The organism is Acinetobacter sp. ANC_7654 (assembly GCF_056779855.1).
Map to the genome: position 1 here is coordinate 1 of NZ_JBWYIR010000003.1, position 330,667 is coordinate 330,667.

General features: G+C 38.6%; 328 protein-coding genes, 1 other RNA gene, 2 pseudogenes and 2 riboswitches. Of the genes and pseudogenes, 129 read left to right on the forward strand and 202 right to left on the reverse strand.

The genetic code is table 11. The features are described 5' to 3' along the window. Positions 1-3,082, forward strand: a 3,082-nt coding sequence (locus AC1M86_RS04265) for a BapA/Bap/LapF family large adhesin (protein ID WP_481607320.1), incomplete at its 5' end; no start/stop codon positions are given. Positions 3,083-3,159: 77 nt separating this feature from the next. Here the strand turns inward: AC1M86_RS04265 and AC1M86_RS04270 are convergent. From AC1M86_RS04270 to AC1M86_RS04280, 3 genes are read right to left on the reverse strand one after another with little or no spacing between them, the layout of a single operon-like run. Continuing rightward, complete coding sequence (locus AC1M86_RS04270; RefSeq protein WP_035268662.1) at positions 3,160-3,357, reverse strand: heavy-metal-associated domain-containing protein; 198 nt, start codon at positions 3,355-3,357, stop codon at positions 3,160-3,162. Positions 3,358-3,391: 34 nt separating this feature from the next. Continuing rightward, positions 3,392-3,787, reverse strand: coding sequence for a Cu(I)-responsive transcriptional regulator (gene cueR, locus AC1M86_RS04275; RefSeq protein ID WP_035268660.1), 396 nt, complete (start codon positions 3,785-3,787; stop codon positions 3,392-3,394). A 22-nt stretch (positions 3,788-3,809) separates the two neighbouring features. Beyond that, positions 3,810-6,275 carry a heavy metal translocating P-type ATPase gene (locus AC1M86_RS04280; RefSeq protein WP_481607321.1) on the reverse strand — a complete coding sequence of 822 codons (2,466 nt, stop codon included), beginning with the start codon at positions 6,273-6,275 and terminating at the stop codon, positions 3,810-3,812. A 309-nt stretch (positions 6,276-6,584) separates the two neighbouring features. Here AC1M86_RS04280 and AC1M86_RS04285 point away from each other — a divergent pair, with 309 nt between their 5' ends. Beyond that, positions 6,585-7,199, forward strand: a complete 615-nt coding sequence (locus AC1M86_RS04285) for an OmpW/AlkL family protein (protein ID WP_481607322.1) — start codon at positions 6,585-6,587, stop codon at positions 7,197-7,199. 69 nt (positions 7,200-7,268) lie between these two features. Here the strand turns inward: AC1M86_RS04285 and AC1M86_RS04290 are convergent, their stop codons facing one another. Beyond that, positions 7,269-7,877 (reverse strand): MarC family protein, encoded by a 609-nt coding sequence (locus tag AC1M86_RS04290; RefSeq protein ID WP_035268656.1) that lies wholly within the window; start codon positions 7,875-7,877, stop codon positions 7,269-7,271. Positions 7,878-7,911: 34 nt separating this feature from the next. Beyond that, positions 7,912-9,948 carry a choline transporter gene (locus AC1M86_RS04295; protein ID WP_035268654.1) on the reverse strand — a complete coding sequence of 679 codons (2,037 nt, stop codon included), beginning with the start codon at positions 9,946-9,948 and terminating at the stop codon, positions 7,912-7,914. Positions 9,949-10,196: 248 nt separating this feature from the next. On the opposite strand from AC1M86_RS04295, the gene betI reads away from it, so the two are divergent. The 4 genes from betI to AC1M86_RS04315 are packed head-to-tail and all read left to right on the forward strand — an operon-like array spanning position 10,197 to position 14,759. Further along, positions 10,197-10,778, forward strand: coding sequence for a transcriptional regulator BetI (betI, locus tag AC1M86_RS04300; protein ID WP_481607323.1), 582 nt, complete (start codon positions 10,197-10,199; stop codon positions 10,776-10,778). Between the two features lie 33 nt (positions 10,779-10,811). Further along, positions 10,812-12,287 carry a betaine-aldehyde dehydrogenase gene (betB, locus tag AC1M86_RS04305; protein WP_481607324.1) on the forward strand — a complete coding sequence of 492 codons (1,476 nt, stop codon included), beginning with the start codon at positions 10,812-10,814 and terminating at the stop codon, positions 12,285-12,287. 10 nt (positions 12,288-12,297) lie between these two features. Beyond that, a complete protein-coding gene (gene betA / locus AC1M86_RS04310; RefSeq protein WP_481592578.1) occupies positions 12,298-13,965 on the forward strand; it encodes a choline dehydrogenase in 1,668 nt (555 codons plus the stop codon). A gap of 14 nt (positions 13,966-13,979) precedes the next feature. Next, positions 13,980-14,759: a TorF family putative porin gene (locus AC1M86_RS04315; protein ID WP_481607505.1), complete on the forward strand. Its 780-nt coding sequence runs from the start codon at positions 13,980-13,982 to the stop codon at positions 14,757-14,759. An 858-nt stretch (positions 14,760-15,617) separates the two neighbouring features. Here AC1M86_RS04315 and AC1M86_RS04320 read toward each other — a convergent pair. Then, positions 15,618-16,763, reverse strand: a complete 1,146-nt coding sequence (locus tag AC1M86_RS04320; RefSeq protein ID WP_481607325.1) for an RICIN domain-containing protein — start codon at positions 16,761-16,763, stop codon at positions 15,618-15,620. Between the two features lie 246 nt (positions 16,764-17,009). Here AC1M86_RS04320 and zigA point away from each other — a divergent pair, with 246 nt between their 5' ends. Beyond that, the gene (gene zigA, locus AC1M86_RS04325) at positions 17,010-18,230 is read left to right on the forward strand and encodes a zinc metallochaperone GTPase ZigA (RefSeq protein ID WP_481595259.1); all 1,221 of its coding nucleotides are present in this window, start codon (positions 17,010-17,012) and stop codon (positions 18,228-18,230) included. 17 nt (positions 18,231-18,247) lie between these two features. On the opposite strand, the gene AC1M86_RS04330 is transcribed toward zigA, so the two are convergent. Together AC1M86_RS04330 and AC1M86_RS04335 are read right to left on the reverse strand one after the other, a co-directional pair. Next, on the reverse strand, positions 18,248-18,946 hold the full coding sequence (locus AC1M86_RS04330) for a DUF1826 domain-containing protein (protein ID WP_481607326.1): 699 nt from the start codon (positions 18,944-18,946) through the stop codon (positions 18,248-18,250). A 207-nt stretch (positions 18,947-19,153) separates the two neighbouring features. After that, the gene (locus AC1M86_RS04335; RefSeq protein ID WP_481595261.1) at positions 19,154-19,390 is read right to left on the reverse strand and encodes a VF530 family protein; all 237 of its coding nucleotides are present in this window, start codon (positions 19,388-19,390) and stop codon (positions 19,154-19,156) included. A gap of 261 nt (positions 19,391-19,651) precedes the next feature. Here AC1M86_RS04335 and AC1M86_RS04340 point away from each other — a divergent pair, with 261 nt between their 5' ends. The 13 genes from AC1M86_RS04340 to AC1M86_RS04400 all read left to right on the forward strand — a co-directional run bounded on the left by AC1M86_RS04340 (position 19,652) and on the right by AC1M86_RS04400 (position 34,593). Then, positions 19,652-20,227, forward strand: coding sequence for a DUF6037 family protein (locus tag AC1M86_RS04340; RefSeq protein WP_481595262.1), 576 nt, complete (start codon positions 19,652-19,654; stop codon positions 20,225-20,227). A 610-nt stretch (positions 20,228-20,837) separates the two neighbouring features. Then, positions 20,838-21,179, forward strand: coding sequence for a helix-turn-helix domain-containing protein (locus tag AC1M86_RS04345; RefSeq protein WP_481595263.1), 342 nt, complete (start codon positions 20,838-20,840; stop codon positions 21,177-21,179). 432 nt (positions 21,180-21,611) lie between these two features. After that, positions 21,612-23,024 carry an amidase gene (locus tag AC1M86_RS04350; protein WP_481607327.1) on the forward strand — a complete coding sequence of 471 codons (1,413 nt, stop codon included), beginning with the start codon at positions 21,612-21,614 and terminating at the stop codon, positions 23,022-23,024. A 115-nt stretch (positions 23,025-23,139) separates the two neighbouring features. Further along, positions 23,140-24,885: a SulP family inorganic anion transporter gene (locus tag AC1M86_RS04355; RefSeq protein ID WP_481607328.1), complete on the forward strand. Its 1,746-nt coding sequence runs from the start codon at positions 23,140-23,142 to the stop codon at positions 24,883-24,885. A gap of 162 nt (positions 24,886-25,047) precedes the next feature. Beyond that, the gene (gene sstT / locus AC1M86_RS04360) at positions 25,048-26,250 is read left to right on the forward strand and encodes a serine/threonine transporter SstT (RefSeq protein WP_481590040.1); all 1,203 of its coding nucleotides are present in this window, start codon (positions 25,048-25,050) and stop codon (positions 26,248-26,250) included. Positions 26,251-26,284: 34 nt separating this feature from the next. Beyond that, positions 26,285-26,962: a YoaK family protein gene (locus AC1M86_RS04365; protein WP_481607329.1), complete on the forward strand. Its 678-nt coding sequence runs from the start codon at positions 26,285-26,287 to the stop codon at positions 26,960-26,962. Between the two features lie 12 nt (positions 26,963-26,974). Next, positions 26,975-27,511 carry a DUF2058 domain-containing protein gene (locus AC1M86_RS04370; protein ID WP_481607330.1) on the forward strand — a complete coding sequence of 179 codons (537 nt, stop codon included), beginning with the start codon at positions 26,975-26,977 and terminating at the stop codon, positions 27,509-27,511. A 560-nt stretch (positions 27,512-28,071) separates the two neighbouring features. Then, positions 28,072-29,313, forward strand: a complete 1,242-nt coding sequence (locus AC1M86_RS04375) for a mechanosensitive ion channel family protein (protein ID WP_481607331.1) — start codon at positions 28,072-28,074, stop codon at positions 29,311-29,313. Positions 29,314-29,343: 30 nt separating this feature from the next. After that, positions 29,344-31,209 carry an ABC transporter ATP-binding protein gene (locus AC1M86_RS04380; RefSeq protein WP_481607332.1) on the forward strand — a complete coding sequence of 622 codons (1,866 nt, stop codon included), beginning with the start codon at positions 29,344-29,346 and terminating at the stop codon, positions 31,207-31,209. Beyond that, positions 31,196-31,630, forward strand: coding sequence for a MaoC family dehydratase (locus tag AC1M86_RS04385; RefSeq protein ID WP_481607333.1), 435 nt, complete (start codon positions 31,196-31,198; stop codon positions 31,628-31,630). The genes AC1M86_RS04380 and AC1M86_RS04385 overlap by 14 nt, the downstream gene beginning before the upstream one ends. Before the next feature lie 116 nt (positions 31,631-31,746). Continuing rightward, entirely contained in the window at positions 31,747-32,778 is a 1,032-nt protein-coding gene (locus AC1M86_RS04390) for an AraC family transcriptional regulator (RefSeq protein ID WP_179997980.1), read from the forward strand. 68 nt (positions 32,779-32,846) lie between these two features. Beyond that, positions 32,847-33,221 (forward strand): glycine cleavage system protein GcvH, encoded by a 375-nt coding sequence (gene gcvH / locus AC1M86_RS04395; protein ID WP_035267502.1) that lies wholly within the window; start codon positions 32,847-32,849, stop codon positions 33,219-33,221. A 196-nt stretch (positions 33,222-33,417) separates the two neighbouring features. Beyond that, positions 33,418-34,593, forward strand: a complete 1,176-nt coding sequence (locus AC1M86_RS04400) for an MFS transporter (protein ID WP_481597092.1) — start codon at positions 33,418-33,420, stop codon at positions 34,591-34,593. A gap of 54 nt (positions 34,594-34,647) precedes the next feature. Here the strand turns inward: AC1M86_RS04400 and AC1M86_RS04405 are convergent, their stop codons facing one another. The 4 genes from AC1M86_RS04405 to AC1M86_RS04420 form a co-directional block, all read right to left on the reverse strand. Then, entirely contained in the window at positions 34,648-35,811 is a 1,164-nt protein-coding gene (locus AC1M86_RS04405; RefSeq protein WP_035267499.1) for a PilT/PilU family type 4a pilus ATPase, read from the reverse strand. Between the two features lie 160 nt (positions 35,812-35,971). Then, entirely contained in the window at positions 35,972-37,009 is a 1,038-nt protein-coding gene (locus AC1M86_RS04410; protein ID WP_481607334.1) for a 3-deoxy-7-phosphoheptulonate synthase, read from the reverse strand. 409 nt (positions 37,010-37,418) lie between these two features. Beyond that, positions 37,419-39,554 carry a sensor domain-containing protein gene (locus AC1M86_RS04415; protein WP_481607335.1) on the reverse strand — a complete coding sequence of 712 codons (2,136 nt, stop codon included), beginning with the start codon at positions 39,552-39,554 and terminating at the stop codon, positions 37,419-37,421. Positions 39,555-39,937: 383 nt separating this feature from the next. Then, on the reverse strand, positions 39,938-40,699 hold the full coding sequence (locus AC1M86_RS04420) for an alpha/beta fold hydrolase (RefSeq protein ID WP_481607336.1): 762 nt from the start codon (positions 40,697-40,699) through the stop codon (positions 39,938-39,940). Positions 40,700-40,943: 244 nt separating this feature from the next. Between AC1M86_RS04420 and AC1M86_RS04425 the strand changes: the two genes are divergently transcribed. Then, positions 40,944-42,149 carry an amino acid aminotransferase gene (locus tag AC1M86_RS04425; protein ID WP_481607337.1) on the forward strand — a complete coding sequence of 402 codons (1,206 nt, stop codon included), beginning with the start codon at positions 40,944-40,946 and terminating at the stop codon, positions 42,147-42,149. 40 nt (positions 42,150-42,189) lie between these two features. On the opposite strand, the gene AC1M86_RS04430 is transcribed toward AC1M86_RS04425, so the two are convergent. Continuing rightward, positions 42,190-43,299, reverse strand: a complete 1,110-nt coding sequence (locus AC1M86_RS04430) for an S-(hydroxymethyl)glutathione dehydrogenase/class III alcohol dehydrogenase (RefSeq protein ID WP_481607338.1) — start codon at positions 43,297-43,299, stop codon at positions 42,190-42,192. A gap of 201 nt (positions 43,300-43,500) precedes the next feature. On the opposite strand from AC1M86_RS04430, the gene AC1M86_RS04435 reads away from it, so the two are divergent. Then, on the forward strand, positions 43,501-44,979 hold the full coding sequence (locus tag AC1M86_RS04435) for a phospholipase D family protein (RefSeq protein ID WP_481607339.1): 1,479 nt from the start codon (positions 43,501-43,503) through the stop codon (positions 44,977-44,979). Between the two features lie 90 nt (positions 44,980-45,069). Next, positions 45,070-45,507, forward strand: coding sequence for a hypothetical protein (locus AC1M86_RS04440; RefSeq protein WP_481607340.1), 438 nt, complete (start codon positions 45,070-45,072; stop codon positions 45,505-45,507). A gap of 29 nt (positions 45,508-45,536) precedes the next feature. Here AC1M86_RS04440 and AC1M86_RS04445 read toward each other — a convergent pair whose 3' ends face one another. Both AC1M86_RS04445 and AC1M86_RS04450 read right to left on the reverse strand, forming a co-directional pair. Further along, positions 45,537-46,124: a uracil-DNA glycosylase family protein gene (locus tag AC1M86_RS04445; protein WP_481607341.1), complete on the reverse strand. Its 588-nt coding sequence runs from the start codon at positions 46,122-46,124 to the stop codon at positions 45,537-45,539. 13 nt (positions 46,125-46,137) lie between these two features. Beyond that, the gene (locus AC1M86_RS04450; RefSeq protein WP_481587907.1) at positions 46,138-46,860 is read right to left on the reverse strand and encodes an SGNH/GDSL hydrolase family protein; all 723 of its coding nucleotides are present in this window, start codon (positions 46,858-46,860) and stop codon (positions 46,138-46,140) included. 147 nt (positions 46,861-47,007) lie between these two features. Between AC1M86_RS04450 and AC1M86_RS04455 the strand changes: the two genes are divergently transcribed. Further along, positions 47,008-48,384 carry an alpha/beta hydrolase-fold protein gene (locus AC1M86_RS04455; protein WP_481607342.1) on the forward strand — a complete coding sequence of 459 codons (1,377 nt, stop codon included), beginning with the start codon at positions 47,008-47,010 and terminating at the stop codon, positions 48,382-48,384. A gap of 24 nt (positions 48,385-48,408) precedes the next feature. On the opposite strand, the gene AC1M86_RS04460 is transcribed toward AC1M86_RS04455, so the two are convergent. Genes AC1M86_RS04460 through AC1M86_RS04475 form a run of 4 tightly spaced genes read right to left on the reverse strand, consistent with a single transcriptional unit; the run spans position 48,409 to position 52,269 of the window. Continuing rightward, positions 48,409-49,152: an SDR family oxidoreductase gene (locus AC1M86_RS04460; protein ID WP_481607343.1), complete on the reverse strand. Its 744-nt coding sequence runs from the start codon at positions 49,150-49,152 to the stop codon at positions 48,409-48,411. Between the two features lie 31 nt (positions 49,153-49,183). Then, a complete protein-coding gene (locus tag AC1M86_RS04465) occupies positions 49,184-49,882 on the reverse strand; it encodes a histidine phosphatase family protein (protein ID WP_035267788.1) in 699 nt (232 codons plus the stop codon). Further along, a complete protein-coding gene (locus AC1M86_RS04470; protein WP_180027838.1) occupies positions 49,879-51,000 on the reverse strand; it encodes a phosphotransferase family protein in 1,122 nt (373 codons plus the stop codon). Before AC1M86_RS04470 ends, AC1M86_RS04465 begins: the two co-directional genes overlap by 4 nt. A 27-nt stretch (positions 51,001-51,027) precedes the next feature. Beyond that, positions 51,028-52,269, reverse strand: a complete 1,242-nt coding sequence (locus tag AC1M86_RS04475) for an acyl-CoA dehydrogenase family protein (protein ID WP_481607344.1) — start codon at positions 52,267-52,269, stop codon at positions 51,028-51,030. An 89-nt stretch (positions 52,270-52,358) separates the two neighbouring features. Here AC1M86_RS04475 and AC1M86_RS04480 point away from each other — a divergent pair, with 89 nt between their 5' ends. The 4 genes from AC1M86_RS04480 to AC1M86_RS04495 all read left to right on the forward strand — a co-directional run bounded on the left by AC1M86_RS04480 (position 52,359) and on the right by AC1M86_RS04495 (position 55,723). Then, complete coding sequence (locus tag AC1M86_RS04480) at positions 52,359-53,273, forward strand: LysR family transcriptional regulator (RefSeq protein ID WP_481607345.1); 915 nt, start codon at positions 52,359-52,361, stop codon at positions 53,271-53,273. Positions 53,274-53,413: 140 nt separating this feature from the next. Continuing rightward, the gene (locus AC1M86_RS04485) at positions 53,414-53,968 is read left to right on the forward strand and encodes a thermonuclease family protein (protein WP_481607346.1); all 555 of its coding nucleotides are present in this window, start codon (positions 53,414-53,416) and stop codon (positions 53,966-53,968) included. 100 nt (positions 53,969-54,068) lie between these two features. Next, complete coding sequence (locus AC1M86_RS04490; RefSeq protein ID WP_481590973.1) at positions 54,069-54,518, forward strand: MarR family winged helix-turn-helix transcriptional regulator; 450 nt, start codon at positions 54,069-54,071, stop codon at positions 54,516-54,518. Next, positions 54,515-55,723, forward strand: coding sequence for an MFS transporter (locus AC1M86_RS04495; protein WP_481607347.1), 1,209 nt, complete (start codon positions 54,515-54,517; stop codon positions 55,721-55,723). Before AC1M86_RS04490 ends, AC1M86_RS04495 begins: the two co-directional genes overlap by 4 nt. Positions 55,724-55,772: 49 nt before the next feature. On the opposite strand, the gene AC1M86_RS04500 is transcribed toward AC1M86_RS04495, so the two are convergent. From AC1M86_RS04500 to AC1M86_RS04520, 5 genes are all read right to left on the reverse strand, one after another. Beyond that, a complete protein-coding gene (locus AC1M86_RS04500; RefSeq protein ID WP_481597086.1) occupies positions 55,773-56,375 on the reverse strand; it encodes a nitroreductase family protein in 603 nt (200 codons plus the stop codon). A 245-nt stretch (positions 56,376-56,620) separates the two neighbouring features. Beyond that, a complete protein-coding gene (locus AC1M86_RS04505; protein WP_035267803.1) occupies positions 56,621-57,112 on the reverse strand; it encodes a hypothetical protein in 492 nt (163 codons plus the stop codon). 142 nt (positions 57,113-57,254) lie between these two features. Continuing rightward, positions 57,255-58,193: a DUF4760 domain-containing protein gene (locus tag AC1M86_RS04510; RefSeq protein ID WP_481607348.1), complete on the reverse strand. Its 939-nt coding sequence runs from the start codon at positions 58,191-58,193 to the stop codon at positions 57,255-57,257. Between the two features lie 252 nt (positions 58,194-58,445). After that, complete coding sequence (gene fumC, locus AC1M86_RS04515; protein ID WP_481597084.1) at positions 58,446-59,840, reverse strand: class II fumarate hydratase; 1,395 nt, start codon at positions 59,838-59,840, stop codon at positions 58,446-58,448. 110 nt (positions 59,841-59,950) lie between these two features. Further along, positions 59,951-60,952 (reverse strand): NAD-dependent epimerase/dehydratase family protein, encoded by a 1,002-nt coding sequence (locus AC1M86_RS04520; RefSeq protein ID WP_481607349.1) that lies wholly within the window; start codon positions 60,950-60,952, stop codon positions 59,951-59,953. A gap of 71 nt (positions 60,953-61,023) precedes the next feature. On the opposite strand from AC1M86_RS04520, the gene tusD reads away from it, so the two are divergent. From tusD to AC1M86_RS04540, 4 genes are read left to right on the forward strand one after another with little or no spacing between them, the layout of a single operon-like run. Beyond that, positions 61,024-61,392: a sulfurtransferase complex subunit TusD gene (gene tusD / locus AC1M86_RS04525; RefSeq protein ID WP_035267807.1), complete on the forward strand. Its 369-nt coding sequence runs from the start codon at positions 61,024-61,026 to the stop codon at positions 61,390-61,392. A gap of 44 nt (positions 61,393-61,436) precedes the next feature. Beyond that, the gene (locus tag AC1M86_RS04530) at positions 61,437-61,787 is read left to right on the forward strand and encodes a hypothetical protein (protein ID WP_481587415.1); all 351 of its coding nucleotides are present in this window, start codon (positions 61,437-61,439) and stop codon (positions 61,785-61,787) included. 5 nt (positions 61,788-61,792) lie between these two features. Next, positions 61,793-62,092, forward strand: a complete 300-nt coding sequence (locus AC1M86_RS04535) for a DsrH/TusB family sulfur metabolism protein (protein WP_481587416.1) — start codon at positions 61,793-61,795, stop codon at positions 62,090-62,092. A gap of 27 nt (positions 62,093-62,119) precedes the next feature. Further along, positions 62,120-62,443, forward strand: coding sequence for a TusE/DsrC/DsvC family sulfur relay protein (locus AC1M86_RS04540; protein ID WP_481587417.1), 324 nt, complete (start codon positions 62,120-62,122; stop codon positions 62,441-62,443). A gap of 252 nt (positions 62,444-62,695) precedes the next feature. Here the strand turns inward: AC1M86_RS04540 and AC1M86_RS04545 are convergent, their stop codons facing one another. Both AC1M86_RS04545 and AC1M86_RS04550 read right to left on the reverse strand, forming a co-directional pair. Next, positions 62,696-63,067: a hypothetical protein gene (locus tag AC1M86_RS04545; RefSeq protein WP_481587418.1), complete on the reverse strand. Its 372-nt coding sequence runs from the start codon at positions 63,065-63,067 to the stop codon at positions 62,696-62,698. Continuing rightward, positions 63,067-63,417, reverse strand: a complete 351-nt coding sequence (locus AC1M86_RS04550) for an immunity protein Imm33 domain-containing protein (RefSeq protein WP_035267817.1) — start codon at positions 63,415-63,417, stop codon at positions 63,067-63,069. The genes AC1M86_RS04545 and AC1M86_RS04550 overlap by 1 nt, the downstream gene beginning before the upstream one ends. A gap of 152 nt (positions 63,418-63,569) precedes the next feature. On the opposite strand from AC1M86_RS04550, the gene AC1M86_RS04555 reads away from it, so the two are divergent. The 5 genes and pseudogenes from AC1M86_RS04555 to accC all read left to right on the forward strand — a co-directional run bounded on the left by AC1M86_RS04555 (position 63,570) and on the right by accC (position 68,058). Further along, complete coding sequence (locus tag AC1M86_RS04555; protein WP_257219868.1) at positions 63,570-64,187, forward strand: LexA family protein; 618 nt, start codon at positions 63,570-63,572, stop codon at positions 64,185-64,187. 28 nt (positions 64,188-64,215) lie between these two features. Continuing rightward, a pseudogene (locus tag AC1M86_RS04560) lies at positions 64,216-65,548 on the forward strand (Y-family DNA polymerase). 236 nt (positions 65,549-65,784) lie between these two features. After that, the gene (gene aroQ, locus AC1M86_RS04565) at positions 65,785-66,240 is read left to right on the forward strand and encodes a type II 3-dehydroquinate dehydratase (protein WP_035267826.1); all 456 of its coding nucleotides are present in this window, start codon (positions 65,785-65,787) and stop codon (positions 66,238-66,240) included. 18 nt (positions 66,241-66,258) lie between these two features. Beyond that, positions 66,259-66,678, forward strand: a complete 420-nt coding sequence (gene accB / locus AC1M86_RS04570; protein WP_035267829.1) for an acetyl-CoA carboxylase biotin carboxyl carrier protein — start codon at positions 66,259-66,261, stop codon at positions 66,676-66,678. Positions 66,679-66,693: 15 nt separating this feature from the next. Next, entirely contained in the window at positions 66,694-68,058 is a 1,365-nt protein-coding gene (gene accC / locus AC1M86_RS04575) for an acetyl-CoA carboxylase biotin carboxylase subunit (RefSeq protein ID WP_035267832.1), read from the forward strand. Positions 68,059-68,141: 83 nt separating this feature from the next. On the opposite strand, the gene AC1M86_RS04580 is transcribed toward accC, so the two are convergent. Then, positions 68,142-68,624, reverse strand: a complete 483-nt coding sequence (locus AC1M86_RS04580) for a hypothetical protein (RefSeq protein ID WP_035270703.1) — start codon at positions 68,622-68,624, stop codon at positions 68,142-68,144. A 252-nt stretch (positions 68,625-68,876) separates the two neighbouring features. On the opposite strand from AC1M86_RS04580, the gene AC1M86_RS04585 reads away from it, so the two are divergent. Continuing rightward, the gene (locus AC1M86_RS04585) at positions 68,877-70,343 is read left to right on the forward strand and encodes a GGDEF domain-containing protein (protein ID WP_481607350.1); all 1,467 of its coding nucleotides are present in this window, start codon (positions 68,877-68,879) and stop codon (positions 70,341-70,343) included. Positions 70,344-70,347: 4 nt separating this feature from the next. Here the strand turns inward: AC1M86_RS04585 and AC1M86_RS04590 are convergent, their stop codons facing one another. Beyond that, on the reverse strand, positions 70,348-71,511 hold the full coding sequence (locus AC1M86_RS04590) for an MFS transporter (RefSeq protein ID WP_481607506.1): 1,164 nt from the start codon (positions 71,509-71,511) through the stop codon (positions 70,348-70,350). A 605-nt stretch (positions 71,512-72,116) separates the two neighbouring features. Between AC1M86_RS04590 and AC1M86_RS04595 the strand changes: the two genes are divergently transcribed. Both AC1M86_RS04595 and AC1M86_RS04600 read left to right on the forward strand, forming a co-directional pair. Then, a complete protein-coding gene (locus AC1M86_RS04595) occupies positions 72,117-72,302 on the forward strand; it encodes a hypothetical protein (protein WP_481607351.1) in 186 nt (61 codons plus the stop codon). Between the two features lie 65 nt (positions 72,303-72,367). Beyond that, positions 72,368-72,592, forward strand: coding sequence for a hypothetical protein (locus tag AC1M86_RS04600; RefSeq protein WP_481607352.1), 225 nt, complete (start codon positions 72,368-72,370; stop codon positions 72,590-72,592). Between the two features lie 451 nt (positions 72,593-73,043). On the opposite strand, the gene AC1M86_RS04605 is transcribed toward AC1M86_RS04600, so the two are convergent. The 11 genes from AC1M86_RS04605 to AC1M86_RS04655 form a co-directional block, all read right to left on the reverse strand. Then, complete coding sequence (locus AC1M86_RS04605; protein ID WP_481607353.1) at positions 73,044-73,808, reverse strand: N-acetylmuramoyl-L-alanine amidase; 765 nt, start codon at positions 73,806-73,808, stop codon at positions 73,044-73,046. Continuing rightward, positions 73,805-74,119 carry a hypothetical protein gene (locus tag AC1M86_RS04610; protein ID WP_481592616.1) on the reverse strand — a complete coding sequence of 105 codons (315 nt, stop codon included), beginning with the start codon at positions 74,117-74,119 and terminating at the stop codon, positions 73,805-73,807. The genes AC1M86_RS04605 and AC1M86_RS04610 overlap by 4 nt, the downstream gene beginning before the upstream one ends. A 52-nt stretch (positions 74,120-74,171) precedes the next feature. After that, the gene (locus tag AC1M86_RS04615; RefSeq protein ID WP_481607354.1) at positions 74,172-76,658 is read right to left on the reverse strand and encodes a phage tail protein; all 2,487 of its coding nucleotides are present in this window, start codon (positions 76,656-76,658) and stop codon (positions 74,172-74,174) included. Continuing rightward, positions 76,658-77,089: an NlpC/P60 family protein gene (locus AC1M86_RS04620; protein ID WP_481607355.1), complete on the reverse strand. Its 432-nt coding sequence runs from the start codon at positions 77,087-77,089 to the stop codon at positions 76,658-76,660. Before AC1M86_RS04620 ends, AC1M86_RS04615 begins: the two co-directional genes overlap by 1 nt. After that, positions 77,067-77,927 (reverse strand): hypothetical protein, encoded by an 861-nt coding sequence (locus AC1M86_RS04625; RefSeq protein ID WP_481607356.1) that lies wholly within the window; start codon positions 77,925-77,927, stop codon positions 77,067-77,069. The genes AC1M86_RS04620 and AC1M86_RS04625 overlap by 23 nt, the downstream gene beginning before the upstream one ends. Positions 77,928-77,936: 9 nt before the next feature. Beyond that, positions 77,937-79,865: a hypothetical protein gene (locus AC1M86_RS04630; RefSeq protein ID WP_481607357.1), complete on the reverse strand. Its 1,929-nt coding sequence runs from the start codon at positions 79,863-79,865 to the stop codon at positions 77,937-77,939. Positions 79,866-79,923: 58 nt separating this feature from the next. Continuing rightward, the gene (locus tag AC1M86_RS04635) at positions 79,924-80,781 is read right to left on the reverse strand and encodes a DUF2163 domain-containing protein (RefSeq protein WP_481607358.1); all 858 of its coding nucleotides are present in this window, start codon (positions 80,779-80,781) and stop codon (positions 79,924-79,926) included. Then, positions 80,778-81,419, reverse strand: coding sequence for a DUF2460 domain-containing protein (locus AC1M86_RS04640; protein ID WP_481607359.1), 642 nt, complete (start codon positions 81,417-81,419; stop codon positions 80,778-80,780). Before AC1M86_RS04640 ends, AC1M86_RS04635 begins: the two co-directional genes overlap by 4 nt. A 10-nt stretch (positions 81,420-81,429) precedes the next feature. Next, positions 81,430-85,125, reverse strand: a complete 3,696-nt coding sequence (locus AC1M86_RS04645; RefSeq protein ID WP_481607360.1) for a lytic transglycosylase domain-containing protein — start codon at positions 85,123-85,125, stop codon at positions 81,430-81,432. Positions 85,126-85,221: 96 nt separating this feature from the next. After that, complete coding sequence (locus AC1M86_RS04650; RefSeq protein WP_481607361.1) at positions 85,222-86,148, reverse strand: phage antirepressor N-terminal domain-containing protein; 927 nt, start codon at positions 86,146-86,148, stop codon at positions 85,222-85,224. A gap of 74 nt (positions 86,149-86,222) precedes the next feature. Beyond that, entirely contained in the window at positions 86,223-86,384 is a 162-nt protein-coding gene (locus AC1M86_RS04655) for an Arc family DNA-binding protein (protein ID WP_481607362.1), read from the reverse strand. A gap of 144 nt (positions 86,385-86,528) precedes the next feature. Here AC1M86_RS04655 and AC1M86_RS04660 point away from each other — a divergent pair, with 144 nt between their 5' ends. After that, positions 86,529-86,786, forward strand: coding sequence for an Arc family DNA-binding protein (locus tag AC1M86_RS04660; protein WP_481607363.1), 258 nt, complete (start codon positions 86,529-86,531; stop codon positions 86,784-86,786). 196 nt (positions 86,787-86,982) lie between these two features. Here AC1M86_RS04660 and AC1M86_RS04665 read toward each other — a convergent pair whose 3' ends face one another. From AC1M86_RS04665 to AC1M86_RS04780, 24 genes are all read right to left on the reverse strand, one after another. Beyond that, positions 86,983-87,750 (reverse strand): hypothetical protein, encoded by a 768-nt coding sequence (locus AC1M86_RS04665; RefSeq protein WP_481607364.1) that lies wholly within the window; start codon positions 87,748-87,750, stop codon positions 86,983-86,985. A gap of 96 nt (positions 87,751-87,846) precedes the next feature. Further along, positions 87,847-88,137: a hypothetical protein gene (locus AC1M86_RS04670; protein ID WP_179998024.1), complete on the reverse strand. Its 291-nt coding sequence runs from the start codon at positions 88,135-88,137 to the stop codon at positions 87,847-87,849. A 4-nt stretch (positions 88,138-88,141) separates the two neighbouring features. Continuing rightward, positions 88,142-88,375, reverse strand: coding sequence for a hypothetical protein (locus tag AC1M86_RS04675; RefSeq protein ID WP_481607507.1), 234 nt, complete (start codon positions 88,373-88,375; stop codon positions 88,142-88,144). 26 nt (positions 88,376-88,401) lie between these two features. Beyond that, on the reverse strand, positions 88,402-88,722 hold the full coding sequence (locus AC1M86_RS04680; RefSeq protein ID WP_481607365.1) for a hypothetical protein: 321 nt from the start codon (positions 88,720-88,722) through the stop codon (positions 88,402-88,404). A gap of 6 nt (positions 88,723-88,728) precedes the next feature. Continuing rightward, entirely contained in the window at positions 88,729-89,490 is a 762-nt protein-coding gene (locus tag AC1M86_RS04685; RefSeq protein ID WP_481607366.1) for a hypothetical protein, read from the reverse strand. Between the two features lie 59 nt (positions 89,491-89,549). Then, positions 89,550-89,990 carry a hypothetical protein gene (locus tag AC1M86_RS04690; RefSeq protein ID WP_481607367.1) on the reverse strand — a complete coding sequence of 147 codons (441 nt, stop codon included), beginning with the start codon at positions 89,988-89,990 and terminating at the stop codon, positions 89,550-89,552. After that, positions 89,983-90,465 carry a hypothetical protein gene (locus tag AC1M86_RS04695; RefSeq protein ID WP_163170142.1) on the reverse strand — a complete coding sequence of 161 codons (483 nt, stop codon included), beginning with the start codon at positions 90,463-90,465 and terminating at the stop codon, positions 89,983-89,985. The genes AC1M86_RS04690 and AC1M86_RS04695 overlap by 8 nt, the downstream gene beginning before the upstream one ends. A 7-nt stretch (positions 90,466-90,472) precedes the next feature. Then, entirely contained in the window at positions 90,473-90,661 is a 189-nt protein-coding gene (locus AC1M86_RS04700) for a hypothetical protein (RefSeq protein ID WP_481607368.1), read from the reverse strand. A gap of 9 nt (positions 90,662-90,670) precedes the next feature. Further along, positions 90,671-91,054, reverse strand: a complete 384-nt coding sequence (locus AC1M86_RS04705) for a DUF4054 domain-containing protein (protein WP_481607369.1) — start codon at positions 91,052-91,054, stop codon at positions 90,671-90,673. A gap of 8 nt (positions 91,055-91,062) precedes the next feature. After that, positions 91,063-91,446 (reverse strand): hypothetical protein, encoded by a 384-nt coding sequence (locus AC1M86_RS04710; protein WP_481607370.1) that lies wholly within the window; start codon positions 91,444-91,446, stop codon positions 91,063-91,065. 13 nt (positions 91,447-91,459) lie between these two features. Further along, the gene (locus AC1M86_RS04715) at positions 91,460-92,455 is read right to left on the reverse strand and encodes a DUF2184 domain-containing protein (RefSeq protein WP_481607371.1); all 996 of its coding nucleotides are present in this window, start codon (positions 92,453-92,455) and stop codon (positions 91,460-91,462) included. A gap of 6 nt (positions 92,456-92,461) precedes the next feature. Beyond that, positions 92,462-92,932 (reverse strand): structural cement protein Gp24, encoded by a 471-nt coding sequence (locus tag AC1M86_RS04720; protein WP_481607372.1) that lies wholly within the window; start codon positions 92,930-92,932, stop codon positions 92,462-92,464. A gap of 14 nt (positions 92,933-92,946) precedes the next feature. Next, positions 92,947-94,134 (reverse strand): DUF2213 domain-containing protein, encoded by a 1,188-nt coding sequence (locus tag AC1M86_RS04725; protein WP_481607373.1) that lies wholly within the window; start codon positions 94,132-94,134, stop codon positions 92,947-92,949. Positions 94,135-94,137: 3 nt separating this feature from the next. Next, positions 94,138-94,482: a hypothetical protein gene (locus AC1M86_RS04730; RefSeq protein ID WP_481607374.1), complete on the reverse strand. Its 345-nt coding sequence runs from the start codon at positions 94,480-94,482 to the stop codon at positions 94,138-94,140. 241 nt (positions 94,483-94,723) lie between these two features. Continuing rightward, positions 94,724-95,482: a phosphoribosyltransferase gene (locus AC1M86_RS04735; RefSeq protein ID WP_481607375.1), complete on the reverse strand. Its 759-nt coding sequence runs from the start codon at positions 95,480-95,482 to the stop codon at positions 94,724-94,726. A gap of 36 nt (positions 95,483-95,518) precedes the next feature. After that, complete coding sequence (locus tag AC1M86_RS04740; protein WP_481607376.1) at positions 95,519-96,328, reverse strand: phage head morphogenesis protein; 810 nt, start codon at positions 96,326-96,328, stop codon at positions 95,519-95,521. Beyond that, complete coding sequence (locus tag AC1M86_RS04745; protein WP_481607377.1) at positions 96,273-97,661, reverse strand: DUF1073 domain-containing protein; 1,389 nt, start codon at positions 97,659-97,661, stop codon at positions 96,273-96,275. The genes AC1M86_RS04740 and AC1M86_RS04745 overlap by 56 nt, the downstream gene beginning before the upstream one ends. Before the next feature lie 8 nt (positions 97,662-97,669). Next, complete coding sequence (gene terL, locus AC1M86_RS04750) at positions 97,670-99,196, reverse strand: phage terminase large subunit (RefSeq protein WP_481595312.1); 1,527 nt, start codon at positions 99,194-99,196, stop codon at positions 97,670-97,672. Next, positions 99,174-99,656: a DUF2280 domain-containing protein gene (locus AC1M86_RS04755; RefSeq protein ID WP_168396906.1), complete on the reverse strand. Its 483-nt coding sequence runs from the start codon at positions 99,654-99,656 to the stop codon at positions 99,174-99,176. The genes terL and AC1M86_RS04755 overlap by 23 nt, the downstream gene beginning before the upstream one ends. Before the next feature lie 46 nt (positions 99,657-99,702). Continuing rightward, positions 99,703-100,347: a putative metallopeptidase gene (locus tag AC1M86_RS04760; RefSeq protein ID WP_481595661.1), complete on the reverse strand. Its 645-nt coding sequence runs from the start codon at positions 100,345-100,347 to the stop codon at positions 99,703-99,705. A gap of 41 nt (positions 100,348-100,388) precedes the next feature. Then, a complete protein-coding gene (locus AC1M86_RS04765) occupies positions 100,389-100,628 on the reverse strand; it encodes a DUF6953 family protein (protein WP_481595313.1) in 240 nt (79 codons plus the stop codon). A gap of 13 nt (positions 100,629-100,641) precedes the next feature. Next, positions 100,642-100,842 (reverse strand): DUF2158 domain-containing protein, encoded by a 201-nt coding sequence (locus AC1M86_RS04770; RefSeq protein ID WP_481607378.1) that lies wholly within the window; start codon positions 100,840-100,842, stop codon positions 100,642-100,644. Between the two features lie 117 nt (positions 100,843-100,959). Further along, a complete protein-coding gene (locus tag AC1M86_RS04775) occupies positions 100,960-101,130 on the reverse strand; it encodes a hypothetical protein (protein WP_481591009.1) in 171 nt (56 codons plus the stop codon). 506 nt (positions 101,131-101,636) lie between these two features. Beyond that, entirely contained in the window at positions 101,637-101,867 is a 231-nt protein-coding gene (locus AC1M86_RS04780; protein WP_179998039.1) for a hypothetical protein, read from the reverse strand. Between the two features lie 325 nt (positions 101,868-102,192). On the opposite strand from AC1M86_RS04780, the gene xseA reads away from it, so the two are divergent. From xseA to AC1M86_RS04795, 3 genes are read left to right on the forward strand one after another with little or no spacing between them, the layout of a single operon-like run. Next, a complete protein-coding gene (gene xseA, locus AC1M86_RS04785) occupies positions 102,193-103,455 on the forward strand; it encodes an exodeoxyribonuclease VII large subunit (RefSeq protein WP_481607379.1) in 1,263 nt (420 codons plus the stop codon). Then, positions 103,448-103,642: an exodeoxyribonuclease VII small subunit gene (gene xseB / locus AC1M86_RS04790; protein WP_481607380.1), complete on the forward strand. Its 195-nt coding sequence runs from the start codon at positions 103,448-103,450 to the stop codon at positions 103,640-103,642. Before xseA ends, xseB begins: the two co-directional genes overlap by 8 nt. Position 103,643: 1 nt before the next feature. Beyond that, positions 103,644-104,327 carry a hypothetical protein gene (locus AC1M86_RS04795; protein WP_481597051.1) on the forward strand — a complete coding sequence of 228 codons (684 nt, stop codon included), beginning with the start codon at positions 103,644-103,646 and terminating at the stop codon, positions 104,325-104,327. Positions 104,328-104,359: 32 nt separating this feature from the next. Here the strand turns inward: AC1M86_RS04795 and AC1M86_RS04800 are convergent, their stop codons facing one another. From AC1M86_RS04800 to AC1M86_RS04825, 6 genes are all read right to left on the reverse strand, one after another. After that, positions 104,360-104,875, reverse strand: a complete 516-nt coding sequence (locus tag AC1M86_RS04800) for a hypothetical protein (protein ID WP_481607381.1) — start codon at positions 104,873-104,875, stop codon at positions 104,360-104,362. Positions 104,876-104,877: 2 nt separating this feature from the next. After that, complete coding sequence (locus tag AC1M86_RS04805) at positions 104,878-105,282, reverse strand: DUF559 domain-containing protein (protein WP_481607382.1); 405 nt, start codon at positions 105,280-105,282, stop codon at positions 104,878-104,880. Beyond that, a complete protein-coding gene (locus AC1M86_RS04810; RefSeq protein ID WP_179998045.1) occupies positions 105,279-105,539 on the reverse strand; it encodes a helix-turn-helix domain-containing protein in 261 nt (86 codons plus the stop codon). The genes AC1M86_RS04805 and AC1M86_RS04810 overlap by 4 nt, the downstream gene beginning before the upstream one ends. Beyond that, positions 105,536-106,483 (reverse strand): helix-turn-helix domain-containing protein, encoded by a 948-nt coding sequence (locus AC1M86_RS04815; RefSeq protein WP_481607383.1) that lies wholly within the window; start codon positions 106,481-106,483, stop codon positions 105,536-105,538. Before AC1M86_RS04815 ends, AC1M86_RS04810 begins: the two co-directional genes overlap by 4 nt. Positions 106,484-106,683: 200 nt before the next feature. Further along, positions 106,684-107,136 carry a phage regulatory CII family protein gene (locus AC1M86_RS04820; RefSeq protein WP_481587469.1) on the reverse strand — a complete coding sequence of 151 codons (453 nt, stop codon included), beginning with the start codon at positions 107,134-107,136 and terminating at the stop codon, positions 106,684-106,686. Between the two features lie 23 nt (positions 107,137-107,159). Continuing rightward, positions 107,160-107,411, reverse strand: a complete 252-nt coding sequence (locus tag AC1M86_RS04825; protein WP_481587470.1) for a hypothetical protein — start codon at positions 107,409-107,411, stop codon at positions 107,160-107,162. A 132-nt stretch (positions 107,412-107,543) separates the two neighbouring features. Here AC1M86_RS04825 and AC1M86_RS04830 point away from each other — a divergent pair, with 132 nt between their 5' ends. The 10 genes from AC1M86_RS04830 (at position 107,544) to AC1M86_RS04875 (ending at position 114,825) form a co-directional block, all read left to right on the forward strand. Continuing rightward, a complete protein-coding gene (locus tag AC1M86_RS04830; protein WP_481607384.1) occupies positions 107,544-108,209 on the forward strand; it encodes a LexA family protein in 666 nt (221 codons plus the stop codon). Positions 108,210-108,317: 108 nt separating this feature from the next. After that, positions 108,318-110,522 carry an ATP-binding protein gene (locus AC1M86_RS04835; protein WP_481607385.1) on the forward strand — a complete coding sequence of 735 codons (2,205 nt, stop codon included), beginning with the start codon at positions 108,318-108,320 and terminating at the stop codon, positions 110,520-110,522. Beyond that, entirely contained in the window at positions 110,519-111,718 is a 1,200-nt protein-coding gene (locus tag AC1M86_RS04840) for a TRM11 family methyltransferase (protein ID WP_481607386.1), read from the forward strand. Before AC1M86_RS04835 ends, AC1M86_RS04840 begins: the two co-directional genes overlap by 4 nt. Positions 111,719-111,901: 183 nt before the next feature. After that, positions 111,902-112,330, forward strand: a complete 429-nt coding sequence (locus AC1M86_RS04845) for a hypothetical protein (RefSeq protein ID WP_481607387.1) — start codon at positions 111,902-111,904, stop codon at positions 112,328-112,330. Further along, on the forward strand, positions 112,330-113,451 hold the full coding sequence (locus AC1M86_RS04850) for an ATP-binding protein (RefSeq protein WP_481607388.1): 1,122 nt from the start codon (positions 112,330-112,332) through the stop codon (positions 113,449-113,451). Before AC1M86_RS04845 ends, AC1M86_RS04850 begins: the two co-directional genes overlap by 1 nt. Next, the gene (locus AC1M86_RS04855; RefSeq protein ID WP_481607389.1) at positions 113,448-113,594 is read left to right on the forward strand and encodes a hypothetical protein; all 147 of its coding nucleotides are present in this window, start codon (positions 113,448-113,450) and stop codon (positions 113,592-113,594) included. The genes AC1M86_RS04850 and AC1M86_RS04855 overlap by 4 nt, the downstream gene beginning before the upstream one ends. Next, positions 113,591-113,923 (forward strand): hypothetical protein, encoded by a 333-nt coding sequence (locus AC1M86_RS04860; RefSeq protein ID WP_481607390.1) that lies wholly within the window; start codon positions 113,591-113,593, stop codon positions 113,921-113,923. The genes AC1M86_RS04855 and AC1M86_RS04860 overlap by 4 nt, the downstream gene beginning before the upstream one ends. Then, the gene (locus tag AC1M86_RS04865; protein ID WP_481607391.1) at positions 113,923-114,366 is read left to right on the forward strand and encodes a hypothetical protein; all 444 of its coding nucleotides are present in this window, start codon (positions 113,923-113,925) and stop codon (positions 114,364-114,366) included. The genes AC1M86_RS04860 and AC1M86_RS04865 overlap by 1 nt, the downstream gene beginning before the upstream one ends. After that, the gene (locus AC1M86_RS04870) at positions 114,359-114,559 is read left to right on the forward strand and encodes a hypothetical protein (protein WP_481607392.1); all 201 of its coding nucleotides are present in this window, start codon (positions 114,359-114,361) and stop codon (positions 114,557-114,559) included. Before AC1M86_RS04865 ends, AC1M86_RS04870 begins: the two co-directional genes overlap by 8 nt. Beyond that, positions 114,559-114,825, forward strand: coding sequence for a helix-turn-helix domain-containing protein (locus AC1M86_RS04875; RefSeq protein WP_481589973.1), 267 nt, complete (start codon positions 114,559-114,561; stop codon positions 114,823-114,825). Before AC1M86_RS04870 ends, AC1M86_RS04875 begins: the two co-directional genes overlap by 1 nt. A gap of 14 nt (positions 114,826-114,839) precedes the next feature. On the opposite strand, the gene AC1M86_RS04880 is transcribed toward AC1M86_RS04875, so the two are convergent. Beyond that, positions 114,840-116,102 (reverse strand): tyrosine-type recombinase/integrase, encoded by a 1,263-nt coding sequence (locus tag AC1M86_RS04880; RefSeq protein ID WP_481607393.1) that lies wholly within the window; start codon positions 116,100-116,102, stop codon positions 114,840-114,842. Positions 116,103-116,412: 310 nt separating this feature from the next. After that, the gene (locus AC1M86_RS04885; protein ID WP_035270711.1) at positions 116,413-116,646 is read right to left on the reverse strand and encodes a hypothetical protein; all 234 of its coding nucleotides are present in this window, start codon (positions 116,644-116,646) and stop codon (positions 116,413-116,415) included. A 272-nt stretch (positions 116,647-116,918) separates the two neighbouring features. Between AC1M86_RS04885 and AC1M86_RS04890 the strand changes: the two genes are divergently transcribed. Continuing rightward, a complete protein-coding gene (locus tag AC1M86_RS04890) occupies positions 116,919-117,467 on the forward strand; it encodes a hypothetical protein (RefSeq protein WP_092766323.1) in 549 nt (182 codons plus the stop codon). Between the two features lie 148 nt (positions 117,468-117,615). Further along, on the forward strand, positions 117,616-118,092 hold the full coding sequence (locus AC1M86_RS04895; protein WP_035263591.1) for a hypothetical protein: 477 nt from the start codon (positions 117,616-117,618) through the stop codon (positions 118,090-118,092). 43 nt (positions 118,093-118,135) lie between these two features. On the opposite strand, the gene AC1M86_RS04900 is transcribed toward AC1M86_RS04895, so the two are convergent. From AC1M86_RS04900 to prmB, 3 genes are all read right to left on the reverse strand, one after another. Beyond that, complete coding sequence (locus AC1M86_RS04900; protein WP_481607394.1) at positions 118,136-118,489, reverse strand: hypothetical protein; 354 nt, start codon at positions 118,487-118,489, stop codon at positions 118,136-118,138. A 97-nt stretch (positions 118,490-118,586) separates the two neighbouring features. Continuing rightward, positions 118,587-119,672 carry a chorismate synthase gene (aroC, locus tag AC1M86_RS04905; RefSeq protein WP_481607395.1) on the reverse strand — a complete coding sequence of 362 codons (1,086 nt, stop codon included), beginning with the start codon at positions 119,670-119,672 and terminating at the stop codon, positions 118,587-118,589. 14 nt (positions 119,673-119,686) lie between these two features. Further along, positions 119,687-120,697: a 50S ribosomal protein L3 N(5)-glutamine methyltransferase gene (gene prmB / locus AC1M86_RS04910; protein ID WP_092766327.1), complete on the reverse strand. Its 1,011-nt coding sequence runs from the start codon at positions 120,695-120,697 to the stop codon at positions 119,687-119,689. A gap of 371 nt (positions 120,698-121,068) precedes the next feature. Between prmB and AC1M86_RS04915 the strand changes: the two genes are divergently transcribed. The 6 genes from AC1M86_RS04915 (at position 121,069) to AC1M86_RS04940 (ending at position 126,536) form a co-directional block, all read left to right on the forward strand. Continuing rightward, entirely contained in the window at positions 121,069-121,278 is a 210-nt protein-coding gene (locus AC1M86_RS04915; RefSeq protein ID WP_035263597.1) for a cold-shock protein, read from the forward strand. A gap of 123 nt (positions 121,279-121,401) precedes the next feature. Further along, on the forward strand, positions 121,402-121,707 hold the full coding sequence (locus tag AC1M86_RS04920; RefSeq protein ID WP_481607396.1) for a hypothetical protein: 306 nt from the start codon (positions 121,402-121,404) through the stop codon (positions 121,705-121,707). Between the two features lie 143 nt (positions 121,708-121,850). Further along, positions 121,851-123,224, forward strand: coding sequence for an ABC1 kinase family protein (locus AC1M86_RS04925; RefSeq protein WP_481607397.1), 1,374 nt, complete (start codon positions 121,851-121,853; stop codon positions 123,222-123,224). 227 nt (positions 123,225-123,451) lie between these two features. Further along, complete coding sequence (locus AC1M86_RS04930; protein WP_092766330.1) at positions 123,452-124,747, forward strand: acyl-CoA dehydrogenase family protein; 1,296 nt, start codon at positions 123,452-123,454, stop codon at positions 124,745-124,747. A 30-nt stretch (positions 124,748-124,777) separates the two neighbouring features. Beyond that, positions 124,778-125,977, forward strand: a complete 1,200-nt coding sequence (locus AC1M86_RS04935) for an acyl-CoA dehydrogenase family protein (RefSeq protein ID WP_481607398.1) — start codon at positions 124,778-124,780, stop codon at positions 125,975-125,977. 73 nt (positions 125,978-126,050) lie between these two features. Beyond that, a complete protein-coding gene (locus AC1M86_RS04940) occupies positions 126,051-126,536 on the forward strand; it encodes a GNAT family N-acetyltransferase (protein ID WP_481607399.1) in 486 nt (161 codons plus the stop codon). A 38-nt stretch (positions 126,537-126,574) separates the two neighbouring features. Here AC1M86_RS04940 and AC1M86_RS04945 read toward each other — a convergent pair whose 3' ends face one another. Continuing rightward, positions 126,575-127,786: an alkane 1-monooxygenase gene (locus AC1M86_RS04945; protein ID WP_035263607.1), complete on the reverse strand. Its 1,212-nt coding sequence runs from the start codon at positions 127,784-127,786 to the stop codon at positions 126,575-126,577. 188 nt (positions 127,787-127,974) lie between these two features. Between AC1M86_RS04945 and AC1M86_RS04950 the strand changes: the two genes are divergently transcribed. Beyond that, positions 127,975-128,907, forward strand: a complete 933-nt coding sequence (locus AC1M86_RS04950) for an AraC family transcriptional regulator (RefSeq protein WP_481587489.1) — start codon at positions 127,975-127,977, stop codon at positions 128,905-128,907. 76 nt (positions 128,908-128,983) lie between these two features. Here AC1M86_RS04950 and AC1M86_RS04955 read toward each other — a convergent pair whose 3' ends face one another. The 3 genes from AC1M86_RS04955 to AC1M86_RS04965 all read right to left on the reverse strand — a co-directional run bounded on the left by AC1M86_RS04955 (position 128,984) and on the right by AC1M86_RS04965 (position 131,847). Then, positions 128,984-130,849, reverse strand: a complete 1,866-nt coding sequence (locus tag AC1M86_RS04955) for a SurA N-terminal domain-containing protein (protein WP_481589963.1) — start codon at positions 130,847-130,849, stop codon at positions 128,984-128,986. Positions 130,850-130,977: 128 nt separating this feature from the next. Beyond that, positions 130,978-131,250: an HU family DNA-binding protein gene (locus tag AC1M86_RS04960; protein WP_035263613.1), complete on the reverse strand. Its 273-nt coding sequence runs from the start codon at positions 131,248-131,250 to the stop codon at positions 130,978-130,980. A gap of 168 nt (positions 131,251-131,418) precedes the next feature. After that, positions 131,419-131,847, reverse strand: a complete 429-nt coding sequence (locus tag AC1M86_RS04965) for a phasin family protein (RefSeq protein ID WP_092766445.1) — start codon at positions 131,845-131,847, stop codon at positions 131,419-131,421. A gap of 233 nt (positions 131,848-132,080) precedes the next feature. On the opposite strand from AC1M86_RS04965, the gene AC1M86_RS04970 reads away from it, so the two are divergent. The 8 genes from AC1M86_RS04970 (at position 132,081) to fdx (ending at position 138,273) form a co-directional block, all read left to right on the forward strand. Beyond that, entirely contained in the window at positions 132,081-132,731 is a 651-nt protein-coding gene (locus AC1M86_RS04970; protein WP_481607400.1) for a hypothetical protein, read from the forward strand. A gap of 139 nt (positions 132,732-132,870) precedes the next feature. Next, complete coding sequence (locus AC1M86_RS04975; protein WP_035263618.1) at positions 132,871-133,344, forward strand: Rrf2 family transcriptional regulator; 474 nt, start codon at positions 132,871-132,873, stop codon at positions 133,342-133,344. 1 nt (position 133,345) lies between these two features. Further along, positions 133,346-134,563 carry an IscS subfamily cysteine desulfurase gene (locus tag AC1M86_RS04980; protein ID WP_481607401.1) on the forward strand — a complete coding sequence of 406 codons (1,218 nt, stop codon included), beginning with the start codon at positions 133,346-133,348 and terminating at the stop codon, positions 134,561-134,563. 103 nt (positions 134,564-134,666) lie between these two features. After that, positions 134,667-135,053: a Fe-S cluster assembly scaffold IscU gene (gene iscU / locus AC1M86_RS04985; RefSeq protein ID WP_035263622.1), complete on the forward strand. Its 387-nt coding sequence runs from the start codon at positions 134,667-134,669 to the stop codon at positions 135,051-135,053. A 30-nt stretch (positions 135,054-135,083) separates the two neighbouring features. Further along, complete coding sequence (gene iscA, locus AC1M86_RS04990) at positions 135,084-135,404, forward strand: iron-sulfur cluster assembly protein IscA (protein WP_035263624.1); 321 nt, start codon at positions 135,084-135,086, stop codon at positions 135,402-135,404. Between the two features lie 101 nt (positions 135,405-135,505). Continuing rightward, complete coding sequence (gene hscB, locus AC1M86_RS04995; RefSeq protein WP_481607402.1) at positions 135,506-136,021, forward strand: Fe-S protein assembly co-chaperone HscB; 516 nt, start codon at positions 135,506-135,508, stop codon at positions 136,019-136,021. A gap of 37 nt (positions 136,022-136,058) precedes the next feature. Then, positions 136,059-137,918: a Fe-S protein assembly chaperone HscA gene (gene hscA / locus AC1M86_RS05000; RefSeq protein WP_481587493.1), complete on the forward strand. Its 1,860-nt coding sequence runs from the start codon at positions 136,059-136,061 to the stop codon at positions 137,916-137,918. Positions 137,919-137,934: 16 nt separating this feature from the next. Further along, a complete protein-coding gene (fdx, locus tag AC1M86_RS05005) occupies positions 137,935-138,273 on the forward strand; it encodes an ISC system 2Fe-2S type ferredoxin (protein ID WP_481607403.1) in 339 nt (112 codons plus the stop codon). A 65-nt stretch (positions 138,274-138,338) separates the two neighbouring features. Here the strand turns inward: fdx and AC1M86_RS05010 are convergent, their stop codons facing one another. The 7 genes from AC1M86_RS05010 to AC1M86_RS05040 all read right to left on the reverse strand — a co-directional run bounded on the left by AC1M86_RS05010 (position 138,339) and on the right by AC1M86_RS05040 (position 146,508). Then, positions 138,339-139,781, reverse strand: a complete 1,443-nt coding sequence (locus AC1M86_RS05010) for an adenylate/guanylate cyclase domain-containing protein (RefSeq protein WP_035263632.1) — start codon at positions 139,779-139,781, stop codon at positions 138,339-138,341. A 52-nt stretch (positions 139,782-139,833) separates the two neighbouring features. Further along, the gene (locus AC1M86_RS05015; RefSeq protein WP_035263634.1) at positions 139,834-140,271 is read right to left on the reverse strand and encodes an HIT domain-containing protein; all 438 of its coding nucleotides are present in this window, start codon (positions 140,269-140,271) and stop codon (positions 139,834-139,836) included. Between the two features lie 224 nt (positions 140,272-140,495). Further along, complete coding sequence (mfd, locus tag AC1M86_RS05020; protein WP_481607508.1) at positions 140,496-143,954, reverse strand: transcription-repair coupling factor; 3,459 nt, start codon at positions 143,952-143,954, stop codon at positions 140,496-140,498. Positions 143,955-144,055: 101 nt separating this feature from the next. Further along, positions 144,056-144,406 (reverse strand): hypothetical protein, encoded by a 351-nt coding sequence (locus AC1M86_RS05025; protein ID WP_481607404.1) that lies wholly within the window; start codon positions 144,404-144,406, stop codon positions 144,056-144,058. 99 nt (positions 144,407-144,505) lie between these two features. Continuing rightward, positions 144,506-145,291, reverse strand: a complete 786-nt coding sequence (locus AC1M86_RS05030) for a glutathione S-transferase N-terminal domain-containing protein (RefSeq protein ID WP_092766338.1) — start codon at positions 145,289-145,291, stop codon at positions 144,506-144,508. Positions 145,292-145,321: 30 nt separating this feature from the next. Then, positions 145,322-145,831, reverse strand: coding sequence for a ribonuclease E activity regulator RraA (rraA, locus tag AC1M86_RS05035; protein WP_481607405.1), 510 nt, complete (start codon positions 145,829-145,831; stop codon positions 145,322-145,324). 11 nt (positions 145,832-145,842) lie between these two features. Then, positions 145,843-146,508 carry a Rossmann-fold NAD(P)-binding domain-containing protein gene (locus tag AC1M86_RS05040; protein WP_481607406.1) on the reverse strand — a complete coding sequence of 222 codons (666 nt, stop codon included), beginning with the start codon at positions 146,506-146,508 and terminating at the stop codon, positions 145,843-145,845. Positions 146,509-146,723: 215 nt separating this feature from the next. Here AC1M86_RS05040 and rpsT point away from each other — a divergent pair, with 215 nt between their 5' ends. Beyond that, on the forward strand, positions 146,724-146,993 hold the full coding sequence (gene rpsT, locus AC1M86_RS05045) for a 30S ribosomal protein S20 (RefSeq protein WP_035263646.1): 270 nt from the start codon (positions 146,724-146,726) through the stop codon (positions 146,991-146,993). A 78-nt stretch (positions 146,994-147,071) separates the two neighbouring features. Here the strand turns inward: rpsT and AC1M86_RS05050 are convergent, their stop codons facing one another. The 3 genes from AC1M86_RS05050 to AC1M86_RS05060 all read right to left on the reverse strand — a co-directional run bounded on the left by AC1M86_RS05050 (position 147,072) and on the right by AC1M86_RS05060 (position 149,179). Further along, a complete protein-coding gene (locus AC1M86_RS05050) occupies positions 147,072-147,809 on the reverse strand; it encodes a histidine phosphatase family protein (RefSeq protein ID WP_481607407.1) in 738 nt (245 codons plus the stop codon). Between the two features lie 61 nt (positions 147,810-147,870). Then, the gene (locus AC1M86_RS05055) at positions 147,871-148,719 is read right to left on the reverse strand and encodes a 3'(2'),5'-bisphosphate nucleotidase CysQ family protein (RefSeq protein WP_481607408.1); all 849 of its coding nucleotides are present in this window, start codon (positions 148,717-148,719) and stop codon (positions 147,871-147,873) included. A 322-nt stretch (positions 148,720-149,041) separates the two neighbouring features. Then, positions 149,042-149,179: a hypothetical protein gene (locus tag AC1M86_RS05060; RefSeq protein ID WP_171076720.1), complete on the reverse strand. Its 138-nt coding sequence runs from the start codon at positions 149,177-149,179 to the stop codon at positions 149,042-149,044. A 297-nt stretch (positions 149,180-149,476) separates the two neighbouring features. Here AC1M86_RS05060 and AC1M86_RS05065 point away from each other — a divergent pair, with 297 nt between their 5' ends. The 4 genes from AC1M86_RS05065 to AC1M86_RS05080 all read left to right on the forward strand — a co-directional run bounded on the left by AC1M86_RS05065 (position 149,477) and on the right by AC1M86_RS05080 (position 152,477). Next, positions 149,477-150,169, forward strand: coding sequence for an HAD-IA family hydrolase (locus tag AC1M86_RS05065; RefSeq protein ID WP_481591038.1), 693 nt, complete (start codon positions 149,477-149,479; stop codon positions 150,167-150,169). Beyond that, the gene (locus AC1M86_RS05070) at positions 150,153-150,593 is read left to right on the forward strand and encodes an RNA-binding S4 domain-containing protein (protein ID WP_035263651.1); all 441 of its coding nucleotides are present in this window, start codon (positions 150,153-150,155) and stop codon (positions 150,591-150,593) included. The genes AC1M86_RS05065 and AC1M86_RS05070 overlap by 17 nt, the downstream gene beginning before the upstream one ends. A gap of 146 nt (positions 150,594-150,739) precedes the next feature. Beyond that, the gene (recA, locus tag AC1M86_RS05075; RefSeq protein WP_035263652.1) at positions 150,740-151,783 is read left to right on the forward strand and encodes a recombinase RecA; all 1,044 of its coding nucleotides are present in this window, start codon (positions 150,740-150,742) and stop codon (positions 151,781-151,783) included. Positions 151,784-151,850: 67 nt separating this feature from the next. Beyond that, a complete protein-coding gene (locus AC1M86_RS05080; protein WP_035263653.1) occupies positions 151,851-152,477 on the forward strand; it encodes a regulatory protein RecX in 627 nt (208 codons plus the stop codon). A gap of 27 nt (positions 152,478-152,504) precedes the next feature. Here AC1M86_RS05080 and ffs read toward each other — a convergent pair. Next, positions 152,505-152,601: signal recognition particle sRNA small type (gene ffs / locus AC1M86_RS05085), an RNA gene on the reverse strand. 285 nt (positions 152,602-152,886) lie between these two features. On the opposite strand from ffs, the gene AC1M86_RS05090 reads away from it, so the two are divergent. Beyond that, on the forward strand, positions 152,887-153,714 hold the full coding sequence (locus AC1M86_RS05090) for a YbgF trimerization domain-containing protein (RefSeq protein ID WP_481607409.1): 828 nt from the start codon (positions 152,887-152,889) through the stop codon (positions 153,712-153,714). A 47-nt stretch (positions 153,715-153,761) separates the two neighbouring features. On the opposite strand, the gene lpxA is transcribed toward AC1M86_RS05090, so the two are convergent. The 12 genes from lpxA to rimO form a co-directional block, all read right to left on the reverse strand. Beyond that, positions 153,762-154,550: an acyl-ACP--UDP-N-acetylglucosamine O-acyltransferase gene (gene lpxA / locus AC1M86_RS05095; protein ID WP_035263657.1), complete on the reverse strand. Its 789-nt coding sequence runs from the start codon at positions 154,548-154,550 to the stop codon at positions 153,762-153,764. Further along, a complete protein-coding gene (gene fabZ / locus AC1M86_RS05100; protein ID WP_035263658.1) occupies positions 154,547-155,029 on the reverse strand; it encodes a 3-hydroxyacyl-ACP dehydratase FabZ in 483 nt (160 codons plus the stop codon). The genes lpxA and fabZ overlap by 4 nt, the downstream gene beginning before the upstream one ends. Before the next feature lies 1 nt (position 155,030). Continuing rightward, positions 155,031-156,101 carry a UDP-3-O-(3-hydroxymyristoyl)glucosamine N-acyltransferase gene (gene lpxD / locus AC1M86_RS05105; protein WP_481607410.1) on the reverse strand — a complete coding sequence of 357 codons (1,071 nt, stop codon included), beginning with the start codon at positions 156,099-156,101 and terminating at the stop codon, positions 155,031-155,033. 3 nt (positions 156,102-156,104) lie between these two features. After that, positions 156,105-156,593 carry an OmpH/Skp family outer membrane protein gene (locus AC1M86_RS05110; protein WP_373683274.1) on the reverse strand — a complete coding sequence of 163 codons (489 nt, stop codon included), beginning with the start codon at positions 156,591-156,593 and terminating at the stop codon, positions 156,105-156,107. 28 nt (positions 156,594-156,621) lie between these two features. Then, positions 156,622-159,144, reverse strand: coding sequence for an outer membrane protein assembly factor BamA (bamA, locus tag AC1M86_RS05115; RefSeq protein ID WP_481607411.1), 2,523 nt, complete (start codon positions 159,142-159,144; stop codon positions 156,622-156,624). 41 nt (positions 159,145-159,185) lie between these two features. Next, positions 159,186-160,541 carry an RIP metalloprotease RseP gene (gene rseP, locus AC1M86_RS05120; RefSeq protein ID WP_481589954.1) on the reverse strand — a complete coding sequence of 452 codons (1,356 nt, stop codon included), beginning with the start codon at positions 160,539-160,541 and terminating at the stop codon, positions 159,186-159,188. 1 nt (position 160,542) lies between these two features. Continuing rightward, a complete protein-coding gene (ispC, locus tag AC1M86_RS05125; protein ID WP_481607412.1) occupies positions 160,543-161,739 on the reverse strand; it encodes a 1-deoxy-D-xylulose-5-phosphate reductoisomerase in 1,197 nt (398 codons plus the stop codon). Continuing rightward, positions 161,740-162,564 (reverse strand): phosphatidate cytidylyltransferase, encoded by an 825-nt coding sequence (locus AC1M86_RS05130; RefSeq protein ID WP_035263666.1) that lies wholly within the window; start codon positions 162,562-162,564, stop codon positions 161,740-161,742. 2 nt (positions 162,565-162,566) lie between these two features. Next, positions 162,567-163,313 carry a polyprenyl diphosphate synthase gene (gene uppS, locus AC1M86_RS05135; protein WP_481587503.1) on the reverse strand — a complete coding sequence of 249 codons (747 nt, stop codon included), beginning with the start codon at positions 163,311-163,313 and terminating at the stop codon, positions 162,567-162,569. An 8-nt stretch (positions 163,314-163,321) separates the two neighbouring features. Continuing rightward, on the reverse strand, positions 163,322-163,876 hold the full coding sequence (frr, locus tag AC1M86_RS05140) for a ribosome recycling factor (protein WP_481588194.1): 555 nt from the start codon (positions 163,874-163,876) through the stop codon (positions 163,322-163,324). A 76-nt stretch (positions 163,877-163,952) separates the two neighbouring features. Continuing rightward, entirely contained in the window at positions 163,953-164,681 is a 729-nt protein-coding gene (gene pyrH, locus AC1M86_RS05145; RefSeq protein WP_035263670.1) for a UMP kinase, read from the reverse strand. A gap of 47 nt (positions 164,682-164,728) precedes the next feature. Then, entirely contained in the window at positions 164,729-166,072 is a 1,344-nt protein-coding gene (gene rimO / locus AC1M86_RS05150; protein WP_179998097.1) for a 30S ribosomal protein S12 methylthiotransferase RimO, read from the reverse strand. Positions 166,073-166,433: 361 nt separating this feature from the next. On the opposite strand from rimO, the gene glnL reads away from it, so the two are divergent. The 3 genes from glnL (at position 166,434) to AC1M86_RS05165 (ending at position 169,775) form a co-directional block, all read left to right on the forward strand. Next, positions 166,434-167,543 carry a nitrogen regulation protein NR(II) gene (gene glnL, locus AC1M86_RS05155; protein ID WP_180027802.1) on the forward strand — a complete coding sequence of 370 codons (1,110 nt, stop codon included), beginning with the start codon at positions 166,434-166,436 and terminating at the stop codon, positions 167,541-167,543. After that, on the forward strand, positions 167,530-169,020 hold the full coding sequence (gene glnG / locus AC1M86_RS05160; protein WP_481591044.1) for a nitrogen regulation protein NR(I): 1,491 nt from the start codon (positions 167,530-167,532) through the stop codon (positions 169,018-169,020). Before glnL ends, glnG begins: the two co-directional genes overlap by 14 nt. 104 nt (positions 169,021-169,124) lie before the next feature. After that, a complete protein-coding gene (locus AC1M86_RS05165) occupies positions 169,125-169,775 on the forward strand; it encodes an aminotransferase (RefSeq protein WP_481607413.1) in 651 nt (216 codons plus the stop codon). A 35-nt stretch (positions 169,776-169,810) separates the two neighbouring features. Here AC1M86_RS05165 and prpC read toward each other — a convergent pair whose 3' ends face one another. Continuing rightward, positions 169,811-170,941 (reverse strand): bifunctional 2-methylcitrate synthase/citrate synthase, encoded by a 1,131-nt coding sequence (gene prpC / locus AC1M86_RS05170; RefSeq protein ID WP_481591046.1) that lies wholly within the window; start codon positions 170,939-170,941, stop codon positions 169,811-169,813. A gap of 4 nt (positions 170,942-170,945) precedes the next feature. Continuing rightward, positions 170,946-171,830: a methylisocitrate lyase gene (prpB, locus tag AC1M86_RS05175; RefSeq protein WP_035263679.1), complete on the reverse strand. Its 885-nt coding sequence runs from the start codon at positions 171,828-171,830 to the stop codon at positions 170,946-170,948. A 219-nt stretch (positions 171,831-172,049) separates the two neighbouring features. Between prpB and AC1M86_RS05180 the strand changes: the two genes are divergently transcribed. Both AC1M86_RS05180 and argF read left to right on the forward strand, forming a co-directional pair. Beyond that, on the forward strand, positions 172,050-172,703 hold the full coding sequence (locus AC1M86_RS05180) for a TetR/AcrR family transcriptional regulator (protein WP_092766355.1): 654 nt from the start codon (positions 172,050-172,052) through the stop codon (positions 172,701-172,703). A 118-nt stretch (positions 172,704-172,821) separates the two neighbouring features. Continuing rightward, positions 172,822-173,742 (forward strand): ornithine carbamoyltransferase, encoded by a 921-nt coding sequence (gene argF, locus AC1M86_RS05185; protein WP_092766356.1) that lies wholly within the window; start codon positions 172,822-172,824, stop codon positions 173,740-173,742. A 49-nt stretch (positions 173,743-173,791) separates the two neighbouring features. Here the strand turns inward: argF and AC1M86_RS05190 are convergent. The 8 genes and pseudogenes from AC1M86_RS05190 to rpiA all read right to left on the reverse strand — a co-directional run bounded on the left by AC1M86_RS05190 (position 173,792) and on the right by rpiA (position 182,420). Beyond that, positions 173,792-175,084 (reverse strand): annotated as a pseudogene (locus tag AC1M86_RS05190) (MFS transporter). A 215-nt stretch (positions 175,085-175,299) separates the two neighbouring features. Beyond that, complete coding sequence (locus AC1M86_RS05195) at positions 175,300-175,653, reverse strand: YnfA family protein (RefSeq protein ID WP_092766358.1); 354 nt, start codon at positions 175,651-175,653, stop codon at positions 175,300-175,302. Positions 175,654-175,714: 61 nt separating this feature from the next. Then, positions 175,715-177,991 (reverse strand): ATP-dependent Clp protease ATP-binding subunit ClpA, encoded by a 2,277-nt coding sequence (gene clpA, locus AC1M86_RS05200; RefSeq protein WP_481588198.1) that lies wholly within the window; start codon positions 177,989-177,991, stop codon positions 175,715-175,717. Positions 177,992-178,000: 9 nt separating this feature from the next. Further along, positions 178,001-178,414 (reverse strand): ATP-dependent Clp protease adapter ClpS, encoded by a 414-nt coding sequence (gene clpS / locus AC1M86_RS05205; RefSeq protein WP_035263688.1) that lies wholly within the window; start codon positions 178,412-178,414, stop codon positions 178,001-178,003. A gap of 16 nt (positions 178,415-178,430) precedes the next feature. Further along, positions 178,431-179,180, reverse strand: a complete 750-nt coding sequence (locus AC1M86_RS05210) for a DUF6776 family protein (RefSeq protein ID WP_035263690.1) — start codon at positions 179,178-179,180, stop codon at positions 178,431-178,433. Positions 179,181-179,256: 76 nt separating this feature from the next. Further along, complete coding sequence (gene argC / locus AC1M86_RS05215; RefSeq protein WP_481607414.1) at positions 179,257-180,306, reverse strand: N-acetyl-gamma-glutamyl-phosphate reductase; 1,050 nt, start codon at positions 180,304-180,306, stop codon at positions 179,257-179,259. Positions 180,307-180,952: 646 nt separating this feature from the next. Continuing rightward, entirely contained in the window at positions 180,953-181,636 is a 684-nt protein-coding gene (locus tag AC1M86_RS05220) for a M48 family metallopeptidase (RefSeq protein ID WP_481607415.1), read from the reverse strand. 112 nt (positions 181,637-181,748) lie between these two features. Further along, positions 181,749-182,420: a ribose-5-phosphate isomerase RpiA gene (gene rpiA, locus AC1M86_RS05225; protein WP_481607416.1), complete on the reverse strand. Its 672-nt coding sequence runs from the start codon at positions 182,418-182,420 to the stop codon at positions 181,749-181,751. 104 nt (positions 182,421-182,524) lie between these two features. Between rpiA and ilvA the strand changes: the two genes are divergently transcribed. The 4 genes from ilvA to AC1M86_RS05245 all read left to right on the forward strand — a co-directional run bounded on the left by ilvA (position 182,525) and on the right by AC1M86_RS05245 (position 186,638). Next, the gene (ilvA, locus tag AC1M86_RS05230; protein ID WP_481592685.1) at positions 182,525-184,063 is read left to right on the forward strand and encodes a threonine ammonia-lyase, biosynthetic; all 1,539 of its coding nucleotides are present in this window, start codon (positions 182,525-182,527) and stop codon (positions 184,061-184,063) included. Between the two features lie 114 nt (positions 184,064-184,177). After that, positions 184,178-184,525, forward strand: coding sequence for a hypothetical protein (locus tag AC1M86_RS05235; RefSeq protein WP_481591053.1), 348 nt, complete (start codon positions 184,178-184,180; stop codon positions 184,523-184,525). Between the two features lie 107 nt (positions 184,526-184,632). Next, complete coding sequence (locus AC1M86_RS05240) at positions 184,633-185,289, forward strand: potassium channel family protein (protein WP_035263698.1); 657 nt, start codon at positions 184,633-184,635, stop codon at positions 185,287-185,289. Beyond that, positions 185,289-186,638, forward strand: a complete 1,350-nt coding sequence (locus AC1M86_RS05245) for a TrkH family potassium uptake protein (RefSeq protein ID WP_481588561.1) — start codon at positions 185,289-185,291, stop codon at positions 186,636-186,638. The genes AC1M86_RS05240 and AC1M86_RS05245 overlap by 1 nt, the downstream gene beginning before the upstream one ends. 245 nt (positions 186,639-186,883) lie before the next feature. Here the strand turns inward: AC1M86_RS05245 and AC1M86_RS05250 are convergent, their stop codons facing one another. Beyond that, complete coding sequence (locus AC1M86_RS05250; protein WP_481592687.1) at positions 186,884-187,207, reverse strand: hypothetical protein; 324 nt, start codon at positions 187,205-187,207, stop codon at positions 186,884-186,886. A 186-nt stretch (positions 187,208-187,393) separates the two neighbouring features. On the opposite strand from AC1M86_RS05250, the gene AC1M86_RS05255 reads away from it, so the two are divergent. The 5 genes from AC1M86_RS05255 to AC1M86_RS05275 all read left to right on the forward strand — a co-directional run bounded on the left by AC1M86_RS05255 (position 187,394) and on the right by AC1M86_RS05275 (position 191,026). Further along, positions 187,394-188,293, forward strand: a complete 900-nt coding sequence (locus AC1M86_RS05255) for a LysR substrate-binding domain-containing protein (protein WP_035263702.1) — start codon at positions 187,394-187,396, stop codon at positions 188,291-188,293. An 85-nt stretch (positions 188,294-188,378) separates the two neighbouring features. Continuing rightward, complete coding sequence (gene trmA, locus AC1M86_RS05260) at positions 188,379-189,464, forward strand: tRNA (uridine(54)-C5)-methyltransferase TrmA (protein WP_481607417.1); 1,086 nt, start codon at positions 188,379-188,381, stop codon at positions 189,462-189,464. Positions 189,465-189,706: 242 nt separating this feature from the next. Continuing rightward, entirely contained in the window at positions 189,707-189,940 is a 234-nt protein-coding gene (locus AC1M86_RS05265) for a hypothetical protein (RefSeq protein WP_035263705.1), read from the forward strand. Positions 189,941-190,054: 114 nt separating this feature from the next. After that, a complete protein-coding gene (locus AC1M86_RS05270) occupies positions 190,055-190,291 on the forward strand; it encodes a hypothetical protein (RefSeq protein WP_092766368.1) in 237 nt (78 codons plus the stop codon). 147 nt (positions 190,292-190,438) lie between these two features. Further along, entirely contained in the window at positions 190,439-191,026 is a 588-nt protein-coding gene (locus AC1M86_RS05275; protein WP_481591057.1) for a lecithin retinol acyltransferase family protein, read from the forward strand. Between the two features lie 218 nt (positions 191,027-191,244). Here the strand turns inward: AC1M86_RS05275 and AC1M86_RS05280 are convergent, their stop codons facing one another. Further along, positions 191,245-192,966, reverse strand: a complete 1,722-nt coding sequence (locus tag AC1M86_RS05280; RefSeq protein WP_481607418.1) for a glutamine--tRNA ligase/YqeY domain fusion protein — start codon at positions 192,964-192,966, stop codon at positions 191,245-191,247. A gap of 165 nt (positions 192,967-193,131) precedes the next feature. Between AC1M86_RS05280 and AC1M86_RS05285 the strand changes: the two genes are divergently transcribed. The 4 genes from AC1M86_RS05285 to nfsB all read left to right on the forward strand — a co-directional run bounded on the left by AC1M86_RS05285 (position 193,132) and on the right by nfsB (position 195,811). Then, positions 193,132-193,641 (forward strand): peptidylprolyl isomerase, encoded by a 510-nt coding sequence (locus AC1M86_RS05285; protein ID WP_035263711.1) that lies wholly within the window; start codon positions 193,132-193,134, stop codon positions 193,639-193,641. A gap of 116 nt (positions 193,642-193,757) precedes the next feature. Next, positions 193,758-194,489: a UDP-2,3-diacylglucosamine diphosphatase gene (locus AC1M86_RS05290; RefSeq protein WP_035263713.1), complete on the forward strand. Its 732-nt coding sequence runs from the start codon at positions 193,758-193,760 to the stop codon at positions 194,487-194,489. Between the two features lie 135 nt (positions 194,490-194,624). Beyond that, positions 194,625-195,044, forward strand: coding sequence for a hypothetical protein (locus AC1M86_RS05295; protein WP_035263715.1), 420 nt, complete (start codon positions 194,625-194,627; stop codon positions 195,042-195,044). Positions 195,045-195,157: 113 nt separating this feature from the next. After that, a complete protein-coding gene (gene nfsB, locus AC1M86_RS05300) occupies positions 195,158-195,811 on the forward strand; it encodes an oxygen-insensitive NAD(P)H nitroreductase (protein WP_035263717.1) in 654 nt (217 codons plus the stop codon). Between the two features lie 42 nt (positions 195,812-195,853). On the opposite strand, the gene AC1M86_RS05305 is transcribed toward nfsB, so the two are convergent. The 7 genes from AC1M86_RS05305 to AC1M86_RS05335 all read right to left on the reverse strand — a co-directional run bounded on the left by AC1M86_RS05305 (position 195,854) and on the right by AC1M86_RS05335 (position 204,156). After that, complete coding sequence (locus AC1M86_RS05305; RefSeq protein WP_481607419.1) at positions 195,854-197,098, reverse strand: D-amino acid dehydrogenase; 1,245 nt, start codon at positions 197,096-197,098, stop codon at positions 195,854-195,856. A gap of 139 nt (positions 197,099-197,237) precedes the next feature. Beyond that, positions 197,238-197,326, reverse strand: a riboswitch (glycine riboswitch). A gap of 396 nt (positions 197,327-197,722) precedes the next feature. Then, a complete protein-coding gene (rodA, locus tag AC1M86_RS05310; protein WP_481607420.1) occupies positions 197,723-198,859 on the reverse strand; it encodes a rod shape-determining protein RodA in 1,137 nt (378 codons plus the stop codon). 82 nt (positions 198,860-198,941) lie between these two features. Beyond that, positions 198,942-199,667 (reverse strand): 2-C-methyl-D-erythritol 4-phosphate cytidylyltransferase, encoded by a 726-nt coding sequence (gene ispD, locus AC1M86_RS05315; protein ID WP_481607421.1) that lies wholly within the window; start codon positions 199,665-199,667, stop codon positions 198,942-198,944. After that, on the reverse strand, positions 199,633-200,022 hold the full coding sequence (gene ftsB, locus AC1M86_RS05320) for a cell division protein FtsB (protein ID WP_035263725.1): 390 nt from the start codon (positions 200,020-200,022) through the stop codon (positions 199,633-199,635). Before ftsB ends, ispD begins: the two co-directional genes overlap by 35 nt. 267 nt (positions 200,023-200,289) lie before the next feature. After that, a complete protein-coding gene (gene eno, locus AC1M86_RS05325; protein ID WP_180027787.1) occupies positions 200,290-201,579 on the reverse strand; it encodes a phosphopyruvate hydratase in 1,290 nt (429 codons plus the stop codon). A 46-nt stretch (positions 201,580-201,625) separates the two neighbouring features. After that, positions 201,626-202,483: a 3-deoxy-8-phosphooctulonate synthase gene (kdsA, locus tag AC1M86_RS05330; RefSeq protein ID WP_035263729.1), complete on the reverse strand. Its 858-nt coding sequence runs from the start codon at positions 202,481-202,483 to the stop codon at positions 201,626-201,628. 32 nt (positions 202,484-202,515) lie between these two features. Then, positions 202,516-204,156, reverse strand: coding sequence for a CTP synthase (locus AC1M86_RS05335; protein WP_035263731.1), 1,641 nt, complete (start codon positions 204,154-204,156; stop codon positions 202,516-202,518). Positions 204,157-204,383: 227 nt separating this feature from the next. Between AC1M86_RS05335 and AC1M86_RS05340 the strand changes: the two genes are divergently transcribed. Then, positions 204,384-204,782 carry an internalin gene (locus tag AC1M86_RS05340; protein ID WP_481607422.1) on the forward strand — a complete coding sequence of 133 codons (399 nt, stop codon included), beginning with the start codon at positions 204,384-204,386 and terminating at the stop codon, positions 204,780-204,782. A gap of 94 nt (positions 204,783-204,876) precedes the next feature. On the opposite strand, the gene AC1M86_RS05345 is transcribed toward AC1M86_RS05340, so the two are convergent. From AC1M86_RS05345 to AC1M86_RS05355, 3 genes are all read right to left on the reverse strand, one after another. Next, the gene (locus AC1M86_RS05345; protein ID WP_481607423.1) at positions 204,877-205,977 is read right to left on the reverse strand and encodes a YheT family hydrolase; all 1,101 of its coding nucleotides are present in this window, start codon (positions 205,975-205,977) and stop codon (positions 204,877-204,879) included. Positions 205,978-206,028: 51 nt separating this feature from the next. After that, a complete protein-coding gene (locus AC1M86_RS05350; RefSeq protein WP_481607424.1) occupies positions 206,029-206,436 on the reverse strand; it encodes a nuclear transport factor 2 family protein in 408 nt (135 codons plus the stop codon). Positions 206,437-206,582: 146 nt separating this feature from the next. Further along, positions 206,583-208,607, reverse strand: coding sequence for a 2,4-dienoyl-CoA reductase FMN-binding domain-containing protein (locus tag AC1M86_RS05355; protein ID WP_481607425.1), 2,025 nt, complete (start codon positions 208,605-208,607; stop codon positions 206,583-206,585). Positions 208,608-208,745: 138 nt separating this feature from the next. Between AC1M86_RS05355 and AC1M86_RS05360 the strand changes: the two genes are divergently transcribed. The 3 genes from AC1M86_RS05360 to AC1M86_RS05370 all read left to right on the forward strand — a co-directional run bounded on the left by AC1M86_RS05360 (position 208,746) and on the right by AC1M86_RS05370 (position 211,006). After that, on the forward strand, positions 208,746-209,288 hold the full coding sequence (locus tag AC1M86_RS05360; RefSeq protein ID WP_481607426.1) for a PadR family transcriptional regulator: 543 nt from the start codon (positions 208,746-208,748) through the stop codon (positions 209,286-209,288). Positions 209,289-209,299: 11 nt separating this feature from the next. After that, positions 209,300-210,208, forward strand: a complete 909-nt coding sequence (locus tag AC1M86_RS05365) for an alpha/beta fold hydrolase (protein WP_481607427.1) — start codon at positions 209,300-209,302, stop codon at positions 210,206-210,208. Between the two features lie 75 nt (positions 210,209-210,283). After that, a complete protein-coding gene (locus AC1M86_RS05370) occupies positions 210,284-211,006 on the forward strand; it encodes an SIR2 family NAD-dependent protein deacylase (protein ID WP_481607428.1) in 723 nt (240 codons plus the stop codon). A gap of 9 nt (positions 211,007-211,015) precedes the next feature. On the opposite strand, the gene AC1M86_RS05375 is transcribed toward AC1M86_RS05370, so the two are convergent. Continuing rightward, the gene (locus AC1M86_RS05375; protein WP_481607429.1) at positions 211,016-211,684 is read right to left on the reverse strand and encodes a DUF4349 domain-containing protein; all 669 of its coding nucleotides are present in this window, start codon (positions 211,682-211,684) and stop codon (positions 211,016-211,018) included. Between the two features lie 388 nt (positions 211,685-212,072). Continuing rightward, complete coding sequence (locus AC1M86_RS05380; protein WP_481607430.1) at positions 212,073-213,530, reverse strand: aspartate ammonia-lyase; 1,458 nt, start codon at positions 213,528-213,530, stop codon at positions 212,073-212,075. Between the two features lie 368 nt (positions 213,531-213,898). On the opposite strand from AC1M86_RS05380, the gene putP reads away from it, so the two are divergent. Beyond that, positions 213,899-215,413 (forward strand): sodium/proline symporter PutP, encoded by a 1,515-nt coding sequence (gene putP / locus AC1M86_RS05385; RefSeq protein ID WP_481607431.1) that lies wholly within the window; start codon positions 213,899-213,901, stop codon positions 215,411-215,413. Between the two features lie 45 nt (positions 215,414-215,458). Here the strand turns inward: putP and AC1M86_RS05390 are convergent, their stop codons facing one another. Then, a complete protein-coding gene (locus AC1M86_RS05390) occupies positions 215,459-215,950 on the reverse strand; it encodes an Lrp/AsnC ligand binding domain-containing protein (RefSeq protein ID WP_035263751.1) in 492 nt (163 codons plus the stop codon). A 125-nt stretch (positions 215,951-216,075) separates the two neighbouring features. Between AC1M86_RS05390 and putA the strand changes: the two genes are divergently transcribed. Next, on the forward strand, positions 216,076-219,825 hold the full coding sequence (putA, locus tag AC1M86_RS05395; RefSeq protein WP_481607432.1) for a trifunctional transcriptional regulator/proline dehydrogenase/L-glutamate gamma-semialdehyde dehydrogenase: 3,750 nt from the start codon (positions 216,076-216,078) through the stop codon (positions 219,823-219,825). Between the two features lie 51 nt (positions 219,826-219,876). On the opposite strand, the gene pepN is transcribed toward putA, so the two are convergent. Continuing rightward, positions 219,877-222,486, reverse strand: coding sequence for an aminopeptidase N (pepN, locus tag AC1M86_RS05400; protein WP_481607433.1), 2,610 nt, complete (start codon positions 222,484-222,486; stop codon positions 219,877-219,879). Positions 222,487-222,790: 304 nt separating this feature from the next. Here pepN and AC1M86_RS05405 point away from each other — a divergent pair, with 304 nt between their 5' ends. The 3 genes from AC1M86_RS05405 (at position 222,791) to thiM (ending at position 225,296) form a co-directional block, all read left to right on the forward strand. Continuing rightward, on the forward strand, positions 222,791-223,054 hold the full coding sequence (locus AC1M86_RS05405; RefSeq protein WP_481607434.1) for a hypothetical protein: 264 nt from the start codon (positions 222,791-222,793) through the stop codon (positions 223,052-223,054). A gap of 199 nt (positions 223,055-223,253) precedes the next feature. After that, entirely contained in the window at positions 223,254-224,414 is a 1,161-nt protein-coding gene (locus tag AC1M86_RS05410; RefSeq protein WP_481607435.1) for a hypothetical protein, read from the forward strand. A gap of 9 nt (positions 224,415-224,423) precedes the next feature. After that, complete coding sequence (thiM, locus tag AC1M86_RS05415; protein WP_481607436.1) at positions 224,424-225,296, forward strand: hydroxyethylthiazole kinase; 873 nt, start codon at positions 224,424-224,426, stop codon at positions 225,294-225,296. A 34-nt stretch (positions 225,297-225,330) separates the two neighbouring features. On the opposite strand, the gene AC1M86_RS05420 is transcribed toward thiM, so the two are convergent. The 3 genes from AC1M86_RS05420 to AC1M86_RS05430 all read right to left on the reverse strand — a co-directional run bounded on the left by AC1M86_RS05420 (position 225,331) and on the right by AC1M86_RS05430 (position 229,623). Next, positions 225,331-225,699 (reverse strand): 5-carboxymethyl-2-hydroxymuconate Delta-isomerase, encoded by a 369-nt coding sequence (locus tag AC1M86_RS05420; RefSeq protein ID WP_035263762.1) that lies wholly within the window; start codon positions 225,697-225,699, stop codon positions 225,331-225,333. A 52-nt stretch (positions 225,700-225,751) separates the two neighbouring features. Continuing rightward, positions 225,752-227,467: an AAA family ATPase gene (locus AC1M86_RS05425; RefSeq protein WP_481607437.1), complete on the reverse strand. Its 1,716-nt coding sequence runs from the start codon at positions 227,465-227,467 to the stop codon at positions 225,752-225,754. Between the two features lie 113 nt (positions 227,468-227,580). Continuing rightward, complete coding sequence (locus AC1M86_RS05430; protein WP_481607438.1) at positions 227,581-229,623, reverse strand: hypothetical protein; 2,043 nt, start codon at positions 229,621-229,623, stop codon at positions 227,581-227,583. A 229-nt stretch (positions 229,624-229,852) separates the two neighbouring features. Here AC1M86_RS05430 and AC1M86_RS05435 point away from each other — a divergent pair, with 229 nt between their 5' ends. The 3 genes from AC1M86_RS05435 to mdh all read left to right on the forward strand — a co-directional run bounded on the left by AC1M86_RS05435 (position 229,853) and on the right by mdh (position 233,179). Next, entirely contained in the window at positions 229,853-230,683 is an 831-nt protein-coding gene (locus tag AC1M86_RS05435) for an SDR family oxidoreductase (protein ID WP_481607439.1), read from the forward strand. 51 nt (positions 230,684-230,734) lie between these two features. After that, entirely contained in the window at positions 230,735-231,700 is a 966-nt protein-coding gene (locus tag AC1M86_RS05440) for an alpha/beta hydrolase (RefSeq protein WP_481607440.1), read from the forward strand. Positions 231,701-232,006: 306 nt separating this feature from the next. Further along, the gene (mdh, locus tag AC1M86_RS05445) at positions 232,007-233,179 is read left to right on the forward strand and encodes an iron-dependent methanol dehydrogenase (protein WP_481607441.1); all 1,173 of its coding nucleotides are present in this window, start codon (positions 232,007-232,009) and stop codon (positions 233,177-233,179) included. A gap of 202 nt (positions 233,180-233,381) precedes the next feature. Here mdh and AC1M86_RS05450 read toward each other — a convergent pair whose 3' ends face one another. Next, entirely contained in the window at positions 233,382-234,557 is a 1,176-nt protein-coding gene (locus AC1M86_RS05450; RefSeq protein ID WP_481595370.1) for a sigma-54-dependent transcriptional regulator family protein, read from the reverse strand. Positions 234,558-234,761: 204 nt separating this feature from the next. Between AC1M86_RS05450 and exaC the strand changes: the two genes are divergently transcribed. Then, positions 234,762-236,273 carry an acetaldehyde dehydrogenase ExaC gene (exaC, locus tag AC1M86_RS05455; protein WP_035263774.1) on the forward strand — a complete coding sequence of 504 codons (1,512 nt, stop codon included), beginning with the start codon at positions 234,762-234,764 and terminating at the stop codon, positions 236,271-236,273. Between the two features lie 59 nt (positions 236,274-236,332). Here exaC and AC1M86_RS05460 read toward each other — a convergent pair whose 3' ends face one another. The 3 genes from AC1M86_RS05460 to AC1M86_RS05470 form a co-directional block, all read right to left on the reverse strand. Continuing rightward, positions 236,333-237,385, reverse strand: a complete 1,053-nt coding sequence (locus AC1M86_RS05460; protein ID WP_481607442.1) for an NAD(P)-dependent alcohol dehydrogenase — start codon at positions 237,383-237,385, stop codon at positions 236,333-236,335. Between the two features lie 101 nt (positions 237,386-237,486). Beyond that, the gene (locus tag AC1M86_RS05465) at positions 237,487-238,089 is read right to left on the reverse strand and encodes a 2-hydroxychromene-2-carboxylate isomerase (RefSeq protein WP_481607443.1); all 603 of its coding nucleotides are present in this window, start codon (positions 238,087-238,089) and stop codon (positions 237,487-237,489) included. 22 nt (positions 238,090-238,111) lie between these two features. Next, complete coding sequence (locus tag AC1M86_RS05470) at positions 238,112-238,882, reverse strand: SDR family oxidoreductase (protein ID WP_481607444.1); 771 nt, start codon at positions 238,880-238,882, stop codon at positions 238,112-238,114. Between the two features lie 86 nt (positions 238,883-238,968). On the opposite strand from AC1M86_RS05470, the gene AC1M86_RS05475 reads away from it, so the two are divergent. Together AC1M86_RS05475 and AC1M86_RS05480 are read left to right on the forward strand one after the other, a co-directional pair. Next, on the forward strand, positions 238,969-239,541 hold the full coding sequence (locus tag AC1M86_RS05475) for a TetR/AcrR family transcriptional regulator (protein WP_481607445.1): 573 nt from the start codon (positions 238,969-238,971) through the stop codon (positions 239,539-239,541). A gap of 88 nt (positions 239,542-239,629) precedes the next feature. Beyond that, positions 239,630-240,331 (forward strand): glutamine amidotransferase, encoded by a 702-nt coding sequence (locus tag AC1M86_RS05480; protein WP_481595375.1) that lies wholly within the window; start codon positions 239,630-239,632, stop codon positions 240,329-240,331. 159 nt (positions 240,332-240,490) lie between these two features. Here AC1M86_RS05480 and AC1M86_RS05485 read toward each other — a convergent pair whose 3' ends face one another. Further along, complete coding sequence (locus AC1M86_RS05485; RefSeq protein ID WP_481607446.1) at positions 240,491-241,072, reverse strand: hypothetical protein; 582 nt, start codon at positions 241,070-241,072, stop codon at positions 240,491-240,493. Between the two features lie 394 nt (positions 241,073-241,466). Beyond that, positions 241,467-242,051, reverse strand: a complete 585-nt coding sequence (locus AC1M86_RS05490) for a YceI family protein (RefSeq protein WP_179998144.1) — start codon at positions 242,049-242,051, stop codon at positions 241,467-241,469. Positions 242,052-242,381: 330 nt separating this feature from the next. Between AC1M86_RS05490 and AC1M86_RS05495 the strand changes: the two genes are divergently transcribed. Beyond that, positions 242,382-242,909 (forward strand): nuclear transport factor 2 family protein, encoded by a 528-nt coding sequence (locus AC1M86_RS05495; RefSeq protein ID WP_035263788.1) that lies wholly within the window; start codon positions 242,382-242,384, stop codon positions 242,907-242,909. Positions 242,910-242,970: 61 nt separating this feature from the next. Here AC1M86_RS05495 and AC1M86_RS05500 read toward each other — a convergent pair whose 3' ends face one another. Both AC1M86_RS05500 and tkt read right to left on the reverse strand, forming a co-directional pair. Beyond that, positions 242,971-243,186, reverse strand: coding sequence for a hypothetical protein (locus AC1M86_RS05500; protein WP_035263790.1), 216 nt, complete (start codon positions 243,184-243,186; stop codon positions 242,971-242,973). A 114-nt stretch (positions 243,187-243,300) separates the two neighbouring features. Further along, entirely contained in the window at positions 243,301-245,289 is a 1,989-nt protein-coding gene (gene tkt / locus AC1M86_RS05505; RefSeq protein WP_481607447.1) for a transketolase, read from the reverse strand. A 443-nt stretch (positions 245,290-245,732) separates the two neighbouring features. Here tkt and metK point away from each other — a divergent pair, with 443 nt between their 5' ends. Further along, positions 245,733-246,899: a methionine adenosyltransferase gene (gene metK, locus AC1M86_RS05510; protein WP_035263794.1), complete on the forward strand. Its 1,167-nt coding sequence runs from the start codon at positions 245,733-245,735 to the stop codon at positions 246,897-246,899. Positions 246,900-246,944: 45 nt separating this feature from the next. Here metK and AC1M86_RS05515 read toward each other — a convergent pair whose 3' ends face one another. Beyond that, positions 246,945-247,187, reverse strand: a complete 243-nt coding sequence (locus AC1M86_RS05515) for a hypothetical protein (RefSeq protein WP_035263796.1) — start codon at positions 247,185-247,187, stop codon at positions 246,945-246,947. 306 nt (positions 247,188-247,493) lie between these two features. Between AC1M86_RS05515 and AC1M86_RS05520 the strand changes: the two genes are divergently transcribed. Then, entirely contained in the window at positions 247,494-247,703 is a 210-nt protein-coding gene (locus AC1M86_RS05520; protein ID WP_035263798.1) for a hypothetical protein, read from the forward strand. Here the strand turns inward: AC1M86_RS05520 and AC1M86_RS05525 are convergent. Both AC1M86_RS05525 and AC1M86_RS05530 read right to left on the reverse strand, forming a co-directional pair. Next, the gene (locus tag AC1M86_RS05525) at positions 247,647-248,288 is read right to left on the reverse strand and encodes a LysE family transporter (RefSeq protein ID WP_179998148.1); all 642 of its coding nucleotides are present in this window, start codon (positions 248,286-248,288) and stop codon (positions 247,647-247,649) included. The two genes, AC1M86_RS05520 and AC1M86_RS05525, sit on opposite strands and share 57 nt — an antisense overlap. A gap of 106 nt (positions 248,289-248,394) precedes the next feature. After that, a complete protein-coding gene (locus AC1M86_RS05530; protein ID WP_035263802.1) occupies positions 248,395-248,979 on the reverse strand; it encodes an FxsA family protein in 585 nt (194 codons plus the stop codon). Between the two features lie 122 nt (positions 248,980-249,101). Here AC1M86_RS05530 and ruvC point away from each other — a divergent pair, with 122 nt between their 5' ends. Then, entirely contained in the window at positions 249,102-249,647 is a 546-nt protein-coding gene (gene ruvC / locus AC1M86_RS05535; protein ID WP_481607448.1) for a crossover junction endodeoxyribonuclease RuvC, read from the forward strand. A 23-nt stretch (positions 249,648-249,670) separates the two neighbouring features. On the opposite strand, the gene AC1M86_RS05540 is transcribed toward ruvC, so the two are convergent. Then, the gene (locus AC1M86_RS05540; RefSeq protein WP_092766403.1) at positions 249,671-249,949 is read right to left on the reverse strand and encodes an acylphosphatase; all 279 of its coding nucleotides are present in this window, start codon (positions 249,947-249,949) and stop codon (positions 249,671-249,673) included. A gap of 15 nt (positions 249,950-249,964) precedes the next feature. After that, on the reverse strand, positions 249,965-251,476 hold the full coding sequence (locus AC1M86_RS05545) for an NAD(P)H-hydrate dehydratase (protein WP_481607449.1): 1,512 nt from the start codon (positions 251,474-251,476) through the stop codon (positions 249,965-249,967). Between the two features lie 20 nt (positions 251,477-251,496). Between AC1M86_RS05545 and queG the strand changes: the two genes are divergently transcribed. Both queG and bioB read left to right on the forward strand, forming a co-directional pair. After that, positions 251,497-252,600, forward strand: coding sequence for a tRNA epoxyqueuosine(34) reductase QueG (gene queG, locus AC1M86_RS05550; RefSeq protein WP_481607450.1), 1,104 nt, complete (start codon positions 251,497-251,499; stop codon positions 252,598-252,600). A gap of 290 nt (positions 252,601-252,890) precedes the next feature. Further along, positions 252,891-253,880, forward strand: a complete 990-nt coding sequence (gene bioB, locus AC1M86_RS05555; RefSeq protein WP_481592720.1) for a biotin synthase BioB — start codon at positions 252,891-252,893, stop codon at positions 253,878-253,880. Positions 253,881-253,926: 46 nt separating this feature from the next. Here bioB and AC1M86_RS05560 read toward each other — a convergent pair whose 3' ends face one another. Continuing rightward, complete coding sequence (locus AC1M86_RS05560) at positions 253,927-254,136, reverse strand: hypothetical protein (RefSeq protein ID WP_481591093.1); 210 nt, start codon at positions 254,134-254,136, stop codon at positions 253,927-253,929. A gap of 196 nt (positions 254,137-254,332) precedes the next feature. On the opposite strand from AC1M86_RS05560, the gene AC1M86_RS05565 reads away from it, so the two are divergent. Continuing rightward, positions 254,333-255,652, forward strand: coding sequence for an acyl-CoA dehydrogenase family protein (locus AC1M86_RS05565; protein ID WP_481607451.1), 1,320 nt, complete (start codon positions 254,333-254,335; stop codon positions 255,650-255,652). 174 nt (positions 255,653-255,826) lie between these two features. Here the strand turns inward: AC1M86_RS05565 and AC1M86_RS05570 are convergent, their stop codons facing one another. Continuing rightward, a complete protein-coding gene (locus AC1M86_RS05570; RefSeq protein WP_481607452.1) occupies positions 255,827-257,089 on the reverse strand; it encodes an acyl-CoA dehydrogenase family protein in 1,263 nt (420 codons plus the stop codon). Between the two features lie 13 nt (positions 257,090-257,102). Continuing rightward, positions 257,103-258,353, reverse strand: coding sequence for an SfnB family sulfur acquisition oxidoreductase (locus AC1M86_RS05575; RefSeq protein ID WP_481588244.1), 1,251 nt, complete (start codon positions 258,351-258,353; stop codon positions 257,103-257,105). A gap of 208 nt (positions 258,354-258,561) precedes the next feature. Here AC1M86_RS05575 and AC1M86_RS05580 point away from each other — a divergent pair, with 208 nt between their 5' ends. Continuing rightward, on the forward strand, positions 258,562-259,977 hold the full coding sequence (locus AC1M86_RS05580) for an LLM class flavin-dependent oxidoreductase (protein ID WP_481607453.1): 1,416 nt from the start codon (positions 258,562-258,564) through the stop codon (positions 259,975-259,977). A gap of 49 nt (positions 259,978-260,026) precedes the next feature. Here AC1M86_RS05580 and AC1M86_RS05585 read toward each other — a convergent pair whose 3' ends face one another. From AC1M86_RS05585 to AC1M86_RS05605, 5 genes are all read right to left on the reverse strand, one after another. Beyond that, positions 260,027-260,932, reverse strand: a complete 906-nt coding sequence (locus AC1M86_RS05585) for a cation diffusion facilitator family transporter (protein WP_481607454.1) — start codon at positions 260,930-260,932, stop codon at positions 260,027-260,029. Positions 260,933-261,008: 76 nt separating this feature from the next. Further along, entirely contained in the window at positions 261,009-264,152 is a 3,144-nt protein-coding gene (locus AC1M86_RS05590) for an efflux RND transporter permease subunit (RefSeq protein ID WP_481607455.1), read from the reverse strand. After that, complete coding sequence (locus AC1M86_RS05595) at positions 264,142-265,359, reverse strand: efflux RND transporter periplasmic adaptor subunit (RefSeq protein WP_481607456.1); 1,218 nt, start codon at positions 265,357-265,359, stop codon at positions 264,142-264,144. The genes AC1M86_RS05590 and AC1M86_RS05595 overlap by 11 nt, the downstream gene beginning before the upstream one ends. A 1-nt stretch (position 265,360) precedes the next feature. Beyond that, entirely contained in the window at positions 265,361-266,680 is a 1,320-nt protein-coding gene (locus tag AC1M86_RS05600) for a TolC family protein (RefSeq protein ID WP_481607457.1), read from the reverse strand. A gap of 46 nt (positions 266,681-266,726) precedes the next feature. Further along, complete coding sequence (locus AC1M86_RS05605; RefSeq protein ID WP_481607458.1) at positions 266,727-267,164, reverse strand: cation efflux protein, CzcI-like; 438 nt, start codon at positions 267,162-267,164, stop codon at positions 266,727-266,729. Between the two features lie 240 nt (positions 267,165-267,404). Here AC1M86_RS05605 and AC1M86_RS05610 point away from each other — a divergent pair, with 240 nt between their 5' ends. Both AC1M86_RS05610 and AC1M86_RS05615 read left to right on the forward strand, forming a co-directional pair. After that, positions 267,405-268,349 carry an ABC transporter permease gene (locus tag AC1M86_RS05610; protein ID WP_481607459.1) on the forward strand — a complete coding sequence of 315 codons (945 nt, stop codon included), beginning with the start codon at positions 267,405-267,407 and terminating at the stop codon, positions 268,347-268,349. Further along, positions 268,349-269,242, forward strand: coding sequence for an ABC transporter ATP-binding protein (locus AC1M86_RS05615; RefSeq protein WP_481607460.1), 894 nt, complete (start codon positions 268,349-268,351; stop codon positions 269,240-269,242). Before AC1M86_RS05610 ends, AC1M86_RS05615 begins: the two co-directional genes overlap by 1 nt. Before the next feature lie 91 nt (positions 269,243-269,333). On the opposite strand, the gene AC1M86_RS05620 is transcribed toward AC1M86_RS05615, so the two are convergent. The 10 genes from AC1M86_RS05620 to AC1M86_RS05665 all read right to left on the reverse strand — a co-directional run bounded on the left by AC1M86_RS05620 (position 269,334) and on the right by AC1M86_RS05665 (position 278,134). Further along, a complete protein-coding gene (locus AC1M86_RS05620; protein WP_481607461.1) occupies positions 269,334-270,038 on the reverse strand; it encodes an ABC transporter ATP-binding protein in 705 nt (234 codons plus the stop codon). After that, positions 270,031-271,242 carry an ABC transporter permease gene (locus AC1M86_RS05625; protein WP_481607462.1) on the reverse strand — a complete coding sequence of 404 codons (1,212 nt, stop codon included), beginning with the start codon at positions 271,240-271,242 and terminating at the stop codon, positions 270,031-270,033. The genes AC1M86_RS05620 and AC1M86_RS05625 overlap by 8 nt, the downstream gene beginning before the upstream one ends. Before the next feature lie 2 nt (positions 271,243-271,244). After that, positions 271,245-272,414: an efflux RND transporter periplasmic adaptor subunit gene (locus AC1M86_RS05630; protein ID WP_481607463.1), complete on the reverse strand. Its 1,170-nt coding sequence runs from the start codon at positions 272,412-272,414 to the stop codon at positions 271,245-271,247. A 20-nt stretch (positions 272,415-272,434) separates the two neighbouring features. Further along, positions 272,435-272,683, reverse strand: coding sequence for a TIGR03643 family protein (locus tag AC1M86_RS05635; protein ID WP_481587095.1), 249 nt, complete (start codon positions 272,681-272,683; stop codon positions 272,435-272,437). Between the two features lie 270 nt (positions 272,684-272,953). Continuing rightward, the gene (locus AC1M86_RS05640; protein WP_481607464.1) at positions 272,954-273,970 is read right to left on the reverse strand and encodes an ABC transporter substrate-binding protein; all 1,017 of its coding nucleotides are present in this window, start codon (positions 273,968-273,970) and stop codon (positions 272,954-272,956) included. Continuing rightward, the gene (gene atzF, locus AC1M86_RS05645) at positions 273,967-275,775 is read right to left on the reverse strand and encodes an allophanate hydrolase (protein WP_481607465.1); all 1,809 of its coding nucleotides are present in this window, start codon (positions 275,773-275,775) and stop codon (positions 273,967-273,969) included. The genes AC1M86_RS05640 and atzF overlap by 4 nt, the downstream gene beginning before the upstream one ends. Before the next feature lie 11 nt (positions 275,776-275,786). Beyond that, entirely contained in the window at positions 275,787-276,230 is a 444-nt protein-coding gene (locus AC1M86_RS05650; protein WP_035263841.1) for a CopG family ribbon-helix-helix protein, read from the reverse strand. Then, the gene (locus AC1M86_RS05655) at positions 276,223-276,348 is read right to left on the reverse strand and encodes a hypothetical protein (RefSeq protein ID WP_481589896.1); all 126 of its coding nucleotides are present in this window, start codon (positions 276,346-276,348) and stop codon (positions 276,223-276,225) included. Before AC1M86_RS05655 ends, AC1M86_RS05650 begins: the two co-directional genes overlap by 8 nt. 254 nt (positions 276,349-276,602) lie before the next feature. Then, on the reverse strand, positions 276,603-277,235 hold the full coding sequence (locus AC1M86_RS05660; RefSeq protein ID WP_035263843.1) for an NAD(P)H-dependent oxidoreductase: 633 nt from the start codon (positions 277,233-277,235) through the stop codon (positions 276,603-276,605). A gap of 41 nt (positions 277,236-277,276) precedes the next feature. Beyond that, positions 277,277-278,134 carry an SDR family oxidoreductase gene (locus tag AC1M86_RS05665; protein WP_481607466.1) on the reverse strand — a complete coding sequence of 286 codons (858 nt, stop codon included), beginning with the start codon at positions 278,132-278,134 and terminating at the stop codon, positions 277,277-277,279. A 128-nt stretch (positions 278,135-278,262) separates the two neighbouring features. Between AC1M86_RS05665 and AC1M86_RS05670 the strand changes: the two genes are divergently transcribed. Both AC1M86_RS05670 and AC1M86_RS05675 read left to right on the forward strand, forming a co-directional pair. Next, a complete protein-coding gene (locus AC1M86_RS05670) occupies positions 278,263-278,640 on the forward strand; it encodes a winged helix-turn-helix transcriptional regulator (RefSeq protein ID WP_481592738.1) in 378 nt (125 codons plus the stop codon). A 225-nt stretch (positions 278,641-278,865) separates the two neighbouring features. After that, positions 278,866-280,848, forward strand: coding sequence for an AAA family ATPase (locus tag AC1M86_RS05675; RefSeq protein ID WP_481587090.1), 1,983 nt, complete (start codon positions 278,866-278,868; stop codon positions 280,846-280,848). Between the two features lie 24 nt (positions 280,849-280,872). Here AC1M86_RS05675 and uca read toward each other — a convergent pair whose 3' ends face one another. From uca to AC1M86_RS05720, 9 genes are all read right to left on the reverse strand, one after another. Next, positions 280,873-284,493 (reverse strand): urea carboxylase, encoded by a 3,621-nt coding sequence (uca, locus tag AC1M86_RS05680; protein ID WP_481607467.1) that lies wholly within the window; start codon positions 284,491-284,493, stop codon positions 280,873-280,875. A 2-nt stretch (positions 284,494-284,495) separates the two neighbouring features. Continuing rightward, complete coding sequence (locus AC1M86_RS05685) at positions 284,496-285,149, reverse strand: urea amidolyase associated protein UAAP2 (RefSeq protein ID WP_481588264.1); 654 nt, start codon at positions 285,147-285,149, stop codon at positions 284,496-284,498. Positions 285,150-285,163: 14 nt separating this feature from the next. After that, entirely contained in the window at positions 285,164-285,901 is a 738-nt protein-coding gene (locus AC1M86_RS05690; RefSeq protein WP_481588265.1) for an urea amidolyase associated protein UAAP1, read from the reverse strand. A gap of 28 nt (positions 285,902-285,929) precedes the next feature. Beyond that, positions 285,930-286,041: riboswitch (guanidine-I (ykkC/yxkD leader) on the reverse strand. A 232-nt stretch (positions 286,042-286,273) separates the two neighbouring features. Further along, complete coding sequence (locus AC1M86_RS05695; protein ID WP_092766425.1) at positions 286,274-286,936, reverse strand: hypothetical protein; 663 nt, start codon at positions 286,934-286,936, stop codon at positions 286,274-286,276. Positions 286,937-287,237: 301 nt separating this feature from the next. After that, positions 287,238-288,155 (reverse strand): LysR family transcriptional regulator, encoded by a 918-nt coding sequence (locus tag AC1M86_RS05700; RefSeq protein WP_092766426.1) that lies wholly within the window; start codon positions 288,153-288,155, stop codon positions 287,238-287,240. 103 nt (positions 288,156-288,258) lie between these two features. Next, complete coding sequence (locus tag AC1M86_RS05705) at positions 288,259-289,059, reverse strand: sulfite exporter TauE/SafE family protein (RefSeq protein WP_092766427.1); 801 nt, start codon at positions 289,057-289,059, stop codon at positions 288,259-288,261. A gap of 43 nt (positions 289,060-289,102) precedes the next feature. Continuing rightward, positions 289,103-289,597 carry a flavin reductase gene (locus tag AC1M86_RS05710; protein ID WP_481588562.1) on the reverse strand — a complete coding sequence of 165 codons (495 nt, stop codon included), beginning with the start codon at positions 289,595-289,597 and terminating at the stop codon, positions 289,103-289,105. 96 nt (positions 289,598-289,693) lie between these two features. Beyond that, positions 289,694-290,737: a methionine synthase gene (locus AC1M86_RS05715; RefSeq protein WP_481588266.1), complete on the reverse strand. Its 1,044-nt coding sequence runs from the start codon at positions 290,735-290,737 to the stop codon at positions 289,694-289,696. Positions 290,738-290,787: 50 nt separating this feature from the next. Continuing rightward, positions 290,788-291,771 (reverse strand): putative oxygenase MesX, encoded by a 984-nt coding sequence (locus tag AC1M86_RS05720; protein ID WP_481588267.1) that lies wholly within the window; start codon positions 291,769-291,771, stop codon positions 290,788-290,790. Positions 291,772-292,107: 336 nt separating this feature from the next. Between AC1M86_RS05720 and AC1M86_RS05725 the strand changes: the two genes are divergently transcribed. Then, a complete protein-coding gene (locus AC1M86_RS05725) occupies positions 292,108-292,776 on the forward strand; it encodes an epoxyqueuosine reductase QueH (RefSeq protein ID WP_092766431.1) in 669 nt (222 codons plus the stop codon). A 54-nt stretch (positions 292,777-292,830) separates the two neighbouring features. Here AC1M86_RS05725 and AC1M86_RS05730 read toward each other — a convergent pair whose 3' ends face one another. The 26 genes from AC1M86_RS05730 to AC1M86_RS05855 form a co-directional block, all read right to left on the reverse strand. Next, the gene (locus tag AC1M86_RS05730) at positions 292,831-293,334 is read right to left on the reverse strand and encodes a GNAT family N-acetyltransferase (RefSeq protein WP_481607468.1); all 504 of its coding nucleotides are present in this window, start codon (positions 293,332-293,334) and stop codon (positions 292,831-292,833) included. 1 nt (position 293,335) lies between these two features. Further along, positions 293,336-294,100 carry an ABC transporter ATP-binding protein gene (locus AC1M86_RS05735; RefSeq protein ID WP_481607469.1) on the reverse strand — a complete coding sequence of 255 codons (765 nt, stop codon included), beginning with the start codon at positions 294,098-294,100 and terminating at the stop codon, positions 293,336-293,338. Beyond that, a complete protein-coding gene (locus AC1M86_RS05740; RefSeq protein ID WP_481607470.1) occupies positions 294,097-295,113 on the reverse strand; it encodes a FecCD family ABC transporter permease in 1,017 nt (338 codons plus the stop codon). Before AC1M86_RS05740 ends, AC1M86_RS05735 begins: the two co-directional genes overlap by 4 nt. Continuing rightward, entirely contained in the window at positions 295,110-296,126 is a 1,017-nt protein-coding gene (locus AC1M86_RS05745; protein WP_481607471.1) for an ABC transporter substrate-binding protein, read from the reverse strand. Before AC1M86_RS05745 ends, AC1M86_RS05740 begins: the two co-directional genes overlap by 4 nt. Then, positions 296,126-298,219: a TonB-dependent receptor gene (locus tag AC1M86_RS05750; RefSeq protein ID WP_481607472.1), complete on the reverse strand. Its 2,094-nt coding sequence runs from the start codon at positions 298,217-298,219 to the stop codon at positions 296,126-296,128. The genes AC1M86_RS05745 and AC1M86_RS05750 overlap by 1 nt, the downstream gene beginning before the upstream one ends. A 214-nt stretch (positions 298,220-298,433) precedes the next feature. Next, on the reverse strand, positions 298,434-299,114 hold the full coding sequence (locus tag AC1M86_RS05755) for a GntR family transcriptional regulator (protein ID WP_481607473.1): 681 nt from the start codon (positions 299,112-299,114) through the stop codon (positions 298,434-298,436). A gap of 207 nt (positions 299,115-299,321) precedes the next feature. Then, the gene (locus AC1M86_RS05760; protein ID WP_481607474.1) at positions 299,322-300,710 is read right to left on the reverse strand and encodes a methylenetetrahydrofolate reductase C-terminal domain-containing protein; all 1,389 of its coding nucleotides are present in this window, start codon (positions 300,708-300,710) and stop codon (positions 299,322-299,324) included. Between the two features lie 889 nt (positions 300,711-301,599). Continuing rightward, positions 301,600-302,424, reverse strand: coding sequence for a DUF4116 domain-containing protein (locus tag AC1M86_RS05765; RefSeq protein WP_481607475.1), 825 nt, complete (start codon positions 302,422-302,424; stop codon positions 301,600-301,602). A gap of 76 nt (positions 302,425-302,500) precedes the next feature. Then, on the reverse strand, positions 302,501-303,526 hold the full coding sequence (gene dmpG / locus AC1M86_RS05770) for a 4-hydroxy-2-oxovalerate aldolase (protein WP_481607476.1): 1,026 nt from the start codon (positions 303,524-303,526) through the stop codon (positions 302,501-302,503). Position 303,527: 1 nt separating this feature from the next. After that, a complete protein-coding gene (locus AC1M86_RS05775) occupies positions 303,528-304,481 on the reverse strand; it encodes an acetaldehyde dehydrogenase (acetylating) (protein WP_481607477.1) in 954 nt (317 codons plus the stop codon). Positions 304,482-304,499: 18 nt separating this feature from the next. After that, positions 304,500-305,285 carry a 2-keto-4-pentenoate hydratase gene (locus AC1M86_RS05780; protein ID WP_481607478.1) on the reverse strand — a complete coding sequence of 262 codons (786 nt, stop codon included), beginning with the start codon at positions 305,283-305,285 and terminating at the stop codon, positions 304,500-304,502. A gap of 139 nt (positions 305,286-305,424) precedes the next feature. Beyond that, positions 305,425-305,964, reverse strand: coding sequence for a VOC family protein (locus AC1M86_RS05785; protein WP_481607479.1), 540 nt, complete (start codon positions 305,962-305,964; stop codon positions 305,425-305,427). 11 nt (positions 305,965-305,975) lie between these two features. Next, positions 305,976-306,194, reverse strand: a complete 219-nt coding sequence (locus AC1M86_RS05790) for a ferredoxin (RefSeq protein WP_481607480.1) — start codon at positions 306,192-306,194, stop codon at positions 305,976-305,978. A 52-nt stretch (positions 306,195-306,246) separates the two neighbouring features. Then, a complete protein-coding gene (locus AC1M86_RS05795; RefSeq protein ID WP_481607481.1) occupies positions 306,247-306,744 on the reverse strand; it encodes an aromatic-ring-hydroxylating dioxygenase subunit beta in 498 nt (165 codons plus the stop codon). Further along, positions 306,745-308,151, reverse strand: a complete 1,407-nt coding sequence (locus tag AC1M86_RS05800; RefSeq protein WP_481607482.1) for an aromatic ring-hydroxylating oxygenase subunit alpha — start codon at positions 308,149-308,151, stop codon at positions 306,745-306,747. It lies immediately after the preceding gene. 82 nt (positions 308,152-308,233) lie between these two features. Beyond that, entirely contained in the window at positions 308,234-309,178 is a 945-nt protein-coding gene (locus AC1M86_RS05805; protein ID WP_481607483.1) for a VOC family protein, read from the reverse strand. 157 nt (positions 309,179-309,335) lie between these two features. Continuing rightward, complete coding sequence (locus AC1M86_RS05810) at positions 309,336-310,829, reverse strand: NAD-dependent succinate-semialdehyde dehydrogenase (protein ID WP_481607484.1); 1,494 nt, start codon at positions 310,827-310,829, stop codon at positions 309,336-309,338. A gap of 25 nt (positions 310,830-310,854) precedes the next feature. Further along, a complete protein-coding gene (locus AC1M86_RS05815; protein ID WP_481607485.1) occupies positions 310,855-311,874 on the reverse strand; it encodes a dihydrodipicolinate synthase family protein in 1,020 nt (339 codons plus the stop codon). Positions 311,875-311,933: 59 nt separating this feature from the next. After that, positions 311,934-312,935, reverse strand: coding sequence for an ornithine cyclodeaminase family protein (locus tag AC1M86_RS05820; RefSeq protein WP_481607486.1), 1,002 nt, complete (start codon positions 312,933-312,935; stop codon positions 311,934-311,936). Positions 312,936-313,157: 222 nt separating this feature from the next. Further along, a complete protein-coding gene (locus AC1M86_RS05825) occupies positions 313,158-314,933 on the reverse strand; it encodes an AAA family ATPase (RefSeq protein ID WP_481607487.1) in 1,776 nt (591 codons plus the stop codon). Beyond that, positions 314,924-315,229, reverse strand: coding sequence for an ABC-three component system middle component 6 (locus AC1M86_RS05830; protein WP_481607488.1), 306 nt, complete (start codon positions 315,227-315,229; stop codon positions 314,924-314,926). The genes AC1M86_RS05825 and AC1M86_RS05830 overlap by 10 nt, the downstream gene beginning before the upstream one ends. Then, positions 315,138-315,683 (reverse strand): hypothetical protein, encoded by a 546-nt coding sequence (locus AC1M86_RS05835; RefSeq protein WP_481607509.1) that lies wholly within the window; start codon positions 315,681-315,683, stop codon positions 315,138-315,140. Before AC1M86_RS05835 ends, AC1M86_RS05830 begins: the two co-directional genes overlap by 92 nt. Then, positions 315,683-315,889, reverse strand: coding sequence for a hypothetical protein (locus AC1M86_RS05840; protein WP_481607489.1), 207 nt, complete (start codon positions 315,887-315,889; stop codon positions 315,683-315,685). The genes AC1M86_RS05835 and AC1M86_RS05840 overlap by 1 nt, the downstream gene beginning before the upstream one ends. Before the next feature lie 140 nt (positions 315,890-316,029). After that, complete coding sequence (locus tag AC1M86_RS05845; RefSeq protein ID WP_481607490.1) at positions 316,030-316,947, reverse strand: LysR family transcriptional regulator; 918 nt, start codon at positions 316,945-316,947, stop codon at positions 316,030-316,032. Positions 316,948-317,010: 63 nt separating this feature from the next. Beyond that, positions 317,011-318,255 (reverse strand): NAD(P)/FAD-dependent oxidoreductase, encoded by a 1,245-nt coding sequence (locus tag AC1M86_RS05850; protein WP_481607491.1) that lies wholly within the window; start codon positions 318,253-318,255, stop codon positions 317,011-317,013. A gap of 21 nt (positions 318,256-318,276) precedes the next feature. Continuing rightward, the gene (locus AC1M86_RS05855; protein WP_481607492.1) at positions 318,277-319,059 is read right to left on the reverse strand and encodes an alpha/beta fold hydrolase; all 783 of its coding nucleotides are present in this window, start codon (positions 319,057-319,059) and stop codon (positions 318,277-318,279) included. A 200-nt stretch (positions 319,060-319,259) separates the two neighbouring features. Between AC1M86_RS05855 and AC1M86_RS05860 the strand changes: the two genes are divergently transcribed. From AC1M86_RS05860 to AC1M86_RS05885, 6 genes are all read left to right on the forward strand, one after another. Then, positions 319,260-320,237, forward strand: a complete 978-nt coding sequence (locus AC1M86_RS05860) for a VOC family protein (protein ID WP_481607493.1) — start codon at positions 319,260-319,262, stop codon at positions 320,235-320,237. A 27-nt stretch (positions 320,238-320,264) separates the two neighbouring features. Beyond that, positions 320,265-321,167 carry an alpha/beta fold hydrolase gene (locus AC1M86_RS05865; RefSeq protein ID WP_481607494.1) on the forward strand — a complete coding sequence of 301 codons (903 nt, stop codon included), beginning with the start codon at positions 320,265-320,267 and terminating at the stop codon, positions 321,165-321,167. Positions 321,168-321,204: 37 nt separating this feature from the next. Next, the gene (locus AC1M86_RS05870) at positions 321,205-321,633 is read left to right on the forward strand and encodes a lipocalin-like domain-containing protein (protein ID WP_481607495.1); all 429 of its coding nucleotides are present in this window, start codon (positions 321,205-321,207) and stop codon (positions 321,631-321,633) included. Positions 321,634-321,655: 22 nt separating this feature from the next. Further along, positions 321,656-322,486 carry an alpha/beta fold hydrolase gene (locus tag AC1M86_RS05875; protein ID WP_481607496.1) on the forward strand — a complete coding sequence of 277 codons (831 nt, stop codon included), beginning with the start codon at positions 321,656-321,658 and terminating at the stop codon, positions 322,484-322,486. 19 nt (positions 322,487-322,505) lie between these two features. Next, positions 322,506-323,648 carry an FAD-dependent monooxygenase gene (locus AC1M86_RS05880; RefSeq protein ID WP_481607497.1) on the forward strand — a complete coding sequence of 381 codons (1,143 nt, stop codon included), beginning with the start codon at positions 322,506-322,508 and terminating at the stop codon, positions 323,646-323,648. 121 nt (positions 323,649-323,769) lie between these two features. Next, positions 323,770-324,969, forward strand: a complete 1,200-nt coding sequence (locus tag AC1M86_RS05885) for an MFS transporter (RefSeq protein ID WP_481607498.1) — start codon at positions 323,770-323,772, stop codon at positions 324,967-324,969. A gap of 591 nt (positions 324,970-325,560) precedes the next feature. On the opposite strand, the gene AC1M86_RS05890 is transcribed toward AC1M86_RS05885, so the two are convergent. From AC1M86_RS05890 to AC1M86_RS05915, 6 genes are all read right to left on the reverse strand, one after another. Next, positions 325,561-326,685: an FAD-dependent monooxygenase gene (locus tag AC1M86_RS05890; RefSeq protein WP_481607499.1), complete on the reverse strand. Its 1,125-nt coding sequence runs from the start codon at positions 326,683-326,685 to the stop codon at positions 325,561-325,563. Positions 326,686-326,796: 111 nt separating this feature from the next. Further along, positions 326,797-326,937, reverse strand: coding sequence for a hypothetical protein (locus AC1M86_RS05895; protein ID WP_481607500.1), 141 nt, complete (start codon positions 326,935-326,937; stop codon positions 326,797-326,799). 18 nt (positions 326,938-326,955) lie between these two features. Continuing rightward, positions 326,956-327,123 (reverse strand): hypothetical protein, encoded by a 168-nt coding sequence (locus AC1M86_RS05900; RefSeq protein WP_481607501.1) that lies wholly within the window; start codon positions 327,121-327,123, stop codon positions 326,956-326,958. A 176-nt stretch (positions 327,124-327,299) separates the two neighbouring features. Next, positions 327,300-328,514: a multidrug effflux MFS transporter gene (locus AC1M86_RS05905; RefSeq protein ID WP_481607502.1), complete on the reverse strand. Its 1,215-nt coding sequence runs from the start codon at positions 328,512-328,514 to the stop codon at positions 327,300-327,302. 75 nt (positions 328,515-328,589) lie between these two features. After that, positions 328,590-329,393 carry an SDR family oxidoreductase gene (locus tag AC1M86_RS05910; RefSeq protein ID WP_481607503.1) on the reverse strand — a complete coding sequence of 268 codons (804 nt, stop codon included), beginning with the start codon at positions 329,391-329,393 and terminating at the stop codon, positions 328,590-328,592. A 67-nt stretch (positions 329,394-329,460) separates the two neighbouring features. Further along, complete coding sequence (locus AC1M86_RS05915) at positions 329,461-330,435, reverse strand: SphA family protein (RefSeq protein ID WP_481607504.1); 975 nt, start codon at positions 330,433-330,435, stop codon at positions 329,461-329,463. Positions 330,436-330,667 lie beyond the last annotated feature (232 nt).

The window sequence follows — 330,667 nt, forward strand, 5'->3', positions numbered from 1 at the left end:
TCAATTACAAGCGATCAAAGATCAATTAGATGCGTTGAAAGGTACAGCTCAAGGCTTGGTTGATGCATTACCTGCATCAGCAGCTAAAGATAGCTTAGATGCTCGTTTAGATGCTCTAGATACAGTTGTACCAGCAGTGAACGATACAGATAGCAATGGTATTGCTGATGATGTTGATGCTGCGATTGCAGCAGCAACACAAGCGGTTCAAACTGCAGAAGCTAAGCATGATGAATTGGTAGAGGCAATTGCAGCTGAAAATGGTGTAATCAGCCCAACAACTCAAGCTGAATTACAAGCGATCAAAGAAGAATTGAATGCGTTGAAAGGTACAGCACAAGGCTTGGTTGATGCATTACCTGCATCAGCAGCTAAAGATGATCTAGATGCTCGTTTAGATGCTCTGGATACAGCAGTACCGGCAGTGAACGATTTAGATAACAATGGTATTGTCGATGATCTTCAAGAAATAGTACTTCCAGCGGATAACTCAGTTAATTTCATTCCTGAAGTGATTAACCCGACTACTAAATTACCTTCAGCAGAACAACAACTTGAAGATAAAACTGCATTTGCGGTAGCAAGTGTTGGCTTGGGTGCAGTGCTCGAAGCTAATGTTTTAACAGAAGTTCTTCAAAATTCATTAACAGTAGATGTTGCTGATGGGACAGTTCGCAACTTAACATTGAAATCACAATCAGGTGGTGTTTCGATCGTCTCGATGTACGATCTTAAAATTTATCAATTTGATGAAGAAACTGGTCAATACAAAGAGTACATGACTGAGAAACAATGGTTGAAAGCTTATTTACTGGCTGGTGTTTCTGAAGAATTGAACGTGAGCCTTCCTGAAGGTAAATATATTGTATTCTTAACACCTTCTGTTGGGGTAACAGTATTAAGTGGTTATACATTGAAGGTATTGAATGACATTATTCTGGATTATAATGAAGTTGTGTCAGTCGATGGCGAAGCAACTGGTAATGTAATCACAGATGCAGATGCTGTTGATGGTCAGGATGTACTGCCAACTGGTACGATTGTAGAGTCAGTTATGGCTGGTTCTAATGCAGCAATTACGTTGAATAGTAATTCTGAAACCGCGATCGAAGGTAAATTTGGTACGTTATTTATTAATCAAGACGGAAGCTATCGTTACGAGATTAATGAAGACTTTAAAGGCCCATTCGGGCAAGTAGATGAGTTTACCTATTACGTTAAAACAGAACTAGGTAATACAGCTTCTGCGAAGCTCAATATATCGATTGATAATAAAGTTGTTGAGGTAAAACAATCAGAAATCAACGACACTGTTATCATCAATCCACTTCCTGAGATTAAAGATATCACTGGTGAAGTGCCTAAATTAACAAATGTCAAAGTTCTAGATGTAAGTTTGTTAGATCCAGTTATTAAAGCTGGTGCAGTTGATTTATCTTCGTTCATGAATTTCACAGTGAATGAAAATAATGTTCGTGAAATGACTTTCCAAGGCGATGGCGGCGGTGTAAGTTTAACTTCATACTCTTTATTTATTTATAAATTCAACGCTGATACCAATGAATATGTCCAAGTTCACAGCATAAATAACTGGTACACAGTAATTTTAGGTGGTAAATCTGATGAAGTTACACTTAAATTTACAGAGGGTGACTATTATGCAGTGACTGTTCCAACAGGACTTAATGTGCTTGGTGGATCTGGTCTATATGTAAATAAAGACACACTTTATGATTATTCGACTGTTAAAACAGACAATGATTTTGTCGGTCAAACCTCAGGTCAGATTGAATTATCTAATGGTTCAGAAATCATTATTGCTGGTAATACTCAACTTGTTGAAGAATCAGAACTTCAAGGTGTCTATGGTAAATTAATTCTCAATAAGGATGGAACTTACCAATACTTCGTAAATAAACCTAGTGAAGGCACAAGCTTACCATATGGTGAAATCGAGACATTTACTTATGTCATTAAAGATCAGAATGGAAATAGTTCACTAGAAACGTTAACGATTAAAATTGATTTAGCTGTTGCGCAAGATGATTTTGAAGAATCTGAAATTGTAATGCAAAATAAATCAGAAACTATTGTGAATGATACAATTTTAGATATTGGTCTGGCTCAACGCACTATCGATGCTAAATTTGCAATAGCTGAAAACTCAGTCAGTACAGTTGCAATTTCTTTTGAAAGTACTCTATCTCTAACTTCATCACGAAGTATTAGTTACACAGTGAAAAATGCAGATGGCACAGTAGTTAAGACTGGTGAGTTAAATGCTGTTACTGGAAAAGTATTACAGTTAAATGATCTTCCCGCTGGTGTATATACTGTACAAGCTAATCTTGTTAATCCTGGCCTTGCTTATTTCGAGGACTCTACAATCACGTTTAATACAACTTACTTGAATGAATTTACTCCAGTTGCTTTAGATCCAGTTATTGGAAACGTTTCCAATAATGATGAAGGTTTAAATTCTATTAGTTCTTATACTATTAATGGATTAACGACGTCGACTTATAGTGGTAATCCTAGTGTAACTGTCGAAGGTAAATTTGGTACTCTTGTTTTCAATAATGATGGTAGCTATACGTATACACCATCAGGAAAAGGATTTGGTAAAGAAGAATTTAGCTATACTGTTTCGACAGTTGGTGGAACGACTTCAACAGCTACTTTAAGCTTTGATGTAAACAAATCATTTACAAGTTCGAAATTTAATGACGCATTCACTGGAAGTGATATCGCGGATAAATTAATCTTCAACTTACTTGATGAAGCCGATGCAACGGGTGGAAATGGTTTTGATACGTGGTCAGATTTCGAAGCAGGTGTCGATGTAATTGATGTATCTCAACTATTTGTTGATGCTAATACTTCAACTACATTCTCAACAGATTCGACTGATCAAGTTGCGGATATCTTAAGTAAATATATCACTGTTAAAGATTCTGTAATTTCAATCGATCGCGATGGTGAAGGTACACAATTTGAACCTACTCAATTGTTGAATATTGGTCCTCAAAATGCAGATCTGACGTTGGAGCAGTTACTTCAAAACGGTCAAATCATTTATTAATTCTTTAAAAATACGCATACTACGGTATGCGTTTTATCAAAAAAGGCGAAACAATATTTCGCCTTTTTTATGTCAATTTAATCTTTTAATTCAGGAGGGAAACCATCTTCAGTCAAAACTTCAGCGATTTTTTCAAAGCTATATGTTGTACGAATATCTGCAATTTTGTTGGCAACATCTACATTGACGCTTGCATTAGGATCAAGTGACAATACAGATGCAGTGACACCTTTAGCACAACCCGAACAACTAATATTTTCAATAAATAATTTCATAATAACCTCTTGCGTTAGTTAACATCTATCACTGTCACGATTGAATATGTTCAATTTTATTCAGAATACTGCAGTTTGAAGTCGAATCATTAGAGCACATCTGACTCGCAGCCTTTAATTTTAAAATCATTGATTGCATCGAATGAATTTGTTCTGTCAAAAAGTGGATATGTTGATCTGTAATTTTTTTCACATCAGCACTTTTTCTGTCAGGATTTTTCCAAAGCTCAACTAAACTTTTGATTTGATCGATCGAAAAACCAAGATCTTTAGCATGTTTAATAAAACTTAAAGTCGAAAGGTCTTGCTCTGTGTAAACACGATAACCGCTAGCGCTTCTGATCGGAACAGAAATGAGATCGATTTTTTCGTAATATCGAATCATTTTAGCAGTTAAGCCTGAACGTCGTGCTAATTCGCCAATATTCATTATCTTTCCTTTGTTTAAGCGTCTAATTTAGTTTCAAAGTTTTGAGTCTTAAAGCATTCGCTAATACAAATATCGAAGAAAGTGCCATTCCGATCGCAGCTAAAACAGGTGAGAGCAGGATACCAGTCAATGGATAAAGGATACCTGCAGCAATCGGAATCAAACAAATATTGTATAGAAAAGCCCAGAACAGATTTTGATGAATATTTCTAATGGTCATTTCGCTTAATTTGATGGCTTTAGATAAGTTATTTAAATTTGATGACATTAAAATAAGGTCAGCCGTTTCAATGGCGACATCTGTACCTGAACCTATCGCAATACCGACTTGAGCTTGAGCAAGTGCTGGAGCATCATTAATCCCATCACCAACAAAAGCAACATTTCCATATCGCGTTTGAAGGGTCTCAACGATGTTTAACTTTTCATGTGGTTTGACCTGTGCATAAACTGCATTGATATTAAGTTGATTCGCCACATATTGCGCTGCATTTTGATGATCGCCAGTAATCAAAGCAATGTGCTTGTCGTTCTTTTTAAGTTGAGTCATTACCTCGTAGGTTTCAGGTCTTAATTGATCCGTGATTAAAATAATTGATGCAAGCTCACCATCGATGGAGACCGCGATGGGTGTTTGAGCTTCATCTAGTAATCTTTGATGGTGAGAGAGTGCATGAGAAAGCTTTGTATTTTCTCGAGTAATAAATTCTACAGATCCAATTTTAATATCCTGACCATTCAATTGTGCTTGAATGCCCAATCCTGAAATACTCTTAAACTCAGAAATTTCGATCATCTTTATATGATGATCGGATGCATATTGAACAATCGCTTTAGCAATTGGGTGCTCGGAATGATATTCAACGGATGCAACAGTTTGTAGAATCTGCTGAAGTGTAAATGGTGCGAAAATCTCGATATGACTAATCGCAGGTCGACCTATTGTTAGTGTTCCAGTTTTATCAAATGCAAATGTTGAAATATCTCGAAGTTTTTGAAGTGAAGTCGCATTTTTAAATAAAATTCCGTGTTCAGCAGCACGTCCCGTCGCAACCATTATTGACATCGGGGTTGCAAGACCCATCGCACAAGGGCATGCAATAATCAAAACAGAAACGGCGTTAATCAAAGCATAGCTCAGATTAGGTTCAGGTCCAATCACCAGCCACGCGATGAAAGTAATCATCGAAATCAAGAGGATAACTGGAACAAACCATAAGGTGACTTTATCGACTAAAGATTGTATGGGGAGCTTTTGTGTCTGAGCATTTTCAACCAACTGAATAATTGAAGATAAAATGCTACTTTCAGAAGAATGTTTGGTTTCAATGACAAGAAATCCATTTTGATTGAGGGTTCCACCAACAACTTCTGAACCCATCAATTTGTGGATTGGAAAAGATTCTCCACTGATCATTGACTCATCTACAAAGCCTTCACCTGAAATAACCACGCCATCTACAGGAATTTTTTCACCTGGCCGAACTTCAACCTGCATACCGATTGTAATTTTATCAATCGATATATCTTTAGTCTGGAGGTCAGATACTCTAACTCGCGCTGTTTTAGGTTGTAAGCCAATCAGATGTTGAATCGCTGCAGAAGTTCGACCTTTAGCTCGTGCTTCTAGATATTTGCCTAACAAAATAAATGTAATAATGAGTGTTGCAGGCTCGTAATAGACATGTACTGACTGTTGTGGCAATAAACTTGGAAAGAACGTAGCAACAATAGAATATAAATAGGCAGCTCCTGATCCTAAACTCACCAAAGAATTCATGTCAGGATGTAAATTTATCAGTGACTTGATACCTTGTGTGAAAAAATGCCGTCCAGGTATAAAAATAACTAAAGTCGCAAGAATAAATTGGAATAACCAACTCTGATTCTGACTGATGTAAGTACCTATAAAATGATGAAATGAAGGCAAGAGGTGCGAGCCCATTTCAATGATAAATATAGGTAAACTGAGTACAAGTGCGATAATAAAATGCTTGAGAATTTTTTTTGATTCAAGTTCGCGATTTGGAAGTGCTGTGATCGTTTGCTGTTCAAGTACAGCTTCAAACCCTGATCTTTCAATACGCTCAATAACTTGATCAACAGGAACTGGATAAAGTAGATCAATGCTTGCTATCTCAGTTGCCAAACTTACTTGTGCTGCTAATACACCTGGTATTTTTAGTAAAGAACGTTCAACTCGGCTCACACATGCAGCACAAGTCATGCCTAAAATTTTTAATTTTATTGTTGCCCATTTTTTAATTTTAAAACCTGTTTTATTTACGGCTTGAATGATTTGTTGATCTGTTACGTCTGTTGTTAACTCAATTTGAGCTATTTCAGCGGCGAGGTTCACACTGGCATCTTGAATACCATCGACTTTTTTTAATGAGTTTTCAACACGGCTTACACAAGCAGCACAGGTCATTCCTTCAATTTTGATTTGAATAGATTTAGTTGAAGTAGATGACATACTTAACTCCATATGCTGATTGAAATAAGGTCACGATCATTCTAAACCTTCCCATTGTGGTAAGGTCAATAAGATTTGTTTCTTGTTTCATCAATACTGATTGGAATCCAAATTAGGCGTATGTTCTTTACTCACTTAAATTAAAAACAATATTCCAAAAATCCATTTAAATTGAATAAATTTTCTTAAATAAAAAATCATCAAAACAAATCAGAATAAAAAATAACCAACAAAAAGAATTATCGATATGATCTAAAGCATTCAATTTAATTGATTAACAATCTTCAAAATTTCAGATATTTATAAAAAATGGGTAATGATATGAATGATAAATTAAGTTTTGGTTTATTCGCGATTTTATTGAGTACCATGGCATTAAGTTCTAATGCGCACAGCGCAGATTATAAATGGAAGATAAGAGGTGCGATTAGCAATATTGATCCCACATCTTCTCCAGGTAGTATTTTTAATCAAACAGCACCCGTCACAATAGATGATGCTTGGGGAGTCACTGGCACGATCTCTTATTTTTATACACCAAATATTGCATTTGATGTATTAGTCGGTTTGCCACCAGAGCATAAAATTAATGTTGCTGGTAATGAAGTTGCAAAAACAAAACATTTACCTCCAATTTTTAGTGTGCAATATCACTTCTTACCCAATGAAAAGTTACAACCTTATGTGGGTCTGGGCTTAAATTACACCTATTTTTTTAATGACCGATTATATAGTGGTGATAAGTTCGATCTCTCAGATTCTTTTGGTTGGGCTGGTCAAATAGGCGTAGATTACCAATTTAACCCTCAATGGAGTGTTGGTGCTGATATCCGATATGCGGATATCAAAACTGATGTAAAAGTAAATGGAGAAAAGGTAGGAAGTGTGGACGTAGATCCAACGGTGTATAGTTTAAATATCGGATATAGATTCTAAATATTAGGGTTTAAAAAAAGGAGTCAATGATAAGACTCCTTTTTTATAAATATCAACAACAACCTTCCATTAGCCATTGATGATCCCAGTAACACCAGTCACGATCATATCAATGGCAATCGTACCGATAAGCAATGCAGCAACACGACCCACGATATCTACATATAAGTCGATATAATTAGAATATTTATGCTGTAAATTATCATGCAAATATTTCATTAATATCAAAAGACTACAGGTTAAGAATAAGGTCATAAAGATGACTGTGATCGTCTGCCATAAACTTAATTGAATGCCAGTGATTACAGATGCAGAGATTGTTCCTGGACCGATCATAAAAGGCATGGCGATCGTACCAGCCAAATGGTTTGGTGCTCCACGCATGACCCCAATCGTATCAGCACCTTCAAATACATAACGATAACCAATCACCAAGAAAATGATTCCACCAAAAATTTGGAAAGATTCAAATCGTGCATGAAGTACATCATTAAAAAAAGCTTCACCTGTTTTAGCAAAAATGACAAAAACCACAAAGCTAATCAAACTACCTTGGATCAGGGCCATATTAAAAACTTTTGCATCTGAATTTCGAATAATCCCAAGCATATAAATGCTCATTAAAAAGGGATTAAGCAACGAAAAAAATAGAGCAAAGGCGTTTAGACTTTCTGACATGGTCATTTTCCTTGTTTAGATGAGCTACTACTAACTAAATGTCACGATCCGGAAATTGTGGACGTTTACCTGGGCTGATTCGGTTAATATGAAGGTACATCATATGACGTTCATATTTGTCCAAAATGTCGTTAATCACTTGTTCTTTGTTGTATCCGACCAAATCATTACCTTGCGAACCTTCAAACAAGTAACTTTCTAAACGATAGTAATAACGCTTTGTTCGTTTAGCACGGGTACTAAAGTTAGGGGTGTCATAACGAACGGGCCAAATCTCATATACGAAATTTTCTTCTTCATTCAAGTGAATAATGAGGTCCAAATGATAAAGCTCAGCATTATCTTCAAGAGGCTTAGTATTCACATCGACTTTGACACCTTTGGATAAAAGTTCCTGTGCCACGGCATCCATTGCAGGTTTACACACGTCATCTAACATTTTTAATGTTTGTTCATGGCTTGGGTGCAGCATTACGCGACTGAGTCGCTTTTTCCAATTGAGAATATCCACATTGCCCACGACTGGCGCAGCATTTAAGCTAGTACTGGCTTGTCTGAAATCTTCCAATCTCAAGGATTTGTACAAACCCGCCATCACAAAGAATATGACAAAGCTAAAAGGCAGACCCATGATGATGGTTGTGTTCTGTAAGGCAGTAATACCATTTGCCATCAGCATCGCTAAGGTTAATAAACCAATGGCTATAGCCCAAAATACGCTAAGCCATCTTGGAGAGTCATGCTCGATATTGGTGAATTTTGTCGTGAAATTACCCAAAACAAGAGCGCCTGAGTCTGCAGAAGTAACGTAAAATAATAATCCTGTAATTGTTGCTATACCTGCTAAGAACGTAAAACCAGGATATTGTGCAAGTAGGTCATAGAAACCATGCGCTGGATTTTCTAAAACGGTAGTTGCGAGTTGCGCATTGCCATCAAAAATTACATTGTGAAGCGCACTATTTCCAAAGATGGATAGCCAAGTCAGTGTAAATAGTAGCGGAATAATCAACGTACCAAATACAAATTCACGAATGGTACGACCACGAGAAATTCGTGCTAAAAACAGACCGACAAATGGCGACCATGCAATCCACCAAGCCCAAAAGAAAAGCGTCCAACTGTTCATCCATTCTTTAGGTTGTTCGAATGGAAAACTCATTAAACTCAATTTTGGGAATTGACTGAGGTAATCACCTAAATTTTGGATTAAGCCTGCGAGTAAGAATTCTGTATTACCAATCAAAAGAATAAAGAGGAGTAATCCAATCGAGACATAGATATTGATTTCGGAAAGTACGCGAATCCCTTTATTCACACCTGCCGTTACTGAAATTACAGTAATGACTACCGCGATCCCGATTAGACCAGCTTGAATCCACAAATTTTCAGGTAGATCGAAGAGAACATGAAGACCATAATTGAGTTGTACGACACCAATACCACAGGTAGTCGCGATACCAAAAATCGTACCTAAGACGGCAGCTGTATCTACAGTGTGACCTATAGGGCCGTTAATTTTTTTCCCAAAAATAGGGTAGAGAGCTGAACGGATCGTAAGCGGAAGGTTATAACGATAACTGAAGTAACCTAAGGCTACACCAACTAATGCATACATACTCCAACCAGTTAAACCATAATGAAACAAAGTCCATACCATGGACTGACGTGCTGCTTCAAAGGTTTGTCCTTCACCCACAGGTGGGTTCATGTAATGCGATAAAGGTTCAGCCACGGAAAAGAACATGAGATCAATACCAATACCCGCAGAAAAGAGCATTGCAGACCAACTCAGTAAACTAAATTCAGGCTTAGAGTGTTTAGGTCCTAATTTAATTTCACCATATCGAGAGCATGCGATAAATACAATAAAGACAAAATAGAGTGTCGCAGCAAGCAGGTAATACCAACTGAACGTTCTGCTTACCCAATCGAGGGTTTGTGTAATGACGTTATTAGCAGCTTCATTAAACAAAATTGTGGTGATCGAAAACAAAAGTATCAATGATGCTGATACATAGAACACGACCTTATTCAAACTATCCTGCGTTTGATCATTTTTGTTATGCATAAATCAGTGACCATTCAATGAGTAATGAAATGATCTACAGCGCAGTTCGATTTATATCCTGATAGAAGCTTGCTTGATCCACAATTACAAACTTTTGCAAATACAAAACAAACTGAGCTGTACATCATGGAAGTAATAGCACTATAATTTTTATTGATTGAACGTTCAATTAAAAAAACGTTTACTAATGTTACAGCGTTCTTATTGATAAACGCTGATTATAATCTCCTGTAGGTTTAGGTCATCTTATGCCAAAAGTTGGTATGCAACCCATTCGTCGTCAACAATTGATTGATGCCACTCTCTCCACTGTGAATGAGCTCGGTTTTGCTGATGCATCCATTCAACAGATCGCGCAAAGAGCAGGTGTCTCCACGGGCATTATTAGTCATTATTTTGGTGGCAAGAATGGATTGATTGAGGCAACCATGCGCTATTTACTACAGCAACTTGGAGAAAGTGTAAGGGATCTAAAATCAGAGGTTGGGCATTCTCCAGAAGATCGTTTAATGGCGATTGTTAAAGCGAATTTTGCAACTCCTCAGACCAATCAAGCCGCGATGAAAGTATGGCTCGCGTTTTGGGCTATTAGTTTGCATCAACCCGATCTACAACGATTACAGCAAGTGAATCACTGTCGGCTACATTCAAATTTAAAACATGAGTTTTTAAAACGTTTAAGCCCCATAAAAGCTGAACAAGCAGCCCAAGGGTTGGCTGCATTAATTGATGGGTTCTGGTTAAGGGGCGCATTAACAAGAAGTGAGATTGAAACCGATCTTTCTATCCGTCTTTGCCATGCCTTTATCCAGCAGCAACTTACACAATAATTTTTAATATTTACTATATCTGAGGCTAATCGTATGAATAAATTCCCGTTACAACGTCCTTATATTCATGGACAATTCGTCGATGCTCAATCAGGTCAAACTTTTGATTCGATTAATCCAGCCACGGGTCAAGTTCTTGCGACCATTCAAGCATGTTCTCAACAGGATGTGGATCAAGCCATTCTATCTGCCCAACAAGGACAGAAAATTTGGGCAGAAATGACTTTTATGCAGCGTTCAAGAATTTTAAATAAAGCTGTAGCTATTTTACGTGAAAGAAATGATGAACTTGCCACCATTGAGTCCTTAGATAGTGGGAAAGCCTATAGTGAAACATCGACTGTAGATATTGTGACAGGTGCTGATGTACTCGAATACTACGCTGGAATTTTACCTGTACTCGAGGGTCAACAGATTCCTTTAAGAACAGATTCATTTGTCTATACACGACGTGAACCTTTGGGAATTGTAGCTGGTATAGGAGCATGGAATTATCCAATTCAAATTGCCTTATGGAAGTCAGCACCTGCTTTGGCGGCGGGGAATGCAATGATTTTCAAAGCCAGCGAGATTACCCCATTAACAGCCTTTAAATTGGCAGAAATTTATACCGAAGCTGGAGTGCCAGATGGGGTATTCAATGTTGTAACAGGGGGCGGTGATATTGGTGCCTATTTAAGCCAGCATGTAGATATTGCGAAAATTTCATTTACTGGTGGTGTGAGCACTGGAAAAAAAGTGATGGCTCAAGCTGCTGAATCCAGTCTTAAAGAAGTCACGATGGAGTTGGGTGGGAAGTCACCATTAATTATTTGTGAAGATGCAGATTTAGACTTAGCTGCAGATATTGCAATGATGGCAAATTTCTATAGTTCTGGACAGGTTTGTACGAATGGGACACGAGTATTTATTCCAGAATCATTACAGCCAAAATTTGAAGAAAAGCTATTAGAACGTATTTCTTATATCCGCTTAGGTAATCCGCTTGATCCAGAAACAAATTTTGGACCAGTATCTAGCTTTGCGCATATGAATAAAATTTTGGCATTCATCGATTCTGCTAAAAGGGAGGGAGCACGTTTAGTGTGTGGTGGTTCTAGAGCAACAGATGATCATTTAAAAAAAGGTGCTTTTGTACTGCCTACAATCTTCAGTGATTGTCGAGATGAGATGACCATTGTTCAAGAGGAAATCTTCGGTCCTGTGATGAGTATTTTGACATATACATCAGAAGAAGAAGTGATTCGTCGCGCTAATAATACTTCTTATGGATTGGCTGCTGGCGTGGTTACCCCTGATATTGTCAAAGCACATCGAATCATCCACCAAATTGAAGCAGGTATATGTTGGATCAATACGTGGGGTGAATCGCCAGCTGAAATGCCAGTCGGTGGCTATAAGCATTCTGGTGTAGGAAGAGAGAATGGTTTAACGACTTTACAACACTACACGCAAATCAAATCGGTACAAGTGGAATTAAGTCCATTTCAATCTGTATTTAAAGCCTAAGGAGAACACTATGACATATGATTACATTATCATAGGTGCAGGTTCTGCTGGGAATGTACTTGCAGCGAGACTCACCGAAGATCCAGATATTAAAGTTCTGCTCCTTGAAGCGGGTGGCCCTGACTACCGTTTAGATTTTAGAACTCAAATGCCTGCTGCTTTGGCTTATCCTTTACAAGGTCGACGTTATAATTGGGCATATTTGACCGATCCAGAACCCCATATGAATAACCGCCGTATGGAATGTGGACGTGGTAAAGGTTTAGGTGGTTCATCATTAATTAACGGTATGTGTTATATCCGTGGGAATGCCATGGATTTAGAGCAATGGTCTCAAATGAAAGGACTCAGTCATTGGCGCTATGCTGAATGTTTACCTTACTATAAAAAAGCAGAGTCTAGAGATATTGGTGCAAATGAATATCACGGTGATCAAGGCCCAGTAAGTGTTGCTACGCCAAAGTCAGACAATAATGAGTTATTTCATGCAATGGTTGAAGCGGGTGTGCAAGCTGGATATCCACGTACGGATGATTTAAATGGATACCAACAAGAAGGCTTTGGTCCAATGGATCGTACGGTGACACCTCAAGGCAGACGTTCCAGTACCGCTCGTGGCTATTTAGATATGGCTAAAGGTCGTCAGAATTTAACGATTATTACGCATGCCACAACCAATCGAATCTTATTTGAAAAAAAACAAGCTATCGGTGTTGAATACATTCTTGGTCAAGATGTAACTAATTTACACAAGGTCTATGCTGAGCGAGAAGTATTGCTGTGCGCAGGTGCTATTGCATCGCCTCAAATTTTACAGCGCTCTGGGGTAGGAGCTAAGTCATTATTAGAGTCACTGGATGTAAAGGTTGTGCAAGATTTACCGGGAGTGGGTGAAAATCTGCAAGATCATTTAGAAATGTATCTTCAATACCAATGTAAGAAGCCCGTCAGTCTTTACCCTGCATTAAAATGGTATAACCAACCTAAAATTGGCGCTGAATGGCTGTTTTTGGGTAAAGGAATTGGTGCAAGCAATCAGTTTGAAGCAGGTGGATTCATTCGCTCTAGTGATGAGTTTGAGTGGCCGAATCTCCAGTATCACTTTTTACCAATTGCAATTAACTACAATGGTACCAATGCAATCAATGAACATGGTTTTCAAGCACATGTTGGATCTATGCGATCGCCGTCAAGAGGAAGAATTCGCTTAACCTCGAAAAATCCTTTTGATCATCCGAGCATTTTATTTAACTACATGAGCACTGAACAAGATTGGCGCGAATTCCGTGATGCAGTGAGAATTACACGAGAAATTATGCATCAGCCTGCATTAGATCAGTATCGAGGTAGAGAAATTAGTCCAGGTTCAGCATTAAAAACAGATCAGCAAATTGATGAATTTGTAAAAAATCATGCAGAAACAGCGTATCATCCTTCGTGTAGCTGTAAAATGGGTGAAGATGATTTAGCTGTTGTAGATGGTTACGGTCGTGTCCATGAAATAGATGGGTTGCGAGTGGTCGATGCTTCTATCATGCCGCTGATTATTACTGGTAATCTCAATGCAACGACGATCATGATGGCCGAGAAGATTGCTGATCACATTCGTAATCGACCTGCTTTAACCCCTTCAGATGCACCATTTTATCGTGCAGAAACTTCACCCTTATTTTCTTAATTATAAATTTTATGATGATTAAAACGACTCAAGCAGTGCTGTTGAGCACTGCTAGCTTTATTATTTTACCCAGTTATGCAAACTCTACGAATCAAGAAACAAATTCACCAATTCAATTTGATGGATATGTCACATTAACCTCCAAATACATTTCACGTGGTTTAACAAATGCACCAGAAAATGATGACCTCGCAATTCAAACAGGTCTAAACCTCAGTTATAACAACTTCTATGTCGGGTATTGGGGGTCTACATTAGGCTACTCTTATGCTGAACTTCAAGGTGATAAGCGCCGTAAAACTGATAAATTAGAGCACGACTTTATTGTCGGCTATAGTTTTGATACTGGTAGGACAAATTGGAATATTTGGAATGCCACTTATTTCTATCCGAACACGTCAAATACAACTTCCAATGAAATGGGGGTAACTGCCACACACCAATTCAATGATAAAAACTCTTTATCAACCAGTTTATCTGCATATACATATGATGTCGTGTATGCAAACCAAGGGGATACTTATCTAAACGTAATATATACCCACCAACTCAATGATAAATTATCTGCTACAGCAAGTGCTGCAGCGAGCTATTTTAATGATAATGGGAAATATGAAGGTCTAGAGCTCGGTGATACAAAACGAGAATTTGCTTATCGCTTCTCATCTATCGGGCTAGATTATGCCTTGACACCAGAACTCGGATTGATTGGACAATATATTTTTGGTGGTAAGAACCGCTATAACGAAAAACAGAAAAATTTAGGTGTAGTGGCTTTCACCTATAGTTTCTAATTTAAGAAAATCTTCAAATGCTTAGGCTTAAATTTTGAATACCAAAATAGCCTAAGCAAAAATGTAATTTTTAAATTAGACTCATCAATAAATAAAATATCGACATATCAAAGATTATTAGTAAAAAATTTATCAACTTAGTGTTTATTTAATAAGTGATAGAAGTAAAGCATTGACCAAAAATAGGTCATGAATATGACGAGGAGAGTAAAATTTTACGCAATTTTTTCACAAGAATTTATTTAGAAATAGTTCTTGTGAAAAAAGTTCACTAAGATTTTTTGATGTTACATAGATGACTATGCTCAAGTATTAACTGATTTCAGCCAAATTCATAAATCAACTAGATATCCTATAATTTATAATTCATGAAGGACAATGGATTAAAAAAATAGAACTATGAATGTTCATAATAAACATGAGGTTAGAATTTGATTCTCTCCAATATTAAAATAGGGCTTTTGATTTCTATCTTCAGAGATAAATAACTAAACGTCTAATCTCATTTATTAAGTTTTAATATTTTGAAGAATTTTGTTCTCATCATTAACGGCGCTATCGGAAAAATAGCAAAGATTTATGAAGAATATTTTTAATTGTTTTTATTTTATTGCTGTCATCAATATTACAAATATACCTTAGACAATATCTCCCTAAAATCATTGAACTTATTTCGCTTTTTGAGCCAGTATTAAGAATGCTTTTAACCTGAGTGAGCTGGCTTATCTATGAGTAAAATCTCTAATTTAGATATCTAATTTTACTAAAATTAGTACGAGTCACTCAAAGAAAGCAAAAAATTAAAATTTCAGCATTAAAATTCAGAGCTTTAAATGCTAAAGCTCTGAAATTAATAAGTTAACGTGTAATTTTCCACGTTTGATATGAATTATTGCTTTGACATCCAATCATTTGTAGGCGTGCCATACTATTTGCACCATCAGCGGCATCAAGGCATAGACCTGTTTTTAAGTTGATATATTGGCTTGTATGGGGGCTATACATCCATCGTTGACTGCTATCATTATTGCACGGCGCAACTTTAACAAAATTATCTTTAACATCGCCCATCAAACAAGCATCCCGATGAGTTAAGTATAAACGATGTGTGTGATCCGTACTCAGACGTTGATTGCCGTTGTTGGGATCGCATGAATACAATCCCATTTGTTGACCACCATTCAAGCTATCTGCACAAAAACCTCGTGCACCATTTTTCAAAATGAAAGGTTTTTGCTGGGTGTAATTGGCATTATTCACAGTAGAAATGCAAGTAGAATCATCCGTGCAATGCGCTGATGCCGCTTGTACACAATTTCCATAAGTTTTAGTCGTTTGTGATTTAGACTTAATTGAAGAGTTTGCTATTGCAGAATAGGTGGCAGAAACAGATGTATGAACATCATTACAACTGTTATAGCCATAAATACCGTTGGGTTGTTGGTGCTGTCTGAAATTTTCGGTAAATGTAGCTAAACTATCAAAACCACCCCAGGTCTGAGGCACATTGATTTTTGCAATTTCAAGTTGTTTACCAGTACTCATGTCTTTAACAAAAGCTGAGACTGTACTGTCATTATTTTTCACAATCTTAAAATTATATTTCGTGCCTTCTTTCCATTCATAAGGTAAGTCACATTGAACGCCATCACCTTCATGATCAAATTGTCTGCAATACGCAGGGTATCCTGATTTCCAAGATGTCGTTTTCCAGATTGAGAAATTTAAATACTTCTCATCATTGCTTCGTTGCTGTAATCCAACATAACCGATATTTCCATTTTTTAATGAAAATTGATTGGCCCAAAATGTATTACCATCATTTCCTGGCTCATTGGTAATGATGATTTGATTTTCAAGTGTTGCAAAGCCGTTAGCCGGAATATTGTTCCAATGGTAGTCAGTAGAAACCATTCCGCCTGCAACCACGGCATACGTATTCGAAACTCCAAGTAACAGAGAAGTACTTAAAGTGGTACGAATAATAAGATTGATTAAATTCATTGTTATATACTCATATGATTATAAAAATTAAGACTTAGATTCTTTAGTTTTACTTATGATTCTACAGTGATGAATACAATTTAGAATCACTATAAATAAATTTTATTAAAGTTTAACTAAACATTAAACATTTTGAAATGTTATAACATAACAATTATGATTTAGTTACATCAAAAATCAAGATCATTCATTGATTGCAATAAGCGATTAAATGATGTGGTTGAACATTAAAACGAGTAACTCACCATGAATATTGATTCTTCACAACCGTATAAATTACCTGTCACTGTGCTATCTGGATTTCTTGGTGCAGGAAAAACCACACTTTTAAATCATATTTTAAATAATAGAGAAGGAAAACGTGTCGCAGTAATTGTGAACGATATGTCAGAAGTCAATATTGATGCGGCTTTAGTGAGAGAAGGTGGGGCGGAATTATCACGAACGGAAGAAAAACTCGTTGAAATGAGTAATGGATGTATTTGCTGTACTTTGAGAGAAGATTTATTAGTAGAAGTAAGACGATTAGCGGAAGAGAAAAAATTTGATCAACTCGTCATTGAATCTACCGGAATATCAGAGCCTCTACCTGTAGCCGAAACATTTACCTTTGAAGATGAAGACGGCGTATCTCTAAATGAGTACGCTCGTTTAGATACCATGGTGACCGTAGTCGATGCATTCAATTTTTTACGTGATTATCGTTCATATGATCTTCTACATGATCGTGGCGAATCACTTGGAGAATTTGACCAACGTACTGTTGTGGATTTACTGATAGATCAAATCGAATTTTGTGATGTTATTATTCTAAACAAAACTGATTTAATCGATGAGCATCAGAAGTCCCAGCTTTATGCGATTCTCAAAAAGCTTAACCCTAGAGCAAAAATTGAGTCATCTACATTTGGTCAGGTTGAACTCGATAAAATACTCAACACACAGCTTTTTAATTTTGATGAAGCCTCACAAGCACCTGGTTGGTTAAAAGAGTTGAGAGGAGAGCATAAGCCTGAAACTGAAGAATATGGAATCGAAAGTTTCGTATATAGAGCAAGAAGACCCTTTCACCCACAACGTTTTTACAATTTTATCCATTCAGAATGGAAAGGTGTTATACGCTCAAAAGGATTTTTTTGGCTTGCTGCGGAACCAACAATGGCTATGTCTTGGTCACAAGCTGGAGGTATGGCTCGGCATGGTCAAGCAGGATATTGGTGGGCTTCGGTACCACAAGAGGAATGGCCACAAGATACGCAATCTATTCAGGCAATTGAATCGAGTTGGCATCCGGAAACGGGTGATGCCAGACAGGAAATTGTTTTAATTGGTCAAGAGATGGATAAAGAGCAATTAATCCAAAATTTTGATCAATGTTTACTTACTGATTCGGAGATGAGTTTAGGACCAATCGTTTGGTGTAATTTCTTTAACCCATTTGAAACTGAAAAAGAATTACTCGCCTAAATTGAGCAAGGAATTCCTTAACATATTAAGAGTAATCTGAGTTGTCCTGCATTATCTTTTGGAGCACGGTGAACACAAGGAAGTACTTTCTGATCAGGATGATCTACAGCCAAACGCCAGAGATGACCAATTCCTAAATTTAAAGGTGTTGCACCATTTTTAGGTTGATAGTGAAGATCCATATAGGTCTCTGCAAGAAAATCGTCAAACTCATGGTCTTCGCCATCAAACAATGATTTAATTTTTTGACGGATTTCTGGGATATGAATTTTTTGTTCAACCTGATCATTGGAAATAATATCGCTAGCCGCCCCGTAATAGGTACACAGATATGTATCCGTTGCTAATGGCGATCGATCTACATGAAAAGAATATACATCAGTGCTGATAAAATCCAATTCTTCATCACGCTGATATTCTTTGATTAAGTTTAAAGACTGCGATGCACCCAATTCGGTGAGCAACATTATATCATTAATAATAACGTCTCTCGCTTTGCTTGCAGAGTCTGAAAGTTTGAGTTGCTCTAATTGTGCGATGGAAATTTCAGTAATATCTTCTATGAGTGTAAGTTTTTCAACGATTTCTTTGAAATTGTAATCTAAATGCCTATACCAACATAAAGCATTGACATGGTCTTCAAAAACTTCATTCGCTAATGCTTGGAAAGTATTCACCAATTTGGCTTGAGGATATGAGTGAATGAGTTCGAGCATATGATCTAAAACTTTTTAAAAACATATTATAGCTTTTAGCTCTAGACTTGATAAGACTGGATTTAGATGATTGATCGTCGTTCAATGTAGTAGGAGAGTGGGGCTTCCACCCATAACTACACGATGTGAACAAAAACGATAGATACTCATTAAGGCTATTCTACAATTGGGTATAAAAAGTTAAACATAGCTTAAGTTTTTTGTTGGCTAGAATTTATGTTTAGCTCTTTGACGGAGAACATACAAATATAAGCTTTCTACTTTTTCACGTGCCCATGGTGTAGTCCGTAGAAATCGTAAAGATGATTTAACACTCGGGTCGATGCAAAAACAACGAATTTCAATTTTACGACTTAATCCTTCAAAGCCTCCGTAGTAATCCAATAACTCATCTAAAATGTCAGCAAGTTTTTTGCCATGTAAAGGGTCATTGGAGGTGTTCATAGTAGATCAACTGAATTGTGTAAGATGAGCATTATAACCTGAGCTAGACAAAAATTGAGAACGTTGCTGTATATACTCAATGGTCCATCAAAAATTACAGATTGTGTTTTAGTTTTTTTAATTTTTCAAATTGAATTCTAATCATTCGTTGTTTTATGCAATGTAACAAGACATTAGCTAGTATTGGTGCGCTGTTAAAGATATCCTATTTAACATAAAATGAAGTTATGCGACTTCAGAATGACAAAAGAGAATTATTATATGAAATTAGATGGTCTGGTTCCTTTATTTAATAGTATGAGAAGCCAAGGCATTCAACGATATAAATTTAATTTTAGAAAAAATAATGTAATTTTTGATGTGTTCTTTTTTATTGATGAATCACCGTTTATTCTCTTATTTGGTGTTCGTATAAAAAATTTTAGTTTTGTTGTTGAAGTCCAAAATGGCTTTTTAATCAATGATAAACTTCCTAGAGAGACTTATAAAAAACTTTGTGAAGTTTTAGGTATTAAATACGATCCTTTAAATAAGTTTTCCCCATTTGCTTTTTTTAATGAGTTCAATAAGGCTATTCCAGCAATTGCTTTAGAAACACAACGTGTATCATCTCAAGACATAGCTATATATAAAAGGGATGTAGAAGATGCAGATAAAATTTACTTTTATGGTTGGAATGATAATACCAAAGATGGTGGGCAAGTTACAGAAAAAAATCTTTTAAAGACACGAGAGTATTTGGGTTATAAAGCCTATGAATGGTGTCGAAAGAAAAATATTAGCAGTCGATGGACTGACCGAGAAGAATATGCAAAAGAAGCAGTATTCAGATTGTAAATATTATAAAATTCAACTAGGAAATCATTTGTTACAAAAAAAATAATTTTAGGCATATAGATAGCAAACTGGTTAAATTTAAATCAAAATATCTTAAATGTCATGTTTTTATCTCATTATTCCCGCTTATTTCTGCATATTCAAGTGAATTTGACCCAAGGTATAGGGTTGCAGTAATACTCTCTTAGACGCTCTCTGCGTCACATCTAGACGCTACAAACTTCCACTGTCATAGCTTTTATAATAAAATCATCCCAATGCTCAACATATAGTGGTTGAGCGGTTACCTGTGTACTAGATATAGAAAAAGAACTAGGTGGCCGCCTAGTTCCCTTTCATTCAAATCTAGAACACAACAAACCTTTAAGTGAGAGACGGAGATCAAAAATGTCACTCTTAAAAGCGTTAAACGAAGTGTTGAAGTTTAGAATTACATCTTATTCAAAATTTAGTCAAGCTGAATTTCGTTCGAGATGCTCATTCAAAAAGCCTCGTGATTATAGCGAAAAGCAAATCGAATTGAAATGCTTTACCTATATTAATGCTAGTTTAATTTCACGAGTATGACACTATAGTGATCAAAGTCTCTCTGTAATAAGAGGATTCCATTATGGAATTTTTAGACTTTGGTGATATGCCAAAAATGACTCCAATTATCGGGAAACTCCCGAAATTGGGTACAAATAAAGCTGAAATCTTAATGTTTTTATTGTCTGGTGATCAGCCGACAAATAAACAAATGGGTAACAAGCTTGATTGTGTTAGTTCAGCAGCCCGTATTTGTGAATTAAGGCAAGATGGGTGGTTAATTGAAGCACACAAAATCCCTTATCGAACAGAAATGGGGAAAGATGTTTATTATTGCAAATACTATATTATGAATTTGCAAGATGTTTTAACACATCCAAGGGTGCAACAATTTATTGAATGGCATCGTAAACGTAAGCAATAATTTAGGTAAAAAGCATCGTAAGATGCTTTTTATTTGTCTAAAAAAAAGAGTCCACGCTATCTAATGGTGGACTCTAGTCTTAAATTTAAGAATAAAAGGGTAGTTAGTCTTCCTTACCCAAAACTTCTTCTCGGTATTTTACAACTTCTTCTGCTTTTAGATTCTTCAAGTGATATTTGATCAGAGCATGTAGTACATCTAATTCTTTCATCAAAAGTTTTTTTTCAAAGACGAGTTTTATCTAAGATTTCTTGATACTGAATTTTTAGCCATCACAAATTATATAAACCCATATTCAGGGTTGTTGTTCTAGATATCATATTTAACATAATATACATTATGCGAAATCGTTTTAATTCAATCTTTGGTCAATCGACAAATCAATATTTCATGTGTATACATATGCTTAGTCAATTTTAAAGAAAATCGATTATGGATAATCAAAAAAGAATTCACGCTTTCACGGATGATATATTAGGTACGAGTGATGCGATTGAGCTCTCAAACAGAATTCAATCTAAAGACATCTCAATTGATGAAGTTATAAGAGCTACGATTGAACGCGCAAAATTCGTAAATCCTCTGCTAAATGCAATTGAATTCGAAAACTTCGAACAAATACTTAAATCGCCTACTTTTAAACCAAATCAGATTTTTTCTGCAATCCCTACATTTATTAAGGATAATTTGGATCTTATTGGTTTTCCTACGCAACAAGGATCAACATCGTTCAAATCCAAGGAAAAGATCAAAAATTCTAAAATTACTCAACAAATGTTAGATACAGGCTTAATTGCACTGGGTAAATCCAAAATGCCTGAATTTGGCTTAAATGCTTCAACAGAATTTAAGTCTGGGGATTACACACGCAATCCTTGGCATACTGATTATTCGTGTGGAGCTTCTTCAGGTGGAGCTGCGGCACTAGTAGCTTCAGGCGTAGTACCAATTGCACATGCAAATGATGGTGGTGGTTCGATACGAATTCCTGCAGCAAATTGCGGTTTAATCGGTTTAAAGCCGACACGTGGTCGTTGGTATCCAAATGAAGGTTCGCAGTATTTACCAATTGACCTTGTTTCAGATGGTGTTTTAACACGTTCTGTGCGGGATACCGCGTTTTTCTTTGCTGAAATGGAAAAACGATATAAGCCAAAAAAATTACCCGAAATTGGCTTAATCCAGCATCCATCCAACAAACCTTTAAGGATTGGCCTTGTTTATGATTCATTACAAACCAATACTGATGCTGAGACCCGTCAAACTATTGAGTCTACTGCTCAATTACTCAGGAATTTAGGTCATCATATTGAAGAATTCTCACTTCCTATTCCAGATTCGTTTGTAGATGATTTCAGCCACTACTGGGGTTTTTTATCATTTATGATTCAACAGTTTGGAAAACCGCTACTTGGCAAAGATTTTAACGTGAATGAGTTAGATCATCTAACAGTTGGGCTTGCAAAATTGTACAAGAAAAACTTCTATAAAACTCCTTTATTTCTGTACCGTTTAAAGCAAATCCAGCGCATCTATCAACAAATCTTCCTGCAATATGATGTCATCCTTTCGCCAGTTTTAGCGCATGTGTCGCCTCAAATTGGATATCTTTCACCTCAACTCGAATTTGATGTTTTATTTGAGCGTTTAAGGAATTATGTGGCATTCACACCTATTCAAAATATCGCAGGTGCTCCAGCGATATCATTGCCGATGGGTATGACCAAATTAGATTCAAGACCGATAGGTATTCAGCTTTCTGCTGATTTGGGACAAGAGCGTTTACTTATAAATCTCGCTTATCAGCTTGAACAGATACAACCTTTTAAAAAAATATATGATTAAAATCATACATTAAGGATCATTAATCAAATTCTTGATGATCCTTATCAACAATACTCAGTGCTTGTTTATCACTTTTTATGCATAATATATACATAAATGTGATTTAGAGATTTGTATGGATTTAACGAAGCATTCTGTGGAACGAATCATCCCAGCTTGGAAATGGTTAAAAAAATACAATACTCAAGATTTTAAATCTGATTTTCTTGCATCTGTGATCGTGCTTGCAATGCTTGTACCACAAGGCATGGCATATGCCATGATTGCAGGCTTACCTCCAATTATGGGGTTATATGCCAGTATTATCCCTATGATTGCTTATGCATTGATTGGAGGGAGTACTACCCTTTCAATTGGTCCAGTTGCATTAATCTCCATGATGACTTTTGCTACATTACAGCCATTATATGAAGTGGGTTCACCAGTCTATATTCAAGCTGCCTATTTGCTAGCAGTAATGGTTGGCATAATTTCATTTTTATTGGGGCTATTTAGATTTGGTTTTTTGATTCGTCTCATTAGCCATCCTGTGATTAAGAGTTTTATCATTGCTTCAGCTGTCTTAATTGCATTAGGTCAAATAAAATTTATTCTTAATATTCCATTGCAATCCAGTAATTTAATCGAATTTTTTACGAGTTTGGCTCAATACATTTCTTTATATGATTTGGCCAGCTTATCTTTGGGTTTAGCTTCAATTTTAGCGCTCATTTATTTACCACAATTATTTAAAATTCCAGCATTTTCAAATCATCAAAAAATGATGCAATTTATACAAAAAGCATTACCATTATGCTTAGTGCTATTTTCAATCTTACTGGTTCAGTCCTTTGATTTAACTGCCTATGGAATTAAAACAGTAGGTGAAATTCCAAGTGGATTACCCCCGATTCAAATGCCGTACTGGACTTGGGACATGGTAAAAATATTGCTTCCTGGCGCAGTAATGATCGCTATGGTGAGTTTCGTTGAATCTATTTCGATCGCGCAAGCTACGGCTTTTCAATCACGTAGCAATTTGAACAGTAATCAAGAGCTTGTTGCACTCGGTGTTGCAAATTTTGGCGCTGGAATCAGTGGCGCATTTCCTGTCACTGGTAGCTTATCACGTACAGTGGTCAATGCTGATGCTGGTGCTAAAACACCTATGGCTGGGGTTTTATCCTCGCTACTTATTATTGTGGTCAGTCTATATTTTACAAGCCTATTTGAATATTTACCTTTAGGAGTATTGGCTGCAACAATCATTGTGTCGATATGGAAACTTGTTGAAATTAAACCTTTTATAGCGGCTTGGAAATATTCTAAAGCAGATGGTTTAGCAATGGCACTCACATTTTTAGGAGTGCTGTGTATAGATATTACGACAGGCTTAATGGTGGGTATTATTTCAACATTTGTGTTGCTGTTGTGGAGAATTAGTCGTCCACATATTGCAGTGATTGGTCTCGTTGAAGGCACGCAGCATTTTAGAAATATTTCAAGGCACCAGGTTATTACCAGTAAAAGGCTTGTTTCGGTGAGAATTGATGAAAATTTGAGTTTTCTCAATGCAAACACCCTGAAGGAATTTATTATTTCAGAGGTTAGCCAACATGATGAGCTTCAACATGTTGTCATTAACTGTTCCAGTATTAGTAATATTGACTATTCAGCTTTAGAGACTCTTGAAGAAATGAATTCTGAGTTATCTAAACTCAATATTCAACTACACTTAAGCGAAGTTAAAGGTCCTGTTATGGATCGCTTAAATTCAACCAATTGGATACAACATCTGACAGGTAAAATATACCTCACTCATTTCCAAGCAGTGTATGAATTAGACCCGCATTTCAGCGAAAATAAATCATCTTTTGCATAAGAATTTGATATTCTTAAGTAAGAATTATCAAAAAAAATCCAGTGATTTTATTCACTTAATTTTTATTATGAATAAGTTTTATATTTAAAATCATTTTTAAGTATAGAATACCCCACTTATTTATCCGATTTTAAGCCAGACTCGGCATTATTAGGTTCAGTTATGTTCACTGCTCTAGCACGTTTGAGTTTAGTCACCAAAATCATTATCGCCATTATTCTTGGCGTTTTGGTGGCTATATTTTTTCCTCAAGTTGCACCACAATTAAGCTTGCTGGGTGATTTATTTATTAAAGCCCTTAAATCTGTTGCACCAATTCTTGTTTTTGTTTTGGTCCTTTCTTCGATTGCAAACTTTAAAGTTGGTGATAGCAGCAGTGCGAAAATCAAACCCATTATGATGATGTATGCCGTAGGTATGTTTTTATCTGCGTTAACTGCTGTCATTGTGAGTAATTTATTTCCAAGCACTCTTTTCTTAGATGTCGCTGCGCAAGCTGATTTACAACCACCTGGCAGCTTGACTGAAATTCTTAAAAATTTATTACTCAGTTTTGTTGCGAATCCTATCGTTGCATTAAGTGAAGCAAACTTTATTGGGATTTTGGGTTGGGCTGTTGCACTGGGTATAGCATTTCGTCATGCCACAGACACCACAAAACAGTGTCTGACGGATGCTGCGAATGCCGTGAATCACGTGATTCGTCTTGTCATCAGTTTTGCACCTTTCGGTATTTTTGGACTTGTTGCAGTGACTTTTGCAGATGCAGGTCTTAAAACCTTAGCAAGTTATGCACAATTATTGTCTGTTCTATTAGGGACTATGTTCTTTGTTGCACTTGTAATTAACCCAATTATGGTGGCATTTGTTACGCGTTCAAATCCTTATCCGTTGGTTATTCAATGTCTACGTGAAAGTGGGATCACCGCATTTTTCACCCGTAGTTCAGCAGCAAATATTCCGGTGAACTTGGATCTTGCCAAGCGTTTGGGCGTGAATGAATCGACAGCGAGTGTAGCAATCCCGTTGGGAGCTGCAATTAATATGGCGGGCGCATCAGTAACGATTACTGTATTAACATTAGCAGCGGTGAATACACTTGGTATTTCCGTTGACTTTACTACAATGCTTGTTCTTTCTGTTGTGGCTACTGTTTCTGCCTGCGGTGCTTCAGGTGTAGCGGGTGGTTCACTGTTATTGATTCCTGTCGCTTGTGGCTTATTCAATATTTCACCAGATGTGGCTATGCAAGTTGTAGCCATCGGTATGGTGATCAGTGTTCTACAAGATTCAACTGAAACAGCCCTCAACTCATCTACAGATGTATTGTTTACTGCTGCGGTTGATCGCGCTCCTTCAAAATAATATATTCATGGCATAAACTTTTAGAATGAAAGATATGCCATTTCAATTCCTTCCAAACTGGGTACAATTTGGGGCTTTCATGCTTGCATTAAATGCAGGCATGATCAACGTTTTGGGTCTCATTTCTCTATTACATCAGTCAGTTTCACATATGACAGGCAATGCAAGTCTGCTTGCGATCGGTATTATTGACCATGATTTCAAAGCTGTATTTTTTCTGATTCTTATTATCCTGAGTTATGTTTTAGGCTCTAGTTTTAGCGGTCTGATATTGGGGAATAGTCAATTTAAACTCGGACGCAGATATGGTCTACCATTGAGTTTAGTGACTTTTTTTATTCTGCTCTGTTGGGTATTTATTCCCTATTATCCTCGTTATGCACTGCTATGGGCATGTTGTGCGTTGGGTGTACAAAATGCCATGGTAAGTCATTATAAAGGTGCCATTATTCGCACGACTCACCTTTCTGGTGTCTTAACCGATCTTGGTTTAGCATTTGGATATTTTGTAAGAGGTCTTACAACGGAATCCAGAAAAGTTATTTTGCATTTAGTGATTTTATTTGGTTTTATTATTGGCAGTACTGTTGCGGCATTCAGCTATCCTTATTTACAATTAGAAGCGTTTTTAATTCCTGCAGGTTTAAGTTTTTTACTGACCCTGATCTATTGGATTTTATATTTCCGTCATTGTTATTTTCAAAAATCGTAGTTGGTATTACTCATGGTAAAAAATGCCTTGCAAGCACAATTGCTCAAAGCTGGTTTAGTCGATAAAAAAAAGGCTAAAAAACTTTCTAAACAAGCTGTGCATGAGCAACGCACGGGTCAAAGCAATGAAGCTGAGATTAAAGCTAAGATTGAACAAGATTTAAAGCAAAAATTAGAAAAAGATCAGAGTCTTAATCTTGAAATCAAACGCCAGCAAGATGAAAAAGCATTACGTGCAGCAGTAGTGCAAATGATTGGTCAACATAAAATCAAAGATATTGATGGTGAAATCAGCTACCAGTTCGTTGATGAAAATAAAATCAAGAAAATTTATATTAATCAACAAGTTTACAATGCACTCGTGGCAGGCACATTAGTCATCGCTAAAGATCAAGCCGGTTATGCAGTTCTACCAAGAGCGCTATCTGAGCGGATTAATGAAAAAGTCGAAGGATTTATTATTGTGAATAATGCTGAGAAAAATGAAGCTATTACAGATGAGGAAGATCCATATGCAGCTTATGTTATTCCAGATGATTTAATGTGGTAAATTACTCTAAAGCCTAATTTATTAGGCTTTTTTTTACGCTTAATGTGTGATTCAGATTGCGGTGTAGCAGGTATAAATTCACGATTAAGATGCTTTAAGTCATATTGCTGCTTCCAACCATCACGAGATGAGTCTATCAATTTTCTGCGCTCGCCTTCTATTCTCTAATTCGATTTTTTTTCAATTGATGGTATTTGGGGGAGCTCAAAAAAATAATGGATTGATTTTCTCATATTATTTTTTCATTTTCAAAATGCTGAAAATGAAAAAGCTCAATAATGCTTCTTTCAGGACCTTTCGTGTAGGTTAAGAATACAGTGAGATTGAGAATGAAAAAAAATCTGGTTACAAGATAAGCTTTATAATTTAAAAATGTAATGACGATAATCTAGGAAATTTTATAGTGTGACTTAATTCACATTAATTTTATTTAAAATAGAAGTTCATAAAATTTATTTCAAGTAATTAATTTAATCTATTCTGTTTGATAAACGTTAACTCTAATAAATTTAATAACTTAAACCATTAAGCTAATACCAATTCATTTAGAGGTGATCAAGTTGGACAGATTAAATTTTGTAACTCAAATCCAAGAATGGTCAGATCAATTTCCTTGGTTAGAGATGTTGACCTCTCTGAGCATTCTTATTCTCATTGCATTTATCGCAAATTTTATTGCTAAACAAGTGGTCGTCCGTGGTATTCGCAAAATTATTAGCAAACTACGTTTTAGTTATAGTGATGTCTTAGCGGAACATAGCGTTATTCGAAGAATTGCAAACATTGTCCCAGCATTGGTGATTATGAATGGAATTGTGACGGTTCCTCACCTGTCTGAAAAAGTCATTACATTGATTCAGATGTTTGCACAAGCCTTCATTTTCTTAACCATTGCCTTGGCAATTAGTCAGCTTCTCACCATTTTTAATATTATTTATCAACGTAATCCTAAATCTCACAATAAGCCAATTAAGGGTTATTTACAGTTAGTTAAACTCATTATTTTTGTTGTTTGTGCACTGATGGTCATAGGAACATTTCTTAAAAAAGATGTTTTCACGCTTTTGGCAGGTTTCGGGGCAATGGCAGCAGTGCTCATGCTGGTTTTCCAAAATACAATTCTATCTCTAGTGGCTTCAGTTCAAATCTCTTCATATGACATGGTTCGGATTGGTGATTGGATTGAAATGCCAACCTTAAATGCGGATGGCGATGTCATTGATATGTCATTACATACGGTGACCGTACAAAACTTTGATAAGACCTATACCACTATTCCGACCAATCGTTTGGTGACAGATACTTTTAAGAACTGGCGAGGTATGCAAGAGCAAGGTGTTCGTCGTATTAAACGTGCACTCTATATCGATCAAAATAGTGTTCACTTCTTATCTGCAATGGAATACAGCAAGCTCAAAGAATTTCTGATTCTAGAAAAATACCTAGATGAGAAACAAACCGAGTTAAAAAACTTTAATCAGCAATATGCAAATAATGGGGTCAATAACCAACGTCGTTTAACCAATTTGGGAACATTCCGCGCATATATTGAATACTATTTAAAAAATCATCCAGGTATTGCACAAAATCAGTCCTTAATCGTCCGTCAATTACAACCGACAGGTCAAGGTTTGCCTATAGAAATTTATGCTTTTACAAATACGACAGCATGGGTGGCTTATGAGGCGATCCAATCCGATATTTTCGATCATCTTTTGGCGATTCTTCCTGAGTTTGGATTAAAAATATTCCAGATTCCTTCTGGGAATGATTTCAAGATCCCTCAAGACACAGTAAACTGAGTTTTGATTAGATGAATTAAGATTGATCGTATGCTGCAGTGGTTTGAAAAACTCGTTGATCCATATCCATCCAAAGATTTAAATCAGCCCTTGCCGAAGAAATTTTTTCCATTTGTTTGGCAAGCAGCATCAGGAGTTAAGCGTTATCTCTTGGTGCTGGTGTTATTTACTGCAGCAACAGCTTCATTTGAAGCAATTTTCTTTTCCCAAATTGGTCATTTAGTTGATTGGTTATCCGCATCGACGCCTGAAAATTTTCTCGAAAATAACCAAACAAATTTATTGATTTTGTCTGGTTTTCTACTTGCTAATATTTTCTTTGCAAGTTTGCAATCAATCATAAGGCATCAGATTTTATTCAGTAGCTTTCCAATGCGCTTGCGTTGGCGTTTTCACAACTTATTACTTCTTCAAGGTTTAGACTTTTTTCACAATGATTTTGCAGGTCGATTGTCAGCTAAAGTCATGCAAACTTCACTTGCAGTTCGTGAATTTTGGGTAATTTTGGGGGATATCGTTACTTATGTGGTGATTTATTTTATTACCATCAGTGTGGTTTTAGGAAACGTCTCCCCTCTTCTCCTTATTCCCCTGATGGCATGGTTGATTTTATTCATTGGCGCGGCATCCTTCTTTATCCCGCGACTTGGAAAAATTTCAAAAAAGCAGGCTGATGCACGCGCGGTGATGACTGGTCGTGTGACAGATGCTTATACAAATATACAAACAGTAAAATTGTTTGCACATGCTGGTCGTGAAAGCCAATATGCCAAAGAGTCTATGCAACTTTTTATGAAGACGGTGTATACCCAGATGCGTCTGGGAACTGCTTATGAAATTAGCATTAATCTACTGACCGCAATTTTATTCTTTGGCGTTTTAGGTACAGCAGTTTGGCTTTGGTTTATTGGTGAAGCTAACATCGGTGTGATCGCCGCAACGACAGCCATGATTTTAAAGCTGAATAGTATGGCTTCTTTTATGATGTGGCAAACTTCAGCCTTATTTGAAAATATTGGTACCATCCAAGATGGGATGACCACGCTAGCAAAACCAATAGCAATTCAAGACAAAGAAGCTGCACTGCCACTCGAGGTACACTCTGGTGCGATTAAATTTGATAATGTGAGCTTTGCATATAATCAAAAAAATGTTATTAATCACTTGAATTTAGAAATTAAACCGGGTGAAAAAATTGGAATTGTCGGTCGGTCTGGTGCTGGAAAATCGACACTGATCCAACTACTACTTCATTTTTATCAAACCCAACAAGGTAAAATTTATATCGATGGCCAAGCGATTGATGAAGTCACCCAAGATAGTTTAAGAAAAAACATTGCTCTCGTGACGCAGGATACTTCTTTGCTGCATCGAAGTGTTGCTGAGAATATTAAATATGGTCGACCTGAAGCGACTGATGAAGAAATGTATGAAGCTGTCCGTAAAGCTCGAGCAGAAGAGTTTATTCCACAGCTTACAGATCTACGTGGTCAGACAGGATATGACGCTTATGTAGGTGAGCGTGGTGTAAAATTATCTGGTGGGCAAAGACAGCGTATAGCAATTGCACGGGTATTCCTAAAAGATGCTCCAATTTTGATTTTAGATGAAGCAACCAGCGCACTCGATTCAGAAGTGGAGGCTGCGATTCAGGCAAGCCTTGATGACCTGATGGAAGGTAAAACGGTAATTGCAATTGCACACCGACTTTCAACCATTGCTCAAATGGATCGATTAATTGTTTTGGATCAAGGAAACATCGTAGAACAAGGATCTCACGATGAGCTAATCCAACAGAATGGAATTTATGCCCAACTTTGGCAACGCCAAACGGGTGGATTTTTAGTTGAACAAAAAGTGAAAGACAAGGAATTAGACGAAGATGCTTTATCTTGATGATTTAAATGTGGGTGATCAGTTTAAAAGTCGTGAATATGAGTTAACACTCGAAGAAATTAAAGAATTTGCACAAAAATATGACCCTCAAGTCTTTCATACTGATGAAGAGGCTGCGAAAGATCATCCTATTTTTCAAGGTATCGCAGCCAGTGGTTGGCAAACTTCAGCCATTACCATGCGTCTCTGGACTGAATGTTTTCCAATTGCCAAGGGGCTTATCGGTTCAGAGTCAAGCTTAAGATGGCCAAAACCAGCTCGTGCAGGTGATCGTTTGCATGTGGAAGTTGAAATTGTTGCTATCAATCCTTCAAAAACAAAGCTAGATCGTGGAATTGTGAGTTATGTCACACAAACAAAAAATCAGCATGGTGATGTTTTGTTGATTTCAACCACAAAAATTGTCGTTTTTAAGGCTTAAACATCGGTTTCACACTAGATTTGTCCGACAAAATTGGTATTTTCTATCTGGAATTTATGTCAGTATTATTTTCACCAAAAATTATGAAAAAAATTGTGTAAAGCAATGGATCGCACATGAAAACAGTTTCAGTTCGCCCAGATTTAGGCATTCCAGGTGTTTACGGACTCTTACTTTTAGATGTTGTTTCTCGTTGGGGTTATAGTGCTGAGTCGCTATTCGCTCCCTTTGGATTCACCAACGAGCAACTTGCCGATCCTGAATTTAGAATTCCACTACATGTAGCGAATGAGATGATTATTCTCGCGCGCAAAATGACAGGTGAAAGTTCTCTTGGTTATCATCTTGGTAACCAAATGCGGATTTCTATCCATGGTTTTATTGGCTATGCCATTATGACTTCGAATGAGATTACTGATGCACTTATTTTAGCCAACCGCTTTATACAACTGCGTATGCCTTTTCTGCAATTTCATTTTTCGACATTTACAGAACAAGTTTCTTTGCAGTTACAATGTGATATTGATCTTGAACCGCTGAGAACTGAAATTGTCATGGCTTTGACTTTTGGTGTCATTACCATGGCAAAAGCACTGACAGGCATAAATGATTTGTATGGCGAAATTAATTTCGACTTTCCTAAACCTGAAGGCTTTGACAAATACATCAGTCGTCTACACCCTAAAACGATTATTCATTTTGACCAGACTCATTTTCTTGCCAGTTTCGATAAAAGTTATTTAGGCTTGAAGATGGTTAACGCAGATCCGATTGCCAGTCAAATTGCAATTAATCAGTGTGAAGCAGAACTATCAGAGCTTGGAGAACGCCGTCGAATTTCAATGCGTGTTCGCGATATTTTGACACATTCTGAACAGCACTATTTAAGTATTGAAAATGTGGCAGATCGCCTGCATATGTCTGATCGTACACTGAAACGTCAGTTGGCTGCAGAAGGAACTTCTTTTTCAACCTTAGTGGATGAAGTTCGATATCGTCATGCAACCTCCCTACTGTCACGTACTGACTATTCACTTGAACAAATCGCAGATGAACTCGGTTATTCAGATGTTGCGAATTTCAGTCGTGCATTTAAACGTTGGAGTGGTCGAAGTCCAAGCAGTTGGCGTAAAGATCCATATTTATAGAACTTTCGTTTTTAAATAAAACACTGTATAACACAAGAAAATTTTTCAAATCGAATTGAGGAGTCGTGATGAATCATCCTTCAGAGCTTAAATATGCTCGCACACACGAATGGGTACGTATTGAAGGTGATCTCGTTGTTACTGGGATCTCAGATCACGCACAAGATGCATTGGGTGATCTTGTCTATGTAGAAGCACCTGAAGTAGGTCGTGAGTTGACTGCTGGTGAACAAGCGGGTGTAGTTGAGTCTGTGAAAACAGCTTCTGATATTCATGCTCCTGTAAGTGGTGTAGTTGTAGAAATTAATGAAAATCTAGAAGATGATCCAGATTTTGTAAATGATGATCCCTATGGCAAAGGCTGGATCTACAAAATTAAACCATCTAATTTGGCAGATGTAGAACAACTTCTCTCAAATACAGATTATGAATCAGGTTTGTGATATTTATGACCAGTCTACGGACTGGTTTTTTATTTATACATTTTCGGATGAATGGCTCACTTTTTGCTGTAATTTTCATGTAATTTGATTATAATTAATTCAACTTCTCTCCCTACTTCATTGCTGACCAAAACCAAAAATAATTTTATTTGGCACAGATTGAAGCTTTTAATGGTTCAATATTTCAAGGTTGTCTATGTCTTCTATACATGCTGAGCATCTATGGAATAAATCTTTTATTCTGTGTCTAATTAATAACTTATTTATTTTCATCTTCTATTTTGCTCAGACAACGATATTGCCAATTTATATTCTGAATGATTTAAATGGTAATATTACCCAAGCTGGGCTTGCACTGACTTTGTTTCTAGCTTCATCGATCGCAATACGACCGTTTACCGGTCTCATTATCGAGAAGATTGGGCTTAAAAAAGCACTTTATATCTCTGAGTCATTTTTTGTACTGCTCTCTTTCGCTTATATCTTTGCTGATAATCTAACCCTATTACTGGTCATTCGGTTACTACAAGGAATTTGGTTCAGTATTTTGACCACTGCCATGATACCAATCGTCAATGACTTCATTCCAAATCAGCGTAAAGGTGAAGGCATGGGCTATTTTGTCATGTCAGTCAATCTTGCCATTGTACTAGGACCCATGTTGGGCTTGATTCTCATTCAACCATGGGGATATATTCCAGTGGCTACACTTTTAGCTGCAATTGTTTTTATTGGTTATTTGTTCTGCTTTTTGATTCCGATCCAAACACAATTTCAAACTGTTAAGCGCAAAACAAAAATTAGTGTTCATGATTTTGTTGAGATTAAAGCTTTACCTGTTGCGATGATGGCGATGCTCATCTCATTTTCTTATGCAAGTATCATGTCTTTTATCTCGACATATGCTGAATCAAAAAATTTATTGACCTATGCGAGCTTATTCTTTGCTGTTTTTGCAATTTCCATGATGCTTCTAAGACCCTTCACAGGAAAGTTATATGACTCTAAGGGTCCTGCCTACGTTGTCTATCCAGCGATTGTGAGCTTTAGCATTGGGCTATTCATTCTAAGCCAAATTCATTCTGCTGCCGGATTATTGATATCTGCTGTCTTTATTGGTATAGGCTTTGGGTCTGCTCAGCCATGTCTCCAAACGCAAGCCATTCAAGCTGTAGCACGTGAACGTGTTGGACATGCGAGTTCAACTTTTTACACCTTTTACGATATTGGCATCGCATTAGGTTCTTTTATTTTAGGTATTGTGATCACACACTATCAGTATTCGATTGCATATATATTATGCGCGATATTGACGCTATTAAGCTTGCTGTTTTACCGCTTCGTTGTTCAAACTAAAGTAAAAGCGTTCTAGAGAGCTAAAAATTTGTCCAAAAAAAAGCCTTCAGATGAAGGCTTTTTTATTTAATTAGCTCTCTGCATCTTCATCAAACATACTGAAGGTTTGTGAAGATGTTTCAGCATTCTCTCGGACGCGTGTACTTTTTAGCTTAATCTGTAGACGTAATTCATTTTTAGAGTCAGCATTACGAATGGCTTCATCATAACTGATCGCACCTTCGTTATATAAATCAAATAATGCTTGGTCAAATGTTTGCATACCAAGTTCTCGCGACTTGGTCATAATTTCTTTCAACTCATGAAAGTTACCTTTCAAAATCAAATCAGAAACTAAAGGTGTATTTAGCATGACTTCTACAGCAGCTCTACGTCCGACACCATCTTCAGTTCGAACTAAACGTTGAGAAATAATGGCTTTCATATTTGATGAAAGATCCATAAGCAACTGATTGCGCCGTTCTTCAGGGAAAAAGTTGATAATTCGATCTAAGGTTTGATTGGCATTATTCGAATGCAACGTGCCTAAGCACAGATGACCAGTCTCTGCAAAAGCGATCGCATGCTCCATGGTCTCCGTATCACGGATTTCGCCAATTAAAATTACATCTGGTGCCTGACGAAGTGTGTTTTTAAGCGCATTATGCCATGAGTGACAGTCCACTCCGACTTCTCGGTGAGTGACCATTGATTTTTTATGTTTATGCACGTATTCAACTGGATCTTCTACAGTAATGATGTGCCCTGCTGAGTTCTCATTACGGTAATCAATCATGGCAGCAAGTGAAGTAGATTTACCCGATCCAGTGCCACCAACCACTAGAATTAAACCTCGCTTTTCCATTACCACATCTTTCAATGTTTCTGGTAATTTCAACTTTTCAAAGTTTGGAATTTCAGAGGTAATGGTACGAATGACCATCCCTACATTAAGTTGCTGTTGAAAAACATTCACGCGAAAGCGCGATACATCTGGGACATTAATGGCAAAATTACATTCTAATTCACTCTCAAATTCTGCTCTTTGTTTTTCATTCATTAAGCTATAAGCGAATAGTTTTGTTTTTTCTGCAGTCAAAGCTTGAGAACTTAAAGGCTTCATTGAACCTTGATGTTTCATACTTGGAGGAAAATCAGCTGAAATAAATAAATCTGATCCCTCATGTTCAAAAACGCTTTTAAGCAATCTGAACATGAATTGCCGAGCTTCGCTAAGTAATTCATTACTGAACATTAATTTCCCCAAGTTATAAATATTAAATACTTAAAATACTAATAGAAATATAAGGTTATTTCAGCTGTTTCATCAAATATTTAATGCTTTGAACAAACATTCAAATCTTAAAGGCAAAAAAAAGAACCCATATTTCATGGGTTCTTTTTTACGAATTATATTAGGAGAGTTGTTGAGCAACATCCAAAATCAATTGCTCTGTACTTAACCAACCCAAGCATCCATCAGTCACTGATTGACCATAAGTCATGTGATCAGAAATTTTCTGATTGCCATCGACTAAAAAGCTTTCTAGCATGACGCCACGGACTTGTGTTTGAGGTCGTTCATTCACAATTTGCTTTAATACAGCAGGTTGATTCAATGGATTTTTAGCACTATTCCCATGGCTACAATCAATAATCAAAGCTGGTAATACATGGTTATTGTTTTCTTGAATCTTTTTAATTTCAGCGAATTGGTAATTTGTACCCTGATTCGATCCACGTAAGATCAAATGTGCGTGCGGATTACCCTTTGAAGATAAAATGCTTGGACCACCATCTTGACTTAAACCAAGAAATTGATGCGGTTGTGAAGCGGACTGAATGGCATCCAATGCAATTTGGATTGATCCATCTGTACCATTTTTGAACCCAATGCTATAAGGCATATGGCTAGATATTTCACGGTGAATTTGCGATTCGCTTGTTCTCGCCCCAATCGCGCTCCATGAAATCAAATCATCAAAATATCCTGTTGCCATTGGGCTTAAGATTTCTGTGGCCAACGGCAAACCCATTTCAGCAATTTGAATGAAGAGTGATCTAGACTGTTCAAGTCCTTTTTGCATATCTGCTGAACCATTTAAATCTGGATCATACAAGAAGCCTTTCCATCCTACAGTGGTGCGAGGTTTTTCAATATAAGTACGCATCACGATGAAAATCTGATCTTTGACTTGTTCTTGCAGTTGTTTTAATTTTTGTGCGTATTCGAGGGTTGCTTTAGGATCATGAATCGAACATGGACCAGTAATGACCAATAAACGTGGATCATGACCTGCTAAAATGTCTTGTATTGTTTGGCGATGTTGACGAATTTGAAGTGAAACTATCGGACTAACTGGTAAAGCTGATTTTAGTTCTAATGGTAAGCTTAATTTTTTTTCTAAAGTATGTTGAGCTGTGGTTATAAGCTGAGAATTAATTGCATTCATCTTGAATTCCTTTGGGCAGCAATTGCCCTATCTTTTATTTGAGCGTGAGGTGTCTATTGGCTGGGTTTTGTTCTTGACTAAAATAGAACCAATAACCGTTGCTAAAATAAAAAGTATTCAATGTTTTCATGAGATGCTCCTATATTTGTTGAGATGAAAAAAAACCTGATTGGTGTTGCCAATCAGGTATAAACTTGATGGGCAACATTTTTGTTGCCCGAACGCGTCTAGGCAACTAGATGTTAAATTGCCAAAAATAATAATAAGCGTTAGTAATCAAGTGTGTCGTTTTCATCAAATTATCTAAAATATAACCCTTAAAAGTAAAATACGCATAAATAGACTGATTGACAAGCAATTTATATAAAAAATATTGTTATATCAATCATAACTCAAATATATCAATGGTTTATTGCCTATCTGTAGGAAGCCAATCTTTTATAGCACATACTTGTTTGAGCATCAGTTGCTCAGCCTCAGACTTACAAATCGCTTGGCTAAATAAAAAGCCTTGACCATATGCACAGCCAACATCCTGAAGACTTAAGAGCTGTTGGCATGTTTCGACACCTTCTGCGATCACATCCAATGACAGAATAGGTCCGAGCTTAGCAATGCCCTCTACAATTGAATTGATTGACTTCTCCTCATTCATTCGATTCACAAAAGCATAATCAATCTTGAGACAGTCGACAGGATAATCTCTTAAATGCGTCATTGAAGAATGACCGGTTCCGAAATCATCCAATGAGATTCGAAGACCATAATTTTTGAGCTTTTGTAGTGCTCGAATCACAAATTCTATTCCACGCTCAGACAAAATATGTTCTGTAATCTCAACCTCGATTAAATGAGCAGGAATTTGATGTCGTTCTAAACGTTGAATCAACAATTCTGCATAATTGTCACGCATGAATTCAACTGGAGAGGCATTAATTGAGATCGGTACAAGTTGAACGCCCTTAGACATCCAATCTGCCATGTCACTGAAAATCTTTTGATGCATGATTTCACTGATTTTACTGGCCAGCTCATAATCGTTAAACGCTTCTGAGATTGAAGCTGGATAATGAAGTTGCTGCTGTGTATCATGCCAACGCATCAAAGCCTCAAATCCGATTAGCTGACAGTTATCTAAGCGAACCTTAGGTTGATAATACGGTTCGATTAAATTGTCCTGTATGATATAGCGAGCAGTATCAAGTTGTTGCATCTTCTTTTCAGCAAGTGCAAACATTTCGTCATCATACATACGATACCCACCACGACCTTTTTCTTTAAGATCATTTAGAGCGGTATCCGCACATTTCATCAATCCGAATACATCTTGAGCATCTTTAGGATAAATGGCACATCCAATACTCATCCCACTATTAATCACTTTTCCTGCATAAGTAATGGGGGCAATATTTTGTTTAAGCACTTTCTGTGTGGTTTGATGTAATTCTTCTTCTGAGGTCATCCCTGAGACAATAATTGCAAATTCATCTCCACCTAAACGTGAAACAATACACTTGCGATCCAAACTCTTTTGCAGACGTTTAGATAAGACTTTAAGTAGATGATCTCCAGCAGGATGACCTAAAGTATCGTTAATGTTTTTAAAATGATCGAGATCAATAAACATCATACCAATAAGTGTTTTTTCACGATTTGCTTGTGAAATCGCCGCTTTTAATTTATTTTTGAAGGCACGACGATTCATCAGACCAGTCAGATCATCATATTCACTGCTGATTTTTAGTTTAGCTTCGGCAACACGTTGACGGGTAATATCACGTGATACACAGAGAATACTGGTCGTATTTCCTTGTTCATCATGCACAGGTGTTAAAATATTATCCCAATACATCACAGTATCGCCGTGTGTGCTCATCCCCGCAAAACGGGCATTCTTCCCTCGAGCTGCTGTTTTAATCGCTTTTGCCCCCTGTTCACGTACTTCAGGTGGTAACAGCGTTAACCAATCCATTCCAAATTTCTTAACACGCTCTTGACCCAGTAATGCCATGCATCCAGATTTGTTCATGTGTTCAAGCTTGCCATCTGGTGTGATAATTTTTATACAGTCTACGCTGACATCGAGCATATCTGTATTCGCACGCAAGGCCTCAACAGTTTCACGCATTTTGATTGTACGATCATGGATATTTGTGCAACTTATCATCCAATTTTGCTGGTTGGATTGAATCACCTTAGGTTCAGCAAGCATTAAGAACCAAAGATATTCACCTGATTTATTTTTTACACGACACTCTTTTTCAAATTTCTGACCGTTTTTTTGAGCATCATTCCAAATCTGATAAAGATGTTCAGCATCATCAGGATGAACAAATTTAAGCCAGTCTACGTCACGTAAGATTTGCGTATCCGCACCGATATATTGTTTAAGTGCGAGATTACAATACCCTGAGTTGGTGTGACTGACCCAAATCAAATTGGGCAGTAAATCGAGTGCAAATTTAAAGTCATCTGACAGCGTTAGATGCAAAGGCACAGCTTTGGACTGTAAATGATCAGCTCTATTCAGATCCAGAATGCTCATAGTTCACCTATTCGAAAATAACAACCCATCAAAATGACGAATACAAAAATCAGCGTAAAATTTTAGAATTTAATTAATCAGTATTTAAATTTCGTTAATAATGATTATTAATCATCATTAATTTTAAAATACGTGATAATAATAACACTTAAATGGATTAAATTAATACAAATACCATTTCTGCATGATACATAATTTTTATCACTTGTGAATATTAAATAGACAAAATGCATAAAAAATAATGAAATACGACACAATAATGAATCGATTTGATAATTCGACATCTTAGAATTAAATAATTCCGATTTTAATTAAAAAAATACCTACTTATATTAAGTGGGTATAGATTAATATAAAAATAATCTAAACTTATTATTAATTTATTATAAAAAATCTTTAATGTTTTTGATAACCTCACTTGGTTTTTCTGCATGTAACCAATGTCCAGTGCCATCAATCGTCACAAATTTAGCTTTAGGATATTGGAACCGAATAAGATCGTTATCGCGCTCAAAATTAATATAATCGGATAATTCTCCTTTTAAAAACAAAGTTTCATTCGATTGTGGATTAAGACGTTCCCATGACAAAATCTGAAAATATTGTTGTTTAAGTGCATCTAAGTTGAATAGCCATTGTCCATTGCGGAAAGATTTGAGCAGAAATTGAATAACGCCAATTTCATTAATATATTTCTGCATCAACTCGGTTGCCTCCTTTCTCGAAACAACTTGAGCTTTTTGAACTTCTTCTAAAGCTTTGAAAATTTGATCATGATGAGATTTTTGATAAGCGACGGGTGCCATATCAAGTACAATCAACTTAACTACTCGATGTGGTACGAGGTTTGCTAAGTGCATGGCAACTTTCCCCCCCATCGAATGACCAATGATGTGAAATTGTTGCACATTCATATCATCTAAAGTTTCTACAACATCTTGCGCCATGAGTTGATAACTCATTTGATTAGAATGAGGTGATAAACCGTGATTACGCAAATCAATTTGGATGACATCATGCGTTTCCTGAAATGCTCTCGCGAGCATGCCGAGGTTCGATAAACTACCAAAAAGACCATGAATCAGAACAAGAGCAGGTTGACGTTGATTCGCATTTGATTTGGTGATCTCAGCATTTAGTCGCATGTATATACTCAAATAGCTTTAAAAATGTGATTCAAATTCTAACAGTTGAGTTTGTATTTTAGTGTTAATTTAATTTTTATTTATATAATTCAGCATATTAAAGACAATTAAAAAATTTCGGTTATAAGTAAAAGTATTGAGTTTTATAAAAATTAGTCCTGTAATTCGATCTTGTGATCGTGCAGAAATTATATATATTATCCGATTAAACTTTTTACTTTGAACATTTTAGGAAATTTAGACCATGTTTCATCATGTAGATGCTTATGCAGGTGACCCTATTCTTTCACTTATGGAAGAATATAGTAAAGATGAGCGTACTCAAAAAGTGAATTTGAGTATTGGTCTATATTATAACGAAGACAGTATTGTACCTCAGTTAAATGCGGTCAAAGCTGCGTACAAAAATATTGAACCGAGCAACGATAAAGTTAAACTTTATTTACCAATGGATGGTTTGAAATCTTATAACGAAGCGACTCAAACATTAGTTTTAGGTCCTGATAGTCAAGCACGTAAAGATGGTCGTGCTGTCACGATTCAGACACTTGGTGGCTCAGGCGCACTTAAAGTCGGTGCTGATTTTTTGAAAAAATATTTTCCTGAGTCAGATATCTGGGTAAGTCAGCCAACTTGGGATAATCATATCGCAATTTTTAATGGCGCTGGTATCCAATCTCATTTCTATCCTTATTTTGATGCTGATACAAATGGCGTTAACGTTCCAGCAATGCTTGAGGAATTAAAAACACTAAAAGCAAAAAGTATTGTTTTGCTTCATCCTTGCTGCCATAACCCAACTGGTGCAGATTTAACGCCAGCAGAATGGGATCAAGTGATCGAAGTACTTAAGACGAATGATCTTATTCCATTCCTTGACATCGCTTACCAAGGTTTCGGTAAAGGTCTTGAAGAAGATGCATACCTTATTCGTGCTTTAGATAAATCAGGTATGAATTTCATTGTGAGTAATTCATTCTCAAAAATCTTCTCACTGTATGGTGAGCGTGTCGGCGGCTTAACATTTGTCTGTGATGATCAAGCTACTGCTCAAAAAGTGCTTGGACAATTAAAAGCAACTGTACGCCGTATTTATTCTAGTCCAGCAAGCACAGGTGCATTGTTGGTTGAAAACGTGTTAAACAACGCAGATCTAACTGCTCAATGGCAAGCTGAATTACAAGAAATGCGTGAACGTATTATTAAAATGCGTGAATTGTTAAATGCTAAATTGAGTGCGGCTCTGCCTGAACGTGACTTTAGCTATCTAGTAAAACAACAAGGTATGTTCAGTTATACAGGTTTGACTGGCGAACAAGTGGATATTTTGAAAGATAAATATGGTATTTATTTAGTCCGTAGTGGCCGTATGTGCGCAGCAGGATTAAACTTGAATAATATTGATTATGTGGCTGAATCAATTGCAGAAGTTTTGAAAGCTACCGCTTAAAAACAAAAAACGGGCATATCGCCCGTTTTTTATTGCCCAATTAAAAATGTACAACTGTACGGATTGATTTACCTTCGTGCATTAAGTCAAAGGCTTTATTAATGTCTTCTAGCCCCATAGTATGAGTAACAAAAGGTTCTAATTGAATGTCACCCTTCATCGCATCTTCAACCATTTTTGGTAATTGAGTACGACCTTTTACACCACCAAATGCTGTACCCATCCATTTACGTCCAGTCACTAATTGGAATGGACGAGTTGAGATTTCTTGACCTGCACCAGCCACACCGATAATGACAGATTGCCCCCAACCACGGTGTGCACATTCAAGCGCTGAGCGCATTACGTTTGTATTACCGATACACTCAAATGAATGATCAACACCCCAGCCAGTCATCTCTACAATGACTTGTTGAATAGGTTGATCATAGTCCTGAGGATTGAGGAAATCTGTAGCACCAAACTGCTCAGCCAATTTAAATTTTTCTGGATTAGTATCCACTACAATAATTCGGCCAGCTTTGGCTTGTTTAGCACCTTGAACAACTGCTAAACCAATACCACCTAAACCGAACACAGCAACAGTATCACCTTCCTGTACTTTTGCAGTATTGTGAACCGCACCAATACCAGTCGTCACGCCACAACCCAATAAACAAACGTGTTCAGGGTTTGCTTCAGGATTAATTTTTGCTAACGATACTTCGGCAACAACTGTGTATTCACTGAATGTTGAACACCCCATATAATGGTAAATAGGTTCGCCGTTATAAGAGAATCGAGTCGTTCCATCAGGCATAACACCTTTACCTTGAGTGGCACGTACAGAGACACATAAGTTTGTTTTATTTGATTTACAGAACAAACATTCGCCACATTCTGCAGTATAAAGTGGAATGACATGATCACCTGGTTTTACACTGGTCACGCCTTCACCAACTTCAACCACAATACCTGCACCTTCGTGACCAAGTACCGCAGGGAATACGCCCTCTGGGTCTTCACCAGAAAGTGTAAATGCATCTGTATGACAAACACCTGTATGCGTAATTTTCACCAATACTTCACCAGCTTGTGGTGGAGCAACATCTAATTCAACAATTTGTAATGGCTGACCTGGACCGAATGCCACCGCTGCACGAGATTTCATGATGAAAACTTCCTTTGTAAATTAAGATTTAAAAGATAAGTTACAGTAACCGCTTTTGATAAAAACATTCAACTATTTGATTGATGATATTATAGCCATACAACTGAACAATAAGATTTAGGAACGACAGCTTTGATGCTTATGTTGCGACATATATTGTGTTTACTCACATTCTTTATTTTAACTGGATGTAATTTGGCGATGAATACAAGTATAAAACAAGCCCCAATCCAACCTCATACCACACTTTGGCTCAGCAATACACCAGAAACAAGACGCAATATTGAACAAGGTTTAACCGCATTTTTACCACTTCATGATCCTTTTATGAGTATGGCCTCACGTGTTCACTTAATACGTGAAGCGCAACATACGATAGACTTACAGTACTATATCTGGGAAAATGATGTGATTGGTCAGCATTTATTGTCTGACCTACTTAAAGCAGCTGATCGAAATGTGAAGGTTCGACTGTTAATTGATGATCAAAATGGCACTCAACTAGACTCGACCTTAAGCGCATTGTCTGAACATCCTAATATCGAAATTAAGCTATTCAATCCCTACAAATTTCGCAGCTTTAGAGTTTTGGATTACGTGTTTCGCTTTAATAAAGTCAATCATAGAATGCATAACAAACTGATTATTGCTGACGGAGCGATTGCTGTTACTGGGGGGCGTAATATCAGTAATGAATATTTTGATGCCAGTGACAATTTTCAATTCGCGGATATGGATATTTTATTTGCAGGTCAATCAGTTTCAGCTGCAAACACGGTGTTTCACCAATTTTGGAATGATGAGCTGAGTTATGATATTCAGCAAATAATTCCTGAGTCTCAAAAAGAATTAGCGCATTTAAGATCGCATTATTCAACCAAGCAAAATTTTCAAGGTGCTGAAACTAAAAAACGTATTGATCAAGCAGAACGTTTTTTAGAAGAAAATTTAAAAAAACATCCTATTCGCTGGTCTAAAGCTCATTTTGTTGCAGACAGCCCCAATAAAATCAGAGCGAAAGCTCAATCTCATGAACTGCTGTTTAATCAGTTCAAATCCATTATGGGGAAACCTGCTCAAGAAATAAACTTGGTGTCTGCCTATTTTGTTCCTACTGTTCATGGTGAGTCTTTACTCAAACAATTGAGTGAGCAGAATGTCAAAGTTCGAGTTTTAACAAACTCATATTTGGCAAATGATGTCCCGATTGTTCATGCATTTTATCAAAAATATCGAACCTCACTCTTAAGGTCAGATGTAAAACTTTACGAGTTTAAACCTTATATTGAACGGTCTGATCGGACTTGGTATGAAATTATGACGGGTAATGTTATTCCTGCGAAAGGAAAAAATGCGTCGCGGCTTCATGCTAAATTTTTTACTGTAGATGATAAAGTTTTTATTGGAACATTCAATTTTGATCCACGTTCAGCGTATTTGAATACTGAACTTGGACTGATCATTGAGTCAGCCGATTTTAAAACAGAGATATCTCAATCTTTAGATGAAAATCTTCCCAAAGTTGCCTATCAACTACATTTGGATGCACATCAAAACTTAAGATGGGAAGAACAACGAGGTGAAGAAAAGTTAATACATGATCATGACCCTGAAACGACTCGTTTTCAGAGATTTATGTTCAAGTCTTTGTCCTATCTCCCAATCGAATGGATGATGTAAATTCTTTGTTGTGACTGGTTTGTACAACCAGGATAAATTGCATTATTATTCACGTTTTATTTTTTGAACCCTTGGTTCTACTCTACTCCCATGCAATTTTTTGATCTTAGTCGACAGTATAATCTGAACGACATACTCACCCCTTTTTTATCACTTGAAGATTTATCTCAGCATGAATGGTATTTAGCTAAAATTAGTGTTGATTATGATTGCCTTACTGATGAAGACTTAGTTGAAGGTTCTATCACATTAAAATCTAACCATAATGTTCAAATTGAATTGGCTTGGTTAATTTTAGACAATGGTCATGAGTTACAAGTTTTGTTTAAAGGCATTGAAACCTCTGTCTCAGAACAAACGCTCGTGATTGTGAAGGGTGCCCGCTTAGTTGATGAAGAAGGACAAGAATTATCTGCTCAAGCATTATCTTTATGGATTGATGGTACTCTACTCAATATGCTTCCATATATTCGTAAAGAAATTAAATCACGTTTAAACTTGTGGGATTATGTAGATTATGATGTGTAATAAGCATCTCAATTGACTTTAACAGGTTGTTAAATTAATCCAATTGACTGGAAAAGTTCACGATAGTATTCGGCTTTCTTTTCAAGAGCTAAAGGATAAGCTCTTGAAGAAGATGGCATACGATGAATTCGGATATCTTTGTTATCAAATTGCAGATCCACGATTGTACCCATTTTAACTTTAGTGTGTACAGATGCATTCATTGACTTTAATAAGGTCTCAGTTGCTTTATCACCTGTGGTCATAATATCTCGACAATATGGAATTTTTTTAAGCAATAGAAACATATCTGTCGGTGTAACGATTTCTAGAAATTGATCTGAGGCATTGTCTTTCAAACGCCGTATTTGATAGGCTGTATCAAATATTGCAATGCCCAACTCATTTAGAAAATCTTTCAGCATTTGCTCTTTGAATTGTTTATTTTCACGGTCTAGAAAATAATGCGGGTCTTGAAAAAAGATCAACCCATATATTTTCCACATATCATTTTGAAAATTCGGATAATAAAAATCCATTTTCCATCTTGCTTTCGGCGGAGGAAAACTGCCAAGCATGAGCAAATTGGCTTGTTGAGGTACAAATGGCTCAAGTGGATGTGTTTCGATATCACTCATATCAAATTTCGGTCTAACTTTTCGATCTACAGTGATTTTGAATAATCGAACTAATTTTTTTTGCCCAAAGCTGATAGATTTCTTTACTTGGATGAAATCCATCCTCAGCCATCTTCAAATTGAGTTGTTTATACTCATCCAAATCATATTTAACCAATTCAAATTTTGGTTGTGGTTCAATCCAATTTTCCAATTCAACATTCATTTGATGGGCATATTTTCCAAACAACCAAGCTAAAGGATTTGGTAATGCAGGAAACTCATTCATCGGTGGAACTCCAGTCGCGATAATGAGCTTGGGTGAAAATTTCTCAGCGATCAGTGAATATAATTGTTCTTGTAGGCAGATCCATTTTTGTGGTGAGATGAGCTGTGTTACATCATTGACCCCTATCGAAGTTACTACAATATCAAACTGATCGTTATTAATAGCCTGTATAGTTCGAATTACATCTGAAGTACGATTTCCAGTTTTTGCAATTAATGACCAGCGAATTTGAAAATGATCTCTTAGTTCTTGTAACAATGTTCCGCTTAGCGCATCTTCTTGAAATTGCACACCCACACCAGCAGCAGCTGAATCACCTAAAATTAAAATTGATATTTGAGGGCCATTACCAACCAAACCATTTCTTTCCCCCAAAGCTTCTGCTAAACGAGGTGTATTTTTCTTGACTTGGTAGCCTTGCACAAGTAAAGCTGGAATGAGTGCGATTGTCGCTAATTTAAGAAACATGTATTTGATTTTAGGTTTTGATATTTCCTATTTTAAACGATTTTTTGATATTTTCATTGCTATTTATTATTGAAAATAATTATCATTTACATAATTAATTCAAAGCTAAAATCCATGAATCATCCTATCAAATTTTTTTGTATATTGATGTTAGTGAGTTCCGCAGTAAGTGCTGATCTCTCTGTAAATCATTCATTACAAGTCAGCACTCAATCCTATGCCCCTGTATGTGAGGATATGGATGCTAAAAGTAAGGTGCTTCAACAAATCCAAAAACAGATTCAGATGTATCCTGATCAAAAAAATCATCTCCTCGATCAATTTTGGTCGGAAATTCGTAAAAATCAAACCCCAATAATTGAAGATTTTAATGAAACACACCAACGTGTCATTTATTTATATCGTGGTGCAAAACACAATGTGCGATTAATCGGTGGTCCGAGTAATGATCATGAGTGGTTAACTCGACTTAAAGGTACTGATATTTGGTTTAAAGAAAGTATTGTCGATTCAAGATTTATCGGAAGTTATAGTTTTGCTGTGGATTCACCGAATATCGATGGATATTTATCAAATTACTGTCCACATTTAAACCCAAATTTAAAAGAATCACGAGATCAGCGTCGATCTATTTTAAAGGTACAACAACTCGACCCTTTCAATCCTCATAAGTGGTTTGATTCTAAAAACATTGCCTTAAAAACGAATACCACGCTGAGGAATGAAAATATCGCAAAACTCAGTCGAGCGCCCAATTTTATTGATCCAACTCAAATGGCTGAAAAAAGTGAAAAACAATTAGTTTCATCCGTGTTGAAAAGTAAAGTTTTGGGAAATGATCGTCTTATTCAGATTTATGCAACTCCACCTCAAGTCGGAAAATCATATATCACTCTGATTTTTTTTGATGGTGAGCAATATGCGCATTTAGTTAAAGTTCCCCAGATATTAGATCAGTTGGTTCAACAACAGCAACTCCCACCTATACAGGCTGTTTTTGTTGGACATCCTAATGATCAATTACGTGCTAAAGAACTTAGCCCCAATCCAGAATACACACAGTTTTTTCAAGAAGAATTATTGCCTTGGATCAGTCAACATTTGCCATACCAACGTGATGACAACAAAACAGTCTTATTGGGTTCAAGTTTAGGTGGTCTGAGTTCTGCTTATTTGGCGTTAAAAACATCCAATGATATTAGTCACGTCGTGCCACTTTCTGGTTCATTTTGGTGGAAATCTGATCCAAATGATACAATCAATGGTATGAGTAAACTGATCAGAGCTTCAACATTAGACAATACAAAGAAACTCAATTGGTATATTTCAGCCAATAGCTATGAATATTCGAGACAAAATAATAGCTTAAGCATTCTAGAAACCTCTCCGATTGTCGCTCAGGATTTAGTCGATCAGGGACACAATGTTCACTATCAACAATATATAGGCGGACATTCATATGCCGTTTGGCAAATCGTCATACAAGATGCTTTGAAATATTTCTTTAAAAATAAATCCCACTAAATGTGGGATTTATAAGACGTTCTTTTAACTCAGCTTATTGACGAGCTGAAGCGGTAAAACCTTCATTGCAAAACCCAATGGCAACCATGGCCACTTTGGTACATATGCTTTGACTGGTTGCTTTTCGATTGCTTCAGCTAATAGTCGTGATCCTGTGGCTTGATCGACCTCAAAAGGTAATTTTCCAGCACCTTCATTAATTTCAGTTCGAATGTAACCAGGATAAATCGTTGAAACTTTAATTGGTGTTCCAATAAGTTCAGCTCGAATCCCTTCGGCTAAATGCGCAATTCCCGCTTTACTGGCAGCATAAGCTGTAAGATGTTTTGGCATACCACGCAAAGCACTCATCGACGAAATTACAACTAAATGTCCTGAATTTTGAGATCTAAAAATTTCGACCGCTGCTTCACATTGTGCCATCGCAGAAATAAAATTAGTTTCAACTGTTGCTTTATTAATCGCAAAATTACCTTTACCGATACGACGTCCTTCGCCCACACCAGCATTGACTATCACTCGATCGATAGTGCCTAGCTCATCTTTAAACTCTTTAAATACACTGAAGACTTGCTCATCATCCGTGACATCCAATACCTTCGCACTTACTTTTACCTGATAGCGTTGTTCTATTTCATCTTTTAAAGCATACAACCTTTCTAAACGACGTGCACAGATCGCTAGGTTATATCCTTTTTTTGCAAACTCTTGTGCCATCCCAGCACCGATACCTGAGCTTGCACCTGTAATTAATATAGTTTTGTTCATTCCATTTTCTCTCTATGGCATATAGCCTTGATCAAATCCAAGTGAGCAAATCACGATCTTGTTCTTTTAAATAATGATGTTCATTTAAACTGAGTAATTGTGGTTCTGTACCAACCAATCTTAAGGTGGTAAAACTGGTATTGGTGATTGCCCAGTTCAATGCAAAAGTTTTGTCTGCACTTAAACCAAGTAAATGCCCTGCAACAACAGATATAACACCACCAGACGTATAAACCACGGCATAGCGAGGTTTTTCTGTTTCAAGTTGTATACATAGTTTGTTCAAGCCTTGAAGTACTCTTTGCTGAAATTGAGGCCAGCTTTCATCATAATCATGATGATGATCCCCCTTAGTCCAACGTTGAATTGCACCTTCAAAAATTTTTCCTAAATAGGCACGAGGATCTACCGCTTGACCAACATCTTTTTTAAGTAATGCAGGATCTGCAAAACGTGGTTCATATTTTGCAAACACTTGTTGATGATTGAACTCGTTCCAATGTGGATCGATATCAATATGACTGTCAGGAAAACACTCATTCAAAGAGATATCCGCCGTCTGCTGATGACGTTTCATCGAGCCAGCTAATACATAGGGCTGCTCTTGTATTAACTTTTGAAAATATTGCCCCAACACACGTGCTTGAACTTCACCTTTCTGAGAAAGCTGATCATAACTTTCAGCACCAAATGAAGCTTGACCATGTCTGACCAAATATATTGTCGTCATCTTGGCAGAATATCCTGTAATTTTGCGAGATAAGTTTTTGCAATTTCATTCGCTTCAAGCTTTTGTATACCTATGAGTTTTAAAGCACGAATATGTAATGCATGAATCACAATCCAAAAATCCTTAAATGCAGGATTATCCGTTTGTTTATGGTAATAACGATAATAAATTTGTTGTGCTATGACCGCTAATCTAAAGATCCCAAAAACTTCATAGAACGTCCAGTTAGATGGCTTTAGTCCTGTTTTTTCTAGGTAATAATCCACAACTTCTTTACGTGTAAACATGCCTTTAAGATGTGTAGGTTGTCGACGTGTCGATTTAAAGATCATATTGTCGTTTTCTTCAACCCAATATGCTAAGGCTGATCCTAAATCCATAAGTGGATCACCAATTGTCGCCATTTCCCAATCCAACACCCCGATGACCTCAGTAGGCTGTTGAGGATTCAAAATGACATTATCAAAACGCCAATCGTTGTGAATAATACAGTTGGTTGAATCCTCAGGAATATTGTCTTTAAGCCAATTTCGTACAAACTTAAAGGTCGGCACATTGATGGTATGGGCTTTGTCGTAGCGACTGTCCCAACCTTCGACCTGACGACGGCAGTAACCCTCACCTTTTCCAATTTGCTCAAGTGCTGTTCCTTGATAAGGAACTTGGTGCAATTCAATCAATTTATCTAAAACATTTATACAAAGCTGATGCACATCAAATTCAGTGAGTTTTAGTTCTGGTGGAAGCTTTGCCCTTGGTATAATTCCCTCGATTCGCTGCATCACATAAAAATCGCATCCGAGTACAGATTCATCCTGACATAATGCCAGCATTTTGGGCACGACTGGATATAGATCTTTTAAAGCTTTCTGAACATTATGTTCTCGAACCATATCATGAGCAGATTTGGCTTTGGTTCCTGCGGGTGGTCTTCTTAATATCAGATCTGCATTGCTATATTTGAGCCGGTATGTCCAGTTTGAAGCTCCACCAGAATATTGTGTAACTTCTACAGGCTCAATCACTTCCACGCCATTTTGATTTAACCAGTTTGTGACTGAAACGATATCGAGCTCTTCACCACGTCTGACTTGCCCTGCTGTATCTATAACTGACATATTTCTTCCTTAAATCGAGTGCTCATCTTATTGAGAATGACGAGTTGAAAAACCACGTTTCGCAAGTTCCAATTTTGCAATCATGCCTTTATGCACCTCATCTGGCCCATCTGCCAAACGTAATGCACGCGCTTGTGCAAAAAAACCTGTCAATGGCGTATCTCTAGATAGACCTGCACCGCCGTGAATTTGCATTGCCATATCGACAACTTTTTCCAAAACACTAGGTGCAACGACTTTAATTGCAGAGATTTCAGTGAGTGCAGCCATATTGCCCAGTTTATCCATTTTATATGCCGCATATAAGGTCAAAAGACGTGCTTGATCGATGGCAACACGTGCTTCCGCGACTCTTTCCAAATTACCACCAAGTTTCAAAATTTCCTTGCCGAATGCTTTTCTTTGCATTCCACGATCAATCATTAATTCCAATGATTTCTCAGCAGCCCCGATACAACGCATGCAATGATGAATACGTCCTGGACCAAGTCGCCCCTGTGCAATCTCAAACCCTTGACCTGCTCCACCAATAAAATGAGTGACTGGAACACGAACATTATTAAAGGTTACTTCTCCATGACCGTGTGGCGCATCATAATCACCAAATACAGGTAACATTCTTTCAATTTTCACGCCCTCAGTTTCAACTGGAACTAAAACCATTGAATGTTGTTGATGTCGACCTTTATTTGCGTCTGGTGTATGTGCCATAAATATAATGAGTTTTGCATTAGGATCGCCTAAGCCTGACGACCACCATTTGCGTCCATTTAAAACAATTTCGTCTCCCTCAATTACAGCAGTGGCTTGCATATTCGTTGCATCTGAAGAAGCAACTTCTGGTTCAGTCATGCAAAATACGGATCGAATTTTTCCGTCTAAAAGAGGTTTTAACCATTGCTCTTTTTGTTGTGCTGAGCCATAACGCCAAATTAACTCCATATTACCGCTATCTGGCGCATTACAATTGAAAACTGTAGGAGCCAATAAATTACGGCCAGTTAACTCAGCAATGTGTGCATATTCTTGAACTGTTAAACCTTGACCAAATTCTGGGTCTGGTAAAAAAAGATTCCACAGATTTTGTGATTTAGCTTTTTGTTTGAGTACTTCAAGTTCTGCTGGCCACGTCCATGATGTCCAATCATCACTTGGATTTAATTGATGAACTTTATGCCAAAATTCTTGTTCTATAGGCTCTATTTCGTCTTGAATAAAGCGTTGTGCTAAATCGTAAAAGTGTTTAGCTTTTTCCGTTAATTCAAACATTAATCCCTCAAACTATATTCTCGTCACGCTTTACATCAACATAGCTTGAAATCTACTATGAATAAAATGATTTATTTAAATATTACTTTATGAATAGAATTCATCAGGAATCTGTGGACCTGAGCGCTTTTTCACACATTGATATCAATCTATATCCATTATTTATTGCGATATACGAACATCAAAGTATCAGCAAAGCCGCAAATTTGATGTGTATTACACAATCTGCAGCCAGTCATGCTTTACAGCGATTAAGACTACAATTGAAAGATGATCTTTTTATCCGAAGTGGTATAAAGATGGTTGCGACACCCTTTTCACATCAAATTTATCCACGAATAAAAGAAACATTAATCGCAATTCAGCATATCTCGACTCATCATATATCTTTTGATCCACTGACGATTCAATCTATTCGTATAGCAATTCATGATGAAATTGAGCCTTTAATTTTTCCGCAGTTAATTCGTCATTTTCGTGATTTAGGACTAGCGACACGGTTTCAAAGTATCAAGTTAGATCGAACTAACTGGACAAAAGATTTATTATCACAGCAACTTGATTTAGTGGTCGATCTTCAACAGAAAGTTGATGAGAAAATTTATTTTAACGCTTTAGTGAATGATCGCTTTGTCATATGTGGTTTGACAACCATCGAAAATTTAGAACAATACAAACATGCCCAACATATTGGTGTTTCATCAAGGCATTCTGGTGTGCTTATTGAAGATTTACATTTTAAAAAGTTGAATATTCAACGTGATATTTTTTTACGCTGTCAACATTACTCAACAGCACTACAAATTTTGAAGGAGTATCCTGACACATTGTTAACCTTACCTTTTAGTATTTTAAAAAATTTGAAATTACCTCAAGATTTAAAAATTTCTGAACTCCCTGTTGAATTTCCTTTAATGAAAATGGGAATTTATTGGAATTCACAATTAGCATCACATCAAAAGTTTCAGTATTTAATTTCAGAAATTAATAAAATTTTTGCTTAGGCTATTTGTGGCGGTGATAGATGATAAAACTTAGGCTATTTAGTTGAAAATCTGTGTGAACACCATCTGTTCAATATTGAATCAAACACTCACTTCGAGTTGATTTATCATATTAAGGCTTGTTTTCTCTTGTGTTTTCTATGTTTGATCAACTCCCTGCATCATGGCTTATTGGGCTAGGTGCGATTTTATGCTTATTACTTCTTATCATTTTTAGACAAGTAAGAATTTATCTTCTTCAAGTATTTAAACCTTTTAAAAAAGGAAAAACTTATTGGTGCCGTGTTACAGCGGTGAGTGATGGTGACACCCTCTCCTGCCATCGTTTGAATTTAAGGCGTTCTAAAACTAAATTACGCTTTGCTTTTGTAGATGCGCCTGAATCTAATCAAAGTTACGGGCTTGAATCCCAACGCTTAGTTAAGAAAATGGTTCAAGGTAAAATTGTTCGTGTAAAAATCACGGATATAGATCGTTATGGACGTTGCGTGGGTGTGGTCTACCGCTATCGCAAGAATATGAATGAAGAATTAGTGAGGCGTGGTGGTGCGTGGGTTTACGAAGAATACATACGTGATCCAAAGCAATTAAAATATATGATCTCGCTACAAGATAATGCAAAACGCAATAAACGAGGTCTCTGGCGCGGGACCCGTCCTATTCGACCAAGTACTTTTAGAAAACAAAAAAACTAATATTTTCAGTACCCTGATTATCAATAAGTGCATTACGCTTGATTCGTCTAATAATTGAGCGTAAATTCAAGCCAACAAACTAGTTAGCTTGGTTAACTATATGCAAAACTCTCCCAAATTCCGTGTCGTATTGCTGCGAAGTGCGCGACTCTTTAGTGACCGTTTAAATGATATCTTGGCTCAATACCAACTGAACTATTCAATGTGGCAGTTGATTTATCATATCTATGATCATGACTCCATCACTTCAATTGATTTGGCTCATGAACTCAATGTTTCGAAACCATCAATTGCAAAACGCATTAATACTTTACATAAATTAGATGTTATTCAGTTTTTAGAATCATCTGATAAACGCCAAAAATTAATTCAATTAACCGAAAAAGGTAGAGATCTTTATCAAATTTGTACAATTCAGATTGATCAATTTGAACAACAGTTTTTGAATCAAGTAAATCCTGAAGACATTGCTCAAAGTGCTGAGACTCTTCAACTGTTTTTGTCTATTTTAGAGCGTGATAAAAGCTTAAATATTGTGGAGGAGTTATGAGTATTTCCTCAAATCAGGTTGATCAGCCTCTTTGGACACGTAATTTTATTTTGGTCAGTTTAATTAACTTTCAATTGGTACTGACTTTTTATCTTCTTGTTATTGTCATTGTGGGATTTTCGATAGCAGAACTTGGAGCGACGACGGCGCAGGCTGGTTTAGTATCAGGACTTTTTATTGTGGGTACACTGATTGGTCGTTTATTGGTGGCTAAATTCCTCGTTAAATTCGGTTCTAAAGTCACCATGCTGGTCGGACTCACTGGATTTCTGATATTTTCAGGCTTTTATTTTCTCCATTTAGAGGTTGGAACTTTATTAATCGTTCGATTCTTGCATGGCTTTATGATGGGGGTTGCCTCCACCGTATTTGGCACAATTATCGCTCAAATTATTCCAGCAACTCGTCGTGGTGAAGGTATAGGTTACTACAGTATGAGTAGTACTTTAGGAACTGCAATTGGACCATTTTTGGCAATCTGGCTAATGCTTCATGTCAGTTACAACATTATTTTTTCCCTATCTTCAATCCTTGCGGTTTTATGTTTAATTACAGCATTATTTATTCAAGTTCCTCAATTGCATCAGGTTTCGTCTATACCTGATCAGGCACATACTCAAAATAGTTTTCTATCTCAGTATATTGAAAAGAGCGCCTTACCCATTGCTCTGATCATGTTGGTAAGCTCCCTCTTCTACTCTGGTGTTCTATCGTTTATTAACTTTTATGCCAAAGAAATCGATCTGGTTGAAGCAGCATCGTTTTTCTTTCTCATTTATGCGTTAACAATTCTGCTCTCTCGTCCTATTACAGGACCACTGATGGATAAGAAAGGCGAAAATATAATTATGTATCCGGCCTTTCTCATTATGGCACTTGCATTCTTCTTGTTGAGCCAAGCTAACAGTTCGGGTCTTTTGTTGATTTGCGCAGGATTATTAGGTTTAGGATACGGTAATATCCAATCAATTTGCCAAACAATAGCAGTAAAAAGTACTAGTTTGGAACGAATGGGATTTGCAACCTCAACTTATTTTATCTTTTTAGATGCAGGTTTGGGATTCGGTCCTTATTTCTTAGGTTTAGCTTTAGATTTGATCAGTTACCAACAACTCTATTTATATAGTGCTATGGGTACTTTATTTTGCATTGTCTTATATTATGTATTACATGGGAATAAAGTTAGAAATGTGAATATTGCTTAGGCTATTTATGGGTTTAAAAAAAGCACTCCAATGAGTGCTTTTCCATATTTTATTTAAACATTTTAAAACGTGTGGCGTCGTCAATATAGCCTTTATCGAAAGCCTCTCCTTCTTTAGATCCAAATACCAATTGTGCGCGTAGTTTCCACGAAGCCGGTACAGCCCATTCAGATTGGACTTGATCATCTACAATCGGATTATAATGTTGAAGGTTTGCACCTAAACCTTCTGTATGTAAAGCTGTCCAAACCGCAAACTGTGCCATTGCTGTTGAATGTTCCGCCCAAATTGGGAAGTTTTCCGCATACGAAGGATATTTCTCTTGTAAGTCAGTGATTGTATCCATTTCTTCGAAAAATAATACAGTGCCTACGCCTGCAGCAAAGCTATCCATTTTTGCAGAAGTTTTTGCTGCACTCGCCTCGTCCTTCGCATATGACTTTAGCTTCTCTTTCACAAAGCCCCAAAACTTTTCATGTTCAGCGTTAAATAAAATCACCGCACGTGAAGATTGAGAGTTAAAAGATGATGGGCTTTGTTTAATCGCATTCTGAATAAGATCTGTTAAGTACTCAGGAGATTGTTCAACTGCTTTTCCTAAAGCATAAATCGTACGGCGTTTTTGAATTAAATCTAAAAATTGATTCGACATTTTCTGAAATCCTTTGGTATTTCCTCGGGGAAATACGATACTCTGACCTTTAATTCTTTAGAAATACTTAACCAAAGATTAAATATTCAACAAATCAAATATGTTGTAGTGTTACATTAAGCATTTATCAGACCAACATCTATCCATTTTGAACCCTAATTCGAAGATTTGATTTTATTCGTATTTTTTTTACCCAATAGTAAAAAGCCCTCCATGATAGAGGGCTTTTCTTGGCATATGTAAGCTTAAAATTTAGCTTCAAGAACCTGAGCCGATACTTGGTTTTTCCATAGGGAGCGTAAGGTTGGCAAATAGAATTTTTCACCTAACTCTACTAATTCAGCATCAATCGCCGTATGAACTTCATGCATGAACAAATAGTCTAAATCTACCGTACTGAGCTTAGGTTGTTCTTTAGAAAACTTTGCTCTTTTTTGTTGAGCAGTTTTTACTAGCTGATCTGCAAATTCACGATTTTTGAATTGTGTAATGGCATTTAGACGCAGTTCAATAACACCCCAACCTGTCAGTAGAAGTTTGAACGTTTCAAAATCTTTTGTTGTTGATTCCCACGTCATGTCTTCTAGATTTTCATCTTTAGGCAGAACAGGAAGTAGTAATTCCATGATACTTGGGAAGATTTTTTTAAAGTTAAGAATAAATTTAACAGGATGTTCACCTGGATAATCTTGAAATTGAACATTTTTTTGAACATCTGTTAAATATATATCGAGCATTGAAAATTTCCGTAGATTGGCTGTCTTAAGTCTAAGATAAGAACTTTGATACAACAGCAATTAAAAGCAATGTGTATTTTAACAATTGTGACGAGTTAATCAATCTCATAATAATTACATGACTATGTGATGAAGTTTTTACTTATTTTTTTAATGTTTTACAGTTATCGCATAATAAATCTTCCTCCGTTGAATATTTCGTTAATTTCTCTATTAATCTCATGATAGCTATCATTATTAGCCACCCTGAGCCCGTTAAAATTGTTAATGTAATGTTCCGAAGATTATTAAATTTATGTTTCTTTCTATTCTGAACTTCATCATCAATACCTTGCTTACAATTGATACATTCTGGTTCTTTGTTCTCTTCCCACCTTTTATGCAAAATTTCGAGTTGATTGTAAATTTTAGGACTATCAATCTCTCTTAAATATTCAATTACAGGTTGGAAGAGGTTGTAATTAGCTTTAAGTATTGATTTGAAACTACTTTTTATTAATTCTTCATCTAAGTTGTTATGTCTGATTCCAATTGCTACAAATTCCAAAAAATTTAATAAATATGTTACAGCCGATTTTTCCTCATCTTCCAATGAATTAAATTTTTCTCTAGTCAATTGCACTTTATCTTTCGACTCTACGTTTTGATCCTTCCCCAAATTCCTTCTTATTTTGGTTGCAATATCAACCTTAGCAATATACGCAGTAGAATTCCTACTATTCATCAATACTTGTACTGAATGACTTCTTATAGTGTTTATAATTTGCACCCTTGAAGTAAAAATCCAACCAAAAACGGCAGCTATAGCTGCTAAAACCGTAACTAATGCTGTCGTTTTAAACTGCCCATCTGTATTTTCTATATCAAAATTTAGAAATTTATAATCTTCAAAAAAACTTTTCCAAATTAATATTTCTACAAACGTGATACCTAATAAAATTAAGATGAGAAGGAGTTGATTACTACTTCTAATCTTAATAAAGAAATTATCTCTACGATAAATATAAAAATAAGCAATTACAGTGACATATGCAATAATCAAAAGATAAGTATAAAAGTAATTCAATTTTATTTTACTCAAAAATAAAGCACCCTAATGGATGCTTTATTACACAAATTTAAATGAGTCTCAACCTAATCCATAGCCTTCTTCAAGGATTAGACGAGCTTTATAATTATTCATGATTGTCTCCTTTATAAAAGCCTTAAGTGACGTATGAAAGGTCGTTATATAAATAGTATTCTGAAATGAATAATTGGTCAATATATTAAAGACAGTTGCTTGTCAATATATGTTATCAACATTCAAATCATAAAATTCACCAAATCAAAATCACTTCACATTAGGTGAAACCATATTCTCAGGTACAACGACTTCATCAAACTGCTCAGCTGTGACTAAATTCAGCTCTACAGCAACTTGTTTCAGAGTCTTTCCTTCCTTATAGGCAGTTTTCGCAACCTTAGCCGCGTTTTCATAACCAATCACAGGATTCAATGCAGTAACTAACATCAACGAGTTATGCAAGAAATAATCGATCTTATCTTGGTTTGGCTCAATCCCCACAGCACAATGCTCATTAAAGCTATTACATGCATCACCTAGCAGTTGAATTGATTGCAGTAAATTATAAGCAATAACCGGCATAAAAACATTTAGTTCAAAATTACCTGAAGCACCAGCGATATTAATTGTCGTGTCATTACCCAAAACCTGCGCAACAACCATCGTCATAGCTTCACTTTGAGTAGGATTCACCTTACCTGGCATAATACTCGAACCTGGTTCATTTTCAGGAATACGAATCTCCCCAAAACCACAACGAGGACCACTCGCTAACCAACGAATATCATTGGCAATCTTATTTAAACTCGCAGCAAGTGTTTTCAGTGCGCCAGAAGCAAATACTGCAGCATCACGTCCTGCTAGTGCTTCAAACTTATTTGGTGCAGTCACAAAAGGTAAACCCGTAAGCTCAGCCAATTTTTTTGCTGCATTTATAGCATAATCAGGATGAGCATTTAGACCTGTACCGACAGCTGTACCACCTAATGGCAATTCATATAACCCTTCTAAAGCTTGCTCTAGACGCTTTAATCCATGATCGAGTTGGGATACGTAACCACTGAATTCCTGGCCTAAAGTTAACGGCGTTGCATCTTGTAAATGTGTACGCCCAATCTTAACGATATTTGAAAATTCTTGAGACTTCTGATGTAAAGTTTCACGTAAAGCTTGAACTGCTGGAATCAGTAACTCATTGATCTGTAAACTAGCAGCGACATGAATCGCTGTTGGAAATGAATCATTTGTAGATTGAGCTCGATTAACATGATCATTTGGATGAACGGGTTTCTGTGCTCCAAGCGGATTACCCAGCTTTTGATTCGCAATATTTGCAATGACTTCATTACAGTTCATATTACTTTGAGTACCAGAACCTGTTTGCCATACCACTAATGGAAATTGACTGTCCCATTGCCCCGTAATCACTTCTTCTGCAGCACCCACAATATAATTCGCCAATTCAGCAGGAATCTGATTTAACTCAGCATTAGTAAGTGCAGAAGCTTTTTTGACCAGCCCCATACCACGGATCATCGCACGAGGAAGTCGCTCACCACCAATTTTGAAATTTTGCAAACTGCGCTGGGTTTGAGCCCCCCACATCGCATCACTTGGTACTTCTACATCACCCATCGTGTCGTGTTCTATACGTGTTTGCATATCAGCCTCAAATATTTCGCTATTCCTTGGAAGAATCATGTTTGATTCGGATTCATCCACCGTTGATTTGATGCTAATCAAAAAACCCATAAATGTAAATGATTATCATTTTAATTATTAAAGGTGCTTTGATAGTATCGCCATTGATCTTCAATCATTTGTTCTAGTGATCGATGTGCTTTCCATTGCAATAATTCTAATGCTTTTAAACTATTCGAACCAATTTGATCTAATTCTTGGAAAACATAATCAGTTTCCTCAGTTCTAATTTTTGTTTCAGTCACTTTTTCTACAGTATTAATCAAGTTTTGAATTGAACTTGGCTGACCTGCGATATCAAATGCTTCGCACGTTGATCTTTGATTAAATAACCACTTTAAAGTTGCAATGACTGCCTCGCACACATCAATGACATGCACAAAACTTCGTTCAACCGTTTGGTCTTTTGTCTTGGCATTCTTTTGTAATTGAATGGAATCGCGCTGCATGGCTGCGATTTGTAACACCAAAGGCAAAATATTTTTAGGTAAAGGGGCAACCACTTCACCCAAAACTCCATGTTCAAAAGCACCAGCTACATTTGCTAGTCTCAGGATCGCAATACTCCATTCTTCGTCCGTTTTAGAGGTATCACGGATGATCTCTTCGATCATTTGCTGGGATTTAATATAAGGGTTTGGATTGGCAAAATTGAGAGGATATTCTTCATTTAAATTCAAACTCGAAGTGCCATAAACCGCCATACTTGAAAGATGCAATAATGTTCGTACACCAGTTCGTTGCATTGCACGCATCAGACTCATAATGCAACTGACATTATCATTATAATATTCAAGCGGTTTTAAGCGAGACTCCTCTAAAGACTTAAATCCTGCAGTATGTATAACAGCACGGATTGAGTACTGCTCAAAAACTTTATTCAGAGCAGGCGTATTTCTAACATCTAGCTTTACAAAAGGTACATACATCCCAGAAATGTATTCAAGACGTTCAAGCGTTTGTAAATTCGCATTGGCAAGATTATCTACAATGACGACTTCTTGACCATGTGCCAATAAGCTTAAAACAACGTGTGAACCTATAAAGCCTAATCCACCTGTCACTAAAATCATTGTATACTACCTTTTTGTTTAAAAGCCTGAACAAGCTATTTTCAGTTTGATCACCCTATGCGAAGTTTTAAATGAGTACGTTATTACTAATTACCTCGGCACCTAGCTCAATCCATGCTTGGCATGCATTAGGACTCGCACAATCATTGCAAGCGAAAGGCGAAATTTTTCGAGTTTTCTTTTATCAAGACGGCGTTCAAGTTGCAAACAACTTACAGTGGTCGCCAGATGATCAAAGAAGTCTCACACAAGAGTGGCAAAAATTAAATATCAAACTTCCTGTTTGCGTAAGTGCTGCCCTAGCACGTGGAATCACTGATGCTGAAAATGCTCAACGCCATCACATTGAGTCCCATAATCTGGCTGAAGGTTTTCAGCTGGTAGGACTCGGTGAATTGGCAGATGCTGTCTCATCTTCAGCACGTCTAGTTCAATTCTAAATTATTCATTTTTCATTGATTGTTGCAATTGAAAGGTAAATTGTGTGAAATCTGTACTGGTTATATTAACCCAATCAAATCTCAACTCGCTACAAGTTCATGAGAGCCTTTCTGCAACCATGGTTTTAGCAACTTTTGGCGCTGAAGTAAAAGTTTTATTGCAAGGCTCAGCCTTAAGTTTACTCCGTTCCGAATTAAGCTTCGAACCCATTAAACATGCGTTTAAACTGGCTTCCAACCTCGTCGATAGCTTTGAGTTTTACGATCTAAGCCCTATTTTGGTTGAATCCAATCAACAAGATAATCCCTTTGTTCAACATACTACGCATGAGATTAAATTTATTGAATTTAATAAAGAGTTAATTCAAAGCTTTGACCATGTGCTGCATTGGTAACTCATATGACCGATAAAACACTTTATTTAATACAATCTCAATTTGCAAATACAGAACATTGTATTCAAAAGGTTCAAAAGACATTGGATAGCAATGATGCTTTAGTCCTTATGGGGGATGCGGTGTTGGCATTGTTTACACCATCTTTACTTACGATTCAAAACAAGGTCTACGTTTTAGATCGAGATGCTGAGTTATTACCTTCACATCTATTGAACGGCGATTATTTTCAAATTGAAGTGATTGATTACACCACTTTTGCAGATATCATTCTGGGCTTTACACGCTGTATTAGCCTTAAATAAAACAAATTTATTGACTTAGGTTTTACCATGACCACTGAATTATCCCTTGAACTCGATCAAGATGGTCATTTAGTTGACTATACCATTTGGAATGAAAATGTAGCGCAAGTACTCGCGAATACGCTCGATCTTGAGCTAACAGCTTGGCATTTCGAAGTATTGCATGCGGTTCGCCAGTTCTACGCTCAATTTGGCCATTCTCCTGCAACTCGTCCCTTAATTAAATTTTTAATGAAACACGTCAGCGCTGACATTGATAATGCAGTATTGCAAGAAAGGTTTAAAACAGGCCTAGTTGCTCGCCATCTAAGTCGATTAGCCGGAATACCAAAACCAGCCAATTGTCTGTAAGCCAAAGCTACTTTTTTGATTTACATAGTATAGTGAGTCAGTTCAGTTCGTAGCTTAAAAAATGAATTAATCAGTGAAATAGATATTAAAAAACCCGCTATGCAGCGGGTTTAGACATCACCTAGACTAATGATGGTTAAGATGTCGCGTGTCAATCAGGGAAATTGGAATACGTCAACTCAACGCAAAAAATTATAATAAAGTTCGAGTTATCAATTCAGTCCAAATTCATATCAATATCTGACAAATTTGCTAGTTTGCGCTACACCAATCATCAATTGTCATGCCCGATTGTTGAAAACTCGTAGATTGCTGATTTAAATAAAATTGCGCAATACGCTTCATTACATGTGCTTGTTCAACTTGAATAAAATGGTCTGCTAAACCAACAATGTTTTGATAGGCCTTTAACCTTCCGCATAAAGCAAGTTGTTGCTCCATCGGTGTGGCTGTACTGTGTTCATCATCTAAAATTTGCTTGGTTTGTTCGATCAGCTGCATTTCATGATCCAGTTTTTGCTGATACGCCATTTGTTGTGCATCAATCAAATCATTCGCTACAACCTGTTGTGATATAACAAAACTTAAACCTACAAAAATCAACCTCACCCATAACATGCGCATTAGATTCCTAAATCAGGCTCAGCTTTCCAAACATCCTCATAATCATCTCGATCAATCATAAAACGGAAACCTGTTTCCAATGCAAGAAATGGAATGGCATCGGGTAAAATTTCTTCAAGCTCTTTCACCGTCATAGTCTCAAAAAAATCTTCGCCCTCGCCTAATTCACCACCATAAATAAACCATGCCACTTTCTCACCTGGTTCAGGCTTATTACGTAAACCGACGATTGGCTCTTGATCTAAAGTATGCTTAGCCACAGCTACAACATCATCTTCATTCACTTTGATGTAAGCAGAATCAAACTCCTCACAGACTAATTTTTGCTCTTCAATAAAATCTTGCAACATGGATGATTCCATTTTCATCATAAATTCAGACCTAATTTTAAGCATAGTGTCGTATAAGCACAATCAATCCGACGAAACAATCTGTTTTTACAATGTTTTTTTTGCTATCTTGATTTTGTTACATATTCAAGATTAAATGGGGGGAATTTCATATGAGCAGCAATTCAAATATTTCAGCAACAAATACCGCTTCTCTACATGGTGGTAAACGTGCCAATGCAGGTCGAAAATCACAGTTTTCAGAAAAAACAGTAGTAATGCGTGTTCCTGAATCAAAAGTGATTCAAATTAAAGAATGGTTAAAAATACGACCTGAAGATGATTTCAATCAACAAATTGAAATTTCACCAATCCAATTTAGAACACGTTTAAAAATCGCCTATCCTATTGAATCTGTGGCAGCAGGTTTCCCTTCCCCAGCACAAGATTATGTAGAAGGACATATTGATCTAAATGAATACTTGGTTCACAACGTAGCATCTACTTTTATACTACGCGTAAATTCTTTATCAATGAAAAATGCAGGGATTGAAGTTGGTGATCAAATCTTGATTGACCGGAGTTTGAATGCAGAACATGGTGATATCGTCTTGGCGCTGATTAATAATGAATTCACAGTAAAAAGATTAATGTTAGAAAAACAAAATGATGGAACGATCCTTTTATGGTTAAAAGCCGAGAATCCAGACTACCCTGACATCTATCCTCGTAGCGAAGAACAAATCATGGTCTGGGGTGTAGTGACTTGTATTTTAAAAAAACTGAAATAAATTGATCTAAGCAGTTCACCCTACTCCTATGCAAAATATTTATCATCAAGAGATTTTTGCGCTCATTGATATTAATAACTGCTATGTCAGTTGTGAGCGTGTATTTAATCCAAGTTTAAATGGTCAACCGGTCGTTGTTTTAAGTAATAACGATGGTTGTGTCGTATCTCGTAGTGAGGAAGCAAAAGCTCTCAATATTGGCATGGCCGTGCCATGGTATGAAATTGAAAAAGATATGCTTAAAGCTGGTGTTAAAGTATTTTCAAGCAATTATGCCCTCTACGGCGATATGTCTAGTCGTTTTTTCACTATTTTAGAGCAACACTTTCATGCAGATTCAGATCTAGAGCCCTATTCAATTGATGAATGTTTTATTCGTCTAACACATTATCAAAGTCTTTTTGATTTAGAAAAATTTTGTCGAGAATTAGTCGACCGTATTCAACAATGGATCGGTTTACCTTGTTGTATCGGGATTGGTTACAGTAAAACACAAGCTAAACTCGCCAATCACTTTGCCAAAAAACGTTCTGGTTTTAACCGAGTGTGTTCTTTATTGGATTTGGATCCATGCAGTTTTGATCAATTACTTATAGAAACCTCAGTATCGGAAATTTGGGGCGTAGGTCGAAAAATTAGTAAACAACTTGAAAGTTACGGTATTTATAATTGCTATGACTTAACTTTTGCCAATGAACACTATTTGATGAAGCAGTTTTCAGTGCTCATGGGGCGTACCATTCGTGAGCTAAAAGGTCAGTCCTGTATTTCACTAGAAGATCCTTATTTACCGTCTAAACGAATCTTAGCATCACGAAGTTTTGCATCAGCATTAAAGGATAAAGCATTAATCAAGCAAGCCATGATTTTTCATTTAAGTCGGGCTCATGAACGTTTAAGCAAGCAAGAACAATTATGCGCCTGTGTCCATGTGTCTCTTTATGAAAAAATTCCAGTAAAACCATTCAAGAAATCACATTCTCATGTAATTGGTTTGGAATATCCGACGGATGATTTATTACTCTTGACGCATGCAGCACAACAGCAAATTGATGTTTTATTTAAAGAAAATATACGTTATGTAAAAGTTTCCGTCATGTTTTCTGCTTTGAGTGCTAAAAAAACACATACACATGACCTTTGGCAGCCTCATGATTTAATCCAGCAGCGAGATTCACTCATGACAACAATTGGCGCTATGAAAAACCGCTTTGGAAAGCATTGTATTCAAGTGGGCTATCATACCAATCAACAACAATGGAAAATGAAGCAATTACACCACTCTCCACGCTATACCCACCTCATGGTCAGAAATGCTAACTATTGATGACTCACATATGGCGGTTACACAAAACAAATGAATACTTTTGGTCAATTCGGTTTAAAATAGCAGACTCGAAGAATTAAAAGAAAAATGTAATTTTTTAACATTGCCAATTGACTGCAAAGTTCTCAAAATACAGCTCATTGACGACATTGTTTTTTTGCTATTTTTGAAACAAAATATAAATGAAAAGCTTAAAAACATGCCATAATATGCAAACTTTGCAGACATCTTGCAAGGTTATATTGCAACTTTCATATTGGAGCTGTCTTCATGAGTTCGACCATTTTGGTCATACATGGACCAAATTTAAACTTGCTAGGAAAGCGAGAACCTGAAGTTTACGGACATTTAACTTTAGACGATATCAATCATCAACTCATACAGCAAGCTCAAGAAAGTTCAATTCAACTTGAAACCTTCCAAAGCAATTGGGAAGGTGCCATTGTCGACCGAATTCATCAAGCCCAGATTGATGGTATAAAATTTATCATCATCAATCCTGCTGCACTGACCCACACCTCAGTAGCAGTACGTGATGCCCTATTAGGTGTTGCGATCCCATTTATTGAAGTTCACCTTTCAAATGTTCACGCACGTGAAGCATTTAGACACCACTCTTATCTCTCAGATAAAGCTGTCGGTGTCATTTGTGGACTAGGCGCACAGGGTTATTCATTTGCATTAACTCATGCCGTGCAAAAAATTCAAACTTCTACACATCTTTAACCTTAGGAATACGAATTCATGGATATTCGCAAAATTAAAAAGCTCATCGACTTAATGATTGAATCGGATCTTCAATCTATTGAAGTAAAAGAAGGTGATCAATCCATTGCTTTAGCGCGTCGTAATCCTATCGTAGCCGCTGGTGTTGCACCAATACAATCTGCTGCGCCAGAAGCTCCAGTTGTGAAACCAGCTTCTCGTGGTGCTGTTGAAACCTCACCAATGGTTGGCGTGTTCTATGCTGCACCAAGTCCAGGCGAAGCACCATTTGTAAATGTAGGACAAACTGTTTCAGCAGGCGAAACGCTTGGAATTATTGAAGCAATGAAAATCATGAACCCAATTGAGGCAACTCAAAGTGGTGTGATTGAAGAAATTTTAGTTAAAAATGGTGATGTAATCCAATTCGGTCAACCTTTATTCCGCTACCGCGCGTAATCGTTGGGGGTTGGTATGTTGCAAAAAGTTCTCATTGCCAACCGAGGTGAAATTGCACTGCGTATTACACGTGCTTGCAAAACACTCGGTATTAAAACAGTCGGTATCTACTCGGATGCCGATAAAGACCTCATGCATTTACGCTTTGTTGATGAAGCCGTTTGTATTGGTCCTGGTGCAAGTAGCGAAAGTTATCTAAATATTCCTGCAATTATTACAGCAGCGGAAGTGACTGGTGCAGATGCAATTCATCCAGGTTATGGCTTTTTATCAGAAAATGCTGAATTTGCTGAGATTGTAGAAAGTTCTGGTTTTATCTTTATTGGTCCACGTCCTGAACATATTCGCCTTATGGGGAATAAAGTGTCAGCGATTATGGCGATGCGTAAAGCTGGTGTACCAACCGTTCCAGGTTCAGCTCATGCTGTAACACCAAACAATGCCTTGGCCGAAGCAAAAGAGATTGGCTTCCCACTTATCGTTAAAGCTGCTGCTGGTGGTGGCGGTCGCGGTATGCGAATTGTTGAACGTGTTGATACACTGTTGGAGTCTGTACAAGCAGCTCAACGTGATGCTGAAATGTGGTTCGGTGATGATACGGTTTACATGGAACGTTTCCTTCAAAAGCCACGCCATGTTGAAGTACAGGTGATTGGCGATGGTAATGGTCACGCCGTACATTTATATGATCGTGACTGTTCATTACAACGTCGTCATCAAAAAGTGCTTGAGGAAGCTCCTGCTCCGAACCTTCCAGAAGAAGCTCGTGCTGAAATTTTAGCAGCTTGCGTAAAAGCATGCGAATTAATGCAGTATCGTGGCGCAGGCACGTTCGAATTCTTATTTGAAGATGGTGAGTTCTTCTTTATTGAGATGAATACACGTGTTCAAGTAGAACATCCTGTGACTGAAATGGTAACGGGTGTCGATATTATTGAACAACAGCTTCGTGTAGCCGCTGGTCTTGGTTTAAATCTAGAACAAGATCAAATCAAAGTACACGGTCATGCAATTGAATGCCGTATTAATGCAGAAGATCCAACCACCTTCCTTCCATCACCAGGTAAAATCGAGCAATTCTACACACCAGGTGGTGCAGGCATCCGTTTAGATTCTCATATCTATCCAGGTTATAGCATTCCACCTTACTATGATTCGATGATTGCTAAACTAATCGCACATGGTAAAGATCGCGAAACCGCTTTGGCTCGTATGAAACAAGCCTTAGATGAAATGATCTTAACTGGAATCAAAACCAATATTCCGCTACACAAAGATCTCATCCTTGAAGATAAGAACTTTGCAGAACAGGCTATGGATATTCACTACTTAGAGAAACATTTGTTGAAACAGGTACAAGGACATAGCGAAGCTGAGTAATTACAGCTTTACAAGATGAATAAAAAAGCCTCTTTTTCAAGAGGCTTTTTTATTATTGAAGAATAGACTGCAAAGATTTTAGCTTAAGGCAATATACGATTAAGTTTTGCAAAACATTGTCCACCCTTTTCAGATGCACAGAAATTGATTTGATTCGGATTGTCCCATTTTACAAAATATTGAGACAAATCTCCTGCCTGATCTACTTGATTACCAGAGCAGTCTTTTTCGTTGTTCTCATAATTGACTTGCATGACCAAGGTAGGCAACAAGCCCGAAGAGCTGTCTTGAGATGGTTGATACTCAAATAAACCGACAGACCACTCTTTAGCACTATTCACGACCACCTCATTGTTACCACGGAAATTATAATACTCAACACATTTTTTATTATTTGGAATTTCCATTCCCCATAAACCTAAAATTTCTGGGCGCATGTTGATTCGAATATTATTTTCAGGCTGTTGTAAATCAGCACCTTTAGCTTGCGCTTGGACATTTTGATCGGCAGAAGAAAAAGACGTCATTAATAAAAGTAAAGGTGCAAAAAAAACTGTTTTTTTCATACAACATCTATAGGTCAACGTTTAGAGCTAAATTAGCACATTTCAGCAAGAAAACTCATAGAATTAACGTGATAAGAACAATTTTATATAAGAAAATGAATTCCCTATTGATGAACTTTAAATCATCAGCAGTTTAATGCGATCTATTGATTTATTAGTCCAAAAATATATTCTTATCAGAATAATATTCATTCTATACCTCACAGAAAGCTTAAAAATATAAGATTTTATGCAAGGGAATATACGTTAAGTATGACCATATGGATACGAACAGAGCTGATTAAAAACAATGCACAATCTTTTTTGATTGTCATGCTCATCATTACACTTTGTGCTTTGGCTGGAATACTTGGTCGACCTCTCTCATTTCTTGCAATTTTCTGGCCTGCAAATGCCGTACTACTTGGTCTTTTTTTAAGATTTAGTTATCTCAATAATCTTGGTGGCTGGCTTGGGGCCTTTTCTGGGTATATGCTTGCAGACCTAGGTACTGGCAACACTTTACAACTTACTTGGTTGTTAACTCTTGCTAACTTGCTAAACCCATTAGTGACCTTATACCTACTGAACCGGTTAAAAATCAATTATCAAGAATTCAATAAAGGTCTTACATTTGTTTACTTATTTTTAATTAGTGCTTTTGGAGGGTGCCTAGCGAGCCCAACCTTTGCGATTTTAACCATCCCTTATGTTCCTAACAGCTTTATGGAGCTCAGCCGTATTTGGGTTGATTTTGGCATGTGGTGGAGTGGTGAAATTCTTAACTTTGTCGCTTTTTTACCTATTGTTCTCGCATTACCAAACAAAACTACAGTTCAACAATATTTTGTAAATCAAAAAAATCAACGTTTAAGTTTGCCCTTTGTCTTACCTTTCATATTTGTCGTTGTATCTGTAATTCTAACTCACTTTTTTATTGGCCCTGGCGCCATCATGTTCCCGATCGGAGCACTCATCTGGGCAGCATTAACCTACAATTTATTGTTGGTTGCAATCATCAACTGCTTTGTATGTATGTTCTTATACAACAGCTTAAGTGCATATTATCTAACAGAATCTCCAGAAGCATTTATTTCGACAACACTGTCTGTTCGCATCGGTCTTTTCATGCTGGCTTTAGGCCCACTAACATTATCAATTATTAGTTTGAATCGCCAAAAGCTATATCACCAAATATTATATTTAGCGAACCATGACAGTTTAACAACGACTATGAATCGCCGATATTTTTATGAAGAAAGCGAAAAGACGATAGACTCAACTCATAGGGAGGCGAAATCCAATATTCACAGCGTGTCTATTCTACTACTCGATATTGACCACTTTAAAAAAATTAATGATCAATATGGACATGAAATAGGTGATATTGTTCTCAAAGACTTTAGCAATATCGTCAGATCTCAAATTAGATCAAATGATTTATTCGGTAGAGTTGGCGGTGAAGAATTTGCCATCTTAATTAAAGATAGTAACCTACCGGCCTGCATTGAAATCGCACAGCGTATATGCGACCGCGTGGCAGAAACACCGATTATGATCAGGCAAAATCAACATCTCAATATTAGTGTAAGCATAGGTTTAAGTTATCAACAACTTCCGTCTGGCACCCCATTCCAACAATTGATTAATCGTGCAGATGTTGCCCTTTATCAAGCGAAATCTGAAGGACGAAATAGATTATGCGTGGATCCGCAATTACTATTTACTCAAACATCATAAGTCACTATCTTGCTTCAGTGGGCTTGAGATTTGGTAAAGCGGATAAAAATATAAAACCAATCAACGTTGAAGCTCCTGCAATGATAAAAATATAGCTGCCAGAAATCAGCTCCCAATATTGTCCTGCCAATACGCTTCCAGATGCCACACCCAAGCCCCACATCGTACTATACAAAGCTTGAGCTCTACCATGCTGCCCAGCAGAAAAGTGCTCAAAAATAATGCGCATCGCCAATAAGTGAAATAAACCGAAACTGAATGCATGCATTGTCTGGGAGAGAAATTGGAGAACAAAACTTTCAGGAAATAAACCAACAATCAAAAACCTAAGCCCAGTCATCCATAAACAGATCGCAACCAACTGACGCCATGTAAAACGATTTAAAAAAAATGATGCATAGGCAAACATCATGATTTCAGCAATAACACCTGTTGACCAAAGAAATCCTGTTGCTGTGGTACTAAATCCAGATGACTGTAAGTAATTGCTATAAAAACTATAGAATGGTGCTTGAGCAAACAACATAATGAACTCAATTAAGAAAATTGCTTTCACAACTGGTTGTTTTAAAACTGGAATAATGGATTCAAGTGTTTTTTGGGCTTTTGGTGCGCCCTTCGGTTCTTTTACTGTAAATGACCATAAGAACGCTAGAAATGAAATACTCAGTAATAAAATCGGGAGATACTGAATATCGATGATTTCAAGAATTAGACCAATAAAGAAAACACCAACAATAAACCCAATCGATCCCCATTTTCTCACTTTGCCATAAAGTTCATTTCGTTTTTCGCCTAACCAAAATAATGTAACGCCTTCAAATTGAGCAAGTATCGCATTTTGAAAAAAGCTGAAGATCAACATTAACAAGGCAATTGATTGAAAATTATTGGGTATAATAAAAATGAGGAACCATATACTCGCTTCCATCCATGTTGCGATTCGCACCAATAGCATTCTTTTACCCGTTTTATCCGCCACCCAACCCCAAATAAACGGCGCAAAAAAACGTGTCATGATTGCAATTGCACTAAGCCACCCAATCTCTAAAAAGCTAAATCCCTGATCTAGCAGATATAGACTCCAATACGGCATGAAGGTACCGACAATCGCATAGTAGAAAAAGTAGAATCCACCTAGTTTTGTTTTAATTGGCAACGCTTGCATCATATTGCAATTACCTGTATTTTCAATAACTTAATATCATATAATGGTTGCATACATTTGTTACCACTTAGGTGTAATTGCACTTCATCAGTCTACAAATCAGTCTACAAATTTATTTTTTTGTAGACTCTTCATTTTTTGTAGACTGAAGATATTTACGTCTTAGAAAATAATTCTGTGAACATTTTCATCAGAATTAATTGTTAGTAAGTTACTAAAGAAATTTTATACTTTACCTATAAGGTTTCCTACCCAATTTTGCTATTTCTCTTTTTTGAGAATTCAGCGGATAGCATAACTTGCAAAGTATTGAAAAAATTTCAATCTATAGATTGAATCGTACTAGACTGGGGTAATAGAGTTTGATGAGAAGATTACTGCTAAATTGCTAATGTAAAAATTTATGACAATGCATGAGTAAGAGTTTTTATAAATTACAAATATATTAATTTAAATATTATATTAATAATCGATTAATATCAGGCACTCATAATAAATATTTCTAAAACTATAAATCTTGATACATATTCAGGGTATCTATTAATAAATATAAGGCACATGCTGAGTTTGTCGATAATACTATTGACAATTCAAGGACAATCATTATGTCAAATTTCACAAAGTCAAGTGACTCTAAAACCCAGCAACAGAACCAGCAACAATCAAATCCTGCAGGCGATAATACGCAAAAGGCTCAGCAAGAAAAAAATAAGGAACAGCAATTACATGCTGAGAACAGACAAACTAAAGATGCTCCGAAAGAGCATACTGAGGTTGAAGTTAAAAAATAACTTATAACTCAGAATTCTTAAATCATTTAAAAGGTTTAACTCCTTTTAGGTGATTAGGATAAATAATGAATATTGTTAAAGTTAAAGTCCATAAAATGTATGAAAACTTTCACAGAAATCCAGCTATTCAATATGTTGGGTTTTTTGATGATAATAATGTATTAATCAGCTTATACGATAACAATAATATTAAACTCATTAATAAAATCGGGACGTTGCAATGGGTAAGCATTGCTACTAATCAAGCTTTCTTTGTTGAAATACCAGATTATATTAGTGCCGAGAATTAAACTCATGATGATTAAATACCCTCAAGTAATCCTCGTTTTTCACAAAGAGTCAAACCACAGTGATCGTAGATGTGCTTGGGCAAACTATAATTATCAAGGGAAACTAAATAACATTACAGATTTTTATGGCCAGAATTTATCTCTTTACGATGGCAATAAAGTTGTCATCGATGGTGATATTTGGGTTCTGGAAAGTCATCTACACAAGGTATATAGAGATAGAGGTCGCAAATGAAAAAAATTCTAATTGCATTCGATTTAAAACGTAATTTATATTTCAGAAAATTAATGCTCGATGGTGATTACAAACAAAATGTATATGATTTAAAGCATAGGAATAATTATGATTTATATGTATATAAATTAATAGATAGTGAATCAGGCAGAAAACTGTACTTTAAAAATTTTATTATATTTAAATAAATTAGCCCTCATTTAGAGGGCTATCCCTTTACTGATTAGCGATAATTACTTTTGAGATTTCCCTGGCAATCAACCATGCTTGATCTTGAATTAGCTTTGCTTCAGCATCATTAGAGATAAAACCGACTTCAAGGATTAAACCTCCATTTTGTACGAAAGCCAATTTGCCTCGAGCCGATTTAGATTGATCAATCCAGCCACTATCTCCACGAAGTCGTGAACCAGTGATTTTCTGAACGGCTTTAGAGATCTCTTGAGCCAATTTCTTATCTTTAGGTAATGAGATTGTTTCAATACCAACAGCAGTTTTGTTTGCTGCTGCATTCATGTGAATCTCTAGAGCAATTTTAGAGCCTTTGATCAATTTGAGTGCTGAAGACAATGGATCGTTCTGAGTGCCGATACCATCAGTTTTAACCTGTAAGCCCGCCTGCTTTAGGTAATAAGCTAAAGCATTTCGTATGGTTACAACAAAATCGGCTTCTTTAAGATTGCCATTTACCGCACCAGGATCAGAATTTGAATGCCCTGCTGTTACAGTTACAAACTGATTAATGCTATGCAGTTCAGGTTGAGCCTTCAAGCGAGCAAGAATCATAGCTACACCAACAAAACACCCGACAAATTCTTTCCATTGTTCGGGAATGTAGGTTTTTAGCTCTGGTGGAATAACATTCCACACCTGTACAAACTGATCACAGAATAAAATTAAGGCATAAAAAAAGGCGCTAAATGCGCCTACTTGCACTGACTTGAGTTTCCAAGCCTGTTTCCAATTTTCAATTAATTTCATTTTCTATCCTCTCTGAGGCTTTTCATAATAGCCACATCTTGTTTGAGTTGATTGATTGTATTAATGGTCCACGAAGCACTAGTTATAGATATGCCGAGTAGAATAGTTGATGCCCATTTAAGTAAACCTATCGCACCTTGAGCACGATTGTTTTCACGCTCTAGGGCCTCAATCTTGATCCGATGCTGATCAAGTGCTTGGTGATACCCTTTGTTAATGGCATTTGATTCAATAAGTTGTTCAGACACTTTTTGGAGTTTGTCTGTTACTTCATTTAATTTTTTCCAAATTGATGCACTAGGTTCATTCACTAACGCCCCCTTAAAATCGGCAATAAAAAAACCACCCAGAGGTGGTTTGTGATTAATCCGCAGTTGCCTGTGTAATCCTTGATGAATAGTTCCACGAAGTCGGCTTCCATACGTCCCGTGCAGCAACACGAACATAATATGTTGTCGTTGATTGCAAGCCAGTAATCGTGCAAGCATTTTCGGTACCCGTCCAACGTGCTGCCGTTGTATCAGGATCAAAGTTCGCATTGGTACTGATCCACACCTGGTAATCTTTCAGATCCGGTACTTCACTTGGAATCCAAGTCACTGTGATCGAATCTGCAGTTGCCGATGTGTACACGTTCAACAATTGCGGTGGCACTGGATTACTGATATTCAGCTCAGCGAATGTGCTGATAATCGAACCGTTTTTACTTGCGACACGTACTGTATAAGCACGTTGAATACCATCGATTTTTGCTTCATCCATACTGTATGAATAATCGGTATTCGTCGTTTCAACTGTACGAAGCAATACACCATTTGACCAAATCTGAACAATATAACCTGTCGCGCCAGCTGCACTTTGCCATTGAACTTTAAAGCTTGTGCCTTCAAATGCGGACTGGAGTGATAAACCTTTGACACCTGCAGGACGCCCCCCGTTGATGGTGTAACTGTATGCCGTCACTTCATCCAAGGTTTCTTCTTTTTGCTCAAGACCATTGAAGCTTGTGAACTTCAGATAAATCTGTTTACCCACCATATTTGAGTTGAAGTCATATTCAAAAATGGCTCGGTCAATACGAACAAATGATTCACCTGCATTATGTGTACTTGCATCATCAAAACGGCCACGAAGCATACCACTTAATGTATAACGCCCTGATCCATCCAAGGTTGCATCAATATAGTTGATATATTCATCACCGACTTTACACAGTGTTGCATCAACTTCAGCATCTTCAAGCGTACCACCAAAGATTTGGCTTGAAGTATTCAATTGCACTTGCATCGATGTGTCATCTGCATCAATTGCTGAAACTAATGTACCATAACGCGCTGAACCATAGATTGTTCCAATCATTTCATAAGTCGTGTTATCTATACTCGCCCAGACGTTACAACCACCCCAATTAATCCCACCTGACGCAGCTACCCAAATCTGATTTTTACCATCCGTCAATTCTAAAGGAGGCTCAAAAATAGCTGGTGCATTAACGTTGCCTGGTTCTTCATTGCCACCTTGATACCCATTCGATGATTGCAGGTCATACTCAACTGCTGAACGAGATCCGACTGCTAACTCTTCAGCGGTAATCGAAAGTACACCCTCTTCATCTTCTTCAACACGAGTGATCCGTACTGGAAACTGATTTAAACCCAAGGATTCATCTGTAATGGTCACAATATCCATCGGCTCAAGTCGGCAGTACTTCCACCCCAATTCAAACTCATATTCATTTCGAACATAGAGTTTTCGCTGTAATAGCAATTGCACCGCATGGCGAGCAATTTTTGGCTCACAGAAAAAGTCGAACTTGACTGGATCTTGTGTACGCAGTCCAAACATTTCAATATTGGCTTGGTCCTTGGCTTCAACTGTTTCAGTGTTGTACTGGTTGAAGCGATTCACGTACTCAATTTGGCAATGGTTGTATGCATCTGTGTCTCGACTTCGACGTACACGTACAGGCTGATCTTCACCCAAGAAATCATCATCTGTTAGGTGATATACAGGTTCAAGATTTGGCGTAAATGTCACACCATTACCCGTAACTGCACTGTCACCATAAGAACGGATTTTCAAGCCATCTGGACTTGGTACCACAGCACAATTTACTGCTTCCACAATTTCATTGATGATTTCAAATGCTTCACGCTGTTCAGTCAAAGCAGGACTGATCAACAAATTAGTGGCTGCACAATAGGTTCGAAATTCAGATAAATCTGCCATATTCAAACTTGGTGCCGCACCATATCGTGGATTTGTGATGAAATCTTCAATCACATCAGCTGGATTGGCATCATGGATTGTTTCTGAAAAAGTAATATCGCTAATCACTTCAAAATTATGATTCGATAATGCTGCACTACCACCCAGATCATAATTAGCACATGCGACATATCCAAGGAACGGATAATGCACCGCCTCATCTGGATGCTTTGATGCTAAATAGCCCCAAACAGCATTTTGATCCCCATCGAACAATTCAAATCCGATCTGATCAATTGGCTTGAGTTGCACACCGCCTTCAGTTTTAGTGACGATCTGTTCTTTATCACGCCAGATGATGCCAATGTCTTTGATTTTGTTTTCACATAGACCCAACATCAAAGAGGCTGAATAAGTATATGTTGTATTTTTAGTCTTGGTCTTACCACCTTTACCACCTGATTTTGTCACTGTGGTATGCGGTGTGGCTTTAAAGTCGCCATACCAAAACATGTTGGCTGCTACACGGTTTTTGCCATAGACCAATGGCTGAGTCAGACCATACGCAGATTGCTGAATGCGCATCGAATTGATGCGCTTATCAGACGTACTGATCGTTGTACTCCCAAATATTCCGCCCATTATTCTTTTAGCCTCTTCATACGAAAAAAGCCCGCAATTCTGCGAGCTAGACTTCCTTTTGTGCCATCCTGGAGTATTACTCCTTGATGAATATAGGAGTGAATAATCGTTGGCCATTCGACGACAATTGCACCATGACTGATGCATTTGCCAAAGTGGTATAAAACAATATCACCAGGCTGTGGCTCATCGACTTCATCGCATACAGATAAAACGTGCTCTAAATATCGTTGGCCAAGCTGATGCATGTGCCAATCCGGTGGATACGGACGCGGATCTAAGTGATCCATCAAGCCCACTTTTTCATAGACTTCACATATCAGTGTTCCACAATCCACACCGACACCCTTAACACGCCCCTGATGATGGTAGGGTGTGCCGAGCCATGTTAGGGCTTCGTCAACGGCTTTATGGTGTAGACCAACTGTCATTTGAATAGATTCCACCTTGTCCAAATCTTAAATCAAAAACAGCTTGCGATTTCTCATGTGCTTGTTCGTAAGTTTGACCAGATACAGTTAAGTCTTCTAAATACAAACTATAAAGCGCCCATGAAGGATTGCCGTTGTAGCGACCTGACGTAGCAGACGGACTACCAATTGTAAATATTTCCTCGCGAAGGCTACTGGGTGAAGTTGATGTATTTAAGACTAACTTAGACTGCCCCACATCAACATGAAATGGCTGATTGTAATTTGCAGCCACTGAACGCCCTAGCATATCTGAACCAGCATCGCGACCGCCAGCAACTCGACCCGTTGATTTATTTTGATAAATCAACGGTGTAATTTGACTAGCATCCTGTGGATCAGCAGTAGCATTTACACCAGCAATGGTAATGCCCTCTGAACCTGATACCGTAGAAATTTTGGTTACCACAGCATGCAATGATAAGTAGTAAGCATGTGTGGGGTTTGCTTTCATATAATCTAAAATAGCAATGGGTAGAACACCAGACAATACCCCGCGCGGGGTACCAGAGCTGACAGACGGAGGGTAGATGCCGTGTAAAGCACCCTTTAAGGTTCGTTCTGCAAGCCCACCCACTTCTGCTAAAGTATTGCGCACTTCAATGCTGTCAATTGTTGCACCTGTGATTGTGCGTGCTTGATCAGCGGCATAGTTCACCAAGTGGGTTGGAATACCAACTGCTCCATCGCGTGCTGGCTCAATTAAAACTAATGAACCAGCATTTAAGCGCACGTCTGTTTCATTTACATCAATACCGTAATCGAAGTCACGATCAATAATAAATTTTACGCCAGTCATGATTTTTCCTTATTTTAAAAATATAAAATTAACGTCACTTTCAAAACTGAAAGCACTTGTAGTTGCGTATGCATGCAACTGAACGTACGTGCACAAATTTCCACCATTTCTTGGCGAAATAGGTCTGATTAAATGTTCTGCATCAACGCGTGCAGATTCAATCGTAATCATTGTTTCATTGTCATTAATTACTCGTTCGAGTACACCTTGGTTGTTTGCGTTGTCATACCTGCAAACAATAATTTCATCTTTCATACATGGATCAGGAAATGATGCACCGTCGAAGTAGTTGGAATAAAAGGGCTTACCTGATGCTGCATAGGTGCGAATTTTCCAGCTGCCGTCAGATTCAAGAGAAATTACTTTATAGTTTCCGGTGCTTTGCAACTGTCCTGCCGTCCACTCTAAATAGAGAATCGCAGGAGACATCGGCAAAGAGCGCACATAAAACATGCGTCTATCAATTGCTGCGTTATGTTCCAAAACAGGCGTTACCATTGATATGTCAACAGGCAAATTATTGTGCGAAATAATATTCCCAACCACTGCGCCTGTATGATCAGTCATAGCGCCAGTTTCTAAGTCAATCTCCCAATAATGGATTTGATTCAATTCCTGCGATGGATTGTAATAAGAAGCAATCCTGATTTTGTTTTCAGCAAATGTTGAAGTCATATAGTACTGACCAGAAGCTGACAAAATTTTATGCTGATCAAGCGTAGTGATAATGCCGGTTAGCTGGTTTACTGCAATTTTGGTAAAACCCCACGCTGTTTGAGCAAAGCGAGAAAACACATAGAAAATATCATCCGATTCTGTACTTTCAGTCTCAGAATAATGCAGTTGCGTATAAGAAATATTGCTTGTACCGGTGCTGATCTGTTGAGTCGCTGCGTACTCCAGCGTACTAATATCGCCATCTCTCGTTGAAGTGCGTGCAAGTAGATATTTTGTGCGATCATGATGCTGCCACATCACAATAGCCCGACGACCCTCCTTGTGCCAGACCGAGGGTGCATCATGATCATCAATTACAGATGATTTACCGACTGTAAACTGTTTTGTAATGCCTTGGCCAATAACATATTCACCAACAATGATTGAGCCATCTTCACCATAAACCCCAGAAATTACGCGAGGGTATGGTTTCTCTGTATAAGTATGGACTGGATGAATCCACCATTCTTGAGATGCTTTTCCAAATTTTTCACTCTTTGTTTCTTCGGTTGAAAGTTCAATTTTATTGACTTTCAATTTATCAATCTGAATAACACCATCATTGCGGAGTGCAATAGGGTATTTATGTCCGTTGCCGATGCCAAAAACATACCCAGAGAATGGATCTAATGCTTGCATTTTCATGCCTGCGATAGATTGTTGTTCTGCTTGAAATTCATTCACATTAAATTCTTCAACAGCAAGATTCTGAGCTTCTATTTTTTCAGAAACTACAGTGCCATCTTTTTTAATGCCTAATGGCATTTTCCCGTTTTGCCCCACAAAACCAACTGAGTATTCTGAAAATGAGTCAAACATTTTTACATTCGTGTTGGAAACTTGCCAAAACGCTGTTTTTTGATCCGTATAATTTTTTGAACTTGATAATGGATCATAAGAGCTTTTTGTTAAGCTTGTAGCCTCTACAGATTCTTTGTAATAATCACCACCATCTGTTTCGCTAAGTACCGATACTTTGGTATTTAATGAAATATTAGCAATATCAGCATTTGCTGCAGCAAGAGTTGGATAAGTTTTTATTGCTCCATTTTGAAAGCTTGATAATGCGCCATCTACATAAGTTTTCTCGGCTTTTGACGACATTTCAACTTTTGTTGGTAGCTCAGTAGCTACATAATTTAAAAGCTTTTCTTGGGCAGCTTGAAATTTACGCTGAGTAATATTGGTACCAATGAATTCAATAATATTTGGTAAAGGCATTTTCCTACCCCATAAAAAAACCCAGCTCAAGGCTGGGTATGGATTATTACAAATTTGATTAAACTGCGGTTTCAGGTACCGGTATAAAAGGCGCACCACGGAAACGAGAGAAATTATTGAAACGGTTCTGGCAAGTTTCCAGTCGCTTATCACATCCTGGATAAACTTTGATACGTTGCCCTGCCTGTGGTGCTTCCAACAATCGCAAAGTCAATAACAAAGCACCCGATTCATGCATGCGAATCGTCCGTTTTAGACCAGCATTACCACCGTCCAAGAACTCGATCACGCCTTGGGTAAACCAACCTTGTGGCTGATTCACCTGGCATAAAATTCGAGCTGAAGTACTGCCTGCTTCAATGGTTGTCTGCACCATAAAGTTTTGCCGCAAGAGACCGCATGCCGTGTCAAATAGCGTATTGGTACAACTTGGCTGATACAGATTTCGCGGCATTTGCACATTCAATTCATCCAGATCTGATGCAACACTGGCTTGAATTGAATTACGATCTAAATCAGGCTCAATGATTCGACCTTCGAACAACTTAATGGTGCCGGCACTGGTGTCCGTTGGCATACTCATATCCATAAATATGCGCTCCAGCTTAAATCGAGCACCATCTAATTGGCCATTATGAAACGCTTGAACAACATTAATGCCATTCCATTCATTATCATCAATACAATTAATGCTGATCGATAAATTATCAACTTCAATACCGAGTGACAGGCTAATTCCTTCACGACTGATGATCGGACCTCTCGAACTATATGCTTGACCTGCAACAGTCAAATCAAAATCATAATTGGTATATCTGAATACATCACCCTGCACAGTTGTAATCGTATAGAGATCTGCCATTACAAACCGATCTGCATCAAGCAATGCAATTAATTTTGGAGAAGCAGCTCTCATACTTTATTTCCTAGAGATCCCACCAGATCAACTCTTTTTGCTTTCCAAAGTTTATGCATAAAGTTCGTAAACTGTTGCTCATCATCAGCAAATCGACACCGATAATAAAAAATGCCATCAACTTGCAACGTATCACCTTCAGCAAGGGGTATCGGTAAATTTAACAAACCGTTCTTTGTAATTTCATACTGTGTTACCCACATTTTTGCCTCAAGATCAGTCCACATTGGTTGATCAAGATCATCACTCCACATAAGAGGGTCTTCAGATACAAACTCAGCCGTATGACTTACCGGTATTTCTAGGCTGGCCATTTTCTTATGCAATTGAAAAGAAGTGGTTTCACCATCACCTTGAAAAGTGCAATTAAACTCATAATCATCAGGCATCTTGAAAAGAAAGGAATCGAATGCACCACGGCGCTCGTAAAAAAAACTTTCGAGCTGCTGTAATTCGTTACGTCCTTTAGATTCACGCAGAAAGCCAAATGACAAAGATATTTCATACTTAGGAATGGCTTGGTAACTTGCTCTAAGTTCCCGACCGTTCACAGAAGTCATTATTTTGGTATTAAAAATGGGAGTTTTTGACAACTCCCATTCAAGACCAGGTAATTCAGGAAATAATACATCAGACACGAAAACCTCCTTAGGTACCGAAATTACGGCGATGGCCCTTTAATCCACTCGCCAATTCACGACCATGCTTTTCAAAGAAACGCTTTACGTCACGTGAGTCAAAGGCTTGAATTGAGAAATGGTTACTCACTTGTTGACTTGGAGTTTGAGGTGTGCCAAAGCTTCCATCTGCACTTAGTGACTTACCTAAGGCACGAATCGTATTCGCGTGCTGCTTAGGTAAAACCATTTCTTCTTCGTGAAGTTGTGTCATAGGGTTTACACCTGCAGGAATATCGTATCCGCCTCGAGCAGATGCTACTTTTCCAACAATTGCAGATACACCCGCGAATGCAGCAATACCAGCAGCCACACCCAATGCAGGACCTACGATTGGAATAGACGAAAGCGCAGCCCAAGCACCAGCCATAGCCTCCCAAGCTGACATCATAATTGACTTTAAGACTTCCATGAGCTTTAAACCTAAACGAGCAATTACACCTGTTGAAGTTGCAGCGGTTTTCATGCCTTCACCAGCTACCACGGCGCCAGTCTGTGCAGCTTGCCCAGCTACTTCAGCCGCCGTCTCTGATTTGATAAACCCTAATTTAATCGCCATACGAGTTGCTAAACTTGCAGCGTATTTTTTCAGTGGTTCACTAATCATGCTTTGAATAAATGCCCCTGCCAGTTCTGTAAAAATGGCATTCATGGCATTTTTCCAAGTCAGCGTGCCATTCATCATGGACTGAATGCCTTTATCCCATAGACCAGACATTCGTGACGTTAGATTCCCAAACTTATCCTCAAAGTCTTTCATTTGGGCATCAGAAATCATGCCTGGTACTTGGATATCAGACACCGATCTTTGATGATCTAATGCACTGATTTCATTGGTTACGCCACTTACCCCAGAACTATTCCCAGTGAGTTGACTTAGCTCTTGTTCAAGATCTAGGCGCTCCTCCAATCCAATACGCTTGATAGCATACAACTGTTCTTCAAGTTGCTTTGCAAGACGTACCTTTTCAGCATTATTGATTCTTCCAGCATCAAGATCAGCATCCAAACGTGCCATTTCTAGCTCGAATATTTGCTGAGACAAAATCATTTTGCCTTGAAGCTCTTCCTCATGAAGCGCCTTGAGTTTTTCAAGCTGCTCAATACGAATAGCTTTGATTTTGTCAGCGGCTTCCTGCTCAGCTTTGATTGAAAAAGCTTTCTTGTCTTCTGCTGACAATATAGAAGAATCAATGTTACTTAGTTCTTGCTTAAGATCTAAAGCAACCTGCTTGCTTTCATCTGCATATTTATACTGCAGTCCTAGCATTTCCTTTTCAGCTTCTTCAGCTTTGCGGATTTGTTCTTGAAGTGATTTATCAAATTCTGAAGATTCAGTCCCTGCTTCTACACCGTTAACGCCAGCCATGTAACCCTTGACGTTTTTCACGTACTGGCGATTAATTGGACCAATACCGGTACCACGATCAACATTCCCTTCACCTGCATGATAAGCAGAAATAGCCTTGTTGATATCACCATACTTATCTAGCAAGAAACGCATGTATTTGGCTGCGCCTTCAGCAGCTTGTTTTGTGTCGAATGGATCAGATACGCCAAAGCGCTTGGCGGTCATATCCAGCATTTGAAAGTTGCCTTTCGCCGTGCCGTATTTAGTCTGAACGCCTTCAACATTTCGACCCTTAGTCTCTTGCATGTTAAGAGCTGATAGCATGCCACTCGGCAAGCCATACTTGGCTTCAAATCCTGAATAGTTAAACTTTTCAGCATTCGCTTTTACACGTGCATTGACCTGCAAGATCTGTTGCTGTTTTTCAAGCTCCTTAGTTTGACGTTTTTGAGTCTCCTCAGCTTTCTTTTCAGCCTCCTCACGCGCTTCAGCTGCTTGTTTACGCTTCCAGTCCGCTTCTTCAGCCTGTTTAACAGCTTCAGGCATTGCACCGTCTTTAGCGGTGTATCCCATACCTGCCTTATCACGTGCATCTGCCATGTGCTCAGCACGCTCACGCGACACACCACCAACTTTCATGTTGTGTTGAATATAGCGTTCTCGTTCAGACTGTTTGTTGGATTCACGAACATACTCCATTTGCTTTGCGGTCAAATTGGCTAATGCATTGGCTTTATCGTTGATGGAGTTGGTGTGTTCCTTATTATCCTTAGTACCTTGTGTCACAACTTGGTTATAAGTTTTTAGAACACCCTGAGCATCAATGACTGCTTTACGCTCTTTATTAACGGCAGCAGCTTTCTCATCAATTCCAGCCTTATGTTTAGACTCAACTGTTCGTAGGTTATTAATACCTGTGGCTAGTTGATCTGAATTCAGCTTGCCTTGAATATATTGATCGTGGAGCTCTTTAGCTGCTTTTTTATCAGCATCTGATGCATCGGAATGATTAACAACCGCACGCACCAAGCCAAGTAATGCAATTTCCTGTTTACGGAAACCCTGCTCAGCTTTGGATAGGTCTGCCGTGGCTTGTCGCGTCAATACACGCTGTTGGGCTTTATCAAGCTTTTCATATTCCTCACGAAGTTGAGCAACACTTTTACCTTGTGTGCTTAAAGCTGGAACAGCTTCATCACTGCTTCGTTTCATGTAAAGGAATGCAGCACCTGCCGCTAGACCTTGAAATGCCAACATGCCTAAGCCAGCAGGTCCACCGAGCAATGCTGAAGCACTACGTAAGACACCCATCGCCGTCGCGGTACGCATTGCCTGCCCCTGAAGCGCAGACAATTGCATCTGATATGCCATGCCTTGGGCTACGCCGATCACAAACTCTTTAGCCAATACGGCGCATTGAACAACCAATTTAGCTGAAATAGCAGCACCTAAAGCGATGGCTACAGCTTTAATATTGTCAAAGTTCTGCGCAATAGCAGTCACTGCAGGCGTTACTGAATTGATCAGCATTGCCTGAAAGCCTTGGAAATGAAGCTCTAGTGTGTAAAGGTTTTCTTTAGCCTTACCGAGGTTGTCCACCATATCTTTAGACATGATAGCGCCAGCATTCTTGGCTTCTTCACCCCATTTTTTAAATCCTGCACCGCCGTCTTTAAGTAATGGAATAAGCAAACTGCCATCATTGACGATCTGCTCCATGTAAGTGATAGTTTCAGCGTGCGATAAATTGGCTTTTTCCAATCCATCGTAATATGCCTGGATAACTTCTGGACCACTTAAATCTTTGAACATATCGATGGTCACACCAATTTTAGGCGCAACCTTTTCAAAGAAGTCCATCATTTCGCCTTCACCTCGGCGTGCTTCACCGAGACGATCTAGCGCATCCTTACCCATCATGCCGAACTGTTCTAATGACAATCCAGCTGTTTGAGCACCCTTGGCAAAGTATTGGAGGTCTTCTACCGATTCACCCAGCATGTCAGACATTTTCTGAACTTCTGAAGCGGTGCTAATTGCATTGCGAGTGAAACTGACCAATCCATCTACAGCTAAGGCAGAACCAATACCAGCAGCAATTTTTTTACCTAGGCCCAGCATCTGCGTTGAGATATTGCTTGAAAGATTATCGAAGATCTTTTGCACACCAGACACGTCAATCTGAAAGTCCACTTTCTTACCTGTGACTTCAATCTCCTGCGCCGTATCTTTAACAATACTTTCAACTTCATTCATGCCTTTTTTAAGTTCGGAAGTCTTCGCACCAACGTGCACTTCCACTCGATTGTTGCTCATAATTCCTATCTCGCAGGCATAAAAAAACCGCCGTGAGGCGGTTGTAGTCAGTCAAGGTATGGTGAAAATCACCACACCTTCGAATTTTTTTTAGGGTTATTTAACTAGGCGTTCCATAGCATTTTGCATAATTAAAGGGAGCTGCTCTTTTGAAACTAAATCTGTACGATTCACCAATTCTGGGATTTTATTAGACTCAATCATCACGGCGTTTTCGGGCACAAGGTCAATAGCAAACCCACCCTGATAATTCAGTTTTACAGTCATTTGCTTGCCTTGAAGTATCTCCGACATTAATGCCTGAGCAACTTGTTCAGGATTAAAGGATGGATGTTCAGGCATTTTTCCACCTAAGCGTTTAACCTCGGCTTCCAAATTCTTTTGGTACTCAATCAAACGATACTGTAAAACGCCGTGACAATTCTGAATAGCATTTACATCTACTGGGGCGTGAGATTGGTATTTATCGAAAGTCAAAATTAATCCATGAACATACTCGACCGCATCATCCAAGTTTTCTAATGGTATTTCGTCAATGTGATCAACATTAAATCGCTGTTGAACCATGATATACGCATCTGAAAAGTTGATTTTCACACGCGATACTAAGTTTGATACAGCATGACGTAAGTTCTCACGATCTTTAGGAGTTGTTTTACGTGGATTAACAGCCTTACCTTTAGCCCAATAATCCCAAAGTACATCATCACATTCTTCTTGATACTTAATAACCGTGTCTCGAAGTTCAGGTTTTACTTTGTTTGGGCTAATAGTCATAAGCCAGCCAAATAACTTTTTAACTGGCAAACACGTCATAAGACGATCTTTACCATCATTTGCAACTATTGTGATTTCCACAATGGTTGAAGCGAAGCGCTGTTTTAGCTTCACAAATTGAGAACCCCAGTCTAAACCCATGCCATCAACAATAGGCTTCATAGGTGTGTATGGTTGCCCATTATGCTCAACTAAAAATAATTCAGCATTGTGGAAAGGTACTGTGATTTGTTGTAAACTATTCATTGTTGATATTCCTTTGTTAACAACATTGAAGCCCGCCGCCTGCAAGTGTTGGGCTTTTTTGTTGTCTGTTGATTTCATGCTTTCGCACTCTCTTTTTCTCGCTTATCTAACCATTCTTCAATGATCATATTTAGCTGAGCCGTGATAGTTCTGCGATCTTTCTGAGTTTCCTCTCTAAATCGCTCTAAAGTTTTTTCAGGTATACGCACGTTTACCTGTGGGTCTTGTCTTGCCATTAGATTCTCCTTATAGCATGTGATGTAATTTAACATCACAATCACATTAAAGCAGGTGCTTTATTTGGTGTCAACAAATTTTTGACTATTTATTTATAGCACTCTATAGTTTATGTACATTGGAACATTAGTTGTTATAAACCTATGGCACGCACAGACCCACAAGTTAACTTTAGAATACCTGCTGAACTCAAAGATAAGCTGGACGAAGCTGCCAAGAAAAATGGCAGAACACTAACTGCTGAATTAATATTGCGACTTGAGACCACATTTGAGCAAGACGATCATCTAAAAGATCTTATATGTCGTCTCGAAAGCCTTGAAAATGAAGTTGATAGTCTAAAATACGATCAATCCGAATTAAGAAGAGATGTTGATCGCATTGATGGGCGAGCTTATTAACCCTCTTGAAACAAAGGTTAATTTGATGAAACAACACTCCTCAAATATGAGGTTTGGATATGATGCTCAAATCTGAGCATCAAGCATCTGCAAATTTGCAGAGCACCCCTCAAATATGAGAGACACTAAAAAAGCACCCTAAGGTGCTTTCATGCAAGGGCGGAATCACGCCCTTTACTTAATTCGAGGATCTAAATTACTGCTTTGTTCCTAGGAACAACACTGCATTTTGACGACTGCTATTTTCTGCCACTGCATAAAGTGATTTAATTGATGAATCATAATAAACCACACCCTTTACAGACTGTCCCGCTAAGAGACAAGGTGAATAACCAAAAGCTAAATCAACATTGTAGTAAGGTGCATTTTCTTCAACTGCTATTTTCCCCGTGAACGTACAGCCACTTTGTCCCTTACCTGAAATCACACCCGTATTTGAAATTGTTAAGGTTGCTTCTTCAATACCTTCAACTATCGCTGATTGACCTATATAAGATCCTGCGATTGTCGTGAGATTGGATACCGAGTTATTTAATTCAGCATCATATAAAGTGTCAAATGTAACCTGATTTGAAGGCGTATAAGTGATCGTTCCATTTAGGCTCTTTTTAGTTTCAAAAGTACCATTAATAGATGTGTCGTAAACTGCACTACCACCAAAATAAAAGTCTTTCCCTTTAATCGCTTTTACTGTGTTACCAGAAACAGTTAAGTCACCAGTCATGAAGCCAGTAATTCCGTTAGAATAAGGTGGTGTATATAGAAACCAGAATTTATTATTTTTATCTACCAACCCAATAACATTTTGCGCTTGATTGGTCTTGCCAGTGTAAACACCAGTGATTTCAGCATTAGCTACAGGTGTTTTATCTCCCTCATTATTAGAAGAAGATGAATTACCCCCGCCACCACCGCAAGCAGTCAATGCCAAAGTTAATAGACCCAATCCAATTACTTTTTTCATGGTTATATCCAAGTTGTTATAAAGTTCCCGCGAACTTTAACCAACAAAAAAACTTTAATCAATCAGGGCAGCCTTAGCCACCCTGAATAAAACTGACTACGCATTACGCATAATTTTGATTTTAGGCTTATCCACAATGCCAGCATAATGATTTACCTGCTCAACAACATGCATCAATTCTTGGTTAATCGAAGTGATTTCATTCACCAAACTACCCAACTTTGCATGATCTAGTGTTTGTATGGAATCAGATACACTTCCAGAAATACGAGCATTCAAAGTTACTCGATCAATACTGCTTGCTAAATTATGTCGCTGGGTTATTAATCGCTGGTACTGCTCCAATACAGTATGGTAACGACCTAATGCCTCATAATCTACAGTCATAAAATTATCCTTGTGGAAAGTTAATCAAAGCATCCATTAAATCATCTTCATCATCGCTTTGAGCATCTTCTGAACCAGTACTGTCTTCAATCCCCATAAATGCCTCAAGGATCCGACACAGACGCTGAATGCCAACATGGCTGGGAGGACACTGCTTGTGATACGCATTCAATGCTTTGACTCTTGGAAAATCCAATTCATTACGCACATAGACGTAATCCTTGCCCAATGTAAGCACCAAATGCGTGTACAGCTCCTCCCAGTCTATTCCCCCGAATCAGTGGCCTGCTCGTCTTCACCTGTATAAACTAGACCAGAAGCCCCCATGACCGTATCAAATACGGCGTTCACGTGACCAATATCAAGTAGTTCATCAGCAATAAATTCGCGGGTAATGTCAGGATAGTTACGCTTTAAAGAGCTATGTGCTACATCTGCCACTAAAGCAAAGTCACTTGGATCAAAGGTTTTAAGCTTTGGCATCAGCTTTTCAGCAGCGCCTAGTGACAACGGCGCAAAAATCCAAATCTGGCCATTAATTTTAAGCGGGTTACCACGTGGGTTTTCGACCTGGTTAAATTGCATCTGGTATTACTCCGAAGTAGTCCATTTGAAGACACGACCTAAATCATCGGCCATTGGCTGGAATTCAAACTCAGGTAGATCGTAATCATCCTGTTTTGAACTGAACGCAAGCTTATTGCTGACACAGCGGAAGAATTCAATACCAAAGAATTTACCCTTGTAGTCACGCATCAGATCAACACTGAATTCAGGCGTATAACCCATATCTAAGTTGCTTACGACACCTGATTTGGCACCTGCCACCGTCGCCGTGTATTTAAAGCTGATAAATACCGTTTTACCCACATCGGCAGATGCAAAGTTATAAATACCTGTCGCTTCATCCACACTGTATTGACCTGCAACTGGCGCACTCGCCACACGCTTTAAAGGAACTGCTTTGGCATCAGTCACGCCTAAATCTTTCACGAATGTACCGCTATTCGGAACGACTGGCGTTACTGAGGCTGCAACGACTTCACCATTGATGGTTTGTGCGACTGCAGTAATACCACCTTCAGTGACCACGCCACCAAAGAAAATAGAATTCAACAATGCGCCGTTAATGCGACCCATTGTCGCTTTACACTTAATCGAACCTTTACCGCGTGCGGCATCCACGGCGAACTGACCACGGCCATAGAGTTCTTTTAAGTCATAGCTGATATCAACTGACGTTGACTGCAGTAAGCCCACTTCAACGGGTGTGCCATTGGTGATGGGATTACCGTGCACATCCTGTAATGGTGTGGCAAAGATTTTACCGGCACCAAATAAATATTGAGCCATATCGACCTCTTAAAAATGAAAAACCGCCGTATTGGCGGTCATGGAATTTATAAATTGCATTAGGTAGTGGTAAGGATCCGAATCGGAATGATGGCAATCCCTTGGTCATCGAGCATGTTTTCCACTGCTTCAAAAACTTCGATCGTACCCTCGATCCAACAATGCTCGACCAATCCACCTAAGGTTTGGTATTCGCAGATGTCAGGATTGTCCGGTGCAAGCTTGGCACGCACTTGATCAATCATCTGATTCAACTGTACCGACGGCGGTATGGATGGATCTGATTCATGAATGTAAACGTACACTTCCGCTTCAAGTTCAACCTTGGCATCCAAGCCTTTCACAGGTGCTTCGGTTTGATTGCCTTGCGTCACGAATAATGCTGGACGCTCATCAGGTGCTACGTGATTGAAATGCTTTAAACGCCGACTGGTGGTTTTAATCCCCTCGATGCCTAACAAGCGATTAAACAATGCCTGGTAAATGGCTTCACTATTCACTGCTTAATCCCCTTTCAATTGCAGCATCAATATTCTTCGGTACAATCTTCGCCACTTCATCCAATGAATCACGCATAAAACGGCGCTCTTTCATGTCGACTTTACGAGAATGCGCTTTAATCATGATTTGACGTGGTGTGATCGGCTGACCAAAGACTTTCTTAATCATCCGAAGATGCGCCTTAATGGCCATAGCACCTTTAAGCCCAAATTCATGCGCAAAGGCATACGGTACCAAGGCACCACCCGCACCGACTGTACCCTCGATCCAATCCTTATCCTCTTCCACCTTGGATGAAACGGATCCTCTTAAACGTCCAGACTGCACATTCAAACGCTGACCTGTCAGCATGTCTTCCTGAATAGTGCGCTGAAGTTTAAGTGTGAGTGCATTTACCGTGCGCCGTATTTCGAATCGGACACGTTCATTGACCTCGTTAAAATCAACATCAGCATCAACACGGTAATCACTCATACATCACCTACTTTGCACCAGTTTCCTTTTTAGGTTCTGCTTTGGTTTCAATCGCACGTTTAAAACCATGCGGTGCCAGAATGTGTGCAATATCGGTATCCGACTCAATCACACCTTTTTCAACCTTGTATGTGGTGCCTGCAATTTCAAGCGAAGTCGCTTTAAAGTTTTCAGGCGCTTGATACTTAAATGACATGCCTTGCTCCTAAACAACGAAAGCACCAACACCAATACGATTGGGATTAGTACCATCATTGCCAACTGGAATTGAATTTTTTAATGCCAGGTAACGCTGACCATAAATACTTTGGTTATAAAATGCATCGGTACCCGAACGTGAAAAACTCACACTCTGACCTGCAATAGTCATACTCGAGGCATCTGAAAAGCTGTTACCTGACTTTGATTTGAGTGCAACCTTGAGAATATGTGCTGCATATAGACCCACAGCACGTTCTTTCAGATCACCAAATTCAAGCGCCGTTACAACAAGACCAGCTTCTTCTAATGCATCGGCAATTTCAGCATCAGAAGTATTTAATAATGTTGTGTCGTACTTAAACTTTAATTTAAAAGCTTGTGGGTCCATAGTTCACCTTATTCAGTAGCTTGAGCAAGTTTTTCTTGCAGCTGTTCAAGGGTTTCATCGTCAGCAAAGGTGATTTCAAGATCAGTCAGCGCTTTACGCACGTCATCAATCGTGAGCTCAGCAGGTTTGGATTCATCCTTACCTTTACCTTCATCAGTTTTACCTGATTGAGCGCCTTTGCCACGACCTGAAGCAGGTTTTTCAACCGCTTCTGCAACTTCTTCAAAAGCAAGCTCACCTGCATCAATCAGGTGCTTGGCAAACTTATTCTTTTGAAGTGCTTTGTGGTGATTGGCATCAACTACTACGGCGATCCCTTTAGGTAAAGTCACCAGGCCTGCAAAAACAAAAGCGGCATTAGAGCCGCTGTAAGTGTATGAATATTTAGCCATGAGATTTAAATCCTTATGCATGATCAAGGTAACGAAGTGAATCAACACGTTTCAACCAAACGCCCTGGTATTTGTAATGACCAGGTACAAGCACATCTAAGCCTTTTGGTTGCGCCGTCAGGAACTCAACGCTGTTACCTTTGAATTGAATACATGATGGATCACGGCGATAGATGATTGAACGGTCAGCACCTGCGGTACCTTTACCATTGCCACGACCAGAACCACGAATAGTTAATGTTTTGCCCTGAGTGGTGAAGATGTTGTTTTCTTCAATGTACTTCAGGAATGTTTTACCGCCTGAATCTGGCACGACACGTGTCGATAGATGCGTATATTGTGCTGATGCCATGAGATAGGTATCAGGCTCAATAGACGCATCACCGTCAAACAGGTCTGCTGAGTCAGCCAGCGAATTATTGAAGTCGGATAATACCTCTTCAATGGTCGCCGTAGACCAATCATGCTGACCTGTCACAATAGTGACACCTGTTTGGTTTAAGAAGCCATTCACCTGTTCAAGTTGACCACTCGCATTGGCTTTGGTGTAACCATACCAAGCCACATTCGACATGTGCTTTTCAGCTGCCAAATTTGCAGCCTGAACTTTATCCGCTTCAAGCGTGAGGTTCATTTGCTGTGCGGTCGCCAATTCAACCACTGAATATTGGTAGCCAATCACACCGACTTTCACTGGTAGGCTTACAGTATCGTATTCAACTTCTGCAAGCGGAATATCATCACCTGTACCAGCATAGTCTTCGCCGATACCCACGCCTTTTTTACGAGACAGAATTTCACCACCACCATAAACCGCATTTACATTGGTCACTGGGATGAACTTGGCATAGTCAAGGACCTGTGCAAGCTGTGGTGTAATTTCGTTTTGTTCTTCGATCTTTACGAAGAGCTGTGCTAATGCATCCATGTTGAACGCATCGCCAACTTGTGCCTGAATGGCAGGTGAAATCGGCGTTAAACGCGCTTTCATTTTTGCTAATTTGCTCATGTTTAATTAAGCTCCACGAAGATTAAGAAGGGCTAAACCATCGGCACCTGTCACGGTTTCCCATGCTGCACCTGGTAATACTGTTCCGTCAGTTGCTGAGCTCGACAAAGAACCCAACGGCGCCGCTGTGGTACCGTTTGCTGTTTTTACATAAACCGCTGCGGTAATGTCTGTGACTGGTGCAGTCGGTTTGACCCAAATCGCACCCTCAAACATGATCGGCAACATGTCACCAGCTTTATAGACTTCCTTGCCTGACGCATCTTTGCCAGTCTTGCCAACGCCGTGGCGTACTACAACACCGAAGCGTGTAGGTGTAGCACCAGTCACAGACTTAACTGACTTGCCGTCAGTCGTGCGGACAACCACATCACCGTCATTCACATTCACTAAGCCTGACAATGGCAGTGACAGTACGACCTCTTTAGTGGTTAAACGGCCACGCTGACCGACCACCGCATTTAATTGCTGAACCATGATTCAAGTTCCCCTTAAATTGTTTTGTATGCAGCAGACTTGTCATAACCCTTATTTTCATTCGGGTCTTGATTGTTGTTTTGCTGTTGTTGCTGTTTATGCAAAGCATCACCGACGGCATTGCCTGGTGTAGTCGTTTTGACCGCTGACAATGCACGGAATACCGTGTCGACTTGCTCAGGTTTAGCATCACCGACGGCGACACCACCAAGGACAGCTGTGACTAATGCATCACCTGCTTTAGCTGCAATCACGTCACGTTTGATCTGCTCACATGAACAGCCTTCAGTTTTGATACCAGGTACCAATGCAACAGCGTCCGCAATAACAGAGGCGCGTTCTGCAACGACCTGATCCAGTTTTTCAGGTGTCATTTGGTTTCGTTCAAGATCACCGACTTTCTGCTTCAGCTGTGCATTTTCAGTCTGCAAGGTATCTACCAATGCTTGAACTGCTGGCAATTCATCACCAATCGCAAATTGCTTGTCACCGACTTTGAGTTTTGCCGCTTTCAAGTTTTCAATCTGGTCTTGCTGGATTTTTAAGGCATCCGCTAAGGGCTTGTTATCGCCGATATCGAAACGAATACCGTTTACAACTACTTCCATTGTTTTTCCCTCTGTTGGGTTTGGGTTTTGGTCACCGACGCGACAATCACCGCCACAGCGACCGTATTTCACCAGCGCCACGTGATTGCCTTTAAAATTGATAAAGCGAGCTTGATACGGCGTACCATCAGGTGCCGTGCCTTGTTCAAGGACAAGATCAGCCGCATAGCCCAATGAGATTTCGACACGCTCATTGTTTTGAATGGCATTGATACTGTTTTGATCTTTGATGATCAGATCACCGACCATGAAATCACCTTCTTGGCGCACGTTTTCGCATTCGCCAATGTGGTATTCCTTCCAGTTAGAAGCATTGATTTCATTCTTTGGTGGGTGATAGTCCGTAGCATCTACGCCGTCGAATCCTTTCATCACATCTGGTTTAAACAGATCCTCAGCTGCCACATAGACATTGATGGTCTGATCCGCCGTGAAGCCTTCTAAATTTGGAAATTCATAGGCGTAGTACTGACGTACCTGAGGTGCTTTGGCCAAACGTACGTTGACGCACTTCAGATACCCTTCTTGAGTAAATGAGCGTGTACTTTCGCTTGGTGCAAAGTCCCCAATTTTGAGTTGGTAAATTTTATTCATGAGTTAATGACTCAGTTTTTGTAGGATTCCGCATAAAAGAAGTGCACAAGCCACAATTGCCGCCATGTGTAACAAGCATCGACCAAACAATTCTGAGTCGTTATTTGGCACCGATGATTCAAGCTTTTCCAATGGTGGCGGTGGTACAAATTCGGGTTTAGTCTCAGGCTGTTTAGGTGAATTTTGGGCATTAAAAAAGAGCCCATCGGCTCTTAATCTTTTCATTACTCGACTCACATCATGGTGATTCAATGCTTCAATATGAAAATTACAGCTGGTCACCCTATTTTTGTTTTGAGCTTCCAAACGGCGATAAAAACGCTTCTTGGAAAATTTCTTTTTACGCATGACATCACCTATGGTTTTTTTGGTGGATAAATGACAATTGCTGGCGTTTTTACATCTGGTGGAACTGGTCTTGGTTTCGGCTGATACCCTGAACCTTTAACACAGGAGCAGGTACAGCAGTGTTTACAGCACATAGATCACCTTTCTGTAGGTAATAAAAAAGCCACATTGAGAGTGGCTTTTTTTCATAAAGGTTATAGGTTATTTGCTTAAAGCACTTTTACTTTGTGCAACTAATGCTCTAGCCTCTTTCATGGCTGCTTTGAAATCCTGCCGCAATGAGACGACTTCTGATTTCGTCAAGGCTATTGGGCTTCTTGAAGTGCCCAAGCTCACCTTGCGTGAGATATTCGATTGGGAAACCAAATTCATTTTTCCACCACTCAGAAAGTTCAGGATGTTTATTGCGAATATAATTTAACGTTTTATCTAACGGGACAAGATCTAAATCTCGATAACCAGTTAAAGTAACTCCAAGTATAACCTTTCCACCATTAGATTCAATATGTCCTTTTAAAGCGGCCAATGTACCACCCATCGAAACAGTATCATCTATGATCACGTAGTTTCTACCCACTTCAACGTACCCATCAAACATTGGTTGGCGTACTATTCGCTCATATGCATTTGCATCAGTATGGTTTGCCTTAACTGTCTGAACAATATCATCACAAACTTCAAGACCTAAATCGCCACCAATAATCTCTGCAAAAACAGCAGGAATTCTATTTTTGCCTAAATGCTCTTGAGCTAAAACAGGAGCAAGTATTGGATTATGTCCAAGTATTAAAGCCCCAATATCTAAAATGTCTTCAGATGTTAAAACATGTTCTACAAGTAATTCATAAGCAGATAAAACATTACCACCTTTAGCTTGTAAGTATAGCTCTTCAGATGCTTTCCTTAGTGTGCCAGAGGGATATAGTACTTTGATTTTTGGGAAATCACCCCAAGGTGTTCGTACAAAATTAATAACTATATTCCTGTTAGAAATGTTCAATACCGTTATTTTAAGCGCTTGAAAGCCAAAAACAACTCAATCAATTAAGATATCTTCATAATTCGGCACCGCCGTGCATCGACAACCAATCTTTTCACCAGGGTGACCACCATCAGGAGGTGTATCCCATCGAAAGGTCTGCCCATGGTGACGACGACATAATGGCCGAACCCTTTCATCCTTTGCCGTTAAGTAATCGTATGTATCCACACCCATCGACGTTTGACGCTTCTTATTGATTGCGCCGTTGATCTTGCCCATCTGATCACGTGCAATGAGTCGTGCACGAATATCCGTACTATGCCCTAGCTTTTTAATTTCCTGAGCCAATTCCTCATTGGTCTGACCTGTTTGCAAGGCATTCATCACCAAGGCTTCAAGCTTATCGGTGTACTGACTTGGAATGGACTTAATCAGCGAAACGTTGGCAGCAATCTGATTATCAATTACATCCTGAATATCAGCACCACGGAAAAACGGCGTAAGGTCCACACCAAGGATGGTCTTGGTATGGCTGGCAACCTGCTTATCCACTTCCTTGCTGGTATCCATGACCACCTTAGTGGCCAAAGATACAGAAACTTCCAAGGTGTACTTCACCATCTTTTCACGTAACGCCGTGAATAAATCCGTCACCCAGCTATCACCAATGTTCTGCCCTACCGTAGGTAAAACAAAATCCTTGGTTTGTTCCTGGCAATACTTGGATATTTCCATCAGCTGACGTGTATAGAATAGCTCAATACGGCGATTGACCTTAACTGCCTTAGGCTTTGCCTTGCGTCCTTTCTTACGTTTCTTGATCTGCTGAAGCTGTGGTTTCAGGATCTGTATGATGGTCGTCATTCGCTGTCACCATTGTTTCTAGCAATTTGATGTGATCTTCACTGATAACCGAGTAAACGCCGTCGATATTCAACTGACGTGCGATCTGTGGCTCAGTGATGATGCCCATATTGAGATACTTCTCATCACGCTCAGCATTGGCTTTTTCCACTTCCGCACGGACTTTCGCATCTAATTGCCAAAGCGGATTAAATACCACATCCAGCTCAGGTATTTGACGTCCAAATGTAGACTGACAGATCACAGCAAGAAATTTCATCAAGATCGGCTTAAGGTCCCATTCCTGCTTAGTAGCAATCGAGTCGTAATAATTACGAGTGTCATGCTCACCAGTGGCATTCATACCTGCGGGTGACTGGCCAAACAGAATCGTATATGGGATATCTGCGGCACCCGCCGTCTGGACTGAGAATTCACGCATCATGTCAGGCAAGCCGCCGAAACTATACGTTTTTGATTCGTACTTTTCTTCAGCATCAAGGACTAACATACCGTTTAGGCTTTTCATCAGCCCCACAGACATGAAACGTTCCATGACGCCTTTCATATCCTCTCTAATCTTATCAACCAAGTTCGGCGTTTGAATGACATCAATCTTTGATTCATGAATAAGGCTAGCAGATCCACGCTTCACACTGGCATGATCCAGCAGATCCTCATAGACTTCTTGCAGAATGCTTTGAGGCTCTTCATTCACCACATCGGCATGAGCAATGCGAATTAGACGAGTATGGTGAATGCGCTTTTTCGCTTCATTCCCCATTTTCATTTCGTAAAATTCAGGCTGTTTCAGTAGTCCACAACATGCCGACGGCGGTAAATAACTGTTTTTATCCGCCGTGATATATTTCTTTTTAACGACCGTGAAGAATTCCAAACGGCCTTGGCCGAGATTGGAAATATCTAAAGGTTGGTCTAAGGCAGCGCCGTCAGCCGTTCCAAGCAGAATGTACACAACGCCGTAGAGGCGAGAAAGAATTAGGCCCGATAAAAGCACATGCTCTAAGTGAAACGCCTTACACGCTTCCTCAAGGCGTTTTAAATCATCACCTTGAATGCCTTCATAGAACCATCCAGCACGCAGCATGTCAGATGCAGGGCGATTGACAATACGGCGTGCAAGCCAATTCTGATACACCGCTTCAAGTTGATCATCGTCAATGTCTTTACGGACGAACTTGCCACCTGTGGCTTTGTCACGCTCGGTACCAATATTGGATACCAAGTTGGTATATGCACCAGCATCGCCAATGGCGTTGATTGCCTGTTTTACTGCATCTGCTACAAGCGTTTTAATTTTACCGCCTGTATCAGACTTTTTATCTTTAGCCATAAATACCTCTAATCAAATACAGTCGGCTTTTTCGCAAGTGAGTCATTAATCGCATCGATGGTAGGATCCCATTGGTCATCATGCTCATGTGTGAAGTCGGCTTTAAGACCCTCGATTTCTTCAACATAATTCAATAACCACGGCGCACTCACAGGTAGAACAACACGACGATCCTCGACATAGAACACTACATCCATAGTACGAGTCAGCTTGTCTGTATCACGCTGAATCGCTTTGATCGGTAATGTGGTTTCACGCGAAATGTTTTGAATCAGCATCGTTCCAGATGCTTTATCCTCGATGGCCATGTATCGAAGCTTGCCGATCTTGGTATTGCTTTCCTTATGCTTATTGATGAAAGCCTTAGCTTCCTTAATCAGCTCAGGTGCTTCCCATTTGCCACGGCGCACATCGATGATGTACAAGCGATTGTCATAACCAAGCCCTGCACATAAGAACACTGAATAGTCGTTATGCTCTTTGGTTTTTTGCGCCGTATCTGCCCATATCGCACGCCACTTGAGTACTGGTAACTCATGGTACCGATCGAACCATTCAGCCTTAACAAGGTCACCACCGAGCTTTTTAGGCTCTTGCTGGTACTGACTGCTGAACGTATAACGTGACACTGTAGCGCCGTCTTTATCCTGACCGCCCTTCTCTAACTGCAGTAATGACTGTAACGACTCTTTCAGTGGCCAATAACTCTGACGTCCTTTCTCATCACGCTCGACATCACGTGGCACTTTACGGCGTATATGCTCAGGCAAGGTATTGATGTAAGCATCATCAATCAGTGCCGGTATCGAGATCTGATGCCATTTCCCTGGCACGTTGCCAGTCATCACAAAGTTAGTCGGATCCTCAACGTGTAAACGCTGCATAATCAGAATAATCGGTGTAGATGATTTGGCTTTACGTGAGTTGACCGTGTTCAGAATCTTACGATTTGCCTTGTTACGTGCCGTCTTACTAAATGCATCTTCAGGCTTGAGCGGATCGTCCAGGATAATCGCACCGGTAAATCCAGCATCTGCCAAAGTACCTGCACGGCGGCCCGTAACTTGACCACCCATCGAAGCTGAATAAACATGTCCCGCTTCATATCCATCTACAGTCGTTTTCCAGCTTGCCTTAGCATCGGTACTGGTCGAGATCTTCACAGGCCATAAGCCCTGAAAATCAGCCGATTTCACGATGTTTCGCGCCGTAGACGACACATCCTCTACAAGTGACTGCGAGAATGACAAATATAAGAATCGTGAACGCTGATTCCGTGCGATACCACGTGCGATCAAATTGGTCAGTAGTTCAGTCTTACCTGAACCAGGTGGAACGTTAATAACTAAATTTTCGATTCGTCCGGCAATGACTTCATCAATGGCCCAAGCTATGTATTCATGGTGCCAATTGACTGAGAACTTAAACCCCATACGAGGCATGAAAAAACGGCGTGTGAAAAACAAATGTTCACGTTCGCATTTCTCACGTTCGATCTTTATCTCAAGCGGTCTAGTATTTACTTTCGAGTTCATCTAACACCTGCTTCACTAATTCAGGGCTAGCATCCACGTAGGTAACATTTTCGCTTTGTAATGGTCCACCACCTGCGCCAGTCAATTCTGTTTTATTGGTGTATTTGCCACCGACGTCTTCAGCCACCTGTTTAAGAATGGTCAGCTGTAAAATCGGATTGCGTTTGTTCTGTGGGTTATTCAGCAAGTTCTCATAATGACGTAAGCGCACGGCGAGATTCGCCAAGGGCATTTCATCTGTATTTTTACGGAACTGCTCCCGGGTTTTATAAAACTCGTCAGCTAATGCTTTACTGAGGTTTTGTCCTGTCCGTTTGGTCGGGTCGTATGCCTCACACTGCTGACGTGAAATAGTGATGCCAAACTCTTGTTGGACAAGCTCAACGGTTTCAGTAGGTGTATTCCACTGCGCTAAGCTACGTACGATAAAGAGTTTGTGCTTTTGATTTAGCGTTGCCATTGCTCTTTATCCGTCCAACTTCGTCCAACTCAATGGACAAAAAAATTTAAACGACCTTCAGAAAGCAAGTACCGCACGCATGGTAAATATCGGCTCTTGAAATTTCAGGTCGCTGTTTCGCTGCATCAATCATGTTTTGAACTTCTTCGCTTGCACCATAACGGCGTACCACACCAGTGAATTCCTCCACGTCATGCCCTTTGATCTCAAGCTTTGGTAAACCTGTTTCACGGTTAAATTGTGGGATACCCCATTCATCACGCTTATGTGCAATGTGGTAAAGCTCATGCTCAACCAGTGCACAAAAGGCAATATCATTCGCCACTTGGGCAAATTTGGAATCAACCGTAATGAGATATTCAGGAACTTGACCAAACCATTGTTCAAATTGTTCCTCTTGGCGTGCTTTCTTCCATCCACCCATATTGATCATGACTTTTTCAGCTTGACCAACGACAAAACGCCCCTGTTTGATAAATCCGCCGTTTGCCCACATCACGGCGATCTGTGGCCAGTAAAATGAGTCCAGGTGAATATGATCAGGGTTAAACACTTCAGAATGTTCATTTAGGAATACAGCTTTAATCCATGCCCATAGTTCTGGTGCTGGCATGAAGTTAGGTGTATCCAAATCGAATATTTCTTTTGGTGGGTATGGTCGAACTGGTATGGCTTGTCCGACTTCTTTCATAAATTTTTCCATTAAAAAAGCCACCTTACGGTAGCTTAAATTTAACCTCTAGCTTCTCTGCCAGTCTCATCTTCAGCAATTCGATAACGCCAATATCGATCTGGCTTAACCCAAACCACATTATCTTCAGTTTGCATTTTGAATCCACTATTTACATTGAGCTTAAGAACCAAGTTTCCATCTGTATTTTCTTTCAAAAAATCCATTTGGTTTTGTTTTACAAGGAAATCAACCACATCTTCTTGATAGAGACATCCATCTTTTTCCAAATTATTAAGCATCCAATGAATCACATCACTCAAGTTCAGGCTCTGAACTGGGAGTAGACCCTGCTTGCTGCTCCTCTTTAACCAGTACTAACTCACTTTTATAAAAGAAGCCTGACTCCAATTTCTTTCCAGCAAACCACTGACAGCGATATTGTCCTATATTTTGTCCAGTAGTCATAAGTTTGTTCACAGACATATCTGGGCCACCTGCTACGGACTTAACCACTGTTCCTACAACTAATTCTTGATTATTGTCTTCACTCATTTTTTTCTCTAAAAGTACTAATGAAATTAATACTTTGGGTTTAACACAAGTAATTCAAGATATAAATTTAAAAATTTTTTAATATAATACGTTCCGTAAGTTTCGGATGCGCTCCTTAAGCTCAATCATGATTTCATCAATCGCAATCATTTGATGACGCTTAAGTCCTGAACGGCTGAGGTTTTGATATTTAGCCAGCTCCGCACAACAGAACTGTAAATCTTGTTTAGCTTGCACACGATCTGTCATATAAGTCCCTACCGCGTTAATACAATATTTCAAACAAAAGAAACCCCACTAACAATTACGTTAGTGAGGTTTAGTGCCGTAATAAGTTCGGCAAGTACTTCAAAAAGGGCTTGCTCTTACCTGCGAGCCCTTTAGGTTGGCATGGTGCAAATACATGCATGCGTTAGAAATTCAAGTTAGATGTTAAACATCCAAGTTTGTTGAAAGGAAAACGCAATTCCGTATTTCAACTTGAACACTTCCGTATTGCTTACGGTTACAACCCAAGATCACATTAACACCCCTTTAAACTTGAAAAATAAAGTTAATGTAAGGGAATTTATTTATCGCTTTAACTTGCTAATTCAATGAACGATTAATTATGTTAATAATTTAAATGGCAAAAAAATACCTCCTGAGTGAGGAGGTAAAATTGAAGAACAGGTTAGGTCCTGTGCATAAATAATATTCAATTTCTAAAAGCGTAGCATTAGCAATAAGTTACAATATTATATTAGAAGAATTCATTAACCTGAAGATTTTAATTCAAGCTGTCTATCATCTTGAGTAACCTTAATTTTAATATTTTGATAAGTACGCTTACTAGGATTCATAGCGGATCCCACCACCTCTTCAAAAAACCTTCTATCTTTCATTAACTCTGCATATAGCTTGTAGCCTATCAATATTCTTTCAGGTTTTTTATTATTTGCTAATGTTTCTTTAAAAATATTGTTTAACTGGTTTACATCTACCATAAATAAAAATTAGCTCTAAATTTAAGAAGCCCATTATGCCTTATTTAAAAGTACAAACAATGACAACTGCCTGTTATTAAAGCTTTCAGAACAAACAAACGTTTAAAACACTATACTTCGTAACTTTATCACCAAAAAAAAGAAATATTGATAACAAAAAAGCCCACCATTTGGCGAGCTTTTAAATTAACTTCATGTATCAACGTACACTTCGGTCACTATAGCTGAAATATGCCATAACCCTTGTGCAAGGTCAAACATTCATCATTGTCTTTGAACAATATGTTCGTTAGTATTTTTAGTAACCTCATCTCGCTGCTCAATGATGTCTGATTACAAGCTAACCTTAAGTGAATATTTATCCACTGTTCAAGAAGTTATACGGGTCACCTTTGATGAACCTGTTTGGGTCAAAGCAGAGATAAGAAATTTAAATATTAAAAGCGGACATTATTATCTTGAGCTGGCTGAAAAAGAGGAAGGTTCAGACAAAGTGATCGCCAGTTGTAAAGCGACTATTTGGAAGTCTTCTGCTCAAAAGATGGTTCTAAAGTTCGAACGTGAAAGTGGTATTGAGTTATCTCGAGATCTTAATGTTCTGATAAAAGTTAAAGCCAAGTTTGACACTCAATATGGTTTCTCAGTTAATGTAGAAGATATTGATTCAAGCTTTACGTTAGGTGACATAGCACGGCGTTATCAGCAGACATTAGAAAAATTACAAACCGAAGGTCTTGCAGATAAAAATAAACAGCTACCTACGCCGTTTGATATTCAAAATGTCCTGGTCATTGCACCTGAAAATGCTGCAGGTTTAGGCGATTTCAAAAAGGATGCTGATGCATTAGACAAAGCCGGTGTCTGCCATTTCGTTTATCACAGTGCAACTTTCCAAGGCAATACAGCGCCAACAAGTATCCGAGATACTTTAACAACTGCCCTTAAGCAATGGGTCAAAGATTATGAAGTTGCCCCTGATCTCATCGTTCTTATTCGCGGTGGTGGATCTGTAAATGATTTAGCATATTTAAATGATTTTGATTTGGCAGCTCTGCTTTGTAAGCGTTCCGTCCCTATCTGGGTCGGTATTGGCCATGAAAAAGACCGAACGATTTTAGATGAAATTGCACATCGATCTTTTGATACACCCAGTAAGGTCATTGGAGGTATACGTAATTTGATTGTAGAGCGTGTCCAAGATGTATCTGATTCTCTACAAACTATTAAGTTGTTATCTCAGCATCAGATCACGGCGTATCAAAGCCAGAATGATCAATACATAAAGTCAATCAAGACACTGGCGAATAATCAAATTAGTTTAACTAATCGAAATTTAGACTTAATTAAAGACACCACTCAATATTTAGCTCAGCAACAGGTTAAGCTGGCTTCTCAGCAAGTTGAATCTCTCATGCGCGAAACATTACTTCAGAATCCCAAAAATGTTATGGCCAAAGGTTTTGGTATCGTCCGTAGCCAAGGAAAAGCAATACGTTCTATTCAACAAATATCAGGTGATAGCATTCAAGTAGAATTACAGGATGGTATTATTACTGCCAATGTGACTCAGGTATCTAGCAATGACTAAGAAAGAATTAACGTTTAAAGAAGGCTATGAAATTCTCAAAAAGAACACCGAGCTCCTTGAGTCTCAAGATGAACCAGATATTGATAATTTGATGAAAATTGTTGAAGAATCGATGTCAGCATATAAAGCCTGTAAATCACGTGTAGACGCCGTTCAACAAGCTTTGAATGAGACATTTAAGGATTGAAATGCATAATTCACTTGAAAGCTTCTTAAAAAGAATATCTTTTTTCCTTATTTATTTACCAGCACTCATTTATGGTTGCCAAATTGCTTATTTTTCAGGAATAAGTGAACCGTTGGGAATAGACATCTCATCCTTAGGAATGAATTATTTTGAGGTTTCATTTTTTGGTTATTTAAATCTATCTACTACGTTTTTAGATAATTTAAATAAACTAGTATTATTAATTGCATTTTCTATATTGTATTTAGCCATAGCATTTTTATTACATGTTTTGGCGATTCACCCTTCAGAAAAAGAAAATGAAAAATTCAGAGTTGATGCACTATTATCTAGTTTTGAATTTCAGAAACCGATTATTTACTCTAAGTTTGTCAAAATGGTTAATTCATTTTGGTTTACCACTACTATCTATTTCTTTATATTTATTTTTAGTCTATTTCTCATTTTTACATTCTATAATAAAGGTAAAAAAGATATTATTTCTACTGTTGATAAGATTAAGACATCTGAAATTTGTGAATACACTACTGGTTATATCAAACAAAATAACGAACAATTCAGAGTCAAACCTATTCTGTGTGGCAACTATAAATGTTATGGAATTAACTTAGATAGACTTGAAGTAATCACTTACCTCCCTGAAAACTATAGTCAATTTTTAAATGTCCCAAATAAATTTAAATAAATGAATACTTCAATAACGGTTAATAAAGCACCTTATTTGGTGCTTTTTTTATATCCAACAAACCCATACCGACTATGCAAAGCAGCTAAACCGCACTTAACATCCATTCTTGAATCTGCTTGAGTACGATTTTCACGTACCATTTCAGACCAAGAAGCCCCATAAAAATAACGATCAATGATTGCTTCCATCCAATCATCTAAAATTTCAGATTGTCCCTGCATATCTAGTATTAAACGCTGTACGGCGCGTGCTTCATTATCATCAATCTGACACACAATTTTTGTCTGCTTTAATTTTGGTAATTGATAATCACCAGTCAGGAAATCAACAATGATTTTTGATTCCTGTAGATCGGTCAGTTTTTTCTGTTTTCTTTTCTTAGTGGCATGATCCATGGCCACTGCAATTGGATTAATACTTTGGCTACATGTACCACTAACTGAATTCATCCATGCGCCGAATTGGTGTAACCATCCTTCTAAATCAAAACGTGACCAATCTATTGTTTGTAAAATATGTTGTTTCGTTGCCTCTGCTACAACCATTACTATTCCCCTACCATCTTCTCAATTTGTTGTATTGCTAAACCTGATTTCACTTGTTCTGTACTAAACCGTAATACCTGGTAACCCATCATTGTTGCTGAGTTATATTTTTCCATGTCACCGATATACCCCTTGCCTCTGGTATGGCGTCCACCACTCCATATACCGCCTTCGACCTCAATCAATATTTTCTTGCCGATTAGGTGAAAATCAGCCTTCCATTTGCGTTTGGGATGAAACCTAAACTCTCTCTCAAATTCGATTCTGTGCGCCTTAAGTTGTAAAGCTAATATCGACTCTCCCATACTTTCAATTTGCTTATCACGGCGCGGAGATTTTGACTTAATTAAATTTTTACTTTTTGAGCCGTACAAGCTTTTATATTCAGCAAGGGAAATACTTGTCATACTGATTTTCCAAAAGCGATATCAGCAAATAATTCCCTTGCTGATTTGCTCAATCTGAATCCCTGCGGAGTTTGGCCATCCTTTTCCACGAGCCCCCAATTCGCCAGTCCATTCAAATAACGTTGCAGGCTACGGATTGAAATTCCCATGTTCGGTTGAATCTCATCGAAAATTTGTTTCACAGAGATTCTTCCATTCGTTGAAGACATGATTCTCAAGATCATCAGGTTTGTAATCGTGCGATCAGCTTCAGTCACGCTGCACCTCCCATTAGCACGCCGTTGAAACCTACTTGTTTCAAATAGGATTCCCACTTTTTCGCCTGTTCAGGTTTTTCAAGTTTCATTGAGATACGTGCTGCAAGTTTTTCATAGGACTCACCTGGCTCAGCGTATTTACCAGCAAACTCTGGATGCTTAGCTAATTTCTGAGCAAACACCTGAATCTGTTTGTCAGTGAGGTATTTTGGTTCTGCAGTAGAATTTAGTTTCTGATGGCCAGTGGAATTTGAGTACTTGGTGCGGTATGCGTTGATCAACCAATCTGCAAAATGGAAATTCATCAGTTCATCACAGAGATTCTTTCCAGCGTTGTATATTTCAAATGCTCGTTTTTCACGATCACCCCAAGTTGCGTTCATGAGCATTTCAAAATCCAAATCAGGATCAGCCAGAAAAATTTCTTCACGAAGTTTTTTGAAGCAAAGCCACCCTTTTTTATTTTTAGATTCTAATGGAAGATTCATTGGGAGATTCTGTGTCCCGTTAACGGCACTATTCAAAGTCCCGTTATTGGCACTATTCAAAGTCCCGTTAACGGAATCATTCCGTTTTTGGTACTGTTCCGTTTCTGGCACTATTTCAGGCAAATTTTTTTCCTGTAATTGTGCCGTTTTAGGCATAGTTTCACGGCTATTTACGCCATTTAGTCGATATACTTTTACACGCTTTGTTGAACCTTTTCGTTCTCCAGTATCTGAGATCAAATGATCTTCCAGAAGTTCAGCAATAATCCTAAGGACGGTTTTACGCTCAAGACCGGTATCTTTCTCAAGACGTTGCATACTTGGAAAGCAGCAATGGTCTTCACCGGCACGATCGGCCAGTGAAAGCAAAATGAGGCGTTTCAGTGGTATACGACAACCACCTTTCTTTTCGCTCAATTCCACTCTCCAAGCCCAGTTTGTTGCATCTAAGCTCATATTATTTCCCGTCCCAGTTTGCATTACTTTCTATCAGTAGCTTTAAATATCTTTTGATATGGCGCATGAACGTCACCACGTTGCCAGCTAAGAATTCCTGATCTAAATTGTTTTGAGAGGCTTGATGTGCTAAATTTGATTTCATATTCATATTTGATTTACCTCGAATTGAATAACCTGAAGAAGCCTGACCTCGACCGTCAGGCTTTTTCGTCTACGCATGCATGAATTTGCGAATCCAGCTTTGCTAAAAATAAATGCAGTTGATGTATGACTTTAGACATGTCCAAGGCTTCTCCTTGCGTAATACGTCCATCTGCCATCATTTCTCTAAAGACTTCACATACATCCCCACCCCCCTTACCTATGCTTAAAACTAGATCTGTTAGCGCCGTATCTCTACATTCGGGAATCTGAGGAAGATCAATTGAGACCTTTCCGTGTTCAGCATTAAATGCTTGCAAAATTCTGCAATCCCCTGTGATCGCGATTAACTTTGAAGCTTCGACCAGCGTTAGATGATGTGTTTCCGTATTTGGATTGACTTTACTGTTCAGCACAGCAGGACTTTTAATACCAAGGCGTGGCGCAAGTGCATTTGCTCCGCCTGGATAATCGTGAACTGTGTTATATGCAGCATCAGTTATGTTCATTCGTAATCCCTTTGAACGTGTTTTTAGGCAGATGCTTTATTACTATTTTGGTTGTTTACTTCATTTCTAGGAATCAACCCAAAATGTTGCAAAATCTCGGTTTCAGATACTTGACCATTACTTGCTTGAGCCAAAGATTTTCTAAGATTTTTTCTTGGCTCTTTATAGCCATAAAGTAAGTGTGTTTTTAAATAACCCACTGTAGTACCAGCATTTTTTGCATAGATCTCTAAATCACTAGGATTTAATTCATTAATAAAATCTCTAAAATTCATAGATTGACCCTCTCATATGAATTCAAATATTACCTTTTAGGTAATGTAAATACAACCTTTTTTCTTGTTTACCTTTTTGGTGATAAATCTACAATTAGTAAATGTGTCTCGTCACACAGAAATAGGAATACTATGGACAGCAAATCAATCAGATACAAAAACACTCGAATCCTTGTTGATCAAGTCGGCGGAGTATCCAGTTTTGCTGAGAAAATTGGTAAAGGACAATCTCAAACCAGTCAGTTCGCAGGTACAAATCCTATAAAAGGAATTGGTAATAAGGTTGCTCGTGAAATCGAAGATGCATTCGATAAACCACATGGTTGGTTAGACATTCCGCATGTAGATGAAAAAGCAATATTAGAACCAAATATTTCTTCCCCAATCCCTATCGCTGGTCTTCTAGTTCCAGTTATTTCGTGGGTTCAAGCAGGATCTTGGACTTCAGTTGACTCAGTACCTAATGGCACACAATTTGAAGAATGGTTACCCCCTAACCCTAAATGCGGAAAGAATGGATATGGATTGGAAGTCGTCGGAGAATCTATGATGCCTGACTTTAGACCAGGCGATAAGATTTATGTAAATCCTGATTTTCAAACGGCGGATTTGAGAACAGGTGATCTTGTAATCGTTGCTTGTGAAGGTGATGCTGAAGCCACGTTTAAAAAATTAATATTAGAAAGTGGGAATGTTTACTTACAACCGTTAAACCCTCACTGGCCTGAACAAACTATAGCTTTAGTTGATGGCTGTAAGTTGGTTGGTAAGGTTGTTGGGTTGTATAGGGATGTTTAAAAGTAAGTCACCAGTGACTAAAAAGCCGCTATATGCGGCTTGGTTATTGGGTTTTATCGGGATGTTTCGTTTTTCAATATTAGTTATTTTAAAAAATTAGGGGTAATCATGAGCCAATTATCATTATATAGTAATGAAAAACCAGATAATCAATCAGTTAAATTTCAAGTAGATGGTAAAATTTTAAATGAGCTTTCGAAACAAGTAACTAGCCATATCTTTGCTCTAGGAGAGCTTATAAAAAATAGTTATGATGCACAAGCAACGTATATAAAAATTACATTTGATTTGCATAAAAGCTTACTAACTATTGATGATAATGGTATTGGAATTTCTAAGGAAAACATCCAATCCTTATTACATATTGCAAAAAGTAATAAGAGATACGCCGAAAAATTCACCTTCGATGTAAATGATCGAAAAATTGAGCGTTTTACACAAGGATCAAAAGGTTTAGGTTTATTTAGTGCATTTAAATTTGGGAATATTGTTAATTGGGATACTAAATTTAAAAATAGCGAATGTATTAGCTTAACTATTGATAAAAGGCAAGTTATAAAATTATCAAATATTAATAGTGCTGTATATAAATTAGAAACAGGAAAAAGAAAAGTTAGTGGTACTACCATTACTATAAAATTAGACACCAGTGATAAAGAAATACTTTTTACTTATAAACATTTAAAAGAACAAATCAATACAAAGCGTTTGGTAAATTTTTTCTTAGACGATTCTTTAATAATTGATTTCAACTTAATAAAACAAGATGGAATAATCGAAGATAATTTTCCAATTAAAACTATTAAAGACAAAGAACTAGAAAAAGATATTTTTAAAAGAAATTTATTTAAAATAGTTTTCTCAAGTAAAAATAACAATGTTGATTACTTCTACAAAAATCAAAACAAACCATTTAAAAGCTTTACCTATGAATTAAAAAATAAGGCTTACACAATAAAATTGACTATTTATGCATTTATATTTAAAACAGGTGATAAAAAATTTATAAACTCATTATTCTTAAATTCTAGAAAGGATCTAACTCCGTTAATTTATATTAATGGTGCATTATTTAATAATGATAATATTTTTGATCCATCTATAACTCGAAAGATTAAAAGTAGTAAAACACTTTCTCAGCTTGTAGGATTTATAGATATAACATGTACACATCCAGATCTTCAGTTTAACAATGAACGCACTGACTTAGTTTTCAATTCATTTAATGAAGACTTAAAAGAAGATCTTAGAAATATAAATATTTTCATACAGGAAAAAGGGAAATATCTCGAAAAGAATTTACCAGCTACCATTGAAGATGCCCCTCTCAATCACGATATAAACCCTGATGAGAGCGATACCCCCGCTGAATCAGAGCCAGATGAGAGTGTTACAATTACTGAGCCAAAGCCAGTTGTGAATTTAACTCCTGCTGAGCCAGCTCCAGATGAGAGTGTTACAATTATTGAGCCTGACATAGAAGGATTGATTGAAGCTAATCACATTCCATTCATACAACTCCATCAAAAAGAAAAGAATATTAAGTTTTCAGATCAATCTGGAATTATTGATCTAAAGACTTATTTGCATGAAGCAAAAGATAGTACAGGGAAAACAGTAAGCTCATCCCAGCTAAAAATAAGTATTGATGGTAAAATCTTATCATCAACATTCCTTCCATCAATCGATCAGTCGAAAACACTTCAAATTAAGTTTTTCTTTGAGGATCCGATTCTGAAAGATCACCATGAAAAGAATTTTATTTGTAGCGAAATTCTTACGTTGTCGTTTGAAAAGAAAAAAACCTCTTTTGATCACAGTGAGGAAAATCATCTATTAATTGAGCCTTTAGGTTATAAAGAATATAAAATAAAACTTGAAGGAGTTGATAGATTAATACAACAGATCAATGACCTGTATAATAATTACAATGAATTTGATATGTGTATTTCCGCCTCTTTGCGCTTGATATTTGATTTAACAACTTATAGATATCAACAGCTCACTAGAGATGAAATTAATTCAGATTCACTTGAGAAACAAGTATCAAGCATTGTAAATAAAATTACAAATCCTCCGGAAAAACAACACTTTTCGGAAGTATCAGAACTGCTAGATGCAAGATTTAAAATCAATAAAAACACATTTAATCCTGGACTTTTTGCAACCAAAGTTTCAATATCTAATCTTGGCTCTCATACTGGCTCGAGTCATCTTTCCATTGAAACAATTAAAGACATTGCTAAATATGCGGGATATTATGCCCAACTTGTTGATGCACATTGTAAGGTTAAGGGGTTGATTGAAAAGTGAGTGACATTTCTTTTAGTGACTATAGAAAAAATGACATCCATGGAGTTAGTTTATATCCAGCTACGATGATTGCCCCTGTTCAGCATAAAATTATGGCTAGTCTATTTAGGAACAATAATATTAGCTCAGTTTATGACCCTTATCACGGTTCAGGAACAGCCCTATTTGAAGCAGCAAAACTTGATCTTAATTGTAATATCATAGGCTGTGATATTAACCCACTAGCTCATTTAATAACTTATAGCAAGTTAAAAGGAGTGACTAAAAACATTATTGAGGATATTCGAAATCTTTCATTCCATATAGAAAATGTACCAGATTATGATTTTGATTTTTATAATATTCAAAAATGGTTTAGGCCAGATATTATTTTCTCTTTAAAGCAAATCAGATGGGCAATTACTCAAATCAAAAGTAAGCGTAACCGATCATTTTTTTGGATCGTATTTGCAAATATTATTAGGAAATATAGCAACAGTCGTTCATCTACATACAAACTCCATATTAAAAATATAGTTGATATTAATAAACCTCGAAACAATGTTATCCAAGATTTTATGAATCAGGTTGAAAAGCACTATCCAAAGTTTAATTTAAGGGCACGTAATGTGACTCTTTTAAAAGGTGATATTTTAAAAGTATCTCATAAGCTGGAGAGCCGTAGTATTGACTTAACTATTACATCTCCACCCTATGGTGATAATGGAACAACTGTACCTTATGGTCAGTTCTCTACTTTACCTTTATTTTGGATAGATTCTAAAGACTTACAATTAGAAGGTTGGGAATTATTAAATTATTCAAAAATTGATAAAATGAGTCTTGGTGGAGATAATCGAAATATTTTATCTGATTTTGGCATGCAATTATTAACACCATATTTAATCAAAATCTCAGAATCTAAACAACAAAAGGTAATTAATTTTTTTGCTGATTACTTTATTTCTCTTGATGATATATGTCGTGTTACTGATAAATATATAGTAATGACTTTAGGTAATCGTACTGTTGATAGAATTAATATAAATCTTACTGATATAACGTCTACCTATTTAGAATCCAAAGGCTTTAAACTTTTAGATACTTTAAGTAGAAACATCCCTTTAAAAAGAATTCCTAAAATGACCTCCAAAGTAAACAATGAGTCCGTATCCTCCATGAATGAGGAATTCGTAATTATACATAGTAGACTTTAAATATTTACCCACCCAGTGTGGGTTTTCTTTTGCCTAGTATAAAATAAAAACACCTTAAAGATAATAAAAAGATAATTTAATAGTTGCAATTAATTACCTTTTAGGTAATATTTATCTCACAGACAACAAAAAAGCACCCCTGCCTTCGAACTCATGGGTGCTTTGCAAACTGCGAGATCAATTATGAATCTAAATTTCACCCCATTCAATACCGTCGCGGTAAGTTTATTAGTTTCTAGTGTAACGATTGGTGCATTAGTCTTCACTAAACAACCTCAAGCGACGGATTTAAAGCTTAGCTATTCAAGCTATGTTCCTAATCAAACATCAGTCGCAGCACTAAAACTGACCTCTGAAACGACTGGCTATGCTGTAATACGTTTTGATGAATACACACTCGACGTGTCATTCGACTATGAAAAATTCACAAATGATTACGGCGTTCCTGGTAGTGAATTTGACGATGCAATGATTACGTCGCTGACAATCGATAAAATTCACGATGTATTAGGTAATTCAGTATCAGATTTCACAGATCACAATGACCATTACAACATTAATCAAATGCTGATTACTCACATGCATAAGAATCGCATGTTAGGGGGTGTGTAATGGCCCTTCCTATCATTGAAGCGAACCAAACATTATTGGTTCAAGCCATCATTGTTTATCTCTATGCGGATCCAGGACTTGGCAAAACTTCAATTGGCTTTACAGGTGATAAAGCCATTTCCTTTGACTTTGATAAAGGTGCACATCGTACTGGTGAGCTTCGTCGTGGTGCAGTAGTTCAAGTTCAACAATGGTCGGATGTAGCAAATCTCACACCTCAAGATTTAGCTCCATATAACACAGTGGTTATTGATACTGTTGGCGCCATGCTTGAAAGCATCAAGACACACTTGGCTTTGAACAATACCAACAAACAAAAAGATGGTTCACTGAAATTAAAAGCTCAAGGTTTAGCGAACAATATCTTCAAACAATATGTAAATACATTGATTGCATCAGGCAAGGACGTGGTTTTCATAGCACATGCTTCTGAAGATCAAAACGGCGATCAAATTGTATATCGTCCTGATCTAGGCGGTAAGAACCGTAACGAGCTTTATCGAATAGCCGACATTATGGGTTATTTAACGACTGTGACCACTGGTGAAGGTAAAAATGCTCGTGTCATTAGCTTTAAGCCTTGCCCTACTCACCATGCAAAAAATGCTGGTGGCTTAGGTGGTGAAACTGGTGAAGTATGGGTACCTGACTTAAAACAAAATCCTACATTCTTGGCTGACATCATTAAACAAGCAAAAGACCATATCAACACGATGACACCTGAGCAGTTAGAAACTATCAAAGCGGATGAAGACTTTGAAAATTGGAAACAAAGTTGCAATGAAGCTCAACATGCTGGGGATTTAAACCAACTCACTGAATCATTACCTCAGGGCCATCGTTACGTAATGGATATGTGGTACGCAGTTCAGCGTCGGGCTAAAGAACTAGGCTGTCCATACAACAAAGATGAAAAGAAATGGCTCAATTCACCTGAATTCAATGGCATTTCAAATGAGCAACTTGCTCATCTTCAAGACTTCATTGCAGAACGTGGCTTAGACACTAAAACCGTTTGTGAATACTTAGGCTTAGATGCCTTGGCACAGATTGAGGTAAAGCAATTTGCAGCGGTTAAAGTCGAAATAGATAACTATGCGAAAAGTATGGTGAAAACATGAAATTTAATTATTCCTCTATTACCCGAACATTGACAGTGTTCGGGACGCGAATGACCCATATTTTCGAAAATGTTGGTATTGGTGAAATTGATTCTTTGGTCATCAATGCAAAGTTTAAAGAAGCGACTTGGAGAACGAAATGAGCTCTGTAAAAAACATCCAAAAAGAAGAAAACGAGCAACGCTTACAGAAAGCTAAAAACAAAGTCTTTGCTGCTTTGGAAAAGGATCCGCTTGGTTTGTCTATGGCTCAGCTTATGACGATCTGCCAGCTCAGCATCAAGACAGTTAAAAATGTTTTGTCAGTGATTGAAGTTGACCAGGAAGACGGCGTGTTCTTTTTAAATGGCAAGCCTAAGGCTGAAATCAGCAACCCAGAACATGAGCTTGCTTTGCGTTTCTTTAAAGTTGCTCAGAAAGAATTGGACTCAAATACATTTAATCGTATTAAAGAAAAGGCGAAGGTGGCGTGATGGATATTCAAAATTTTATAGCTGAATTTAAGAAGACTTTCGTTTACGACATGCTTAAAGATTACGTGTCTGACGAAAAGCTATTTGATCATGTGGTTGAAGACACTAAAGTCATTTGGATGAAAGAGCAAACTCGTCAAATGTGGTCAATGTGGCAAGCAGCTAAAGAGAATGCGGTGCCTGAAGGGTTTGTTTTGGTGTCTCAAGATAAGGCAAAAGATACTGATCGTTTGAACTTTCTTCTTGGCGATGATCGCTATATTCGAACGGTGGTTCATCGTGACATTCAAAATGAAGACTTTGAAAAAATTGGTGAGCACTATTTATTCACCGAAGTCTATTGGATTGATGGATGGGATTACCACGAAAACTCTTCTTCTCAATCTAAGCGTGGTGCAATTGATAAAGCCATGCTCGAATCACAGGAGCCAGCTAATGACTGAAATTCAACGCACTAACATTGATTTTGCAAAGAACTTTCTTGAATTGATTGGTCCACGTGTAGGAAATGGAACTGGTATTCAAGGCACATTAACAGATGGTGAATTAGGCGCTCTATATCACATCGTTCAAGAGTGGTTATTTGAACATGATTTACCTGAGAGTGTGGTTGAGAGTTTAAAGGAGGTTTCTTAATGGCTTTGAAAAGTTTTAAGAATATCAATGAAGATGAACGATCTAAATTATTAAAACCATTTTTAGATGCACCTAATGATCAAAAGTTTGGACAAGATTTGGTAGCTCTATATTTAGATTGTTCCCCGTGGACTTTAGCAAGAATGCGCTGTGATGGGTCTGAACTTCCTTACACCAAAATAGGTCGTCGAGTTGCTTATAGAAAAGCTGATGTACTCGCTTTCGAAAAAAGAAGAACTGTCACCTGCACAGCACAATACGCATAATTTAAAAGGCAGGTTTATCCTGCCTTTAATTGTTTGAGTCTTTCATCCCAGACACTTTCGTAGTTAAAACAATCAATTTTTCCTTGGTATACAGCCTCAATCATATTCATGGAAGCTCTTAACTCCTCCATCGGTATTTGAACATAGCCACCCGTGACATCTAAACGCGGTCTAGCAGTATGGTTAAGCAGACGTTTAGTGACATAGATATTAAATCTTAGCAAATTACATATCGTCGCAAAGGTGCGTCTAAAATCATGCATCGATACATAAAAGTTAACCTGAGCACCTATTTTCTTGAGTGCAGTATCTACAACAGTAGCGTGAATATTATGGGAAGTTGGGAGTTTAGTCGCTGGGAATACCCAATCATTTTCTTTTAGTAAGTATCTTTCTTTAAGTATGGATAGTAAGTGGTCCCCTACTGGAAATTCATGATTAGAACCATTTTTCGTATCTCTAAAAATAACTATACCTTCTTTAAAATTCACATCTTCCCATTTAAGACCGCAGACTTCTTGGCGACGGCAACCGGTATACATGGTAAATAGGATGATATCTCGATGAGTGTTGGATCGTGCAGTATTTTCTAAATTGAGCTCATCCTCATAATTTAAAACGGCGTTGTAGTACTTATGAATGATACTTTTATCTAAGTGCCTATTACGACTTTCAATCTTATTCCAACCTTTAGTTACGGCAATAATATCAACTGGATTGCTTTTTAAAATTGGATTTTCATCGGTAGAATAAAGCACATGAATATATTTCCAGACTGTGCCAAGCAATGAAATAGCACCATTGGCTGATGACTTGCTGAGCTCAGATACTTCGATAAATTTATCTAGGACTTCTTTTTTTGTAATTTCAAAGAGCTTTCGATCTGACCACTTTAAGTATAAATCAAAGTATTTTTTATACTGTCTAATTGTTTTAGGTTTGAAATCATTTCTATCAATGTAAATTTTTAAGGCTTCATCTACAGTGATATTTAAAAAATTATTTACGCTAACTTTTTCATTTTGACTAATGTATTCCCCATTGGAGATTTGAGCCAAAATCATTTGGGCTTTTGCTCGAGCAGAATTAACAGATATTTCGTTCGCTTTCCCAATCACTACTCGATAAAGTTTCCCCTCGTGTCTCCGTTCTACAATATAGGATTTTGATTTCGTGGTGACTCGAATCGCGAAACCGATCAAATCTGTATCTCTGATAATTTTTTGACCAAAATCCGTCAATGGGATAGCATCAACATTAGACTTGTTGAGTTTCATGATTAATCCAATAAACCTTCAGTAAGTTTATTAAATCATGCTTCTCAACAGTCTACAAATAGTCTACACGTGATTTTTTAAGACTTTTATAGCATCGTTAAAACTAATACAAACCACTGATAAATATATAATTATAAGTTAATAAAAATCCACAATGGTGTTATAGAAAAAGTAGAATCCACCTAACCTACTTTGGATTGGGAATGTTTGGTGCATATCGAACCGTGCTTAATTTCAAATAGAACTATATTATAAAATAGATAATGAATAGTGATGAGAATAAGAAAGGCAGCTCAAGGCCGCCTTTAAATTAATTCAGTGCGATGACTTTAACTAAGATTGTTTGTGATTCTTCAAAGTCATCAAATATTTGCTTTCGATTAAGTTCTTTTGACTTCACTTTAAACTCATGATTCTGGTACTGAATGACTGATGGAATTGAATCGAAATACGCATAGTCTGCCTCGATGGTTTCTTCAAACAATGGAGTGCCCAATTGATAGTCTTTGCTCTTCAGCACCACATATTTCACAGTCGTTTTCATTTCATACTCTTTTATTAACGCTTTATTTTTAGTTATATCACCTTTTGAAAAGTGTTCAATCAAAAATAGAAACGTTTGACCATAAAGGACTCAATCAATTATTTTTTACCACCTTTAAACTTAATTCAAGCAACCTGACAAGCATCACAAAAAGAAAAATAGCAAAACACGACAATAAATATATATTTTTTGATAACTGGTTAACATTTATATGGATTGTATGCTAAATTTAGCATATACAAAAACAACATCTATTTAACTGGTTGATAATAATGAAAGTTCAATTTATATCTATTCTTACTGCTCTTTCACTGAGTGGGTGTATCGTTGTATCCAATAAACCAAATGCAAGTTCTGCAAAAGCTTATGCATCTAATGTTATTGATTTTAAACCTTCAGAAAATGCCAAGCGAATTGAAACACGTGGTCAGGTGATTTGTGAACCATCAAAACCATGTACTGAGTTAACATTTGATTGGAAACAGCAGAGCAATAATTTATTTAGAGTACATACCAATCTATTTGATCGAAAATCTTTTGATATCAAGCAAGTGATTTTCACGCTAGATGGTCAAACTTATCCTTACACAACTTTAACTCAAACCAATACACGATCAGTCAACAATTCCGATCTCATTAACTCTTCAAATTACATTGATGTACCAATGAATTTTGTCGTTATGTTTGATCAGTCTAAATCTATCGATATTGCTGTAGTGACAGATCAAGGTGCTATTACGCATAGCATTTTAAAAGATGGGCATGCATCATTTGCCTATCAAACATTTAAAAGTGGCTACCAACAATTTAAGCAAAAGTAAAAAAAGACCCACTATGGGTCTTTTTTTAATCATCGATACAAAACTGCAACGTGTTATTAGACTGCTAGGCATTTCATTTTTTAGAATTTTTCGTTAGATTTAACAAATTGTGTACACAGTTATAATAAACAAGACAATAGGTAAAATCATGAAAATCAAACTAGCGCTTATTTCAGCATTGGTTGTATTAACAGGTTGTGCAGGAAGTTATCCAGAACGTGTTGTAACCAAAGGACCTCTCATCTGTGCTACTGATGAAATTTGCCCTGAGCTTGCACTCCGTTGGAATGATGAAAAGCGTAATGGTTTTAAAATAACTGCAGATGTAAATGACACTATACAGCACGATATAAAACAATTGAACTTTATTGTTGATGGTCAGCCTTATGTCTATTCAACAATTCAACCAACCCAATATGCAACTGCAGCTGGTGTAACGAATTCATCTAATTTTATTGTCGTTCCTGTAAGTTTTTTAAACTCATTTAGAGACGCAAAACAAATTGATCTAAAAATCGTGACAGCTAACGGCGAAGTGACTCGTCCCATCCTGCAAGCTGACGGTCAGAAGTCTTCTGCTTACTTAACATTTATCAAAGGTTATACAGGTCAAACTATCGAATAAATGAATTATTCACTAAAAAGCCAGTTCGTTGAACTGGCTTTTTTTAAGGCTTACAACTTTTTTGATAACTTGTTCCTAAATCTAGGAATGATAACTCAAAAGAATTGCTCATTTTTTTTGCAAATAATGCTTCTTCTTTTGCTTTAGCCATATGAATATTCTTTTGTGCTATTCGCTCTAAAGCATTTAATGCATCTGCATATTCACAAGCTCTTTGAATGATCAACGAAATATTCTGCTTACTATCGACCGATTGATGTAATCGAATTTGACTCGCTTCAATTTCGTTATAAATTGACTTCACTTCAATATCAAACTGAGATTGTGTTAAGCCATTCGCATAACTATACGATAATCCGCATAGGACCATCGCCCCAACCAATATCCTTATTTTCAATTGAATTCCCCATAAAACGTTCAATTGCAATTTTAAAATTATATTAAAAAGCCAGATCAATCATCTGGCTTTTACATCATACGCTTTTTTAATTTGGTTAAATTGGCTCAAATGGCGCAACAACGTCGGCATTTTGGGCACGATGACGCATAAAGTGATCCATTAACACGATTGCAAGCATCGCTTCAGCGATTGGTGTCGCACGAACACCCACACAAGGATCGTGACGACCTTTAGTAAGAACATCCGTATCTTCACGATTAATGGTAATCGTTTTGCCTGGTGTGGTAATAGAAGCAGTAGGTTTTAGTGCAATTGATACACGAATATCTTGACCACTTGAGATACCACCTAATATACCACCAGCGTGATTCGCTAAAAAGCCATCAGTTGTCAGTTCATCACGTGTTTCATGACCAAATTGTTCAGCCACGCCAAAACCATCACCAATCTCTACACCTTTAACCGCATTAATTGACATCATCGCATGAGCGATATCAGCATCTAAACGGTCGAAAACAGGTTCTCCCCAGCCTACGGGTATTTTAGAAGCAATAATTTCAAGTCGTGCTCCACAGCTTGTTCCTTTTTCACGCAATGATGTCACAAGTGCTTCAAAGCGTGGTACGGCATCAACATCACCACAAAAGAATGGATTATTCGGCACTTCATTCCAATCTAATTTTGCTGTTTTTTCAGTTCCGATTTGAGTTACATGCCCACGGATTTCAATACCAAATTTTTCAAATAAGAATTTTTTAGCAATTGCACCCGCTGCAACACGCATCGCTGTTTCACGTGCGCTTGAGCGACCACCACCACGGTAATCACGGAAACCATACTTTTGTGTATAAGTATAGTCTGCATGACCTGGACGGAAGGTTTGTGCGATATTACCGTAATCTTTAGATTTTTGGTCTGTATTACGAATTAAAAGACCAATGGATGTCCCAGTGGTTTTACCTTCGAACACGCCTGAAATAATTTCAACCTCATCTGGTTCTTTGCGTTGTGTTGCAAATTTAGAGGTACCTGGTTTACGACGATCTAAGTCTATTTGTAAGTCCTCAGCTGATAACTTCAGACCTGGAGGAACTCCATCTACAATCGCCATCAAACCAACACCGTGAGATTCACCACAAGTTGTTACACGGAACAATTGTCCAATACTATTGCCAGCCATGTTCAACAACTCCTTTATACTTGAACAGATTGAATGAATAAATCACGATATTGACGGCATTGTGCTGCAGTCAGTGCAAAAATACCTGATCCACCACGTTGGAATTGCAACCAGTAGAAATCAACAGTATTAAAGTTTTGCTTCATCGCCCATTCTGAGTTGCCCACTTCAATGACGATTAAACCATCTTCAGTTAAATAGTCTGCGGCTTGAGCCAGCATTTTACGCACAAGATCCAAACCATCTTGACCCGCTGCCAATGCCAATTCTGGCTCGTGATGAAACTCATCTGGTAAATCTGCCATATCTTCAGCATCGACATACGGCGGATTAGAAATAATTAAATCGTATTGATTTTCAGCAGGTATTTTAGCGAAAAGATCAGATTCCAATAAAGCGACTTGATACTGTTTATTGTGATGCTCACAGTTGATTTGAGCAACCTCAAGGGCTTCTTTTGAAATATCAGTAGCATCGACTTCAGAATCAGGGAATGCATATGCCAAAGCAATTGCGATACAACCAGAGCCAGTACACATATCCAAAATACGCTGTGGAGTTTTAGGATTTGGATTCACTGGCAAATTATTGACCGCTTCACCCATTTCACCATTTTCAGTCAAACAATAAGGTGCAAAACGATTTTCAATCAGCTCAACGATTGGTGAGCGTGGAATCAGTACACGCTCATCCACATAAAATGGTTTACCAAAGAAATAAGCAAGATTTAATAAATATGAAGTAGGAACACGGTCATTGATACGACGTTCGAGTAAACTCAAGAATTCCGCAACTTCGCTTGGCAGCAATTTTGAGTCTAAAATCTCAGCATCGGCATTCCAGTCTAGTGACAAAGTTTGTAAAACTAAAGCAGAACTTTCAGCAAAATAATCTTCAGTACCTTGACCTAAGTGTGCATCGTATTGACGTAATGCTGTAACTCCAAAACGAATAAAATCTCGAATAGTTGTTAAGTTTTCAGCGGCTTCCTGTAGATGTTCAGGGCTAATAGTCGGTCGATCCACTTAAGGCGTCTCCAAGGTCGAATTTATAAAAACGGTCTATGATACCTTGTTTTGTCCTATTAATAAAAAGTTCTATCCGTGTTATTCGGCAAAATTGTATTGAAAATTTGAATAGTTAGAATTATCCATTGAATAAGGTCTACTCATTCAAGTTTTAAAATAGCGAGAAAGTTGATTAAAACTAACGATATTGAAAATAATCGTGTATACTCGAAGCCAACTAGAAAATTTATGTTGTTTCATTAAATCTTTTATTTCGCAGTGTTAGTCATAATCCTACGTTTGGTTTCAGATTTTAAGTTTCATTTTTTTTCCAAGTTACATCATTGAGTTCAAACTCATAACATTAAAGTTTTATTAGGATTCCTATTATGTCTAATACTGTTAAAGGTACAGTTAAATGGTTCAACGAAACTAAAGGTTTCGGTTTCATCCAACAAGAAAACGGTCCTGACGTTTTTGCTCACTTTAGCGAAATCAAAGGTTCAGGCTTTAAAACTTTGGCTGAAGGCCAACAAGTTGAATTCAGCGTAACTCAAGGTCCTAAAGGTCCTAACGCTGTTGACATCGTAGCAGTTTAATTAACTGTTAAAAAAAAGCGGGCTTTGCCCGCTTTTTTTGTCTCTCGAAAAGCTCACCAGACTTGAAAAAGAAAATTTAGACTCAAACTAATAAAAGTTAAAGTGAATTTCAAAAGTTAAAGTATGAGTTATAAACACAATAATTTAATGGCAATGCGTCAAAATTACTGGAGTGATGATTCTTCCCCTCGTGTCACAACAGAAAAACAATTTCTTAAGAAATTTTTGATGGATCATCAAATTTTTGAAAATCCAAGTTTGGATGATGTTAAATATTTTTTCTTCAGCTTACCTAGCGTCATTATTATCAAAGCATATGCCCTTGGATTTATTCATGAAACTGTTGTCAACTTAATGAAGTTATTCATCTCTGAGTATCGCGTGTCTCTGTCTACTCGAGCTCAACTCCCAGTTAAATATCGACTTTAGAAAGCTTAGGCTATTTAAGTTTGAATAAATTGACCATTTATACACCTGATATTGAAATACTTGAACTATTTTAATACGTTCATAACATGTAATATTCAATACAATGATTTCTCTGCGCGATTCGCTTAAAGGACCTAAACTTCATGTCAGATCAGAATGAAAAGCTTAAACAATTAAAAACCTCTTCAATAGATCGCCGTCTTTCGATTGCGAAAGCTTCTCTACTGGCTGGCACACGCTGGGCTGCTTCAAGTGCGAGTTCTATTTTTTCAAGCGAAGAAGAAAAAGAAAAAAAACGTAAACAAGCGATGAAAGAACAAGCTGACTATCTCGTTGCTGAAATCGGTAAATTAAAAGGCTCTATCGTCAAAATTGGTCAAATGATGGCGTTATATGGTGAACATTTTCTACCTGAAGAGATTACGCAAGCCTTAAACACTTTAAATAATCAGACCGTTGCCCTCGCGTGGCCTGCGATCCATGAGCAACTGCGCAACCAACTTGGCTCTAAACTCGAAGATCTTACCATTGATCATGAGCCTTTAGGCACCGCATCATTAGCGCAAGTTCACCGTGCAACACGTAAGTCTGATGGTCTTGAATTGGTGCTCAAAGTTCAATATCCAGGTGTAGCAAGCGCAATTGACTCAGATATGAGCTTGTTTAAGAACATGCTCAAACTTACACGCATGGTTCCTCAAACTCGTGAATTTGATCAATGGTTTGATGAGGTTCGCGAAATGATGCATCGTGAAGTAAATTACAAAATTGAAGCTGAAACAACACGTCGTTTTAGAGCGCGTTTAAAAGATGATCCGCGTTATGTTGTTCCACAAATTATTGATCAATATTGTACAGATCAAGTGCTTTGTATGACTTTTGAGCGTGGTGTTCCGATTAATAGCCCAGTCATGCTTTCACTCCCTCAGGAGCGTCGCAACAAATTAGGTGAAGCATCGCTTGAAATTGCCGTTCGTGAAGTGTTTGAATGGGGCGAGATGCAGACTGATCCTAACTTTGGTAACTACCTAGTACGCTTAGGTGACGGCGCGCAAATTGAAGATAAAATCATTCTTTTAGACTTCGGTGCGATCCGTCAATTTGATGATCAACTCCTCAAGGTAGCTCGTAATTTAATTACCGCGGGCTATCATCATGATGCTCAAGCCATGGTCAATGCTATGACAGGTTATGAGTTTTTCGATGCAATGCCATTAAGCATTAAACCTGACATGGCAAAAGTGTTCCTTCTAGCTACTGAAGCTTTTAGTACTTATAGCAATAATCCAGACCTACCAACAGGCATTATGGATGAACAGCAGCGCTATGATTGGAAACAAAGCCAACTGCATAGCCGTGTGATGCAACGAGCATCCAAGTCGATGGCATCGCGCTATTTTTCAGTTCCACCGAAAGAATTTATGTTCATCAGTCGTAAGTTTATAGGTGCATATACATTCATGACTGTGATCGAAGCAAAAACAAATGTGCGCAAAATGATCCAATCATATGTTTAAGGAACAAAGACCATAGTGATCTATCGTGTCACTATGGTCAATTTATTAAATAAAAAATTTAATTACTAAAAAGAATATATCTTAAATTTCATTAGAATACCTATTCAATTACCATTTATCTGTTTGGTCAAAAAAGTCTTTTAAGCTAGTCATTTTCGACATAGTCATTTCACTAAACACATGTCACGATCTTGTTGTATAAAAAAACCATCAGGGAATTTACAACAATGAATGATATCGCAAACAAAGCGCAAGGTTTAGGCTTAGCCTTGATCACTAAGCTCGCAGGCAGTGATTTAATCGATCAATTAAAACTAAGAAAAATTATCGAACGCTCGCTTTATCAAGGTTCTAAGGCTGGATTTAAAACCTTGGGCTCTACACAGAAAATTTTTAAACAAAAATCCAATACTCCGACTCAACGTCTATCCAATCAGCAGAAAGGGTTATTTGATCTCAGCCTTTCTGAAGAACAACAGATGACTGTTGATGCGATGCAACAATTTGCTCATGAAGTTCTCTACCCCCTAGCACATACAGCCGACCACCAAGCTACTTTTCCAGAAAACTTATGGGCTCAATTTAAAGATTTAGGTGTCAATTATTATGCATTGCCTGAACAATACGGCGGCGTTGCTTCAGAAAAGAATGTGGTTACAAATGTGCTGATCGCAGAGCAACTTGCACAAGGTGACTTCTCATTAACAGCTACATTACTCTCCACGTTCTCAGTCATTAATGCAATTACACAGTGGGGTTCAGCAGAGATTCAAAATAAGTATTTGTCGGCATTTAGCGAACAAGATGATCTATTTGCAACTTTTGCTGTTCAGGAAAATACACCTGCTTTCAACCCTTTCCAATTAAAAACAAAAGCGACACGCCAAGGCGATCATTTTGTCATTAATGGTGAAAAAACTATCGTTATTCTAGGTGAGCAGGCAGATCTTTTATTGGTTTCCGCAGATTTAGATGGAACAGCTCAGGTTTTCATTGTTGAGCGAAATGAAACGATTTCATATAAAGCAAATCCAGCAATGGGGCTTAAAGCAACCCAATCTGTGAGCCTAAAATTTAACAACACTCCAGCATTTAAACTAAATGAGCAAGATTTTGATTATTCAGCGTTCATTGATCTGGGCAATTTAATGTGGTGTGCAATGGCAGTGGGTACATGCCAAGCGGTTAAACAATATTGCATTCAGTATGCCAATGAACGCACCGCATTTGGTGAACCAATATCCCACCGTCAAAGTGTTGCATTTATGATCGCGGATATGGCTATTGAAATTGATGCTATGAAAATGTTGGTTTTGAATGCTGCAAGCCGCGCAGAATCAGGTTTAAGTTTCCATCGTGAAGCATACTTAGCACGAATTTTGTGTGCAGAAAAATCAATGAAAATTGGCACTGATGGCGTACAACTCTTAGGTGGACATGGCTTTACCAAAGAACATCCAGTTGAACGTTGGTATCGGGATTTGCGTGCTACTGCCATTATGCATTCTGGTTTACATGCTTAATCAAATAATAAAAATTTAAGGACAAAGATGATGAATTTAGAGAATCCGAAAAAATTTAAAATGCTTGTTGATCAAGCTCATCAGACAGCGTTAAACGTGCTTCGCCCTATTTCACGCAAATATGATAAAGCTGAACATGCTTATCCCAAAGAACTCGACATGTTAGCATCCCTATTGGATGGTATGAATGAAGGTGGCGATGGCATGAATGCTGGCGCTGCCGTCAATAAACGTGGAGATACGACTCAAGGCAACAAAAATGGCGTGAACATGTCTACTGCTTTGGGTGTAATTGAGATGTGTTATGGCGATACTGGTTTATTACTTACCATGCCTCGCCAAGGATTAGGTAACTCTGCAATTGCTGCTGTAGCCAATGAAGAGCAACTTGAACGCTTCAAAGGAACTTGGGCTGCGATGGCAATTACCGAGCCAGGCTGTGGATCTGATTCCGCAGCAATACGCACCACAGCGACTAAAGATGGTGATGATTATATTTTAAATGGCGAGAAAATTTTCGTCACTTCTGGTGAACGAGCTGATTCAGTCGTGGTTTGGGCAACACTCGATAAAAAACTTGGGCGTGCAGCAATCAAATCATTTGTTGTTCCTAAAGGCACGCCTGGCATGACCGTTGAACGTCTTGAACATAAACTCGGAATTAAAGCTTCAGATACTGCTGTCATTCGCTTTATCGATTGTCGTGTCCCTGCTGCAAATTTATTAGGCAATGCTGAAATCGATGTTGCAAAAGGTTTCGCTGGCGTCATGGAAACTTTTGATAATACACGCCCTCTTGTGGCCGCAATGGCAGTTGGGTGCTCTAAAGCGTCTTTAGAGCGTATCAAGGAAATTTTTAAAGACCAACTAGATGCTGAATATGCCACCCCCTACCTTCAATCCTCAAATATTACAGCTCAGATTTATCGTATGGAAGCAGAATGGGAAGCTGCTCGTTTATTAACCCTAAAAGCTGCATGGATGGCTGACAATAAAAAGCCTAACTCGCGTGAAGCTTCAATTGCAAAAGCGAAAGCTGGACGAATTTGTAATGAAATTACATTGAAGTGTGTCGAACTTGCTGCAAGTGTAGGCTATACCGAAGATGAGTTGTTGGAAAAATGGGCGCGTGACTCCAAAATACTAGATATCTTCGAGGGTACACAACAAATTCAACAGCTTATTGTTGCGCGCCGTGAACTTGGAAAATCATCAAGCGAATTGAAATAAATCACGTTGAATTAAACTCAACTCCGATGAAACTTAGATATACTCTGTGAAGATTTACTAAGTTTCATCGATTATGTACTTTATTCGAACTATTCAACCCCAAGATAATCCCCATATTGCAAAAATCATTCGTGAAGTCTCAGTGGAGTTTGCTCTCGCTGCTGAATCAGGCTTCGCAGTAGCAGATCCAATTCTAGATCAACTCTATGACGTTTATACAAAACCTCACTCCATATATTGGGTTATTAGCAATGACCAACACGAGGTCTTTGGTGGTGGGGGCATTGCACCTTTGCTGGGCCACGAAAACACCCTAGAGATACAAAAAATGTATTTTATGCCCTCAATACGAGGTTTGGGTTTTGCAAAACAAATTCTAGAAAAATGTATCCAATTTGCACGAGATCAGGGTTACACGCAAATTTATCTCGAAACCACAGCATCTCTCTGGCAGGCTGTAAAATTATATGAAAAATTAGGTTTTCAACATCTACAATACCCATTAGGAAATACTGGACATAGTGATGCATGCGAAATACGCATGTTAAAAGTATTATAAAAAAACCGACCCATGGTCGGTTTTTTTATTTTTGAGTGTTAGCCCAATAATTTATCAATAACACCAAATTTTTTAAAAATTTTTGCTCGTCGTTTTGGATGAATATTGGCTTTATTTAAATCGCCACCATAATGGTCAAATACGCGCTTATCCATAATTTTAAACCATAACTTAGGTATTAAAACTGGGATCAACATCGTCGCATATCCACTTGGCAACACTGGCGCTTCTTCAAAGTTTCTCAATGCTTGGAATGGTCGTGTCGGATAAGCATGATGATCCGAATGGCGCTGCAACTGGTATAAGAATAGATTGGTTGTGATGTTATTATTATTCCAACTATGTTCAGGCATAGTACGCGAATAACTTCCATCTTCTTTCTTTTCTCGCAATAAGCCGTAGTGCTCAAGATAGTTGACCATTTCAAATAAAGTCACACCGTAAAGTGACTGTATGGCTAAGAATGGTAAAATTTTCTTACCATACAGTTTTAGCATCGTTGCGTGAAAAGTTGCACTAATGGCTGCGCCGTGAAATAACTCATTTTTCAGTGAAAAGAACGACTCACCCTTACGATTTAATCGATGTTTTTCAATCTGTATTGCTGACTTCAAGCCACCGCTAATGGTTCTTGGAAGAAACTCGTAAAAGGTCTCACCCATCTTTGAAGTCGCTGGATCTTCTGGAGTAGCTGCGCGCTTATGATGCCCATATGGGTGCTCAATACGGAAATGATTGTATCCAAGTGGTGCTAGTGTCACGTGTGACCAATAATGATCTGCACGCTTCGGTCGATGGCATAGTTCATGGGCAGTATTCACACCAATACCGTTGATCAACCCCATAGTACAACCAATCAACAACTGATCCAACAATGGGGTTTCTTTACGAGAGACCACGTATCCAGCAAAAAAATTGGCTGCATATTGTAAAGGAACAAACATTTTTACTATACGATCATAGTAAGGATCACTGACTAATTTTTTGATCTGCTCATCACTCGGATTATTCTCATCAGTACCGACCAAAGCATCAATGGTGGGAATAATTACGTGTAATAATAAAGGCCCACCTAATGCAAACAATTTTTTAGTTGCTTTAGGTCCGTATTGATATCCAGCCAAAAAGCCCATCCCTAATACAGGTAGTGCTGGACTAAGCAACCATAAGTAACGCTTCTTATCCAGTTGTAAGCCTTGCGCTATCGGGTTCTGACTCAATAACTCTTCAACTTTTACCTTTGCATTCACTTGCAATTTTCCTTTTCTATTTCTTATTTTTATCTTTGTTCATTTCAAATTTCAAATACAGTCGTAATCGTCCAAAAAAGCTATTGAGTCGTATTTCCACAACGATTTTGAAGCTAAAATACATTATAGAAATCTTTACACATGTTAAGATTCAGCAATTGTAAGCGTATAGGGAATATACGAAAAACATGGATGCCCTCAGTCAAGTTTTTGAAGATATTCACCTCAAAAATACGGAATATCTCTACCTTCAAGCACAAGGTAAATGGGCTTTTGAGTTAAGTCATCAAACAGCCATGATTACCTATATTTTATTATACGGTGAGGCCTTTTTTAAATTTCAAAATGGCGAACAACTACACTTAAAAGCTGGAGATATGGCAATTATTCCTTCTGGAATGTCACATCAAGCCTATAGCCATCAAGAACAAAGATTAGTCAACATTACTCAAATAGATCATTTATTTAAAGGTTTAAGAGATGATGAAATTATCCTCGGTGACGAAGATGATAAATCTGAGAAATCTCTCATCTTCAGTATACGATCTAACATGGACAGCATTATGGGTGGACCATTGATTCAAGCCTTACCCACTTATATCCATTTAAACAATGCACTGAATGCTAGAGAGCCGGAGTGGTTAAGGATCGGGCTTTATTTCGTGGCTGATGAAACCAAGATGAACCGACCTGGTCGCCATAAGATTATGGATCACGTGGTGAGTATTATGTTAATCGAATGCGTGAGAGATTACATTTCCACGCTTACAGATCAGAATAACTGGTTAAATGCACTGACTCACCCAGAACTGAGCCCTGCATTTTCAGCGATTCACAGCCAACCAGAACGAAACTGGACTGTAGAATCATTGGCAGAAACTTGCTTTATGTCGCGTTCAAAATTCGCTCATTTATTTCAAAATATGGTGAATGAAACACCATTAGCATACTTACAGAAACACCGTTTAAGATTAGCCAGTCAACTTTTACGCTTGAGCCAGCTTTCGATTCAACAAATCGCGCATAAAGTTGGTTATTCATCAGAGACTGCATTTAGTCAAGCCTTCAAAAAACATTATCTATGCAGTCCAAGCCAATATCGTAATACTTATTTGAATTAATCGAATTGAATAAATCATAGCAAAATAAAAAAAGCACCGAAGTGCTTTTTTTTATGAAGATAGAATTACTGGTAAGTTACTTGATTTTTGCAACTGACTTTAAATACTCAGTGTAATCTTTAAGTAATTGTGTACCACGATAGTTTTGATAAAGCTGTGCAAGCTGCTGTTTTTCTTCAGCCGAAATCGAATCCATAGATGGTTTTTTTACCTCAGCCACACCGATAATTACCATTTCATTTGGTAATTGAGCTGTAGTCACAGACCACATTCCTGCTTTAGGTGCAGGCACACTAAATGCAGCACGTTCAATTTCTCGTTTAAGACCTTGAGAACGAGTAAAAACACCAGCATTTACGAAAGATTGCTGATGCTTAGTTAAAACCTGCTGTGAAGGTAGTGTTTTAAAATCCTTTAACATTGCAGCAACTTTTGCTTGAGCAGCTTCATATGCCTTTTGATTCAACAGCTTTTCTTTAACCTTCGCTTTGGCTACTGATAAAGGTTGAACACCAGCTTCACGGTATTCACGAACTTTCAACCAAACTGTATCACCATTCGCCAATTGTATATTGCTGGTCGCGTTACGATCACCATTTTTTACATCTTGACTAAAGATCTTAGCTTTTACAGCAGGATCCGCTAGGACTGTATTTTGAGTGGCAAGAGTTACATTATTCGCAGTAACCAATTTAGCCGATTTTAATTCCTGAGGGACTACATCTAATGCATCGCTACTTACAACGAGCTCATTCAAACCATTTACTAGATCAGAATAAGCATTGGCATTTTTAGATTTTAATAAATCAGCTTCAAGACGTGCTTTTTCAGACTCAAAACTAGCAACATTTACTTGAGCAGCTTTAGCTTGAATAATATGTACACCAAAATCGGTTTTTACTGGCTTAGAAATCGTACCTTTTGAAGCTTGAACTGCATTATCAAAAGCATCACCGAATACACCGGCTTCATAACCATCAACTCGACCCGCATTATCTTTGGAACTAGAATCTTCAGAATACTGTTGAGCAGCCTCTGCAAAAGATAATCCTGATTGAATTTTTGCATAAACATCATTGGCTATTTTTTCAGCCTCAAGCGCAGTACGATTATCTGTTGTAATCAAAATATGTTGGACTTCAACTTTGGCATTTTTATTTTGTTGAGTTACATATTGATCATAAGCTTGTTTTAATTCTGCATCTGTAACAGTTGTTGTGGCATTTGCTACCATAGCAGGCGTTACCAATACATAATCAAGATCAACTGAGGCAGGTTGCTTAAACAGCACTTTATGTTTTTCATAATAAGCAGCGACTTCAGCATCAGTTATTTTTACAGACGTTTTGTAATCATCCAATTTTACAGATGACATAAATAACGTACGTTGCTCACCTTGTAGATTTGCGATTTGCTGAATATCACTTTGGCTTACCAAAGAATTATCACGAATGCTTGAAACTAACATTTGAAGCGCATGATCTTGTCTTAAATTTTGGATTAGACCCTGGCTCGTCATATTAATTGATCGAAGATAGTTTTCATAAGCTTGTTGTGAAAATTTACCATCAACCTGCAGACTTGGCTGTTGAGCAATCATTTGTTCAATCTGAGCATCGCTTAAACTGATGCCTAACTTTTCAGCCTGCTGAACCAATAAAGCACGATCAATTAAACTATCTAGAGCCATTTGTTCAATATACGATTGATTCAGAAGTGATTCATCACCTTGAACCATTTGTAAGAATTGATCTTTATAATTCTTCGTTTGAACTTCTAGCTCTTTATTAGAAATTTCTAAATCATTAACGGTTTTAGCAATCCCATCTTTGTTTCCACCACCGAAATAGCCTTCAATACCGACCAATGCCAATGGTGTCAAAAATAATACTAGAAGGACTTTGCCGAGCCACCCTTTAATGAGTTTACGAAACGATTCCATAGGTATTCCAATATTTTATTTCAAAGCGATTCTAACTGATAATCTAAACCGAATATATCAGATGAAGCCATAAATTTTCTTTTTAATAAAAAACGCGCCAAGTCGGCGCGTTTTGGACTTAATAAGAATTAAGCTACAGAATCTTTTAAACCTTTACCAGCTTTAAAGCTAGGAACTTTGCTTGCTTTAATTTGTAATTCTTCGCCAGTTTTCGGGTTACGACCAGTGCGTGCAGCACGATCTTTAACGCTGAAAGTACCAAATCCTACTAAAGTAACAGAGTCACCTTTTTTCAGCGCTTCGCCAATAGAAGCAATAGTCGCGTCCAATGCCTTACCAGCATCAGTCTTAGACAATCCCCCTTTCTCTGCAATCGCATCAATCAATTCTGATTTATTCATGAAGATTACGTCCTCTTATATCGTTTGTTTAAAATCCAAGGCTTGTATTTTAAAAGGCCATGACGACTTTATAGCAATGCTTTGGGGGGAAACGCAATACTGCTCGACCTGTTTTGATCAAAATAAGCGACAAAAAATACCAAAATTACAGTTTTATCTCTAAATCCATCATTTTTTTTCGAGTTTAGCTCGTAAAGCTTGATTTTCAGCAATGAGCACATCTAATTTCTGGTGAATATCTAAAATCATATTCTCAAGATGTTGTACATCTTTAGTTGAGACGAGCCCAATACGATTAAGCGAAGTACTCACCCCATGATCTAAAAGTTTTTCGACCTTATCTTTTTTATCCGTAACAGACTCTTTAGTTTTTTCCGCAACTTTGTTTACTGTTTGATCTGTAAATTCAACCGTTTTTGATTCAAGCTCTTCACCAACTTTGACTAAAGAGTCAAACATTTTATTACCTTCTTCCTCTGCGCGAGAAAAAGCACCTAAACCAGCAAGCCAAATTTGTTTAGTATATTTACGAAAATCAAGTGTGGACTTGCGTTGATGCTTTGTTTTACGTGAGTTTGCAGGTTGTGAGTTGTCCATTAATTCCTGTTCTTTATTGTTATTTACATCTTGATCCACCGTTACACTCCTGTATATTTTAGCCTCTAAATTGACTATTCGTGCATAAAATACATTGATAATATCAAATATCGCTATTGAACCTTGTTCAAAACTGTTCTACAAAGCAATGATAAATGATGTAATCTTAGACTTAATTTAAGTTTGTGTTAATAGAACTTTTTAGATTTATTAAATTTGAATAGGATTTATTTATGAGTGAATCGCAACAACAACAAGGTCATACCCGTTTGTTGCTTAACATTGTTATGTTAGTTTTAGAGACATTCTATTCTTTCGTCTTAAAACATGACCGTGTTGTTCGCCTTCAAGCAAAAAAATTTGTAGAACAACAAATTACAATTAAAATGAATAGCTATATCCCCTATTTTGACTTTTATATCCAATTTACGGATAAAGGCATCTTATTTGACCTTCAAGCGCCAGAAAAAGAACCTGACCTCAAGGTAAGTAGTACTTTAGTCGATATCATTCAAATTTTCGGGTTTGCAAACCGCAGAAGTTTGAAAAAAATGCGTATTGAAGGTGATCAAACCCTTAAAGACGAATTCAGAGATTTAGCATTACATCTCTCAACACCGAAATTACTTTCAGATTGGAAAAACTGGTTAACAACAGCTTCTGAAGACCAAAACACAAAGGCTTCGAGAAAACGCATTGCACCATTACTTGAAAAAATTGACTTACAAAGATCTAAAATCAATACACTTCAAGTAGAGGTAAAACAATATAAAAATCGTATTCGTCGCATGCAAACCAACCAAAAACGCACCAATATTGCGTTCGGGATAGTTTCGGTTCTATTCGTGGCTTTAATCGTGTATAATTTATTGAATATTTATTAAAATAATAAAGTTTTATCTGTTTGAATCCTCGCCATATTTAATTCCGATTAATTTAGTTGGTTTTTAGAAAAAATACTTGACTAAATTAGTCGGAATTCATAAAATTTCATCATCTAGCCTTTTACACGTGTATCGAATCATGCGCTTAACCACTCGCGGTCGCTACGCAGTGACTGCATTACTTGATCTAGCTTTGCAGCCGACTGAACAAACCATTACTTTGGCAGAAATTGCTACTCGCCAAACTATTTCTGTGGCTTATTTAGAACAACTATTTGCTAAATTAAAGCGTCATGGCTTGGTTTCGAGTGTACGTGGTGCTAATGGTGGATACCATTTAGCGCGTAATGCTTCTGATATTACGGTCTTAGAAATTATTGAAGCTGTAAACGAAACTGTTGATGCAACACGTTGTGACCACAAAGGTAACTGCCAAAATGGCGCAATGTGTCTAACTCACGATTTATGGCAAGAACTCTCCCTCCACATTGCCGATTACTTAGCTAAAATCTCTCTTGCTGATTTAGTTGCTCGCGATAACGTTCAAACTGTTGCGATCCGCCAGAATACAGCTCCATTAGATTCAGCCCTTTTATCGGTTACAGGTATTTGACATGAAACGTCCAATTTATCTTGATTATGCTGCAACGACTCCAGTCGACCCACAAGTTGCTGAGCGCATGATGGAATGCCTTACATTCGATGGGACTTTTGGTAACCCTGCATCACGTTCGCACGCATATGGTTGGCAAGCTGAAGAAAAAGTTGAATACGCTCGTGAGCAAGTTGCAAATCTTGTAAAAGCAGATCCACGCGAAATCGTTTGGACATCTGGCGCTACAGAATCTGACAACCTTGCACTGAAAGGTGTTGCACAGTTCTACGCTTCAAAAGGCAAACACATCATTACGAGTAAAATTGAACATAAAGCAATTTTAGATACTTGCCGTGAGTTAGAACAAGAAGGCTTTGAAATTACCTATCTTGAACCAGAAGCTCAAACAGGTCTAATTACTCCTGAAATGGTTCAAGCTGCTTTACGTCCAGATACAATTCTTGTTTCATTAATGATGGTCAATAATGAAATTGGTACTGTGACTGATGTTGCCGCTATTGGTGAATTAACTCGTGCGAATAAGACATATTTCCACGTAGATGCCGCTCAAGCTGCTGGTAAAGTTGAAATCGATTTATCAACCATGAAAATTGATTTAATGAGTTTCTCTGCTCACAAAATTTATGGCCCTAAAGGTATCGGTGCACTTTACGTACGTCGTAGTCCACGTGTGCGTCTTAAAGCTCAAATGCATGGTGGTGGTCATGAGCGCGGTATGCGTTCTGGTACGCTTGCAACTCACCAAATCGTTGGTATGGGTGAAGCATTTGAACTTGCAGGTAAAAACCTAGTTGCTGAACAAACTCGCTTACGCACTCTACGCGACAAACTTTGGAATGGTCTACAAGATCTTGAACAAGTTTTCTTAAATGGTCATCCGACTCAAAACGTAGCAAACTACTTAAACGTAAGTTTTAACTTCGTTGAGGGTGAATCTTTAATGATGTCACTTAAAGATGCTGCTGTTTCATCTGGTTCAGCTTGTACTTCTGCAACATTAGAACCTTCTTATGTTCTTCGTGCATTAGGCTTATCTGATGAGTTAGCACACAGCTCAATTCGCTTCAGTTTTGGTAAATATACGACTGAAGAAGACATTGCTCACGTACTAGAAGTGACAAAAGCTGCTGTAGAAAAATTACGTGACCTTTCTCCACTTTGGGATATGTACAAAGAAGGGATTGATCTGTCGAAAGTTGAATGGACAGAACACTAATTTAAACCAAACACATGCATCTTATTGAGCTTAAATATTGAAATTTAATAAGATGCACCCATATTAAATATTATCAGCCGACCCTGAGGTTTGGAGACGCATCATGGCTTATAGCGAAAAAGTGATTGATCATTACGAAAATCCTCGTAATGTTGGTGTTTTAGATAAAAACGCAGAAAACGTAGGTACAGGTATGGTCGGTGCACCAGCTTGTGGTGACGTTATGCGTCTTCAAATCCAAGTGGATGAGAATGGTGTAATTGAAGAAGCTCGCTTCAAAACTTACGGATGTGGTTCTGCAATTGCTTCAAGTTCACTTGTAACTGAATGGCTAAAAGGTAAAACTTTAGACCAAGCACAGCAAATCAAGAATATTGATATTGCAAATGAACTTGCGCTTCCTCCTGTAAAAGTACACTGCTCTGTACTTGCAGAAGATGCAATTAAAGCTGCTGTAGAAGACTACCGTAGCAAAAAAGCGAAAGCTTAATTTAGCGCTTGATGATTGAATGGAGTTTTCATGATCAATTTAACTGAAAATGCTGCAACTCATATCAGCAATTATTTATTGAATCGCGGTAAGGGTGAAGGTATTCGCGTTGGTGTGAAAACTTCAGGTTGTTCTGGATTGGCTTATGTTCTCGAATTCGTTGATGAAGTTGACGAACATGATCAAGTCTTTGAACAGTTTGGGGTTAAAGTTTTCGTTGATCCGAAGAGCCTTGTTTATCTAGAAGGTATGGAAATGGACTATGTTAAAAATGGTCTAAACGAAGGTTTTGAATTCAACAACCCAAACAAAAAAGGTGAATGTGGTTGTGGTGAATCTTTCACTGTTTAAGATAATCATTCTCTTTTTACCTGATTAAAACAGTGCCCTGCACTGTTTTAATTCTATTCAGCGCCCACTTTTATTTTTCACTATTTTGGAATTTCCAATCCATGAATCATTTTGAGTTGTTTAATCTCCCTGTAGCACTCGATATTGATTTAGCAAGTTTGAAAGCTAACTTTCTAAAATTGCAGCAACAATATCATCCAGATAAAGCTGAAAATAAAGACCAAGCCTTGATCAAATCTAGCGAAATCAATCAAGCTTATAAAGTTTTATCTCAAGTTGACAGCCGTGCTGGATATTTACTTACACTCAAAAAACAAGACTATCATTTAGATCAATCCATCAATGATTTCGAATTTTTACAATCTGCATTAGAAATTCGTGAACAGTTAGATGAAGCTCAAAATTCTGAACAACTTTCATCTTTAAAAACTGAAGTGCAACAATGGATTGATGGTTTAGTTCGCGAATTCAAAATAGACTATGAAGCTGAAGATTGGGCTGAGTCTCGCGATACTGTTCGAAAATTACGTTTCTTCCAAAAAGTGATGAATGATATACATCAAGCTGAAGATCGTATTCTCGATGATGAAGATTTTGACTTAGATGACGAATTCTAATTTTATTTTTTTGTTTTATTTTCAAGGGATTTAACACATGGCACTCTTGCAAATTGCTGAACCTGGACAATCAAGTGCGCCACATGAACATCGCATTGCTATTGGTATTGATTTAGGTACGACCCACTCTCTTGTAGCAACTGTGCTTTCTGGCAAACCTAAAGTTCTAAATGATGAACAAGGTCAAGTGTTACTTCCTTCTATCGTACATTATGCTGAAAACTCTACTGTGCTCGGCAATGACGCAAAACCGTTTATAACTCGTGACCCGCAGAATACTATTGTTTCTGTAAAACGTTTTATGGGACGCTCAAAAGCTGATATTAAATTTCAACACCCATATCAATTGGTGGGTGAAGACAATCAGATGCCTGCTTTTGAAACAGCGCAAGGTCGTAAAACACCTGTTGAAATTTCTGCTGAAATTCTAAAAAATCTAAAAGATCGCGCTGAAGCAAGTTTAAAGAATCCCATAAATGGTGCTGTCATTACAGTACCTGCCTATTTTGATGAGGCACAACGCCAAGCAACACGAGACGCTGCACAACTCGCTGGTTTAAACGTACTGAGATTATTAAACGAACCTACAGCAGCAGCTGTAGCGTATGGTTTAGATCAAGCAACAAATTTAAGTACAGATCAAAATTATGTGATTTACGACTTAGGTGGTGGTACTTTCGACGTCTCCATCCTACGTTTCTCACAGGGTGTATTTGAGGTACTCGCTACAGGTGGACACACTGCACTTGGAGGCGATGATTTAGATCGTCTTATCGTCAAGTGGGCTAAAAAATCACTCAATATCGAGACCTTAGATGATAACGAGTATGCACACTTCCTTGTTGCAGCACGTAAAGCGAAAGAAGCTTTATCGGACCAAGATCAAGTTAATCTTCAGCTTTTAGAAAACGAATTAACTTTGGATCGTTCAACGTTTGAAAGCATCATTAAAGTTGCTCTAGATAAAACGATTTCAGTGTGCAAACGAGTATTACGTGACGCTAAATTGAAATTAGACGATATAAAAAATGTCGTTTTAGTAGGTGGCTCTACTCGCTCTTATGCGGTACAAAAAGCTGTAGCAGAAGTATTTAGTCAAGAGCCCCTGTGTACCATTAATCCAGATGAAGTCGTTGCAATCGGTGCTGCAATTACTGCCAACCAATTAATTGGTAATAGCACCGATGGTTCTCTACTACTTGATGTAACACCATTATCACTTGGTATTGAAACCATGGGTGGACTAGTAGAACGATTAATTTCACGCAATACTGCAATTCCTGTCGCTCGTCGTCAAGAGTTCACCACGTATCAGGATGGTCAAACTGCGATGTTAATCCATGTTGTCCAAGGTGAGCGCGATTTAGTAGAACATTGCCGTAGTCTCGGACGTTTTGTTTTACGCGGCATTCCACCGATGACTGCTGGTCAAGCACGCATTGAAGTGACTTATCAAGTCGATGCTGACGGTCTCTTATCGGTATCTGCTCGTGAAACAACATCTAACGTCTCAGCTCAGATTGATATTAAACCATCGTATGGTTTATCTGATACTGATATGGAGCGCCTACTGGTTGATGGTTTTAAATTTGCAGCAGAAGATAAAGCCCTTCGTCATTTACATGAAACTAAAGTTGAAGCTCAACGAGAACTTGAAGCTCTTTCTCAAGCGCTTAAAGCTGATATTAAACTCTTGACTGAACAGGAAGCTCAGGATTTAATTTCTGCACAAACTCATTTGGCTCAACAACTTGAAACTTCTGATATTGAAGCAATTGAAGCTGCTGTTGCTGCGTTAAAAGTTCATAGTGATGCATTTGCTGCAAAACGAATGAATCAACATATTGATCATGCTCTCAAAGGCACTAAGCTTGACGATTGGTCAAACTCAAACTAAACATAGGTAAAAATTTATGCCACGTATTAAAGTTCTTCCACATGCGCAAATTTGCCCTGAAGGTGCTGAGTTTGAAGTTGAGCAAAATGCCAATCTTTGCGAAAGCCTTCTAACAAATGGTATTAAAATTGAACATGCTTGTGATATGTCTGCAGCTTGTACGACCTGCCATGTCATTGTTCGTAAAGGTTTTGACGGCCTTGAAGAAATGAATGATGTAGAAGCAGATTTACTCGATCGTGCTTGGGGTCTAGAGCCAGATTCACGTCTTTCTTGCCAAGTAAAAATTGAAAATGATGATTTAGAAGTTGAAATTCCGAAGTACACAATTAACCATGCTTCTGAAAATCATTAATCATTTGTAAAACTATATAAAAAAGGTCACTTAAGTGACCTTTTTATTTATGTAGATATAAAATTCTAATTTAGATATTTTACTTCATCGGACAGTTTTAACTTCACAATACCAGAAGAATTGGTTAAATCCTGCTGAAGCTTAATACGTTCAATCATTTTTTCTAAAACTGCGATTAATTCAGCATATTCGTAATTTTGTACTTCTTCCATATTCAGGACCAGTTGAAACCCTTTGTACTCATAATCAAACCAATGTTGATGGGTTTGCTTGGTGCTATATTTTTCCATGACCTGCCAACTTTTAATTGAACCATGAATCCCTTTCAGCTCTATAGGTTCCTGAGGTGCACAGAGATAATAGTTTTTAACTAATTTATAAGTCTCATCCGAGATTAAAATTTCATCAATTTCTGCAGCATTTTGAAGTCTTGCAGCTAAATTTGCATCCCGCCCAACAATGGTATATGCCATTCGATGAACTGCGCCATAGTTACCAACGTGACAATAACCTGTACTAATGCCCATACGTATATGCAGTGCTGAGTATCCCATTTTCACCCAGCGTTCACGCAAAAATTTCATTTGTTGACGCATTGCCATCGCCATATCGATGCAATTTTTGGCATCCTGCTCAACCCCTTGCGAATCTGGATCTCCAAAGAAAATGAGAATCGCGTCTCCCATAAACTTGTCAATTGTTCCACCATATTGCTTGGCAATTTCAGTCATATGGCTCAGATAGTCATTCAAAACAAAAGCTAAGTCATCTGGAATAAGAGTCTCTGAAAGCTCAGTAAATCCCTGAATGTCAGAGAAAAAAATCGTAATTTTTTTTCGTTTATATTCAAGTTTCGCTTCAGTTTCACCACGCATGATTGATTGCCACAATTGAATTGGTGCATAGCGGCTTAACTGATTCGATAACTCAATATATCGATTCATTTCTTTAAAATAAGTTTGACGTTGAACATCTAATTTTTTTACACGTCGATTTTGATAATAATTGGCAAAATTCACAAAAAGAATCGCACATATACACGAGACTACGGACAATTCGATTGAAGTTTGCTGGAAATAATCTTCAAAACCAAAAATAAAAATTGTACAAATATAAAAAACAATGATCGCAACTAAAATTGCAATCGAACTCACCATCATCGAAATTTTATTATTAACGGCGGTAAACACCAATCCAAACAGGAAAACAAATGTTGGCAACAAACTTAAATGCACTGCTGCTAAGGCGGTAGCTACAACAACAACATCAATAATAAAGAACGCAAAACGTCTGGTTTTACTACCATAACGATATTGGATACTGTGTGAAATTCGGGGTGCCAATAGAATCAGCAAGAAAATAAATAGAGGGTATAAAATCTGATAATTTTGGTTTTGTGAAGTGAAATAATAGATCACAACAAGAATCGCGATCATCACATACCCCATCATCCTGAGGAGTACTTCAAACTGCTGTGGCTCTTTATCCAGCATTCGTTCAAATGGCAATTGCTATTACCTCAATTCACATTATTTTTATTCTTCCTTGAAATTGACGTATTTACTCCATACGCCAATCGAAAGGCATGTCACCTTGACCACGTAGCGCGAGCATGAGCGTTTGACGCATATGCGCTAAAACATCATTACTGTAAGGAACTGCAGGTGAAGCACCCCAAACAGGCTTAGGCCATGCAGAATCATTCTGATAACGAACTACATGATGAAAATGAAGTTGAGGAACCATATTTCCTAGTGCTGCAACGTTCATTTTATCCGCACGGAAAACTCGAGATAATTGACTAGATAACCAGCTAGATTCTCTTAAAAATTGTTCTTGGTCTGCTTGGCTTAATTCATATAATTCAGTTACACCAGGAACACGCGGTACCAAAATCAACCATGGAAATTGCATGTCATTCATTAAACGACAAGTTGAAAGTGGAAAGTCGCCAACAAAAAAAGTATCTTGAGCAAGTTGTGGATGCAAACTAAACATATATTTATAAATGACGCAAAAATTAAATGGATAGCTAATACTAACACAACAGTTTTAGACTGAGTATTATTAGTCATGTGTTTCGATACAAAAAAATATGTATTTCATTGATTTGAATCTCACTCATTCATTGCAATGCATCGCTAAAAAATCAACCTATAAGGTTGACTGTCAGCCAGTGCATTTTGAGCAATGAACAAGTATTGATTCAAGCCCAACTTAGATCAGTTGAGCCCTCTCATCAATTCATCTAAAAGATCATTAATAAACTGAATTCTTTTGTCATTTTCCTCAAGCATAACCATTACTTTCAGACGTTGACCACCGTCCATTCTAAAAAATGTCGGATGTTTTTGCATCATTTGGATAATACTCATCGCTTGAACAGGAGTATCAGGTGAAAATTCAATTTGGCCACCCTGCTTACTCAAGTCAATCTTGGTAATACCTAATTTTTCTGCTTTTATACGCACCTGATGAACAGTAAAAAGATATTTCACTTGTTGAGGTAGCACACCAAAACGATCGATAAGCTCCATACGGATATGATCGAGTTTTTCTTGTGTATCCGTATTACTAATTCGCTTATAGAACAATAAACGCTGATGCACATCACCTAAATATTCATCTGGAATTAATGCAGGCATATGTAAACTAATTTCTGCAGTGAGTGACAAAGGTGCATCAAAGTTAGGAGTCTTACCACTTTGGATGGCTTTAGTCGCTTTCTCAAGCATTTCCATATATAAACTATATCCAATTGCATGCATTGAACCACTTTGTTGCTCACCTAAAAGCTCGCCTGCTCCACGTATTTCCAGATCCTCTGTCGCCAATACAAAACCAGCGCCTAAAGTAGAAGCACGCTGAATGGCATCGAGTCGTTTTTCAGCATCACCTTTTAAGCCTTTAATAGACGGAACCATCAGATACGCATAGGCTTGATGATGAGAGCGCCCCACACGACCACGCAGTTGATGAAGTTGTGCCAAACCTAGCTTGTCTGCTCGCTCGATGATAATTGTATTGGCATTTGGTACATCAATTCCCGTTTCAATAATGGTCGAACACACCAATACATTATATTCTTTATGATAAAACTGCTGCATGACCTGTTCTAACTCACGCTCACGCATTTGACCATGCGCAACTGCAACCCGAGCTTCAGGAACTAACAACCGAATATTTTCAGCCGCTCGTTCAATGGTATCCACTTCATTATGCAAAATATAAACCTGACCACCACGTAATAGTTCACGCAAGATCGCCTCTTTCATCGTGGCATCGGTCTGCTCATTGACAAAGGTCTTAACAGCGAGACGGCGTGCAGGTGGTGTAGCAATAATTGAGAGGTCACGCATACCTGAAAACGCCATATTTAAGGTACGCGGGATTGGCGTAGCGGTTAGCGTCAGCATATCTACATCGGCACGCATCGCTTTAATACGTTCTTTATCTCGCACACCAAAGCGATGTTCTTCATCAACAATCATCAACCCAAGTTGTTTAAACTGGACATTTTCCTGCAAAATTTTATGTGTTCCAATAACGATATCGACTTTACCATCTGCCAAATCTTCGATCGTTTTTAAGTGTGTTTTATTTGAGCCAAATCGAGATAACACTTCAATACGGATAGGCCAATCAGCAAATCGGTCTTTGAAGGATTCATAATGCTGTTGTGCAAGTAAAGTTGTTGGAACTAAAACAGCAACTTGCTTATTGTTCTGTACAGCAACAAAAGCAGCTCTCATCGCCACTTCTGTCTTACCAAATCCAACATCACCACAGACTAAACGATCCATTGGTTTAGCTTGTTGCATGTCGTATAAAGTCGCTTCGATAGCATTCGCTTGATCAAGCGTTTCTTCATAAGCAAAACCACTAACAAACTGCATATAAGTAGTGTGATCTAATTCAAATTGAATACCTGGTTTTGAGTGGCGTCTTGCTTGAATATGAAGAAGTTCGGCTGCAACATCATGTATTTGCTCTAGTGCTTTGCGCTTAGCTTTATTCCAAGCATCAGTACCAAGTTTATGTAGTGGTGCTAAATCAGGATCACCTCCACTGTATCGACTAATCAGATGCAAATTGGTGACAGGAACATAGACTTTGGCATCATCAGCATAATTAAGTTGCAAAAATTCGTGGTCTTGCTCATCAATACATAAAGTCACTAATCCCGCATAGCGACCTACACCGTGATCAATATGAACTACAGGAGCACCTATACTTAATTCAGTTAAACTTTTAACTAAGAACTCTTCAGAAACTTCATGCTGGCGTTTTCTACGGCGTTGTACAACACGATGCTCATAGAGTTGATTTTCTGAAATGACAGATATTTGTCCTTTAATCTCCAAGCCACGTTCAAGTGGTGCATGCGTTACTGCTACTGAATATTGTTGATTAATAAACTCCTGATAATGCTCTACAACAGGAATTTCACCCATACTTGCTCGCAAGGAGTCCTTTAACGATTCACGACGTCCCGCACTTTCAGCAACGAGTAAGACAGGGTGTTGTGCAGCATCAATAAATGATTTTACAGCATGAAATGGCTGTTGATGTTTAGGCTCTACCGCTAAACGAGGTGGCTGTTCAGCAGAGGTATTAATTACACCCGCTTTAGGTTCAAAAACTTCGTCAGATGCGATAATACGAGGAAACTGATTGAGTTGTTCAAAAATTTGATTTTGTTGAAAGAAGATTTGTTCTGGAGCTAATAAAGGTTGATCAACATTATGACGTCGGTCTTCATAACGCTGATAAATATCTTTCCAAAATTGAGTTAATTCACTTTCAATATTTCGATCTGTAATGACAATGGAATGATTTGGTAAGTATGATGTAATACTACTTTGTTCTAGCATTTCTTTTTTTGAAAAGAACAGCGGAAAGTAATAGTCCAATCCGGGTGAAGATATACCCTCCATTACATCCTGATAAATCGGATTTTTTTTCGGGTTCGCCGTTGGAAACTCTTCAGCATAACGGTCTCGAAATTGAGCTCTACCTTCTTTTAAAGGAAACTCTTTAGCTGGTAAAACCTTAAAATGTTCAAGTTTCGTCGTGGTCCTTTGAGTTTCTGGATCAAAAAATTTCAAAGAATCAATTTCATCATCAAACAAATCTATTCGAATTGGAGCATCTTGCCCTGAAGCAAAAATATCAACTAAACTTCCCCGAACAGCAAATTCTCCATGATCATATACAGTATCGACCAAATGATAACCAGCCTGAATCAGGCGTTGTTTCTGCTTTTCTAAATCAAATTTTTGCCCAACGCTAATATCAAAATGCTCACCTAACACCCAAGACGTCGGCGCAACACGTTGTGCCAAAGTTGTGCTTGAAATGAGTAGTATCCCTTTTGCTGGCATATTAGAGAGCACTGATAATCTTTCTGAGACAATATCTTGATGCGGAGACAACCGATCGTAAGGTAAGATCTCCCAATCTGGAAAGATGGTGGGCTTCACACCATAAAATTCAAGTTCACTCTCAAGTTGAGCTAAATGTTGATTATTTCTAGCTACCAGAACAAAGAGTCGATCAGAGTTTTGACTTATTTCTTTTAAAAGCAAAGCGATGGCAGAGCCTTTAAGCGCCCCTAACCATCTTTTTTCGCCAGATTTTATTTGTGATAGATTAAGTTGAGAAATTTCTTTTTGGAACATGAAGATCGCTTTAAAAGTCTGGTAGGACATTGCACTATTTTATCATGTTCAAAATCGAGAATGAGTTATTTTTAGATATCACAAACATTCAGTCGCAAACATTAGCGCTCACGTTTGAATTCACGATAATAATCATTGAGCAATATCACGAATTTTTTTAACTGTTCTAGATTCTGTTGATTATTACCTAATCTCATAGTAAAACGACCTGTATTCAACTCGAGATCTATTTTCTCTTTGATCAACATTCCCCGATAAAATAAATTTTCCAAATCATCAAAACGAGTAACCTTTCGGTTCGAAAAATATGACAATCTTTCATTTAGTTCATTCAAAACAACGTCATCGATAATATATCCTAATTCAGGATCATGACGAATTTGATGAGTCTGTAAATAAACTTGCTCAGCCGATGGTTTTTTTTGAAACAAATCAGAAATTTTTTTAAACATAGTTTGGGAAGATAAGCTGAAAACTCAAAATGATGGTCTATCTTAGCATCTGGTCACGAATACACCTATATTCATGACCAAAAAGCACTCAAACTAAAATTAACCGTAATTTTTTCTTAAATATTCTACAATCTTCTTCGATTCGAACAATTTTACGCCTGTATTAGGATCAACTAAATACGGGACTTGTATATCCTTCCCCTTGCGATTCATTACCTTTACAACCTGCTCGCGTTTACCGCCTGCCAAAGGAATATATTTCCCAGGCTTCAATCGTAAAATCGCTGGTCCTTGATCCTGCCAACGTTCTTTAGCAACATTATGAAACTTAAATGGTAATTCAAGTTCTGTGAGTTCAGCGCGCACGATTCTGGTGTATGGACTCGCTTCAAACCCCCACAGCTCAATTAAATGCTCGGGTTGTGGTCTCTGCTTAATCGCTTTATTTATAAAAATCCCACGAGCACCATTAATCAGTGTTCCAGCTAGAGCAACTACAGGCAATTTGGGGTAGTGTGAGAATTGCTTCGGTGTTTGACCTGTCTCACCATAATGCTTAAAAAGATAGTAAATAATATCCTGAGACTCGTAAAGTTTAGCCCCAGTATTTTCATCAATTAAAAAAGGAAATTGAATCTTACCACCAAGTGTTTTTACTTGATCTCGATAGACCCTTCCACCTTTCGGACAAGGATACACTTCGTAGTCAAGATTAAGTAAAGTCAACACCTCTCTTACACGACGACAGAATGGTGATCCTTCAAATTCGTAAAGCTTTAATGCTTTTTCTGGCTGTTTAGGAAACGGTGTACCTGAAGTCCCACGTCCACCTTCTGCAACAGCTGAAGCTAGCGCCTGAGCCACTTTTAATTGATGAATCACCATACCGATTACCTCTTTTTTGTTTTATTTAAATTAGTCGACTAATTTTGTCTTGGAAACAATCATTCCATTATTGTCTGCATAGATATAATCACCTGGTAGGATTGTGACATTTCCAATTTGAATCGTAATATTGGTTTCGCCCACCCCTTTGCGATTACTTTTTTGAGGTATAGCCGCAAGTGCGTGCACGCCTAGATTTAAACTCGCAATGGCATCAACATCTCTAACACAACCATTAATAATGACACCACCCCATCCATATTTAACGGCAGACTCAGCAATCATATCTCCCATCAATGCACAACGCATGGAAGAACCACCATCTACAACTAAAACTTTGCCTTGCCCATCTGTAGCGAGTAACTCTTTTACTCGTGAATTGTCCTCAAAACATTTAACAGTGACAGCTTCACCCCCAAAGCTTTTTACACCGCCGTAACTTTTGAAGAATTTTCCATCAATAGATGGATACAATACTTGAATATCTAAATCAGGATGGTCATCCAGTAAATCACACGTCACAAATGTTGGCGTTGTCACTTTTTATACCCTCAGTTATGTTTTTGAATCTCTAAATTATCATAAATCTTAATTTTTTCATTTTGAGTTCTTGCGCTCACGACCATAGTATTAGCGACTTGCTCTGCTGTCACTGGCTTATATTTGAATGTATTTGGCAGAAATTGCGATACTCGCTTGAAAATACTCTGAGAAATATCTTCGAGTGTCCTTGTTTCAGCTCTTTCACCAATTAAGAGTGAAGGTCGAATGATCGCCAATTGATAGAGTGATAATGATTTTAGATAATTTTCTAACTTTCCCTTCACTTGATTATAAAAGAATTGAGATCTTTCATTCGCACCTTCCGCACTTACAATTGCAAAAAAAGTATCGGTATTCACAAGCAAATCAGCAAAATGAGCATTTATCTCAAAATCGATATTGTAAAAATTTTCTTTAGAGCCTGCTTTTTTAATTGTACTTCCTAGGCAACTAAACGCATGTGAGAATCCAGAAGCGTCCTCATCATTTAACATTAAAAAGTCATCAATGACCAACTGATCAACTTTAGTGAACTTTTCAAATTGTTCATCATGCTTACGAACAACTACGACAATTCTTTCGCAATCTACCAATTGATTCAAATGATTTACCAAAGATCGACCAACTAAACCAGTTGCCCCTATAACTATTGCACTTTTAATATTTTTAATCATTTTTTCGCCATTCCTTCCAATATTCATATAATCTAACGCGCTAACCGCATTTTATCTGCATCAAAAATGTTGTCAAAGCATGTCAAGACTTGACTTTGCCGCATCATTTAATCACAATATGGCACTTGTTTACGGGCTGGTGTAAATTCTTCTAATGTTTGTATTTAGTTGAAATTTCAGCCCGCCCAGACCAATCAATTTCAAGGAGTGCACGAGTGGCAAACTCTGCTCAAGCAAAAAAACGTGCTCGTCAAAACGTTAAAGCACGTAAACACAACGCAAGCTTACGTTCTATGGTTCGTACTTACCTTAAACGCACAGTAGCAGCGATCGCTGCGGGTGACTATGCAGCAGCTTCTGAAGCTTACAAAACTGCAGTACCTGTAATCGACCGTATGGCTGACAAAGGTATCATCCACAAGAACAAAGCTGCTCGTCATAAGAGCCGTTTAAATGCACAAGTTAAAGCTTTAGCTTCTAACTAAGTTGCGTTAAAAAAAGCCCTTTAAGGGCTTTTTTTATATCTTAAATTTATCAATAATGCTTAAAAAATATTAAAATTACTATCTTTCTTGCTCTATAAATTCACGAATAGACAGCTCATTACGTTCACCACGCCATATCCATTTCAATTTTGCATCTATAAATGCTTCACCTTCAAACCAAACAAACAAACCTTCCATCATTTCTGGCCAATCCTGCTGACGAATCTGTGTTTTACCTGAAATTACAGCCAGAATACCAGCGAGAATAGTGTCATGGCTAACCGCCAAACTTAATCCATGATTCTGTTGAGGGTGAGTTTGATAAAGCAAATGTAAAACATCAATCACACCTGTAATTGGCTGCTTCATCCCAGGTAAAGTATTGTTTACAAAGCTATTGATAAAGCCCAAAGCACCTTGTTGCTTAAAATATGGCGCAGCTTGCTCGATATCTAAAACGAAGCTACCAGGCTCGACCAAAAGCCCCTGCTCAACAATTTTAATATGATGGGTATTTGACTTAGGATTGATTTGATCAGCACCTTGAATCATCAGTGCTGCAGTATCAATACAACGTTGAATTGGACTAGAAATACAGTGTTCAATCACACGATCTGTTTGATCAATAAGATAAGCCCCCCAAGCCTGCGCCAGATCCTTACCTTGATCTGTTAATTGCAAATCATATCCAGCGAGTCCTTGGCCCACCACCATTTCACGTATTGAGTGGCGAGTAAATAGTGTAACAGGCACAGCAACATCGGGCAGTAAATCAACCGCTCTGAGCATACTTGGAGGAAGCAACTTCAGCGACATAATAATTCTAATAAATGAAATTAATTTGACTATAACACGATGAAATTATAGTTCCACTCCCCTAAAGTACATTTGACAACGCATCTAAAGCCAATTGCCTCATTTCAGGATCACGATAGGCGATAAAACCATTATTCAAAACAGTATCACGCTGATTATAGGTAAATGGCACAGAATCTAAGGTCAATAAACCACCCCCTATACTCTCTAGCAAGCCTTGTCCAGCACTGGTGTCCCACTCAGAGGTTGGATGAAATCTTGGGTAAATATCTATCTCACCTTCAAGCATCATGCAAAATTTATAAGCACTTCCAGCTTCACGACGTATAACCGGTATTTCTCTTTCAATATAATCAATATAGTGTTGATACTTAGGATTTTTACTACTATGACTCAGCCCAATTTGGATGGCATCGACTGGTGAGGCTTTAAATTTGCAATATTTTTCCCAAATATTGTTCATAAATGAATATTTATAAGGAAGATCCGTCAAATAGCCCATATACATAACTTTCTCAGTCGGCACGACTATGACTGAAAATACAGTTTGATAGTTCTGAATAAGACTCAGATTAATTGTAAATTCATCACGTTCATGAATAAACTCCTTCGTACCATCCAAAGGGTCTAGCATCCAACATTGAGGCCATTCATGTCGCTCTGAATAATCACTTTCTTCAGAAATGATCGGAATATCAGGTGTAAGTTTTGCAAGCTCTCTGAGCAGATATTGATTGACCTTTAAATCTGCTTGAGTTACAGGAGAATGGTCATCTTTTTCGTTGATTTTAAAATCACGTCCAGCACAATAGTTTTGATATTCTTCTAATAATATTTGGCTTGCAACAGCCAAAATCGGAACCAAATTTAACATTTGTTGATCTTGGGGAGCATGCGTTGTGATAAACATGGATAAAACCTATTTTTTCTGGCGCTACACACTCTAAGCACGACGATCATATTAAGAACCTCAGCCTAAAATGCAGCGTGATTTAATTTGCATTGTTGGATTTATATTAATAGTAGCAAACCTATAAAATATAACCACTTTGAAACACATAACCCATTTCAATCATAAGAACTCTAACACTTTTAAAACAAAATCCGAAGCGTGATTGCCAACAACCCTCAATACATCTTAAATAACACCCGCAATAGTTCCAAAAATCAGAGAGCGCCTTAGAGTCAGTATCAACATAAAAAAACAAGCCTTCTTAAAGAAGGCTTGTTTTTTATTTTTGCTCTTTGACTGGACTTTCAGGCTGTTCATTCGGTTTTTTTACAGGCTCTTTATTTTTAAAAGAGTCCTGATTCCCTTTATCCTCATTAGATTCTTTGTGTGGTTTCGAACTATTATCATGTTTTGTCATACTTCAAACTCCTATGCACCATTTTCAAAAAATATGATGCTTTCATAGCGACTTCTATACTATTTTTGTATTCATTATCAAGATCTAAATTTGTGACCTCACACATCTAATTCGATATAATACGAATGGAATGAAATATAGAAGTCACCACGCACACCCTTTCTTGAAGTTCAATTTTAAAATGCTGATGCAAGTCCAACCTTTTGCATCAAATGATGGTGTAAATCGATATTTAAATAACACCCATTTTGTTGTTTTTATTTGTGCTAAATTGCAACAATACCTGAGGAAAGATGAATGAATAAACCCATCATCATGTTTGACATGGATGGAACCCTACTCGATCTTGCTTTTGACGATTTAATTTGGAATCACAAACTCCCTGAGCGACATGCCAAAACTCATCAAATCAGTTTAGAGCAGAGCAATCAAATTCTATTTAAATTTTATCAAGATCATAAGCACACGCTCGATTGGTATTCTACGCGCTTTTGGACAGCCAAAGTCGGCGTTGATACTTTTCAGCTTCAACACGATCACAAAGAATTCATCAAGCCGAGACAGGGATGCATTGCGTTATTATCAAGCCTTAAGCAAGCTGGATACCGAATATGGTTAGTCACCAATGCTGATGAAAGAGGTTTGGCATTGAAAATGAATCAAGTTGACCTCACCTCTTATTTTGAAGTGATGATCAGTAGTGAAACAATCGGTTTTGCTAAAGAGCGTTTTGAATTTTGGGATCAATTACAGCAAATGCACCCATTTGAACCTCTTCACTGCGTTCTCGTTGATGATACTGCGGTTGTACTCGAAGGTGCTAAATCTTTTGGTATTGAGCATCTAATCACAATTACCCAACCATCTAGCGCTCAACCTGAGCGCGAAAGGTCTAAACTTCAGTATCCTGCAATTAATGATCTAAGATCATTAATCCCCTATTTAGACCAAATTAACCATGAGAAAGAAATGAATGTCAAAACAGCATGAAACTAAAATCACTGATTCAATGCGAATTGATAAGTGGCTTTGGGCAGCACGCTTTTTTAAAACCCGCTCAATTGCCAAAGCAGCAATCGAAGGTGGTAAAGTTCATCACAACAATGATCGTGTTAAAGTTTCCAGAGAAGTACGTGTAGGAATGGAGTTAACGATTCAGCAGGGATTTGAAAAGAAAACCGTCATAGTGAAAGCATTATCATCTGTACGAGGCGGGGCACCTACTGCACAATTACTCTATGAAGAAACTGAAGTCAGTATCGCGCGTCGTGAGTTGCTTTCTGCACAAAGAAAATTGCATAATCTTGCACGACCAGATCATCGACCAAGCAAAAAAGATCGACGTGATATTACAAGATTCCGTCAACAAAATGGTCAGCAATATGACGAAGTTTGGTCATACGATGATGAATAAGTTAAAGCGACAAATACTGTCGTTTTGAAGTTTAAAATTATAGAACAGTTCGATTTTTTCTGTCACTATAAATGCCGTGGACATTAGACTTAATTAAAGACATCCACTTAAGTTATCAGTGATTTACATCGTTTTGAGGTTATGAGATGGATGATAATAAAAGCAAAGCACTGAGTGCTGCTTTAAGCCAAATTGAAAAACAATTTGGTAAAAATACGGTAATGCGCCTCGGTGACAATACTGTTCAAGCTGTAGAAGCTGTATCTACAGGCTCTCTTACATTGGATATCGCACTAGGTATTGGTGGTTTACCTAAAGGCCGTATTATTGAAATTTATGGTCCAGAATCATCAGGTAAAACCACCATGACACTTCAAGCGATTGCGCAATGTCAAAAAGCTGGTGGTACTTGTGCATTTATCGATGCTGAGCATGCTTTAGATCCTCAATATGCTCGCAAACTTGGTGTTGATATCGATAACTTATTGGTGTCACAACCTGATCACGGTGAACAAGCACTAGAAATTGCAGATATGCTGGTACGATCTGGCGCTATCGACTTAATTGTTGTCGATTCTGTAGCAGCCTTAACCCCTAAAGCCGAAATTGAAGGTGAAATGGGTGACTCTCATATGGGTCTACAAGCACGCTTGATGAGCCAAGCATTGCGTAAAATTACAGGTAATGCAAAGCGTTCCAACTGCATGGTGATCTTCATTAACCAAATTCGTATGAAAATTGGTGTCATGTTTGGAAGTCCAGAAACCACTACTGGTGGTAATGCGCTCAAATTCTATGCTTCTGTACGCTTAGATATTCGCCGCATTGGTCAAGTGAAAGAAGGCGATGAGATTGTTGGTTCTGAAACACGCGTTAAAGTGGTGAAGAACAAAATGGCACCTCCTTTCCGTGAAGCATTATTCCAAATCATGTACGGTAAAGGTACAAATCAGCTTGCTGAATTGGTCGATCTCGCTGTACAACAAGAACTTGTTCAAAAAGCTGGTGCTTGGTATTCATATCAAGGCAACAAGATTGGACAAGGTAAGAACAACGTGATTCGTCACCTTGAGGAAAATCCTCAACTTGCACAAGATCTTGATCGCATGATTCGTGAACAGTTGTTAACCACAGCGACACCAGCTCCAACTGAAGAAAATGACGAAGAAGCAGATTTATTTGAAGTATAATTTTTCAAAAATTTGAAATCGAAGCGCCCAAATTCTGGGCGCTTTTGTTTAAGTGCATGGATTTAAAATGTCAGAGAAGTTTCCCAAGTTCATTCATTATGAGCAATTAAAATCAATAATGAATGAAGATGAACCTCAACATCTCATCAATGATCAACACTCGGCTAGTCAACACCTAACCGATCAAGCACCAGATGAATGTGATTTAGATGATACTCATTCATCAGTTCTAGCACAGAATAAAGGCTTAACAGGGACTCGTTTGAGATCGTATGCATTTGCAGTCTTAACTCGCAAAGAATACTCAAAAAAAGACTTAATTGATAAACTTGCTTTGTATGCACAAAATAAGGAAGAGGTTTTGAGCTTAGTTGATGAGCTAGCGCGAGAAAATTATCAAAGTGATGCTCGCGTTGCAGAAATGACGGTACGCAGCCAATTACGTAAAGGAAAAGGTCCAAATCGAATAAAGCTAGCGCTTAAAAGCAAACACGTTGATAAAGCGTTGGCTGAACCAGAAATGGAAGAAATAGATTGGTATGAACAAGCATACTTATTGAAGGTCAAAAAATATGGCTATGAAGTTGCTCAGGACGCAAAATTAAAAGCAAAACAAATTCGCTTTTTACAATATAGAGGCTTTGAAATGGATGCGATTATGAAAGCTATAAAACGAAAAGAGAATGAAGAATAAGAAATAAAATTATTATAATGGTGGCAACCCTACTAGCAAAACTCCGGCACATTATAGTTCTGATACCGTTGCTACCTTCCGGTCCTGGCGGGGTTCTCAGAGTACAATTGCGAAGCCACCAGCAGGGCTACCATTGCAAGAACAGAGTATAGAGATTTTTAACGATCTTGCAAGACCATAATGGGCTTTAAAGGCACTAAAAAAGTTCAAGTGAATATTTACTAATCTATTAACAACAAACTTGATATTTTTCATCTAAATAACTTCAACTTAAATTTCTTCATTTATACAGTTTCATTGTAAATTTATATTGATTTTAAATGCTATGACGTTTTTAATGATCTGATTATTAAGAATTGAAAATACTCAAAGTTCAAATTTGAGTATGGACACAAATGGAATAATGAACATGCTCAATAAGCGTACTTTTCTTGCACTAGCATTGATGAGCTCAACATCAGTTTTTGCCAATATTCCTATCGAATCAAAAGGATTAAGCCAAAATTCGAGTTTGAACCAAACAGCAGTCGCAGCGAATAACACCGCTACAGCCCCTACCAACACCAGTTGGCAGCTTATCCAACAAAATCAACGCTTAGAAAATCAAATTCGTGCACTTCAAGGCAAATTAGAAGAACAAGAACATCAAATTAATCAACTGACCAACGAATTAAAAAATCGCTATACAGATCTAGATCAAAGATTAGAACTCCTTCAACAAAAAATTGATCCTGTGGAGGAGTCCAATGCCGAAGATCCTAATACTGCACCACCCATTCCTAATGAGCCAACTGCACCAAGCACTAGCACTAACTCCAATACCACAGCATCACAAAATGCAACGAACTTGAATCAAACCAACCAACAAGAACTTGATAAAGCGGCTTATACAGTTGCCTTAGATGCATACAAACAAGGTGGCGCAAAAAAAGCCATTGCACCTATGCAAAACTTTGTACGTAACAATCCAAATAGTGTGTATACAGGTAATGCCTATTTTTGGTTAGCTGAATTCAATTTAGCAATTGAACCACCCAATTATGAAGAAGCAAGAAAACACTATGAAACTGTCGCTTCGAAGTTTCCAAATTCAGGAAAAGCACCGCGATCTTTATATCAGCTGTATAGCATCGCGAAAGATGTAAATAAAAACGCTCAAACTGCTGAAATTTATAAAAATAAACTACTGAGCACCTATCCTGACTCTGAAGAAGCTGGATATTTCAAAAAAAGTTGAATAAAAAAAGACATCATAAGATGTCTTTTTTTTTCTAGCAAAAGCTCTTAACGAACAATACCGCGCTTAGATTCATTTAGAGAATCTATGAGGAGCTGAGCTTCAGAAACATTTGGTAAAATTTCAGCAGTAATCTGCTCAATGGCTTGTTGTGTCGTTAGACCACTTTTATAAATTAACTTAAATGATTCTCGCAAACCATTGATTACATCTTTTGACCAACCCTTACGACGCATACCTTCTACATTCATTCCAAATGCATGAGCCGGATTACCAGACACCATCACATAAGCAGGAACATCCTTCAAAATCAATGATGCTCCACCAATCATGCTGTATGAGTCGATCTTACAGAATTGATGAATACCGGAGTTGCCACCGACAACAACGAAGTCACCAACATGCACATGACCTGCGACACCAACATTGTTTGCAAAGATGTTGTTATTACCCACCACACAGTCATGCGCAATATGCGTATTGACCATCAACAGATTATTACTACCAATTTTAGTAATACTTTGATCCTGCACTGTACCGCGATGCAGACTACAATGCTCACGAATTTTGTTGTTGTCGCCAATCTCAAGCCAAGTTTCTTCACCAGCATACTTAAGATCCTGACACACCTCACCCACACTGGCAAACTGGAAAATTTCGTTTGATTTACCGATGCGGGTATATCCACCAACCACCACATGAGAATGTAACACTGTCCCACTATCAATCGTCACATGAGGACCAATAATCGAATAAGGACCAATTTTTACATCAGAAGCAATCGTTGCCGTAGGATCAATAATTGCTGTAGGGTGGATTAAATCACTGTTACTCATGCTTGCTCTAATTTCTGATGAGAAATAATAATTTCAGCTGTCGCTGCAATTACACCATCAACGCTCGCACTACAAAGATACTTGTAAATACCACGTTTCTGCATTACAAGCTCTGATTTTAACACGAGTTGATCACCAGGAACGACTTGTTTTTTAAAACGAACTTTTTCAGCGCCAGCGAAAAGAAAAAGTGAACCCGGTTTGGGTTTTTCATTGTTCATAATAAAGCCAAGAACGCCAGAAATTTGTGCCATCGCCTCAACGATTAAGACACCCGGCATGATTGGATAACCTGGAAAATGACCTTGCATAAACTCTTCATTTATGGAGACATTTTTAAATCCGACAATTCCATTCTCAGTCACTTCTGTAACACGGTCTACCAATAGAAATGGATAACGATGCGGCAAATATTCACGAATTGTTTGAATATTCATCGGCAATTCAGGAATTGAAAAAGATAAAGTAGACTCTGTCATATTATTTACGCAATTTTAAAGTTGATTCGATTGACTCTAACTGAGCCTGCATATCATCTATTTGTTTGACTAATTTGGTCAATGGCACATCTGCTAATTGTCTTAGACGAACAACTGTTCGTTTCCAACGAGAATTTTCGAGCAATCCCATTCCTGAAGAATATGTACCAGCTTCTAAAATGCTACCTGTGACCATTGACATTCCAGTTAGCGTCACATTATCTACAATTTTTAGATGTCCTGAGATACCACAAGCACCTGCAAGGATACAGTTTTTGCCAATCACAGTACTGCCCGCAATACCGCATTTTGCAGCAATTGCAGTATTTTCACCGATTTGAACGTTGTGTGCGACTTGCACAAGATTATCAATAATCACACCATCATGAAGTATAGTGTCATCCAAAGCGCCACGATCAATACTACAGTTAGAACCAATTCTGACATCATTTCCAATTTGAACAGACCCGAGTTGAGCAATTCGGTTCCACTTACCTTGATAAGGAGCAAAGCCAAAACCCTCTCCTCCAATTACGGTATTCGCATGGATACGAACACGTTTAGCAATTTTAGATCGACCCGTAATCGTGACATGCGAATCGATGAAACAATCCTCACCGATTTCAACATACTCATCAATTTTAGTTTGCGAATGAATTACTGTATTTGATCCAATCACGGCATGTGGGCCAACTACAACGTAATGACCAATGTATACATTATCTCCAATCATAGCACTCGGATCGATTACTGCGGTGGCCTCGATACCACGTTGCACAGTTTTAGATTCGAACACATGAGTTAAAATCGCGAAAGCAAGATACGGATTTTGTACGACAATAAAATTATTATGCTGATTAAGCTGAGCCTGCATCTCAGAAGTGACAATTAAGGCACCTGCTTGAGATGAAATCGCTTCGTCTAAATACTTATCAGAATTTACAAAAGAAATTTGGTTTGAGTTCGCTTGAGTTAAACTTGCAAGACCCTCTAGCAACAGATATGCATCACCAATAACTTGGCCTTGTACAAGTTTGGCTAAGTGATCGAGACGAAATTGATTTGATTTCATTGACTATTTGATTGCATTAACCTTTTGAATCATTTTAGCAGTTAAATCGTATTTTGGGTCATATGCCAAGGCAGCATTTTTATTTAAAACTAAATCAAGATTATTTTCTTTGCGCAATTGTTCAGCAACTTGTTTAATTCTTGAGTCGAAAACTTTATTTGTATTTTGAATGGTGCTTTGAACACGTGATTGAACAGTCTGTTGCAAAGATTGAAATTCGTTCATCTTCGTTTGATATTGAGAGGATAGTTGCTGGGCATTCGATTGATTGGCTTGAGCTGATTTAGCCAACGCTTCAATTTCTTTACCCAATTGTTCTAATTTTACCGTTTGCGGCTTAATTGTCTGCTCAAGCTGAGTATTCTGCTGTTTTAAGTACGTGCTATTTTCAACGACTTTTTCTAAATCAATTACCCCATATCCTGCTGCATGCGCAAAGCCAACTACAGATGTGAGTAAAACCGTTGAAATCGTTGTTTTAAACATATTCATTATTATTCCTTAAAGGCAAAAGGCCGTACTAGAAAGTACGACCAATTTCAAATTGAACAGACTTAGTTTCATCACCAGGCTTATCATTCAGTGGGTACGCATAGCTTAATGATAGTGGACCAATCATCGTAATCCATGTGAAGCCTACACCAACACTATATCGCATATTTCCAGCATCGAAACCAAAGTTGTCTTTACAGTATTGTCTAGCATCGAATGCAGTCGAATTGGTTGCGCCAAAATAAATATTTCCAGTAGGTACGTCACATTGAGTGTCGAACACTTGAGCACCTTCTGCAAAAATAACAGGACGGACCTGTCGCGCCCAGTCGCCTTTAAAAGGAACTGGTAAGATTAATTCAGTACCAAATTGAACTAATGCATTACCCCCCACCTCTTCAGGGTTTCTATCTTCTCGAGTTAGAGCAGCATCTGTAATACTCGGATATTTTGGACCTAATGTACTATTATCATAACCACGAACAGACCCATAACCACCAGCGTAATAGTTTTTATAGAATGGTAAATCATTACCGAAACCTACCTTACCATAACCACGCCATACAAAATCCTTTCCTAAAGGAATAAAGGCTTGAGTATCGTATGTTACCTTCTGATATTCAACATCACTACCCGGCAATGCAATCTCTGCATTAACACGATGAGACATACCCGACGTTGGGAAGCGTGGATTATTTAATGTGTTATAAGACCAACCTAAATTTAAACTATAAGTAAAGAAATCACCTTTAAACTCATTACCGTACTCAACTTCAGGTTCAGAGCAAGGTTCATAAGCAATTACATTACCGTTATCATCTTTAATTGGCTCTAAGTCGACTGGACAATACTTACCAGTACTTGTTTCCCTACCACCATTGGCAAGTAAATAATCACGCACATAAGTAGAAACAAATGGACCAGTCGTTACTTCAGTTTGATCAATATTAATACCAGCACTTAAGCTCTGATTCTCATCAATTGGGTAACCAAAGCTCAGACCACCACCGAAGCTATCTGTAACATAATTGTTAACGTTATAGTCTTCGTCTAATTTCGTCTTACGATAATAGAGATTGTAACCACGGCTGACACCATCAATTGTAAAGTATGGATCAGTAACACTTAGGTTATAATAATCTTGTGTCTCAGAACGAGAAAGATCAATCGCTACACGGTTACCTGTACCTAAGAAGTTAGTTTGACTTAAACCTGCTTGGAACGTAATACCCCCGTTTTGCGAATAACCCACAGCTAAAGTACTTGATCCTGAGTGTTGTTCTTCAACAGCGATATTCAAATCAATCTGATCAGGCGCCCCCGGAACACGTACCGGCTTAACATCTACTTTACTGAAAAATCCAGTACGCATTAAACGGACTTTTGAAAGATCAATTTTTTCGTTACTCGCTAATGCACCTTCCATCTGGCGCATTTCACGACGTAAAACTTCATCAGCAGTCTTGGTATTACCTGTAAAATTAATACGTCTAACCGTAACTTGCTGACCCGGATTGATGTAATAATTCAAATTAACTTTTTTTGTTTCATTGTCAATTTGAGGCACAACATTAATTTCAGCATAGTAATAACCAGCATTACCATACTTACGCTGTAACAACTGTTTTACTGCATTCACCAACTCTTGTGAGTAAGTTGCATCATCTTTATAAATCTTTAGTGCACGAAGATCTTCGTCTTTATATAAAGCATCACCTAAAAATTTGGTTTCACCAAATTTAAATTGCTCACCCTCATTCATTGAAACTTCAATGAAAATATTTTTTTTATCTTCACTGATATTCAAATTAGAGTTGGTAATTTCAAAATTGATATAACCTTTATTAAGGTATAAAGCTCTTAATGCTTCAAGGCTTGCTGCCATTTTTTCACGCGCGTAGCGATCATTTCTGGAAATGACAGATAACCATCCGCTTTCCTTGACAGCAAAGACTTGCTTAATTTCATCGTCTTTAAATACAGTATTACCAATTAAATTAATTTCAAAAACTTTAGCTGGTTTACCTTCAATGAAATTAATATTGACATCAACACGGTTATTGGCTTTTGCAACAGTTTCGACCTGAATATCCGCATTATAGCGACCTTGTTGTGAATACTGCTGTTCAAGCTCAGTTTCTAGCGTCTGAAGTGCAGATTTAGTGAGCACCTCACCTTCAGCTAGACCCATTTTCTTCAAGCCCTCTTCCAAGGCTTCTTTTGGAATGAGCTTATTACCCTTGAAATTGATTTTAGAAATAATAGGACGTTCAACGACTTTAAAAACCAAAACATCGTTTTCTTTGAAAGCTTGAATATCATCAAACGAATTAGAGGCATACAACGCACGAATCGCATTCGCAATCACTGGATCATTAATGCGATCCCCAGCATTCACCGGTAACATTGCGAGTACATTAGCCTGCGTTAGTCGAACTAATCCATCAACACGCACATCCCGCGCGATAAACTCGTCTGCTGCATATACTTGTTGTACTGCTGCCATTGCGCTAACGAGTGCCAATGGCATAAATAAATGTTTGTGCTGCATGCCTATTGTTTTCCAGTAAGTTAATTATCCATCTATAACGCTTATAAACGCATAAAATCATTAAATATTGCGAGAAACATCATACTTCCCAGCAACACCATACCAATTTTTAATCCAACCAATTGTATTTGTTCAGAAACAGGTTTACCACGAATTAATTCAATTATGTAATAAACTAAATGCCCACCATCCAACATCGGAATCGGAAGCAAATTTAATATACCCAAACTTACACTCATTAATGCCATAAATGAAATGAAAGTTTGCCACCCCATTTCAGCACTTTGACCTGCAACTTTAGCAATCGTAATTGGACCCGAGAGATTATCCAACCCAATCAATCCACGAATCATTTTGACAATTGAGCCAAGTATCATAGAAGATAATTGACCCGTTTTTTCAACCGCAACCACGAAAGCTTCCGCTGGATTATATTGAATTGTATGCTTATATTCAGCAGGAATATTGATCTGACCAGATTGAGCTTGCACTCCCAACATTCCTGTCGTATTGCCCATATTGTCACGCTTTCCTTGAGGCATGACCTTTAATTGAACAATCTCGCCTTGACGCATCACTTCAATATTCAATAGTTTTTCTGGTGATTTTTGTACTATATCAACAACTTCAAACCAATCGTTAATTTTTTTATTATCAATCGCGACAATTACATCACCTTCCTTCATCCCTTGGCGTATAGCAGCACCATCTTCAGATAATTTATGCACAACTGGTTGAACATGAGGTCGATATGGTAAAAACCCCAAGACATCCAAAGGTGATTGAGACTGATCTTTTAGAAATTGCTGAATCGGTAAATTAAAAGTTTGCACCTGTCCATCACGATCAGCTTGAATTTGAATCGTACCAGTTTCACCTACGCGATCAATCAGCGCATAATTCAATTTTTCCCAAGTTGGCGTCGCAGTTCCATCCACTGCTATGATTTTATCACCAGAACGCATCTCTACTTGTGCGGCTGGCGTATTTTCAATCACTTTACCAACTCGAGTGTTTAATTGTTCCTGAGCTGGTAAGAACAGAATCCAAAAAAGTAAAACAGCAAAAATTAAATTAACAAGTGGTCCCGCAGCAACGATTGCAATTCGTTTTAAAGGGGATTGCCGATTAAACGCATAAGGTAAATCTTCTGCACTTACATTACCTTCACGCTCATCTAGCATTTTTACATAACCACCTAAAGGTAATGCAGAGAGCTGATATTGAATGCCTGACTTTTTAGAGGTCCACTTTAGAACTGTTGGACCAAATCCAATTGAATACACAAGAACCTTAACGCCAAGTTTTCGTGCTACCCAGTAATGTCCAAATTCATGAATTGCAATCAATGGACCTAGAAGCAAAATAGCCGCGACGATAATGAAAAGTATATTCATCTTAGGTACTCAGTGAATTCGTGAGTTGAATAGCATAGCGACGTGAAAGCGCATCAGTCTCTAGGATTAGCTCCAAAGAATCAGCATTTGAATTTTGAATATGGTTCAAAGTGGATTCAACAACTTTAGGAATATCTAAAAATTTGATTTTATTTTTTAAAAATGCTTCAACCGCGATTTCGTTTGCAGCATTTAAGATCGCAGGCGCCAATCCTCCAGATTTCATTGCTTCACGAGCCAATTGCAACGCTGGAAAGCGTACAGTATCAGGCTGCATAAAATTAAGCGTATCGTTTAGAAATAAATCTAGCGGAGGAACATGTGCTTCAATCCGATCTGGCCATGCAAATGCATGTGCAATCGGCGTACACATATCAGGATTACCCATTTGAGCCAAAGTACTACCATCAACATACTGAACCATTGAGTGAATAATACTTTGTGGATGCACAACCACTGTAACAAAATGTTCTTGAATTGAAAATAAATGACAGGCCTCGATCAACTCGAGACCTTTGTTCATTAGCGTTGCCGAATCAACTGATATCTTCTGCCCCATAGACCAATTAGGGTGCTTACAAGCCTGTGCAGGTGTCACATTACTGAGCTCATCTAGCGTATGATGCAAAAATGGACCGCCAGAAGCAGTCAACAAAATTTGTGAAACACCTAACTGGGGTTTACCACCTGTATCTAATTGTAAATAATTTTGAGGCAGGCACTGAAATATTGCGTTATGTTCAGAATCTACAGGTAATAATAAGGCTTTATTCTCTTTAGCGGCCTTCATCATGATGTCACCAGACATCACCAACGATTCTTTATTTGCTAGAAGAACACGCTTACCAGCTTGAACAGCAGCGAGTGTTGGCAATAATCCTGCCGCACCCACTATCGCCGCCATCACGATATCAACCTGAGGATGCTCAGCAACAGCGATTAAACCCGACTCATCAGAGAGAATTTCGGTTGAAGTGATATTTTTTAATTTGAAAAATTGATGTAGTTCATCCACCTTGCCTGAAGGTACAACAGCATAATGTGGATGATATTGTTGACATATTTCGCTTAACTGCTCTACACGACTAAATGCAGATACCGCAAAAACATTGTACTTCTCTGGATGTCGATCAATGACTTTTAAGGTACTTTGTCCAATTGAACCCGTTACACCTAATATACATACTGATTGAGACATCTATAAATCTACACCAACAAGTTTTAAAACAAATATTCCCGCAGCAAAAATAGGTGCGGCAGCAAGCAATGAGTCAATGCGATCTAATACACCACCATGACCAGGCAAAATACGACCTGAATCCTTAATACCTGCACGACGCTTAATCATTGATTCAAATAAATCACCTTGAACTGAGCTAAATACTGTCAGCACAGATAGGAGTAAAAATAGAATATGCTCTACTGCGGTTAAATCTAAATAGTTAAATTGTACAAATAAGATAACAATGATGACTGTAATTACACCACCGATTAACCCTTCAATAGATTTATTCGGGCTCACCTCAGGTGCAAGCTTACGCTTACCAAGCTTCCTACCTACAAAATACGCCCCACTATCAGCACCCCACACTAAGAGGAATAGATACATGAGCCACCAAGGTGAACTTATCCAGACTTCGTATATTGCCGATACTGCAGCGCTAATAATCACTACACCAATCCAATTCAGTGAAGTGTTATACCACGCATCATAAAGAGGATATTGCTTAACCCAATAAATGGTAATAACCCAAGTAATAATCGAAGCACTCCACAACAGCAGTACTAGATCATCAAAATAAAGCGCAATTGCAGAAAATACCGCAGTGATTACACCAAAGCATCCTGCTTTAAATTTATTCACTTGATCAGTTTGACGAGGCATGAGTTTAAACCACTCATAGCCAGCCCCCCCGGCAGCGATAATCATTAACGCTAACATTGGATAAATGGATGTAGTTGCAAACATACAGCTCAAGACTACAGCCACTAAAATCAATGCGGTAATTATCCGCTCTAACATTATTAGTTCTCTATTTTCTCTTGTTGGACCTGCTCAGAGGTTTTTCCAAAGCGCCTTTCACGCCCTAAAAACACACCAAAGGCATGATCCAATTCTTCTGTTGTGAATTCTGGCCACAACGTCTCAGTAAAATACAACTCAGCATATGCAGATTGCCATAATAAAAAATTAGACAATCGATAATCACCACCAGTACGAATCAATAAGTCGACTGGAGGTAAGTCACCTAAACTGACATGCTGAGCAAACAAATCAACATCAACTTGATCAACATCAATTTTTTGTTCTTTGACGAGTTGTGCGATTGTTTTAGCAGTTTGTGCGATATCCCACATTCCACCATAGCTCACAGCAATTGTGAGCGTCATTTCTGTGAAAGTAGCAGTCCTTTGTTCTGCTTGCAACATTAATTGTTGCAATTCTGGCGATAAACGAGAGCGATCCCCGATGAATCTAAGCCCAATCTGAAACTTTATCATTCGGGGAATTTGTTCATTAATCGTCTCTTCCAACAGTTTCATGAGCAAATCAACTTCGTATTGAGGTCGATTCCAGTTTTCACTTGAGAAGGCATAAACAGTAAGTGCTTTTACACCCACTTTACGACAATGCTCTACAATCGGATCAAGGACATTTTTTCCTTCACGGTGTCCATCACCTTTTTGTAGATGTTTCTTTTTTGCAAAACGATTGTTGCCATCCATAATGATGGCAACATGTTGAGGCAGAAGCTCTGCTGAGATGGTCATTATATAGCTTAGACCTTCATCAACTCTGCTTCTTTTGCTGCTAAACGCTTTTCAACTTCAGCAACAAATTTATCTGTGATTTTTTGGATTTCATCGCCAGCACGACGCTCATCGTCTTCAGAAATTTCTTTTTCTTTCAGCAACGCTTTAATATCACCTAATACATCACGGCGAATATTACGAATCGCAACTTTTGCATTTTCAGCCTCGTTACGTGCCACTTTTTGCATATCACGGCGTGTTTCTTCAGTTAATGCCGCCATTGGTACACGAATTGAATCAGCAGTAATTGGGTTCAAACCTAAATCTGACTCACGAATTGCTTTATCAATTGCAGCGACCATATTGCGCTCGAAAGGTTGAACAAGCAATGTACGCGAATCTTCAACACCAATGTTAGCAACTTGGTTTAATGGCACATCAGAGCCATAGTAAGGAACCATTACGCCGTTAAGAATTGATGGATGTGCACGACCTGTACGAACTTTAGCAAAACCATGCTCTAATGAGTCCAATGATTTATTCATGCGCTCTTCAGCATCTTTTTTAAGATCGTTAATCATGTGATCTTCCTTACCTAATTCTCAAAATTTAAATCAAAATAGTGTTTAGTATAAATAGCTTTGAAAGCCACGTACATCAATTAGTAACGTGAGTACCTTCTTTTTCACCCATAACCACTGACAATAACGCACCTGATTTATTCATATCGAATACTTGAAGTGGAACATTATGGTCACGGCATAAGCAAATCGCGGTTAAATCCATTACACCAAGTTTCTCATCTAAGACTTGGTCAAATGTTAATGCATCATATTTAACAGCATCTTCGTATTTGCTTGGATCTTTATTGTAGACACCATCTACCTTCGTCGCTTTAAGAATTAAGTTGGCCTCAATCTCAATACCACGTAAGCAAGCAGCGGTATCTGTCGTAAAGAATGGATTACCAGTACCGGCCACAAACACACAAACTTCACCATTATTTAAATGACGAATCGCATCACGGCTAGAATATGATTCTACAACTGTACCGATTGGTAATGCTGACATTAAACGGGTTTTAATATTACGACGTACCAATGCATCTCGTAGCGCCAAACCGTTCATCACAGTTGCTAGCATACCCATTTGATCACCTGTTACGCGACCAACCAACCCATCTTGCTGTAATTGGCTACCACGATAAAGGTTACCACCACCCACAACGATACCAACTTGCACACCTAGACCAACCAAGTGAGCAATAGATAAAGACATTTGATCAAGCACTTGTGCATCGATACCCATATCTTTATTGCCTGCTAGCGCTTCACCCGAAAGTTTTAGCAGAATACGACCAAAGCGTGGTTTTTTAGAATCTAACATTACAAACTCCAATATCCGAATTCATTTATAAGTATTACTTCAAACAATTATGCGGTTTTAATTTCAATCAATTCTGCATAAAGGTCGTATTCATCCGCATCAGTGATTTTAACAACCAGTAAATCACCTGCTTTAATCATGCTCTTATCAATATCTTCCACAAAGACATTTCCATCAATTTCAGGGGCATCTGCATAAGAACGCGCCACTGCAACTGGAAACTCTTCTTCTAGATCATCAACCAGCACAGTCATGGTTTGACCAATACGCTTTTGTAGTTTTGCAGCAGAAATTTCTTGCTGAACCTGCATAAAGCGTTCGTAGCGTTCCTGTTTAATTTCTTCAGGCACATGATCTGGCAGATCATTTGCAGTTGCACCTTCAACTGGAGAGTATGTAAAACAACCAACGCGATCGAGCTGAGCTTCTTTCAACCAATCTAGAAGTTGCACGAAATCTTCTTCAGTTTCACCCGGGAAGCCAACAACAAATGTAGAACGAATGACTAAATCAGGACACTTTTCACGCCAAACTTTTAAACGCTCTAGCGTGTTTTCACTATGCGCTGGACGCTTCATCAGTTTTAAAATTTTAGGGCTAGCGTGTTGGAATGGAATATCTAAGTAAGGCAAGATCTTACCCTGTGCCATCAAATCGATAACCGCATCAACATGTGGATATGGGTAGACATAATGCAGACGCACCCAAATACCCAATTGACCTAATGCTTCACACATATCATAGAACTTAGTTTTTACAGGCTGACCATTCCAAAAATCAAGCTTGTATTTTGTATCTACACCATATGCCGAAGTATCTTGAGAAATAACCAAGACTTCCTTTACACCAGATCGTTTTAAAGCCGCCGCTTCTTCTAATACAGAACCAACTGGGCGAGATACCAGATCGCCACGCATACTTGGAATAATACAGAAGGTACAACGGTGGTTACAGCCTTCAGATATTTTCAAATATGCATAATGTTTTGGTGTTAATCGAATACCTTGTTCTGGCACAAGATCAATAAACGGATTATGTTTAGGAGGTTCAGGAACATATTGATGCACAGCTTCCATTACTTCTTGATAAGCTGCTGCACCAGTAACTTTAAGTACGTTTGGATGCATTTGACGAATTTTTTCTTCATCTTTACCCAAACAACCTGTCACGATGACGCGACCGTTCGCACTCATCGCCTCACCAATCGCGTCTAATGACTCTTGTACTGCAGATTCAATAAAACCACAGGTATTAACAACAACTAAATCAGCACCGTCATAATCCGACGCTACATCATAACCTTCAGTTTTTAACTGAGTAAGAATTCGCTCGGAATCTACCAATGCCTTAGGACAACCTAAAGAAACAAAACCGACTTTGGGGGATTTCATGAATCTGCGCTCCACTAGAATCCGCGTATTGTATGTCTTTTCAATTCATAAAAACAGTTGAAAACCCCACTCTTTGCATAACGCACCAAAATATTCCCATAAATTTTAAAAAATATTGCAATCGCACCAATATGATGCATTATTAAATAAACCCAACTTTGCATGCATATTTTGCAATCGCTTCGCGCTTTTTTTCTTAATAAATGAGTTCATTTTAGTTGTTTTTAACGATTTCAAACAAAGTTGGCTCATATTTTGCTTTATTTGAGGACGTTAAAATTAAATAACTCCCTCTTTGTGAGCAGTGATGGAAAAACTCATAGATGCAATTGCTCTATTTTAAGACAGGATTTTGAGGTTAATGAATCAACAACCAACGATTGATTACCGTTTACTCGTAGACAACTTGAGCACTGCGATACTTTTAGTCGATAGTGAATTAAATATTTTTTATTTAAATTCCTCATGTGAAGCACTCTTTGATATCAGCTTATTAAGAGCATCAGGTCAATCTGTGCTCAGTATTTTACAATCTCCAGGTGATTCATTTAACACAGAAGAAGCACTCACGAATACATTACTCACGGGGCAAGCTTATACCCGCCGTGAAGCGACTATTATTGTGAACTTTAAAGATGTACATGTTGACTATTCTGTTGCCCAACTTAACACTGGCAAAAGTTATCACCCCCTCCTTCTGATTGAACTCAATCCAATTGATCGAATGTTGAAAATTTCTAAAGAAGAAAATTTTATTCAACAACATCAGGTCGCACGCCAATTAATCAGAGGTGTCGCGCATGAGATTAAGAATCCATTAGGGGGCATACGTGGCGCAACTCAATTATTGGCACGTAGTTTAAATGATCCTGAATATAAAGAATTTACGGACATTATTATTAGTGAAGTAGATCGCCTGAGAAATCTTGCTGACACAATGCTCGGTTCTCGGCAGTTACCAAGCTATGAACCTGTAAATATTCACGAGCCTTTGGAACGCGTTCGTTCTCTGATTGTGAACCAAACAAAAAAGAAAATTAAAATTACTCGTGATTATGATCTTTCTTTACCTGATGTTGAAGCAGATCGGGATCAACTTATTCAAGTGATGTTGAACATCAGTGTAAATGCTATTCAGGCCATGACTGAAAATAAAGAGTTTTTTCAAGACACTCAACCTGAATTAACCCTGCGTACACGTATTCATCGCCTTGTCACGATTAACGGAACTTTACATCGCTCAACTGTTCGAATTGATATCGAAGATAACGGCCCTGGCGTTCCAGAGGAAATTTTAGAGTCCGTATTTTATCCATTAGTCACAGGACGCGCTAAAGGAACAGGCTTAGGTCTGAGCATCGCACAAAATATTATGCATCAACACAATGGAATGATTGAATGCCAATCTGTTCCAGGCAAAACCGTATTTAGTCTTTATATACCTTGGGAGTTAAACCATGTCGCGAAATAAAATTTGGGTAATAGATGACGATCGCGCCATGCGTTGGGTTCTAGAAAAAACATTTAAAGAAGAAGGTTTAGATGTTACCAGTTTCGAAGAAGCTCAATCTGCACTGGATCAGTTACTTGATGATACACCTGATGTAATTTTGACAGATATACGGATGCCAGGAATTGATGGTCTTACCTTTCTCGCTAAAGTCAAAGGTCATTATCCTGATCTACCTGTGATCATCATGACGGCACATTCGGATCTAGAGTCAGCAGTATCAAGCTATCAAACGGGTGCTTTTGAATATTTACCAAAACCATTTGATATTGATGAGGCTTTAGCACTTGTCAATCGTGCCATCATGCACATTAATAAGCTCCAACAACAAGAATCTGCGAAATCATCCGTACAGCCAATTCAATCAACTGAGATCATTGGAGAATCTCCTGCAATGCAGGAAGTCTTCCGAGCAATTGGACGTTTGTCGCAATCACACATTACGGTATTAATTAATGGTGAGTCAGGTACAGGTAAAGAGTTAGTCGCTCATGCATTGCATCGTCATTCACCACGTAGCAGCAAGCCATTTATTGCGCTTAATATGGCTGCCATTCCGAAAGATTTGATTGAAACTGAATTATTTGGTCATGAAAAAGGTGCATTCACTGGCGCTAATACTCAGCGACAAGGTCGTTTTGAGCAAGCCAATGGCGGTACATTATTCCTTGATGAAATTGGGGACATGCCATTCGAAACCCAAACGCGTTTATTGCGTGTTTTAGCTGATGGCGAGTTTTATCGCGTCGGTGGACACATTCCAGTGCGTGTTGATGTCCGCATTGTCGCTGCGACTCACCAAGATCTAGAAAAATTAGTACATGATGGACGCTTCCGTGAGGATCTTTATCATCGTCTGAATGTAATTCGTATTCATATTCCTAAACTTGCTCACCGCTCGGAAGACATTCCGATGCTCGCACAACACTTTCTCGCACGAGCAGGTAAAGAACTTGGTGTAAGTCCAAAGATTTTACGTACAGAAACTATTGAATACATGAAACAGTTGCCTTGGCAAGGTAATGTACGTCAACTTGAAAACACATGTCGCTGGCTGACAGTGATGATTACTGGAAGAGAGGTTTACCCAGAAGATCTTCCTTCTGAGTTAAAACAACTACCAATCCAAAAATCTGATGATCCAAATCATCCACACAATCAAGCAGATCGTATCGCTATTCAGCATTGGGATGAGTTGCTTAGTCAGTGGGCTGTACAAAAACTCAAAAATGGCGAAATGAAATTATTGGATATCGCCACGCCTATGTTTGAACGCACCTTAATTAATGCTGCACTACAACAAACTCGAGGAAGAAAACGCCATGCTGCTGAGCTTTTAGGTTGGGGTCGCAATACCTTGACTCGTAAGCTAAAAGAATTAGGAATGGATACTGCTGAAGATGATGAAGATGAAGTTGTAAGCACTACTGCCGAGTAAACTTCTAGATTTAGGTTAATCAACACATTTGATTAACCTATTCTTCATCATAATTCTAAAATTTTAAATCATGCTCAATATAAAATACAAAAAGATGAGTCCAAATGAACAATAATCACTTAAAGCATAAAACTTATCTAGGTATCATCTTCTGCCTTATTTCTTCACCCTCCTTTGCCACAGTCGGCGGTCCGGAGACAATAGAAGTACTAGGTTCAGATATTAAAGATCAGAAAATATATTATTTACGCCATTACCATGATGAATCTGGTCGACTACCAACACTTTATTATTATTTGCTCAATAGCAGAAACCCACATAAAGCGATTGAGGTTCAATCCATTTATACCCCATTAAATAGCCGAAATCACATTACTGAAACTCAGCATACGCTTCGCAAAATTCAAAGTATGCAAGCTCGCCTTGTCAAACCAGCGCCATTAAGCCCTAAGACTGCTAACCTAAAATTAAATAAACAAAGAGAACAGACTGGAAATTTTTGGTTAAACGTGCCTGAAATTAAAGTAAGTAAATTCCAATCTCAGGTACAACTCAGCCAACGTTCTAAACCTTCAATGTATAAAAGCCAACAATTCGAGAATATTCGATATCATCGTAATTTACCTCAGATCAAAAAACTTTACGCATTTCCTCACACTTTCCCCAATTATCGCGTTGCAGTTATTAGTTATATGGGTATTCCTACTGAAACAGGCTACGAAAAACAAGATGCCATTTTACTCTGCTCAACATAATAAAAAGCTCCCGAAGGAGCTTTTTATTATGCTTTTCAAGCACGCTGTTCAATTGGTAAAACTTTGCGCAATTCAGGTCCTGTGTAATCCGCACTTGGGCGAATAATACGGTTGTCCGCACGTTGCTCCATCACATGTGCCGCCCATCCTGTTACACGAGACATCACAAAAATTGGCGTGAATAGTTTCGTTGGTATACCCATAAAGTGATAAGCAGAAGCATGGAAGAAATCAGCATTACAGAATAATTTTTTCTCTCGCCACATGACTTCTTCACAACGTACTGATACTGGATATAAAACAGTATCTCCTACATCCTTAGCCAAGCGCTCAGACCATACCTTAATAATCCCATTACGTGGATCATTGTCTTTGTAAATTGCATGACCAAAGCCCATGATTTTTTCTTTGCGTTCGAGCATACCCAGCATTTCGCGCTCAGCTTCTTCAGGAGATTTCCATTGCTCAATCATATCCATTGCCGCTTCATTTGCACCGCCATGCAGTGGACCACGCAAAGAACCAATAGCACCTGTAATACACGAATGTAAATCTGATAACGTCGAAGCACACACACGTGCCGTAAATGTTGAAGCGTTAAATTCATGTTCTGCATAGAGAATTAAAGAAACATTCATGACTTGTTCATGTAATTCATTAGGTTTTTCGCCACGCAATAAATGCAAGAATTGAGCACCAATTGAGTCGTCATCAGTATTTTCTTCGATACGAACACCATCATGGCTATATCGATACCAATAACAAATAATGGCTGGCAATGTTGCCAAAATACGATCAGCTATATCTTGCTGTTCACCAAAGGACTGTTCTGTTTCTAAGTTACCCAACATAGAAACACCTGTACGCATAACATCCATAGGATGTGAATCTGCTGGAATACGCTCAAGCACTTCTTTTAGTGCTTGTGGTAACGCTCTAAGTGATTTTAGTTTTGCTTTATAGTCCGCAAGTTGTTGCGCCGTCGGTAGTTCACCAAAGAAAATTAAATATGCAACTTCTTCAAATTGGCAATTTTCCGCCAAATCTTGAACATCATAACCACGATATGTTAAGCCTGCACCACTTTTCCCAACGGTTGAAAGTGCTGTTTTACCTGCGACTTGTCCACGCAATCCTGCGCCAGTCAATACTTTTCCTTCAGCCATTTTTTTATTTCTCCTGAGTGAATAGCTTATCTAGTGTGTTTTCGAAAGTATGATAATCAAGGAACTCGTATAATTCTTTTCGTTGTTGCATTTTATCAATAACATTCACTTGCGTGCCGTCTTTACGAATTGAATGCATCACTTCTAATGCTGCTTTCTGCATCGCACGTGTCGCAGACAATGGGTATAACACCATTGAAATTCCCTGTTCTGCTAGCTCTTCGGTCGTATAATAAGGGGTATCACCAAATTCAGTGATATTCGCTAGCACAGGCACACCTACAGCATCACAAACTGTTTTATACATCGTTATATCAGTCATCGCTTCCGCAAAAATAGCATCAGCTCCAGCTTCAACACATGCACATGCACGATCAATGACGGCTTGAAGGCCTTCTTTTTGCAGCGCATCCGTACGTGCCATGACCACAAAATTAGAATCAGTTTTTGCATCAACAGCAGCCTTAATACGGTCTACCATTTCTTGTTGAGACACAATTTCTTTATTAGGACGATGTCCGCAGCGTTTTTGCGCAACTTGGTCTTCAATATGAACAGCAGCAGCTCCAGCAGCGATCATTTGCTTGATACTTCGTGCAATATTAAATGCACCGCCCCAACCTGTATCAATATCCACAAGTAAAGGCGTATCTACACGTTCAGTGATACGACGAACATCTTCAAGCACATTATCTAAACTCGTCATTCCCAAATCAGGAAGACCATAGGAATAGTTTGCAACACCTGCGCCTGATAGATAAATTGCTTTATAGCCAACTTGTTTTGCCATCATTGCTGCATATGCATTTACAGTTCCGATGATTTGTAATGGCTTTTCCACTTCTAATGCTTGTCTAAATCTTAAGCCTGCAGACGATTGTTCTGTCATATTCCTTTCCACAGTGTTTACTATAATTATCGAGTTTTTAGTATATCTATAAATTTAGTTTGATATATGACCGTTTAGTATTTTTGCTCTAAAACTTTAGTCATATAAAAATGAATTATCATTCATTTTTTGATTTTGTTATTATTTTGAGTGTCAGGCGTTAAGTGCTTTAATTTGTTATACTCCATCTTCAATTTCATTTTTCGCTATTGTTACTGCATGCAACATCCATTTCCGCATATTGAAACTTCTGGTTGTGATATGCCCCATACTCGCCGTGGTCAAGAACGACGTTTAGCATTATTGCTAAGCGCCAATACGCTATTCTTGGAACGTGGCTACGATGCTGTGTCTTTGGATGATATTGTTCAACATGCTGGAGGCTCCAAAGCATCTATTTATAAATATTTTGGCGGCAAAGAAGGCCTTTTTACTGCTATATGTGATTATCGACGTGAACTCTTTTTTAAAGATATCTGTGTTGCATATGATCCAGATCATGGCGATTTTAGATCTTATCTGATACATACACTACTTAACTTTCATCGCCACATTAAAAAAGAAGATCATACTGCCTTTATGCGCCTCGTGATTGAGCAATCCCAAAAAAATCCAGAACTTGCTCTTTATTTGCACGAAAAAGGCCCTAAACATATCCAGTTAGCGATCGCAAATGCATTAGAAAATGCGCATAAACTTGGTGTGTTAAAATGTGAAAATCCTTTATTTTCTGCTCAATTATATTTTGGAATCTTAAGAAATTTAGAATGGAAAATTTTAATGGGGATACCAGTACTTGAAACCGATCAAGAAACCATCGAATACATCAGCTATTCTGTCGATCGCTTCCTAGATGGGCACCAAAAAGTCTAGTTTTTTTGCAATTCTCTTTACATATAGTATATTAGTCGATTCTCGTTTTTTTTCATCAACCAACAATTATTGGTCGTCTCATTCACTATTTTGACGAAACAATGATTGTGGAGTAACCATGGCTCTACGACATTTTCTTACTTTACGTGACCTTTCAACTGCAGAATTAAATCGCATTATTGATCGTGCTATAGAATTAAAACGCATGCAGCATAATCATGAAGTCTACCAACCCTTTGTTGGTAAAGTAATGGGAATGATTTTTGAAAAATCGAGCACACGTACCCGTGTTTCTTTTGAAGCTGGTATGACCCAATTTGGTGGTAGCGCAATTTTCCTCTCGTCCCGGGATACGCAATTAGGTCGCGGCGAACCGATTGAAGATTCAGCTCGCGTTATTTCAAGCATGCTTGATATTGTGATGATTCGTACTTTTGGCCACGATATTGTCACACGTTTTGCAGAATATTCTAAAGTCCCAGTTATTAATGCACTGACCGATGATCACCACCCTTGCCAATTGCTTGCTGATGTTCAAACATTCGTAGAACACCGTGGCGCTATCCAAGGCAAAACCGTTGCGTGGATTGGTGATGGTAATAATATGTGTAACTCATATATCGAAGCTGCACATATGTGGGGCTTTAAACTTAAGATTGCATCACCAAAAGGTTATGAACCAAAACCTGAATTTCTCTCTGAATTCGCGCACTGCGCCGAAGTTGTAGACTCTGCTGAAGATGCTGCAGTGAATGCCGACCTTATCGTTACTGATGTTTGGGCCAGCATGGGACAAGAAGAAGAGCAAAAAATTCGTGAAAAAGCTTTTGCTGATTTTCAAGTCAATGAACGTCTAATGGATCTTGCTCATCCAGACTGTTTATTTATGCACTGTTTACCTGCCCATCGCGGTGAAGAAATTTCAGAAAATATGCTCGATCACAAAAATGCTGTGGTATGGGATGAAGCTGAAAACCGCCTTCACGCTCAAAAAGCACTTGTTGAGTTCCTCATCAATGAAAGCTTAAAAAAAGATTAATTTCATCCACTAAAAAAGCACCCTCGGGTGCTTTTTTATTTTCTAAATCTTAATGATCATCTTTTAAATATTTAGGTTCTTTGGGAAGTTGCCAACTACAAAAGAAACATACGATTAAAATAATGATCACGTAAATAAAAAATGAATTTTCAATTCCTGCGGCCTTAAACTGTAAGGCAACAGAAGGTGCAGAACCACCAAATACAGCATTACCTATCGCATAAGAGAAACCTACACCCAACGCACGAACATGCGGAGGAAACATTTCAGCTTTTACAATTCCACCAATAGAGGTATACAAACTAAGCAATAGCATAAGGAAAATCAGAAGCATCGCGACAATGAATGGAGTTTCGCTGAAATATCTCATCCCGATTGCCATGACTGGGTAGATAAATATAGCCATTAGACCACTAAATAACAGCATAGAATTTCTGCGACCAATACGATCTGATAATGCACCAAAGAATGGTTGTGCCACCATGAGTACAAAAATACAGGCTGTCATCATCAACCCTACCGTTTTAGGATCTATTCCAATGTTGGTAAGGTAAGTTTTTGAGTAAACTGTAATCACATAGAAACTAAGAGAGCCTGCTGAAGTATAACCAACTACCAAAAGGAAAGTTTTCCAGTGATTTTTAAAAAGCTCACGAAGTGTACCAGAATCTTCTTTATCACTTTCATCACTGGATAAAGTCTCTTCTAATCTACTTCTCGCTAATAAAGATAAAATTGCTGCAACACCACCAATAATAAATGGAATTCGCCATCCCCCATCATAAAGCTACTGTTCAGACATAAAAGCTAAGAATATTACACCCAATAAACTTGCAAGGAGTTGACCACCCGTGAGCGTTACGTATTGAAATGATGAAAAAAAGCCACGTTGACCTTTTAAACCCAATTCACTCATATAAGTCGCCACAGCACCATATTCACCACCAACGGATAAGCCTTGAAGCAATCGAACCATTAATAATAAAAACGGTGCAGCCATACCCACTTGCTCATACGTTGGTAACGCTGCAAACATGAAAGAACTTATAGCCATCAATATAATTGAGATGACCATTGATTTTTTTCGACCGTGTTTATCTGCAATTCGACCAAAAAGCCAACTACCGATAGGTCGCATAAAAAAGCTTGCTGCAAATACACCCCACACATAGATGGCTTGGGTAGAACTATCCATATCTGGCGCAGTTAAAGCTTGGGTAAAATATACAGCAAATACTGCATATATATAAAAATCAAACCATTCAACTAAATTACCAGAAGCTGCACCAATAATTCCTTTGATACGGCTGGTTTTTTCTTGCTTGGAATATGTTGTAGACAAATGAAAAATCCTTATTCTAATTACATTGTTTATTGTCGAATAATGATGAAACTCTGAAGTATTTCAAAATTATAGGCGGAAAATATATGCCTATTTCATGCCAATTTAAAAAGCCTTTATGTAAATTTTATTAAATAGGCTTCTAAATTTTTATCAAAAATATTCAAGGTCGATTTATTATTAATTTAATTAAACAGACTTTCTCCTATAACAGCTCACCGAATTAAGCCTTGTGGCTGTAAAATGATAATCAGCGCCCCGAAAATAACCACTCCGCCACCAATGATATCCCATTTAGTAAGATCCATTTGATCCACAAACTTTAACCACAACAATGCCGAACAAATATAAATACCTCCATATGCAGCATATATTCGACCTGATGCTGCTGGATGCAAAGTCAATAACCACACAAAAGCAGCGAGTGCGACAAAAGTGGGTAGCCACAACCAATGCGAACGCCCTTGATTTAGGATCAAATATGGAAAGTAACACCCTAATATTTCCATCAGTGCTGTCAGAAAAAATAAAGCTGTCGTAGATATTACTTTTGTAACTTGTATGTCCATACTTTCACCCAAAAATTAAAGCCCGTTTAAATAAACGGGCTTTAATACAATTAATAACACACTATGCTGGTTCAGCTGCAGAATCTTCAAATACTTCCAACTTTAATCCAACAGCTTTGCCATCTTCTTTTTTAACTGTTACTGCTACATTACCGCCGTTTTCAGCCAGCTCACCAAATAAAATCATTTCAGCAAGCGGCTTTTTCAAATGCTCTTGAATCAAACGCTGCATTGGACGAGCACCCATCAGACGATCATAACCATTTTCACTTAACCAATCTCGTGCAGACTGATCTACTTCTAAAACAACTTTTTTGTCATCAAGTTGAGCTTGAAGTTCTGTAAGGAATTTATCTACTACAGAATCGATTACTGTCGTAGGTAGAGCTTTAAATTGAATAACCCCATCTAAGCGGTTTCTAAACTCTGGTGTAAATGCCTTCTTCATTGCTTCCTGATTATCACGACTATTATCTTGCTCTGTAAAACCAATACTTGTACGGGAAATACTTTCAGCGCCAATATTCGTTGTTAACACTATAATGACATTTCTGAAGTCTGACTTACGACCATTATTATCAGTTAATGAACCATGATCCATGACTTGCAGCAATAAATTAAACACATCAGGATGTGCCTTTTCAATCTCATCCAATAACAATACACAATGTGGATTTTTATGTATTGCGTCAGTCAGTAAGCCACCTTGATCAAAACCAACATAACCTGGAGGTGCACCAATTAAACGTGAAACCGCATGGCGTTCCATATATTCAGACATATCAAATCTGACTAGTTCAACACCGAGTAGTTTTGCAAGTTGTTTTGTTACCTCAGTTTTACCTACACCAGTAGGTCCTGCAAATACAAAACTACCAACTGGCTTATCTGGTGCTTTAAGCCCAGCTCGTGACAATTTAATTGCAGAGGATAATGCGGTAATCGCCTCATCTTGACCAAATACAACTCGTTTAAGATCACGCTCTAAGTGCTCAAGTACAGATTTATCATCTTTAGACACAGTTTTAGGTGGAATTCGTGCAATTTTCGAAACAATATCTTCAATATTTTCAACTGTAATCAAAGTGTTATCTTGATCAGCTCTCAAACGTCGTTGTGCCCCTGCTTCATCTATTACGTCAATCGCTTTATCTGGGAGGAAGCGATCATTGATAAATTTAGCCGATAACTCAACTGCAGAAACAAGAGCTGCATCATCATATTGAACTTTATGAAATTCTTCAAATTTAGACTTGAGTCCACGAAGAATATCAATTGTTTCATTAATTGATGGCTCATTAACATCAATTTTTTGGAAACGGCGTGATAATGCATGATCTTTTTCAAAAACTTGACGATATTCTTGAAACGTTGTTGAGCCAATGCAACGTAAAGTACCATTTGCCAATGCAGGTTTGATTAAATTCGATGCATCCATAGTGCTACCCATACTTGAGCCTGCACCAATGATCATATGAATTTCATCAATAAACAAAATTGCTTCGGGCTTCTTCTTTAGGGCATTTAACAATTGCTTTAATCGTTTCTCAAAGTCACCACGGTATTTTGTACCTGCAACAAGTGCACCGATATCTAAACTATAGATTTCCGCATTCAACAGTGGCTTTGGTGCTTTATTGTTAACAATCAGCCAAGCCAAACCTTCTGCTATGGATGTTTTACCCACACCTGGATCACCCACCAAAAGCGGATTGTTTTTACGACGTCGACATAGAATTTGAGCTGCACGCTCAATTTCTTTTTCACGACCAATCAAAGGATCGGTTTTACCCTTTAAAGCTTCTGCATTGAGATTTAGGGTATAAAGTTCTAATGGACCTGCATTTGCTGAGGCTGAGTTTTCACCATCTAAGTCATCCGTTTCTTCTTCAGCTGGAACATCTTCCTTACGCGCACCGTGTGAAAGATATTGAGTTAAAGTAAGACGATTGATTTGGTGGCGTTTTAGCAAATAAACCGCAAATGAATCTCTTTCTGAGTACATTGCAACCAGTACATCTGCACCTTCAACTGTCCGATCTCCACCACTAGACTGAACATGGAAAATTGCACGTTGCAATATACGATCAAAGCTTTCTGTAGGATGAGGCGCTTGCTCAGCATTATCGCCTAATTTAGGCGTATGTTGCTCTACATACTCTTCAAGTTCTTTACGCAAACTGACAATTTCTGCACCGCAGGCTTTTAGTGCATTCACGGCAGAATCATTATCTAAAAGTGCGAGTAACAAATGTTCAACTGTAAGAAACTCATGTCTCTTTTGACGAGCCATGCTAACAGCCAAACGCAGTGATACTTCTAATTGACGACTGAGCATGTGATCCCCTTATTCTTGTGGCTCGATCTGGCAAAGCAATGGATGACTTTGAGAGCGCGCATAATTGTTGACTTGATTCGCCTTGGTTTCAGCAATGTCTCTAGGATAGACACCTGCGATACCTTTCCCTTGATAATGTACTGTTAGCATTACTTCGGTAGCTTGGTCAAGATTCAATGCAAAGTATTGTTGTAAAATTTCAATTACAAAATCCATTGGCGTGTAATCATCATTCAACAATACCACATTGTATAAGGGAGGTCGCTTAAATTGCGGTGGTGCTGTTGCTACAGCTAAATCGCCATCGGCTTCATCATTTTGTGCATCACTCAATCGTGGATTGAAGTGCCAATCCACCAATCCAGATTGTTGAAATGATAATTTAATGTCATTGAGACATTTATGACGTTTATTACTTCGCATAGCACTCTATAATCTATTATTGAGAATTTGCCGCAGCTTGCGGTACTTCAGCTGCAAATGCAGCAGTTGATTCGATTGCTTCACCACGTTGCCAACTAAAGCGCTTGGTTTGAGCACTTGAGCCTTTTACACGGATTTCAATAAATTGGGGCGTAAAGCCTTTTGGCATCGTCCAACGACCAGTTAATCGCTGATAATGGTCGAAATTGAATGATTTTTCTGAAATTGGAACAACCAAGACTTCCGTACCTTGAATTAATCTGATTTCAATTTCACCAGATGCTTTACGTTTATTCGGACTGACTTGAACTAAATCAACCTGATATTCATATACATTTTCTGGAAGCGACTTAACAGCTAAATTTTGCACTGTTAAACTTAATCCACCACGTTGTCTCAGCACTTCTCGGAAAATCGCACTCTGACCTTCAATTTGAAGTTTTTCAGCGTTGGCTTGATTTAATGCAGCATACATATCATTTGAGTTAGTTACAGCAACATCACGTTCTTGAACTGAGGTATTTAATTTCTTATTCAGCTCAGATAATTCTTTTTTTTGTTTTTCGACAACTTCAACCAATTGTTCCGCGTCAGCATCATAACCAACTACAGTTAGACCTTGACGATGACCAACCGTATAGCCCAGAAGTAAACTGCCTGCACATAAGATGATTCCACCCGCCATAAGGGGTTTATTCGATTGAAAAAAACCGATATTTTTTTCATCTTTATGCTGTGACGTATTATTTGATTCTGAGTTTTGCATCGTCATCTCTAATTTATAAAATCAAAACACACATTTAACTGCAAAGTTAAATGTGTGTGAAGTCAAAAAAGGTTTTTTATGGTAATAAACCAATCACGTTAAGGCCTGCATTTTCCGCAAATCCAAACATTAAATTCATGTTTTGAACAGCTTGTCCTGCTGCACCTTTCACCAAGTTATCTTGGGCAACTAAAATGACTAACTTTGTTGGTTGTGGTTTATACAACGCAATACGTAAATCATTTGATCCACGAACAGAACGAGTTTCTGGTGAACTTCCTGCCGGCATAACATCAACAAACTGCTCGTTTTGGTAGAACTGTTCGTAAATTACTTGCAAATCGGCTTGCTGACCTGCTTCTGTTAAGTCGATATATATTGTAGATAACATGCCACGAATCATCGGCACCAAATGCGGAACAAAAAGGATATTGTCAAATACACCTTTCTGTCCCGATATATTTTCAAGCGCTTCAACAATTTCAGGATGATGGCGATGCCCTGCAACACCGTAGGCTTTGAAGTTATCAGCATTTTCAGTATAGATCATGCCTAAACTTGCTTTGCGTCCAGCTCCAGATACACCAGATTTTGCATCAATAATAATACTTTCAGGTTTTACCAATACTTCTGAAGATCTCAGTACAGGCGCCAAACCAATTTGAACTGTTGTTGGATAACAACCAGGATTACCAATCACTTGAGCTTGTTTAATTTTTTCACGATTGAGCTCAGAAAGCCCATACACTGAATTTTTAAGTAGATCTGGACAATCATGCTCCATACCGTACCATTTTTCAAATTGCGCTAAATCCTGCAAACGAAAGTCAGCGGCTAAATCGATTACTTTTGTATTCGCTGCTACTAATTCTTCAGCGTGTTTCATCGCTACACCATGTGGTGTAGCAAAAAACACAACATCACATGACTTTAATAAATCTAAGCTTAAATCTGAAAACTCTAGATCGGTATGACCACGTAAACTTGGAAACATATCATCGACACGACGACCAGCCTCAGTACGAGAAGTCAGTGCTTTCACTTGAACATTTGGGTGTCGCAGCAAAAGACGCAAAAGTTCAACGCCTGTATATCCTGTACCACCAACAATACCAACTGAAATCACGATATCTACCTCTAAATGACTGTATTCGTTACAGGCAGTAGTATGACAGGAACTTGTGACTTTCTGAACCCTTTCATATGGGAATGCTGTTATTTTATAAGTTTAATAATTTAGATGGCTCTGTTAAGCATCTAATAAAGTCTATCATGTGACTTCATTGATTTTCTTGCCAACTCAAATAGCATAAATACAGTGCAAATATAAACCCTGGGAGAGCAAAAAATACGATCGGATCCTGTTTCACAACAAAAGGAGTTACCCCCCATACCGAACATAACCCTCCACTCACGGAAAGCAATTTAGAAATCCTTTTTTGATTTATCCATAAAGTTGCCATAATCGATAATATCAACCACGCTATAGCCCCGCCAAAAAGCGATAAATAGTTCGTCCAATGATAGTGAATAGGATTAATCGGGTTCAGTAGAATATACATGAGGATGCTATAAAGCATTAAAGCAGGTACAGACAAAATTAGAATCAAAAAACACACATCAATTCGTCTTATGAGCATATTAGTGACAAACTAACCAAACAGAGCAATCATGATAGCCAAAATTTAGAATACCAGTCGCCAAATCAGACTAATTGACTAGCGCTAAACAATTGATTTTTTAATATCGACAAAGCAATCCCAGCATAATAATTAATTATGCATCCACCAATATGGCAACGGCGTTATTTTTAATTTTTTTCGGTTAAGTTTAAAATCTGGATCATACTTCGCCACTTCCGCCCAAAACTGAGCACTATGATCAAAATGCTTTGTATGTGCTAATTCATGCACACAAACATAGCGTGTTATTTCCTGAGGAAAAAGCACCAAAGCACTATTCAACATAATGTCATGACGTGCTGTACAACTTCCCCACCGCGTTTTTGGCTGACGAATCTTACAGCCATGATAAGCTAAACCACACTGATCAGATACTTGAGCCAGATATACAGGCAGATGCTGTTTAGCATAATCAATAACAAAGGCTTTTAAATATTGTTGAGGCTGACGATCACTCACACTCAGCTCATTCATCACTGAATCAAACTTATAGTTTAATTTCTGCTGAATATATTGAATTTGAATAGAATTTTCTAAATTAAATAACTGTAAAGATAAAGGTAAAACGCGATCAATCTGTTGAATTTTACTTTGTTGTGCCTGCCAAGTTTGAACGATCCAAGCTTCTGAATCTTGAACAAACTGTTGTATTTGTTTATGGGTACAAAACCATGGCGCAGTCACACGAATTGACGTTCCATCTATACGTAGACGTAGTCTTTTCGATCGAATACTTTTGGTGATTTCAATATCAGGAAGGTCGGATAAAGTCATTGTTATTCTTTAATTATTAAATCCCCATCTCCCCCTTTAAGAAAGGGGGAAGAAAAGCCCCTCTAGTTAAAAAGAGGGAGTTTAGGGAGACTAGCTCGTCAAGGAGTTAAAATTAAATCGCTGTACGCTCTTCAATACCGTTGTTGGTCGCAACAATCGCAATGTCTGCTTTATTCAAAGCAAAGATACCGTTGCATACCACACCAGGGATATCATTCAATGTTTTTTCAAGCTCAAGTGCATTTAAGATATTTAAGTTATGCACGTCTAAAATCACGTTACCATTGTCGGTCACTACACCTTCACGGTACGCTGGGTCGCCACCTAAAGAGACAATTTTACGAGCAACAGCAGAACGTGCCATTGGGATCACTTCAACAGGAAGTGGAAAATCACGCCCCAACTGATCTACCCATTTAGAATCATCTACGATACAGACGAATTTTTTTGCAATCGATGCCACGATTTTTTCACGTGTCAATGCCGCACCACCACCTTTGATCATGTGCATATGACGATCAATCTCATCTGCACCATCTACATATGCATCAAGACCACCCACTGAGTTCATATCTACCACTTCAATACCCAGCTTCTTCAAACGCTGCGCAGTCGCTTCCGAACTTGCAACTGCAGCTTCTAAATGAAGTTCAGGAAGTAAATCAATCAAAAAGTTAACAGTACTGCCTGTGCCTACGCCTAAAATGCCCCCTTTCGGCAAGTGTTTTAAAGCTGCTTGTGCTGCTGCTTGTTTTTTCTCATCTTGGGTTGCATATAGACTCATGACTTCACTCAACTAATTTGGACTTTTGCAGTTATTTTAAACCGCTAAGCCTTATGGTTTGTTACAATAAGCGCCTATTTTAAACTGTTAGATGGAAAATTAACATGCTGTCTCGTTTGGTTCGACAAATTTTACAAGCAACGGTATACGACGTTGCTATCGAAACCCCACTCGAAGCGGCACCACGAATTAGTGAACGTCTTAATAATAATATTCGTTTTAAACGTGAAGACCTACAACCCGTATTCTCTTTCAAACTCCGCGGTGCCTACAACAGAATCAGCCAACTTCCTAAAGCTCAACTAGAACGAGGTGTCATTACCGCTTCTGCTGGTAACCATGCTCAAGGTGTAGCTCTCTCAGGAAAAAAATTAGGAATTCGCGCGATTATTGTGATGCCTAAGACAACACCAGACATTAAAGTCCAAGCAGTAAAGCGCTTAGGTGGTGAGGTCGTACTTCATGGTGATTCTTTTGACATCGCAAATAAATACGCAATTCAACGTGCACAAGAAGAAGGAATGACTTTTATTCCGCCTTATGACGATGAACTCGTTATGGCTGGTCAAGGTACAATTGCCAATGAAATTTTACGTCAATGGCGAGATGTGGATTATGTATTCGTTGCCGTTGGGGGTGGCGGTTTGATTGCAGGTGTTGCTGCTTACCTTGGTGATGTTGCACCGCATGTAAAAGTTATTCCTGTGGAATATGACGAGTCAGCTTGTTTAAAAGCCGCTTTAGAAGCAAATCAACGTGTGATTCTGCCTTCAGTTGGTTTATTCGCCGATGGTACAGCTGTGGCGCAAATCGGTGAAAAACCTTTTGAAGTGATTCGTCTGCAAAAATCTGACAATTCAGGCCCAATCGTAGAACCAGAAGTTGTTCTTGTGAATACTGATGAAATATGCGCAGCAATTAAAGACACCTATGATGAATGCCGTAGTATTGTTGAGCCGTCAGGTGCGATGGCACTTGCTGGTATTAAAAAATATGTGGCTGAGCACGGCTTAGAAGGTAAAAACATCGTTTCAATTGTATGCGGTGCAAATATGAACTTTGACCGTTTACGATATATTGCAGAACGAACTGAATTAGGTGAACGTAAAGAAGCTATTTTTGCTGTCACGATTCCTGAACAAAAAGGTGCATTCCTCAATTTCTGTCGTGCCCTTCAAGGTCGAAATATTACTGAATTCAACTACCGTGCAAGTAGTGCGACTGCAGCGCAAGTATTTGTTGGAATTAGTTTAAAAAGCGGCGAAAAAGAACGTCAAGAAATATTCGAGACATTAAAGTTTCAGTACGATGTGGATGACTTATCTGATGATGAAGTTGCCAAATTACATATTCGCTACCTGATCGGTGGTCATGCTGATATTGAAAATGAACGTTTATTCCGCGTTGAATTTCCTGAACGTCCAGGTGCATTATTAACATTCTTGGAACGTCTTGGTCCAACGCATAACATTACCCTGTTCCATTATCGTAATCATGGTGCGGCTGAAGGTCGTGTATTGGTTGGACTCGAAGCTGAAGATGCACAACAAAACCCTGATGGTTTAGTTGAAACATTAGAAAGTATCAATTATCCATACGAAGAAATTACCAATAATCTTGGTTATCAACGTTTCCTCAAATAAAATCAATACAGCCTGTCATTTTGACAGGCTTTTTTAATTCAATAATTGATATACAATTAAAATCGAAAGATAGAAAAAACGATCACTTTAAAATTTTAGATATTAAGATAAATCATGCAAATATGGTTCAGTTTTGTAGTAATTCCTTTTCTCATGTGGATCATCTTTTCCGCAATTCTGTTTATTTCGAAATATCTATATCCTGAAGTTACCACCGTAAGCAAATTCCTCGAAGTTTTTATTTTTTTAGGTTATGCAGCACTACCCTATATCATGTTGGGATTAGCACCTATTTATCGTTATCGTATGACGTTGATATATATGATGGCAATTGTGCTCATGACAAGTTTCGTTCATGCTAACTTTATGATCGATCATATTCATTTAACTTATATTTACTTAGCACTTTCATGGACATTGATTTCAATTACGATTTACTATTTTTATAGTGATCACAAATAATCCTCAACAAATGAATTGAATCAACTCAGATCAACAAGATAAACTCACTCGAAGCGAAATTAAAATCAAATCATTACTTTCTGATCTTTAAAATTTTAGGATATTCAATGGCGCTATTTGCAGTAATTGGCTTAGGCAGCTTTGGTGGTACAGTTGCATTAGAACTCACTCAATTAAAACATGATGTGATTGGAATCGATACTGAAAAAAAATACGTTGAAAATATCTCTGATAACATCAGTCATGCTGTCATCGCCGATGCCACAGATGAACATGTACTTCGAGAACTGAATGTGCAGAATTGCGATGCCGTCGTTGTCGCAATTGGAGAAGATATTGAGGCCAGTATTCTATGTGTCCTCAACCTTAAAAATTTAGGCGTAGAAAAAATCCTAGTAAAAGCAAAATCGAAAGCCCATCATATGATTTTGACGCATCTCGGTATTGGTCAAATTATTCATCCAGAAGAAGACATGGGTATTCGCGTTGCACAATCATTAAGCTACCCAATGGTTAGACGCTATATGGCGTTGAATGATGACCGTTATATTGTCAAAGTGGAAGTGGGTGAAAAACTACAAGGTGTAGAATTTAAAGATATCATGGAGCACAGCGACGGCGTACAAACATTATTATTACAACGTGGCACACATGTAATTTATGACATCGCACCTGGTACATTGCTGCAAAAAAATGACATTTTAATTGTTGAAGGTCCTGTCAATCTTTTACGTAAACTCTCATCGAGATTTATTTCGAAATGATGAAATTTTATGATCAATTGATCAATAAAAAAACGCAAAGTATTAATTTGAGTCCACCAAGTTTGCTTGCTTTGGGCTTCCTCAGTTTTATTATCATTGGAACATTACTGCTAAAACTTCCCTTTGCACACGAAGGAAATGTCTCTTGGCTAGAAGCCTTATTTACCGCCACGTCTGCTGTGACAATTACGGGACTTTCTGTGGTCAATATTGGCGAGGCATATACGACTTTTGGTCAGTTCATCATTATGCTACTCATCCAATGTGGTGGCTTAGGATTCATGACCTTCGCAATTTTGGCTGCTTTGAGCCTTTCCACTAAACTTGGTTTAAAGCAACAAGTGATGGCTCAAGAAACAATTGGTCAAACCAGTTTAGCAAGGGCCTCGTTCACAGTTAAAGCCGTCTTATTGTATTCTCTATTTTTCGAAGGGATTGGAACATTCATCCTGACATTTACATGGCTTCAATACTACGATTTTAGTGATGCTCTGTTTTATGCAGCCTTTTACAGTATCTCAGCATTTAATAATGGTGGTTTCTCTCTTTTTCCAAACAGCTTAATGAGCTTTTCAGGTCAATATGCTGTAACACTGACCATAAGTATGTTGTATATCATTGGTGGAATAGGTTTTGTGGTACTTATGGATATCAAACGCGCTCATAAGTGGAAAAAACTCTCAACAAACAGCAAACTCATTCTTTCTACTATCGCAGGACTCAATCTATTTGCCTTTATTATGATTTGGTGTTTAGAAGCAAATAATCCATTGACCCTCGCCCCAATGTCAATTGGAGACCAAGCATTAAATGCTTGGTTTCATGCCACAGTACCGCGATCCTCTGGATTTAATAGTATTGATATGGCCAGTATGAGTGATCCAGCAACCTTGGTGACTATGCTATTAATGTTTATTGGAGGCGGATCTTTAAGTACTGCTGGTGGTATTAAAGTAGGTACATTTATTATTGTAGTATTAAGTGTGATCACGTTTTTGAGACGAGCTGACGAAGTCACTGTTTTTAAACACTCGATTCCCGCAACGGTCACCTATAAAGCTCTTGCGGTCATTAGCATAACTGCTATGCTCATTTTCATTGGTTTCTTTACGCTGTTAATTTTAGAGCCTAATAAACGTTTTCTAGATTTACTATTTGAAGCTGTTTCCGCGGCTTGTACAGTCGGATTATCTAGAGGTATTACTTCAGAATTACAACCTGCAAGTTTATATATGCTCATGATACTGATGTTTGCGGGTCGTCTCGGTCCTTTGACATTGGCTTATTTAATTGCAACCCCTAAAAAAAGCAGGTTGAGTCATCCTAATGCTGAAATCCAAGTGGGTTAGATAGAATTCACTTGGATCTAAAGTGAAGTTGATCGATAAAACACGAACCAATCCAAAAATAGATCAGATGTTTATAGCCATAAGTGCGTTTTATGTATGATAGCCATGATTTCTTTATGCAAAGCATTGAACTTATCATGAATTAACACAAACTTAGAACTTTGCAATCAATAACCCAATACAAAGAAATTAAAAGACTCAAGGTAACTCCAAGTCTTTTCACCATATGCGTGTGATTAAAAAAATTATGATTGGAAACCAATATAACGATTGAGGTTTTCGACACCCAATGCAACTTTATAAATTTTAAACTGAGCTAAATCAGAACGTGTAATCTCAGTAAACACATCCGAGTTTTCATCATCTGCATGAATTTCATCTACTGTGCGAGGCATAGTTGCTTCAAATTCATCTGAAATAAATTCAAATCCCAAGTCCATAGCAATAAACAATGTATGATCACAAGGTTGAATATATTGCTCTTCATTCCAGTCGATAACAGCGTGTTGACAATGCGGGCACTGTACATTTTCTTGAGGATCTTGAAGTTCAATTGTTGTATAAGCCATGTCAACCTTAAGTATTACGTGCTATAAAACATAAGTTTAACCATTGCTTTTAGATTTTTAAATAGCCCTCTTTATTCATTACTACATATAACAACCTTAGATTTTAGAGAAAACACAGCAACTCAATTGACTATTCAGAACAATAATGTATTTTTTAACAAAACGTCGCATATATGGAATGAATCCATGCTTTCAGATTTAGATGATTTTTATTGCTTTGCCCTTGTTGTCGAACATGGTGGTTTTAGCGCTGCCGAGCGAGCAACTGACATTCCCAAATCAAAATTGAGTCGACGTGTTTATAATTTAGAAGAAAATCTCGGTGTAAGGCTTATTCAACGTAGTTCACGTCATTTTGCTGTCACTGATATTGGGATGAACATTTATCGCCATGCGCAAGTAATGATGAATGCTGCCCAATCTGCTCATGATTTGGTAGATCATTTAAGTGAACAACCAAGAGGCTTAATTCGTGTCAGTTTACCCGTATCAATTGCCCAGCATGAAATGACCAAAATACTGCCAAATTTCCTTAAGCAGTATCCTGAAATCAAAGTTCAATTGATGGTTACTAATCGACGTGTCGATATCATCAATGAAGGAATTGATTTAGCGCTTCGTGTTCGCTCAAGTTTGGATGATGACCCAAGTTTGGTCATTCGAAAATTTGAAAATATTGAACAACATCTTTTCGCCAGCCAGGCTTATCTCAATGAATTTGGATCTATCAAAAAACCTGAAGAACTCTCAAATCATCGAATATTAAGTATGGTTGATGAACATACTGATCAACAACTCGTACTACATGATTCAAACAACAAATCGATTAAAGTCAAAGTGAGTCCAGTCGTGATGGGCTCTGACTTACTTATGCTTGCACAACTTGCAAGTGACAATTGTGGGGTAGCATTACTCCCAGACAGTATTGTTGAAGATTATATTAAAGATGGGCGTCTTGTTAAGGTTCTGCCTAACTGGAATGCACCACACGGTATTTTTCATGTGGTTTACCCTTCTCGCCGTGGTTTATTACCAGCTGTACGAGTGTTCATCGACTACTTAGTTGAGCACCTCACCAAAAGATAGTCACAACAGCATAAAGATTTAGAAGAATGTTGGCTTATTATTTGCTACCATTCACTCTGCTTTGTGCTAGTTTTTTTTAGATTTTATGACTTCTATTTATCAACAACAACTTGATGCAAAAATTGAACGTATCCGCAATCAATTTGCTGAATATCAACCACCTGAACTAGAAGTTTTTTCATCTCCTGAAAAACATTTCCGTATGCGAGCTGAGTTCCGTATTTGGCATACAGAAGATGATATGTTTTATGCCATGTTTGAACGCACGGAAGATGGTATTCAAAAGAAAGTTGTACGTGTTGATGAGTTTCCAATCGCGGATAAATCTATTAATGATTTAATGCCAGTTCTCCTGTCTGAACTAAAATCAAATGCAGTGCTCTCTAAGCGTCTGTTTGAAGTACATTTTCTTTCAACGTTGAACGGTGAAATGCTGGTTTCATTGATATATCGTTGTCCGCTTGATCAAGACTGGGAACAACTAGCAAAAAATTTATCTTCAAAACTCAATATTAAGATTATTGGTCGCAGCCGTGGTCAAAAAATTGTATTGACGGATGAATATGTAGTTGAAGAATTACAAGTATTTGACCGTAAATTCAAATATAAGCAAATTGAAAGTAGCTTCACGCAACCTAATGCGCAAGTTTGTCAAAAAATGCTGGCGTGGGCATGTAATGCAGCTCAAACCAGTGATAAAGATCTTTTAGAGCTTTATTGCGGTAATGGTAATTTTACCCTTCCATTATCGCTAAAGTTTAATCGCGTTCTAGCAACGGAACTGGCTAAATCATCAGTTTATGCAGCGCAATGGAATATTGAGCAAAATCAAATTAATAATATTCAAGTTGCTCGCCTTTCAGCTGAAGATTTTACCTTAGCATTCAATGCAGAACGTGAGTTTAGACGTTTACAAGAAGCCAATATTGATATTCAAAGTTATGACTTCGATACTGTATTTGTAGATCCACCTCGTGCAGGCATTGATGATGATACCTTGAAGCTGCTTCAACGCTTTAACCGTATTATTTATATTTCATGCAATCCAGATACTTTGCACGACAATTTAAAGATGTTATCGGAAACTCATAAAATCACTAAATTTGCGCTGTTCGATCAATTTCCTTATACCCACCATGTCGAGTCAGGCGTTCTTTTAGAGAAAATTTAAACAATTTATTTCTTACTAAATGGACAGTTCTTACACTGTCCATTTTTTATGCTTTTTGAATTTCACTTAAAAATCATATGAATAAAGAAAAATTTAATTTTTCAATGTCATAATTTCGTTAAACTTTAGGTTTATCATCGAAATATTTATTTTAAAATGTGCCTTAAATCACGATTACAAACTTGCATTAAATTTTAAATCGACTATATTTCGACCTATCTTTGGTTGCAAATGAAGGCTCTATGAGTTTTTGGCAAAAGCTGTTTTCATCAGATTCGCAGCAGAACGAGCATAAAAATCAAATTGCTTGTGTTGAAAATGATTGTTCATGTAAGACTAACGATCAGTTGATCGAGGCTTTACAAAAGGCATCAGATGAAGATGTAATCCGCGGAATCAAAAAAGTTCTTATTTCGCGTGGCTATTCAAAAAAAGATCTTACTGATTTATTGAGTAACAAAATCACCCTTCAGTAAAGAAAAAAAGCACTGCATAGACAGTGCTTTTTTTATGATAAATTTTCTGTTCAATTTAAAAATGTTCAATTAAGATAAGCTCATAGGATAATTAAAAATACATTTGGGGATTCAATGAAAAATATTCTATTCATTATTTTAGGGGCGACTTTCATATCGCTTAGTGGTTGTAATAAGCTACCTTCAGCATGTGAGGAAGTTTGGGGCAACATTGAAAAATTAGCGAAAGAGAGCGGTATTCCTCAAACTGCCATAGATCGTCAAAAAATCGAGTTTGAAGAGCAAATTAAACAGCTTCCTAAAGAAGATGCAATTAAAAATTGTGAAGCACAAAATGCTTTCTTCTCATAACTTCATTTGAGTTGAATAAAAAATTTAGGCACCTTTTTTAGGGTGCTTATATTGTATTTATACCTCATTATTTATTTCCAATTCGGTTATACTGTGGACTCTCTTTCAATAAATGTACATCTGTAAAGTTATTGGAATATTTTATAAATGCGGCATAAACACGTCAAAACATTCCCTCTTGGTGCTCACTTAATTGTTAAGCATTTTGGTTATTCACATCATGGTATTTATGTGGGTAAGGGTCGTGTTATTCATTATTCAGGTTTTGCTCATCTCTTTAAAAAACATCCGATCGAAATTACATCTCTGCAAAAATTTGCACATGGCAAAAAAATTACGATTCGGCATTATAGCACCCCCAAATATTCAGGTCGTGCTGTCGTAAGACGAATGCGCTCTCGAATGCATGAAAATAACTATCATCTCATTATTAATAATTGTGAACACTTATGTTCTTGGGCGATCACGGGCATCGAAAGTAGTCCACAAGTCATCAAAATGATGAATAGACTCACCACCATTGGTTATATCAGCTCACTCATGAGCTACTTAAATAGTCTTCTTTTAACTTTAGCAACCACCTGTTTTGCTTTGGTATTTTATATTAAGAAAAAGTTAAATGATCAGCGCAAACTGAAAGGCCCTGTGTATATCGCTTTACAGCAACATCAGAAACTAAATCAAAAAAAAGCCCCGCTTAAGCAGGGTTTCGAGGAAAACAAAGTTTCAAATTAACCTTTCGGTTGAATTAAATATGCGCTTGAAAATCCAAATAGTCAAATATATATTTGAAATATAATGTTATTTTAGTTTTTATTTATAACTTATTAAATTATTCTTAAATACTCACCTTTATCTAATCATGTGAATTTAATCACAAAAATTATTTATTAACCTAAATTTGAATAAAAAAAAGCCTGAATCAATCAGGCTTTTTTTGATATTACCAAACTTTATTTTGCAGGCTTAAAACTATCTTTTAAATCCAAAATACGGTTAAAGACAGGTTTTTCAACAGTATGATCAAATTGATCAGCGACAAAATAACCTTCACGTTCGAATTGGAATCGATCTTCAGTTTTCGCTTGAGCTAAAGAAGGCTCAATTACCGCTTGAACAATTTTTAGAGAATCTGGATTTAAATTCGCTAAGAAATCATCGTCCGCATCAGGTGCGGCTTCAGTAAATAGACGATCATAAATACGAACTTCAGCAGGAATCCCTTTATTTGCAGATACCCAATGAATAACACCTTTGACTTTACGACCTTCTGGATTCTTACCTAAAGTATGCGGATCGATAGAGCATTTAAGTTCAACAACTTCGCCATTTTCATCCTTAATCACTTCATCACATTTAATCACATAAGCATGACGTAAACGGACTTCACCACCAGGAATTAAGCGTTTAAACCCTTTAGGCGGCTCTTCCTCAAAATCTTTACGATCAATATACAATTCAGAAGTCAGAGGAATTACACGATCACCCATATCAACATTTGGATGGCGTGCGTGTGTTAAATCCATATCCTCTGGAAGGTTGGTCAATGTCACTTTAAGAGGATTCAATACCGCCATACCACGTGCAGCAGTATTTTCTAATGATTGTCGAATGCAGAATTCAAGCATTGCAACATCGACAATACCATCAGTTTTAGATACGCCCACACGCTTACAGAAATCACGTAAGCCTTCTGGAGTAAAGCCACGACGACGCATTCCCACGACTGTAGGCATACGTGGATCATTCCAACCATTGACGTAACCACCTTCGACCAGCTTACGTAATTTACGTTTTGAGGTGATGGTGTAATCAACATTCAAACGGCTTGATTCGTACTGGCGTGGAACTGCTGGAGAATTTACCTTAGCGACAACCCAATCATAGAACGGGCGATGGTCTTGGAATTCAAGCGTACATAACGAGTGCGTAATGCCTTCAATCGCATCAGACAAAGGATGAGCATAGTCATACATTGGATAGATTTTCCACGTATCGCCTGTTTGATGATGCTCAGAATGTAAAACACGGTAAAGAATTGGATCACGCATATGTACGTTCGGTGATGCCATATCAATCTTGGCACGAAGTACTGCTTGGCCTTCTCCAAGCTCACCATTACGCATTTGTTCAAAACGTGCTAAGTTTTCTTCAACCGTTGCATCACGTTGCGGAGAATTTTTACCTGGTTCTACAAAATTTCCACGATTCAGCTTAATTTCTTCAGGAGATTGCAAATCGACATATGCATCACCTTGTTTAATTAATTGAATCGCCCATTGATACAATTGATCAAAGTAACTTGATGCGTAGCGTGGTTCACCATTCCAGTCGAAACCGAGCCATTTAACATCGTTCGCAATACCATCTACATATTCTTGTTCTTCTGCATCTGGATTTGTATCGTCAAAACGAAGATTACATAAACCAGAAAATTCTTCTGCAATACCAAAATTCAGGCAAATCGCTTTAACATGTCCAATGTGTAAATAACCATTAGGCTCTGGTGGAAAGCGCGTCACGACTTTATCTGTACGCCCTGCTGCAAGATCTTCTGTAATTACTTGACGTACAAAGTCTAAGCCCGGTTGTTGTTCTTGCTGCGCAGCATCGACTGATGGATTGTTAGTCGTCGGGGTATTTGGCAGGGATGAAACAACATCATTCGGCTTCATAGTTGATAAATCACTTCTATAAGATAAAATAGGATAATTAAAACGCTATCTTCATATTATTAACAAAGAAAATAACGTTTTTGCTTGCCTTGTAGTTTACAGTTTGCTTATGCTTCTCTCAACCACAAACCCATGGCTTTTTGTCCATGATCAGGAGATTATAGAATGAGTTTTCCTCAAGTCGAATTAAACACCAATAAAGGACGTATTGTTCTAGAGCTTAACTCTGAAAAAGCACCTAAAACTGTTGCTAACTTTTTAGAGTACGTTCGTGATGGTTTTTATGATGGCGTAATTTTCCACCGTGTAATTGACGGTTTCATGATCCAAGGCGGTGGCATGGATGAAAACTTCAAAGAAAAAGCAACTCGCGATTCTATTGAAAATGAAGCTGACAACGGTTTAAGCAATGACGAAGGTACGATTGCCATGGCACGTACTCAAGCTCCTCACTCAGCATCTGCACAATTCTTCATTAACGTAAAAAACAATGCTTTCCTTAACCATACGGGTAAAACAGCTCAAGGCTGGGGTTATGCAGTATTTGGTAAAGTTGTAGAAGGTATGGACGTTGTTAATGAAATCAAAGGCGTTCGCACTGGTAACCGTGGCTACCACGCTGACGTTCCACTAGAAAACGTTGTGATCGAATCTGCTAAAATTATCTCTGAATAAAAAACCTACCCCTTAACTTATTAAGTTTTCAAGCACTGCTTTAAAACGAATATCATGTTCAAGGGATTTTTCCCCATATAAAGTTGATGGGGATGTAGGCAAATAAGGAATATTAAGTGACCTATCTGTTTATTTCAGATTTACACCTGTCACCTGAACACCCTCGACTCGTTCGAGGGTTTTTAGATTTATTAGATCATTATCAAGACCAGCAAACCCAACTCTATATTTTAGGTGATTGGTTTAATGCATGGATTGGTGATGACTATACAGCTCCTTGGCTCGATGAAATCGTTGAACGCTTAAAAAGATTTACTGCTCAGGGAAATCAAGTTTTATTTTCTGTCGGCAATCGTGATTTTGCGCTGAATCAAATTTTTTTAAATAAATTTGGTGGCATCTTATTGTCCGAAGTCTCTAACTTAAAAATAAATGACGTCCAAATTCGTATAGAACATGGTGATTCACTGTGTACAGACGATGTCGCCTATCAACGTTTTAAAAAAATAATCAGAAATCCACTCATCATTTGGATACTGCGGAATACCCCACTTTCTTTTCGTACTCAACTTGCAAATGGATTTAGAAAAAAAAGCCACGAATCAAAAGAATTTAAATCTTATGATGTCATGGATGTAAATCAAGATGCTGTCCACGATGCATTGAAAGAAGTTGATTTACTAATTCATGGTCATACGCATCGCCCTCAAATCCATATCTCTCAAGATAAAAGAAGAATTGTTTTAGGCGACTGGCGTTTGGATCAAGCTCAAATTTTGGAAATTAATCAATCGAAATTCTCTAAGCAGTCAATCAATGATCTGACACTGAAAACATGGTCTTATTAGTTCCTCTATTTTTATAATGATCTCATCAACCTTTAAATTGAAATTTCACTCAATGTTTGAATATTAATCAGTATGTTTTGCTTTAAGTTTTTTTGCATATGATAATAACGACTCAATTCAATTCGTGAGTTTGTCATGTCTAATTTCAGCAATATTACTGTTCAACACCATGAAGATGATAAAGTGTCATTATTAATCGATGGTAAAGCAATCTCTGAACGTTATGATGTACGGCTAGATGCCACAATTATTGATGAACTCAAAAATCTTGCTGATGGCGCCGCATTGACAATCTTTGAACAATTTATATTTTCCCATCAAGATCTCAACTTTGAGCATTCATATCAATATGTGACTAACATCGTAAACCATAATAACGATTACGAATTGATCACCCACCTTGTCTACAAAATTAAGGCCGCAGACCAAGCACCGATCGAACATAATATCAGCAAGAATGGTCAACCTATGACTGAAGAAGATGTGCGCGCATTTATCAACCAACAAATTGCAATGTCATTAGAAAAATATACTGATTTAAAATATGCCTATTGATTTAAAGACAAGTCAGATTTTTCATATCATTTAGCATCAACTATAGAAAATATTTAAGTTCAGAGTCATTTAAAATTTTTAGATGAATATATTGTGAATAATCGGAGGATAATATGGATTTGTTAAACATCTCCCAATCTCGCTACACCACCAAAGCATACGATTCTTCAAAAAAGATCCCTCAAGAAAAGTTTGAAAAATTATTGGAATCTTTAAGGCTCGCACCTTCATCTATCAATATTCAACCGTGGCATTTCTTTGTCATCGAAACTGATGAAGCCAAACAGCGCATTGCTAAAGCACTGGTTGGTAAGTATGTTTATAATGCACCCAAAGTCCTTGAATCTTCACACACAATTCTGTTTTGTACGCATAAAGACATTACAGACTCTCATCTAGATCGATTATTAAATCAAGATGAAATCAGTGGTCGTTTTAAAGATGACCAAGCAAAACAAGCTCAAAAAGATACGCGCTTAGGCTATGTTGATTATTATCGCAACGAAAAAGGCGATATCCAGCGCTGGTCTGAAAATCAAACTTTTATTGCACTTGGGCAAACCTTATTTGCTGCAGGTTTAGAAGGTATCGATGCCACTCCAATTGGAGGATTCGATGAAAAAATTATCGCTGAAGAGTTAAATCTTGACGCAAAAGGCCTGATTCCATCAGTGCTATTGGCACTTGGTTATCGAAGTGAAAAAGATTTTAATGCCAAATTACCTAAATCTCGTTTGAATGCAGATCAAGTTTTCACTCGACTATAAATGTATTTGCCACAATAGTTTTCACGCTATTGTGGCTTTTCATTAAGCCGCTATTTTCTGTGAAATTTCTAAACTGATCATTGCAGCAGTTGCAGCTGACAGCGTCCAACCCAGATGCCCATGACCGGTATTATAAAAGACTCTCGGATGCTTCCCTTGTCTTACCACTGGCATCATATTCGGCATCATCGGTCTTAATCCAGCCCAAGGGACACAATGCTCAGTTGAAATATCAAAATTACGATTCACCCAATGAACCAAAGGTTGTATGCGATCCATACGGATGTCTCGGTTATAGCCATTAAATTCTGCAGTACCAGCAATTCTTAAACGATCTCGACCTAATCTCGACGTCACAATTTTTGCACTTTCATCCAATAAACTTACCCATGGTGCATGTTGTTGGCTATGTTCATCATTCAACTGAACTGTAATCGAGTACCCTTTCACTGGATAAACATTGACACGATCTCCAGCCTGTTGTGCTAAATGATAGCTTCCAACTCCACCACAAATGACCATTGCATCAGCTTGAATAAATCCATCGGGTATATCTCTACTTTTAGGATCACAAGCGCGATATTTAGCTGAAACTTGTTCTGTTGAATGATCCAGATTTAAATCTTCAACTTCTACACCGTATAAAAATTTCCCACCTTTATTCGCCACCACTTGGGCTAAATGCGTGGTGTATTTGTGTATATCTCCTGTGGCATCGTCAGGACAATAAAAACCACCGTAATATTCTCCCTTCAAACTTGGTTCAATACTGTGAATTTCTCCATTTGTAACAGCGTGACGCTCTAATCCACCTTTGCATAACAAATCATTCACTCTTATTGCGACATCATAATCCTGCTGATTATGATAAAAGTGCAAAATTCCACGCTTTTCCAAATCGAATTGAATATTTTCTTTCTGTGCAATTTCGAATAGCCGTTTTCTTGCCAATAATGCCAGCCTTACCGTTTCTTGTGTGTTGGCTTCGTAATGCTTGATATTACCCATAAATTCAATCAGCCAAGCGTATTTATGCAAATCAAAAGATGGGTTGAGTAATAATGGTGCATCTTTTTGGGTCATCCACTTGATACCCTTCAGTACCGTTGCTTTCTGATTCCACACCTCTGCATTACATGCAGAGAGTTGACCTCCATTCGCAAATGAAGTCTCCATTGCTGGGTATAAGTTTTTATCCAAAATCGTGACTTGATAACCAAGTTCTAACAATTCGTAGGCAGTGGTTATTCCTGTAATGCCAGCACCAATCACCATAATATGTGACATAAAAGCTCCTTGAAAATTTTATATTTTCAATGCCCCATCTGTCACGGTACCTGAGAGCTTCGGAAATCTTCATAACATATGATTATTTCCATCCCCTTCGGTGAGTCTAAACATCATTAGACTTCTCTCCAGATGATTGAGAATAATTACAGTCCTTTTGCCTGAGAGATTCCGGGGTCGTTGCTCCTTCGGCGGATCTACAGAAGACCTCTCTCCTGCAATATTCGTTTAATTCTTATTCAGCAATTAATATGCCATAGTTAATTTTTTTATACATCTACGAAAATCAATTTTAAAAAATATTTTTATACAAATGGATCACCAAGTTTAAGACAACAGCTAAGACAGGAATTTTTAGCTTGGGAAACGTTACAAAGATCATTGTTTAGCTCAAATTTTCTCTACCATCGATAAAAATTTAGTTATTACAAAAAAATGAGGAAATAAGTTAATTATTTTAGAGTTACTCTCTCAAATAGCATAGATCAACTTCCATCTACACTTTCATCTTCTTCAGCATAAAAGTGTAATGACTGATTAGAGCAATCATTGAAGCTCAAAGTTTCAATAGATGTGAGAGTAAGCAGAATGTGAGTTGAAAATTTGCTGTCAACCCTAGATGTTTTAGCGATGAGTATGTATAGACATTACAATGCCCATACCTGCAAGCGTTGCAATGACTGCCGTACCACCATAACTCATGAGTGGCAATGGATCACCCGTTACTGGAAGTATTCCACTCACCATTCCACTGTTCAAAAACACAAAGAAAAAGAAAGTTAAACCTGCCGCACCGGCATAAAGACGTCCAAAATTATGGAAGCTGTTCATGGAAATAATCAAACAACGAATAATGATCGCAGCAAAAATAACAAATAATACGAACACACCAAAAAAGCCAAATTCCTCTGCATAAGCAGACATAATAAAGTCTGTATGATGTTCGGGGAGATAACCTAAATGAGACTGTGTTCCTTCATTAAAACCTTTACCAAATAGTCCACCAGAACCAATCGCAATTTTAGACTGAATGATATTCCACCCTGCACCTAGCGGATCTGATTCAGGATCAAATAAAGTTAAAATTCGCTTTTTTTGGTATTCCTGTAGAAAGAAATTCCATAATAATGGTGCAACCACTGCAAACCCAGCGACCACAGCCCCAATCAAACGCCAAGAAATACCACTTAAAAAAATGACAAAAATTCCGGGAATAATTAATCCAATGTTTAAGTCAGGCTGTAATGCGACTAAAACAAAAGGAATCATCATCAGAAATAATGCAAAGAGAATATGCATAAATTTGGGTGGTAAAGTCCGCAGACTGAAAAACCAAGCCATCATGAGTGGCATCGTAAATTTCATAAATTCACTGGGCTGCACACTCCCTAATCCAGGAATAGAAATCCAGCGTTTTGCGCCTAAGCGGACATCACCAATTATCAATACCAAAAGCAGAAGCACAATCGAAAATGCATACAGATAAGGACTGACAATTTGATAAACTTTTGGAGGAATTTGTGCACAAATAAACAGCAAAATAAAACCGATACCAAAACTGGTCGCCTGACGAATCACCATGCTTGAATCATGATTGGTTGCACTATAAACAACCATGAGTCCAAAAGCTGCGTTTAATATCAAAAAACCAAGTAACCATGGATCTAAATGTAATTTAGTCCAACGTGACGAATCATGTTTGATTGTTCGTCCATCTCTCAAGGCATGACGCAAAAAACGGTACTGTTGTGAAGGTATCATTGGCTGAATTGCATATTCTAAGTGGCGTTATTATAAGACAATGTTTTGGCTATTTAAGCAAAGTCCCAAACATAAAACTAAATTATTTCGAGTCAGACTGTGACTGAAGAATCAGACGAGCAAGTTCTAAATCTTCAGGATAAGTAATTTTAATATTATCAGATCGTCCAATCACCACATCTACTGGATGATGAGCATATTCAAGCGCACTCGCTTCATCCGTGATTGTGATCTTGTAAGTTAATGCATGTTCAATCGAGGTTTTTAGCAATTTAATGGTCGACAATTGTGGAGTTTGTGCTTGCCACAATGCACTTCGATCAACAGTTTTTTCAATGGCACTCGACTGATCTACTCTTTTTAAAGTATCACGTACAGGCGTTGCTAAAATTGCGCTATGCTTAGATTCGATAACATGGCGAATCAAAGATTCTAAATTACTCAAGCTCACACAAGGTCGAGCAGCATCATGCACAAACACCAGATCATTTTCATCTGCAATATTGGTTAAATAATTTAAACCATTAAGTACAGAATCAACCCTCTCCTGACCACCTAAGCAGAAATGAAGGATTTCTGATTTAGCAAATTGAAGTGTCTGAGCAAATTGGTCATGCTCTGAGATTGCCAACACATAGCCAGCAATAGGCAATTGAGCAATACGTTCTACAGTATGCTCAAGTACAGTTTTATTCTGGATAATTTGATATTGCTTTAACGCTGATTTGGAAAATCGACTACCAGAACCTGCTGCCGGAATAATAGCCCATAATTTACGGTTGTTCAGATTCAGGTTGTCTAGACTCATTGGTTCTTAAATCTACGTTAGCATTTGGGTCGATGTAAATCGGCTTGTAATTCGTACTGATTGTACTCATTTGAATAAACGTTTCATGAGGCTTAATTAAGCCAAGATCTAAACGTGCATGTTCTTCAATCGCCTCTACACCATTTTTTAGATCATATACTTCAGCAGCCAGAATACGATTACGCTCTTTTAACTCTTCATTTGTTTCAGCTTGTTGATTCATTTGCTGAAGTAGCGCCTGATGAGGGAAATATCCTCCTTCACCGAGCCAAAAGCGATATTGAAAGATGGCAATTAAAATTATTGCCACCAGCAAAATCACTTTACTTGAAGTAGTTTTAAAGACGTCTAACATTATATTTGAGGCTTAGTTAACATCATGAAATTAGAGCACTAATATACCCTAAAACAAAGAAAGGTAGTATGTGTAACTGTGTTAAATATGCAAATGTTAAACAAATTCACATTGATTGATTTCTTTTAAAAATATGTACTGTTAAATATCAAAAGTTATTGAATATTCTAGAGTCATTATATTTACACTTTTTATTTCATAGCTTAATAACAAAAAAAAACCACTCTTTACAGAGTGGTTTTTTGAAATTCAAAATAATCTAAACGATTAATTTAAACCTTTAAACTCAGCTTTACCGCGGTAAATAGCATTCGTTAATTCTTCAATACGAAGTAATTGGTTGTATTTCGCTACACGGTCAGAACGGCAAAGTGAACCAGTTTTGATTTGACCAGCACCAGTACCTACTGCAAGATCCGCAATTGTAGAATCTTCAGTTTCGCCAGAACGGTGAGAAATCACTGTAGAGTAACCATTTGCTTTAGCAAGATAGATCGCATCTAAAGTTTCAGTCAACGTACCGATTTGGTTATACTTAATCAGGATAGAGTTACCAACTTTTTCGTTGATACCACGTTGAAGGATTTTAGGATTTGTAACAAACAAATCATCACCAACCAATTGAATCTTGTCACCAAGAATCGAAGTTAGGTAAGACCAACCTTCCCAATCAGATTCATCTAAACCATCTTCAATAGAGATAATTGGATATTGGTTTACAAGACCAGCAAGGTAGTCAGAGAATTGGTTGTTTGTGAATGCTTTATTGCCTTCACCAGCAAGGATGTACTGACCATCTTTGTAGAATTCTGAAGATGCACAGTCAAGCGCAAGCATAATGTCAGAACCCGCTTTGTAGCCAGTTTTTTCAATCGCTTCAAGGATAACTGTGATTGCTTCTTCGTTTGAACGTAAGTTCGGCGCGAAACCACCTTCATCTCCAACAGCAGTATTTAAACCTTGTTTCTTTAAAACTGATTTTAAAGAATGGAAAATTTCTGCGCCTGCGCGAAGTGCTTCAGAGAATGAAGTGAAGCCAACTGGTTCAATCATGAACTCTTGGATATCAACGTTGTTGTCCGCATGTGAACCACCGTTTAAGATGTTCATCATTGGAACAGGCATTGTTAAAATGCTGTTGTTACGAAGGTCTGCGATGTATTGGAAAAGAGGAATTTTCTTTTCGTCAGCAGCAGCACGCGCAGCAGCCAAAGACACTGCCAAAGTTGCGTTCGCACCTAATTTTTCTTTGTTTTCAGTTCCGTCTAAAGCGATCATCGTATTATCGATGTCTTTTTGTTCGAATACTGATTTACCCACTAACGCGTCACGGATTAACGTGTTTACGTTGTTCACAGCAGTTTTAACACCTTTACCTAAGTAACGTGCTTTATCGCCATCACGAAGTTCTAAAGCTTCACGAGAACCAGTTGAAGCACCAGATGGTGCACATGCACGGCCAACTACGCCAGATGCTAAGATAACGTCTGCTTCGATGGTTGGGTTACCACGAGAGTCCAAAATTTCACGTGCACGAATGTCAACGATTTGGCTCATGAACAATTCCTCAGTTGATTAATAAAACGATGCGTCTAACGCTGCATCAGTGTGTATCTAATTTTTTGAAACCTTTAACCAAGGTATCCAATTCTTTAAGCTGAGCTAAGAATGGCTCAAGTTGAGACATTCGAAGAGCGCAAGGTCCATCACATTTTGCTTTTTCTGGATCAGGATGTCCTTCCAGAAAAAGACCTGCTAGACCTGTAGCCATACCCGCACGCGCTAATGTCGTAATTTGTGCGCGACGACCACCTGCTGAATCTGCACGACCACCTGGGGTTTGAAGTGCATGTGTCACATCAAAGAAGACTGGCACATTCATTTCTTTCATGATGTCGAAACCAAGCATATCGACAACTAAGTTGTTGTAACCAAATGCTGAGCCACGCTCACATAAAATCAGCTTGTCATTCCCGGCTTCCAAACATTTATGCAGGATATGACGCATTTCATGCGGTGCTAAGAATTGCGCTTTTTTGATATTGATAATGGCTTGAGTTTTTGCCATTGCCTCAACAAGATCTGTTTGACGGCTGAGGAAAGCAGGTAATTGAATGATGTCAGCCACTTCAGCCACAGGTGCTGCTTGATATGGTTCATGAACATCTGTAATGATGGGTACATTAAAATGTTTTTTAATGTCAGCTAACCACTCAATTCCTTTTTCAAGACCAGGTCCGCGGAAAGAATTTAAGCTCGAACGATTTGCTTTATCAAAGCTTGCTTTGAAAACATATGGAATATCCAAACGTTTGCAAATATCAACATAAGTTTCTGCAATTTCAAAAGCTAAATCTTTTGATTCAAGTACATTCATTCCGCCGAATAATACAAATGGCAAATGATTTGCCATTTGTATATCGCCTAAACGTACAATTTCTTGTGCTTTTAATTGTGACATTTAAACTTCCTAGTTATGTCCTAAGACATTCATTATTTCGATTTTTGATACTGTTTTTTAGCAGCATCAATAAAACCAGCAAATAATGGATGACCATCACGTGGAGAACTTGTAAATTCCGGGTGGAATTGTACAGCAATAAACCAAGGATGTTGAGGAATTTCAACAGTTTCAACTAAACGTTGGATTGGTGAATAACCAGAAATTTTCATACCTTTTTCTTCTAAAGTAGGAATATAACGATTATTCATTTCGTAACGATGGCGATGACGTTCAATAATTTCTACTGAACCATACACTTCTGCAGTTTTAGTGCCTTCAACCAATTCTGATTTTTGAGCGCCAAGACGCATTGTTCCACCAAGATCAGAATCTACAGAACGTTGTTGTACTTCACCACGTTCGTCTAACCATTCCGTAATCAAACCAATTAAAGGCGATTTAGTTGAACGGTTAAATTCAGTTGAAGTTGCATCTACAATACCAGCAACATTACGTGCGTATTCAATGACCGCAAGTTGCATACCCAAGCAAATACCAAGGAATGGAATTCCATTCTCACGTGCGAATTTAATCGCTTGCATCTTACCTTCAGTACCGCGCTCGCCAAAACCACCAGGAACTAAGATTGCGTCAGCATCTTTCAACACTTCTGCTACATCTTGGCTTTCAAGTTCTTCGGCATTGACATAATCAATTTGAACTTTAACGCGGTTTTGGATACCCGCATGTAAAAGTGCTTCGTTCACAGATTTATAAGCATCTGGAAGTTCAACATATTTACCCACCATCGCAACACGAACAGTGTACTCAGGGTTTAATAATGCTTCTACGACATTATCCCAATCTGAAAGATCGGCTTCTGGTAAATCGTTATAACCAAAACGCTCGCAAATTAAATCATCAACGTCTTGTTCATAGAACGTACGTGGAATTTCGTAAATTGTGCGTGCATCTTTACACACCACAACTGCACGAGCTTCTACGTTCGTGAACAACGCAATTTTACGCTTTGTATCAGCATCAACATCGTGTTCAGTACGACAGATCAAAATATCTGGTTGAATACCGATTGAAAGTAATTCTTTCACCGAGTGCTGAGTTGGTTTTGTTTTCAACTCTGCAGCTGACTTGATATATGGCAACAACGTTAAATGCATCAGCATTGTGCGTTTGTGACCAAGTTCAACCATTAACTGACGAACAGATTCCATGAATGGGAGAGATTCAATGTCACCTACTGTACCGCCAATCTCAACAATAGCAACGTCATAGCCTTCGCCAGCGCGAAGAACACGTTCTTTAATATTGTCTGTAATGTGTGGAATAACTTGAACTGTTCCACCAAGGTAATCACCGCGACGCTCTTTATTTAAAACGTCTTGGTACACGCGACCAGATGTAAAGTTATTAAGCTTGGTCATTTTCGCACGACGCAAGAAACGTTCGTAATAACCCAAGTCTAAGTCAGTTTCCGCACCATCCTCTGTGACAAAAACTTCACCATGTTGGAACGGGCTCATCGTCCCTGGATCGACATTAATGTATGGATCCATTTTCACCATGGTTACTTTTAATCCACGGGCTTCTAAAAGTGCAGCAACTGAAGCAGCTGAAATACCTTTACCTAGTGATGAAACAACACCACCAGTAACGAAAATAAAATGGGTCATTGGGTTTCTCGTACAATCGAGCCTAAATCGGCCTGCAATGTTGCGCAATTTTACTTTACTCTGTACCTATAAAGCAAAGTCAATCCGCATCAATTCAAAGAACAATAAACAATTGGTTATTCTATCATCATTTCCAATAAAGATTCACGCACACTTTCAGTGATTTTCATCTGTTAATTTGCTGTTATACTACGTTAGTCGATCTAGCTAGTTTGTTTTGAGCAACTATGAATAAAAAACTTTTAATCGCTGGTGCAATCTTATCTGCACTCCTCGTTACTGCATGTGTAAAAAAAGAAGCGCCTAAGGAAGAAGAACAGGAACAAACTGTTGAAACAACTGAACAGGCAGAACAAATTGAGAACATAGAGATTTCTGAACCTGAAATCGAACCTGAGCCACCAACTCAAGTTGAAATTGAGCATCAGGAGACAAACAATACGTCAGCGACTATTCGTCGTGAATACCGTGATGCTCCTGCACAAACGAATCCTGCGCCAGCACCAACTGTTGAAAATGTAGAACGCCCTACACCTTCTCCAAGTGCATCAACGGGTGGTTCTCAATCTGAAGATGATGCTGTTGCCGCTGCTATTGCTGCTGCTACCCCTGCTTTAGAAAACTAATTTTCAGATTAAAAAACCGAGTGACATGACTCGGTTTTTTATGTCAACATGAATGAAAGTCAAATTGTTATTCATTTATAAACAACAAAAATTGTCAGGCTTTCTCTAATTCTAAAAAAAATTCTGCAATTAATTTGTGTGCCCAAGATTCTGGATTTTTATTACCTTCATAGAAACAGCAATGGCTTCCTTTTTTTGTGGTCACTACTGCCATGTTCGGCATATGTTGAATCACTTCTTTATAAGGCTCTAAATTGCGGATATGGCATACTGGATCGTCTTCCGAATTTAAAATCATCAACGGCACTCTAATCTTCTCAAAGACATAGATGGGATTTGTCGCTTTACAATATGCGTCATAATTTTCAAATCCAGCGAACTGATAATATGTTTTTTCAAAATCAAATAAATCTTTAGCAACACTCAGTTGCTTTAAACTTTCTAAATTTCGCCAATGTTGCTCATACGGTTTTAAAAAATGTGCATTTAACTTTTTTGCCATCAAACGGCTATAAAAAGGATGAACATTTGAAAAACCAGTTTCCGTATTGTATCCAGGACAAAGTGCGAAAGCCGCTTGAATTGGTGTGGAGCTTTCTTCCTCACCTAAATATCGAACCAATAATCCAGTTCCTGCTGAAGACCCAACTGCATACAATTTAGAATATGGTAAGCGCTGTTGAATACGTTCGATCTGCTCTCTTAGATCTTGCGTGTTTCCAAAGAGATTAATTTTAGGAACTGAAAGTGGTAGACCTGCATGCCCTCGTCTTAAACACAATGCGATACGCCAACCAGTTACTTGATGTAAGTCTCTGACCAATTCTCTCATACTGGCTGGGCTTCCAGTAATGGTATGTAGCACTAAGATAGTTGGCGTTTGCGCAGAAAGATGCATGCCATACCAAGCAATACCCGTCGTTCCGCCATCAGACATTGTTAACTGTTCAATGAAGTCATATTCTAATTTTACGGTTTTCTTTCGAACTTTATCAAAATACACCAAGTGAGCATGCGTATTCGAGAGCCACGGCGTTGGTCTATATTTATAATGCAAACGTTTCAAGTTTGAAATCACATGGGCTAACTCACCTTGCGGATTAAAATAGATTGAAGGTATAGCTGCACCAGTAAAATGATCAAGTTGGGTTTGAGTGAATTCTTGCATCCACTTGAAACGCTGATTAAGATTCATACAGACTCCGAATCTACTTACTCCAATTCATAAGCCAAAAACATGCCTAATTTATTTAGGTAGAAATTGAGCCATACGTTGGCCCATTTGCAACGCCAAAGCTTCTAAACCACTTTTAGGCCGAATCATCACCTCAAAGTCAATAATTTGACCTTGCTCATTAAACTGGATCATATCAATCCCTTTTAATGTTTTTTTACCGACATTTGCGGAAAATTCGAGCACAACACTGAGCCCATCTGCTGTATAGAACTCACGGTGATAACGAAAATTTTCAAAGATCTCAATCACATTGGTCAAAATAAAAGTAACAACTTGTTTGCCTGGATAAGGCTTAAACGCGACGGGTGATTTAAATACGACTTCTTCAGACAAAAGCTCATTCAATAGACTTAAATCACGTGTTTCAAGCATGTGGTGCCAACGTTGAATAGATTTTTGTGTGGTTTCGAGTGTCATTTTTATGTCCTTTTTGTTGTATCAGTCCAACCTTTTAGAAGAAAAGGGAGAATACTGCGTCAAGGAGAGGTCTCATTTAATTAAGTACCCTCTCCAAATCCTCTTCTTGCACTTTCATCTATAATATAAGAGAGAAATTTTATGGCTTAAATCTTGACAGCCAATTCAGCACCTTGACGAATCGCACGTTTTGCATCTAGCTCACCCGCTTCTTTCGCCCCACCAATTAAATGAACTTTTTTACCTGCCTGCTCAAGTTGATCAAACATAGCCGTATATGACTCTTGACCTGCACAAATCACCACATGATCCACGTTTAAGACGGTAGTTTGATCATTGATTGTGATATGTAAACCTTGGTCATCAATCTTGTTATACGTTGCACCTGGAATCATTTTTACATCGCGATTTTTTAATCCAGTACGATGAATCCAACCCGTCGTTTTACCCAAGCCTGCACCAACTGAAGTGGCTTTACGTTGTAATAAGTAGATTTCACGTGATGGCTGTTCTACTTGAGCAGGTTTTAAACCTCCTACATTAGAATATGATGTATCAATTCCCCATTCATCATAAAATTTTTGAGGATTCAAGCTTCCACTTTCCCCCTCATGGGTTAGATACTCAGCAGTATCAAAACCAATACCACCAGCACCAATAATCGCAACACGCTGTCCGACTGTTTTTTTCTCTCTTAAAACTTCGATATAAGACAACACTTTTGGATGATCAATTCCTTCAATATCTAAATGTCGAGGTGTCACACCTGTAGCGACGACAATTTCATCAAACTGATCTGTATTGAGCTCTTCAAAAGTTGCAGTATGGTTAAGTTTTAATTGAATTAAAGGCTGCAACTCAATTTTTCGCTTAAAGTAACGCAATGTCTCATAAAACTCCTCCTTTCCTGGAATCGTTTTTGCAATATTAAATTGACCACCAATTTGATCGGCTGCCTCAAAAATGGTGACCTGATGACCACGGTCAGCAGCATAAGTAGCAAAACTCAATCCTGCAGGACCTGCACCAATGACAGCAATTTTTTTAGGCGTATGGGTTTCTTTAAAAATGAGTTCAGTTTCATGGCATGCACGTGGGTTAACCAAGCATGACGCAATTCTGAGTGAAAAAATATGATCCAAACACGCTTGGTTACAGCCAATACACGTGTTGATTTCGTCACTTCTACCCTGTTCAGCTTTTAGTACAAATTCTGCATCTGCAAGCATTGGGCGAGCCATAGAAATCATATCTGCATGACCTGAAGCTAACACGTGTTCAGCCATTTCAGGGGTATTGATACGATTTGAGGTAATCAATGGAATATTAACTTCACCTTTTAGCTTTTCTGTCACCCATGTAAATGCTGCTCGAGGTACTTTCGTTGCAATCGTGGGTATACGCGCTTCATGCCAACCAATCCCTGTATTAATGATAGTCGCTCCGGCTTTCTCAATTTCTTTTGCAAGATGGATGACCTCCTCAAGCGTTGAACCGCCCTCAACCAAGTCGAGCATCGAAAGTCTATAAATGATAATAAAGTTTTCACCCACCTCTGCACGGGTACGTTTTACAATTTCAATCGGCAAACGAATGCGGTTTTCATAACTCCCACCCCATTCGTCATCACGGTGATTGGTACGTGCTGCGATAAATTCATTGATGAGGTAACCTTCAGACCCCATAATCTCAACACCATCATAACCTGCATATTGAGCCAGCTTTGCACAGTTAGCAAAATCATCAATGGTTTGATGAACTTCAGCCGAGCTTAAAGCATGAGGTTTAACTGGATTAATTGGTGCCTGAATTGCTGATGGTGCAACATTTTCAGGCTGATATGAATATCGACCAGTATGCAAAATCTGCATTGCAATCTTACCGCCAGCATCATGTACTGCTTGTGTAATGATTTTATGTTTCTCAGCTTCAGCAATCGAGTCTAATTTTGACCCTCCAGCAAAAGTCACACCAGCATCGTTGGGTGAAATCCCCCCAGTCACGATAAGACCGACCTGTCCTTGAGCACGCTCAGCATAAAATGCGGCCATACGTTCATAGCCACCTTCAACCTCTTCTAAACCTACGTGCATTGAACCCATCAATACACGATTTTTTAAAGTGGTAAAACCTAAATCTAGTGGTGCAAGTAAGTTTGGATAATTTGACATTCTGACCTCATGGCTCGCGTTTGCTTGCTATTATTGTGTGTTTCATGCAACTTGTTGCATAAATATATATTCTAATTTTGCTTTTTATGCAACATGTTGCATAATAAAGTTGATTCAACATTTTACGATATATGATTTATGTCTTTAGCACATGTTTTGTTGACCAGTCTCATTGAAAAACCAAGTACAGGTATTGAACTTGCGCGTCGCTTTGACCGTTCTATGGGATTCTTTTGGAATGCAACTCACCAACAAATCTATCGTGAACTCAATGCTATGCAAAAAAAAGGTTGGATTTCGACTATTGATGAAGGTGATCCCAACTCGAGAAAGAAAAAATATAAAGTTGATGCTCTAGGTCGAACTGAACTTGCCAATTGGATGGTACAGCATAGTGAGCCTGCCCAACTCAGAGAAGAATTGATGGTGCGTTTAAGAGCTGAAGCACAACTAGGTGGTAATAATGTGTTGACAGAATTGGAATCTCATTTAGAGATTCATAAAAATAAGTTAAAAATATATCAAGCGATTTACGATAAAGATTTTGCTAAGAAAGATAATGATGACCGTACACTCTATATTCATAAAATGATTCTTCAATTAGGCATTGAATTAGAGCAAGGTTGGATCAGTTGGTTAGAACGTGTAATTCCACAATTGAAAATAATGAATACAAAATAAAGGATATATCTATGCCATTTTTTACTATGCAAGATAACGAAAAATTATATGTTCGTGAAATTGGTCAAGGTGAACCTGTTTTGGTGCTATCTGGTTTAGGAATGCAAAGTTGGCAATGGATTCCTTTTTTTGCATTTAATTTAAAGAAATATAAATTTATTATTCCTGACTGGCGTGGTTTTGGTGGGTCTAAGCATTGTAAAATTCCAGATGCTGATGCTATTTCAAGTCACTGGAACGATATTCAGGCATTGATCAGTCAACGCCCTAGACAACAATATAAAGTGATTGCTTATTCTATGGGGGCAACTACTGCCATGCATGGTATGCAATATGGTCAATTTGCTGATCAAATCCAAGCATACTTGCATATTGATCAAACCCCTAAAATACCTTCTGATGAAACTTGGAGTTTCGGGCTATTGGGCGATCGCTATCCAGAGTTCAAAAAGCTACTCATCGAACTTTCTTCTTTTTTACATCAACATGAAAATTATCAAAACCTGAGTGAATTACCTACTCACTTAAGCCGCGAATTAGTCGAGCTTTGGGTTAAATTTTTATCTTTACAAGATAATCATCAATTGAGCGCTAAAATTTTTAAAACAACACTCAATCAACCGAAAATTCAAAAGTTAATCCTCCCTATGCAACGTCTCGACTATATGCGTTGGTACATTGACAACTATCTAAACCATAAAGAAGATTACAGAGCCGCGATCTCAAAGTTAGAATGTCCAGCAACTTTTTTTATCGGCGCTAAATCCGCACTCTATCCAGCGCAAGGGCAAAAGCTCATTGCTGAATCGGTTAAAAATCATCGTATCGTACTGTTTGAGCGCTCAGGGCATACGCCTTTGATCAATGAACCCATTAAATTCGCACAAGAAATTTCTAAATTTCTGAATCAAACTATATAAGCTCTAATGAATATTTGAATATTAAGTTGATCCAGACGTCATACGTGGGCATAAAATCAATAGGATGGAGATTGGATGAATCAGTCTAAAAAAAAGCTTGTGATTTTTTCGGGTGCTGGTATGAGTGCTGAAAGTGGTATCAATACATTTCGAGATAGCGATGGACTTTGGGAAAACCATCGCATAGAGGACGTCGCAACGCCTGAAGCTTGGCGTAACAATCCTGTTTTAGTACAGCGCTTTTACAATCAACGGCGAAAAAAAATTTTAGCATCTGAACCTAATGCAGCACATTTGGCGATTGCAGCACTTGAGCAACATTATGATGTCCATGTGATCACGCAGAATATTGATGACTTACATGAACGCGCTGGTAGTAAAAAAGTACTGCATCTTCATGGAAATATAAGACTAGCCAAAACCTCGGGGCCAGATGCTCAATTCACAGACAAATTTTACACAATTGAAGGAATTGAACTGGATATTTCTCGTGACTTCTGTGACGCTGGATATCCGCTTCGTCCACATGTCGTATGGTTTGGTGAATCCGTTCCCGCTTTTGAAGAAGCAGAAGTGATTTGCCAGCAAGCTGAAATCTTTGTTGTGATTGGAACAAGCTTAGCTGTTTATCCTGTTGCAGGCTTAGTACACAGTATTTCACCAAGCTGTGATGCGTATTATATCGACCCTAAAGCCGATCTCGGCCGTGTGCCACAATACTATACATGTATCTCAAAATCAGCAACCGAAGGAATGCAAGATTTGGCCAAACTTCTTTCTTCAGTTCAGCCAAATTGAGGCATGGGCTTATTTGAGTTTATCAAAATAAGGTTTTAACCATCGATATAACAAGAAGCCAAGTAAGACAATCAAATACAAAGGCCAAATCATTAATAAAAACACCAAAAGATCGAGCACAAATTGCCAGCCATATTTGATGCTATTCCAAACACGCTGAGTAAAGTGATCACCATTTAATCGCGCCACTGTATCAATATCAATATCAACCCTTTCTCGGACCAGTGTTGGTTGATTCAGTTGTAAACTGATCGTACTGAATTTAACACGGTCTTGAACTTCGAGTTGAGTGAGCCGTGTGATTTCATTCAAATGAGCTGGTCGTGCTTGACTTGAAATAGTCTGTGCTTGATTCATTTTTTCTTGAAGAAGCTTCAATTCAAAACGTTGTGCACTATAGCGTTGCTGATTCAGAAAAAACATTAAAGGTAAAAGTTGATTAACAACATGTGGGGCACGCTCACTCGGTACACGTAGCACCATAAAAGATATAGGTTCAACTTTTTCAAATACTTTTACTTTACCTTCTGAAATATTCTGACGTTTAAGATCAACCACATTGAAATCAATATCTTTTCTTTCAATAAATCCGCCTGCTTGAAGGGTTATTTTTTCAATCTCTAAACTGCTTTTCACCACATCTTTAACGGTAAAGTTAACTTGCGCCTCTCGAACCATACGACGAGTAAGATCAACCGAATTAACCTCTTGATTTAATATGACCTCAGGTTTTTACTCCTGGACGGGCAAAGTATTTGGTTCAGCCGCTTCTTGCATATCAACTTACGTATCAGCAGTGTTTTCTTGAACTGCTTCAGCAGAGTGTTCCTCTATTTTTTTTTGAACAGGATACCAGCAACATCGAACACAGCAGCGTGCTTATTACTATTCTTTTCATTCACTTTCTCTAAATTATAATGTTTGTATTGATGGCTCAAAATTTTAATTATTATAAACATTCAATTAAGAAATTATACTTAAAAGTTTCAATGAAAATGGCATACCTCATTGAATGAAATATGCCATCAATTCATATTCAATTGATTTTCAGATTCTATCTACTCTATTAGCTTACTTTGTCCATGTTCATATCATCGACAACATTACCCGCGATCTCAGACACTAAATTTTCAAAAGAGAAAATTTGATTTAACTGCTCTTGCGTCAAAAGATTCTGCTCAATGACAACTTGCTGAATGGTTTTATTTTCTGCAAGACAAACCTTCCCAATTTCATCACATTTGGCATGACCTAGAATCGGATCTAATAATGTGACGATACCAACACTTCGCATCACTGCATCGTAACAAGTCTGTTCATTTGCAGTAATACCTTGGATACATTTGTTTTCTAGTGTTTGCATTGCTTGAATTAATAAATTGGTTGATTCATTCATGGTCAGTGCAATTACAGGTTCCATGACATTTAATTGTAATTGCCCCGCTTCAGCTGCCATGGTCACTGTCAAATCATTACCAATGACTTTAAAAGCAATTTGGTTCACTACTTCAGGAATAACTGGATTGATTTTCGCAGGCATAATGGATGAGCCGGCTTGTAATTCAGGTAATCTAATTTCAGCTAATCCCGTACGAGGCCCTGAACTTAATAAGCGCAGGTCATTACAAATTTTTGAGAGCTTGACGGCTAAACGCTTTAAAGTGCTTGATAGAATAATAAATACGCCACAGTCACTGGTGGCTTCAACATAGTCTTCAGCACCTTGTAATTTCAATCCAGTAATTTGAGAAAGCGTTTGAACCACTTCTAGTGCATATCCATGAGGTGTGTTCACACCCGTTCCAATCGCAGTCGCACCCAAATTTATTTCTAGCAGTAAATGACGCATCTTTTGGATGAGGCGATAGTCTTCTTTTAATAGCGTCGCAAATGCACGAAACTCTTGTCCGAGTGTCATGGGTACAGCATCTTGGAGTTGAGTTCGCCCCATTTTAATTACGTGTTGAAATTCAGATGCTTTGATCTCAATAGCAGCGATTAATGAGCGAACTTGAGACAATAAATCTTCTAAACTGTAATATGTTGCTAATCTCAATGCAGTTGGATAAACATCATTGGTCGATTGCGATTTATTCACATGGTCGTTTGGATGAATTACATCATATTGACCTTTAGGCAAGCCGAGATACTCGAGTGCAAGGTTAGCCACCACTTCATTACTATTCATATTAATAGAAGTTCCAGCCCCACCCTGATAAATATCAATTGGAAATGATGATTTCCAACTTTCAGGCTGCTCAATCAGTTGATCACAAGCCCATTGAATCGCTTGGCTGACATCTTGACTCAATTTGGAAAATTTTAAATTTGTCTGTGCTGATGCTTTTTTTACCTGTGCCAATGCACGAATAAAATGTATGTTTTCACCTATTTGTTGATGCGAAATCTGAAAATTCTCCATCGCACGCAGGGTATGAATCCCATAGTAACGATCGAAAGGAACCGCTTTTTCACCGAGCAGATCATGCTCTATTCTTGTTTTATCAAATTGAACCGTAGACACTTTTATTACTCAACAATAATGCACCATTATCGTGCAATATCGATGATAGGCTTCATGCTTATTTTCACTATTGATTTAATACTTCTTTATGCAATAAAAAATTACAACTTCGCTGTTTAAGTGACAAATGTAACTTTATGTTAAAAATAATCATTTATAGAATTGTTTTAACCCTCAAAGTAAACTTTTTTGAAAAAATAGTCTTTGTAACCAAAATTACATTCAGTTTCACTAAACAACTATAAATCTCACTCAAATGTAACAGAGCGTAATTTTCAAAACGTGCTTGAATCAGCTCCTCGAATAATTCGATTAAAAATTCATCTCGGAAAGATGGTCATTTAGGACAGACAAAGGATGGCATAGCAATGAGCCAATTAAATCCTACGCTAATCACATTTATTTTTTATATTGTGGCGATGCTTGGCATTGGGCTTTATGCCTACAAAGCCACGAATAATTTTGATGATTATATTTTAGGTGGTCGGAGTTTAGGCAGTGTCGTCACTGCATTATCCGCAGGTGCATCAGATATGAGTGGCTGGTTACTCATGGGCCTACCTGGTGCAATTTATCTCTCAGGTTTATCCGAAGCTTGGATTGCCATTGGTTTAATTATCGGTGCTTGGTTGAACTGGCTGTTGGTCGCGGGTCGTCTACGTGTTCACACCGAAATACAACATAACGCATTGACTCTCCCCGACTATTTCACCAGCCGCTTTGGTGATCGGAAAAAAGTTCTTCGTATCATCTCAGCTTTTGTAATTTTGATTTTCTTTGCAATTTATTGTGCCTCTGGCATGGTCGCAGGTGCACGTTTATTTGAAAGCCTATTTGGTTGGGATTACAACACAGCCCTATGGATTGGAGCAGTGGCAACGATTAGTTATGTCTGTATTGGCGGTTTCTTAGCCATCAGTTGGACAGATACATTCCAAGCAGGCTTGATGATCTTTGCGCTTTTACTTGCTCCAGTAATGACCTATTTAGCCATTGGTGAAAATGCTCAGCAAGTTAGTGTCATTGTGGAATCCGCACGCCCATTAGCGAATAATTTACTTTCAGATCTCAGCACTGTAGCAATTTTATCTTCAATGGCATGGGGACTTGGCTACTTTGGTCAACCACATATTCTTGTGCGCTTTATGGCAGCAGATTCCGTGAAGTCTATTCCAGCAGCACGTCGAATTGGAATGACATGGATGATTCTATGTCTTGGTGGTGCAGTCGCTGTCGGTTATTTCGGAATCGCTTACTTTGATACGTTTCCTCAACTCGGTGCTGCAGTCAATGCAAATCCTGAAACTGTTTTTATGGAATTAACTAAAATTTTATTTAATCCATGGGTTGCAGGAGTGATTCTCGCCGCGATTCTTGCAGCAGTGATGAGTACCCTCAGTTGCCAGCTATTGGTATGCTCTACCACGCTTACAGAAGACTTATACAAAGCATTTATTCGTAAATCTGCATCACAAACCGAGCTGGTTTGGGTAGGTCGTTTGATGGTATTAATCGTTGCGATTATGGCGATCTTCCTTGCAATGAATCCGGGCAGCAAGGTACTCGGTTTAGTTGCTTATGCGTGGGCTGGCTTTGGTGCAGCATTTGGACCACTGATTATCCTTTCTCTCTTCTGGAAGCGAATGACCATCAATGGCGCATTGGCAGGTATGATTGTTGGTGCTGTTACCGTCATTGTATGGAAAAACACCATGGCTGATACAGGCGTCTATGAAATCATTCCTGGGTTTATTTTATCTTGGGTGAGTATTATGGTGGTGAGTTTATTAGGCCGCCCGCCAGCGCAAGATGTGACTGACCGTTTTGATGAAGCTCAACAGAAATATGAAATTGAAATGCAAGAAATCAAAAATGGAAGGTAATGAGAAATAAAAAATTAAGGGGCTTATAGCCCCTTTCTTATACATTTACTTTTTAAATGTTTGCTTAAGTTGCACTTGCGACGATTCCTTAATAACTTCCATCACTGGATAGCTACGGGTTTCTTTGATGCCTGGCAGTTGCCATAAAACCTGTCCAGAAATCTTGCGAAACTCTTCCATGTTGGCGCAACGGATTTTAACCACAAAATCAAACCCTCCGCTGATCATGTGACATTCAACAATCTCAGGGTAACTTCTGACTGCATCAGAAAATTCTTCTAATACATTTGGAGTTGTTTTATCTAATAAAATTTCGACAAATACCACAAAACTTCGATTCAGCAGATCTGGATTTAACTTGGCTTCATAACCTGTAATATATCCATCTTTGGTTAGTTTTTGTACTCGAGCAAGCGCTGCTGTGGGAGAAAGATTGACCATTTCAGCAAGTTTTATATTTGATAGACGCCCATCTTTTTGCAAGATATCTAAAATTTTTAAATCTGTACGATCCAAGGTCATCATTTGAGTCTGCATGCGAATTATTCTCTAAATTTAACTCTAATTATAGTGAGTTATGCACCATATTTTCTGTAATCATAAATTAAATAAACCTTAAAGATAAATCTATTTCATTGTCACAGGACGCTGGCGTATATCTCATGGAACAACTTAGCTCACCCCTTTCTCGCCCATTAGACATTCAAGACATTACTGAATTTAAAGATAAATCAGATCTAGAATTAGAAATAAATCGTGCATGGCGCCGTGATGAATCTGAATGTGTCGAAACACTTCTCGAAGAGACCGAGATTGATCAAGAAATTTCAGACAAAATTTATCAATTAGCCTTCAATTTAGCGCATTCATTACGTGAACGTAAAGGGGCAGCGGGCAAAGCAGGCATTGTACAGGGTTTATTACAAGAATTTTCATTATCTTCACAAGAAGGTATTGCGCTCATGTGTTTAGCTGAAGCGCTCTTACGTATCCCTGATAAAGCAACACGTGACTTATTGATCAAAGACAAAATCAACCAAGGCAATTGGAAAGATCATTTAGGTCAAAGCAGCCTAATGTTTGTAAACGCGGCAGCATGGGGCTTAATGTTGACCGGTAAGTTAATGGAAACACCTAAAGCAAATAGTTTATCTGGTCTACTCACAGGCATCTTGGCACGAAGTGGCCGTGGCATTATTCGCAAAGCCGTTGATGTTGCTATGCGTATGATGGGTGAACAGTTTGTGACAGGTGAAACCATTGATGAGGCGTTAAATAATGCCGAACGATTAGAAGAACAAGGCTTTCGTTACTCATATGATATGTTAGGTGAAGCAGCGCTTACAGATCATGATGCAGAGCGCTATTATCAAGATTATACAAATGCGATTCATGCGATTGGTAAGGCATCGTCTGACAAAGATGTTTACGAAGGCCCTGGTATATCAATCAAACTTTCAGCACTTCATTCACGTTATCAACGCTCGCAAATTGACCGTGTACACGATGAGCTTTATCACAAAGTCTTTAATCTAGCGGTTCTAGCGAAACAATATGATATTGGTCTAAATATCGATGCTGAAGAAACTGATCGTCTGGAAATTTCATTGGAACTTCTTGAACGCTTATGTTTCGAACCAAAATTGAATGGCTGGAAAGGCATTGGATTTGTGATTCAAGCTTATCAAAAAAGATGTTTTTACGTGGTCGATTACATCATTGATTTAGCTAAGCGTAGTCAAAAACGTTTAATGATTCGTTTAGTCAAAGGCGCCTATTGGGACAGTGAAATTAAGAAAGCACAAGTTGAAGGCATGACCGATTATCCTGTCTTTACTCGAAAAGTGCACACAGATTTATCTTATATTGCATGTGCTCGCAAACTTTTAGCCGAACCAGACTTTATTTATCCACAATTCGCAACACATAATGCACAAACCTTAGCCACTATTTATCATTTGGCAAATCCTGAACAATATTATAAGGGACAATACGAATTCCAATGTTTACATGGCATGGGTGAACCACTTTATGAACAAGTCGTCGGTTCTAAAGCAGATGATAAACTTGGCGTACCTTGCCGAATTTATGCACCTGTCGGAAATCACGAAACCCTTTTGGCTTATTTGGTTAGACGATTGCTTGAAAATGGGGCAAACACGTCTTTTGTAAATCGTATTGCTGATAAAACACTCAAAATTGATGACTTGATTGAAAATCCACATCAAACCATTGATGTCACAAGTCGAATCGAAGGCAAAGTTGGATTAAAGCACCCTGCTATTCCATATCCGAAACATTTATATGCTGATCATCGCCCTAACTCTCTTGGAATTGATCTTGCAAATGACCAAGACCTTGAACATTTGAATCATACTTATCAACAATGGTCTAAAGTTCAAATTAAAGCCACCCCAATGGGTCTGAGATTAGATGAATCCGTACACGATACAGAGTCAATGGCAATTCTCAATCCTGCGAACCATCAAGATATTGTCGGTGAAGTGACGGAGACTCATGCCATGCAAGTGGAAATGGCGTTAGTTAATGCGACTGAAGCACAGCAGGATTGGCAAAATTTAGAAAAAGATCAACGTGCAGAATATTTAATTACAGCATCCAATGTGATGGAGTCTCGACTTGAAGAGCTAATGGTTCTGCTCAGTCGCGAAAGCGGTAAAACATTTGCCAATGCGATTGCTGAAGTACGCGAAGCAGTAGATTTCTTACGCTACTACGCAGCACAAGTGAAAGATCTAGAACACAAAGCCGTTATTCAACCCTTAGGTACAGTACTGTGTATTAGTCCTTGGAACTTCCCATTGGCAATTTTTACAGGTCAAATCGCGGCGGCACTTGTAACAGGGAATACTGTAATCGCCAAACCAGCGGAGCAAACTCCTTTAATTGCCTCAATTGCAGTTCAGATCCTTTGGGAATCTGGCGTACCACAATCTGTCTTACAGCTCTTGCCAGGACGTGGTGAAACAGTGGGTGCACAACTCAGTAGTGATCATCGTATTCAAGGTATTATGTTTACAGGGTCAACTGAGGTTGCGAAAATTTTGCAGAAAACCGTTGCAAAACGACTGAATCAATTTGGTCAATCAATACCTCTCATTGCAGAAACTGGCGGTCAAAATGCCATGATCGTAGATTCTTCTGCCCTGACTGAACAGGTGGTATTAGATGTTGTCAGCTCAGCATTTGATAGTGCAGGTCAGCGTTGTTCAGCACTGCGAATTTTATGTGTTCAAGAAGATAATGCACATACCGTGATCAAAATGCTCAAAGGTGCAATGAAGCAATTGCGTGTCGGCATTCCAAGTTTATTGAAAACTGATATTGGACCTGTAATTGATCGAGAAGCAAAACAAACCATTGATCAACATATTAATAAAATGAAATCTCTGGGTTATCCCGTTCAACAACTCATGTGGGATGAAGATGACTCTCATCTCAAGCAAGGGACATTTGTTAAACCGACTTTAGTTGAGTTACCACATTTAGATGATCTTGAACGTGAAGTTTTTGGTCCAGTACTGCATGTCATTACTTATAAATATGGCGAACTTGATCGACTTATTGATCAAATCAATGCCAAAGGCTATGGTTTGACTATGGGCTTACACACGCGTATCGATGAAACCATACAAACCGTAATTTCAAAAGCAGAAGTTGGAAATCTCTATATTAACCGCAACATTGTAGGTGCTGTTGTCGGTGTACAACCCTTCGGTGGAGAAGGTTTATCTGGTACAGGTCCCAAAGCTGGTGGACCGATGTATATTTATCGGTTAATGCATGAATGTACACATAAAAAAATTGAACAACCTTATGCAACGAGCAAAGGCGTTGAATTGACTGAACATCAAAACTTATTGAATCAATATAAAGATTGGGTCAATAAGTCATTTCCTCATTATCAAATGAAGGTGTTGCAACCAAGTTGTGTCGGACATAGCTATGAATTACAAGGACCAACAGGTGAAAGCAATCAATATGTTGTGTTACCGAGACATCGTGTTTTAAGCTTGGCAGATCAAGAAATAGATCAGATTCATCAACTTCATGCCATTCTCGCGGTTGGCTCTCAGCCAACTGTTCTAGGTGAGAATACGTTTGTTTTAAAATACTTACAGTCTATGCCTAAAGAGGTCGCTCAACGTATCGCCATTATTGCTGATATTGAGACAGGTAGTTTTGATGCAATTCTACATCATGGCACCAAAAATCAACTGTTAAAATTGCAAGATAAAGTGGCTCAGCGACAAGGTCCGATCATCGGAATAACACATCTAGAGCCTGGTAATTATGACATTCCTTTAGAACGCTTCTTTATTGAACGTGCAATTAGTATTAATACCGCAGCTGCAGGTGGTAATGCGAGTCTAATGACCATGCAAGCTTGATTCTGTTGAGTCAAAAAAACCAGTGCATTGCACTGGTTTTTTATTTGTGATTTAAACAGCAAGCATACTATTTAAAGTTTCAGATACATTTTTAGATTTCACGATAGGTTTCAATGCTTCGAGTTTCGCTTTGACTTCGGCTTGTTGAGGATGGGCTAACGTGTACCAACGTGATAAAAGTTGTAACAAACGTGAGCCTACAATCGGATTCTTTTCATCCAAATATTGAGCCAACTGAATAATATGATCTACCCCAAAACTCCAAGTATTGACAGGGTTTGAATTTAAACCACCAGTTACAGCACGGATTCGATTAGGTACTTTAAGATCGTAATCAGCATGTGATGTCAGTTTTTGAATCGTTTCTGCTGTCGCTTTCGGATGAGCTGCTTGGATCATAAACCACTGATCCATTGATAGAGCCTCATCTTTAAAACGCGTATAGAAATCTTCTAAAATCTCAACAGCTTGCGGTGCATCATTCCAAACCAACACTTTTAAAGCACCTAAACGTTCAGACATATTACGTGTTTGACGATACTGTTGCTCAGCTAAATCAAATGCAGCCTCATCTCCTTGACGCGCAATAAATGAAAGCATGATGTTCTTTAAAGCACGTGTACCCATAGCTTGGGAAAAATCTGACTGTATTGCTGGATCTAATGATAAATAAGTCTCTTTAGCAAAATCACCTAAACGGCGAGACAAAGTATCTAATAGAGCATTACGCTTTTCATAGATCGCTGTCGGTTGATAATCGTGGTCAATACGACTACCCAAATAACCTTCACTCGGAACATCAAATAAACGTGAAGCTAACAGCGGATCTTGCTGAATTACTCTAGATAGCGTTTTTAACATCGCTTCAATATATATGTCAGCAGGTTGGTCATTTAATAAGATGCGCTCAAGCAATGTTTGCGTCGCTTGCCACTGATTAAAGCCATTGGTTTCGTACTGTAATAATAACGCAAGCTGTTCATCAGTATAATTAAACTCTAAATTCACAGGTGCAGAGAAATTTCGTAATAGTGAAATTACAGGCACCTTCGCCACGTTTTTAAACTCGATCGTTGCTTCATCAGTCGTGAATAAGTAAACACCATCTTTGACTTGATCTTCAACTAAAGCTGAGCATTCAAGTTGAAGTTGCTCACCAGTGTGTTCATCAAACAAAGCCAAAGCGACAGGAATTGGAACCGCTTTTAAGTTTGGATATTTTGGATGTGGTTTTAAACTTTGCTTAAAGTTTAAACGATAAGTTTTCTGCTCAGCATCATACTCACCTTTGGCTTCAAGCTTAGGTGTACCCGGTTGGTTATACCAAGTTAAAAATCCTGATAAATCCACACCAGAACCTGCTGATAATGCAGCAACCCAATCTTCCACAGTCACAGCTTGACCATCATGGCGACGGAAATACTCATCCGTTCCTTTACGGAATTTTTCTTTACCTAATAAAGTCGCCATCATTCGGTTAATTTCTGCACCTTTTTCATACACAGTCGCTGTATAGAAGTTATTAATTTCTACGAAATGATCTGGACGTGGAGGATGAGACAATGGGCCTGAATCCTCAGGGAATTGATGCGCTTTAAGCACTGCCACATCATCAATTCGTTGAACAGCAGCAGACTGCAAATCCTCAGAAAAAGATTGATCACGGAAAACGGTTAAACCTTCTTTCAGACAAAGTTGGAACCAGTCTCGGCAAGTAATACGATTACCCGTCCAGTTATGGAAATATTCATGAGCGATAACAGATTGAACACGCATAATCGCAGCATCAGTCGTGTATTCTTCATCAGCTAAAACACATGATGTGTTAAAAATATTAAGCCCTTTGTTTTCCATTGCACCCATATTGAATGCACTGGTCGCGACAATCATATAATTGTCTAAATCATAAGGTAATCCATAGTGCTCTTCATCCCAACGCATAGAATGTTTAAGTGCTTCCATGGCAATATGGCACTTAGGAATATCTTTTTCTTCAGCATAAATTTCTAGAGCTACATCACGACCTTCAGAAGTGACGTAACGATCTTTTAATACCGCTAAGTCTCCAATGACACATGCAAAGAGATAGGCTGGTTTCTTGGTTGGATCTTGCCAAATGGTATAATGACGTCCTTCGCCCACTTCACCCGCTTCAATTAAATTACCATTCGCCAGTAGGACTGGAAATTTCTTATCCGCTTCGACACGTGTTGTGAAAACAGACAGCACATCTGGACGGTCTGGATAGAACGTAATTTTACGAAAGCCTTCTGGCTCGTTTTGAGTTACAAACAGATCAGATGCTGCTTGGTATAAACCTTCAAGTTGTGTGTTTGATTCAGGATGAATTTCAACGACTGTAACGATGCATGCATCATCAGGTGCATCTTTAATCACTAACTGTTCATCATCTAGATGATATTGCGAAGAATCTAACTCTTGACCATTCAGTGTAATTGACTTCAACTCAAGCTCACGACCAAGCAATACCAAATCACCTTCAGTCTGACGTTGCATTTTTAGTGTGCCTGTCACCATCGTATGATCGTCATAGACTTGGATATTTAAATCAATCGAATCCACGACAAATGCTGGCTTCTGATAATCTTTCAAAAAAATCGTTTGATCTGCTTCGATCACTGGATTTGCCGCGATATTCATAACTCGTCCTATAAGCTGTTCTTTACAGCGATTATGCTTTTATGTGAAGTCAATTGATCATAGGTCAAAATTGACGAATTGTCTGTGTTTGACGCTCTATTTAATATGGGTCTATTCATGTTTTTTTCAATTTAATTTATTTGTAGTAACAACAGTTTGCTTCTTTATTACCCGTTTCAAATATCTTGTCTAAGTACGATAGAAATGTAACAAAAATTCACTTATTTATTTTCAAGCATAATTATTGCTTCAGTTTAAGAGCGGTAATCATCAAAAAACTTATAAATCATAAATGAGGTGAATCATGCTCATCAGGAACCATATAGTCAGAGTAGAAAACATCAAAACCATGCAGATGATGGATGCTGCTAAAATTGATCATCGCGTGATTGCAGCGTTTTTAACCAGTGAGGGAATGCCTATTGAAACATCAGAAGTCACAGCTGTATTGAAAAACTATGATGTACTCGGAATCAAGAGATTATCTCAAAAGAAATCTCAGGTACTGATCCAAGCTAAAATGCAACATTTTTCCGATTCAGAGCTCCCTTGCCCTTTAACCTATTAAATCCTCTATCTAGGTCGATCTAACACTTGAGGAAATGATTTTCCGGTTCGATCTATTCATATATTTCACATAAGCAGGCATTCACCTGCTTATTTTATTGATCGCAACACCAGTCAGATTTGTTTTCAATACTGACTCAATCAAGCGATGTTGAACAATCGTGTGTATAATTCTTTCATCTTGAAATTAAAGTGCTGCCATGTTGCAAATTCTCCAAAAAAATGCTGATGAAAGTAGTTTCTGTCCACTTTGTCAGGCCAGTATGTACTTTATTGAAGCAGAAGAATTTGATAAAGAAATCCTATTCCATCAATGTTCCCATTGCCACCATCAAGTCTTTCAAGATGAAAACCGCAACTGCCATTGTGAGCGCTGCACAGCAAAACGAAAGAAAATGATGCAGGAAACTCGCATTCAAGAACAACGTAAGATTGCATCGAAGAATAAAGACATACAAGAACTCGATTTGCATCAACTGAGCTTTATGCACAAGTTGTTTTTACTCTCAATATTAGATCAACAAGTCCATGAGCATACCCAACATCAAGAATTCATCGATTGGGAAAATATTAAATATCATACCATTACCCCAAGTTATTTATTTCAAAATCATTTGATGAAACAACTTTTGAAAGACAATATTCTTGTCCCACGTGACTTTTCGAGTGAACTCAGTCAATACTATATTAATGTCCGTCTTGACGGCTATTCTGAGCCGAGCTTGTTTAGTATTACTCAAGCGTTACGTCAGCTCTTTTATGAAAATCTGAGCCAAGGTGTACCATTTAAAAATAGTGATGAAGTCAAAAGTGCACTCTATACTCTGTTGTACCAAGAAATTATTCAATTTGCGCAATACTACTGTCGAACTTGGGGCGTTCAAATTGCTGGAAATCAGAGTTTTCAAACCTTTTGTTTTAGATTATTAGACTCTCTTGCTGTGGGTCAAATCTATTATTTAGTTCAAACTGCGCTTGAGTATTTGCACCATCAGAAAGCACTCCAAGCCCGTAATGAAAATTTTATCAATACCAACCTTTTAAAAAAGACTTTACAGCAATATCGTGAACGTTCTTTAGCTGAAAAATGGGAAACCTCAACACTGCCAAGGCTACCTAACTTGCCTTTAAGTAAAATGAGCGAAATCTTATTTTTTCATTTTCTAGGCTATGATGAATCAATCTTTTTTCAACCTGTTTGGCGATCGTGGAGTAAAATCGAGCCACGTTTAAATTTCTACTCACAAAAACGTTGTATGAATTGTGGCTCGAATGAACTTTCTGTGGATTATGACGCTGATGACTATGTCAGTTTAATTTGTCGTAATTGTAATCACCAAGACCACTATTTTACACGCTAGCGAACGACTATGAATCATCCAGAAAACTTGATAGCAAATGCTCCAAAAGATATTGAGGTTCAAACCCAAGAGATTCTTAAACAGGTCATTGAAGCATGGCATCTGTTAAGAACCACTCAACCTTTAGTGCATTGTATGACCAATCAGGTTGCTGCCAACTATGTCGCAAATGTACTGTTAGCTGCTGGTGCCTCACCTGCCATGATTGATAATCCTTTTGAAGCTGAAAGTTTCGTGGGTATTAGTCAAGCTTTAAGTATCAATTTAGGGACACCTCATACAGAACAAGTTGCCGCAATGAAAATTGCCACAGAAACTGCTCACAAAAAAAATATACCTTGGGTATTAGATCCTGTTGGCTATAGTGCTGTTTTGCCATGGCGTACTGAAATTACAAATGATTTATTGCGGTTTAAACCCACCATTATCCGAGGTAATGCTTCAGAAATTGGGAGCTTAGCTGGACAACAAAATCAATCTAAGGGTGTAGACAGTACCCTCGATAGCGCTGCCGTAGTAGAACAGGCAAAAACTTTATTAGATTACTCTGAATGTATCGCAATTTCTGGCGAATCTGATTTTATTCTTTCTAAGTCTTATGGATGTATGGTTAAGATTAATGGTGGTTCACATTTACAGCCAAAAGTTACCGCTACAGGATGCGCCTTAGGTGCATTAATTGCTGCTTATGCTGGCGTAACAAACCCAACCATTGCATGTATTGCTGCCCATGTACACTTTGCCATCGCAGGTAAGCTCGCTTATACGCAGGCTCAAACTGTCGGAAGTTTTAATGTCGCTTTCATCGATGAACTCTATAGCTATTCGGCTGAAAAAATTCAAAACAGTGCAGATATCGAAATACTGACTTTTGCTGCATAACGATAGGCTGAAGATCACTTCAGCCTTTTTAGTCTTACTTCTGAACTCTACCTTTACGATAATGCTCTTTTGGCATTTCCGCTAACTCAATGATCAATTGAACCGTTAAGCCTTGAGCATGATAACCATTAAAGCTATGAAGATACTCATTTAAGCGATCTGAAATAAGATTCTTTTGTTCTTCATTACGCCCCGTCATGATCCCTAAACGAACATGAATATAGGCTTGAGGCTCTTCGCCAAAACCAATCAGGAAATCACTATTAGCACGAATACGTGATTTGATATCAGAAGGATGCCCCACTAGACCTGTATCAAATAAAGCGTGGTTTAAGCCTAAAAGTAACGCTTGCGCATCTAAATTTTGGATATTATCCGAATACTCAACGATCATCTGTGGCATCTTAATTCCCTTTGCTTGTGTGTTAAAAAATCAATTTCAAATGCGTAACTCATTATTCAATGAATAATAAGGCTAATCTCACTTGGTCATAGCCCATACGCGGATTGGTATTTTCCACGATCGGACGCAACTTGATCGCACCATCTTCACCGAAATGTTCAGGACTCTGTCTTTTAAGTAATTTTTTATAGATTTTACGTACTTGTTCAACGACTTCATCCCCAGGATGAGCAACCGAGATATCTAAGCCCTGCTCACGATGGAGTTTGCCTAAGTGGTTAATAATGGTTGCTGGCGTTAAACCACGCTCAACCGCAATATCCTGAATTTCATAACCATTTTCAAAGAGTTCGCGAGTTTCATCGAGAGTCGCGGTGGCATAATTGGCTTTGCCTGCATTTTTGGCAATTTTTTTCTCATTACGACTAATCTCAAGCTCATTGAGTGTGCCACCACAGTGCCGAATAAATGCCTTATGTTGCGCTTCTAAATCAGCATCACCAAAATGCGCTTCTGCTTCATCAGAGAGTTCTTGAAATCTTCGGTCGGCTTTAATTGCTAAACTGTCTAATTCTAATGCTTGCTCATTGAAGCCGAGCAACCTCAGACCATCAATAGATTTCAAACGAGATAAGGCGACATAGCCCTGACCCTTTTCAAAGGTATTCGCCAAATTGATTTCCGCCGCCGATAAAGTCATCCCTTGAGACTTATGAATAGTAATCGCCCAAGCTAACCGCAAAGGAACTTGGGAAAAACTCGCGATTGTCTTTCCTGCATCATTATCAACAGACCAGGTTTCAGGTTCGACCACCAGAACAGTGCCGTCTGTTAATTTAACTTTAGGTAATACCCCGTGATCATCTACTTCTTCAAAGCCAATGACTTCACCAAGGCTGCCATTGATATAACCCACATCAAAATTGTTTTTTACAAACATGACTTTGGCATGTTTCTTTAAGGTCAATTCTTCTGGTGCACGTACGGAAGATTTTAATGTCTCGATTAATTTTTCATTACCATCCATTTGTGCACAAAATTGATGACCATCCCCATCAATCTCATTTAAATGACGGTAATTAATGGCATCAACATCCATATTATGGGTATACAAACGTGTAAATGTTTCACCAATATCTTGCTCACGCGTTTGTTGTAAAGCTTGAATATGCTCGGCTTGAATATTTTGCGCACGGATTGCATTCAAAATATCATTCAAGGCTGAGTCATCTTGTCGATGTTGTTCAGTTAAATAACAAACACGAAATTTCGCTTCTACCCAAGCCTGGGACATAAAACAGAATTTATCTCGATTTTTTTCGTCATTGCGTCCGACTGGTGGTAACTGGAAGAAATCTCCAGCGGCAATCACCTGTATGCCACCAAATGCTTCATCAGACTCTTTAAAAAACTTGAGCACTTGATTAACTAAATTAAGCTGCTTTGCATGTAACATCGAAATTTCATCAATGATCAATACCTGCGCATTTTCTAAATGCTCTTTGAGATATTTACGCTCTTTCATGCGTTTTAGATCATCATCTGATAAAAAATCTTTGATCCCGATCCCCGCCCACGTATGAATGGTCATCCCATTCATGTGTGTGGCTGCAATGCCTGTAGATGCAGTAATGGCGACTAAAACTTTTCGTGCCTTAAGATAATTAATATATTGATTAAGCGTATACGTTTTTCCTGCACCCGCAGAACCTGTCAAAAAGACATTTTCCCCTGCTTTCATTAACTTCAGTGCAGTTTCTTGTTTCATATGTGCTTAACCTAATTTGAACGCTCTTAGCCTAACGACATTTCATCAAAAAGTTAAGCCAAAAATCAGCCTTGTGATCATGTTAACGCGTGAATACGTCAATTTAAGGCGCATCAGTTGTTGATTTGTTCAGGATCTCCAAAATTCCAAATCAACATTTCATTGACTTGATGTACAAACGCTTTGGCTTCCCTCACAACCTTAAGATCAGCAACTTCATTATTGGGCAAACGCAGTTGGTCAAAATGCAACTGATCGAATTTAAAAAAACAACCGAGTGTCAAATGCTGTGAGGGATCATGTAAATTTGACATATGGAACGCCACATATTCACCATCAATAATTCTTTGGGTATAAGATAAAGCCAAACAATGTTTATAATTTACAGACTCTTGAATAATTTGCTCTAACTCATTCAATTCCACAAATTTCCAATTCTCTGTATACATAACTGCTTGGGGTGATACTCGTTTCCAATGACTCTCAGCATGTCGCAATTTCAAAGTCGTCAATGTATCAACATAATGTAAATGTTGATGCCAACGTATTGCTTGCTGATACCATGCGGGCCATGTCATGTTTTTCGCAATGGTTCGATCTTGTTGAAAAAAATCAATGAGATAATCTGCGACATAAGAGTCAAAAATACTATTGCTGCGGTTATATTGAGAGTTTGGATGTTTAAAGCGCTGCCTAAACTCATCTAGATTGATATGATACTGCTGCATCAAGAAATGAAAATGCGTTTGATGTTGTGTTGAGGGCTCAATAAATTTGATGATTTCATCAGGTAGATCTTTAACTAAGTCATTTAAAAACAACATATAAGACTGCATCACTTGAGAAATACGTTTAAAGACATATTTCACTGAACTCAATCCTTGCTGATCCAATGACCATAACAAGTCCAACCATTCCTTAAGATATAAAATAGAAGCCGTGAGTGGCTGTGATTTTTTAAAATCTTGAGCATTTTGTGCCTCATTCAATGCATATGAATGATGCTCAGCAGATAGTTCAAACCATGCTTGTTGCTGTGAAATACGTAAACACTCAGAAATAAATAAACGACCGATAACCTGTTCAAAATATTGAATCGAGAGTTGTATGACATGCGGATGTACTTTAGAGCAATCCACAAAACTTAAAGCGGTGACAGCCAATCGAATATTTGGATCTTTTAAATTTTCACTTACCCAGTCGATGACAAGATAATCTTGTTTAAATAACCAATTCACTGCTCTTTTGTGTATAAACAGTGGCGACTGTTGCGCTATATCTTCTACCCAATACTGCACATCTTTATTTAAAAAATTTTGTTTATTGAAAATATCTTGATACTGCCAATACCCTCGTTTGATCCAACGTGTAAAACCTAATAAATGCGGTGTTTGCTCGTTATGCTGTTTGAGTAAATTGAAATCAGGCTCTAAGTCTACCAATTGAGATAAGCTAAATTGTTCCTCGAACGAAATTTGTGCCATACGATATAACCGTTTTGGCAACATTAATTCTGCTGAAGTGCTTAACCGATCGTATACTGGGATCAATTTTTGCACTGCAAGAAAATTATCTCCCATGACTGAATTGACCAAACACAGATGTTTAAAATTTAGTTCAACTTCCAGAGGTATTTCAGCACCAAATCGGCTGAAATTCAGCAAATGAGGTTCATCATAATACTCACTTTGCATCATGATTCGATCTAACTGCATCGCTTGCTGATCGGTCAAATTATAGAGGCACTGTTCAACACGATTTTCTCCATCGACCCATTTAAAGACTTCTTCAACCAGCATTTGACGAAATAACTGCACTTTCGTTTTTAAATATAAAGAATGATGTGAGGCCTTATGATTAAAGATAAAACTAAAATCATTGAACATAAAATCCGCAATTTTTTGAATCTCGACATTTGAGTGGGATGTATAAAATTGAATTTTATAATCATCGATACACTCAACTGTGAGCAGTCCATCTGCGATCACTAAGCTATTATTTTCCTGATCAATTACGAATAAATTTTCAGGCGTAATCGTCCATAGATATAACCACTGATCCTGAAATACGGCTTTGAGTGTATCGCAATGATCAATTAATGCCTGTGCAGTATATTGATGACGTTGCTTTGGATTTTGCGGAGGACACGCCAGCATACAGTTTGCCTAAATAAGAAAGACTGGAAGAATTTTAAAAATAACAACGATATAACTATATTATTCTATCTTAAAATGAGTTGTGCTATTCAGATTCTGTAACTTTTGTATGAGTCAGATAAGCAGTTCGTATCATGCAACAATTATATGAAAATTTCTTGAAAGTACGTTTGACTCACTGCTCTGACTGTATTAAAACAATCTCATACTAAGAACTTTAGAGACAATAATGAAAACAGTGGTGATTACAGGTGCAAATACAGGAATTGGATTAGCGACAGCAAAAAAATTTGTTGAAGATGGTCATCATGTCGTACTTGCCTGTCGTAATTTGGATAAAGCTCAGAAAGCTAAAGCAGAAATCAGCACCAAAGGTCATGGTCAAATTGATATTGTAGAATTAGATTTAAATGATTTAAATCAAGTCAAATCTGCAGCACAAACTTTAAAAGAAAAATATTCACAGATTGATATTTTGGTCAACAATGCAGGTCTAATGACGCCTAAATTAGAAGAAACGGCTAATGGTTTTGAAAAACAAATAGGTGTCAATTATCTAGGACATTTTGTGTGGACAATACAATTGTTACCTTTACTTCAAAACGCGCCTTCAGGCCGTATCATTCATCTTGCATCCATGATGCATGTTCTGGGTAAAATTGACACACATCAATTTAAATTTCATTCTGTTAAAAAATATAACGGTGTACTCAGCTATGGAAATAGTAAATTAGCAAATTTACAATTTAGTCATGCCTTAGCTGAAAAGCTCAAAGGCACATCTATCACCAGTAATGCAATTCATCCAGGTGGTGTGGATTCCGAAATTTATCGCGAGCTTCCTAACTATCAATATCGCGCTTTAAAATTGTTCTTAATCTCACCCAACAAACCAGCAAATCTTATTCATCAAATTGCGTTATCACCTGAATGGTCTAAGAAAACAGGTCAATACAAAAGTTTGCAAACACCAGCTTTTCAATCTGCACATGCGAAAAATCGTAGTTTAGCTCAGCGATTGTTTGACGAGACAGAACAACTTTTAAAAGAATATTTATAGTCAATATAAACAATTTTGAATCAGGGAATGAATCAATAGATGATCGAAAAAATGAGTGCTGAGACCACGCTACAATACCAACCCGACATTTTAGGTGAAAAATTTGAGCAACATATTTTCAAATTTTCGCCTGATTATGATGGTGAGGTTATTGCAACATTAGTACGTCGCCCATCAGATATTCCATCAACTAAAGCTGTGCTGTATATCCATGGCTTTATTGATTATTTCTTTCAACAAGAAATGGCGAAAAAATTTAATGCCCAAGGTTTTCATTTTTACGCCATTGACCTTAGAAAATACGGTAGATCACTACTTCCGCATCAAAAACCTTATTTTGTGAAAGCCCTAACCGAATATGATGAAGATATTCATGCCGCATTGAATACAATTCAAAGTGAGGGAAATGAATCGGTATTATTATGCGGTCATTCTACAGGCGGTTTAACTGCCACTTATTTTTCAATTCGACACCCTGATCATCCATTGATTAAAGCAATCTGGGCCAACAGCCCATTTTATGATTTCAATATGAATGTCTTGAAAAAAAAATATGCGCTTCCAATGATTGCAAAATTAGCTCAGCAATTTCCGTTGATGCAATTACCAAGTGAATTAAATAAATTTTACGTGAAGAGTTTGCACGAAAATTTAAATGGCGAATGGAGTTTTGATCTCCAGCTTAAACCTAAAACCTACACCAAAGTGTATTTGAGTTTTATCGGTGCTGTTGCGAAAGCACAACAGAAAATTCAATCTGGTCCTAAAATTTCAGTTCCGCTCCTTGTTATGCACTCAAGTCGCACGACCAATCCCAAGAAATATAACATTGATGCTCAGACCTCTGATGTGATTTTAGATGTAAAAACTATCGAAAAATATGCAAAAGCATTACAAGGTAATGTCACTGTAATGACAATTAAAGATGGTCTGCATGATTTGGTTCTTTCAAAAAAACTGGTTCGTCAGCAAGTATATGACCAACTCTTCGCTTGGCTTGCTTCAAAAAATCTCTAAACTCTGTTCATCTAAGACCTCATTTTAGTGGTCTTGATTGTTAATGTGTATTGATCAAGCTGAATGGACTTTCTCTTGGTCATACAATATTTCTATTCTTCAACGTTCCCATCTCTTCACAGACCTTTGCGACCAATCTGCTTTTCACCCATTTGAAATATTATTTCTTGCTTTCTGTTTCTTGTTTTGAGCCATGGAGAAATTGGGTTGGTATTTGGTAGGTACACATCTTCTCAAGCGTGTCCAATACTGCAAACACGGTAAATATCGCCGAACACAACAATAAATGGTAAAAGGAATCTCACCATGGCTTTTAAAAATATTGCAGACCAAACAAACGGTTTTTATATCCCTTGTGTTTCACTTTTCGGACCAGGTAGTGCTAAAGAAGTTGGAAGCAAAGCCCAAAATTTAGGGGCTAAAAAAGCACTGATTGTGACTGATGCAGGTTTATACAAATTTGGTGTCGCAGATATCATCGCTGGCTATTTAAAAGAAGCGCAAGTGGAGAGCTACATATTTGCTGGTGCCGAGCCTAATCCGACTGATATTAATGTCCACGATGGTGTGGAAGCCTACAATAATAATGCTTGTGATTTTATTATTTCTTTAGGTGGTGGCTCTTCACATGATTGTGCTAAAGGTATTGGTTTAGTGACTGCAGGTGGTGGGCACATTCGCGACTATGAAGGAATCGATAAAAGTACCGTTCCGATGACACCTCTTATTGCAGTCAACACAACTGCAGGAACTGCTTCGGAAATGACGCGTTTCTGTATTATTACCAATACAGAAACTCATGTAAAAATGGCAATCGTCGATTGGCGTTGCACTCCACTCATTGCCATAGATGATCCTAAACTGATGATCGCAAAACCTGCAGCATTGACAGCTGCAACAGGTATGGATGCGCTTACTCATGCCGTCGAAGCCTATGTTTCAACAGCAGCAAATCCAATTACAGATGCCTGTGCTGAAAAAGCCATCAGCATGATCAGTCAATGGCTGAGTCCTGCGGTTGCTAATGGTGAGAATATTGAAGCACGTGATGCAATGAGTTATGCACAATATTTGGCAGGCATGGCATTTAATAACGCCTCTCTAGGTTATGTACATGCCATGGCTCACCAATTAGGCGGTTTTTATAATCTTCCGCATGGTGTGTGTAACGCGATTTTACTCCCACATGTCTGTGAGTTCAACTTAATTGCCTGCCCTGATCGTTATGCCAAAATAGCTGAATTAATGGGTGTAAATATTGAAGGATTAACCATTAATGAAGCTGCATATGCAGCAATTGATGCGATAAAAATCCTCTCTCAATCTATTGGCATTCCAACAGGATTAAAAGAGCTTTCGGTTAAAGAGGAAGATTTAGAAGTGATGGCTCAAAATGCACAAAAAGATGCCTGCATGCTCACTAACCCACGTAAAGCAGATCTCCAACAAGTCATCAACATTTTTAAAGCTGCAATGTAAACTTTTGAGTTGCTAGATCTAAAAGAGAATCTGGATACACTTCAGATTCTCTTTTTTACTCTTTGATTCTCAATCGAATCTGATAGTGCATTACATCAGGAACGGCGGCGTTAAATTTTTGTAGGTATAAATAAATGAGGATAAAATACGTTAACAATACGAAGAATATGCTTTAGGCCGTTGTGTTTTACTTTAATTCGGCTCAATTACGATAGTGCTGTAAAAGTTGTTGCGTTGAATAATCTTGCGGTGACAACTCCATTAAACGCTCCATTGCATCAACTGCATCAGGATTTCGTGCAATGTATTTTAAAAGCACTTCAACATCACAATAGTTAAAAATTGCTTCACTCAAACGCGAATCTAAACAATTTCGCCAAGAACATAAGAATGGGCTTTCTGTTTTTGCGAGCATTACACCATTGACCTGCTGTAAAGCTTTATCAATAAATCCAACGTCTAAAGCATTTTCGATTCGGAGGAAATCAGCCTCAATATGCGCCAGTAATTTATAGGGTCTTGAGCCTAACATTCCACCCAATAAATCTCGAAGCTGCGACATTTCAGCTTTTAAAGTTCCCATGCTTACCTTTCGCTCCCCATACAAAGCTTGATGAAGCGAATCTAAGCTAAGCCCTTGAGGACATAATGCCAATATTGTCAAAATTTCAATCTGTCTAGGTGTAACCACCAAGGTACGTCCGTTAAATATGACTTGAGGAATTCCAAAGGTACGAATAAATAAATGTTGGCGTTGATAATTCAGTAATGCTGATTGTATTAAAGATGCACAACGTTCTGCTGCGAGTAGTCCAAAACTATTGTGATGATCCCATGTCGTTGATAAATCTAATACACCAATGAGTTGCTTCGAAAATGGATCAACAATTGGTGCTGCATAGCACACCCAATCATGAATAGACTCCATATAGTGTTCATTTGAAAACACACAACTTGATTTTTCAGTTTTCAAGGTTAATGCTAAAGCATTTGTTCCAACCACTTCCTCCCGCCATTGACCGCCTTCAATAAAGTGAACGCGTTCTGCAGCCTTACGCATTTGTTGACTAGCTTCTGTCCAAATAATGGTGCTGTTGATATCGCCTACCGCAAGTACCATAGATGATTGTTGTGCAACATGTTTTAACTCTTGTTCACATATTTTCAATGCTTGATTTAGGCTGTTACTTTCAACAGTACTCGTTGTGATCAACGGCGCTACCATTCGCTCTTTCGGAATTTCTGCCAACTTCGATCTTTGCCAAGACTTTAAAATATGCTGACCAAGTTGTTTCGCCTGTACAGTTGAAAGACTGATTTTCTCTCTAAGTGTTTCTATTTGTTGTCTTTGCTTGATAAGAGTCTGCATTGAGTTCATTCCTTATTATCTCAACATTTCCCAATATGCATATGTTGTACTTATTATAGTTATAGTATTTGTTGATCAGTTGTAAACCTTCATCATTCCAACCTTTTTCCAACCTTATTGTGGTTATGTTAACTCATCAATAATAGAAGATATCTAATACCAAAGACGAAGATATTTTCCATAACTTTACAGCACAACCAAAGGATGGACACTATGCGCTACGCTGATCCCAATCAACCAGATTCTAAAGTTCAATTTAAAGCACAATACGAAAATTTCATTGGTGGGAAATGGGTTCCTCCAGTAAAAGGTGAGTATTTTGATAATCTTTCTCCCGTAGATGGGAAAGTCTTTACTCGAGTTCCCCGTTCTTCAGTCGAGGATATTGAACTCGCTTTGGACGCAGCTCATGCCGCTAAAACTGAATGGAACAAAACGTCTGCAACAACTCGCTCTAACATTTTATTAAAAATAGCAGATCGCTTAGAAGAGAATCTAGAATTACTTGCTGTGGCAGAAACATGGGACAATGGTAAACCTATCCGTGAAACCTTAGCTGCAGATATTCCACTGTGTATTGACCATTTCCGCTATTTTGCTGGCTGTATCCGCGCACAAGAAGGTGGTATTTCAGAAATCGATGAAGATACTATCGCTTACCATTTTCATGAGCCGTTGGGTGTCGTTGGACAGATTATTCCATGGAACTTTCCGATTTTAATGGCGGCGTGGAAACTTGCGCCTGCATTAGCAGCGGGGAACTGTATTGTCTTAAAACCAGCTGAGCAAACTCCTGTCAGTATTCTAGTTTTAGTTGAACTGATACAAGATATTTTACCACCAGGTGTGCTGAATATCGTCAATGGTTATGGTGTTGAAGTAGGACGCCCTCTTGCCACAAATCCACGTATTTCAAAAATTGCATTTACTGGCTCAACTGCGGTTGGTCAATTAATTATGCAATATGCCACCGAAAATATTATTCCAGTGACATTAGAACTGGGTGGCAAATCTCCAAATATTTTCTTCGAAGACATCATGGATAAGGATGATGAATATCTAGATAAAGCGCTTGAAGGTTTTGCCATGTTTGCCCTGAATCAGGGAGAAATTTGTACTTGTCCATCACGCGCTTTAGTCCAGGAAAGTATTGCTGATAAATTCTTAGAGATGGCTGTAGAGCGCGTGAAGCGAATTAAAACGGGACATCCACTTGATACAGAAACCATGATTGGTGCTCAAGCCTCGCAAGAGCAACAAGATAAAATTTTAGGTTGTATTGCGACAGGTCGTGAAGAAGGTGCTCAAATTCTTACAGGTGGTCAAGCACGTGAAGAAATTGGACAAGGTTTTTATATTGAGCCGACGATTTTCAAAGGCAATAACAGCATGAAAACATTCCAAGAAGAAATTTTTGGACCAGTTTTGGCTGTGACAACATTTAAAGATTTCGACGATGCTATCAACATTGCCAATGACACCATTTATGGATTAGGTGCTGGTGTTTGGTCACGATCAGCGCATACGTCATATCGTGCAGGACGTGCAATTCAATCAGGTCGAGTCTGGACAAATTGCTACCATATCTACCCTGCTCATGCTGCTTTTGGTGGTTATAAAAAATCAGGGATTGGTCGTGAAAATCATAAAATGATGCTGGATCATTACCAACAAACTAAAAATTTATTGGTGAGTTACTCAACTAAACCAATGGGTTTCTTCTAAAACAAAAGCTAAAGAAGCGGCTGATTGCCGCTTCTTTTCTGCTACAGGAGCTTAATGGATTAGCTGGCTTGTAGACTTTTCATATCAATCACAAAACGATATTTCACATCACTTTGAAGCATTCGCTCAAATGCCTCATTAATATTTTGCATATCAATGACTTCAACATCTGACACGATATTGTGCTGACCACAAAAATCAAGTAGTTCTTGAGTTTCTTGAATCCCACCAATCACCGATCCAGCGATTGATTTTCTTCCCATAATCATGGGCACGGAATTGCTGCTAAATTCTCCGAGATAGCCTACCAATACCAGTGTCCCACTCAATGCAAGTGTCGGAATATAAGGCTTTAAATCATGATCATAAGGCACAGTATCAATAATTAAATCAAACTGATTTTTCACTGATTTCATTTGTGTTGGATCTGTTGATAACACGACATGATCTGCACCTAAATCACGTGCATCCTGTTCTTTATTTGCTGATCGTGTAAATAAAGTCACTTCTGCACCAAGTGCATGAGCAAGTTTAATCGCCATATGACCTAAACCACCGAGTCCAACAACAGCCACTTTAGAGCCTTTACCGACATTCCAATGTTTTAATGGCGACCATGTCGTGATCCCAGCACATAAGATGGGTGCAATGGATTGTGTATCTAAATTTTCAGGTACTTTCAATACAAAATCTTGGCTCGCAATGATCGTTTGTGCGTAGCCACCATAAGTAGGTGTTTGATCATGACGATCTAAACTACCATACGTTTGTGTATTGCCAGCTTCACAATATTGCTCCAAACCTTGGTGACAAGCAGAACAAGTACGACATGAATCTACCATACACCCGATTCCGACCAGATCTCCAACCTTAAACTTCGTTACCGATGCTCCGATGCTTTTTACGCGACCAATTACTTCATGACCAGGTACAATTGGGTAACGACTAAAACCCCAATCATTACGCGCTTGATGTAAGTCAGAATGACATACACCGCAGTATTCAATATCAATAATGACATCATCGGTGCGAGCTTGACGTTGCTGGAAAGTATATGGAACCAGTGGACTTTTAGAATCAAGCGCTGCGTAAGCTAAAACATTATGGGTCATCGTGACTTCCTCAAGCTGTTAATTTCGTACTCTCTTATTCGTTATATCACATGAATATTTTTAATAAATTTAGCTGAGTCTCAATCTAATTTCTTTTTCACTTATTTTTGTAATTCGCGCTCTACGAAATGCAAGCGATCTTGCCCCCAGTACATATTTTCCCGTACAAAAAATGTAGGTGCTCCGAATACCCCTCGTTGTACGGCATTGTTTGTTTCATCAATCAATTTTTGTTTTACCACCGGATCTTGGCTTAAATCCAAAAGTTGCTGACCGTCGATTGCATCACCTTGAAATAAATTTATCAGAACTTCTGGATCGGCTAAATTCAAGGGCTTTCTAAACATCGCATCAAAAAGCTTGGTCAAAATCACTTCAAAATATTCATCATGATAGATTTTCACTGCCGTTAATATACGCATTAAAGTCAATGTATTCATTGGAAAATATGGATTCATCTGCATCGGGATCTGATAATAATCTGACCAACGACTTAAGTCTTGCATTGAATAGATCCCTTTAACAGGCACCTCAATTGGACTCTTGTTACCAGTCGACTTAAAAATTCCACCCAATAAAATTGGTGTGTAATCAATCACTGCATTATATTTTTGGGTGATTTCTTGTAGCTTATAAAAAGCCAAATAACTAAATGGACTGCCAAGATCGAAATAAAATTCAACTTTTTGTTGTTGTGTAGTCATGTCTTATCCTTATTAAATATGATTACCACTGTTCAGACCATGGTCGCAAATCCAATTCATGTGTCCAAGCATCTCGTGGTTGATGAGCAATATGCCAATAGTTATCAGCTATATGTTGAGGATTCAAAATACCGTCATGCTGTTTTTTTTCATACAAATGAGGGAAAGTATCTTTAATAAAATCAGTATCAATCGCCCCATCAATAATGATGTGCACAACATGAATATGATGAGGCCCTAACTCTTTTGCCATACTTTGGGCTAAGGCTCTTAACGCATGTTTAGCGCCAGCAAAAGCGCTGAAATATGCTGAACCACGGATGCTTGCTGTTGCACCAGTGAAAATGATAGTGCCGCGCTGCCTTGCGACCATCCGTTTAGCTACTTCACGACCATTTAAAAAAGCACTAAAACAAGCCATTTCCCAGATTTTAAAATATTTACGTGCTGTTTCTTCTAGAATGCTACACGGCATATTTGCTCCAATATTAAAAACCAATACTTCAATCTGACCAATGTCACGTTCAATTGTGTCAATCAGTTGAATCACTTGATCTTCTTTTCTTGCATCTGAAGCAAATCCATAAGCTTTACCACCGTGTGCTTCAATCTCTCGGATGACAGGTGCAAGCTTGTCTGCATTGCGTCGAGTCATACAAGCAGTATATCCACCTCGTGCAAAGCGTTTTGCGATCTCACTGCCTGTGGCATCTCCTGCACCAATGATCAGTGCGACCTTGTTATGTGTTGATTTTTCTTCTGAATAATTAATTTTTGACTGCTGATCGCTCATCATTGCTCCATTAAATAACGATCGTTATTATAACGATCACTATGTTATAGTTTTGATGCACAGTCAATGGTTATTGAATATTCAATATGAGATATAAAGCAGGATATAAAGAAGAAAAACGTCGTGATATTTTAAAAACCAGTGGTGAACTTGCAAAAAAACAAGGTTTTAACAATACTGGGGTTGATGGTTTTATGCACGCTGCAAATATGACCAGCGGTGCTTTCTATTCTCACTTTTCTTCAAAAAAAGACTTATTTAAAGCCTTAATCGAATCTGAAATCGGAGCAAGTATTCAACAGTGGGAAATGAATCCTCATCAAGATCCAGAATCTTGGTTAGATTTTGAAATGAACCGATATCTTTCTCTATTACACGTTCAACACCCAGAAAAAGGCTGTGTTTTACCCTCACTTGCTGCTGAAGTTTCACGCGCTGATGCTGACATTAAACAATGTTTTGAAAACGAACTTCAGCGTGGTTACAAACTATTTGCGCAGCATGCTCCAGAACCTGATTTCGCTTGGGCCATACTCTGTCAAATGGTGGGCTCCGTACTATTAGCGCGTGGAGTTCAAGATGAACGCTTAAAAAAAGATATTCTCAATTCTAGTCTAGCGATGCTTAAGACATTATTAAAAAAAGAGATTGCGAAATAAATCGTTTTATATTGTTTTATGGACGAAACCTTAGTTCCAAAAGCTCTATACTATAATCTCCTCATCATTCTTTTAAGAACGTCACATCATGAGAAAGCTTCCTGAAACAGTATATGCAATACAGCATTTAGCCTTTGAAGATCTAGGTTCTTTTGAGGAGACACTATATCAACTGGGTTATCGGGTCAGATATTTTGATGCAGGTGTGGATGATCTTTCAGTAGCCTTAAAGTACGAAGGTCTGACCATTATTTTGGGTGGACCGATTGGTGTTTATGAGACAGAAGATTACCCTTTCCTACAAACAGAAATAGACTTACTTAAAGAAAGATTAAAACTCCAACGCCCTACGCTTGGCATCTGTCTAGGTGCTCAACTCATTTCAAAAGCCTTGGGCGGTGCAGTATATGCTGGCCATACTAAAGAAATTGGCTGGAGTACGGTAGATATTATAAATGAGCAAGACAACGTTCTAAATTCTTTAAATGGTGTGCCAGTTTTGCATTGGCATGGTGATACCTTTGATCTTCCCGCGCAATCGAAACTTCTGGCGAGCACTCAAATTTATAAAAATCAGGCTTTTCAAGTTGGATCTAATATTTTAGCACTCCAGTTCCATCCTGAAGTGACCTCAGATAGTTTAGAGAAATGGTTGATTGGTCATACTTGCGAATTGCGTAAAGCGGGTATAGATATTACTCAATTACGTGCAGATAACCACCGTTATGCTGAAAAACTTGAATCTGTGGCAGGTTCAATCTTAAGCCGTTTTATTGAACAGATTAAATGATTTTGATTTGATTGCCTTCAACCCAACTGTAGATCAGGATATTGGGTTGTGCTATGCCAATCAATCCACCATTCGTTATGAGCATCCACTCCGTTGCATCCCATTCAACCGAATTTGATAGAGTGAGTAACCGCTTTCAACAGTTAATATTTTTTGATATCAAGTATCTAAAATTTTGTTCAAATTTTTCCAATGTACCCAATCGTTAAGAAGTTTGACTATGGTGAGTCCACATATCACACATATAACTCCATAAATTATTTCAGGAACTATCTGTGATGCACCTAAAGAATTAAACAATCTCCAATATTCATCTTTTTTAAAGTAAAACATTATGGGAGCAAAACTCATAGAAAATAAAACTAGTAAATTCATTACTAAAACTTTTATTTTTCCTTTTTTTGATACCTTTAGTCTAATGATTTCACCTCTAGAGTTTTTTAATACCTGATAACCTGCTCTATTCCATACAAAAGTCCAATAAAGTAACTCAAACTCCATTGCATTAAATTTATCTAAGAAATATTCCAGCTCATTTATATCAACGTTTTTTGCTCCAGTAAGTGCAGAAATTGCTGAATTTAGCAGAAGCGTTTTAACTTCCTCGCTTTCATTAAGATTTTTAATCCTTTCTCGTTCTTCAAAAAAAGATTTAAGACGTAAGTGGCGCTCAAGATATTTTTTTCGATTGTATGATGGTGTAATAAGCTCAATGGCTTTTTCAAATATTTGCAAATACATATTTAAAATAAACTAAATAATTATAATCAGTCCAAATCATAAATCTAAATTTATTTTAAATAAATGCAATTTTTTTAAACCATACAATATCCATGACTTTTTTAAATATTTCTACTCCTATCTCTGCAAGCGTATATCACGTTTAATGAATTGATCTACAAACTTCTTAGTATGGTTATTATCTCCCTGTGTAAAATCGTATGTGACATTGATTCTAAAGCTTGAGCCACGCCAATGACGTAAGCTAATTAGATAAAATTCTTGTTGTAGATTTGGTTCATCTTACTTTCGATAATTACGGGTAGAGCATTAAAAAGAGAAGCTTTTGGCCTCATAAGAAAATAATAAACCGCCCATCTAGGCGGCTTATTTATCACTTAACAAATTGATTTTATTATTTTTTATTATCTACTGAAGCTTCAGTTGTAATATTCACCGTGATTTTATCGCCTACATTAGGCACATATGCTCCAACACCGAATGCAGAACGGTCAAATGAAGTCGTTGCATTGAAACCAATAGACTGCGCTTTCGTCATAGGATGTTCAGCTTGTTTATTCAAAACAGCATCTAGTACGACAGGCTTAGTAACATTTTTAATCGTTAGATCACCTGTGATCTTATACTTGTTCTTACCATTTGGTTGTACTTTAGTACTTTTAAAAGTGATATTCGGATATTTTTCAGCATCAAAGAAATCTGGTTTCAATAAATGTTCATCTAATGCTTTGACATTTGTATTGATACTTGAAAGTGGAATTGTGACATTCACCGCTGAATTCGCAGGCTTTTCATTGTCTACTTTGATCGTCCCTTGGATATCGCTAAAATTACCTGATGGTGTAGAAAAACCAAAATGATCCCAAGTAAATACTGTGGCTGTATGAGTTGGATCGATTTTATACTCAACTGGTTTAGCAACTGAAACTGTTGCTACAGAAAGTACTACGGCACTTAACGCTATTGTTTTAAAGTTCATCAATTTTTCCTCAAATTTTTTAAAACATTTATGAAATGGATAGTGAATAATGTATAGCATTCTGAAATTCTTGCATCAGTACAGATAGAACAGTTTGTTGCAAGATTAGAACGCACCTTAAGAAGGTGTCACTTTTATCAAATCAATTTGATCAGATTATGACTATCACTTGTGTATAGATCATGTTTTTCATCTTTAAGCTTTCTCCTAATAAGCAGTTAACATCAACACATATCTTAAATATGAGATTAAATTAAACATTTATACAATATACTAATATTTTGTCTCATTTATAATACTAAAATTACCACTTTGAACTGGAGAATAATGATGAGTGAACAACAACAAGCGATTGATAAAGCGCTTAAAACTAAAGCACCTAAAGATGTCGTATTGGCTTTTTTATATAATACTGATAAATCAAGAGTAGCGATTGCTTCAGAAAAGTTAGTGGCTGAAGATGCCATTTATACTTCGCTAAATTTTAATAATCCTGAACTTAAACAAATTGAACCTTGGGCTGGTACTTCTACAGGTCGTGATGTCTACATTTATACTTTTTCTAATGTCGGAACTTATTGGACGATCGATGATTTTCAAATCACAGATATTTTAGCTGAAGATGAAACAGTGGCTGTATTCGGTCAATTTACTTATACATCTGTTTACGCTAAGCGCACTTTTACTTCACCTTTTTCAATTAAAGCAATAGTTAAAGATGGCTTAATCACGTATTTCCAGTTTATGGAAGATACTTATGCTTCAGCAGCATCTTTCAGAGTAAGTGGTGAATGGACAATTCAACAAAATGCTGATCCAAAATTAAATTTTACCGTGTCAGAAACTACGGCTAATTAACTGTAAAAAATAATAAAAATAGGATAATAAAAAAGCCTCATAAGAGGCTTTTTTATGACTGTTAAAGCTTTTCAATCAGAATACGATCAATCTGTTTTAATCCTGAAGTTTTTTCACGATTTTTTCGACGTACTTTAATGATTTTCTCTTCAGCCATATCTTGTAGCAATAATTCTACTGCTACCATCGCTTCAAGTGGTAAGTCTTCACCAATCCACTTTTGCTCACCCGCATCCATTAAAGTAATTTCATCACTAATTTGCTCATACAAACTCATTGCGCTACTCACTTCCAATCTGAAATCTAGGGAATGAATGTATCTATATAGATACATAAAAATAAAAAGACGCCCCACAGTTGGGACGCCTTTTAAAACACTTAATTCTAAGAATTAAGCAGTAATTTCTTTCACTGCTGCGACAACTGCTTCAGTCGTAATACCAAAGTGTTGGAACAAATCTTTCGCTGGTGCAGATTCACCATACGTAGTCATACCAATCACACGACCATCAAGACCTACAAATTTCCACCAGTAGTCAACATGCGCCGCTTCAACCGCTACACGCGCACGGATATTAGATGGAAGAACTGACTCACGGTAAGCAGCATCTTGCTTAACAAATTCTTCAGCACATGGCATAGACACAACACGCACACCTTCAAGCTGTGCATAAGCTTCCATTGCCAATGCAACTTCCGAACCTGTTGCAATGATAATCGCTTTCAATTCGCCTTTTTCTTTAGCTAATACATAACCACCTTTCGCAACATCAGCAATTTGTGCTTCTGTGCGTGTTTGGAATGCTAAGTTTTGACGAGAGAAGATCAACGCAGTTGGACCTTCAGAACGTGTTAACGCAGATTTCCAAGAAATTGCTGCTTCAACTGTGTCACATGGGCGCCATGTGTTGAGGTTTGGTGTACCACGTAAAGATGCGATTTGTTCAATTGGTTGGTGTGTTGGACCATCTTCACCCAAACCAATAGAATCGTGTGTGTAAACATGAATCACACGTTGTTTCATCAATGCAGACATACGTACTGCGTTACGTGCATATTCCATAAACATGAGGAATGTTGCTACGTAAGGAATGAACCCACCGTGAAGTGCAACACCGTTTGCGATTGCAGTCATACCGAACTCACGTACGCCATAGTGTACGTAGTTACCTGCAGCATTGTCTTGAACGCCTTGTGCGCCTTTCCAAAGTGTTAAGTTAGAACCTGCTAAGTCAGCAGAACCACCTAAGATTTCAGACAGCATTGGGGCAAATGCTTGGATTGCATTTTGGCTTGCTTTACGTGTTGCGATGGTTTCAGCTTTTGCGTTTACTTCAGCAATATACGCATCCGCTTTTGCAACGAAGTCAGCAGGTAATTCACCGCTTAAACGACGTTTAAGATCAGCCGCTTCAGTTGGATATTTTGCTTCATATTGTGCAAATACTTCGTTCCAAGCTGCTTCTGCTTGTTGACCTTTTTCTTTCGCGTCCCATGCAGCATAAACGTCAGCAGGAATTTCGAATGGACCTTCAGTCCAACCCAACGCTTCACGTGCTAATGCGATTTCGTCGTTACCCAGTGGTGCACCATGGCAATCTTCTTTACCTTGTTTGTTTGGTGAACCTAAACCAATAATCGTTTTACAGATAATGATTGTTGGTTTCTTCGTTTCAGCTTTCGCTTCTAAAGTTGCCGCACGTAATGCATCTGCATCGTGACCATCAACTTTCAATACTTGCCAGCCATAAGCTAAGAAGCGTTGTTCTGTATCGTCAGAGAACCAACCTTCTACTTCACCATCAATTGAAATACCATTGTCGTCATAGTAAGCAATTAATTTACCTAGCCCCAAAGTACCTGCCAATGAACATGCTTCATGAGAAACACCTTCCATTAAACAGCCGTCACCTAAGAAACAGTAAGTGAAATGATCAACGACTTTAATGTCTTCTTTGTTGAATTGCGCTGCTAAGGTTTTTTCAGCCAAAGCAAAACCAACAGCATTCGCGATACCCTGACCCAATGGACCAGTGGTTGTTTCGATACCAGGTGCATAACCTAATTCTGGGTGACCCGGTGTTTTTGAGTGCAATTGACGGAATGCTTTTAAATCTTCAATTGAAAGATCATAGCCAGTCAAATGTAATAATGCATATTGAAGCATTGAGCCATGACCATTTGATAATACAAAACGGTCGCGGTTAGCCCACTGAGGGTTTGTCGGATTGTGATTTAAGAATTGACGCCATACAACATCAGCAATATCAGCCATCCCCATTGGTGCACCTGGATGTCCAGAATTTGCTTTTTGCACAGCATCCATTGCAAGTACACGAATTGCGTTAGCAATGCGACGTTCATTCAGCGGGGTTGTCATAGATCAGTGTCCGATAAATTAAAGATGGGAAATGAATAAAATTCAAAAACTGGGTGTATTGTCTTAAAAAAATCAAACAGCGTAAAGCCCAGAAACGTATATTTCAGCCCTAAAGCGAAAAAATTCATACAATGCGAGTCGGTTTTATCAATATTCAATTCAATCCAATATTTTTTAGTGGCTTGGCCTTTTTTTAAAGTACTGATGTTGAATCATGTATTCACATTCTTTCGTACCCACTTAAGCTGTTTTGTATTTCAGCTCAGTCTTAAAAAGAATAAGTCTTATACAAAAGTTTTCACTTATCAATTTAACAGATGATGATATCAATTAAAAAAACACAAAAATGACATAAATTCATGTTTTTTAGTCAGGTTAAGCTAGTCCTTAACGTTAAGTCGATGTACCATATTGCGTCTTTAGAAATAACTGTGATAGGACTTATGCGCGAGTACGCTGTATTTACTTCAGAATCTGTAAGCGAAGGCCATCCAGATAAAATGGCTGACCAAATCAGTGATGCTATTTTGGATGCAATCTTAAAAGAAGACCCATATGCGCGGGTTGCTTGTGAAACGCTTGTAAAAACAGGTGCTGTTGTTCTTGCAGGTGAAATCACAACAACTGCAAATGTAGACTTTGAAGCAATTGTACGCCAAACCGTAAATGGCATTGGATACCATCATTCTGATTTAGGTTTCGATGGTTCAACTTGTGCTGTCATCAACATGATTGGCAAACAATCTCCTGAAATTGCTCAAGGTGTAGATCGTCAAAAACCTGAAGATCAAGGTGCTGGCGATCAGGGTTTAATGTTTGGCTACGCGAGTCGCGAAACAGATGTTTTAATGCCTGCTCCTATTTCGTATGCGCACCGTCTTATGGAAAAACAAGCAGAACTTCGTCGTAATGGAAGTTTGCCATGGTTACGTCCAGATGCGAAAAGCCAAGTGACTTTTGCATACGAAAATGGCGTACCTGTTCGTTTAGATGCGGTCGTATTATCGACTCAACACGATCCTGAGATTTCACAGACTGATTTAAAAGAAGCTGTCATTGAAGAAATCGTGAAAAAAGTAATTCCAGCAGATATGTTCCATGCGGATACCAAATTCCACATCAACCCTACTGGTATGTTTGTGATTGGTGGTCCAGTCGGTGACTGTGGTTTAACAGGTCGTAAAATCATTGTAGATACATATGGTGGTATGGCTCGTCACGGTGGTGGTGCTTTCTCTGGTAAAGATCCATCTAAAGTAGACCGCTCTGCTGCTTATGCTGGTCGATATGTTGCAAAAAATATTGTTGCCGCTGGTCTAGCCGATAAATGTGAAATTCAAGTGTCTTATGCGATTGGTGTTGCTGAACCAACATCTATCTCAATCAATACATTCAATACTGCTAAGGTTTCTGAAGAATTGATTATTGCATTGGTACGAGAGCATTTCGATTTACGTCCATATGGTATTACACGTATGTTGAATCTCATTCAACCGATGTATAAGCAAACTGCTGCATATGGTCACTTTGGTCGTGAAGGTTCTGATACTGCATTCACTTGGGAAAAGACAGACAAGGTTGAAGCGCTTAAAGCATCAGCTGGTTTGTAATTTCCAAATAAAAAAGCCCACATTGATGTGGGCTTTTTTATAGATTCAATTTGCTTTATCACTTTGATGAAGCGTGTCCAAAAACGACTGCTTCACAGGGACATTTTGGTTATCTTGTAAATATAAATGGGCCACTTTAAACACAATGGCTGCGGCTAAACACGCAATGATACAAAATATCCAAAAACCATAAGGTGTTCTGATATTTTGTGATCCGCATTCAGAACACACTTTGTCTGTCGAAGCAACCACCTTGTCGCAACACGCACAATGATACTGATACAGCATACTCATCCTCCCGATTTGACTGTCTTTTTATTTTTATCTACATCACCTTAGAGGCTAATATTTATACTATATAAGCCTTCACCAATAATCAACCTCAGATGTAGCTATAAAACAGCAACCATCTATGTCTTCATTCAATATCTTGTATTATCAGATATCTATATGAATTTTTTTTGACAACCTGCTCTATCATTCTTTTTTCTTCTAGAGATTATCCATATTTTATTCACGCACTCGCCCATCATATCCGCATGGAAATCATAAATTGAAGTAAAATAAACGTAGTTAAAAAATGATGATATGACGATGGTTCAATTAATTAAGAAAGGCGGCTTGAGAGAAAGAGCAAACAGAAGTCGCTCTTATCAAGGTTCTGAAAATACTGAAGCAACTTTGCGACCAAGACGTTATCAGCAAGACACGCTCGTTCTGACTCAAACAGAAGAGTTAGATCAGGATTCAGTTAAGCAAAATAAGCGCATCTATCCACAACCAGACTGCAAAGATCAAAAATAGACCACCCGATGCCATATCTATGTAATGCCCTGAACGCTGGTAGAGCTGTTTAATTTTAGGTCGTGCTAAAACGACCATCAAAAACGTAAAGGTTAAAAACGTTTGAATCGGAATAATGACTGCCAGTTGTATTTTCAACATCTCTGGTGCTGAAGCAGTTAAGGCAAGTGAAAATACACTACTAAAATAAATCAGTGTTTTAGGATTGGATAGGTTTGTAAACAACCCCATCAGAAAGTATTTTTCAGCTTTTAAAGGTAACTGATTTTCATCAATTGCATCAAGTTTAAAAGACTTATAGGTTTGCCAACCACCCTTTAGCATCGCCCAGCCCATTTTTGCCAAAAATAAACCACCGACTAACATTAAGACTTGTTGAATCCATGGGAATTGGGCAATCAAAAGTGCAAAACCTGATAAGGTTAAAATCACCCAAAATAAAATTCCAATAGAAATACCTAAAATAACTTTCAACGTGTTTGCGATTGTGGTTGACGCTGCGCATTTGGCAATCAACAAAATATCAGGTCCAGGACTCAATTGAGCAACAAGATGTAGGACACAGATGGTAAGTAATAGAGACATAAATCAAAAATGAATAAAAATTGTTTGAATTATACTGTTTTTTAGGAAAATCGAGATACAAAAATAAAAAAACCAGACATTACATCTGGTTTTGAACATGCGCAATTTACTTTTGATTAACGTCTTTCATTTCAATTTTCTTTGCTTCAGGTGTAATTTCTCTTGCTTCACCATCAATGATAGTAGAGTCATTTGAACCACGACCGTGCTGCTGGCTTTGCATTTCTTGCATTTGGCGCATTAAATCTGCAAATGGATTCTGACCATTTGCTTGACCACCCATGCCGCCCATATCTCCCATCATACCACCCATCATTTTTTCCATCATGGCTTGCTGACGCTTCATCATGGTTTTCATCATCACCGCTTTAAATGCTGTTTGAACAGGTGGAATTAGAATAAGTAAGGCGAATAGATCGGAAATTAACCCCGGAATCAAAAGGAAAATACCCGCAATAATTTTAGGTAAGTTATTGGTCAAATTCGGATCAGCACTCATATGACCTTGTTGCATTTGCTGCATCTGTGGCATTAAACCTGATGCATGAGAACGAACCATATTTAAACCAATAAAGAATGCAGCAATAAACCAGAAGAATACATACCACATACTTCCGACTAGATCACCCACACCGACCCATACGAAGATTTCAAGGACTATACCGATTAAAACAATAAGAGCTAATTTCATGAAATGTAATCTAATCTCAAAAATTTAAATATAGGGTCGTAATCATCTGCTCAATCTGTATCAAGCTTTTTTCATACGCTTATGTAACAATATGGGCATTATTTTATTTTTAAAGTCATGGAATGTCATTAATTATCGGAATTGATCCTGGTTCACGTCTAACAGGTTACGGTATTATTCAAAAAGAGGGGCAAAAACTCACTTTTGTTGATGCTGGAACAATTCGCACTGAAACACCTGACATGCCTGAGCGTCTAAAACGAATTTTTTCAGGCATTGAAAGAATCGTTAAATTTCATGGTCCTACCGAAGCTGCTGTGGAACAGGTATTTATGGCGGTCAATCCTGACTCTGCCTTAAAACTTGGTCAAGCACGCGGTGCAGCTATAGCGGCATTGGTCAATTTAGATCTACAAGTGGCTGAATATACTGCGCGTCAAATTAAACAATCTGTTGTTGGCTATGGCGCTGCTGATAAAGAACAGGTTCAAATGATGGTTATGCACATACTTAATTTAAGTATTAAACCACAAGCAGATGCTGCAGATGCACTTGCCGCAGCAATTTGCCATGCACATGCCTCTGGCAGTATGAGTAAATTGGCTGTTTTAAATGCTTTAGGTGGAATGGCACGTGGACGAAGCCGCAGCAGTAGTCGTCGACGTTAAAAGTCTCTCGACACTCAATGCACTTATTGGCGAATTTGAAAGTTATCGAAATCACGCTCTTTGATGTCAATTAAGTCTTCATAGAAGATTTGCTTAACTTTACTATTATGAGGCCCTGCCATGGCCAGTTTGATCATGTCATTTACATCTTTATATGTGCCAACAATGATAGCTTCCACATCCCCATTATCCATATTTTTAACGTAACCAGTTAAATGCAACTTTAAGGCTTGTTCCATAAACCAGCGACGAAATCCGACCCCTTGAACAAGACCTTGTATCGTTAATTTTAAATATCGCATATCTATCCCTGAATTTTATTTTAGATTTACTATTTGATAAATCGCTTTAGCCATATTCTGAGCTAACAAACCACGTTCACCCTGTTGAGCCAATACATCACCTGCCACGGCATGTAAGTTAACAATTTCATGAAGCTGGATGGAATTAGACAATTGTCCTTTAAGACTAGCAATCATTCCTGCAAGAATATCCCCCATTCCACCTGTACCCATTCCTGGATTACCCTGGGTGCAAATCCAAATGGTTTGCTGCGTGTCAATTGTTAAACTTCCTGCACCTTTTAATACCCATTCACCAGCATACAGTGTTTGTAATCGTTTAATTGCTTTGATGCGGTCATGCTCAACTTCCGCCACGCTAGAGTGTAAAAGTTTTGCAGCCTCACCAGGATGTGGCGTTGCGTAAGTTCTCTCATTAAGTCGAATGGGCTTTTCAGATAAGAACCACAATGCATCAGCATCGAGTACAGTCGGTTTGTTCGTAGAGGACAGAATACTCATCCATTGATCATATTGCTCAGCTGCCCAATCATCACGTCCCAACCCCATTCCAAAACAAATCGAATCGACTTGCTGTAGCAAATTTTTTCGTTGTGATGGATCGAAACGATTAATATCCTGCACCATTACATTGGGAGATCGTGACAAAATTGCTGAATGATGTTTAGCATCACACACGATCGTGACTTTACCCGCCCCAGCGGCAAATGCAGCTTCAGCCGCCATAATCACCGCACCTCCCATTTGTGCATGACCGCCAATCACGAGCACATGCCCATACGTTCCTTTATGTCCTGTAGAGTGTCGTCGCGGCAAAATTGTTTTGACTGGGCTTAATCGGGCCACAGGTTTTAAATCTGAGTCACATGGTAAAATGGGAATGAGTTTTAGATGTCCTATAAAATCCTGTGCACGCCCTACAAATTGCCCTACCTTATATGCGAGTGCGGTAAGCGTATGCTGAGCATGAATAGCCATTGGTAATGGTTGACCTGTATTTGCATCTAAACCGCTCGGCATATCAATCGCAATTTTGACGCCGTCTTGCTCATTAATATGATGGATAATTCTCTGCCAGTCTTCACTTAAAGTACGATTAATTCCAATTCCAAACAATGCATCAATATAGACATCATAACCCTTACAATGGTTCAGATCGGTGAACTGCTTAAGTGGTATGGATTGACTCATTTTATAAGCACTCTGCAAGGAGTCAGCCGAGTGATGATCGACTTGTGAAAAATAAAAAATATCGATTTCTAGATTTTGGTTGAATGAACAATGTCGTGATAAAGAGTGCTGTGCTAAATAGTACGTAACAAGATAACCATCCCCTGCATTATTTCCTTTGCCGCAGCAGACTGCGATACGGATTTTCTTTTTTTCAATACCTTGAAGAATTGTGATGATTTCTTGTGCCATCATCCAAGCAACTTGCTGCATAAGACCAAAAGCACTATTTTGATCGTCAAACCAGCGCTGTTCCCAAGCTTGTATCTCACTGCTGTGATAAACTTGTTGATGCATTATCGTTCCTTTTTTTATTTATGACTCAATCTCTCTCATCTATACCAGCTCGTATTCCAACACAGCAATTTGATCCTCATGCGCTTAAAGCTTGGATTAAATCTCAAGCATTGGAACTGGGCTTCGCTGATTGTGTCATTGCCCGACCTGATGCTCAAGATGAATTACCTCGATTAAAAGCATATTTAGATCAAGGATTTCATGGTGACATGAAGTTCCTCGAAGAAAATTTGGAAAAACGTGCTAATCCAACACTGTTGGTTCCCCATACAAAAAGTATTATCTGCGTCAGAATGAATTATTTGGTTGAACGACCTCAACCTCGAACAGTACCTGATTTCCCTAATTCTGCCGTTATTGCGCGATATGCACGCGGACGGGATTACCATAAAACCATGCGCGGTAAATTAAAAACACTTTCAAACCTTATTCGAGAAAAAGTCGGTCCATTTGAATCAAGACCTTTCGCCGATTCAGCGCCTATTTTTGAAAAATCACTCGCTGAATCTGCAGGTATGGGTTGGACAGGCAAACATACCCTGCTCATCCACAAAAAATCGGGCTCCTTTTTTGTACTCGGTGAACTGTTTAGTTCTCTTGAATTACCCTTTGACGAGCCTGCCAGTGCGCATTGCGGCTCATGTACAGCATGTATTGATATTTGTCCAACGCAGGCAATTGTAGCGCCATATCAATTAGATGCCCGAAAATGTATTGCCTATCTGACCATTGAATACCAAGGGGTGATTCCTGAAGAACTACGCCGTGGCATAGGTAATCGCGTATTTGGATGTGATGATTGCCAGCTGATTTGTCCTTGGAATAGTTTCGCACAAATCACAACGGTTGCTGATTTCCATCCCCGTCATGGGCTGGATCGTCTTTCTTTAATTGAATTATGGCAATGGGACGAAGCAACATTCTTAGCCAACACAGAAGGCAGTCCACTGCGTAGAACAGGCTATGAAAGCTTTATGCGGAATATTGCGATTGGAATCGGGAATGCACCGTATCATCCAAACAATATTGAGCAATTGATACTAAAAAGAAATCAGTCTAGTGAGATTGTGCAAATCCATATTGACTGGGCAGTACAAGAACAACACTCAAAAAGAAATAATTAACACTACTTTTCCAAGATGACTTGACAAGACAAAATCACCATTTTGAGCATGATCTGAAATTTTAAGCACACGTTAGCAACAAGTTCTCAACTTCAAGTTCCCAAAAAATAATTCTGCGGCGAAAAACGCATAAAAATAGTTAAGTTTGTAACTAAATCCACAATGATTAATTTCTATTGAGTTGGCAAATTTGATAATTTTTTTGAGTCATTATTGTCATATTTTACGATTTTGCATTATTAAAATTACAGTATGATCAAATAAGTAGCTTTTTAATTGATGGATAAATTATGCAAGTACGCAATGATTGGACGCGTGAAGAAATACAAAAACTCTATGAACAACCTTTCATGGACTTAATTTTCGAAGCACAACGCGTGCATCGTCAATACTTTGATGCTAATACCATTCAGGTCAGTACATTACTATCGATCAAAACGGGTAAATGTCCTGAAGATTGTAAATACTGTTCTCAATCTGCACGTTATGATTCCAAACTTGAGGCCGAAAAAAGAATTGCTGTTGAAAAAGTAATTAATGAAGCCAAAGAAGCTCTCGCTTCTGGATCATCTCGTTTTTGTATGGGTGCTGCATGGCGAAATCCTCATGAACGCGATATGCCTTATGTACTTGAAATGGTACGTGAGGTAAAGGCCCTAGGACTTGAAACTTGTATGACCTTAGGGATGCTCAATCAATCACAAGCGGAACGTTTAAAAGAAGCAGGTTTAGATTATTACAATCACAATTTAGATACCTCTCGTGAGTACTATCCAAATGTGATTACCACACGCACTTATGATGATCGTTTAAATACTTTAGACTTTGTACGCCAAGCAGGCATGAAAGTGTGTAGCGGTGGAATTGTTGGCTTAGGTGAAGATACTCAAGATCGTATTGGTCTATTACATGAACTTGCGACCTTAGCTATTCATCCAGAATCGGTACCAATCAACATGCTTGTGCCGATCGAAGGCACACCCTTAGCAGACGTTGAAAAACTCGATGTGACTGAATGGATTCGCACTATTGCCGTAGCGCGTATTATCATGCCAAAAAGTTATATAAGACTTTCAGCGGGTCGTGAATCTCTTTCTGATTCGGATCAAGCATTAGCGTTTATGGCGGGTGCTAACTCTTTGTTCTCAGGTGAAAAGCTTTTAACGACACCTAATGCTGGTGAAGGCAAAGATAAGCAGTTATTCGATAAGTTAGGTCTAAAAGCAGAAAAAGCGAAGCCGACTGTATCAGAGCTGACTATAGATGCAATGGCAAGTTAATTCATAAGATTAGCTAAATAAAAAAACCGAAGCTTTGCTTCGGTTTTTATGATGTGATCAATATGCCATAACTGGCATTAAGATACTGTCCTGGCTTAATCTCATCTGTTCCATTGGCATGGTGTACCGTTATTTTTTGACTAAATGCATCAAACTCAAAGCGATCATAACTATCTTGGTGGTGCATCAACCAATAAATCGTATCTATGACATGATCATCACAAATATAAGTATTGGATTTAAAATCTTTACCCATTTAATTTAAACCCTTTCTCCAATCACAATATGATTATATCTCAATTCATTTTATTGAATATCATTTTCTTTATTTAAGATAATATCTAATTTTTTATTAATCCAACATATTATATTTACATATCACAATAAATCGATTTTCACACATTTTATTAGCGCTATTATTTTATTTTAATTTAGAATAAAGACTGATTATTATGAGTATTATTAATTTAAAACCTCAAACTGCATTGCAACACCGCCCCAGCGCACTGACCACACAAATTAATGCTGTATGGGGACAAGGACCCTCTTCACGTTATGAAAATCTCGCCTCGTTATTCAGACCTACATTTGAAAAAATCAAAGCTTCGCGATCAGAACGCGAAAAAAAGCGAATTTTAGCTTTTGAACAGATTCAATGGTTAAAAGACATCGGTTTTACGAAACTTCGCTTACCCAGTTCGCAAGGGGGATTTGATGCAACGATTCCAGAATTATTTAATCTATTAATCGAACTTGCCGAAGCTGATGCAAATTTACCGCAGGCACTTCGCGTACATTTTGGCTTTGTGGAAGATTTACTGCTCAGCCGCGACCCACAGTTTAAATCTATATGGCTTCCTAGAGTGGCTCAAGGTCAAATTATTGGAAGCGCATGGTCTGAAGGTGGAAATGAGTCCATTCATGAATTTAAAACGAGACTTTCCAAAGATGCTGAGGGACGCACGATATTGAATGGACAAAAATTTTATACCACAGGAAGCTTGTATGCAGACTGGATTGATGTGGGTATTACTGATTTGTATGGAGAATCAGCCAGTATTCTAATCCCTCGACATGCTGAAGGTGTTGAGATTGTGGATGACTGGAATGGTTTTGGTCAAATTCTTACAGCAAGTGGTACTACTAAGTTCACTGATGTTGTTGTGAATCAACAAGATGTCATCGGAGACCAACAGCGCTTTAAATATTCAGCAGCATTCTATCAACTGATTCAATTGGCAATTATTTCAGGGCTTACAAGAGCAGCAAGCTATGAAGTATCAGCTGAGGTTTATAAACGTGAAAGAAATTATACGCATGCCAATGCTTCCTTCGTCCGTAATGATGCTCAAATCCTACAAGTGGTGGGTCAAATTCGTGGTGTCGCGTACACCACTGCAGCAATTATTGGAAAAAATGCACAGGCGATACAACGTGCTTTTGAAGCTGGGTTGAATGATAATGAACAACTCGAAGCAGATCAAAATGCCATAGCAGAATTAGAGGTTGCTCAATCTCAAACCATTATCACCACACTTGCATTAAATGCTTCGACCATCATTTTTGATGCTCTAGGAGCATCAGCCACTGATAAAAACTTAGCTTTAGATCGTTTCTGGCGAAATATTCGTACGCTTGCATCACACAACCCAAGAATTTATAAAGATCGAATTGTCGGAGACTTTAGCGTAAATGGTGCATTGCCCCCTTATCAATGGCGTATCGGTAAAGTTGATGAATCAGGGCTTCTGCAAACAGATAAGGCTTCTTGAGCTCGCTTTAAATCGTTAAGACACTATTCTTTAGTGTTTTTTTTTAGTGTCTTTTTTTAGTGTTTTTTAAAGTGATCTATCTAAATCGCTTAGGCTATTAGAGCTCTTATTTACGAACCTAGTAAAAAGGTCCTTAACAGGACCTTCTTAGCAGCATCATCGAAATTACATCAATTAGGCAGCTTGAGTTTTCAAATGTTTCGCCAAAGGACTATTACCAATTTGCCATACAAATGGCAATTCAGTTTGATTCACAACAAAAGCTCCCACCACTTTCTCCTTATAAATAATCGGATTATGTGAGGATACAACTCTTGCATTACGCCAGAAACGATCTAACTGTTTTGATGAAGCGCTGGCTGAAGCACCCAAACTATTGAATAGTTTAGTTGTTAAATCAAGTACAAGATCAGAAATGACGACCTGCCCTTGAGCAGATTCTAGTTCCGCAATTTGATTAATCTCATGATCTTTTTCAGATGACGCATTAAAGTGACTTAAATATGCATCATCCAGTGCTGCAGCTGTTTTTAAAGTAATGGCTTGACTGGCAAATGCTTGGGAAGATGCCTTACCAATCACTTGTAGAATCTGAGCATCATCACGGACAAGATCAGCATTCCCGTGGCTAAAGATTCGAGTACGCTTACGCACTTCCTCACTAAAGGTCTCCACCGCAGAAAATGCGATGCCGGTCAGTGTTGCTAGATGTACAACTTGATAAAAAGCTGTTTGATATTTAAAACGCTGATCAAACGGGTAAATATGATCTCGTTCAATCGACACTTGGTTGATTTTTAGCGTCCCACTTCCCGTTGTTTTTTGACCAAATCCATCCCAATCATCATGTACTTTAATTCCATTAGCTTTAGTTGAGACCGCTGCAATCACATGCTGATCAGTGGTCTCATCATAGGCAAAAAGATCAATCCAATCGGCAAAAATAGTACCTGTAGAATAGAACTTTTCTCCTGAAACTTCATATTCGCCTTGTTGATTTTGTTTCACTCGGGTAATGACGTCGCCTATCTCAACATTACCGACTTCTGTCCAAGCGTTTCCTGCGATTTCACCATTTACAAATCGCTTAAACCAAAACGCTTGTGATTGATCTTTATGGGCCACTAAACGGTCTTCGACAAATGCAAAATGTCCACGTAAAGCTTGCACAATATTTGAATCCGCTGTCGCCAACTCGATTAAGATTTGGAAAAGTTGCTGTTGGGTAAAACCTGCACCGCCATATTTTTTTGGTACACGTAATGCACCAAAACCTACATCGTTTAACCATTTAATTTGTTCATGAGGCAAATCACGATCGGTTTCTCGTTGAACGGCCCCTTCTGCAATCCGCTTAAAAATCGGTCGAAACTTTGCTGCAACCTCTTCATAGTTGGCACCAAGTGAAAGTTCTTCATTCTGATTTAATATAGTCATAATAAATTTCTCCTTAGCTCCATGGATGACGTGGTGGTGGGACATCATTTAGAAAATAATTTCCTACAATGTTGTATTTCCAACGCACGGGATCATGCAAAGTGTGTGTTCTGGCATTGCGCCAATAACGATCTAAATTTAATTCCGATAAGGTCGAACGCGTGCCAGAAAGCTCAAATAATTTATTCGCTGCTAAAATCGCAATGTCAGTCGTTAAGACTTTTGCTTCAGCCACGAGCAATGTTGCTTCATTAATATGATCTTCGGTCGGTTCAGCAAGTGCTAAATCAATCGCTAATCCTGCCAAATCCAGAACAGCTTCAGCAGCACGCAGCTTAATTTTCAATTCACCAATATTGGCAATGGTATATGGATCTGAACTTGCTTTATCTAAACCTGAATCAATCCATGGACGTGCAAAGTTACGAACGTAATGAATCGTTTCTTGAATCGCACCACGTGCAATCCCAGCATCTACAGCAGCTTGAATAAATTGAGAAATTGCTCCAGCTGCTGTCGGTCTTACAAAAGCTTGATAAATTGGAACGATATATTTTGCATCTACTTTAACGTTGTTTAATTCGACTGATCCACTGACCGTTGTACGCTGACCAAACCCACTCCAATCATTGGTAATTTTTACACCTTCTGTCCCTTGTGGCACGATTGCAGCAAATGGTTTTCCTTCAGCATCAATCGCAACAACTGGAATGCGGTGTGCCAGTAAAGCTCCAGTCGCAAAGAATTTTTGTCCATTCACAATCCCATTGCCAGAAGCATCAAATTCGATTTTTGTGGTGAGATCGGCAACCGTCTTAGACCCTTTTTCTGAGAAAGCATTCCCCAAACGCTCTCCACCCAGTACTGCTTTAAAAAAGAATTGTTTTTGTTCTTCGGTGGCATCTAAACGGATATGCTCTAAAAACACCCAATGATTTTGTGCGATTTGACCTAGTGATGGATCAGCGCTAGAAATGGTTTTAACAACTTCAGCGAGAGTCTTGTAGCTCGCTCCTGCACCGCCATATTGCTTTGGAATGTTAATTGCCCAAAGCCCTGATTGAGAGTACTTGTTAATTTCACTCAAAGGTAAACGGCGTTCATGATCACGAATGGAGGCTTCCTTTGCAAAATCTTCAGCGAGCTGTTGTGCGATTTGAATCGCTTCTTGATCTGTCTTAATCACATGCGCTGGCTGATGAATTTGGTAGAATTCTTTTGAAATTTCAGCTTCATGCAATTTTATATCTATTTGTGCGGTCATTTTATTCTCTTCAAAAAAATTGAATAAAATTAAATTAGCACTAATTATTTTAATTTTTTATACGATTATTTTATTTACTAATCTGATTTCAAACATAATCAATTCATTTATTTTTTTATTATGTATATTGCAGTTTTTCTCATTAAATAATAAGTATGATATTTCATATAATGAAAATATAAACATTTAATTATTTTATATTTTCATTATGACTAAACATATACGATTTAATGCTTTTGAAATGAATTGCATTGCACATCAGTCCCCAGGCTTATGGCGTCATCCGCTCGATCGCTCTACAGAATATAAAGATTTGGAATATTGGACTGATTTAGCAAAAATATTAGAAAAAGGTATTTTTGACGGTATTTTTCTTGCAGATGTTTTGGGTATTTATGATGTGTATCATCAATCGGCTCAACATGCTTTAAATGGTGCTGTTCAAGTTCCTGTGAATGATCCAATTCAGATTGTTCCAGCAATGGCAGCAGTCACCCAACATTTAGGCTTTGGTGTAACCACCTCTATTTCATTCGAACATCCTTATCCCTTCGCACGACGTATGAGCACATTGGATCATCTCACCAAAGGTCGCGCGGGTTGGAATATTGTGACTTCATATTTAGAAAGCGGATCTAAAAACTTAGGTTTAAAAACCCAAGTGAGTCACGACAATCGTTATGATATTGCAGATGAGTATCTGGAAGTTTTATATAAACTTTGGGAAGGTTCTTGGGAAAATGATGCGGTACGACGCGACAAAGCCGCTGGTATTTTTGCGGATCACACCAAAGTTCATCCAATCCAACATGAAGGTAAATATTTTAGCGTGCCAGGTATTCATATCTGTGAACCTTCTCCGCAACGCACACCTGTTTTATACCAAGCAGGTGCATCAAAGCGTGGACAAAAATTTGCCAGTCAAAATGCAGAATGCGTATTTATATCTGCACCAACGAAAGTTGCTGTAAAAAAGTTAGCACAAGGAATTCGCCATAATCTTATTGAAGAAGGTAAAGATCCAAACGCTGTTTTAATCTATACGATGCTTGCGATTGTGGTCGATGAAACTGATGAAAAAGCACAGGCTAAATTTACAGAGTATCAATCTTACGGTAGTTATGATGGTGGATTAACACTCGCTTCAGGGTGGTCTGGTGTAGATTTTTCACAATTCAAAGCTACAGACCAGGTTGAATATATTCATACCAATGCCATTCAGTCTATGTTGCAATCTTACGTAGAAGCAGATCCAGATAAAGTTTGGACCATTGAAGAAATTGCAAAATGGACCAGTGTAGGTGGAAACGGCCCCGTGATTGTCGGCTCACCAAGCACAGTAGCCGATCGTCTTCAAGAATGGGTGGATGAAACTGGCATTGATGGATTCAATTTGGCTTATATTTTGGCACATCAATCTTTTGAAGACGTGGTCGAATACGTCGTTCCTGAGTTACAACGTCGCGGTGTTTACCCTACTGAATATACCAAGGGGACGCTTAGAGAAAAGTTGTTTGGTCATGGACCATTACTTCCAGATGATCATCGTGGTGCTCAATACCGTAAGTCATCAACGAATGGGCTGCACACCACAACCAAAAACGCCTCACTTGAATCTGTGTAGATCCATTTAAATTCTCTAAATCTAAAAAAAGCCCCTTTCGGGGGCTTTTTTAATGCTGATGTTCTAGTTCATGGTGATATGCATCATCTTCTATCTGCAAGGTCATTTCAGTAATATGATGATCATGACTTAACATTTCAAAAGCTTGTTGATGTAAACGTTTAGGATCGACATTCGGTGCAACCAAATGAACTGTGAGCATGACTTTTTTGGATGTGATCGCCCAAACTTTGAGTTGGTGAATGTCCTTAACTCCTTCAAGCGATAATAAATCTGCACGGAGCTTTTCAATATCAATTTCATCAGGCACACCTTCGAGCAGGATGTTGACACTTTGCTTGGCAAGAATCCAAGCGCGTGGTAGAACCCAAAATCCGATCAGGACTGCAATAATCGTGTCAACGAGTACCCAACCTGTAAAATAAATAATTACAGCCCCGATGATCACACCTACAGAACCAAGTGCATCACTTAATACTTCTAGATATGCCCCTTTGACATTGAGGCTGTCTTTACTACTCGAAAAAAGAATCTTCATCGAAATTAAATTAATGATTAAGCCAATGACGGCGACTATCATCATTCCAACACTTTGAATTTCAGGCGGATTACTTAATCGATGAATCGCTTCTACCAAAATATAAATTGCAACGATAAATAACATCACCGCATTAAATAGAGCTGCCAAAATTTCAAATCGCTGGTAACCAAAAGTTCGCTTATTGTCTGCAGGCTTTTGACCAATCTTAATTGCAACCAACGCGATGGCTAAAGCGGCAGCATCAGTAAACATATGTGCAGCATCAGACAATAAAGCTAAACTTTGAGTAATAAATGCAGCAACAACTTCAATAATTAAAAATGTCGTGGTTAAGGCTAAAGCAAAAGTCAGTTTCTTTGCGTTGCCTTTACTGACTTCCACATGACTGTGATCATGATTATGCGAACTACCCATTTTATACTCCTCATCAGAAGCCTCACTTAAAATAAAGTGAGGCTTCTGATTCATATACATAATGTTATTGTTTAATTTATTGTTCTGCTTTTGCTTGATTCATCCACCTATACAATACAGGTAAAAGTAGTAGCGTCAGTATGGTGGATGAAATAATTCCACCGATAACCACTGTCGCAAGCGGTCGCTGTACTTCAGCACCCGTACCCGTAGCAAGCGCCATTGGAACAAATCCTAAAGACGCCACAAAAGCAGTCATCAGCACAGGACGTAATCGCAACATTGCACCTTGCCAAATGGCATCTTTTAAAATGTATTCACTTCTTAGCTCCTTAATAAAGGTCAACATAACCAGTCCATTCAGAACAGCGACACCTGATAAAGCGATAAAACCAATACCCGCAGACATTGAGATGGGAATATCACGTAACCATAAAAATAAGACTCCCCCCGTGAGAGCAAAGGGTACGCCCGTGAAGACCAATAAACTTTCTCTTATATTTTTGAATACAGCCATCAGCAGGATAAAAATCGTAATCAAAGCCAATGGAATCACGATAGTCATTCTAGCTTTGGCAGATGCCAAATTCTCAAACTGTCCACCATATTCAATCCAATAGCCACTCGGTAAATCATATGTCGTGAGGCTAGATTGCAACTCTTGGACAAATGAACCCAGATCTCGCCCTTCAACATTTGCCGTCACAATAATCCTACGCTTGCCATTTTCACGACTCACCTGATTCATACCATCAATATTTGAAACTGTAGCCACATCTGCCAGTCTTACTGTCCCACCATTGGGGAGTTGTATGGGTAATTGTGCAATCCCCATGACTGTCCGATCTTGATCAGTAAGTCGAATAACAAAATCAAAACGGCGGTCGCCTTGTAGAATTTCACCGACTTGTTGACCACCGATACTTGAAGCAACTAAATTTTGTATTTCACGAACCGAAAGACCATATTGCGCTGCTAAAGAACGATTTACGTCTATATTTAATAAGGGTAAACCTGAAGTCTGTTCTACTTTGACTGCGGTACTGCCACTGATTTTTTGCACAATCTTGGCAATTTTGGCAGCTTCATCGTTTAACACCTGCATATCATCGCCAAAAATTTTTATACCTATGTCACTGCGGACTCCAGAAATGAGCTCATTAAAACGCAATTCAATGGGTTGAGAAAATTCACTATTGTTGCCAGGCAAAGTCTCCAAAAAAGTTTCAATACGTGACCTTAAATCATCTAAGCTTTCTTTGGGATTCGGCCACTCTTGGCGAGGTTTCAACATGATGAATCCATCTGAGAAATTGGGTGGCATCACATCTGTAGCCACTTCAGCAGTACCCGTTCGTGCGAAAACATTTTTAATTTCTGGAAAATTTTGAAGCAAAAGTTTCTCAGTCATTTCCTGCATTCTTAATGATTCTTCTAAGCTGGTACTGGGTGAACGCATTTGTTGAATAGCAAAATCACCTTCGCTTAATTGCGGTGCGAATTCACTTCCTAGACGTGTCGCCAACAACCCTGTTAAAACCAAAATACTAACTGCGAGTGTTAACATGACCATTCGATATAAATAAGTCATATCTAATGCTTTTAGATATTTTTTCTTTAACCATAACATCCATCTACTTTCAGTTTCTTTTACTTCACCTGTTACAAATAAAGCCACTGCAGCAGGAACAAAAGTAATGGATAAAATGATCGCAGCAATAAGAGCTAATACTACGGTGAGTGCCATAGGGTGAAACATTTTTGCTTCAACACCACTTAAAGCAAATATGGGCAAGTACACCACTAAAATAATCGTTTGACCAAAAATTAAAGGACGGCGCGCTTGACGAGCAGCAAGGAATACTTCTTTAAATCGCTCTGATCGTGTTAACGGTCGTCTAAACTGTTCTTGGGCATGAGCTAATCGGCGAATACAGTTTTCGACAATTACAACCGCCCCATCTACAATAATTCCGAAATCCAAAGCACCTAAACTCATAAGGTTGGCACTAATCTTTTGCTGTGCCATACCCGATAATGTAAATAACATCGAAAGTGGAATCACGCATGCTGTGATTAAAGCTGCTCGAATATTTCCCAAAAAAATGAATAAAATCACAATCACCAAAATTGCACCTTCGACTAAATTCTTTTGAACTGTCTTAATGGCTTTCTCGACTAAGGTAGTACGATCGTAAACAGTTTCAATTTTTACGCCTTCGGGCAGTGTGGTTTGGATTTCTTGAATTTTTTGATCAACCGCTTGTGCAACGCTACGGCTGTTTTCACCCATCATCATCATGGCGATGCCAAGTACGGTTTCTTCTCCATTATTGGTCGCACCACCTGTTCTAAGATCATGTCCGATCGACACTGAAGCAATATCTGAAACACGGACAGGATTTCCATTCAAGGTAACCACCGTTGTATTTTCAATATCCTTTATTGTATTCAGTGTTCCAGGAACTCGTACTGTCAGTTGTTGACCTCCATCTTCAATAAATCCTGCTCCACGATTTTCATTGTTCTCAGTGAGGACCTGTTGAAGTTGCGTCAAACTGACTTGTAATTGCTGCATACGATTCAAGTCTGGCGAAACAACATAAGTTTTATTGAATCCTCCAATAGTATTCACCTCTGCAACGCCTTTTACCCGTTGCAATTGTGGACGCACAATCCAATCTTGAATTTCCCGTAAATCCATGGCTGTGTATGAAGCACCATCAGGTTTTTTAGCCTTTGGGTCTGCTTTTAATACCCATTGATAAATTTCACCCAGTCCCGTAGATACTGGAGACATGGTAGGTGCGATATCATCAGGTAATTCGGATTGAACCTCTTGCACACGCTGATTGATTTGTTGACGTGCCCAGTAAATATCTGTGCCATCTTTGAAGATAATGGTGACCTGAGATAAACCATACCTAGAGATCGAACGTGTTAATTCAAGATCTGGTATCCCCGCCATGGCATTTTCAATTGGATAAGTAATGCGTTGCTCAACTTCGAGCGCAGTAAATCCATTGGCTTGGGTATTAATTTGAACCTGTGTATTGGTAATGTCTGGAACTGCATCAATTGGCAATTTTTGATAACTATAAACTCCAACAGCAATCCAAGCACAGGCAAACAGCATGATCCAAATCGCATGTTGAATTGAAAACTGAATAATTCGCTCAAATAGCCCTTCAGCCTTCGGCATGTCATGATTAGTGCCCATGGTCAGCTTCTCCTTTTTCTAACTCCGATTTCAGTAAGAAGCTGCCTTGATTGACATATTTTTGCCCCGTTTGAAGACCAGACTTAATTTCTGCCCATTGACCATCTGAAGACATTTCACCTACTTCAATGGGTTGTGCTTTAAAGTGGAGTTTTCCATTTTTTTGTTCTGTAACAATAAATATTGCTGATTTACCTTCGATTTGTTGCACTGCATTTTTTGCAACGCGTAATACATTCGATGCATCGGGACTTTGAAGTTCAACATTTACCATCAAATTTGGTCTTAACTCACTTGCCTTTCCTTGAACTTTGGCGCGAACAATCAAGCGGCCAGTCTGCGCATCTGCTTGCGGCGTTAACGATTGCACAACTGCTGTATACGTCTGACCTGACTGTAAAGATTTAAATTGAATATTTTGTTGTGCACGAATTTGATTACTCGCATCTGCAGGTAACACAAATTCGAGCCATAAATCTTTTAATTGTTCGATGATGAAAATCTGATCTGCAAGTTGCACATTTTCACCCACCACAATGTCTTTTTGGCTGATCACGCCCGAGATTGGCGAACGAATGGTAAAACGACCATTCGAACCTGCTGAAGCTCCTAAAGCTTGTAAACGCGCATTGGCACTTTGCACTGCGATTTGTGCTTGACGATATGCATTTTCAGCACGTTGCAAATCCTGTTTTGCGGAGATCCCCTGCGACCACATCCGTTGTTCACGTTGCATATCTTGGCGTGCCAAATCTAAATTGGATTGCGCCATTCTCAAATTCGCTTGTTGGTCAATAAGTTCTGGGACACTTAATAATGCAAGTACTTGACCTTTAGTCACTTCTTGTCCCAGTGCTACATTCACTTGCTCAACATGACCAGCAAAATTAGGGGAAATATGCGCTTGTTGATCTGTATTTACCATCAATTTTGCAGGCAAGTTTGTGTATCTCGGAATTGCACCTAATTGAGCTGATTCTATCTTGATACCATGTTCTACTAACTGTTTAGATGTGAGTTCAATCTCACCTTCTTCTGCATGATCAGCTTCTGCGCCATTCGACGTTTCAGCTTGCTCTTCACTCTCAACAATTGCTGTTTTGTTATTATCTTTAAAATAAATCCAAATCCCGATAACTACCGTCACCACAATAATGAGGGCGATGAGGAATGCTTGGTTTATTTTTCCTTGTTGTATAGATCTCATTTTATTCTGCCCCTATATTGATGAAATTTTCTGACTGTGACACAGCCTCTTTGAGTAATTGGGTATAGGCATCCGAACGACTAATTTGTTCATAACTGGTACCAATACTTAATGCCTCAGCAGCAAGTGCGGTTTGCCATGCCTCTCTTAAGAGCTGAATTTGACTGAGCCGAATGTTTTGTAATTGTGTCGTTGCTTGTTGCACCTCAGTGATTGAAAGTTTTCCATTTTTAAAACCAAGCAAAGAGCGCGTCTGTACTTTTTCAGACAAGTCTTTTTGTCTCAGTACAGCGTCATACTGCAGTTTTAAGCCACGCACCTGATGAAATAAGTTTGCAATCTCTAAAATTTGTTGTTTGAGTTCTCTTTGTTGTTGACGCTCAAGTAGAGATTGCTGGCGTTGAGCAAGCGGAATTTCGTATTGCTGACGATTAAAAATATTGAACGGAATATCGACACCCACAGATAAACTAGTATCGTTTGTCTCATTGGGCGCTTTTGTTCGCGTCATCCCTACATTCAAGTTTGGATTTGGTTTTGCTTTTACTTTAAGCTGCTCAATTCGTTGATTAGCCTGCACAACATTGAGTGCATAAAGCTTTTCTAAATAACCTGCAGAAATATAATTTTGAACATTCTGTTCAACTTGGTCAGGCCAATAAATCCGATTTGAATCAACCTTCACCTCTGCTTCAGTTTCTCCCCAGAGATTAGAAAGATTACGTTTCGCAATTTCTTTATTTAAAATGGCTTGCTGATAATTGCGTTCATTTTCTGCCGCTTCAATCTGCGCTCGTTCATACTCAACCAAGGCTATGCTTCCTGCCTGATATCGTTTTTTAGCGCTGTCTAAAGTTTCACGACTGACTTGCAGTTGAGACTTTTGAATTTGTGCTTCAGATTGCGAAATTAAAAACTGTGACCAAGCATACTTCACGATTAATTGGCTTTGTGCTTCCCACAACTTTTCTTGCAATTCATTTTGTTGCCCAGCCAAACGCGCTATATTTTTTTGAATCCGTCTTTGACCAAAAATGTCGATCGGCTGAATAATACCAAGACTCAATTCTTGATCTTGACTCGAACCAAAACCATCTCGAGAGAGATTGATAGTCGGGTTTTGCCAAAGTCCACTTTGCTTGACTGCAAGTTCTGACATTTGTTGTCGTTGCTGCCAAATCTGTTCTGATTGTTGATATTGAGACACTTGAACGAGTGCTTGTTCAAGCGAATTGACTGTCATTGCTTGAGCATTTGCACCCAAACTAAGCGAACCTAAAACCAGCCATAATCGAATAGAATGTTTTAATTTAAAAGACATGTGAATTTCCCACTAATTTAAAAATAAGTGGTGGGAAATTTTTAGGCTACCCCACCAATAGCGGGGTTAATTCAGGAGGCGGAGGGATTTTACCTAAATGAGGCGATTGATAGGCATTAATCCAAAGAAAGTGATTTTGGTAAATCTTTTCGATGTGTTGTGATGAAGGCAAATTCTCGTTTACAGCAAGAATAAACTGAGACATTGACGGCAGATGATCTTGATGATCCAAAACATCGATTTGCGCTTTTTCTTCTAGCGTCACGCTTTGATCATCACCAAGCGCGAAGCCTTTTTCAATTTGGGACTTCGGACTTTTATTTGAAAGATCGGCTTGGCAAAGTACAGGTTGATGATGACCAAAGTGAAAACTTTGTGTCGATGTTGAGTCGCTTTCATGAACACAAAAAGCCGCCGCCACATTCCAAAGGCTTTGGAACATGAACATACATGCTAAGAATGTCACAAATTTAGCCGATCTCATTTAAGCAGGCTCTCATCTTTTCTATCTGCATTTAAAACGTGATAGTGATCACCATCAAGTGAAGAGTTGTAATTCTCCATCATATTTTGATGATCGAAACCTTGATATTGAAAGAATGTACATAAGAAAAATGAATGAAAACTTAAAAATTTAGCGCTTTTAAAGCACGCTTCGAAAATGGCATCGATTTTGCAACCTAATCATACGAATTTTATTTTTTGTATTACTGAGGTGGCAACGATGAGCTATGTTGCACGAGAATTGAGTCAAAAGCATAAATTTTTGCTTGGTTTTGGATCGTTTTTAATTCCAATTTTAATCTGGTGTGCAGTGAGTTATCTGCCTTTTATTTGGCATCCCCAAGTTCAAATCACAGATTCTGGTAGCACAACATTTTTACAAGTCGATAGCCGTGTCAGTAGAGAAGTTTATTATGCTGAAGCGCAATTGGCAGTCGATCAAGGACTCCCACCACCTCGGGGAATTTTGGTCAATCCCATTTATCTACCCGCACCAGATGAAGTCGCTACAGCCTTAGTGACCGCATTTACAACGCCACCCGCTCAAGCAAATGCACCATGGTTTCATGAAAGTTTATGGCACAGCATTAAACTGGTGTTTACCGCATTTTTTATTTCTTCTTTGATTGGTATTCCTTTGGGTATTCTTTGCGGTTTTTCTCATAAAATTTCTCAATTAACTGAACCTTTTGTAGAGTTCTTTCGCTATCTGCCTGCACCAGCCTTTGGCGCTCTTGCTGTTGCGATTTTGGGCATTAATGACGCACCTAAAATTGCCATTATTGTGATTGGTACCTTATTCCAACAAATTCTGATTATTGCCAATACCACCCGTCTGGTCGACCGCAGTCTTATTGAAGCTGGATTCACCTTAGGAACCAACAAAATCAAAAGTTTATTTTATGTAGTCATCCCTGCTGCACTCCCAGAAATTTATCGAAACCTTCGTGTACTTTTAGGTTGGGCTTGGACCTATTTAATCGTTGCAGAACTCATAGGAAGTACATCCGGTATCACGTGGTTCATCACTCAACAAGCTCGCTATCAAAACTTTGACAATGTTTTCGCCGCAATTTTGATTATCGGTTTGATTGGTCTGATTTGCGACGTGATTTTAATGAAACTTGGACAGCAATTATTTAAATGGAAAACGGGAGTTCGCTAATGTCTTCAGCACTTCAACCCTCAGATTTTGATGCCCGCGCTTACTTTGACAAAATTTACGCTCGTCCCGTCATTTTAGAAGCAAAAAATCTCACCCAAAAGTTTAGCCACGGAAAAACTGAGCGCACCATTTTAAATACTTTAGATTTAAAAATTCATAAACGTGAATTTATCTGTGTTATTGGTCCTTCAGGATGCGGTAAATCTACCTTTAGCCGTATTGTGGCAGGTCTTGATCCATATACCAGTGGTGAATTACTGGTAGACGGTGAAACCATCACAGGACCGAGTCCAGAGCGTGGCATGGTTTTCCAAGGCTACACACTGTTTCCATGGAAAACGGTAAAAGAAAATGTCATGTTTGGTCCACTCATGCGAGGTGCCAGCAATGCTACAGCTGAGGCGCAAGCCCGCGAATGGATCAACATTATCGGACTTGAAAAATTTGAGCAGCAATACCCTCATGAACTTTCAGGAGGGATGAAACAACGCGTTGCCATCGCTCGCGCGCTCGTGAATCAGCCAAAAATTCTCTTAATGGATGAACCCTTTGGGGCTTTAGATCCTCATACGCGTCAAAAAATGCAAAAGCATCTGATCGATCTTTGGGCCAATATCGATATCACGATTATTTTTGTGACACACGATATGGACGAGGCGATTTTACTGGCCGATCGGATTGTGGCATTGAAGGCCAATCCTGGCGAAATTAAGGAAATCATTGAGGTTGATCTACCAAGACCACGTCAGCATGAATTGATGCTCACTGAAAAATTTAAATATTTAAGACAACGTGTAGATGCTTTGGTACATGCTGAAGAAGATGAACTTGATCCAGCTCTCGCAGACTTACCTAAAATTCCAAGAATGACCAAGGTCAGTCATTCTAAATAAGGCGCTATATCCTGATCACACAAACGGTCAGGATAAAGCATGCAACATCAATCCTTTTGACCACACTATTTTAAATGCAGACTTGGATTAATCACGACTTCATTTCATCACGTTCAATTCGCCCATCTACCAGTTGAATGGTTCGATCACATGTAGCGGATAATCGTGGATCATGGGTCACTAACAATACCGCACAATTTTGTTGCTCATTTACTTCACGAAACAGCTCAAAGACTTCGCTCGCTGTTTGACTGTCCAAATTACCTGTAGGTTCATCAGCGAGGAGTAAAGCAGGCTGTGTGATTAAAGCTCTGGCGATTGCGACACGTTGTTGCTGCCCACCAGAAAGTTGACTGGCTTTTCGTTGTGCAAATTGACCCAATCCTACCGCTTTTAACAAATCATGTGCCCGATCTAAAGCTTGCTGATTGGGTTTGCCATGCGCCAACATTAGAGGCATCAAAACATTCTCAATAACGGTGAACGCTTGAATCAAATGATGAAACTGAAACACAAATCCAATGCTCTTTCCACGCAATTCCGTTCTTTGTTGATCTTCCATTTGACTGGTTGGTTGACCAAGTAAATAAATTTCACCACTGGTGGGTTGATCCAATAAACCTAAAATATTTAATAACGTACTTTTACCTGAACCTGAAGGTCCAATTAACGCAGCAAAATCTTGACGATGTATCGCAAAATCAATCCCATGCAGCACTTCAATTTCATTGGGTTGTCCAATGTTATAAGACTTTTTCAAAGCCTCTAAACGTAGTACTTCATCATGATTAGACATGACGGATTGCCTCCACAGGATCTAAACGCGCTGCACGACGGGCAGGAATCGCCGCTGCAATTAAACCGCTCAATGTTGCAAGTAATAAAGCGGATCCAATCAAATAAGGTGAAATTGGAATGTAGAATAACCCTGGGCCAAATTCATTAAATGACCAAACCAATGCATAACTGGTCAGGATTCCAACAATAGAACCAATTAAGCCGAAAATCGCACCTTGAATGAGAAAGATCATCAAAATTTGTTCTCGGCTCGCACCTGTCGCACGCAAGATTCCGATCTCACGTGTACGCTGTACCACTGTAATGGAGAGTACGCTGGCGATCGCAAATGCAACAGATATTCCAACAAATATAATAATCATATTGGTTGAAAGACTTTGCGCTGAAATCGCATTCATCAATTGCGCATTACTTTCAATCCAACTTTCAGCTTTTAATCCAGTGAGACGATGAATTTGCGTTGCGACCTGATCTGCGGAGAAAATATCAGAAATACGAAGATCAATAATGGTAACCCCACCCGGCAAACCCAATAAAGACTGTGCCCGCTTTAGATCGATATACATATAGCGTGAGTCTAGTTCTTTGACCCCGAGTTCAAAAATACCCGTTACATTCATGACGGCGTTAATATCTTGACCGTTATCAACGCGAATTTTACTGCCTACGCGCACACCAAGGTCTTTGGCCAACTCACTTCCGATGAGTACATCATCTGCTTTTAAACGAAGCTGACCAGTTTTTAGATACTCTTGCAAAGGTACAATACGTTGATAACGTGGTAAATCAATCCCCATAATCGCGACTGACTGAATCGCTTCCCCCCGTTTTACCAGTGCAGGTCCTGAAACCATGGGAGAAACGGCATTGAGCGTCTTGATATTGTCTAGATTTTCAAGAACTTCTTGCCAGTTATTGATCGACTTGAGTCTTTGAGCCCTTTGATCTTCATGGATGATGTGTGCTACGCCCTCAGGCACTTTAACGACGCGATTGACCTCATCTGGTGCATGTAAACTAATATGTGCCTGAGTGCCCAACGTACGCTCAATCAAATTGGACTGAAGCCCCTGAATTAATGCACTAATAAAGACAATAATGGCAACACCAATAGCAACACCACCAATAATCATCAGTGTTTGACTGCGACCCTCGCGTAAAAACCCAACAGCGATGAGCCAATTGGTCCATAAACGCTTCATCTTCAAAGTGCTTGTACCTGCTTAGTTCTGACACGCTGATCCGCTTTTACTTGATCAGGCTTTATAACGACCTGATCATTGTGATCCAACCCTGATAAAATTTCAGTCATGGTGGTTCCACGCAACCCTAATTTTACAGATTGACGTTGGACCTTACCCTCTCTTATCACCATAACTTCAGCTTGCGTGGTTGAAGGGTCAATAAGCGCATCATTGGCTATTACTTTGGTTTTATTTCGACGTGCTGTTTCGACATTCACTGAGACTGTCATATCTTGCTTCAAAAAATTGGGTACAGAGTTCACCGACAATTTGACTTCAACCGTACCACGTTGAGGATCAATATTAGGTGCAATAAAGTTAACTTCAGCTGGAAATGCTTGCTCTGGATAAGCATCTGCAATCACTTCCGCTTTTTGACCTAATTTCAGATAAGGTAAATTTTGCTCATCGACCGCCACTTTAATTTGCGTTGGACTATCAACTGCGACTGTAAAGAGCACTTTTCCAGGTTGAATCGCATCCCCTTTTTCAACTTCACGCGTCAAGATCGTACCCGAGACTTGTGCCCGAATTTCACTTTTTGCCAATTGGGCACGTAGCGCATTTAATCTTTCGCTTAAGGTTTTTTCTTCAACTTGACCTGGAGCAAGGCTTTGCGCCTTCAGTTTTGCCGCAGATAATTGATTTCTGGCTAAGCGTTCAGCTTCTAAAGCTTGCTCTTTTTCTTCAACAGAAAGCACTCCCGGTTCCGTTTGCTGACGACGTCTTGCTTCGCGACTGGCTTGTTGTAATTGGAATTCTGCCGTTTTCAATTCAACCTGCGCTTGTGGATAGCGAATTTTCCGCAATTCCTCTAGCGCAACTTCTGCTTCACGGACTTGTGCTTTTAAATCATCATATTGAATAATTAACAGTACATCTCCTGCTGCTATTCGTTGACCTTCTTGCACGCGTCGCTCAATCACCACACCCGAAATTTCACTCCCAATTTCACTACGTGCTACATTTTCAGCACGACCTGAAGCAACCACTGTTTGAATCAGTGGTTTTTCTTCGATTAGGTAAGTTTCGACTACAGGACCTTGCCACCAACGGAAAATGAAATATATCCCACCCATCGAAATGAGCAGAATGAGAATCCACCATTTTCGTTGTTTTAAAATACGCAAAGCTTTATCTCCCAATAGGCCTACTTCAGTTTATATTGTCGAGTACAGTAAGCTCTTAAAATATCTGGTGAGCGCTTGTGAAGATGCTTGGTATTCCGCCCCGCAACACGTTTACGCCACATTTCAAAACTACTTTTTTTTAATTGTTGTCGCATCAATCGAATGACTGCACTTTCGTTTAATCCGTATTCCAGCAGAATGGCTTCGAAGGGTGTCCGATCTTCCCACGCCATTTCAATAATTCTGGAAATATCAGCTGTTGTATACAACGCACATGATCCTTTTTCATTCGCATCAAACGTTGATGTTAAGCGTTCATTCGTGAAAAATATGTGATTTTTTGTTGATTTATAGACACTTCATACACGCTAACGCATTCATTGTATAAAACGATTGATTTTATGATTTTAATCCGTTTCCTAGTTTTTCCATTTTTATCTATTCTTAATCCATACAAGGTAGGCAACTCTGTTGCTCTACCGACCAATCATTCAGTCCAACTTTGTGCCCAGTGCAAGCCCCTCTGCACTGGGCTTTTTTTATTTAAATGACTCAACCAATTTTGGATAAATCAGTCCATCAATATCTAGTTTTACCGTATAAACTCCATTTTCAAGATTAAACTTATTGACATGATAAGTTGATCCATAAATAGAATCTAAAGTTGAAGAGCGTTTAAATACCTTTTGATTTGCCTCAAGATCCAACAAATGTGTGCCTTGAATAAATTGTTCATATTGCTCAGGTTCAACACCAACACGCTTTGACATAATCATCAAAGCATCGCTTCTCGTCACAGGGTCTTGAATAAATTTGACGGTTCGATCCCATACTTGTAGCACTTTTTTCCACTCTGCTTGATGCCTAGATAAATGCGTCATATTTACCGTCAACGTATCATAGATCAATCCTGGTTTATCTTGAGAACTATAGATGATTTTGGACCCAGCTACGCTTTTTAAAGCTTGATTTGCTACAGGTTGCCATACAGCGATGGCATCCACATCTGGGCTGCTAAACACTTGGGGTAATTCGTTGGTTGCTGCATTAATCAGTTTGATTTCATTGGCTGATATATTTTGATCTGAAAGTGCGGTATTCAATAAATTATGATCGACCAGCCCTTTTTCGACTGCAATCGTTTTACCCTTAAGATCTGCCACACTATGAATGCCCTCTTTTGCAAGAATGACATCATTCCCTGATGAATAATCAGTTGCTAAAATCATAATGCCCCGCGTTCCACCTGAGGCAATGACCAAATTATCCCCATGTGAAACAGAAACCGCATCCAATTGGTTTGCTGCAAAAGCATTCATAGAGGCTGAATAATCAAACCATTTAAACTCTACGTTTAATCCAGCTTCTTTAAACCACCCTTTCTCAATAGCAACTTGCCATGCCACCCATCCCGGCCAATCACTGTAACCAATCCGAATCGGTTGCATTGATTTTTCGGCTTGAGCATGTTGACTTGGTTCTGGAATTTTTGCGGTTTTATCACAACCCACGAATAACAGTGCAGTTCCAATGACTCCCCAAACCATCGTTTTCATTGCACCACCTCACCAATGCTCGTGCACTTAAATTTAGTATTGGTAAAAATTAAGGCTTGAATATAATCACGCCATCCACCAAAGTGACTGATATCAAGTGCATCTGCTAAAGCATGGTTTTCACATATAAAACCTTTCACCCATGTTCCATCAATGAGTTGGACATTGCCAATACCAAGTGGTGCTGGGACTTCAGCAACAATGTCACCGAACAATGCTCTTGGTACATCCCACACTTCCACTTCAATAGAATGACCTGATGTATCTCGTTGTAGCCCCGGCTTAGGTGGCTGAGTATTTTTTAAAGCAAATAGTTTGTAATACGGCGCAGTACGCGTTTTTTTAACCAAGGTGGCTTGTCTGCTCGTTAACTGAAAATTCAGCGGCATGCCTGTAAGATGTGCTCCCACCACTGCCAATTTAACGGTGTGCTCAGATCCTATTGATTTATGAATTTGATAGCCTTGCTTTGACGTTGCTAAATTTAATCCTGAAGTCGCTTGCCATTGCTGACCGAAGTGTGCCAAAGCTTGATCCATCCAAGCGCCAGCAACTAAAGTGATACCACTTGGCAAACCATCATCACGGATGACATTTGGGAGTGCCAATGCTGATAAATCAGCAAAATTAACAAAATTCGTATAAGCCCCCATATGCGAATTCTTTTGGATCGGATCTGCTTCAACATCTGCAATGCGATAAATCGTAGGAGCTGTTGGCACCATCAACGCATCATAATTTTCTAATTGATGATTGATCTGCCTAGCCCATTCTGCACGCTGATACTCATCTTGCATCACATCTACAGCATTGAAGTGATCAGCTTGATCAATAATTTGCTTAATTACTGGATGACATTGCTCACGTCGAACTTTGTGTTCGACGGCATGCGTACGCTCCGCAACCCATGAGCGGTTATACAATGCAGCAGCCAATTGATTAAATACTGTGAAATCAATCTCTTCAACTTGAAATCCGAGCGATTTCATTCGAGCAATGGCTGTTTGAAATGCTTGCTCACTTTGAGTATCACCATAAAATTCTAAGTGATCTGGGATTGCAATCTTGCCCTTCGAAAATTGTGTCGGGGCTGTTCTCGGATGCTGTCTTGAATAAGCATCGGTCGCATCATAACCTTGCATCAATTGCGCTACCGCCCAAGCATCGTCTACTTGAGTTGCAAAAATTGAGATCACATCAATACTTCGACATGCAGGGATTAAACCTGTGGCTGAAAACCAGCCTTTGGTTGGTTTGAGTCCGACAATATTATTGAAACCCGCGGGAACTCTGCCAGAACCTGCTGTATCAGTACCGAGGGCGAATGGTACATATCCATTTGCTACTGCAACCGCTGAGCCAGAGCTTGATCCACCGCTAATATAATCCGGATTGAAACTGTTTTTTACAGCCCCATAGGGTGAACGCACGCCAACCAATCCCGTGGCAAATTGATCTAGATTGGTCTTGCCCACCACGATTGCACCAGCAGATTTAAGCTTAGCCACTACGGTTGCATCTTGCATTGCTAAATAAGCCGCATCTGGACACGCCGCAGTGGTATAGAATCCAGCAACATCAATATTGTCTTTGACAGCAAATGGCACGCCATATAACGGAAGATCAGCAATATCCTGATGGGCCAATGCATCAATCTGCGCCTGTATTTGCTCAGCACTGGCTATTGAAATCCAAGCGTGATCATCATTGGAGAATTCAGCAACATAACGCTTCAAATCATTCAGTTGAATAGTTTGATTTGCATAAGCCTGTTGCCAATCTTGTATAGTCCATAATGTCTGCACGGCGGTGCTCCTTATACGTGTTCCGAATTTTGAGGAATAGGTGGCATGACTGCATCCATCAGCTCTAAATGCCCCTTAATTACCCCTTTTAATGCTTTAAATTGCTCACTGATGGCTTTTAGGTCACTGCTGACCCCTTGCATCAACATCACCTGCATGACTTTGTCATCATCTAATTGGATATGTAGTGAACTAATCACCTGAGTCAAAAACTGTTGCTGTAAATCAATAAGTTGTGTTCTTAATGGCTTTAAACTGACGTCATACAATAAGGTTAAAGTACCGACCATGACTTCATTGCGGCTAACAAGGTCATTGATCAAATGGTGGTTAATCATGTCAACAATGGCTTGAGATCGGCTTTCATAATGTTGATCTACAATTTTTTGATCCATAGCCTGCAATGTATTTTCAGGTAAAGTGATGCTGATCCGCGCCAGCTTCTGTTTAGGCACGTTTGAGCTCCTTAGGTTTTTGAGATTGTTGTAAGTGTAAACCGGCACGGACACTCATCAGTTCAATGAAGAATTGAAGGATGGGATGCTTCGATTGTTTGGTTTGATTTGTCGTCATCTGCAGCACCTCTAGGTATTACAAAAAAAAGAATTGGTAATACTTGGTAAATGCAGAAAACGTGCCAAAACTTTTCTTGAGATATATAAAAGAGGGCTAGGAAAAAAGTCGTCGGAAAGATTCAAAAATGTGCATGAATCAAATTTGTGCACTTGATTTGTTCAATGTTCAGAAATGCAAAAAGACCGCCTTTCTGGAGATAGACGGTCAACTCGAATGGTTATTATTTTGTCTTCTTGTTCTAATGAAATACTTTACTGGATATCAGTGACGAACTCCTCACGCGGAATACGGAATTTCTTCAATCCAATTAACCAATCTTTTTCTGGATTACGGCGACCTAGTGCCAATAGCACCACAGACTTTAAGCCTTTTTCTTTTAAACCTAATAATTCATCCAGACCGTCTTTATCAAAACCTTCCATTGGCGTTGCATCTACACCTAACTCAGCTGCTGCCGCAATTGCCATACCAAAACCAATATGAGCCTGTTTTGCAGTATGGTGGTATTGCTGCTCTTCAGTAAACGTCGAGAACAGGTTCTTTAAGTTTTGCACCACATCCATGGTCGTATCTAAAGGTAAATGACGCTCACGATTCATGGCGTTATAGCGTTCATCAATACGCTCGTCTGGAATCGTATCCCAAGCCGTAAATACCAAAAGATGCGATGACTGGGTAATTTGCGGTTGATTCAATGCAACTGGTGAAATTTTCTCTTTAAGTTCTTGGTTGCTGATCGAGATAATATGGAACGGTTGTAAGCCCGCTGAGGTCGGTGCTAAACGCGCAGCTTCAAGAATTTGATCGACTAATTCTTGCGGTAGTTTTTCACCAGTCATTTGTTTGGTTGCATAACGCCACTGTAAAGCTTCTAATAATTTCATGTATTTACCTATAATGTTTAAATGTGAATATTTTTAATTCTTTAAGCGTATAAACTCGCCAACATTGATTTGAGTGATTGGCTTGGACGACCTAAAAGTTTTTCTAAATCTTGGCTTTGAACTTCATACTGCTGATGTTTAATATCTACAACTGTGCCATGTGTGAGATAGATCATAAATTCGGGCAAACCGATTCTTTTTAACAACTGTTGATAGGCTTCTTCAGTGAGATCGTGATATTCCACTGGTATTGTTTTAATTTGACTCAGCTCATCAGCAATATCTTGATAACTATAAGCTTGGCTGCCGACTAACTCATAGACCTTGTTCTCATGATCATTTTGAATTAAGGCATTTGCTATTGCTTCTCCTAACTCTGCCCTTAACACATAAGGCACTTTTCCCGCACCTCCAGAGAGCTGGATGCCTGTATCGATGACCCTTTCCCCAATAATTTGTGGAATCGCTTCTGCATACATGGTGTTGCGTAGGAGTGTATAATTCAGTCCGCTTGCTTTGAGATAATCTTCAGTTTGAAAATGACTGATCATCAAATCCTTCACCGCTGAATTTTCAATATTTTGAATGGATAAACCTGTGTAATACACATGCTGAACACCTGCTTCACGCGCAGCATCGATAACATTCTTATGTTGTTCAAAGCGATTCATTTCCATCGTTGAAATAAGAAGTAGCTTGTCGACACCCTGAAAGGCTTTGATCAAACTTTCAGGTTGATTGAAATCTCCTTCACGCACTTCAATATGTTCGTTGACATAAGGTTTGGCTTTTTCTAAGTTTCTCGCCAATACAGCAAATTCATTGTTTTGTAGCTGTTGCTTTAATTGTTGCACTACACTTCGCCCTAAATGGCCAGTAGCACCGGTAACTAAAATCATTTAATAACCTTGGATTATTTTTGCAATGATGTAATTTATAGGCGAGTTAAAAAACGAGATCACTATACTGTTGTATAGTGAATTTAGGATTTCATTTGATTAAATTTTATGACGAGATGGGAGGATAGATGGCTGATTTTATGAAAGAGAATGCTGAAACATTAAGCGAAGATGACCAATGTAATTTGATGTTTATTGTGGCGCTTAAAAATGCCATGAACGTCATTAATGGCAAATGGAAACTTGCGATTGTTGCAACCATGATTAAACAGCCACGCCGTTTTAATGAGATTGAACGTCTGCTGCAAGGCATTACACCCAGAATGATTTCTAAAGAGCTTAAAGAACTTGAATTGAACAATGTTGTTGAAAAAATTGAGTCTCTTGATGAAACCACAGGTAAAACGACCTCAATGTATGATCTGACGCCATCAGGTCGTGGCCTAGAAAAGTTGATGGTTCAAATGGCGGTTTGGGGACAAGAGCATAAAGAGAGTTTGAAATAATTATATTTTTTTATTGATCGAATCAAGGCGGTCTAAGTCTAAGACCAGTACCACAATTTTTGCATCGATGACTTGATAGACCAAGCAATAGCCTGCCGATCTCAATTTCACTTTATAAAGATCAATTGGGCTACTGAGCTCATTTTTATAGAGTATTGGTAATTTTTATCAATTTGAAAAGAAATAAATTACTGCTAAATTAGTCACCAAATATAGGGACTTTTTATGACAGAAAAATTATATTACTGGGCTGAAAATTTAGAAGGTTACAGTTCAGATAATGATACAGAAACCGATAATGAAGAAGTAATAGAAATAAAACGTCTTAATTTTTTCATTGGTAAGAATAATGCAGGAAAAAGTCGATTTTTAAGAAATCTATTTATTAGTAATTATCCTAGTGGATTTTATAACTTACAAAAATTGGTCAAGAATTTAAAAATTTTAAAGACACGTTTACCTAATTTAGAAACACAGTTTGGATATAGTTCAAGCTATTCCAATATTAAACATAATTATAAAGATCTAATTCAAGATTTGGAAAATAATAAAGTAAATCAGTTAATCTATTTAAATTCTTCCATTAAAGGATTTTTAGAAAGAGATAATAATTTAAAAGGATTTTTTGAGGATTATAGTCTTTTCGAGATAAGTGATGAAGAAATTGTAAAAATTTCTGGTTGTTTTTTAAATAGATTTTATATCCCTATTCTACGTGGAATGCGTCCGGTCACTAACCAAGAAAACAAACAACCATACATCGAACGTGCTCAAAAAGATTATTTCCCCAATAGAGATAAATTTAATTCTAAAAACATTATTACAGGTGAATGCCTATACCATGAACTTAAAATTCATTTGCTAGGTGAGCCTGAACAACGCGAATTAATTAAAAGCTATGAAGAAAAATTAAGCCAATATTTCTTTGATAACGAAGCTGTTTCATTGATTCCTAAACATGATCAAGACGTTGTGAATATTAAAATTGGTAAAGATAAACAATTTGCTATATCTCAATTAGGTGATGGTCTGCAACAAGCCATCATTTTGACTTATGAAGCATTTATCAACAAAGATAAAACACATGCTTTCTTTATAGAAGAACCAGAACTTCATATGCATGCAGGTATGGTTCGTCAACTCATGAATTTTTACTTAAATGAAACGCCACATTATTACTTTTTTACCACACACTCGAATCATCTTTTAGATATGGCAGATGAATCAGACCAAGTCATGATTCAAAAATTTGTGAAGCAACCTAAAGAAGATAACTCGAGCGAATTCGAGTTTAAGATTTATCGTTGTGACCGAGATCGTGACTTACTTGCTTCTCTCGGTGTACGTCCTTCTTCGGTTTATTTGGCAAACTGTACTATTTGGGTAGAGGGTATTACAGATCGGCTGTATATCACTAAATATATGCAGAAATATTTAGAAGTTTTAAAACAAGAAGAAGCCTTATTCGTTGAAAGAAAACCTAATAAATTAGATTTATATAAATTTCGCTCATCAGATATTCAACGGCTAATGCCGAATTATCACTACACTTTTGTAGAATATGCAGGTAGCAACTTAACGCATTGGGACTTCAGAGATAAATTTACTGATCATTTAGATGATCGCGGTTTAAATGCTCTCTTAACAACAAGTAGCGTCTTACTTATTGCAGATGGTGATATCAAAAATAAAAGTAACAGAGCTGAAATTCTAGAAGAAAATCTTGGTGAAAAATTTTTACTTTTAAAATGTAAAGAAACTGAAAATACCCTTCCATCAAACATTATTTACCATGCTTGCCGTATTAAATTTTTAGGCTTAAAGGATGCTTTTCAGGATAATGAGCTAAAAAGAAATATCCTTTCCAATCATCCATCCATAGATGGTATGCAAGCAGATACAAAAAAAGGTTTCGACATTTTAAAGCTAAATATTTCTAAAAATTATTTCCATGCTAAAAATGGAATTGGAAAAATTATCGATGATCAAATTAAAGATGGTGATCCTAAAACTGACGATGGCAAACCTAAAAAATGTTTTTCCGATCAATCAGGCACTATTAAAGAAAAACTTAAATTTTGTCGCTTAGTTCTAACAGTTATGGATCATGTTGAATGGGAATTAACTGATTCTGCTAAAGAATTATGTGAGAAAATATTCGAACACATTATATCGGAAAATCCTTTACCAAATAAAAAGACCGCTTAAGCGGTCTTTTTTATTACTATCTCATCAAGCCACAGGCGCCAACGTAAACAACACCTGCCCTGTTTTCACAGTTTGCCCTTTTTCAATGCTAATCGCTTCAACCTTCATACGTTCAGGCGCAATAATTGGAATCTCAATCTTCATCGCTTCAATCACGGCAAGCGTAGCGCCTTCTTCCACAATATCCCCTGACTGACATTCAATTTTCCAAATTGAACCCGGCATATGTGATTCCACCGCACAGCCCCCTTCAGGCACTTCCACGCCTTCACTATCATCCACAGTATCAAGGCTTTCAGACACGTATTCTGCAAGTCCTGCCTCATGCCAACGACGACGTTCTGCATCAAAGTTGGCTTGTTGCACAGACTTAAATGCCGAAATGGACTCTTGGTTTTCAGTTAAGAAGTCGTTGTACTCTTTTAAGTTTAATACGCCTTCTTCAATACGCAGTTTTAAGCGACCAGCTTTAAAGTCCTCACGCATCTGCATAAGTTCTTCTTCAGACACTTCATAGAATTTAATTTGGTCAAAGAAACGCAGTAACCACGGTTTGCCTTGCTCAAAGTCAGCATTTTTACGGTAGCGTGACCACATTTGCGTGGTACGACCAACAAACTGATAGCCCCCCGGACCTTCCATGCCATACACGCACATATAAGCACCACCAATACCGACAGCATTTTCAGGTGTCCAAGTCCGTGCAGGATTATATTTAGTGGTGACCAAACGCTGACGTGGATCAAGTGGGGTTGCCACAGGTGCACCAAGGTACACATCGCCCAAGCCCATGACTAAATAGCTTGCGTCATACACCACATCTTTTACGGCTTGCTTGTCTTTTAAGCCATTAATACGACGGATAAATTCGATATTGTCTGGACACCACGGTGCATCTGGACGAACGGTTTGCATATAGCGTTCGGTGGCAAGTTGCGTTTGTGAATCTTCCCAAGCCAGTGGTAAATATACAGTCCGTGATAGGACTTGCATCTCGGTCACATCAGGCAATTCAGCTTCAGCGACTTGCAATAAACGCAGTAAATCAAGTTGATCGAGCTTGATCGAATCAAAATGAATTTGTAGCGAACGAATACCTGGTGTCAGGTCGATAATGCCCTGAATATTTTGCTTTTGAACCCATTGCATCAGCGCATGAATTCGGAAACGTAAGTTCAGATCAAGCACCAAGTCGCCATATTCCACGAGCATGTAGTTGTTACCCGCAGGACGATACACCACATCAGGCGCACCATTTTCACCTTTTAAGGTATCAAGTACGGCATTTTTTAAGGTTGAGATTTCAGAATAGAACGACTCATCAAATGCCACCGCTTGTGTATCTGAAGCTTCTAATTGCGCATGATATTTTTCATTCAAAAGTTTGGCTTGGTGATAACTTACAGGGACAAATTTCACTTTGTCACCGGCTTTAAGCTGACCGAGTTTCCATAGTTCAGAATGAATCACCACTGCAGGACAAACGAAACCACCGAGACTTGGACCATCTGGACCCAAGATAATTGGCATGTCACCGGTAAAGTCGATAGCACCAATGGCATAGGCATTATCATGAATATTGGATGGATGTAGACCCGCTTCACCACCATCTTCACGTGCCCATTCTGGTTTTGGACCAATCAGGCGGATACCGGTACGGCTCGAGTTAAAGTGAATCTCAAAGGTATTGGCAAAGAAGGTATCAATATCATTTTTGGTGAAGAAATCAGGCGCACCATGTGGGCCGTACATCACCGCAATTTCCCATTCATGGCTAAATGAAGGCACTTGTTCAGGTGCAAGAGCTTTAATTTCATCGCTTGTGAATGCTGTAATTGGGAGCATATCGCCAATCAGTAAGTTACGCCCGGCATGACCACCAAACTGACCCAAGGTAAAAGTCGCTTGTGAGCCGAGATATTCAGGCACATTCAGACCACCTTTGATGCCGATATAAGTCCGGCAACCTGTCGCGATTTTGCCACATTTGAGAATCTGACCTTTACGCACATTCACGGTTTGCCACATCGGAACTTGAGCACCATCTAGTGTTGATGGCATATCACCACCGGCAAGCACGATTTGGCTATCACAATGGAATTTTAGAGTTGGACCTTGTAACGTACATTCAAGCCCTGCGGTGTTATAGGCGTTGCCAAGTAATTGGTTTGCAACATTCAGTGATAATGGGTCAATCGCACCGGATGGTGGCACACCGACATCCCAATAGCCCAAACGCCCTGTGACATCTTGCACGGCAGTTTGAATACCCGCTTGCAACACTTCAACCTTTTGGGTTTTCCACTCAAAGGTATTGAGGAAGCGTGTGGTTTGTGTACCCGCTTTAAATACCTCACAGTCGATGATGTTTTGTAGATATTCAAGATTGGTTTCAATCCCTGCAACTGAAGTTTTCGCCAAAGTATCCGTCATGGCTTGAATCGCAGAAGCACGATCGCCTGCTGTGACAATGATTTTAGCAATCATCGGGTCATAGAATGATGATACATTTGAACCTGTTTCTACCCATGTTTCATTACGGGCATTAGCATCAAACTCAACATGTGTCAGTAAACCGGCACTGGGTTGGAAGTTTTTGATTGGGTCTTCAGCATATAAACGTACTTGAATCGAATGACCATTAGATTCCAATTTTTTAGTTGGCGCGGTCCAATCACCGCTGGCTAATGTCACCATCCATTCCACCAAGTCCACACCAAAGACTTGCTCAGTCACACCATGTTCCACTTGTAGACGGGTGTTCACTTCCAAGAAATAGAATGCTTGTGTGTCAGTATCCATCACAAATTCAACCGTACCGGCAGAACGATAGTTCACCGATTGCATCAGTTGAATGGCAACATTTTGGATATAGGCACGTTGTTCATCATTGATATGCGGTGCCGGGGTTTCCTCAATCACTTTTTGGTTACGACGCTGTACCGAACAATCACGCTCACCGAGTGCGATCACCTGACCTTGACCATCGCCAAAAATTTGCACTTCAATATGACGGGCATTTTGTACAAATTTTTCAAGATACAAACCGGCATCTTTAAAGTTGGCTTGGGCTAAATAAGACACGGTTGCATAAGCATCTTTCAGTTCAGCTTCATTCCAGACCAAGCGCATGCCGATCCCACCGCCACCTGCGGTACTTTTCAGCATCACAGGATAACCAATACGATTCGCTTCCGTTAAGGCTTCAGCTTCATCTGCAAGTAATTGACTACCCGGTAATAATGGCACATTGGCTTGAATCGCAAGCTCACGCGCCGTGTGTTTCAGACCAAAGGCACGCATCTGCGCAGAATTTGGTCCAATAAAAGCAATACCCTGTGATTCACATAGGTCGCAGAATTCAGCATTTTCAGACAAGAAGCCATAACCCGGATGAATGGCTTGTGCTCCGGTTTGTTTAGCAACCTCTAAGATTTTTTCAACGTTTAAGTAGCTTTGGCTGGCTGGTGCTTCACCGATATACACCGCTTCATCCGCTAAAGTCACATGCAGTGAATCACGATCGGCCTCTGAATAGACTGCAACTGATTGGATACCGAGTTTTTTAAGGGTACGAATGACACGACACGCAATTGCACCACGGTTGGCGATCAAAACTTTATTCAATCCATATTTTTTAGTCATGGTTATGCGTCCTCGCCTTCACGGATGATCAATTGAATTTTGGTTGGGTTATAGGCATTACAAGGATTATTCAGTTGTGGGCAGTTGGAGATCAGCACGATTAAATCCATTTCCGCTTTAATTTCCACATATTTACCCGGTGCAGAAATACCATCATCAAACTTTAGATGCCCCTCAGAGGTCACGGGCACATTCATAAAAAAGTTAATATTTGGACCGATGTGGTGCACGTTTAAGCCATGTTTTTTGGCAATTGGATGCTGAGACAATGCAATCATGAAATTGTTACGGCAACTGTGCATTGGATATTTGTCATGTGCATAACGAACGGTGTTACTTTCACATGAACAAGCACCGCCTAAAGTGTCATGGCGACCGCAGTTATCATCATGGATGGTGGCAATTTTGTTGCCAAAGTTGGTGTATAGAGCTGTGCCTTTTTCTAAATAGATTTGTTGATTAATCGCTAAGGTATCAGTTGCGCTATAACGCTCTTCAGGGTTTGATGCCGAGATAAACAGCGTATCCACCGCTTGGTTGCCTTCTAAATCCACAATACGGAAATACTGTCCTTTTTTGACTTCGCACATCCATGCTTCACCGGCAGGACAAACTTCGCTTAAAACTGATTTTTCTAATTTCACTAATGCAGTCATGTTGTATCCCCCAATTAAGCGCTGAGTGCGTAGTAACGATTATTGTTTTGAAATGCACGCTGATTTTGCGGGCATGAATCACGACATACATCGCTGTCGCTTAAAGGAAGTGCTTTGTATAAAGACAATTGAACATCGACAGGCGCATATTCCGTGCTGTTATCTAAAGCATGCGGTGCGGATGATAAGAACACTAAGCAATCCATTTCAAAGCGCAGTTCAATCACTTGATCAGTATTGTCAGATGCCACATAACTGAGGTTGCCATTGTCATCTGGTTGAACTTTGGAAAACAGATTTAAAGTACTGCTAAGGTCTGTTGCGGATAAGCCGAATTTGGTCATTTCAAGCAGTAAAGAATCTTTGCCGTTACGGTACATGTCATTACGGGCATCTTGAAAGGTTTGCGTGCCAAATTGTTTTTCGATTTGTTGTGCATTACTTGGTGCGCAGAATGCATCATTCCACCCGTGGTCGTCTTTGACAATGGAAATCATCGCGCGACCCAGGTCAGATGCAAGGATATGCCCCGTGCTTAAAAATGCCGTATGTTGCCCTTTTAAGCTGTCTGGCATGTTATAGCGTTCGAGTTTATCTTCTGAATTTACACAGTATAGAGCCACATTGGCATTTTTGCCTAAGGATTTGAGTTGTAATACTGCGCCACGCTGAATGCGTGCTGACCAGTGGTGTCCACCCGGTAAACGTTCCGTCCAAAGGACTTGATCTTCGTGATAATTTATTGTGCTCATATGCATCCATCCCAATCTTTTACGGTTTACCTCCCGGGCTTTTATCCCTCCGTGTAGCTTAAGCTTGCAACTTAAGCCGTGAACTCTCGGTCGCAGACCTACATGAAACTTCATGTATCGGAACCCTAGATCACTTTATGATTGAATAAATAGATGCAAAGGCTGTGCCAAAGTAATACTCTTTTGTGTTTTAGTATTACTGTCGCTTGATATATAACATTTCTCTTAGAGCTGATTGTATTGAACGGAACTTTATTGAAGTAAACCTGTTGAATCAGTCGGAGTAAAGAATACTCGGTAAGCACCGAAATTAACCTGCGTGCAATTTTCTTGTGCAAAGAAAAAAGCTAACACATGATTCTATTTTGTTTGTTATGAGCGGTTATTTTCTGATTGCTTAAGTAGGTTTAGACTCTGGTTGATATCACGCACAGTGATTAACTTAAAAATCATAACTAAGCTTCCAAGTGCTACGAACAAAAGAAATACAAGTAAAATGATTAAAGTCATCCCTGTGTTTAATGCGCTATCTGAGGTATAACGAGCTAAAAACCAAGTAAAATTTGAAAATATAAAAAAAGCTAAAGAACCGGTGACGGTATATAAGGCACCATACGCTAACCCTTTAAAGACTAATTCCCGTTCTGAATAAATACATTGAATTTCTCCATTTTCAACTTTAAAAAATTTCCATGTAGTGCGAAGGGACTTCACTAAGTAAAAATAGTAATCTGCATATTTGCGTATAAGTATATCGGTTAAAAATGAAGGAATCTCGACACCGCCATTGAGTTGATCACTGGCAATTTTCTTCAAAAAAGGATCTATTGTTTTATTCGGGCTTACAGAGATAAATTCTCGAATGTAAAAAGATGCAGCCTCATATAAATTTTTATTTTCATTAAAACTTTTCAGACTCACAAAATACGTTTTTCGACCGTAAAAGACAGCGACGATACCTATAAGCGTCGTACAAATAATCGAAAATAAGCTGAGATAGTCTGAAACTGAAAATGAAGGTATGAGTTGTATCATGGATATAATCTTAAATTTATAATGAATTGAGTTTTATAATTAAAAAAAAACACTTAGATAAATGACCAAAATGGTGGACAATGGACTGAGATCAGATCGTTTACTTTCTACAAACAGATGATGAGTCCAATGTCTCGATGTCAGACATCAATCTTAGTTAAAAAAGTATAATCAAAAGCAAAAAATTCGTCTTCATACAAATAATAGCGACTATCTAATTTTCATCTTAACTTCGCTCATTATTGATATGAAGATTCATTCGAGGTTCAATCTTCACTTTATTCAGAATGATTAAACTTTATTACATGTAATAAAGTTTTCTTGATTCTGAAAATTTAGCTAATTTTTTTATAAATGAATCGAAATAATCTTTTTCCTTATCTTCAGTTCGAAAACCTGCATATAAAGTACGCCTTAACCCCTCTGGTGCAACGCAATCTAGGCGACGTGAAGTGACCCACCCTTTGGTTTCATATTCGTTTACCACCCAATCTGGTAAAGCTGCGATTCCACGCCCACTTGCGACTAACTGAATCAGCATCTGGGTCAGATCTGTGGTTCGAATATTTTTTGGAAGAATATTTGCAGGAATGAACAACTTCGACATGATATCTAAACGATGTTTGTCTACTGGAAATGTAATCAGCGTTTCATCAGCTAAATCTTGAACAGTAATGTTTTTTGCACGTACCAAAGGATGTGTTGTAGATAAAACAAGTCGTGATTCATATTCAAATACTGGGAAATATTCAACTCCCTTTAATGCAATTGGGTCTGCAGTAATCAACAAATCAAATTCGCCATTTTGTAGCAATTCATGAGGATTTGCTTCAAACCCTGATGCGAAATCTAAATCAACATCAGGATATTGGTTTCGATACTGATTTAATATCGGCATGAGCCAATCAAAACAACTATGGCATTCTGAAGAAAATGTAATTCTGCCAGTTTGCCCATGGATAATACGCGTGATATCGCTTTGAGCAATCTGAACTTGCGGTAAAATTTCATCCGCTAACTGCAACAGTCTTAAGCCAACATTAGAAAAAGTAATTGGTCTCGTCTTGCGGTTGACGACTTCAACCCCCATCCACTGATCAAGCTCACGTAACTGATGAGATACGGCTGAAGGTGTAATGCAGAGATCACTCGCTGCAGCGACTAAAGAGCCATGCTCTCTCAAAGCCAATAGCATTTTCAAATGTTTTAGTTCGATCATATGGGAAAAAACTCAAATCATGATCCCTCTAGGGACATATTAAAATCTTCGCTTTAGCCCACATTAAGTGAGCTATCTAGGCTGATAAGACATTTGGGTGAAATTAAATCAATCCTTTTACAAGGAAGATACTTCCTATGATAACCAACAAGACAGCGAAACATTTCTTTAACATTGCTGGCGATAAGGCATGTGCAGTTTTGGCACCAAATTTTGCTGTTATAAAACTCATCACACTAATGCCAATGAAAGCATAAATATGAACATACCCGATGGTATTCGGCACATTGATCTCAGCAGTCATACCAAAAACCATAAACCCTATAGCACCAGCTAGAGCTATTGGTAATCCACAAGCAGCAGATGTACCGACAGACTTTTGCATCACCACCCCATAACGATTCAGATATGGAACGGTCAGACTACCACCACCTATCCCAAAGAGTGCAGATGCAATCCCAATGACACTACCTGCTGCAACTTGCTGACTTGATGAAGGAAGAGCCATTGTTGAATTAACTGCTTTGTTCGCGCCTGTAAACATAGTATACGCCACCCAAATCAAAAATAAGCCGACCATGATTTGAAGATGTAATCCCGGTAACAAACCAGCAATTCCAGCACCTGCAAAACAGCCGATGGCCATGGGTGGAGCTAAATTTTTAAATACAGGCCATAGCACAGCACCATTTTTATGGTGTGCCATTAATGAGCTAATCGAAGTGACAACGATTGTTGCTAAAGATGTTCCTAGTGCCAGATGCATAATGACATCAGGATCATAACCCATTTGGGTAAAGACAATAAAAAGTAGTGGCACAATAATCGTACCACCGCCTACACCAAACAGCCCAGCCGCAAAACCAGCAAATGCACCGATGATTAAAAAGGTTATAAGTTCCACAATAGACTAACTTTTAAAAAGATGAAGGGATTAAGGGGTTGAATTAAGCGTGTTCCAACTGACCCACTTGATGATAAGCACGGTTAAAGTACACCAAACTTTCTTCTTGATTACTTTGCTTTACTGCAGTCACACGGCATAAAAAAATACTATGTGTACCGACTTGTTGAATAGTCTCAATCTCGCAATCAAAACTGACTAAAGCATCTTCTAAAATCGGCGACCCAGTTTTTAAATCAATCCAATCACCTAGTCTGAAGCGATCTTCTGAGCTGAGCTTGCTTGAAGCAAAAGCATTCGAAAGCTGTTCATGCTGAGTACTCAGTACGTTTACAGCTAAGATTTTATTTTCAACAAAATGTACATGTGAACGAGAGGACTGATTCATACAGACTAATAGTGTTGGCGGAGTATCTGTGACACTACATACCGCAGATGCAGTAAAGCCATGCATCCCTGCTTCGCCTGTGGTTGTAATCACATTTACCGCAGTTGTAAGTAAAGACATTGCATTTCTAAAGTCTGTTGCTTCAATCATCTCTTTCATCTCAAATATACATATGACGTGTCGTACATTAGACAGAACAAATGATCTTGCGACGATTTGCCCTGATTAATACAAGACTACGTTTGATTAAGCTTCTAGCTCTTTACGGACAATGGCAGCTCCAGCACTTAAAGCCTCAAGCTTGCCACGTGCCACTTGACGAGAGAGCGGCGTCATACCACAGTTCGTTGATGGATAAAGCTTATCCGCGTCCACAAATTGCAAAGCTTTACGCAGGGTATTCGCGACTTCTTCTGCGGTTTCAACTTGATTAGTTGCCACATCAATTGCACCGACCATGACTTTCTTACCACGAATCAATTCAATCAAATCCATTGGCACACGTGAGTTTTGGCATTCAAGCGAAATAATATCGAGCTTAGATTGTTGTAGCTTCGGAAATGACTCTTCGTATTGGCGCCATTCATTACCCAAAGTTTGTTTCCAATCGGTATTGGCTTTAATACCGTAACCGTAGCAAATATGAACCGCAGTTTCACATTTTAAACCTTCAAGTGCACGCTCTAGGGTTGGTACCCCCCAATCATTTACTTCATCGAAGAATACGTTAAACGCCGGTTCATCGAATTGGATAATATCCACGCCTGCTGCTTCAAGCTCTAAAGCTTCTTGGTTTAAAATTTTGGCAAATTCCCAAGCCAATTTTTCACGGCTCTTGTAGTGACCATCAAATAAAGTATCAATCATGGTCATTGGACCAGGCAACGCCCATTTAATTGGCTGATTGGTTTGGCTACGCAAGAATTTCGCATCTTCAACAAATACCGCTTGTTTACGAGAAACTTCGCCCACAACAGAAGGTACACTTGCATCATAACGATTACGAATACGCATGGTTTCACGCTTTTCGAAATCCACACCATCAAGATGCTCAATAAATGTGGTGACGAAGTGCTGACGGGTTTGTTCACCATCACTCACGATATCAATACCAGCAGTGACTTGCTCATGTAATGATAATTTCAATGCATCACGTTTTGCCTCAAGAAGCTCTTCCCCTTCGAGTTTCCATGCAGACCATAGTTTTTCAGGCTCAGCTAACCAAGATGGCTTCGGTAAACTACCCGCAGTTGAAGTTGGGAGTAATAATTTCGGTGGTGTAAGTGCCATGTCTAATCTTCTTTCTCTAAATTCGTGAATCTGTATATCAATTGGATGTTTTAAGCAGCTGTTTCGACTTCGAAATTTTCAGCCCATTCATTTAAAATGTCTTGATAAGGCTTAATGAAATTTTCTTCTGTCCATTTACCTTGTTTGACTGCTAACTCAGCACGTTCTACACGGTCATACACCACACGTGTAAGTGAATAATCGCCATAGCTTAGACTTGGTTGATACACCACACCTGCAGGAGAGTTGGTGTTGTAGATTTCAGGTCGATAGATGCGTTGGAAACTTTCCATAGTTGCAATCGCACTGATCAATTCAAAATCAGTGTAATCACGAAGTAAATCTCCAGCGAAATAGAATGCGAGTGGTGCGTTACCACCTTCAGGTTTGAAATAACGTACACGTAAGCCCATTTTGGCAAAATATTCATCGGTACGTGAATATTCATCATTTTTGTATTCCACACCCAAAATAGGATGTACGTTGGTGGTACGGTAATAGGTTTTAGAGGTTGAAACACTTAAGCAAATTACCGGTTCTTTGTTGAATTCTGCTTTAAATACTGCTGAATTCACTAGATGTTTATACAATTTGCCATGTAGATTACCAAAATCTTCAGGTTTTTCACCCACGCCACAACCCAACTGAGGCAATACCACACTGAAGTCATAATCACGCACATAAGATGAGAAGCTATTGCCAATCATACCTTCAATACGTTCACCTGTTTGGTGATCAATCACCACACTTTTCAGTGTTTCAATAAATGGGAAAGTTTGTCCATTGCCTTCGATATCAATTTCTGCAGAAATGATGTCGATCTCAAGTGAATAGCGATCACCTTTAGGATTATCGACAGTCGCCAAGCTATTAAAACGGTTGTTGATCATCGCAAGTGTACGGCGCAGATTTTCCTGACGACTTTCACCACGAGCCAAATTAGCAAAGTTTGTAGTCAAACGTGTACTTTCTGCTGGCGTATAGTTTTCATCAAAACGGATACGTTTAATTGAACACTCAAATGCTGTACTCATGGAGATTGCCACCTAAAATTTTATAAAAAACTAAATTTCTGAATGGCTGTATTTAAACGTGAATAATAAAGTGAGTAAAACGATATAAATTCAGCTTAAGATGAGAATCCCTCATGTTAAAGCATATTCGCTATTTCAAAGCGATTTAGAATAGATGAGCTAACTTATGCATACAGTTAATGAGTAGATCACTGGTATACGGATGCGATTCCGTTCACTCAAATGGTGCTCAAGTGAATTTATCTCAACCTAACCTTAGAAAATATCAGCTTATTAGAGGTTTAATTATCAACTCAATCTTTAAAATATAGGGTTTAAATTTAAACCTATATAACCATGTCAAACAAACTTGAACGTCAAAAACTGTCTCTCCCAGCAGGTCACGACAAACTTCTACTTCATTCCTGCTGTGCACCATGCTCGGGTGAAGTGATGGAAACCCTGATTGAATCAGGCATCAACTTTTCGATCTTTTTTTATAACCCCAATATTCATCCTGTCAAAGAATATGAAATTCGTAAAGAAGAAAATATTCGCTTTGCCGAAAAACATAACATTCCTTTTATCGACTGTGATTACGATACAGACAATTGGTTTGCACGCGCCAAAGGTATGGAAAATGAACCTGAAAAAGGCATTCGTTGTACTATGTGTTTTGACATGCGTTTTGAACGTACAGCTTTATATGCAGCTGAAAATGGCTTCAGTCTAATAAGTAGTTCGCTTGGTATTTCCCGTTGGAAAGATATGAAGCAAATCAACGACTGTGGTCATCGTTCAGCTTCACATTATGAAGGGATAACTTATTGGGATTACAACTGGCGTAAGAATGGTGGTGCTGTGCGTATGCTCGAAATCAGCAAAAAAGAGGAGTTTTACCAACAGGAATATTGTGGTTGCGTCTATTCCTTACGTGATACTAATCGTTGGCGTATGAGCCAAGGGCGTGATCGCATCAAAATAGGTGTGAAATTCTATTCAAATGCTCTGGATGATCTAGACTGATTACTTCAGTATTTAGCTATAATCTATATAAATAATTAAGCTTATGGCTAAATTTCAAAATTGTTGATCAGATTTTATAGTTTTTAACATATGAATGGTATCGTAAGTTTTTAACCACTCACGTTTAATCACGTCGAAACCTTGTAAACGCCAAAATTGCTCCGCTGCAGGTAAAAAGGGATGTGTATGCAAATACAAGGTTTCTATGCCGTGTTGCTCGGCATGTGTAAATAATAACTGACACAGTTGCGTGGCAATGCCTTGTCGACGATATTCAGGCAGTACAAAAAGTTTGACCACCTCACCAGCACCTTCAGCAATATCCAAATCAAAACGTCCGTCATAGGCACGGTAAGCAATCGTTGCAATAATTTTGGCTTGATTTTTGACCACGATAAAACAGCCTAAAGGACTGTCCACATAGTACTGCTCAAACTGGGCAATATCTTTTGGAATACAAGCACCATACAGTTCTGGAAATAAAAGCTGCCGTGAATATAAAGCAAATTGAATGACAGATTGATCGGTGGATTGCAGTGTTTCATAGGTTAAATTCATTTTACAACCAAGAATGATCAGGGATAACAATGGTCTTGTCTTGAATCATGGTTTCATGAAACTCCACATCGTAGACGCTTTTTAAAAATTTCGGATCGGTGAGACGCGCTTTTGAATCAGGGCGAATCACTTCATGTTCACGCATAAAGAACAAATGATCGGCAAATAAAAATGCCAAATTCGGGTCATGCATAATGGCGATCACAGTAAAATTCTGCCGTGACAATTGACGCAGTTTTTTCATCAAATAAGATTGATAATAGACATCCAAATGATTGGTCGGCTCATCTAATAAAATCACTTTTGGTGCTTGCACCAAAATACGGGCAATCATCACCAATTGACGCTCTCCGCCTGACAGCTCGGTATAAGGGCGTTCTTTTAAATGTTCGATATCGAGATCAATTAAAGCCTGATCGACCATGTCCCAATCTTGTTTAGATGGACGAAATCGACTAAATGCAGCCCGACCTGTAATCACCACATCTTTAACTAAAAATGGGAAAACCGTTTTATGGAACTGCGGTAAAAATCCAAGTAGCGCGGCCCTTTCTTTACCTTTTATGTTTTCTAAAGCTCGACCTGCATAAAGTACTTGCCCATCTGTGGTCTGTTCTAAACCTGCCATCAGTTTAAATAGGGTCGATTTGCCACAACCATTGCGACCTAAAATCACCGAGAACTGATGCGCTGGAAATTCAAGCTGAATATTTTTTAACACGTGTTTATGCCCATAGGCATAGTTCAACTGTTCAATTCGAATCATGCCCAAGCCGTCCTTTGTGTTTTGATCAGTAATAAGAAAAATGGCGCACCGAGGAGCATGGTGAAAATGCCAATTGGAATTTCAAAGCTGAGTAAAACTCGTGAAAAATTATCAATGAGTAGCAAAAAACTGCCGCCTAAAACCATGTTGGCAGGAATACTGTAACGATGGTCAGGGCCAACCAACATACGCACAATATGCGGCATAAATAGTCCGTATAGACTAATGATGCCTGCGGCAGCCACTGAAGTTGAGGTGCATAGCGTGACCAATACAATCAGTATGAGCTGCTCCCACTTCGGATTTACCCCCACGGCTTGTGCTTCATCAGCTCCCAATGCCATCAGATTCAAGCGCCAACGCATGGCGTATAAGCCCATTAAAGCCACCGTAATCGGCACAACCGCATATTGGACTTTCTGCCACGATGCCTGATGTAAATTCCCCATGGTCCACTGCACGATCGCTTGTAATTTAAAAGGATCACTTAAATATTGAATAATGGTCAGTCCTGCTAAAAACAGACCTGAAACAATCATGCCGGATAAAATCACCATCACCAATGAAGTTTGGCTTTCATGCTTTTGTTGGGCAAACACATAGGTTAATGCCACTGCACATACGCCAAAAATAAATGCTGATAAATTGGGCGATAACCAACTCAAAGATAATGCTAAAGCCGCACCAAAGGCGGCACCTGAAGAAATCCCTAGCACATAGGAATCCACTAAGGGGTTGCGGAATAAAGCTTGCAATCCATTGCCGGCTGTTGCCAAAGCCGCCCCAACCATAAAGGTTAATAAGATGCGTGGTAGGCGAATATTGAAGACAATATTTTGCATCAAGCTAAATTGTTGCGCATCAAAATACGCTGTACCCAACATCCACTGGATAAACCATAGTGCATAATCCCCTGCGCTTAATGTTTGACTGGGGCCGAGCAACAGCGACACAAAAATCAGCAGAATCGGCAATGGATAAAACCAGGTGTATTTCAATTTTGCCTTATTCATGACATCAACTCCTTGGCAATTTTCTGACCATAGAGTTTCTCTAAAATTTTGAGTTGCAAGGCTTCAACTGCTAAGCCTGAGGTGTCAGGGTAAATGTGATGATGCAGATAAATCGCAGTCACAATAATTTTGATTGTATGTGGGTTATAGATAAATGCAGGGCTGAGATTAAACACTTTCTGTTGTTGTACTGCTTTTAGACATTGCAATTCTTTACGCTGATAAATCAGGTTTGGGTCGGTATTCCACAGCACAATATTGTCAGGATTCCACTCAATCAACGTTTCTGGATTAACATTCGGTTGATTGGTCTCTGTCTTAACGATGTTGTAAGCCCCAGCCAATTCAATAAAATCATTGGTAATCGATTTGCGTCCTGAGGTTGAATAAATTCGCCCACCTGACCATGCGTAATACACTGATTGCTTATATTTTTGTTTTGAGGTTTTGAGTGCCACTTCAGCCAGAAGCGCATCTGAAAAATCCAGAATTTCTTTAGCACGTTGCTCAGCACCGGTGAGTTGGGCAATTTCATACAGCTCTTCTTTTACCTGATTATAGGTGCCTGACTCCATCACATAGACCGCAATACCGAATTGTCGAAGCAATTGAATGGTTTGCGTTTGCCCACTGACTAAAATGACCAAATCTGGCTTTAACAGCATTAAGCTTTCAATATTGGTGGCATTTGTACCTTGTGAAGGTGTGGCGAGTTGCTTATTGGCAATACGTGAGTCCATTTTAGAATAAGCATTAAATAACAAGGGCTGTAAATACACCTCAGCAGGAATCCCCACGACCTTTGCACCCTGCCCCAACATATGTAGCCCGTCTAAACCTGACTCAAATAAGGATACAATGCGCTGTGCCGGCTGAGCTAGGCAGACTTCGGTCTCTGAGCTATCAACCACACAATGCGATGTTGGGCTTTGTATTTTTGCTGGTATCGGTTGCTCTGTTGCCGTACAAGCCAACAGTACACAGCTCAGTAAAAGGACAATAAATCTTTGCATTAGTATTGCCACTGTACCGATAACGCTGCTTTGATCGGCTCACCGGGTTGAATCCATACATGGCTATAACTGGATAGATAATATTCCTCGTTTAACAAATTATGAATATTCAATTGATAGCGTAAATTTGGATTTGCTTGGTAATAAGCCCCAAGGTTAAATACGGTATAGGCAGGTAAGCTGAAACCATTAGCCGTATTGGTTGGGCTGTCCCCACTGCGTTGCCCGACATAATGGAGATTGAAATTTAGACCTGCCGCTTGTTGCGCATTTTGCCAAAGGTCATAGCTTGCCATGACATGTGCGCTATGTTTGGGTACGTTGCTCAGTGCTGAGCCTGCAGGCAACACATCATCTTTGCTGACTTTGGCATCCATATAGGCGTAGCCTGCTGACACCAGCATCTGGTCATTGATACGATGGTTGAAGTCAATTTCAAGTCCCTTGCTTTTCACTTCACCGACTGCAGCTTCAAAGTTTGGGTCAATCGCATCCGTCATCAGAACATTTTTTTTGCCCATATCAAACAAGACGATGCTAAGCATGCTGTGATCTTGCCAATGGTATTTCGCGCCGATTTCATAGCTTTTCGCTGTTTCAGGTGCAAACGTCTCCCCTGTGCGACCCATGCCATTATTCATGGAAAATGTTTCGCCATAATTGGTGTAAAAAGAGAGTGCTGGCGTAAGACGGTAATTGAGGCCTATACGTGGGCTAAACTTTTGTGCTGTACTCTGATCCTTGAACTGCGTGCGATGGTTGATGAAGCGCTGTTCGACACGATCGAATCGACCTCCGAATAACACATTCCATTGGTCATTAAAAAAGACCTGATCTTGTACATTCACAGCCATGTACTGCTGACGTTCATCGGAATCGGTATGTAAAGGTAGTTCAGAGCTAAATTGCCCATAAGTGGGATTGTAAATGTTGATCCAATTTGGCTGAGCAGCCGAGTGATTAAGACGCAATTGACGTTGCATAAAGTCCAAACGCCCTGTTTCTGCACCGAGTACCAATTCATGCTGAACATGACCGAGTTCCAGTTGACCAAGTAATTCACTTTGGAGCAGCATATCCTCGGTCTGATAATCACGATGACGACGCTGACGCTCTAATGTTTCAAGGTCAGCCTGTAATTTGCGTGGTTCTGTTGAATAGCCGACCATTTGCGCATCTTTATAACTGATCGCAGCATTCATCTGCCATGCGTCATTGAGCTGATGCTTTAATCGTACTTGATAGAGATTGTCTTTGACGCGCATATCACCATCAGAAGGCTCACCCGTAAAGGTCTTTGGATCCATCAATAACTGGTTGTTGACAGCCGTGATACCACGGTCAAATGTGCCTAGATGCTGGGTAAATTCAGTATCTAAATCCACTTGGGTATTTTCAGATAATTTCCATGAGAATTGTGGCGCGACAAATAAACGTTGGCTACTGACATGATCACGGAAAGACTGGTTATCTTCCATTGCAGCGGCTATTCGATACGCCAACGCATCGCTGATTGGCGCGGTCTGTTCAAGACTTAAACGATATTCATCTTGTGTTGTCCCACGAAGATTAAGCGTTGTTTCAGACGTCCATTTTGGTTTTTTTGTGGTGACATTCAATGCCCCACCGACCTCACCACGTCCATACAGTGCGGCACTGGGACCTTTTAAAAAATCCAGTGATTCAATATTGACCATATCTTTAGGTGCAGAAATGCCACGATTGACACTCAGCCCATTACGAATGGCATCCACCCCCATATTGGGATTGCCTTGGAATCCTCGGAATGAATAGTTATCCCAAAAGCCCCCACCATAATTATTTTGATGCAATACCCCACTCACGATGCTGAGGGCTTGATCCATGCGCTGAATATCTTGCTGCTGGATAACGTCTTGCGACAAATGGCTTTTATTAAACGGGATATCCAATAGATCATGCTGAAACTTGCTTAAAGCTTGAGATTGCTGTGTAGATTCTGAGGCTAAAGTTGTGCTGACATAAATCGTATCTAAGGTTTTGACCTGATCTGTTGCAATCACCTGATCATTTATACCAACCAAACTCATTAAAAAAACTACACGCGATTTCAAAAAAACTATCCTCATCTATACGCACAATATTGATGCATTTACAAATAGTGATTTCAAATTGGTGCACTATTCATAAAATTAATGCACTAAAACTAAGCAAATGTTGTTCTGGCATCGCTGGATTAGTTTTGTGTACATTCTTGTATACAAGATATGAATTAGAGGCAAAAAAAATGCCAATTTTTTAAAATTGGCATTTTTTTAATAATTTATCCTAAACAGTCGAAAATATTTTAAGAGTAATTTTCTTCACGTCCTCAATACTATGTAAGACATGATGTTCTGCTAAATGGATCGCCCCATGAGCATCACGAGCTAAAATACATCTAAGTATTGCAGCATGATCATGATAAGCATGCTGGATATCGAATTCACGCATAGCGCCTAGACTGAGCACAATTCGGATTTTTTCACTGATTTCATGATGAATCTTGGCGATTTGACGATTTCCTGCAGCTCTAACCAAGGCACAATGAAAATCTTCACTTTGCAGCACCAATGCTTTGGTGTTCTGGTTATAGTCCTGTTCGTCTACAAGCCATAATCGCTTTAAATTCTGTAATTCTTCAGATTGCTCATGATCCATTACGCATAAACGTTTAACAGCCTCTTTTTCCAAGATCATACGTAAATCAAAGAGCTCCTGATAAAAGGTAAAATCTAAAGGCTTAATTTCCCAACCACTGCGGAAATGCACATTCACATAGCCTTCCTGTTCAAGACGATACAGTGCTTGCCGTGTTGGGGTACGGCTGACCTCATACTTTTCAGAAAGGTCCGTTTCAGTAAAACGTTGTCCAGGTTTGAGCTTAAAGCTAAAAATATCATCCTTTATTTGTTGATAAATCACATTAGCTAAATTGCCAGTGCCTGACTTAATGGGCGTTATGCTCATCCTTAATTCTCGTTTTACATTTATGTAATAAATAAATTATAGAGTCATCATGAGAATTTAAGAATCAGTAAATATTGATATATAGGAAAATAGATTAAATTTTGGCTTTTAGATTTATAGGATAATTTAATTTAAGCCCCTATATAACGCTAATTAATAATTGCATTTCAATACTATAAATCAACCCATACAAGAAATTGAAAAGACTTAAACTTTTCCCAAAAACCAATTTTTCCAAGAACTGGTTCCACGAACTTCAATGGGTACGGTTGCAATCAGGGTATCTTTTAAAACGTCAGTATGTCCTACGGCTTTGGCTAATCGGGCTTTTACAGAGTGAATGCATTCACGATCTCCAAACTCACATCGATCTAATGTGGTGCCACCGCAAGGACCATTTGCAAGTCCTTTAGGACATGTTTCAGGGCAAATATATAAAGTATCAGCCAATCTACATTGACCGCAATTTTCACAGCCCACAACCATATGTTTAGACGTAAATTCGGTTTTTAACAAAGTTTTTGATGCTAGCTCGTTATTCCAAAAGGACGCTTTAAAAATAAACTTACCTATACCTTTAGAGATTTTGGACTCAAAAAGGGCTTTATGCATGACATGCAAATGATGATATTTAATCAGCTGACCTAATGTCGGTTGACGTGCATCATAAGTTAATTCTGGAACAAACTCATTTCCAGTCTTAATCTGCCAAAGAGATTTCCAGCGTGCTTCTAGTTCCTCTAAATCATCATGTTGATATTGCTCAATATAATTTTGAAGAATCTTCTGTTCTTCTGACTTCTCGCATGCTGAAAGATGAACACCATTGAAACCTAAAAGCTTACACATCAATATTTGTATGGCACACCGCTTATACGCATTTTCAGCCAATCCATTCTGTTTTTCCTGAGCCAACACTCTCAACATATAAGGTGTAATCACAATACCAGCGACTTTATTTTTGACTATAAAATTGGCCCGTGCCAAGCTCAGTGGCATAACGCAAGCCAGTATTTTTTGTTTGTAATGGTAATGTTTTAGAAAAGACTTTATCTCTTTTAAGGCATCCATGTCATACCCTAATTGGGTAATAATAAAATCTGCGCCGGCTTTAACTTTTTTATGTAATTTTAAATATTGAGCATAATGCTCAGCCTCAGTATATTTAAAGGGATTAAATGCAACACCTATATTAAAGCCACCATAATTCTTTGCGGACATCACTGCATTAATCGATTCTAGATATCGGGTACGTTCAAATTGATCATCCCCATAACTATGCTCTTTAAGCTTATCACCAGTGATCAAAAGTAAATTTCTAATCTGAGCTGAACTAGCCTGATGAAGAAATAACTCAAAATCCTTAATATCACGACCTTTCCCTGAAAAATGCAAAACTTTATCGATTGATTTTGGATAATCCTGACTTGCTTCAAGGGGTGCCATATCGTGATCCGATTGGACACGATCGGCAATGGCTACAAAGGCTGGAAAGCCCGCTATATTATGCGTTATCTGTTGGCTTTTGGTTGAGGTTAAATACTCTACTAAAATACAGAATTTTTGAAGTTCTAAGTGTTGAAAAAAATTAAGCATGTGTCTTGATTGACCGATTTTTTTAGACTGCAATCATTGTCTAAATCCAAATGAATAGAATTCATGCACTTATTCAAAGATTAACAGAATTTATTAAATTAGATGTAACCCATTTCCAAGTTATCTATTAAATTTAAATAGCTTGGGAAAAATCGGCTTTTGAACAAGATTGTAGAACAATCATTAAAATCGATTAAATCAGGATATTCTATCTTTGAACTCTTTATTCCCTAAAGGTCATTATAAATAATTGATGATTTAAGCTGTTACCATTTGCTTACCAAAATTTAAAAAATAAAAAACCACTTACGATTAATGCGCGTAAGTGGTCGTTTTATTTGGTGGGCCCAGACGGATAATAACTAACACCTACCCTATTGTTTTTATTATACTAATTAATTTCAAAAAATTATGGGATACAAGTTAGGATACACAGCTCAATTGATCTATTTTTAAGCAATTAAACTTTTTTCACTACCAAACTCTCTTACTATATCACCAACTTCACTTATTATGACAAATAAAAAGCCTATTGGTGAAAGAAGAGCCGTCATCAATATAATTACTATTATCGATTTTAGTATGCACTTTTTATAATGGTACGCCCCAGATAAGTTTCATCTATATCCGCGACGACATCATAGTAAGCGAAATGCTGAAGAATACATCCCCTTCCCGATTAAGAATTACTATAAGCAGAAGTTACATCTAATATCTTGTAGGCACCTTGTGCAATATCATACTTAAAAGAATTCCAATTTTGCGGTTCATTAAATGGAGTTCGTTGTCTACTGGTATTACAGCACTAATAAAAGATATTAAAAATATTATTTTATGTTAATCATATATTTTCGCTCTCGAAACTAAAACTATTTTTTATCTGTTGCGATTATCGAATATATTTTTTCGCTCCAGCATCTTGTGAAAGCGCAAAATTAATAATCTCATCTGACTGAAACTCTTTCTTGATATATTTCAGACTAACTGGATTACAACGTAATGCATATTTCAAAATTTTCTCTGAATACTCTTTTAAAAACTGGATCACAAAAGCTCGCTGCTCTATTGCTTGGAACCATAAGTCCTCATAGCACACCTCAATATATTGAATCGCATAAGGCCGAAGCTTTACAGCATACTCACATAGTTCTTTACTAGGGTTATTAATATATTGAATAGACATAGGATTATTTTCAATAGCCATCAGGCACATTGAAGCAGTTGGATTCCGAATATCTCTAATCGCCATACCATCTTTGCGTAATACCATATAAGAAAGAGCTTCTGTTTGGTGCTTAACGTATTTAATTGCTAGAGGATGTGATTGAACTGCAACCTGACAAATTTGCTCTGTTTGATGATGAACATATTTAAGTGCAAATCCATTTTGCATTACTGCTGCCAAGCATATTTCTTCATTCTGAAATAATACATGTCGTAGTGCTAGCCCTTCATTTTTCACAGCTGTTAAAATTATTTCATGGCTTGGTTCATGAATAAACTGTAAAGTATCGCCATTTTGCTGGACAGCCATTAAACATAAATCTTCAGTCTGGTTTTTAACATATTTAATAGCTCTAGAGTTTTGTTTAACTGCCTCATAACATAACTTAAAATCTTGTCTTACTACATACTGTAGATATAAGCCATGTTCACTGACTGCTTTCAAGTCAGCTTCATAACTTAGATAATACATACGAGTACATTGAATCATTTTGAAACTTTCTCTTTATGTACAGTAGAATGATGAAATGTATAGATGATTTCATCATCCATTTGTTTATTTACTTTTATAATTTCTGATTTTTCAACATATTCAACGCTACATCGACAATCATGTCTTCCTGTCCACCGACCATACGGCGTTTACCTAGTTCGACTAAAATATCAAATGCAGATAATCCATATTTTGCTGCAGCCGTTTCAGTATGACGCAAGAAACTTGAATAAACACCTGCATAACCGAGTGCCAAGGTTTCACGGTCTACGCGCACAGGGCGCTCCTGTAATGGACGCACAATATCTTCGGCAGCATCAATCAGTTTTTTCACATCACAGTCATGGTTCAAACCCATTCGCTGAACAGCTGCAATAAATACTTCAAGTGGTGCATTGCCTGCTCCAGCCCCCATACCTGTTAAACTAGCATCAATACGGTTACATCCATGTTCCAATGCTACAATACTATTCGCCACGCCCAAACTAAGATTATGATGTGCATGCATACCTGTTTCTGTTTCAGGATCCAGCAAATCTTTCATAGCTTTAAAACGATCAGCGATATCGTACATATTCATGGCACCACCAGAATCCACTACATAAATACACTGGGCACCATAACTTTCCATAAGTTTACCTTGCTGAGCCAAACCTTCAGGTGTATTCATGTGGCTCATCATTAGGAATCCAACGGTATCCATGCCTAATGATCGAGCATATTCAATATGCTGTTTAGATACATCAGCTTCGGTACAGTGGGTCGCAACTCGAACCACGCGTGCACCAGCATCATAGGCTGCTTTCAAATCATGGACAGTGCCAATGCCAGGCAATAGTAAAGTCGCCACTTTGGCATTTTTGACTTCACTAGCAACAGCTTCTATCCACTCTAAATCTGTATGTGCGCCAAAACCATAGTTAAAACTTGAACCTTGCAAGCCATCGCCATGTGCCACCTCAATGCTATCTACCCCAGCTTCATCTAGGGCGCGAGCAATTCGACGGACATGATCCAAGGAATATTGATGGCGGATCGCATGCATGCCATCCCGCAGGGTCACATCAGAAACATAAATCTTACGTTGTGGATCTAACATTTTACGCTCCTGCTACTACGTTATTATGGGTTAAGTGCATTTCGGCAAAACGCTCAGCAGCAGCTAAAGCTGCACTGGTCATGATGTCGAGATTACCGGCATAAGCTGGCAGGTAATGTGCTGCACCTTCAACTTCAAGGAAAATAGAGACTTTCAAGCCGGCTAATTTTCCTAAGCCTGGAATATTCAGCGGTCGGTCTGCATTAAATTCTTCAAACTGTACATCCTGTTTTAATCGGTAACCCGGAACATAAGCATTTACGGCATCTACCATATTTTTTACTGAAGTACGGATAGCATCCTGATCAGCATCCGCTTCTGCCAAGCAATACACGGTGTCACGCATGATTAAAGGAGGTTCAGCTGGATTCATGATGATAATTGCTTTGCCTTTTTGCGCACCGCCGACTTGTTCAATGGCTTTAGATGTGGTTTCAGTAAATTCATCGATATTGGCACGTGTACCCGGACCTGCAGACTTGCTAGCAATTGAAGCAATAATCTCGGCATAATGAACTTTCACTACTTTTGAGACTGCACGTACCATTGGAATTGTTGCTTGACCTCCACAAGTCACCATGTTGATATTGGGTGCATCCAGATGTTCATCCAGATTCACGACAGGTACGACATAAGGACCAATTGCTGCAGGTGTTAAGTCAATCACTTGAATGCCATGATTTTGTAGTACTGCATTGTGATGTGCATGTGCTCCGGCAGACGTAGCATCAAAGACAATTTTAATATCTTTGAATGATGGCAGGTTGACCAAGCCTTCTACACTTTCAGCGGTGGTTTCAAAACCAAAACGTGCAGCACGCGCTAAACCATCAGACTGAGGATCTGCACCTACCATCGCAGCCATTTCCAGGTATTTTGTATTGCGCATAATTTTAATCATCAAGTCGGTACCGATATTGCCCGAACCAATGATGGCGCATTTAATTTTTGCCATAATATTTGTCCCTATTTGTTATGCGCTAAAACGCACAGAGACTGAGCCAAAGCCTTCAATCTCTACCTTAAATTCTTCACCTGCTTTCACTGCCACCATTGGACCTAATGCACCGGTCAGAACAATGTCACCAACTTTCAAAGGCCGTCCACGCCGCACCATTTCATCTGCCAGCCAGACCGCAGCATTGAGTGGATTATTCAGACAGGCTTTACCTTGTCCCTCTGATACCACTTCTTCTGAACGTGTCATTTGCATCCGACAATTCACTAAATCAACATCAGCTATTTGTACTTTTTGAGTTCCAAGAACAAAGGCTGCACTTGAAGCATTGTCTGCTACTGTATCTAGTAAGGAAATTTTCCAGTTTTCAATACGACTATCCACAATTTCAATGGCAGCCACGGCATAATCTGTAGCAGCAATAATGTCAGCCACACTATGTTGGCTATGGGTTAAATTACTTTTTAATACCAAAGCAATTTCCGCCTCTACTTTGGGCTGAATCAGCTTCTGGAACGGGATAGTTTGGCCATCTTGAAATGCCATATCTTCAAATAACATGCCGAAATCGGGTGAATCCACTCCTAGCTGTTTTTGTACTGCAAATGAGGTGAGTCCAATTTTTTTTCCGACTAGGCGACGACCTTGATTCAGCGCACGCTGGGTATTAATATCCTGAACAGAATAAGCACGATCTATTGTTTCAGTTTCACCTAAAAGTTTACCAATCGGTGCAATGGGTTGCTGATTTCGTTCAGCCTTATACAATGCATCCGCAATCGATATTTCTGTGGCTGCCATCCTCTACTCCTTCTCTTATTTCAATCTATTTTCAGACAAAGCTCCGCCTAAGCAAGACTGCCCATTGTTTTCTAATTGAGGGATAAATGGTTCAGCCCAAGTTACGCTATGCTTTAAAATGGGCTGACATTAAGATGAACTAGTCTGTGATACTGACGTTTTTACCGCTTTTCAGTTCTGACATGCGTTGGTCAAGTTCACCATCAACATAATAGAGTTCCGTAAAACAGCCAATTTGATCACGAGTATCAAAATACGCCCAGCGACAATTACCAAATGGCCCTTCAAAAAATCCGGCCATGGCTTTTGTAATACCTAAATCTAAATAGTGCTGTTCTGCTTGTGCATATTCAGCAGCATTTTTTTGACGGAACCCGATGTGATGCGGGCCTTTGCCTTTATCCTCTAGCCAGTCTTTATAGACACTTTTTCCACCGTCATGGCGTGCCAGTTCGATTAAGGTTTCACCGGCAAAGCCATAAGCACAGCTAAATTGGAAGTCTCCTGGTTGACCATAATACTCTTTCTCTTTTTGTGTATGAGAAAGACCTTCAGCGACATTCCACACTTCAACGCCATTGGTCTTACTAAAGAAATTCATCGCCTGTTGCAAATCTTCCACCACAAAACAGATTTGATCAAAGCGCTTGCTTAGCATATTTTGAACAGATTGAGTCATCAGTGATTACCTTATGCTGATTCTAAAATGCGGAAGCTGATCGCTTGTGCTGGGCAAGATCCAGCTAACTCTCTCACTTCATCTTCACGATCAATATCGACTAAATGCAATTTTAAATTTGCCACCTGACTGCCTTCCGGGATTTCAAAAATATCTTCTGACATGAGGCACATGCCATAACCCTGACATTGGTGGGCGTCTAAAATAATTTCAATTTTTTGGTTGCTCATGAGATTCATCCTTTAATTTCAATATTATGTCCTTTCAGACCATTCGCGGTTTTTACAAGAACACGCCCAAGTTTGGCGTACGTAAAACCGCTTCGGTTAAAATAGCCTTGCGTTTCAATAAACGGGCACCCTGCTTTGTAATTTTTAACGTGTCTACACGACGGTAAGGAATGATATCGCCCTGTTCATCATGACCACGTTGGCGGTACATAATTGTCGCACTGTGAACATTTACGATATCGGTTTGTTCAGTTGCTTCAATAATTACACTACCAATTACACGTAAAGTACGTGATGGTGGTACTTCTGCCCATGCCTGTCCCGATGCCATACGATCGATACGTGTTTTAATATGTGCTTTTCGATCTAACACACGGTAGGCTTCACCAGGAAATTCATCCTTATAATGATATGAGCTGATCCGCAGTGGCACTTCATAGACGATTTCATCATCCAAAAGCGCAAACCATTCATCAAAACGACGTTCATCTAAAAGTAAGGCTTCTTGGGCTAAAAAATTATGTACAGTTTCACGCGTTGAATAATCCATTTATGCCACTCCTTTTTGCTGTGCATTTTCATCAGCCAAGCAGGTCACTTTTGCTTGTTTACCTTCACGCATTTCTTTTAACCAGCGGCGCCAGAAGCCAATTTGGCAGTATTCCCCATAAATCGATGGATGGAATTCGCCCGGGCCTTTCCAGTCAGGATCTTTACCGGTTTGTTTTTGGCTATAGTGCAAGTTCACTTTGGCTTTACGTAACCACGGACTTTGCCCACCTTTGGCAATACCTTCCCACACTGCTGTATCATCTGCTTCAAAAATACCGCCTGAACCAAAGGCATATTGTCCTGCAGCATAAGCTTTTTCTGCATAGTGTTCTGGTACAAAGCTGAACTCAAACTCGTAGTTCCAAAGTTCCATCACCCCAGGTGCAACTGGTTGCCACATACGAATGTTGGTAAATGGAATAGGCATTTCACCCGGCGCTGACGGATGTGGCAAACGCATATAACTGAAGTTCGGAAAAATCGTACCAATGGTCGGTGGAATTTCTTTAATCATTTTGATTTGTGTTTCATCTAGATTAGACAAATCAAACTCTGCCTGCAGCTCTGGTGGATAACCCCAGTTCGGCAATGGAATGCCTACCATATTGGATAAGTTATGACCAATAAAACTGTTGCCGTTACCAAAGTCATAGCCTGAAGCATGGGTACTGACCTGGTTTACACTTGGAATAAAACCTGAACTCGCCGCAGACATGTGTGCTGTACTCACATGGTACGCATCGCCACAGAAGTTTTCTGCACCACTTTTCCAGTCGGCTTTGACCTGGAAACGCTCTGGTTCTTTCAGCAATTTCACGCCATCTGGATGAATACCAAAAATCGCATCCAGGGCCCATACTGTGTCACCTAAATATTCACGCAGATCAGGCACGTCTTCATTTAAAGAGGCAAAGATAAAACCATATAAGCTTTCAACTTTAGCCGCGCGAAGCAATCCCCATTCCTTCGCATCGAGCTTGCCGCCATAGGCATCTTTCATATGCGGTGCGCCCATCCAGTCGCCGTTGTTTTTATACACCCAACCATGGTACGGGCATTTAAAACTGGTCGCATTACCACGGTCGTTATGACATACCTCTGTCCCGCGGTGACGGCAATGATTCAGCAAAACGTTGATTTTATTTTCGCTGTCACGCGTCACAATCACTTTATCCAAACCCAGACGGCGCAATACATAGTCGCCTGAATTCGGAATTTCAGTTTCATGCGCAATAAAAATCCAGTTGCGGGTATAAATACGTTCCATTTCTGCACGGAATACCGCATCGTCATTAAACACATCAATCGGTAACAAACCGTTATTTAAACTTTCCTCTACACGATCACATAAATGATCCACATAGTCTTCATCACTTCCTGCAGTCACTTGAATATACTTAAACATGCGACATCTCCCTGATTGTTGTTTTCTATGCCTAGCTTGCGCTCATCCTGAGCGTTGCTGGGCAGCTCGGTTTAAAAAATAATTAGCCTGCTTTTTTGGCTGGGCCATTAAATGGCGCCCAGTTCTGCTTTCTGAATTCCAGCAAATAGGCTTGGGCATTGTCTTCATGTAATGGAAGCTCACGTGGAACCCAGTCGGTATCTAGCTGATCCATATCGGCATCGTATTCAAAACGGCAACCCAATGGCCCGTCGAAATACCAGAACCAGTTCGAACCTAAACCATGACGGCCAGGGCCCCAAAAGCTTTCGTGACCCGCTTTTTCAAAACGCTGGCCTGCCAGCATCAACTCACTTGGCCCAGAAAGATGGAATGAAATATGTTCAACACCTTTGATATGTTCCGGTGCCTGAATGAGGAATAAGGTATGGTGATCTGTGGTACCGCCAGCACGCAGGAATGGTCCGCCACCTAGACGGTCACTGACACGAAAACCTAAACGGTTGACAAAAAAGGCTTCGGCTTTGGCAGCATCTGGAACAAAGATTGCCGTATGTGCAACTGTACGCGGTTGAATTTGAATAGAATGATCTACCCCCAGCTGGTTATAGCCACGCTGATGTGGAGCACCTGGCGCATTGATTTTTTCTACAGGCAAATTCAATTCACGGCGAATACTTATTTGGAAACCAATGCTAATGCCTGAGTCATCTACAGTTTCTAAAGCACCATTTTCTAAAACCTTAACATCACGGTCTTTAGAAAGTTCAGCTTGAATGGCATCCAAAGTCGCTTGATCTGCAACACCATAGACCATTTTTCGTAACTGACTCATGGATGGGAGCTTTGGCGGCAAAGCAGCATGATCTGCTTCTGCAACCAGAATACCTGTACCATCTAAAGTTTCAAAATAGCGGCCAAAAGCTTGACCTGGCACTTCAGTCAAACCAAAGTCCTGCATAAATTGAACTGAGGCTGCCAAGTCATTTGCACCGTAGATCAATTGATCTACACCGATAATATTCATTCCATTTCTCCTGTATTCCATTCCTCGGAATACCCCTGTTGCCTTGTATTTTTATATCGCCGTTTTATTGCATCTTGCATTGGCTATTGAGCTGTCCAGCATTGTGAATAAAGTTGAAACAGCCCAATATTAGATCTAAGACCAATTGACGATTGACTTAGTCTGTGTACAATCCATCCCAACACATGTATTTCATTTCAAGAAATTCATCGATGCCATAATGTGAACCTTCACGGCCCAAACCGCTTTGTTTCACGCCTCCGAATGGCGCCACTTCATTTGAGATTAAGCCTGTATTGATACCGATCATGCCTGCTTCCAAGGCCTCAGAAGTACGCCAAACACGCGCAGAGTTCTGACTGTACAGGTATGCTGCCAGTCCAAATTCGGTATCGTTGGCTTGCGCAATGACCTCTTCATCTGTGCTGAAACGGATCAGCGGCGCAACCGGGCCAAAAGTTTCATCATGCGCAATCACCATGTCTTTGGTGACATTGGTCAAAACCGTCGGCTCAAAGAAGAATCCGCCTAACTCGCTGCGGCGTCCGCCGCACACTACCGATGCGCCATACTCCACGGCATTGGCAATATGCGACTGCACTTTTTCGACTGCTCCAGCATCAATCAGGGGACCTTGAACTACGCCCTCTTCCAGGCCGTTGCCCACTTTCAGCGCTTTGACTTTAGCTGCCAAGCGCTGTGCAAATTCGTCATAAATGGCGTCCTGCACATAGATACGATTGGCAGAAATACAGGCTTGACCTGTGTTACGGAATTTAGAAGCAATTACGCCATCTACCGCCAAGTTCAGGTCTGCATCATCAAATACAATAGATGGTGCATTACCGCCCAGTTCCATTGAACATTTCTTAATGGTGGCTGCTGATTGCTCTAGCAGTGTGCGACCCACTTCTGTCGAGCCTGTGAAGGTAATTTTACGGACTAAAGGATGTGTAGTCAGAATGCCACCAATGACACGGGTGTCATTACCGGTCAATACACTAAATACGCCATCCGGCACACCAGCACGGCGAGCAAGTTCTGCCAGTGCCAAAGCGGTCATCGGGGTCTGGCTGGCAGGTTTTACCACCATGGTACAGCCGGCTGCCAATGCAGGTCCTGCTTTACGGGTAATCATCGCTGCCGGGAAATTCCAAGGCGTAATCGCTGCACAGACGCCTATCGGCTGCTTCAACACCACAATACGCTGGCTATCTTTCGGTGCCGGCAATACATCACCGCGGATACGTTTCGCTTCTTCAGCAAACCATTGCAAGAATGAAGAGGCATAATCCATTTCACCGCGCGCTTCAGATAAAGGCTTGCCTTCTTCCAAAGTAATGATGGTGGCTAAGTCTTCTTTATGTTCCACCACCAGCTGATACCAGCGGTTGATAATTTCATAACGCTGTTTGGCTGTGGTTTTACGCCATTTCTCAAAAGCTGTTTGTGCTGCTTCAATGGCGTGATTGGTTTCTTCTTCCTTGCAACGGGGCAATTTAACCAGCTCTAATCCTGTTGCCGGGTTATTTAAGCTGTAATTGCCATGAGCAGTTTCCTGAATCCACTGGCCATTAATAAAGGCACCTGTTTTCCAAAGGCTGGGATCTTTCAGCAGGTCTGCTGGATTTAAATGTGCAAAACTATTCATTTATCTATCCTTAACTTATTTAGCCTTACTCTGGAAAACGGCCAATCAGGAATTCGCTATCCGGGTCATCGGTGCATGGCAAGCCTGAAGCGATTAAACCTTGACGCAATACTTTCATCTGACGATCTGGAATACGGGCAATCGGTGCGCGAAGCGGACCACCGTTGAAACCAGCTAACCAGTCCATGTATTTCCAATGCGCACGGTTAATATAGTTAGAGCCTGGCATATAGGCTCCAGTTGCAGCGCCTACCGCACCGCGAGCCGGCTGAGCTTGCCAATACAATTTCATCGCTTCATCAAAGTTGCCTTCTTTAGCTAGATTAAAGGTTTTGACAAAATGATCACCCATCCACTGTGTATAGCTGGTTCCTGAGAATTGCATATCCATGTAACGAAGTAGTGGAATCACATCACTTTCAATCGGGCATGTCACGACGATCTGATCGTTAAAACGTTCAAAGCTATCAACTAAACCGGCAATATGCGGGAAGCCCTGTTCTGCTTTCAAAGACACCACATTCGGACAGTCATCAATTAAGCGTTGAATCAGTTCTGGTGACATGCCTTGTGGATGTACACGCTCAAAGCCCCATAATGGAATCGCGAACAGCATTACGGCTAAATCTGTCGCATCACAGAAAGCTTTGGTGTAGTCATAAATGTCTTGTTCAGAGGTCGGCCAGAAATTTGATGGATAAGACAGCAGCACAATATCTGCACCGGCTTTTTCAGCCAGTTTTACTGCACGAATATTTTCTTCTAGTGTGCCAAAGCCTGCATGGAAGAATAAACCCAGTTTGTCGCCTGCCTGATCTTTCGCCCATGCGGTAAATTGCGCATTTTCTTCAGGAGTAATTGCCACTTCTGTACATAACAATGTATAGGTGTAACCTAAGTCGATGACTTTTTGAATATCGTGGCGAATGCCCTTTTCATTTAAACGGCTTAAATCCTGGCTATAGCTTGGAATGGTGACAGATGAACAACCTTTTAAATGTTCTTTTGCCCAAGCACGAGCTTCACTGCGTTGATAATTAGCCATGAAAATTCTCCTTTCCCTCTAGGGTTACGTTCTTAAATATTGATGTCTTAAATTTTTAATTAACGGTCGATGGTGACAATGCTTTCGTTCATCTCTAGGTATTTGTCTGCGGTTTTGGCATTACGTAGCAGCATTTCAGCAGTCACGATGTCTTGTAGCGCTGAGCCAACGGATTTGTAGATGACAATCTCTTCCGGGGAATTACGTACTTTGACCTTTCCTGACATCACATCAGATAAAGAAACTGTCTTTGCAGCCACATTACAGCCTTCTTGTTGTGCAACTATCGCATCACCTGTTTCATGAATGACTTCTTCAGGCATATCCGCCACAATCAGGCTAGCCTGTTTCATTGTTTCAACATCCAGCTCACGCTGTTCTGGCAAGGTTGAACTGACTGATACAACAGTCATGCCAGGTTCAAGCCATGCAGCATCAAATACTGGTCCGCCGTCACGGCTGCGTGATGCACAGATCACCACATTAGCACCCTGTACGGCTTCTTCTGCTGAAGCGACAGATTGAATATCCAGACCATACTGGGCATGGAATTCTTGTGCAAATTTTTCACGGTTGGCTTGTGTTGGGCTAAAAACACGTACTTTTGCTACACGGCCTGTGGCATTAAGTGCATGCAAATGACTACGTGCGAGTGCACTTGATCCTAAGATCGCAACATGTAATTGATCTGCATCTGCCAAAGCATTGACTGCCACAGCTGAGCTTGCTGCTGTGCGGATATCGGTAATGCGGTTGCCATCAATTAAAGCGGCCAAGCGCATGGTGTCTTGATCGAACAACGAAATCAGGTAGCTGGCTTTTTTGTTTTTAGGGCTTGCTGCAATCAGCTTACAACCCATATATTCTTTCGATGGAGATACGGCACAAAGGCTACGTAGCCAGAAGCCATCACCGCGCGCCATTGTGCGTGGTGGCACCATGGCATTGGAAATGGGTTGGCTATATGCATTTCTAAGTGCTTCAATTGCACTTGACCAGGTTGCGAGTTCTGCAACGTGATCATCATTGATAAATAAGGTTGGATGGTGTGCGTGGTTCACTGCTGAACTCCGTTTCAGTCATTTTTTTCTAATGTACTGATGTCGGATATGCGGAGCTAGCATGTAGGATGTAAAGCAGATATCTATAAAATAGATATTATTTACCTTTTTGTAATATAAGTTTTTTGTTAGCCAACAGAGTGAAATTGTAAAATAACATGGAGACCAAAAAAAAGCCTAAACCCTAAGGATTAGACTTTTGGAATTTATGAATAAATATTATTAATTCTGAATTAAACTTTTATTATAAATATCTTTTCTTACATCATAATTTTCTATATCAAAAAATTTCTTATCTTTTGTCAAGGTTAAGATAATATCTTCGTTATCATTAATGTCCAAATTCTGCATTTTATCCTTAATTAGTGGAAATATGAATTGACATTTAGCACCCTTAATCAAAGTTATTATTTTATTAAGTACGGTTATGTCAATTATTTCAACCTTATCTTGACTGAAAAAGTGAGGTCTAATTAAGTTAATACTAGGATCATCTATAAATGTTGTATACGCCAAATCAAATACAATAATTAAACTTTGCTTTTTACCATCACCTACATTTTGATCATCACCAATCGAATTTGGCAATAGAATAAAATGTTTGTTCTTATCCTCAAATATAGTTAAAAAGTAACTATCATTTGAAATTACACTCGAATATTCTGAAAAATACCTATTAAAAATAGCTAGTTTAACACGCATAATACCTAATGACTTTTTAATTGAAAGAGTCATTTCATCGAGTTGTATTTTATACCTCTCTAAATTCACCATCATTTCATTTTGTTGATTTATCAAACTTTCAGTTTCTGATATTTCCTTAGTTAATATATTGATTTTGTTACCTAATTCAGTATATTCACTTAAAGAGCCTTGTGTAGCCAATTGATTTAAAACTTCAGAATAACTGTTTGCTGAGTAGGAATATTTACTATTCAAAATTTTCAATTCACGGTTACAGTTATCTAAAGAATTTTCAAGATATTTAATTTCCTGACTTAACATTTCATTATGAAAAACAATGGTTTCCTCAAATTTTTTATGCAATTCAACATTGTAAATCTCTGCTTCCTTATACAAATATGAAATAGCTTCTGTATCAATATTCTGAAAACTACCTGTTAGCTCATTAATTCTTTTAACAAGGATATCTCTATTAAGACTAAGATTATTTATTTCATTTTTTATTATTTCAATATTTTCTTTCAATAAAAACAATTTATTATTTTCGATATCATATTCTTCAGATATCTTAAATTCTTCATGCTTTTTCTTGAGCTCATCTAATTCAATCTTTTTAACGTCATTAATTTCTCTTTTTGCCTTACTCAAAAGACGTTCTAATTGTTTCAGATATTGTTGCTCAATAGATATTTCCTTTTCTTTTAATGTTCTATTATTTATTAGAGAAATATCTGGAAAATCAAATAAGAATAAATGTATACACTCATAATCAACATTCGAAGTTGTTGGATGCAAGTATTTTATAATGTTAGAGATTTGATGATCAGATGTTCTAATAAATTTTGGTATTAATTGTCTAAGTGTTGGTTTTGAATCATCATAATTAAATAAAAATGATTTTATTTCTTCATCACTATCTTTACCAGATGCCTTTTTATTATTAATAAAAATATTTACTTTAAATGATTCACCTTTTTTATTTTTGTGTAAAATTAACTTTTTCTCTATCTTTAAAGAATTTAATGGATGATTAAAATTATCAACTAAAAATAATTCAAATGTTGGCTCAGCTTTTTTAAAAAAATTAAATATTATTTCACTTATTTTTTTTGACTCTTTATCTTGAAGGATTTGATCAATCTTCCCCCCCAAACAAAAATCAATACAACGCAATAAAGTCGTTTTTCCTAAACTATTAGTATTACTATCAAGCTCATCTTCATCCCCCTTGATAATATTTATACCTTCTTTAAAATCCACATGCTGAATAATAAAGGAATCTTTATCCTTAATTGTTAAGTACTTTAAATACATAACATCAACCCTTTATCACAATTGAATTTTATTTTCCCCATCATAAACAACCAATCAAGTGTCAACAAAAATCTATTCATAGTAATTTTTTCTTTTTCATTAATTAGCTCAAAATAGTCATATACACCTAAATAATTATCGATATTATTCTTCATAATATTTAATAATAGTGAGCTTAGATAATAAATTGAAATTTGAGGTTTCTTAGAGGATAACAGTATCATTTGGAGGCTTTTCAAAAATTTGGCATTCAGAGAATACATAAAATATAATCGATGGAATGAAAGAAAGATCATCTATTTCAAGAGTGCAAAAGTTTAAAGACTCTTTAAGCTGTTCACTAATGCTCTTAATAATATCATCTGCAGTATCTAACATTATATTCTGATAATACAGATTCCTAACAATAGTAAATAGTTTTTTAGTCGCTAAAGGATCTTCTAAGCTTTCGATAACATCAAGTCTAGATTGTATTATAAATTTATTTATCAAAAAAAACTCAAGGGCTCGTTTATATAATACAATTTTATTATACTCTATCTTCCTTATCAAACTAAATGACTTGACGTCTGGTTCTGATGCATCTAGGCTGACTGATAATTCAATAATATTTTGTAATATTTTTTGAATAATACCTGATTTCCTACTTTCATTTGAGTAATAATTGTTTATTGTCCCAATCTGCTGAGTATTTTTCTGCCCTTCTTGACGTATGTCTGAGTATTCTGTTTTATCAAATAAAGATGACATTATTTTTTACCATTATCATTATTATCACCTATTCTTTGATTATTAAAATTTCCTGATTGACTAATATTTTTATACGAATTACTTTTTTTTGAAATATTTCCTGTTACTTTAGCAATCGAATAAATTCCAAAAACTATAAAAAAAACTATAACTACCAACTCCCATCCTGATAAATTCTGTGGTAAGTATTTAATCAAACTTTCCATTTAATGCCCCCTATAAATCACTAAATTTTAGTTTTTTTGTATATAAAAATCAATTAAGTATATAATAATGATTTTTATCTCTCTACCAATAATTTTCTCAGAACATCAAAATCTATAAGCTAATTAACCTTACTCAATCATCACCGATTCACAATCATCCCTTTCAATATCAACGGCGCTTGTTTTTCAAACCACTGCTGAATCACTCGCGATGCTCGTGTATTCGGGCGTCGAATAGTATGTGCCAGCACCACGCTACGTGACAGCTCAGGCTCTACAATCAAACTTGCGGCTAAACGTTGCTGATTTTCCACACCAAATAGTCCCGAAGAAATCGCATAACCTCCACCAGCCGCGACCAGTTCATGTTGCAAACGATTCGAGTCTGCTTCCATCACACAGTCAAACTTATAGTCCATCTGCCGCGCCAATTGATCTAAACGCGCACGCAGCGGATGCGGACGACTCGGTACAATCAAAGGTAAATCCTGCAAATCTCTGAGCTTAATGGTCGGCTGTTCCACCAATGGGTCATGCGCTTGACCGACGAGCATCAATCCGAACTCTGCAATCACCGCTTCTTCAGATTTAATCACTTCGCCTTCACGAAGCAGTAAAGCCATATCGATACGTCCTTCTTCAATCATTTCTTCCAGATGGACGTTTGAACCCTCACTGAGGTGCAGATCAATACGCGGGTAAGTTTGCTTCACATAGCGGTACAGTTCCCCTGAGAGCTGACGCACCAATGCAGGCAGCAAGCCCACACGGACTTCACCAATCGGTTCACCGCCATAGGTACGAATATCATCTTCAATTGAACCGCATTCAATTGCTAAATTAATAATTCTGGGTAAAAGTTCATAACCCAATTCGGTCAGAACCACGCCACGACCGGTACGTTTAAAGAGACGTGTGCCACATTGTTCTTCAAGTTGGGCAATATGCCGGCTAATCATGGACTGCGGGACATTAAACGCATGTGCTGCCTTGGACAGGCTGCCTAACTCTGCGACTTTAATAAACACCAGCCATTTAGAATCCAGTATTGATTGCATGCATATTTCCCTATTCATGTTCCCTATAAAAAACCGACCTGAAACACAGACCGGCTTAGATCTTTATACTGCATTAAGAGTCAAAAAACTCTTTAAATTAGTATGAATATCTGCAACTTGATGCTTGGACGGCGTAATCCCTGCTTCCAGCAGTTTTCTTGCCATCATATGATCTACAGGTTGATTCACCGAATCAATAGCTACAAGTTTATCTTTCGCATAATGGAACACGGAAAAACGGCCGCTTTTCATATCGCCACGAATCACATAATCACTGGTATCAAAAGAAAGTCCGGTCATCTGCAAACGAATATCCCCCTGGTCTGTCCAGAACCACGGTACATTTTTATATTCCACAGGCTGCTCAGTGACGAACTTGGCTACGGTAATCGCTTGATCATTGGCATTCTGCACCGATTCCAATCGGATACGGCGGTCACCTGCAAAATGATTTTCATGGTTAGCACAATCACCAATGGCAAAAATATTGGCGATATTGGTTTGCATGGTACGGTTTACGCTAATCCCATTATCACATTGAATGCCTGCCTGCTCTGCCAGTTCGGTATTTGGAATCGCACCGACACCTACCAAAACGAGCTCAGCAGGAATCACACCATTGGCACAGCGTACCCCTATGACTTTGCCATTTTCACCAACGAATTCATTGATAAATGCACCGGTTTCAATCTGAATGCCATTTTTACGGTGTATATCGGCAATATAATCCGACACCAAAGGCGATACGGAACGACCCAAAACGCGTGGCATATGCTCAAGCACAGTGACATTCTTACCTAAACTACGTGCAGTAGAGGCCAACTCTAAACCAATAAAACCGCCGCCGATAATCACGACATTTTCAGCAGTATTCAGTGCTGAGCGTAATTGCCGTGCATCCTGTAAAGTGCGCAGACTCATCACGCCTTGCAGTTCAATTCCCGGTAAAGGCAATTGACGTGGACGGGTTCCTGTCGCCAATACCAGATAATCATATTCAATCATATCGCCATGATAGAGCTTGACCACGTTTTCATCGGGGTCAATTTCGCTCACTGCAGTGTTTAAACGTAAATCGATTTGATATTTTTCATAAAAAATTTCTGGCTGCAGACAGAGTTTGGATAAATCCATCTCATCTGCATCTTTGATAAAGCTTTTTGATAATGGTGGACGATGATATGGTAATTCAGCTTCATTACTGATTAATATAATTTCACCAGCAAACTGTTCATGACGTAGGGCTTTGGCACAGCTGCAGCCGGCATGACCACCACCAATAATCACCACTCTTTTATTGTTATTCATCTTGATTTCACTCCATGAAAATCATTTATGGGTTAAAAAATGAGTTAAATGCTGGGTGACCTGATCAGGTGCTTCAAAATTACAGATATGACCGCTGCCCTGAATAATTTCTAACTTCGCCTTCGGCAATTGCACTGCCATCGCCTGCATATCTTCCACTGGACCACCACCATGATCATGCTCTGCGGCCAGTAGCAATACCGGAGCTTGAATCTGTCCGAGTGATTTTGAAAAGTCCATTTCAATAAAAGCATTCACATAGGCACAGTAACCTTCGACCGTGGTACGTTTAATCATGGCTCGCAGTTGTTGGTCAGCCTCAGGATGCGTGTTACGAAATTCTTCAGACAACCAGCGGTCCACCGTAACATCGCCTAATTTATCCAAGCCATTGGCCTGTGCTTTGACACAACGGTCACGCCAAAAATCGTGACGGTCATCTGGCTGACGAGGACGGCAGCAACACGCTACAATTTTTTCAATCCGTTCCGGATATGCCAGCCCCAGCGATAAACTGACAGAACCACCAAAACCCAGGCCAACCACACTACTTTTTTGAATGCCTAAATGATCCCATAACGCAATCACCCCATCGACAATTGCTTGAAAAGAACATGGTTCTGGCGGTAATGGACTAAGGTTATGCCCCCAGGGATCAAAGGTCAGTACCTGAAAATGCTCTGCCAGAATTTCCGCATGCCCTGCCCAAAAACTTGCATCATTGCCTATACCCGGAATAAAGGTAATCCATGCCGCCTCTGATTTGCCTTGAACATGATGATTAAATAACGGTAATGACGTCATGTCAGTTGAACTCCACTCATATCTTGTTTGAGCTTAATTAAACAAAAATGAGTGATGAATCCTAGGTTTGAAATCCTAAATCAGATATCCAGAATATGCATATCTGCTTTATGAGTTAAATGCTATTTTCACATGCCAATGCTTCGTACAGTTAAGACCAAGGATGAATAACACTTTGGTACTGACCAACGGAGCACGACATGACCACAGCACAAAATTTTAAAATAAAAGGCTTAGATCGTATACGCTTTGGCGTTGAACAGCTGGATGATGCTTTACGCTTTGCCAATGATTGGGGCCTGAAGCAGGTCGAAAGCGATCAGGACAATAGCTATCTTTTTGTGACTACAGACAATTCTCAAGTCGAGATTTTTCAAGCGGATGCAACCAATCCGGACCGCATACCTATCGGAAATCCAAGTGGTATGTGTGAAATGGTATGGGGCGTCGAAGATCAGGACAGTCTGGATTCGATTGCTGCAGAGCTGAGCACTGACCGTGAAGTGACTGTAGATGCTGACGGCACCATACACAGTCATGATGATTTGGGCATTCGTATTGCTTTCCGTTTAGCCCAACGCAGTTATGTACCATTTTCCGATACGCAATTTAACTCACCAAGCCAACCTAAACGTATCAATAGCCGAGCACCTCGTTACGAAAAAGCGCAGCCTTATGAAATCAGTCATTTAGCTATTGGTGTTGACCATGCTGGGGAAGCAGTGAAATTTTATCTAGAGCGATTAGGCTTTCTCGTTTCTGATCGTTATGCAGACCGTGGTGTATTCATTCGTTGCTCTGCAGAAGGAAATCATCACCATCTCTTCTTTATGAATGGTAAAGCTCCTGGTACTCGCTTTAATCATCTAGCTTTTAAAGTACGTGACATTCATGAAGTAATTTTTGGCGGTCAGCATATTGACAGTCAAGGCTGGCAAACATTTGCAGGTCCAGGCCGTCATCGTGTTTCTTCAGCATGTTTCTGGTATTTCCTTACCCCATTTGGTGGTGCTTGGGAATATGCCGCTGATGAGGACATCGTTACCGAAGACTGGGAATCAACAGACTTTGCAGCGGAAGCACATATTTTTACCGAATGGACTTTCGGCTTGGAAAAATCTGACGGTACCTTGCGTGGTCCGATTTCACATAGTAAAGCACAATCACTAGAAGACTAAAGCTGACGTTGAGATAAGGAAGAAAGCATGAATGCTACTGTTCATACTGAAGCGGAACATTACTGGGTTCAGCTGATTCACTCAGATGTGCGCATCATTCAAGGTAAATATAAAACCCGTATTATAGAAGCAGGCAATCCGAACAACCCTCCCCTGTTTTTACTGCATGGTACTGGCGGGCATCTGGAAAATTATGCTCGTAACATTCCAGCACTGGCTGAACACTTCCATGTGATTGCCTTAGATTTTCTCTGGCATGGTCGTTCTCAAACAACTGGATTTGATCATGAGGTCATTCCAAATCTGATTGACCAGATTCTGGATGTGATGCAGCAATTAAATATTTCGCGTGCGCATTTTGAAGGCCAGTCTATGGGTGGCTGGGTTGCCATGCAACTGGCAATTCAGCATCCAGAAAAAGTGGATCGTTTAGTGCTGACCACCACTATGGGTTACCGCCCGGATGCAGGTGCAATCCCTGACTATGTAGAACCCCATTGGGCAGCAAATTTACCCAGTTCGATTGAAGTACTCAACAACCCAAGTTTCGAAAATGTCCGTACACGGATGGCACGCATTTTAGCCAAGCCAGAACGTTTAACGGATGAAGCGATCCAGGTGCGTCAGACCTTATATCGTCAACCTGCTTTAGCAGAAGTTCAAAAGCAATTTATTACTGAATATTTGTCTGGCGAAACTATTCAAAAACATACGGTAACTGATGCTTTGGCTAAAAAAATTCTAGCTCCGACACTAGTTTACTGGGGCGATGCCAACCGTACACCGCCTGCTTTAGGTCAGCATATTGCAAATCAAGTTCAGCAAGGAAAATTTTACTGTGCGGAAGATACCGGACACTGGGCGCAATTTGAAAGTGCCGACGTCCACAACCAAGTGGTAAGCGACTTCTTGTTAAGCAAAAGCCAATAAAGCCAGATTTAAACATTGAAAATTTAAGGAAGAAAGAATGTCGAATATTGATTTAACAGGCCGCTGGGAATTGGTGACCTTTGCACAAAACTATGATGATGGACGTCAAGTTTTACCTATGGGTGAAGCTCCGCAAGGCATTATTCAATATACAGCAGATGGTTTTATGAGCTGTATGATATGCCGTCCAAATCGTCCCGAATTTACCACTGGAGGTCAGTGGAATGCCTCCGATGCCGAAAAGGCCGCGGCTTATAACAGCATGATGTCCTATGCAGGACGTTATGACGTTGAAGGTAATACGGTAACCCATTATGTCGATCTCAGTTTATTTCCAAATTGGATTGGTGGACAGCAAAAACGTACCTTCTCTTTGGATGAACAAGGTCAGCTCAGTTTGACTGCCCGTTTAGAAGAAAATACCTCTGAAGCCCGCACTGCACTCTTGCTGTGGAAACGCGGTTAATTCAATTTTCAAGGAATGAACAATGAATACGATGACAAATCCTGAGATTGGCAAAAGCATCCAATGCGGTGCAATTCAAACCAACTATCACGATGTAGGACAAGGGGAACCTGTACTGCTACTGCATGGTTCAGGCCCTGGCGTCAGTGCATGGGCAAATTGGCGTTTGACCATTCAAGCACTACAAAATGATTACCGCTTGCTTGCACCTGACTTTGCCGGTTTTGGTTACAGCACATTCCCAGAAAACATCAGCTTTAATCGTGATACATGGCTCCAGCAAATGGTGGATTTCCTTGATGCTTTAGGACTAGAAAAAGTCCATGTCATCGGCAATTCCTTTGGCGGCTCCATGGCTTTAGCATTGGCAATCTACTATCCGGAACGTGTCAATAAACTGATTCTCATGGGTAGCGTTGGAGTTCCATTCGAATTGACGGCTGGTTTAGATGCGGTATGGGGCTATACACCATCATTTGAAAACATGCAGGCAATCATGAAAATCTTTGCCTACAACCAAAATCTGGTGGGTGATGATCTGGTGCAAATGCGCTATATCGCCAGCACCAAAGAAGACACTCGTGCAGCCTATGAACGCATGTTCCCCGCGCCACGCCAGCAATGGGTTGAAGCAATGTCTCATTCAGAGGAATCCATTCGCAAAATTAAGCAGCCGACATTGATGGTACATGGTCGTGATGACAAGGTGATTCCGCTTTCAACCTCTTTGACCATGCTGAACTGGATTGAAAATAGCCAAGTTCATATTTTCAGCCAATGCGGCCATTGGACTCAAATCGAGCACGCAAAAAGCTTTACCCAACTGGTTGCACAGTTTTTAAAAGATCAATAATGCATCAAGGATGACTCGCATGACACAACAATCTGCCGCTACAGGCAAAAAAGCTCTCATTATTGGCGCAGGTACAGCAGGCATGGCTTCTGCTATTACGCTGTCCCGTATTGGCGTCAAAATCGACCTGATTGATATCAATCCGAATTGGGGCGCATTAGGTGCTGGCTTGACGATTACCGGCCCGACCCTACGTGCACTGAAACAGCTCGGGGTTTATGACGAAGTCACTGAACAAGCTTATGTCGGTGATGGTATTCAAGTATGCGATCCTGCTGGCAATCCACTGCGTATTTTGCCAACACCGATGCTAGAAGGTGCTGATACCGCTGGAAGCGGCGGTATTATGCGTCCAACTATGCATTCGATTATGCACAAGTATGTCAAAGATGCCGGCGTTCAAATGCGCCTGGGTATAACTGCGGATGCTTTTGAACAAGATGAAAATGGGGTGACGGTAACTTTCAGTGACGGTACTCAAAGCTATTATGACTTTGTATTAGGTTCAGACGGCGTACTTTCAAAAACTCGTCAGCTGTTATTTCCTGACGCACCTAAAGCAGAATACACCGGTCAAAGCTGCTGGCGTTTATTTTTAAAGCGCCCTGCATCCATTGAACGCCGTACCTATTTCTTGGGTGGTCCGGTGAAAGTCGGATTTACGCCTGTTTCTAAAGATCACATGTATATGTTCTTATTGGAACGCTGCCCACAACGCTGGCAAGAACCCGAAGATAATTACAAAAATTTAAAGCAGTTGCTTGAAGGTTATGACGGTATTCTCGCTGAAATCCGTGAATCCTTAAGCGAAGCTGATAATCCAAATATCAACTTCCGTCCACTTGAATGCTTTGACCTTCCAGGACCATGGTATGTAGGAAAAGTATTACTTATTGGTGACTCAGCACACCCGACTACACCACAGCTAGCCTCAGGTGCAGGTATGGGTATTGAAGATGCTTTAGTACTCGCTGAAATCTTTGAAAAACAGGCAAATGTCGATCTGGCCTTTGCTGAATTTATGCAGCGCCGTGAGCAACGTTGCCGTTTAGTCACTCAGAGTTCAATGGAAATTGGACGTTTGGAGCAACAGCGTGCACCGGTTGAACAGCAAACTGCTGTGGTAGAAAAAGCACTGAATATTCTTAAAGAAGCCATTTAATCCGAAGCCTCGGTCACAGTTGATCGGGGCTTATTTTTTAAAACAAGAATTTATAGATCTCAATCTAAGCAATTAGCTCAGTGAAGAGCACACATTATTTGCATGCTAAAGGAGCAGCATTATGGTTCGTATCGAAAGTAAGCGCGGCATGTTTGCGCTGATGATGGCACACTGTGCCGGTATGTTAGATCTAGTTGCACTACCTATTTGGGTTGGCACCTTAATTGCTCATTATCAATTTGACCCTCAACAAGCAGGCGGTCTAGCCACTCTATTTTTAATTGGTGCAGCAGGTGCGAGTATTTACTTTGCACCACGTTTTAATCGCATACATGTAAAAATTGCTGCTGTGACCGGCTTTGCATTAGCAGCCATCACATTTGTAATTGCAGGACTTAATACAAGTTTCCCTGTTTTGGCTGGATTACACTTTCTTGGTGGACTCGCTGCAGGTACTGCACTCAGTGTGACGCATGGAACTATGGGGCATGCTATTAATCCACACCGAGTATTTGGCTTTGCTGGACTGGCTATCGGTATTTTTGGAGTAATTTTTTTAGGTGGCACACCTGAAGTAATTCAATACTTTGGTGGTCAGAGCATGTTCTATGTAATGGCGGGAATAATGATATTCGCATCTTTAGCCTGTCTGTTGTTCTTTCCCAAACCAACCAAACCGGTACCTTTTGATAACTTTGAACAAATTAAGAACTTACCCCCACTAGGTAAACCTGTGTGGTTCTGCATGATTGGTGTGGCATTGTTAGCCATGACCCAAGCCATGACCTTGAGTTTTTATGAACGGATTGGTTTAGAACGTGGTTTTACCCGTGACATGGTCACCATGGCTTTAGTCATTTACGGTATTGTCACCATTTTTCCGGCACCTTTAGCCGCAATTTTACAAAATAAAGTCAGTGTCACCGCGATCATTGCTTTTGGTCCGATTTTTCAAGGGATCTTTGCCTTACTCACCACACAAACCCATCATTATTCAGTCTTTGCTTTTGCTGGCCCAATGATGGCATTTACCATTTTATTTGTGCATACCTTTGCTTTTGGTTTATTGGCACGTTTAGACCCAACTGGTCGAGCGGTCGCAGGAACCCCTGCCATGCTGATGGTCGGTGCAGCGGTTGCACCTTTTATTAGTGGTACGCTAGTGAAATTTATTGGTTTTGAGGCGATTGGTTATGCTTGCTGTGTGCTTGTAGCGGTACAAGTGTATTTATTTAGTCAAACGCGTAAAGCTGTATTGGCAGGTGAAACCAATGTTCCTGTAGCAAATATCACAAAAAGTGATCAACACCCTGCCGTTTAATACAAGCAGATTTTTTAGTTTTATTCGCTATTCACTCTATGTCAGGTTTTTCCATAAGCCTGACTTTTTTAATTTGCTACATTTAATAATCCCATAATTTATTTTTAGCTTTAGAAACAAGTATGTAACTTAAAAGTTTATTAAGCTTAAGATGAATTATACTCAGTTCTTCTTTACTTTACACCAAACTTGCTTTGGATTTAACTAGAAAATGGATAGCTATTGATGACAAGAGTGATTCTTCATTAGTGAAAGTAAAATTCACGAAACATAGCAATTCTTTATAAAATGGACTTATTATTAAAGCATATGATGCGCCCTCTGCCGGTTATGGACTAAAGTGCACAATAAGGCTTTCGCTTTTTCTTTAATATAATATGAAACCCAAATAATCCTTGTACTCGAGGCAGATGTTTGATCCTAGTGCTCGATTATATTAATAGTAAACTCAGCCATAATAGCAACGCCCAGATTTCGCACAGCTCTTCAAATAATGAGAAACCAATAGCAAGCCGTCTTAGGTATGGATGATATAAAACTATTGAGCATAAAAAAACCTGCATCCGCAGGCTTTTTTATGCTCAATAGTTTTTAGATATAAGCTGCCGTAACTTGCTCAAAGCCCTTCGCTAGCAGCATGCTTCTTTCCATCATGGAACTCCCCTCGATTTCCATACGGCCAATTTCACCCGACGTTTCCACCACAAATTGCGCACGGGCCAAGCGTTTTTGCATGAACTGCTCGAATACAGCTTCCAAATCATTCCCATATTCATCAAGTAGCTTAGCCAGAACAATCGCATCTTCAACTGCAAGCCCAGCACCCGAACCTAAGTGAGGAGTGGTTGCATGTACAGCATCACCAATCAAAATGGTGGAACCGCGATGCCAATCGCTATTCACCATTACACGCTCTAAAGGACGGTAAATGATTGGCGTGTTTTCATCAATCGAATCAATATAAGGCTTCAGTACTGCTTCGAATTCTCTCAGCAGCTGTTTTGCCATGTTTGGTAATACTTCAGGCTCTCGCCATACCTGATCTTTTGGTACACACTCCATCATGTACATATACATTTGCGTTGGGCTGCAAGGGTTAAAACCTACTTTCATATTTTCAGACTGGAACATGCGTCCGCGATTGATCTCTGCAGGACGGTCAAACTGCAAGCGCCAGCAGGCCTGTCCGGTATATTCAGGTGCTGCCTGCTCTGGCATAAGTAATTGGCGCAATTTTGAAAATACACCATCCGCACCAATGACCAAATCATAATGTTGGGTACGCCCACTCTCAAACTGTACAAAACTGCCATGCTCTAACGTACTTTGTAGGCTTGCAACTGTATCGCCTAAAAAAACAGGGATATTCAATGCTCTCACTTTACTGGATAAAATGTCGTGCAGCACCGGACGCAGAATAGCACCCTCAGATGGAAAGTCATCAGCAATGACGCGTTTAGATAAAACGGTTCGAATGAAATTACCATGTTGGTCATAAATATCTACCCCATCATGCACAAAACCTTGCGCAGCAATTTCTTGCTGGACACCCAAGTCACACAATGCACGCAATGTCAGTACGGAAAGCGTGAGTCCTGTTCCCAAAGCTTTCCAGTCTTCAGATTTTTCTACCAATTCAACATCATGGTTGGATTGTTTTAATTTTATAGCTGCAGCCATACCACCAATTCCGCCGCCTAAAACCAATATTTTCATGTTCAATTCCTTGAGTGTTGTTACCTAGCACAATACCTGCGCTATTTTTCATATCAGACTCAGTCAATATTCCATTGAACGAGTCAAACCTGACTGCTACAAAAGCAATTGTTATTCAGCCAAACCTGAAACAGCTTTGCTATGCTGTACAAAATTTTCAGAAATATTTTTAATCAGCATACAGACCGTCATAACGTCAGCAGCTATAGCTAAAATTGCAAAGATTTGCGTCCATGCCATATTATTTGCCATATAACCCATGCACATGGTTCAAGAAACTGCACCAAAATGGCCAATACCGCACATCCAGGAAACACCTGTTGTCCTTGCTTCTGTTGGATAAAACTTCGCAGCTAAAACAGGTAATGAAGACTGAGCGGTATTTTGTAGCGTTCCAGCACTGTTCATTAATACAATAAAAAAAGTTTGTATGTGCATCATTCAATCCTTGTTTCATGCATGTTTCATGCAGTGCAAACATTAAATTCTGAATTCAGCATAACCTAACCCTGTATCTATAATGATGGGACAAGCTGGATATTAGATATAATTAAAATAGATAGCATGAATAAAAAACCGCCTCTTTGAAACGGCGAACCAAAGAAACTATTTGGTTATTCGGCAGGCTGTATTTTGAAATAATGCTCAGAAGCCCAAATTGCTGTATTAGCGCATAAAACAAAAATCAACATTGCAATAGAAAGGTTCAACAGTGAGGACCAAGGCAGAAAACTCAGTATTAGACCGCTCAGAAGACCAAAGAAAAATTGTAGTCCGCCCATGAGCGCACTGGCAGAACCCGCTTGACGGCCTTGCTTCGACATGGCCAATGCCGTTGAATTCGGTGCAGTGAGGCCTATACCTGAGACCGCCATAAATAGACCAGCCAATACCACTACTAAGCCAGCTTGTGGCAAAACAGATGCTATCAGCAATAAAAATACCCCGGCAATTTGCACTAGGCCGCCAATTCGCAGCCGTTGCAGCACCGAATATTTATGTTCCATCATGTGATTTATGGCTGACAACAACATTGTGCCCACAGCATTAATACCAAAGGCATAAGCAAACTGCTGTTCATTCAGATAATAGCTATCCATCAATATAGTCGACGCCACATTGATATAGCAAAACAATACACCAAAGCTAAAGCAGCCAGCTAGCATCGGAAAACGGTAGCTCGGGTCTTTGAAAATTTTAAAATACAGCTGAAATACATGCTTAAATGAAATTTTTAGTCGGCGCTCGACAGGCAGTGTTTCTTTAAAGCCGAAAATAACCCAAACCAAACTGACAATACCTAATAAGGTCAAAGCACTGAAAATGGCATGCCAATGAAAAAAGAGCAGCAGCCAGGCACCTAAGGTCGGTGCAATCACTGGTGCAACGCCCATTACAATCATCATGCTGGCGAAAGCTTTAGCCGCATTATGGGTATCTAATACATCTCGTATCGCTGCACGAGCCAAAACCAGGCCGACACAGCTGCCCAATGCCTGCAATACACGTGCAGCAAGCAAATTCAGCAAATCATCTGCGTATATACACAGTATGCTCGCTACAATGTGTAGGCACAAACCAAAAATCAGCGGTATTTTCCGGCCGATGTTGTCACTGATAGGGCCATAAATTAATTGCCCGATTGCCAGACCAAAAAAATATGCTGGTAGTGAACTCGAAACCAGTAATGTAGAGACTGCATATTCTTTGGCCATATTCGGTAAAGCTGGCAAATACATGTCTGTTGAAAGGGGTGCAATGGCTGTTAACAAGGCTAAAAGTAAAATCCAGCTCAGGCTATATTTCTGCACAGTCACAGCTTGTGTCATGCGGTATATCCTTTATTTCGGCAACAGTTATCCATTGCTCTGTTTTCAAGGCCTTAAAATATTTAGTTCAATGGATTAGTGGGTCAGTACAGCTCGGTTCAACAAACCTTGATCTGCAACAATCGTTTGTCCCGTCATCACCTTGTTTTGCTTCGAAGCTAAAAACGCATACAATGCGCCGTAATCCTCAGCATCAGGTAACTCCTGCAGCAGGCTGATAGACTGGAACAGATTTAAAAAAGTATCTTTAGGAATATCAGACTGTTTTTGATGATCCAATTTCAGCGCTTTCGGGCCTTTGAGCTGACTATTGCCAATAGCAGCGGGAGCAACGCCATTGACCCTGATTTCAGGTGCAAACTCAAATGCAAGCTGCTGAATCAGACTTCGAATTGCACCTTTAGTTGCAGTATAAACTGCTCCGCCACCATCTGCGGCGTAAGCTGCGGTAGAGGTCGTAAAGACCAATGACCCTTGATTGGCTTTGAGTACATCAGCAAAGATATGTGCTGTCAGTAAATACCCTTTGACATTGACATCAAATAACTCATCAAAGAGTTGATCCAGATGTGCCGCACTCATATCTGCAATTGCTACATTGCCATCAAAAATCCCTTGTGCGCCAATCACCGCATCTAAACGGGCATATTTGGCTAAGATTTGATGTTTACAGTGTTCAAGTTCTGAAATCTTAGTGACATCACAAGTCAGTAATAAGTCACGGTCGGTAAATTCAGACTGAAGTTGCTGAATTTTTTCATTAGAAACATCTGTCACTATGACATCCGCACCTTGGGCTTTGCAATAATGGGCAATACCTAAACCTAATCCAGAACCTGCACCAGTAATTAATACAATATGGTTTTTTAATAATGACATGAGCTTCCCTTTTATAAATAAAGGGCCAAAAACTGACCCTCTATGCATCTTCTATGAATCTAAAATATTAGAATTCTGCCGGTAAGTTAGCAGGTTTTGGTTTGTTTTTCAGATAAAGTGGTACGGAAACATTCAGTGCGAAACGACCATCATTACTCACTGTGTTTTTAGTTTCTAAATCTTTAGACCAACTTAAGCCTACAAATAAACCACGACCAAAATCTTTCAGGACTTGTACCCCAAGACCTATCTGGCGAGCTTTTCCATTTTCATGTCCATAGTAAGCTGTGCCATTGTTTTCATCTGCAGTAACTTGTTCACGCACGTAGCCAATTGGACCAATTTGCAATCCTTCATGGATTGAATCTAGCTTTTTCAACATGGTTACATCTAAGAAGAGTTCATCTCCTGAAAGATAATCATTCTTTTTATTCTCAAAATTATAGAAATAATGAGACTCTAGTGAAATACTCCAATCTGGGCTAAACATGCTATAGCCTAGACGTGGATTGATTGACCAATACTCACCACTGGTATTTGTACCACCCTGTTTCCAAGAACCTGTGGTGGTCACTACCCCTAGACCAGAGCTGATATACTGCCCCGGCTTGACTGCCCAAGTAATATCAGCAAAATGGAGATCAATATTGGCAATATTAGTATTTGAATGTGTTCCGATTTCACCGAGCATTGGATTACTAATGGTTTCTTCTGCAAGAATAAAAGGAATTGCCACCCATGCACGATAATCACCACCCAAGACTTTCCAACCTGGTGTATAAATGAAGATAGAAGTCGATGCTGGTGCATTTAACTCTAATCCCATGTTATTACCATTGTTGTCTTTGAGTTCACCATTTAGAAACTTGGTCGAACTCGTGTAGTACAGCCCCGGTGGTAAAGGTGCACTAAGGGGGATACCCATAGTATTACCCGCTGGTGCTTGTGGTGCTGCCCCTGGCTCTAGAGCCATAACCATTTGTGACATACAAAAAGATAAAATAGCTAAAGCACAAGTGCTTTTTTGAAATTGTTTTAACATTGCCTACTCCATTAGCGCTGTTTATTCCATTAACTAAGCTATTGAAATGAACGCTATGAAGTCACCAAAAAATATTGAAAGCAGTTATCAAATTTATAGATATCATCATCCTTTAGACAAGGAATAAAATGCATATGTAATAATACATAGTAGGTTCAAACCAGCCACATTCAACAATTAGATATCAATAAGTTACATGCAAATCATCTCACTTTTCGCCAAACCTTATATA

Excerpts from the sequence above, each read along its gene's own strand:
- AC1M86_RS04270 (WP_035268662.1), bottom strand. The coding sequence starts at position 3,357 with ATGAAATTATTTATTGAAAATATTAGTTGTTCGGGTTGTGCTAAAGGT.
- cueR (WP_035268660.1), bottom strand. The coding sequence starts at position 3,787 with ATGAATATTGGCGAATTAGCACGACGTTCAGGCTTAACTGCTAAAATG.
- AC1M86_RS04280 (WP_481607321.1), bottom strand. The coding sequence starts at position 6,275 with ATGGAGTTAAGTATGTCATCTACTTCAACTAAATCTATTCAAATCAAA.
- AC1M86_RS04285 (WP_481607322.1), top strand. The coding sequence starts at position 6,585 with ATGAATGATAAATTAAGTTTTGGTTTATTCGCGATTTTATTGAGTACC.
- AC1M86_RS04290 (WP_035268656.1), bottom strand. The coding sequence starts at position 7,877 with ATGTCAGAAAGTCTAAACGCCTTTGCTCTATTTTTTTCGTTGCTTAAT.
- AC1M86_RS04295 (WP_035268654.1), bottom strand. The coding sequence starts at position 9,948 with ATGCATAACAAAAATGATCAAACGCAGGATAGTTTGAATAAGGTCGTG.
- betI (WP_481607323.1), top strand. The coding sequence starts at position 10,197 with ATGCCAAAAGTTGGTATGCAACCCATTCGTCGTCAACAATTGATTGAT.
- betB (WP_481607324.1), top strand. The coding sequence starts at position 10,812 with ATGAATAAATTCCCGTTACAACGTCCTTATATTCATGGACAATTCGTC.
- betA (WP_481592578.1), top strand. The coding sequence starts at position 12,298 with ATGACATATGATTACATTATCATAGGTGCAGGTTCTGCTGGGAATGTA.
- AC1M86_RS04315 (WP_481607505.1), top strand. The coding sequence starts at position 13,980 with ATGATTAAAACGACTCAAGCAGTGCTGTTGAGCACTGCTAGCTTTATT.
- AC1M86_RS04320 (WP_481607325.1), bottom strand. The coding sequence starts at position 16,763 with ATGAATTTAATCAATCTTATTATTCGTACCACTTTAAGTACTTCTCTG.
- zigA (WP_481595259.1), top strand. The coding sequence starts at position 17,010 with ATGAATATTGATTCTTCACAACCGTATAAATTACCTGTCACTGTGCTA.
- AC1M86_RS04330 (WP_481607326.1), bottom strand. The coding sequence starts at position 18,946 with ATGCTCGAACTCATTCACTCATATCCTCAAGCCAAATTGGTGAATACT.
- AC1M86_RS04335 (WP_481595261.1), bottom strand. The coding sequence starts at position 19,390 with ATGAACACCTCCAATGACCCTTTACATGGCAAAAAACTTGCTGACATT.
- AC1M86_RS04340 (WP_481595262.1), top strand. The coding sequence starts at position 19,652 with ATGAAATTAGATGGTCTGGTTCCTTTATTTAATAGTATGAGAAGCCAA.
- AC1M86_RS04345 (WP_481595263.1), top strand. The coding sequence starts at position 20,838 with ATGGAATTTTTAGACTTTGGTGATATGCCAAAAATGACTCCAATTATC.
- AC1M86_RS04350 (WP_481607327.1), top strand. The coding sequence starts at position 21,612 with ATGGATAATCAAAAAAGAATTCACGCTTTCACGGATGATATATTAGGT.
- AC1M86_RS04355 (WP_481607328.1), top strand. The coding sequence starts at position 23,140 with ATGGATTTAACGAAGCATTCTGTGGAACGAATCATCCCAGCTTGGAAA.
- sstT (WP_481590040.1), top strand. The coding sequence starts at position 25,048 with ATGTTCACTGCTCTAGCACGTTTGAGTTTAGTCACCAAAATCATTATC.
- AC1M86_RS04365 (WP_481607329.1), top strand. The coding sequence starts at position 26,285 with ATGCCATTTCAATTCCTTCCAAACTGGGTACAATTTGGGGCTTTCATG.
- AC1M86_RS04370 (WP_481607330.1), top strand. The coding sequence starts at position 26,975 with ATGGTAAAAAATGCCTTGCAAGCACAATTGCTCAAAGCTGGTTTAGTC.
- AC1M86_RS04380 (WP_481607332.1), top strand. The coding sequence starts at position 29,344 with ATGCTGCAGTGGTTTGAAAAACTCGTTGATCCATATCCATCCAAAGAT.
- AC1M86_RS04385 (WP_481607333.1), top strand. The coding sequence starts at position 31,196 with ATGCTTTATCTTGATGATTTAAATGTGGGTGATCAGTTTAAAAGTCGT.
- AC1M86_RS04390 (WP_179997980.1), top strand. The coding sequence starts at position 31,747 with ATGAAAACAGTTTCAGTTCGCCCAGATTTAGGCATTCCAGGTGTTTAC.
- gcvH (WP_035267502.1), top strand. The coding sequence starts at position 32,847 with ATGAATCATCCTTCAGAGCTTAAATATGCTCGCACACACGAATGGGTA.
- AC1M86_RS04400 (WP_481597092.1), top strand. The coding sequence starts at position 33,418 with ATGTCTTCTATACATGCTGAGCATCTATGGAATAAATCTTTTATTCTG.
- AC1M86_RS04405 (WP_035267499.1), bottom strand. The coding sequence starts at position 35,811 with ATGTTCAGTAATGAATTACTTAGCGAAGCTCGGCAATTCATGTTCAGA.
- AC1M86_RS04410 (WP_481607334.1), bottom strand. The coding sequence starts at position 37,009 with ATGAATGCAATTAATTCTCAGCTTATAACCACAGCTCAACATACTTTA.
- AC1M86_RS04415 (WP_481607335.1), bottom strand. The coding sequence starts at position 39,554 with ATGAGCATTCTGGATCTGAATAGAGCTGATCATTTACAGTCCAAAGCT.
- AC1M86_RS04420 (WP_481607336.1), bottom strand. The coding sequence starts at position 40,699 with ATGCGACTAAATGCTGAGATCACCAAATCAAATGCGAATCAACGTCAA.
- AC1M86_RS04425 (WP_481607337.1), top strand. The coding sequence starts at position 40,944 with ATGTTTCATCATGTAGATGCTTATGCAGGTGACCCTATTCTTTCACTT.
- AC1M86_RS04430 (WP_481607338.1), bottom strand. The coding sequence starts at position 43,299 with ATGAAATCTCGTGCAGCGGTGGCATTCGGTCCAGGTCAGCCATTACAA.
- AC1M86_RS04435 (WP_481607339.1), top strand. The coding sequence starts at position 43,501 with ATGAATACAAGTATAAAACAAGCCCCAATCCAACCTCATACCACACTT.
- AC1M86_RS04440 (WP_481607340.1), top strand. The coding sequence starts at position 45,070 with ATGCAATTTTTTGATCTTAGTCGACAGTATAATCTGAACGACATACTC.
- AC1M86_RS04445 (WP_481607341.1), bottom strand. The coding sequence starts at position 46,124 with ATGAGTGATATCGAAACACATCCACTTGAGCCATTTGTACCTCAACAA.
- AC1M86_RS04450 (WP_481587907.1), bottom strand. The coding sequence starts at position 46,860 with ATGTTTCTTAAATTAGCGACAATCGCACTCATTCCAGCTTTACTTGTG.
- AC1M86_RS04455 (WP_481607342.1), top strand. The coding sequence starts at position 47,008 with ATGTTAGTGAGTTCCGCAGTAAGTGCTGATCTCTCTGTAAATCATTCA.
- AC1M86_RS04460 (WP_481607343.1), bottom strand. The coding sequence starts at position 49,152 with ATGAACAAAACTATATTAATTACAGGTGCAAGCTCAGGTATCGGTGCT.
- AC1M86_RS04465 (WP_035267788.1), bottom strand. The coding sequence starts at position 49,882 with ATGACGACAATATATTTGGTCAGACATGGTCAAGCTTCATTTGGTGCT.
- AC1M86_RS04470 (WP_180027838.1), bottom strand. The coding sequence starts at position 51,000 with ATGTCAGTTATAGATACAGCAGGGCAAGTCAGACGTGGTGAAGAGCTC.
- AC1M86_RS04475 (WP_481607344.1), bottom strand. The coding sequence starts at position 52,269 with ATGTTTGAATTAACGGAAAAAGCTAAACACTTTTACGATTTAGCACAA.
- AC1M86_RS04480 (WP_481607345.1), top strand. The coding sequence starts at position 52,359 with ATGAATAGAATTCATCAGGAATCTGTGGACCTGAGCGCTTTTTCACAC.
- AC1M86_RS04485 (WP_481607346.1), top strand. The coding sequence starts at position 53,414 with ATGTTTGATCAACTCCCTGCATCATGGCTTATTGGGCTAGGTGCGATT.
- AC1M86_RS04490 (WP_481590973.1), top strand. The coding sequence starts at position 54,069 with ATGCAAAACTCTCCCAAATTCCGTGTCGTATTGCTGCGAAGTGCGCGA.
- AC1M86_RS04495 (WP_481607347.1), top strand. The coding sequence starts at position 54,515 with ATGAGTATTTCCTCAAATCAGGTTGATCAGCCTCTTTGGACACGTAAT.
- AC1M86_RS04500 (WP_481597086.1), bottom strand. The coding sequence starts at position 56,375 with ATGTCGAATCAATTTTTAGATTTAATTCAAAAACGCCGTACGATTTAT.
- AC1M86_RS04505 (WP_035267803.1), bottom strand. The coding sequence starts at position 57,112 with ATGCTCGATATATATTTAACAGATGTTCAAAAAAATGTTCAATTTCAA.
- fumC (WP_481597084.1), bottom strand. The coding sequence starts at position 59,840 with ATGCAAACACGTATAGAACACGACACGATGGGTGATGTAGAAGTACCA.
- AC1M86_RS04520 (WP_481607349.1), bottom strand. The coding sequence starts at position 60,952 with ATGATTTTAGTGACAGGTGGATTAGGCTTTATAGGTTCACACGTTGTT.
- tusD (WP_035267807.1), top strand. The coding sequence starts at position 61,024 with ATGAGTACGTTATTACTAATTACCTCGGCACCTAGCTCAATCCATGCT.
- AC1M86_RS04535 (WP_481587416.1), top strand. The coding sequence starts at position 61,793 with ATGACCGATAAAACACTTTATTTAATACAATCTCAATTTGCAAATACA.
- AC1M86_RS04540 (WP_481587417.1), top strand. The coding sequence starts at position 62,120 with ATGACCACTGAATTATCCCTTGAACTCGATCAAGATGGTCATTTAGTT.
- AC1M86_RS04545 (WP_481587418.1), bottom strand. The coding sequence starts at position 63,067 with ATGCGCATGTTATGGGTGAGGTTGATTTTTGTAGGTTTAAGTTTTGTT.
- AC1M86_RS04550 (WP_035267817.1), bottom strand. The coding sequence starts at position 63,417 with ATGTTGCAAGATTTTATTGAAGAGCAAAAATTAGTCTGTGAGGAGTTT.
- AC1M86_RS04555 (WP_257219868.1), top strand. The coding sequence starts at position 63,570 with ATGAGCAGCAATTCAAATATTTCAGCAACAAATACCGCTTCTCTACAT.
- aroQ (WP_035267826.1), top strand. The coding sequence starts at position 65,785 with ATGAGTTCGACCATTTTGGTCATACATGGACCAAATTTAAACTTGCTA.
- accB (WP_035267829.1), top strand. The coding sequence starts at position 66,259 with ATGGATATTCGCAAAATTAAAAAGCTCATCGACTTAATGATTGAATCG.
- accC (WP_035267832.1), top strand. The coding sequence starts at position 66,694 with ATGTTGCAAAAAGTTCTCATTGCCAACCGAGGTGAAATTGCACTGCGT.
- AC1M86_RS04580 (WP_035270703.1), bottom strand. The coding sequence starts at position 68,624 with ATGAAAAAAACAGTTTTTTTTGCACCTTTACTTTTATTAATGACGTCT.
- AC1M86_RS04585 (WP_481607350.1), top strand. The coding sequence starts at position 68,877 with ATGACCATATGGATACGAACAGAGCTGATTAAAAACAATGCACAATCT.
- AC1M86_RS04590 (WP_481607506.1), bottom strand. The coding sequence starts at position 71,511 with ATGCAAGCGTTGCCAATTAAAACAAAACTAGGTGGATTCTACTTTTTC.
- AC1M86_RS04595 (WP_481607351.1), top strand. The coding sequence starts at position 72,117 with ATGTCAAATTTCACAAAGTCAAGTGACTCTAAAACCCAGCAACAGAAC.
- AC1M86_RS04600 (WP_481607352.1), top strand. The coding sequence starts at position 72,368 with ATGAATATTGTTAAAGTTAAAGTCCATAAAATGTATGAAAACTTTCAC.
- AC1M86_RS04605 (WP_481607353.1), bottom strand. The coding sequence starts at position 73,808 with ATGAAATTAATTGAAAATTGGAAACAGGCTTGGAAACTCAAGTCAGTG.
- AC1M86_RS04615 (WP_481607354.1), bottom strand. The coding sequence starts at position 76,658 with ATGGGCGGAATATTTGGGAGTACAACGATCAGTACGTCTGATAAGCGC.
- AC1M86_RS04620 (WP_481607355.1), bottom strand. The coding sequence starts at position 77,089 with ATGACAGTTGGTCTACACCATAAAGCCGTTGACGAAGCCCTAACATGG.
- AC1M86_RS04625 (WP_481607356.1), bottom strand. The coding sequence starts at position 77,927 with ATGACTGGCGTAAAATTTATTATTGATCGTGACTTCGATTACGGTATT.
- AC1M86_RS04630 (WP_481607357.1), bottom strand. The coding sequence starts at position 79,865 with ATGCCTTTACCAAATATTATTGAATTCATTGGTACCAATATTACTCAG.
- AC1M86_RS04635 (WP_481607358.1), bottom strand. The coding sequence starts at position 80,781 with ATGAGAGCTGCTTCTCCAAAATTAATTGCATTGCTTGATGCAGATCGG.
- AC1M86_RS04645 (WP_481607360.1), bottom strand. The coding sequence starts at position 85,125 with ATGAGCAACAATCGAGTGGAAGTGCACGTTGGTGCGAAGACTTCCGAA.
- AC1M86_RS04650 (WP_481607361.1), bottom strand. The coding sequence starts at position 86,148 with ATGAATAGTTTACAACAAATCACAGTACCTTTCCACAATGCTGAATTA.
- AC1M86_RS04655 (WP_481607362.1), bottom strand. The coding sequence starts at position 86,384 with ATGGCAAGACAAGACCCACAGGTAAACGTGCGTATACCTGAAAAAACT.
- AC1M86_RS04660 (WP_481607363.1), top strand. The coding sequence starts at position 86,529 with ATGGCACGCACAGACCCACAAGTTAACTTTAGAATACCTGCTGAACTC.
- AC1M86_RS04665 (WP_481607364.1), bottom strand. The coding sequence starts at position 87,750 with ATGAAAAAAGTAATTGGATTGGGTCTATTAACTTTGGCATTGACTGCT.
- AC1M86_RS04670 (WP_179998024.1), bottom strand. The coding sequence starts at position 88,137 with ATGACTGTAGATTATGAGGCATTAGGTCGTTACCATACTGTATTGGAG.
- AC1M86_RS04680 (WP_481607365.1), bottom strand. The coding sequence starts at position 88,722 with ATGCAATTTAACCAGGTCGAAAACCCACGTGGTAACCCGCTTAAAATT.
- AC1M86_RS04685 (WP_481607366.1), bottom strand. The coding sequence starts at position 89,490 with ATGGCTCAATATTTATTTGGTGCCGGTAAAATCTTTGCCACACCATTA.
- AC1M86_RS04695 (WP_163170142.1), bottom strand. The coding sequence starts at position 90,465 with ATGAGTGATTACCGTGTTGATGCTGATGTTGATTTTAACGAGGTCAAT.
- AC1M86_RS04700 (WP_481607368.1), bottom strand. The coding sequence starts at position 90,661 with ATGTCATTTAAGTATCAAGCGCCTGAAAACTTTAAAGCGACTTCGCTT.
- AC1M86_RS04705 (WP_481607369.1), bottom strand. The coding sequence starts at position 91,054 with ATGGACCCACAAGCTTTTAAATTAAAGTTTAAGTACGACACAACATTA.
- AC1M86_RS04710 (WP_481607370.1), bottom strand. The coding sequence starts at position 91,446 with ATGGCTAAATATTCATACACTTACAGCGGCTCTAATGCCGCTTTTGTT.
- AC1M86_RS04715 (WP_481607371.1), bottom strand. The coding sequence starts at position 92,455 with ATGAGCAAATTAGCAAAAATGAAAGCGCGTTTAACGCCGATTTCACCT.
- AC1M86_RS04720 (WP_481607372.1), bottom strand. The coding sequence starts at position 92,932 with ATGGTTCAGCAATTAAATGCGGTGGTCGGTCAGCGTGGCCGTTTAACC.
- AC1M86_RS04725 (WP_481607373.1), bottom strand. The coding sequence starts at position 94,134 with ATGAATAAAATTTACCAACTCAAAATTGGGGACTTTGCACCAAGCGAA.
- AC1M86_RS04730 (WP_481607374.1), bottom strand. The coding sequence starts at position 94,482 with ATGCGTAAAAAGAAATTTTCCAAGAAGCGTTTTTATCGCCGTTTGGAA.
- AC1M86_RS04740 (WP_481607376.1), bottom strand. The coding sequence starts at position 96,328 with ATGACGACCATCATACAGATCCTGAAACCACAGCTTCAGCAGATCAAG.
- AC1M86_RS04745 (WP_481607377.1), bottom strand. The coding sequence starts at position 97,661 with ATGGCTAAAGATAAAAAGTCTGATACAGGCGGTAAAATTAAAACGCTT.
- terL (WP_481595312.1), bottom strand. The coding sequence starts at position 99,196 with ATGAACTCGAAAGTAAATACTAGACCGCTTGAGATAAAGATCGAACGT.
- AC1M86_RS04755 (WP_168396906.1), bottom strand. The coding sequence starts at position 99,656 with ATGGCAACGCTAAATCAAAAGCACAAACTCTTTATCGTACGTAGCTTA.
- AC1M86_RS04760 (WP_481595661.1), bottom strand. The coding sequence starts at position 100,347 with ATGAAAGAAGTCGGACAAGCCATACCAGTTCGACCATACCCACCAAAA.
- AC1M86_RS04765 (WP_481595313.1), bottom strand. The coding sequence starts at position 100,628 with ATGCTTAATAATTTGGAAAAAGATGGATGTCTCTATCAAGAAGATGTG.
- AC1M86_RS04775 (WP_481591009.1), bottom strand. The coding sequence starts at position 101,130 with ATGACAGATCGTGTGCAAGCTAAACAAGATTTACAGTTCTGTTGTGCG.
- AC1M86_RS04780 (WP_179998039.1), bottom strand. The coding sequence starts at position 101,867 with ATGGTAGATGTAAACCAGTTAAACAATATTTTTAAAGAAACATTAGCA.
- xseA (WP_481607379.1), top strand. The coding sequence starts at position 102,193 with ATGTCTGATTACAAGCTAACCTTAAGTGAATATTTATCCACTGTTCAA.
- xseB (WP_481607380.1), top strand. The coding sequence starts at position 103,448 with ATGACTAAGAAAGAATTAACGTTTAAAGAAGGCTATGAAATTCTCAAA.
- AC1M86_RS04795 (WP_481597051.1), top strand. The coding sequence starts at position 103,644 with ATGCATAATTCACTTGAAAGCTTCTTAAAAAGAATATCTTTTTTCCTT.
- AC1M86_RS04800 (WP_481607381.1), bottom strand. The coding sequence starts at position 104,875 with ATGGTTGTAGCAGAGGCAACGAAACAACATATTTTACAAACAATAGAT.
- AC1M86_RS04805 (WP_481607382.1), bottom strand. The coding sequence starts at position 105,282 with ATGACAAGTATTTCCCTTGCTGAATATAAAAGCTTGTACGGCTCAAAA.
- AC1M86_RS04815 (WP_481607383.1), bottom strand. The coding sequence starts at position 106,483 with ATGAGCTTAGATGCAACAAACTGGGCTTGGAGAGTGGAATTGAGCGAA.
- AC1M86_RS04820 (WP_481587469.1), bottom strand. The coding sequence starts at position 107,136 with ATGAACATAACTGATGCTGCATATAACACAGTTCACGATTATCCAGGC.
- AC1M86_RS04825 (WP_481587470.1), bottom strand. The coding sequence starts at position 107,411 with ATGAATTTTAGAGATTTTATTAATGAATTAAATCCTAGTGATTTAGAG.
- AC1M86_RS04830 (WP_481607384.1), top strand. The coding sequence starts at position 107,544 with ATGGACAGCAAATCAATCAGATACAAAAACACTCGAATCCTTGTTGAT.
- AC1M86_RS04835 (WP_481607385.1), top strand. The coding sequence starts at position 108,318 with ATGAGCCAATTATCATTATATAGTAATGAAAAACCAGATAATCAATCA.
- AC1M86_RS04845 (WP_481607387.1), top strand. The coding sequence starts at position 111,902 with ATGAATCTAAATTTCACCCCATTCAATACCGTCGCGGTAAGTTTATTA.
- AC1M86_RS04850 (WP_481607388.1), top strand. The coding sequence starts at position 112,330 with ATGGCCCTTCCTATCATTGAAGCGAACCAAACATTATTGGTTCAAGCC.
- AC1M86_RS04855 (WP_481607389.1), top strand. The coding sequence starts at position 113,448 with ATGAAATTTAATTATTCCTCTATTACCCGAACATTGACAGTGTTCGGG.
- AC1M86_RS04860 (WP_481607390.1), top strand. The coding sequence starts at position 113,591 with ATGAGCTCTGTAAAAAACATCCAAAAAGAAGAAAACGAGCAACGCTTA.
- AC1M86_RS04865 (WP_481607391.1), top strand. The coding sequence starts at position 113,923 with ATGGATATTCAAAATTTTATAGCTGAATTTAAGAAGACTTTCGTTTAC.
- AC1M86_RS04870 (WP_481607392.1), top strand. The coding sequence starts at position 114,359 with ATGACTGAAATTCAACGCACTAACATTGATTTTGCAAAGAACTTTCTT.
- AC1M86_RS04875 (WP_481589973.1), top strand. The coding sequence starts at position 114,559 with ATGGCTTTGAAAAGTTTTAAGAATATCAATGAAGATGAACGATCTAAA.
- AC1M86_RS04880 (WP_481607393.1), bottom strand. The coding sequence starts at position 116,102 with ATGAAACTCAACAAGTCTAATGTTGATGCTATCCCATTGACGGATTTT.
- AC1M86_RS04885 (WP_035270711.1), bottom strand. The coding sequence starts at position 116,646 with ATGAAAACGACTGTGAAATATGTGGTGCTGAAGAGCAAAGACTATCAA.
- AC1M86_RS04890 (WP_092766323.1), top strand. The coding sequence starts at position 116,919 with ATGAAAGTTCAATTTATATCTATTCTTACTGCTCTTTCACTGAGTGGG.
- AC1M86_RS04895 (WP_035263591.1), top strand. The coding sequence starts at position 117,616 with ATGAAAATCAAACTAGCGCTTATTTCAGCATTGGTTGTATTAACAGGT.
- aroC (WP_481607395.1), bottom strand. The coding sequence starts at position 119,672 with ATGGCTGGCAATAGTATTGGACAATTGTTCCGTGTAACAACTTGTGGT.
- AC1M86_RS04915 (WP_035263597.1), top strand. The coding sequence starts at position 121,069 with ATGTCTAATACTGTTAAAGGTACAGTTAAATGGTTCAACGAAACTAAA.
- AC1M86_RS04920 (WP_481607396.1), top strand. The coding sequence starts at position 121,402 with ATGAGTTATAAACACAATAATTTAATGGCAATGCGTCAAAATTACTGG.
- AC1M86_RS04925 (WP_481607397.1), top strand. The coding sequence starts at position 121,851 with ATGTCAGATCAGAATGAAAAGCTTAAACAATTAAAAACCTCTTCAATA.
- AC1M86_RS04930 (WP_092766330.1), top strand. The coding sequence starts at position 123,452 with ATGAATGATATCGCAAACAAAGCGCAAGGTTTAGGCTTAGCCTTGATC.
- AC1M86_RS04935 (WP_481607398.1), top strand. The coding sequence starts at position 124,778 with ATGAATTTAGAGAATCCGAAAAAATTTAAAATGCTTGTTGATCAAGCT.
- AC1M86_RS04940 (WP_481607399.1), top strand. The coding sequence starts at position 126,051 with ATGTACTTTATTCGAACTATTCAACCCCAAGATAATCCCCATATTGCA.
- AC1M86_RS04950 (WP_481587489.1), top strand. The coding sequence starts at position 127,975 with ATGGATGCCCTCAGTCAAGTTTTTGAAGATATTCACCTCAAAAATACG.
- AC1M86_RS04955 (WP_481589963.1), bottom strand. The coding sequence starts at position 130,849 with ATGGAATCGTTTCGTAAACTCATTAAAGGGTGGCTCGGCAAAGTCCTT.
- AC1M86_RS04960 (WP_035263613.1), bottom strand. The coding sequence starts at position 131,250 with ATGAATAAATCAGAATTGATTGATGCGATTGCAGAGAAAGGGGGATTG.
- AC1M86_RS04965 (WP_092766445.1), bottom strand. The coding sequence starts at position 131,847 with ATGGACAACTCACAACCTGCAAACTCACGTAAAACAAAGCATCAACGC.
- AC1M86_RS04970 (WP_481607400.1), top strand. The coding sequence starts at position 132,081 with ATGAGTGAATCGCAACAACAACAAGGTCATACCCGTTTGTTGCTTAAC.
- AC1M86_RS04975 (WP_035263618.1), top strand. The coding sequence starts at position 132,871 with ATGCGCTTAACCACTCGCGGTCGCTACGCAGTGACTGCATTACTTGAT.
- AC1M86_RS04980 (WP_481607401.1), top strand. The coding sequence starts at position 133,346 with ATGAAACGTCCAATTTATCTTGATTATGCTGCAACGACTCCAGTCGAC.
- iscU (WP_035263622.1), top strand. The coding sequence starts at position 134,667 with ATGGCTTATAGCGAAAAAGTGATTGATCATTACGAAAATCCTCGTAAT.
- iscA (WP_035263624.1), top strand. The coding sequence starts at position 135,084 with ATGATCAATTTAACTGAAAATGCTGCAACTCATATCAGCAATTATTTA.
- hscB (WP_481607402.1), top strand. The coding sequence starts at position 135,506 with ATGAATCATTTTGAGTTGTTTAATCTCCCTGTAGCACTCGATATTGAT.
- hscA (WP_481587493.1), top strand. The coding sequence starts at position 136,059 with ATGGCACTCTTGCAAATTGCTGAACCTGGACAATCAAGTGCGCCACAT.
- fdx (WP_481607403.1), top strand. The coding sequence starts at position 137,935 with ATGCCACGTATTAAAGTTCTTCCACATGCGCAAATTTGCCCTGAAGGT.
- AC1M86_RS05015 (WP_035263634.1), bottom strand. The coding sequence starts at position 140,271 with ATGTTTAGTTTGCATCCACAACTTGCTCAAGATACTTTTTTTGTTGGC.
- mfd (WP_481607508.1), bottom strand. The coding sequence starts at position 143,954 with ATGTTCCAAAAAGAAATTTCTCAACTTAATCTATCACAAATAAAATCT.
- AC1M86_RS05025 (WP_481607404.1), bottom strand. The coding sequence starts at position 144,406 with ATGTTTAAAAAAATTTCTGATTTGTTTCAAAAAAAACCATCGGCTGAG.
- AC1M86_RS05030 (WP_092766338.1), bottom strand. The coding sequence starts at position 145,291 with ATGGTGATTCATCAATTAAAAGTGGCTCAGGCGCTAGCTTCAGCTGTT.
- AC1M86_RS05040 (WP_481607406.1), bottom strand. The coding sequence starts at position 146,508 with ATGATTAAAAATATTAAAAGTGCAATAGTTATAGGGGCAACTGGTTTA.
- AC1M86_RS05050 (WP_481607407.1), bottom strand. The coding sequence starts at position 147,809 with ATGTCGCTGAAGTTGCTTCCTCCAAGTATGCTCAGAGCGGTTGATTTA.
- AC1M86_RS05055 (WP_481607408.1), bottom strand. The coding sequence starts at position 148,719 with ATGTTTATCACAACGCATGCTCCCCAAGATCAACAAATGTTAAATTTG.
- AC1M86_RS05060 (WP_171076720.1), bottom strand. The coding sequence starts at position 149,179 with ATGACAAAACATGATAATAGTTCGAAACCACACAAAGAATCTAATGAG.
- AC1M86_RS05065 (WP_481591038.1), top strand. The coding sequence starts at position 149,477 with ATGAATAAACCCATCATCATGTTTGACATGGATGGAACCCTACTCGAT.
- AC1M86_RS05070 (WP_035263651.1), top strand. The coding sequence starts at position 150,153 with ATGTCAAAACAGCATGAAACTAAAATCACTGATTCAATGCGAATTGAT.
- recA (WP_035263652.1), top strand. The coding sequence starts at position 150,740 with ATGGATGATAATAAAAGCAAAGCACTGAGTGCTGCTTTAAGCCAAATT.
- AC1M86_RS05080 (WP_035263653.1), top strand. The coding sequence starts at position 151,851 with ATGTCAGAGAAGTTTCCCAAGTTCATTCATTATGAGCAATTAAAATCA.
- AC1M86_RS05090 (WP_481607409.1), top strand. The coding sequence starts at position 152,887 with ATGCTCAATAAGCGTACTTTTCTTGCACTAGCATTGATGAGCTCAACA.
- lpxA (WP_035263657.1), bottom strand. The coding sequence starts at position 154,550 with ATGAGTAACAGTGATTTAATCCACCCTACAGCAATTATTGATCCTACG.
- fabZ (WP_035263658.1), bottom strand. The coding sequence starts at position 155,029 with ATGACAGAGTCTACTTTATCTTTTTCAATTCCTGAATTGCCGATGAAT.
- lpxD (WP_481607410.1), bottom strand. The coding sequence starts at position 156,101 with ATGAAATCAAATCAATTTCGTCTCGATCACTTAGCCAAACTTGTACAA.
- AC1M86_RS05110 (WP_373683274.1), bottom strand. The coding sequence starts at position 156,593 with ATGAATATGTTTAAAACAACGATTTCAACGGTTTTACTCACATCTGTA.
- bamA (WP_481607411.1), bottom strand. The coding sequence starts at position 159,144 with ATGCAGCACAAACATTTATTTATGCCATTGGCACTCGTTAGCGCAATG.
- rseP (WP_481589954.1), bottom strand. The coding sequence starts at position 160,541 with ATGAATATACTTTTCATTATCGTCGCGGCTATTTTGCTTCTAGGTCCA.
- ispC (WP_481607412.1), bottom strand. The coding sequence starts at position 161,739 with ATGTCTCAATCAGTATGTATATTAGGTGTAACGGGTTCAATTGGACAA.
- AC1M86_RS05130 (WP_035263666.1), bottom strand. The coding sequence starts at position 162,564 with ATGTTAGAGCGGATAATTACCGCATTGATTTTAGTGGCTGTAGTCTTG.
- uppS (WP_481587503.1), bottom strand. The coding sequence starts at position 163,313 with ATGACCATCTCAGCAGAGCTTCTGCCTCAACATGTTGCCATCATTATG.
- frr (WP_481588194.1), bottom strand. The coding sequence starts at position 163,876 with ATGATTAACGATCTTAAAAAAGATGCTGAAGAGCGCATGAATAAATCA.
- pyrH (WP_035263670.1), bottom strand. The coding sequence starts at position 164,681 with ATGTTAGATTCTAAAAAACCACGCTTTGGTCGTATTCTGCTAAAACTT.
- rimO (WP_179998097.1), bottom strand. The coding sequence starts at position 166,072 with ATGAAATCCCCCAAAGTCGGTTTTGTTTCTTTAGGTTGTCCTAAGGCA.
- glnL (WP_180027802.1), top strand. The coding sequence starts at position 166,434 with ATGAATCAACAACCAACGATTGATTACCGTTTACTCGTAGACAACTTG.
- glnG (WP_481591044.1), top strand. The coding sequence starts at position 167,530 with ATGTCGCGAAATAAAATTTGGGTAATAGATGACGATCGCGCCATGCGT.
- AC1M86_RS05165 (WP_481607413.1), top strand. The coding sequence starts at position 169,125 with ATGAACAATAATCACTTAAAGCATAAAACTTATCTAGGTATCATCTTC.
- prpC (WP_481591046.1), bottom strand. The coding sequence starts at position 170,941 with ATGGCTGAAGGAAAAGTATTGACTGGCGCAGGATTGCGTGGACAAGTC.
- prpB (WP_035263679.1), bottom strand. The coding sequence starts at position 171,830 with ATGACAGAACAATCGTCTGCAGGCTTAAGATTTAGACAAGCATTAGAA.
- AC1M86_RS05180 (WP_092766355.1), top strand. The coding sequence starts at position 172,050 with ATGCAACATCCATTTCCGCATATTGAAACTTCTGGTTGTGATATGCCC.
- argF (WP_092766356.1), top strand. The coding sequence starts at position 172,822 with ATGGCTCTACGACATTTTCTTACTTTACGTGACCTTTCAACTGCAGAA.
- AC1M86_RS05195 (WP_092766358.1), bottom strand. The coding sequence starts at position 175,653 with ATGGACATACAAGTTACAAAAGTAATATCTACGACAGCTTTATTTTTT.
- clpA (WP_481588198.1), bottom strand. The coding sequence starts at position 177,991 with ATGCTCAGTCGTCAATTAGAAGTATCACTGCGTTTGGCTGTTAGCATG.
- clpS (WP_035263688.1), bottom strand. The coding sequence starts at position 178,414 with ATGCGAAGTAATAAACGTCATAAATGTCTCAATGACATTAAATTATCA.
- AC1M86_RS05210 (WP_035263690.1), bottom strand. The coding sequence starts at position 179,180 with ATGCAAAACTCAGAATCAAATAATACGTCACAGCATAAAGATGAAAAA.
- AC1M86_RS05220 (WP_481607415.1), bottom strand. The coding sequence starts at position 181,636 with ATGACTTTATCCGACCTTCCTGATATTGAAATCACCAAAAGTATTCGA.
- rpiA (WP_481607416.1), bottom strand. The coding sequence starts at position 182,420 with ATGAGTCTATATGCAACCCAAGATGAGAAAAAACAAGCAGCAGCACAA.
- ilvA (WP_481592685.1), top strand. The coding sequence starts at position 182,525 with ATGCTGTCTCGTTTGGTTCGACAAATTTTACAAGCAACGGTATACGAC.
- AC1M86_RS05235 (WP_481591053.1), top strand. The coding sequence starts at position 184,178 with ATGCAAATATGGTTCAGTTTTGTAGTAATTCCTTTTCTCATGTGGATC.
- AC1M86_RS05240 (WP_035263698.1), top strand. The coding sequence starts at position 184,633 with ATGGCGCTATTTGCAGTAATTGGCTTAGGCAGCTTTGGTGGTACAGTT.
- AC1M86_RS05245 (WP_481588561.1), top strand. The coding sequence starts at position 185,289 with ATGAAATTTTATGATCAATTGATCAATAAAAAAACGCAAAGTATTAAT.
- AC1M86_RS05250 (WP_481592687.1), bottom strand. The coding sequence starts at position 187,207 with ATGGCTTATACAACAATTGAACTTCAAGATCCTCAAGAAAATGTACAG.
- AC1M86_RS05255 (WP_035263702.1), top strand. The coding sequence starts at position 187,394 with ATGCTTTCAGATTTAGATGATTTTTATTGCTTTGCCCTTGTTGTCGAA.
- trmA (WP_481607417.1), top strand. The coding sequence starts at position 188,379 with ATGACTTCTATTTATCAACAACAACTTGATGCAAAAATTGAACGTATC.
- AC1M86_RS05265 (WP_035263705.1), top strand. The coding sequence starts at position 189,707 with ATGAGTTTTTGGCAAAAGCTGTTTTCATCAGATTCGCAGCAGAACGAG.
- AC1M86_RS05270 (WP_092766368.1), top strand. The coding sequence starts at position 190,055 with ATGAAAAATATTCTATTCATTATTTTAGGGGCGACTTTCATATCGCTT.
- AC1M86_RS05275 (WP_481591057.1), top strand. The coding sequence starts at position 190,439 with ATGCGGCATAAACACGTCAAAACATTCCCTCTTGGTGCTCACTTAATT.
- AC1M86_RS05280 (WP_481607418.1), bottom strand. The coding sequence starts at position 192,966 with ATGAAGCCGAATGATGTTGTTTCATCCCTGCCAAATACCCCGACGACT.
- AC1M86_RS05285 (WP_035263711.1), top strand. The coding sequence starts at position 193,132 with ATGAGTTTTCCTCAAGTCGAATTAAACACCAATAAAGGACGTATTGTT.
- AC1M86_RS05295 (WP_035263715.1), top strand. The coding sequence starts at position 194,625 with ATGTCTAATTTCAGCAATATTACTGTTCAACACCATGAAGATGATAAA.
- nfsB (WP_035263717.1), top strand. The coding sequence starts at position 195,158 with ATGGATTTGTTAAACATCTCCCAATCTCGCTACACCACCAAAGCATAC.
- AC1M86_RS05305 (WP_481607419.1), bottom strand. The coding sequence starts at position 197,098 with ATGTCACATATTATGGTGATTGGTGCTGGCATTACAGGAATAACCACT.
- rodA (WP_481607420.1), bottom strand. The coding sequence starts at position 198,859 with ATGATACCTTCACAACAGTACCGTTTTTTGCGTCATGCCTTGAGAGAT.
- ispD (WP_481607421.1), bottom strand. The coding sequence starts at position 199,667 with ATGAGTCTAGACAACCTGAATCTGAACAACCGTAAATTATGGGCTATT.
- ftsB (WP_035263725.1), bottom strand. The coding sequence starts at position 200,022 with ATGTTAGACGTCTTTAAAACTACTTCAAGTAAAGTGATTTTGCTGGTG.
- eno (WP_180027787.1), bottom strand. The coding sequence starts at position 201,579 with ATGAGCCAAATCGTTGACATTCGTGCACGTGAAATTTTGGACTCTCGT.
- kdsA (WP_035263729.1), bottom strand. The coding sequence starts at position 202,483 with ATGTCACAATTAAAAGCACAAGAAATTGTACGTTTAGGCGATATACAA.
- AC1M86_RS05335 (WP_035263731.1), bottom strand. The coding sequence starts at position 204,156 with ATGACCCATTTTATTTTCGTTACTGGTGGTGTTGTTTCATCACTAGGT.
- AC1M86_RS05340 (WP_481607422.1), top strand. The coding sequence starts at position 204,384 with ATGAATAAAAAACTTTTAATCGCTGGTGCAATCTTATCTGCACTCCTC.
- AC1M86_RS05345 (WP_481607423.1), bottom strand. The coding sequence starts at position 205,977 with ATGAATCTTAATCAGCGTTTCAAGTGGATGCAAGAATTCACTCAAACC.
- AC1M86_RS05350 (WP_481607424.1), bottom strand. The coding sequence starts at position 206,436 with ATGACACTCGAAACCACACAAAAATCTATTCAACGTTGGCACCACATG.
- AC1M86_RS05355 (WP_481607425.1), bottom strand. The coding sequence starts at position 208,607 with ATGTCAAATTATCCAAACTTACTTGCACCACTAGATTTAGGTTTTACC.
- AC1M86_RS05360 (WP_481607426.1), top strand. The coding sequence starts at position 208,746 with ATGTCTTTAGCACATGTTTTGTTGACCAGTCTCATTGAAAAACCAAGT.
- AC1M86_RS05365 (WP_481607427.1), top strand. The coding sequence starts at position 209,300 with ATGCCATTTTTTACTATGCAAGATAACGAAAAATTATATGTTCGTGAA.
- AC1M86_RS05370 (WP_481607428.1), top strand. The coding sequence starts at position 210,284 with ATGAATCAGTCTAAAAAAAAGCTTGTGATTTTTTCGGGTGCTGGTATG.
- AC1M86_RS05375 (WP_481607429.1), bottom strand. The coding sequence starts at position 211,684 with ATGGTTCGAGAGGCGCAAGTTAACTTTACCGTTAAAGATGTGGTGAAA.
- putP (WP_481607431.1), top strand. The coding sequence starts at position 213,899 with ATGAGCCAATTAAATCCTACGCTAATCACATTTATTTTTTATATTGTG.
- AC1M86_RS05390 (WP_035263751.1), bottom strand. The coding sequence starts at position 215,950 with ATGCAGACTCAAATGATGACCTTGGATCGTACAGATTTAAAAATTTTA.
- putA (WP_481607432.1), top strand. The coding sequence starts at position 216,076 with ATGGAACAACTTAGCTCACCCCTTTCTCGCCCATTAGACATTCAAGAC.
- pepN (WP_481607433.1), bottom strand. The coding sequence starts at position 222,486 with ATGAATATCGCGGCAAATCCAGTGATCGAAGCAGATCAAACGATTTTT.
- AC1M86_RS05405 (WP_481607434.1), top strand. The coding sequence starts at position 222,791 with ATGCTCATCAGGAACCATATAGTCAGAGTAGAAAACATCAAAACCATG.
- AC1M86_RS05410 (WP_481607435.1), top strand. The coding sequence starts at position 223,254 with ATGTTGCAAATTCTCCAAAAAAATGCTGATGAAAGTAGTTTCTGTCCA.
- thiM (WP_481607436.1), top strand. The coding sequence starts at position 224,424 with ATGAATCATCCAGAAAACTTGATAGCAAATGCTCCAAAAGATATTGAG.
- AC1M86_RS05420 (WP_035263762.1), bottom strand. The coding sequence starts at position 225,699 with ATGCCACAGATGATCGTTGAGTATTCGGATAATATCCAAAATTTAGAT.
- AC1M86_RS05425 (WP_481607437.1), bottom strand. The coding sequence starts at position 227,467 with ATGAAACAAGAAACTGCACTGAAGTTAATGAAAGCAGGGGAAAATGTC.
- AC1M86_RS05430 (WP_481607438.1), bottom strand. The coding sequence starts at position 229,623 with ATGCTGGCGTGTCCTCCGCAAAATCCAAAGCAACGTCATCAATATACT.
- AC1M86_RS05435 (WP_481607439.1), top strand. The coding sequence starts at position 229,853 with ATGAAAACAGTGGTGATTACAGGTGCAAATACAGGAATTGGATTAGCG.
- AC1M86_RS05440 (WP_481607440.1), top strand. The coding sequence starts at position 230,735 with ATGAGTGCTGAGACCACGCTACAATACCAACCCGACATTTTAGGTGAA.
- mdh (WP_481607441.1), top strand. The coding sequence starts at position 232,007 with ATGGCTTTTAAAAATATTGCAGACCAAACAAACGGTTTTTATATCCCT.
- AC1M86_RS05450 (WP_481595370.1), bottom strand. The coding sequence starts at position 234,557 with ATGAACTCAATGCAGACTCTTATCAAGCAAAGACAACAAATAGAAACA.
- exaC (WP_035263774.1), top strand. The coding sequence starts at position 234,762 with ATGCGCTACGCTGATCCCAATCAACCAGATTCTAAAGTTCAATTTAAA.
- AC1M86_RS05460 (WP_481607442.1), bottom strand. The coding sequence starts at position 237,385 with ATGACCCATAATGTTTTAGCTTACGCAGCGCTTGATTCTAAAAGTCCA.
- AC1M86_RS05465 (WP_481607443.1), bottom strand. The coding sequence starts at position 238,089 with ATGACTACACAACAACAAAAAGTTGAATTTTATTTCGATCTTGGCAGT.
- AC1M86_RS05470 (WP_481607444.1), bottom strand. The coding sequence starts at position 238,882 with ATGAGCGATCAGCAGTCAAAAATTAATTATTCAGAAGAAAAATCAACA.
- AC1M86_RS05475 (WP_481607445.1), top strand. The coding sequence starts at position 238,969 with ATGAGATATAAAGCAGGATATAAAGAAGAAAAACGTCGTGATATTTTA.
- AC1M86_RS05480 (WP_481595375.1), top strand. The coding sequence starts at position 239,630 with ATGAGAAAGCTTCCTGAAACAGTATATGCAATACAGCATTTAGCCTTT.
- AC1M86_RS05485 (WP_481607446.1), bottom strand. The coding sequence starts at position 241,072 with ATGTATTTGCAAATATTTGAAAAAGCCATTGAGCTTATTACACCATCA.
- AC1M86_RS05490 (WP_179998144.1), bottom strand. The coding sequence starts at position 242,051 with ATGAACTTTAAAACAATAGCGTTAAGTGCCGTAGTACTTTCTGTAGCA.
- AC1M86_RS05495 (WP_035263788.1), top strand. The coding sequence starts at position 242,382 with ATGAGTGAACAACAACAAGCGATTGATAAAGCGCTTAAAACTAAAGCA.
- AC1M86_RS05500 (WP_035263790.1), bottom strand. The coding sequence starts at position 243,186 with ATGAGTTTGTATGAGCAAATTAGTGATGAAATTACTTTAATGGATGCG.
- tkt (WP_481607447.1), bottom strand. The coding sequence starts at position 245,289 with ATGACAACCCCGCTGAATGAACGTCGCATTGCTAACGCAATTCGTGTA.
- metK (WP_035263794.1), top strand. The coding sequence starts at position 245,733 with ATGCGCGAGTACGCTGTATTTACTTCAGAATCTGTAAGCGAAGGCCAT.
- AC1M86_RS05515 (WP_035263796.1), bottom strand. The coding sequence starts at position 247,187 with ATGCTGTATCAGTATCATTGTGCGTGTTGCGACAAGGTGGTTGCTTCG.
- AC1M86_RS05520 (WP_035263798.1), top strand. The coding sequence starts at position 247,494 with ATGGTTCAATTAATTAAGAAAGGCGGCTTGAGAGAAAGAGCAAACAGA.
- AC1M86_RS05525 (WP_179998148.1), bottom strand. The coding sequence starts at position 248,288 with ATGTCTCTATTACTTACCATCTGTGTCCTACATCTTGTTGCTCAATTG.
- AC1M86_RS05530 (WP_035263802.1), bottom strand. The coding sequence starts at position 248,979 with ATGAAATTAGCTCTTATTGTTTTAATCGGTATAGTCCTTGAAATCTTC.
- ruvC (WP_481607448.1), top strand. The coding sequence starts at position 249,102 with ATGTCATTAATTATCGGAATTGATCCTGGTTCACGTCTAACAGGTTAC.
- AC1M86_RS05540 (WP_092766403.1), bottom strand. The coding sequence starts at position 249,949 with ATGCGATATTTAAAATTAACGATACAAGGTCTTGTTCAAGGGGTCGGA.
- AC1M86_RS05545 (WP_481607449.1), bottom strand. The coding sequence starts at position 251,476 with ATGCATCAACAAGTTTATCACAGCAGTGAGATACAAGCTTGGGAACAG.
- queG (WP_481607450.1), top strand. The coding sequence starts at position 251,497 with ATGACTCAATCTCTCTCATCTATACCAGCTCGTATTCCAACACAGCAA.
- bioB (WP_481592720.1), top strand. The coding sequence starts at position 252,891 with ATGCAAGTACGCAATGATTGGACGCGTGAAGAAATACAAAAACTCTAT.
- AC1M86_RS05560 (WP_481591093.1), bottom strand. The coding sequence starts at position 254,136 with ATGGGTAAAGATTTTAAATCCAATACTTATATTTGTGATGATCATGTC.
- AC1M86_RS05565 (WP_481607451.1), top strand. The coding sequence starts at position 254,333 with ATGAGTATTATTAATTTAAAACCTCAAACTGCATTGCAACACCGCCCC.
- AC1M86_RS05570 (WP_481607452.1), bottom strand. The coding sequence starts at position 257,089 with ATGACTATATTAAATCAGAATGAAGAACTTTCACTTGGTGCCAACTAT.
- AC1M86_RS05575 (WP_481588244.1), bottom strand. The coding sequence starts at position 258,353 with ATGACCGCACAAATAGATATAAAATTGCATGAAGCTGAAATTTCAAAA.
- AC1M86_RS05580 (WP_481607453.1), top strand. The coding sequence starts at position 258,562 with ATGACTAAACATATACGATTTAATGCTTTTGAAATGAATTGCATTGCA.
- AC1M86_RS05585 (WP_481607454.1), bottom strand. The coding sequence starts at position 260,932 with ATGGGTAGTTCGCATAATCATGATCACAGTCATGTGGAAGTCAGTAAA.
- AC1M86_RS05590 (WP_481607455.1), bottom strand. The coding sequence starts at position 264,152 with ATGGGCACTAATCATGACATGCCGAAGGCTGAAGGGCTATTTGAGCGA.
- AC1M86_RS05595 (WP_481607456.1), bottom strand. The coding sequence starts at position 265,359 with ATGAGATCTATACAACAAGGAAAAATAAACCAAGCATTCCTCATCGCC.
- AC1M86_RS05600 (WP_481607457.1), bottom strand. The coding sequence starts at position 266,680 with ATGTCTTTTAAATTAAAACATTCTATTCGATTATGGCTGGTTTTAGGT.
- AC1M86_RS05605 (WP_481607458.1), bottom strand. The coding sequence starts at position 267,164 with ATGAGATCGGCTAAATTTGTGACATTCTTAGCATGTATGTTCATGTTC.
- AC1M86_RS05610 (WP_481607459.1), top strand. The coding sequence starts at position 267,405 with ATGAGCTATGTTGCACGAGAATTGAGTCAAAAGCATAAATTTTTGCTT.
- AC1M86_RS05615 (WP_481607460.1), top strand. The coding sequence starts at position 268,349 with ATGTCTTCAGCACTTCAACCCTCAGATTTTGATGCCCGCGCTTACTTT.
- AC1M86_RS05620 (WP_481607461.1), bottom strand. The coding sequence starts at position 270,038 with ATGTCTAATCATGATGAAGTACTACGTTTAGAGGCTTTGAAAAAGTCT.
- AC1M86_RS05625 (WP_481607462.1), bottom strand. The coding sequence starts at position 271,242 with ATGAAGCGTTTATGGACCAATTGGCTCATCGCTGTTGGGTTTTTACGC.
- AC1M86_RS05640 (WP_481607464.1), bottom strand. The coding sequence starts at position 273,970 with ATGAAAACGATGGTTTGGGGAGTCATTGGAACTGCACTGTTATTCGTG.
- AC1M86_RS05655 (WP_481589896.1), bottom strand. The coding sequence starts at position 276,348 with ATGACGACAAATCAAACCAAACAATCGAAGCATCCCATCCTTCAATTC.
- AC1M86_RS05660 (WP_035263843.1), bottom strand. The coding sequence starts at position 277,235 with ATGAAATTATTAGAAGCTTTACAGTGGCGTTATGCAACCAAACAAATG.
- AC1M86_RS05665 (WP_481607466.1), bottom strand. The coding sequence starts at position 278,134 with ATGATTTTAGTTACCGGTGCTACTGGCCATTTAGGGCGAAGTGTAGTG.
- AC1M86_RS05670 (WP_481592738.1), top strand. The coding sequence starts at position 278,263 with ATGGCTGATTTTATGAAAGAGAATGCTGAAACATTAAGCGAAGATGAC.
- AC1M86_RS05675 (WP_481587090.1), top strand. The coding sequence starts at position 278,866 with ATGACAGAAAAATTATATTACTGGGCTGAAAATTTAGAAGGTTACAGT.
- uca (WP_481607467.1), bottom strand. The coding sequence starts at position 284,493 with ATGACTAAAAAATATGGATTGAATAAAGTTTTGATCGCCAACCGTGGT.
- AC1M86_RS05685 (WP_481588264.1), bottom strand. The coding sequence starts at position 285,149 with ATGACTGCATTAGTGAAATTAGAAAAATCAGTTTTAAGCGAAGTTTGT.
- AC1M86_RS05690 (WP_481588265.1), bottom strand. The coding sequence starts at position 285,901 with ATGAGCACAATAAATTATCACGAAGATCAAGTCCTTTGGACGGAACGT.
- AC1M86_RS05695 (WP_092766425.1), bottom strand. The coding sequence starts at position 286,936 with ATGATACAACTCATACCTTCATTTTCAGTTTCAGACTATCTCAGCTTA.
- AC1M86_RS05700 (WP_092766426.1), bottom strand. The coding sequence starts at position 288,155 with ATGATCGAACTAAAACATTTGAAAATGCTATTGGCTTTGAGAGAGCAT.
- AC1M86_RS05710 (WP_481588562.1), bottom strand. The coding sequence starts at position 289,597 with ATGATTGAAGCAACAGACTTTAGAAATGCAATGTCTTTACTTACAACT.
- AC1M86_RS05715 (WP_481588266.1), bottom strand. The coding sequence starts at position 290,737 with ATGGCACTTACACCACCGAAATTATTACTCCCAACTTCAACTGCGGGT.
- AC1M86_RS05720 (WP_481588267.1), bottom strand. The coding sequence starts at position 291,771 with ATGAGTACAGCATTTGAGTGTTCAATTAAACGTATCCGTTTTGATGAA.
- AC1M86_RS05725 (WP_092766431.1), top strand. The coding sequence starts at position 292,108 with ATGTCAAACAAACTTGAACGTCAAAAACTGTCTCTCCCAGCAGGTCAC.
- AC1M86_RS05730 (WP_481607468.1), bottom strand. The coding sequence starts at position 293,334 with ATGAATTTAACCTATGAAACACTGCAATCCACCGATCAATCTGTCATT.
- AC1M86_RS05735 (WP_481607469.1), bottom strand. The coding sequence starts at position 294,100 with ATGATTCGAATTGAACAGTTGAACTATGCCTATGGGCATAAACACGTG.
- AC1M86_RS05740 (WP_481607470.1), bottom strand. The coding sequence starts at position 295,113 with ATGAATAAGGCAAAATTGAAATACACCTGGTTTTATCCATTGCCGATT.
- AC1M86_RS05745 (WP_481607471.1), bottom strand. The coding sequence starts at position 296,126 with ATGCAAAGATTTATTGTCCTTTTACTGAGCTGTGTACTGTTGGCTTGT.
- AC1M86_RS05755 (WP_481607473.1), bottom strand. The coding sequence starts at position 299,114 with ATGAGCATAACGCCCATTAAGTCAGGCACTGGCAATTTAGCTAATGTG.
- AC1M86_RS05760 (WP_481607474.1), bottom strand. The coding sequence starts at position 300,710 with ATGCTTAATTTTTTTCAACACTTAGAACTTCAAAAATTCTGTATTTTA.
- AC1M86_RS05765 (WP_481607475.1), bottom strand. The coding sequence starts at position 302,424 with ATGATTCAATGTACTCGTATGTATTATCTAAGTTATGAAGCTGACTTG.
- dmpG (WP_481607476.1), bottom strand. The coding sequence starts at position 303,526 with ATGTTAGATCCACAACGTAAGATTTATGTTTCTGATGTGACCCTGCGG.
- AC1M86_RS05775 (WP_481607477.1), bottom strand. The coding sequence starts at position 304,481 with ATGGCAAAAATTAAATGCGCCATCATTGGTTCGGGCAATATCGGTACC.
- AC1M86_RS05780 (WP_481607478.1), bottom strand. The coding sequence starts at position 305,285 with ATGGCAGCCACAGAAATATCGATTGCGGATGCATTGTATAAGGCTGAA.
- AC1M86_RS05785 (WP_481607479.1), bottom strand. The coding sequence starts at position 305,964 with ATGACTCAATCTGTTCAAAATATGCTAAGCAAGCGCTTTGATCAAATC.
- AC1M86_RS05790 (WP_481607480.1), bottom strand. The coding sequence starts at position 306,194 with ATGAGCAACCAAAAAATTGAAATTATTTTAGACGCCCACCAATGTCAG.
- AC1M86_RS05795 (WP_481607481.1), bottom strand. The coding sequence starts at position 306,744 with ATGGATTATTCAACGCGTGAAACTGTACATAATTTTTTAGCCCAAGAA.
- AC1M86_RS05800 (WP_481607482.1), bottom strand. The coding sequence starts at position 308,151 with ATGTTTAAGTATATTCAAGTGACTGCAGGAAGTGATGAAGACTATGTG.
- AC1M86_RS05805 (WP_481607483.1), bottom strand. The coding sequence starts at position 309,178 with ATGAATATTATCGGTGTAGATCAATTGATCTACGGTGCAAATGACTTG.
- AC1M86_RS05810 (WP_481607484.1), bottom strand. The coding sequence starts at position 310,829 with ATGAATAGTTTTGCACATTTAAATCCAGCAGACCTGCTGAAAGATCCC.
- AC1M86_RS05815 (WP_481607485.1), bottom strand. The coding sequence starts at position 311,874 with ATGGCTAATTATCAACGCAGTGAAGCTCGTGCTTGGGCAAAAGAACAT.
- AC1M86_RS05825 (WP_481607487.1), bottom strand. The coding sequence starts at position 314,933 with ATGTATTTAAAGTACTTAACAATTAAGGATAAAGATTCCTTTATTATT.
- AC1M86_RS05830 (WP_481607488.1), bottom strand. The coding sequence starts at position 315,229 with ATGATCTTTCTTTCATTCCATCGATTATATTTTATGTATTCTCTGAAT.
- AC1M86_RS05835 (WP_481607509.1), bottom strand. The coding sequence starts at position 315,683 with ATGTCATCTTTATTTGATAAAACAGAATACTCAGACATACGTCAAGAA.
- AC1M86_RS05840 (WP_481607489.1), bottom strand. The coding sequence starts at position 315,889 with ATGGAAAGTTTGATTAAATACTTACCACAGAATTTATCAGGATGGGAG.
- AC1M86_RS05845 (WP_481607490.1), bottom strand. The coding sequence starts at position 316,947 with ATGCAATCAATACTGGATTCTAAATGGCTGGTGTTTATTAAAGTCGCA.
- AC1M86_RS05850 (WP_481607491.1), bottom strand. The coding sequence starts at position 318,255 with ATGAATAACAATAAAAGAGTGGTGATTATTGGTGGTGGTCATGCCGGC.
- AC1M86_RS05855 (WP_481607492.1), bottom strand. The coding sequence starts at position 319,059 with ATGACGTCATTACCGTTATTTAATCATCATGTTCAAGGCAAATCAGAG.
- AC1M86_RS05860 (WP_481607493.1), top strand. The coding sequence starts at position 319,260 with ATGACCACAGCACAAAATTTTAAAATAAAAGGCTTAGATCGTATACGC.
- AC1M86_RS05865 (WP_481607494.1), top strand. The coding sequence starts at position 320,265 with ATGAATGCTACTGTTCATACTGAAGCGGAACATTACTGGGTTCAGCTG.
- AC1M86_RS05870 (WP_481607495.1), top strand. The coding sequence starts at position 321,205 with ATGTCGAATATTGATTTAACAGGCCGCTGGGAATTGGTGACCTTTGCA.
- AC1M86_RS05875 (WP_481607496.1), top strand. The coding sequence starts at position 321,656 with ATGAATACGATGACAAATCCTGAGATTGGCAAAAGCATCCAATGCGGT.
- AC1M86_RS05880 (WP_481607497.1), top strand. The coding sequence starts at position 322,506 with ATGACACAACAATCTGCCGCTACAGGCAAAAAAGCTCTCATTATTGGC.
- AC1M86_RS05885 (WP_481607498.1), top strand. The coding sequence starts at position 323,770 with ATGGTTCGTATCGAAAGTAAGCGCGGCATGTTTGCGCTGATGATGGCA.
- AC1M86_RS05890 (WP_481607499.1), bottom strand. The coding sequence starts at position 326,685 with ATGAAAATATTGGTTTTAGGCGGCGGAATTGGTGGTATGGCTGCAGCT.
- AC1M86_RS05895 (WP_481607500.1), bottom strand. The coding sequence starts at position 326,937 with ATGGCAAATAATATGGCATGGACGCAAATCTTTGCAATTTTAGCTATA.
- AC1M86_RS05900 (WP_481607501.1), bottom strand. The coding sequence starts at position 327,123 with ATGCACATACAAACTTTTTTTATTGTATTAATGAACAGTGCTGGAACG.
- AC1M86_RS05905 (WP_481607502.1), bottom strand. The coding sequence starts at position 328,514 with ATGACACAAGCTGTGACTGTGCAGAAATATAGCCTGAGCTGGATTTTA.
- AC1M86_RS05910 (WP_481607503.1), bottom strand. The coding sequence starts at position 329,393 with ATGTCATTATTAAAAAACCATATTGTATTAATTACTGGTGCAGGTTCT.
- AC1M86_RS05915 (WP_481607504.1), bottom strand. The coding sequence starts at position 330,435 with ATGTTAAAACAATTTCAAAAAAGCACTTGTGCTTTAGCTATTTTATCT.